The 461,373-nt window shown below is 65.4% G+C and carries 398 protein-coding genes, 6 tRNA genes, 48 pseudogenes and 1 riboswitch (1 of these 453 running past the window's edge); of the genes and pseudogenes, 234 read left to right on the top strand and 218 right to left on the bottom strand.

Annotation, left to right across the window (positions count from 1 at the left end; all coding sequences use genetic code 11):
• Together MPSD_RS25885 and MPSD_RS25880 are read left to right on the top strand one after the other, a co-directional pair.
• Positions 1-136 carry the 3' end of an SDR family oxidoreductase gene (locus MPSD_RS25885; protein WP_086085573.1) on the top strand. Its footprint begins 644 nt before the window's first position, so the window shows 136 of its 780 coding nt (coding positions 645-780); its start codon lies beyond the left edge, outside the window; the stop codon is at positions 134-136.
• Positions 137-156: 20 nt separating this feature from the next.
• Positions 157-1,062 carry an SDR family oxidoreductase gene (locus tag MPSD_RS25880; protein WP_012396560.1) on the top strand — a complete coding sequence of 302 codons (906 nt, stop codon included), beginning with the start codon at positions 157-159 and terminating at the stop codon, positions 1,060-1,062.
• 45 nt (positions 1,063-1,107) lie between these two features.
• Here the strand turns inward: MPSD_RS25880 and MPSD_RS25875 are convergent, their stop codons facing one another.
• The 3 genes from MPSD_RS25875 to MPSD_RS25865 form a co-directional block, all read right to left on the bottom strand.
• Positions 1,108-1,563 (bottom strand): nitroreductase family deazaflavin-dependent oxidoreductase, encoded by a 456-nt coding sequence (locus tag MPSD_RS25875; RefSeq protein WP_015357397.1) that lies wholly within the window; start codon positions 1,561-1,563, stop codon positions 1,108-1,110.
• 63 nt (positions 1,564-1,626) lie between these two features.
• Entirely contained in the window at positions 1,627-2,013 is a 387-nt protein-coding gene (locus MPSD_RS25870) for a DUF8021 domain-containing protein (protein ID WP_012396558.1), read from the bottom strand.
• 7 nt (positions 2,014-2,020) lie between these two features.
• A complete protein-coding gene (locus MPSD_RS25865; protein WP_086085572.1) occupies positions 2,021-3,196 on the bottom strand; it encodes a steroid 3-ketoacyl-CoA thiolase in 1,176 nt (391 codons plus the stop codon).
• Positions 3,197-3,366: 170 nt separating this feature from the next.
• Here MPSD_RS25865 and MPSD_RS25860 point away from each other — a divergent pair, with 170 nt between their 5' ends.
• The 7 genes from MPSD_RS25860 to MPSD_RS25830 all read left to right on the top strand — a co-directional run bounded on the left by MPSD_RS25860 (position 3,367) and on the right by MPSD_RS25830 (position 10,298).
• Positions 3,367-4,620, top strand: a complete 1,254-nt coding sequence (locus tag MPSD_RS25860) for a cytochrome P450 (protein WP_020785733.1) — start codon at positions 3,367-3,369, stop codon at positions 4,618-4,620.
• A gap of 17 nt (positions 4,621-4,637) precedes the next feature.
• Positions 4,638-5,669 (top strand): acyl-CoA dehydrogenase family protein, encoded by a 1,032-nt coding sequence (locus tag MPSD_RS25855; protein ID WP_020785734.1) that lies wholly within the window; start codon positions 4,638-4,640, stop codon positions 5,667-5,669.
• Positions 5,654-6,817: an acyl-CoA dehydrogenase FadE29 gene (fadE29, locus tag MPSD_RS25850; RefSeq protein WP_012396554.1), complete on the top strand. Its 1,164-nt coding sequence runs from the start codon at positions 5,654-5,656 to the stop codon at positions 6,815-6,817. Before MPSD_RS25855 ends, fadE29 begins: the two co-directional genes overlap by 16 nt.
• Entirely contained in the window at positions 6,814-7,764 is a 951-nt protein-coding gene (locus MPSD_RS25845) for a bifunctional MaoC family dehydratase N-terminal/OB-fold nucleic acid binding domain-containing protein (RefSeq protein WP_015357392.1), read from the top strand. Before fadE29 ends, MPSD_RS25845 begins: the two co-directional genes overlap by 4 nt.
• Positions 7,761-8,162: a MaoC family dehydratase gene (locus MPSD_RS25840; protein WP_015357391.1), complete on the top strand. Its 402-nt coding sequence runs from the start codon at positions 7,761-7,763 to the stop codon at positions 8,160-8,162. The genes MPSD_RS25845 and MPSD_RS25840 overlap by 4 nt, the downstream gene beginning before the upstream one ends.
• Entirely contained in the window at positions 8,162-9,322 is a 1,161-nt protein-coding gene (locus MPSD_RS25835; protein ID WP_012396551.1) for a lipid-transfer protein, read from the top strand. The genes MPSD_RS25840 and MPSD_RS25835 overlap by 1 nt, the downstream gene beginning before the upstream one ends.
• A gap of 130 nt (positions 9,323-9,452) precedes the next feature.
• The gene (locus MPSD_RS25830) at positions 9,453-10,298 is read left to right on the top strand and encodes a DUF559 domain-containing protein (RefSeq protein ID WP_020785736.1); all 846 of its coding nucleotides are present in this window, start codon (positions 9,453-9,455) and stop codon (positions 10,296-10,298) included.
• Positions 10,299-10,385: 87 nt separating this feature from the next.
• Here MPSD_RS25830 and MPSD_RS25825 read toward each other — a convergent pair whose 3' ends face one another.
• Together MPSD_RS25825 and kstD are read right to left on the bottom strand one after the other, a co-directional pair.
• A complete protein-coding gene (locus tag MPSD_RS25825) occupies positions 10,386-11,255 on the bottom strand; it encodes a MaoC/PaaZ C-terminal domain-containing protein (RefSeq protein ID WP_086085570.1) in 870 nt (289 codons plus the stop codon).
• A gap of 1 nt (position 11,256) precedes the next feature.
• Positions 11,257-12,969, bottom strand: a complete 1,713-nt coding sequence (gene kstD, locus MPSD_RS25820) for a 3-oxosteroid 1-dehydrogenase (protein ID WP_086085575.1) — start codon at positions 12,967-12,969, stop codon at positions 11,257-11,259.
• 83 nt (positions 12,970-13,052) lie between these two features.
• Here kstD and MPSD_RS25815 point away from each other — a divergent pair, with 83 nt between their 5' ends.
• The 3 genes from MPSD_RS25815 to dmpG are packed head-to-tail and all read left to right on the top strand — an operon-like array spanning position 13,053 to position 15,848.
• The gene (locus MPSD_RS25815; RefSeq protein WP_086085569.1) at positions 13,053-13,838 is read left to right on the top strand and encodes a 2-keto-4-pentenoate hydratase; all 786 of its coding nucleotides are present in this window, start codon (positions 13,053-13,055) and stop codon (positions 13,836-13,838) included.
• Positions 13,839-13,881: 43 nt separating this feature from the next.
• Positions 13,882-14,808 (top strand): acetaldehyde dehydrogenase (acetylating), encoded by a 927-nt coding sequence (locus MPSD_RS25810; RefSeq protein ID WP_015357385.1) that lies wholly within the window; start codon positions 13,882-13,884, stop codon positions 14,806-14,808.
• Positions 14,805-15,848 carry a 4-hydroxy-2-oxovalerate aldolase gene (gene dmpG, locus MPSD_RS25805; RefSeq protein ID WP_012396545.1) on the top strand — a complete coding sequence of 348 codons (1,044 nt, stop codon included), beginning with the start codon at positions 14,805-14,807 and terminating at the stop codon, positions 15,846-15,848. The genes MPSD_RS25810 and dmpG overlap by 4 nt, the downstream gene beginning before the upstream one ends.
• On the opposite strand, the pseudogene MPSD_RS29960 reads toward dmpG, so the two are convergent.
• Positions 15,835-16,989, bottom strand: a pseudogene (locus tag MPSD_RS29960) (circularly permuted type 2 ATP-grasp protein); the annotation flags it as partial. The gene dmpG and the pseudogene MPSD_RS29960 overlap by 14 nt on opposite strands.
• Before the next feature lie 360 nt (positions 16,990-17,349).
• Positions 17,350-18,444 (bottom strand): annotated as a pseudogene (locus MPSD_RS29955) (carboxylate-amine ligase); the annotation flags it as partial.
• 237 nt (positions 18,445-18,681) lie between these two features.
• On the opposite strand from MPSD_RS29955, the gene MPSD_RS25795 reads away from it, so the two are divergent.
• Genes MPSD_RS25795 through MPSD_RS25785 form a run of 3 tightly spaced genes read left to right on the top strand, consistent with a single transcriptional unit; the run spans position 18,682 to position 21,756 of the window.
• Positions 18,682-19,815: a hypothetical protein gene (locus MPSD_RS25795; RefSeq protein WP_020785740.1), complete on the top strand. Its 1,134-nt coding sequence runs from the start codon at positions 18,682-18,684 to the stop codon at positions 19,813-19,815.
• A 13-nt stretch (positions 19,816-19,828) separates the two neighbouring features.
• Positions 19,829-20,611, top strand: coding sequence for an SDR family oxidoreductase (locus tag MPSD_RS25790; protein ID WP_020785741.1), 783 nt, complete (start codon positions 19,829-19,831; stop codon positions 20,609-20,611).
• Positions 20,611-21,756, top strand: a complete 1,146-nt coding sequence (locus MPSD_RS25785; protein ID WP_012396541.1) for a sulfotransferase family protein — start codon at positions 20,611-20,613, stop codon at positions 21,754-21,756. The genes MPSD_RS25790 and MPSD_RS25785 overlap by 1 nt, the downstream gene beginning before the upstream one ends.
• Before the next feature lie 3 nt (positions 21,757-21,759).
• Here the strand turns inward: MPSD_RS25785 and MPSD_RS25780 are convergent, their stop codons facing one another.
• Together MPSD_RS25780 and MPSD_RS25775 are read right to left on the bottom strand one after the other, a co-directional pair.
• Complete coding sequence (locus tag MPSD_RS25780; RefSeq protein WP_015357381.1) at positions 21,760-22,209, bottom strand: hypothetical protein; 450 nt, start codon at positions 22,207-22,209, stop codon at positions 21,760-21,762.
• A gap of 5 nt (positions 22,210-22,214) precedes the next feature.
• Positions 22,215-23,399 carry a 3-ketosteroid-9-alpha-monooxygenase, oxygenase component gene (locus MPSD_RS25775; RefSeq protein WP_012396539.1) on the bottom strand — a complete coding sequence of 395 codons (1,185 nt, stop codon included), beginning with the start codon at positions 23,397-23,399 and terminating at the stop codon, positions 22,215-22,217.
• Between the two features lie 113 nt (positions 23,400-23,512).
• Here MPSD_RS25775 and MPSD_RS25770 point away from each other — a divergent pair, with 113 nt between their 5' ends.
• Positions 23,513-24,037 carry a gamma carbonic anhydrase family protein gene (locus MPSD_RS25770; protein ID WP_086085568.1) on the top strand — a complete coding sequence of 175 codons (525 nt, stop codon included), beginning with the start codon at positions 23,513-23,515 and terminating at the stop codon, positions 24,035-24,037.
• 6 nt (positions 24,038-24,043) lie between these two features.
• Here MPSD_RS25770 and MPSD_RS25765 read toward each other — a convergent pair whose 3' ends face one another.
• The 10 genes and pseudogenes from MPSD_RS25765 to MPSD_RS25715 form a co-directional block, all read right to left on the bottom strand.
• On the bottom strand, positions 24,044-25,678 hold the full coding sequence (locus tag MPSD_RS25765; RefSeq protein ID WP_086085567.1) for a PE family protein: 1,635 nt from the start codon (positions 25,676-25,678) through the stop codon (positions 24,044-24,046).
• 103 nt (positions 25,679-25,781) lie between these two features.
• A complete protein-coding gene (locus tag MPSD_RS25760; RefSeq protein ID WP_086085566.1) occupies positions 25,782-26,720 on the bottom strand; it encodes an NHL repeat-containing protein in 939 nt (312 codons plus the stop codon).
• A 206-nt stretch (positions 26,721-26,926) separates the two neighbouring features.
• Positions 26,927-27,871, bottom strand: a complete 945-nt coding sequence (locus MPSD_RS25755; RefSeq protein WP_036426199.1) for an NHL repeat-containing protein — start codon at positions 27,869-27,871, stop codon at positions 26,927-26,929.
• A gap of 100 nt (positions 27,872-27,971) precedes the next feature.
• Positions 27,972-28,142: pseudogene (locus MPSD_RS25750) on the bottom strand (nuclear transport factor 2 family protein); the annotation flags it as partial.
• Positions 28,143-28,163: 21 nt separating this feature from the next.
• Complete coding sequence (locus MPSD_RS25745) at positions 28,164-29,366, bottom strand: ISAs1-like element IS2404/ISMul1 family transposase (RefSeq protein WP_420811934.1); 1,203 nt, start codon at positions 29,364-29,366, stop codon at positions 28,164-28,166.
• A 143-nt stretch (positions 29,367-29,509) separates the two neighbouring features.
• A pseudogene (locus tag MPSD_RS25735) lies at positions 29,510-29,758 on the bottom strand (nuclear transport factor 2 family protein); the annotation flags it as partial.
• Positions 29,755-30,636 (bottom strand): TIGR03619 family F420-dependent LLM class oxidoreductase, encoded by an 882-nt coding sequence (locus MPSD_RS25730; RefSeq protein ID WP_086085377.1) that lies wholly within the window; start codon positions 30,634-30,636, stop codon positions 29,755-29,757. The gene MPSD_RS25730 and the pseudogene MPSD_RS25735, both read right to left, overlap by 4 nt.
• 5 nt (positions 30,637-30,641) lie before the next feature.
• Positions 30,642-31,820, bottom strand: a complete 1,179-nt coding sequence (locus MPSD_RS25725; RefSeq protein WP_086085378.1) for a thiolase domain-containing protein — start codon at positions 31,818-31,820, stop codon at positions 30,642-30,644.
• The gene (locus MPSD_RS25720) at positions 31,820-32,881 is read right to left on the bottom strand and encodes a thiolase domain-containing protein (protein ID WP_086085379.1); all 1,062 of its coding nucleotides are present in this window, start codon (positions 32,879-32,881) and stop codon (positions 31,820-31,822) included. Before MPSD_RS25720 ends, MPSD_RS25725 begins: the two co-directional genes overlap by 1 nt.
• A 15-nt stretch (positions 32,882-32,896) precedes the next feature.
• Complete coding sequence (locus MPSD_RS25715; protein WP_086085380.1) at positions 32,897-33,886, bottom strand: Zn-ribbon domain-containing OB-fold protein; 990 nt, start codon at positions 33,884-33,886, stop codon at positions 32,897-32,899.
• A gap of 130 nt (positions 33,887-34,016) precedes the next feature.
• Here MPSD_RS25715 and MPSD_RS25710 point away from each other — a divergent pair, with 130 nt between their 5' ends.
• Positions 34,017-34,994, top strand: coding sequence for an LLM class F420-dependent oxidoreductase (locus tag MPSD_RS25710; protein WP_020785747.1), 978 nt, complete (start codon positions 34,017-34,019; stop codon positions 34,992-34,994).
• Between the two features lie 60 nt (positions 34,995-35,054).
• Here MPSD_RS25710 and MPSD_RS25705 read toward each other — a convergent pair whose 3' ends face one another.
• The gene (locus tag MPSD_RS25705) at positions 35,055-35,765 is read right to left on the bottom strand and encodes an acetoacetate decarboxylase family protein (protein ID WP_086085381.1); all 711 of its coding nucleotides are present in this window, start codon (positions 35,763-35,765) and stop codon (positions 35,055-35,057) included.
• Between the two features lie 29 nt (positions 35,766-35,794).
• Here MPSD_RS25705 and MPSD_RS25700 point away from each other — a divergent pair, with 29 nt between their 5' ends.
• Entirely contained in the window at positions 35,795-37,000 is a 1,206-nt protein-coding gene (locus tag MPSD_RS25700) for a cytochrome P450 (protein WP_086085388.1), read from the top strand.
• Between the two features lie 17 nt (positions 37,001-37,017).
• Here the strand turns inward: MPSD_RS25700 and MPSD_RS25695 are convergent, their stop codons facing one another.
• Positions 37,018-37,860 (bottom strand): crotonase/enoyl-CoA hydratase family protein, encoded by an 843-nt coding sequence (locus MPSD_RS25695; RefSeq protein ID WP_015357366.1) that lies wholly within the window; start codon positions 37,858-37,860, stop codon positions 37,018-37,020.
• Positions 37,861-37,906: 46 nt separating this feature from the next.
• On the opposite strand from MPSD_RS25695, the gene MPSD_RS25690 reads away from it, so the two are divergent.
• The 4 genes from MPSD_RS25690 to MPSD_RS25675 are packed head-to-tail and all read left to right on the top strand — an operon-like array spanning position 37,907 to position 42,783.
• Positions 37,907-39,559 carry an acyl-CoA synthetase gene (locus MPSD_RS25690; RefSeq protein ID WP_020785751.1) on the top strand — a complete coding sequence of 551 codons (1,653 nt, stop codon included), beginning with the start codon at positions 37,907-37,909 and terminating at the stop codon, positions 39,557-39,559.
• Between the two features lie 13 nt (positions 39,560-39,572).
• Entirely contained in the window at positions 39,573-40,340 is a 768-nt protein-coding gene (locus MPSD_RS25685; protein WP_020785752.1) for a fructosamine kinase family protein, read from the top strand.
• A 52-nt stretch (positions 40,341-40,392) separates the two neighbouring features.
• Positions 40,393-41,223, top strand: coding sequence for an amidohydrolase family protein (locus MPSD_RS25680; RefSeq protein ID WP_020785753.1), 831 nt, complete (start codon positions 40,393-40,395; stop codon positions 41,221-41,223).
• Between the two features lie 12 nt (positions 41,224-41,235).
• Positions 41,236-42,783 (top strand): acetolactate synthase large subunit, encoded by a 1,548-nt coding sequence (locus MPSD_RS25675; RefSeq protein ID WP_020785754.1) that lies wholly within the window; start codon positions 41,236-41,238, stop codon positions 42,781-42,783.
• Here MPSD_RS25675 and MPSD_RS25670 read toward each other — a convergent pair.
• Positions 42,780-43,505, bottom strand: a complete 726-nt coding sequence (locus MPSD_RS25670; protein ID WP_020785755.1) for a serine hydrolase — start codon at positions 43,503-43,505, stop codon at positions 42,780-42,782. The two genes, MPSD_RS25675 and MPSD_RS25670, sit on opposite strands and share 4 nt — an antisense overlap.
• 2,035 nt (positions 43,506-45,540) lie before the next feature.
• On the opposite strand from MPSD_RS25670, the gene MPSD_RS31110 reads away from it, so the two are divergent.
• Positions 45,541-45,921, top strand: coding sequence for a hypothetical protein (locus MPSD_RS31110; protein WP_439951884.1), 381 nt, complete (start codon positions 45,541-45,543; stop codon positions 45,919-45,921).
• 57 nt (positions 45,922-45,978) lie between these two features.
• Here the strand turns inward: MPSD_RS31110 and MPSD_RS31105 are convergent, their stop codons facing one another.
• The 4 genes from MPSD_RS31105 to MPSD_RS25650 form a co-directional block, all read right to left on the bottom strand.
• Entirely contained in the window at positions 45,979-47,496 is a 1,518-nt protein-coding gene (locus MPSD_RS31105) for a PE family protein (protein WP_232022672.1), read from the bottom strand.
• Positions 47,497-47,603: 107 nt separating this feature from the next.
• Positions 47,604-49,115, bottom strand: a complete 1,512-nt coding sequence (gene fadD17, locus MPSD_RS25660; protein WP_020785756.1) for a long-chain-fatty-acid--CoA ligase FadD17 — start codon at positions 49,113-49,115, stop codon at positions 47,604-47,606.
• Between the two features lie 62 nt (positions 49,116-49,177).
• The gene (locus MPSD_RS25655) at positions 49,178-50,275 is read right to left on the bottom strand and encodes an acyl-CoA dehydrogenase family protein (RefSeq protein ID WP_086085382.1); all 1,098 of its coding nucleotides are present in this window, start codon (positions 50,273-50,275) and stop codon (positions 49,178-49,180) included.
• Positions 50,276-50,305: 30 nt separating this feature from the next.
• Positions 50,306-51,484, bottom strand: coding sequence for an acyl-CoA dehydrogenase (locus tag MPSD_RS25650; protein WP_020785758.1), 1,179 nt, complete (start codon positions 51,482-51,484; stop codon positions 50,306-50,308).
• A gap of 224 nt (positions 51,485-51,708) precedes the next feature.
• Here MPSD_RS25650 and MPSD_RS25645 point away from each other — a divergent pair, with 224 nt between their 5' ends.
• The 12 genes from MPSD_RS25645 (at position 51,709) to MPSD_RS25590 (ending at position 63,608) form a co-directional block, all read left to right on the top strand.
• Positions 51,709-51,900: a ferredoxin gene (locus MPSD_RS25645; protein ID WP_036427093.1), complete on the top strand. Its 192-nt coding sequence runs from the start codon at positions 51,709-51,711 to the stop codon at positions 51,898-51,900.
• 70 nt (positions 51,901-51,970) lie between these two features.
• Positions 51,971-52,882: a 3-oxoacyl-ACP reductase gene (locus MPSD_RS25640; protein ID WP_036426206.1), complete on the top strand. Its 912-nt coding sequence runs from the start codon at positions 51,971-51,973 to the stop codon at positions 52,880-52,882.
• A gap of 236 nt (positions 52,883-53,118) precedes the next feature.
• Positions 53,119-53,883 (top strand): MlaE family ABC transporter permease, encoded by a 765-nt coding sequence (locus MPSD_RS25635; protein WP_015357355.1) that lies wholly within the window; start codon positions 53,119-53,121, stop codon positions 53,881-53,883.
• A gap of 34 nt (positions 53,884-53,917) precedes the next feature.
• Positions 53,918-54,760, top strand: a complete 843-nt coding sequence (locus tag MPSD_RS25630) for an MlaE family ABC transporter permease (RefSeq protein ID WP_020785760.1) — start codon at positions 53,918-53,920, stop codon at positions 54,758-54,760.
• A 15-nt stretch (positions 54,761-54,775) separates the two neighbouring features.
• Positions 54,776-55,978 (top strand): virulence factor Mce family protein, encoded by a 1,203-nt coding sequence (locus MPSD_RS25625; RefSeq protein WP_015357353.1) that lies wholly within the window; start codon positions 54,776-54,778, stop codon positions 55,976-55,978.
• Positions 55,978-57,030: an MCE family protein gene (locus MPSD_RS25620; protein WP_012396510.1), complete on the top strand. Its 1,053-nt coding sequence runs from the start codon at positions 55,978-55,980 to the stop codon at positions 57,028-57,030. Before MPSD_RS25625 ends, MPSD_RS25620 begins: the two co-directional genes overlap by 1 nt.
• A complete protein-coding gene (locus tag MPSD_RS25615) occupies positions 57,020-58,081 on the top strand; it encodes a virulence factor Mce family protein (protein ID WP_020785762.1) in 1,062 nt (353 codons plus the stop codon). Before MPSD_RS25620 ends, MPSD_RS25615 begins: the two co-directional genes overlap by 11 nt.
• On the top strand, positions 58,078-59,511 hold the full coding sequence (locus MPSD_RS25610) for a virulence factor Mce family protein (RefSeq protein ID WP_086085383.1): 1,434 nt from the start codon (positions 58,078-58,080) through the stop codon (positions 59,509-59,511). Before MPSD_RS25615 ends, MPSD_RS25610 begins: the two co-directional genes overlap by 4 nt.
• The gene (locus MPSD_RS25605; RefSeq protein ID WP_015357350.1) at positions 59,508-60,659 is read left to right on the top strand and encodes a virulence factor Mce family protein; all 1,152 of its coding nucleotides are present in this window, start codon (positions 59,508-59,510) and stop codon (positions 60,657-60,659) included. Before MPSD_RS25610 ends, MPSD_RS25605 begins: the two co-directional genes overlap by 4 nt.
• Positions 60,660-60,670: 11 nt before the next feature.
• Complete coding sequence (locus MPSD_RS25600) at positions 60,671-62,353, top strand: virulence factor Mce family protein (protein WP_086085384.1); 1,683 nt, start codon at positions 60,671-60,673, stop codon at positions 62,351-62,353.
• Between the two features lie 23 nt (positions 62,354-62,376).
• The gene (locus tag MPSD_RS25595) at positions 62,377-63,108 is read left to right on the top strand and encodes a hypothetical protein (protein WP_015357348.1); all 732 of its coding nucleotides are present in this window, start codon (positions 62,377-62,379) and stop codon (positions 63,106-63,108) included.
• Positions 63,108-63,608 (top strand): hypothetical protein, encoded by a 501-nt coding sequence (locus MPSD_RS25590; protein WP_011741710.1) that lies wholly within the window; start codon positions 63,108-63,110, stop codon positions 63,606-63,608. Before MPSD_RS25595 ends, MPSD_RS25590 begins: the two co-directional genes overlap by 1 nt.
• 44 nt (positions 63,609-63,652) lie before the next feature.
• Here the strand turns inward: MPSD_RS25590 and MPSD_RS25585 are convergent, their stop codons facing one another.
• The 5 genes from MPSD_RS25585 to MPSD_RS25565 all read right to left on the bottom strand — a co-directional run bounded on the left by MPSD_RS25585 (position 63,653) and on the right by MPSD_RS25565 (position 69,389).
• Positions 63,653-64,261, bottom strand: a complete 609-nt coding sequence (locus tag MPSD_RS25585) for a hypothetical protein (RefSeq protein WP_020785766.1) — start codon at positions 64,259-64,261, stop codon at positions 63,653-63,655.
• 60 nt (positions 64,262-64,321) lie between these two features.
• Positions 64,322-65,824 (bottom strand): alpha,alpha-trehalose-phosphate synthase (UDP-forming), encoded by a 1,503-nt coding sequence (locus MPSD_RS25580; RefSeq protein WP_015357346.1) that lies wholly within the window; start codon positions 65,822-65,824, stop codon positions 64,322-64,324.
• Positions 65,825-65,989, bottom strand: a complete 165-nt coding sequence (locus tag MPSD_RS25575) for a hypothetical protein (protein ID WP_011741708.1) — start codon at positions 65,987-65,989, stop codon at positions 65,825-65,827.
• A gap of 67 nt (positions 65,990-66,056) precedes the next feature.
• Positions 66,057-66,359 carry an Rv3488 family transcriptional regulator gene (locus tag MPSD_RS25570; protein WP_015357345.1) on the bottom strand — a complete coding sequence of 101 codons (303 nt, stop codon included), beginning with the start codon at positions 66,357-66,359 and terminating at the stop codon, positions 66,057-66,059.
• 90 nt (positions 66,360-66,449) lie between these two features.
• On the bottom strand, positions 66,450-69,389 hold the full coding sequence (locus tag MPSD_RS25565; RefSeq protein WP_086085385.1) for an MMPL/RND family transporter: 2,940 nt from the start codon (positions 69,387-69,389) through the stop codon (positions 66,450-66,452).
• Between the two features lie 698 nt (positions 69,390-70,087).
• On the opposite strand from MPSD_RS25565, the gene MPSD_RS25560 reads away from it, so the two are divergent.
• From MPSD_RS25560 to MPSD_RS25515, 9 genes are all read left to right on the top strand, one after another.
• Complete coding sequence (locus MPSD_RS25560) at positions 70,088-70,768, top strand: ATP-binding cassette domain-containing protein (protein ID WP_086085386.1); 681 nt, start codon at positions 70,088-70,090, stop codon at positions 70,766-70,768.
• Positions 70,768-71,601: an ABC transporter permease gene (locus MPSD_RS25555; protein WP_086085387.1), complete on the top strand. Its 834-nt coding sequence runs from the start codon at positions 70,768-70,770 to the stop codon at positions 71,599-71,601. The genes MPSD_RS25560 and MPSD_RS25555 overlap by 1 nt, the downstream gene beginning before the upstream one ends.
• Before the next feature lie 66 nt (positions 71,602-71,667).
• Positions 71,668-72,603, top strand: a complete 936-nt coding sequence (locus tag MPSD_RS25550) for an enoyl-CoA hydratase (protein ID WP_012396498.1) — start codon at positions 71,668-71,670, stop codon at positions 72,601-72,603.
• A gap of 374 nt (positions 72,604-72,977) precedes the next feature.
• Positions 72,978-74,180, top strand: a complete 1,203-nt coding sequence (locus MPSD_RS25540) for an ISAs1-like element IS2404/ISMul1 family transposase (protein ID WP_420811867.1) — start codon at positions 72,978-72,980, stop codon at positions 74,178-74,180.
• Between the two features lie 72 nt (positions 74,181-74,252).
• On the top strand, positions 74,253-75,413 hold the full coding sequence (locus MPSD_RS25535) for an aminotransferase class I/II-fold pyridoxal phosphate-dependent enzyme (protein ID WP_020785770.1): 1,161 nt from the start codon (positions 74,253-74,255) through the stop codon (positions 75,411-75,413).
• A 140-nt stretch (positions 75,414-75,553) separates the two neighbouring features.
• On the top strand, positions 75,554-77,200 hold the full coding sequence (locus MPSD_RS25530; RefSeq protein WP_020785771.1) for a fatty acyl-AMP ligase: 1,647 nt from the start codon (positions 75,554-75,556) through the stop codon (positions 77,198-77,200).
• Complete coding sequence (locus tag MPSD_RS25525; RefSeq protein ID WP_015357339.1) at positions 77,197-77,439, top strand: acyl carrier protein; 243 nt, start codon at positions 77,197-77,199, stop codon at positions 77,437-77,439. Before MPSD_RS25530 ends, MPSD_RS25525 begins: the two co-directional genes overlap by 4 nt.
• Before the next feature lie 91 nt (positions 77,440-77,530).
• Positions 77,531-78,364: an SDR family oxidoreductase gene (locus MPSD_RS25520; protein WP_086084745.1), complete on the top strand. Its 834-nt coding sequence runs from the start codon at positions 77,531-77,533 to the stop codon at positions 78,362-78,364.
• Positions 78,365-78,367: 3 nt separating this feature from the next.
• Entirely contained in the window at positions 78,368-79,159 is a 792-nt protein-coding gene (locus MPSD_RS25515) for an SDR family NAD(P)-dependent oxidoreductase (RefSeq protein ID WP_011741700.1), read from the top strand.
• 6 nt (positions 79,160-79,165) lie between these two features.
• Here MPSD_RS25515 and MPSD_RS25510 read toward each other — a convergent pair whose 3' ends face one another.
• Complete coding sequence (locus MPSD_RS25510) at positions 79,166-80,701, bottom strand: LCP family protein (RefSeq protein ID WP_015357337.1); 1,536 nt, start codon at positions 80,699-80,701, stop codon at positions 79,166-79,168.
• 264 nt (positions 80,702-80,965) lie between these two features.
• On the opposite strand from MPSD_RS25510, the gene MPSD_RS25505 reads away from it, so the two are divergent.
• Positions 80,966-81,670: an LppP/LprE family lipoprotein gene (locus MPSD_RS25505; protein WP_036426209.1), complete on the top strand. Its 705-nt coding sequence runs from the start codon at positions 80,966-80,968 to the stop codon at positions 81,668-81,670.
• 68 nt (positions 81,671-81,738) lie between these two features.
• On the top strand, positions 81,739-82,482 hold the full coding sequence (locus MPSD_RS25500) for a DUF2510 domain-containing protein (protein WP_020785775.1): 744 nt from the start codon (positions 81,739-81,741) through the stop codon (positions 82,480-82,482).
• A gap of 55 nt (positions 82,483-82,537) precedes the next feature.
• Here MPSD_RS25500 and MPSD_RS29935 read toward each other — a convergent pair whose 3' ends face one another.
• Positions 82,538-82,780 carry a hypothetical protein gene (locus MPSD_RS29935; protein ID WP_020785776.1) on the bottom strand — a complete coding sequence of 81 codons (243 nt, stop codon included), beginning with the start codon at positions 82,778-82,780 and terminating at the stop codon, positions 82,538-82,540.
• Between the two features lie 203 nt (positions 82,781-82,983).
• Between MPSD_RS29935 and MPSD_RS25490 the strand changes: the two genes are divergently transcribed.
• From MPSD_RS25490 to MPSD_RS25480, 3 genes and pseudogenes are all read left to right on the top strand, one after another.
• On the top strand, positions 82,984-84,141 hold the full coding sequence (locus MPSD_RS25490; RefSeq protein ID WP_086084752.1) for a TDT family transporter: 1,158 nt from the start codon (positions 82,984-82,986) through the stop codon (positions 84,139-84,141).
• 82 nt (positions 84,142-84,223) lie between these two features.
• Positions 84,224-84,913, top strand: coding sequence for a GAP family protein (locus tag MPSD_RS25485; RefSeq protein ID WP_036426212.1), 690 nt, complete (start codon positions 84,224-84,226; stop codon positions 84,911-84,913).
• 104 nt (positions 84,914-85,017) lie between these two features.
• Positions 85,018-85,894, top strand: a pseudogene (locus tag MPSD_RS25480) (alpha/beta fold hydrolase).
• Positions 85,895-85,962: 68 nt separating this feature from the next.
• On the opposite strand, the gene MPSD_RS25475 reads toward MPSD_RS25480, so the two are convergent.
• Together MPSD_RS25475 and MPSD_RS25470 are read right to left on the bottom strand one after the other, a co-directional pair.
• Positions 85,963-86,226, bottom strand: a complete 264-nt coding sequence (locus MPSD_RS25475; RefSeq protein ID WP_012396487.1) for a hypothetical protein — start codon at positions 86,224-86,226, stop codon at positions 85,963-85,965.
• Positions 86,227-86,345: 119 nt separating this feature from the next.
• The gene (locus MPSD_RS25470) at positions 86,346-86,732 is read right to left on the bottom strand and encodes a hypothetical protein (RefSeq protein WP_015357332.1); all 387 of its coding nucleotides are present in this window, start codon (positions 86,730-86,732) and stop codon (positions 86,346-86,348) included.
• A gap of 207 nt (positions 86,733-86,939) precedes the next feature.
• Between MPSD_RS25470 and MPSD_RS25465 the strand changes: the two genes are divergently transcribed.
• On the top strand, positions 86,940-87,347 hold the full coding sequence (locus MPSD_RS25465; RefSeq protein ID WP_231389787.1) for a hypothetical protein: 408 nt from the start codon (positions 86,940-86,942) through the stop codon (positions 87,345-87,347).
• A gap of 41 nt (positions 87,348-87,388) precedes the next feature.
• Here the strand turns inward: MPSD_RS25465 and MPSD_RS25460 are convergent, their stop codons facing one another.
• Positions 87,389-89,026, bottom strand: a complete 1,638-nt coding sequence (locus tag MPSD_RS25460) for a DHA2 family efflux MFS transporter permease subunit (RefSeq protein WP_020785781.1) — start codon at positions 89,024-89,026, stop codon at positions 87,389-87,391.
• Positions 89,027-89,236: 210 nt separating this feature from the next.
• Between MPSD_RS25460 and MPSD_RS25455 the strand changes: the two genes are divergently transcribed.
• On the top strand, positions 89,237-90,727 hold the full coding sequence (locus MPSD_RS25455; protein ID WP_086084744.1) for a WS/DGAT/MGAT family O-acyltransferase: 1,491 nt from the start codon (positions 89,237-89,239) through the stop codon (positions 90,725-90,727).
• A 20-nt stretch (positions 90,728-90,747) separates the two neighbouring features.
• Here MPSD_RS25455 and MPSD_RS25450 read toward each other — a convergent pair whose 3' ends face one another.
• A complete protein-coding gene (locus MPSD_RS25450) occupies positions 90,748-92,241 on the bottom strand; it encodes an amidase (protein WP_086084743.1) in 1,494 nt (497 codons plus the stop codon).
• Positions 92,242-92,294: 53 nt separating this feature from the next.
• Positions 92,295-92,429 carry a hypothetical protein gene (locus MPSD_RS30340; RefSeq protein WP_020726724.1) on the bottom strand — a complete coding sequence of 45 codons (135 nt, stop codon included), beginning with the start codon at positions 92,427-92,429 and terminating at the stop codon, positions 92,295-92,297.
• Between the two features lie 34 nt (positions 92,430-92,463).
• On the opposite strand from MPSD_RS30340, the gene MPSD_RS25445 reads away from it, so the two are divergent.
• Both MPSD_RS25445 and MPSD_RS25440 read left to right on the top strand, forming a co-directional pair.
• Positions 92,464-94,188, top strand: coding sequence for a PE domain-containing protein (locus MPSD_RS25445; RefSeq protein WP_086084742.1), 1,725 nt, complete (start codon positions 92,464-92,466; stop codon positions 94,186-94,188).
• A gap of 73 nt (positions 94,189-94,261) precedes the next feature.
• Complete coding sequence (locus tag MPSD_RS25440; protein ID WP_232022671.1) at positions 94,262-95,020, top strand: enoyl-CoA hydratase; 759 nt, start codon at positions 94,262-94,264, stop codon at positions 95,018-95,020.
• Positions 95,021-95,030: 10 nt separating this feature from the next.
• Here MPSD_RS25440 and MPSD_RS25435 read toward each other — a convergent pair whose 3' ends face one another.
• Complete coding sequence (locus MPSD_RS25435; RefSeq protein WP_086084751.1) at positions 95,031-96,245, bottom strand: PucR family transcriptional regulator; 1,215 nt, start codon at positions 96,243-96,245, stop codon at positions 95,031-95,033.
• A gap of 236 nt (positions 96,246-96,481) precedes the next feature.
• Here MPSD_RS25435 and MPSD_RS25430 point away from each other — a divergent pair, with 236 nt between their 5' ends.
• From MPSD_RS25430 to MPSD_RS25405, 6 genes and pseudogenes are all read left to right on the top strand, one after another.
• Positions 96,482-98,896, top strand: a complete 2,415-nt coding sequence (locus MPSD_RS25430) for an arylsulfatase (protein WP_086084750.1) — start codon at positions 96,482-96,484, stop codon at positions 98,894-98,896.
• Positions 98,897-98,976: 80 nt separating this feature from the next.
• Positions 98,977-100,878, top strand: a complete 1,902-nt coding sequence (locus tag MPSD_RS25425; protein WP_012396477.1) for a solute carrier family 23 protein — start codon at positions 98,977-98,979, stop codon at positions 100,876-100,878.
• Positions 100,879-101,382: a 2-oxo-4-hydroxy-4-carboxy-5-ureidoimidazoline decarboxylase gene (uraD, locus tag MPSD_RS25420; RefSeq protein ID WP_036426219.1), complete on the top strand. Its 504-nt coding sequence runs from the start codon at positions 100,879-100,881 to the stop codon at positions 101,380-101,382.
• A gap of 37 nt (positions 101,383-101,419) precedes the next feature.
• On the top strand, positions 101,420-101,740 hold the full coding sequence (gene uraH / locus MPSD_RS25415; protein ID WP_020785789.1) for a hydroxyisourate hydrolase: 321 nt from the start codon (positions 101,420-101,422) through the stop codon (positions 101,738-101,740).
• Positions 101,740-102,564, top strand: coding sequence for an FAD binding domain-containing protein (locus MPSD_RS25410; protein WP_086084740.1), 825 nt, complete (start codon positions 101,740-101,742; stop codon positions 102,562-102,564). Before uraH ends, MPSD_RS25410 begins: the two co-directional genes overlap by 1 nt.
• Positions 102,561-105,265: pseudogene (locus MPSD_RS25405) on the top strand (molybdopterin-dependent oxidoreductase). The gene MPSD_RS25410 and the pseudogene MPSD_RS25405 overlap by 4 nt, the downstream one beginning before the upstream one ends.
• Here MPSD_RS25405 and hpxO read toward each other — a convergent pair.
• From hpxO to MPSD_RS25390, 3 genes are all read right to left on the bottom strand, one after another.
• Positions 105,249-106,415 (bottom strand): FAD-dependent urate hydroxylase HpxO, encoded by a 1,167-nt coding sequence (gene hpxO / locus MPSD_RS25400; protein WP_086084739.1) that lies wholly within the window; start codon positions 106,413-106,415, stop codon positions 105,249-105,251. The pseudogene MPSD_RS25405 and the gene hpxO sit on opposite strands and share 17 nt — an antisense overlap.
• 201 nt (positions 106,416-106,616) lie before the next feature.
• Positions 106,617-106,691: transfer RNA gene (locus MPSD_RS25395), tRNA-Thr, on the bottom strand.
• A 27-nt stretch (positions 106,692-106,718) separates the two neighbouring features.
• Positions 106,719-107,447, bottom strand: coding sequence for a hypothetical protein (locus MPSD_RS25390; protein WP_020785794.1), 729 nt, complete (start codon positions 107,445-107,447; stop codon positions 106,719-106,721).
• Between the two features lie 161 nt (positions 107,448-107,608).
• On the opposite strand from MPSD_RS25390, the gene phoP reads away from it, so the two are divergent.
• Together phoP and MPSD_RS25380 are read left to right on the top strand one after the other, a co-directional pair.
• The gene (phoP, locus tag MPSD_RS25385) at positions 107,609-108,331 is read left to right on the top strand and encodes a two-component system response regulator PhoP (RefSeq protein ID WP_020785795.1); all 723 of its coding nucleotides are present in this window, start codon (positions 107,609-107,611) and stop codon (positions 108,329-108,331) included.
• Positions 108,332-108,371: 40 nt separating this feature from the next.
• On the top strand, positions 108,372-109,817 hold the full coding sequence (locus tag MPSD_RS25380; RefSeq protein ID WP_086084738.1) for a sensor histidine kinase: 1,446 nt from the start codon (positions 108,372-108,374) through the stop codon (positions 109,815-109,817).
• A 6-nt stretch (positions 109,818-109,823) separates the two neighbouring features.
• On the opposite strand, the gene MPSD_RS25375 is transcribed toward MPSD_RS25380, so the two are convergent.
• Together MPSD_RS25375 and MPSD_RS25370 are read right to left on the bottom strand one after the other, a co-directional pair.
• A complete protein-coding gene (locus MPSD_RS25375) occupies positions 109,824-110,228 on the bottom strand; it encodes an HIT family protein (RefSeq protein ID WP_011738794.1) in 405 nt (134 codons plus the stop codon).
• A gap of 4 nt (positions 110,229-110,232) precedes the next feature.
• Positions 110,233-111,564: pseudogene (locus MPSD_RS25370) on the bottom strand (PE-PPE domain-containing protein).
• A gap of 487 nt (positions 111,565-112,051) precedes the next feature.
• On the opposite strand from MPSD_RS25370, the gene MPSD_RS25365 reads away from it, so the two are divergent.
• Positions 112,052-113,494 (top strand): hypothetical protein, encoded by a 1,443-nt coding sequence (locus tag MPSD_RS25365; protein WP_020785799.1) that lies wholly within the window; start codon positions 112,052-112,054, stop codon positions 113,492-113,494.
• A gap of 1 nt (position 113,495) precedes the next feature.
• Here MPSD_RS25365 and MPSD_RS25360 read toward each other — a convergent pair whose 3' ends face one another.
• The 9 genes and pseudogenes from MPSD_RS25360 to MPSD_RS25320 form a co-directional block, all read right to left on the bottom strand.
• Positions 113,496-113,915, bottom strand: a complete 420-nt coding sequence (locus tag MPSD_RS25360; RefSeq protein ID WP_036426221.1) for a ketosteroid isomerase family protein — start codon at positions 113,913-113,915, stop codon at positions 113,496-113,498.
• Positions 113,916-113,917: 2 nt separating this feature from the next.
• Complete coding sequence (locus MPSD_RS25355; RefSeq protein WP_232022670.1) at positions 113,918-114,124, bottom strand: hypothetical protein; 207 nt, start codon at positions 114,122-114,124, stop codon at positions 113,918-113,920.
• Between the two features lie 107 nt (positions 114,125-114,231).
• Positions 114,232-115,359: an NDMA-dependent alcohol dehydrogenase gene (locus MPSD_RS25350; protein WP_015357318.1), complete on the bottom strand. Its 1,128-nt coding sequence runs from the start codon at positions 115,357-115,359 to the stop codon at positions 114,232-114,234.
• Between the two features lie 162 nt (positions 115,360-115,521).
• Positions 115,522-116,067 carry a nuclear transport factor 2-like protein gene (locus MPSD_RS25345; RefSeq protein ID WP_012396463.1) on the bottom strand — a complete coding sequence of 182 codons (546 nt, stop codon included), beginning with the start codon at positions 116,065-116,067 and terminating at the stop codon, positions 115,522-115,524.
• Positions 116,068-116,072: 5 nt separating this feature from the next.
• Positions 116,073-116,287 (bottom strand): annotated as a pseudogene (locus MPSD_RS25340) (ferredoxin).
• Positions 116,287-117,657: pseudogene (locus tag MPSD_RS25335) on the bottom strand (cytochrome P450). The pseudogenes MPSD_RS25340 and MPSD_RS25335 overlap by 1 nt, the downstream one beginning before the upstream one ends.
• Positions 117,654-118,478, bottom strand: coding sequence for an SDR family oxidoreductase (locus tag MPSD_RS25330; protein WP_086084736.1), 825 nt, complete (start codon positions 118,476-118,478; stop codon positions 117,654-117,656). Before MPSD_RS25330 ends, MPSD_RS25335 begins: the two are co-directional and overlap by 4 nt.
• Positions 118,478-119,698, bottom strand: coding sequence for a cytochrome P450 (locus MPSD_RS25325; RefSeq protein ID WP_086084735.1), 1,221 nt, complete (start codon positions 119,696-119,698; stop codon positions 118,478-118,480). The genes MPSD_RS25330 and MPSD_RS25325 overlap by 1 nt, the downstream gene beginning before the upstream one ends.
• Positions 119,695-120,363 carry a TetR/AcrR family transcriptional regulator gene (locus MPSD_RS25320; RefSeq protein WP_012396459.1) on the bottom strand — a complete coding sequence of 223 codons (669 nt, stop codon included), beginning with the start codon at positions 120,361-120,363 and terminating at the stop codon, positions 119,695-119,697. Before MPSD_RS25320 ends, MPSD_RS25325 begins: the two co-directional genes overlap by 4 nt.
• Positions 120,364-120,568: 205 nt before the next feature.
• Here MPSD_RS25320 and MPSD_RS25315 point away from each other — a divergent pair, with 205 nt between their 5' ends.
• Genes MPSD_RS25315 through purD form a run of 5 tightly spaced genes read left to right on the top strand, consistent with a single transcriptional unit; the run spans position 120,569 to position 125,458 of the window.
• Positions 120,569-122,038, top strand: coding sequence for an aldehyde dehydrogenase (locus tag MPSD_RS25315; protein ID WP_020785808.1), 1,470 nt, complete (start codon positions 120,569-120,571; stop codon positions 122,036-122,038).
• Between the two features lie 10 nt (positions 122,039-122,048).
• On the top strand, positions 122,049-122,801 hold the full coding sequence (locus MPSD_RS25310) for an SDR family oxidoreductase (protein ID WP_086084734.1): 753 nt from the start codon (positions 122,049-122,051) through the stop codon (positions 122,799-122,801).
• 46 nt (positions 122,802-122,847) lie between these two features.
• Complete coding sequence (locus MPSD_RS25305) at positions 122,848-123,714, top strand: NAD(P)-dependent oxidoreductase (RefSeq protein WP_086084733.1); 867 nt, start codon at positions 122,848-122,850, stop codon at positions 123,712-123,714.
• Positions 123,714-124,151, top strand: a complete 438-nt coding sequence (locus MPSD_RS25300; RefSeq protein WP_086084732.1) for a carboxymuconolactone decarboxylase family protein — start codon at positions 123,714-123,716, stop codon at positions 124,149-124,151. Before MPSD_RS25305 ends, MPSD_RS25300 begins: the two co-directional genes overlap by 1 nt.
• A gap of 38 nt (positions 124,152-124,189) precedes the next feature.
• Positions 124,190-125,458 (top strand): phosphoribosylamine--glycine ligase, encoded by a 1,269-nt coding sequence (purD, locus tag MPSD_RS25295; protein ID WP_086084731.1) that lies wholly within the window; start codon positions 124,190-124,192, stop codon positions 125,456-125,458.
• 39 nt (positions 125,459-125,497) lie between these two features.
• Here the strand turns inward: purD and MPSD_RS25290 are convergent, their stop codons facing one another.
• A complete protein-coding gene (locus MPSD_RS25290; protein ID WP_036427100.1) occupies positions 125,498-127,036 on the bottom strand; it encodes a serine/threonine-protein kinase in 1,539 nt (512 codons plus the stop codon).
• Positions 127,037-127,364: 328 nt separating this feature from the next.
• Between MPSD_RS25290 and MPSD_RS25285 the strand changes: the two genes are divergently transcribed.
• Complete coding sequence (locus tag MPSD_RS25285; protein ID WP_086084730.1) at positions 127,365-128,279, top strand: universal stress protein; 915 nt, start codon at positions 127,365-127,367, stop codon at positions 128,277-128,279.
• A 28-nt stretch (positions 128,280-128,307) separates the two neighbouring features.
• Here MPSD_RS25285 and MPSD_RS25280 read toward each other — a convergent pair.
• From MPSD_RS25280 to MPSD_RS25270, 3 genes and pseudogenes are all read right to left on the bottom strand, one after another.
• A pseudogene (locus tag MPSD_RS25280) lies at positions 128,308-130,435 on the bottom strand (Rv1355c family protein).
• 447 nt (positions 130,436-130,882) lie between these two features.
• On the bottom strand, positions 130,883-132,484 hold the full coding sequence (locus tag MPSD_RS25275) for a gamma-glutamyltransferase family protein (RefSeq protein WP_086084729.1): 1,602 nt from the start codon (positions 132,482-132,484) through the stop codon (positions 130,883-130,885).
• Between the two features lie 67 nt (positions 132,485-132,551).
• On the bottom strand, positions 132,552-133,463 hold the full coding sequence (locus MPSD_RS25270) for an alpha/beta hydrolase-fold protein (RefSeq protein WP_036426226.1): 912 nt from the start codon (positions 133,461-133,463) through the stop codon (positions 132,552-132,554).
• 55 nt (positions 133,464-133,518) lie between these two features.
• Here MPSD_RS25270 and MPSD_RS25265 point away from each other — a divergent pair, with 55 nt between their 5' ends.
• On the top strand, positions 133,519-134,142 hold the full coding sequence (locus MPSD_RS25265) for a TetR/AcrR family transcriptional regulator (protein ID WP_085981880.1): 624 nt from the start codon (positions 133,519-133,521) through the stop codon (positions 134,140-134,142).
• On the opposite strand, the gene MPSD_RS25260 is transcribed toward MPSD_RS25265, so the two are convergent.
• On the bottom strand, positions 134,139-134,900 hold the full coding sequence (locus MPSD_RS25260; RefSeq protein ID WP_086084728.1) for a DUF429 domain-containing protein: 762 nt from the start codon (positions 134,898-134,900) through the stop codon (positions 134,139-134,141). The two genes, MPSD_RS25265 and MPSD_RS25260, sit on opposite strands and share 4 nt — an antisense overlap.
• A gap of 118 nt (positions 134,901-135,018) precedes the next feature.
• Between MPSD_RS25260 and purB the strand changes: the two genes are divergently transcribed.
• The 6 genes from purB to adhP all read left to right on the top strand — a co-directional run bounded on the left by purB (position 135,019) and on the right by adhP (position 143,455).
• Complete coding sequence (gene purB, locus MPSD_RS25255; RefSeq protein WP_020785818.1) at positions 135,019-136,446, top strand: adenylosuccinate lyase; 1,428 nt, start codon at positions 135,019-135,021, stop codon at positions 136,444-136,446.
• Positions 136,443-137,699 (top strand): cytochrome P450, encoded by a 1,257-nt coding sequence (locus tag MPSD_RS25250; protein ID WP_020785819.1) that lies wholly within the window; start codon positions 136,443-136,445, stop codon positions 137,697-137,699. The genes purB and MPSD_RS25250 overlap by 4 nt, the downstream gene beginning before the upstream one ends.
• 286 nt (positions 137,700-137,985) lie before the next feature.
• Positions 137,986-139,194: a PPE family protein gene (locus MPSD_RS25245; RefSeq protein WP_086084727.1), complete on the top strand. Its 1,209-nt coding sequence runs from the start codon at positions 137,986-137,988 to the stop codon at positions 139,192-139,194.
• Between the two features lie 257 nt (positions 139,195-139,451).
• Positions 139,452-140,687, top strand: coding sequence for a GAF domain-containing protein (locus tag MPSD_RS25240; protein ID WP_086084726.1), 1,236 nt, complete (start codon positions 139,452-139,454; stop codon positions 140,685-140,687).
• Between the two features lie 131 nt (positions 140,688-140,818).
• Positions 140,819-142,342, top strand: a complete 1,524-nt coding sequence (adh, locus tag MPSD_RS25235; protein ID WP_086084725.1) for an aldehyde dehydrogenase — start codon at positions 140,819-140,821, stop codon at positions 142,340-142,342.
• Positions 142,343-142,393: 51 nt separating this feature from the next.
• On the top strand, positions 142,394-143,455 hold the full coding sequence (gene adhP / locus MPSD_RS25230) for an alcohol dehydrogenase AdhP (protein ID WP_020726699.1): 1,062 nt from the start codon (positions 142,394-142,396) through the stop codon (positions 143,453-143,455).
• Here adhP and MPSD_RS25225 read toward each other — a convergent pair.
• Complete coding sequence (locus MPSD_RS25225) at positions 143,446-144,066, bottom strand: hypothetical protein (RefSeq protein ID WP_012396440.1); 621 nt, start codon at positions 144,064-144,066, stop codon at positions 143,446-143,448. The two genes, adhP and MPSD_RS25225, sit on opposite strands and share 10 nt — an antisense overlap.
• Before the next feature lie 64 nt (positions 144,067-144,130).
• Here MPSD_RS25225 and MPSD_RS25220 point away from each other — a divergent pair, with 64 nt between their 5' ends.
• Complete coding sequence (locus MPSD_RS25220; protein ID WP_015357298.1) at positions 144,131-145,024, top strand: phosphoribosylaminoimidazolesuccinocarboxamide synthase; 894 nt, start codon at positions 144,131-144,133, stop codon at positions 145,022-145,024.
• Positions 145,021-147,138 (top strand): S9 family peptidase, encoded by a 2,118-nt coding sequence (locus MPSD_RS25215; RefSeq protein WP_086084749.1) that lies wholly within the window; start codon positions 145,021-145,023, stop codon positions 147,136-147,138. Before MPSD_RS25220 ends, MPSD_RS25215 begins: the two co-directional genes overlap by 4 nt.
• Here the strand turns inward: MPSD_RS25215 and MPSD_RS25210 are convergent.
• Positions 147,097-147,546 carry a DoxX family protein gene (locus MPSD_RS25210; RefSeq protein ID WP_011738826.1) on the bottom strand — a complete coding sequence of 150 codons (450 nt, stop codon included), beginning with the start codon at positions 147,544-147,546 and terminating at the stop codon, positions 147,097-147,099. The two genes, MPSD_RS25215 and MPSD_RS25210, sit on opposite strands and share 42 nt — an antisense overlap.
• Before the next feature lie 94 nt (positions 147,547-147,640).
• Here MPSD_RS25210 and MPSD_RS25205 point away from each other — a divergent pair, with 94 nt between their 5' ends.
• Entirely contained in the window at positions 147,641-148,204 is a 564-nt protein-coding gene (locus MPSD_RS25205) for a TetR/AcrR family transcriptional regulator (RefSeq protein WP_036426229.1), read from the top strand.
• Here the strand turns inward: MPSD_RS25205 and MPSD_RS25200 are convergent.
• Positions 148,119-149,813: a DHA2 family efflux MFS transporter permease subunit gene (locus tag MPSD_RS25200; RefSeq protein WP_020785825.1), complete on the bottom strand. Its 1,695-nt coding sequence runs from the start codon at positions 149,811-149,813 to the stop codon at positions 148,119-148,121. The genes MPSD_RS25205 and MPSD_RS25200 overlap by 86 nt on opposite strands.
• Positions 149,814-149,981: 168 nt before the next feature.
• Between MPSD_RS25200 and MPSD_RS25195 the strand changes: the two genes are divergently transcribed.
• A complete protein-coding gene (locus tag MPSD_RS25195; RefSeq protein WP_012396434.1) occupies positions 149,982-150,686 on the top strand; it encodes a DUF2334 domain-containing protein in 705 nt (234 codons plus the stop codon).
• Here MPSD_RS25195 and MPSD_RS25190 read toward each other — a convergent pair.
• Positions 150,644-151,714 carry a DMT family transporter gene (locus MPSD_RS25190; RefSeq protein ID WP_086084724.1) on the bottom strand — a complete coding sequence of 357 codons (1,071 nt, stop codon included), beginning with the start codon at positions 151,712-151,714 and terminating at the stop codon, positions 150,644-150,646. The two genes, MPSD_RS25195 and MPSD_RS25190, sit on opposite strands and share 43 nt — an antisense overlap.
• Positions 151,715-151,870: 156 nt before the next feature.
• Here MPSD_RS25190 and MPSD_RS25185 point away from each other — a divergent pair, with 156 nt between their 5' ends.
• Positions 151,871-152,785 (top strand): LysR family transcriptional regulator, encoded by a 915-nt coding sequence (locus MPSD_RS25185; protein ID WP_086084748.1) that lies wholly within the window; start codon positions 151,871-151,873, stop codon positions 152,783-152,785.
• Positions 152,786-152,864: 79 nt separating this feature from the next.
• Here the strand turns inward: MPSD_RS25185 and MPSD_RS25180 are convergent, their stop codons facing one another.
• Positions 152,865-153,503, bottom strand: a complete 639-nt coding sequence (locus MPSD_RS25180; protein WP_086084747.1) for an MBL fold metallo-hydrolase — start codon at positions 153,501-153,503, stop codon at positions 152,865-152,867.
• On the opposite strand from MPSD_RS25180, the pseudogene MPSD_RS25175 reads away from it, so the two are divergent.
• Positions 153,480-154,207: pseudogene (locus tag MPSD_RS25175) on the top strand (ATPase). The gene MPSD_RS25180 and the pseudogene MPSD_RS25175 sit on opposite strands and share 24 nt — an antisense overlap.
• 26 nt (positions 154,208-154,233) lie before the next feature.
• Here MPSD_RS25175 and MPSD_RS25170 read toward each other — a convergent pair.
• On the bottom strand, positions 154,234-155,301 hold the full coding sequence (locus MPSD_RS25170; protein ID WP_086084723.1) for a PPE family protein: 1,068 nt from the start codon (positions 155,299-155,301) through the stop codon (positions 154,234-154,236).
• A 328-nt stretch (positions 155,302-155,629) separates the two neighbouring features.
• Here MPSD_RS25170 and purS point away from each other — a divergent pair, with 328 nt between their 5' ends.
• Together purS and purQ are read left to right on the top strand one after the other, a co-directional pair.
• Positions 155,630-155,869 (top strand): phosphoribosylformylglycinamidine synthase subunit PurS, encoded by a 240-nt coding sequence (gene purS, locus MPSD_RS25165; protein ID WP_015357291.1) that lies wholly within the window; start codon positions 155,630-155,632, stop codon positions 155,867-155,869.
• Entirely contained in the window at positions 155,866-156,540 is a 675-nt protein-coding gene (purQ, locus tag MPSD_RS25160; RefSeq protein ID WP_015357290.1) for a phosphoribosylformylglycinamidine synthase subunit PurQ, read from the top strand. The genes purS and purQ overlap by 4 nt, the downstream gene beginning before the upstream one ends.
• Positions 156,541-156,551: 11 nt before the next feature.
• Here the strand turns inward: purQ and MPSD_RS25155 are convergent, their stop codons facing one another.
• The 5 genes and pseudogenes from MPSD_RS25155 to MPSD_RS25135 all read right to left on the bottom strand — a co-directional run bounded on the left by MPSD_RS25155 (position 156,552) and on the right by MPSD_RS25135 (position 161,502).
• Entirely contained in the window at positions 156,552-157,016 is a 465-nt protein-coding gene (locus MPSD_RS25155; protein ID WP_020785832.1) for a YbjN domain-containing protein, read from the bottom strand.
• A gap of 100 nt (positions 157,017-157,116) precedes the next feature.
• Positions 157,117-157,581 (bottom strand): cupin domain-containing protein, encoded by a 465-nt coding sequence (locus tag MPSD_RS25150; protein WP_020785833.1) that lies wholly within the window; start codon positions 157,579-157,581, stop codon positions 157,117-157,119.
• A 25-nt stretch (positions 157,582-157,606) separates the two neighbouring features.
• Positions 157,607-159,091 (bottom strand): annotated as a pseudogene (locus MPSD_RS25145) (dihydrolipoyl dehydrogenase family protein).
• A gap of 558 nt (positions 159,092-159,649) precedes the next feature.
• Entirely contained in the window at positions 159,650-160,456 is an 807-nt protein-coding gene (locus tag MPSD_RS25140) for a family 1 encapsulin nanocompartment shell protein (protein ID WP_086084722.1), read from the bottom strand.
• On the bottom strand, positions 160,453-161,502 hold the full coding sequence (locus MPSD_RS25135; protein ID WP_051153766.1) for a Dyp-type peroxidase: 1,050 nt from the start codon (positions 161,500-161,502) through the stop codon (positions 160,453-160,455). The genes MPSD_RS25140 and MPSD_RS25135 overlap by 4 nt, the downstream gene beginning before the upstream one ends.
• Positions 161,503-161,512: 10 nt before the next feature.
• Between MPSD_RS25135 and MPSD_RS25130 the strand changes: the two genes are divergently transcribed.
• Positions 161,513-162,805 (top strand): M18 family aminopeptidase, encoded by a 1,293-nt coding sequence (locus tag MPSD_RS25130; RefSeq protein ID WP_020785837.1) that lies wholly within the window; start codon positions 161,513-161,515, stop codon positions 162,803-162,805.
• A gap of 24 nt (positions 162,806-162,829) precedes the next feature.
• Positions 162,830-163,177 carry a VOC family protein gene (locus MPSD_RS25125; RefSeq protein WP_012396420.1) on the top strand — a complete coding sequence of 116 codons (348 nt, stop codon included), beginning with the start codon at positions 162,830-162,832 and terminating at the stop codon, positions 163,175-163,177.
• Between the two features lie 17 nt (positions 163,178-163,194).
• Here the strand turns inward: MPSD_RS25125 and MPSD_RS25120 are convergent, their stop codons facing one another.
• Complete coding sequence (locus tag MPSD_RS25120) at positions 163,195-163,845, bottom strand: acetyl-/succinyl-CoA transferase (protein ID WP_020785838.1); 651 nt, start codon at positions 163,843-163,845, stop codon at positions 163,195-163,197.
• 97 nt (positions 163,846-163,942) lie between these two features.
• Between MPSD_RS25120 and purL the strand changes: the two genes are divergently transcribed.
• The 3 genes from purL to MPSD_RS25105 are packed head-to-tail and all read left to right on the top strand — an operon-like array spanning position 163,943 to position 167,895.
• Entirely contained in the window at positions 163,943-166,240 is a 2,298-nt protein-coding gene (purL, locus tag MPSD_RS25115) for a phosphoribosylformylglycinamidine synthase subunit PurL (protein ID WP_086084721.1), read from the top strand.
• Positions 166,228-166,887 (top strand): Rv0804 family intramembrane glutamic endopeptidase, encoded by a 660-nt coding sequence (locus MPSD_RS25110; protein WP_086084720.1) that lies wholly within the window; start codon positions 166,228-166,230, stop codon positions 166,885-166,887. The genes purL and MPSD_RS25110 overlap by 13 nt, the downstream gene beginning before the upstream one ends.
• A gap of 51 nt (positions 166,888-166,938) precedes the next feature.
• Positions 166,939-167,895, top strand: coding sequence for a 3',5'-cyclic adenosine monophosphate phosphodiesterase CpdA (locus MPSD_RS25105; protein WP_036426235.1), 957 nt, complete (start codon positions 166,939-166,941; stop codon positions 167,893-167,895).
• Here MPSD_RS25105 and MPSD_RS25100 read toward each other — a convergent pair.
• The 3 genes from MPSD_RS25100 to MPSD_RS25090 all read right to left on the bottom strand — a co-directional run bounded on the left by MPSD_RS25100 (position 167,840) and on the right by MPSD_RS25090 (position 172,177).
• Entirely contained in the window at positions 167,840-169,438 is a 1,599-nt protein-coding gene (locus MPSD_RS25100) for a stealth family protein (protein ID WP_020785841.1), read from the bottom strand. The genes MPSD_RS25105 and MPSD_RS25100 overlap by 56 nt on opposite strands.
• A gap of 222 nt (positions 169,439-169,660) precedes the next feature.
• Positions 169,661-170,932 carry an HAD family hydrolase gene (locus MPSD_RS25095; RefSeq protein ID WP_223161647.1) on the bottom strand — a complete coding sequence of 424 codons (1,272 nt, stop codon included), beginning with the start codon at positions 170,930-170,932 and terminating at the stop codon, positions 169,661-169,663.
• A 39-nt stretch (positions 170,933-170,971) separates the two neighbouring features.
• On the bottom strand, positions 170,972-172,177 hold the full coding sequence (locus tag MPSD_RS25090; protein WP_020785843.1) for an MCE family protein: 1,206 nt from the start codon (positions 172,175-172,177) through the stop codon (positions 170,972-170,974).
• Positions 172,178-172,196: 19 nt separating this feature from the next.
• Between MPSD_RS25090 and MPSD_RS25085 the strand changes: the two genes are divergently transcribed.
• The 3 genes from MPSD_RS25085 to purM all read left to right on the top strand — a co-directional run bounded on the left by MPSD_RS25085 (position 172,197) and on the right by purM (position 175,418).
• A complete protein-coding gene (locus tag MPSD_RS25085) occupies positions 172,197-172,586 on the top strand; it encodes a sterol carrier family protein (RefSeq protein WP_012396412.1) in 390 nt (129 codons plus the stop codon).
• Positions 172,587-172,724: 138 nt separating this feature from the next.
• Entirely contained in the window at positions 172,725-174,251 is a 1,527-nt protein-coding gene (gene purF / locus MPSD_RS25080; protein ID WP_015357281.1) for an amidophosphoribosyltransferase, read from the top strand.
• Positions 174,252-174,314: 63 nt separating this feature from the next.
• Positions 174,315-175,418 carry a phosphoribosylformylglycinamidine cyclo-ligase gene (gene purM / locus MPSD_RS25075; RefSeq protein ID WP_086084746.1) on the top strand — a complete coding sequence of 368 codons (1,104 nt, stop codon included), beginning with the start codon at positions 174,315-174,317 and terminating at the stop codon, positions 175,416-175,418.
• Positions 175,419-175,511: 93 nt separating this feature from the next.
• On the opposite strand, the gene MPSD_RS25070 is transcribed toward purM, so the two are convergent.
• The 8 genes and pseudogenes from MPSD_RS25070 to csoR form a co-directional block, all read right to left on the bottom strand.
• Positions 175,512-175,691 (bottom strand): DUF3073 domain-containing protein, encoded by a 180-nt coding sequence (locus MPSD_RS25070; RefSeq protein WP_011738758.1) that lies wholly within the window; start codon positions 175,689-175,691, stop codon positions 175,512-175,514.
• A 158-nt stretch (positions 175,692-175,849) separates the two neighbouring features.
• Complete coding sequence (gene ygfZ / locus MPSD_RS25065) at positions 175,850-176,941, bottom strand: CAF17-like 4Fe-4S cluster assembly/insertion protein YgfZ (RefSeq protein ID WP_086084719.1); 1,092 nt, start codon at positions 176,939-176,941, stop codon at positions 175,850-175,852.
• A gap of 21 nt (positions 176,942-176,962) precedes the next feature.
• Positions 176,963-177,538, bottom strand: coding sequence for a DUF5134 domain-containing protein (locus MPSD_RS25060; RefSeq protein WP_086084718.1), 576 nt, complete (start codon positions 177,536-177,538; stop codon positions 176,963-176,965).
• 36 nt (positions 177,539-177,574) lie between these two features.
• Positions 177,575-177,661, bottom strand: a pseudogene (locus MPSD_RS30935) (hypothetical protein); the annotation flags it as partial.
• Between the two features lie 21 nt (positions 177,662-177,682).
• Positions 177,683-178,885 carry an ISAs1-like element IS2404/ISMul1 family transposase gene (locus MPSD_RS25055; protein ID WP_420811978.1) on the bottom strand — a complete coding sequence of 401 codons (1,203 nt, stop codon included), beginning with the start codon at positions 178,883-178,885 and terminating at the stop codon, positions 177,683-177,685.
• A 119-nt stretch (positions 178,886-179,004) separates the two neighbouring features.
• The gene (locus MPSD_RS25045) at positions 179,005-181,284 is read right to left on the bottom strand and encodes a heavy metal translocating P-type ATPase (RefSeq protein WP_119571761.1); all 2,280 of its coding nucleotides are present in this window, start codon (positions 181,282-181,284) and stop codon (positions 179,005-179,007) included.
• Between the two features lie 55 nt (positions 181,285-181,339).
• On the bottom strand, positions 181,340-181,648 hold the full coding sequence (locus MPSD_RS25040; protein ID WP_015357275.1) for a DUF1490 family protein: 309 nt from the start codon (positions 181,646-181,648) through the stop codon (positions 181,340-181,342).
• Between the two features lie 101 nt (positions 181,649-181,749).
• Positions 181,750-182,103 (bottom strand): copper-sensing transcriptional repressor CsoR, encoded by a 354-nt coding sequence (csoR, locus tag MPSD_RS25035; protein ID WP_015357274.1) that lies wholly within the window; start codon positions 182,101-182,103, stop codon positions 181,750-181,752.
• Between the two features lie 134 nt (positions 182,104-182,237).
• Here csoR and MPSD_RS25030 point away from each other — a divergent pair, with 134 nt between their 5' ends.
• A complete protein-coding gene (locus MPSD_RS25030) occupies positions 182,238-183,128 on the top strand; it encodes an aminodeoxychorismate lyase (protein WP_020785847.1) in 891 nt (296 codons plus the stop codon).
• A gap of 260 nt (positions 183,129-183,388) precedes the next feature.
• Here MPSD_RS25030 and MPSD_RS25025 read toward each other — a convergent pair whose 3' ends face one another.
• From MPSD_RS25025 to lmeA, 7 genes are all read right to left on the bottom strand, one after another.
• Positions 183,389-185,602 (bottom strand): RyR domain-containing protein, encoded by a 2,214-nt coding sequence (locus tag MPSD_RS25025; protein ID WP_232022668.1) that lies wholly within the window; start codon positions 185,600-185,602, stop codon positions 183,389-183,391.
• A 279-nt stretch (positions 185,603-185,881) separates the two neighbouring features.
• Positions 185,882-186,553, bottom strand: a complete 672-nt coding sequence (locus MPSD_RS25020) for a heme-binding beta-barrel domain-containing protein (protein WP_086085187.1) — start codon at positions 186,551-186,553, stop codon at positions 185,882-185,884.
• Positions 186,554-186,704: 151 nt separating this feature from the next.
• Positions 186,705-187,007 (bottom strand): DUF1416 domain-containing protein, encoded by a 303-nt coding sequence (locus tag MPSD_RS25015; RefSeq protein ID WP_011738766.1) that lies wholly within the window; start codon positions 187,005-187,007, stop codon positions 186,705-186,707.
• A 1-nt stretch (position 187,008) separates the two neighbouring features.
• Positions 187,009-187,851: a sulfurtransferase gene (locus MPSD_RS25010; RefSeq protein WP_086085188.1), complete on the bottom strand. Its 843-nt coding sequence runs from the start codon at positions 187,849-187,851 to the stop codon at positions 187,009-187,011.
• A 37-nt stretch (positions 187,852-187,888) separates the two neighbouring features.
• The gene (locus tag MPSD_RS25005; protein WP_015357271.1) at positions 187,889-188,359 is read right to left on the bottom strand and encodes a DUF4395 domain-containing protein; all 471 of its coding nucleotides are present in this window, start codon (positions 188,357-188,359) and stop codon (positions 187,889-187,891) included.
• A 138-nt stretch (positions 188,360-188,497) separates the two neighbouring features.
• On the bottom strand, positions 188,498-188,587 hold the full coding sequence (locus MPSD_RS30930; protein ID WP_369073493.1) for an Ms5788A family Cys-rich leader peptide: 90 nt from the start codon (positions 188,585-188,587) through the stop codon (positions 188,498-188,500).
• Positions 188,588-188,658: 71 nt separating this feature from the next.
• Positions 188,659-189,471, bottom strand: a complete 813-nt coding sequence (gene lmeA, locus MPSD_RS25000; RefSeq protein ID WP_086085196.1) for a mannan chain length control protein LmeA — start codon at positions 189,469-189,471, stop codon at positions 188,659-188,661.
• A 403-nt stretch (positions 189,472-189,874) separates the two neighbouring features.
• Between lmeA and MPSD_RS24995 the strand changes: the two genes are divergently transcribed.
• The 6 genes from MPSD_RS24995 to pstB all read left to right on the top strand — a co-directional run bounded on the left by MPSD_RS24995 (position 189,875) and on the right by pstB (position 195,603).
• Positions 189,875-190,642 (top strand): winged helix-turn-helix transcriptional regulator, encoded by a 768-nt coding sequence (locus MPSD_RS24995; RefSeq protein ID WP_086085189.1) that lies wholly within the window; start codon positions 189,875-189,877, stop codon positions 190,640-190,642.
• Positions 190,639-191,601 (top strand): mycothiol synthase, encoded by a 963-nt coding sequence (gene mshD / locus MPSD_RS24990; RefSeq protein ID WP_086085190.1) that lies wholly within the window; start codon positions 190,639-190,641, stop codon positions 191,599-191,601. Before MPSD_RS24995 ends, mshD begins: the two co-directional genes overlap by 4 nt.
• A gap of 136 nt (positions 191,602-191,737) precedes the next feature.
• Positions 191,738-192,844: a phosphate ABC transporter substrate-binding protein PstS gene (pstS, locus tag MPSD_RS24985; RefSeq protein WP_020785853.1), complete on the top strand. Its 1,107-nt coding sequence runs from the start codon at positions 191,738-191,740 to the stop codon at positions 192,842-192,844.
• Between the two features lie 56 nt (positions 192,845-192,900).
• Positions 192,901-193,920, top strand: a complete 1,020-nt coding sequence (pstC, locus tag MPSD_RS24980) for a phosphate ABC transporter permease subunit PstC (RefSeq protein ID WP_086085191.1) — start codon at positions 192,901-192,903, stop codon at positions 193,918-193,920.
• Positions 193,917-194,807 (top strand): phosphate ABC transporter permease PstA, encoded by an 891-nt coding sequence (gene pstA, locus MPSD_RS24975; RefSeq protein ID WP_020785855.1) that lies wholly within the window; start codon positions 193,917-193,919, stop codon positions 194,805-194,807. Before pstC ends, pstA begins: the two co-directional genes overlap by 4 nt.
• Before the next feature lie 19 nt (positions 194,808-194,826).
• Complete coding sequence (pstB, locus tag MPSD_RS24970; protein WP_020785856.1) at positions 194,827-195,603, top strand: phosphate ABC transporter ATP-binding protein PstB; 777 nt, start codon at positions 194,827-194,829, stop codon at positions 195,601-195,603.
• 34 nt (positions 195,604-195,637) lie between these two features.
• Here the strand turns inward: pstB and phoU are convergent, their stop codons facing one another.
• From phoU to MPSD_RS24945, 5 genes and pseudogenes are all read right to left on the bottom strand, one after another.
• The gene (phoU, locus tag MPSD_RS24965; protein WP_012396392.1) at positions 195,638-196,306 is read right to left on the bottom strand and encodes a phosphate signaling complex protein PhoU; all 669 of its coding nucleotides are present in this window, start codon (positions 196,304-196,306) and stop codon (positions 195,638-195,640) included.
• A 57-nt stretch (positions 196,307-196,363) separates the two neighbouring features.
• Positions 196,364-198,488 (bottom strand): annotated as a pseudogene (locus MPSD_RS24960) (LCP family protein).
• Between the two features lie 266 nt (positions 198,489-198,754).
• On the bottom strand, positions 198,755-199,840 hold the full coding sequence (dusB, locus tag MPSD_RS24955) for a tRNA dihydrouridine synthase DusB (RefSeq protein WP_420811822.1): 1,086 nt from the start codon (positions 199,838-199,840) through the stop codon (positions 198,755-198,757).
• A 56-nt stretch (positions 199,841-199,896) separates the two neighbouring features.
• Positions 199,897-200,913, bottom strand: coding sequence for an acyl-ACP desaturase (locus MPSD_RS24950; RefSeq protein ID WP_012396389.1), 1,017 nt, complete (start codon positions 200,911-200,913; stop codon positions 199,897-199,899).
• Between the two features lie 167 nt (positions 200,914-201,080).
• A complete protein-coding gene (locus MPSD_RS24945) occupies positions 201,081-201,722 on the bottom strand; it encodes a TetR/AcrR family transcriptional regulator (protein ID WP_020785861.1) in 642 nt (213 codons plus the stop codon).
• A 73-nt stretch (positions 201,723-201,795) separates the two neighbouring features.
• On the opposite strand from MPSD_RS24945, the gene MPSD_RS24940 reads away from it, so the two are divergent.
• Complete coding sequence (locus MPSD_RS24940) at positions 201,796-202,854, top strand: oxygenase MpaB family protein (protein ID WP_020785862.1); 1,059 nt, start codon at positions 201,796-201,798, stop codon at positions 202,852-202,854.
• 12 nt (positions 202,855-202,866) lie between these two features.
• Here MPSD_RS24940 and MPSD_RS24935 read toward each other — a convergent pair whose 3' ends face one another.
• The 3 genes from MPSD_RS24935 to MPSD_RS24925 are packed head-to-tail and all read right to left on the bottom strand — an operon-like array spanning position 202,867 to position 204,058.
• Positions 202,867-203,070 (bottom strand): hypothetical protein, encoded by a 204-nt coding sequence (locus tag MPSD_RS24935; RefSeq protein WP_012396386.1) that lies wholly within the window; start codon positions 203,068-203,070, stop codon positions 202,867-202,869.
• A gap of 58 nt (positions 203,071-203,128) precedes the next feature.
• Positions 203,129-203,500, bottom strand: coding sequence for an ArsR/SmtB family transcription factor (locus MPSD_RS24930; RefSeq protein WP_011738780.1), 372 nt, complete (start codon positions 203,498-203,500; stop codon positions 203,129-203,131).
• A gap of 57 nt (positions 203,501-203,557) precedes the next feature.
• Positions 203,558-204,058 (bottom strand): nucleoside deaminase, encoded by a 501-nt coding sequence (locus MPSD_RS24925; protein ID WP_020785864.1) that lies wholly within the window; start codon positions 204,056-204,058, stop codon positions 203,558-203,560.
• A gap of 93 nt (positions 204,059-204,151) precedes the next feature.
• Here MPSD_RS24925 and MPSD_RS24920 point away from each other — a divergent pair, with 93 nt between their 5' ends.
• The gene (locus MPSD_RS24920; RefSeq protein WP_036426239.1) at positions 204,152-205,057 is read left to right on the top strand and encodes an SAM-dependent methyltransferase; all 906 of its coding nucleotides are present in this window, start codon (positions 204,152-204,154) and stop codon (positions 205,055-205,057) included.
• Between the two features lie 17 nt (positions 205,058-205,074).
• On the opposite strand, the gene MPSD_RS24915 is transcribed toward MPSD_RS24920, so the two are convergent.
• The gene (locus tag MPSD_RS24915) at positions 205,075-205,887 is read right to left on the bottom strand and encodes a TIGR04255 family protein (RefSeq protein ID WP_012396383.1); all 813 of its coding nucleotides are present in this window, start codon (positions 205,885-205,887) and stop codon (positions 205,075-205,077) included.
• A gap of 204 nt (positions 205,888-206,091) precedes the next feature.
• Positions 206,092-206,164, bottom strand: a tRNA-Lys gene (locus MPSD_RS24910).
• Positions 206,165-206,287: 123 nt separating this feature from the next.
• Here MPSD_RS24910 and MPSD_RS24905 point away from each other — a divergent pair.
• The 3 genes from MPSD_RS24905 (at position 206,288) to MPSD_RS24895 (ending at position 206,575) form a co-directional block, all read left to right on the top strand.
• Positions 206,288-206,360, top strand: a tRNA-Glu gene (locus MPSD_RS24905).
• 37 nt (positions 206,361-206,397) lie between these two features.
• Positions 206,398-206,471 (top strand) — tRNA-Asp (locus MPSD_RS24900).
• Positions 206,472-206,501: 30 nt separating this feature from the next.
• A tRNA-Phe gene (locus MPSD_RS24895) sits at positions 206,502-206,575 on the top strand.
• 25 nt (positions 206,576-206,600) lie between these two features.
• Here MPSD_RS24895 and MPSD_RS24890 read toward each other — a convergent pair.
• From MPSD_RS24890 to MPSD_RS24870, 5 genes and pseudogenes are all read right to left on the bottom strand, one after another.
• Positions 206,601-207,771 (bottom strand): annotated as a pseudogene (locus MPSD_RS24890) (tyrosine-type recombinase/integrase).
• Positions 207,771-208,007, bottom strand: a complete 237-nt coding sequence (locus tag MPSD_RS24885) for a helix-turn-helix transcriptional regulator (protein ID WP_015357256.1) — start codon at positions 208,005-208,007, stop codon at positions 207,771-207,773. Before MPSD_RS24885 ends, MPSD_RS24890 begins: the two are co-directional and overlap by 1 nt.
• 35 nt (positions 208,008-208,042) lie before the next feature.
• Complete coding sequence (locus tag MPSD_RS24880; RefSeq protein ID WP_020785868.1) at positions 208,043-209,365, bottom strand: P-loop NTPase family protein; 1,323 nt, start codon at positions 209,363-209,365, stop codon at positions 208,043-208,045.
• Positions 209,362-209,784, bottom strand: coding sequence for a hypothetical protein (locus tag MPSD_RS24875; RefSeq protein WP_015357254.1), 423 nt, complete (start codon positions 209,782-209,784; stop codon positions 209,362-209,364). Before MPSD_RS24875 ends, MPSD_RS24880 begins: the two co-directional genes overlap by 4 nt.
• 99 nt (positions 209,785-209,883) lie before the next feature.
• On the bottom strand, positions 209,884-210,663 hold the full coding sequence (locus MPSD_RS24870; RefSeq protein WP_015357253.1) for a GntR family transcriptional regulator: 780 nt from the start codon (positions 210,661-210,663) through the stop codon (positions 209,884-209,886).
• Positions 210,664-210,756: 93 nt separating this feature from the next.
• On the opposite strand from MPSD_RS24870, the gene MPSD_RS24865 reads away from it, so the two are divergent.
• The gene (locus tag MPSD_RS24865; protein ID WP_015357252.1) at positions 210,757-211,185 is read left to right on the top strand and encodes an NUDIX hydrolase; all 429 of its coding nucleotides are present in this window, start codon (positions 210,757-210,759) and stop codon (positions 211,183-211,185) included.
• Positions 211,186-211,198: 13 nt separating this feature from the next.
• Here MPSD_RS24865 and MPSD_RS24860 read toward each other — a convergent pair whose 3' ends face one another.
• The 6 genes and pseudogenes from MPSD_RS24860 to MPSD_RS24835 form a co-directional block, all read right to left on the bottom strand.
• The gene (locus tag MPSD_RS24860; protein ID WP_011738847.1) at positions 211,199-211,402 is read right to left on the bottom strand and encodes a hypothetical protein; all 204 of its coding nucleotides are present in this window, start codon (positions 211,400-211,402) and stop codon (positions 211,199-211,201) included.
• Positions 211,403-211,468: 66 nt separating this feature from the next.
• Positions 211,469-213,262: a type ISP restriction/modification enzyme gene (locus MPSD_RS24855; RefSeq protein WP_086085192.1), complete on the bottom strand. Its 1,794-nt coding sequence runs from the start codon at positions 213,260-213,262 to the stop codon at positions 211,469-211,471.
• A 209-nt stretch (positions 213,263-213,471) separates the two neighbouring features.
• Positions 213,472-214,389, bottom strand: a complete 918-nt coding sequence (locus MPSD_RS24850) for an S-4TM family putative pore-forming effector (protein WP_086085193.1) — start codon at positions 214,387-214,389, stop codon at positions 213,472-213,474.
• 12 nt (positions 214,390-214,401) lie between these two features.
• Positions 214,402-215,259 (bottom strand): nucleotidyltransferase domain-containing protein, encoded by an 858-nt coding sequence (locus tag MPSD_RS24845; RefSeq protein WP_036426240.1) that lies wholly within the window; start codon positions 215,257-215,259, stop codon positions 214,402-214,404.
• 188 nt (positions 215,260-215,447) lie between these two features.
• Complete coding sequence (locus tag MPSD_RS24840; RefSeq protein WP_020785873.1) at positions 215,448-217,085, bottom strand: hypothetical protein; 1,638 nt, start codon at positions 217,083-217,085, stop codon at positions 215,448-215,450.
• Positions 217,086-217,232: 147 nt separating this feature from the next.
• Positions 217,233-217,853: pseudogene (locus MPSD_RS24835) on the bottom strand (IS30 family transposase); the annotation flags it as partial.
• Here MPSD_RS24835 and MPSD_RS24830 point away from each other — a divergent pair.
• Entirely contained in the window at positions 217,850-218,599 is a 750-nt protein-coding gene (locus tag MPSD_RS24830) for a hypothetical protein (RefSeq protein WP_232022667.1), read from the top strand. The pseudogene MPSD_RS24835 and the gene MPSD_RS24830 sit on opposite strands and share 4 nt — an antisense overlap.
• A gap of 6 nt (positions 218,600-218,605) precedes the next feature.
• Here the strand turns inward: MPSD_RS24830 and MPSD_RS24825 are convergent, their stop codons facing one another.
• From MPSD_RS24825 to MPSD_RS24805, 3 genes are all read right to left on the bottom strand, one after another.
• On the bottom strand, positions 218,606-220,000 hold the full coding sequence (locus MPSD_RS24825) for a hypothetical protein (protein ID WP_232022666.1): 1,395 nt from the start codon (positions 219,998-220,000) through the stop codon (positions 218,606-218,608).
• 342 nt (positions 220,001-220,342) lie between these two features.
• Positions 220,343-220,942: a PIN domain-containing protein gene (locus tag MPSD_RS24810; protein ID WP_015357246.1), complete on the bottom strand. Its 600-nt coding sequence runs from the start codon at positions 220,940-220,942 to the stop codon at positions 220,343-220,345.
• A gap of 30 nt (positions 220,943-220,972) precedes the next feature.
• Complete coding sequence (locus MPSD_RS24805) at positions 220,973-221,476, bottom strand: helix-turn-helix domain-containing protein (RefSeq protein ID WP_020785879.1); 504 nt, start codon at positions 221,474-221,476, stop codon at positions 220,973-220,975.
• Between the two features lie 725 nt (positions 221,477-222,201).
• On the opposite strand from MPSD_RS24805, the gene MPSD_RS24795 reads away from it, so the two are divergent.
• Entirely contained in the window at positions 222,202-223,461 is a 1,260-nt protein-coding gene (locus tag MPSD_RS24795) for a hypothetical protein (protein ID WP_020785880.1), read from the top strand.
• Between the two features lie 29 nt (positions 223,462-223,490).
• Here the strand turns inward: MPSD_RS24795 and MPSD_RS24790 are convergent, their stop codons facing one another.
• On the bottom strand, positions 223,491-225,005 hold the full coding sequence (locus tag MPSD_RS24790) for a rolling circle replication-associated protein (RefSeq protein ID WP_020785881.1): 1,515 nt from the start codon (positions 225,003-225,005) through the stop codon (positions 223,491-223,493).
• Positions 225,006-225,179: 174 nt separating this feature from the next.
• Between MPSD_RS24790 and MPSD_RS28295 the strand changes: the two genes are divergently transcribed.
• Positions 225,180-225,244, top strand: a tRNA-Phe gene (locus MPSD_RS28295).
• Positions 225,245-225,485: 241 nt separating this feature from the next.
• Here the strand turns inward: MPSD_RS28295 and MPSD_RS24780 are convergent.
• The 4 genes from MPSD_RS24780 to MPSD_RS30335 form a co-directional block, all read right to left on the bottom strand.
• Positions 225,486-225,911, bottom strand: a complete 426-nt coding sequence (locus tag MPSD_RS24780) for a hypothetical protein (RefSeq protein ID WP_086085195.1) — start codon at positions 225,909-225,911, stop codon at positions 225,486-225,488.
• A complete protein-coding gene (locus tag MPSD_RS24775; RefSeq protein ID WP_020785882.1) occupies positions 225,911-226,579 on the bottom strand; it encodes a nucleotidyltransferase domain-containing protein in 669 nt (222 codons plus the stop codon). Before MPSD_RS24775 ends, MPSD_RS24780 begins: the two co-directional genes overlap by 1 nt.
• 406 nt (positions 226,580-226,985) lie before the next feature.
• Positions 226,986-230,720 carry a methionine synthase gene (metH, locus tag MPSD_RS24770; protein ID WP_020785883.1) on the bottom strand — a complete coding sequence of 1,245 codons (3,735 nt, stop codon included), beginning with the start codon at positions 230,718-230,720 and terminating at the stop codon, positions 226,986-226,988.
• A 488-nt stretch (positions 230,721-231,208) separates the two neighbouring features.
• Positions 231,209-231,343, bottom strand: coding sequence for a hypothetical protein (locus MPSD_RS30335; protein WP_012396361.1), 135 nt, complete (start codon positions 231,341-231,343; stop codon positions 231,209-231,211).
• A gap of 428 nt (positions 231,344-231,771) precedes the next feature.
• Between MPSD_RS30335 and MPSD_RS24760 the strand changes: the two genes are divergently transcribed.
• Both MPSD_RS24760 and MPSD_RS24755 read left to right on the top strand, forming a co-directional pair.
• Entirely contained in the window at positions 231,772-233,133 is a 1,362-nt protein-coding gene (locus MPSD_RS24760; protein WP_036427119.1) for a DEAD/DEAH box helicase, read from the top strand.
• A 92-nt stretch (positions 233,134-233,225) separates the two neighbouring features.
• Complete coding sequence (locus MPSD_RS24755; RefSeq protein WP_012396359.1) at positions 233,226-233,429, top strand: cold-shock protein; 204 nt, start codon at positions 233,226-233,228, stop codon at positions 233,427-233,429.
• Positions 233,430-233,697: 268 nt separating this feature from the next.
• On the opposite strand, the gene MPSD_RS24750 is transcribed toward MPSD_RS24755, so the two are convergent.
• The 5 genes and pseudogenes from MPSD_RS24750 to MPSD_RS24730 form a co-directional block, all read right to left on the bottom strand.
• The gene (locus tag MPSD_RS24750; RefSeq protein ID WP_232022664.1) at positions 233,698-235,269 is read right to left on the bottom strand and encodes a PE family protein; all 1,572 of its coding nucleotides are present in this window, start codon (positions 235,267-235,269) and stop codon (positions 233,698-233,700) included.
• Positions 235,270-235,564: 295 nt separating this feature from the next.
• A complete protein-coding gene (locus MPSD_RS24745) occupies positions 235,565-236,860 on the bottom strand; it encodes an amidohydrolase family protein (RefSeq protein ID WP_174524134.1) in 1,296 nt (431 codons plus the stop codon).
• Positions 236,861-236,874: 14 nt separating this feature from the next.
• A complete protein-coding gene (locus tag MPSD_RS24740) occupies positions 236,875-238,089 on the bottom strand; it encodes an amidohydrolase family protein (protein ID WP_012396356.1) in 1,215 nt (404 codons plus the stop codon).
• A 2-nt stretch (positions 238,090-238,091) separates the two neighbouring features.
• Positions 238,092-238,906 (bottom strand): annotated as a pseudogene (locus MPSD_RS24735) (acetoacetate decarboxylase family protein).
• A pseudogene (locus MPSD_RS24730) lies at positions 238,903-239,840 on the bottom strand (SDR family oxidoreductase). The pseudogenes MPSD_RS24735 and MPSD_RS24730 overlap by 4 nt, the downstream one beginning before the upstream one ends.
• Positions 239,841-240,027: 187 nt before the next feature.
• On the opposite strand from MPSD_RS24730, the gene MPSD_RS24725 reads away from it, so the two are divergent.
• The 6 genes from MPSD_RS24725 to fni all read left to right on the top strand — a co-directional run bounded on the left by MPSD_RS24725 (position 240,028) and on the right by fni (position 245,096).
• A complete protein-coding gene (locus MPSD_RS24725; protein ID WP_012396353.1) occupies positions 240,028-240,588 on the top strand; it encodes an AAA family ATPase in 561 nt (186 codons plus the stop codon).
• A 189-nt stretch (positions 240,589-240,777) separates the two neighbouring features.
• Positions 240,778-241,020, top strand: coding sequence for a hypothetical protein (locus tag MPSD_RS24720; protein WP_012396352.1), 243 nt, complete (start codon positions 240,778-240,780; stop codon positions 241,018-241,020).
• A 43-nt stretch (positions 241,021-241,063) separates the two neighbouring features.
• On the top strand, positions 241,064-242,548 hold the full coding sequence (locus MPSD_RS24715) for an amino acid permease (RefSeq protein WP_086085748.1): 1,485 nt from the start codon (positions 241,064-241,066) through the stop codon (positions 242,546-242,548).
• Between the two features lie 81 nt (positions 242,549-242,629).
• Complete coding sequence (locus MPSD_RS24710) at positions 242,630-243,232, top strand: helix-turn-helix domain-containing protein (RefSeq protein WP_012396350.1); 603 nt, start codon at positions 242,630-242,632, stop codon at positions 243,230-243,232.
• Complete coding sequence (locus MPSD_RS24705) at positions 243,226-243,933, top strand: RES family NAD+ phosphorylase (RefSeq protein WP_015357233.1); 708 nt, start codon at positions 243,226-243,228, stop codon at positions 243,931-243,933. Before MPSD_RS24710 ends, MPSD_RS24705 begins: the two co-directional genes overlap by 7 nt.
• Positions 243,934-244,049: 116 nt before the next feature.
• The gene (gene fni / locus MPSD_RS24700; protein ID WP_020785894.1) at positions 244,050-245,096 is read left to right on the top strand and encodes a type 2 isopentenyl-diphosphate Delta-isomerase; all 1,047 of its coding nucleotides are present in this window, start codon (positions 244,050-244,052) and stop codon (positions 245,094-245,096) included.
• A gap of 9 nt (positions 245,097-245,105) precedes the next feature.
• On the opposite strand, the gene MPSD_RS24695 is transcribed toward fni, so the two are convergent.
• The 7 genes and pseudogenes from MPSD_RS24695 to MPSD_RS24660 form a co-directional block, all read right to left on the bottom strand.
• Positions 245,106-245,657: a MarR family winged helix-turn-helix transcriptional regulator gene (locus MPSD_RS24695; protein WP_015357231.1), complete on the bottom strand. Its 552-nt coding sequence runs from the start codon at positions 245,655-245,657 to the stop codon at positions 245,106-245,108.
• 45 nt (positions 245,658-245,702) lie between these two features.
• Positions 245,703-248,012: an MMPL family transporter gene (locus MPSD_RS24690; protein WP_020785895.1), complete on the bottom strand. Its 2,310-nt coding sequence runs from the start codon at positions 248,010-248,012 to the stop codon at positions 245,703-245,705.
• Positions 248,006-248,380, bottom strand: coding sequence for a lycopene cyclase domain-containing protein (locus MPSD_RS24685; RefSeq protein WP_020785896.1), 375 nt, complete (start codon positions 248,378-248,380; stop codon positions 248,006-248,008). Before MPSD_RS24685 ends, MPSD_RS24690 begins: the two co-directional genes overlap by 7 nt.
• A complete protein-coding gene (locus tag MPSD_RS24680) occupies positions 248,377-248,700 on the bottom strand; it encodes a lycopene cyclase domain-containing protein (RefSeq protein WP_020785897.1) in 324 nt (107 codons plus the stop codon). Before MPSD_RS24680 ends, MPSD_RS24685 begins: the two co-directional genes overlap by 4 nt.
• Positions 248,697-249,656: a phytoene/squalene synthase family protein gene (locus MPSD_RS24675; RefSeq protein ID WP_020785898.1), complete on the bottom strand. Its 960-nt coding sequence runs from the start codon at positions 249,654-249,656 to the stop codon at positions 248,697-248,699. Before MPSD_RS24675 ends, MPSD_RS24680 begins: the two co-directional genes overlap by 4 nt.
• Positions 249,653-251,182: a phytoene desaturase family protein gene (crtI, locus tag MPSD_RS24670; RefSeq protein WP_020785899.1), complete on the bottom strand. Its 1,530-nt coding sequence runs from the start codon at positions 251,180-251,182 to the stop codon at positions 249,653-249,655. Before crtI ends, MPSD_RS24675 begins: the two co-directional genes overlap by 4 nt.
• 24 nt (positions 251,183-251,206) lie before the next feature.
• A pseudogene (locus MPSD_RS24660) lies at positions 251,207-252,361 on the bottom strand (polyprenyl synthetase family protein).
• 444 nt (positions 252,362-252,805) lie between these two features.
• Between MPSD_RS24660 and MPSD_RS24655 the strand changes: the two are divergent.
• Together MPSD_RS24655 and MPSD_RS24650 are read left to right on the top strand one after the other, a co-directional pair.
• Complete coding sequence (locus MPSD_RS24655; RefSeq protein WP_020785902.1) at positions 252,806-253,069, top strand: hypothetical protein; 264 nt, start codon at positions 252,806-252,808, stop codon at positions 253,067-253,069.
• Positions 253,066-253,356, top strand: a complete 291-nt coding sequence (locus MPSD_RS24650) for a hypothetical protein (protein WP_012396339.1) — start codon at positions 253,066-253,068, stop codon at positions 253,354-253,356. The genes MPSD_RS24655 and MPSD_RS24650 overlap by 4 nt, the downstream gene beginning before the upstream one ends.
• A gap of 18 nt (positions 253,357-253,374) precedes the next feature.
• On the opposite strand, the gene MPSD_RS24645 is transcribed toward MPSD_RS24650, so the two are convergent.
• Positions 253,375-253,590, bottom strand: coding sequence for a cellulose binding domain-containing protein (locus tag MPSD_RS24645; protein WP_232022900.1), 216 nt, complete (start codon positions 253,588-253,590; stop codon positions 253,375-253,377).
• Positions 253,591-253,730: 140 nt separating this feature from the next.
• On the opposite strand from MPSD_RS24645, the gene MPSD_RS24635 reads away from it, so the two are divergent.
• Positions 253,731-254,933, top strand: a complete 1,203-nt coding sequence (locus tag MPSD_RS24635; protein WP_420811977.1) for an ISAs1-like element IS2404/ISMul1 family transposase — start codon at positions 253,731-253,733, stop codon at positions 254,931-254,933.
• Here MPSD_RS24635 and MPSD_RS24630 read toward each other — a convergent pair whose 3' ends face one another.
• Positions 254,934-255,470, bottom strand: a complete 537-nt coding sequence (locus MPSD_RS24630; protein ID WP_232022899.1) for a cellulose binding domain-containing protein — start codon at positions 255,468-255,470, stop codon at positions 254,934-254,936. It abuts the gene before it with no gap.
• Between the two features lie 443 nt (positions 255,471-255,913).
• Here MPSD_RS24630 and MPSD_RS24625 point away from each other — a divergent pair, with 443 nt between their 5' ends.
• The 7 genes from MPSD_RS24625 (at position 255,914) to MPSD_RS24595 (ending at position 262,089) form a co-directional block, all read left to right on the top strand.
• Positions 255,914-256,216, top strand: a complete 303-nt coding sequence (locus tag MPSD_RS24625; protein WP_015357221.1) for a hypothetical protein — start codon at positions 255,914-255,916, stop codon at positions 256,214-256,216.
• Between the two features lie 107 nt (positions 256,217-256,323).
• Entirely contained in the window at positions 256,324-257,097 is a 774-nt protein-coding gene (locus MPSD_RS24620) for a M15 family metallopeptidase (protein WP_223161701.1), read from the top strand.
• A 60-nt stretch (positions 257,098-257,157) separates the two neighbouring features.
• Positions 257,158-257,970, top strand: coding sequence for a class I SAM-dependent methyltransferase (locus MPSD_RS24615; RefSeq protein WP_020785905.1), 813 nt, complete (start codon positions 257,158-257,160; stop codon positions 257,968-257,970).
• A 125-nt stretch (positions 257,971-258,095) separates the two neighbouring features.
• Complete coding sequence (locus MPSD_RS24610) at positions 258,096-259,673, top strand: methylmalonyl-CoA mutase family protein (RefSeq protein WP_020785906.1); 1,578 nt, start codon at positions 258,096-258,098, stop codon at positions 259,671-259,673.
• Positions 259,674-260,111: a cobalamin B12-binding domain-containing protein gene (locus MPSD_RS24605; RefSeq protein WP_015357218.1), complete on the top strand. Its 438-nt coding sequence runs from the start codon at positions 259,674-259,676 to the stop codon at positions 260,109-260,111.
• Positions 260,096-261,052, top strand: a complete 957-nt coding sequence (locus tag MPSD_RS24600) for an LLM class F420-dependent oxidoreductase (protein ID WP_086085221.1) — start codon at positions 260,096-260,098, stop codon at positions 261,050-261,052. Before MPSD_RS24605 ends, MPSD_RS24600 begins: the two co-directional genes overlap by 16 nt.
• Before the next feature lie 47 nt (positions 261,053-261,099).
• Entirely contained in the window at positions 261,100-262,089 is a 990-nt protein-coding gene (locus MPSD_RS24595) for a CaiB/BaiF CoA transferase family protein (RefSeq protein WP_051153768.1), read from the top strand.
• A 29-nt stretch (positions 262,090-262,118) separates the two neighbouring features.
• On the opposite strand, the gene MPSD_RS24590 is transcribed toward MPSD_RS24595, so the two are convergent.
• On the bottom strand, positions 262,119-262,400 hold the full coding sequence (locus MPSD_RS24590) for a 2Fe-2S iron-sulfur cluster-binding protein (protein ID WP_086085222.1): 282 nt from the start codon (positions 262,398-262,400) through the stop codon (positions 262,119-262,121).
• A gap of 115 nt (positions 262,401-262,515) precedes the next feature.
• Here MPSD_RS24590 and MPSD_RS24585 point away from each other — a divergent pair, with 115 nt between their 5' ends.
• Genes MPSD_RS24585 through MPSD_RS24570 form a run of 4 tightly spaced genes read left to right on the top strand, consistent with a single transcriptional unit; the run spans position 262,516 to position 266,655 of the window.
• A complete protein-coding gene (locus tag MPSD_RS24585) occupies positions 262,516-263,919 on the top strand; it encodes a class I adenylate-forming enzyme family protein (protein WP_086085223.1) in 1,404 nt (467 codons plus the stop codon).
• Positions 263,897-264,802, top strand: coding sequence for an acyl-CoA dehydrogenase family protein (locus tag MPSD_RS24580; protein WP_015357215.1), 906 nt, complete (start codon positions 263,897-263,899; stop codon positions 264,800-264,802). The genes MPSD_RS24585 and MPSD_RS24580 overlap by 23 nt, the downstream gene beginning before the upstream one ends.
• Positions 264,789-265,886 (top strand): acyl-CoA dehydrogenase family protein, encoded by a 1,098-nt coding sequence (locus tag MPSD_RS24575; protein ID WP_086085224.1) that lies wholly within the window; start codon positions 264,789-264,791, stop codon positions 265,884-265,886. Before MPSD_RS24580 ends, MPSD_RS24575 begins: the two co-directional genes overlap by 14 nt.
• Before the next feature lies 1 nt (position 265,887).
• Positions 265,888-266,655, top strand: a complete 768-nt coding sequence (locus MPSD_RS24570; RefSeq protein ID WP_015357213.1) for an enoyl-CoA hydratase/isomerase family protein — start codon at positions 265,888-265,890, stop codon at positions 266,653-266,655.
• 28 nt (positions 266,656-266,683) lie between these two features.
• On the opposite strand, the gene MPSD_RS24565 is transcribed toward MPSD_RS24570, so the two are convergent.
• On the bottom strand, positions 266,684-267,538 hold the full coding sequence (locus tag MPSD_RS24565; RefSeq protein WP_174524085.1) for a proline iminopeptidase-family hydrolase: 855 nt from the start codon (positions 267,536-267,538) through the stop codon (positions 266,684-266,686).
• A 126-nt stretch (positions 267,539-267,664) separates the two neighbouring features.
• On the opposite strand from MPSD_RS24565, the pseudogene MPSD_RS24560 reads away from it, so the two are divergent.
• The 6 genes and pseudogenes from MPSD_RS24560 to MPSD_RS24535 all read left to right on the top strand — a co-directional run bounded on the left by MPSD_RS24560 (position 267,665) and on the right by MPSD_RS24535 (position 274,441).
• Positions 267,665-268,817, top strand: a pseudogene (locus MPSD_RS24560) (thiolase family protein).
• 17 nt (positions 268,818-268,834) lie between these two features.
• A complete protein-coding gene (locus tag MPSD_RS24555) occupies positions 268,835-269,713 on the top strand; it encodes an ArgK/MeaB family GTPase (protein ID WP_086085226.1) in 879 nt (292 codons plus the stop codon).
• Positions 269,714-269,801: 88 nt separating this feature from the next.
• Positions 269,802-270,101: a PE family protein gene (locus tag MPSD_RS24550; RefSeq protein ID WP_015357210.1), complete on the top strand. Its 300-nt coding sequence runs from the start codon at positions 269,802-269,804 to the stop codon at positions 270,099-270,101.
• A gap of 112 nt (positions 270,102-270,213) precedes the next feature.
• Positions 270,214-271,765: pseudogene (locus MPSD_RS24545) on the top strand (MFS transporter).
• Between the two features lie 236 nt (positions 271,766-272,001).
• Entirely contained in the window at positions 272,002-272,916 is a 915-nt protein-coding gene (locus MPSD_RS24540) for a thiamine pyrophosphate-dependent enzyme (protein ID WP_020785917.1), read from the top strand.
• Between the two features lie 214 nt (positions 272,917-273,130).
• A complete protein-coding gene (locus MPSD_RS24535; RefSeq protein WP_020785918.1) occupies positions 273,131-274,441 on the top strand; it encodes a sensor histidine kinase in 1,311 nt (436 codons plus the stop codon).
• Here the strand turns inward: MPSD_RS24535 and MPSD_RS24530 are convergent.
• Entirely contained in the window at positions 274,386-275,036 is a 651-nt protein-coding gene (locus MPSD_RS24530) for a response regulator (RefSeq protein ID WP_015357207.1), read from the bottom strand. The two genes, MPSD_RS24535 and MPSD_RS24530, sit on opposite strands and share 56 nt — an antisense overlap.
• Before the next feature lie 221 nt (positions 275,037-275,257).
• Here MPSD_RS24530 and MPSD_RS24520 point away from each other — a divergent pair, with 221 nt between their 5' ends.
• Positions 275,258-276,484 (top strand): sensor histidine kinase, encoded by a 1,227-nt coding sequence (locus tag MPSD_RS24520; RefSeq protein WP_161961024.1) that lies wholly within the window; start codon positions 275,258-275,260, stop codon positions 276,482-276,484.
• A gap of 6 nt (positions 276,485-276,490) precedes the next feature.
• On the opposite strand, the gene MPSD_RS24515 is transcribed toward MPSD_RS24520, so the two are convergent.
• Together MPSD_RS24515 and MPSD_RS24510 are read right to left on the bottom strand one after the other, a co-directional pair.
• Positions 276,491-278,104 (bottom strand): FAD-dependent oxidoreductase, encoded by a 1,614-nt coding sequence (locus tag MPSD_RS24515; protein WP_020785920.1) that lies wholly within the window; start codon positions 278,102-278,104, stop codon positions 276,491-276,493.
• Positions 278,105-278,118: 14 nt separating this feature from the next.
• Positions 278,119-278,796: an IclR family transcriptional regulator gene (locus tag MPSD_RS24510; RefSeq protein ID WP_015357205.1), complete on the bottom strand. Its 678-nt coding sequence runs from the start codon at positions 278,794-278,796 to the stop codon at positions 278,119-278,121.
• A 128-nt stretch (positions 278,797-278,924) separates the two neighbouring features.
• Between MPSD_RS24510 and MPSD_RS24505 the strand changes: the two genes are divergently transcribed.
• The 8 genes and pseudogenes from MPSD_RS24505 (at position 278,925) to MPSD_RS24470 (ending at position 288,086) form a co-directional block, all read left to right on the top strand.
• A complete protein-coding gene (locus MPSD_RS24505; protein WP_020785921.1) occupies positions 278,925-279,791 on the top strand; it encodes an alpha/beta fold hydrolase in 867 nt (288 codons plus the stop codon).
• Positions 279,791-281,506, top strand: coding sequence for a bifunctional 3-(3-hydroxy-phenyl)propionate/3-hydroxycinnamic acid hydroxylase (locus MPSD_RS24500; protein ID WP_086085228.1), 1,716 nt, complete (start codon positions 279,791-279,793; stop codon positions 281,504-281,506). Before MPSD_RS24505 ends, MPSD_RS24500 begins: the two co-directional genes overlap by 1 nt.
• Positions 281,454-282,373 (top strand): annotated as a pseudogene (locus MPSD_RS24495) (3-carboxyethylcatechol 2,3-dioxygenase). The gene MPSD_RS24500 and the pseudogene MPSD_RS24495 overlap by 53 nt, the downstream one beginning before the upstream one ends.
• A pseudogene (locus tag MPSD_RS24490) lies at positions 282,370-284,125 on the top strand (FAD-binding protein). Before MPSD_RS24495 ends, MPSD_RS24490 begins: the two co-directional pseudogenes overlap by 4 nt.
• A gap of 2 nt (positions 284,126-284,127) precedes the next feature.
• Complete coding sequence (locus MPSD_RS24485; RefSeq protein WP_086085229.1) at positions 284,128-285,429, top strand: LLM class flavin-dependent oxidoreductase; 1,302 nt, start codon at positions 284,128-284,130, stop codon at positions 285,427-285,429.
• Positions 285,430-285,463: 34 nt separating this feature from the next.
• A complete protein-coding gene (locus MPSD_RS24480; protein ID WP_086085230.1) occupies positions 285,464-286,279 on the top strand; it encodes a coniferyl-alcohol dehydrogenase in 816 nt (271 codons plus the stop codon).
• Positions 286,279-287,268 carry a cyclase family protein gene (locus tag MPSD_RS24475; protein ID WP_086085231.1) on the top strand — a complete coding sequence of 330 codons (990 nt, stop codon included), beginning with the start codon at positions 286,279-286,281 and terminating at the stop codon, positions 287,266-287,268. Before MPSD_RS24480 ends, MPSD_RS24475 begins: the two co-directional genes overlap by 1 nt.
• Positions 287,268-288,086 (top strand): alpha/beta fold hydrolase, encoded by an 819-nt coding sequence (locus MPSD_RS24470; RefSeq protein ID WP_020785931.1) that lies wholly within the window; start codon positions 287,268-287,270, stop codon positions 288,084-288,086. Before MPSD_RS24475 ends, MPSD_RS24470 begins: the two co-directional genes overlap by 1 nt.
• Positions 288,087-288,116: 30 nt before the next feature.
• On the opposite strand, the pseudogene MPSD_RS24465 reads toward MPSD_RS24470, so the two are convergent.
• A pseudogene (locus MPSD_RS24465) lies at positions 288,117-289,775 on the bottom strand (multicopper oxidase family protein).
• Between the two features lie 128 nt (positions 289,776-289,903).
• Here MPSD_RS24465 and lpqS point away from each other — a divergent pair.
• The 3 genes from lpqS to MPSD_RS24450 all read left to right on the top strand — a co-directional run bounded on the left by lpqS (position 289,904) and on the right by MPSD_RS24450 (position 292,911).
• Positions 289,904-290,311 (top strand): putative copper homeostasis (lipo)protein LpqS, encoded by a 408-nt coding sequence (gene lpqS, locus MPSD_RS24460; protein WP_223161693.1) that lies wholly within the window; start codon positions 289,904-289,906, stop codon positions 290,309-290,311.
• Between the two features lie 201 nt (positions 290,312-290,512).
• Entirely contained in the window at positions 290,513-291,634 is a 1,122-nt protein-coding gene (locus MPSD_RS24455; protein WP_086085237.1) for a PLP-dependent cysteine synthase family protein, read from the top strand.
• A complete protein-coding gene (locus MPSD_RS24450) occupies positions 291,634-292,911 on the top strand; it encodes an MFS transporter (protein ID WP_086085232.1) in 1,278 nt (425 codons plus the stop codon). Before MPSD_RS24455 ends, MPSD_RS24450 begins: the two co-directional genes overlap by 1 nt.
• A gap of 52 nt (positions 292,912-292,963) precedes the next feature.
• On the opposite strand, the gene MPSD_RS24445 is transcribed toward MPSD_RS24450, so the two are convergent.
• Positions 292,964-293,716 (bottom strand): SDR family oxidoreductase, encoded by a 753-nt coding sequence (locus MPSD_RS24445; protein WP_020785936.1) that lies wholly within the window; start codon positions 293,714-293,716, stop codon positions 292,964-292,966.
• Positions 293,717-293,911: 195 nt separating this feature from the next.
• Here MPSD_RS24445 and MPSD_RS24440 point away from each other — a divergent pair, with 195 nt between their 5' ends.
• The 10 genes and pseudogenes from MPSD_RS24440 to MPSD_RS24395 all read left to right on the top strand — a co-directional run bounded on the left by MPSD_RS24440 (position 293,912) and on the right by MPSD_RS24395 (position 304,735).
• On the top strand, positions 293,912-294,715 hold the full coding sequence (locus tag MPSD_RS24440; RefSeq protein WP_020785937.1) for an SDR family NAD(P)-dependent oxidoreductase: 804 nt from the start codon (positions 293,912-293,914) through the stop codon (positions 294,713-294,715).
• Between the two features lie 89 nt (positions 294,716-294,804).
• A complete protein-coding gene (locus MPSD_RS24435; RefSeq protein ID WP_086085233.1) occupies positions 294,805-295,470 on the top strand; it encodes a TetR/AcrR family transcriptional regulator in 666 nt (221 codons plus the stop codon).
• A 12-nt stretch (positions 295,471-295,482) separates the two neighbouring features.
• Entirely contained in the window at positions 295,483-295,677 is a 195-nt protein-coding gene (locus MPSD_RS24430) for a ferredoxin (RefSeq protein WP_011738685.1), read from the top strand.
• A gap of 62 nt (positions 295,678-295,739) precedes the next feature.
• Positions 295,740-296,924 carry a cytochrome P450 gene (locus MPSD_RS24425; protein ID WP_223161692.1) on the top strand — a complete coding sequence of 395 codons (1,185 nt, stop codon included), beginning with the start codon at positions 295,740-295,742 and terminating at the stop codon, positions 296,922-296,924.
• A 148-nt stretch (positions 296,925-297,072) separates the two neighbouring features.
• A pseudogene (locus MPSD_RS24420) lies at positions 297,073-298,131 on the top strand (amidohydrolase family protein); the annotation flags it as partial.
• A 12-nt stretch (positions 298,132-298,143) separates the two neighbouring features.
• Positions 298,144-299,379, top strand: coding sequence for a M24 family metallopeptidase (locus MPSD_RS24415; RefSeq protein ID WP_036427125.1), 1,236 nt, complete (start codon positions 298,144-298,146; stop codon positions 299,377-299,379).
• Positions 299,369-300,487: a M24 family metallopeptidase gene (locus MPSD_RS24410; RefSeq protein WP_020785941.1), complete on the top strand. Its 1,119-nt coding sequence runs from the start codon at positions 299,369-299,371 to the stop codon at positions 300,485-300,487. The genes MPSD_RS24415 and MPSD_RS24410 overlap by 11 nt, the downstream gene beginning before the upstream one ends.
• A 2-nt stretch (positions 300,488-300,489) precedes the next feature.
• The gene (locus MPSD_RS24405; RefSeq protein ID WP_036426259.1) at positions 300,490-301,482 is read left to right on the top strand and encodes an enoyl-CoA hydratase/isomerase family protein; all 993 of its coding nucleotides are present in this window, start codon (positions 300,490-300,492) and stop codon (positions 301,480-301,482) included.
• Complete coding sequence (locus MPSD_RS24400; protein WP_020785943.1) at positions 301,482-303,920, top strand: CaiB/BaiF CoA-transferase family protein; 2,439 nt, start codon at positions 301,482-301,484, stop codon at positions 303,918-303,920. Before MPSD_RS24405 ends, MPSD_RS24400 begins: the two co-directional genes overlap by 1 nt.
• 8 nt (positions 303,921-303,928) lie before the next feature.
• Positions 303,929-304,735 carry an SDR family NAD(P)-dependent oxidoreductase gene (locus MPSD_RS24395; RefSeq protein WP_020785944.1) on the top strand — a complete coding sequence of 269 codons (807 nt, stop codon included), beginning with the start codon at positions 303,929-303,931 and terminating at the stop codon, positions 304,733-304,735.
• Here the strand turns inward: MPSD_RS24395 and MPSD_RS24390 are convergent.
• The 4 genes from MPSD_RS24390 to MPSD_RS24375 form a co-directional block, all read right to left on the bottom strand.
• The gene (locus MPSD_RS24390; RefSeq protein WP_086085234.1) at positions 304,732-305,562 is read right to left on the bottom strand and encodes an SDR family NAD(P)-dependent oxidoreductase; all 831 of its coding nucleotides are present in this window, start codon (positions 305,560-305,562) and stop codon (positions 304,732-304,734) included. The two genes, MPSD_RS24395 and MPSD_RS24390, sit on opposite strands and share 4 nt — an antisense overlap.
• Positions 305,563-305,573: 11 nt before the next feature.
• Positions 305,574-306,425 (bottom strand): mycofactocin-coupled SDR family oxidoreductase, encoded by an 852-nt coding sequence (locus MPSD_RS24385; protein WP_020726606.1) that lies wholly within the window; start codon positions 306,423-306,425, stop codon positions 305,574-305,576.
• Between the two features lie 30 nt (positions 306,426-306,455).
• Complete coding sequence (locus tag MPSD_RS24380) at positions 306,456-307,658, bottom strand: cytochrome P450 (RefSeq protein ID WP_020785946.1); 1,203 nt, start codon at positions 307,656-307,658, stop codon at positions 306,456-306,458.
• A 233-nt stretch (positions 307,659-307,891) separates the two neighbouring features.
• A complete protein-coding gene (locus MPSD_RS24375; RefSeq protein WP_020726604.1) occupies positions 307,892-308,545 on the bottom strand; it encodes a TetR/AcrR family transcriptional regulator in 654 nt (217 codons plus the stop codon).
• Between the two features lie 190 nt (positions 308,546-308,735).
• Here MPSD_RS24375 and MPSD_RS24370 point away from each other — a divergent pair.
• Positions 308,736-309,473: pseudogene (locus tag MPSD_RS24370) on the top strand (acyl-CoA dehydrogenase family protein); the annotation flags it as partial.
• A 20-nt stretch (positions 309,474-309,493) separates the two neighbouring features.
• On the opposite strand, the pseudogene MPSD_RS24365 reads toward MPSD_RS24370, so the two are convergent.
• Positions 309,494-309,826 (bottom strand): annotated as a pseudogene (locus MPSD_RS24365) (ISAs1 family transposase); the annotation flags it as partial.
• A 21-nt stretch (positions 309,827-309,847) separates the two neighbouring features.
• Positions 309,848-311,050: an ISAs1-like element IS2404/ISMul1 family transposase gene (locus MPSD_RS24360; RefSeq protein WP_420811906.1), complete on the bottom strand. Its 1,203-nt coding sequence runs from the start codon at positions 311,048-311,050 to the stop codon at positions 309,848-309,850.
• 135 nt (positions 311,051-311,185) lie between these two features.
• Between MPSD_RS24360 and MPSD_RS24350 the strand changes: the two are divergent.
• Both MPSD_RS24350 and MPSD_RS24345 read left to right on the top strand, forming a co-directional pair.
• Positions 311,186-311,653: pseudogene (locus MPSD_RS24350) on the top strand (acyl-CoA dehydrogenase family protein); the annotation flags it as partial.
• 300 nt (positions 311,654-311,953) lie between these two features.
• Positions 311,954-313,489 (top strand): annotated as a pseudogene (locus MPSD_RS24345) (SulP family inorganic anion transporter).
• A gap of 130 nt (positions 313,490-313,619) precedes the next feature.
• On the opposite strand, the gene MPSD_RS24340 reads toward MPSD_RS24345, so the two are convergent.
• The 5 genes and pseudogenes from MPSD_RS24340 to MPSD_RS24320 form a co-directional block, all read right to left on the bottom strand.
• Positions 313,620-314,438 carry an acyl-CoA dehydrogenase family protein gene (locus MPSD_RS24340; RefSeq protein ID WP_086085879.1) on the bottom strand — a complete coding sequence of 273 codons (819 nt, stop codon included), beginning with the start codon at positions 314,436-314,438 and terminating at the stop codon, positions 313,620-313,622.
• Between the two features lie 20 nt (positions 314,439-314,458).
• Entirely contained in the window at positions 314,459-315,508 is a 1,050-nt protein-coding gene (locus MPSD_RS24335; protein ID WP_232022661.1) for an acyl-CoA dehydrogenase family protein, read from the bottom strand.
• A 56-nt stretch (positions 315,509-315,564) separates the two neighbouring features.
• Positions 315,565-315,984: a nuclear transport factor 2 family protein gene (locus MPSD_RS24330; protein ID WP_020785954.1), complete on the bottom strand. Its 420-nt coding sequence runs from the start codon at positions 315,982-315,984 to the stop codon at positions 315,565-315,567.
• Positions 315,968-317,204 (bottom strand): annotated as a pseudogene (locus MPSD_RS24325) (metal-dependent hydrolase family protein). Before MPSD_RS24325 ends, MPSD_RS24330 begins: the two are co-directional and overlap by 17 nt.
• Positions 317,205-317,207: 3 nt before the next feature.
• A pseudogene (locus MPSD_RS24320) lies at positions 317,208-317,543 on the bottom strand (hypothetical protein).
• Positions 317,544-317,786: 243 nt separating this feature from the next.
• Here MPSD_RS24320 and MPSD_RS24310 point away from each other — a divergent pair.
• Positions 317,787-318,989 (top strand): ISAs1-like element IS2404/ISMul1 family transposase, encoded by a 1,203-nt coding sequence (locus tag MPSD_RS24310; RefSeq protein ID WP_420811976.1) that lies wholly within the window; start codon positions 317,787-317,789, stop codon positions 318,987-318,989.
• On the opposite strand, the gene MPSD_RS24305 is transcribed toward MPSD_RS24310, so the two are convergent.
• Together MPSD_RS24305 and MPSD_RS24300 are read right to left on the bottom strand one after the other, a co-directional pair.
• Positions 318,990-320,183: an aromatic ring-hydroxylating oxygenase subunit alpha gene (locus tag MPSD_RS24305; protein WP_086084959.1), complete on the bottom strand. Its 1,194-nt coding sequence runs from the start codon at positions 320,181-320,183 to the stop codon at positions 318,990-318,992.
• 7 nt (positions 320,184-320,190) lie between these two features.
• A complete protein-coding gene (locus MPSD_RS24300) occupies positions 320,191-320,739 on the bottom strand; it encodes a carboxymuconolactone decarboxylase family protein (protein WP_020785958.1) in 549 nt (182 codons plus the stop codon).
• A 328-nt stretch (positions 320,740-321,067) separates the two neighbouring features.
• Between MPSD_RS24300 and MPSD_RS24295 the strand changes: the two genes are divergently transcribed.
• The 7 genes and pseudogenes from MPSD_RS24295 to MPSD_RS24265 form a co-directional block, all read left to right on the top strand.
• Positions 321,068-322,366 carry an amidohydrolase family protein gene (locus MPSD_RS24295; RefSeq protein WP_015357173.1) on the top strand — a complete coding sequence of 433 codons (1,299 nt, stop codon included), beginning with the start codon at positions 321,068-321,070 and terminating at the stop codon, positions 322,364-322,366.
• A 110-nt stretch (positions 322,367-322,476) separates the two neighbouring features.
• Positions 322,477-323,643, top strand: coding sequence for an acyl-CoA dehydrogenase family protein (locus MPSD_RS24290; RefSeq protein ID WP_012396279.1), 1,167 nt, complete (start codon positions 322,477-322,479; stop codon positions 323,641-323,643).
• A gap of 95 nt (positions 323,644-323,738) precedes the next feature.
• Entirely contained in the window at positions 323,739-324,899 is a 1,161-nt protein-coding gene (locus MPSD_RS24285; RefSeq protein ID WP_086084960.1) for a thiolase family protein, read from the top strand.
• Positions 324,900-325,002: 103 nt separating this feature from the next.
• Positions 325,003-325,608: a TetR/AcrR family transcriptional regulator gene (locus MPSD_RS24280; protein ID WP_086084961.1), complete on the top strand. Its 606-nt coding sequence runs from the start codon at positions 325,003-325,005 to the stop codon at positions 325,606-325,608.
• The gene (locus MPSD_RS24275) at positions 325,605-326,108 is read left to right on the top strand and encodes a hypothetical protein (protein ID WP_012396276.1); all 504 of its coding nucleotides are present in this window, start codon (positions 325,605-325,607) and stop codon (positions 326,106-326,108) included. Before MPSD_RS24280 ends, MPSD_RS24275 begins: the two co-directional genes overlap by 4 nt.
• A gap of 108 nt (positions 326,109-326,216) precedes the next feature.
• Positions 326,217-327,489: pseudogene (locus MPSD_RS24270) on the top strand (cytochrome P450).
• Positions 327,486-327,668: pseudogene (locus MPSD_RS24265) on the top strand (ferredoxin); the annotation flags it as partial. The pseudogenes MPSD_RS24270 and MPSD_RS24265, both read left to right, overlap by 4 nt.
• A 53-nt stretch (positions 327,669-327,721) precedes the next feature.
• On the opposite strand, the gene MPSD_RS24260 reads toward MPSD_RS24265, so the two are convergent.
• From MPSD_RS24260 to MPSD_RS24230, 7 genes are all read right to left on the bottom strand, one after another.
• Positions 327,722-329,326: a PE family protein gene (locus tag MPSD_RS24260; protein WP_086084977.1), complete on the bottom strand. Its 1,605-nt coding sequence runs from the start codon at positions 329,324-329,326 to the stop codon at positions 327,722-327,724.
• Positions 329,327-329,532: 206 nt separating this feature from the next.
• Complete coding sequence (locus MPSD_RS24255) at positions 329,533-329,724, bottom strand: ferredoxin (protein ID WP_020785963.1); 192 nt, start codon at positions 329,722-329,724, stop codon at positions 329,533-329,535.
• 10 nt (positions 329,725-329,734) lie between these two features.
• Entirely contained in the window at positions 329,735-330,937 is a 1,203-nt protein-coding gene (locus MPSD_RS24250) for a cytochrome P450 (protein WP_086084962.1), read from the bottom strand.
• A gap of 127 nt (positions 330,938-331,064) precedes the next feature.
• Positions 331,065-331,967 carry an alpha/beta hydrolase gene (locus MPSD_RS24245; RefSeq protein ID WP_020785965.1) on the bottom strand — a complete coding sequence of 301 codons (903 nt, stop codon included), beginning with the start codon at positions 331,965-331,967 and terminating at the stop codon, positions 331,065-331,067.
• Positions 331,964-333,664 (bottom strand): thiolase C-terminal domain-containing protein, encoded by a 1,701-nt coding sequence (locus tag MPSD_RS24240; RefSeq protein WP_174524064.1) that lies wholly within the window; start codon positions 333,662-333,664, stop codon positions 331,964-331,966. The genes MPSD_RS24245 and MPSD_RS24240 overlap by 4 nt, the downstream gene beginning before the upstream one ends.
• A 90-nt stretch (positions 333,665-333,754) precedes the next feature.
• Positions 333,755-334,051 carry a ferredoxin gene (locus MPSD_RS24235; protein ID WP_012396268.1) on the bottom strand — a complete coding sequence of 99 codons (297 nt, stop codon included), beginning with the start codon at positions 334,049-334,051 and terminating at the stop codon, positions 333,755-333,757.
• A complete protein-coding gene (locus MPSD_RS24230; RefSeq protein ID WP_086084964.1) occupies positions 334,048-335,385 on the bottom strand; it encodes an NADH-ubiquinone oxidoreductase-F iron-sulfur binding region domain-containing protein in 1,338 nt (445 codons plus the stop codon). Before MPSD_RS24230 ends, MPSD_RS24235 begins: the two co-directional genes overlap by 4 nt.
• Before the next feature lie 52 nt (positions 335,386-335,437).
• Between MPSD_RS24230 and MPSD_RS24225 the strand changes: the two are divergent.
• Positions 335,438-335,910, top strand: a pseudogene (locus tag MPSD_RS24225) (hypothetical protein).
• Between the two features lie 14 nt (positions 335,911-335,924).
• Here the strand turns inward: MPSD_RS24225 and MPSD_RS24220 are convergent.
• From MPSD_RS24220 to MPSD_RS24195, 6 genes and pseudogenes are all read right to left on the bottom strand, one after another.
• Positions 335,925-336,812: an alpha/beta fold hydrolase gene (locus tag MPSD_RS24220; RefSeq protein WP_036426264.1), complete on the bottom strand. Its 888-nt coding sequence runs from the start codon at positions 336,810-336,812 to the stop codon at positions 335,925-335,927.
• Positions 336,809-337,140, bottom strand: a pseudogene (locus MPSD_RS24215) (Rieske (2Fe-2S) protein). The gene MPSD_RS24220 and the pseudogene MPSD_RS24215 overlap by 4 nt, the downstream one beginning before the upstream one ends.
• Before the next feature lie 61 nt (positions 337,141-337,201).
• Positions 337,202-338,347 (bottom strand): amidohydrolase family protein, encoded by a 1,146-nt coding sequence (locus MPSD_RS24210; protein ID WP_020785973.1) that lies wholly within the window; start codon positions 338,345-338,347, stop codon positions 337,202-337,204.
• A 47-nt stretch (positions 338,348-338,394) separates the two neighbouring features.
• Complete coding sequence (locus MPSD_RS24205) at positions 338,395-339,495, bottom strand: amidohydrolase family protein (protein WP_020785974.1); 1,101 nt, start codon at positions 339,493-339,495, stop codon at positions 338,395-338,397.
• A gap of 295 nt (positions 339,496-339,790) precedes the next feature.
• On the bottom strand, positions 339,791-340,090 hold the full coding sequence (locus MPSD_RS29925) for a DUF4189 domain-containing protein (RefSeq protein WP_232022659.1): 300 nt from the start codon (positions 340,088-340,090) through the stop codon (positions 339,791-339,793).
• A gap of 342 nt (positions 340,091-340,432) precedes the next feature.
• A pseudogene (locus tag MPSD_RS24195) lies at positions 340,433-341,890 on the bottom strand (phospholipase C).
• Between the two features lie 311 nt (positions 341,891-342,201).
• On the opposite strand from MPSD_RS24195, the gene MPSD_RS24190 reads away from it, so the two are divergent.
• Positions 342,202-342,816: a nitroreductase family protein gene (locus MPSD_RS24190; RefSeq protein ID WP_051153771.1), complete on the top strand. Its 615-nt coding sequence runs from the start codon at positions 342,202-342,204 to the stop codon at positions 342,814-342,816.
• Positions 342,817-342,862: 46 nt separating this feature from the next.
• On the opposite strand, the pseudogene MPSD_RS29920 reads toward MPSD_RS24190, so the two are convergent.
• Positions 342,863-342,985: pseudogene (locus MPSD_RS29920) on the bottom strand (NAD-dependent epimerase/dehydratase family protein); the annotation flags it as partial.
• Between the two features lie 3 nt (positions 342,986-342,988).
• A complete protein-coding gene (locus MPSD_RS24180) occupies positions 342,989-343,489 on the bottom strand; it encodes a nuclear transport factor 2 family protein (RefSeq protein ID WP_015357157.1) in 501 nt (166 codons plus the stop codon).
• 101 nt (positions 343,490-343,590) lie between these two features.
• Between MPSD_RS24180 and MPSD_RS24175 the strand changes: the two genes are divergently transcribed.
• Together MPSD_RS24175 and MPSD_RS24170 are read left to right on the top strand one after the other, a co-directional pair.
• Positions 343,591-344,589, top strand: coding sequence for an acyl-CoA dehydrogenase family protein (locus tag MPSD_RS24175; RefSeq protein ID WP_020785980.1), 999 nt, complete (start codon positions 343,591-343,593; stop codon positions 344,587-344,589).
• The gene (locus tag MPSD_RS24170) at positions 344,573-345,748 is read left to right on the top strand and encodes an acyl-CoA dehydrogenase family protein (RefSeq protein WP_020785981.1); all 1,176 of its coding nucleotides are present in this window, start codon (positions 344,573-344,575) and stop codon (positions 345,746-345,748) included. Before MPSD_RS24175 ends, MPSD_RS24170 begins: the two co-directional genes overlap by 17 nt.
• Positions 345,749-345,848: 100 nt before the next feature.
• Here MPSD_RS24170 and MPSD_RS24165 read toward each other — a convergent pair whose 3' ends face one another.
• From MPSD_RS24165 to MPSD_RS24155, 3 genes are all read right to left on the bottom strand, one after another.
• Positions 345,849-347,213 carry a cytochrome P450 gene (locus MPSD_RS24165; protein ID WP_086084965.1) on the bottom strand — a complete coding sequence of 455 codons (1,365 nt, stop codon included), beginning with the start codon at positions 347,211-347,213 and terminating at the stop codon, positions 345,849-345,851.
• Between the two features lie 14 nt (positions 347,214-347,227).
• On the bottom strand, positions 347,228-347,428 hold the full coding sequence (locus tag MPSD_RS24160) for a ferredoxin (RefSeq protein ID WP_011738671.1): 201 nt from the start codon (positions 347,426-347,428) through the stop codon (positions 347,228-347,230).
• 108 nt (positions 347,429-347,536) lie between these two features.
• Positions 347,537-348,238, bottom strand: a complete 702-nt coding sequence (locus MPSD_RS24155) for an SDR family NAD(P)-dependent oxidoreductase (RefSeq protein WP_020785983.1) — start codon at positions 348,236-348,238, stop codon at positions 347,537-347,539.
• Positions 348,239-348,528: 290 nt separating this feature from the next.
• Between MPSD_RS24155 and MPSD_RS24150 the strand changes: the two genes are divergently transcribed.
• From MPSD_RS24150 to MPSD_RS24100, 10 genes and pseudogenes are all read left to right on the top strand, one after another.
• On the top strand, positions 348,529-350,073 hold the full coding sequence (locus MPSD_RS24150) for an aldehyde dehydrogenase family protein (protein ID WP_086084966.1): 1,545 nt from the start codon (positions 348,529-348,531) through the stop codon (positions 350,071-350,073).
• Positions 350,070-351,275 (top strand): CaiB/BaiF CoA transferase family protein, encoded by a 1,206-nt coding sequence (locus MPSD_RS24145; RefSeq protein WP_086084967.1) that lies wholly within the window; start codon positions 350,070-350,072, stop codon positions 351,273-351,275. The genes MPSD_RS24150 and MPSD_RS24145 overlap by 4 nt, the downstream gene beginning before the upstream one ends.
• Positions 351,276-351,592: 317 nt before the next feature.
• On the top strand, positions 351,593-352,399 hold the full coding sequence (locus MPSD_RS24135; protein WP_020785987.1) for an MlaE family ABC transporter permease: 807 nt from the start codon (positions 351,593-351,595) through the stop codon (positions 352,397-352,399).
• Positions 352,400-352,441: 42 nt separating this feature from the next.
• Complete coding sequence (locus MPSD_RS24130; protein ID WP_036426266.1) at positions 352,442-353,287, top strand: ABC transporter permease; 846 nt, start codon at positions 352,442-352,444, stop codon at positions 353,285-353,287.
• 19 nt (positions 353,288-353,306) lie between these two features.
• A complete protein-coding gene (locus tag MPSD_RS24125) occupies positions 353,307-354,488 on the top strand; it encodes an MCE family protein (protein WP_086084968.1) in 1,182 nt (393 codons plus the stop codon).
• Complete coding sequence (locus MPSD_RS24120) at positions 354,485-355,516, top strand: MCE family protein (RefSeq protein ID WP_020785990.1); 1,032 nt, start codon at positions 354,485-354,487, stop codon at positions 355,514-355,516. Before MPSD_RS24125 ends, MPSD_RS24120 begins: the two co-directional genes overlap by 4 nt.
• Positions 355,509-356,591, top strand: coding sequence for an MCE family protein (locus MPSD_RS24115; RefSeq protein ID WP_086084969.1), 1,083 nt, complete (start codon positions 355,509-355,511; stop codon positions 356,589-356,591). The genes MPSD_RS24120 and MPSD_RS24115 overlap by 8 nt, the downstream gene beginning before the upstream one ends.
• Positions 356,588-358,014 (top strand): annotated as a pseudogene (locus MPSD_RS24110) (MCE family protein). Before MPSD_RS24115 ends, MPSD_RS24110 begins: the two are co-directional and overlap by 4 nt.
• Complete coding sequence (locus tag MPSD_RS24105) at positions 358,011-359,273, top strand: MCE family protein (protein WP_086084970.1); 1,263 nt, start codon at positions 358,011-358,013, stop codon at positions 359,271-359,273. The pseudogene MPSD_RS24110 and the gene MPSD_RS24105 overlap by 4 nt, the downstream one beginning before the upstream one ends.
• Positions 359,274-360,905 (top strand): annotated as a pseudogene (locus tag MPSD_RS24100) (MCE family protein).
• A gap of 35 nt (positions 360,906-360,940) precedes the next feature.
• On the opposite strand, the gene MPSD_RS24095 reads toward MPSD_RS24100, so the two are convergent.
• From MPSD_RS24095 to MPSD_RS24085, 3 genes are all read right to left on the bottom strand, one after another.
• The gene (locus MPSD_RS24095; protein WP_020785997.1) at positions 360,941-361,444 is read right to left on the bottom strand and encodes an Rv2253/PknI dimerization domain-containing protein; all 504 of its coding nucleotides are present in this window, start codon (positions 361,442-361,444) and stop codon (positions 360,941-360,943) included.
• A 101-nt stretch (positions 361,445-361,545) separates the two neighbouring features.
• Positions 361,546-361,989, bottom strand: coding sequence for a twin-arginine translocation pathway signal (locus MPSD_RS24090; protein ID WP_232022658.1), 444 nt, complete (start codon positions 361,987-361,989; stop codon positions 361,546-361,548).
• A gap of 83 nt (positions 361,990-362,072) precedes the next feature.
• Entirely contained in the window at positions 362,073-362,807 is a 735-nt protein-coding gene (locus MPSD_RS24085; RefSeq protein WP_086084971.1) for a hypothetical protein, read from the bottom strand.
• A gap of 151 nt (positions 362,808-362,958) precedes the next feature.
• On the opposite strand from MPSD_RS24085, the gene MPSD_RS24080 reads away from it, so the two are divergent.
• Complete coding sequence (locus MPSD_RS24080; RefSeq protein ID WP_012396240.1) at positions 362,959-363,375, top strand: hypothetical protein; 417 nt, start codon at positions 362,959-362,961, stop codon at positions 363,373-363,375.
• 26 nt (positions 363,376-363,401) lie between these two features.
• On the opposite strand, the gene MPSD_RS24075 is transcribed toward MPSD_RS24080, so the two are convergent.
• Positions 363,402-363,692, bottom strand: coding sequence for an Mtp family mycobacterial-type pilin (locus MPSD_RS24075; protein WP_020726573.1), 291 nt, complete (start codon positions 363,690-363,692; stop codon positions 363,402-363,404).
• 199 nt (positions 363,693-363,891) lie between these two features.
• A complete protein-coding gene (locus MPSD_RS24070) occupies positions 363,892-364,410 on the bottom strand; it encodes a TetR/AcrR family transcriptional regulator (protein ID WP_223161309.1) in 519 nt (172 codons plus the stop codon).
• A 150-nt stretch (positions 364,411-364,560) separates the two neighbouring features.
• Between MPSD_RS24070 and MPSD_RS24065 the strand changes: the two genes are divergently transcribed.
• The 4 genes and pseudogenes from MPSD_RS24065 to MPSD_RS24050 form a co-directional block, all read left to right on the top strand.
• Positions 364,561-365,310, top strand: coding sequence for a hypothetical protein (locus MPSD_RS24065; protein ID WP_020786000.1), 750 nt, complete (start codon positions 364,561-364,563; stop codon positions 365,308-365,310).
• Positions 365,298-366,119 (top strand): hypothetical protein, encoded by an 822-nt coding sequence (locus MPSD_RS24060; protein WP_051153620.1) that lies wholly within the window; start codon positions 365,298-365,300, stop codon positions 366,117-366,119. The genes MPSD_RS24065 and MPSD_RS24060 overlap by 13 nt, the downstream gene beginning before the upstream one ends.
• Before the next feature lie 2 nt (positions 366,120-366,121).
• Positions 366,122-366,727: a cytochrome c oxidase subunit 3 gene (locus MPSD_RS24055; protein WP_020786002.1), complete on the top strand. Its 606-nt coding sequence runs from the start codon at positions 366,122-366,124 to the stop codon at positions 366,725-366,727.
• Positions 366,728-366,730: 3 nt separating this feature from the next.
• Positions 366,731-367,015, top strand: a pseudogene (locus MPSD_RS24050) (cytochrome C oxidase subunit IV family protein); the annotation flags it as partial.
• Positions 367,016-367,039: 24 nt separating this feature from the next.
• Here MPSD_RS24050 and MPSD_RS24045 read toward each other — a convergent pair.
• Positions 367,040-368,314 (bottom strand): cytochrome P450, encoded by a 1,275-nt coding sequence (locus MPSD_RS24045; protein WP_086084972.1) that lies wholly within the window; start codon positions 368,312-368,314, stop codon positions 367,040-367,042.
• 162 nt (positions 368,315-368,476) lie between these two features.
• On the opposite strand from MPSD_RS24045, the gene MPSD_RS24040 reads away from it, so the two are divergent.
• Entirely contained in the window at positions 368,477-369,061 is a 585-nt protein-coding gene (locus tag MPSD_RS24040; protein WP_086084973.1) for a TetR/AcrR family transcriptional regulator, read from the top strand.
• A 2-nt stretch (positions 369,062-369,063) separates the two neighbouring features.
• Here MPSD_RS24040 and MPSD_RS24035 read toward each other — a convergent pair whose 3' ends face one another.
• Together MPSD_RS24035 and MPSD_RS24030 are read right to left on the bottom strand one after the other, a co-directional pair.
• On the bottom strand, positions 369,064-369,495 hold the full coding sequence (locus tag MPSD_RS24035; RefSeq protein WP_020786004.1) for a hypothetical protein: 432 nt from the start codon (positions 369,493-369,495) through the stop codon (positions 369,064-369,066).
• Positions 369,492-370,256 carry an enoyl-CoA hydratase/isomerase family protein gene (locus MPSD_RS24030; protein WP_020786005.1) on the bottom strand — a complete coding sequence of 255 codons (765 nt, stop codon included), beginning with the start codon at positions 370,254-370,256 and terminating at the stop codon, positions 369,492-369,494. The genes MPSD_RS24035 and MPSD_RS24030 overlap by 4 nt, the downstream gene beginning before the upstream one ends.
• A gap of 143 nt (positions 370,257-370,399) precedes the next feature.
• On the opposite strand from MPSD_RS24030, the gene MPSD_RS24025 reads away from it, so the two are divergent.
• The 7 genes from MPSD_RS24025 (at position 370,400) to MPSD_RS23995 (ending at position 376,247) form a co-directional block, all read left to right on the top strand.
• The gene (locus MPSD_RS24025; RefSeq protein ID WP_020786006.1) at positions 370,400-370,822 is read left to right on the top strand and encodes a lipoprotein LpqH; all 423 of its coding nucleotides are present in this window, start codon (positions 370,400-370,402) and stop codon (positions 370,820-370,822) included.
• Between the two features lie 93 nt (positions 370,823-370,915).
• Complete coding sequence (locus tag MPSD_RS24020; protein WP_020786007.1) at positions 370,916-372,097, top strand: amidohydrolase family protein; 1,182 nt, start codon at positions 370,916-370,918, stop codon at positions 372,095-372,097.
• 23 nt (positions 372,098-372,120) lie between these two features.
• Positions 372,121-373,533, top strand: a complete 1,413-nt coding sequence (locus MPSD_RS24015) for a FadD3 family acyl-CoA ligase (protein WP_036427129.1) — start codon at positions 372,121-372,123, stop codon at positions 373,531-373,533.
• A gap of 272 nt (positions 373,534-373,805) precedes the next feature.
• Positions 373,806-374,789 (top strand): VirB8 family type IV secretion system protein, encoded by a 984-nt coding sequence (locus tag MPSD_RS24010; protein WP_020786009.1) that lies wholly within the window; start codon positions 373,806-373,808, stop codon positions 374,787-374,789.
• Complete coding sequence (locus MPSD_RS24005) at positions 374,786-375,367, top strand: hypothetical protein (RefSeq protein ID WP_020786010.1); 582 nt, start codon at positions 374,786-374,788, stop codon at positions 375,365-375,367. Before MPSD_RS24010 ends, MPSD_RS24005 begins: the two co-directional genes overlap by 4 nt.
• Positions 375,368-375,418: 51 nt before the next feature.
• On the top strand, positions 375,419-376,048 hold the full coding sequence (locus MPSD_RS24000) for a hypothetical protein (RefSeq protein ID WP_015357126.1): 630 nt from the start codon (positions 375,419-375,421) through the stop codon (positions 376,046-376,048).
• A 13-nt stretch (positions 376,049-376,061) separates the two neighbouring features.
• Positions 376,062-376,247 (top strand): (2Fe-2S)-binding protein, encoded by a 186-nt coding sequence (locus MPSD_RS23995; RefSeq protein WP_011738661.1) that lies wholly within the window; start codon positions 376,062-376,064, stop codon positions 376,245-376,247.
• 14 nt (positions 376,248-376,261) lie between these two features.
• Here the strand turns inward: MPSD_RS23995 and MPSD_RS23990 are convergent, their stop codons facing one another.
• Complete coding sequence (locus MPSD_RS23990; protein ID WP_020726557.1) at positions 376,262-377,962, bottom strand: alpha-keto acid decarboxylase family protein; 1,701 nt, start codon at positions 377,960-377,962, stop codon at positions 376,262-376,264.
• A 63-nt stretch (positions 377,963-378,025) separates the two neighbouring features.
• Here MPSD_RS23990 and MPSD_RS23985 point away from each other — a divergent pair, with 63 nt between their 5' ends.
• The 4 genes and pseudogenes from MPSD_RS23985 (at position 378,026) to MPSD_RS23970 (ending at position 380,557) form a co-directional block, all read left to right on the top strand.
• On the top strand, positions 378,026-378,466 hold the full coding sequence (locus MPSD_RS23985; RefSeq protein ID WP_011738659.1) for an SRPBCC family protein: 441 nt from the start codon (positions 378,026-378,028) through the stop codon (positions 378,464-378,466).
• A gap of 9 nt (positions 378,467-378,475) precedes the next feature.
• Complete coding sequence (locus MPSD_RS23980) at positions 378,476-379,555, top strand: CaiB/BaiF CoA transferase family protein (protein ID WP_015357124.1); 1,080 nt, start codon at positions 378,476-378,478, stop codon at positions 379,553-379,555.
• A gap of 58 nt (positions 379,556-379,613) precedes the next feature.
• Positions 379,614-380,069, top strand: a complete 456-nt coding sequence (locus MPSD_RS23975; RefSeq protein ID WP_081435805.1) for an SRPBCC family protein — start codon at positions 379,614-379,616, stop codon at positions 380,067-380,069.
• A gap of 46 nt (positions 380,070-380,115) precedes the next feature.
• Positions 380,116-380,557, top strand: a pseudogene (locus MPSD_RS23970) (SRPBCC family protein).
• On the opposite strand, the gene MPSD_RS23965 reads toward MPSD_RS23970, so the two are convergent.
• Complete coding sequence (locus tag MPSD_RS23965; RefSeq protein WP_020786015.1) at positions 380,554-381,750, bottom strand: pyridoxal phosphate-dependent aminotransferase; 1,197 nt, start codon at positions 381,748-381,750, stop codon at positions 380,554-380,556. The pseudogene MPSD_RS23970 and the gene MPSD_RS23965 sit on opposite strands and share 4 nt — an antisense overlap.
• 204 nt (positions 381,751-381,954) lie before the next feature.
• Here MPSD_RS23965 and MPSD_RS23960 point away from each other — a divergent pair, with 204 nt between their 5' ends.
• Positions 381,955-383,166 carry an acetyl-CoA C-acetyltransferase gene (locus MPSD_RS23960; RefSeq protein WP_036427131.1) on the top strand — a complete coding sequence of 404 codons (1,212 nt, stop codon included), beginning with the start codon at positions 381,955-381,957 and terminating at the stop codon, positions 383,164-383,166.
• Between the two features lie 4 nt (positions 383,167-383,170).
• Entirely contained in the window at positions 383,171-385,315 is a 2,145-nt protein-coding gene (locus MPSD_RS23955; protein ID WP_086084974.1) for a 3-hydroxyacyl-CoA dehydrogenase NAD-binding domain-containing protein, read from the top strand.
• A gap of 74 nt (positions 385,316-385,389) precedes the next feature.
• On the opposite strand, the gene MPSD_RS23950 is transcribed toward MPSD_RS23955, so the two are convergent.
• Positions 385,390-386,601, bottom strand: coding sequence for an FAD-dependent monooxygenase (locus MPSD_RS23950; protein WP_020786018.1), 1,212 nt, complete (start codon positions 386,599-386,601; stop codon positions 385,390-385,392).
• 79 nt (positions 386,602-386,680) lie between these two features.
• On the opposite strand from MPSD_RS23950, the gene MPSD_RS23945 reads away from it, so the two are divergent.
• Entirely contained in the window at positions 386,681-387,217 is a 537-nt protein-coding gene (locus MPSD_RS23945; RefSeq protein WP_036427133.1) for a TetR/AcrR family transcriptional regulator, read from the top strand.
• Positions 387,218-387,286: 69 nt separating this feature from the next.
• Positions 387,287-388,270, top strand: a pseudogene (locus MPSD_RS23940) (LLM class F420-dependent oxidoreductase).
• Positions 388,271-388,297: 27 nt separating this feature from the next.
• Here the strand turns inward: MPSD_RS23940 and MPSD_RS23935 are convergent.
• From MPSD_RS23935 to MPSD_RS23920, 3 genes are all read right to left on the bottom strand, one after another.
• On the bottom strand, positions 388,298-388,618 hold the full coding sequence (locus MPSD_RS23935; RefSeq protein WP_015357116.1) for a hypothetical protein: 321 nt from the start codon (positions 388,616-388,618) through the stop codon (positions 388,298-388,300).
• Between the two features lie 795 nt (positions 388,619-389,413).
• Positions 389,414-391,063 (bottom strand): DNA repair helicase XPB, encoded by a 1,650-nt coding sequence (locus tag MPSD_RS23925; protein WP_012396210.1) that lies wholly within the window; start codon positions 391,061-391,063, stop codon positions 389,414-389,416.
• 82 nt (positions 391,064-391,145) lie between these two features.
• A complete protein-coding gene (locus MPSD_RS23920; RefSeq protein ID WP_086084975.1) occupies positions 391,146-393,404 on the bottom strand; it encodes a helicase-associated domain-containing protein in 2,259 nt (752 codons plus the stop codon).
• Between the two features lie 71 nt (positions 393,405-393,475).
• Here MPSD_RS23920 and MPSD_RS23915 point away from each other — a divergent pair, with 71 nt between their 5' ends.
• The 4 genes from MPSD_RS23915 to MPSD_RS23900 are packed head-to-tail and all read left to right on the top strand — an operon-like array spanning position 393,476 to position 395,125.
• Entirely contained in the window at positions 393,476-393,676 is a 201-nt protein-coding gene (locus MPSD_RS23915) for a hypothetical protein (RefSeq protein WP_172607222.1), read from the top strand.
• An 8-nt stretch (positions 393,677-393,684) separates the two neighbouring features.
• On the top strand, positions 393,685-394,221 hold the full coding sequence (moaC, locus tag MPSD_RS23910; RefSeq protein WP_086084976.1) for a cyclic pyranopterin monophosphate synthase MoaC: 537 nt from the start codon (positions 393,685-393,687) through the stop codon (positions 394,219-394,221).
• Positions 394,218-394,703 carry a MogA/MoaB family molybdenum cofactor biosynthesis protein gene (locus tag MPSD_RS23905; protein ID WP_020786023.1) on the top strand — a complete coding sequence of 162 codons (486 nt, stop codon included), beginning with the start codon at positions 394,218-394,220 and terminating at the stop codon, positions 394,701-394,703. Before moaC ends, MPSD_RS23905 begins: the two co-directional genes overlap by 4 nt.
• Positions 394,700-395,125 carry a molybdenum cofactor biosynthesis protein MoaE gene (locus MPSD_RS23900; protein WP_011738644.1) on the top strand — a complete coding sequence of 142 codons (426 nt, stop codon included), beginning with the start codon at positions 394,700-394,702 and terminating at the stop codon, positions 395,123-395,125. Before MPSD_RS23905 ends, MPSD_RS23900 begins: the two co-directional genes overlap by 4 nt.
• Before the next feature lie 44 nt (positions 395,126-395,169).
• On the opposite strand, the gene MPSD_RS23895 is transcribed toward MPSD_RS23900, so the two are convergent.
• From MPSD_RS23895 to MPSD_RS23880, 4 genes are all read right to left on the bottom strand, one after another.
• Positions 395,170-396,063, bottom strand: a complete 894-nt coding sequence (locus MPSD_RS23895; protein ID WP_020786025.1) for a transglycosylase family protein — start codon at positions 396,061-396,063, stop codon at positions 395,170-395,172.
• 9 nt (positions 396,064-396,072) lie between these two features.
• Positions 396,073-396,286: riboswitch (cyclic di-AMP (ydaO/yuaA leader) on the bottom strand.
• Between the two features lie 212 nt (positions 396,287-396,498).
• Positions 396,499-396,768 (bottom strand): MoaD/ThiS family protein, encoded by a 270-nt coding sequence (locus MPSD_RS23890; RefSeq protein ID WP_012396204.1) that lies wholly within the window; start codon positions 396,766-396,768, stop codon positions 396,499-396,501.
• 13 nt (positions 396,769-396,781) lie between these two features.
• Entirely contained in the window at positions 396,782-397,864 is a 1,083-nt protein-coding gene (gene moaA / locus MPSD_RS23885; RefSeq protein ID WP_020786026.1) for a GTP 3',8-cyclase MoaA, read from the bottom strand.
• The gene (locus MPSD_RS23880; RefSeq protein WP_011738640.1) at positions 397,861-398,265 is read right to left on the bottom strand and encodes a YccF domain-containing protein; all 405 of its coding nucleotides are present in this window, start codon (positions 398,263-398,265) and stop codon (positions 397,861-397,863) included. The genes moaA and MPSD_RS23880 overlap by 4 nt, the downstream gene beginning before the upstream one ends.
• A gap of 163 nt (positions 398,266-398,428) precedes the next feature.
• Between MPSD_RS23880 and MPSD_RS23875 the strand changes: the two genes are divergently transcribed.
• The 3 genes from MPSD_RS23875 (at position 398,429) to MPSD_RS23865 (ending at position 401,989) form a co-directional block, all read left to right on the top strand.
• On the top strand, positions 398,429-398,833 hold the full coding sequence (locus MPSD_RS23875; protein ID WP_012396202.1) for a cold-shock protein: 405 nt from the start codon (positions 398,429-398,431) through the stop codon (positions 398,831-398,833).
• Positions 398,834-399,019: 186 nt separating this feature from the next.
• Entirely contained in the window at positions 399,020-400,972 is a 1,953-nt protein-coding gene (locus MPSD_RS23870) for an acyl-CoA dehydrogenase family protein (RefSeq protein ID WP_086085042.1), read from the top strand.
• Between the two features lie 12 nt (positions 400,973-400,984).
• Positions 400,985-401,989: a glutathione S-transferase family protein gene (locus MPSD_RS23865; RefSeq protein WP_020786029.1), complete on the top strand. Its 1,005-nt coding sequence runs from the start codon at positions 400,985-400,987 to the stop codon at positions 401,987-401,989.
• Here the strand turns inward: MPSD_RS23865 and MPSD_RS23860 are convergent.
• The 3 genes from MPSD_RS23860 to MPSD_RS23850 form a co-directional block, all read right to left on the bottom strand.
• Complete coding sequence (locus MPSD_RS23860) at positions 401,986-402,840, bottom strand: hypothetical protein (RefSeq protein ID WP_015357106.1); 855 nt, start codon at positions 402,838-402,840, stop codon at positions 401,986-401,988. The two genes, MPSD_RS23865 and MPSD_RS23860, sit on opposite strands and share 4 nt — an antisense overlap.
• A gap of 107 nt (positions 402,841-402,947) precedes the next feature.
• Positions 402,948-403,424, bottom strand: coding sequence for a DUF2771 domain-containing protein (locus MPSD_RS23855; protein WP_223161725.1), 477 nt, complete (start codon positions 403,422-403,424; stop codon positions 402,948-402,950).
• Positions 403,425-403,432: 8 nt separating this feature from the next.
• Positions 403,433-405,109: an MFS transporter gene (locus MPSD_RS23850; protein ID WP_036427138.1), complete on the bottom strand. Its 1,677-nt coding sequence runs from the start codon at positions 405,107-405,109 to the stop codon at positions 403,433-403,435.
• A gap of 138 nt (positions 405,110-405,247) precedes the next feature.
• On the opposite strand from MPSD_RS23850, the gene MPSD_RS23845 reads away from it, so the two are divergent.
• Positions 405,248-406,051 carry a DUF3027 domain-containing protein gene (locus tag MPSD_RS23845; RefSeq protein WP_011738633.1) on the top strand — a complete coding sequence of 268 codons (804 nt, stop codon included), beginning with the start codon at positions 405,248-405,250 and terminating at the stop codon, positions 406,049-406,051.
• Here MPSD_RS23845 and MPSD_RS23840 read toward each other — a convergent pair.
• Positions 406,048-406,503, bottom strand: a complete 456-nt coding sequence (locus MPSD_RS23840) for an SRPBCC family protein (protein WP_011738632.1) — start codon at positions 406,501-406,503, stop codon at positions 406,048-406,050. The two genes, MPSD_RS23845 and MPSD_RS23840, sit on opposite strands and share 4 nt — an antisense overlap.
• Positions 406,504-406,526: 23 nt before the next feature.
• Positions 406,527-406,808: a DUF2530 domain-containing protein gene (locus MPSD_RS23835; protein ID WP_020786032.1), complete on the bottom strand. Its 282-nt coding sequence runs from the start codon at positions 406,806-406,808 to the stop codon at positions 406,527-406,529.
• Between the two features lie 258 nt (positions 406,809-407,066).
• Here MPSD_RS23835 and MPSD_RS23830 point away from each other — a divergent pair, with 258 nt between their 5' ends.
• The 3 genes from MPSD_RS23830 to MPSD_RS23820 are packed head-to-tail and all read left to right on the top strand — an operon-like array spanning position 407,067 to position 408,618.
• Entirely contained in the window at positions 407,067-407,498 is a 432-nt protein-coding gene (locus tag MPSD_RS23830) for an Rv0880 family HTH-type transcriptional regulator (RefSeq protein ID WP_020786033.1), read from the top strand.
• Complete coding sequence (locus MPSD_RS23825; RefSeq protein ID WP_015357100.1) at positions 407,495-408,334, top strand: TrmH family RNA methyltransferase; 840 nt, start codon at positions 407,495-407,497, stop codon at positions 408,332-408,334. The genes MPSD_RS23830 and MPSD_RS23825 overlap by 4 nt, the downstream gene beginning before the upstream one ends.
• Entirely contained in the window at positions 408,331-408,618 is a 288-nt protein-coding gene (locus MPSD_RS23820; protein WP_036426274.1) for a DUF2537 domain-containing protein, read from the top strand. Before MPSD_RS23825 ends, MPSD_RS23820 begins: the two co-directional genes overlap by 4 nt.
• Here MPSD_RS23820 and sepH read toward each other — a convergent pair.
• A complete protein-coding gene (gene sepH / locus MPSD_RS23815; RefSeq protein ID WP_020729594.1) occupies positions 408,615-409,406 on the bottom strand; it encodes a septation protein SepH in 792 nt (263 codons plus the stop codon). The two genes, MPSD_RS23820 and sepH, sit on opposite strands and share 4 nt — an antisense overlap.
• A gap of 121 nt (positions 409,407-409,527) precedes the next feature.
• Positions 409,528-410,658, bottom strand: coding sequence for a phosphoserine transaminase (serC, locus tag MPSD_RS23810; RefSeq protein WP_036451116.1), 1,131 nt, complete (start codon positions 410,656-410,658; stop codon positions 409,528-409,530).
• 206 nt (positions 410,659-410,864) lie between these two features.
• On the opposite strand from serC, the gene MPSD_RS23805 reads away from it, so the two are divergent.
• Both MPSD_RS23805 and MPSD_RS23800 read left to right on the top strand, forming a co-directional pair.
• Entirely contained in the window at positions 410,865-411,890 is a 1,026-nt protein-coding gene (locus MPSD_RS23805; protein WP_012396188.1) for an AurF N-oxygenase family protein, read from the top strand.
• Positions 411,891-411,908: 18 nt separating this feature from the next.
• Positions 411,909-413,594, top strand: a complete 1,686-nt coding sequence (locus MPSD_RS23800; protein ID WP_036426275.1) for an FAD-dependent oxidoreductase — start codon at positions 411,909-411,911, stop codon at positions 413,592-413,594.
• A gap of 76 nt (positions 413,595-413,670) precedes the next feature.
• On the opposite strand, the gene MPSD_RS23795 is transcribed toward MPSD_RS23800, so the two are convergent.
• Positions 413,671-414,129 carry a VOC family protein gene (locus tag MPSD_RS23795; protein ID WP_015357094.1) on the bottom strand — a complete coding sequence of 153 codons (459 nt, stop codon included), beginning with the start codon at positions 414,127-414,129 and terminating at the stop codon, positions 413,671-413,673.
• A gap of 1,422 nt (positions 414,130-415,551) precedes the next feature.
• Between MPSD_RS23795 and MPSD_RS23790 the strand changes: the two are divergent.
• A pseudogene (locus MPSD_RS23790) lies at positions 415,552-417,103 on the top strand (Ig-like domain-containing protein).
• A gap of 49 nt (positions 417,104-417,152) precedes the next feature.
• Here MPSD_RS23790 and MPSD_RS23785 read toward each other — a convergent pair.
• On the bottom strand, positions 417,153-418,274 hold the full coding sequence (locus MPSD_RS23785) for a citrate synthase 2 (protein WP_086085043.1): 1,122 nt from the start codon (positions 418,272-418,274) through the stop codon (positions 417,153-417,155).
• Between the two features lie 70 nt (positions 418,275-418,344).
• On the opposite strand from MPSD_RS23785, the gene pdxH reads away from it, so the two are divergent.
• The 3 genes from pdxH to MPSD_RS23770 all read left to right on the top strand — a co-directional run bounded on the left by pdxH (position 418,345) and on the right by MPSD_RS23770 (position 422,419).
• Positions 418,345-419,004: a pyridoxamine 5'-phosphate oxidase gene (gene pdxH, locus MPSD_RS23780; RefSeq protein ID WP_015357092.1), complete on the top strand. Its 660-nt coding sequence runs from the start codon at positions 418,345-418,347 to the stop codon at positions 419,002-419,004.
• 263 nt (positions 419,005-419,267) lie between these two features.
• Positions 419,268-420,737, top strand: a complete 1,470-nt coding sequence (locus MPSD_RS23775) for a flavin-containing monooxygenase (RefSeq protein ID WP_036426278.1) — start codon at positions 419,268-419,270, stop codon at positions 420,735-420,737.
• A 386-nt stretch (positions 420,738-421,123) separates the two neighbouring features.
• A complete protein-coding gene (locus tag MPSD_RS23770) occupies positions 421,124-422,419 on the top strand; it encodes a citrate synthase (protein ID WP_020786040.1) in 1,296 nt (431 codons plus the stop codon).
• A gap of 4 nt (positions 422,420-422,423) precedes the next feature.
• Here the strand turns inward: MPSD_RS23770 and MPSD_RS23765 are convergent, their stop codons facing one another.
• Both MPSD_RS23765 and MPSD_RS23760 read right to left on the bottom strand, forming a co-directional pair.
• Positions 422,424-423,998 carry a phytoene desaturase family protein gene (locus MPSD_RS23765; protein ID WP_015357090.1) on the bottom strand — a complete coding sequence of 525 codons (1,575 nt, stop codon included), beginning with the start codon at positions 423,996-423,998 and terminating at the stop codon, positions 422,424-422,426.
• A gap of 23 nt (positions 423,999-424,021) precedes the next feature.
• Entirely contained in the window at positions 424,022-424,285 is a 264-nt protein-coding gene (locus MPSD_RS23760) for a DUF2630 family protein (RefSeq protein WP_011738616.1), read from the bottom strand.
• Positions 424,286-424,397: 112 nt separating this feature from the next.
• On the opposite strand from MPSD_RS23760, the gene arfA reads away from it, so the two are divergent.
• Genes arfA through arfC form a run of 3 tightly spaced genes read left to right on the top strand, consistent with a single transcriptional unit; the run spans position 424,398 to position 426,262 of the window.
• Complete coding sequence (arfA, locus tag MPSD_RS23755; protein ID WP_020729604.1) at positions 424,398-425,396, top strand: channel-forming protein ArfA/OmpATb; 999 nt, start codon at positions 424,398-424,400, stop codon at positions 425,394-425,396.
• Between the two features lie 12 nt (positions 425,397-425,408).
• A complete protein-coding gene (gene arfB, locus MPSD_RS23750) occupies positions 425,409-425,624 on the top strand; it encodes a channel accessory protein ArfB (protein ID WP_086085044.1) in 216 nt (71 codons plus the stop codon).
• Positions 425,624-426,262 carry a channel accessory protein ArfC, sunset domain variant gene (arfC, locus tag MPSD_RS23745; protein WP_020726520.1) on the top strand — a complete coding sequence of 213 codons (639 nt, stop codon included), beginning with the start codon at positions 425,624-425,626 and terminating at the stop codon, positions 426,260-426,262. Before arfB ends, arfC begins: the two co-directional genes overlap by 1 nt.
• 19 nt (positions 426,263-426,281) lie before the next feature.
• Here the strand turns inward: arfC and prrB are convergent, their stop codons facing one another.
• The 3 genes from prrB to MPSD_RS23730 form a co-directional block, all read right to left on the bottom strand.
• A complete protein-coding gene (prrB, locus tag MPSD_RS23740; RefSeq protein WP_036426280.1) occupies positions 426,282-427,622 on the bottom strand; it encodes a two-component system sensor histidine kinase PrrB in 1,341 nt (446 codons plus the stop codon).
• Positions 427,623-427,636: 14 nt separating this feature from the next.
• Positions 427,637-428,347 carry a two-component system response regulator PrrA gene (gene prrA / locus MPSD_RS23735; protein WP_012396175.1) on the bottom strand — a complete coding sequence of 237 codons (711 nt, stop codon included), beginning with the start codon at positions 428,345-428,347 and terminating at the stop codon, positions 427,637-427,639.
• Between the two features lie 96 nt (positions 428,348-428,443).
• The gene (locus MPSD_RS23730; protein ID WP_020786043.1) at positions 428,444-430,114 is read right to left on the bottom strand and encodes an FAD-binding dehydrogenase; all 1,671 of its coding nucleotides are present in this window, start codon (positions 430,112-430,114) and stop codon (positions 428,444-428,446) included.
• Positions 430,115-430,212: 98 nt separating this feature from the next.
• On the opposite strand from MPSD_RS23730, the gene MPSD_RS23725 reads away from it, so the two are divergent.
• Positions 430,213-430,824, top strand: a complete 612-nt coding sequence (locus MPSD_RS23725) for a TetR/AcrR family transcriptional regulator (RefSeq protein ID WP_012396173.1) — start codon at positions 430,213-430,215, stop codon at positions 430,822-430,824.
• A gap of 58 nt (positions 430,825-430,882) precedes the next feature.
• On the opposite strand, the pseudogene MPSD_RS23720 reads toward MPSD_RS23725, so the two are convergent.
• From MPSD_RS23720 to MPSD_RS23700, 6 genes and pseudogenes are all read right to left on the bottom strand, one after another.
• Positions 430,883-431,824: pseudogene (locus MPSD_RS23720) on the bottom strand (sterol desaturase family protein).
• Between the two features lie 244 nt (positions 431,825-432,068).
• Positions 432,069-433,013: a PLP-dependent cysteine synthase family protein gene (locus MPSD_RS23715; protein ID WP_086085045.1), complete on the bottom strand. Its 945-nt coding sequence runs from the start codon at positions 433,011-433,013 to the stop codon at positions 432,069-432,071.
• Positions 433,014-433,188: 175 nt separating this feature from the next.
• Positions 433,189-434,451, bottom strand: coding sequence for an aminotransferase class I/II-fold pyridoxal phosphate-dependent enzyme (locus MPSD_RS23710; protein ID WP_020786047.1), 1,263 nt, complete (start codon positions 434,449-434,451; stop codon positions 433,189-433,191).
• Between the two features lie 74 nt (positions 434,452-434,525).
• Complete coding sequence (locus MPSD_RS23705) at positions 434,526-435,470, bottom strand: MFS transporter (RefSeq protein ID WP_020786048.1); 945 nt, start codon at positions 435,468-435,470, stop codon at positions 434,526-434,528.
• Positions 435,471-435,543: 73 nt separating this feature from the next.
• A pseudogene (locus MPSD_RS29915) lies at positions 435,544-435,972 on the bottom strand (MFS transporter); the annotation flags it as partial.
• Positions 435,973-437,018: 1,046 nt separating this feature from the next.
• Positions 437,019-438,500 carry a carboxyl transferase domain-containing protein gene (locus MPSD_RS23700; protein ID WP_086085046.1) on the bottom strand — a complete coding sequence of 494 codons (1,482 nt, stop codon included), beginning with the start codon at positions 438,498-438,500 and terminating at the stop codon, positions 437,019-437,021.
• A 26-nt stretch (positions 438,501-438,526) separates the two neighbouring features.
• Between MPSD_RS23700 and MPSD_RS23695 the strand changes: the two genes are divergently transcribed.
• From MPSD_RS23695 to MPSD_RS23665, 8 genes and pseudogenes are all read left to right on the top strand, one after another.
• Positions 438,527-439,258, top strand: a complete 732-nt coding sequence (locus MPSD_RS23695) for an enoyl-CoA hydratase (protein ID WP_015357080.1) — start codon at positions 438,527-438,529, stop codon at positions 439,256-439,258.
• A gap of 69 nt (positions 439,259-439,327) precedes the next feature.
• Positions 439,328-440,383 carry an MBL fold metallo-hydrolase gene (locus MPSD_RS23690; RefSeq protein ID WP_020786051.1) on the top strand — a complete coding sequence of 352 codons (1,056 nt, stop codon included), beginning with the start codon at positions 439,328-439,330 and terminating at the stop codon, positions 440,381-440,383.
• A gap of 238 nt (positions 440,384-440,621) precedes the next feature.
• Complete coding sequence (locus MPSD_RS23685) at positions 440,622-442,205, top strand: serine hydrolase (RefSeq protein WP_020786052.1); 1,584 nt, start codon at positions 440,622-440,624, stop codon at positions 442,203-442,205.
• Positions 442,202-444,577, top strand: coding sequence for a cation-translocating P-type ATPase (locus MPSD_RS23680; protein WP_086085047.1), 2,376 nt, complete (start codon positions 442,202-442,204; stop codon positions 444,575-444,577). Before MPSD_RS23685 ends, MPSD_RS23680 begins: the two co-directional genes overlap by 4 nt.
• A 355-nt stretch (positions 444,578-444,932) precedes the next feature.
• Positions 444,933-447,650, top strand: a pseudogene (locus MPSD_RS30925) (PPE domain-containing protein).
• A 9-nt stretch (positions 447,651-447,659) separates the two neighbouring features.
• Entirely contained in the window at positions 447,660-448,277 is a 618-nt protein-coding gene (locus MPSD_RS29895) for a hypothetical protein (RefSeq protein ID WP_020786057.1), read from the top strand.
• Between the two features lie 101 nt (positions 448,278-448,378).
• Complete coding sequence (locus MPSD_RS23670) at positions 448,379-448,567, top strand: antitoxin (RefSeq protein ID WP_011738542.1); 189 nt, start codon at positions 448,379-448,381, stop codon at positions 448,565-448,567.
• Positions 448,568-448,571: 4 nt separating this feature from the next.
• Positions 448,572-449,018: a type II toxin-antitoxin system Rv0910 family toxin gene (locus tag MPSD_RS23665; protein ID WP_015357076.1), complete on the top strand. Its 447-nt coding sequence runs from the start codon at positions 448,572-448,574 to the stop codon at positions 449,016-449,018.
• A gap of 111 nt (positions 449,019-449,129) precedes the next feature.
• On the opposite strand, the gene MPSD_RS29890 is transcribed toward MPSD_RS23665, so the two are convergent.
• Together MPSD_RS29890 and MPSD_RS29885 are read right to left on the bottom strand one after the other, a co-directional pair.
• Complete coding sequence (locus tag MPSD_RS29890; RefSeq protein WP_232022655.1) at positions 449,130-449,648, bottom strand: hypothetical protein; 519 nt, start codon at positions 449,646-449,648, stop codon at positions 449,130-449,132.
• A 5-nt stretch (positions 449,649-449,653) separates the two neighbouring features.
• Positions 449,654-450,127, bottom strand: coding sequence for an EspA/EspE family type VII secretion system effector (locus MPSD_RS29885; protein ID WP_232022654.1), 474 nt, complete (start codon positions 450,125-450,127; stop codon positions 449,654-449,656).
• A 420-nt stretch (positions 450,128-450,547) separates the two neighbouring features.
• On the opposite strand from MPSD_RS29885, the pseudogene MPSD_RS23655 reads away from it, so the two are divergent.
• Both MPSD_RS23655 and MPSD_RS23650 read left to right on the top strand, forming a co-directional pair.
• A pseudogene (locus MPSD_RS23655) lies at positions 450,548-451,320 on the top strand (VOC family protein).
• A gap of 70 nt (positions 451,321-451,390) precedes the next feature.
• Positions 451,391-451,825, top strand: a complete 435-nt coding sequence (locus MPSD_RS23650) for a hypothetical protein (protein ID WP_020786062.1) — start codon at positions 451,391-451,393, stop codon at positions 451,823-451,825.
• Positions 451,826-451,830: 5 nt separating this feature from the next.
• On the opposite strand, the gene MPSD_RS23645 is transcribed toward MPSD_RS23650, so the two are convergent.
• From MPSD_RS23645 to MPSD_RS30615, 9 genes and pseudogenes are all read right to left on the bottom strand, one after another.
• Positions 451,831-452,304, bottom strand: coding sequence for a VOC family protein (locus tag MPSD_RS23645; protein WP_012396158.1), 474 nt, complete (start codon positions 452,302-452,304; stop codon positions 451,831-451,833).
• A gap of 16 nt (positions 452,305-452,320) precedes the next feature.
• Entirely contained in the window at positions 452,321-453,841 is a 1,521-nt protein-coding gene (locus MPSD_RS23640; protein WP_086085048.1) for a carotenoid oxygenase family protein, read from the bottom strand.
• Between the two features lies 1 nt (position 453,842).
• A complete protein-coding gene (locus MPSD_RS23635; RefSeq protein ID WP_086085049.1) occupies positions 453,843-455,078 on the bottom strand; it encodes an acetyl-CoA acetyltransferase in 1,236 nt (411 codons plus the stop codon).
• A 253-nt stretch (positions 455,079-455,331) separates the two neighbouring features.
• Positions 455,332-456,600: a PPE family protein gene (locus tag MPSD_RS23630; RefSeq protein WP_084472663.1), complete on the bottom strand. Its 1,269-nt coding sequence runs from the start codon at positions 456,598-456,600 to the stop codon at positions 455,332-455,334.
• A gap of 8 nt (positions 456,601-456,608) precedes the next feature.
• Entirely contained in the window at positions 456,609-456,908 is a 300-nt protein-coding gene (locus MPSD_RS23625; protein ID WP_011742041.1) for a PE family protein, read from the bottom strand.
• A gap of 313 nt (positions 456,909-457,221) precedes the next feature.
• Entirely contained in the window at positions 457,222-458,025 is an 804-nt protein-coding gene (locus MPSD_RS23620; RefSeq protein WP_020786068.1) for a DUF3298 domain-containing protein, read from the bottom strand.
• 658 nt (positions 458,026-458,683) lie between these two features.
• Entirely contained in the window at positions 458,684-459,154 is a 471-nt protein-coding gene (locus tag MPSD_RS23615) for a cupin domain-containing protein (protein ID WP_020786069.1), read from the bottom strand.
• Between the two features lie 289 nt (positions 459,155-459,443).
• Positions 459,444-459,584, bottom strand: coding sequence for a hypothetical protein (locus MPSD_RS30920; RefSeq protein WP_372509698.1), 141 nt, complete (start codon positions 459,582-459,584; stop codon positions 459,444-459,446).
• Between the two features lie 365 nt (positions 459,585-459,949).
• Positions 459,950-460,777 (bottom strand): annotated as a pseudogene (locus tag MPSD_RS30615) (class I SAM-dependent methyltransferase).
• Positions 460,778-461,373 lie beyond the last annotated feature (596 nt).

Raw genomic sequence — 461,373 nt, 5'->3', positions numbered from 1 at the left:
GCAACCGGCGGACATCGGCTGGGCCGCAGCGTTTGTGGCTTCCGATCTGGCTTCCTATATTAGTGGCGCCACGCTCGAGGTGCACGGCGGCGGCGAGCCGCCGCCGTATCTGGCTGCATCCAGCGCCAACAAATAACGGGAAGAGGAGCAACGAGTATGGGCCTGCTCGACGGACGGGTCGTCATCGTCACCGGAGCGGGTGGCGGGATTGGGCGCGCGCACGCGCTCGCTTTCGCGGCCGAAGGTGCGCGTGTGGTGGTCAACGACATCGGGGTGGGCCTGGACGGTTCGCCCGCCGGTGGCGGCAGCGCGGCTCACGGTGTGGTCGACGAGATCACCGCGGCCGGTGGCGAAGCCGTCGCGAATGGATCCGACGTATCGAACTGGCAGCAGGCGGCCGACCTGATTTCGACCGCCGTCGATACGTTCGGTGGCCTGGACGTTCTGGTCAACAACGCCGGCATCGTGCGCGACAGGATGATGGCCAACACCAGCGAGGAAGAATTCGACGCCGTCATCGCCGTGCACCTCAAGGGCCACTTTGCCACCATGCGACATGCGGCGTCGTATTGGCGCGGGCTTTCCAAGGCGGGCAAGGCCGTTGACGCACGGATCATCAACACCAGTTCCGGTGCGGGACTGCAAGGCAGTGTCGGGCAGGCCAACTACAGCGCCGCCAAGGCCGGTATCGCGGCGTTGACGCTCGTCGGCGCGGCCGAGATGGGGCGCTACGGGGTCACCGTCAACGCGATCGCGCCCGCGGCCCGCACCCGCATGACCGAAACGGTCTTTGCGGAGATGATGGCCAAACCCGACGAGGGTTTTGACGCGATGGCTCCGGAGAACGTCTCCCCGCTGGTGGTATGGCTGGCCAGCGCCGAAGCCGGTGCCGTGACGGGGAAGGTCTTCGAGGTCGAGGGCGGCGTGATCCGGGTAGCCGAAGGCTGGGCGCACGGACCCGAGGTCGACAAAGGTGCCAAGTGGGATCCCGCCGAGCTGCGCCTTGTGGTGGCCGACCTGCTGGCCAAGTCAAGGCCATCGGTTCCGGTGTACGGCGCCTAGTCATCGCCGGCCACACCGATTCAAGCGTCGGGCGTTCTTCTCGGGCTAGGGCTCGCAGACGACGATCGGAATCGTCCGGTCGGTCCAGGACTGGTAGTCCTCATAGGAGGGATACATGTCCACCAACTTCGGCCAGTACCGGGCGCGCTCCTCGTCGGTGGCGTCTCGCGCGGTCAGGTCGAGCACTTCCTTTTTGATCTGCACCCCCACCTTGGGGTTGGCCTTGAGGTTGAGGTACCACATCGGGTTTTTTGCCGAACCACCTTTGGACGCAGCGACAATCACCCGATCGCCGTCGCGGTGAAAATACAGCGGGCTAACCCGCGGCTCGCCGGTCTTGCGGCCGGTAGTGGTCAGTAGCGCGACGGGAATCTTCTGGAAGGTGCCGCCCAGGCCCTCACCGCCGTTGCGGCGGTACATGAAGGTGTTGATGCGCGACATCCACTTGATGAAGAAGTCGGTGTAGGGCGAATTCAGAAACCGCGGAGGTGATTTCGGCATGACAACATCCTAAGGTCGCTGGTGGCTGACGGCGCGGGTCATTCGGCGGCCGGTGCCCTCACGCTATCGCTGAATGAATGGGCGGAAACGGACGTTGATGTGCTGGATCTCGGCCTTGCCGCTCGGACTCTCAGCGGGAATGACGAAGGTTTCGTTTACCCGTGAGGCGATACGGCGGCTCCCGAAAGCGGCCTTGGTCAACACGTCGTACTCCGCATGCACCCGATCGCCGACGATGCGGTAGTCCGGCGGCGTCGTATCGGCGATCACCCGGTACTGCGGTCCACGATTGAGGCTGCGCCGCAGGTGATTGCCGGAGAACCCGTTTCGAATGCCTTGTTCGATCCGGGTGCAGCCGGCCGCGAACGGCACCACCGCGGCGTCATGGGTGACCAGCGCGTCGATGTAGGCCTGCGCGGCCTCGATGCGACGATCGTCGGAGACACGCACCGAACGGCTAGATTCGCTCGAGAATGGTGCCGGTGGACAGGGCTCCGCCCGCGCACATGGTGATCAGCGCGGTGCTCTGGTCGGCGCGTTCCAGCTCGTGCAGTGCGGTGGTGATCAACCGGCTGCCGGTGCATCCCACCGGGTGGCCCAGGGCGATCGCGCCGCCGTTGACGTTGACCTTGGCCATCTCGGGTTCGTGAACCCGCGCCCAGGACAGCACCACCGATGCGAAAGCCTCGTTGATCTCCACGATGTCGATGTCGCCCATCTTCATCCCGGCCTTCTCGAGCACCTTTGCCGTCGACTGCACCGGCCCGTCCAGGTGGTAGTACGGCTCGGCGCCCACGAGCGCCTGACTGACGATGCGGGCGCGTGGGCGCAAACCGAGTGCCCTGGCCTTTTCCTCGTCCATCCACAACACGGCGGCCGCGCCGTCAGAAATCTGCGATGACGTGCCCGCGGTGTGAATGCCGCCCTCCATTACCGGCTTGAGCTCATTCAAGCCCGCCATGGTGGTGTCGCGCAGACCCTGGTCCCGAGAGACCATGTGCAGCTCGCTGGTGGGCTGCTTCTGCTCATCGAGCACTGGGGCCTCGATCGGTGAGATTTCGCGATCAAAGCGGTGTTCGTCCCAGGCGCGCTTGGCGCGCAACTGGGATTCGAGTCCGAACGCGTCGATGTCTTCGCGGGTGATCCCGCGGCGCTTGGCGATGCGCTCGGCGGCCTCGAACTGGTTCGGCATGTCGATGTCCCAGGACTTGGCCCGGATTGCGGAGCGGTCCGGCCCGGCGTTGGCGCCCAGGCCCACCCGGCTCATCGCCTCGATCCCGCAGGCAATGCCGATGTCGATGGCCCCGATCGCGATCAGGCCGGCGATCAAATGGTTGGCTTGCTGGCCGCTGCCGCACTGGCAGTCGACAGTGGTGGCGCCGACATGATCGGGAAGGCCGGCGGTCAGCCACGCCACTCGGCTGATGTTGTTGGACTGCTCCCCGAACTGCGTCACGCAACCGCCGATGACCTGTTCGACATCTCCGGGTTGTAGACCCGACGAGAGCCCGGCCTTGTGCACCAATGCCTTCTGAACCGCCCCCAACAACTCGGTGGCGTGCAGGCCTGACAGCCATCCGTTGCGCTTGCCGATTGGACTGCGCGTCGCCTCTACGATTACCGGGTTACCCATGTGGTCAGGCTAGAACACGTTTCATTACTCTGACAAGCGACGATGGTTCGCTGCCTTTTGTCAGCGGTGAAGCCATGTTTTACTGGCAATAGAGCATCACTAGGACAACTAGTGTCCTGGGATCGCCAGACACGCCCCGCAAGAGGGATTCGTCACTAAGGAGAACTAGCGTGCCTTGCCCCAACCTTCCGCCTGGGTTCGACTTCACCGACCCCGACATTTACGCCGAGCGGTTGCCTGTCGAAGAGTTTGCCGAGCTGCGATCCTCTGAGCCCATCTGGTGGGACGACCAACTTCCTGGCCAGGGCGGCGGTTTTCACGACGGCGGCTTCTGGGCGATTACCAAGCTCAAGGACGTCAAGGAAGTGTCTCGGCGCAGCGACGTGTTCTCGAGCTACGAAAACGGGGTGATCCCCAGGTTCAAGAACGACATCGCGCGTGAGGACATCGACGTCCAGCGCTTCGTCTTGCTGAACATGGATGCGCCGCACCACACCCGGCTGCGCAAGATCATCTCGCGTGGTTTCACCCCCCGGGCGATCGGACGTCTGCACGACGAGCTCAACGACCGCGCCCAGAACATCGCGAAGGCGGCGGCGGCCGCGGGGTCGGGCGACTTTGTCGAGCAGGTGTCGTGTGAGCTGCCCCTGCAGGCGATCGCGGGTTTGCTCGGCATTCCACAGGAAGATCGCGGTAAGCTGTTCGACTGGTCCAACGAAATGACTGGCACCGAGGACCCCGAGTTCGCGCATATCGACGCGAAGGCCTCCTCGGTGGAGTTGATCGGCTACGCGATGAAGATGGCCGAAGAAAAGGCCAAGAACCCCGGCGACGACATCGTGACTCAGCTGATCCAGGCCGACATCGACGGTGAAAAGCTTTCCGACGATGAGTTCGGGTTCTTCGTGGTGATGCTGGCCGTTGCCGGCAACGAGACCACCCGCAACTCGATTACCCAGGGGATGATGGCGTTCGCCGACAACCCCGAGCAGTGGGAGCTCTACAAGCGGGAGCGTCCGGAGACCGCGGCCGACGAGATCGTGCGATGGGCGACTCCGGTGACCTCGTTCCAGCGCACCGCGCTGGAGGACTACGAGCTCAGCGGCGTGCAGATCAAGAAGGGCCAGCGGGTGCTGATGTTCTACCGTTCGGCCAACTTCGATGAAGAGGTGTTCGAAGACCCGTTCAGCTTCAACATCCTGCGCAACCCGAACCCACACGTCGGATTCGGCGGTACGGGTGCGCACTACTGCATCGGCGCTAACTTGGCTCGGATGACCATCAACCTGATCTTCAACGCCGTCGCCGATCACATGCCGGACCTGAAGCCGATTGCGGCGCCGGAGCGGCTACGATCGGGCTGGCTCAACGGAATCAAGCATTGGCAGGTTGACTACACCGGCAAGTGCCCGGTTTCACATTGACGGAGTTGATACCAACGATGGACTTCGAGCCCACCGCAGAACAACAAGCCGTGGCCGACGTCGTTACGTCGGTCCTGGCGCGTGACCTGACCTGGACTGCGCTGGTCGACGGGGGTGTGACGGCGCTTGCCGTGCCCGAACGCCTCGGTGGCGATGGGGTAGGCCTGCTGGAGGTCTCCACGGTGCTCGCCGAGGTGGGACGCCACGGCGCCGTCACGCCCGCGCTGGCAACCCTGGGCCTGGGCGTGGTGCCGCTGCTCGCCCTGGCTTCCGAGGCTCAGCAGGATCGGATCCTGGCCGGTGTCGCCAAGGGCGCGGTGTTGAGCGCCGCGCTCAACGAGCCCGGGGTCGCGTTACCCGACCGGCCCGCGACCAGGTTCGCCAATGGGCGGTTGTCCGGGACCAAACTCGGCGTCGCCTACGCCGGGCAGGCCGACTGGCTGATCGTGACCGCTGACGGTGCGGTCGTGGTGGTATCACCGAAAGCCGATGGGGTGCAGCTGGTCCAGACGCCGACATCGAACGGATCCGTCGAATACACGGTGTCGTTTCATGACGTGGTGGTATCCGAATCCGACGTCCTGGCCGGCGCCACCACGCCCAGGGTCAATCAGTTGGCGTTGGCGATGCTGGGCGCCTACGCCGACGGGCTGGTGGCGGGAGCGCTGCGCCTGACCGCTGACTATGTGGCCAACCGCAAGCAGTTCGGCAAGCCGTTATCGACATTCCAGACGGTTGCCGCGCAGCTTGCTGAGGTATACATCGCTTCGCGCACCATCGATTTGGCGGCGAAATCGGTGATCTGGCGACTGGCCGCAGGGCGGGAAAACGATCCGCAGACCGGCGATGACCTCGATGTCCTCGGGTACTGGGTGACCTCGCAGGCGCCGCCGGTCATGCAGATCTGCCACCACTTGCATGGCGGGATGGGGATGGACGTCACCTATCCTATGCACCGGTACTACTCCACGATCAAAGACCTGTCCCGGCTCCTGGGCGGGCCCGCTCATCGTCTAGACCTGGTGGGAGCGCAATGTTCATCGACCTGACCCCCGAACAGCGTCAGCTGCAAGCCGAACTACGACAATACTTTTCCAACCTGATCTCCTCCGATGAGATGAAGGCGATGGAGAAGGACCGGCACAACGCGGCATACCGCGCGGTGATCCGCCGAATGGGCAAAGACGGCAAGCTCGGAGTCGGGTGGCCAAAAGAATTTGGTGGCCTTGGGTTTGGTCCCATCGAGCAACAGATCTTCGTCAACGAAGCCCATCGGGCCGACGTGCCGCTGCCCGCGGTGACGCTGCAGACGGTGGGACCCACCCTGCAGGCATACGGCAGCGACGCGCAGAAAAAGAAATTCCTGCCGGCCATCCTGGCGGGTGAGGTGCACTTCGCGATCGGCTACACCGAGCCGGAAGCCGGCACCGACCTGGCATCCCTGCGAACCACGGCGGTACGTCAGGGTGACGAGTACATCGTCAACGGCCAGAAGATCTTCACCACCGGCGCCCACGATGCCGACTACATCTGGCTCGCCTGCCGCACCGATCCGGAAGCGGTTAAACACAAAGGCATCTCGATTCTGATCGTCGACACCAAGGATCCCGGCTACTCGTGGACGCCGATCATCCTGTCCGACGGCGCGCACCACACCAACGCCACGTACTACAACGACGTGCGCGTGCCGGCAGACATGTTGGTCGGTGAACCCAACGGCGGCTGGCGCCTGATCACCACGCAACTCAACAACGAGCGGGTGATGCTGGGCCCGGCCGGCCGATTCGCCAGCATCTATGACAGGGTGCGGGCATGGGCGGCCAAACCGGGTGGGGACGGTGTCACGCCGATCGACCACGACGACGTCAGGCGGGCTCTCGGTGAGATCCACGCGACCTGGCGGATCAACGAGTTGCTCAATTGGCAGGTGGCCGCCGCGGGTGAGAACATCAACGTCGCTGATGCTGCGGCAACGAAAGTTTTTGGCACCGAGCGTGTTCAGCGAGTTGGCCGGCTCGCCGAAGAAATCGTCGGCAAGTACGGCAACCCTGCCGAGTCTGATACGGCCGAGCTGCTCGAGTGGCTGGACGCGCAGACCAAACGCAATCTGGTCATCACCTTCGGCGGAGGGGTTAACGAAGTCATGCGGGAGATGATCGCGGCCGCCGGCCTCAAAGTGCCCCGGGTGCCGCGATGAGCGACATTCGCGAGATCGTCGCGCAGGTCAAGGCGGCGGGGCCCAGTAAACCGCGGGCGGGCCGGGATCCGGTGAACCAGCCGATGATCAACAACTGGGTCGAGGCCATCGGCGACCAAAACCCCATATATGCCGATGATGCCGCTGCCCGCGCGGTCGGGCACCCGGGAATTGTGGCGCCGCCGGCGATGATCCAGGTGTGGACGATGATGGGACTCAGCGGAGTTCGCGCCGACGATGATCCATTGCCGCCGATCATCAAGCTGTTCGACGACGCCGGCTATATCGGGGTGGTCGCCACCAATTGTGAGCAGACCTACCACCGCTATCTGCAACCTGGCGAGTTGGTCAGCATCAGCGCCGAATTGGGTGACGTAGTCGGTCCCAAACAGACCGCGCTGGGTGAGGGCTGGTTCATCAACCAGCACATCATCTGGCAGGTTGGTGACGAAGACGTCGCTGAAATGAACTGGCGCATTCTCAAATTCAAGCCCCGCACCGAGTCGGCGCCGACCAACGTTCCCGACGATCTGGACCCCGATGCGATGATGCGTCCGTCGTCGTCGCGTGACACCGCGTTCTTCTGGGACGGGGTGAAAGCCCACGAGCTGCGGATCCAACGGCGTCCGGACGGCAGCCTGCAGCATCCGCCAGTGCCGGCGGTATGGCAGGACAAGGCCGAGCCCATCGACTATGTGGTGTCCACCGGAACGGGCACGGTGTTCAGTTTCGTGGTGCATCACGCCCCGAAGGTCCCTGGCCGCACACTGCCTTTCGTGATCGCTTTGGTTGAGCTCGACGAGGGCGTGCGCATGTTGGGCGAGCTGCGCAACGTCGAGCCCGAGCAGGTCGAGATCGGAATGCCGGTTCGCACCGTCTACATCGATTTTCCCGCCGGTGCCAGTGGACCGGAATGGACCCTCTACGCATGGGAGCCTGACGCATGAGCGCCCCAACAATGGATGTCGGTACCAAGCTGCCCGAGCTCAAACTCCACGGCGATCCCACCTTCATTGTCTCGACGGCCCTGGCCACCAGGGACTTTCAGGATGTGCATCACGATCGTGACAAGGCGCAGGCAAAGGGATCGAAGGATATCTTCGTCAACATCCTCACCGACACCGGCTTGGTGCAGCGCTATGTGACCGACTGGGCGGGCCCCTCGGCGTTGATCAAGTCGATCGGACTGCGGTTGGGGGTGCCGTGGTACGCCTACGACACGGTGACCTTCTCCGGCGAGGTGACCGCGATCGAGGACGGCCTGATAACGGTAAAGGTTGTGGGTAGCAACAGCCTTGGCAACCATGTGATCGCGACAGTGACGTTGACGGTTGGGGGTGCCTGATGCTCTCGGGCAAGGCCGCCATCGTTGGTATCGGCGCCACGGACTTTTCCAAGAACTCTGGTCGTAGTGAGCTGAGGCTGGCGGCCGAGGCGGTACGGGATGCTCTCGACGATGCCGGGCTGAGTCCGGCCGATGTCGACGGGCTGACCACCTTCACCATGGACACGAACACCGAAATCGCGGTGGCACGCGCGGCCGGGATCGGCGAGCTGAAGTTCTTCTCCAAGATCCACTATGGCGGCGGCGCGGCGTGCGCGACCGTGCAGCATGCGGCGATGGCGGTGGCCACCGGGATAGCCGACGTCGTGGTGGCATACCGGGCTTTCAACGAACGATCCGGCATGCGTTTCGGCCAGGTGCAGACGCGGTTGACGGAGAACGCCGACTCGACGGGTGTGGACAATTCCTTCTCCTATCCACACGGTCTTTCGACGCCGGCCGCGCAGGTCGCGATGATCGCCAAGCGCTACATGCACCTGTCCGGCGCCAGCAGCCGCGATTTCGGGGCGGTGTCGGTGGCCGACCGTAAGCACGCTGCCAAGAACCCAAAGGCGTACTTCTACCAGAAGCCGATAACCATTGACGATCACCAGAATTCGCGGTGGATCGCCGAGCCGCTGCGGCTGCTGGACTGTTGTCAGGAGACTGACGGCGCGGTGGCGATCGTGGTGACATCGGCCGAGCGCGCGCGGGATCTCCAGCAGCGTCCGGCGATCATCGAGGCGGCGTCACAGGGTTCCAGCCCGGACCAGTACACGATGGTCAGCTATTACCGCCCGGAGCTGGACGGGTTGCCGGAGATGGGTTTGGTGGGCCAGCAGCTGTGGCAGCAGTCGGGGCTCAAGCCGACCGATATCCAGACCGCGGTGCTCTACGACCACTTCACCCCCTTCACTCTGATTCAGTTGGAGGAGTTGGGATTCTGCGGCAAAGGCGAAGCCAAGGACTTCATCGCCGACGGTGCGATCGAGCTAGGCGGGCGGCTACCGATCAACACACACGGTGGCCAGTTGGGTGAGGCGTATATCCACGGCATGAACGGCATCGCCGAGGGCGTGCGGCAGTTGCGGGGCACCTCGGTGAACCCGGTGCCCGACGTCGAACATGTGCTGGTTACCGCGGGTACGGGCGTCCCCACGTCCGGCCTGATCCTGGGTTAGTTCGCCATCGCAGGCCGCCCAGCGTCACGCTAGGGTGGCTGGGGCTGTCGAACGTCACTATAGAGTGACGCTGTGGATGGTTGAGGTGCGCTGAGGTGACGGCTGCGGCCGTCCGTGCAACGCTGCCGCCATGGCAGTGCCGTTTCTGGGAAGTGAAGCCGTCGCCAGCGGTGAGGTCCGCAAGAGCGCGCTGCGAACGCGGTACCACAGGCTGTTTCCGGACGTCTATATCCGCTGCGACGCCGAGCTGAGTCCCCAGGCCCGGGCCAGGGCGGGCTGGCTGTGGTCACGACGCCGGGGCATTGTCGCCGGACTGTCGGCCTCCGCGCTGCACGGAGCCAGATGGGTCGATCCCGATGCGCCGCTGGACATTCTGCACGTCAACCGAAACCCGAGGCCGGGCATTCGAGCCCGCGGCGACCGGATCGCCACTGACGAAGTCATGCAGATCGGCGGCATACCCGTGACAACGCCGGCCCGCACCGCGCTGGACCTGGGCTGCTGGTACCCGACGGGCGAAGCTGTGGCCGCAATCGATTCCCTGATGCGCGCCGCCGATGTGGGACGGGCCCAGATCGAGACGCTCCTGCACCGCTATCCGACCCGGCGGTGGATCCGCCGGGCGCGCAGGGCGGTCGAGCGGGCGGATCCTGGAGCTCAGTCGCCCAAAGAGACCTGGCTGCGACTGTTGCTGCTCGACGATGGTCTTCCTCGACCGCAAACTCAGATCCGCGTCGCCGACGAATGGGGTGAGCTTGTCGCTTATCTCGACATGGGATGGGAGGAGCTGATGGTCGCCGTTGAGTACGACGGTGAACAGCACCGCAACGACCGGCGGCAATATAGCTGGGACATAAGGCGAAAGGAGATCCTCGAGCGACTCGGATGGACGGTCATCCGAGTGCTTGCGGGCGATCGGCCCACCGACATCCTGCGGCGGGTACGGGCCGCGCTGGTGCGCCGAGCGTCACGCTAGCGTGGCCCTGGCACGCGACCGCCACGCCAGCGTGACACTCGGGCGTGGCGAACTGGGCGGGCGCGAGACCGCGAGACCGCTTGACGGCTAGACCGGGGTCAGCTCCACTCCGCTGAGCACCACAGCGTTGTCGCGCCCGGGCGCGACAACGCTAGCCAGGAAGCGTTCGTTGTCCTTCCAGACGTTGACGGTGAGCGTCTCGCCGGGGAAGGCCACACCCGCAAAGCGGGCACCGTAGCCGGCGACCGCGGTCGCGTCCGCGTCGAGCAGTGCGTCGGTGATCGCCTTGCAGGTCATGCCGTAGGTGCACAGCCCATGCAGAATGGGCTTGGGAAAGCCCGCGGCCGCGGCGAATTCGGGATCCGAATGCAACGGGTTGCGATCGCCGCAGAGTCGGTACAGCAGGGCCTGCTGCGGCAGGATCGGCATCGCGAGCTCCAGATCGGGCGCCCGTTGTGGTGCCGCATCAGCGGCCCCGCCACCGGAAGGCCCACGGTCGCCACCGAATTCCCCTTCGCCGCGGGCATAGACCGATCGCCGTTGCGTCCATAGTGGCGCACCGTCGAGTGTGGTCACGGTCGTCTCGCTCCAGATGACCGCGGCCTTACCCTTATCCCAGATATCGGTGAACCGGGTGATGGCCCGCGCGGAGCCCGCCGGCGGCAGTGGCGCGGGCACTTGCACCCGCTCGCTGGCATGTAGCACCTTGCTCAGCTCGATATCGATGCCGGGAAATTGGACCGTTGGCGCCTTGGTGGCGTGGAAGGTTGCCGCCACATTGCCGAAGGTCGGCAACACCTGCGGTGTGTCATCAACCAGATAACGCAGTTCCCGGGGGTCCATCGGATCCGCCCCAGCGCCCAGGCCCAGGTGATAGAGCTGCACATCACAGCTGGCCCAAGAGAACTCGATCGGGTCAAGCTCAGCACTCAGCGCGACGGCTACGTCAATCGGCATCTCAACGGTCTCCCGCAATGTGTAGCGCGGCCAGGTAGCCGAATGTCATCGCCGGCCCGATGGTGCCGCCCGGTCCGGGATAGGTATGCCCCATCACCGGCGCGCTGACGTTGCCGGCGGCGTAAAGGCCGTCGATGATGCTGCCGTCGTCGCGCAGCGCCCGTCCGTTGACATCGGTGCGGATACCGCCCTTGGTGCCCAGGTCGCCGGGCACCATCTTGGCGGCGTAGTACGGGGCGTGGTTGATCTCGCCCAGGTTCGGATTGGGCTTGTTGGTCGGGTCGCCGTAGTACCGGTCGTAGGCGCTCTCGCCACGGTGGTAGTCCTCGTCGACCCCGGAGCGCGCAAAGCCGTTGAAACGCGACACGGTCGAGGTGAGTTCATCGACCGGAAGTCCCGCCTTGGCGGCCAGCTCTTCAAGCGTGTCGGCCATGACGATCACCCCGGAATTCAGCCACTTGCGTGGAATACGTTGGCCGGGTTGCAGTCCCGCGAAGATGTAGCGGTCGCGGTAACGCTGATCGAATACCAGCCAGGCGGGAATGTTCTCACCGGGTCCCGGGCCTTGACCGTACTGGCCGCCGTACATGTGGTGGCAGGCCTCCACATAGGGCATCGACTCATTCATGAATCGCTGTCCTGACATGTTGACGATGATCGAGCCCGGAGAATTGCGCTCGGACAGCGCGAACCACGGCCTGCCGACCAGCGGCACCGTTGGCCCCCACCAGGCGTCTTCCATCAGGTCCAGTGCGGCGCCCAGCTTTTCGGCGGCGACGATGCCATCGCCGGTATTGGCCTTGGCGCCCAGGGTCCAGTCTGTGGTGATCGGCGCACGCTGGTACTTCACCCGCATCTGCTCGTTGTGGTCAAAGCCGCCGCAAGCCAGGATGACCCCCTTGCGGGCCCGAATCAGTTGCGGCTCCTCCGATTCCTGCGCGTCTGTACTGCGAACGTAGATCCCGCGCACCACGCCGTCTTCGAGGTAGAGGTCGGTGAGTGCGGTGTTCAGCTGCACCGGAACGCCTTTGCGCTGCAGCCCGATGCACAGCGGCCCGATCAGCGCCCGTCCCATGCCGACCAGGTTCTTGCCGGTTGCCTTGGCCCACATCGTGCGGGCGCCCACCTTCATGCTGCGCAGCACCCCCCGGGGGTGACGCTTGAGCTGGTTGAGGCGCACGTAGTCCTGTTGCATCACAACGACATTGAGTGGAATCTTGCCGTATGCCGGCTCTAGCTCGGCCATGTCGGCGCCCAGCTTGCGGGCATCGAAGGGCTTCGGCTCGATGGAGCGGCCGCCGGAGCGTCCGCCCGGTGCTTCGGGGTAGTAGTCGGAATAGCCGGGCACCCAGCACATTTTCAATGGCGTGTGCTCGAGCACAAAGGACAACATCTCGGGCCCACGCTCGAGATAGGTGTCGATGCGCTCCGGTTCGACCCCGCTGACCGATGAGTCGCCGATGATGCCGTGCAGATAGGTGCGTGCCGCCTCGGTCGTGTCCGAGACGCGGGCGCGTTTGAGGATCTGGTTGTTGGGAATCCATACCCCGCCGCCCGAGCGTGCGGTCGAGCCACCGTAGTGCGCGGCCTTCTCGATGACTACTGTCGAGAGGCCCTTGTGTGCGGCGGCAAGGGCAGCCACCATGCCGGCGCCGCCGCTTCCGACCACGACGACGTCGTAGTCCTGTGATGTGTCGTAGTCCTGTGATGTCATGTAGAACACGTTATAGAATTGCGGGGGTCGGGCGCTACTGGCCCGGTCATCACGATGCCAGAAAGACGAGGGGACTTCGGGAGATGCTGGCTGATTCGACCCGGGACAAGATTGCCGCCGACTTGGCGCAAGCCGAACGCAGCCGTCAGCCGATAACCCCGTTGACGCCGTCCTACCCGGATATCGACGTGGTCGACGCCTACCAGATCCAGCTGATCAACATTCGTCGGCGGGTCGCCGAAGGAGGCCGAGTGGTGGGCCACAAGGTCGGCCTGTCCTCGCCGGTGATGCAGCAGATGATGGGTGTCGACGAGCCTGACTACGGGCACCTGCTCGACAACATGCGGGTGTTCGAGGACGCCCCGGTGCGGACGGCGAACTACCTGTATCCCCGGGTGGAGGTCGAGGTCGGCTTCATCCTGGCCGCCGACCTGCCGGGCGCCGACTGCACCGAGGACGACGTGCTGGCGGCCACCGAGGCCCTGGTTCCCTCGATCGAGTTGATCGACACCAGGATCAAGGATTGGCAGACCAAGATCTGCGACACCATCGCTGACAACGCATCGGCCGCGGGCTTCGTGCTGGGTGCGGCGCGGGTGTCCCCGGCGGAGGTGGACGTGAAGGCGATCGACGCGGTCCTGACTCGCAACGGCGAGCTGGCCGCCGAGGGGCGCAGCGACGCGGTGCTGGGCAACCCGGCCACCGCGGTGGCGTGGTTGGCCCGCAAGGTCGAGGGGTTTGGCGTGCGGTTACGCAAGGGCGACATCGTGCTGCCGGGGTCGTGCACGTTCGCCGTCGACGCGAACGCCGGTGACGAGTTCGTCGCCGATTTCACGGGCCTGGGTTCGGTTCGCTTGTCGTTCCAATAGTGCCGAACTAGTTTCGAACATCGAGAGCGGTAAAAGGAGCAACATGCCGTCGAAGGCAAGTGTGGCCATTGTTGGGTCCGGAAATATCAGCACCGACCTGCTCTACAAACTGCTGCGATCCGACTGGCTGGAACCGCGCTGGATGGTGGGGATCGACCCGCAGAGTGAGGGTTTGGCGCGGGCCCGCAAGTTGGGCCTGGAGACCACCCACGAGGGCGTGGATTGGCTGTTGGCCCAGTCGGACAAGCCCGATCTGGTGTTCGAGGCGACCAGTGCCTATGTGCACAAGGCGGCGGCGCCGAAGTATGCGGCCGCCGGAATCCGGGCGATTGACTTGACGCCGGCGGCGGTGGGTCCCGCGGTGGTTCCGCCGGCCAACCTGCGCGAGCACCTGGATGCCCCCAACGTCAACATGATCACCTGTGGGGGACAGGCGACCATTCCGATCGTGTACGCGGTGTCGCGAGCGGTTGCCGATCTGGGCGGGGTTCCCTACGCCGAGATCGTGGCGTCGGTGGCCTCGGTCTCGGCAGGGCCCGGGACCCGGGCCAACATCGACGAGTTCACCAAGACCACCAGCAAAGGTGTCGAGACGATCGGCGGCGCCCGGCGCGGTAAGGCGATCATCATTTTGAACCCGGCCGATCCGCCGATGATCATGCGGGACACGATCTTTTGCGCCATCCCCGAAGACGCCGACCGCGACGCGATCGCGGCCTCGATTCATGAGGTCGTGGCCCAGGTGCAGACCTATGTGCCCGGGTACCGGTTGCTCAACGAGCCGCAGTTCGACGAGCCGTCGATCAACTCCGGTGGCCAGGCGGTGGTGACCACGTTCGTCGAGGTCGAAGGCGCTGGCGATTATCTGCCGCCCTATGCGGGCAATCTGGACATCATGACCGCGGCGGCGACCAAGGTCGGCGAGGAGATCGCCAAGGAGACGCTGGCCGTGTCAGGAGGAAAGCGATGACCGGGATCTGGGATGTGCGCATCACCGACACGTCGTTGCGCGACGGGTCGCACCACAAACGCCACCAGTTCATCAAGGAGGAGGTCGGCGCCATCGTGGCGGCCCTGGATGCCGCCGGGGTGCCGGTGATCGAGGTGACCCACGGCGACGGGCTGGGCGGGTCGAGCTTCAACTACGGCTTCTCCAAAACCCCCGAGCAGGAACTGATCAAGCTGGCCGCCCAGACGGCCAAGGAAGCCAAGATCGCGTTTTTGATGCTGCCCGGGGTCGGCACCAAAGAAGACATCAAAGAAGCGCAAGACAACGGTGGATCCATCTGCCGGATTGCCACCCACTGCACCGAGGCCGACGTCTCGATCCAGCATTTCGGGCTGGCCCGCGAGCTGGGCCTGGAAACCGTCGGGTTCTTGATGATGGCGCACACGATTGCGCCCGAGAAACTGGCCGCCCAGGCTCGCATCATGGCCGACGCCGGCTGCCAGTGCGTCTATGTCGTCGACTCCGCCGGCGCCCTGGTGCTCGACGGCGTCGCCGACCGGGTTGCCGCGCTGGTCGCCGAACTCGGCGAGGACGCCCAGGTGGGTTTTCACGGGCATGAGAACCTCGGCCTGGGGGTGGCCAACTCGGTAGAGGCGGTGCGTGCCGGTGCCAAGCAGATCGACGGCAGCGTGCGCCGGTTCGGCGCGGGCGCGGGCAATGCGCCGGTCGAAGCCCTGATCGGGGTGTTCGACAAGATCGGCGTCAAGACCGGTATCGACTTCTTCGACATCGCCGACGCCGCCGAAGACGTGGTGCGCCCGGCCATGCCCGCCGAATGCCTGCTCGACCGCAATGCGCTGATCATGGGCTACTCCGGGGTGTATTCCAGCTTCCTCAAGCACGCCGTTCGCCAATCCGAGCGCTACGGTGTTCCCGCGCATCAGCTCTTGCACCGGGCCGGTCAGCGCAAGCTCATCGGTGGCCAGGAAGATCAGCTCATCGACATCGCACTGGAAATCAAGCGTGAGCAGGAAAGCGGCCAGGTCGCTAGCCGTCGGTGAAGATCCAGGTGTCCTTGCTGCTGGCGCCCGACGACGAGTTCGCTATCCGCGACCCTCGGCTGGCCACTCGGGTCAGGGCGGCGGGCAGGACTTTCGCCGTCACCGGGCCGCGGGGTGCCTGTCGTAGGTGGACGAACGCGCGCAGGTCGACGTGGTGCGGGTAGAGCCCATCGTCATCGAAGGTTGGGTGCGTTGAGAGTGCCACCAGCTGCTGGGCGACGAACCGCTCCGGTTGGATGAGCAGCTCGCGCCGGCGCGCCTCGATCGCGGCGTCGGTGGCTTCCGGGTCGATCAGCACGCCGCTGCCGCTGAGCCCGTCGGTCGGCTTGACCACCAGCTCGCCCAGATGATCCAGCACGTAATCGCGCTGCTCGCGTTCGGCGCAGACCCACGTCGGCACCTGCGCCAGCGCCGGCTTCTCCCCGAGGTAGTACTCGATCATGGCGGGGACGAACGGGTAGACCGCCTTGTCCTCGGCGACGCCGTTACCCAGCGCGTTGACGATGGTGAGGTTGCCGGCGTCCAGCGCCTCGAGCAGTCCGGACCGCAGCGGCGCGCCATCGTGGCCGGTCGATGAAAGCAGCATGTCCTCGTACATCCGCGAATAGATGACGTCGACCGGAGAACCGCCGGAACCGCCGTGGCGGAACACCCTGCGATCGCGCACCGACAGGTCCGATGGCGCGACCAGTGCAACGCCCATCTCCTCGGCGAGGAATCCGTGTTCGAACCAGCCCGGGTCGTCGCGGCCGGCCGACAACAGGGTGACCGTCGGCTGATCGGGAGTGCGCGGTGGGGACGCCGCCCGCAGCGTCTCCAGCAGCAGGTGCGCGACCCGGTCCAGATCGGCGACCCCGCCCGGCGGTGGCAGCTCGGGCAGGTACTTGCCAAGCAGCCGGCGGTTTACGATCGCGTACGCCACACCGGGCGGGATGCGCAGGTTGTCTTCCAGCACCATCCAGTTACCCGCGCGGTCGCACACCAGGTCGATGCCGCTGATGTGCGCACGCACGCCGTCGCCGGCCAGTCGGCCGGTCGAACGGAAACCGGGCGAGCGGTCGAGAACCTGCGCGCTGAGCACGCCGTCCGCTAGGATCGCCTGCTCGGAGTAGACGTCTCGCAGGAAGGCGTCCAGCGCCCTGGCTCGTTGCGCGAGGCCCTGGGACAGCTGTGCCCACTCGTCGGCGGTCACGATTCGCGGCACCAGATCAAGCGGGTTCACCTGCACACGGCTGTGCCCGGCGGCCCGGAACGTGACGTTGCCGGCACGGCGTTCCTGCTCGATGTCGCGGTCGCGGGCGCGCAACACATCGACGCCGAGGCCCTCGATCGTCTTCAGTGCCGTCTTGTAGTTCGGGCGTGCCCGCCCGTCGGCATCGACGGCTTCGTCGTAGCTGGCGAACATGTCGTCGGCGGGTTTGCCGGCCTCGCCGGTGGGCTGATATGCCGCGAGCAGGCCACCATCGTGCGATACCGCCGCGGTGGTGGGCTTGACGCGCCCAGCGGTCTCGGCGATGAGTTGATCTACGACGTCGGTGAGGCGGCCGCGGCGGCGCAGCGCCCGCCGCTGCCGAGCCGAGGACGTACCGGAGAGCAGGGTCTGGCGGGTCAGTTCGCCGATCATCTCCCAGTCGCCGCTGGCTTCGAGCTGCGGTCGCAGCGAGGACACCAGATCGTTGACCACGTCCCCGGCCGGTCGGCTCGCCGGGACGGGCCCGGTGAGGTCGACGAGGTCGCCCTCGAGCCCCGAGCGGGCAGCACGCCAGAGCGCCGCGCTGCCCACCGTCGAGGGAAACGCCGGCGCGGGGGTGCCGGCGCGGATCGCTTCGGCCTCCCGAGCGACGGCGGCCCGGTACAGTCCGGCGACCAGCACGATGGTGTCCACCGACGGGCAGCTGTCGCACACTCGCAGTTCTAGCGTGGGCGCGTGGCTGGACGGCCGGAGATCGAAGTAGATCATGCCGTAGTCGGTGATCACCTGGCTGGCGATCAATGCCTTGACCAGCGCGTCGTACTCGGTTGCCGACTGCACCGGGGCGGCCAGGCCGGTCGTCGGCCATCGTCGCCATACCAGCGTGCGCATGCTGGCATAGCCGGTGTCCGACCCGTCGGCCCAGAACGGCGAGCTGGCCGACAGGGCCAGCAGCGTCGGCAGACAGGGGAGCAGGAGGTTGGCGATGGCGATCGCTTCGTCGCGGTCATCGATGCCGACGTGCACATGGGTGGCGCAGATCAGCTGTTCGCGGGCGAGTAGCTGGTAGTCGGCGAGCATATGCAGGTAGCGGGGAGTCTGGGTGATCTGAAGCTCGGCGGGTACCGACAGTGGCACGGCGCCGGCGGCCACCACGCCCACGCCGATTTCGTCGGCCGCGTCCACCAACAACCGCCGGTGCCGAAGCAGGTCGGCGCGCAGCGCGTCCAGGCCGTCGACGATGCCGCTGTTGGTCTCGACGACGCAGCTTTGAAGTTCGGCGACGTAGTCCTCCGGAAGCTTCGCGAGCAGGTCCGGGGCGCGTGTCGTCAGGCGCCTGGACCTCAGGTCGACAAGGTGAAACTCCTCCTCGACGCCCATCGTTCGCGGCGGGTCGCGGCGCATGCAGCCACGGTACGCAGCGGTCAATTGCGGGTGTGTTAAACAAAGCTTCCGATGTTGTTGGCGCCAGGCGCGACGCGCTGGGGGCGGCGATCGAGCCCGAAAATCGATGGTCGGTGAGGTGAGCTGGCTTCGTTGGTGGGCAGCGCCGCTACGCCGCAAAATGTTCGCCATTGACTCAAAATAGGAACACGTTCTAGCGTCGAAGTCGTGTCCTCCCATCCCGTCTCGCAACCTGTCTTGCAACCTGTCTCGCAACCGCTGACCGAGGCGATTGCCGAAGCCGAGAAATTGGTCACGGCGGCACCACACATCGAAACCGAAGCCGACCTGCTCGAAGGACTGCAATATCTGGCCGGCTGCATCGCTGGCTGCCTGCATTTGGCCTTCGACTACGAGCGTGATCACCCCTTCCTGCAGTCGGGTACCGGTCCGTTCAGCAAGATGGGCTTCGATAACCCCGACACCCTCTACTTCGGCACGCGGGTGCATGCCGACCGTGACTACGTCGTCATCGGCAACCGGGGCACCACCACCGACCTGAGTTTCCAGCTGCTCGGGGGTGAGTACACCGACGACAACGTGCCGGTCAGTCAGGCCGCTTTCGACGACCGTGAACTCGAAATCGCGTCGGACGGCAGCTTTCAATGGCGGCTCCGGCCGACCAGCAACGGGCAACTGGTGATCCGGGAGGTCTATGCGGACTGGTCCGCGCAGCGCGGCACGCTAGCCATTTCCAGGCTGGATACCGCCGGCACCGCGCCGCCCCCGCTGACCCGGGAGACCATGCAAAAGCGCTACACCGTCGCGGGAAAGCAGCTGGTGGACCGGGTGAAGACGTGGTTGCAGTTTCCGCAGTGGTTTTATCTCAACATCCCGGTCAACACCATGGTGGCGCCCCGGTTGACCCCTGGGGGGCTGGCCACGCAGTATTCCTCGGCCGGACACTTCGACCTTCGCCCCGACCAGGCGCTGGTGATCACGGTGCCGGTGAGTGACGCCCCCTATCTGGGCTTTCAGCTCGGCAGCATGTGGTACATCTCGTTGGACTACATCAACCATCAGACCTCCCTGAACAACTCTCAAGCCCAGGCGGATCCGGACGGCAAGGTTCGCATTGTGGTGGCCGACCGCAATCCCGGCGTAACCAACTGGGTGGAAACCCTCGGTCACCGGCGCGGGTTCCTGCAGTTCCGTTGGCAGCGGGTGTCGCGGCAGCTCACTGACGCTGACGGGCCGAGTGTGGAGTTGGTGGACTTCGACGCGGTCGGATCCGTGCTGCCGTATCTGGAGCACAACAAGATTTCCGAAGAAGACTGGCGCGCGCGAATTGCACTGCGCCAAAAACAAATTGCAGCCAGGATGCTGGGTTGAATAGGAAACGGTGATGCCAGGTTTACTTGACGGAAAGACCCTTGTCATCAGCGGAGTGGGGCCGGGACTGGGGACCACCCTGGCGCATCGGTGCGCGGCCGAGGGGGCCGACCTCGTGCTGGCCGCCCGCAGTGGCGATCGCCTCGATGAACTTGCCAAGCAGATCATCGACAAGGGGCGACAAGCCATCGCGGTTCGCGCCGACATCACCGACGACGATCAGGTGAGCAACCTGGTCGATGCCCCGCTCGAGGCATACGGGAAGATCGACGTGCTGGTCAACAACGCGTTTCGGGTGCCATCGATGAAACCGTTGGCCGAGAACACATTTCAACATATTCGGGATGCGGTCGAGCTGAGCGCGCTGGGGGCGCTGCGCGTCATTGCGGGCTTCACCCGGGCGCTGGCCGAAACCAATGGTTCGATCGTCAACGTCAACTCGATGGTGCTACGGCACTCGCAGCCCAAGTTCGGCGCCTACAAGATGGCTAAGTCGACATTGCTGGCGATGTCACACTCGCTGGCAGCGGAACTCGGTGTGAAGGGCATTCGGGTAAATTCCGTTGCGCCGGGCTACATCTGGGGTGACACGCTGCAGGGCTACTTCGAGCACCAGGCCGGCAAGTACGGAACCACGGTGGAGCAGATCTACCAAGCCACGGCCGCGCAGAGTGATCTCAAGCGACTCCCGACCGAGGACGAGGTGGCGTCGGCGATCCTGTTCATGGCCAGCGACCTGTCCAGCGGCATCACCGGGCAGACCCTGGACGTCAACTGCGGGGAGTACCACACCTGATGGCCGATCGCACCGATGTCGGAACCGTCGACGAGCTGCATGCATCGGCTACCAAACTGGTCGGGCTGGACGATTTTGGCAGTGACCAGGACAACTATCGTGAAGCGCTGGAGGTGCTGCTGGACTCCTATCGGCGCGAGGCCGGACTCACCGTGCTGGGCAGCAAGATGAACCGATTCTTCCTGCGCGGCGCCCTGGTTGCCCGGCTGCTGTCCGAAGCCGCATGGAAGCAGTACCCGCAATATGCCGAAGTGCCGATCCAGCGGCCCATCTTCGTGACCGGCCTGGTGCGGACCGGCACCACGGCGTTGCACCGACTGCTTGGTGCCGACCCGGCCCACCAGGGTCTACACATGTGGCTGGCCGAGTTTCCGCAGCCGCGCCCGCCCCGCGAGACATGGGAGACAAACCCGTTCTACCGCCAGCTCGACGCCCAGTTCACCCAGCACCACAAGGACAATCCCGGCTATACCGGCCTGCACTTCATGGCCGCCTACGAGCTGGAGGAGTGCTGGCAGCTACTGCGGCAGTCGTTGCATTCGGTGTCGTATGAGACCCTCGCCCACCTGCCCAGCTATGCGCAGTGGCTGGCAAAGCAAGACTGGACACCGTCGTATCAACGGCACCGGAAAAACCTTCAGCTCATCGGGCTCAACGATGCCGAAAAACGCTGGGTGCTAAAGAATCCCAGTCATCTGTTCGCATTGGATGCGTTGATGGCCAGCTATCCCGACGCGCTGGTGATACAGACCCACCGCCCGGTCGAGACGATCATGGCCTCGATGTGCTCGTTGGCCCAGCACACTTCCGAAGGCTGGTCGACGAACTTCGTCGGCGCCCAGATCGGTGCCGACGCAATGGAGACCTGGTCGCGCGGCCTGCAGCGGTTCGATTCCGCCCGAACCAATTACGACCCAGCGCAGTTCTACGACGTCGACTATCGGGATCTGATTGCCGACCCGATGGGGACGGTGGCCGACATCTATCGGCACTTTGGCCTGACACTGACCGATGAGGCTCGAGCGGCGATGGCAAAGATCCACGCCGAGAGTCAGACCGGTGAGCGCGCGCCAAAGCATAGGTACTCGCTGGCCGACTACGGCCTGACCGCCGAAGCTGTCAAGGAGCGGTTCGCCGGGTTCTGACGATTAGTCTGGATCATGTTGCACCAGCACGCCTTCGGCGATGGCGTGCTGGATGCTGTCGGTCATCTTAGGGCAGGCCTTGGTGCGCGCGGTATCCCCGCCGGATCGCCGGACTTCGGCGAAATGAGCGCACCGCTGTGCTGCCTCGGTGTTCCACTGCACCGCGGTATGGCCCGGACCGAGTTGCTTGACGGTGACGGTAACGTGGCAGAACCGGCAATCCACCGGCTGCAATCCGGCCGTGAGATAGCGTTCGCGATCGGCGAGACTGGCTTGGCGAACCGCCGCGCCGCGCTGCGGGTCGTTGGTGAAATCCCTTGACTTCGAACAGGGCTGACGCCCATGGTGCTGTTCGGAGGATTCCTGGTGATCATGATGGTCACCGAGGAGCAGCAGCATCGACCTGGCGAGTTGATCGACGTCGGGGACCTCTTGATCGTCCGGTGCTGCCATGGCCGTCAGTGTTGCTCGGCGGGCACGTCGTCGGGCACCGATTCGGCCTGCTGCTCCTGGAGTTTCTTTGTCTCCAGATTCTGTTGGACCTCGGCTCGCCAGAACTCGTTGGCGCGGGTGGTGTCGACTTCCATCTCGAAGCGTTCCACCATCTCCGGGGTGACGTCGGCGGCATCCACGTAGAACTGCTCATACCAGCGCCGCATCTGATAGACGGCGCCGTCTTCTTCGACCAGCAGGGGATTGTCGATGCGGGTCTTGTGCTTCCAGATCTCGACGTCCTGCAAGAAGCCCTTGCTGACACCTTCGGTAAACACCCGCGACAGCTTGTCGGTCATCTTTTCGTCCATGCCCTTGGGCTTTTCGACGATGACACCCCACTGCAGCACGAATGAGTCCTGGGTCACCGGGTAGTGGCAGTTGATCAGAATCGACTCGGACTTGTACCCGCCGTAGCTGTTGTGCAGCCAGTTGATCATGAACGACGGCCCGAAATACGACGCTTCCGAATCCAAGTGTGCTTCACCGTAAGCGGTCCCGAGATCGTCAACATCGGGGCGCCCGACGTTGTGCAGATACTGCGAAGCGATGTGGCCTTCGAAGACGTTCTTGAAGTAGGTCGGCAGCCCGAAGTGGATGTAGAAGAAGTGCGCCATGTCAGTGACGTTGTCGATGATGTCGCGGCAGTTGGAGCCTTCGATGAGAATCCGGTTCCACCGCCACTGGGTCCAGTCATCGCTCGCGGCCTCGGGAATCTCGGGGATGCGGACCGCGGGGTCGGGTGGGTTGCCTTCGTGGTCGTGCCAGACGAAGAGCAGCCCACCACGGACATCCGTCGTCCACGACCGGGTGCGCGCCATCCGGGGCGTGCGCTTGGCGTAGGGCACCAACTTGCAGCGGCCGTCACCGCCCCAGCGCCAATCGTGGAACGGGCAGGCCACCTCGTCGCCCTTGATGGTGCCCTCCGACAGGTCACCACCCATGTGCCGGCAATAGCTGTCGAGGATCTTCAGGTCCCCGTGCGAGTCGGTGAACACCACCAGCTTGGTGCCGAACGCCTCCACTCCATGGGGCTTACCGTCCATGAAGTCCTTGGCAACGCCCAGGCAATGCCAGCCGCGCGCATACCTGTTCGGCAAGATGCCGGCGTCGATCTCCCGGACGCCGACGGCAGTTGTGTCGGTACTCACCCGTAACCTCCAGATCACTGTCTCTAACTAGAACACGTTACAGTTTTGGGGTGGGGGAGTGCAACGACGGCGAGTCTGGCCACGGCATATGCATGTTGCGGTATATGTAAACGATGCCGCTATTTTCGTTTGAGGGTCGCTCCCCGCGCGTTGATCCCACCGCGTTCGTAGCGCCAACCGCGACGCTGATCGGCGACGTCACCGTCGAGGCGGGCGCGTCGGTGTGGTTCAACGCCGTGCTTCGAGGCGACTACGCGCCCGTCGTGATACGGGAGGGCGCCAATGTGCAAGACGGGTCCGTGTTGCATGCACCGCCAGGCATCCCGGTCGACATCGGCCCGGGCGTAACGGTGGCGCACCTGTGCGTGATTCATGGCGTTCACGTCGGAGCTGAGGCGCTAATCGCCAACCACGCAACGGTTCTCGACGGTGCCGTGATCGGCGCGCGCTGTCTGGTCGCCGCGCATTCGTTGGTGGTGGGCGGCACTCAGATTCCGGAGGGAATGCTGGTCACCGGGGCACCGGCCAAGGTGAAGGGACCGATTGCCGGAACCGGCGCGGAGATGTGGGTCAATGTCAATCCGCAGGCCTATCGCGACCTGGCGGCGCGACACATGGCCGGGCTGGAGCCGCTCTAACCCCGGTTAGTTCAGCCCCGGTGTCCCGTTGAGGCCGGCCAACAGGCCACCGGCCCCGGCCGCGCCGGCGTTGCCGTTATCCGGTTGGCCCGACCCGCCATTGCCACCGTTGCCACCGTTGCCGATCAACTGTGCGTTGCCGCCGGCCCCGCCGGTGCCGCCGGTGCTCCCAGGCTGCAGGGCCTGCCCACCGGCGCCGCCCGAACCACCGGAGCCGATCAGCCCGGCCTTGCCGCCATTGCCGCCGTCCCCGCCGGCATTGCCGGACAGCGCGGTAATCCCGCCGGCACCGCCGGCACCGCCGTCGCCGACAAGTGCACCGCCGGCACCGCCGTTGCCGCCGGCACCGCCAATCAGGTCACCGAACCCGCCGACACCGCCCGCGCCACCGGCGCCGACCAGCCAGGCAGCGCCGCCGGCGCCACCGGTCCCGGCGATGTTGACCGAGTCTCCGCCGGTCCCGCCGGCGCCACCGTCACCGAACACGCAAGACTGGCCGCCGGCCCCACCCATCCCGCCACCGGTCCCGAGCGAATTCCCGCCGGTGCCGCCCACCCCACCATTACCGGCGAACAACGCGCCGGCGCCACCGGCGCCGCCGGCACCGCCAGATCCGGCGTTGGCGTTTATCGCACTTCCGCCGTGGCCGCCGGCCCCGCCGGCACCGAAGACCAAGCCCGCGGCACCGCCGGCCCCGCCCGCGCCGCCGACCCCGTCGACCCCGGCGTCGTTGTCCAGTAGATTCCCGCCGATTCCACCGACCCCGCCGTCGCCGAACAGCCATCCGCCGCCGCCACCGACGCCGCCGTCACCGCCCGCCCCTCCGCCCGCCAGGGAGAGCCCGCCGGCGCCGCCCGCGCCGCCAGTGCCGAACAGTCCGGCATGGCCGCCGTCCCCACCGGTGCCGGCAACCAGCTGGGCGACGCCACCGGCCCCGCCGGCCCCGCCGGTGCCGAACAGCATGCCGCCGAGGCCACCGGCCCCGCCTGCCCCACCGTTGGCCGTCAATGAGCCTCCGACCGCGGTGCCGTCGGCGCCACCCGCGCCGCCAGCGCCTCCTGTTCCGAAAAGTCCTGCGGCGCTGCCGATCCCGCCAGCACCGCCGGTTCCGGAGTTGGCGCTACCGCCGGCGCCGCCGGCTCCGGCGGTGCCCCAGAGCAGCCCCGCCGCACCGCCGTTTCCGCCCACCGAGCCGGCCGCGCCGGACCCGCCGCTGCCGCCATTGCCGATCAATATCCCACCGTCGCCACCGTTTGCGCCCGTGCCCGGCGCGCCGTTAGCGCCGTTGCCGATGAGCGGGCGCCCCAATAGCGTCTGGGCGGGTGCGTTCACCGTGTTCAGCAGGTCGTGAGCGAGCGAGACGTTGGTGGCCTCGGCGCTGGCATAGGACGTCGCGGCCGCGCGCAGGTTGCCCACGAACTCGTCGTGAAACCTCGCGGCCGCGATGCCGAGCGTTTGATACGTCTGGCCGTAACAGGCGAACAATGTCGCAACTGCTAACGAGATCTCGTCACCGGCCGCGGGCGCAAGCTGGGTGGTGGCGAATTCCGCCAGTCTGTTGGCTTCGCGGATCAGTGACCCGATGGTCAGCGCCTTGTCGCTCGTCGTTGCCAGGATCGCCGGGCTGACAACGACCGCCATGATTTACCTCCTGCGCCTGCAACGAGTATCACAGATGCGGTTGGTACAGGACGCCAATTCGCGCGGTGCGTGGCTAATGGGCTTTGTAGGCCAATCGAATTCGTCAGCGAGCGTGGCGGCTGTTGGACTGCGCAGGCAGTTTCAGCACCCGGTCGCGATAGTCGATGACATAGACCGACCCCTGACTATCGACTGCCACGTCGGTCGGGGCAAAGAGATCCTTGAAAGGCAGCACGGACTGTTCGTGTGTGGCGGCATCCATCCGCACCACCCGGTTGTTGTTCAGGTCGGCCACATAGACGTTGCCGCTCAGGTCCACGGTCACCCCAGCGGGGAAGTTGAGGCCGGTGAACGGGAGGTCCACCGGCTGTGTCGCGCCTGCGGCCAGCGCCACCACCCGGTTGTGTCCGCTGTCGGTGACATAGACGGTGTCGGCGTTGCCGGCTGCCACATCGTAGGGACGGTCAAGGCCGGTGAAACCCAGCTCGCTGGGTGTGCTCGAGCCAGCGGGCAGTTTCAGCACGTTGTTGTTGACGTGGTCGACGACGTAGCAGGTGTCCGCGCTGTCAAAGGCCAAGCCGTGTGGGTCGGCAAGGCCCGTGAACGGGAGCTCGATCGGGATGGTGGAGTCGGGCGGAACCTTCAGTACCCGGTTGGTAGCTGCGTCTATCACATAGACGGCATTGTGACGGTCCACCGCTACGCCGCCCGGAACTATCTTGGCCGAGATCGGAAACGCCGACGGGGTGTTGGATCCGGCAGGCAGCTTCTGCACCAGCATATTGCCCGAGTCGGCGACGTAGACCGTATCGAAACTGTCCAGGGCGACCCCGTCCGGATCTGCCAGGTGGAAATGCAGCTTGATCTGGGCGGGTTGGTCGGCGGCGGTGGATAGGTCGACCCGTTTGACCGGCGCTTGGCCCGATGGCTTGAAGATCAGGTAGCCGGTGACCGCGAGAATCGCGACGACGACTATCGCGCCACCGGTAATCGCCAGCTTTCGCCACTTGCGTGGCGACGCCCCGAATCCGACACCCGCCATCTGCCGACTCCTTCGCCTCCTCCGGTCATCGCAACGCCAAGACAGTACCCGATCGGCATGCCCGGTGCGATGTGTGAGCTGGGTCGCAGGCGCTAGCTGGTCCAGGCCAGGCGCCGTATCGCGACCTTGCCGCGCGGCATCGGGCGGGGCTGGAACCGATTCGGATCGATGCCGTAGTCAACGGCATTGCCGACCAGTCGAATTCGTCAGGGCTCATGGTGGCTGTTGGACTGTGCGGGCAGTTTCAGCACCCGGTCGTGGTAGTCGATCACATAGACAGAACCGTGGTTGTCCACCGCGACGTCGGTCGGGGAAAAGAGATCGTCGAAAGGCAGGACGGTCTGTTCGTGCGTAGCGGCATCCAGCCGCACCACCCGGTTGTTGTTCAGGTCGGCCACATAGATGTTGCCGTTGAGATCCACCGCTACGCCAGCCGGGAAATTGAGGCCGGTGAACGGGAGTTCTACCGGCTGTGTCGCACCCGTGGCCAGCGCCAATACCCGGTTGTGGCCGCTGTCGGTGACATAGACGGTACCGACGTTGTTTGCTGCCACATCGTAGGGACGGTCCAGGCCGGTGAAGCCGAGTTCGCTGGGGGTGGTCGAGCCCGCGGGCAGTTTCAGCACGTTGTTGTTGACGTGGTCGACGACGTAGCAGGTGTCGACGCTGTCGAAGGCCAAACCGTGTGGGTCGGCAAGGCCCGTGAACGGGAGTTCGACCGGGGTTGTGGAGCCGGCCGGCACCTTCAATACCCGGTTGGCGGCTTCATCGATCACATAGACGACGTCGTGGCGGTCGACCGCAACACCGCCCGGCGTTATCGGCTCGCCGATCCGAACCGTGACCGGTTTGCTGGATCCGGTGGTGAGTTTCTGCACCAGCCTATTGCCCGAGTCGGCGACGTACACCGTGTCGAGACTGTCCACGGCCACCGCAGCGGGGCCGGACGGGTTGAAATGCAGGGTGGTCTGGGTGGGTTGGGCCGCGACACTGGCGGCCGACCGGTCGAGCTGATCGGAGGGCGTTTTGCCGGATGGTTTGACGATCAAATAGGCGCTGACAGCGAGAATCGCCACGACTATTACCGCGCCACCGGCCATCGCGGCTCTTGCCCATTTCCGCGGCGACATTCTGAACCCGACACCCGCCATGGGGCGACTCCTTCACCACCTTCGGTGATCGCAACCCCAAGACCGTACCTCAGTCGGCATACCCGGTGCGATGCCTAAATGGGGGCGCTGGCGCGGCCGGCTAAGCCTTTCTGGTGGTCGCGGCGGCCCGGTCCATCTCCCAGTAGGCGCGCAGGGCCACCAATTGTCCCGCGTCGTTGGCCTTGTAGGTGAACACACCTTCCGCCGTGACCTGGTAGTCACCGGTGGTGATCAGGATGTGGCCGACGTTGGCCTCCTCGTTGCCGCACTGGCAGGGCTCCGGCGTTGTTGATTAGCAGGCTTGTGAGCTGGGGAATTGTGGATTGAGGAGGTCTAGGCGGCGGTTGGCGGTCAAAGCGGTGATCCGGCAGGCTTCGGCGATGTTGTCGGCGCCGTTGAGGCGGTGCAGATTGATCGCGGTGTTGCGTAGCGTTGCTAGGACCTGTGCGCCGTTTCCGGTATGTGCCCTTTGACGGTCTTCGTCGAAGGTGACGTCGCGTATCCAGTGCAGGCTGTTCTCGATTCCCCAGTGTTGACGCATCCAGGTCATGATCGCGGTAGGGCGGGCGTGCTCGAACGGCAGGCTGCAGATGGCATAGACCACCTCCACGCTGCGCTGGTCGGTGGCGGTGATCAAGCGTTCACGAGTGATCCGGATGATTTGTTTTGCGTAGGGGAAGCCGATTCCTCGTGCAGCGGTGATGATTTGCAGGGTGCGGGTCTCGACACGGCCGTGGCCGCGGGAGTCGTCGGTAGCGGCTGTGGGCACCTCGGCCCAGGGCAGCGCGGTGATACGCGCAAGTATTTTGGCTTGGTTGGACTTGACGATCATCAGGTAGTGCGACTTCAAGGTGGCGCAGATCAACTTCGCGGTGACGACCTGGGTATGCATCGCATCCACGGTGACCAGCCACCGCAAGCTACCCGGCAGCAGCGTGAGCAGGGCACGTACGCAGGGAATTTCATTGCTTTTCTCGGCGACAGCGAGTTGACCGAGCACCAATCGGGCACGGTGGGCGAACACCGACACGAGATGCGTGGCTGTCGCTTTGGCGCGTAAAGCACCACGCAGCATCTTGCCGTCCAACGCGATCGGCACCAATCCACTGGGGTCGCTGCTGGCCACGTGTGCAGTGAAGTAACTGCCCATCCTGGCGTTGAGGTCGGCGGGGTCTAGCCGAGACAAAACAGCGCGGAAGGTCTTCTCACTGGGCCGCCGGAACCGGACCCCTAATTGGGCCAACACATCATCGGGAGCGGTGGCCGCCCATGTGGCAAAACCAGCATAGCCGCGCATCCCCGCGGCAGTGGCCAGAACCGCGATCGCCAACAAAGCCATCAGCGAATACCTCCGACCGCGTGGGCCCCTCGGGTCTGGCACCGAGGCCAACACATCGAGAAACTCCGATCCGATGAGCTCGCTGCGCTCACCAGGACTCCAGCGGTCGAACACCTCTGGAACCGACGACACACGCAATACTGAAACGGTAGGCACGGGCAACTCCAGACCAACGACGAACAGTAACCAACTCGATCGTTCTCCAGATAGCCCGTGCCTACACTCCGGCCCCAATAGCGCGGCACCAAAGATCATCAACCCAGCTCACAAGCCTGCTAATCAACAACGCCGGAGCCCTGGCCGCACTGGTAAGTGTCGCGGAAGAAAAACTCGATTCTGGTGGTGGGCTCGGTCGCCTTGTCCCAAAAGGCTGATATCGCGGCACGGCCCCGGTGACCTTTTCCCTCGGGATCGAAGGCGGACGGGCCGATGGGGTCTTCGACGACCGCGTCGTCGGCGAACACTGCCAGCCAGGCTTGCTTGTTGCGGGCCGTGACCGCTTCCCGGGATCTGCGGCCGGCTTCGTGAGCGGGATGTGTGGAACTCACGCGGCTTGCCACCCGGAGTGGATATACGTATCGGCAAAGCGCTTCATCGAGTCCTGCTTCTTGCCCAGCGGCGCGTCGAACCCCAAGCCGTCAAAGACCCACGGTATGACGATGTTGTCGGTCACCTCGGCCTCGGCGAGCTCGCGGTGGCCCTGCACTCCGAACTTGTCGATGCACACCGCCTGAAACTCGAATGGTTGCTCGGCTCGCCCATATTCGGCGCGCAGTTGGTTGAGCTTTCCGATGGTTTCGGCCAGCTGCTCACCGGTCATCATCGCGCTGGTCCAGCCGTCGCCGATGCGGGCTGCGCGACGCAGCGCCACGTCGGTATGCCCACCGACGTAAAACGGCACCGGCTCACTGGGGGCCGGGCTCATTTGCAGGCGATCGAAATCGTAGAACTGGCCATGGAACTCGACCATGCCGCCACCGAGCACCAGCTTGATCACGTCGATCATCTCGTCGACTCGCGCGCCGCGGCGCCGGTACGGAACACCGCACCACTCGAACTCTTCCGGCGCCCAGCCGATCCCGACACCGAAGCCGAAGCGGTTGTTGGTCAGGTTGGCCACCGAGCCGACCTGACGGGCCAGCAGCAGCGGATTGCGGGACCCGAGCTTGAGCACATTGGTGTAGAAGCGCAGCTTCGAAGTGGCCGCCCCCATCGCGGCGGCCGCGATCAGGGGATCTACCCACGGTGTGTCCTGGTTCCACATCCGCGAACCGTCGGGGGTGTAGGGATAGTCGGCGGCGGCCTTCTCCATGTAGAACAGGGAATCCGGCAACGCGATCGAGTCGAATCCGACTTCCTCGGCGGTCTTGGCGATGCCGATCAGCTCATCGATCGGGCCCATCGCGATGCTGACGGTGTATTTCATCGGACTCATGGCTTGTCGGCCCCCACCACCCACATGGAGTAATACTGCGAGCCGCCGCCGTATGCGTGACCCAGGGCTTTCCGGGCATTGGGCACTTGGTGATCGCCGCCCTTGCCCATCACCTGGATAGCCGCCTCGGCGAAACGAATCAACCCCGAGGCGCCGATGGGGTTGGATGAGAGCACGCCGCCGGACGGGTTCACCGGCAACCGCCCGCCGATCGCGGTCTCACCGGCCTCGGTGAGCTTCCAGCCCTCGCCCTCGGGCATAAACCCAAGGTTTTCCAACCACATTGGTTCGAACCAGGAGAACGGGACATAGATCTCGGCGGCATCGATCTCATCGATCGGACTGGTGATTCCGGCCGCTTTCCACAGCGCCGCGGCCGCGTCACGGCCGGCCTGGGGGCTGACTTGGTCGCGTCCGGAGTATGCCAGCGGTTCGGTGCGCAGTGCGGTCGCGTGGATCCATGCCACCGGGTGCCCATCGGCAACGCGCGCATCGGCGATTTCCTCATTGCCGATCACCACGGCGCAGGCGCCGTCCGACGACGGGCAGGTCTCGTCGTAGCGGATCGGGTCCCACAACATCGGTGATTGCATCACCTTGTCGAGGGTGATGTCCGGCTGCTGTAGATGTGCGAGCGGGTTGCGGCTGCCGTTGAGCCGGTCCTTCACCGCGACCATTGCGCCGATGTTCGACGGAGCTCCGGAGCGGCGGATGTAGGCGCGCACGTGTGGGGCGAAATAGCCGCCGGCGCCGGCGCCGACCGGTTTGATGAAGGGAATCGGAATCGACAAGGCCCACATGGCGTTGGACTCCGACTGCTTCTCCCACGCCATCGCCAGCACGCGGCGATACTTGCCGGACTGGACCAGGCTGGCCGCCACCACACCGGTGTACCCGCCCACCGAGCCCGCCGTGTGCACCCGGATCAGCGGCTTGCCGCTGGCGCCCATGGCATCGGCCATGAACAGCTCCGGCATCATCACGCCCTCGAAGAAATCGGGCGCCTTACCGACCACGACGGCGTCGATGTCGTCGAACGTCGACCCGGAATCTTGCAGCGCCCGATCGATAGCCTCGCGCACCAGGCCGTTCATCGAGACATCTTGGCGCTTGGCGACATACTTGGTCTGCCCGGTACCCAGTACCGCGGCCAGCTGTGCTCGGGCTCCGGCCATCAGTTGTTCCCTTCCATGACCGCGACCAAGTTCTGTTGCAGCGCTGGCCCGCTGGTGGCGTGTGCTAGCACGCGACCGGCTGAACCGTCCCAAATGTGTCGCGCCGCAAAGCCGATGCGTTCGAGGCCGGCGACAAACATCGGGTTGGCCGCCAGCGCTCCGCCGGACGGGTTGACTTTCGTCTTGTCGGTGAGCCCGATCGCCTCGGCGATGATCAGATGCTGGTGGGTGAACGGGGCGTGGATCTCGGCGACGTCGATGCCGGTGTCACCGCCGCTGGCCGCCTTGGCTGAGACGGCGGTGGACGGCGAGACGGTCGGGTCGCGCACGCCCAGCGACGGCGATTCGATGCGGTGCTCGAAACCCGTTATCCACGCTGGCGATTCGCGTAGCTCCCGAGCGCGATCATCGGCGGCCAGGACGATCGCGGCCGCGCCGTCGGTGATCGGCGCGATGTCGTGCCGTCGCAGCGGGTCGTTGAAGAACGGGCGGGCGAGCAGCTCGTCGATGCTCTTGGCCGGCTTCTCGGAGTCGTTTCGTTGCGAGCGGGCGAACGAGTCGAGGGCGACCTGAGCCATTTGCTCGTGGGTCCACTTGCCGGAATCCAGGCCGAGGCGGGCCTGCAATCCCGCCATCGACACCGAGTCCGGCCACAGTGGCGCAACGGTGTAGGGATCGGTCTGCCTCGACAGGATCTGGCGCAGGATGCCCGCCGAGGACTTGCCGAAGCCGTAGACCAGCGCGGTGTCGACCTCGCCGGTCAGGATCTTGATGTAAGCCTCGAAAAGCGCCCAGGCCGCATCCATCTCCACGTGGGATTCATTGATCGGCGGCACGGCGCCGATCGAATCGATCGCAGAGATAAACGAAAATGCTCTTCCGGCTAGGTAATCCGAGGATCCCGAACACCAGAAGCCAATGTCGGACTGGGTGATGCCCAGATCCTCATACAGCTGCGCGAAGCAGGGCATCAGCATTTCGACGCCGTTGGTGGTGCCGTCGGTGCGGCGGACATGCGGGGCGTGGGCAAAGCCGACGACCGCGACATTGCGATCACTCATGTGTGGGTGAGCCCTTTACAGGTGGTGTTTGTAGGTGTCATAGTCGGCGTCCGGTTCCCCGGTCGGCCGGAAATACTCGATGTTGTCGATGCCGAATCCCCACTCCTCGCGGGGCTTCCACACCGCCTCGACGCGCATACCCATCCGCACTTCGTTGGCGTCGATGTCGGCGACCAGGTGCAGGAACGGAATGTCGGCGCCGTCGAGCAGCACGTAGGCCGCGACGTAGGGCGGCTTGATGCGCTGACCCTGGAACGGGATATTGATGATCGCGAACGTGGTCACCGTGCCCTGGTCCGGCAGTTCGACGAACTCGGTGGTCGGCTGGCCGGTGGCCGGATCGGCCCCGTGCGGCGGGAAGTAAACCTTCCCCTTCGCGCCGGTCCTCGCGCCGAGCAGTTTTCCTTCGGCGATGGCCCTGAGGTAGGCGCTTTCCTCGTGTGAGGCGGTGTGCTGAATCGTCAGCGACACCGGCGTGACGATCATCTTGACCGGATCCTGCTCACTCGGTTCTCCGGGCGGCTCGGCGTCCTCGCCCAGCTTGAAATAGGCGATGTCGGTGATGGCGCCCACCGTCTCGTCGGCCCAGTGCACGTGGACCCTGGCGCCGGTCTTGATCTTGTCCGGCCCGCCCGCATCGACGGCGTGCAGCAGCGGGGTGTCCGCGCCGTCGAGCTTGATCAGTGCCCAGGCGAACGGGCGGTCCAGCGGCTGCCCCGGTAGCGGCTCCGGCTGCCAGGTCCAGGACGCGACTGTGCCGACGGCCGACACCGGTACCATTTCGCCCAACGGTTCGTAGGTGACCGGGTCATACTCCGCCGGCGGCACGTGCACCCTGCCGTCGGATCCACGGACTCCCAGAATCTGGCGCTCGCGCAACGCGGTGAAGAACTCACCGAGGGTGGGACCTACCGAACGGGTGTAGTCGAAGGACAACGTCAACGGCGCGGAGAGGGGCGGCTCAGGGTGATCGATCAGGGTCGGGCCGCTCGAACTGGCTGTCACGCCTTCGAGTAGAACAGGTTCTAAGAACGGTTTCAACTAGGGCTTTCTTGGGGCCCTGAGAGAGGCAGCGATGAAGCTCGGATTGCAGCTGGGGTATTGAGGCGCGCAGCCCCCCGAGAACGCTGGGGAGTTGGTCGCCGCGGCCGAGGAAGCCGGATTCGATGCCGTCTTCACCGCCGAGGCGTGGGGCTCGGACGCCTACACACCCTTGGCCTGGTGGGGTTCCTCGACCCAGCGGCTGCGGCTGGGCACCTCGGTGATCCAGCTCTCCGCGCGTACTCCGACCGCATGCGCGATGGCGGCGCTGACCCTCGACCACCTCAGTGGTGGCAGGCACATTCTGGGATTGGGCGTGTCCGGTCCCCAGGTGGTGGAGGGCTGGTATGGGCAGCGGTTCCCCAAACCACTGGCCCGCACCCGTGAATACGTCGACATCCTGCGCCAGGTGTGGGCCCGGGAAGGGGTGGTGACCAGCGACGGCCCGCACTACCCGCTGCCGCTGACGGGTGCCGGGACAACCGGCCTGGGTAAGGCGCTCAAGCCCATCACCCACCCATTGCGTGCGGATATCCCGATCATGCTGGGTGCCGAGGGGCCGAAGAACGTCGCACTGGCCGCGGAGATCTGTGACGGCTGGTTGCCCATCTTCTACACGCCCCGGATGGCCGACATGTACAACGAATGGCTGGACGAGGGATTCGCCCGCCCCGGCGCCCGGCGCAGCCGCGCGGACTTCGAGATCTGTGCGACGGCGCAGATAGTGGTCACCGAGGACCGGCCGGCGACGTTCGCCGCCATCAAACCGTTCGTGGCTCTCTACATGGGGGGAATGGGAGCCGAGGGCACCAACTTCCACGCCGACGTCTACCGCCGGATGGGCTACGCGGAAGTGGTCGACGACGTCACCAAATTGTTCCGGTCCAACCGCAAGGACGAGGCCGCCGAGATCATCCCCGACGAGCTGGTCGATGACGCCGTGATCGTCGGCGACGCCGACTACGTGCGTAAGCAGATCGAGGTCTGGGAAGCCGCCGGTGTCACCATGATGGTGGTCAGCGCCCGCAGCGTTGAGCAGGTCCGCGAGCTCGCCGGACTTGTTGGAGGCTGATCCACGCGGTTCTTGCCAGGTGATTAGAACACGTTCTAGATTGGCCCGGTGGGGTTGACTTCAGATGGCGTGCGCGTCGCCGAACGTCATCTCCACATTGGCTGCCGATTGGGAAACCAGCGCACGCTTGGGCAGCCCCAGCGAAGCAAGTTCCCTGGCGTAGGGGTGCTCACCCAGATGCAGACGTGTACCGCCCAGCCGGGCGCGCATTCCGGTGATTCGCGTTTCCCACGGAATCTCCCGGGTGACCCCGTCCTGGTGAGAGTAGGTCTGGAGCACCTGCGCGCCCCGGGTGGGCACCGCAACGCCGTTGCTGAATTCGATGCCGGCGATCAGCTGCCCGTCCGCGCTGACATCGAAGCTGAACTTCTTGCCCTCGCGGACGTTGAAGTCCGCCATGATCTTCGGGAAGCCCCAGATGGTGCGCCCGGCCTCGAGGGTGAACGACTGGTCGACCGGCAGGTGGTGGATGAACGCCGCGGCCTTGGCCAGCGCTCGCGGTCCACGTGTTTGGACGCCCGGCGGATTCACCATGACCGCGGTGCCGTACTCGTGGTACCGGCCGAGGTCTCCGTCGACATAGCGCACCAGCATCTGCATCACCATCGCCTTGCCGGGCAGGTATTCGCACACCCGCAGCCCGCTGTAGTCGATGAGCTGTTGTGCCGCCACGGCGGGAACCGAGAACATCGCGGAGTGCAGATTGGCTGTGCGGATGCGCACCGGCATGGTGAGCACAGTGCCGGCGATGGTGTGTTGAGAGACGGGCATAAGGCTCACTGTAATGCGGAGGAATGGCGATGACTAAGCCGTTGATCAAACCCGACGTCGACCTGACCGACGGCAACTTCTACGCCAGTAGGCAAGCGCGAGAGGCATATCGGTGGATGCGGGCCAATCAGCCCGTCTTCCGTGACCGCAACGGTCTGGCTGCCGCGTCCACCTATCAGGCCGTGATCGATGCCGAGCGGCAGCCCGAACTGTTCTCTAACGCCGGCGGCATCCGTCCCGATCAGGACGCGCTGCCGATGATGATCGACATGGACGACCCGGCACATCTGTTGCGGCGCAAGCTGGTTAACGCGGGTTTTACCCGCAAGCGGGTCAAAGACAAAGAGCACTCGATCGCCCAGCTGTGCGACACGCTAATCGACGCGGTTTGTGAGCGCGGAGAATGCGACTTCGTGCGGGACCTGGCCGCGCCGCTGCCGATGGCGGTCATCGGTGACATGCTCGGGGTGCTCCCCGAACAGCGAGAGATGTTCCTGAGGTGGTCAGACGATCTGGTGACATTCCTCAGTTCCCATGTGTCACAAGAGGATTTCCAGGTCACCATCGACGCCTTCGCCGCCTACAACGACTTCACCCGGGCGACCATCGCGCCGCGCCGCGCCGAGCCTACCGACGACCTGGTCAGCGTGTTGGTCAGTTCGGAAGTCGACGGTGAGCGGCTGAGCGACGACGAACTGGTCATGGAGACGCTGCTGATTCTGATCGGCGGCGACGAGACGACCAGGCACACGCTAAGCGGCGGAAGCGAGCAACTGTTGCGCAACCGCGACCAGTGGGACCTGCTGCAAAGCGACCGAGAGTTGCTGCCGGGCGCCATCGAAGAGATGCTGCGCTGGACCGCGCCGGTGAAAAACATGTGCCGAATGCTGACCGCGGACACCGAGTTTCACGGGACCGCGTTGAGCGAGGGCGAAAAGATCATGCTGCTGTTCGAGTCGGCCAATTTCGACGAGGCGGTGTTCACCGACCCGGAGAAGCTCGACATCCAGCGAAACCCGAACAGCCATTTGGCTTTCGGCTTCGGTACCCACTTCTGCATGGGCAATCAGCTGGCCCGGTTGGAGCTGTCGTTGATGACCGCTCGGGTGGTGCAGCGGCTGCCTGACTTGAGGCTGGCCGATCAGGATTCGCGGTTGCCGCTGCGGCCGGCGAACTTTGTCAGCGGCTTGGAGTCCATGCCGGTCGTCTTCACTCCCAGCCGGCCACTGAGCTGAGCACGCCGAGCGGGAGATCAGCGGTTCTGGAAGTTGGGTTTGCGCTTCTGCGCGAACGCCTGCGGACCTTCTTTGGCGTCGTCGGACAAGAACACCTCGATGCCGATCCGAGTGTCGATCTTGAACGCCTCGTTCTCGTGCATGCCCTCGGTTTCGCGGATGGTGCGCAGGATCGCCTGGACCGCAAGAGGCCCGTTGGCCGCGATGATCTCCGCAATTTCCAGCGCCTTGGTCAGCGCCTGGCCGTCGGGCACGACGTGGCCCACCAGCCCCATCTCCTTGGCCTCCGCGGCAGTGATGTGCCGTCCGGTCAGCAGCAGATCGCAGGCCACCGTGTAGGGGATCTGGCGGACCAGCCGCACCGCCGAGCCGCCCATCGGGTACAGGCTCCACTCGGCCTCCGAGATGCCGAACTTGGCGCTCTCGGCGGCGACGCGAATGTCGGTACCTTGCAGAATCTCGGTTCCGCCGGCTATCGCGGGGCCCTCGACGGCGGCGATCAGCGGCTTTTTCAGCCGGCGGCCCTTCAACAGCGCGTCGATGCGCGACGGGTCGTAGCTGCCGTCCTTGAATGAGTCGCCCGGCGGCTTCTTGGTCGCCGCCTTGAGGTCCATCCCAGCGCAGAAGTAGCCGCCCGCGCCGGTCAGGATGCAGCAGCGGATGTCGGGATCGTTGTCGACGCGATCCCAGGCCTCGACCATGATTTGCATCATTTCGCCACTAAGCGCGTTACGTCGGGACGGGCGATTCATCGTCACGATCAGGGTGTGCCCGCGCTGCTCCACCAGCGCGTCTGGTCCGGACTCCCCGTTTGCTGGCGTCTCGGAAGTATTCGGGGCCACGAGCACCGCCTTTCGCATGGCATCGGGCATTCGCTTGTCAAGAAATGTAACACGTTCTAGTTTGGTGGCCGTGGCCCTGAATATTGCCGATCTAGCCGAGCACGCCATCGACGCTGTGCCTGACCGTGTAGCCCTCATCTGCGGCGATGAGCAGCTGACCTATGCCCAGCTGGAGGAAAAAGCCAATCGACTGGCGCACCACCTCATCGACCAGGGGGTGCGCAAGGGCGACAAGGTCGGCCTTTACTGCCGAAACCGCATCGAGATTGTCATCGCGATGCTCGGCATCATCAAAGCGGGCGCCATTTTGATCAACGTCAACTTCCGCTACGTCGAGGGGGAGCTGAAGTACCTGTTCGACAACTCCGACATGGTGGCGTTGGTCCACGGGCGTCAGTACGCGGACCGAGTCGCCAACGTGCTGCCGGACACCCCCAACGTCAAGACGATCCTGGTGGTGCAGGACGGTAGTGACAAGGACTACCAGCGTTACGGCGGTGTGGAGTTCTACTCGGCCATTGCCGACGGCTCGCCCGAGCGAGACTTCGCCGAGCTGCAGCGGGAGCGCAGCGCCGATGACATCTACATCCTCTACACCGGGGGTACCACTGGCTTCCCCAAGGGCGTGATGTGGCGTCACGAGGACATCTACCGGGTGCTGTTCGGCGGAACCGACTTCGCAACCGGCGAATTCATCAAGGACGAATACGATCTGGCCAAAGCCGCCGCCGCGAATCCGCCGATGATCCGCTACCCGATTCCGCCGATGATCCACGGCGCTACCCAGTCGGCTACCTGGATGTCGATCTTCTCCGGTCAAACCACCGTGCTGGCGCCGGAATTCGACGCGGACCAGGTGTGGCGCACCATCAGCGACCGCAAGGTCAATCTGCTGTTCTTCACCGGGGATGCGATGGCGCGTCCGCTGCTCGACGCGCTGATGAAGGACAACGATTACGACTTGTCGTCGTTGTTCCTGTTGGCCAGCACCGCGGCGCTGTTCTCGCCGAGCATCAAGGAGAAGCTGCTCGAGCTGCTGCCGAATCGGGTCATCACCGACTCAATTGGTTCGTCGGAGACCGGCTTTGGCGGCACCAGCATCGTGGGAGCCGGCCAGGCCACCACCGGTGGTCCGCGGGTGACCATCGACCATCGCACCGTGGTACTCGACGAGGAGGGCAACGAGGTCAAACCTGGCTCGGGGGTGCGCGGCATCATCGCCAAGAAGGGCAACATCCCGGTCGGCTACTACAAGGACGAGAAGAAGACCGCCGAGACCTTCAAGACCATCAACGGTGTTCGCTATGCGATCCCCGGCGACTACGCAATGGTCGAGGCGGACGGGACGGTCACCATGCTGGGACGCGGCTCGGTGTCGATCAACAGCGGCGGCGAGAAGATCTACCCCGAAGAGGTCGAGGCGGCGTTGAAGGGCCACCCCGATGTGTTCGACGCCCTGGTGGTCGGTGTGCCGGATCCGCGCTACGGCCAGCACGTGGCGGCCGTGGTGGCGCCCAGGCCGGGCTCTCGTCCGTCGTTGGCGGAGTTGGACGGCTTCGTGCGCAGCGCGATCGCGGGATACAAGGTGCCACGCAGCCTCTGGTTCGTCGACGAGGTCAAGCGTTCACCCGCGGGCAAGCCGGACTACCGCTGGGCCAAGGAGCAGACCGAGGCGCGGCCCGCCGACGATGTGCACGCCGCGCATGTGAGCGCATGATGCGCGACGCGGTGTGAGCGACTTCGTCAAGCAGCACTCGGGTGCGCCCGCCGGTTATTTCGCGTGGGAAGCGGCAGGCCTGCGATGGCTTTCCGATGTCGACGGCGGTGTCGCATGTGTGCCGGTGGTTTCGGTGGGCCAGACGAGTCTGACGCTGCGGCGGCTGGAATCCGTGGCCCCCAGCGTTGCGGCGGCGCACGATTTTGGCCGCCGACTGGCCATCACCCACGATGCGGGCGCCCCGGCGTTCGGGGCGGGGCCGCAGGGCTGGGACGGGCCGGGATTCTTCGGGCCGTTGTCGCAGCCACTGCCGATGTCGCTGGCGCGGCACCAACACTGGGGCGACTTTTATGCTCAGGAGCGCCTGGCGCCGATGGCCGAGCTTGCCGCGCCGCGCCTTGGCGCCCCCACCCGCGCCACCATCGAATCCGTCATCACACGTTGTCGCGCAGGTGATTTCGACGACGACGATCGGCCGGCCCGGCTACACGGCGATCTGTGGGGTGGCAACGTGATGTGGACACCCGACGGGGTGGTGCTGATCGACCCCGCCGCGCATGCCGGCCATCGCGAATCCGATCTGGCGATGCTCGCACTGTTCGGCTGCGCGCACTACGAAGCCATCCTCGCCGGCTACCAGCAGCTGCGACCGCTGCGGCCCGGCTGGCGTGGCCGCATCGGACTGCACCAGCTTTACCCGCTGCTGGCGCACGTGGTGCTCTTCGGCGGTGGCCACGTCCAGCGGACCGATGTGGTGGCGCGCGCCGTTCTCGCTGCCTAGCCTCACCTGTCGAAATCACCCACCCTCGCGGGGCGTTAGAGTCTGAAGTGCGATGACGATCGACGCGTGGATGCAGCATCCGACTCAGCGATTCCTGCGCAGCGACATGCTGGCCTCGCTGCGCCGCTGGACCGACAGCTCGATCCCCGAGGCCCAGATCCCCATCGAGGCGACCATTGCATCGATGGATGCCGCCGACGTCGAGTTCGGTCTACTCAGCGCGTGGCGTGGTCCCAATGGTCAGGATCTGGTGTCTAACGACGAGGTTGCGGGGTGGGTCGATCTGCACCCGCAGCGATTCGCCGGGCTGGCGGCGGTAGACCTGGACCGTCCGATGGTCGCGGTTCGCGAGCTGCGAAGCCGAGTCGCTTCGGGGTTCGTCGGTCTGCGGGTGGTGCCCTGGTTGTGGGAGGCGCCGCCCACCGATCGCCGCTATTACCCACTGTTCGCCGAGTGCGTGGAGTCGGGGGTTCCGTTCTGCACCCAAGTCGGGTACACCGGCCCGCTGCGGCCATCGGAGACCGGCCGCCCGATCCCCTACATCGACCAAGTGGCCCTGGACTTCCCGGAGCTGGTGATCGTCTGCGGTCACGTCGGCTACCCGTGGACAGAAGAGATGGTCGCGGTGGCGCGCAAACACGAAAACGTCTACATCGACACGTCGGCCTACACGATCAAGCGGCTGCCGCACGAGTTGATCCGATTCATGAAGACTGGCACCGGACGACGCAAAGTCTTGTTCGGCACCAACTTCCCGATGATCGCTCATGCGCACGCCCTGGCGGGCCTTGACGAACTCGGTCTGGAAGACGAGGCTCGACGCGACTTTCTGCACGGCAACGCCGAGCGGGTCTTCGGGCTCGCGCAACGACCCCCAAGATAAAGGAGTAGGCAGGTGAACGGTGCCCAGGCTCTGATCAACACCTTGGTCGATGGTGGTGTTGACGTGTGCTTTGCCAACCCCGGTACCTCGGAGATGCATTTCGTGGCCGCACTGGACACCGTTGCGGACATGCGCGGTGTGCTCGCCCTCTTCGAGGGCGTGGCCACCGGTGCGGCCGATGGCTATGCCCGCATGGCCGACAAGCCCGCAGCGGTGCTGCTGCATCTGGGCCCCGGACTCGGCAACGGCCTGGCCAACCTGCACAACGCCCGCCGGGCCCGGGTGCCGATGGTTGTGGTCGTCGGAGACCACGCGACTTACCACAAGAAGTACGACGCCCCATTGGAATCCGACATCGACGCATTGGCCGGCACGGTTTCGGGCTGGGTGCACCGGACCGAGACGGCCGCCGATGTCGGCGCCGACACCGCCAAGGCCATCGCCGCCAGCCGGCAGGGGCCGCAGGTTTCCACGCTGATCCTGCCGGCGGACGCGTCCTGGTCCGACGGCGCCGAGCCGGCCATGGTGCCGCCGGCGCAACCCGCGCCGGTCACCGGCGACGTGGTCTCGATCGCCAAGATGCTGCGCTCGGCGGAACCGGCCCTGCTCCTGATCGGTGGGGACGCCACCCGGGGGCCGGGTCTGGCCGCGGCCGCTCGTATCGCCGAGGCGACCGGCGCGCGGTGGCTGTGCGAGACATTCCCGACCCGGCTGGAGCGCGGCGCTGGAGTGCCCGCGGTGGAACGGCTCGGATACTTCGCCGAGGCCGCGGCGGCACAGCTGGACGGGGCCAAACATCTGGTGCTGGCCGGCGCGAAATCGCCGGTGTCGTTCTTCGCCTACCCGGGCATGGCCAGCGATCTGGTGCCCGCCGGATGCACGGTGCACGAGCTTGCCGGGCACCGGGGAGCGGCTGATGCCTTGATCGCACTGGCCGACGAGGTTGCGCCCGGGACGAGTGCGCCGATGGCCGCGCTATCGCGCCCGCAACTGCCCACGGGTGCGCTGACCTCGATGTCAGCGGCGGACGTGATCGGCGCGCTGATGCCCGAACGTGCGATCGTCGTCGACGAGTCCAACACCTCGGGTGTGCTGCTGCCGCAGGCGACCGCCGGTGCGCCGGCCCACGATTGGCTGACGTTGACCGGCGGGGCGATCGGTTACGGCATTCCGGCCGCGGTGGGTGCCGCGGTCGCGGCGCCCGAACGTCCGGTGCTGTGCCTGCAATCCGACGGGTCGGCGATGTACACGATCTCCGGGTTGTGGACCCAGGCCCGGGAAAACCTCGATGTCACCACCGTCATCTACAACAACGGCGCCTACGACATTCTGCGAGTGGAGTTGCAGCGCGTGGGTGCCGGCTCGGCGCCCGGTCCCAAAGCGCTGGATCTTCTTGATATCTCCCGTCCCACAATGGATTTCGTCAAGATTGCAGAAGGCATGGGTGTTCCGGCCCGGCGGGTCAGTAGCTGCGAGGAATTTGCGGACGCGCTGCGCGGCGCCTTCAATGAACCCGGGCCGCATCTGATCGACGCCGTCGTGCCATCGCTGCTGGGCTAGCCGCCGCCTCCGGTAAGGGCAGATAGCTTTGCGCTGCCGCCCAGGAGCCAATCCGCGATCCTGTTCAGCGCCTTGACTCCGGTTTGGAAGCTGGCTGCCTGCGCGGCCAATGCCACACCCAGATGGCCCGATCCGGTGGGCACGATGCCGAACTGCCGCACCAAATAGTCGCCGTCCTGGCCGGGGCCCCAACCGCCTTTTGCGGCAACTCCTTTGGCGGCCAGACCCCAGCGATGGCGCTCGGTGAGCTGGCGCATCAAGTCGATGACGGGGCCCGCGTCCGCAACACCGGGCAGTCCCGCGGCGAACAGCGCTTGCCGGTCCAGGCGCCATGGTGTTTGACCGAATGCGGTGAAACCGCGCCGAAGTCGGCGCGATTCCACCTGGGTGCACTCATCGCCGGCCGTGCCGATGACGGCCTGCACCTGTTGGGCGGCATCGAGGGGGTCGCCCAGCTGCGACCACAGCTGCTCGGCGGCCGCGTTGTCCGATTCGGTGATCGCCTTGGTCACCCATGCAGCTGCGCGCCGTGGGTTGCTGCGCAGCGCTGCGATCGCCAACGGCACCTTGACCGTCGACCAGGCGACGCCGGTCGACCAGGAGCCCAACGAACAGGTCTCGCCGCTGTCGGGGAGCGCGACCGCCACACCCGCGGTCGCCGGCAGCGCGGTGCACAGCTGCTCGAAGCTTGCCTCGAGCGCGGCGCGGGGCGCGCCCATCATCAGGCCTGACCTCCGGCGCCCGCCGCGCCGCCGCTGCCCCCGGTGCCGCCGGCGCCCCCGGCGCCGCCGTCGGAGTCGGTGCTTGCCTGGCCGTCTTGGCCCTCCTGACTAGCGCCGCCGTTTGCACCGCTCTGGCCGCTGCCGACAGGCCGCCACCGCCGCCGCTGCCGCCGGCGCCGCTGGCACCGCCGGTGCCGCCGCTGCGACCGGTGCCTGCCAGGGCGCCCGCTCCGCCGTCGCCGCCGCCACCGCCGACCCCGCCGGTCCCGCCCGCCCCGCCCAGCCCGCCGGCCCCGCCATTGCCCGCGGTGCCGCCGCCAGAACCCGCAGCGCCCCCACTGCCGCCTTGTCCGCCATTGCCGCCGGCCGCACCGATGGAGCCGGTGCCGCCGGCGCCTCCGTTGCCGTTGGCCCCGGCGCCGTTATTGACGCCGCCGTCGCCGCCATCCCCACCGCTACCGCCGACGGCACCGCCACCGCCCTTGCCGCCGTCGCCGCCGGTTCCGCCGGTACCCCCGTTGCCGCCGTTGCCGCCGTTGCCGCCGCCGCTACCGGCCCTGCCCCCGGCGCCACCGTTGCCGCCAGTGCCGGCGTTGATGGTTCCGTCATTGCCGGCACCGCCCGTACCACCAGTACCGGCGGTGCCGGTCGCCCCGGAGGCGACGTCGCCACCGTCGCCGCCGTCGCCGCCCGCGGAACCGTTGCCGCCGGCGGGGGAGCCCTCGATGGTGCCGTTGTTGGCGTTGCCGCCGTTGCCGCCGTTACCCGCGGTGCTGCCGGCCGATCCGGCGGTGACATTCCCACCGTCCCCACCGTTGCCGCCGCCGCCGAACTGACCGCCGGCTCCGCCCTGTCCGCCTTGCCCACCGACGGCCACACCGTCGGTGCCGGTTTCTGACGCGTCGCCGCCGAGACCGCCGTCACCGCCCGGACCGCCGGCGCTGCCGTTGCCGCCGTCGCCACCGTCGCCGCCGGTGCCTTGGGCGCCGGTGCTGCCGCCGGTGCCGGCGCCGGCACTGCCGCCCGTGCCCGGCGCACCGCCGTTACTCCCGTTGCCGCCATCGCCACCGGCTCCGCCGGACGGTGTCGGGAGGCTGGAGGCGGGGACGAACTGCGCGCCGATGGCGCCCTCGGCGCCGTTGCCGCCATTGCCGCCGGTCCCGCCGTTGCCGCCGCTCGGACCCGCGCCGCCGGCGCCGCCGTTGCCGCCCGCTCCCGCGGTGCCGGCGTCACCACCAGCGCCGCCGTCGCCTGCGGGGCTGAGGAATCCGGGGGAGCTGCCCGCCCCGCCGAACGCGCCGGCGCCACCCTTACCTCCGGCGCCGGCATTGCCGCCATTGCCGCCGGTGCCACCGCCACCGGCGGGTGCCCCGGTAGCGCCGGCCCCGCCGGTGCCACCCACGCCGCCGCCGGCATTGCCGCCGTTGCCGGCGTTTCCGCCGGAGCCGGGGAGGGACACGGTGGTGCCCTGCGCGCCGGTTCCGCCGTCGCCTCCCTCGCCGCCGCTGCCGCCGCCGCCGGCCTCCCCGCCGGCACCGCCCGCCCCGCCGTTGCCGGCTGCTCCTCCGGTGCCGCCGTGGCCTCCGGTGCCGCCGTGCCCGCCGGTACCACCGGTACCGCCTGCGGGCTCGTCCCCGATGCCAAGTCCGGGAGTCACGACGGCACCGCCCGCCCCGCCGGTGCCGCCCTTGCCGGCACCGCCCCCGGTGCCACCCTGACCGCCGGTGCCACCGGCACCCCCGGCGGCCCCGCCGTTGCCGCCGGCTCCACCATCGGCTCCGGTGCCGCCAATTCCGCCGGTACCGCTTGCGGGTGCCGAGGACGTTCCGGTGCTGCCGCTACCGCCGTTGCCGCCGTCGCCGCCAACACCGCCGCCCCCACCGATGCCGCCGCCCCCGCCGGTACCGCCATTGGCGCCGGCGGCGCCACCGGCACCCCCGTCGCCGCCCTTGCCGACGGCGGTACCGTCGCCGCCGTTGTAGCCGGTGAACACGTTGGCGTCGGCGCCGTCGACTCCGTTGCCGCCAGCACCGCCGTGACCGCCCTGCGCGCCATTTCCGCCGACGCCCTCGTTGCCCGCCTGACCGCCGGTACCGGCCAGCCCGGCCGCACCGGGGGCCCCGCCGGCGCCGCCGACGCCACCCTGACCGCCGGTGCCGCCCGCGTCGGTAGCCGTCCCGGCGCCGCCGGTACCGCCGTCGCCGCCGGTCGCGCCGCTGCCGCCGGTACCGCCGTTGCCGCCGGTGCCGTTGCTGCCGCCCTGCCCGCCGGCACCGCCGTTGCCGCCGGCCCGCCGTCGACGCCCGGATCGGCGGTTCCCGCGGTGGGGCCGGCAGCGCCGTTGCCGCCGGGCGTACCGTCTCCGCCCGCACCACCGTGTCCACCGGTGCCGCCGATGCCGAGGCTGCCGGTCTGACCGCCACCGCCGGAGCCGGCGGCGCCGCCGGTCCCGGGCTCGCCGCCTTGACCGCCGTCACCGCCGCTGCCACCCGCACCGGTCACCCCGCCACCGGTGATTCCGTCCGCCCCGGCTCCACCCATGCCGCCAGCGCCGCCGTGGCCACCCTGACCGCCGTCGCCCGCGGCACCGCCTCCCAGCGCGGCGCCACCGGCACCGCCGTTGCCGCCGTTGCCGCCGATGTAGCCGTTGGTGCCGCCCTCGCCGAGGGCCGCCCCGTCGATGCCGGGCACCGCCGGCACCGCCGGTGCCGCCGGTGCCGCCGGTACCGCCGGTGCCGCCGGTGCCGAAACCGCCGGCCAACCCGGCGTTGGTCAGTGGTCCCGCGGCGCCCGCGGTGCCGCCGCCACCCGCGGCGCCGCCGGCACCACCGTTGCCGCCGGTGCCGGCGGCGATGCTGGTGGTGCCCGCTCCGCCAGTGCCGCCGATGCCGCCGGTGCCGCCTTGGCCGCCGAGTCCTCCGGCGCCACCGTGGCCGAACAGCACCGGCCCGCCGCCACCGGCGCCGCCGGCACCGCCGTTGCCACCCAGACCGCCGTCGCCGCCGTTGCCGCCGGCGGCCGCAGCTGCCGCGCCCGCGGCCCCGTCGCCACCTTGGCCGCCCGCCCCGCCGTCGCCGCCGTTCATGAACAATCCGCCAGCGCCACCGTTGCCGCCGATGCCGCCATTCCCGGCCGCGCCGCCGCTGCCGGTCCCGGTGGCGCCGATGCCACCGGACCCACCCGACCCGCCGGCACCGACCAGCCAGCCGGCGTCTCCGCCGGTGCCGCCGACGCCGCCGGTGCCGCCGCCGGTCCCGCCGGTGCCGCCGACGCCGCCGGTGCCGCCGCCGGTCCCGCCGATACCGCCGGCCCCGCCGGCGCCACCGCCGCCGATGAGCCAGGACCCACTGCCGCCATTGCCGCCCATGCCACCCATGCCGGCGCCGGCCGCGCCGGTGCCGCCGGTGCCGCCGATCCCGCCGCCGCCGAACAGCAGCCCGCCGCTACCTCCATTGCCACCGCTGGCGCCGCCGGTCCCGCCGGCGCCACCCGCGCCGCCATTGCCCAACAAGCCGGCCGATCCGCCGCTGCCGCCAGCCTGGCCGGCAGCACCGGCCGCGCCGTTGTCTCCGCTGCCGAACAACCAGCCGCCGTCGCCGCCGTTGCCTCCGGGCGTCGTCGCATTGGCGCCGTTGCCGATGATCGGGCGGGCCAGCAGGCTCTGCGCGGGTGCGCTCACCGCGTTGATGGCCAGCTGCAGCGGCGATGTGCCGGTTGTCTCCGCGGCGGCGTAGGCCACCGCGCCCGCACTCAGGACCCGCTCCAACTGGGTATGCAATGCGGCCGCTTGGCCGGCCAACCGCTGGTAGTCGGCGGCGTGCGCGGAGAAGAACGCGGCGATGGCGGTGGACACCTCGTCGGCGGCCGCTGTCAGCATCGCGGTGGTGGGACCCGCCGCCGCGGCGTTAGCCGCGGCGACTGATGAACCGATGCCGGCCAGGTCGCCGGCGGCCGCCGTCATCGCCTCTGGCGCGACAATCAGGTAGGACATCCGGGGCACCTTGGGTTCTGAGAAACACGACCTGGGCACTATCGAGGCGGATGCTATCCCGATCGGCGAAATTCATTGAGTGTTTTTCACCGAAGATCAGGCTTCGGCTACGACTGGTCGCGGATGGGCCAAACCGGATCGCCACAGTCGACACCGTCGGCCGCGAGCTGGCGTTTGAGCACCTTGAACGTCTCGGTTCGGGGCAGCGCCGAACAGATCCGGACGTAGGACGGCCACTGCTTGGGGCCGAGGTCGGATTGACCGGCCAGGAATGCGCGGAACTTGTCGACATCGAACTTCGCACCGGGGGTGAGCACCATCGCCGCCATCACTTGGTCTCCGACCACCGGATCGGGTATCGCGTAGACCGCAACTTCGATGGCGTCGGGATAACGCAGCAGTACCCGCTCGATCGGTGCGGTTCCGAGGTTTTCACCATCGACCCGCATCCAATCGCCTAGGCGGCCAGCGAAGTACGCGTAGCCGGCCGCATCGCGGTAGGCGAGGTCGCCGCTGTGGTAGACGCCGCCCGACATCCGCTGCGCCGAGGCGGCCTCGTCGTTGTAGTAGCCCTCGAACCGGCCCGGCCCCGCGGTGTTCACCAGCTCCCCGACGGCTCCCACCGGACACTGCTGGCCCGTCTCGGGGTCGACAATCTCGATGTTCTCCGGCAGCGGACCCAACGAGCCCGCCGGGGTATCGGGGGTTCGCGCGATGGCTACACCCCCCTCGGTGGAACCGAAGCCGTCCTGGACGACGCAGCCGAAGCGACATCCGAAACGCTCGATATCGCCGGGTACACCTTCGTTGCCGTAGACGGCTCGCAACGGGTTGTCCGCGTCATCGGGTCGTTCGGGTGTGGCCAGCACATACGACAACGGCTTGCCCACGTAGTTCGCGTAGGTGGCGCCGTAGCGGCGCACGTCGGAAAGAAACTGCGAAGCGGAGAACTTGCGCCGCAACGCCATTGATCCCTGGCATGCCACCGCCACCGCCCATCCCACCAGGACCGCGTTGGAGTGGAACAACGGCATCGACACATAACAGACGTCGTCGCGCCCCAGGCCGAAGCGCTGCGTCATGGTCACGCCCGCGATCGCGACCTTGCTGTGGCTGCACTTGACCGCCTTGGGATCACCGCTGGTGCCGGAGGTGTAGATGAGCATGAAAAGATCAGCCGGTGCGGCATTTTGAAAGCTGATCTCCGAATTACGATGCGCATCAATCACTTCCGCCCACTCGGCTGAGTCGACGTTGACGTGCTCGATGCCGTCCAGGGTGCTCGCCGATGCCGTGTCGGCGAGCACCATCTGGCAGTCGGCGTGTTCGATGTCGCGGGCAAGTGCCGCGCCGCGGCGTACCGGATTGAGGCCTACCGGAATGATTCCGGACATTCCGGCTGCGGCCAGCATCGCCGAGAAGAACGGCGTGTTCTGCAGCAACACGCCGACATGCGGCGGGCGAGTGGGGTCAAGGCGCTCACGCAGCGCCGCGGCGATCGCGGCGCCGTGCCCGATGTGGTCTGCCCAGCTGGTGAAGGAGTCTTCGAAATAGATTCCCCGGTCTCCGATTTCGGCGAGCGGGACCAGCAGCTGGGGGACGGTGGGGTCCGCGCTCAATTCAGCCCCTTCGTTGGTCTCGACGAGCGTGAAGCTGCGGCCGCGCCCAGCGCCGTCGCCTCCTACGCTGGAGTCTCCGCCAGTTCACGGCCGATTTGGCGAAGCGCTGTGGTGGCCCCGCCCAGAGCGAACTCGGCTTCCTTGGCGGCCAGGAAGTAACGGTGCACCGGATGATCGGTGTCGACACCGACCCCGCCGTGCACATGCACGATGGTGTGCGCGACACGGTGGCCGGCCTCAGCCGCCCAGAAGCCCGCCGATGCCACATCGATCTCAGCGGGCAGGTCCTCCGATACCCGCCAAGCGGCCTGGGTCAGTGTCAGTCGCAATCCCTTGACGTCGATGTAGCCGTCGGCCAGGCGCTGTCCCACCGCCTGGAAACTGCCGATCGGGCGGTCGAACTGCTCGCGGGTACGCGCGTATTCGGCGGTCATCTGGAGTCCGCGTTCGAGTACCCCGAGCTGAAATGCGCTGCGGCCCAGGGTATTAATGGTGCGCAGCCAGGCGGTGACATCGGATCCGCCGATCCCGCGTGCGGCATCCACCTCCGTGCCGTCCAGGGCCAGATGGCCGACGCTGCCCAGGCCGGTAGTCTGCAGCGCGGTGACGCTGACCCCGGGGTCATCGGCGGCAACCAGGAAAACAACGGTGCCGGAATCGGTTTCGGCGGGAACAAGAAAGGCGTCTGCGACCGGACCGTAGCCCACCTGAGTGCGGGTGCCGGTGAGACGGAAACCCGCGCCGGACCGCGCAGCCTGGACCGGTCCCTCGCCCATCTCCGCGTCAAGGGCCACGGCAAGGATCTTCTCACCGCCGACCGCCGCGGCACCCCAGCTCTGCTGCAGTTCTTCGGAGCCGAACCGGGCCAGCGCGCCAGCGGCCAAAACCACCGACTCGAGGTAGGGCACGGCGGCTAGCTGATGCCCGAGCGCGACCAGGATCGCAACCTGCTCGAGCACCCCGAAACCGTCACCGCCCACCTGGGTGGCGGCGGCACTGGACAGGATGTCGCTGTCGATCAGCTTGCGCCACAGCTCGCGGTCGAATCGTTGCTCCAGCCCGTCGAGCTGGTGCTGGTGCTCGGGCGTGCACACCGCGTCCACGATGGTGTCGACCAGACCGCGAAGATCCTGAGCCGCTTCAGTCGTCGAGAAGTCCATAGAAGTCCGTCCTCTGAGAATGTGTGAAAGTCAGCGGTTGGCCCGGGGCAGTCCCAGGGCGACCATGCCGATGATGTCGCGCTGGACTTCGTTGGTGCCGCCGCCGAAGGTCAGGATCAGACACGCCCGGTGCATCCGCTCGACGCGCCCGCGAACCAACGCGCCGGGGGAGTCCTGACGCAGGGTGGCCGCGGTGCCCAGGACCTCCATGAGCAGCCGGTAGGCCTCGGTGGCCAGCTCGGTGCCGAACACCTTGGCGGCCGATGCGTCCGCCGGTGACGGGGCGGCGTCGTTCGAGGCCAGCTCCCAGTTGATCAGCTTGAGCACCTCGACCTTGGCGTGCACCCGGGCCAGGTTCAGCTGCACCCACTCCGAGTCGATGAGACGGGCGCCGCCGGCATCCTTGGTGTTTTGCGCCCATTCGCGGACTTCCCGCAGGGCCATGGATATCGGTGCCGACGAGACCAGGGCCACCCGCTCGTGGTTGAGCTGGTTGGTCACCAGTTTCCAGCCCGCGTTCTCCTCACCGATCAGGTTGGTCACCGGCACCCGCACGTCGGTGTAGTAGGTCGCACTGGTGTCGGGTCCGGCCATGGTGTGCACCGGTGTCCACGAGAAGCCTTCGGCGGTCGTGGGAACGACCAGCATGGAGATGCCGCGGTGTTTCTTGGCCTCCGGGTTGGTGCGCACCGCCAGCCAGACCCAGTCCGCGTAGGCGATCAGGCTGGTCCACATCTTCTGGCCGTTGATCACATAGTCGTCGCCGTCGCGAACCGCCGTGGTTCGCAGGTTGGCCAGGTCGGTGCCCGCGCCCGGCTCGGAGTAGCCGATGGAGAAGTGCAGATCCCCGGCGGCGATCTTGGGGAGGAAGAACTTCTTCTGCTCGTCGGTGCCGAAGGCCATGATGGTCGGCGCCACGCTGTTGATCGTCAGGAACGGCACCGGGGCACCGGCGATGGCCGCCTCGTCGGTGAAGATCAGCGAGTCCATCGGCGAGCGGTCCTGGCCGCCGTATTCCTTCGGCCAGTTCAGGGTGAGCCACCCGTCCTTGCCCATCTGGGCAACCGTCTCGCGGTAGACGTTGCCGGTGCCGTATTCGCCCTGGACCGAACTCAGCGCCTCGCGGCGCTCCGGCGTCATCAGGGTGGTGAAATACGACCGCAGTTCGCGGCGCAGCTCCTCCTGCTCGGGTGTGTAACTGATGCGCATTCCTGCCGCCTCCGGTCAACCGATTGGGTTGGGTAACCGGCCATGACAGGCATCTCCACACCTGCCGACACGCAGCCAACGGCTACCCATGCGTTACCCCGGTTGTAACACGTTCTAGTCTGGGAATCCAGCGACCGTTTCGTCAGCGGTGCGGTCGTCCTAGGGTGGTGCTACACAATGATCACTGGCTGGCCCAGGTTCTGGGCAAGATCAAGGAGGGCGCCGTGCGAGTGATAGTCGACCGTGACCGGTGCGAAGGCAACGCCGTGTGCCTGGGGATTGCTCCGGATATCTTCGACTTGGACGACGACGACTATGCGGTCGTCAAGACGGATCCCATCCCCCCCGACCAGGAGGCTCTGGCCGAGCAAGCGATCGCCGAATGCCCGCGTGCGGCCCTGTTGCGTGAGGATTAGGCCAGCGGCCCGCTGTGCCCGGCATGGCGTAGCCGCCATGGCGTAACCGGAAACTAGAGGTATTCATAAATTGACTAGCAGCACGAACGTGACCGATCTGTCCGGAAGGGTCGCGGTGGTCACCGGCGCGGCCGCGGGACTGGGCCGTGCCGAGGCGGTCGGCCTGGCCCGGCTCGGCGCCACCGTGGTGGTCAACGACATCGGCTCGGCCTTGGACGCCTCTGACGTCATTGATGAGATCAGCGCCGTCGGTGCCAAGGCGATTGCGGTGGCCGGCGACATCAGCCAGCGCGCCACCGCCGATGAACTGATTGCCACCGCCGATGGGCTGGGCGGGCCCGACGTCGTGGTCAACAACGCCGGCATCACCCGCGACCGGATGCTGTTCAACATGACCGACGAGGACTGGGACCAGGTCATCGGGGTGCACCTGCGCGGCCACTTCCTGCTGACCCGCAATGCGGCAACCTATTGGCGCCAGAAAGCCAAGGCGGCCGGGGGCTCGATATTTGGGCGGCTGGTCAACACCTCATCGGAAGCGGGGCTGGTCGGTCCCGTCGGGCAGGCCAACTACGGCGCCGCCAAGGCCGGCATCACCGCACTCACCCTGTCCGCGGCGCGGGCGTTGGGCCGTTACGGCGTATGCGCCAACGCGATCTGTCCGCGGGCCCGCACCGCCATGACCGCCGACGTCTTCGGGGCGACGCCCGACGTGGCGGCGGGCGAGATCGACCCGTTGTCGCCGGAACACGTGGTGACTCTGGTGCAGTTTCTGGCGTCCCCGGCGGCCGCGGCGGTCAACGGGCAGCTGTTCATCGTCTACGGTCCGCAGGTGACGCTGGTGGCGGCGCCGACGCCGGAGCGCAAGTTCAGTGCGGACGGCCCGGCCTGGGAGCCCGGCCAGCTAACCGACACATTGCACGATTACTTTGCTGGGCGAAACCCCGAACACAACTTTTCCGCTAGCTCGCTGATGGCTTGAGCAGGAATAAGTGGACTTTGCCTGGGGCCTGCCATCGGCTAGGGCCGGTGGCGGACTTACCCGCGCGGCAACGCAACTGACCAGCAAGATTGATCGTGATTATACGAGTATCCGTTCATTGACATGCCCAAGTCGTTCTGAGTTAGTATGAGCCGGCTCACACGAAGGCAGGTGCGGACCCTGGGCTGGCTCTTGGGAAACATTGGCGTCGTCGCCGACTGGGACGGGGGACCAAGTTGATCCAACAACTTGCGGTTCCAGCCCGGGCGGTCGGCGGGTTTTTCGAGATGTCCATCGACACCGCGCGCGCCGCCTTCCGGCGGCCGTTTCAATTCCGGGAGTTCCTCGACCAGACGTGGATGGTGGCCCGGGTATCACTGGTGCCCACGCTGCTGGTCTCCATCCCGTTCACGGTGCTGGTGGCATTCACCCTGAACATCTTGTTGCGCGAGATCGGTGCCGCCGACCTTTCGGGGGCCGGGACCGCGTTTGGCACCATCACCCAGCTGGGGCCGGTGGTCACCGTGCTGGTGGTGGCAGGTGCCGGCGCCACCGCGATCTGTGCGGATCTGGGTGCTCGCACCATCCGCGAGGAGATCGATGCGATGCGGGTGCTGGGCATCGACCCCATCCAACGCTTGGTGGTGCCCCGGGTCCTGGCTTCCACTGTGGTTGCGCTGCTGCTCAACGGCTTGGTGTGCGCGATCGGCCTGTCGGGTGGCTACGCGTTCTCGGTCTTTCTGCAGGGCGTCAACCCCGGTGCGTTCATCAACGGTCTGACCGTGCTGACCGGGCTGCGCGAGTTGATCCTCGCCGAGATCAAGGCCCTGCTGTTCGGGGTGATGGCAGGTCTGGTCGGCTGCTATCGCGGCCTGACCGTCAAGGGCGGGCCCAAAGGCGTGGGCAATGCGGTCAACGAGACCGTGGTCTACGCGTTCATCTGCCTATTCGTGATCAACGTGGTAATGACCGCTATCGGCGTGAGAATCTCGGCCCGGTAACAAATGACCGATAGCAAGCGATGGTGATGAGGCGATGAGCTATGACGTCATTATCCGCTTTCACCGGTTCATGTCGAGGCTGGTTCGGCCGGTCGACAACTTTGGCGAGCAGGCGCTGTTCTACGGCGAAACCGTGCGCTACATCCCCTACGCGATCACGCGCTACCGCAAGGAAACGATCCGACTGGTAGCCGAGATGACGCTGGGCGCGGGGGCCCTGGTCATGATCGGTGGGACCGTCGGAGTGGCGGCCTTTCTGACCCTGGCGTCCGGCGGCGTCATCGCCGTGCAGGGCTACTCATCGCTGGGCGACATCGGTATCGAGGCGTTGACCGGCTTCCTGTCGGCGTTCCTGAACGTGCGTGTCGTCGCTCCGGTGATCGCCGGTATCGCACTGGCGGCCACCATCGGCGCCGGTGCCACCGCGCAGCTTGGCGCGATGCGGGTGTCCGAGGAGATCGATGCCGTCGAGTGCATGGCGGTCCACTCGGTCTCCTACCTGGTGTCGACGCGGTTGATCGCCGGGCTGGTCGCGATCATTCCGCTGTACTCGCTTGCGGTGCTGGCGGCTTTTTTCGCCGCCCGCTTCACCACGGTTTTCATCAACGGACAGTCCGCGGGACTCTATGACCACTATTTCAATACCTTCCTGATTCCATCCGATCTGCTGTGGTCATTTCTGCAAGCCATCGTGATGGCGATCGCGGTAATGCTGGTGCATACGTACTACGGCTACAACGCCAGCGGCGGCTCGGTGGGGGTCGGGATCGCCGTCGGTCAGGCGGTGCGTACCTCGCTGATTGTCGTCGTAGTCATTACCCTTTTCATTTCGCTCGCCGTTTACGGAGCGTCCGGCAATTTCAACCTCTCTGGATAAGGACTCGATAGGGCTATGGCAGGCGGCGGATCGCGACGCACCTCCGCGCGGGTGGCGGCAGCGCTGCTGGCTAGCTTGTTGGTGGCGGGCATCGCCCTGACCTACCTGTCCTACACCTCGGCCTTCACTCCGACCGACACCGTGGTCGTCTCCTCGCCACGGGCCGGGCTGGTGATGGAGAAGGGCGCCAAGGTCAAATACCGCGGAATCCAGGTGGGCACGGTCGAGGACATCTACTACAGCGGCGATCAGGCGCGGCTGAAGCTGGCCATCCGAAGCGCCGAGATGCACTTCATCCCGTCGAACGCGACGGTCCACATCGCCGGAAACACCATTTTCGGCGCCAAGTCGGTGGAGTTCATCCCGCCCAAGACGCCGTCGCCGACCTCGCTGCACCCCAATGCGAAGGTGACGGCCTCCGAGGTTCAGCTCGAGGTCAACACCCTGTTCCAGTCGCTGATAGATCTGCTGCACAAGATCGACCCGGTCGAGTTGAACGGAACGCTCAGCGCGCTGTCGGAGGGGCTGCGTGGTCACGGCGACGACCTGGGCGCGCTGCTGTCCGGCCTGAATACGCTTACCCGCCAAGCCAATCCGAAATTGCCGACGCTGCAGGAGGACTTCCGCAAGGCGGCGATCGTGACCAACACCTACGCCGACGCGGCGCCCGACCTCAACACCGTGTTCGACAGCCTCCCGACGATCAACAAGACGGTCGTGGACAAGCAGAACGACCTGGACACCACGCTGCTGGCCACCATCGGTCTGGCCAACAACGATTACGAGACGCTGGCGCCGGCCGAGCAAGATTTCATCGCCGCCATCAACCGGTTGCGGGCCCCGGTGAAGGTGGCGCATGACTACTCGCCGGAATTCGGCTGCCTGTTCAAAGGCATCGGGCGCGGAATCAAGGAATTCGCCCCGTTGATCGGCGTCCGCAAGGCCGGCCTGTTCACCTCGTCGAGCTTCGTGTTGGGCTCGCCCTCCTACACCTACCCGGAGAGCCTGCCGATCGTGAACGCCTCGGGCGGTCCGAATTGCCGTGGCCTGCCCGATATTCCGACCAAGCAGACCGGCGGGTCGTTCTACCGGGCACCCTTTCTGGTCACCGACAACGCCAACATCCCCTACGAGCCGTTCACCGAGGTACAGGTCGACGCGCCCTCGACACTGCAATTCTTGTTCCACGGCACCTTTGCGGAACGGGACGACTTCTGATGGCGTCCGGGGGTATGCCGTCGCACCGGTCGATGGTGATCAAGGTCAGCGTTTTCGGGGTGGTCATGTTGGTGGTGGCCGCCGCTTTGGTCGTGGTATTCGGGGATTTTCGCTTTGGGCCCACCAACGTCTACCACGCGACGTTCACCAACGCGTCGCGCCTCAAGGCGGGCCAGAAGGTTCGAATCGCGGGGGTGCCGGTCGGTTCGGTCAAGGCCGTCGACCTCAACCCGGACAACACGATCGACGTGGCATTCGCGATCGACAGGGCGTACACGATGTACTCGTCGACGCGGGCGGTGATCCGATACGAAAACCTGGTTGGTGACCGGTATCTGGAGATCACCTCGGGGCCCGGCGAGCTGCGCAAGCTGCCCCCGGGCGGCACCATCAACGCCGAGCACACCCAACCCGCGCTGGATCTGGACGCATTGCTGGGCGGGTTGCGCCCGGTGCTCAAGGGCCTGGACGCCGACAAGGTCAACACCGTCACCGGCGCCGTCATCGAGTTGCTGCAGGGCCAGGGCGGGGCGCTGGCCAACGTGCTCGCCGATACCAGCGCCTTCTCGACCGCGCTGGCCCGACGTGACCAGCTCATCGGCGACACGATCACCAACCTCAACTCGGTGCTGGCCACCGTCGACCAGCGCAGCGCACAGTTTTCGGCCAGCGTCGACCAGCTGCAGCAGCTGATCACCGGGCTGGCCGAGAACAAGGACGTCATCGCGGGAGCCATCCCGCCGCTGGCATCGACGACGACGGACCTCACGGAGCTGCTGAAGAATTCGCGCCGGCCGTTGCAGGGGCTGTTGGAAAACGCGCGGCCGCTGGCCACCGAACTCGACAACCGCAAGGACGAGGTCAACAACGACGTCGAGCAGCTGGGCGAGGACTACCTGAGGTTGGCCGCCCTCGGCTCGTACGGGGCGTTCTTCAACATCTACTTCTGCACGGTGACAATCAAGATCAACGGTCCGGCCGGCAGTGACATCCTGATCCCGATGGGCGGCCAGCCCGATCCCAGCAAGGGGAGGTGCGCTTTTGCCAAGTAGCAAACACGACCGCGACCCGCTTCGCACCGGCATCTTCGGTGTGGTGCTGGTGATCTGCGTGGTGCTCATCGCATTCGGCTACAGCGGACTGCCGTTCCTGCCGCAGGGCAAGACCTACAACGCGTACTTCTCCGACGCCGGCGGCATCACTCCCGGAAACAACGTCTACGTTTCGGGCTTCAAGGTTGGCGCCGTCTCGGATGTGAGTCTGGCCGGGGACGCCGCCAAGATCACCTTCAGCGTGGACCGCAACGTCGTGGTCGGCGACCAGTCACTGGCCGCGATCCGCACCGACACCATCCTCGGCGAGCGCTCCGTTGCGGTGACCCCCGCGGGCAGCGGGAATGCCACCACGATCCCGTTGAGCCGCACCACCACCCCCTACACGCTCAATGGCGCCCTGCAGGATCTGGGCGGCAGCGCGAGCAACCTGGACAAGCCGCAGTTCGAGCACGCGCTGCAGGTGCTCACCGAGACGTTGCACGACGCCACCCCGCAGCTGCGCGGTGCACTTGATGGCGTGACCGCGCTGTCGCGCACCCTCAACACCCGCGATGGGGCGCTGCAAGGCCTGCTGGCGCATGCCAAGACGGTGACCGGGGTGTTGTCCGAACGTGCCGCGCAGGTCAACAAGTTGATCCAGGACGGCAACCAGCTGTTCGCGGCCCTGGATGAGCGACGTTCTGCGCTCGGCGCGCTGATCTCCGGGATCGACGACGTTTCGGTCCAGCTTTCCGGGTTTGTCAACGACAACCGCAAAGAGTTCGGGCCGGCACTGAGCAAGCTGAACCTGGTCGTGAGCAACCTCAACGAGCGTCGCGACTACATCACCGAGGCGCTCAAGCGGCTGCCCGCCTATGCGACCACGCTGGGCGAAGTGGTGGGCTCCGGCCCGGGCTTCAACGTCAACGTCTACAGCGTGCTGCCTGCACCGATGGTGGCCATGGTGTTCGACACCGTGTTCCAGCCGGGCAAGCTGCCGGATAGCTTTGCCGACTACCTGCGCGGGCTGATTCAGGAGCGCTGGATCATCAGGCCGAAGTCACCATGATGAAGCAACGTCTCAGTAGTCGGGGTATGCGGACGGTCACCATCGTCGCGCTGGTTGCGGCGTTGGTCGGCGGCCTCTACGTGCTGTTCTCCGGGGGCGAGAGCGGCCGGAAAGTCGTCGCGTACTTCACCTCCGCCGTTGGCATCTACCCCGCGGACGAGGTTCGCATCCTCGGTGTGCCGGTCGGGCGGATCGACTCGATCGAGCCGCGGCCGGCCGACGTCAAGATCACGATGTCGGTGTCCAACGACGTCAAGATTCCGCGGGATGCCCAGGCGCTGATCGTTTCGCCGAACTTGGTGGCGGCGCGGTTCATTCAGCTCACCCCGGTTTACACCGGCGGAGCGGTGCTGCCCGACGGAGCGAGCATCGATCTGTCCCGCACCGCGATCCCGGTCGAATGGGACGAAGTCAAGGAATCGCTGACCCAACTGGCTGTCCAGCTCAGTCCGGCGGCCGGCGAACTTCAGGGCCCGCTGGGAGCCGCGATCAACCAGGCCGCAGACACCCTCAACGGCAACGGCGACTCGTTCCACAACGCGTTGCGGGAACTGTCGCAAGTGGCTGGACGCCTTGGTGATTCGCGCAACGACATCTTCAGCACGGTCAAGAATCTGCAGGTGCTGGTCGACGCGCTCTCGCAGAGCAACGAACAGATTGTGCAGTTCGCCGGCCATGTGGCCTCGGTGTCGCAGGTCCTCGCCGATAGCTCGCGCAACCTCGACAACACCTTGGGCACGCTCAACCAGGCGCTTTCGGACATCAAAGGCTTCCTGCGCGAAAACAACTCGACGCTGATCGAAACGGTCAACCAGCTCGGCGACCTCACCCAGACCCTCAGTGACCAGAGCGACAACATCGAGCAGGTGTTGCACGTGGCCGGTCCCGGTATCACCAACTTCTACAACATCTATGACCCCGCACAGGGCACCCTCAACGGGTTGCTTTCCATACCCAACTTCGCCAACCCGGTTCAGTTCATCTGCGGTGGTTCCTTTGACACCGCGGCCGGGAAATCGGCGCCCGACTACTACCGGCGCGCCGAACTATGCCGGGAGCGGCTGGGTCCGGTGTTGCGCCGGCTCACGGCCAACTACCCGCCGTTCCTGTTCCACCCGCTCAACACCATCACCGCCTACAAAGGCCAGATCATCTATGACACCCCGGCCACTCAGGCCAAAGCCGAGACGCCGGTTCCGGAGCTGACCTGGATCCCGGCTCACCCCGCACCGCAACCCGCGCCGGGAAACACCACCGATCTGCAGAGTCTGTTTGTTCCCCAGGCCCCCGGGCCCACGCCCGGATCTCCGCCGGGTTACGGTCCCGCGCCCGGGCCTCCGCCCGCGCCGGCCCCGGCCGGACCGGATGCCGGCCTGTCGAGCCCGGCGCCGGGGGCGCCGCTGCCCGCCGAGCAGGGGGCCGGCGGATGAGCCGAATCTGGATACGCAGCAGCGTGTTTGTGGCGTTCAGTGCGCTGCTGGCTGGCTGTCAGTACGGCGGGCTGAATTCCCTGCCGATGCCCGGCACCGCCGGCCACGGTGGCGGTGCGTATTCGGTCACGGTGGAAATGCCGGACGTGGCGACGCTTCCGCAGAACTCACCGGTGATGGTCGACGAGGTCACCGTCGGCAGTGTCTCCGGCATCAATGCGGTGCAGCGACCCGACGGATCCTTCTATGCCGCGGTCAAATTGGCCTTGGACAAGAACGTGGTGCTGCCGGCCAACGCGACCGCGAAGGTCTCTCAGACGTCCCTGCTGGGGTCACTGCACATCGAACTGGCCGCACCGACCGACAAACCCGCCGAAGGCAGGCTCGCCGACGGGTCAAGGATCCCGGAATCGCACACCGGTCGATCTCCCACCACCGAGGAGGTCTTCTCGGCGCTGGGCGTGGTGGTGAACAAGGGCAATGTCGGCGCGCTAGAAGACATCACCGATGAGGTCTACCAGGCGGTCGCGGGCCGGCAAGGGCAGTTCGTCGACCTCGTGCCCAGGCTCGCGGAACTGACGGCGGGCCTCAACAAGCAAGTCGACGACATCATCGGTGCGGTGGACGGGCTCAACCGATTCTCCGCAATCCTGGCCAGGGACAAGGACAATCTAGGCCGCGCGCTGGACACCTTGCCCGACGCGCTTCGGGTGCTCAACAAGAATCGCGGCAACATCGTCGAGGCGTTCTCCTCGCTGAAGAGACTTGCCATGGTCACCTCGAAAGTGCTGTCCAAGACCAAGGTGGATTTCGCCGAAGACCTCAAGGGCCTGTACTCGGTTGTCAAGGCGCTCAACGACAACCGCAAGGACTTTGTCTCCTCATTGCAGCTGTTGCTGACGTTCCCGTTCCCCAACTTCGGGATCAAGCAGGCGGTGCGCGGCGACTACCTCAACGTGTTCACCACCTTTGACCTGACTTTGCGCCGGATCGGTGAAACGTTCTTCACCACCGCCTACTTCGACCCGAACATGGCGCACATGGACGAGATCGTGAACCCGCCCAACTTCTTGCTCGGCGAAATGGCCAACCTGTCCGGACAGGCGGCCGACCCGTTCAAGATTCCAGCCGGCACGGCGTCACAGTAGGGGCCGAGACGATGATCGACAAGCTCACCAAGATCCAGCTGTCCATCTTTGCGATCATCACGGTCCTCACCTTGACGGTGATGGGCATCTTCTACTTGCGGCTGCCCGCCACGTTCGGCATTGGTACCTATGAGGTGAGCGCCGACTTCGTCGCGGGCGGGGGCCTGTACAAGAACGCCAACGTCACCTACCGGGGTGTCGCGGTCGGGCGGGTGGAATCGGTTGGCCTGAACCCCAACGGGGTGACCGCGCAGATGCGGCTCAACAGTGGCGCCGCCATCCCGTCCAACGTCACAGCCACCGTGAAGAGTGTGTCGGCGATCGGTGAGCAGTACATCGATCTGGTTCCGCCCGACGATCCGTCGGCGGGCAGGCTGCACGACGGATCCCGGATCGAGCGCAACAACACCCGGATCGGCCAGGACGTCGCCGACCTGCTGCACCAAGCCGAGACGCTGGTCAACAGCCTCGGTGATACCCGGCTGCGCGAGGTGCTCCACGAGGCCTTCGTGGCCACCAACGGCTCGGGGCCGGAGCTGGCTCGGCTGGTGGAGTCGGCACGATTGCTGGTCGACGAGGCGAACGCCGACTACCCGCAGGTCTCGCAGTTGATCGACCAGGCCGGGCCGTTCCTGCAAGCGCAGGTGCGAGCCGGTGGCGACATCAAATCGTTGGCCGACGGGTTGGCCCGGTTCACCGCGGAACTGCGCCAGGCCGATCCGGGGCTTCGCAATACGTTGGCCACCGCACCGGATGCCATCGATGAGGCCAACACCGCGTTTTCCGGTATCCGTCCGTCCTTTCCGGCGCTGGCGGCAAACCTGGCCAACCTGGGCAGGGTCGGGGTGATCTATAACAAGTCAATCGAGCAGCTGTTGGTGGTCTTTCCGGCCTTGTTCGCCGCGATCACCACCGCCGCCGGCGGTGTGCCGCAGGACGAGGGTGCCAAGCTGGACTTCAAGGTCGACCTGAACGACCCGCCGCCATGCAACGTGGGATTTCTGCCGCCGCCCTTGATTCGGTCACCCGCCGACGAGACGTTGCGTGAACTTCCGCCGGACATGTACTGCAAGGTCGCGCAGAACGACGCCACCACGGTGCGCGGTGCGCGTAACTACCCCTGCCAGGAGTTCCCCGGCAAGCGGGCGCCCACCATTCAGCTGTGTCGTGACCCGAAGGGGTACGTCCCGGTTGGGCGCAACCCCTGGCGCGGTCCGCCGGTGCCCTACGACACGCCGGTCACCGATGGGCTCAACGTTCTGCCCCCCAACAAGTTTCCCTACATTCCGCCGGACTCGGATCCGGATCCGGGCACTCCGATTGTGGGGCCGCCACCGCCCGGTGTGATCCCTGGTCCGCCACCGGCGCCCAACCAGCCGGCCCAGCCCGCTCCACCACCCAACGACAACGGGCCGCCGCCGCCGTTCACGTCGTGGATGCCGCCGGACTACCCGCCGCAGGCGCCGCAGATTCCCTACCCCAAGACGCTGCCGCCGCCGCCACCGCCGGTGGGCGTCGGCCCCGAACCCGGGCCGCAGCCACAAGCCAGCGGCCCGGCCTACACCACCTATGACCCGCTCACCGGTGTATTCAAGGACCCGGCCGGTGGCACTGGTATCTTCGTGGGTGGCATCAGCGGAGCGTCCAGCGCGGAGAATTGGGTGGATCTCATGCTTGCTCCAAGGACCATGTAAGCGCTGATGCGGGGGCCTATGTGGTGGAAGTAGTGGAATCGGCAGACGCGGATAAGCAGACGCCGACGCAGCGGGTGCGTCGGCGGGCGTCTCGTGCCGCGGGGCCCGCGAAAAGCGAGTCCGGCGAATCGGATGCGGGTGAAACCACCGTCGGGGTTACCGCCGCACCGAGCACTGCCAAGCGGCCGGCCAAGCCGGCCAGGTCGCTGACGGCGGTTCGGCCGCCGCCACGGCGTCCGGCCCACCGCAAGCTGGTCGGATGGCTGTCTGCGGCGGCCGGGCTGGTCCTGGCCGCCGCGCTGGGCACCGGCGTGGCCGTCCTGATGGTGGGGCACCGCGACGCCGAAGCCGTACAGGCCCGCCAGCAACGCTTCGTCGATACCGCCACCCAGACGGTGGTCAACATGTTCAGCTACACGCCCGACACCATCGACCAGGCCGTCAACCGGTTCGTCGACGGCACCAGCGGGCCGCTGCGCGGCATGCTGAGCGCGAACAACAACGTCGAGAACCTCAAGGGTCTGTTTCGCGCCACCAACGCCACCTCGGAGGCGGTCATCAACGGTGCCGCGCTCGAAGACATCGACTCCGTTACCGACAACGCGTCGGTGCTGGTCTCGGTCCGGGTCACGGTCGCCGACATCGATGGGGTCAACAAGCCCTCCATGCCCTACCGGTTGCGGGTCATCGTGCATGAGGACGACACCGGGCGGATGACCGGCTACGACCTGAAGTATCCGGACGGGGGCAACTGATGCGATTGCGGCGGTGGCAGCGGTGGGTGATCACTGTCGCGGCAAGCATGCTGGCTGTCGTCATCGTGGGGTTGGCCGCCCTCGGCGGTTGGTTCTATTGGGACCGAGTGGAGGCGCGCGGGGAGGCCGCGGCGCGCGCGGTGCTGCCCGGGCTGGCCGCCAAAGATATACCCCTGGTCTTCGGATACGACTACCAAACTGTCGAGCGCAGCCTCAATGCCGCCTATCCGTTGCTGACCCCGGCCTATCGCGAGGAATTCGAGAAGAGCGCCAACGCGCAGATCATCCCCGAGGCCAAGAAACGCGAAGTGGTGGTCCAGGCCAATGTCGTCGGCGTCGGAGTCATGGCGGCCAAACGGAATTCCGCGTCGGTGATGGTCTACCTGAACCGCACGGTGACCGACAAATCGCGCCAGCCGCTCTACGACGGCAGCCGACTTCGGGTGGACTACAAGCGCATCGGTGGAAAGTGGCTGATCGCGTACATCACGCCGATCTGAGTTTCCCGCTCACCCGCAGTGTCCTTGGTGCCCTCGGCGCAGTGTCAGTAGCACATCGCAATGTCGTTGCAGTACAACGGGTAACGCTCGATCGGGCTGGGCGGAGGCCCGACCATCTGCAGGGAGAACGGCTCCTTTTTCATGTCCGGCTGCATGCCGCAGACGGCATCGTGCAGTGTTGTATGCGTACCGCTCATCGTTTCATCGCTGAACGCATAGGTGTCGGTGGACGGTGCCGTGCCGCCGCCCGGACACACGACGCCGTCCTGTTTGGTGACGGTGAAGGTCCACAGCACGCTGGATAGCCGAGCTCTGCCGCTGAAGTTCTGCAGCTTTTCCGCCCGGGTTATCGGTGCGTTCGGTGTCGCGCTCACGACGTTGAGGGCACAGTTGAAGGCCCATACCACCGGGTCGGAGTAGTCGTTCATGTTGCGAGTGCCCGACGGCTGATCGCACAGCGCGGTGATTGTCCAGGTCACCCCCGACACCCCGGCCTCATTGAGGGTGTACGCGCCGTCCGGTGGGGGCCCCAGCGCGTGTGCCGGGCTTTCCGATTCCAGTGTCAGCCCCAGCGCGACGGCCGAAACAATGCCAGCGCCGACGGCCAGGCCATGGCGGATCTTCGCGCCGAACCTCCCTTGAACGCCTTGCACGCCTTCTCGAGTATCACAGCGTTTCGGCCCGAAAACCATGGCTTTGGCGGCCGGGTTGGTCTAGTCGGCGGCGTCGGCCGAATCGTTGGGGCGCGAGTCGGCCAATGCGTCCAGGAAGGATCGGGCCCAGCGGTCCACGTCGTGAGCAAGTACCTGCCGTCGCATCGACCGCATCCGGCGCCGCCCCGCTTCCTCGGTCTGGTTGAGCGCCTCTTCGATCCCGTCCTTGACGCCTTCCAGGTCGTGCGGGTTGACCAGATAGGCGTGCCGGAGTTCGGCGGCGGCACCGGTGAATTCACTGAGCACCAGGGCGCCACCCAGATCGCTGCGGCAGGCCACGTACTCCTTGGCCACCAGGTTCATCCCGTCGCGCAGCGGGGTGACCAGCATGACGTCGCTGGTCACGAAGAAGGCGATGAGTTCGTTGCGCGGAACGGGCCGGTGTAGATAGTGCACCACCGGATGGCCAACCTCGGCGTACTCGCCGTTGATGTGGCCGACTTGGCGCTCGATGTCGTTGCGCAGGGTCTGGTAGCTCTCCACCCGTTCCCGGCTTGGTGTCGCCAACTGCACCAAGACGGTGTCGTCCCGCTTGACGCGGCCCTCGGCGAGCAGCTCGGAGAAGGCTTTGAGGCGGACATCGATGCCCTTGGTGTAGTCGAGCCGGTCGACACCAAGCAGGATCTTGCGGGGATTGCCCAGTTCGGCGCGAATCTCGCGGGATCGGCGCCTGATGTTACGGTCGCGGGCCGTCTGGTCGAGCGCGCCGGAGTCGATGGAGATGGGAAAGGCGCCGACGCGAATGGTGCGCGATCCCAATATCACCTCGCCGAACCGCGACCGCACCCCAACCGTCCCGCGCGAGGTGTCGGCTCCGACCAGTCTGCGCGACAGGATCAGGAAGTTCTGGGCACCGCCGGGCAGGTGGAAGCCGACCAAATCGGCGCCCAGCAGGCCCTGGATGATTTCGGTGCGCCAGGGGAGCTGCATAAACAGCTCCACCGGCGGGAAGGGGATGTGCAGGAAGAAGCCGATGGTCAGATCCGGGCGCATGGCACGCAACATCTTGGGGACCAACTGCAGCTGGTAGTCCTGCAGCCAGACTGTCCCCCCGCGCGCGGCGGCCCGGGCGGTGGCCTCGGCGAACCGGCGATTGACGTCGACGTAGCGATCCCACCATTCGCGGTGATAGATCGGCCGGACGATGACGTCGTGATAGAGCGGCCACAGGGTGGCGTTGGAAAAACCCTCGTAGTACTGGGCGACGTCGTCAGCGCTGAGCCGTACCGGCTGAAGCTGCAATTCGTCTTGGACGATCGGCTCGTCCTGCACGTCCACGTCGTTTTCGACGACACCCGCCCAGCCGACCCAGGCCCCCCGCCGCCGGCGCAACAGCGGCTCGAGGGCCGTGACCAGCCCGCCGGGGCTGCGCTTCCAGGCGATGGTGCCGTCGGGAAGCCGCTCCTGATCGACGGGCAGGCGGTTGGCGACAACTACAAAGTCTGAGTCCCCGAAGACCTCCGTGCTTGCAGGTTCCGCGGACTGGCGTCCCCCGGGACCCATTTAGTTCTCGGGCTTCGCCGGTCCAATACCGAGCATGGATAGGAAAACGCGGCATTCGTCGGCATCGTTTGCGTAGGCCGCGACGACACGCCTGGCCTGGTTGGCGGTGCTGTCGGCGAGTGGCTCCACGTCGCCGATATCGCCATGATCAGTTTTTGTAGGCATCACACAACTGTAGGCCACACCCGTATTGCGTTGCAGCGATCGCCCTGGTTGGCGCGCTCAGCTCGGCTTAGAGGTCGCTGCCCAAGACCTCGCGAGCCAGCTCCCGCAGGGCCCGGCGATCCTCGGTCAGCGCCGCCCGTCCGGCGGGGGTGGCCCGGTAGACGCGACGCGTGCGGCCGTCGACAACCCGCTGCTCAGACAGCAGCAGGCCGTCGGCCTCCAACCGATGCAGGGTCGGGTACAAGGTGCCGGGGCTGACCTTGTAGCCGTGCCGGCTCAGCTCCTCGGTCAGCCAGGCGCCGTGAACCTCATCGTCGGCGGCGTGATGCAGGATGTGCAATCGCACCGCCGCCCGCTGGAATTCCCGCACTCACACCACCTCCACGTGGTGACGAAACCGATATCGGATTGCGATTCTAGGCTCATGACGCGGTGGCCGAGGGCCGGGCCGGATCTCCCGCTAGCCCGATGCGGTTCTGCGGAGGTACCGAACCGACGCCCCCAGCACCGAAGTGGACAGCCAGCGTCGCGCCGAGGCGATGCGCTTGCGCAACCAAGGTCCCCAGCGGCGAGGGCCCGCCAACGAAGCGCGCAGGAACGGCGGCGGCGACCACCAGAACCACCGACCCAATAGGCCCATAATCGCGGGCACCGCGAAGATGCGCACCACCAGCGTGTCGACGATGAGCCCGGCCCCGATGGTGGTGCCGACTTGCTCGATGCTGAGCACGTCGCTGGACGCCATGGCAAACATCGTGATCGCAAAGACGATGCCCGCGGTGGTGACTACCCCGCCGGCGCCACCGAAGGCACGGATCGTTGCCGTGCGAAGACCGACCCCGCGGTCCGGGTGGGCGAGTACCTCCTCGCGCACCCGCACCGTGAGCAGCAGGTTGTAGTCGGCGCCCACCGCCACCAACGAAATGAAGGCCATGGACTGCACCGCCCAGTGCAGGTCCTTGCCCAGCAGGTCGTGCCAGATGAACGTGCTGATGCCCAGCGCCGACAGATACGAGACGATCACCGCACCGATAACCACCGCCGCCGCCACCGGGCTGCGCAGCATCAACAGCACGATCAGAAACACCAATGCCAGCGCTGCCGCGGCAAGCAAGACAAAGTCGTGGTGGACGTACCCGCGCAACTCGGCGGTCGCGGTGCCGAAGCCGGCGATGTTCACAGTGCTTCCGGCCAGCACGCCCTCCTTGGTAGCGGCCTTGACGGCGGCGACGATCTGCGGAGACCGGTTGGCGCCATCCCCGCCGAAGACCGCGCCGTCGCCGAACACCAGCAGCCGAGTCACGTGTCCGTCGGGGGAGAAGTACAGGTTGGCCGCTCGCTGGAAGCGCGGGTCATTCCAGGCCTGCTGGGGCAGGTAGAAGGTGCCCTCGGCGCTGCCCTGAAAGCCTTGGCGCAGGCCCCGCAGATAATCAATGATGTCCGAAATCGCGGTGTGCGCATCGTGCACGGCGTCGGCGAGTTGTGCGGTCGTCGCGCTGAGCTGTGCCATGTCGGCGCCCATGATGGCCAGGGACTGATCGGCGGTGGTCAGGGACTTGGCCGTGTCGGACATTCCCGCGCCCAGCTGTGATGTTCCTTTGGCAAGCGAATTCATTTCCACCACAATGGAATCAGCCGGATCGATCACCTTGAGTACCAATGCGCACACCGGGTCGCTCGGGCAATTGGCAACGCTGTTGGTGTAGTCGCGCAGCGGGTTCAGGTATCCCGAGACCTGCGCCGCGGTGTCGTGCAGTTGAACCAATCCGGAGTCCATGGCGTCGATGCCGGAGTTGACCCGGCCGAGCCCGTTCGCACTGCCGGAAAGCTGTTCCTGCAGACGTGATATCGCCGCAGAGAACCGCGATAGCGTCGGCGCAATCACATTGATCGAGGAGAAGCGGTGATCCAGCTGGGCGATGCGCTGATCGAGCCGGTCGCCGATGGCGCCTGCCTGGTCGGCCAGCGTCGCTTCGTCGGGCACCGAACCTGCTGGGCGGCAGGCGGACTGCACCATCCGGATGCCGGGAATCGTCATCAGCTGGTGGGTCACCCGCTCGATCGCGATCACGCCGGTGGGATTGCGCAGATCGTGGTCGGTCTCGATGGATACGGTCTCCGGAAGTAGTTGGTTCGGCGGGAAGTGCCGGTCGGTGGCCTGGTAGCCCCGGTTGGCCAGGGTGGAGTCCGGTTCTGCGGCGGGCTCGTTGAAACCGAAGGTCAACCCGGTGATGGGCAGCGTGCAGATCAGCAGAACGAGAGCCGCGGCCACCAGAACGGGGCCTGGCCAGCGTGCCACCATGGTGCCGATACGCCGCCAGCGTCGATGGATCGGCCGGTTCACCGTCCTCGGCTGCGCCAGTCCACGGCGTCCCGCGAGGTCCAGCAAGGCCGGTAGCAGGGTAAGCGAGGCGAGCATCCCGATGAGAACGCCTACCGCGCAGGGCAGTCCGGCGCTGCGCAGCAACCCGACATCGGCGAAGGTCAGACACGACAGGGCGGCGGCGAGGGTGAGCGCGGAGGCCAGGACTACCGGCATCACGTTGCGATTGGCGGCCAGCAGCGCTTGTTCGTGCTCGACGCCGTCGCGGCGCGCCTCGTGATAGCGCCCGAGCAAGAAGATCGCGTAGTCGGTAGCTCCGCCGAGCACCATGGCACCCAGCAACGCGACCGAGAAGACGGAAACCTCGAGAAGATTGTGCTGGCCGAGTAGTGAAACGATCGAACGGCCGACCGCCAGGCCGAGTCCCACTGCCACCAGCGGAATCGTGGCGGTAATCACGGATCGGTACACCGCGAGCAGCAGTAGGGCGATGAGAACCACGGTCACACCGGTCAGTAGCAGCATCTGCCGATCGATCTCGCCGAATTCGTCGGCGACGGTGGCGCCTGGGCCGGTGACGTAAGCCCGCAAACCCGGTGGGGTGGGCTGGTCGGCCACGGTCCGCCGCACCGCGTCCAGCGCCGCGTTCGCCTGCGCCGCACCGAGATCCCCGGCCAGTCGCAGCATCGTGTATTCGGCCTCGCCGTCGGTGCTGACGGCCGCCTTGGCGGTATAAGGGTCCGACCATAGGTCCATGGCCGACACCAGACTCGTGGGGTCGGAGCGCAGTTTGGCCAACAACTTGTCGTAGAAAGCGCGCTCTGCCGGCCCGAGCCGGTGATCGCTCTCCAGCACGAGATAGTTGATGTTGCCGGCGTTGCCGTCGCGGAACTGCTCGCCCATCCTGGCGCCCGCGACCGATACCGGCGCGTCGGCGGGAAGGAACCCGCGGCCGTGGGAACGGGCCGTGCTTTCGGCCTGCGGGATCAACAGGTTGCCCACGGTGGCGCCGACGATCCAGAGCCCCACAATAAGCACGGCGTATCGGCTGGTGATTTTGGTAAAGCGATCCCACACGGGATGTGAAAGTACCGGAATTCAACGCGCGCACCCTTGTGAGCTGTACCACTAGGGGGTATTTAGTTTGACTCCGTGCCACCGCGATCGACCGTCGGCAGCCACGGTATTCATTAGCCAAATTGGCTGCGATCGGCTATTTGTATAGCGAAGGAATATGTGGGCCGCGGTATTCGATTGACAAGTCGTATCAAATGCCCGCTGACGCGCTATTTCTCCCGCCGGCTGGGTTGGTGTCAGGCGGCTCGAGCAGTGGTTATGACCGCTGGTCACCGCCCTTTGTGGGAAGTGCGGTGAAACATTGCTGGCCGCCGTGTCGACAAGGCGGTAAGTCGCCTTTGTCAACCTTTTTGACAATCGGGTATCAGCAAATTCCCAGGGGGACGTTCAGGTAACTCCAAGTTGTACGGAAGCCCGTGTTCGATCGCCCGGCGGGGAGCGGGGGTCTTCGTCTGCAAATCTATTCACCGTGAGGTTTTGTGTGATTTCACCGCGCCGCCGGGATTTATCGGAGGAGAAAACCTAATTCCCTCAACCGTGAAACCCGAAGGCGGACACCGGTGAGCCAGTGGGTCCTACGGAATCGGTCTTCGATATCGTCTTTCGATAATGTTGTTGGTCGAGACTGCCGGGTCTGGCGGCCGGCTTCATGATCGGCTGGTCAGATCGAGAGCCCGCACACGTTGGGAGGTGCCGTAGTGGGCGAGGGCCCGGTGTTCGAGTTGGTCGATGTGGTCGTCCAGCGCGACCGGGTTCGCGCGCTGGATGGGTTCACCGCCGCGGTTCCGGCGCAGGGTGTGACGGCGGTGTTCGGGCCATCGGGATCGGGCAAGTCGACAATGTTGCGCCTGTGTAATCGACTGGAGGTGCCAACGAGCGGGCGAGTGTTCTTCTGGGGCAACGATATTGCTGAGTGTGACCCGCTGTGGCTGCGGCGCCGAGTGGGCATGTGCTTCCAGCGTCCGACGCCGTTTGCGGGCATCGTGGCCGATAACCTCCGGGTCGCTCGGCCGGACGCCTCCGAAGCTCAGATGGTCGAAACCCTGGCCCGGGTTGCGCTGAGGGGATCGTGGCTGGATCGCGATGCCACCGCGCTATCGGGCGGAGAGGCGCAGCGGATGTGCCTGGCCCGGACCTTGCTGGCGCAACCGCAAGTCTTGTTGCTCGACGAACCAACCTCGGCGGTCGACGCCGACGCGGCCGCGGTGATCGAGGGCGCGGTCCGGGAACTGGCGGACGACGGGATTCCGGCGCTGTGGGTCACCCACGATGCGGCTCAGGCCGAGCGCGCCGCCGACCGCATTCTGCATATCACCCGGGGGCGCTGCACCGGCCTCGATTCGGTTGTGGACAGGCCCGCAGACGGGCAGGTGAGCTAGTGAACGGTCAGATCGGGTGGATAGGGCTGGCGACTTCGCTGGCCCTGGTCGCGTTCGCGGCGGCTATTTCGCTTTGGCGGCGATTGGGCTTGGAGCGGCAGGTGGTCTGGGCGGCGGCCCGCGCGCTGGTGCAGCTGCTGCTGGTGGGGGGTGCGTTGACCCTGCTGTTCGAGCCGGGGCGCTCGCTGTGGTGGTCCTGGGCGTGGATCGCCGGGATGATCGGCTACGCCGGGGATGTGGCACGCCGGAGGGCGCCGGAGGTGCCGCGGCTGGCGCTGCTGGCGGTCGCCGCATTTTCTGCTGCGGCGGTGCTCACCCTGAGAGTGATTTTCGGGCTAGGGGTGTTTCCCCTGCAGGCACGCACCGTGGTGCCGATCGCCGGAATGATGATCGGCAACTCGATGACCGCGATGGTGCTGGTGGCTCGCCGCCTCGTCGACGAACTGCGCGACAAGCGCGACGAGGTGGAGGCGAGACTAGCGTTGGGGCAGCCCTCCCGTCAGGCCGCCGCCCCCTACCTGCGGACCTCGTTGCGGTCAGTGATATCGCCGCAGATCGAGACCACCAAGGCCACCGGGTTGGTGTTCCTGCCCGGCGCCATGACCGGGCTCATCCTGGCCGGTGTATCACCGCTGCAGGCCGTGCTGGTGCAGGCGGAGGTGATGTTTTTGATCCTCGGCTCGGTTGCGGCCACCACCGTGGTCGTCGGGCTCGGTCTGGTCCGCCTGGTGTTCACCCGCGATCATCGGCTGCGACCGTTGCGGCAGCCAACCGGGGTCCACGGGGGCCCCAGTCGCGCCCGACCGTCCGGCCGGCGGGCAACCCAGCGATGACCCCCTTACACAATGGACGTAATCTGTAAAGATCCACGCAAGCCCAGGACAAGTTAGGCGGGCGCAATGACACTCTCCGAGCAGGCCGACACCAGCGCGGAGGGTGTCGCCCCCGCCGAACTGGTGGCCTACGAAACCCTTGATGAGGGCCGTATCGCCCGGATCTGGCTCAACCGGCCCGAGGCGCACAACGCGCAGAACCGCACCCTGTTGGTGCAGCTGGACGAGGCGTTTGGTCGAGCCGAGGCGGACGACACCGTGCGAGTGGTGATTCTTGCCGCGCGTGGCAAGAACTTCTCCGCCGGACACGATCTCGGGTCCGAGGCGGCGCTGCTGGAACGCAAACCCGGGCCGGCGCAGCATCCGACCTTCCGATCGCACGGTGGGACCCGCGACGCGGTAATGGAGAAGCTCTACCTGCAGGAGTGGCACTTCTACTTCCAAAACACCTGCCGCTGGCGCGATCTGCGCAAGATCACCATTGCCCAGGTACAGGGCAATGCGATCTCGGCGGCGCTGATGCTGATCTGGGCCTGCGATCTGATCGTCGCCGCGGACAATGCCAAGTTCAGCGACGTGGTGGCGGTGCGTCTGGGGATGCCCGGGGTCGAATACTATGCCCATCCTTGGGAATTCGGGCCGCGCAAAGCCAAAGAGCTGTTGTTGACCGGTGATTCGCTAGACGCTGAGGAGGCGTACCGGCTAGGCATGGTGTCCAAGGTTTTCCCTGCCGATGAGCTGGCGGACAAGACCCTGCAGTTCGCCCGTCGTATCGCCGAACGTCCTACCATGGCGGCGTTGTTGGTCAAGGACTCGGTCAACGCGGCTTCCGACGCGATGGGATTCACCGAGGCGCTACGGCACGCGTTTCACGTGCACGAGCTGGGGCACGCACACTGGGCGGCTCACAATGAGAACCGGTACCCGATTGGTCTGCCGCCCGACGTCGAGGACTGGCGTACGGCCGGGCCGACCCAGGTGGCCCGACGCGATACGCCCTGAACCCGGCCGTGACGCGGTTGTCAAGAACCGGTACCAAACCACAAAGTATGTTCAGGCGCCCCCGGGGCGTTCCCGTTGCGGACTGGTTGAATCCGGTTTTTCGGAACCAAATTCCAAGATTCTGCGCCATTGCTGTCACTTGACAGAAAGCATCCCTTAAGTGGCCTAACTTGGTGTCTAATTACACGCGCGCTTAATACGTCGCGGTTGAACCTGCACGCGCGGGTAGAGCAGGGCTCCGGCGTTGTTGATTAGCAGGCTTGTGAGCTGGGTTGATGATCTTTGGTGCCGCGCTATTGGGGCCGGAGTGTAGGCACGGGCTATCTGGAGAACGATCGAGTTGGTTACTGTTCGTCGTTGGTCTGGAGTTGCCCGTGCCTACCGTTTCAGTATTGCCTGTGTCGTCGGTTCCAGAGGTGTTCGACCGCTGGAGTCCTGGTGAGCGCAGCGAGCTCATCGGATCGGAGTTTCTCGATGTGTTGGCCTCGGTGCCAGACCCGAGGGACCCACGCGGTCGGAGGTATTCGCTGATGGCTTTGTTGGCGATCGCGGTTCTGGCCACTGCCGCGGGGATGCGCGGCTATGCTGGTTTTGCCACATGGGCGGCCACCGCTCCCGATGATGTGTTGGCCCAATTAGGGGTCCGGTTCCGGCGGCCCAGTGAGAAGACCTTCCGCGCTGTTTTGTCTCGGCTAGACCCCGCCGACCTCAACGCCAGGATGGGCAGTTACTTCACTGCACACGTGGCCAGCAGCGACCCCAGTGGATTGGTGCCGATCGCGTTGGACGGCAAGATGCTGCGTGGTGCTTTACGCGCCAAAGCGACAGCCACGCATCTCGTGTCGGTGTTCGCCCACCGTGCCCGATTGGTGCTCGGTCAACTCGCTGTCGCCGAGAAAAGCAATGAAATTCCCTGCGTACGTGCCCTGCTCACGCTGCTGCCGGGTAGCTTGCGGTGGCTGGTCACCGTGGATGCGATGCATACCCAGGTCGTCACCGCGAAGTTGATCTGCGCCACCTTGAAGTCGCACTACCTGATGATCGTCAAGTCCAACCAAGCCAAAATACTTGCGCGTATCACCGCGCTGCCCTGGGCCGAGGTGCCCGCAGCCGCTACCGACGACTCCCGCGGCCACGGCCGTGTCGAGACCCGCACCCTGCAAATCATCACCGCTGCACGAGGAATCGGCTTCCCCTACGCAAAACAAATCATCCGGATCACTCGTGAACGCTTGATCACCGCCACCGACCAGCGCAGCGTGGAGGTGGTCTATGCCATCTGCAGCCTGCCGTTCGAGCACGCCCGCCCTACCGCGATCATGACCTGGATGCGTCAACACTGGGGAATCGAGAACAGCCTGCACTGGATACGCGACGTCACCTTCGACGAAGACCGTCAAAGGGCACATACCGGAAACGGCGCACAGGTCCTAGCAACGCTACGCAACACAGCGATCAATCTGCACCGCCTCAACGGCGCCGACAACATCGCCGAAGCCTGCCGGATCACCGCTTTGACCGCCAACCGCCGCCTAGACCTCCTCAATCCACAATTCCCCAGCTCACAAGCCTGCTAATCAACAACGCCGGAGCCCTGGCGGGTAGAGCGGGACAGTCGCTTGGCCGCCTTCCGGCACTACGGCGCTCGCATGGAATTGCCGTTCTTTCGGACCGTGGAGTCCGCCCCCGGGCCGACCACCGTCGTCGAAGGACAGCCCCGGGTGATGTTCGCCTCGAACAATTCCCTGGGCCTAGGTGGCGACCCTCGCTTGGTTGAGGCGGCGAATCGGGCGACCGAGCGCTACGGGCCCTCGTGTGCGGGGGCGCCTCCGTTCTGCGGCACGCTGCAGATCAAGGTCGAGCTCGAAGAGTTACTGGCCGACTGGTACGGAACCGAGGCGGCGCTGGTCTACAACAGCGGATGCCTGACCAACGTGGGCGCGCTCACCGCCCTGTTGGGCGTCACCGATCTGGCGTTTCCCGATAGCGAAGCGCACGCATCGATCCAGGACGGCATCCGGCTGTCCGGGGCCAGCTCGCGGTTCTTTGCGCACAATGACCTCGATGCGCTGGAACGCAATCTGATCCGCACCGCTGACCGCGGCGGCACCAAACTCATCGTCGTCGACGGGCTTTACTCGATGCAGGGCGACATCGCGCCGATGGCCCGCATTGCGGCGCTGGCCAGCAAATATAACGTGGGCCTGTTCGTAGACGAGGCGCACAGCGTCGGCGTCTTCGGGTCGCGGCGCACCGGAATCGCCGAAGAATTCGGATGTGCCAAGGATGTCGACGTGTTGATGGGCGGCATGTCGAAAGCGATCGCCTCCACCGGCGGTTACATCGTTGGATCCCAAGACCTGATTGATGTGCTCAAGTTGCACTCCAATGCCCATATCTTCACCGCAACGGCCGCGCCGGCCGCGTTGGCCGCAAGCGCTGCGGCGATCGAAATCATTCGCGGCCCGGAGGGGGCACAGCGCGCCGCCGCAGTCCTGGCCAACGCCCAAGCCCTGCGCGACGGTCTGGTCGCACAGGGCTTGCAGGTGCGAGGAGGGATAGTCCGGGCCGACGGTTCGGGCGCGATGGCACCGCATGTGTCGGTTTGGATCGGGCGGGAAAGCCAAGCGATCGCCGCGTGGAACCGAGCCTTCGACGATGGTGTCTTCTGCGCGCTGGCGCTTCCGCCCGCGGTCGGTGAGAACGAGGCATTGATGCGGTGCAGCGTGTCGGCGGGTCACTCGACGGCCCAGATCGAGCGAGCGGTCGAAGTCATTGCCGCCGCCGTGCTTGGCGCACGAGACAAATGATCGCTGAGTGTCAAATTGCTGGCTGATGTTAACAATTTGGTATCAAGAAATTCAATCGACAATGCTCGTTCGCGCGCAATCTTCGGAAATCGCGATAACCGCTCAGGTGCTAGTCCGTCAAGATGGGAAGCGGCAGGAATATGAGTAGGTTTACCGACGCCATCGCAACGACCGCTAGCAATTCCCCGCGGGGTTTGCACTTCGGCGCCGCGGGTGGATTGCGGTTTGCCAGCTGGCGCGACATTCATCAAACGGCGGTGCGGGTTGCGGGCCGGTTGTCGGCGGAGGGAGTCACCCGCGGCAGCAGGGTGACCGTGCTGGCCGCCAGGCCCGAGGATGTCGCTCCCGTCGTACAAGGCATCTGGCGGCTGGGCGCGGCGATGACGATGCTGCAGCAACCGACCTCGCAGGCCGATCTGGCCGGGTGGCACGCCGGTACGTTGCGCGCGCTGGCGTTGCTGGACACCCGCTGGGTGGTCATCGGGGAGCCTTTCCTTGCTGCGGCCGAGACCTTGCGTGCGGCGGGATACCGCGTCATCGAGATAGGTGAGAGCTGGCCCGAACTTGCGGCCACCGAGGAGCCGACCGGCGAGGACGACGTCGCGCTCTACCAACTCACATCGGGATCGACAGGAGATCCCAAGGCCGTCGCGATCACCCATGGCAACCTGTTCGCCGACGTCGCAGCCATGACGGCGGAGGTGCATTTGGACCCCGAGGTCGACATCACCGCGAGTTGGCTTCCGCTGTCACATGACATGGGGCTGATCGCCTACCCGATCTCTCCGATGTTCGCCGGCAACGGCGCGGTCTACATCACGCCGACGGAGTTTGTGGTGTCCCCGCTCAAGTGGATGCAGATCCTGACCGAGCGGCGGGCCACCATCACCGCGGCGCCCAACTTCGCGTACTCGATCATCAGCCGCCGACTCAGCGCGATCGAGGACGGCACCTACGACCTGGGTGCCCTACGCTGCGTCGTCACGGGTGCGGAGCCCATCGATCCCGCGACCATGGCGGAGTTCGCGCGGCAAGCCGGGCGCTTTGGACTGCGCCACACGGCGCTCGGCGCCGCCTACGGTCTGGCCGAAGCGACCGTCGCGGTGTCGTTTTCGCCTGTCGACAATCCGCTCACGACCGAGTCGGTGCGCGTCGAGGAACTGGAAAACCGGGGTCTGGCGCTACCGGCGTGCTCCTGCGGGGGGGCGAAACAGTTCGTGACGCTGGGGCCCCCGATGTCCGGGGTCGAGGTGCGGATCGTCGCCGCCGACGGCAGCAACCTGCCGCCGCGCCGCATGGGCGAGATCGCGATCGCCGGCGACGCCGTGGCCCGTCACTACCTCACGACGGACGGAGAGGTCGCCGCCGTGGACCCGGACGGCTGGCTTTTCACCGGCGACCTCGGGTATCTCACCGAGGGCGGCGAAATCGTCGTGTGCGGGCGCCGCAAGAACGTCATCATCGTCGCCGGCCGCAATATCTTTCCCGCCGACATCGAGCGGCTGGCCGCGTCGGTCCACGGCATCAGGCGCGGAGGTGTTGTCGCGTTCGGGGTCACCCTGGCCGACCGGCGCGAGGAGATCAGGATCGTCGCCGAGACCGTTGCGGACCCGTCCATCGAGGACGGCCGGGAATTGCGCCGCCAGATCGCCCAGAATGTGCGCGGCGCAACGGGCTTGAGCCCGACGGTGCTGCTGGTCGGCAAGGGTAACGTCCCCAAGACCGCGTCGGGCAAGATCCGTCACGTCATGGCACGAGAACTCTTCGGAGAGGTCAGTCCAGCATGAATCCACTCGATCAAGCGATTCTGTCCGTTATCGCGTCGCTGGCGCCCGACCACATGGCACCGGTAACCGTCGATTCGTATCTGGTTGATGACTTGGGCTATGACTCGCCACGCAAGATGGAACTCGTCGCGGCCTTGGAGAACCGCCTGCAGATGCGGCTCAAAGATCCCGAAATCCCGCTCGAGACGGTGGGCGAAGTGATCGGGTGGGTCAGCCGGCACGTGGGCGAGACGGCGTAGTCGGTCCGCGCGCCGGGGGGAGCCGCAGCGGCGATCATGGCGCATGGTTCTATGACTAGAACCTGTTTCAGTTTTGGCGTGAGGGGTCCAGATGCAGCTTTCGTTCCAAGACCGGACCTACCTGGTCACCGGCGGCGGTAGCGGAATCGGAAAGGGAGTGGCCGCCGGGCTGGTCGCGGCCGGAGCCTCGGTCATGATCGTCGGCTGTAACCCCGACAAGCTCGCCGGCGCGGTACAGGAACTCGAAGCGTTAGGTGCCAACGGCGGCGCCATCCGGTACGAACCCACCGACATCACCAACGAGGACGAGACCGCCCGCGCGGTGGATGCGGTTACCGCCTGGCACGGCCGGCTGCATGGAGTGGTGCACTGTGCGGGCGGATCGGAGACCATCGGACCGATCACCCAGGTCGACTCCGAAGCTTGGCGCCGTACGGTCGACCTCAACGTCAACGGCACCATGTACGTCCTCAAACACGCCGCAAGAGAGATGGTGCGAGGCGGCGGCGGATCGTTTGTCGGCATCTCCTCGATTGCGGCCAGCAATACCCATCGCTGGTTCGGTGCCTACGGTGTCACCAAGTCCGCGGTCGATCACCTGATGCAGTTGGCCGCCGACGAGCTCGGCGCGTCGTGGGTGCGGGTAAACAGCATCCGCCCCGGCCTGATCCGCACCGACCTCGTCGCAGCGATCACCGAGTCCGCGGAGTTGAGCTCCGACTACGCGATGTGCACGCCGCTGCCCCGCCAGGGTGAGGTCGAGGACGTCGCCAACATGGCGATGTTTCTGCTCAGCGATGCCGCCAGCTTCGTCACCGGACAGGTCATCAATGTCGACGGCGGCCAGATGCTGCGGCGCGGCCCGGACTTCTCGGCGATGCTGGAACCGGTGTTCGGCCGTGACGCACTGCGCGGATTGGTCTGACCCATGACTCGACTGGTTGGACAGCGAATCCTGGTGACCGGCGCCGGCTCCGGCATCGGCCAGGCCACGGTGTTGCGGCTACTGGACGAGGGGGCCACGGTGGTTGGCGCCGATATCGATGCGGATGGCCTATCCAGAACCCAGGCGCGCACAGCCGAGGCCGGGACCGGCGCCAGACTCACCACGTGCCAGATCGACGTCGCCGACGAGAAGTCGGTGGTCGACGGCGTTGGCGCGGCGGTCCAGGCGCTCGGCGGTCTGGATGCGCTGGTCAACGCCGCCGGGATGTTGCGTGCCGCGCACACGCATCAAACCAGCATCCAACAGTGGAACCAGATCATCGCGGTCAACCTGACCGGCACCTTTCTGGTGGTCCGGGAAGCACTGCCGGCGCTGCTCGACAATCAGCGCAGCACCGTGGTGAACTTCAGCTCCACCTCGGCCGCGTTTGCCCATCCGTACATGGCCGCCTACGCGGCCAGCAAAGGCGGAGTCCAGGCGTTCACCCATTCCTTGGCCCTCGAGTACGCCCGAGACGGCCTACGAGCGGTGTGCGTGGCGCCCGGGAGCATCAAGTCCGGCATCACCGACGCCACCGGCGGGTACATCCCGGCGGACGCGAATTGGTCGCTGTTCACCCGGCTGATGCCGATTCTGCCGACCACCGAGACCTCCAGTGGCGCCGGAATGGCCGATCCCTCCGTCGTGGCGGGCGTGATCGCGATGCTGGTATCCGAGGATGGCGCCTTCATCACCGGCACCGAGATCCGCATCGATGGCGGAACTCACGCCTGACTCGGGCTAGTTGACGCAGGGAACTCCGCCGCCGTCGATCGGCTGTCCGTGGTCTGGCGCCGGATAGCTGGAGCTGTCGTCGCCCCCGTTGTAGTACGCGTTGGGCTTGGGGTAGGTGGTTGTGTCGTCGTCGGAATCGTCGGGCGCCGGCATCGAGAAGTTGGTGTCCACCGTTACCTGGATATGTCCGGGTTCGATGCTGGCATCCGGTTGCTTCGGGGCGTCGATACCCAACAGGGTGCCCAGGTTCATCGCGTCGGCCTGCGCACCGGGGCCGTACTTGATCGTGGTGGCCGCCGGGTCTCCGGACTTGCGGTCGCGGACCTGATCGGTGGTATAGCCGCGCTTGCGCAGTGCGTTGGACACCTGGCTGGCCAACCCGCTGATGCTGCCCGCGTTGACCACGTCAACGACGGTGGACGGGCTGGGTTTGGCCGGCGTCGTGGTCGCCGTGGCGGCGGTTGATGTGCTGCCGATGGCCGCTGCTACCTCGGCCTTGATCGCCGCGGGATCGACGATGTTGACGTCCTGGCCGTCGATGTTGTCGTACCGCACCACCGGCAGCGTCCGGAACTCGATGTCGGCTCCGGCCAGCTCACCCATGCGGCGAATCAGGTCCTCATCCCAGCCCCCGGACAACACGAGGTCTTTGCGTGCCACCGCCATCAGGCTGTCCAGCCGGTCCAGGTTGGTGAAGGTGCCCGAATCCTGCAGATCGCGCATGACCGACGACAGGAAAGCCTGCTGGCGGTGGGTGCGATCCAGGTCCCCGTTGTCCAGACCGTGGCGCTGGCGCACAAAGGCCAGCGCCTGGGCGGCATCCAAGCGCTGGCGGCCGGCGGGGAAGTCGGCTCCCGAGTAGGAGTCGTCAACGGCATGGTTCAGGCAGACTTCCACGCCGCCCAGGGCTTGGGCGAGGTCATAGAAGCCCGCCAAATTGACCTCGGCGAAGTAGTCGATGGGAACACCGGTCAGAGCGCGCACCGCACGCAAAGTTGCGGCCCGGCCGGCTTCGCGGCCGCGGGTCTCGAGTTCGCGCTGGCTGGTCACGCCCTGATCGATCAGCTCCTGCGCGACGTACTGCTTGGTGAGCCCGTAAGCCTCTTTGATCTTGATGTGGTTGTAGCCGGGAACGCCGGTGAACGGCACCCAGTCGTCACGCGGGATCGAGAAGGCGACAACTTTTCCATCGGCGCTGACATGCACCAGGATCAGCGTGTTGGTGTTGTAACCACCTTGATCCGAATCACCCGCGTGCAGGTGCTTCAGGATCGACCACGGCAGGTCGTTGCCTTCTTGGTCCTTACGTGAGTCCAGCCCGATCAGCAGGATGTTCATGTTGTTGCCGGTGGATCGCGGATCCTCGGCAGTCAGGGCCTGGGAGATGGTGATGCCGGTCAGCGCGCCGTGAGCCACCCAATATCCGGCCCCGGTCATTCCCAGCGCGACCACCGACACCAGGGTCATCAGGGTGCGCGACACCCGCCGGCGGATCGGTGACGGTTTTCGAACAGCGCGATGCCGGGCTTTGGTACGTCCCATTACGAGCCTTAGTCCGCTACCGGCCCACCGACCGACGCTTGGCCAGCGATTTGCGGGGACGTCGCTCGATGCATGCCGTCCAGTATGCGGCAGATTGCTGTGTGGACCCTACTCCAGAAGCTCTGATGTGGGCAGATTCACCCCCGGCGTGGCGCTGATTTCACGGCCGCGACATTTCCCCTACCTGCATGTTCTGGCTACAATTCGCCAAACTCGGAAGTACTGTACAGGTGTCTGGAGGGTATTGGGGGGACCCCGGGAAATATGGCTTCTGGCGAGATCGACCCCAACTGGCCGCCACCGGTCTATCAGCCGTCCGACAACATCGACACCACGCCACCGTCGTCGCAACCTGGAGTGCGGGGCGGATCCGGCCGGGTGATCTGGCTGGTCGTCGCACTGGTCGCCGCCGTGTGCGTCGGCGTGGTGGCGATCATCGCGTACTCGGCCAGGCGCCAGCCGGCCGCCAGTCCGCCGGCCACCACAGCGGCCACCGCACCGGCCACGACGTCGGCCACGACGCCGGTCGCGACATCGCCCACCAGCGCGCCGCCCGGGTCATGCGGCCCGGATGAGGCGGCGGCGGTGGCGGCGGCGCTGGCCACGCTGCCCCCGGATAAAAAGACCGGTAGGCCGTGGAACCCCACCCCGGAATTCAGCGACTACGACCCCTGCGCGGAGCTATCCGCGGTGGTGGTGACGGTGGTCGATGCGACTCGCAGCTCGCCAGACGAGGCGCTGATGTTTCATCGCGGGCAGTTCGTCGGGACGGCGACACCCGAGGCATACCCGTTCACCCAGTTGGAAGCTCCGGCATCCACCGACGATCTGGTGGTCCTCACGTATCGGTCCAGGCAGAGCTGTGACGCTTGCGAGGATGGCGTGCTGACCGTCGTCGGGTTTCAGTGGCAGGGTGACCACGTGCAGATGCTTGATCCGCCGCCAGACCCATGGGATTCGCCACCGTGATCTGGCCGGCCGACGCGGTTTGAGCTGACCAGTTCCTGACGTTTGAATCGATTGAATGGAGCGTGCGGGTGCCGACTTCACCGCCGGCGGGATGGTATGCCGATCCCGGCGGTTCCGGGGGACGACGATATTGGGACGGTGAGCGCTGGACTGAGCACTGTCGGGCAGACGCTGGGATAGCGCGCTCGCCGCTGGCGGCCGTTGTCGACGGTGTGCGCCGGGGATGGTCGGCGATGCCGCTGGCGCTGCGGTTGCTGTTGCCCATCGCCTTCGTGCTGATCTCGGCGGGAATCGGCGTTGCGTTTTGGCTGCAATCGCCGCCCGACAACTGGGCGCGACTGCCCAATCATCTCGAATGCCGCATACAGGAGGGGCCACAGCCGCCGGACCAGATCATCGTGGCCGCGGTGCAGGTCGAACATCCCAGCGCGGGCGTACTCGAGCTGGTGATTCGGTTCGCCGAACCGTTGCCGCAGTCACCCAGCGGTAGTCATGCATCCGGGTTCGTGGGCTATGTGCTGACATTCAGCGTTGCCAACAACGGCCGCAAGTTCGTCGAGCTGGGTCCCGAAGAGGACACCGACGACCTCGCCATCACCGCCACCCTGACGTCCAACGGGAATGACGTGACCATGCGGCCGGATCGAGACACCAATGCCCGCAGAACCGCGCCCGACACCATTGAAATCAACCTCGACCTCAAGCGACTGGGAATCGAAAACCAACTAGTGGTTCCCACGCTGACCGTCGACTCACAATTCAACACACCGTCGACCACCACGGTGGAGTTCGCGTCGCAAGTTTGTACCTAGTGAATCCGTTGTGGTCGGCAAGCATTCGTGACCGACGTCGAGCCTCGAGCGAGGGCTATTGGACCCCCACGATTTCTTCTCCCGACGTGTAGTAGAAGGGGATATTCGAGCCCGTTGCGCGTTCAATGAGAAAAATGATGAATGGTTCGACTTCGTAGTAACGGTGAACACAGCCACATGCGTCTACTGCGGTAGCGCACCTGCGGCCCGGTGCGCCGCACCGTTGCTTGATAGGCATGGCGAACGCGGCAACCAAAAGCACGACGGCAATGCAGACCGCAACCGGGACTCTGTTCAATGCGAACCTTTCGCCGGAGCATCACTGCAGGCAGTGTATTCGGCTCGCGCTCAACCCTCACGCACCACGGTCGTGGCGGCAATTTGCCCTACGCAGTCCGGCCGGCCGGCGGTTTGGCCGCCCGTACCGGCCGCCGCCGCACGGGCGCGCAAGTTGCGGCGCCGCGCGGCGCCGAAGCGAACTCGGCACTAGGTTTCTCAGCTATGGCCGTTACAAATTCGCCCGGTACGCCGTCGCCGCATACTCGCGTCGAGGTGCTGGGCAACATCGGGCCCAACTGGTTTGCCTCGGTCATGGGTACCGGAATCGTGGCCGTCGCCGGCGCGACCCTGCCCGTCCACGTGGTGGGGCTGCGGGCCTTCACCCAAGTCGTCTGGGTGATCGCCGCGGCGCTGCTTCTCGCGCTGATCGTCCTGGTCGGCGGCCACTGGCTACGACACCCCACCGTCGCGCGCAGTCACGCCCGCAATCCGCAGATGGCGCACTTTTACGGAGCTGCCCCCATGGCGCTCATGACGGTCGGTGCCGGCGCAGTGCTGGCGGGCGGGCCCCTCATCGGCGAGCGACTCGCCGTCGACCTGGATTGGGTGTTTTGGACCGCGGGCACCATCGGCGGCCTGTTCACCGCGGTGAGCATTCCGTTCCTGATGTTCACCCAGCACCGTGTCGAGCCCGATGCGGCATTCGGTGGGTGGCTCATGCCGGTGGTCCCGCCGATGGTGTCGGCCGCGACCGGCGCATTGCTGCTACCGCATATGCCGGCCGGATCCGGCCGCGAAACCATGCTCTACGGCTGCTACGCGATGTTCGGATTGTCGTTTGTGGCGTCGCTGAACATCATCGCGATGATCTGGAGCCGGCTGGTGTTGTACGGCACCTCGGGCGCCGCGCGAGTACCCACGTTGTGGATCGTGTTGGGACCCCTGGGGCAATCCATCACCGCCGCCGGACTTTTGGGGGCGGCCGCCGCGACCGGCGCGGTGGACCACGAATTGGCGGAGACCATGCAGGCGTTCGCAATCATCTTCGGCGTCCCGGTGTGGGGCTTCGCGATGTTGTGGATAGCGCTGTCCACCGCGCTGACGGTGCGCACGCTGCGCCGGGGCATGCCGTTCGCCCTGACGTGGTGGAGCCTGACCTTTCCGGTCGGCACCTTTGTCACCGGCACGTCGCAGCTGGCTCTCCATACGCATTTGCCGGCATTCCGGGTCGCCGCTGCCGCTGCCGCTGCCTACGCCGGCCGGCTGGCCACCTGGGTGCTGGTGGCTATCCGGACCGTGCGCGGGAGTCTGCGTGGCAACCTGCTCAACCTGCCGCCCAGCTCTGCGCCGGTCAAGGCAAGCAAGGATCCGGTTCCCTGAACGAATTCTGTTGTCGCCGGCCTGAGGGTTGGCGTGAATATCGGGGGGCCGGGCGCGTTGTCATGGTCGGTGCGTCCGGTCGATGCGAAAATTGCTGCCCGTGACAGGAAATTCCGGCTCAGTGCTGGCCAGCCTCGTTCCCCTCGCGCTGGTGATCGCGGTCTCGCCAATAACCATCATTCCGGCGGTATTGGTGCTACATGCGCCGCGCCCCCGGCCGACGGGGCTGGCGTTCCTGGGTGGCTGGGTGCTGGGGCTGATAGCGGTGACGGCGATGTTTGTCGCCGGGTCGGAACTGTTCGGTGGTCTGCGTAGGTCCCCACCCGCCTGGGCATCCTGGGCTCGGATCGTCGTCGGGTCGTTGCTCATCTTGTTCGGCATCTACCGCTGGTTGAACCGGCACGGGGAGGTCGAATCACCACGGTGGATGCGGTCGTTCGCCACCATCACGCCACGGCGCGCCGGGATAACCGCGGCCGTGTTGGTGCTGGTGCGCCCCGAGGTGGTGATCATTTGCCTGGCGGCTGGACTGGCGATCTGCACCGGTGGGCTCGGTGTCGCGATGAGATGGGTCTGCGGTGCGATTTTCGTCGCCATCTCGGCATCGACGGTGGCCGGTCCGATCCTGGCCTTCGTGGGTGCGGGTGACCGTCTGGAGGATTCGCTGGATCGGCTCAAGGAATGGATGGAAAAGAACCACGCGGGGATGCTCGCGGCCGTCTTGATCCTGATCGGTGTGATGGTGCTCTACAACGGAATTCACGCGCTGTAGGGGATCCGCCCTGGTCACGCGGGTGGGTGTGTGGCTTGCTCGGGGAGCCTCGAGAGCTCGCATTCGGACTCGGACTCGACGTTAGAGCGTCTTAGTATCAGCTGGTGGCGACTGCACCCGAGCGGTTCTCGGTTCAGGGGCCCGATGGCGTTCGCATCGTGGCAGATCGCTGCGGTGACCCGCGAGGACGTGCCGTGGTGTTCTTGCACGGCGGCGGACAGACTCGGCGCTCGTGGGGCCGAGTGGCCGCCGTCGTGGCCGAGCGGGGTTGGCAATCGGTCACCGTGGACTTGCGTGGGCATGGTGAATCCGACTGGTCACCGCACGGGGACTATCGCGTTGTCAGCTTCGCCGCGGATATTCAAGAGGTGCTGCGGGGCCTGCCCCCGCAACCGGTTCTGGTGGGCGCGTCGTTGGGCGGGTTCACGTCGATGCTGCTGGCCGGGGAACTTTCGCCGGGCATTGCCAGTGCCGTCGTTCTGGTGGACATCGTGCCGAACATGGATCCCTCCGGAGCCAGTCGGATACATGCGTTCATGGTCGAGCGGGTGGAATCGGGGTTCGGCTCGCTGGATGAGGTGGCCGATATGATCGCCGCCTACAACCCCCATCGACCCAGGCCGACCGACTTGGAGGGCCTGACCACCAACCTGCGCCGTCGCGGCGATCGGTGGTATTGGCACTGGGATCCGCGGTTCATCAGCGGCACCGCCGCCTTTCCCCCCATCGAAGTCACCGAGCCTCATCGGCTGTACGCCGCCGTCGACACGATCCTGCGCGGCGGCGTTCCCATGTTGCTCATTCGGGGGGCAAATGAGCAACATGGTCAGTCAGGAGCGAGCCGAGGAATTTCTTGCCCGCTTCCCGAATGTCGAGTTCACCGATGTCCGCGGCGCCGGGCACATGGTCGCCGGCGACCGCAACGACATCTTCGCAGCGGCCGTGTTGGACTTTCTGAGCCGCCATCTCGACGCTGGGTGATCGATCCCTGGCTACTCGGGAGCGGTTGGCCAACAGGCCCGCGGCAGACCGGAAATGAGGTCAGCCTGCTAGCCCTGGGTCAGCATCTTCTTGATCTCCGCAACGGATGCTTCCAGCTTGCGGATGCGCTCGTTGGAGTCCTCGGCGGTGCCGCGCATGTCGCCGCCGTATGCCCTGAGTACGTCGGCGAGCATCTGCTGGGTTTGGCCAAAAGCCTTGATCGCGTCGACTATTTCCTCGTAGCTGGTCCGCGACGCTTCCAAGGCAGCGATGCGGGCCTTGAGGTCGCGCAGCGTGCTGTCGAGCGCTTCAGATGCTTCAGGTAGGGCCACTCTGAAAATCCTAGGTGTTTTTCCAGCCGAACCGTCTATTTTTTTGTGGCAATGACGACCTTTTGGTCGACCTCGTGCCAGTACGGGTGTGGCACCGAACCCGCGGGCTCGTTGGCTAGTCAGCTGGGAATGCCGGCATTGACCAAAGTCTGTACGCCGCTGGCACAACCACGCAGGAAGTCGGGGGCGTAGACGTCCCGGACCTGCTGCACGGCCGCCAGCTGGTTGGCGCAGACCTTGTGCACCTGGCCGCAGACGATGATCGAGTCGGCCGGGAACCCCATTGCCTGCATCCGGCTGATCGTGAAGCGGCCGTCTTTCACGGCCTTGTCGTAGCCGAGTCGGTAGGACGGGCCCGTCGTTTCACCGGCGTCCGCGTATGCGGGTGCAGAGGCGATCAGCGTCACTCCAGCCGCGATACCGACGACGACTCGCGACAGCCGCCCAGTGGACAGGCACCGCGTTGCCGGCAGTGGGTGGCTGTAGGTCGCTGCGGCGTCCGTCATGAGATTGGCCCCGATCTGTCGTTTCAGGATCCCACTTCCTGTGGCGGTCTTCTGTGCCGCAGTGGACCCTCGCGTCGCTACTGTATGATATCTGTTCCAAAAATGGAAGTAAGGATCGAAAACGGGCAAATTGTGCCTGGCGTTGGAATGCGGGCTCAGATTTGCGCCAAAGTTGTCCCATTCCAAAACAAGCCATACATTGGTGGGGTGCCGAGGTTGAATCCCGCAGGTAAGGACCTTGGCCGCGTCCTAGAGTGGCTGTTGAACCGGGACGTTCCAGATAGTGAAATCGGTTCCGCGCTCAACTTGCCCAAGGCGACCTATTCACGGCGTAAGGATGCTGACGATTTCCCCAGCTACGCGGAGTTGATCGCGGTGGGGGAGTACTTCGACGTCTCCTCGCGCGTGCTACAGATTGCGTTCGGCTGGCGCGGGCAGGATGAGTTGATCCTGCTCGACATCGAAGAGATGCGCCAGTACATGGAACAGGCGGGGGCCTCGTTTTTCGGTAATGAACGAATACGTCGCTACATCGAGGAGCGCGAGGGCGCTGACTACCCGTTGGCCGCGGCAATCCTGAAAATGACGGAGCCCCCGGAGTCCGGGGCTAGCTGATTCCCCCGGCCCTCGGGCCGCGCCGGCCCCACGGTGGTGCGCTATGGCTCAACCTGCAACAACTCGATCCGCGGGGCGGGGCGCTTGGGTAGGAACCACGCCGGAATGGCTGTTGTCGCGACCACGATCATTCCGAGCAAGAAGACCCCGGCGTAGGCCAGCGACAAGTCTTTGGTGAGGTGCTCGGCAAACCCCGGGGTTCGAATCCGCGGCGGCAGGTTGGACACATCCAGTGGCAGATGCTGCCGGAGCGCCTGTTCGCGGATCTCATCCGCGCGGTTGGCCGCCGCGATGTCAGCGCTGCCGTTGAATCGGCTGGTGAGTACGACCGACATCAGCGCCGCGCCCACCGACGCCGCGACGTTGTGGTTGACGTTGAATAGCGTTGAGCCGTGCGCGACTTCGCTGGAATTCAGCATGTGCACCGTCGACCAGGACACCGGAACCATCATGGCGGCGGTACCCACCCCGAACGTGCCGAGCCCGATCAGCAGCGCCGGAAGATGCACGTGCTCACGGCTCATGCCATAGATAAAGATGCCCATGCCGACCACGGTCAACGCGGTCCCCATCAACACCACATCGCGCGGGCCCCGCTTCTCCATCAGCCGCCCCACGATCGGCATCACCGCGGCAGCGGCCAGCGTCTGGGGGATGAGCAGCAGCCCGGACTGCAGCGGTGTTTTTCCGAGCACCTGCTGGAAGTACGCCGGAAACAACAGGCAGCTGCCGAAAAAGGTGACGGCGAACATGAATCGGGTGGCGTTGGCCGCCGCGACGGCCCGGTTCTTGAGCAGTCGCAGATCGATCAGCGCGTGGTCGCCACGGTGCAGGGCGTGCAGCGCGAAACCGCCGATCAGGATCAAGCCGACCGTTGTCGGCAGCCAGACTTGCGGGTCGCCGATGGTGCCGCGCGCCGGCAGCGCTGATAGCCCGTAGAGCAGCAGCACCAGCGCCGGGGACAGCAGCGCCATGCCCACGAGGTCCAGCGACTCCGCGGGCAGAGAATCGTCACCGGGCAGCACCAACCCGGCCAGTATCAAGGTCAGGGCTCCGATCGGCAGGTTGATCAAGAAGATCCACTGCCAGCCAAACGCGTCGATCAACCAGCCGCCCAGAATGGGCCCGGCGATCGGGGCCATCAACACCGAGATCATGCTGATCGTCAGTACCCGGCCCAAGCGGGCCGGACCCGCCGCGCGCGCCAGAATGATGAGCTGCAGCGGTATGAGTATTCCGCCGCCAAGGCCCTGCGCCGCGCGGAAGGCCACCAGCAGGGTAATGCTCGATGCCATCGCGCACAGCAACGATCCCAGCGTGAACAGCAGCACCGAACCCATGACCAGGCGTTTGGTGCCGAGCCGATTCGCCGCCCAGCCGGTCAGCGGGATCACCGAGGCCAGCGACAAGGTGTAGCCGGTCGATGTCCACGCGACCACCGCCTGGGTGGACGAGAACTCTTCGATGAACGTTCGCTGAGCCACGTTGACGACCGTGGTATCCAGGGTGACCATCACCGGGAGCATCAGGCACGTCGCCGTGGTCATCAGAAGTTCGGCGTCCAGCCTGACGGGATGGGCGTCGGGGCGACCGTCATCGCCCAGACGCGACTCGCCCGCGGCGTGCGTGCTGTCACCGATCTCTGGCTCGCGCGGCAACCGACCCACCCGGCGGCGCATCGGTTCACTGTATCCGCCGAACTGCCGACCCAACGTCGAAATTATCTGGTCGCCAGTGCGCTGACACCGATGATTTGTGCCGCCCAGGTGGGCTACGGTCGAAATCTGGAAAGGCTGTGTGTCGCCGCCAGACCATCCGACCGGCCCACACATCACGACGGCCCTCGGCAGCTCGCCTTGCCGGAGCGCCAACCAAGCGAGGAGTAATCGGTGAGCAAGACCGCCAAGCGGCTGGGCCCGCAAGACATGTTTTTTCTCTACTCCGAGTCGCCGAGCACCATGATGCACGTCGGTGCCCTGATGCCCTTCACACCACCGGATGACGCGCCCGCGGATTTCTTGCGACAACTCGTCGATGAGAGCAAGGCCAACGAGGTTGTGGAACCGTGGAACCTGAAGCTGAGCCACCCGGACTTGCTCTACAGCCCCACCCAATCGTGGGTTTACGACGAAAACTTTGACCTGGACTACCACGTGCGGCGCTCCGCCCTGGCCAGCCCGGGCGACGAGCGTGAACTCGGAATCCTGGTGTCGCGGTTGCACAGTCACGCGCTGGACCTGAGGCGTCCACCGTGGGAGATGCACTTCATCGAAGGCCTCGAAGGCGGTCGGTTCGCGATCTACATCAAGATGCATCACTCGTTGATCGACGGCTACACCGGCCAGAAAATGCTGGCCCGCAGTTTGTCCGCCGACCCACACGACACCACGCACCCGTTGTTCTTCAACATCCCCACCCCCGGCCCGGCGCCCGCCGACACCGAAGAGTCCGCCGGCGGCGGCCTGATCGGTGGGGCGGGCAATGTGCTCAGCGGGTTGGGCGACGTGGTCAAGGGCCTGGGAGGCATGGTCAGCGGGGTGGGTAGCGTGCTCGGTTCGGTGGCCAGCGCGGGACGATCCTCGCTCGACCTCACCAGGGCGCTGGTCAACTCCCAGCTGCGCAGCGACAACGAGTACCGCGACCTGGTCAGCTCGGTGCAGGCTCCGCACTGCATTCTCAACACCCGGATCAGCCGCAACCGCCGGTTCGCCACCCAGCAATACCCGCTGGCGCGGATGAAAGCGATTGGGGCTCAATATGATGCGACGGTCAACGATGTCGCGATGGCGATCATCGGGGGCGGCTTGCGGCGCTTCCTCGACGAACTTGGTGAGCTGCCCGACAAGTCGCTGATCGCCGTGTTACCGGTCAACGTGCGGCCCAAGGACGACGAGGGGGGCGGCAACGCTGTCGCGACCATCCTGGCCACGCTGGGCACCGACATCGCCGATCCCGTGGAGCGGCTGCGAGCGGTCACCGCGTCCACCCGGATGGCAAAGGCTCAGCTGAAGAACATGGACCGCGACGCGATCCTGGCCTACAGCGCGGCCCTGATGGTGCCCTATGGCATCCAGCTGGCCAGCACCCTCACCGGGGTGAAGCCGCCGTTGCCCTACACCTTCAACCTTTGTGTCAGCAACGTTCCCGGGCCGCAGGAAGTGCTCTACCTGCGGGGTAGCCGGATGGAGGCGTCCTATCCGGTCTCCCTGGAGGCACACAGCCAAGCGCTCAATGTCACCTTGCAGAGTTATGCCGGGACACTGAACTTCGGGTTCATCGGTTGCCGCGACACGTTGCCACATTTGCAGCGGCTTGCCGTCTATACCGGGGAAGCGCTCGACGAGCTGGATGAACCCGCGGCGTCGTCCGCGGTGAACTGACGCGCCCGGCGCGCCGACACCTAGCCGGCGGGCGGTGTCGCCGGATGCCGGTGCGCCCAGGGACGGGCCTCTTCGAGTTGGGCTGCCAGCGCCAAGAGGTCGCCATCGCTGCCCAGGCCTCCGACGAACTGCACACCCAACGGCAGGCCGGCCGGTGTCCAGTGCAGCGGCACGCTGATGGCGGGTCGTCCGGTCAGATTGGCCAGCTGGGTGTAGGGCACCCAGCCCAGGCTCTCTTGAATGAGATCGTCCATGATCCCGCTGAGCGAGAGCACCTTTCCGGCACGCAACTTGCTCAGCAGCCGCGCCGCCGTCTGCAGGCGTGGTGACGTCGTCGTGTCACCAACGGTCAGTGGCGGAGTCGCCAGGCTGGGAGTCAGGAAGTAGTCGTAACTCTCATGGAAACTCGCCAGGGACTGGATGTAGTTGTTGCGGTTGTCCAGCGCAAGCAGCGGAGCCAGCACACTGGTGGATCGGCCGAGTTCGGCCATGGCCAAGGTGTCGGCTTCAAAGTCGCTGTCGCGGGCGCCGATTCGCTTTCTGATCTCGGCGACTTGGCTGTGCAGCTGCGCGAACCAGATGGTCAGGAAATCGCGGGCCAGCGCGGCGTCATCGTAGGGAGGATCGACTTGCTCCACCCGGTGGCCCAGGTCCTCGAGCAGGCTCGCCGCGGCCTCGACTGCCGCGACGGCCTCGCGGTCAGGCGCGGCGTTGATCGCAGACGACGCCGAGTACCCGATCTTGAGCGCGCCCGGACGGTTCTTGATGTGTTCGACGAAGGTGGTGTCGAGAAGGGCGACCTGGTAGGCGGCGCGTGGGTTGGGCCCGACGATCGCATCGTAGATGGCGGCGCTGTCGCGAACGGTGCGCGAAACCACCCCCTGGGTTTCCATGCCGAACAGCGGCTCGCCGGTCTGCGGGCCATAGGGCGACAATCCCCGGCTGAGCTTGAGCCCGACCAGCCCGTTGCAGGCCGCGGGAATGCGGATGGATCCGCCGCCGTCGTTGGCGCCGGCCAGCGGAACGATCCCGGCGGCAACCGCGGCCCCCGATCCGCCTGAGGAGCCGCCCGGGGTGTGCTGCGGATTCCACGGGTTGCGGGCCGGCCCCCAGTAATCGGGTTCGGTGATGCCCTTGGCCCCGAACTCGGGTGTATTGGTCATGCCGAAGACGACCAGGCCCGCGTCCAGGAATCGTTGGGTGACCAGGGCGTGTTGTTTGGCGACGTCGTTGGCCAGCGACCGAGATCCACACGAGCTGGGAAAGCCGCGATATTCCTGATCGAGGTCCTTGATCAGGAAGGGGACGCCGGCAAGCGGTCCAGGTAGCTCCGGATCCGCGGCCCGTCCCTCAGCCAGGGCATCGATACGACGGATGATCGCGTTCAACCTCGGGTTGACCGCGTCGGCGCGCTGACGCGCCAAAGCAAGTAGCTCGGTAGCGCGGACTTGCTTGGTCGCCACCAGCTCGGCCAGGCCAGTCGCATCCAGCGACATGTACTCGTCAAGATGCATTGGCCGATCTTATGATTGCGGCGATTGGCCGGCGGGGAAAGGCAGTCAATTTCTTACCGGTTCTTACCGGTCTTGCTCGCGTTGTTCGCCGGGGTTGCGCCGATCTCAGTGCGGGTGGACCGCAAACCCGGATCCGCACTCGCAATTTTTTCCTCGATGTGCGCATCTTTTTCGGCGTTGCCCACCATGATGTCTAGTACGCGACAACACGAGGGGTAGGCGATGTCTTTTGTGCTCGTGGCGCCAGACATGTTGGCGACGGCAGCGGCGGATGTGGTGCAAATCGGATCAGCCGTTAGTGCCGGCAATCTGGCGGCGGCGATTACGACTACTGAGGTGATGGCGGCGGCCGCCGATGAAGTATCTGGGGCGATAGCGGCGCTGTTCGGCGCGAATGCCCAGGAGTATCAGGCGGCGGCGGCCCAGGCCGCGACGTTCCACGAGCAGTTTGTCCGTGCCCTGAGTGAGGCGGGGGCGTCGTATGCCAGCGCCGAGGCGACCATCGTCACCGGCTTGAGCTCGGCGGTCGCGGACGGGTTTCAGACCGCGGTCTACGGTCCGATACGCGCGGCTGGGCAGGCGTGGATCAGCAGCCCGGCCGGCGAGGTTGTTGATCCGGTCATCAATGCGCCCACCGAAGCCCTGTTCGGGCGTGGCCTGATCAGCAATGGTGCCGCCGGAACGGCCGCACACCCCAATGGTGGCGCCGGCGGGATCCTGTTCGGCGACGGCGGCCCCGGCTACACCCCGACCGGCGGGATCGGCGCGGTCGCGGGCGGCATCGGCGGAGATGCCGGGCTGATCGGCAACGGTGGCCTCGGCGGTAACGGCTTCGGCGGCGGCACCGGCGGTACCGGCGGCTGGCTGATGGGCAACGGCGGCGGCGGCGGGGTCGGCGGGGTCGGCGGTGTTGGTGGCCAAGCCTTGTTCTTCGGCAACGGCGGCGCCGGTGGAGGCAGCGCGCTGGGTGGCCGTGCCGGGCTGTTCATCGGGGAGCCGGGCACCGGCTGGGTTGCTGACCCCGGCAACGGCCAGTCGATCGTGATCGACTTCGTCCGGCACGGGCAGACGGCGAGCAACGTGGCGGAGCTGATCGACACCAACGTGCCCGGCCCACCACTGACAGCCGAGGGGCACCTGCAGGTGGACATCATTGCCGGCCAGCTTTTCGCGAAGGGCCCCTACGCGGGGATCTTCGACTCGGAATTGCTCCGTACACAGCAAACCGCCGCGCCGTTGGCTGCCCTGTATGGGATAACCGACGTTCCGGCGCTGTCCGGACTCAACGAGATCAGTGCCGGCATATTCGATGGCCTACAGCAGATCACGCCCGCGGGCCTGCTGTATCTGATCGGCCCGATGGCGTGGACGCTGGGATACCCGATCGTGCCGATGCTGACCCCGGGCTCGCTGGACTTCAACGGCGTGGTCTTCAACCAGGACTTCACCCACGCCATGGACACCATGTACAGCGCCGCCCTGGCGAACCCGGTCCTAGCCGCCAACGGCAAGATCACCGACGTCGCCTACTCCAGCGCATTCACCATCGGTGTCGGGACAATGATGAACGTCGACAACCTCGATCCACTGCTGCTGCTCACCCACCCGCTGCCCAACACCGGCGTGGTCGAGGTGCAGGGCAGTCCCGCCAACGGCTGGACGATGGTCAGTTGGGACGGGATTCCTGTCGCACCAGCGACATTGCCGACCCAGCTATTCGTCGACGTGCGGAACCTGATCACCGCGCCGCAATACGCGGGCTGGGACATTTTCTATTCATTGTTCACCGGCAATCCGACGACCATCCTGACCGCGGTTCGCGACGGCATCGAGGAGGTCGGCAGCGCGGTGATCAACTTCCCGATCGAGGTGACCGAGGACGTCGTCAACGCCATTTGCGGTGCGACCGACGGCCTGACGGCCGGCGTGCCCAGCCTGGTCGGATGAGTGTGGGCCGCGACAACCACAGCGCATGGAAACGACGGAGAGCCGGTTCGTCAACCTCGGTCGTGACGGTGGCGTGGCCACCGTCGAGCTGATCGACTCGGGACCGCTGAACATTGTCGGCACCGCGGCTATCACGGCCCTTACCAACGCATTTCGCAGCATCAACCAAGACAGCGGCGTGCGGGTCGTCGTACTGCGCGCCGCGGGCGAGAAGGCGTTCATCGGTGGCGCCGACATCAAGGAAATGGTCACCCTGGACCGCATCAGCGCCCAGGCCTTCATCCGCCGACTCGCGGGCCTGTGCGAGTCGATTCGACAGTGCCCCGTCCCGGTCATCGCCCGAATCGTGGGTTGGTGTCTGGGCGGCGGCCTGGAAATCGCGGCGTGCTGCGATCTGCGGATCGCCGAATCCGGCGCCCGATTCGGGATGCCCGAAGTGGCGGTGGGAATCCCGTCGGTGATCCATTCGGCGTTGTTGCCGGCGCTGGTCGGGGCCTCGCGGACAACTTGGCTGCTGCTGACGGGCGAAACCATCGACGCCGACACGGCCGCAAGCTGGGCTCTGGTGCATGAGGTCGTCGCGCCCGCCGCGCTGGACCTGCGGATCGCCGCACTCGCAACAAAACTTGCCGGATTCGGCCCGCAGGCCCTCCGTCAGCAAAAACGCCTACTGGCCAAGTGGCCCGACATGACGGTGCCGGCGGCGATCGAGGACAGCATCGAGCAATTCGGCCTTGCGTTCCAGACCGGTGAGCCGCAACAGCACATGCAGGCGTTCCTCTCTCGCAAGGGCCGTAAAGCAGGAAGCGGCCCGCAAGCCCCGGAGGAGTAGCCGGCCAGGATCACAGTTCGCCACCGCTGCGCTGGGTCATGGCGCGCATTGCGGGCAATAGTGCGAGCGCGACCGACAGATCAAGGGCGCCGATGTCGATCGTGCGGCCAAGCAATTCCTCGGCCTGGTGGACTCGATAGCTGACCGTGTTGGGATGCACCCCAAGTCGTTGCGCGGCTTTGGCCGGGCTGCGGTTTTCCTCGAGATACACCGCAAGCGTGGCGGCAATCCGATACGTCCCCTCATCGTTGGCGGCCAAAGGGCCCAGGACGCGTCTGACGAATGCCACCGCGTGCCCGCGGTCCGTGCCGGCCAGGGCTGCTACCGCAACGTTGCGGTAGCAGGTCACCACCTCAGCGCGATCCCCGAGCAATGAGACGAACCGTTGCGCGTGCGACGCCTCGACATGGGTGCGACGGAAACCGCTTATCCCCCAACCCGGTTCACCGATGGCGACCCGGACGTCCTGCGGTAGGTGGATGCCGCTACAGATGTTGGCCACATCCAGCTCCGCAGCGGTGAATGCCTGCGGTCGGCTCAGCCAGCCGGCAATGGCCTTCGAACCGGCCAGATGGGCCAGGACGCTTTGGGCCGCGATGGCACGGGTCAGCTGCGTCAGTGCCTCGGTGAGCGTCACCGGGCCGGCGCAGGCGTCCTGGGTCACGTCGCGCCACACGCTGACGCCGACATGGTGACGGTTGACGTCGTAACGCAGCCGGGTGGAAGCCCGCTGCGCATCGTCTTCACGTTCGCTGAGGATGTCCTCGACCGCCGCCGCGCGTGCGGCGGCCGCACCAGTCAACCAGGCCTCGCGTTCAACTTCATAGAGCCGTTCGGCCCGAATCAGGACGACGTCGACATAACCGAACAGCCAGTTGGTGGCCAGGTCGAGCGCCCGGTCGTGATCGGTAGCCGCCGAACTCGCGGCGATCCGGTCGAACAGCCATTGCCACGTTCGCTCCTGGGCCATCCGTACCGAGCGGAAGAGGTCATTGAGCGCAATGTTTCGCTGCACTCCAGAGCGACCGATGGCGGCGGTGGCCGGCGTCAGATCGAGCAGCCGCGGCCCCTCCCCGGAGTCGATGCACTCGGCGATTTGGCGGACACTGGCTTCGACGCTGGCAAGTTGGTCGGCCACCGCGGGCGGATCAGGAACGATGCTCGGCAACTCGGACTGGTATCGGTCAACGATGTCACGCGCCAGCTGGGTTGCGCACGTTTGCATTTCGGCGGCTAGCGGCCTGAGCACCTGCTGCCATACCCGGCGAGCGCTCGGCTCTTGAAACGGTGGCCACCTGGGCTCCATGTCGACGAAATCTAATCTCGTCGTGCTCCCGGCACAACGGCCCAGCAAACCGAACTGGCGATAACAGTCCCCGCTCGATGGGGGCGTGGCAGGGTAGTGAGGCAGCGGCTGCGCGAGTTAGCAAGCCAGTAAAGCCAATTGACAAGGAGGTCATGATGGCCAAGGCGGCGAAGAAGACCCCAGCCAAGAAATCGTCGACCGGGGCCGCCTCAGACGCGCACCGCGAGCCGCATCTGGCCCGTGAGCACCTGCCCATCCCCGACCCCAAGCACGTGGGATTGACCACCTACGACGCCAAGGACCCCAACACCAAATACCCACCGATCAAACAACTGCGCCCGCCACAGGGGGCGCCGAACGTGCTCATCGTCTTGATCGACGATGTCGGGTTCGGCGCGTCGTCGGCGTTCGGCGGACCGTGTCGCACCCCGGTGGCCGAGCAGCTGGCGGCCGGCGGGCTCAAACTCAACCGCTTCCAGACCACCGCCTTGTGCTCACCCACCCGGCAAGCGCTGTTGACCGGGCGCAACCACCACTCGGTGGGCATGGGCGCGATCACCGAGATGGCCACCTCGGCGCCCGGCAACAACAGCATCAGGCCCAAGGAGAAGGCACCGCTGGCCGAGACCTTGAAGCTCAACGGCTACTCCACCGCACAGTTCGGTAAGTGTCACGAGGTGCCGGGGTGGGAGGTCACCCCGATGGGCCCGTTCCACCAGTGGCCGACGGGTTCGGGGTTCGAGTACTTCTACGGCTTCGTCGGCGGCGAGGCCAATCAGTACTACCCGGGTCTGTACGAGGGCACCACGGCGGTAGAACCGCCGAAGACCCCGGAGCAGGGCTACACGCTGACCGAGGATCTGGCGGATCGGGCGATCACCTGGGTACGCCAGCAAAAGGCGCTGATGCCCGACAAGCCGTTCTTCATGTATTTCGCACCCGGTGCGACCCGCGCCCCGCATCACGTGCCCAAAGTGTGGTCGGACAAGTACCGGGGCAAGTTCGACGACGGCTGGGACGCGCTGCGGGAGAAGACCCTCAACCGGCAGAAGGAACTCGGGGTGGTATCCGATGGCGCCGAGCTGACCAAGCGCCATGACGAGATCCCGGCCTGGGACGACATGCCCGACGAACTCAAGCCGGTGCTGGCCAGGCAGATGGAGATCTACGCCGGGTTCCTCGAGCAGACCGACCATGAGGTGGGGCGCCTCGTCGGTGCCATCGATGACCTCGGTGTCCTCGACGACACGCTGATCTACTACATCATCGGCGACAACGGAGCCTCGGCCGAGGGCACCATCAACGGCTGCTTCAACGAGATGACCACGCTCAACGGGTTGCCCGGGATCGAGACGACGGAGTTCCTGCTGTCCAAGACCGACGATTTCGGCACCCCGGACGCCTACAACCACTACGCCGTCGGCTGGGCGCATGCCCTCTGTGCGCCCTACCAGTGGACCAAGCAGGTCGCCTCGCACTGGGGCGGCACCCGCAACGGCACCGTCGTGCACTGGCCCAACGGCCTCACCGAGCAAGGGGGAATGCGCGACCAGTTCCACCACGTGATCGACGTGGCGCCGACCATCCTGGAGGCGGCCGGTTTGCCGGCACCGCATTCGGTCAACGGAATAGCCCAGGCGCCCCTCGAAGGCGTCAGCATGATGTCGACGCTGCGCGATGCCGCGGCGCCCGAAACCCACGAGGTCCAATATTTCGAGATGATGGGCAACCGCGGCATCTACTTCCAGGGCTGGACCGCGGTGACCAAACACCGCACCCCGTGGAAAGCCGACGCCCCACCGCCGTTCGACGACGACGTATGGGAACTGTATGCCCCCGGTGACTGGACCCAGGCGCACAATCTGGCCACGCAGAACCCGGCCAAGCTCGCCGAGCTGCAGCGGCTTTGGCTCATCGAGGCCACCAAGTACAACGTTGTGCCGCTCGATGACCGCGGCTTCGAGCGGATCAACCCCGACATCGCCGGCCGTCCGCAATTGGTGCGGGGCAACAGCCAGCTGCTGTTCGACGGGATGCGCGTCAGCGAATGGTGCGTCTTGACGATCAAGAACAAATCGCACTCGGTGACCGCCGAAGTCGAGGTGCCAACGGGCGGGGCCAGCGGAGTGCTCATCACCCAGGGCGGCAGCGCCGGGGGCTGGACGCTGTACGCCCACGAGGGCAGGCTCAAGTACTGCTACAACTTCCTCGGCATCGACCACTACATGGTGGCCGCGACCAAGCCGATCCCCACCGGCAAGCACCAGGTCCGGATGGAATTCGGCTACGACGGCGGCGGGTTGGGCAGGGGCGGCGATGTCACGCTTTTCTACGACGGCAAAGCGGTGGGCCAGGGACGGGTCGAGCGCACCCAACCCATGGCGTTTTCCGCCGATGAGGCCTGTGACGTCGGGTGCGATACCGGATCGCCCGCCTCGCCCGGCTACGGCCCTACCGGCAACGCCTTCAGCGGCACCATCGCCTGGGTGCAGATCGATCTCGGTGCAGACAGCCATGACCATCTGATCACCGCCGAAGACCGGTTCAACATTGCCATGGCCAAGCAGTGACCTGCCGCAGACGCCCCAATTAGCACGGTTTCCGGCATTTCGACGTGCGCGAGCGACGGATCTCAAGGATTGTCTTAGGCATGTCGGCTCCCCCCACAAGCCCGGTCAGACGTGTTCATCCGGTCGACGAGGTACTGCCGATCCCCAAATTGGCGACCTACGGCTTTCAGCACGTCGTCGCGTTCTACGCCGGGGCGGTCGTGGTGCCGATCATCATTGCCAACGCGATCGACCTGCCCCACCAGGACCTGGTCAAGCTGATCACCGCGGACCTGTTCACCTGTGGCGTCGCCTCGATCATCCAGTCCGTCGGCTTCTGGAAGATCGGGGTGCGGCTGCCCCTGCTGCAGGGCGTGGCGTTCGCCGGGGTGTCGCCGGTTATCGCCATCGGACTTTCCCATGGCGGCGGAACGCCCAGCCTGCTCTACGTCTACGGCGCGGTGATCGTCGCCGGTTTGTTCACCATCCTGATCGCCCCGATCTTCACCAAGCTGCTGCGATTTTTTCCCCCGGTGGTCACCGGCACGCTGATCACCATCATCGGGCTGTGCCTGGTGCCGGTGGGCGCCGGCGACGCGGTGACCAATCCGCGCACCGGCGAGCACGACCCGACCAACATTCGCTGGCTGCTCTACGCGCTGGGAACGATCGCGATCATCGTGGCGATCCAGCGGGTGTTCAGTGGTTTCATGGCCACCATCGCGGTGTTGATCGGCTTGGTCGTGGGCTGCGTGGTCGCCTACGGCCTGGGCGACATGAGCTTCGCCAAGGTGGACGAGGCGTCGGTTATCGGATTCACCGAGCCGTTCGTGTTCGGTATGCCGAAATTCGACTTCGTTGCATGCCTGACGATGATCATCGTGCTGATGATCACCTCGGTGGAGTCGACCGGCTCGACCCTGGCCACCGGCGAGATCGTCGGCAAGCGCATCAAGGCCGCCCAAATCGGCAACGTGCTGCGCGCCGACGGACTGGCCACCGTGATCGGCGGAATCTTCAACTCCTTTCCCTACACCGCGTTCTCCGAGAACGTCGGGCTGGTGCGGCTCACTCGGGTCAAGAGTCGCTGGGTGGTCGCCGCCGCCGGGGTGGTGATGATCGTGCTCGGGTTCCTGCCCAAGGTCGCCGCGGTCGTCTCGGCGGTCCCCAGCCCGGTCCTCGGCGGGGCGGCGTTGACGCTGTTTGCCACCGTCGCCGTGGTGGGCATCCAGACGCTGGGCAAGGTCGACTTCACCGACCACCGAAACCTCATCATCGTGACCACCAGCCTGGCGCTGGCGTTGTGGGTGACGTCCTATCCCGACGTCGCCGAGTCGATGCCGTCGGGCGTGGACCTGATCTTCGGCAGCGGCATCAGCATCGGTGCCGTCGCCGCGATCGTGCTCAACATCGTGTTCTTTCACACCGGCTCGCATGGGCCACGGGTGGCCGGCGGCGGCTCGATTACCCTCCATGAGGTCAACGCGATGACCCGCGAGCGATTCACCGAAGTGTTCGGCCATGTCGTGCAGGACGTCCCCTGGGTGATCGACCGTGCCTACGAGCACCGGCCGTTCGCCGACACCGCCGCGCTTCGCGAGGCGTTCCAGGACGCGGTGCTCACCGGGTCCTCCGAGCAGCAGATGGAGCTACTCAATGCGTTTCACGATCTGGGTGCCGAGGACGAGACCGGACGCGCCCTGGCCGTCGACCACGTGTCGCTATCCAATCTCGACGAGCGGGATCACAACGTAGTGGTGGAGCTTGCCAGCGCCTACCGCGAACACTTCGGCTTCCCGCTGATCATCTGCGCCCGCGAGACCGAGCGCTTCGACCGAGTGCTCAAGAACGGCTGGTCGCGGATGGACAATTCCCCCGCCACCGAGAGGGCGTACGCCCTCATCGAGGCGGCCAAGATCGCCAACTACCGGTTCAGCGATCTGGTCGCCGACGCGAACCCGATTGCGTCGGCCAGGCTCAGCCGACTCAACGAGCTGCACTAGATGACCAAGCCTGCCCTGGGCCTTGATGGCTTCAATCGCCTCACGGATCGCCAACGCATGCACCTGCTGTTCGGCGTGTGTTCGACGACGATCTGGGCGCGCCGGGTGCTGGCCGGCGCGCCGTTCGATGATGTCGATGCGCTGCTGGACCGCGCGGACCGGGTACTGGCCCAGCTGCCCGAGGCCGAGATCGACGCCGCGCTGGACGGCCACCCGGGCATCGGTGCCAGGGCCGACAACGCGTCCTCGGCGCGTGAGCAGGCCCTAGTCGCCGGAGCCGGCGAGGCCGTGCGCGCCGAACTCGCCGAAAAAAATCGCAAGTACGAGGACAAGTTCGGTTACGTCTACTTGGTGTGCGCCACCGGACGATCCGCCGAGGACTTGCTCGAGACGCTCACCGACCGGCTCGACAACGACCCGGAAACCGAACGCCGGGTGATGCGCAGCGAACTGGCCAAGATCAACCGGCTGCGGCTGCAGCGGCTCCTGCGTGAGCCCGCGTGAGCGCCGCGCGTGGCTACCGGCCTGGCATGGTGAACCCATGAGCCTTTCGACACATGTGCTGGACGCCGTGAGCGGTCGACCCGCGGCCGGAGTCGCCGTGGAACTCACCGACGCTGCCGGAACACCTCTTGCCAGCGGCCGCACCGACGATGACGGCCGGATCAAGTCGCTCGGTGCGACACTGGCCGCCGGGATCTACCGGCTGCGCTTCGATACCGGCGAATATTTCGCCGCGAGCGGCACCGCCGGGTTCTACCCCGAGGTCGTCATCGCCTTCGACCTCACTGACGTCGACGCCCAATACCACGTGCCGCTGTTGTTGTCGCCGTACGCGTATTCGACATACCGGGGGAGTTAATGGATCTCAACTCCGTAGAAATCGTCAATACCCCCAGCCGCCGCGACGAACTCTGGCCGCTGGAGCCCACCGACGCCATTCTCGCCGGCGGGACCTGGCTGTTCTCCGAACCGAACTCACACATCCGCCGCCTGGTCGACATCACCGGCCTGGGCTGGCAGCCGATAGCGTTCGGCGACAACGGTATTGACCTGGCCGCAACGTGCACACTTGCCGAGATCTCGACGCTGTCGGGGCGGCTGCCCGCCGACTGGACGGCCGGTGCGCTGCTGTATCAGTGCTGCACCGCAATGCTGGCGTCGGCCAAGATCTGGCGCACCGCCACCATCGGCGGCAATGTGTGCCTGTCCTTTCCGGCCGGCGCCATGATTTCGCTGCTGTCCGCGTTGGATGCGCGCGTGACGGTGTGGTGCGCCGATGGCAACGACTACACGCTGCCGGTCGCCGAGTTCGTCACCGGACAGGCCGCCAACGTGCTCGTGCCCGGCGACGTGCTGCGCTCCTTTCACCTGCCGGCCGCCGCGCTGCGGGCCCGGACCGCCTTCCGCAAGCTCGCCCCGTCCGCGCTGGGGCGCTCCGGCATCGTGGTGATCGGCCGCCGTGGCGCCGAGTCCGACGGCGGCGGCTTCGTGCTGTCGATCACGGCGGCCACCGTGCGCCCCTTCGTGTTCCAGTTCCCCACCCTGCCCGGCACCGACGAGCTGCGCGCCGCCCACGCCGGCATACCCGATGGCGCCTGGACCCGCGACGCACACGGCGATCCCGATTGGCGGGCAGCGGTGAGGCTGGTGCTGGCCGAGCAGATCCTGGCCGAGCTGGCATGAGGTTCACCGTCAACGCAGCCGACCTGGACGCCACCCCGGCGGCCGGGCAATGCCTGCGCACCTTCCTGCGCGAGCACGGCCACTTCGAAGTCAAGATGGGCTGCGATGCCGGTGACTGCGGCGCTTGCTCGGTCTTGGTCGACGGCGCCGCGGTGCACTCGTGCGTGTTCCCGGCATTTCGCGCGGCGGGCCGCACCGTCACGACGGTGGCCGGGCTGGGCACCCCCGATGACCTGCACCCGATGCAGCGCCGTTTCGCCGAGGCGGCCGCCTTCCAGTGCGGGTTTTGCACGGCCGGTCTGGTGGTCACCGCGTCGACCTTCGGCGATGACGAATTGGCCAATCTGCCACAGCATCTCAAGGGCAACCTGTGCCGGTGCACCGGCTACCGGGCGATCCTGGACGCGCTGGAGGGCAAGGTCAACGTCGAGAAGCCCAGCGGATCCGACGCCGGGCGCTCGATCGGCGCACCGGCGGCACTGCGGGTGGTGACCGGCACCGAGCCCTACACCACAGACCACGCGCCGGCCGGCCTGCTGCACCTGGCCGTGCTCGGCAGCCCGCTCGCGCACGCCCGTATCACCTCGATCGACACCACGGCGGCCGCGACGATACCCGGTGTCCACCTGATCCTCACCCACCACGACAGCTCAGCCGTTGCGTTCTCCACCGCGCGCCACGAGATGCGCACCGACGACCCCGACGACACCTATGTGTTGGACCGCACCGTGCGCTTCATCGGACAGCGGGTTGCGGCGGTGGTCGCCGACAGCGTGGCGGTCGCCGAAAAAGCTTGCCGGGCGATCCAGATCGAGTACGAGGAACTGTCGGCCGTGTTCGATCCGGAGCAGGCCCGGGCGCCCGGCGCGGTGCTCTTGCACGCCGACAAGGGCGGCCAGGCCCGCATCGCCGACCCGGCGCGCAACGTGGTCGCCGAATTACATGGCGGCACCGGCGATGTCGAAGCCGGCGTTGCCGCCGCGGAGGCCTCCGGCGGAGCGGTGGTGCGCGGACGGTGGCAGACCGCCCGAGTGCAGCCGGCCCACCTCGAAACCCATGGCTGCACCGGGTGGCGGGACAGCCGCGGGCGATTGGTGATCCGCACCAGCTCCCCCAGACACCGTTTCTGGTCCGCGACGAACTGTGCCACGTCTTCGGGCTGGACCGCGACCAGGTGCACGTTTTCACCAAGCGGGTCGGCGGCGGATTCGGCGGCAAACAGGAGATGCTCACCGAGGACCTGGTGACGTTGGCCGTGCTGAGACTGGGCCGGCCGGTGCGCTACGAGTTCACCCGTGTCGACGAGTTCGTCCGGGCGACGTGCCGCCACCCCTACCGCATCGACGTCACCGTGGCCGCCGACGGGGATGGGGTGCTGACCGCGCTGGCGGTCGATGCCCTGATGGATGCCGGGGCGTACGGAAACCACACTCGGGGTGTGCTGTTTCACGGTTGCGGCGAGTCGGTGTCGGTGTACCGCTGTGCGAACAAGCGCATCGACGCCGAGGCCGTGTACACCAATAACGTGCCGTCGGGGGCGTTCCGCGGCTACGGCGTGGGCCAGATGGTCTTCGCGGTGGAGTCGGCACTCGACGACCTGGCACAACGACTGGGCATCGACGCGTTCGAGTTCCGGCGCCGAAACGTGGAGGTGCCCGGCGACCCGTTCGTCGATGCCCATGCCGGCGAGAACGATCTGACGTTCGGCAGCTACGGGCTGGATCAATGCCTGGACCTGGCCCCGGACGCGTTGCGCCGCGGTGGGAGACCGGCTCCCGACGGCGCGGGCTGGCGAGTCGGAGAGGGCATGGCCCTGGCGATGATCGCGACGCTGCCCCCGGGCGGGCATTTCGCGTCCGCCGACATCTCGGTCGACGACGCCGGCGTCTACACGCTGTGCGTCGGCACCTCGGAGTTCGGCAACGGCACCACCACCGTGCACGCGCAGCTGACCGCCACGGCGTTGGGCACCACCAGCGACCGGATCGTGATCCGCCAGTCCGACACCGACGTGGTCGAGCACGACACCGGGGCGTTCGGCTCGGCCGGAACCGTGATCGCCGGACGTGCGGCGCTGGGCGCGGCCCAACAGTTGCGCAGCCGGATCATCGCCGCCGCGGCCGAGGTGGCCGGCGCGTCGCCAACCGACTGCGTGCTGGGCCCGCACGGCGTGCAGTGCGGGCAGCAGCTGGTCGGATTCGGGCAATTGCCGACGCCGTTGACCGGGCAGGGAAGCCAGGACGGGACACCGCGGTCGGTGTCGTTCAACGTGCACGCCTTCCGGGTCGCGGTCAACACCGACACCGGCCAGGTGGAGATCTTGCAGTCGGTTCAGGCCGCCGACGCCGGGGTGGTGCTGAACCCGGAGCAGTGCCGCGGGCAGGTGGAGGGCAGCGTGGCGCAGGCGATCGGTTCCGCGCTGTATGAGGACCTGCAGATCGGCCCCGACGGCAGGGTGCTCACCCAGACGCTGCGCGACTATCACATTCCGCAGTTCGTCGACGTGCCCCTCACCGAGGTGTACTTCGCCGACACCTTCGACGAACTCGGTCCGCTGGGCGCGAAATCGATGGCCGAATCGCCCTACAACCCGGTGGCGCCGGCTCTGGCCAACGCGATCGCCCGGGCCTGCGGTGCGCGGGTCACCCGGCTGCCGATGACCGCGGCCCGAGTGTGGCGGGCGATCAACTCAGCGGAGTGAGCGGCCCACCCATGATGTTGGCGACGAGCCCGCGAATGATGTTGGTGCCGTCTTCGTTTCGCAGCTCCTCATACCAGGCTGCGGTGGTATCGGGGTCCTTGGCGTGGATGACGTCGCAGCGCTTACGGGCCCGCAATACCAGATCGCCGGCCCGTTCGGTGCGGCTGGCCTGATAGGCGGCCAGCGCGGCCGCAACGTCGGTGGGGTTGTCCTTGAGCGCCCATTGCAGTGCCACCGCGTCTTCCATCGCCGAGCATCCGCCCTGCCCGATGTCGGGCGTGGTGTTGTGGGCGGCATCGCCAAGCACGGCGACGCGCCCCTTGACCCAGGTGTGGAACGGGTCCAGGTCGAGGATCTCGACGCGGTTGGTGGTCGTCAGGTCGAGCTTGTCGATCAAGGCCTGCACGCCCGGTGCCCAGCCGGCGAACTGCTCGCGCAGCACCTCTCGCGCGGTGTCTTTCTCGAAGGGCAGGCCCTCGGGCTCGACCACGTCGAAGAAGAAGTAGAACCTGTCATCGGCGACCGGCATCGCCGACACCCGCTTGCCGTCGCCGACATACATGGTCCACTCGTTGGCGGGGCTGATGGCTTCGTCGACCTCCACCAGCCCGTTGTAGTTGACGTAGCCGGCGTAGCGCCGGGTGACCGGCCCGCCCAGTACGTATTCCCGGGTGATCGAGTTTGCGCCGTCGGCGCCGATGAGGATGTCGGCACTCGCGATGGTGCCGTCGGCGAACGTCGCGGTGGCGGCGCCGTCCTGGTTGGCGACCTCGACCATCTTCATGCCGAAATGGATCTCGTCGATCCCGTAGGCCTCCATCAGCATTTGCTGCAGCTCGGCGCGGGCGATTGGGTACGGGCGCTGACCGACCTGCTCGATGAGCGGCTGCATCGAGATCCGGCACATGGTCTCGCCGGAGTGGGCCTCGGCGTAGCTCATCGTCTCGACGATCCCGCCCAGCCGTGCCGTCTGCTGCTCGAGTCCCAGGTAGTTGAGGCATTTCACCCCGTTGGGCCACACCGAGATGGCGGCGCCGACCGGCTTGTTCTCGGTGACACGCTCATAGACCTCGGTGTCAATGCCGATCTGGCGCAGGGCAATCGCGGCACTCATGCCGCCGATGCCCGCGCCGATGATCACCGCTTTCACCGGTGTTACCTCCTTTGCTCTCCGGGTGCCGTGCGTCGACCGTATGACGGCTGGCCCCGTTTCGCGCGTCGAAGCGGTGCCGGGCGGCTGGGTGCCGACAACTGGGCAATGGGTTGGATCGCCATGGCGCGCTCGCCAATGGACCCTACCCGGCCATCGAGGCTGGTGCTGCCCCCAAGGCGGTTGCTGCCGGGCGCCAGGTGGAGCCCCCTGTCAGGATTGAACTGACGACCGCTCGCTTACAAGGCGAGTGCTCTACCACTGAGCTAAGGAGGCCGGTAAGACCGCTGCCAGCCTAACCCCTCACTCGTCGGCGTCGACCACTCGCTGGGAGTGCACCGGGCGTGAGGACGAACGGCGCGCGGGACGCCGGCCCGGCAGCGGGATGCGCTCGGCGATGCTGCTCAGCGGGTTGACCACCATGGTGAGCGCGACGACGGCGTCTTGCAGGGTCTCGATCGCCGGCTCCAGCGCCTCCATGCCGGGGGCCAGCCGGGCCAGGGTGTCGGCCACATCGGCGAGCTGTTCGAGGGGCCCGTTCTTGGCGGTGAGCTTGTCGACCAGACCACCTTCGGACAGCAACCGATCGGCCAGCCCGTCCTCGGAAAGGACCCGCTCGATCAAGCCGTCCTCGGCGACCAGTTGATCGGCCAGCCCGCCCGGCTGCAGCGCGCGATGCATCGCGCCGCCCTCGGCGGTCACGCGGTCGAGCAAACCACCGGGCGCGGTCAGCAGGTCGACCACCCCGCCCGGGCGCAGCATCCGGTCCATCGGGCCGTTGGGCGCGATCGCCCGCCCCAACGGCGCATCCTCGTCGAGCAGCTTGGCCAGCCGGTTGGCGCGCACGATCGCGTCCTCGATGCCGAGCACGCTGGCCATGGCGTTGTTGCCGGCATCGGTGCTGGTTTCGCCGAGCGCTTGCTTGGCCAGGCCGACGGCGGCTCCCGCGAGGTTGAGGCTGGCCTCAGCGGCGGCGAGACCGGCGCGGGCGGGGGCGGTGGCAAAGGCCACCAGGCTTTGGCCGACGTTCATTCTGTGAGTCTATTCACGACGCGCCGCAATAATTGCGTCCGGGTTCGGGCAGGCACGATTATTCCTGGCAGACTATTAGCAGGTGACTGTCAACGAGCTTTCAGGAAGTACACAATGAACGTTAAGCAAGCTTTCAGCTGCATGTTGCAGGAATTAATGTCATGACAGCCACAACCCCGGGCGAGGCCACCACACCAGAAGCGCGCATTCTCGTTGTCGACGACGAGGACAACATCGTCGAGCTGCTCTCGGTCAGTCTGAAGTTTCAGGGATTCGAGGTGCACACGGCGACCAACGGCGCGCAGGCGTTGGATCGGGCCAGGGAAACCCGCCCGGACGCGGTGATTCTCGATGTGATGATGCCCGGGATGGACGGCTTCGGTGTGCTGCGGCGGCTGCGGGCCGACGGCATCGATGCACCCGCACTGTTCTTGACCGCCCGGGACTCGCTGCAGGACAAGATCGCGGGGCTGGCCCTGGGCGGCGATGACTACGTGACAAAGCCCTTCAGCCTGGAAGAGGTCGTTGCCCGGTTGCGGGTAATTCTGCGCCGCGCCGGCAAGGGCAGCGCAGAGCCGCGCAATTCCCGCCTTACGTTCGCCGATATCGAGCTCGATGAGGAAACCCACGAAGTGTGGAAGGCCGGCCAGCCGGTGTCGCTATCGCCCACCGAGTTCACCTTGTTGCGCTATTTCGTGATCAATGCGGGCACGGTGCTGAGCAAGCCGAAAATTCTCGACCATGTGTGGCGCTACGACTTCGGTGGCGACGTCAACGTCGTCGAGTCCTACGTGTCGTATCTGCGGCGCAAGATCGATACCGGCGACAAGCGGCTGCTGCACACCTTGCGTGGGGTCGGCTATGTGCTGCGGGAGCCGCGATGAGCGTGCTCCCTAGCCCGGCAGGTTAGGGAGGAGCGCCGCGATGGCCGAACGTCTTCCGTGCGCAGTGCCGCTCCGGGTGGGTCTGGTCGCGGCCACCCTCGCCCTGGTGTTGTGTGGCCTGCTGGCCTCGGGCGTGGCGGTCACCTCGATCCTGCGACACAGCCTGGTCAGCAGGATCGACTCGACGCTGCTGGAAGCCTCGCGCACCTGGGCGCAAGCCTCCTGGCGGCATTCGATGCCCAGCGTTGAAGGCCCCGACCCGGCCCGGCCTCCGTCGAAGTTCTACGTGCGCAGCATCAGTCCCGACGGTCGGGCCATGACGGCCATCAACGACCGCAACGCCGAGCCGGCGCTGCCCGCCGACAACGACGTGGGTTCGGATCCGACGACGCTGCCCTCGGTGAACGGCTCGAACATCGAGTGGCGGGCGGTCTCGGTGCACGGGCCGCAGGCCGGCCTGACGACGGTGGCCATCGATCTGTCCGACGTTCAGCACACGGTGCGGTCGCTGGTCTGGCTGCAGATCGGCATTGGGGCCGGGGTACTTGTGGTGGTCGGCCTGGCCGGCTTCGCGGTGGTGCAACGCAGCCTGCGGCCGCTGTCCGAAGTCGAGCAGACCGCCGCGGCCATCGCTTCGGGTCAGCTGGATCGCCGTGTGCCAGAACGTGATCCCCGAACCGAGGTGGGCCAGCTTTCGCTCGCCATGAATGGAATGCTGTCCCAGATCCAAGTAGCGCTGGCGGCGTCGGAGGATTCGGCGGAAAAGGCGCGCAGTTCCGAAGAACGGATGCGGCGTTTCATCACCGATGCCAGCCACGAACTACGTACCCCGCTGACCACGATCCGCGGCTTCGCCGAGCTGTATCGCCAGGGCGCGGCGCGCGATGTGGCCATGTTGCTGTCGCGGATCGAGAGCGAAGCCAGCCGGATGGGCCTGCTGGTGGACGATTTACTGACGCTGGCCCGCCTGGACGTGCAACGGCCGCTGGAGCGCAACCGGGTGGACCTGCTGGTTCTTGCCGCCGATGCGGTGCACGATGCGCGGGCGATCGACCGGAAGCGCGCCATCACCGTCGAAGTCCTGGAGGGCCCGGGCACACCGGAGGTGCTCGGCGACGAGCCCCGGTTGCGCCAGGTGCTCAGCAACCTCGTCGGCAACGCGCTGCAGCACACGCCCGACAGCGCCGACGTCACCGTGCGGGTCGGCACGGCTGGCGAGAACGCGGTCCTGGAAGTGGCCGACAAAGGTCCCGGGATGCCCGCGGAGGACGCGGCCAGGGTATTCGAGCGGTTCTACCGGACCGACTCTTCGCGCGCCCGCGCCAGTGGTGGGACCGGGCTTGGTCTGTCGATCGTCCACTCCCTGGTGAAGGCGCACGGCGGCGATGTCACGCTGACGACCGCGCCGGGGGAGGGCTGTTGCTTTCGCGTCACGCTGCCGCGCGTCAGCGAGGCGGCGGTGGAACTCACCGAGCCGGTCAGTTAGACCGATTCAGGTCAGCTCCGATAGCGCCTTTTTGATTTTGGCTTGCGCTTCGTCCAGTGATTCCGGTGACGGATTGCGGTCGACGGTGGCGAAACCGAAGTCGCTCAAGTGGCGGGTGGGGAAGACGTGGATGTGCAGGTGTGGGACCTCTAACCCGGCGATGATGACGCCGGCGCGTTCGGTGCCAAACGCCTTGCACACCGCCTTGCCGATCAGCTGACTGACTTCCATCACCCGGCCGAATACCGCGCCGTCCACGGTCTGCCACTGATCGATTTCGGCGCGCGGGACCACCAACGTGTGGCCCTGGGTCATCGGCTCAATCGTCAAGAACGCGACGACGTCGTCGTCCTCGTAGACAAAGCGGCCGGGCAGTTCACGGTTGATGATCTTGGTGAAGATCGACGCCATTGGTTCAGCATATGTGTGCCGTCACTGACCCCAGCGCTGGCCATGGCCAGGACCCCAGCACATCGGCCGCGCTGGGCAGACCGACCAGCGCTCCTTGCGAGAAGTAGGGGCCGGCGTTGGGAGTCAGCGAGGAGTATCCGTCGTTGACGATCGGTGCCAGCACCGAGTTGAGGCCCGCGACGATCGGCGCCGGGACACCGATCTGCTCGAGCGGTAACAGCATCGGCAACGTCGGGGACGGGATCAGGTACGTCGTGATCGTGCCTCCCAGCGAGGTGGTCACGCTGGACACTTCGACCGCGTCCGACAGCGAGGCGAACGATGACGTGTTGTGGTACTAGGCGGCCCCGAACAGGGAGTTCACCCAGGCCGGGAGATTCCATGGCCGGTCGGGCGGATTGCCCCAGAAGTCGTATTGGCCATTGACCACGCTGACGTCGTATTGGGTGTTGGACAGGCCGTGCACCGTGTAGTTGATCAACGGCACGGTCAGGCCATCGGGCAAGTAGATGTGCGCCAAACCGAGCTCAGGGCTGCCGAACAAGGCGAACTCCAGGGCATGGGCCGGTGGCGCGTTGGGGTCGGTTGCCAGGTAAGCCAACTCGCGGTTGGCGACGATGGTGCCTTGTGACAGTGCGGCCACGTGCACCGGCAACCCGCTGCCATTGGTCACCGCGCTCATGATCTGCTCATGGAGCATCCGCGTTCCGATGGCGACGGCCGTGTTGGTGTCGGGGGCGGCTAGACTGCCGCTGAGGATGCCGATGCTGGCCGGATAGTTGATGACCGAAGCGATGGTGTCGGGGAACCAGTTTTCTCCGATCGCATGGTTGATCAAGTCATATCCCTGCAGGATCGACGCCGAACTCGGCCCCGGAATGCCCAGCAGGAGTGCCTGTCCCAGATAGGGCAGCTCGGTGAGGAATCTCGGATAGTAAAGCGGTCCGGCCCCCGGGACCGTAATCCTGGTGCCTGCCGCCGCGGGCGCCATCGAGGCACCCCCGGCGGGCGTGGCTGCGGTGCTGGCCGAGGCCGTCGGGTCGGCGCCGAGCAGCGGGTGCCCGAGCAGCGCCGTGGCGGGGGCGTTGATCGCGCCGGCCAGACATCGCTGCGCGTTGGCGATCTCGGTGGTCAGATACGTGTTGGCGTCGGCCGCCAAGGTGAGCACGAACCGCTCGTGAAACTCCGCCGCTTGGGCGCTGGCCAGCTGATACTGCAGGCCGTGCGTGCTGAACAACGCCGCAATGTGGGTGGAGACTTCGTCGGCGCCCGCGGCCAGCAGCAGAGTCGTGGATCGGGCGGCCGCTGCGGTGGCCGTGCTGACCGCCGACCTCATCGCGGCCAAATCCTCGGCCGCGGTGCTCAGAAAATCGGGCGCTGCAACGACATACGACACGGGTCTCTCCTCGAGAGCACGAGGGAGGCGTGCCGATCGTCGGCCCTCGCGCAATCTGTGGCCATGAGGTTACTCGCAGGCCGGACCCTGGCGCCGACTTTTGGGCAGGACTGCCGGGACTTCATAGCCTTGTAGTCCGTCATCGGGTCGGTGCGTCATCGGCTCTCCCGGCCGGATCCAGGGCGCCAAGGGGCACATCTCATTCGTTCTGGCCTGATGGGATTGCCGTGGCGCGCGGCATTCGGAGCGCCGAACCTGCCCGGTCGAAATATCCGAAATTACAGTCGCACAGTGATTTTCGGACAACTCAACCATCATGTTACTGGCCACAAGTCTTTTCGAGACAAAATCGTTAACCCGATGTGGCCGTGTCGTTTTCCGCGTTCGTCAAGATCCTCGGTGACCCAATACACGGGAGGGGACCTACGTGCGGTTTCCTGCGGCAGTGCTCGCCATACCCACGGCATTGCTTACCGCGTGTGCCATTTCGGCGCTGCCCGCCGTCTTCCCGCCCGCCACGCACGCCGCCGCCGCATTCGGTCCGCTGGCCCCGCCCAGCCCGTTCATCGCGCCGAATGGATTGGCGTCCATGCACAATGACGCCGGATCGGCAGACGCGGGCCCGCTCCCCGGCCCCGGTGCGCGGCTGGCGCCGATCTTTGCCTACCCGCTGCTGGCCGCCTGTCCGAGCATCACCCAGGGGACTGACGGATTGGTGTTGGCCCTGTGCACCAACGACATCACCCAGGCCCCCATCGTCTATCTGATCGATCCCGGCGGCCTGGTTCCACATGTCATACCGCTGGCGAGCCTCGGCATCGCCAAAGGAGGTCTGCTCGGCGGCGTGTATGCCTACCTGGACAACAACAACCAGCTGGTGATGATCGACGGGACCAACCACCTACTGCGTATCGCTCATGCCAAGGACAGCAAGGGCTGCTGGCAATTGAGCATCACCGAGTCCACCGACGTGTCCAGTGCCATCCCGGCCGGCGATCAGTCCGTGGGTGTGGTCCCCGACTACCTGGGAAATGTGTGGTTCGCCACCGGCAGCGGCGTGGTCGGAGTGGCCAAGGTGGGCGGTGGTGTCGCCAGCGTTCAGTTGGACCCCGGTGAGCAAGTCGCCAACAGCATCTCGGCCTCGCCGGCCAACCGCGTCGGCGTGGCCACCACCGCCGCTCTCTACGAGCTCAACCTGGACGGCGTCGGCAATCCGCAGGTGCTGTGGCGGCAGCCCTACGATCGCGGCCCGGCTCGCAAGCCGGGACAACTCAGCTGGGGCACCGGTTCCACCCCAACCTATTTCGGGCCCACCGGTGCGGACTACCTGACCATCGTCGACAACGCTGACCCGCTGGTGCACGCGTTGATCTACGAGTCCGGAACGGGCAACCTGATCTGCCAGCAGCCGGTGCTGACTCAAGGCGGGCCGGGCAGTGAGAACTCGCCCATCGGCGCCGGGACGTCCATGTTCATCGCCAGCACCTACGGCTACCCGTATCCGGCGGTGCCGGCGGGCGCGGGCCCCGCGGTGCCCCCGACCGCGCCGTTCGTCGGGGGAATGACTCGGGTCGACGTCGAGCCCACCGGATGTCGCACCGTGTGGGACAGCAGTACTCGCAGTGCGGCGTTGCCCCACCTGTCTATTGCCGACGGCCTGATCTACACCATCACGCGGATCGGCCTGGACAACACCACCCCGCTGGACGTCTTCGCGTTTGCCGTCATCGATCCGAACAACGGTCGAGTGCTGCTACAGCAACCGAAATCGGCCACCATCCTCAGTGATCCGATCCAAACGGCCTGCATGGTCCTGATGGACAACAAGATCATGCAGGGCAACATCACCGGAATCGGCCGTATCGGATGAGTTATTCCTGGTTGCCGAACTTCATCATCTCCAGGTTCCAGTATCCGCGCATGTTGGTCATGAGCCCCTCGTCGTTGACGCGATAGGTGAACACGCCGCGGACCTCGCTGGTGAAGCCGTCGTCAAACCTGCTGCGCAGCACCAGGATATGGGCGATCTCGTTGGGTGAACTCGACGGAAAGGTCTCCTCGCAGGTGATCGACAGCTGGTTGGCCGCAATGTTGGTGTCATAGAAGTTCGCCACACCATCTTTGCCCCGCACCCCGGTGCCGTCCGGGTTGGTCACGGACTTGCCGATCGGATCCTCGATGACGATGTCGTCGGCCATCAAGGCGAGCCACCCCTGGCGGTCGTGGGCTTGAACGCAGCGCCATGACGCCTGCGAGGCCGCCAATGCGGGGGACTGGGCGGTTTGGGTCATCGCTATCTCCTGTCGTCAAATGGCGCGCGCGGCGCGTGCACCGCCGCGTCGGTGGCCAGATGCAGGCCACCGGGAGTGTCGGGGTGCCGGTGATCAACCCCGTTGGCACCCACCGTGATCAGATCCACGCCACCTCTGGCGCGAGCCGCGAAACAGTCACGGGTGCGCTGGGCTGGCCGCCCGTCGGTGGTGTCGAACCTCGTCTCCATCGCAGACCTCACCGGCCGGTTGCGCGGCGCCATGGTGCCGATTCGCCCCGGCGCCAACAGGTGCGGAAAGCGGGTCACCCAGGCCCACGCGCCTCGTGCCGAGCGGCCTACCGGTCGGCGTCGGTGAAGCGGATGACGCCGCGAATGTTCTTGCCGTCAATCATGTCCTGGTAGCCCTCGTTGATCTGTTCCAGCCGGTACTGGCGGGTGATCATGTCGTCGAGGTTGAGCTTGCGCGCCTTGTACATCGACAGCAGTTGCGGAATGTCGTATTGCGGGTTACCGCCGCCGAAGATGGTGCCCTGCAAGTTCTTCTGCATCAGGGTCAGCATTGCCAGGTTCAGGTTGACCTGAGTGTCCAGCAGGCTGCCGATCGCGGTGACCACGCAGGTACCGCCCTTTGAGGTGATCGCCAAGTAGGTGTCGATGTCGGAGCCCTGCAACTCGCCGACGGTGATCACCACTTTCTTGGCCATCAGCCCGTAGGTGACTTCGGCGATCCCCATGAGCGCCGCCTCCATGTCGGGATAGACATGGGTGGCGCCGAACTTGAGCGCCTGGTCGCGTTTCCACTCCACCGGCTCGACGGCGAAGATGTAGCGGGCGCCGGCGGTCACCGCGCCCTGCAGCGCCGCCATGCCGACCCCGCCAAGACCGACGATGGCGACGTCGTCGCCGGGGCGGACGTCGGCGGTACGAACTGCCGAGCCATAGCCGGTGGTGACGCCGCAACCCACCAGGGCGGCGACCTCGAAAGGAATGGCCGGGTCGATCTTCACCACTGAGCTGCGGTGTACCACCATGTACGGTGAGAAGGTGCCCAACAGGGTCATGGGGTAGACGTTCTGGCCGCGGGCCTGGATGCGGAAGGTGCCGTCGGACACCGCGGCGCCGGCCAGCAACCCCGCCCCCAGGTCGCAGAGATTGCGCAGGCCGGCCTGACAGGTCGGGCATCTGCCGCAGGACGGGATGAAGGACAACACCACGTGGTCGCCGGGGGTGATGTCGTCCACACCGGGGCCGACCTCGGTCACGACACCGGCGCCCTCATGTCCGCCCAGGACCGGGAAACCCGCCATCGGAATGCCGCCGGTGACCAGGTGGTTGTCGGAGCGGCACATGCCCGCCGCTTCCATCTGAATCTTGACCTCGTCTTTGACCGGATCGCCGATTTCGATGTCCTCGACCGACCACGGCTGGTTGAACTCCCAGATCAGAGCGCCTTTTGTCTTCACGTTGGACCTGACCTCATTTCGCCATTGAATTGATCAGAACTGCCGGACGCGGACGCCCAGGCAGTAGTGACGAGTGCCACAGGACACTCTTTTCGGCCAGCATAGCGCGCGCAACAAAACAAATGCTTGGTTGGGTGCATGGAGCGGCTGGCCGTACCCGGGTCACCAGATCGGGACGGGCGTCTTACCCAGCGGGTAGTAGCCGGGAAGCCGCTCACCGGCGAGGCTGCGCTCGATGCGCCGCTGCATGCCCGCGGACAGCTTCCCGGCCTTCATCAGATCCAGGTACAGCGCCTGCACGTGTCCGAAGTCGAAGAAGTCGCGCTGCCACTCGATGAGTTTGTCCGCGTTGAGCCGGAACCAGCTGCCGCCGATGCCGTAGATCTCCTGTCGGCCGCCGTCGCCGTCGGTGACGACCTGCTTCCAGAAGCCGACGATCTCGCCCTGCCGGTCATCGATGATGACCTTCTGATAGGGGTACTGCCAGTTCTGAAGGCCCTCCATCTCGTACCCGAGCGCGACGTCGCGGATCTCGTCGATCCCGACGCACATCACGTCTTCCTTCGGGCCGATGTTCCATCCGTAGGTGGCATCGGGGGCGTAGAAGTCGGCCAGTGGCTTCCAGTCGCCCGCAGCCTCGCAGTCCCTGTTGGCCTGAAGCCAGGACTGCACCCACTGTTCAAGTTCGCTACGTTCGAACGACGCCATCGTCCTCAGTCTTCTTTCGCTTTGATCGATAGTGCTTGGGTTGGACACATTCGCACCGCCTGCTCTATCTCTGGGCGGGCTTGCTCGGGGGGGGCGGGGGCTCGGGATCGATGATCTCGACCTTGCCTCGCTTGGGCACCCGGAAGTAGTCCGGTGCCTCCAATTCGCACATGGCGTGGCCCTGGCACAGATCCAGGTCGGCCTCAATCCGGTAGCTCATCAGTGGCCCCGGTTGTCGCTCAATTTTCTGCGGCGGTAGCGCACCCTGGCGGGGCGCGCCAACTGAACCACCATCTTGGAGTGGTCGTTGCGATAGCTGTCGGCGGGCTGCGCCATCTCGAACTCGTACTCGCGCAGCAATACCGAGAAGATCGTCTTGATTTGCATGGTGGCGAATGCCGCACCCACGCAGCGATGCCGTCCGGCGCCGAACGGGATCCAGGTCCAGCGGTTGATCAAATCCTCTTGCCGCGGCTCCTGGTAGCGCTCGGGCACAAACTCATCCGGATCGGGGAAGTCCTCGGCAATCCGGTTGGAGATCGCCGGTGAAGCCGCAACCAGTTCACCTTCGTGAATCGGGTAACCCTCGACCTGGAATTCGCCCTTGGCCACCCGCATCAGGATGATCAACGGCGGGTGTAGCCGCAGCGTCTCCTTCAACACGTTCTCCAGCCGTGGAATCTGGCGCAGCGCGTGGAAACTCACCGGCTGGCCGTCGGCGTAGAGCTCGTCGAGCTCATCGATCACGGCGGCATACGCGTCGGGGTGGCGCAGCAGCTCGATCAGCGTCCAGGCCGAGGTGCCCGAACTGGTGTGGTGCCCGGCGAACATCAACGAGATGAACATGCCGGTCACCTCATCGGCGCAGAACCGCGGATTGCCTTGCTCATCGGTGATCGACACCAGCACGTCGAGCATGTCGCGGTCACGCTTGTCGGTCGGCGGGTTGGCGACCCGCTGGTGCATGATGTCCTGGACCAACGCCACCAAGCCTTTTCGGGCCTCGTCTCGCCGACGGAAACTTTCGATCGGCAGATACGGATCCACGTAGCACAGCGGGTCGGTGCCGCGCTCGAGCTCGTGATAGAAGTGCGCGAACCGGGAGTCGAGCTGGTTGCGGAACTTCGTGCCGATCAGACACGAGGTCGAGGTGTAGATGGTCAGTTCGGCAAAGAACTCCAGCAGGTCGATTTCGCCTTCCTGGCCCCAATTCTCGATCATCCGATGCACTTCGCGTTCGATGGTCGTGGCATGCCCTTTCATGTGCTCGCCACGCAATGCCGAGTTGTGCAGCATCTCCTTGCGCCGCTCGGGGCTGGCGTCGAACACCACCCCTTTGCCGAAGATCGGGGTCATGAAGGGGTAGGCCTCGGCCTGGTCGAGTTATTCATCGCTGGAGCGGAAAAAGAACTCATTGGCCTTAGCGCCAGAGAGCAGGACAACGTGCTTGTTGGCCAACTGGAACCAGCCCACGTCGCCACATTCGTCGCGCACCCGCTGCATCAACCCGATCGGATCGGTGCGGAACTCCTCGAGATGTCCGTGTTCCTCTTCGCCGCCGGACACTCGCGGCACGATCGCTGTCGTCATGAATCCTTGTCCTTCTCATCGACTTTGAGTTGCTGACGGTTCGTGGTGGCGGCCAACGGGGCTTCCGGCTGCAACTCCATGTTGGCCACGAACCCACCCCTGGGTGTTTCCGCCACGAATGTGATGGCCCGGGCGATATCGGATGCTCGCAGGAAGTAATCGTGGCGCGCCTGACCCCATTTGGCCCAGTCCTCGAGTGCCGGGCCGATCGACTCGACCGGCAGGCTCCAGCCCATCGCCGTCTTGGTCGGGCCGGGATGCACGATCGACGCACGCAGGCCGGTGCCCTCCAATTCCATCTGCAGGTTGGTGACCATTGCCACCAGCGCGGCCTTGGCCGCGCCGTAGGCGCCCAAGTGCGGGCGCTGGCGCAGCGCCACATCCGAACCCACGAAGATCAGGTCCCCGCGTTGGCGTTCGAGCATGCCCGGAAGAACCGCGGTGGCCAGCCGGTTCGCCCCGATCAAATGGATCTGGACCTGCGATTCGAAAGTCTCGGTGTCGATTTCGTAGAGTCGACCGAAGTAGGTGTCGCCGGCGCCGGCGACCAGCACCTCGATGTCGCCGAGCCGCTCGGTGGCCTGATGCACGAAATCCTTGACCGAATCTGCGTCAGTGACATCGAGGGCCAGCGCGACGGCATCGCCGCCATCGGCGCGAATCTTCTCGACGATCTCTTCACACTTCTGCACCCGCCGCGCGCCCAGCGCAACCGGAAAGCCATGGGCGGCCAGCTCGACCGCGGTGGCGGCGCCGATTCCCGATGACGCGCCGGCGACGATCGCGGGCCGGCGATCCGGGTGGGGCTGGAAGCGAGGCATCAGGCGACCTCCACGGTGATCGGCAGGTGAGCGAATCCGCGGACGTTGCTGGAGTGGACCCGCACGGCGTTGCCCTCGTCGACCTGGTAGCCACGGATTCGTTTGAACAGTTCGGTCAGTGCCACCCGGGCTTCCATCCGAGCCAGATGTGCTCCCAGACAGAAGTGCGCGCCACTACCGAAACTCAGCAACTTCGAGCCGATCTCGCGCCCGATCAGGTACTTGTCGGGATCCCGGAATGCCCGCTCGTCACGGTGGGCCGAGCCCGGCAACAGGAGCACCACGTCCCCCTCGGGGATCGTGGTGTCGTAGAGGGTGAGTTCACCGACGACGGTGCGGGCCAGGATCTGGCTCGAGGTGTCATAGCGCAGGGTTTCCTCGACCCACAGCGGCACTCGAGAAAGATCGGCGTAGATCGGTGTCAGTTGATCGGTGTTCTTGTGGCCCCAAAACGCGGCATTGGCGATAAGTTTGGTCGTCGTCTCATTTCCGGCGATCACCATCAAGAACATGAAACCGAGCACTTCTTCGTCGGTGAGGCGGTCGCCGTCGACGTCGGCGGCCAGCAGCGCGGAGGTCAGATCGTCGGAGGGCTTCTTACGCCGCTCGGCGATCATCTGCTGGTAGTAGACGATGAGGTTGATCGATGCCTCGATGGCCGACGCCGGCACATCCGTGACACCGTCCTCGCGGTGCATCACCCCGTCTGCCATCGCCCGGATCTGATCACGATCGGCGACCGGAACGCCCATCAGCTCGGAGATCACATCCATCGGCAGCTTGCCGGCGAATTCGGCCACATAGTCGACCGTCTGGGAGCCGCCGGCCATGTCCAGCATGGTGTCCAGGTGCGCCACGGCCAGCTCGGTCACCCGCGGCTCCAGCTCGCGAATCCGCCTTGGCGTAAAGCCTTTCGAGACCAGCGTGCGCAGCCGTAGATGGGCCGGGTCGTCCATCGCCAAGAATGACATCGTCTTGGTGGCATGGGGCCCGCGTGACACCGGATCCAGCGAAACTCCGTCGCGGTTGGAAAGCGTGGTGCTGTTGCGGAATCCCTGGTGCACGTCGCGGTGCCGGGACAGCGCCCAGAACCCGAGCTCCTGGTTGTGATAGAGCGGGGCCTCGTCGCGCAGCCGCCGATAGTACGGATACGGATCCTCGTGGAAGTCGTAGTCATAGGGATCAAGGACCAGCTCGGGTCCCCCCACGTGCACGCTCATGCGTCCTCGCCCGCCTCGGCGGCTGGCTCTGCCAAATCGTCGCCGGGGGCCGCCTGCCCCGCGCCGACCAGGATCAGTACCGCGACGTCGGCCAGCCGGTCGGCAACTTCGTGATAGGTGAACTCCCCACTGCCGGCGTGTACCAGCGCGCCGAAAAATGCCATTTCGAGCGCCGCGATGGTGCCGGGTTGCGCCCCAGGACCGATGGCCGAGGCGATCCGGCGATGGATCTCGGCGCCGATCTGATCGCGCACGGCGCGCACCGCGGGGTCGGCGCCGCCGCCCAGTAGCGCCGCCGTGCACGCGGCCCCCACCTCGGGTTCATCCGCTACCACCAGGGCCAGGTGCCGCAGCGCCTGTACCACCCGATCGCGCATCGCGACGTTGACGTCGGTGAAGAAGGGGACCTTGCGCACCAGGTCGAGATAGACCTCGGCGATCAGGTGGTTCTTCGACGAAAAGTAGGTATATGCGGTGGCCGGGGACACCCCGGCGCGGGCCGCCACCATCCGGACTGTCAGGTCCGGGTAGGAGCTCGCCCGCAAGGTGTCCATGCCAGCTGCCAGCACCCGGCGAAAGGTCTCCTCCTGGCGACGGTTGCGCCGCCGATCTCCGGACTCGTGCTGTTGCTGGTCGGTGACCGTAACCAGTGCATCGCTGGACACATGTCCAAGCTAGAGGGTGGTTACGAGGCGAGGCAACCCCTGTGCCTGAAAATGCGGTCCTAACACCTATAACCGGGGGGATTGGCGGTCGCCGGCGGGGCCGGACCTTGCACCGTCGCCGCGCTTGAAGCTATGGTTGGCCCATCGATATCGGACAGTTGTCCATTAGATTGGTCCTTCATCAGCACGGAGGCGGGAGCGGTAGATGGCCCTGTTGGCCGACGGAGTCAGCTCACTGTTCATCGATGGCAAGCGCTGCGAGGGTGCGGCGGGTACTTTTGCGACCGTCAACCCGGCCACCGAGGAAACGCTCGGCGTGGCGGCCGATGCCGATGCGGGTGACATGGACCGGGCGATCGAGGCTGCGCGCCGCGCATTCGACGACACCGATTGGTCGCGCAACACCGAATTGCGGGTGCGATGCGTGCGGCAGCTGCGTGACGCGATGCGTGAACACATCGAGGAGCTGCGCGCGCTGACCATCTCCGAAGTCGGGGCGCCGCGGATGCTCACCGCCGCCGCTCAATTGGAGGGTCCGGTCAATGACCTGGCCTTTTCTGCCGACACCGCCGAATCCTATTCCTGGAAGCAGGATCTCGGTGCGGCGGCGCCCATGGGCATCCCGACGCGGCGCACCGTCGTTCGCGAGGCGGTGGGCGTCGTCGGCGCCATCACGCCGTGGAACTTCCCGCACCAGATCAACCTCGCCAAGCTGGGCCCCGCGCTAGCCGCGGGCAATACCGTCGTGCTGAAACCGGCACCGGACACACCGTGGTGCGCGGCGGTGCTCGGCGAACTGATCGCCGATTGCACCGACATCCCACCCGGCGTCGTCAACATCGTCACCTCCAGCGAACACGGCCTGGGCGCTCTGTTGGCCAAAGACCCTCGCGTGGACATGGTTTCGTTCACCGGATCCACCGCGACCGGCCGCAGTGTGATGGCCGATGGGGCGGCCACCATCAAGAGAATGTTCTTGGAGCTGGGTGGCAAATCGGCCTTCATCGTGCTCGATGACGCCGACCTGGCCGCGGCGAGCTCGGTATCGGCCTTCACCGCAAGCATGCATGCCGGGCAGGGGTGTGCGATCACCACCAGGCTGGTGGTGCCGCGTGCCCGCTACGACGAGGCCGTCGCAATAGCTGCGGGGACCATGTCGTCGATCAGGCCCGGCGATCCTGATGATGCCAGAACGGTTTGTGGTCCTTTGATTTCGCAACGGCAGCGGGACCGGGTACAGGGTTATCTCGACTTGGCGATCGCCGAAGGCGGAACCTTCGCTTGCGGCGGCGGGAGGCCGGCCGGCCGGCAGGTCGGTTACTTCATCGAGCCCACGGTGATCGCGGGTCTGACCAACGATGCCCGGCCCGCGCGCGAAGAGATCTTCGGTCCGGTGCTCACGGTGCTTGCCCACGACGGTGACGATGACGCCGTGCGCATCGCCAACGATTCACCGTATGGCTTGTCGGGCATCGTTTATGGCGGTGACCCGCAGCGAGCCGCCGACGTCGCCGCGCGGCTGCGGGTGGGCACCGTGAACGTCAACGGCGGGGTTTGGTATTGCGCTGATGCGCCGTTCGGGGGATACAAGCAATCCGGGATCGGGCGTGAGATGGGCCTCGCCGGATTCGAGGAGTACCTGGAAACCAAGCTGATTGCGACTGCGGCGAACTAGAGGAGAACGCGTGGGACAGTTCGAGAACAAGGTGGCGATCGTCACCGGGGCGGCGCAGGGTATTGGCCAGGCGTATGCGGACACCCTGGCTCGCGAGGGTGCGCGCGTGGTCGTCGCCGACATCAATGCCGAGGCCGCCGAGAAGACCGCAAAGCAGATTGTCGCCGACGGTGGCACGGCAATTCATGTGCCCGTGGATGTTTCCGATGAGGAGTCGGCCAGGGCGATGGCCGATCGTACGGTCAGCGAGTTCGGCGGCATCGACTACCTGGTGAACAACGCCGCGATCTACGGCGGCATGAAGCTCGACCTACTGCTGACGGTGCCGTTGGATTACTACAAGAAGTTCATGAGCGTCAACCACGACGGGGTGCTGGTGTGCACGCGCGCCGTGTACAAGCACATGGCCAAACGCGGTGGCGGGGCAATCGTGAACCAGTCGTCGACGGCGGCGTGGCTGTACTCGAACTTCTATGGTTTGGCCAAAGTCGGGGTCAACGGGCTTACCCAACAGCTTTCCCGTGAGCTTGGCGGAATGAAGATCCGGATCAATGCGATCGCGCCGGGACCGATCGACACCGAAGCCACCAGAACCGTCACGCCCGGCGAGTTCGTCAGGGACATGGTCAAGCAGATCCCGTTGAGCCGGATGGGGACTCCCGAGGACCTGGTGGGGATGTGCCTGTTCTTGCTCGGCGACCAGGCCTCCTGGATTACCGGGCAGATCTTCAATGTCGATGGCGGCCAGATCATCCGCTCGTAGCCACCGGAGACGATGCAAAGCCAAGCGATGACAAGGAGCGGCGCACATGTCTGAGCACCCGAAACTCGGGTACATCGGTCTGGGCAACCAGGGTGCCCCGATGGCCAAACGCCTGCTCGACTGGCCCGGCGGCCTAGTGGTTTACGACGTCCGGGCCGAGGCGATGACGCCGTTGGCCGAAGCCGGCGCCAGCGCCGCCGCCAGCGTCGCCGAGGTCGCCGGCGCCGACATCATCAGCGTGACCGTGCTCAACGACGCCCAGGTGCGTGAGGTGATCACCGGTGCGAACGGTCTGGCGGCACACGCGCGCGCGGGCACCATCATTGCGATTCACTCCACGATCAGCGACACCACCGCCGAAGAACTCGCGCGGGAACTGCGCCCGCGCGGGATTCACGTCATTTACGCGCCGGTCAGCGGTGGTGCGGGAGCCGCTAGCAAGGGCCAACTGGCCACCATGGTGGGGGCCGGCGACGACGTCTTTGCCCGGGTCAAAGAGCCGTTCTCGTGCTGGGCATCGCTGGTGGTACATGCCGGCCCGCCCGGTGCGGGCACCCGAATGAAGCTGGCCCGCAACATGCTGACCTTCACCATTTATGCGGCCGTCGGCGAGGCCTGGAAGCTGGCCGAGGCAAGTGGGGTGAACCTGCAGGATCTGGGCAACGTGGTGCGCCACACGGACAAACTGACCAGCGGCGCCGGGTCGATCATGTTCCGTGATAACACGAAAGACCTTGAGCCTGGCCATTTCCTGTACGACGGATTTGTGCACGCCCGCGATCTTGGTGAGAAGGATCTGGGGCTGGCGCTGGCGTTGGGTGAGGCGCTGTCGGTCGATCTGCCGCTGGCTAGGCTCGCGCTGGAGCGGCTTGCGCCCGGTCTTGGGGTACCGCACACACAGAAGGACGCGTAATGGACGAACTGCGCCGCAAGGGCCTGGACAAGATGAACGAGGTCTACGGCTGGGAGATGCCCAACATCGAGGGTGACGCGTACTTCGACCCGACCGTTGATCACCTCTTCGGCACGATCTGGACCCGGCCGGGGCTGTCGATGCGCGACAGACGTCTCATGACGCTGACGGCGGTGACGGCGATCGGAAATCGCGACCTGGCCGAGATCCAGATCAACGCCGCGCTGCTCAACGGGGAACTCACCGAGGCCGAACTGAAGGAAATGGCGGTCTTCCTCACCCACTACCTCGGGTTTCCGCTGGGTTCGGGGCTCAATGGTGCGGTCGACACCGTGGTGGCGCGGCGTAAGAAGGCCGCGGCGAAGGGCGCCGGCGAGGACAAGAAGGGCAACGTCGACGACGCGTTGAAGATGCACTCGGGCGGCAAGCCGGACTGAGACGGTACCGGGCCGGGTGAGCCCGCTAGGCTTGCCCCGTGCGCGTCCTGGTGATCGGCTCCGGTGCCCGTGAACATGCTCTACTGCTGGCACTCGCCCGCGACCCGCAGGTCAGCGGGCTAGTTGTCGCTCCCGGGAACGCGGGCACCGCCCGGCTGGCCGAGCAACACGATGTCGATGTCACCTCCGGTGACGACGTCGTCGCGCTGGCCCGCGAGGTGCGCGCCGACCTGGTGGTTATCGGCCCGGAGGTGCCACTGGTCCTCGGGGTGGCCGACGCCGTTCGCGCGGCCGGAATCGTGTGTTTCGGCCCCAGCAAGGACGCGGCGTGCATCGAGGGATCCAAGGCGTTCGCCAAAGAGGTGATGGCCGCGGCCGGGGTACGCACCGCCAGCAGCGAGATCGTCGATAACCCCGCGCGCTTGGACGCCGCTCTCGATCGATTCGGGCCGCCCGCCGGTGACCCGGCCTGGGTGGTGAAAGACGACCACCTGGCCGCGGGCAAGGGTGTGGTGGTCACACCGGAGCGTGATGCCGCCCGGGCACACGCTGCCGGGCTGCTGGAAGCGGGGCACCCGGTGCTGCTGGAGTCGTATCTGGACGGCCCCGAGGTATCGCTGTTCTGCGTGATCGACTGTGAGACCGTGGTGCCGCTGCTACCGGCGCAGGACTTCAAGCGGGCCGGAGAAGGTGATACCGGCCCCAACACCGGAGGAATGGGCGCCTACGCGCCGCTGCCCTGGCTGCCCGACGACAGCTACCGGCAAGTCGTCACCGAGATCATCGAACCCGTTGCGGCCGAGCTAGTTCGGCGTGGTTGCCCGTTCTCCGGATTGCTCTACGCCGGCCTGGCGATCACCGCGAAGGGGCCGGCGGTGGTCGAATTCAATTGCCGTTTCGGTGATCCGGAGACCCAGGCAGTGCTGGTGTTGCTGGACTCACCGCTCGGTCAGTTGCTGCACGCCGCCGGTAGCGGAAAGCTGGCCGAATTCGGCGAACTGCGCTGGCGCGAGGGTGCCGCGGTGGCGGTGGTACTGGCCGCGGAGAACTATCCCGGACGGCCCCGCCTTGGCGACGTCATCGTCGGCGCCGACGCTGACGGGATCTTGCATGCGGGCACGGCACGCCGCGACGACGGGGCGATCGTGTCATCCGGGGGCAGGGTGCTCTCGGCGGTGGGAACCGGTGCTGACCTGGCCGCGGCGCGCGCGGACGCGTACCGCATTCTGGGGTCGATTCGTCTGCCGGGCAGTCATTTCCGCAATGACATTGGGCTGCTCGCCGCGCAGGGCAGGGTCGGCGGCTAACCCACCTCCCGAGCGGGCGATGCCCCTTTGGCGGCTTTCCTATCCCTGGTACTGCGGGCAGTAGGCGGTGATCGCCGCGTTGATGCCGGCGGACGCCTGTACGGGCGTGATTCCGGTGTTGTTCACGGTCGCGGCGGCGGCATCATGGGGGGTTCCCCCGTTTTGCAGGCTGGTGCATACGGCACGGCCGGTGGCGGCCGCGGTTGCGGGGTCGGTGACGGTGATACCGGGAATCTCTGACATCAGGGACAGGAAACTCTGGTCGGGGCTGGGGGGATGTGGTGGTGCCGGCGGCGCCACAACGGGCGCGGGAATTCTGGAAACCGTTGGCGCGGAAATGATCTGGGTTTCGGCCGGTCGCTGTGGTGGCGGCGCGACTCGGTGCGGGGCCGGCACGGGTGGCATGGGCCGCGGCGGTGGCGGGTGCTGTGCCACCGGTTGGGTCGGCGACGGCGGAGGGCCTTGTTCCGGGGATGCGGCCAGCGTCCTGTGCGCAGAGGCAGTGGTGTCATTGGAGATCGAGTAGCCACTGGCGCCGACGGCAGTGAGCGCTAGCACCGTCGATGCTGCCGCGAAGATGCGCCACCTACCGCGCCGTTGCGGCGTTTCGCGGTCAGCCAAGGTTCGAGGCGCCGGGGTGGCCTTGGCCGGCCTGCTCGCCAGAGGTGCCGGCATGGTCGAAGCCGAGGACTTCGGGTGCCGGCCACAGCGGGCGGCCCGCGCGAACGCGTGCGCGAAATCTATGCATCGGGCGTATCGATCGGCGGGATTCTTCGCCAGAGCCACGGCCAGCACCGGGTCGAAGGCCGCGAGTTTGGGGCGGGTCTGGGCCAGCGCCGGTGGCGGGGTGGACAGGTGGCGACTGATCACCACGGCCGGGTTGGTGTGCGGGAACAATGTTGTCCCGGTCAGCAGGTGGTAGACGGTGGCGGCGAGCGCGTACTGATCGGCACGTCCGTCGATCGGTTCGTCCATCAGCTGTTCGGGCGCGGCGTAGGGGAACGTTCCGATGGTCATGTTGGTGGCGGTCAGACCACTGGCGTCGCCGATGTTGCGCGCTATTCCGAAGTCGCCCAACAGGATTCTCTGGCCGTCTTCGCCGGGGTCGCTGAGCAAGATGTTCGCCGGGCTGACGTCGCGGTGCAGCAGATCATGGTGCTGATGCGCGTAGTCGAGCGCGTTGGCGATCGCCGCGATGATTGTCGACACCTGATCTGCCGGCATGCCGACCGGGTAGTGGTCCCGTAGCAGGCTCGCCGCGTCGGTTCCCTCGACGTAGTCCATCGAGATCCAGAGAGCGCCGGCATGTTCGCCCCGGTCGTTCACCCGGACGATGTTCGGATGCCACAGCGCGGCGGCAACGTCGGCCTCCCTGATGAAGCGACGACGATAGTCGTCGTCGGCACAGACGCCGGCGCCGAGGACCTTGAGCGCTTCGTGGCGGGGCAACCGTGGGTGCTTGGCGAGGTAGACCTCGCCCATGCCGCCGGAACCCAGCAACCGGAGGATGGTGTATCCGGCAAATATTTCTCCGGCAGTCAACCCGATGCCGGGGTCTTGATGAACTAGCCCAACCATCACGCCGTCCATTGCAGTGTTGCCGGCGCCGGCTCAGCGCTGGCCTGGGATTAGTCTAGGTAGTTCACGTTCCGTTTACCATGACGCCATCACCGGTTCATTGAAAAGTCTTACCTGATGGCCGGGTGCCGCCGCTAGCCGGACGACCAGCGAGCAACATCGTGGCGCTGGTTCGCGGCACCGTTGTCACGCGGTGTGCCGGCATCGCGGGGCCGAAGTGAAAGGTCGTTTGGTCCCTAAGGGTTGGGACGAATGCCTCCTGACGACCGCGCCACCGGGTTCTAGCGTCGAACCTAGGCAGCGGAGCTTTCAAGGGATAGGCGGCGGAATGGGCGGCGAGGTAGTGGATCCGGGAATCGTCATCGGCATCGACGGCTCGCCCGGCTCCGATGCGGCGCTGAAATGGGCCGTCCAGGAGGCCACGATGCGCAACGTGGCACTGACCGTGGTGCATGCTGCGGCCTACGTGCCGGACGCTGCGCCCAAGGTCGAATGGTTCGGCGACCCGGCTCCCGATGAACTTCTGCAGCAACTGGACACGCGGGCCCAGCAGGTTCTGGCCGACGCGGTGCAGATCGTCAAGGACGCCACCGGCGATCATCGTCTGCGCATCATCCATGAGCTCAGTTCGCAGTCACCCGTTCCCGCGCTCGTCGAGCTGTCCAGGAAAGCCCACCTGGTGGTGGTGGGCAGTCGCGGTCAGGGGTTGGTGAAGCGCATGCTGCTGGGCTCGGTCAGCACCGGGCTGGTCCATCACGCCCACTGCCCGGTCGCGGTGGTACCCAGCGAAGTCCCGTCACCGGTTGAGGGGCCGGTTGTGGTCGGCATCGATGGCTCGCCGGCGTCGGAGCTTGCCACCGCCATCGCTTTCGACGAGGCCTCCTGGCGGGGTGCGGAACTGGTCGCGCTACACGCCTGGACCGATGCCGAGATCCCCGCGGCGGCGAATCGGGACTGGACCGGCACCACCAGGACGTCGTGGTCGGGGCTGCAAGCGGCGGCCGACGAAACGCTGGCCGAGCGATTGGTCGGCTGGCGGGAACGCTATCCAGACGTGGTGGTCCGTCGAGTCGTCGTGGTCAACCGTGCCACCCAGCACCTGATCGAGCACGCGGAGTCCGCCCAGCTTGTGGTTGTCGGCAGCCATGGGCGCGGAGGATTCTCCGGGATGTTGCTCGGGTCGGTCAGCACCGCGGTGGTACATGCGGTCCGCGCACCCGTGATCGTCGCCAGGCAGGGCTAGCACCCGGCGCAAGAATCGCTGGTCGAAACTAGCCCGAGCCCGTCATCGCTGCGGCCGAAACGGTGCCCAGGCTGCGCCGCAGACTACGCACCGATGTTTTCGGGGCATGCGAGAACCTGAACAACAGCACGTGTGACTCGTCGGCTCTGGTGTGCGTCAGCGCCCGCAGCCGCTCTTGGAGGGAACCCAGGTGCGCGGCGAAATCGGGTGACAACCCACGTAGTTCGTCGTCGTTGCGCGCGTAGAGGAACACCGGAGCCAGGGGCTGCACCGCCAATCCGAGGTGTTGCGCGGTGATCCACACCGCCTCCATGGCCGAGCCGCCGCGCGCGTAGTCGGCCAGAGTATCGCCTTGAATGGACACCACGCCGAAGCCCGAGCTGGCACAGATGCGGGCGCGCGTGTAGTTGCCGAGCCCCGCACCGGCCTCCCACTCGGCGAGCTTACGTATCACGTCCGGGCGTCTGGCGATGTTGAAGCCGGTCAGCTCCCAGCGGTCCATCTCCAGGCTGCGCATGTCGATACCCGACTCCATGGAATCGGTGGTTGGCCAACGGATCTCCGACAACATCTCGGCGTGCATGTGCTGGGTCAGGTACCGAACGCGGTCTGAGGCGGCGAAAATCGACGCCACGTCCGCGATCTTGTCTGCACCGGTCAACAACTGCAGCCGAGCGCCCTCGGCCGCGGCCACCGCTTCCAGGGACGCGGCAACCCCGTCCTCGAGTGCGACAGCGGCACCCCGATGACGATTGGTTTCCCGCAGCCACATCGGCTCATAGAGGCGGGCCAGGTTGGGGTCCCCGCCGTCGGCAAGCTTGACCACGGCCGACAGTCGATGCCCGTGCCCGGCGATGTCGGCAGGTCCAAGTACTCCGTGTTTGGCCGCGGCAACTCGGGCGTTGAACCATGCGGCGCCGACGGCGACGGCGCTAGCGCGGTAGTCGACGTCCAACGTCGCGACGTGCTCGGTCGAGAGCTCGATGGTCACCGAATTCGGGTCGGTCTCGATATGCCAAGGCTGATTATTGGCGGCCGACGGCGCCCGATTGGCCGCGGCCGCGACGATGAGGTGCGCGGCTGACTCCGGTGGTTCGGCGGCCATCGCACAGTCCGCGCCCGACGGGCTGGATTCGTCATGCGGGGCGGGTTCGGCAACCCGATCGAGCGCCTGCCCGACGTCGATGCGCACCCGGCCCGATGCAAGCGGCTCGTTCAACCCGATGCGGCGCACGGCTTCACAGACCGCGGTCGCCCCGAGCGAGACCTCGCTGGCCAACTGCGGCCAGGTTGCCAGGGTTTGCTCGATCTCGACCAGCGAGGCCGCGGACCGGGTGGATAGTCCCTGGATGTCGAACAACCGGAGGATATAGGGGAGCTTCTCTCGATTGGACAAGCCCGACAGCTCGTCGAGGTCGATATCGCCCAACAGTCCGTGCAGGATGGGGCGCGACGGATCCATGTCGAACCGTTCGATGTCCACCAGGCCCCGGTCGCTGGTTGCCATCAGCACCGGAATGTGTCGTGCCCGGGCGGCGAGGCGGACCCCAACCTTCATGTCGAGCGAGTCGCATTCCTCGACGAGTATGTCGAGGCCGTCCAGGAACGCGTCCATGGCCGCGGCGGACAGCCCGGACGTGTTGACCTCCACGGGGAGGTAGGGATCGAGTTCGGCGATGCGCCGAGCCGCCACCGTCGCCTTGTTCACTCCCAGGTCGAAAACCGTTGCCGGTACCCGGTTGAGGTTGGAAACCTCGAGGGTATCGAAGTCGGCGAGCCGCAGCGTGCCGCACAGTCCTTGGGTGGCCAGCATGTGCGCGACGGCATGCCCCACGCTCAGGCCCACCACGCCGATCTTGAGCCGATCCGAGTCGATCCTGTTCGGAGCCGGTGATCAGGTTCCGGTTGCGATCCAGCCGCAGCGCCCGAAAAGATCTGGGGCCGAGGATGCTGACCACCGTCTTGCGCCAGGGATAAAACGCCCATCGCTTGGATTCGGCCATAATTTCCGGGGCCAGCGGGGGCAGCACACTTTGGGCATTGGCCTTCTGCTCGTCCCATCTGTCGATCACCTCGATATGTGGATCGGCGCGCAACTCCGCCAACGTACGCCGATCGCTAACATCGGACTCATCGAGGATCACCGGGCGATTCACCGGCTCAGAGTAGCAACGGTCATCTTTTGGGGCGCGCTTGACTGGTGGTGTTGGAATCGCGGCAAATGGCGGCTGGTCGCTCGCCGCCGGATGTTTGCCAGTCGTCGACCAGATGCGTCGGCCCCGTCGCCGCGAATCGACCGCGATCATGCTGCGTGCCTGGTCCGGGCCCGGTTGACCGCCCGCATGCGGCTTGTCCGCGGACCGATTGCTGGTTGGGATGGAAAGAATCGGCATTCGGTTTGGGGATCGCGCCAATCCGGCCTCCGTCTTGGCCCAAAAAATCATCCCAGCTAACGACATTTGCCGTCAGCAAGATTGGTTTAGGGCGAGATCGTGGTTTCTAATTCTTGGTGCGAGTTGCTCGGACCAAATCATCATCGGATGACATTTCGATTGGACGTGCGGCAGTGAATTTGGAATGACGATGCAAATCGACGGCCGTGGTCAGAAGGCGGCGGCCTGACCGTCTCGGCGTGGGTCACTGGCGGCCAGGTAGCCATGCTCGAGCCGCCAAATCGCTTGGCAGCTACCGAACTCGTTGTAGTCCTCGACGGTAACCAGATCGTGGCCACGGCGGCGCAACTCGTCCAGCGTCGACGGTGGAAAGCCCTTCTCACAGCTGACTTTCAATCCCTGGACCCATCGGAATCGGGGACCGTCACATGCCGCTTGCGGATTCTGGCCGTAGTCGGCGATGCGGACCATCATCTGTACATGTCCTTGGGGCTGCATCTGGGCGCCCATCACGCCGAAACTGAGTACCGGGGCGCCGTCCTTGGTGACAAAACCGGGAATGATGGTGTGGTAGGGGCGTTTTCGGGGTCCGACCTGGTTCGGGTGTCCTGGTGTTGCAACAAAACCCGATCCCCTGTTTTGCAGTGATATCCCTGTTCCGGGCACCACCACGCCGGAACCGAACCCCATATAGTTCGACTGGATCATCGATACCATCAAGCCGTCGGCATCGGCTGCCGTGAGATAGATGGTCCCCCCTTTGGGGGTCCCGGCCGAAGCTGGCTTTGCCTGTTTGAGGTCGATCAGTGCCGCCCGCCCTCTGAGGTATTCCTTGTCGAGGAGTTGGTCGGGCCCCACCGTCATGTGGTCGATATCGGCCAGCTGGTGCTGGGCATCGCTGAAAGCCAGCTTCAGCGCCTCGATCTGCAGGTGCACGCTGTCGGCGGAATCGACTGGATAACAGGACATGTCGAACTGGTCGAGGATCCCGAGCGCGATCAGCGCCACGATGCCCTGGCCGTTGGGCGGAATCTCGTGGATGGTGTAGTCGCGGTAGTTTGTGCTGATGGTGCCGACCCAGTCGGTGCGGTGCGCGGCCAGATCGCTGGCGCGCAGCGCTGCGTCATTGGCCCTCGCGTGCGCTTCCAGCTTGTCGGCCAGCTCGCCTCGGTAAAACGCTGCCCCCGTGCTGGCGGCGATCTTCTCGAGTGTGTCCGCGTGGTCGGGAAAGGTGAACAGCTCGCCGGGCTTCGGCGCCCGACCGCCGGGCAGGAACGCCTCAGCGAATCCGGGCTGGTCCGCGAACAGGGCCACTTGAGCCTGCCATTGTGCGGATACCTTTGGTGATACCAGAAAGCCGTTGCGGCCGTACGTGATAGCGGGACCGAAGAGCCGTTCAAAGGGCAGCTTGCCGAACTTGGCGTGCAGGTCCACCCATGCCGATACGGCGCCCGGCACGGTCACCGAATTCCAGCCGAGCATCGGAACGCCCTTGCCGCAGAAGTATTCCGGCGTCCACGCCGCAGGCGAGCGGCCGGATGCGTTGAGCCCATGCAGCTGTTGGCCGTCCCAGACGATGGCGAAGGCGTCCGAGCCGATGCCGTTGGACACCGGTTCCACCAGGGTGAGGGTGATGGCGGTGGCGATAGCGGCGTCGACGGCGTTCCCGCCTTCGGCAAGCATCCGAAGACCCGCTTGGGCGGCCAGCGGCTGTGAGGTGCACACGGCGTTGGCGGCCAGGATGGGCGTGTGCGGCCATGCGTACGGAAAGGTCCAGCCGAAGGGCGAGGCGGATCCGGCAGATGAGGTCACCGCCGGATCGTTGCACGTAGCTGCGGCGGGCTCAATTGAGGTGGCCGGCTCCCGGCGGGCGCCGGGGCTACGCCACCAGCAGTGGCGCCATCCAGGTCAGCTCCGCGGGCAGTTGCGAGCTCCAGAATCCGCCGTTGTGCCCGCCGGGGGAGAATCCGCCCGCGGGCGGATTCGGAAGTTGAGCGATGAACTGCTTGGTCGCGCTGTAGAACGGATCGCTGTCGCCACAATCCACTCGGATCGGGATCGAGCCGAGTGCCGGCATGCCCCATACCGAGTTGGCCGCATAGTCGGCGGCCCCGTCGAAGGCTCCCGGTGCGGCCGCGCCGGCCGAGGTCCACAGCGCCGGGCTCACCGCACAGATCGCCGCGGTGCGGGCCGGGCCGAGCCGTCCGCCCAGCAGCAATGCGCCGTAGCCGCCCATGGACCAGCCGAGGAAGGCCACCCGTGAGGTGTCCAGGCGCTGGGAATCCAGCATCGGGATGAGTTCGTCGAGCACCATGGCCCCGGAGTCCTCCCCGGACGCTCGCTTGTGCCAGTAGCTACCCTCGCCGTCGACGGCCACCACCGCGAACGGCGGCAACCCGGCGTTGACGGCCTGGGCGAGGCCCTGCTCGACCCCGCCGGCCATCACGGTGGCCGCGTCACTGCCCTTACCGTGGAGCGCGATCACCGGCCGCAGCGGCTGGGTCTGGCCGGGCGGGCGGGCGATCGCCCAGTTCGTCGTGATCCCGCCTCGAGCCGCTGACACAAACGAGCCGGTGGTCATCGTCGGAGCTGCCTGCGCGGGCGGGGGCGGATCGAGCGGCCGTGCCGGAGCCAATGGAACGTTTGTGCCAATCGCCGGCGCGGGCGCGGCACGCGAAGTCCGCGGCAAAAGCGCCATGTCGAGTGCATATGCGCCGACCGCGCCAAGGGTGGCGCTGGCGCCGAGACCGAGCACGGCGCGGCGGCTGAGGTCTGGCATGCGGGCCATCATGTCATGGACGTTTGGCGAAAATGGCAATGCAGTACCACTTTTGCTGGCAGCATGTGTGGGCGTGACGGCAGCTGTTACTCGAAAAGGAGAACGTCGGCGGTATGCGTTGGTAAGTGCCGCCGCCGAGCTGCTTGGCGAGGGTGGGTTCGAAGCGGTGCGCCACCGGGCGGTCGCGCGGCGGGCTGGACTGCCGCTGGCGTCGACCACTTACTACTTCTCTTCCCTAGACGATTTGATCGCCCGGGCGGTCGAACACGTCGGGATGATCGAGGTGGCGCAATTACGGGCCAGGGTCAACGCGCTGTCGCGGCGGCGTCGGGGCCCTGAAACCACCGCTGACGTGCTTGTTGACCTCCTGGTGGGGGATGTCTCCAGTCCTGGGCTCGCTGAGCAGCTGATATCGCGATATGAGCGCAATATCGCTTGTACCCGCCTGCCGGCGTTGCGCGAAAGCATGCGTCGCAGCTTGCGTCAGCGTGCTGAGGCGGTCGCCGAGGCCATCGAACGATCCGGGCGTTCCGTGCGCATCGAACTGGTGTGCACATTGATCTGCGCGGTCGACGGCTCGGTGGTGTCCGCCCTGGTAGAGGGGCGGGATCCGCGTGCCGCGGCGCTGGCGACGGTGGTCGATCTGATCGACGTGCTGGCGCCGGTCGATCAGCGGCCGGTCCAGGTCTAGCGCCTGGCTGTAGGCGCCGGGGTCAGGCCGGCCGGCAGGGTCGGCGTCAGGATGTAACCGCTGGTGAGGTCTCCGTAGACGGTGATGTCGGCGGGGCATCGTTCGGCGTACAACGCCACATAGGCGCACACGACGGCATCGACCGGGTCTTCGGCGCGGCGCAGCTCGCACTTGCGCTGCGCGGTCACCACCTGCCGGCGCAACGAGAGCCAGTCCTGGTTCCCGGTCACCTGCAGCGGCACCGGCGCGGTGCGCAGTGCTTCGACCTCGTCCATCAGTCGCAGCAGCTCCGATCTGAGCCGATCGACGCTGCGGCCAGGTTTGGCCTTGTATTTCAAGGTGCGTGGCAGCCGAAACAGGGCCACCGTGGCCGCGTGTGGATAGACCTCGATGGCGCGCCGGGAAGCGGGGGAGAAGGGGTCGATATCAAGGCTCAGGGAGTCGGCCAGGCGTGCGGCCCGCGGACCGCGGGCAAACTCGGGCTTTCCAGTGTTGACTGGATGTGCGCTCGCCTCGAACTTGCGAAAGTCCCGGTTGAGTGCGGTCTCGGCCGGCCGCTGGCCGGTGGCATTGGCCACCACCAGCGGCGCGTCGAAGGCGACCCGGCAAGCACCCCGCAGATAGGGCCCTAGCGCCGCGAGCACCGCGGCATCCTCGCGGACCGCGCCGGCGCAGACCAGGTGACCGTCCGAGTCGAGCACCGCGACGCCGGTCGGATTGCGACCGGCCCAGGCCAGATCCACGCCGGCGAAGTACACCTGGCCAGGGTAGGGCGGCCTCATCCGGGTGCCCCTACCTTGCCGACCGGTCGCCCGCATCCGGGATCTGGACCTGCCCGGAGTGCTCGACCGTAAGCTGTGTCTTCGTGAGGACCAAGTGAGCGTTCCCAACGTCCTGGCCGCCCGCTATGCCAGCGCCGAGATGGTTGCGATCTGGTCGCCGCAGGCCAAGGTGGTGGCCGAGCGGCGGCTCTGGCTGGCGGTGCTGCGGGCGCAGCGGGAGTTAGGCGCAAAGGGCACCGATGTTCCTGCCGACGCGATCGCCGACTACGAGCGGGTGATCGATGACGTGGACCTGGACTCGATCGCGTCCCGCGAGCGGGTGCTGCGCCACGACGTGAAGGCCCGCATCGAGGAATTCAACGCCCTGGCCGGCCACGAGCACGTGCACAAGGGGATGACCAGCCGGGACTTGACCGAGAACGTGGAGCAGCTGCAGATCCGGCAGTCGCTGGACCTGACCTTCGCTCACGGGGTGGCGGTGGCGGCGCGGCTGGCCGAGCGGGCGGTGGCCTACCGCGATCTGGTGATGGCCGGGCGCAGCCACAACGTCGCAGCGCAGGCCACCACGCTGGGCAAAAGATTCGCCTCGGCGGCCCAAGAGACACTGATTGCCCTGGTCCGGTTGCGGGAGTTGATCGACCGCTACCCGTTGCGCGGGATCAAGGGCCCGATGGGCACCGCCCAGGACATGCTCGATCTGCTGGACGGTGACTCGGCCAAGTTGACCGACCTCGAACAGCGGGTGGCCGACTTCCTGGGCTTCTCGACGGTGTTGACCAGTGTCGGGCAGGTCTACCCGCGTTCACTGGACCACGACGTGGTCTCCGCGCTGGTGCAGCTGGGCGCGGGTCCTTCCTCGTTGGCACACACCATCAGGCTGATGGCCGGCCACGAGCTGGTCACCGAAGGTTTCGCGCCGGGGCAGGTCGGTTCGTCGGCGATGCCGCACAAGATGAACACCCGCAGTTGCGAACGCGTCAATGGGCTTCAGGTGGTGCTGCGCGGATACGCCTCCATGGCCGCCGAGCTCGCCGGTGCGCAGTGGAACGAGGGCGACGTGTTCTGCTCGGTGGTGCGTCGAGTCGTGTTGCCGGACAGCTTCTTTGCCATTGACGGTCAGACCGAGACATTCCTGACGGTGCTGGACGAGTTCGGAGCCTATCCGGCGGTGATCGCGCGTGAGCTGGACCGCTACTTGCCGTTCCTGGCCACCACCAAGGTGCTGATGGCGGCGGTGCGCGCCGGTATGGGGCGGGAGTCGGCCCATCACGTGATCCGCGAACACGCGGTGGCCACGGCACTGGCGATGCGTGAACACGGGTCCGAACCCGACTTGCTGGACCGGTTGGCCGCCGATCCGCGGTTGCCGCTGGATCGCGCGGCACTGGACGCGGCGCTGGCCGACAAGGCGGCATTCACCGGTGCCGCGGCCGACCAGGTTGACCAGGTGGCCGCGCAGGTCGACGCTCTGGTGGGTCGCTACCCGGAGGCGGCCAAATACGCTCCGGGGGCAATTCTGTGACATCCGCCGGCGTGCTCTCCAAGATCGACTTCACCGATCTGGACAACTTCGCCGACGGTTTCCCGCACGCGCTGTTCGCGATCCATCGCCGCGAAGCACCGGTGTACTGGCACGAGCCGACCGACAACACCCCCGACGGAGAAGGCTTCTGGTCGGTGGCCACGTACCCGGAAACTCTCGAGGTGCTTCGTGATCCGGTGACCTACTCATCGGTTACCGGCGGCCAGCGTCCCTTTGGTGGCACCTTGTTGCAGGACCTGGCCATTGCGGGACAGGTGCTCAACATGATGGATGACCCGCGGCATGCGCAGATCCGGCGGCTGGTCAGCTCCGGGTTGACACCGCGGATGATCCGCCGGGTGGAGGACGACCTGCGTGCCCGGACCCGGCGGCTCCTGGACGCGGTGGTGCCGGGTGAACCTTTCGACTTCCTGGTGGACGTGGCCGCGGAACTGCCGATGCAGATGATCTGCATCCTGCTGGGAGTGCCTGAATCTGAACGGCATTGGCTATTCGAGGCCATTGAACCCCAGTTCGATTTCGGTGGCTCGCGCAAGGCGGCGGTTTCGCAGCTGTCGGTCGCGCAGACGGCCGAGGAGGCCGCGTCGCGGATGTACTCCTACGGCCAGGAGCTGATCGCATCCAAGCGTGCCGCGCCCACCGGCGACATGTTGTCCGTGGTGGCCAACGCAATGGTGGACGGGGGAGATGAGCCGGCCCTGTCCGATCTCGAGCTGTACCTGTTCTTCAGCCTGCTGTTCAGCGCTGGGGCGGAGACGACACGCAACGCGGTGGCGGGCGGGCTGCTGGCGCTGGCCGAGCATCCAGAACAACTGCGCGCGCTGCGTGGCGATCTCGACTTGTTACCGACGGCGGTCGAGGAGATGGTGCGCTGGACGTCGCCGTCTCCGTCTAAACGGCGTACCGCCACCCGTGACGTCACCTTGGCCGGGTGCTCGATCGAGGCCGGGCAGAAGGTGCAGATCTGGGAAGGCTCTGCCAACCGCGATGCCCGGATATTCGACCACGCTGACGAGTTCGATATCACGCGAAAGCCAAACCCGCACTTGGGATTCGGGCAAGGCGTTCACTATTGTCTGGGGGCCAATCTGGCCCGGCTGGAGCTGCGCGTGCTATTCGAGGAGCTGCTCGGCCGGTTTGGTGTCGTGCTGGTTGGCCAGCCGGTCGAATGGACCCGCAGTAACCGGCACACCGGGATCCGACACCTGGTCGTAGAACTGTTTGGTGGGTAGCGCTATCGGGTAGCCGGCCCGGCTGACGCCATGGGTCGCGCTCGTCCTGGAGCTACCCGGGCGGCCATCGATGTGTGGTGGTGCATCTTCGCGCGATGGCCTACCCATCCGCTATAGTGTCCGATATCGGCTACTATTCTCATCTGCCGGGTGTCCACCGTCACAGGTCAAACCCCAAGTGAGACAAGTCGCTTCGGGTACCTAAGGTTGCTTTGGGTACCTATAGTTCGCGGTAGGTAGTGTGCGACGCGGCTCTTGGGATGGGCCGCTGAGGGGAGAAGACTCGATGACGGCGATTATGTGGATGGCCTCGCCGCCGGAGGTGCACTCGGGCTTGCTCAGCAGTGGCCCGGGCGCCGGTCCGATGCTGGCGTCTGCTGCCGCATGGAAGTCGTTGAGCGGCGAGTACGCCTCTGCCGCAGCGGAGCTCGCTGGCTTGGTGGGTGCGGTGCCCCAGGTGTGGTGGGGCCCAGCCGAGCAGAGTTATGCGGCTGCCAATGAGCGCTATCTTGCGTGGTTGACCCAGGTCAGCGCGGATTACGCGCGCCAGGCCGCCCTGGTCGACGTGGTGGTGGCCGCGTACGGCGCTGCGGTGGCGGCGATGCCGAGTTTGGTCGAACTGGCGGCAAACCACACCGTTCACGCGGTGCTGTCGGCGACGAATTTCTCCGGGGTCAATACGATCCCGATTGCCGTGAACGAGATGGACTATGTGCGGATGTGGGTCCAAGCGGCCGCCGTGATGGGCACCTACCAAATGATTACGCAGGGGGAGTTGCTAGCGGCGCCAAACATTGCCCCAGCCCCGTGGATACTCGTACCCGGCGGTGAAGCAGCCGCGGTCGTCGGCCCCGCGGCCTCGGCAGCTGCCGCGACACCACCGCTTGCAGCGCTGATCGCATTGATCGTTGCTGCGATAGAGACTCCCAGCATTGCCACCGTACTTGCGGCGCTGGTGGCCATTGTTGCATTTCCAGTGCAAGCGGTCGTATTTTTTTTCAGCACCCTTCTTGGTCAATTCTTTTCGTGGATTCCCGTAATTTCGTTGTCGTATGCCCAAATCATCATCGGGTACTTTGTCGGATTTCTCGCGGCAGCGCCGGTGCTCACTTCTGGCGCCGAGATTGCGGTGCCGGTGAGCGTGCCGCTCGGTGTGGGGCGCCACCTCTATGACGTGCAGATGGCGAATGCCGACCTCGCCGAGGTCGAACGGGTTGCGGAGAGATCCAGGGAGGTGCTGGTCAGCGCACATCACGCGATAGCGCCCCAGCCGCTGTCCGATTCGGTATCGACGGTGGCTTCGGTGGATGTGCCGGCGGTGGCGCCAAGTGATCAGGGTGCCGGCCCGTGGGGATTTGTCAGCACCGCCAGCAAGGGGATCGTGGCGCAGCCGAGCGGGCTTACCACGTTGGCTGGCGCCGAGGTTGGCGATGGCCCGGCAATGCCGATGCTGCCGGCCACTTGGGGGCCGGCATTGGCTACCGTCGCGGGCTGAGGCGCGGCGGGTGCGAGGGCGCTCGCGACTTGGGTTGGCCAGGGTCGCATCCCGGTAGGGACGAAGCGGTGCGGTTGGGCGGTCGGCGTTGCTGGTCGGCGCCTTCGGTGGCGGGGCCAAAGGCCCCTGCCTGGTGGGCGCGGATTCGGTTATCGTGAGTCATGCGCGCTCACTGAGTCGCAGGTGAGCGCACCGCGAAGGTATTGCTGGTGGCAACGATGAGGACTGCGAATGAGATAGCCGCAGCACGGCTTTCGATGCCGGCGCTGCGTGCCCTGCGGGACCGGTTCGTTGCCGGTCGGGTCGATTCGACATATCTGGATTCCACTCCGGTGCGGCGTATCGTCGCCGACAGCTGGCGGCGCAGCCTGGCGACCGGCGTGGACCCGGACCGCGGTGGCGGGCAGATCGCGCAGCTCTCCGACACCGTGGAGCGGCTGCGCAGTGCGCACCCACTGGCGCCGGTGCTTCCCCTCATTCGCCGCCTGCTGATCGATGATGCTGCCGACTCGGGCGTCATTGTTGCGGTGACGTCCGCCGACGGCACCTTGCTGTGGGTGGACGGTGACCGCCGCGCCTGTCGAAAAGCCGAGTCGATGGACTTCGTGCCCGGGGCCGACTGGAGTGAGCGCGGCGCCGGCACCAACGCTCCCGGAACCGCGCTGGCGCTGGATCGAGAGCTTCAGATTCGCGGATCAGAACACTTCTCCCGCTTGGTGCAACCGTGGAACTGCACCGCGGTGCCGGTGCACGACCCGTCGACCGGTGTGCTGATCGGGGCCATCGACCTCACCGGCGGCGAAAGCGTCGCCTCACCCCAGACGTTGGCGTTGTTGCGGGCCACCGGCGTCGCCGTGGAAAGCCAGCTGGCCCTGCTGCGCAGCGGCGCTGTGCAGCCGCAGCCGTCGCGACAGGCGCAACTGTCGGTGCTGGGTGCGCAGCGACCCTCCTGGCGGGTCGCGGGGATGGGCCCGACAATGTTGGCCGGTCGTCACGCCGACATCCTGGTCCTGCTCGACCGGCACCCCGAGGGGCTCAGTGCCGATCACCTCGCCGTGCTGCTCGATGACCGCGAACTCGATGTCGTGACTATTCGCGCGGAGATGTCCCGGCTGCGTCGCGTGGTGGGGGAGCACCTGATCGCCTCGCGTCCCTACCGGCTCACCGAACCCATCGCCACCGATGTCGGCGATGTCTTCGACGCCGTGCGTCGCGGCGACCTGGCCGAGGCGCTGCGCCACTACGCCGGTGCGTTGCTGCCGCAATCGGTGTCCCCGGGCATCGCGCGGGTGCGCACCGAACTCAGCAACACCTTGCGGGCCGCCGTTGTCGCATCCAATGATGCCGATCTCCTGGCGAATTGGCTCAGGCTGCCGGAGGCGCGCGATGACCGGCAAGGCTGGCGAATGCTCTACGACCGCTCGCCGGCCGGCTCGCCACGGCGGGCGCAGGCCCAGGGCCACCTGGCTGGCCTGGACTTCGATCTGGCCTGAGGTTTCGCCGTTGCGGGGGCGTGCAACGGTGCTGCAACCCTCACGTTCCTAGATTTGTGATGACCGACACATTTTCGGGGTGGCACAAACTTCATACAGCCCCATCAAGCCAGGTTAAGGCAGGTGAAACCATGACCGTGTTCGCACGTCCGGGCGCGCACAGTTCATTGATGACTTTCGAGTCCCGCTACGGCAACTTCATCGGCGGCGAGTGGGTCGCGCCGGCCGCAGGCGAGTACTTCGAGGACCTAACCCCGGTAACCGGCGCACCGTTCTGCGAGGTGCCACGCTCCACCGATGTCGATGTCGAAAAGGCACTCGACGCGGCCCACGCCGCGGCGCCCGCCTGGGGCAAGGCCGCACCCGCCGAGCGGGCAGCGATTCTGCACAAGATCGCCGATCGGATGGAGGCGAACCTCGAAGCGCTCGCGCTGGCCGAGTCCTGGGACAACGGCAAGCCGATCCGCGAGACGCTCAACGCCGACATTCCGCTGGCGATCGACCACTTCCGGTACTTCGCCGGGGCCATCCGCGCCCAGGAAGGCTCGCTGAGCCAAATCGACTCCGACACCGTGGCCTATCACTTCCATGAACCGCTGGGCGTGGTGGGTCAGATCATCCCGTGGAACTTCCCGCTGTTGATGGCCACCTGGAAGCTGGCCCCCGCCCTGGCCGCCGGCAACGCCGTTGTGCTCAAGCCCGCCGAGCAGACCCCGGCCTCGATCCTGTACCTGATGAGTCTGATCGGTGACCTGCTACCCGCCGGTGTGGTCAACGTGGTCAACGGATTTGGGGTCGAGGCCGGCAAGCCGCTGGCATCGAGCAACCGAATCGCCAAGATCGCCTTCACCGGAGAGACCACCACCGGACGGCTGATCATGCAATATGCCAGCCAGAACCTGATCCCGGTGACGCTGGAGCTGGGCGGCAAGAGCCCCAACATCTTCTTCTCCGACGTGCTGGCCGCCCACGACGACTACCAGGACAAGGCGCTGGAGGGCTTCACCATGTTCGCCCTCAACCAGGGCGAGGTGTGCACCTGCCCGTCCCGCGGCCTGATTCAGGCCGACATCTACGACCGGTTCCTGGAACTGGCGGCGATCCGCACCAAGACCGTGCGCCAGGGGGATCCACTCGACATCGAGACCATGATCGGCGCGCAGGCCTCCAACGACCAGCTGCAAAAGATCTTGTCCTACATCGAGATCGGCAAAGAGGAGGGTGCGCGGGTGGTCACCGGGGGTGAGCGCTGCGAACTGGGCGGCGACCTCAACGGCGGCTACTACGTGCAGCCCACCATCTTCGAAGGCACCAACAACATGCGCATCTTCCAAGAGGAGATCTTCGGCCCGGTGGTCTCGGTCACCTCGTTCACCGATTACGACGACGCGATCCGCATCGCCAACGACACCCTCTACGGGCTAGGCGCGGGTGTGTGGAGCCGTGACGGCAACACCGCGTATCGGGCCGGGCGTGACATCAAGGCCGGCCGCGTCTGGACGAACTGCTACCACGCCTATCCCGCCCACGCGGCGTTCGGCGGCTACAAGCAGTCCGGCATCGGACGCGAGAACCACAAGATGATGCTCGACCACTACCAGCAGACCAAGAACCTGCTGGTGTCCTACGGCAGCAAGGCCCAGGGCTTCTTCTGATCGCGTTTCGAAAAAGACCCACCAATAAGACCGTCAACGATTGGAACCGTCATGACCCAGACACTGGCTAACCCAGGTGCAACGCAGGCGACCGAAACCCTGCGCGCGGCGGTCGTCACCGGATTCGGCGAGCCGTTGCAGATCAAGGAACTCGCGTTGCCCACCCCGGGCTACGGTGAGGCACTTGTCAAACTCGAGACCTCGGGTGTGTGCCACACCGATCTGCATGCGGCACATGGAGATTGGCCGGTCAAGCCGGCCCCGCCGTTCGTTCCCGGGCATGAAGGCTGCGGCACCGTGGTCGCGCTCGGGGACGGCGTCACCGACCTGAAGGTCGGCGACAAGGTGGGCAATGCCTGGCTGTGGTCGGCGTGCGGCAGCTGCGAACAGTGCCGTACCGGATGGGAAACGCTGTGCGAAAACCAGCGCAATGGCGGTTACACCGTCAACGGCAGCTTCGGCACCTACATGCTGGTCAACGCCGACTACGCGGCACGCATCCCCGACGGTGCCGACCCGCTCGAGGTCGCGCCGATCCTGTGCGCCGGTGTCACCGTCTACAAGGGGCTCAAGGTGACCGACACCCGGCCGGGCCAGTGGGTCGCCATTTCAGGAATCGGCGGGCTCGGCCATGTTGCCGTGCAGTACGCCCGCGCGATGGGCTTGCGGGTGGTGGCCATCGACATCGATGACGACAAGCTCGCGCTGGCCGCCCGGCTGGGTGCCGAACTGGTGGTCAATGCCCGTACCAGCGATGTCGTCGCGCAGGTGCAAGAAGCCACCGGCGGGGTGCACGGCGTCCTGGTCACCGCCGTGCATCCGCAGGCGTTTGGGCAGGCCATCGGGCTGGCGCGGCGCGGCGGAACGATCGTGTTCAACGGGCTACCCCCGGGGGACTTCCCGGCGCCGATCTTCGACATCGTGCTCAAGGGCCTGACGATTCGCGGTTCGATTGTCGGCACCCGCCAGGACATGGCCGAGGCGCTGGACTTCTACGCCCGCGGTTTGATTCACCCCACGGTGGAAGGCGCCGCGCTCGAAGACATCAACCACGTCTTCGAGCGCATGGAGCGCGGACAGATCGACGGCCGCGTCGTCATCGACTACCGGTAGCGAAGCCTGACCCCGGCCGCCCGCAATTCAAGTGCGGCCAGGCCGCGGATGATGGCCGGATCCTCGCGGCGCCAGCCACCAACCGGATCCGCGCTGACGGCCGCCAGCTTGGCCGCTGGACGGTTGGTCAACGCCCGAAGGGCCAGCAGCTGCTGGCCCGCCGCCGTGGCGGCCAGGGCCGTCACGGTCCACTTGCGCCGGAAGAACCGCAACCGTAGGAACAACCACGGCATGGCCACGGCCAGGATCGGCGTGGCGGCCACCGCGAGTGCGAGCACGATCGCCAGCCAGCTCGCCGTGGAATCCAGATTGTGTCCGGCCTCGGCGATGCCGAGTGCGGCGTCGGCCGCGGCGGCAATCGGCTTGCTGACCGCATCGCCCACCAACGGGATGTGCTGGGCGCCGTGCCCCGCCGAGGCCAAGTTGCCCGCGACCCCTTGCGAGCCGGTCTCGATCTGGTGCCCCGCTTCGGCGATCGCCGAGATGGCGCGGTGCACGGCGATGCCGACGAATACCCACAGCGTGGTCCAGACGGCCACGGTGATATCGCTGAACAATTGGATCGCCAACCGGAGCGGCCTGGTGGAGTAGGGCAAGAACCGCGATTTCATACCACTGATACCAGCACAGCTCCCGGCAGAATGGGGCGGTCTGGTTGCCCGATAGGCTGGCCCGATGCGCCCCCAATTGTCCGACTACCAGCACCTGGCCAGCGGCAAGGTTCGCGAGCTATACCGCGTGGACGACGAGCATCTGCTGCTGGTCGCCTCCGACCGGATCTCGGCCTACGACTACGTGCTCGACAGCATGATCCCGGACAAGGGCCGCATCCTGACCGCGATGAGCGTGTTTTTCTTCGGCCTGGTCGACGCCCCCAACCACCTGGCCGGCCCCCCGGACGACCCGCGGATCCCCGACGAGGTGCTTGGTCGCGCGCTGGTGGTACGCCAGCTGGAGATGCTTCCGGTGGAATGCGTGGCCCGCGGCTACCTGACCGGGTCAGGGCTGCTGGACTACCAGGCGAGTGGGAAGGTCTGCGGTATCGCCCTGCCGCCTGGCCTGGTCGAGGCCAGCAAGTTCGCCGAGCCACTGTTCACCCCGGCCACCAAGGCCGAGCTGGGTGACCACGATGAAAACATTTCCTTCGCCCAAGTGATCGAGACGGTTGGCGGGGTACGCGCCAACCAGCTGCGCGACCGCACCCTGCAGATCTACGTCAAGGCCGCCGACCACGCCCTGACCAGAGGAATCATCATCGCCGACACCAAGTTCGAATTCGGCGCCGACCGCGACGGTAACCTGCTGCTGGCCGATGAGATCTTCACCCCCGATTCGTCGCGGTACTGGCCCGCCGATGAGTACCGGGCCGGGGTGGTCCAGAACAGCTTCGACAAGCAATTCGTCCGCAACTGGCTTACCAGTGCGGAATCCGGTTGGGACCGCGGCGGTGATCAGCCGCCACCCTCGTTGCCGGATCACATCATCGAAGCCACACGGGAGCGCTACATCGAAGCCTACGAACGAATTTCGGGTCTCAGTTTCGGTGAATGGATCGGGCCGGGCGCATGACCGATCCCACCCTTCCCCCCGTCGCCAAGCGCGTGGAGATTCGCCGGGAGCACCACGGCGACGTCTTTGTAGACCCCTACGAGTGGCTGCGCGACAAGGACAGCGTCGAAGTCATCGCACATCTCGAGGCCGAAAACACCTATACCGATCAGACCACCGCGCATCTCGAGCCGTTGCGGCAGAAGATCTTCGATGAGATCAAAGCCCGCACCAAGGAAACGGATCTCTCGGTTCCGACGCGACGCGGCAACTGGTGGTACTACGCCCGCACGTTCGAGGGAAGACAGTACGGCGTGCACTGTCGTTGCCCGGCCGCAGACCCGGACGACTGGAATCCGCCGCAATTCGACGAGCACACCGAGATACCGGGCGAACAGGTTCTGCTCGACGAGAACGAGGAAGCCGAAGGCCACGATTTCTTCGCCTTGGGCGCGGCCAGTGTCAGCCTGGACGACAACGTGCTGGCCTATTCGGTAGATGTGGTCGGCGACGAGCGTTACACCTTGCGGTTCAAGGACTTACGCACCGGCCAGCGCTACCCGGATGAAATCGCAGACATCGGCGCGGGCGCGACATGGGCCGCCGACCACCGCACCGTCTACTACATCACCGTTGACGCCGCCTGGCGCCCGGACACGGTGTGGCGCTACCGACTCGGCTCACCCGGATCGTCGGAACGGGTCTACCACGAACCCGACGAACGATTCTGGCTGGGCGTCGGACGTACCCGCAGCAACAAATACATTTTCATCGCGGCGGGCTCCTCGGTGACCTCCGAGATGTGCTACGCGGATTCGGCCGACCCCAGCGCCCAATTCACCATCGTGCTGCCGCGCCGCGAGGGCGTCGAGTATTCGGTGGAACACGCCGTGATCGGTGGGCAGGACAGGTTCCTCATCCTGCACAACGACGGCGCGGTGAACTTCACCCTGGTGGAGGCACCGGTCGACGACCCGACCCGGCAACGCACCCTCATCCCACATCGCGAGGACGTGCGCCTGGACGGCGTGGACGCCTTTGCCGCCCACCTGGTGGTCAGCTACCGCATCGAGGCGTTGCCCCGCATCCAGCTGTGGCCGCTGACCGCCGACGGTGATTACGGCGAGGTCGAAGACGTCGTGTTCGACTCCGAGCTGATGTCGGCCGGCCTGGGCGCCAATCCCAATTGGGATTGCCCCAAATTGCGAGTAGGCGCAGGATCTTTCATCACCCCGGTGCGCATCTACGACATCGACTTTTGCACCGGTGAGCGCACCTTGCTGCGAGAGCAGCCGGTGCTGGGTGGCTATCGTCGCGAAGACTATGTCGAGCGCCGTGACTGGGCTCATGCCGAAGACGGCACCCGTATCCCGATCTCGATCGTGTATCGCGGCGGCATCCAGCTTCCGGCGCCGGCAATGATCTACGGCTACGGCGCTTACGAGATATGTGAAGACCCACGCTTTTCCATCGCGCGATTGTCACTGCTGGATCGGGGAATGGTGTTCGTCATCGCCCACGTTCGTGGCGGTGGCGAGATGGGTCGGTTGTGGTACGAACACGGAAAGTTGTTGCAGAAGAAGAACACCTTTACCGACTTCATCGCGGTGGCGGAGCATCTGGTGGAATCGGGCCTGACCCAGCCGGAACGTCTGGTGGCATTGGGGGGCAGCGCGGGAGGGCTGCTGATGGGTGCGGTGGCCAACATGGCTCCGGAACTTTTCGCCGGAATTCTTGCCCAGGTGCCCTTCGTGGATCCGCTGACCACGATTCTGGATCCGTCGCTACCGCTTACCGTCACCGAATGGGACGAGTGGGGAAACCCGTTGAGCGACAGCGAAGTCTATGCCTACATGAAGTCATACTCGCCGTATGAGAACGTCGCGGACCGGCGGTATCCGGCCATCTTGGCGATGACTTCGCTCAACGATACCCGGGTGTACTTCGTGGAGCCGGCCAAATGGGTTGCCGCGCTTCGTCATGCCAACGGTGACGGCAATCAGGTGCTGCTGAAGACGCAGATGAACGCCGGGCACGGCGGTATCAGCGGGCGATACGAACGCTGGAAGGAAACCGCCTTCCAATACGCGTGGTTACTGGCAGCCGCCGGTTGCGACGATAGCGGCGGCGGCTAGGAATACGAGCTCCTCGGCGCTGCGCACAGATAGCCGCGTCGTCATCGACTTGGGTGGGCTGGGCATCCGGGCGGCATAGATGTTGGCGGGGAACATCGCCAGCATCAGGATCAGCAAGCACAGTGCCGCTGCCACCCGGGTGACCGGCAGCAGCAGGCCGGCGGCGCCCAGCAGTTCCAGCGCTCCGGTGATGGAGACCAATAGCCCGGGCGCCGGCAGCCGGGGCGGCACGATCGCGACGAGGTCGCCGCGTAGCGGCGGCGCGAAATGCGCGATGCCGGTCAGGGTGAACATTGCCGCCAGTCCGACCGCGATCGCGGCGGACCAGCTGTCCAGGTAAGCGACGCCGAGCTGGCCGATGATGCGGGCCACGATGCTGCCCAGCACCAGGGTGATCATCGGTGCCATCTGAGCCTCCCAACAATCTAGTCGATGACAAGATTGACCGTCAGGCTAACCCGCGGAACTATTCACTGTCAAGATTGGCTTGTATGCTGGCGGGATGAATCGTCCGGCGTATCACCACGGTGACCTGCGGGCCGTAATCCTGGACGAGGCGGCGCGATTGGTGGCACAGCGGGGCGCGGACCGGGTGTCGATGCGGGAGCTGGCGCGCGACGCCGGCGTGTCACATGCGGCCCCCGCGCACCACTTCACCGATCGGCGAGGCCTGTTCACCGCGCTGGCAACGCAGGGATTTCAACTGCTGGCGGCCGCCCTCGTGGCGGCCCGTGGTCACTTCGCCGATGCTGCCCTGGCCTACGTACGCTTCGCGATCGAGCATCCCGGCCACTACCAGGTCATGTTCAACCGGTCGTTGCATGACGCCGATGACGCCGACCTGGCCGCGGCGCAGGCCGCTGCCGCTGCCGAATTGGCCGCCGGGGTAGCGACCTTGCGTGACCCGGGCGCGCGGTTCGATCCGGAGGGCGCGCAGTTGGCCGCCTGGTCCTTGGTGCACGGCTTCTCGACCTTGTGGCTCAACGACGCACTCGATGCGCAAGTGCGAGCGCTAGACCCGATGGACACCGTATTGCGTATCGCAATGATGCTGTTAAAAAGCTAGCCGGAGCGGCTGCCGGCGTTTTGGGCAGGAATGCCGCCGGGATGAGGGTCGACACCACCAGCACCACGGCAACCCCGAAAACCACCGTGTAGGCGTGGGAGAGATCATGCATCACGTTGTCGGCGAAGTCGGGGGTGAGGGCCTGGGGCGGTAACCCGGAGGGGTCAACCGTGACTCCCCGTGCGGCCGCGTTCTGTTCCAAAGTGGCCACCTTGTTTGCGACCCAGATGTTGTCGCTGCGATTGAACTGGTTGGTCAGTATCGTCGCCATCAATGCGGTGCCGATCGATCCGCCCACTTGCTGGGTCACGCTGATCAGGGTCGAACCACGCGCGATCTCCCGCGGCTTCAGGGTCAGCACCGCTGCTCCGGCGAGCGGCATCAGCGTGCATCCCGTGCCCATGCCCATGATCGCGAGCCCGACCAGCAGCGTGGGTAGGTACTGCGCCCGGGTGGCGACTCCGAAGGTGAACATGGCCAGGCCCACGGCGATCAGGACGATGCCGAGCAGCACGCTCTTTCCTGGCCCGCGCCGGTCCATGAAGGCACTGGCGATGGGCATGGTCAGCATGGCGCCCAGGCCCTGGGGGATCAGATAGAGCCCCGATTGCATCGGCGTCTGGTGCAGCACTTGTTGCAGGTAGATGGGGATCAACAGCGAAGAGCCGAAATACGCCGCGGCGAAGGCCAGCAGCGTCAGATTGGCCTGGGTGACCACGCTGTTGTTGAACAGATGCAGGTCGATGAGCGGGTGATCGGCACGGTGCCACGCATGCCAGGCGAACCCGCCGATCAGTGACAAGCCGGCAATGACCGGTATCAACACGTAGCGATCGGCCACGGTGCCCCGGTCGGGAATCAATGACAGGGCCAACAGAAATGCCGCCAGGCCTGGCGAGAGCAGCAGCACGCCGATGACATCGAAACTTTCCGAGGGCACCGGACGATCCGCCGGAAAGGTAATCGCCGCCAAGGCGAACGCTGCCAGGCCGATGGGCAGGTTCACCAAGAAGATCCAGTGCCAGCCGAAGGAACTGATCAACCAGCCGCCCAGGATGGGGCCACCGATCGGGCCTAGCAACATCGGTATGCCGATGGCTGCCATCAAGCGCCCCAGCCGTTTTGGGCCCGCGGCCCGAGTTAGGATGATGAACCCCAGCGGCATCAACATGCCACCGCCGACACCCTGAAGCACCCGAAAAAAGATGAGCGACAGGATGTTCGGTGCCAGCGCGCACAGCAGCGAACCCAGGGCGAAGGCCAGGACCGAGCCCATCCACAGTCGCTTGGTGCCGAACCTGTCGGCTGCCCAGCCAGCCACCGGGATCACGGTCGCCAGTGCCAGCGTGTAGCCGGTCATGGTCCATGCCACGACAGCCTGGGTGGAGTCGAATTCGATGATGAACGTGCGCTGTGCGACGCCGACGACGGTGGCGTCCAGTACCGACATCAACGAGGCGAGCACGCAAACGCCGGCAATGCGCAGCAGTCCCGCGTCGAGCCGGTCGGGGTAGACGTGTTCGCCGGGGCTGCTTGTCCCCGTGCGGGTATCGGGCGGTGCTACCTCCGCCGGTGTGCAATGCGCCTCGTCCATGGCGGTACTGAGCATATCTAGGCATATCTCGCCATGTCATCGGCGGCGATGCGCCATTGGCCCGCCGGCTTGCCGGTTAACCCGGCCGTAATCGGAATATCCGCACGTCAGGCATGCTAGTTAGACGTTTTAAGTCTGTATGTCCTTCACCGTCTCGAAACCTGCATTCGGCAAACTGCAAGCGTGGCTGGAAAACTGATCGTCTCGGTTTCGGGGATAGGCGAGCGCACCCTGGCCGACGTCGAGTCGTTCTGTGCGCAGATGGACGAGCGCTCGGTGCCGTTGTCGCTGTTGGTCGCGCCGCGGCTCAAGGGGGGCTACCGGCTCGATCGCGATCCGCACACCGTCGACTGGCTGGCCGGGCGTCGCAATGGTGGCGATGCCCTGGTGCTGCACGGGTATGACGAAGCGGCGACCAAGAAGCGCCGGGGCGAGTTCGCGACACTTCATGCCCATGAGGCCAACCTGCGGGTGATGGCCGCCGACCGGGTGCTCGAACATCTCGGGCTACGTACCCGCTTGTTCGCGGCGCCGGGCTGGGTTGTTTCGCCGGGTGTGGTCAAGGCATTGCCGGGCAACGGATTCCGCTTGCTCGCCGATTATCACGGGATTTCGGATCTGGTCCGCAAGACGACTGTGCGGACCCGCGTACTGGGCATCGGGGAGGGTTTCCTCTCCGAACCGTGGTGGTGCCGGATGGTGGTGTTGTCAGCCGACCGAGTCGCTCGGCGGGGCGGTGTCGTGCGCATCGCGGTGTCAGCCCGTCAGCTGCGCAAGCCGGGACCGCGCCAAGCCATGTTGGATGCCATCGATCTGGCGCTGATGTACCGCTGCACGCCGATGGTTTACAACTGGCGCCCAGATGGTGCGGTGCTCGACGCCGCATAGTCGCTCAGGCCCACCGGCAAGCTCTCAACGCCCTGCAATTGATCACCTGTACCGGTGCGCCGCCGACTACGCGCTGGCAGCCGCAGCAGTCCGTGAGCCAACGCGACCCCGATCAAACATGCTCCCCCGCCAGCGAGCCCTAGCGGGTTGGGAACCTCGGCGAGCAACAGTCCCGACAACGCGATCACCAACGCGATCACCAACGCGATCACCAACGCGGGAACCATGAGCGTGGTCGCGGCCGTCACTCCCGCGTTGGTGCGCGCCAAGGCATACGCCCACGTGGTGAACGCGATGGCGCTGGGGCCCGCCCCGAGAAACACAAGCCACCAGAGATCGGCGGCGGAGGCCAGGCTCAGTTCCCGGGCCGCTGCCGGCAGAAATGGCAGCGTCACGATGAAGCCCACCAGCGTTCCCCAGAGGGTGGCACTCAGCGCGTCGACGGTCCGCAGTGCCACCTTCTGCAACAGCACCCCAGCGGCGTACAGCACCGCGGCGAGCAACCCCAGACCGACGCCCAGCCAGTCGGTCTGCGACCCGCCCCCGCCGGCGCTGATGAGCACAACGCCGGCGAAAGCGATTGCAATGCCAGTCAACAGCCGCGCCGAGTAGCCCTCGCCGAGAAAGAAACCTGCGAAGACGGCCACCAGAATCGGGGCCAAGTTGACCAGCAGCGCCGTCGTTCCGGCATCGATGTGTTGCTCGGCCCAGCTGATCACGATCGAATAGGCGCCGAACCATGCCACCCCGTAGGCGATCACAAGGGTGAGCGCGGCGGCCGACGGCGGACGCAGACGCCTGGTCGTGGCGTGACCGGCATAGGCGGTGTACGTCGCCGCGATGGTAGCGATCACCGCCATCACCATCACCGCGATGAAGAGCCGGCTCAGCGCCAGGACGCCGGGGGAAAACACGCGCCCGGCCGACCGGACTCCGACAAACGCGAACGCCCACAGCGTGACCGTGACCCCCATGGCCAACGCGGGCATGTTCACGGTGCGTTGCGAGGAGGTCGTCGAGGAGGCCATGGCGGGTATCGTCCCCGGAAAAACACTTCAGCACAATTGAATATTTCTAAACTAATGATTAGCAGTACCGTATAGGCGTTGCGCGTGATCGATCCTCATCGCCTGCGCATCCTGCGCATCCTGCGCATCCTGCGCATCCTGCGCATCCTGCGCATCCTGCGCATCCTGCGCATCCTGCGCATCCTGCGTGCCGTCGTCGCGGAGGGATCGATCGGTGGTGCTGCCGCCGCGCTGGGGTGCACACCGTCCGCGGTGAGTCAGCACATCGCTGTGCTGCAACGTGAGATCGGACTCACCCTGGTGGAGAAGGTCGGGCGTGGAATCGCCCCCACGGATGCAGGCGCAACCCTCGTGGCGGAGTCGGCGGCGGTCTTCGACGGGCTGTCGCGTCTCGACGGTCTGGTCGCTGATCTTCGACATGGCCGCGCCGGCACCCTGCGGGTGAGCTACTTCGCGTCGGCGGGGGCGGCCTGGATGCCGGCGGTCATCGCGACCATCAGCTCGGAATATCCCGCTGTCCGGCTGGATCTACGGCTGGTCGAACTCGCCGACGCCGACGACGCGGCGCCCGACGTCGAGATCAATGTCGCCGGCATGCCCGGCACCGAGCTATCGAACTACGACACCGCTGCCCTGGTCACCGAGGATTACGTGGTCGTGGTCGGCGCCGGAGACTCTCTCGCTGAACGGGATTCGGTGACCCTGCGTGAGCTCGCAGGCGAACCGTGGATCGACAACGACGTTGCGCGCGGCAACTGCCGGGAGAATCTCCTGCGTGCCTGCACTGCCGCGGGATTCACGCCGTGCTTTCGTGTCGAAACACACGACTACGTGACCGCGGTGCGATTCGTTGCCGCAGGTGTCGGTCTCACCGTGGTACCCAGGCTTGCCCTCATCGACCTACCTGCCGGGGTACGCACCGTCGCCATCTCCGAACCGACGCCGCGGCGCACCATCGTGGTTCGCCGGCACCACCGCGCACGTAACAATGTGATCGCCGACCGCGTACTCGAACTCATCCATCAACAGGCGGTGCGGACGCACGGACCGGCGGTGGGGGCACTGGCCTGATCTGGGCTTGGGTCGCACATCTTGACCCGAAAGACCTTGGGTGAAGTCGAAAATGATATGGCTGCAAGGTGTCTCGAGGCTAGAAGGTGACCGCGCTTTCTTCGGGCAACACCTGAAAGTCGGTATCGGTCATCTCGGCGAGCCGGCCGTAATAAATGCCACGTGCCTCGGTGGCGATGATCCCCTGATGGATGGGTACGGCGCGGGCCGGCGCGACCGATCGCAGGTAGTCGACGGCCTCGGAGATCTTCATCCACGGGGCGGCCGCCGGCGTGGCCAAGACGTCCACCGGTTCGTCCGGGACGAACAGGGCCTTGCCGGGATGCATCAGCCTGGCGCGATGATCGCCGTCGCCGACCAGGTACGAAATATTTTCTATGACTGGGATTTCCGGATGAATCACCGCGTGACGTCCGCCGACGGCCCGGATCGTCAGCTCACCGACCGCCAGTTCGTCGCCGACGTGGACCTCCCGGCATTCGGTGCCAAGTACGGCTGCGGTCTGCGCGTCGGCATACAGGGCGGCATCGGGGTTGGCCGCTAGCAGCGCGGGCAGCCGGCTCACGTCGACGTGATCAGGGTGCTGGTGGGTGATCAGGATCGCCGCCAGGCCAGTGATCCCCTCGAACCCGTGCGCAAAGGTCCCGGGATCAAACAGCACTCGGGTTTGACCGAAATCCGCGAGAAGACAGGAATGCCCAAAATGCGTCAGTTGCATGTCTACGATTGTGCCCTGATGGCAGCCCTGCCGATGCGACTGTTGCTGGCGACAATGCTGGTCGCCGGCAGCTTGGTGATCACGGTAGGGGTGGCCACGCCGGCAGCGGCGGAGCCCGAAACCTGCCCACCGGTCTGCGACCAGATTCCCGGTGCCGCGTGGATCCAGCGACGCGCCGTGCCCATGAACGCGGTCTATCGCTGGCCCGCGCTGGGCGCGGTCGCGACCGCCCTGACAGGACGACACCCCGGTTCCGGTTCGAGGAAATCTGTGCCACACCGGCCTTTCCGGACGACATCCGCAAATCGGCCGTTGCGGGCCGCGCGTCGGTGACTCACCCGGACGGTCAGTGGCAATTGCAGGCCCAAATACTGCACTGGCGGGGCGACACGGCCCGCGGTGGAGCCATCGCCGCGACCGTCTTCGGCGCCGCGGTCACCGCGCTGCGCGCGTGTCAGCTGGGGGCGCCCAAGCAATCCCCGTCGGTGACCGACGACGAACCCACCCGGATGTCCGCGGTGATCAGCGGTCCGGTCATCATGCACACCTACCTGGTTGCGCACCCGGCGAGTAGCACCATCAGCGAGCTCACGCTGTGGACTTCCGGACCGGCGCAGGTGGAATGGTCGGTGATCAACGATTCCACCGTCCTGGACGCCATGGTTGCGCCGCTGTGTGAGGCCTATATCGCCTCGTGCAGCTGAGCTGACCGCGCCGTTCCACCGGGGATCTAGGCGGTCATGCCAAGTGCTTCCACATGCTGTGCACGTGCCGCCGCCAAGGCGGCCGCCCTTGCGGAAACAGAAGCCGCAGGCGACACCAGCTCCACTTCGGGCGCTATCGCCGACGCTATTGCGGAAGGCGCGGCAACAGGTTTAGCGCCCGCAATTTCAGATTCAGCCTCGGCGGGCGGTGCGTACAAGCTCAGCAAAAACGGGAGGTTCGGGCCAATATCGATATTGAACGCGTCCGATAACCCGCGCAAAGTCCCGGACAACGCGCATGCCGTTGCGATGAGCAGCAGCGTTGGGCCGGCCAGGGCCAAGGCCGGTGCCGCCAGGACGCCCACCGCCAAGGCAATTTCGTACAAATCCACCATGAGAAATGTGTGCCAGAACACCAGCAGAATGATCATCGACAAATAGACGATTACATATAAATACACGCCCAAGATGATCGAATAGTACAGAATATTCATGATCAGCCACATGATTAAATCGATGATGTCGATTTTCTGGGCGGTGGCGGGCGTGCTGATTTCGGCCTTGAGTATGAGCGGGGCCGGTGTGGTGTGGGGCATCGAGGCCAGCGTCGTGCCTGAGACCGCCTGATAGGCGCTCATGGTGGTGGCCGCTTGGATCCACATCCGCGCGTAGTCGACTTCGTTGAGCGTGATGGGGATGGTGTTGAGTCCAAAAAAATTGGTCGCGACGAGCGCCGCATGGGTGGTGCGGTTGGCGGTCAACGCCGCCAGTGTCGGCATTGCTGCCAGCGCACTGGCGTAGGCCCCCGCCGCCGCCTCGTGCTCGGCCGCAGTCACCGCGTAGTCGGCGCTGGTCTTGGTCAACCACGTCAGATACGGGACATGGGCATCGACATAACTCTGCGCGCTCGGCCCCTCCCACGCCACGGCCGACTCACCCAGCATGGCGGTGAGTTCCTCTGCGGCCGAGGCGTGTTCGGCGGCCAGCGCCGTCCATGCCGCGGCGGCCTCGTGCAGTGGGCCCGGGCCCGGGCCCGCGCTCAGCAAAGCCGAATGCACTTCCGGCGGCGAGGCCATCCAAACAGACGCCGTCATAAAAGTCCTCCCGAAATCCGACAAGTCGCCGCCACAGTACGGACGCTTGGTGAACAAACGGGGTTAGCTGGTTGCCGGCATCGGGGTGCGGGCGTCGCGTCGGTGAACCGGCGCCGGCGAAGCGACACAACGCAGCGAAACCGTCGGGTGGCTCCGGTGCGATCGCACACCGATCTCGATGGGTATGCCGTCACCGGATCGGCGAACAGCGCGTCTTCGGTCGGTTGTTCTCACGGGCCGGCAGCAGCGGACTCGCGCCCGTGACGCGCCCCGGAGGCCATCGCCGGTAGAGTTGGCGCCGAGCAATCGGAGCTGAGGAGGAATGCCGGTGGCCCGGGTGGTCGTCAATGTGATGCCCAAAGCGGAGATTCTGGACCCGCAGGGCCAGGCAATCGTCGGCGCCCTGGGGCGTCTCGGGCATCCCGGAATCTCGGATGTCCGCCAGGGCAAGAGATTTGAGCTAGAGATCGACGACAGCGTGGACGATGCCACGCTGGCTGAAATCGCGGAATCGCTGTTAGCGAACACGGTGATCGAGGATTGGACGATAAGCCGGGACCCGCAGTGACAGCTCGGATCGGGGTCATCACATTTCCCGGAACGCTCGACGACGTGGACGCCGCCCGCGCGATCCGGCTGGTGGGCGCCGAGGCGGTGAATCTCTGGCATGCCGACGCGGATCTGAAAGGCGTCGAGGCCTTGGTGGTGCCCGGCGGCTTCTCCTACGGCGACTACCTGCGGGCGGGTGCGATCGCCAGGTTTGCCCCGGTGATGGGCGAAGTGGTGAGCGCCGCGCGGCGAGGCATGCCGGTCCTGGGGATATGCAATGGTTTCCAGGTGTTGTGCGAGGCCGGCCTGCTGCCCGGCGCGCTGACCCGCAATGTGGGGCTGCACTTCGTCTGCCGCGACGCATGGCTACGGGTGGCGTCGACGTCGACCGCCTGGACATCGCGTTTCGAACCGGCCGCGGACTTGTTGGTGCCGCTCAAGTCCGGGGAGGGCCGCTATGTGGCCTCAGAACAGGTGCTCGACGAGCTGGAAGCCGAAGACCGGGTGGTGTTCCGCTACCACGACAATGTCAACGGCTCGCTGCGTGACATCGCCGGGATCAGCTCCGCCAATGGCCGGGTGGTCGGGCTCATGCCCCACCCCGAACACGCGATAGAGGCGCTGACCGGCCCCTCCGATGACGGGCTCGGGCTGTTCTATTCGGCGCTAGACGCGGTGCTGGCCGCCTGAGGTCGGCCGGATCAGCCGACGTCGCGCATCAGCGGCGGCGTCTGCGGCAGCTCGGCGACCCGGTTCAACTCGCCAAACAGCTCGATCGATGCGCCGATGGCGCGGTCCACGAATACGGCGAATTCGCTGAAGTCCACCGGACCGGCGATCCATTGGGACTTGTAGGCGGTGACGCCGATGCGCTGTGGGTCAGACGAGTTGTGCACTATCGCGGTGACTCCGCGACGCTGGGTGTTCCAGCGGTCGGCGAACCGCGCCAGCAGCGCACGGTCGCCCGCGGGGAAAAAGCATGCGGGAGCGACCCGAATCGCGAACACTTCCGGATGCGCCGGTGAGATCTCCAGGTGGACGTGCAGCCGCTGGGGATGGGCGTCGGTGACGAAGAAGAACTCGCCGTCGTGCTGGCCGCGGAAATACCGCCTTCCACGGGTGCACAAGTAGCGTTCGATCAGGGTTGCGCACAGTGGCTCGGTCATGAATCCATGCTCCGCGCTGCGGCTATGCAGATCCTTGGAGCCAGGGAAAGCGGATCCAAAGAATCAGTTGAGAATTTCCTGAGTGGCTGCTGCTTGTCGGTTACGAGAGCGGATACAGCCTCGGCAGGTTGACCACGATCGCCTCCTGGGTGCTGCGCGCGATGACCACTTCGGCGGGCATGGTCGGGTCGGGATTTTCTTCCCGGTGCGGCAGATAGGGCGGAACGAAGATGTAGTCGCCGGGTTCGGTGGCGATACGCACCTCTTGCTCGCCGTCGTGAAACACAAACTCCGGGCGTCCGCTTCGCACATAGATTGCGGTTTCGGAGTCGCCGTGGTGATGGTTGGCCGAGACCGTCCGGGGCAGGACATGCGTCTCGCCCATCCAGATCTTCTCCGCGCCCACCGACCTTCCGCTAAGCGCGGCAAACCGGCGCAATCCCTCCGACTGCGCGGTATCGGAACTGATTTCGGAGGCCTTGATGTGGTGTACCTGCGCGCGACGGCGGTCCGGGGCGGCTGTTTTGGCTGGGAAGTCGGGATGGAATCCGTCCGAGGTTGCCATGGCTGCTCCGATTGTTGGGTGAGTGCTAGACAAGGACGAAAAACGAATCGCGGTAGGCCTCGAGAAGTCGCAGCCACAGTTCGCTGATCGTTGGAAAGCATGGTACGGCGTGCCACAGCCGGTCGATGGGCACTTGGCCGGCGATGGCGATGGTGGCCGCGTGCAGCAACTCCGCGGCGCCCGGGCCGACGATGGTGACACCGAGGAGGCAACCTCGGTCGACGTCGACGACCATGCGGGCCCGGCCGGCGTAGCCGTCGGCGAAGAGCTTGGCCCCGGTGACGACATCGCCGATTTCGACGTCGATCGTCTTGATCCGATGACCGGCCCGCGCCGCCTGCTCGGCCGTCAGCCCCACCGCGGCGGCTTCGGGGTCGGTGAAGAAAACCTGTGGCACCGCGTGATGATCGGCGGTGGTCGCATGCGCACCCCACGGTGCGGTGTCCAGCGAGTCTCCGGCGGCGCGGGCACCGATAGCGCTACCGGCGATGCGGGCTTGGTACTTGCCCTGATGGGTGAGCAGTGCGCGGTGATTGACATCGCCTGCCGCATAAAGCCAACCGCCATCGACGGCGTTCACGCGGCAGGTGTCGTCGACATCGAGCCAGTTGCCCGGCGCCAGCCCGACCGTCTGCAGGCCGATGTCGTCGGTGCGTGGTGCGCGGCCGGTAGCGAACAACACCTCGTCGACCTCGAGCCGCGTATCGTCATCGAGTTCGAGGGTAACCGGTGCATCGGGATGCGGCCGGTGCAGCGCGCGCACTGAGATCCCCACGCGCACATCGACGCCCGCGCGGGTGAGACCGCGGCCGACGAAGTCGCCGACAAACGGTTCCATCCGGCTCAGCAATCGGGATCGCGCCAGCAGGGTCACCGACGACCCCAATCCTTGCCAGGCGGTCGCCATTTCGACACCCACACCGCCCGCGCCGACGATCGCGAGCCGGCGGGGCGCCGAACTGGCCTCGGTGGCTTGGCGATTGGTCCACGGCCAGGCCTCGGTGATGCCAGGCAGGTCGGGCAAGGTGGGGCGACTTCCGGTGCAGACGACAACCGCATGCCGCGCCGCGATCATCAGCGTCTGGCCGTCGTGATCGGACACACTGACTCGACGCGGACCCGCCAGCCGCCCATGGCCGCGGATCAGCGTCGCGCCGATACCACTGACCCAGTCGGCCTGGCCGCCGTCATCTCAGTTGCTCACGTACCGGTCCCGGCGATCGAAAACTGCTGCGGCGCTGATTGAGCCGCTGATTGCCTCGCGCGCACCGTCCACCAGGCGGGCATCGGCAACGGCGATCACCGGACGTAGCAGCGCCTTACCCGGTACACATGCCCAGTACGAGCATTCACCGCCGACGAGGTCACGCTCGATCACCGCAACGTGCAGCCCCGCAGCCTGGCAGCGGTCAGCGGCATTCTGCCCGACTGGTCCGGCCCCGAGCACTATCACGTCGAACGAAAGATCGGGTTCGCCGGCCGGTATCCGGGCGCGTTCGTCTTCGGTCACGGCCGCAGATCCTTCCGTCGACTCTCTCTGCGACGCTACGCCCCGCACGCTGGTGCGCTACCGGCGAGTGTGGGCTGAGTTCGTCCTGTTCTTCTCGACGACTCAGCCGCGTTGCTACTGGCCCGCTCCCACCAATGCCCTGGTGCGGTGGGACTCCAGCCGGTACTGATCCCACGCCTGGCGGCCGTAGGACATGCCGGGGTGCCAGCCCGCGGGGTCCATACGACCGGGCCGCGGGCGGCGTCTCGGGCCGAGGCGCTCGCCGCTGGGTGTGACGGTCGGCGGCAAGTCCCATTTCTCCGAAGGTATTTGGTCCGGGCCTAGCACGTCAGCTTCGTACCTCTCGTTGGTGGTGCACGACTGTTTGGCTACCTTCCAGCGTCTTGCTCGATCGGTGGCGAGCCGTAGTGGGTGTGGCGCCCGGCCACGGAGGTTTTCGGGCCGCGCGGTTGTATCCAGTGATAGTCAGTCAGTCGCAGCTGGCGCTGTTCGCCGGCTGCAAGTTGGCTGGGAAACCCCAGGCGACGGCGGTCCCGTGGTCCGCCGTCGGTCCGTCGGCTATCCCGAGTGCGGACTCAGCGCGACCGAGGCTTCGGCGGTGTAGCACAGGAAGGTCAGCGTCTCCTGCAGGTACAACTGCACGGTGTCGGCGTCGTGGCTGGTGTACCCGATCGCGACATCGGTGCCCAACTGCAGGTCGAAGTCCCCGCCGCGAGTGGTCAGCACGAACGCACCGTCGATGGCCGGCGCCCAGATGATGTCACCGTCGACCAGCCGGTTCAGATGCTCACGAATGGGATAGCCGTGCTCGGTGGTCTCGCTGACCTTGGTGTAGACGTCGGCGGCCAGCAGCACCGAGTAGGGTCCGTCGACGCCGGCCAGCCGCAGTTCCGACAGTGCCTGGGTGATGACGTCCGGGATTTCGCGCGGGTCCTCGGGCAGCGTGAGCCGCGGGTTGGAGCTGGAGCTGCGGATGCCCTCGATCGATGCGGCGCCGTAACCCTCGAAGATGGTGCGGTCCTCCACGAACGCCAGCTGCTTGGCGGCCGCCTTGACCGGGTCCCAATCCGAGTCCTGGGAACCGCGTTCGACATCATCGATCTCGTTGCGTGACAAGGTGAATGGGACCCGCAGGCGCACCAGGGGCTTGCTCGCCCGCAGGTGGGCGATGACCCCGTCGGTAGGAGCCTTCACATCGATCAGCCGGCCCGTGCTCACTGCCGCGGTGACCGGACCTCCGGGGTCGCTCACGTCGACCACCCGACGGCCCGCGATGTGGCGCTTGAATGTCCGGGTGGCCTCCAATTCGATTTCGGCCCAAGCGGCTTCGGTGACCGGTGCCAGATCGCGGTAGAGGTTGTTCATTCGGAGGTTCCTTTCAGGCTGCCGATCGAGAGTGAGCCGTCGTCCGCGGTTGGGACGGCCGCCGGTGCCAGCGGCAAGGGCGGTGGATCGTCGAGGAAGTCGATGGTCGGCGAGAAGAACAACCCGCCGGTTGTCGCCGTGGAAAAGTCGAGCACGCGATCGGTATTTCCGGGCGGATCGCCGAGAAACATGTTGCGCAGCAGCCGTTCGGTGACGGTGGGAGTGCGCGAATACCCGATGAAATAGGTGCCGTATTCGCCCTTGCCGACCTCACCGAACGGCATGTTGTGTCGAACGATCTTCAGTTCGACTCCATCCTCGTCGGTGATGACGTTGAGCGCGATGTGCGAGTTGGCCGGCTTGGTGCTCTCGTCGAGTTCGATGTCTTCCAGCTTGGTCCGGCCGATCACCCGCTCCTGCTCGGTGACCGACAGCGAGTCCCATGACCCCATGTCATGCACATATTTCTGCACGTGCACATAGCAGGAGCCGGCAAAGTCGGGATCCTCGTCGCCGACGGTGGTCGCGCCGATCGCGATTGCGCCACCGGGGTTTTCGGTGCCGTCGACGAAGCCCAGCAGATCGCGATTGTCGAAAAAGCGGAAGCCGTGCACCTCGTCGACGACGGTGACCGCTGGGGCCATCGCCTTGTGGATTCGGCCGGCCAGCTCGAAGCACACGTCCATGGTTTCGGCCCGGATGTGCAACAGCAGGTCCCCCGGTGTGGCCGGCGCGTTGTGGCGTGGTCCCGTCAACGGGACGAACGGATGCAGTTCGGCCGGCTTTGGGCCGGAGAACAACCGATCCCACGCGTCGGCGCCGATCGAGGCCACCACCGACAGGTGCTTGGTGGGGTCGCGGAATCCGATGGCCCGCACCAATCCGGATATCTCGGTCAGCGCGTCATGCACGGTCTGCTCGCCGCCGGCGTCGATGGTGGCCACCAAAAAGATTGCGGCTGGCGTCAGGGGCGCGAGGATGGGTTGCGGCTGAACCGAAGGCACCCTGCCGACCCTAGCGTGAATCCCGCAGTCCCCAACAGCCATGATGTTGAGCATGTCCGATGCGCCCACAACTTCAGCCACCGCTCGAGGCCTCGGCGAGTTCATCGACGCGTCGCCCTCCCCGTTTCATCTGTGCGCCACGGTGGCCCGGCGTCTGCTCAATGCCGGGTACACCGAACTGAGTGAGATAGACCGCTGGCCGCAGCAACCGGGCCGCTACTTCACCGTTCGAGCCGGTTCGCTGGTCGCCTGGGACAGCGGCGGCGTCGGGACCGCGCAGGCACCGTTTCGGATTGTCGGGGCGCACTCGGACAGCCCGAACCTGCGGGTCAAACAGCACCCGGATCGGCTGGTCGCCGGCTGGCAGGTGGTGGCGCTCGAACCGTACGGGGGAGCGTGGCTGAACTCCTGGCTGGACCGCGACCTGGGCGTCAGCGGGCGGCTCTCGGTGCGCGCGCCCGGTGTTCGCGGCGGCATCAGTCACCGGCTGGTCCGGATCGATGAGCCGATCCTGCGGGTACCCCAGCTGGCCATCCACCTGGCCGAGGATCGCAAGTCGCTCACGCTGGATCCCCAGCGGCACGTCAACGCGGTATGGGGCGTCGGTGCGCAGCGGGGTTCCTTTCTCGGCTACGTCGCCCAGCGCGCCGGCCTGGCGGAGGGTGATGTGCTGGCGGCCGATCTGATGACCCATGACCTGACCCCGGCCGCGGTCATCGGCGCCAACGCCGACCTGCTCAGCGCGCCGCGGCTGGACAACCAGGCCAGTTGCTACGCGGGACTAGAAGCGCTACTGGCCGCCGAATCGGACCAGGTGCTGCCCGTGCTGGCGATCTTCGACCACGAGGAGGTCGGCTCGACCTCGGACCACGGCGCGCAGTCCAACCTGCTGAACACGGTGCTGGAAAGGATCGTGCTGGCCGGTGGCGGGGTCCGGGAAGACCTGTTGCGGCTGTTACCGGCTTCACTGCTGGCGTCCGCGGACATGGCGCATGCCACTCATCCCAACTACCCCGAGCGCCATGAGCCCAGCCACCAGATCGCGGTCAACGCGGGGCCGGTGCTCAAGGTGCACCCCAATCTGCGCTACGCCACCGAGGGGCGGACAGCCGCGGCCTTTGCGCTGGCCTGTCAGCAGGCCGGTGTGAATCTGCAACGTTACGAGCATCGGGCCGACCTGCCGTGCGGGTCGACGATCGGGCCGATGACCTCGGCCCGCACCGGTATCCCCACCGTGGACGTGGGTGCCGCGCAGCTGGCGATGCACTCCGCGCGCGAGCTGATGGGCGCCGCAGACGTGGCGGCGTATTCGGCAGCGCTACGGGCGTTCTACGCGCCCGAATAGTGGGCGGCAATAGACTCGGTTGGCATGACGCTCAGTGTCGAGATGGTCACCTTCGACTGCAGTGATCCCGCCCGGCTGGCCGGCTGGTGGGCCGAGCACTTCGGCGGGACGGCGCACGAATTGCTGCCCGGCGAGTTCATCGCGGTGACGCGTCCGGCGGGGCCGCGGCTCGGATTTCAGAAGGTGCCCGATCCAACACCCGGAAAAAACCGGGTGCACCTGGACTTTTCGGCCGCCGACGTGGACGGTGAAGTGTCACGGCTGGCGGCCGCCGGAGCGACCGAGGTACAGCGGCACCAATTCGGGGAGAACTTCCGGTGGGTGGTGATGGCCGATCCCGAGGGCAACGTCTTCTGCGTCGTCGGCCAGTAGCGCACCGCCATCGACGGTCAGGCCGCGCGCGAAACGCCGAACAGCTCACGACAGCGGTCAAACCCCTCAACCCGAACCTCGACGTTGCGCTGGCGCAGCCAGTCGTCACGAGTCAACCGGAAGCGCACCTGCTGTGCCGCGGCGCCCTCTCGCGCCACTCGGTCGACGCCGTTTTCCCGGTAGCCCTGACGTCGGGATATCGCGATCGAGGCCGGATTGTCGGCGAACGCTGCCGAGGTAGCGGCCTGGGCTCCAAGCTCACAGAACACGAAATGCAATGCTGCCACCCGCATCTCGGTGCCAAGGCCGTTGCCTTGGTACCGCAGTCCCAGCCAGGATCCGGATTCGACTTCGCCGGCGATCGGGAAGTTGCTGGCGCGCAAGCCCTGCACACCGACGGCCCGACCCTCGACCACGACGGCCAGTGGCAGGGCCCAGTCATCGCGGCTGAATCCCGCCAGCTCCCGCCACAGGAAGGACAAGGTGTTGTACGGCAGCTCCGCCCGAGGGGCTCGGGTCCAGGGGACGGAAAACGGCATCCGGTCCGGCTCGTGCACGCCGTCCAGAATTGTGTCGATCAGCTGGTCGCACAGCTCTTCGGTGGGCAGTCGCAGCTGTAGGCGCGAGGTAGTGATCCGCAGATCGAACAGCGGCCAGTGACGAGACATCGCCCCATTATATTGACCGGGCCGACCGCTGTCAGCCGGTTTTCTTGCCGCGGGTCTCCGGCGGGAGCGATGCGGCCCGGGACTCTAGACTGTCTGCGTGACGAGCGCTCGCAGCCACCAGACTGACACAGTCGCACATGCCGCCACCACTCCCGACCAGCCGCAACCGTTTCACGAGCTGGGCCTCAAAGACCACGAATATCAGCGGATTCGTGACATCCTGGGCCGTCGGCCCACCGACACCGAGCTCGCCATGTACTCGGTGATGTGGAGCGAGCACTGCTCCTACAAGTCCTCCAAAGTCCATTTGCGATATTTCGGCGAGACCACCACCGATGAAATGCGCGCCGGGATGCTGGCCGGAATCGGCGAGAACGCCGGCGTCGTCGACATCGGTGACGGGTGGGCCGTCACGTTCAAGGTGGAATCGCACAACCACCCCTCCTACGTCGAGCCCTACCAGGGTGCGGCCACGGGTGTCGGCGGCATCGTCCGCGACATCATGGCGATGGGTGCGCGGCCGATCGCGGTGATGGACCAACTGCGCTTCGGCGCCGCCGATGCCCCCGACACTCGCCGGGTGCTCGACGGTGTGGTCCGCGGTGTCGGCGGTTACGGCAACTCGCTGGGGTTGCCGAACATCGGCGGCGAGACGGTCTTCGACGCGTGCTATGCCGGTAACCCCTTGGTCAATGCGCTGTGCGTGGGCGTCTTGCGTCAAGAGGACTTGCACTTGGCGTTCGCCTCCGGCGCCGGAAACAAGATCATCCTGTTCGGCGCGCGGACCGGCCTGGACGGCATCGGCGGGGTGTCGGTGCTGGCCTCGGACACCTTCAGCTCCGATGGCGAGGGCGAGGGCGCGCGCAAGAAGTTGCCGTCGGTCCAGGTGGGCGACCCGTTCATGGAAAAGGTGCTCATCGAGTGCTGTCTCGAGCTCTACTCGGGCGGACTGGTGATCGGCATCCAGGACCTCGGCGGCGCAGGGTTGTCGTGCGCCACATCGGAGTTGGCCTCCGCCGGGGATGGCGGCATGGCGATCAACCTGGAAGCCGTCCCGCTGCGCGCCAAGGAAATGACGCCCGCCGAGGTGCTCTGCAGCGAGTCGCAGGAACGGATGTGCGCGGTGGTGTCGCCGGAGAACGTGGATGCGTTCATGGCGGTGTGCCGCAAGTGGGACGCGCTGGCCACGGTTATCGGCGAGGTCACCGAGGGCGACCGGTTGCGCATCACCTGGCACGGGGAGACGGTCGTGGACGTGCCACCGCGCACGGTGGCCCACGAGGGCCCGGTGTACCAGCGTCCGGTCGCCCGCCCCGACACCCAGGATGCGCTCAACGCCGATTCGTCGAAGAGCCTGCCCCGCCCGGCTACCGGCGACGAGCTGCGCGCGACTTTGCTTGCGCTGCTTGGCAGTCCGCACCTGTGCAGTCGCGCGTTCATCACCGAGCAGTACGACCGCTACGTGCGCGGCAACACGGTGCTCGCCGAACATGCGGACGGCGGCGTGCTGCGTATCGACGAGGCCACCGGTCGCGGTATCGCGTTGTCGACCGATGCGTCGGGGCGCTACACCCTGCTTGACCCCTACACGGGTGCCCAGCTGGCACTGGCCGAGGCCTACCGCAACGTCGCCGCGACCGGCGCGACCCCGGTGGCGGTGACCAACTGCCTCAACTTCGGCTCGCCCGAGGATCCCGGCGTGATGTGGCAGTTTGCCCAGGCAGTGCGCGGCTTGGCCGATGGTTGTGTGGCGCTGGGAATTCCGGTGACCGGCGGCAACGTCAGCTTCTATAACCAAACCGGGTCGACGGCGATCATGCCCACCCCGGTGGTCGGGGTGCTCGGCGTGATCGACGATGTCACTCGTCGCATCCCCACCGCGATGGGCGCTGAGCCCAGCGAAACCCTGATGCTGCTGGGCGATACCCGAGACGAGCTGGACGGCTCGATCTGGGCACAAGTCACCGGCGAGCACCTGGGCGGCACGCCCCCCGCGGTCGATCTGGCGCGGGAGAAGCTGCTGGCTGACGTGCTGCGCGCGGCATCGCGGGACGGGCTGGTCTCCGCGGCGCACGACCTGTCCGAGGGCGGACTGGCCCAAGCCATCGTCGAATTGGCATTGGCGGGTGAAACCGGCTGCCGCATTGTGCTTCCCGACGACGCCGACCCGTTCGTCATGCTCTTTTCCGAATCGGCCGGCCGGGTGCTGGTGGCGGTGCCGCGCACCGAAGAGAGCCGGCTACGGGCCATGTGTGAAGCGCGAGGATTGCCCGCGGTGCGTATCGGGGTTGTCGACCAGGCATCCGATGACATCGAGGTGCAGGGCTTGTTCACGGTCTCGCTGGCCGAACTGCGCGCGACGTCTGAGGCGGTGTTGCCGAGATTTTTCGGGTAAGTCGGCTGCGCGCGCTGGCTCTGGCCGCCGGCTTGGTCGGCTGGAGCCTGGCCAGTCCGCGGCTGCCGGCGCGGTGGCGGGTGGCGCTGCAGGCCGTTTTGGGTGGCTTACTTGTGCTGGTGACCCGCGCACCACTGGGGCTTACGCCGCCCCGGTTGTGGGCCGGGCTGCGACTGGGCGCGGTGGCCGCCGCCCCGGTGGCCACCGCGATCGCGGCGACGACTCCGGTGCCGATGGTGCGCCTGTCGATGTCCGAACGCGACCTGCCCGCATCGGTGCCGGGCTGGCTCGGGCTGCAGATTCCGTTCGGGACGGTCTGGGCCGAGGAGGCGGCGTTTCGTGCGGCACTGGCCACCATGGGCACCAGAGGTTTTGGTCACGTCGGTGGGCGGTTGCTGCAGGCGGTCACCTTCGGTCTGTCCCACGTCGCCGATGCGCGCGCGACCGGTGCGCCGCCGGTGCCTACGGTGCTGGTCACCGGCCTGGCCGGCTGGCTATTCGGGTGGCTGGCAGAGCGCAGCGGCAGCCTGGCCGCACCGATGGTGCTGTACCTGGCAATCAACGAGGCGGGGGCGGTTGCGGCGCTGACGGTCCAGCGTCGCTGGATTAACGGTGCCGAAATCACGCCGCGGCGCCGCTATACTTGACACGCTGGCTTTTCGCAGCAAACGACTCGACCGAGAGGCTTGGCACCCCAGGTGCACAGACTTAGGGCCGCGGAGCATCCGCGGCCGGACTACGTTCTTCTTCACATCAGCGACACCCATCTTGTCGGAGGGGATGACCCTCTCTATGGTGCAGTAGACGCCGACAGCAGGCTGGCTGAACTCCTTGAACAGCTCAAGCACTCGGGGGTGAGCCCCGATGCGGTGATTTTCACCGGCGACTTGGCCGATACCGGTGAAGCGGCGGCCTATCGTAAGCTGCGCGCGGTGGTCGAACCTTTCGCCGCCGAGTTGGACGCCGAACTGATCTGGGTGATGGGCAACCACGACAACAGGGCCGCCCTGCGCACGTTCCTGCTGGACGAGGCCCCGTCGATGGCGCCGCTGGACCGGGTAAACATGATCGACGGCCTGCGAATCATCACGCTGGACACCTCGGTGCCCGGGCATCACTACGGCGAGGTCCGGGATTCCCAATTGAGATGGCTCGCCGAAGAGCTGAAGACCCCCGCCCCGCACGGCACCATCCTGGCGCTGCATCATCCGCCGATTCCCAGCGTCCTGGACCTGGCCGCAACGGTGGAACTGCGCGACCAAGCCCGGCTGGGGCGGGTGCTCGAGGGCAGCGATGTCCGGGCCATTCTGGCCGGCCACCTGCATTACTCGACCAACGCCACCTTCGTGGGGATCCCGGTCTCGGTGGCCTCGGCCACCTGCTACACCCAGGATCTCACCGTTGAGGTCGGGGGAACCCGGGGCCGAGACGCGGCGCAAGCCTGCAACCTGGTGCACGTGTACCCCGACACCGTGGTGCACTCGGTGATTCCCATCGGTACCGGCAAAACCGTGGGCACCTTCGTCTCGCCCGCGCAGGCGAAGCGTCAGATTGCCGAAAGCGGGATGTTCATCGAGCCGTCACGGCGGGACTCGCTGTTCAGCCACCCTCCGATGGTGGTGACGCCATCGGTTCGGTCAAATCCTGCGGATTGATATCCGCGGCAACCTTTTCCCATGGCGCGGGGATGGGGAAGTAGCGCTCCAGGAAATTGACCACGCGCTCCGCCCGCTCGGTGCCGCCGACTTCGGGGAAGCTGCCGTCATTGAGGCAGAAGAAGTCATAGTTGCGGCGCCTGCGTAATTCGGGAAGTAGGCCGAGCCCGGCGCGGGTGGTGGTGTCCACGTAGAGGACCTTGGCTTTCTCTTGCTGGACGGCCTTGCCGGTCATCAGCGCGTAGTAGTGGTACAGCGAATTCGTCACCGAGATGTCGGTGCCGGACCGGAAGGCGCTGGCCTGGGTCCGCGCGAATTCCTCCGGAAACTCCCGCTCCAACTCGATGAGCACGCTCTTGCGCAGCGGCACGGCGGTGTGTTCGAGGTGACGGGTGATCATCTGACCGAATCGGGCGAACAGCAGCTGGCGGTTCACCCGGGCCGCGTTTTCAAAGCCACTGCGGGCCGGATCGTTTGCCCCGAGCCCGATCCTCGTATTGGCCTCGATGAACCGGGTGACGCCGCCAGGGGAGAAGAACATGCTGGCCTTGAGTGGCCGGCCAAAGAACATGTCGTCATTGGAATACAGAAAGTGCTCGCTGAGCTCGGGGATATGGTGCAGCTGACTCTCCACCGCATGCGAGTTGTAGGTCGGCAATGCGGCCCGGTCGGAAAAGTGGTCCTCGGCGCGCACCACCGTGACGTTCGGGTGCTCAGCCAGCCACGGGGGCGGGGTTGAATCCGTCGCGATGAAAATGCGACGGATCCACGGCGCGAACATGTTTACCGATCGCAGCGCGTATTTCAGCTCGTCGATCTGACGGATCCGCGCCTCGGCGTCGTCGCCTTCTCCCACCACATGCTGCGACATCTGTGTGGCGCGTCGGGCCCGGAACTCCGGGTCGCTGCCGTCCACCCAGGAAAACACCAGATCGATGTCGAACGTCACATCGCTGGCGTGAGGTGTGAACATCCCATCCAGCGTTGGCCATTTGTATCCATATAGCTTGACCGACGAAGGCGAAAGTTCGTCGCGCGGCAATACCTTGCGGGTGAGGGAGTTTTCTATGGGGCACCGGATGAGCGTTTCCTCGAAGACCCAGAATTGGATCTCGACACCAAACATTGCGCCATAACGAAATCCGCCCGGCGCAATCCGCCGGCGATACAAACGCAGAATTTGCGGATCGGCCACCCTGGAAAGGTGGCCATTAGCCAGCAAAACGGGAGAAATTCCTTTCTCATCAATCGTTTTGGCGTACATCGGTTCGGTGGCACACGCCGCGGCGAGAGCGCGTTCGAGGGCGGGACGCAACTGTATGTCGACCGCAAGAATCGGGCGGCCGCTGTGGTTGCGAATCAGCAGGAAGGGAATGCCAGCCCGGTTCAACGTCTTTCGCAGGAAGACGAGGTCCTCGATCTGTGCCTCTTGGGGGGTGAGGCTCGATTCCAGGCGGGCAATCTTGCCGCCCCGGGTAACGATGATGGGAGCCAGGCCGCGCGCGGCGGGCCGACTGCCGTCACGTGAAGGGATCTTGGGCATCGGAACACCGCCTTAGGTAAGAGTGATTTCGGCACCGCGAGGATCTCACACTTCCGGCGCCCCCGCAGTGCGAGAGAGCCCGGCGGCAGCGGGGGGCTCCGGGTACCCTTAGCTACGTCGACAAATACTGCGCCGCAGACGATTTAGCACTTTGCCGACATCTGCAGGACACCTCGCCGTTTCCGGCATGACCTATGATGTCGGGTTCGTTGAGGCGTTGTTTCAGTGCACCCGGTCCGGCTGGTCGGCGACGATGCTGCCGTCGGGTTGCCGCAGCGGCGCCGGGCTGCCGTCCGGGTCATCGAACCCCTGGGTCGCGCAGGGATACGGCGGGTGTGCCGGGAGCGGGTCGATGAACATGGGATTGACCAGCCAGCGCCCGTCGGCGTCCGCGTAGGCGCGACACATCAGCTCGATCTTGTTGCGGTTGATCACCAGGCGCAACGCGGTGGCGTCGGTGAGGAACGTGGCGTCCCCGTTGGAGTCTCCGGCCGCGAACGATTGGCGGCGCCCTTCGGGGAGTTGGTCGAACGCGGCCGGCCCCGAAACCCCGAAAACCTGCTCGTTGACCCGGCACCGTTTGCCTTCGTTGAAGGGGATTGACGGCTCCCCGCCGCACTGGGCCAGACGCGTCGTGAGCACCTCGCCGTCGTGTTCGGTGCGGACACCCATCACATGGTCGGCGGCGATACCCACGTCCGCGGCCCACACCCGCACCACCGGCTCGGCCGATGCGGAGATGATCCGCACATCGAATCCGTTGGCCTGCAAGGTCGCCACCAGGTCCCGCATCTGCGAGTAGTAACGCACCCAGGCGATCTGTTGAGTGCTGCCCACCGTCTGTTCGGCATTCTCGGCCGCGTCCAGGTTCTCCTGCCGGGCCGCGGTGACAAATCCGGTGACCTCTGCCTCGGTCCAGCCGGCCAATAACTGCGCGGCCCAGGCATCGGCGGGTTGCATGCGCCGATGGTTGAACCCGGCGAATGCGGCCGCCCCGGATCGTGTTTTTTCGTTCGTGTACACCGAAATCAGCTCGTCGGCGCATCCGGTTTCGGAGCCGGTCGGCAAGGGCTGGCCGGGCGCCGCGAGGTCGCCACAGGCCGCGGCCAGGGCCGCGGCCGCCGGCGGGGTCAGATACGGGCTGGTGCTGGTCCAGTCGCCGGCCGCGGGCTGGCGCACCTTGGAATTGCGGATCATCCAGAACAATGTCGCGTTGCCGATGTCGTTTCGCACCATGGTGTTGTCCCAGTCGAACAACGCCACCGGAGCCCCGTCTGCCACCGAACCGGACTTGCCGCAGCTGCCGAGCCGGCCGATCATCTCGTTGATCCGGTCCCGATTGTCGCCGTACCATCCGGGATCGGCGGCCATCGTCCGGCAGGCAGTCCCGGTCGAGCTGGTCGAAGCGGTGCCCGAATGATCGCCGCCGCCGCTACAACCGGCCAGCCCCAGCATCGCCGCAGCAGCAAGTACCCGCACAGGCCAAAGTCTCATCGCTCGTCTCTCGCACGGTGGGTTTCGGTGATCGCAACATTAGGGGTTAATGGTGTTCTCACCGAACTGACGTCCCCAGACATATTCGTTGAGCAGGGGTTGTCCGATCTCGAGATGGTTGTAGGGCGCCATGTTCGCGCCGACGTCCATCACCAGATACGGAGCGGGCCACAAGTCGCGGGTGATCGTCTGCCAGCACCCCGGTCGCCCGCCGGGGCCGCCCCGCGCATTCACCCGCGGCAGATTCTCCGGATAGATATACGGATTCGGCGCACCCGATATGGCGCCCGATGAGGCTGCTCCCAGCGAGTAGCCGTTGAAGCCCAGCGCGTTGCGGATCCGGGGGGCGACCTCGTCGTAGTTGCGGATGGTGCAGAAGATCTCCGGGCTGTACTCGTCGAGCAGCTGGCCGGTGGGCACCAGATCGGCGGCGCCGCGGGTCAGGTAGGGGCCGCCCCGCTCGAACACCTCCGAGCCGTTGTTGGCCAAACCGACCGATGCCAGTAACGCCGCATCCAAATCGCTACGTCGCTGGTTGACCTTGCGCGCGACGGTCACCGTGGAGTTGACGGCATCCCATAGGTCCGCCGAGGCGTCGGCATAGATGTCACCCAGCGCCGCCAGCCCCCTGATGTCGCGGTGCACCTGCGGCATCAGGGGGTTCACGTCATCGAGGATGGCGTTGCCGTTGACCAGTGCGGTGCCCAACCGATCGCCCAGGCCGCTCAGGGCCTGCGCGGCCGCGCTCAGCGTCAGGTTGAGCTTGACCGGGTCGACCTTCTCGCTGATCGCCGTCACATTCTCGAACAGCGTGTTGAATTCCGTGGTCACCGAGGTCGCGTAGATCACGCTGGCCGGCGTGATGTGTTGCGGTGCCGGGTCTGTTGGCGAGGTCAGGGACACATATTTGTTGCCGAAAACGGTCGTCGCCTTGATGGTTGCCGACACATTGGCCGGAATTGACCCGATGTACTTCGGCGTGACGTCTAACGCGAATCTGGCCGCTGGCGCGCCGTCATGGGTGACCTCGGTGATGCTGGACACCCGGCCGATCTGCACACCGTTGAACGTGACCTTCGCGCCCGGATCGGTCACCAAACCGGCCCGCGGAGCAATCATGGTCAATCGGGTCTTGGGGATGAACGTCCCACGAAACTGCCAGTACAACATCGCACCGAAGAACACCAAGACCATCAGGGCCGCTAGACCGATGATCTTGTAGGGCGGCCGCGATCGCGGGTCCATGATTCTGAGACCCTAAGGTATGGCCGCCCGCGATAGAACCGATCCGGCAAAGACCCGCCAGATTGTCTTGGAGATTGCGGACTGGCTGCGCGACGAATCCCATCCAGCGCCGGGCCGCACCGCGCTGGCAACGGCGGTTCGGCTCACCGCGCGCACGCTGGGTGCGGTGGCACCCGGCGCGGCCGTCGAAGTCCGGATCCCACCTTTTGTCGCCGTGCAGTGCATTCCCGGGCCCAGACACACCCGCGGCACTCCGCCCAATGTCGTCGAAACCGATCCGCGCACGTGGTTATTGGTGGCCACGGGGCTGTTGAGGTTGTCCGAGGCGACGGCGACCGGCGCGTTGACGTTGTCCGGCTCACGGGCAGATGAAATCGGACACTGGCTACCGCTGATTGATCTCGGCTGAATTTTATGTCCTGGCCTGTGATTATTGTTCAACGCGGAAGATGACCAAAAGGAAAACGCAGGTTTGATTCGGCCCCACGGCCATGGTGGCCGTAGACTCTTACTCGTCACCAACCGCGCCCCAGGGAGTCGCCAAACCGTGACCGCACAGCAGTCCGAAGAAGACTTCAACGCGCCTCGTGAAGAATGCGGTGTATTTGGGGTCTGGGCCCCGGGCGAAGATGTTGCCAAACTCAGCTACTACGGCCTTTACGCGCTGCAGCATCGCGGCCAGGAGGCGGCAGGCATTGCCGTCGCCGACGGCTCGCAAGTGCTGGTCTTCAAGGACCTCGGCCTGGTCAGTCAGGTGTTCGACGAGCAGACGCTGGCAGCCATGCAAGGGCATGTCGCCATCGGGCACTGCCGGTACTCGACCACCGGCGACACGACCTGGGAAAACGCCCAGCCCGTCTTCCGCAATACCGCTGCGGGCACCGGAGTTGCATTGGGTCACAACGGCAATCTCGTCAACGCGGCCGCCCTTGCGGCGCGCGCCCGGGACGAGGGACTGATCGGAAACCGATCCTCGGCGCCCGCCACGACGGACTCGGACATCCTGGGCGCACTGCTGGCCCACGGCGCCGCCGATTCCAGTCTGGAACAGGCCGCCTTGGAGCTGTTGCCGACGGTGCGTGGTGCCTTCTGCCTGACCTTCATGGACGAAAACACGCTGTATGCCTGCCGCGACCCGCACGGGGTGCGGCCGTTGTCGCTGGGCCGGCTCGATCGCGGCTGGGTGGTGGCATCGGAAACGGCCGCGCTCGACATCGTCGGTGCGTCGTTCGTGCGTGACATTGAACCGGGCGAGCTGCTGGCAATCGATGCCGACGGGGTGCGGTCCACCCGCTTCGCCAACCCCACCCCCAAGGGTTGCGTCTTCGAGTACGTCTACCTGGCACGCCCGGACAGCATGCTCAACGGCCGGTCCGTGCACGCCGCCCGGGTGGCGATCGGTCGTCGGCTGGCCCAGGAGCGCGGGGTCGAGGCCGATTTGGTGATCGGCGTGCCGGAGTCGGGTACCCCTGCCGCGGTTGGCTATGCGCAGGAATCCGGCATCCCCTATGGACAAGGGCTGATGAAGAACGCCTACGTCGGGCGCACATTCATCCAACCGTCACAGACGATCCGCCAGCTCGGTATCCGGTTGAAGCTCAACCCGCTCAAGGAGGTGATCCGCGGCAAGCGCCTGATCGTCGTGGACGACTCCATCGTGCGGGGAAACACGCAGCGCGCCCTGGTGCGGATGTTGCGTGAGGCCGGTGCCGTCGAAGTGCATGTGCGAATCGCCTCGCCGCCGGTGAAGTGGCCCTGTTTCTACGGCATCGACTTCCCCTCGCCGGCCGAACTGATCGCCAACGCCGTCGAGGACGAAAACGAGATGCTCGAAGCCGTGCGTCACGTGATCAACGCCGACACGCTGGGCTACATCTCGCTGCGGGGATTGGTAGCGGCCACCGAGCAACCGATCTCCCGGCTGTGCACCGCCTGTTTCGATGGCAAGTACCCGATCGAGCTGCCCGGCGAGACCGCCCTGGGCAAGAACGTCATCGAGCACATGCTCGCCAACGCGGCGCGCGGAGCCGAGCTGGGCGACGTTGCGACCGACGAAGTACCCATCGGGCACTGAGATGTGCGCGGCGCGAGAGTTGCCGATACCGGCGGTGAGCGCCGCCCGGTAGCCTTTATCGCGATGACGGATCCCGAAAAAAGTCCAGAAAGCTCCGGAAGAGGCCCAGCCAGCCAAGGCGTCACGTACGCGGCGGCAGGTGTGGACATCGAAGCCGGCGACCGAGCCGTGGAGTTGTTCAAGCCGTTGGCAACCCGGGCCACCAGACCCGAGGTGCGTGGCGGGCTCGGCGGATTTGCCGGATTGTTCACCCTGCGCAACGACTACCGCGAACCGGTGCTGGCCGCCTCCACCGACGGGGTCGGCACCAAGCTGGCGGTCGCGCAGGCGATGGACAAGCACGACACTGTCGGTCTTGACCTGGTCGCGATGGTGGTCGACGACCTGGTGGTGTGTGGCGCGGAGCCACTGTTCCTGCAGGACTACATCGCGGTCGGCCGGACCGTGCCGGAACGGGTCAGCGCGATCGTCAGCGGCATCGCTGAGGGTTGTGTGCGCGCTGGCTGCGCCCTGCTGGGGGGTGAGACCGCTGAACATCCCGGGCTGATGGCACCCGACCATTACGACATCTCGGCCACCGGGGTGGGTGTGGTCGAAGCCGACAATGTGCTGGGGCCGGAACGCGTCAAACCCGACGACGTCATCATCGCGATGGGCTCGTCGGGGCTGCATTCCAACGGTTACTCGCTGGCCCGCAACGTCCTGCTGGAGATCGACCGGATGAATCTGGCCGGTTATGTGGAGGAGTTCGGCCGCACGTTGGGTGAAGAGCTATTGGAGCCCACCCGGATCTATGCCAAGGACTGTCTGGCGCTCACCGCTGAGACGCATGTCCGAACGTTCTGTCACGTCACGGGTGGCGGGTTGGCCGGCAACCTGGAGCGGGTAATCCCGCATGGGCTGGTCGCCGAGATCGACCGCGGCACCTGGACACCCGCGCCGGTGTTCGCGATGATTGCCCAGCGCGGCCGGGTGGTGCGCGAGGAGATGGAAAAGACCTTCAACATGGGCGTCGGCATGATCGCCGTGGTAGCCCCTGAAGACACCGACCGGGCGCTGGCCATACTGACCGCGCGCCACCTGGACTGCTGGGTGCTGGGCACCGTCTGCAAGGGTGGCAAAGAGGGTCCACGTGCCACGCTGGTGGGCCAGCACCCGCGATTCTAGAAACCACAAGCCCTAGGGTTCGGTCGCCACCGGCGTAGCCGGTGGCGACCGAACCCTAGGGTTGGAATGTCAGCGGGAAACCGACCTGTGCGCCTAGCGGCGCCAGCTCTCCTCGTCGTCCCACGAGTCTTCGGTGTCGTCCACTTGGTCGGATGTGTCGGGACTTGCACCCGACAGCTCGCGCTGAAGCCGCTGGAAGTCGGTCTGCGGGGAGCTGTATTTCAGTTCTCGAGCAACCTTGGTCTGCTTTGCCTTAGCCCGGCCGCGGCCCATGGGGGAACCCCCTCGCGAAATAACGGAGCGGCCTAACAAGTAGGCGGCTCCGATCTCTTAGTGTCGTTATTGTCCTGCGGACAGCTTACCGTGCCGCGCGAGCGCGCGTGGGGCACCCTGCCAGCGGGCCCGGCCAGAATGGCGGACGTCACAGGGAATCATCGCGCACTGCCCCGTAATCGGTCCAGAGCCAGCCTTCCGGCGCCCACTTCGTCCGCCGGTGGCAGAGACTGCGCATCGATCAATGCCGGGATGGTGGCTTCGGCGCCGGTCATCAGCGCGGTGTCGGCGGGCAGCCCCCGCTTGGCCAAGGTCAAGGCAACCGGGCCGAGGTCCACGTGATCGACCACCGTTCCCACCCGTCCTACCGAACGCCCGCCGGCTAACACCGAGTCGCCGGTGGACGGTCGGTCCGTGGAACCGTCCAGATGGAGCAGGACCAGCATCCTGGGCGGTTTACCCAGGTTGTGTACCCGCGCGACCGTCTCCTGGCCCCGATAGCAGCCCTTGTCCAGGTGCACGGCCCCGATGCCGGGGCCACCGATCCAGCCGACCTCATGGGGAATCGTGCGTTCATCGGTGTCGACGCCCAGCCGCGGGCGCTTGGCCGCCACCCGATGCGCCTCGTAGGTCCAGATGCCGGCCGGTCGGACCCCCGCCTGCGTCAGGCGGTGCTTCCAGTCGGCGGTGCCGTCACGCGGTACCAGCAGATCCAGTTCGATCTGGCCGGCGCACGACGGCATCCGGCGGGCGAAGCCGCCGCCCGGCAACGGGACCGCCATCAGGTCCGCGGGCAGCGCATCGAGACCGAGTGCGTCGAGCACCGCTTGGTCGGACAACTGCGGCCCGATCAACGACAGCACCGCCAGGTCTGCGGTGTCGGGGGTCACCTCCGCCCAGAACACCATCTTGCGCAGGTAGTTCAACAGTGGTTCGCCGCGCCAGGGTTCGGTATCCAGATAGGTGGTTGCGCCCAACTCGGTCTGGACCCAGTGGTCTTCGACTCGGCCCTGCCCGTCCAGGCTCAGATTCTGGGTGCTGGCCCCCTCGGGTAGCTCTCTGACGTGCTGCGTGGAGATGTTGTGCAGCCAGCTCTGGCGGTCTTTTCCGGTGAGGGTGAGCACGGCTCGATGCGAGCGGTCCACCAGCACGGCGCCGGTTTCGGCGGCGCGCTGTTCGCCGAGCGGATCGCCGTAGTGCCAGATTGCGCCGGCGTCGGGACCAGGATCAGGAGCGGGAACTGCGGACACACCACAACTCTACGGAGCGGCCTAGATCGGAAAAAGCATGGCCAAGAACAAGACAGCTATCCCGCCGGCCATCATCGCCTGAACCGAGTCGCCCAGCCAGCTGTACCGTGGCGCGCATTGCCGCCGGTCGAACAGGCGCCGCAATATCCAGAACGCCCCCGCGCCCGCGAAGCCGACGGTGCCCAGCCAATTGGCCGCGCTGAACCAGAGCGGTGCCCCGCTGGTAGCCGGCATGTTTATCGCGGTCATGGCTGTGCCCGGCATTGACATGACGGCATACATCCAGGCTGTCGCCAGCATCATGATCGCGTGATAGCCATACCGCACCCGTACCGCAGTCGTTGGGGCTGCGCGCAGTGCCATCACCGCGAACCACACGGTTGCCAGCAGGAAAAACGCGACAGGCCCCGTGGTCGGCAGCCGGGTGGCCCAGGGCCAGGCCATGGTTGCCATCGCAACGGCCATCGCGAAGTGCAGCCCATGACCGACGACCAGCGTCCACGGCCGGCGCACGGTGATGATCGGCAGGCCGCATTCGGCCGCGGACAGCGCGAACAACACGGTCACCACCCAACGCAGGGGCAGGTCGTGAATCATGCGTTGATTCGGGATCGGTGGGGATGCAAGTCGCCGTCACACGTCGCGGCCGAAGCGGCGCAACCGCAGCGAATTAGTCACCACGCTGACCGAGGACAACCCCATTGCGGCGCCGGCCACGACGCAGGGCTCCGGCGTTGTTGATTAGCAGGCTTGTGAGCTGGGGAATTGTGGATTGAGGAGGTCTAGGCGGCGGTTGGCGGTCAAAGCGGTGATCCGGCAGGCTTCGGCGATGTTGTCGGCGCCGTTGAGGCGGTGCAGATTGATCGCGGTGTTGCGTAGCGTTGCTAGGACCTGTGCGCCGTTTCCGGTATGTGCCCTTTGACGGTCTTCGTCGAAGGTGACGTCGCGTATCCAGTGCAGGCTGTTCTCGATTCCCCAGTGTTGACGCATCCAGGTCATGATCGCGGTAGGGCGGGCGTGCTCGAACGGCAGGCTGCAGATGGCATAGACCACCTCCACGCTGCGCTGGTCGGTGGCGGTGATCAAGCGTTCACGAGTGATCCGGATGATTTGTTTTGCGTAGGGGAAGCCGATTCCTCGTGCAGCGGTGATGATTTGCGGGGTGCGGGTCTCGACACGGCCGTGGCCGCGGGAGTCGTCGGTAGCGGCTGCGGGCACCTCGGCCCAGGGCAGCGCGGTGATACGCGCAAATATTTTGGCTTGGTTGGACTTGACGATCATCAGGTAGTGCGACTTCAAGGTGGCGCAGATCAACTTCGCGGTGACGACCTGGGTATGCATCGCATCCACGGTGACCAGCCACCGCAAGCTACCCGGCAGCAGCGTGAGCAGGGCGCGTACGCAGGGAATTTCATTGCTTTTCTCGGCGACAGCGAGTTGACCGAGCACCAATCGGGCACGGTGGGCGAACACCGACACGAGATGCGTGGCTGTCGCTTTGGCGCGTAAAGCACCACGCAGCATCTTGCCGTCCAACGCGATCGGCACCAATCCACTGGGGTCGCTGCTGGCCACGTGTGCAGTGAAGTAACTGCCCATCCTGGCGTTGAGGTCGGCGGGGTCTAGCCGAGACAAAACAGCGCGGAAGGTCTTCTCACTGGGCCGCCGGAACCGGACCCCTAATTGGGCCAACACATCATCGGGAGCGGTGGCCGCCCATGTGGCAAAACCAGCATAGCCGCGCATCCCCGCGGCAGTGGCCAGAACCGCGATCGCCAACAAAGCCATCAGCGAATACCTCCGACCGCGTGGGCCCCTCAGGTCTGGCACCGAGGCCAACACATCGAGAAACTCCGATCCGATGAACTCGCTGCGCTCACCAGGACTCCAGCGGTCGAACACCTCTGGAACCGACGACACAGGCAATACTGAAACGGTAGGCACGGGCAACTCCAGACCAACGACGAACAGTAACCAACTCGATCGTTCTCCAGATAGCCCGTGCCTACACTCCGGCCCCAATAGCGCGGCACCAAAGATCATCAACCCAGCTCACAAGCCTGCTAATCAACAACGCCGGAGCCCTGGGCCACGACGGGATTCAGTACGCCGAGTGCGGCAAGTGGGATCGCGGCGGTGTTGTAGCCGAAAGCCCAGCCCAGGTTCTGGTAGATCGTGCGCAGTGTGCGCCGCGACAGCTCAATCGCTGAAACGACACCGTCGAGGCGCCCCGACATCAGGGTGATGTCGGAGGCTTCAATGGCCACATCGGTGCCGGTGCCGATGGCAATGCCCAGGTCGGCCTGCACCAGGGCGGGGGCGTCGTTGACGCCGTCACCGACCATCGCGACAATGCGGCCCTCGTCCTGCAGTCGCCGAACCTCGTTGACTTTGTCCGCCGGCAACACCTCGGCGAGCACCCGGTCAATGCCCACCTGAGCCGCGATCGCGGCGGCCGTGCGGGCGTTGTCGCCGGTGATCAGCGCGACCTGCAGGCCCATGGCGTGCAGCTGGCTGACCACGTCGGCGGCGTCGTCCTTGACCGTGTCGGCCACCGCGAGCACACCCACAACCTGGCCATCCTGGCCGACATACACCGCGGTGCGGCCGCGCTCTTCCAGGTCCGCGGCCGCCGCGGCCAGCTGCTCGGGCAGCCGCAGGTGTTGCTCGTCGACCAGCTTGCGCCGCCCGACCAGCACGGACTTACCGCCAACCTCGCCTCGGACCCCATGCCCGGCCAGGTTGGTGAACTCGGTGGCGGGCGGAACCTCCAACTCCCGCTCACGTGCGCCGGCGACGATCGCGGCCCCGATGGGGTGTTCGGAACCCGACTCCACCGCGGCGGCGATGCGCAACACCGCATCCGGTTGGCGCCGCTTTCCGGCGATGACATCGGTGAGCTCCATCTGGGCCCGGGTGAGGGTGCCGGTCTTGTCGAACACGACGGTGTCGATCTTCTTCGAAGCCTCCAGGACCTCGCCGCCTTTGACCAGGATCCCCATGTCCGCACCCCGGCCGGTGCCGACAATGATCGCCGTGGGCGTGGCCAGGCCCAGTGCGCACGGACAGGCGATGATCAGCACCGAGACGGCCGCGGTCATGCCGGCCACCGGGTTGGCGGCGAGCAGCGTCCACCCGGCAAAGGTTGCGGCGGCAATGCCGACGACCACCGGCACGAACACCGCCGAGACCCGATCGGCCAACCGCTGCACGGGGGCCTTGCCGCCTTGCGCCTCCTCGACCAAGCGCACAATCTGCGCGAGCGCGGTATCGGCGCCGACAGCGGTGGCGCGCACGGTCAGCAGCCCATCGGTGTTGACGGTGGCGCCGGCAACCCGGTCGCCGACTCCCTTTTCGACCGGAACGGATTCGCCGGTCAGCATCGACTCGTCGACGGCTGCCCGCCCGTCGATCACCTCTCCGTCGACCGGGATCTTCTCCCCGGGCCGGACCCGCACCAGGCCTCCGACTTGCACCCGGTCAACCGGCACGAGGTGTTCCTCGCCGTCCACGATCAGCCGGGCCTCTTTGGCGCCCATCTCGAGGAGCTTGCTGATCGCCTCCCGGGTCTTGCCGTGGGCGGTGGCCTCGAAATAGCGGCCCAACACGACGAACGCGATGATCAGCGCCGCGGTGTCAAAGAACAGCGGGCCACCGGCGAACAGCTGATAGGTGGAGTAGATGAACGCGGTCAGCGTGCCCAACGAAATCAGCGTGTTCATGTTCGCCGAGCGGGCCCGCGGTTGCTGCACCGCCCCCACCAGTAACGGCCACCCGGCGATGAATTGCACGGGTATGGTCGCGGCGAACGCCAGCCATCCCGCCCACGGGTATGCGCCGAAGAACATCGTCAAGCCAGAGGCCAGCAGACCCAACGGCCACGCCAACCAGGCCCGCCGCGACCAGAAGCGAATTCTGCTCCGGGCCTGCTCGCTCGGCGACAGCTGAGTCGCGGTGTCCTGCTCCGGCGAGTAGCCGATGCGATCCAACGCCGCGCGCAGTCGCGCGATCTCCGGCGGGGGGTCGTCGTCGTTGTCGTCGGTGCGCATGCCCAGCAGCGCTCGTGCCAGCCCGCCGATGACCCTGCCCACGACGCCGCCGTCGGCGATGCCGGCCGCACGGGCGGCGGGCGCGGGCGCCGATGCGTCACCCGCGTGCTCGGCCTCGGCGATCGCCGACACGATGGCGGCGGTGTCGCAGTGGGCGGGTGAGTACCAGATCACCACCGATGCCGTTCGCGGATAGGCGCGCACCGCACGCACACCGCCGACCCTGCCCACCGACTCCTCGATCGCGGCAGCCCGGGTGGCGTCGATCGCAAACCCATTGGCATGCACCCGCATCCGTCCGGCCGCCGCGGACACCACGGTGACCGTGGCATCGGCGGCGCAGGCCAGCTCAGTGGCAAGCATTGTTGGCCTTGGTGACGATGCTCGGCGGCGTGTCCTTGGCCGGTGGTGGCGCAACTTCGGCGCCCACCCGCTCGACCGCTTCGGCCAGCACATCGGCAGCCGCCAGGCGAACCCGCTCGGTTGCCTGTTTGGTCCTGCGTTCGGTGGTACGCGCGGTCCGCAGGCCCCAGGCCGTCGCCGTCACCGTTGCCGACCGCCACGGAGCTTTCGCCAGCGCTTCGTAGGTCGCGACACCCACCACGCCGGTCACCACCGAGGGCACCGCCTTCGTCCACAGTCCATGCCACAGTGTCATCTCGCGCTCCCTTCACTTCTTGCCTCGTCACAAGTTGCGGACAGGCGCCGGGCCTGGCCGCCACAGCTAGGTGCGAACCGCGGCGATCCCTTCGCGGATCGTCATGCCGGGCTCTGTGCCGGTTGGTCGCCAGGGGGTTCGCAGACCACGGCGCCGCCCAGCTGCGCCTGTGGGCCAGTCAGGGCGGGCGTGAACTTCACCGCGTCGATCAGTTCGTCAATGGCCGCCTGGCCGCGCCCATCAAGCACCGCCGCGGAAAAGCAGGTCTCCAGGTGGTTGTGCAGCATCACCCGATTTGCCCGCTCCAGCGAGGACTGAACCGCGGAGAGCTGCTTCATGACGTCCACGCAGTAGGCATCGGATTCCAGCATCCGAATGATCCCGTCGAGGTGCCCTCGAGCCGTCTTCAGCCGGTTCAGCGCCGCACGTTTCTTGTCGGTCAGCTCGTGGCTCATGGCCGGTACCAGTTCCGCACGATTCCAGCGTACTCCACCCCACCCGGGGTGGGGTAGACGCGATTGGCGGGCCGTCCGCTGGCGTCAGGCACTGCCGCGAGTACGCCCGCCGCGGGCCACTAGGCTGCTGGGACATGACAGGGCAGACCGGTGTTGTCGTCACGCTTGATGGGGAGATTCCCGAGCCCGGGACCCCGTTACTGCACGCCTATGATCTTGCGGCGGTCCGGGGCGACGGCGTGTTCGAGACCCTGCTGGTGCGCGACGGTGCGCCGTGTCTGGTCGAGCCGCATCTACAACGCCTGACCACCTCGGCTCGATTGATGGATCTGCCCGCACCCGATCTCGCGCGCTGGCGGCACGCGATCGACGTGGCGGCCCGGCGCTGGGTGGCATCCACCGGTGCCGAGGGATCGCTGCGCCTGATCTACAGCCGCGGCCGGGAGAGCGGTTCGGCGCCCACCGCGTACGTGATGGTCAACCCCGTACCCGAGCGCGTTGCGGCGGTCCGGCGCGCCGGCGTCGCCGCGATCACGCTTGACCGCGGACTGCCGGCCGTCGGCGCCGACGCGATGCCCTGGCTGCTGGCCGGGGCGAAGACGCTGTCCTACGCGGTCAACATGGCTGCGCTGCGTCATGCGGCCAACCAGGGCGCCGGAGACGTCATCTTCGTCAGTTCGGACGGTTACGTCCTGGAGGGGCCGCGCTCGACGGTGGTCATCGCCACCGACTGCGACGGCGGGGCCGGTGCAAATCCGTGCCTGCTCACACCCCCGCCGTGGTACCCGATCCTGCGCGGCACCACGCAACAGGCGCTGTTTGAAGTCGCCCGCGCCAAGGGCTACGACTGCGACTATCGGGCACTACGCGTCAACGATCTCGCTGACGCACACGGAATTTGGTTGGTGTCGAGCATGACCCTGGCCGCCCGCGTGCACACCCTCAACGGTCGGCGGTTGCCCCGTTCCCCGATCTCCGAGGCATTCTCCGAACTGGTTGACGCCGCCGTCGTCAGCGACCGCTGAACCCAGAAAATCTGTTGTGGGCACGCCGATGCGGGGGTACGGTCGGCCGTACACAGGGAAGGAGGTGGTCCGCGAATTGAGTACTTCATGGACATGTGAGGTGGCTACGCGCTAGCTGCATTGGCTCGGAAGAGCTGGCGTTACGCGCGCTGGCGAATCCCCCGTAGCCACCCGACCCCCGGGCTTTCGGTCTGTCCAACCGGAACTTCGCTCGGGGGCCGCTCCATTTCCGCGGAAACCCAACCCCTCGAGTTGCCGAGCTATCCGCGCTCGCCGGCCCGCGCCGCCGGATCGAACTCGCGGTACCGACGTGCGAACTCGTCGCCGGGAACCGGCCACTGTTCGCCGTCGCCGTCGCGCACCACCCAGTCGCCGTCGGCCGCGGTAGCCGGACCTTCCGGGGTGCTGATCGCCTCCCCGGCGTGCGCCGGGCGGGCTTGCACCGGCCCCTTGCGACGCCACTGTCCGTCGCCATTTTGTTCGTAGCTGGCCCGGAAAACATCGTCTCGCACCGACCACGTCTTCCCATCCGCCGCAACGGCCCAGTCGCCGGGGTCGGCGTGCCTGGTGCGCCCCGAATCCGACGTCCATGCCCAGGGCGCGTTTCGTTGTTGCGCGCTGACGGTTCCGACCCGGATAAACGGTCGCCACAGCGGACGCGACCGGTAGCCGAGCCGGCGCAGGCTCCACAGGGTGTCCGCCAAGCTGCCCAACGCGGCGTTGAGCAGATCCCGATCGCCTTCGACGACCGCCCAGTCGACGAGCCTGTCGTGGAGCTTGCGGGCGTCGTCGCGGGTGGGGCCGTAGCTCCAGCCGTTGCGGCGGTAGTAACGACACCAGTCTTCGTGCTCTGCCCGCGCCATGCTCAGCGCCGCATGGCGGTCAAAGCCCATCAGCGAAAGCTGTTCCAGTGGCGGTGATTCGGCCATCTCTTGGCTGGACAGTGGTTTGGCCGGGTTGCCCCAGGTGTTCCAGGTATGTCCGGCGATCTGTTTGACCATCCACAACGCGTTGCGTACCCGGCGCCGGGTGGACCCACGATAGAACTCGTTGAGCTCGGCCCACGGCATCGTGGCGGGTGAGCGCGATTTCGTCGGGCCGATCCCCGCGACCTTGCGTTCATGGATCAGCCGTGCCGCCCGGTCCCAAACGTCTTGGATCCTTCCCTCCCGGGTGTCGAGCACCAGGGAGTAGGACTGCTGCAATCCGACCACCTGGATCGAGTCGTCGGTGATGTTGGTGCCGAGGTCCGAGGCGTACACGGGCATCTCGGGAAAGCGGGCGGCCAGCCTGGTCCCGCGGGTCGCGGCGTCGGGACCGGCCAGAATCACCCCGCAGTTGGTGGGGTCGGCGTCGGAGATCAACCGCCACATGGTCGGCACCGTCGGCGCCTCCGAAACCGCAGTGACTGCCGGTCCGGTCGATGACCCGAATCCGGCTTGCTGACGGTAAAACTCGTGATCGCGCACGTAATCTTCGGCGTCCGTCTCGACCAGGGTAAGCGCTGGCAGCGGGGGCGCGCCGGGTGCGGTGTAGAAGTCACGCTCCAGGGCGCGGCGGGTCAGCTCGGCGCACAGCGCCAGGGTCAACTGTGAAGAGCCGCAGACGAATACGCGCGTGATCCGGCCGGTCGCCATGACCCCGTCGAGCAGCCGGCTGGCCGTCACCTCGTACTTGCCGACCACATCGGCCGCCCAACGGGTGTCGGATCCGCCGAATTGCTTGGCGCGCCAGGATTCGGCCAGCCACGGGTCATCGATACGCACGATGAGCGGCAACCGTTGCTTGTTGCCAAGCTGGGCGACTCGGCGACCGATCACATCGAGCCAGAGCAGGTTGGTCGACGGGTCGGGCGACATCAGACAAAGCCGCCCCAGGTGGCGCCACAGGCGCAACGAAGCCAGCGAGGACGGCGCGTTGAAGTCCACCAGCACGACGCGGGCGCCCTGCCGGCGAGCCCGTTGCACGTGTTCGTTGTCGGCGTTGGTGATCAGCACCAGGGTGCCGTGACGGTCCAGCGCCCGCGCCACACCGCTGAGCATGGGTTGGGTGTCGTCGTCGCCCCCCACGATCACGGTGACCGAATCGGCGAGCTTGGCCCGCAACCGGTCCACCCGGGAACGGAAGATGCCGACCACCACACCGCCCAGGCCGGTAAAGATCGCCGAGAGTGCGGCGAACCGGGCCAATTCGAGTGCGACCGGGGTGGGATTGGGGCAGGTGCGTCCGCTCAGCGAGGTATCACCGACACCGCCTTTGACCAATTGGGCGGTCCACATCAGCGGGGTGAAGACGGCCGGATGGTTGTCGTCGTGGCAGCTCCAATACGCGCTGAGTCCCAGCACGGCGCTTGCCGAAACGAGCAGCGCGATGACGGTGAACGACACCCCCACCAGCCGGTGGCTGGCACTGGACCGGAAGGTCAGCACGCTGACCGCGCCCAGCACACCCACCACGATTGCGATGGTCGCCATCGATCCCGGCCGGCCGAACCAGCTCACCGGACTCGGCAGCTGGTCCAGGATGGCGGGCTGTAACGCGACGGCGGCCAGATAGCCGATCAGGAGCAGACCGACCAGCGAGAGAACCTAACGTGCCAGCGGCGCGGCTTTCCTGCTGCGCAACATCGGCCGGCTCCCTTCGCGGCTGAGCGGCTGCTTGAAACGTGGAACAAGTACACGCAGAACCGTCGGCGAAAGGCAATAAGAAACTAGAGGTGGGGGTTGGTTTTGCCGGGCCGGCGCCGGGCGCTACTAGCCGGCGTAGCGCGACAGGCGGGCCGAAAGGTGCGGCACCAAGCCGCCGTCGGCGTCCACTCGTTCCTCGACATAGGCGAGGTCGCCGCCTTCGATGATGCCGTAGAGCCGCTTGGCGCCGCCGACCAGCACTCCGGACCGGCTTCGGGCGAGCGCGTCGGTGACCAGCTCCCAAGATGACTGGGTGAGCGGGCGGCCGTAGAACAGTTCCACGTAACCGGCCGAATGCGCCAACAGCAGCTCGATGGCCTGCGATTCGCTCGGATCGTCCTCGGGGTCGCTGACGAAGCGCCAGAAGCCGGTCTCACGCAGGCCCGGCTCCTCGTACTGCCCGTCCTCGTCGAGGCGCCATGACCGGGCTTCCCAATTCAGATAGTCGCCACCATCGTGGGAAACCACGATCTGCTGGCCGAACCGGTAGTCGCCGTGGGGTCCGCGACCCTCGCCCTCACCACGCCACACTCCGACCAGCGGCAGCAGCGCCAGCAGCGCGTCGTGCAGGTTGGCGCCGTGGCGCAGGTTTGCGGTGTCGGCGGGTAGCGGTAGGTCGTCGAACGTGGGGATATTGCGGGCGGCGGTCAACTTGGCGCGTTCCGCCGCAGCGGCGACGGCGCGATCACCCGAGCCCGCTACTGCATCCGGTCTGTCCTGGCTCGCGTCAGACGTCACGACTCGTCAGTGATAAGCCGATACAGCGCATAAAGCGCGAACCAGGAGATGACCACGGTCGCAAGGACCAGCAAGATCTCGTAGAACAGCACCACGCCGATGATTCTATTCGGCCATGCGGGTCGGCGAGTGTAGGAGGGTCCGGGGACCCTCAGGCGATCTTGACATCCACCTCGTGGATGCCCGCCCCCGACGGTCTGACCACGGCGTCACCGTTTCCGGCCTTGGACAGTGCGCGCACGGTCCACGATCCCGGCGCGGCGAAAAACCGGAAGTCGCCGGTCGCCGATGCCACGACCTCGGCGGTGAACTCGTCGGAGGAGTCCAGCAGCCGCACGAACGCGCCGCCGATGGTCTGCCCGTCGCGGTCCACGACGCGACCGGTGATCACCGTTTCCTTTTCCAGGTCGACGCTGGCGGGCAACGTCAGTCCTTGCTTGGGCGCAGTGCACATATCAATTTCCCAACTCGATCGGGGCGCCCACCAGGGAGCCGTATTCCGTCCAACTGCCGTCGTAGTTCTTTACGTTCTTATGCCCGAGCAGTTCGTGTAAGACGAACCAGGTGTGTGAGGACCGTTCCCCGATGCGGCAGTACGCAATGGTTTCCTTGGCGCCGTCGAGACCGGCATCGGCGTAGAGCTTGGCCAGCTGCTCATCGGTTCTGAAGGTGCCGTCCTCGTTGGCGGTCCTGCTCCAGGGCACGTTGATGGCGCCGGGAACGTGGCCGGGCCGCTGACTCTGCTCCTGGGGCAGGTGCGCGGGCGCGAGAATCTTGCCGGAGAATTCGTCGGGGGATCGCACGTCCACCAGGTTCTTGACGTGGATGGCCGCGATCACCTCGTCGCGGAACGCCCGGATCGAATTGTCCGGTGCCACCGCGGTGTAGGAGGTTGCCGGCCGGCTCACGGCGGCGGTGGACAAGGGGCGCCCATCGAGCTCCCACTTCTTGCGGCCGCCGTCGAGGAGCTTGACGTTCTGGTGTCCGTACAGCTTGAAGTACCAGTAGGCGTACGCGGCGAACCAGTTGTTGTTGCCGCCGTAGAGGACCACGGTGTCGTCGTTGGAGATGCCGCGGTCGGAGAGCAGTTTGGAGAACTGCTGGGCGTCGACGAAGTCGCGCTTGATCGGATCCTGCAGATCGGTGCGCCAGTCCAGCTTGATGGCACCGGCGATGTGGCCGTCATCGTATGCGCTGGCGTCCTCGTCGACTTCGACGAAGACAACGTTGGCGGCCCCGGAGTTTCCAAGATTGCTCTTAGCCCAGTCGGCGGAGACCAGGACGTCGGTGCGTGCCATGGTGTCGGTCCTTTCAGGTTATTCTGGTGAACAGCAGTTAGGCGGGGTGGGGATCGCGTCGCAGGCGTGCGGCCAGCGGGTAGAGCTCACAGCCCAAACAGATGCCGAAGGCCGCATTCAGGAAGGCAGCCACCAGTGCCAGCGCGGTCGCGACCGCGCCGACCAGGAACGGGCCGAGGGCAAAGCCGGCGACGCCGCAGACCGCGAACACCAGCCCGACGAGCTGGGCGAACTTCAGCGGGGGGACCGGCTCACGCTCCCGAACCGCCGCGATGCGAGGTGCCACGAATGCCGAAAACAGCACTCCATATGGGTGCCGGCGCGGTCCGGCGAAGGCACCGACGGCGAACGCGGTGGCCTGCAGGCCCAACACGACCGCGGCGGCGGCGGGGTTGAGGGCCGAGATGATCAGGACCACCAGCAGAACCGCGGTGGTGACCCATGCGGCGAACCGGGGTCCTCGAACGTCTACCAGCTCGACTGCGGTGCGGGTGTTGGTGCTGGACACGGACTGCTCCTAGAAATGGCTGTTGCGCGGCGATGCAGGGCACTTCGGGCGATATAGCGATATAGGGCGAAGTGGGGAGATAGGCCACGGTCAGATTCCGCGGCTGCCCCGAGTGAACTGCGTAGACGACGCAGCTACTCAGCAGCTACAGCAACAGCAACAACCCGCGATGCGGCACAGATCTACTGCGCGACGCTTGGTGAGCAGAGGCTCAAGGCGGGCTGACACGCCGGTCAGCTTACCCAATAACCCAACGACATCGTGATCGAGCCACCAGAGCGGCGCGCACGCCGCCGCGGTCACGACTGCTTGAACCCCTCGAGGGAAATCGTCACGTCGTTGGTGATGCCTTCGATGATGATGTCCGAACCCCGGGCCCCTACCGTGTTGGGGGCCACGGCGAACGGCAGCTTCTGGTTCGGCAGCCGGCTGCTGAAGGCGCGCAGCACCGCACCGAGTTTGTCGTCCGGAACGGTTTGGTCGGCGGTATCGGGGCCGGTGACGACGCGGGTTGGGGTGATGACCAGGGTCGACTGGTCCTCGGGGGCGATGGACACGTCCACCGAGACGCTGACCCGTTGATCAAAGTCGGCCGATGTCGGCGTTCCGCTGAGCACCAACCCGTGACCGTCCGATATCCCTGACTCGGTCGTGCCTCCGGCGGCGTCGTTGCTCTCCTGCGGGGGCGCCTGCACCATCAGATCGCTGATGCGGAGGTGGCGGCCCAGGTGCATCGAGTCGATGATGATGCGGCTTTCCAGCTTGTGCACCGTCATCCGCGAATTCGGCTCGATCAGCCAGGAAGCCTGGGAGAGGTCGATCGAATGCATGGTGGCTTCGAGCGTGGCCACGCCGACCACGGCGTGCTCGACGGCAATGGCCTTGATCTCCAGCTCGAAGTACCGATGCCTCATCGCTTGCGGAATGAACGGGAAGCCGAGGATGGCGACAAACGGGTCCGACCCCAGGTGCGCAGCCTTGCGTACGCTGGTCGACAGCCGGTATTCCGCGTAGATGCTGGCCCCGAAGTCGATGCCGACGGCACCGAGGATGACGATGCCCAGGACGATCGCGGTTGCAGTGAGTCCGACCAGCACCTTGCGCATCCGCATATTGTGGCCTACCGGCCGGATTGATCCGATCGGATCGTCGTGCTGGGCCGCGCCCCGGTCATGAACTGTCAGCTTGGTCACAGTTACCGGGACGGACCTGGGTGGGTCGGCCCAGGATGCGGCCGCCGGTCAGTCGAACCGCCAGGGCGCTAGCACGACCGCTAGCTGGCGGTTGTCGCTGCACGGCGGGCAAAGAGCGTGCCCTGGGCAGATCCTGGGCGGCGCAGCCCCGGGCGGCCGGCGCGACGCGCCGCGGGGCCCTCCGGCCACCCGTTTCTGCCTTGCGCAACGCCTTATCGTCGGGCCAAAGACCAGGTGGCAAGTTATCGTTAGATGTGCTGGGCGCTAACGTCACATGTCGCGATGAATCTGGGAGATGCCTTTCCCACGACGCTGGAGGGGCTTGTTGGAGTTATTACTACTAACCTCGGAGCTGTATCCCGACCCTGTGTTGCCGTCACTGTCGTTGCTTCCTCACAATGTACGGACGGCCTCAGCGGAGGCTTCTTCGCTACTGGAAGCGGGCAACGCGGATGCGGTGCTTGTTGACGCTCGCAACGATCTATCGGCGGCTCGTGGTCTTTGTCGTCTATTGAGCACGGCCGGCAGGTCGGTGCCGGTGTTGGCGGTGGTGAACGAGGGCGGCCTGGTGGCGGTTAGCGCCGACTGGGGTTTGGACGAGATCCTGCTGCCCAGCACCGGACCCGCTGAGATCGACGCCCGACTGCGTCTGGTGGTCGGCCGCCGCGGAGGTCAGGCCGATCAGGAGAGCGTCGGCAAGGTCAGCCTGGGCGAGCTGGTCATCGACGAAGGCACCTACACCGCCCGGCTGCGCGGCCGGCCCCTCGACCTCACCTATAAGGAGTTCGAACTACTGAAATACCTCGCGCAACATGCCGGTCGCGTGTTCACCCGCGCGCAGCTGCTACACGAGGTATGGGGGTACGACTTCTTCGGTGGCACCCGCACCGTCGATGTGCACGTGCGGCGCTTGCGGGCCAAACTCGGCCCCGAGCACGAGGCGTTGATCGGCACGGTACGTAACGTGGGTTACAAAGCGGTTCGACCGGCGCGCGGACGGTCAGTGGCCGTCGATGCCGACGACGAAGAGGCCGAGTCGGATCACGACGGTTACGAAGAGCCAAGGGTTGACCCGTTACGCAGTCCGTGACGGCGGGGCAATGGCGCTCGCATCTGACCGACGATCAACAGCGGCAGGTGCGTGATCTCGTCACGGTGGCAACACAAGTCGACGGGGTGGCTCCCGTGGGCGAGCAGGTGCTGCGGGAATTGGCCCAGCAGCGCACCGAGCACCTGTTGGTCGAGGATCAATCACCAGGGAAATCCGCCATCGGCTATCTGAATCTCAGTCCCGCCCATGGGGCCGATGCCGCGATGGCCGAGCTGGTGGTGCATCCGCAGGCGCGGCGGCGCGGGATCGCGACCGCAATGGTGCGTGCGGCCCTGGCGAAGACGGGCGGACGAAACCAGTTCTGGGTGCACGGCACCCTGGCACCCGCTCGGGCCACGGCGTCCGCGCTGGGGCTGACCCCGGTCCGCGAACTGGGACAGATGCGGCGGTCGCTGCGCCAGCTTCCCGAACCGGTGATCCCGAACGGACTGCAGATCCGCACGTATGCCGGAACGGAAGACGACGCCGAGTTATTGCGGGTCAACAACGCCGCCTTCGCCTATCACCCCGAACAGGGCGGATGGACCGAAGCAGACTTGGCCGAGCGCCGAGGTGAGCCATGGTTCGATCCCGCTGGCCTGTTTCTGGCCTTGGAAGGCTCCGAAGGCGCCGAGGACTCCCCAAGCGGCCAGCCCAGGCTGCTCGGCTTTCACTGGACCAAGATTCACCTCGATGATCCCGGCCTCGGCGAGGTCTATGTCCTGGGTGTCGATCCAGCCGCGCAGGGGCGCGGGCTGGGCCGCACGTTGACGATGATCGGTCTTCGCTCGTTGGCTCAGCGGTTGGGGGATCGCGATCTCGGCCACGAATCCACGGTCATGCTCTACGTGGAGTCGGACAATATCGCCGCCGTGCGGACCTATCAGGGGTTGGGCTTTTCCACCCATAGCGTCGACACGGCCTACGCCCTGGCGGCACCGGACGCGGCGTTGGCCTAGCGTCGGTGGTCGGCCCGGTTGCGTGTGCGCCGAAGGGCATACTGGCCGGGTGGGTCGGCAATCCGTCTGGGAGACGGCGAGCGCCGCCGGAAACCGTCGAGAACGCGTGCAGGAAGCGAGATTTGTGAGACTCGGCATGGTGGGCAGAGCCTTGGCGACGGTGATGGCCGCAACGACGTTTTGCGCCGGGGTGTTGACCGCGTGCGGTGGCGATGACCGCCGGGGCTCGTCGGCGAACTCCGGAGCGGTTTCGCGACGGGTGGAGTGCGGCGGCAGGAATACCTTGACCGCCGAGGGGTCCACCGCTCAGGAGGACGCCATGGCGCTGTTCAACCAGGTGTGGGGCGAGCTTTGTCAGGGTAAGAGCGTGTCCTACAAGGCCACCGGGTCCGGTGCCGGCCGCGAACAGTTCATCGCGGGGCGTGTCGATTTCGCGGGATCGGACTCACCGCTGGTCGCCGACCAGATTGGGCCGGCCGCCGACCGTTGCGGCGGCAATCCGGCCTGGGACCTGCCACTGGTTTTCGGTCCCATCGCGTTGGTGTACAACTTGCCTGGCGTCAAGACGTTGATCGTGGATGCCGATGCACTGGCCAAGACCTTCAGCGGTCTGATTCGGACCTGGGATGATCCGATCCTGCTTGGGCTCAACCCCGGTGTGGCGCTGCCCAACGCCCCGATCGCACCCGTCTATCGACAGGAATCGTCGGGGACCACCGACAACTTCCAGAAATATCTGACCGCCGCGGCGCCGCAGGGCTGGACCAACGGGGTCGGCGGGGAGTTTCGCGGTGGTGTCGGCCAGGGCGCACGCGGCTCGGCGGGGGTGATCACCGCGGTGCAGTCCACCCCGAACTCGATCGGATATGTCGAGAAGGGTTTCGCCGACAGCGCCGGCCTGCCGTTCGCGCAAATCAACAACGGCATCAGCGTCGTACCGCTGACCAACGAAACGGCCCGCAGTGCCGTCGATGCGGTGACGTTTGCCTCCAGCGGCAATGACCTGGTGCTGGAGCTGAATTCGATCTACGGGCTGCGCGACCCGGGCGCCTACCCGATCATGCTGGCCAGCTACGAGATCGTGTGCTCGAACGGATATGACGCGGAAACCGGGGCCGCGGTGAAGGCGTTCCTCGCGACCGCCGTCAACAGCGGTCAGAGCGGCCTTGCCTCGGCCGGTTACGTTCCGGTGCCCGATAATGTCAAACAGCGCCTAGTGACCGCGATCAACGCTCTGCAATGACCGCCTGAGGATCAGCGCTCGGTAGGCACAAGGGTGATGGCATCGATGGGACCGCAGTGATAGCACCTGACCCGGCCGACGTGGGTGCGGGGAAGGTCATCGCGGCACCCCTGCCGGAATCGCCGGTCATCTCCATCAATCCGTGGGGCAGCGGCAAACCGGGTTTGGCGGACCGGATATTTCGTTGGCTGGCTCAGGGCGCCGGAGTCCTGGTCGTCGCCCTGATCATCGCGATCGGCGTATTCCTGGCGTGGCGCGCGATTCCCGCACTGGCCCGCAACAAAGAAAACTTCTTGACCTACGGCGGGAATTGGGTGACCTCCGATACGTCGGCGATGCACTTCGGAATCCTCGACCTGCTCGAGGTCACGGTCTTCATCTCGCTGTTTGCGCTGATGTTGGCGATGCCGGTCGCGCTGGGCGTGGCGATCTTCCTGACTCAGTACGCGCCGCGGCGGGTTGCCGGCCCGTTGGCCTACCTGGTGGATCTGCTGGCCGCGGTGCCGTCGATCGTCTATGGCGTATGGGGTCTATACGTGCTGGCGCCGCAACTGCAACCGGCCGCTGCCTGGCTCAATCGCACCCTGGGCTGGTGTTTCCTGTTCGCCAGCGGTGATGGCCCGGTCGACGAGGGCGGCACCGTCTTCACCGGGGGGATCGTGTTGGCGGTGATGATCACCGCCGTCACCCGGGAAGTCTTCGCTCAAACTTCCCAGGACCAGATCGAGGCCGCGCTGGCGCTCGGCGCCACCCGGTGGGAGGCGGTCAAGACCACCGTGCTGCCGTTCGGGCGCTCGGGATACGTCAGCGGCGCGATCCTGGGTCTGGGCCGGGCCTTGGGTGAGACGGTCGCGCTGCTGATCATCCTGCGCGGCACCGAGCAGGCGTTCGGATGGTCGTTGTTCGACGGTGGCTCCACCTTCGCCACCAAGATTGCCGGCGCGGCCTCGGATCTCGACGACCAGTATCAGGCCGGGGCCTACCTGGCCGCGGGACTGATGCTTTTTCTGCTCACCCTCGTGGTCAACGCCATCGCCCGCACCGCGCTCATCGGTACCAGAAGGGTGCACCGATGACCTCGATGTTGGACCGGCCGGTCAAGGCGCGCACGTTCTCGGGACTGGCGCGCCGCCGTCGGCTGGTGAACAGCCTGGCGACCGTGCTGGTGGCACTGACGCCGTTGATCTGGGTACTGGGTTCGGTGATCGCCAAAGGCTTCAAGGCGGTGACTTCCAGCGCGTGGTGGACTCATTCGCAGGCGGGGATGACGGCATTCGTGGCCGGGGGCGGCGCCTATCACGCGATCGTCGGCACCGTGCTGCAGGGCTTGGTGTGTGCGGCGCTGTCCATTCCGATCGGCATTATGGTGGCGATCTACCTGGTCGAATACGACGGTGGCGGGCTGATGGGCAGGCTGGTGTCCTTCACCGTCGACATCCTGACGGGCGTGCCGTCGATCGTGGCCGCGCTGTTCCTCTACGCATTGTGGGTCGGGGTGTTGGGTTTTCCCCGTTCCGAGTTCGCGGTGTCCTTGGCGCTGGTCTTGTTGATGCTTCCGGTGATCGTGCGGGCGACCGAGGAGATGCTGCGTATCGTTCCGGTGGACCTGCGCGAGGCCGGCTATGCGCTGGGGCTACCGAAGTGGAAGACCATCGTCCGCATCGTCATTCCCACCGGGTTGTCCGGCATCATCACCGGGATCCTGTTGGCATTGGCCAGGGTGATGGGTGAGACGGCGCCGTTGCTGATCCTGGTCGGATATGCACGGACGATGAACTTTGACATCTTCAGCGGGTACATGGGCTCGTTGCCCGGCATGATGTATGACCAGACCACGATGGGTGCCGGAATGAACCCGGTACCCACGGACCGGTTGTGGGGCGCCGCGCTGACGCTGATCTTGGTGATTGCCATCATCAATATCGGGGCCAGGGTGCTCACAAGAATCCTCGTCGCCAAGTAGTCAAGGGCAGGAGCGCTAAGTGGCCAAGAGGCTAGACCTCAAGGACGTCAACATCTACTACGGGTCGTTTCACGCCGTCGCTGAGGTGTCGCTGTCGATTCTTCCCCGCAGTGTGACGGCGTTCATCGGCCCCTCCGGCTGCGGCAAGACGACGGTGCTGCGCACGCTGAACCGGATGCACGAGGTCATCCCGGGTGCCCGCGTCGAGGGCTCGGTGCTGCTTGACGACGAAAACATCTACGGTCCCGGTATCGACCCGGTGGGGGTGCGACGGGCGATCGGGATGGTCTTTCAGCGCCCCAACCCCTTTCCCGCGATGTCGATTCGCGACAACGTGGTTGCCGGCCTCAAGCTGCAGGGCGTGCGCAATCGAAAGGTGCTCGACGAAACGGCCGAGTATTCCCTGCGTGGGGCCAACTTGTGGGATGAGGTCAAAGACAGGATGGACAGGCCCGGCGGCGGGCTGTCCGGTGGGCAGCAGCAGCGGTTGTGTATCGCGCGGGCCATCGCGGTACAACCCGACGTGTTGCTGATGGACGAGCCGTGTTCGGCGCTGGATCCCATCTCCACGATGGCGATCGAGGATCTGATCAGCGAATTGAAACAGGAATACACCATCGTGATCGTCACCCACAACATGCAACAGGCCGCCCGGGTGAGCGATCAGACAGCGTTTTTCAACCTGGAAGCCGTGGGCAAACCGGGCTGCCTGATCGAAATCGACGACACCGAAAAGATCTTCTCGAACCCGCGGGAGAAGTCCACCGAGGACTACATCTCGGGCCGTTTCGGCTGACCCGGGTGGCCCCGGCCGCCACGGCCGATCGCGGTCAGCGCGAGTGGGTTGGCGATTCGTCTTCGGGGAATCTCCCGGTGGCCTGAAAGATCACTCGCCGCGCCACTTCCACGGCGTGGTCGGCGAAACGTTCGTAGAAGCGGCCCAGCAGCGTCACGTCGACGGCGGCCGCCACGCCGTACTTCCATTCTCGGTCCATCAGCACGGTGAACAGATGCCGGTGCAGATCGTCCATCGCGTCGTCTTCTTCGCGGATCCGGGCCGCCTTCTCCGGGTCGCGGGACAACACCACTTCTTGCGCACTGCTCCCCAATTCGACTGCGACCCTGCCCATTTCGGCGAAGTAGCCGTTGACCTCTTCGGGTAGCGCGTGTTGGGGATGGCGCCGGCGGGCGATCTTGGCCACGTGCAGGGCCAGGGCCCCCATCCGGTCGATGTCGGCCACCATCTGGATTGCGCTCACGATCGCCCGGAGGTCACCGGCAACCGGTGCCTGCAAGGCCAGCAGCACGAAGGCGCTCTCCTCGGCCCTTGCGCTCAGCGTCGCGATCTTCTCGTGGTCAGAGATCACCTGTTCGGCCAGCAGCAGATCGGCTTGTAACAGGGCCTGAGTCGCCCGCTCCATCGCGATGCCTGCCAGCCCACACATCTCACCGAGCCGCTCGGATAACTCCGAGAGCTGCTCATGGTAGGCCGTCCGCATGTGCTAAGCCTACGTTCTCGACCGCCTAAACGCCGCGAAGCGCCGCCCGAAGGGCGCCTACTCGCAGGTGGTGTCGGCGGCGTTGGTCACCGTTAGGTCTTCCGGCAGCTTAATCGGTGGGCTGGTGGAATTGCGGCTGATCTGCACGCTGACCGACGAGCCGCTCGGCGGGGGAGCGGTCACCGCCTTGAAGTCGGCGCCGAGCACCACCTGCACCACCTCGCCGATCCCGGTGACCCGCTCAACCTTGCTGTTGCCGAACGCGGCGGCCACCGTCGCGGCGGCTTGCTCGTTGCCAGGGGCAAAAAGCACCGTCGTGGTCTGCAACGAATTCGGGTAGTCGTCGGGTGCCATCACGTTGAAGCCGTTGCGCTTGAGCTGGCTGGCGGCGGTGGCGGCCAGACCCGTGGTCCCGGTTCCGTTGGAGACCTGCACGGTGACTTCTTGCGGCGAGGTGGTTGTCACCTGTTGGTGCTGAACCTCGTCGGCAGGACTTGCCGGCTGGCGCTGTGGGGGCCGTGGTCGGTGCCGTCGTGGTCGGCCGGTTTCCCAACGTCTGGGCGTTGTGATCGTTTTCCAGCGGCAGCGGCTCATCGTCGATGATGGCGCTGAACAGCGCCTTCATGTCGGCCGTTCGCGGGGGCTCGTCGCCGTTCTCATCGGTGATACCGGTGGGCACGGTGACGAACGTGATGTGTCCGGCCGCCATGCCCTGCAGCGACTGACCCAGCTCAACCAGATCCTTGGTCTTGACGTTGTCGACGTAGCTGTCGCCGATGAACATGTCGACCACGTTGTTGAGCTTGTTGAGGTTGAACAGGGTGTCTTCGGAAATCAGCGAACGCAGCAGCGACGACAAGAACAGCTGCTGACGTTTGATGCGGCCGTAGTCGCCGTTGCTCTCGGTGGTCACCTGGCGGGCTCGCACATAGTTCAGGGCGGTCGTCCCGTCGATCACCTGGCGTCCAGCGTGTTCGAGCACCGTGTCGATTTCGTAGTCGCGCAGCGGCGTGGTGCTGCACACCTCGACACCACCGAGCGCTTGGACCATCTTGGCGAAGCCGACGAAGTCGATGGCGATGAACCGGTTGATGCTCAACCCGGAGAGTTTTTGGATCACCTTCACCAGACACTTGGGCCCGCCGAAGGAGAACGACGAGTTCAGTTTGGTCTCGGTGTAGACCATCCGGGGACCCATCTGTCCCGTCGTCTCGTCATAGATCGGCCCGTACTTGCCGGTGTCGGGGTTCCAGGCCTCGCACTTGACGGGGGTGATCGCCAGGTCGCGGGGGAACGAGACCGCCACTACTCGTTTGCGGTTCGCCGGGATGTTGACCAGCATCACGGTGTCCGACCGCGCCCCGCCGGCGTCCTCGGTGTCACCGGCGCCGACATTCGAATTGGCGCCGGCACGGGTGTCCATGCCGACGATCAGGAAATTCTCGTCGCCGTATTGCCCGCTGGGGTTGACGATGTCGCCCGAGTGCGGGTCGAGCGCGCTCACCGTGTTGAGCCGGTTGTTTTTCGACGAACTCCATTCCCACGCCCCGCCGGTGAGCACCAGCGCCAGCACGGCGAACAGCGCCGCCAGCGACCGCCCGGCCAGCAGTATCGGGCGCCGGCGCGGCTTCGGCTCGTCCTTGCCGGGCCGGGGAGTCTTTGCGGTCGACCTGCGACGCAACCGCGGCCGCCGGGCCCGCGCCGGTGCGGCCGGCTGCTCGCCGGGCGATTCGGGGTCGGACTCGTCGTGCGGATAGTTGGCAGAACCGAGGTCGGGGAGTTCGGAGAGCAGTTGCAGCGAGTAGGCCGGGATGGCGATGACCTCGGTGTCCAGCTGCTCGTCAGCCGGCTCGTGGACCTGGTCGGCGATATCGGGGGCGGCATCCGCGGGGACTGGGTCGGGCTCGGATTCCGGTGCGCTGTGGTGGTGGGCCGGATGGGCGGGAACGGGGGCCCCGAGTTTGGCGATCAACTCGGCGACGCTGACACCGCCGTCGATGTGAGAGCCGACCTTCGGGGTGCGCTCGACGTCGTCGTGGGCTTGGCGCGGTTTCGCGCCACCGCGGGTGTCGACCGCCGCGGCGGCCTGCGCCACGTCGGCGGATCGTGTACTCGACCATCGAACGAGGTCGTCATCGACAGGTGCGGCCGAGAACCGCTCCCACGGCGCGGCGTCTCGCATTTCCTGTCGGTTTGGGGTAATCAATTCATCACCGCGGTGGGTGCCGGACGCGCGCCGATGGCCAGGAGTGGCGTCCCTCTTGCCATCACCCATGTCCTACCGGCCTCCGAAAATCGGATGAAGACATCAGCGTTGTCCGTGCGCATACCACAGCGCAGCGCCAAGGTGATGGCGCCGCGCAATGCAATAAAGCCCACATCGTACTGACATATCGGCGCACACGCGATTTCGAGAGCGTCTCAGTTCGACTGCCGAAGTCGATGGGGCTAGCCGCCGGAGTGCATGACGTCCGCGCCGTCGGGCACCCGGCAGTCATCGGGGTCATCCAGCCAACCCTCGGGAAGGGCGACTCGGGAGGGTGAACCCTGCCGGCCCCTGGGGCCGTTGGCGGCTTCGGGGAAAGCGACGCCGGGGTCCAACCGCGTCAGCAGAGAGTCGAGTTCGTCTAGGGTCTTGACCAGCGCCAATGCTCGGCGCAGGTCGGATCCGGCCGGAAATTCGTGCAGGTACCAGGCGACATGCTTGCGGATGTCGCGCATGCCCTTGTCCTCGCCGAAGTGCGCGGCCAGTAGTTCGCCGTGCCGGCGGATGATGTCGGTCACCTCGTCCAGGGTGGGGGGCGTGGGTCCCGGGTTACCGGTGAAAGCCGCCGACAATTCGGCGAACAGCCACGGCCGGCCCAGGCAGCCGCGGCCGATGACAACGCCGTCGCAACCGGTGGCGGCGATCATCGCCAGCGCATCGCTGGCGTCGTAGATGTCTCCGTTGCCGAGCACCGGGACCGTCCGCACGTGCTGCTTGAGCAGCGCGATCTGCTCCCAATCGGCCGTGCCCGAGTAGCGCTGTGCCGCGGTCCGGGCGTGCAGTGCGACCGCGGCGGCGCCCTCGGCCTCGGCGATGCGGCCGGCATCGAGGTGCGTGTGGTGCGCGTCGTCGATGCCGATGCGGAACTTGACCGTCACCGGTATGTCGGTGCCCTCGACCCCGCGCACCGCGGCGGCGACGATCTGGCCGAACAACCGTCGCTTGAACGGCAGGGCGGCCCCACCGCCACGCTTGGTCACCTTGGGGACCGGGCAGCCGAAGTTCATGTCGATGTGATCGGCCAAGCCTTCCTCGGCGATCATGCGGGCCGCAGCGTAGGTGGTGTCGGGGTCGACGGTGTAGAGCTGCAGCGACCGCGGCGATTCGTCCGGGGCGAACGTGGTCATGTGCATGGTGACCGGATGGCGCTCGACCAGAGCGCGCGCGGTCACCATCTCACAGACATACAGTCCACTGACCGTGCCGACCTTGGCCTGCTCTAGTTCACGACACAGCGTGCGAAATGCGACATTGGTCACACCAGCCATCGGCGCCAATACAACCGGGCTGGCCAGCTCGATCGGGCCGATGCGCAATGCCGGAACTACCGCCGGCTCATCGGCAGCTTGCCGGCCGTCTTGTGCAGTTCGAAGGCCGACACCCGCTTGCCGGTACGAGCTTCCCGATCGAGCTGGCGCTGCTTGGACTCCTCGAACTTGTCGCAGGACATCTCGAGTTCCTTGACCAGCAGGGCAAGTTCGTCGCGCATCTTGGCGCCCTCGCCGGTGAAGTCCTCGCGCTCGAAGATGCGCCACTTCTTCAGCACCGGCATGACGACCTCGTCGAGGTGGATGCGCGGGTCGTAGACGCCCCCGACGGCGATGATCACCGCTTTGCGCCGGAACTCGGGCACCTGGAACCCGGGCATCTTGAAGTTGTGCAGGATCAGGTGCAGCGACTTCATCGCCTGGTTGGGGGCCAGGTCGAACGCGGCCTCGCTGACGTCGCGGTAGAAGATCATGTGCAGGTTCTCGTCGGCCGAGATCTTGGCCATCAGCTGGTCGGCGATGGGGTCGTTGCAGGCCTTGCCGGTATTGCGGTGCGAAACGCGGGTGGCCAGCTCCTGGAAACTCACGTAGATGACCGAGTCGGTGACGCTCTCGGCGAAATAGTCGCCCTGGTGGTTCTGGCCCGGGCTGAAGCCGCGGTTGACCACCTCGAGCCGTAGCTTCTCCAGCTCGACCGGGTCGACGGAGCGGGTCACCACCAGGTAGTCACGCAGCGCGATGCCGTGTCGGTTCTCCTCGGCGGTCCACCGGTTGACCCACTGACCCCAGGCGCCGTCCATGCCCATGTTCATCGCGATCTCGCGGTGATAGGAGGGCAGGTTGTCCTCGGTGACCAGGTTCTGCACCATCGCGATCTGTGCGACATCGGAAAGCTTGCTCTGCTCCGGGTCCCACTCCTGGCCGCCCAGGGCGTAGTAGTTCTTGCCGTCCGACCACGGGATGTAGTCGTGCGGGTTCCAGTTCTTGTGCATGCTGAGGTGCCGGTTGAGGTACTTCTCAACGACCGGTTCAAGCTCGTGCAGCAGGTGTAGGTCGGTCAGCGGGGCCGACATGGCGCCCTCCAGTATCTGTGGTTTTGCGGATTTATCTGTGTCTGTGGGTTGCAGTCAATATATCTGTGTCGATCGGTAGCATCAAGTTTGCGCACTATCGGCCGCGCCACTAGTGGCGTCGCATTTCGCGCAAATATCGAGTCGCAGGCCCTGCGATATTAATCGGCTTAGTCGTGCTGTCGGGCAGCGACTGGGTGCTCGGCTTCACCTCGGTCACGGTGTGGAGCGTAGGCGGCGGCGGTGCCGAGCAACAAATCCACGCAGTAGTCAATAAATTGCTGGCGGGTGGCTCCCAATTGTCCATTCAAATATGCGGTGAAAAGGCCGGTAAGGGCACCGATCAGGCTGGTGGCGACCAGTTTCTGCAAAACGGGGTCGGCGATTTGAGAGAGTTTGCGTTGCAGTAAATCGATGAAGTTGGGCATCCAGTCCGCGCCGGAGCGCGTCAGCACCGGTTCGACGGCCGGCGCCAAAAGCAGGACGCGACCGCGTACCGGATCATCGACCATCAGTGCAACGAATCGCTCCACGGCGTCTCGGGGGGTATTTGCCGACATAAGCGTCGCCATCGCTCGGGTGCAAACGTCGTCGTAGACTGCGCGTACGAAATGGTCACGGTCGCTAAAGCTTTCATAGAAATAACGCTCGGTGAGTGCCGCTTGGCGGCAGACCGCGCGAACGGTCAGCGCCGGTCCCGCTTCCTCGCCGAGCAATTGAACGCCGGCGGCGATGAGGGTGTCGCGGCGTACGGCGTGGCGATCTTCCAGCGTGACGCCCGTCCAGCGACCCCGTCTTTGACCCGCCTGCACATCCCTCCTAGAATCAAGTGACAACGCGTGTAGTCAAAATTGCTGACATCACCCAACCGCCTGGGGGACACCAGTGACCCAAGATACGTCCGCGGCCTGCCCACTGACCAGCGCCGAGCCGAAGTCGTCGACGAACTCTGCCGGCCAGGTTGCCGCGCCCGGCGATTCGCAACCCGCAGCAACCGGTTGTCCGGTTTCGCCGCTGGGCTATGAGGCGCCGCCGATCCCGCTGGGGCCGGACTCGTTGACGTGGCGGTACTTCGGTGACTGGCGCGGCATGTTGCAGGGGCCATGGGCGGGATCCATGCAGAACATGCACCCTCAACTTGGCGCGGCCGTCGAGGATCACTCGACGTTTTTCCGCGAGCGCTGGCCCAGGCTGTTGCGGTCGCTCTATCCGATCGGCGGCGTGGTGTTCGACGGCGACCGTGCCCCGGTCACCGGCGCCGAAGTCCGCGACTATCACGTCAACATCAAAGGGGTGGACGCGGCGGGTCGCCGATACCACGCCCTGAATCCGGACGTCTTCTACTGGGCGCACGCCACGTTCTTTGTCGGCACAATTCACGTGGCCGAACGGTTCTGTGGGGGGTTGACCGAAGCGCAGAAGCGCCAGCTGTTCGACGAACACGTGCAGTGGTACCGGATGTATGGCATGAGCATGCGGCCCGTTCCGGCGTCCTGGGAGGAATTTCAGGTCTACTGGGACCACATGTGCTGCAACGTGCTGGAGAACAACTTCGCCGCGCGCGCCGTGCTCGATCTGACCGAACTGCCTAAACCGCCATTTGCGCAACGGGTTCCGGACCGGCTGTGGGCGTTGCAGCGAAAGTTGTTGGCCCCGTTTTTTGTGTGGGTCACCGTCGGTCTTTATGACCCACCGGTGCGAACCCTGATGGGCTATCAGTGGTCGCGGCGCGATGAGTGGCTACACCGGCGCTTCGGGGACCTCGTGCGCCTGATCTTTGCGCTGGTGCCGCGTCGAATGCGCAAGCATCCGCGCGGGCGCGCCGGCTGGGATCGGGCCATGGGGCGTATCCCAGCCGACGCGCCATTGGTGCAGACTCCGGCGCGCAACCTGCCGCCGCTGGACGAGCGTGACAACCCCATGCACTACTGCCCTGAGGTCTGATCCGGCGCGGTGTCAGCTGTGCGCGTGGCTGTGCACGCTTTCCAGGCCCGATTCATGCACGTGCTGATGGGTGTGCTCGGTCCCGTCATCGTGTGAGTGCGGGTGTGCGTGCTCGACGTGTTCGTGCTGATGGGTGGTGTGGGCGTGGCTGTGGGTCACCTCGCCGTGCCGGTGTTCGTGCGCATGCGGCCCGTGGTGGGTATGCTCATCGGACATGGATTCATCTCTCCTTTTTCTTCTTGTGTGAAACATGTTGTGGTTCTGAGGGGCTCGGTTAGGCGTCGGTTACGGCCTGCAGCCCGCCGTCGGATCGGTGATGGCGGGGGACGCCGGGGCCGGCGTGCTCGGCGTTGAAGACCGCATCGATCACCAACTGCCGCACGTGCTCGTTTTCCAGGCTGTAGAAAATCGTCGTCTTGTCCCGGCGGGTGCGCACCAGCCGAGCCATCCGCAGCTTCGCCAGGTGCTGGGAGACCGAGGGCGCGGGCTTGTGGATGTGTTCGGCGAGTTCATTCACCGACATCTCGCGATCGGCCAGCGACCATAGGACCTGCACGCGAGTGGCGTCGGCAAGCATCCGAAACACCTCAACCACCAAGCCCACCTGATCGTCCGGCAAGGGCTGTGATCTGTTATCTGCATGCATACGCAGATAACAGTTCAGATTGGTAGTGTGGTGTCAAGATCACCGGTTGTTGGACGTCTAGTCGGCCGAGTTGGGGGCCGCCGCGCGCTTCCCGCCGTTGAGCTCCTGCCAGAACCGGTAGACGTTCACGGCTGAGGGGCGCGGGCCGTAGCGCATCGGCAGGCGACGGTCCTGCCAGGCCTTGGCGAACTCGTCGTAGAAGGTCGCGAGCTCGAAGTACTTGCGGTCGTCGACGTAGTACTGCTCGTAGATGTCGCGGGTGGTCAAAAAGATGACTTCGTCGGGGGAGCAGTAGTAGAGCGAACCCAGGCACATCGGGCATGGGTGCGCCAGCACGTAGAAGGTGGTCCCGAACAGCTGCTCGGTTCCCAGCTTGGTGCACGCTGCGCGGATGGCGAGGATCTCGGCGTGGGCGGTGGGGTCGTTGGTCTGGGCCACCTTGTTGGCGCTCTCAGCGAGCACCTGGCCGTCTTTGACGATGACCGTCGCGAATGGTCGGCCGCCTTCGGCCACGTTTAGGCGGGCGAGATCGATGGCGCGCTGAGCGAAGTCGGTCACACTTGTCAGCCTAGACCGGGCGCAATCGGCGCAGCCTGTGATACTAACTAGATTATCTATAGTCTTTTCCGGGTTTGGGGACGAAGGAGCGGCATGGTGCGTACCGACCGGGATCGTTGGGACCTTGCGACAAGTGTCGGTGCGACGGCGACGATGGTCGCCGCCCAGCGCGCGCTGGCTGCCGACCCGCAGTACGCGCTGATCGATGACCCGTACGCGGCCCCGCTGGTGCGTGCGGTCGGCATCGACGTCTACACCCGGCTGGTGAATGGACAGATTCCGGTTGATGTGGAGTCTGGATTCGATCCGGCCCGGATGGCCGAGGCGATGGCCTGCCGGACCAGGTTCTACGACCAGTTCTTCGTGGACGCCACCCGAAGCGGGATTTCCCAGGTGGTGATCCTGGCGTCCGGCCTGGATGCGCGCGCCTATCGGCTGGGCTGGCCGGCGGGCACCGTCGTCTATGAGGTCGACATGCCACAGGTGATCGAGTTCAAGACCCTCACGCTGGCCGATCTTGGGGCCGAGCCGACCGCCGAACGCCGCACCGTTGCGGTCGACCTGCGTGACGATTGGGCGGCCGTGCTGCAGGCCGCCGGATTCGACAAGGACGTGCCCTCGGCATGGAGCGCCGAAGGCCTGCTCGTCTACCTACCCGATGACGCCCAAGGCGCGTTGTTCGACAACGTCACCGCGCTCAGTGCTACGGGCAGCCGGCTGGCCTTCGAGTTTGTCCCCGACACGGCGGTGTTCAACGACGAGCGGTGGCGTTCGCACCATGCCCGGATGAGCGAACTGGGGTTCGAGATCGACTTCAACGACCTCGTCTACCACGGTCAGCGCAGCCACGTCATCGACCATCTAGCCCGCGACGGCTGGCAGAGTGCGTCCCACACCGCCAAGGAGCTACACGCGGCCAATGGCTTGGACTATCCCGACGATGACATCGCCGCCGTGTTCGCCGACATCACCTACACCAGCGCGGTGCTCGGGCGCTAAAGGCTGCGTAGCCGGCGCTAGGAGCGCAGCAGTTCATCCCTGAGGCGCGGGGTGATCAGGTCTTGGAAGACCTCCCGCGCGGGACCGTAGAGGTCCTGCAGGGTCGAAACGAGCGCATCCCGGTTGAACTCGGGAATCGAGCCGAGCGGCGTCCAGAAGCTGTCGATGTCCATCAGGAAGAACGGTCCGGTCTGGGCCGCGGTGACGCGACGCAGGTGGTAGTTCGCATCGAGGGCCTGGCCCATGCCCGGGCCGTAACGCAGGATGAGCGACTTGCCGGGCTGTGCCTCGCGGTAGACCGCGGCGCCCTGCCACTCGGCCATGGACAGCCCGCCCGGAGCGATGCGTTGCGGACCGAGAAGCTGCTCATCGATCCAGTTGCTCCACGCGATGCGGCCATCGACACCGGCGGGAACCCGGATTTCGAGGACGTACCGCAGGCCGATGCGCTCCACCCCGACGATGGACGACACCTGCGCCCGCGCGTCCGCGACCCGCAGCAGGATGTCGCAAAAATTATCGAAACTGCTGTAAGCGCTGGTCTCGACGACGATCGCCTGGTTCTTCAGCGACGCGGAAACCGTGTTGTCCCGATTGCCGTAGCGCACGAAACGGTCCGCCACGGGCGTGGGGGCGGCGCCGGGAGCCGTCATGCCCCAACTCACGTCTTGGGCTTGACGTTCGATGGGCAAGTCGTTGATGAGAAGGTGCTTGAGCTCGCGGCTGCTTGATTCGGTGAGCGAATCCGTTGCCGGGTGCCGAATTTCCGCGGTCACCAGAGCAACGGGTGCGTTGGGTTGGACTCCATCGGGATTCATCTCGGGAAGCATAGCCGGAGCATAACCAAGCGCTGGCGGGTTCTAAACGCCGCCCAAGGCTGGATGTGGCCGAAACCGTGAAGTGATCGTGCCCACTCTCATCGGCCGCGGATCGCACCCGGCCGATTCGCGCCTGCGGCCCGCCTCGGGATCGGCCGGCTCCGTGAAACGACCGATCCCGCGCGGGGAATCGGCCGAGTTCACGGCCCGTTTGAGTGCCCCCACTAGGACTCGAACCTAGGACCTGCGGATTAAAAGTCCGTAGCTCTACCAACTGAGCTATAGGGGCTGCGGAGGTCAAGGATACTGGGTCCGAAATGGGGGCTCGTTTGAGGATTGGCCCTGTGGTGACCTAAGCTAGCGAGGCTTCCAACGAACCACGTTGCGAGTGCCCCGGAGTGATTCGGATCGGGCCCCCATCGTCTAGTGGCCTAGGACGCCGCCCTTTCACGGCGGTAGCACGGGTTCGAATCCCGTTGGGGGTACACGCGACGCGGTAACGCGGAGCAAGTAGTACAGCAAGGCCCTGTGGCGCAGTTGGTTAGCGCGCCGCCCTGTCACGGCGGAGGTCGCGGGTTCGAGTCCCGTCAGGGTCGCCGATTATGGCGAGGCACATGCTGCCTTGGGGCCAGGTAGCTCAGTCGGTACGAGCGTCCGCCTGAAAAGCGGAAGGTCGGCGGTTCGATCCCGCCCCTGGCCACTCTTCTGACCTGCATAGACACGGATTATGCACTCGATGGTTGGTTTGGTTCGTCCGGTTCTTGTCCGGTCGTCGGTGTCTGAATCTCAGTCGCGTGAAGCTGATCGAGGTTGGTTGCCACTTGGTCTAGTTCGTCGGCGTAGAGATCGCTATAGATGTTCGCGGTCACGGTCGGCGTCGAGTGGCCCATGGTCTTCTGGACATATCTGAGGTCGGCGCCGGATTTGCGGGCCAGGCTGGCGTAGGTATGGCGTAGATCGTGGATGGTTAGTGGCGCTAGGTCGGTGCTTTTGAGGGCTTTGTTCCAGTGGGTGTGGCGACGCCTGTTGTTGGAGCGCAACATCGCTCCGTTGGCTGAAGTGACGGCGGGTTGGTCCGGTGCCCGCCCGGTGATACGCCCCTTGAAGATGTCGACGACGACTTGGGGGAGCGGGACGGTTCTAATGCCGGCTCGGGTCTTGGGTGGCCCGATAACAATGTGGCCCTCAACTTCCGGTGCGGCCCGTCGCACATAGAGCCGACGAGCAGTCAGGTCGATGTCCTTGACCCGGAGGCCGACGAGTTCGGACCAGCGCAGGCCGGTGTAGGCCAGGATCGTCACCACGTCGCCCTGATCGTCGCACGCGGTAGCGAGCATCCGGACCTCCTGAGCAGTCAAGTATCGGTGACGCTCCCGCTCAGGAATGCGGCCCGCCGAGACGCCGAGCGCGGGGTTGCGGTGGATGCGGCCGTCCTGGTGTGCGACATCGAGAATCGACCGCAGGAGACGCAGCGTCGACACCTTCCGCCCACGGGCCGACCGTCAGGCCGTCAACGAACGCCTGGACGTCAGCGCGGGTGATCTCGTCGACCGGCACATGCCCGAACCGCGGCTTGATGCGCAATTCCCAGTGCTGGTTGTAGCCGCTCCAGGTCTTCGGCGACACCGCCGGCTTCTTGGAGTCGGAGAACTGCGTCCAGATCCTGCTGAGCGGCGTCCGACCAAGGCGGGGGTCGAACCGACGTGCGCCCAGCGCGGCCTCGTTGTCCCGTTCGGACTTGAAGGCCTTCGCCTCGCGCAGCGTCGGGAACGTCGCGGACGTTTCCACCCAGCCGGATGGGGCGTCCGGGTCACGGATCAGGTAGCGGACTTGGTAGCGGGGCTCACCGGCGGCGTTCAGCCGTTTACGGATGCCGCGCGGAGTGTTGCCGGCCATTACCGACGCACCTGCTTGAGCCAGGACCGGACTTCGGTCGCATCCCAGCGCCGTACCCGCTCCGACAACGTGTAGCAGGGCGGCCCGATCTGCTCGCCGGTCGTTTCGCGGAGCGCTGCCCACCGGTTGAGCGTCGCGGCAGAGACGCCGAGCAGCGCTGACACCTGATCTGCAGTCAGCAGCTCAGGAAAGCCGCCGGTGGACACGAGCGTTTCCCGGAGACCGTGAATCACCATGGCATCACCTCGCTGCTCGGATTGCATCGGACCCGTTATTCACTGCGCTGCCCTCCGGCGGTTGTCGATCTTCCGTACTGCCTTGCAGTGGAGCGGATCTGATCGTCAGACCAGTAGTCGGATCGGACCTTGGTCGTATGGCCGTCCTCGGCGATCACGTAGCCGGTACCCGGTCTGTCGGGGCTGATTCGGTGTGCTGCCGCTTTCTCGGCCATGCCGTCACCGAGGACCATCGTGACTTCCTCGCGGGATCGCAGTCGAAGCGCAATGGTCTGGGTAAACAGGCCTCGCATCGGCAGGACTTCCTTGCGAGGGTCTTGCAGGAACGCGGCGACCACGATGCCCAGTGCTCGACCCTTGGTGAGAATCCGTGACAACAAGGCGGCGGCTTCCTTTCGAAGAGCTGGGTCGCTCATGTAGGCGGTCAGCCCTGCCAGCTCGTCGATCAGCAGCACGACCAGCGGTGAGGCCTTGGTCGGACGGTGCTCGCGGGTGAGGCTGGCCATCTCGTTGCCGCGCTTGTCCATCAGCATCTCTAGCCCGGCAAGGGTTGCCACGGCGTCGGTCTCGGTGGTGGCGATCTTGGTGAATAGACCTGCGCCGACTGACAACTCGATGCCGTACTTCAGGTCAATTCCGATCAGATGAACTACTCCGGCGCCGACGGCAGGACCAAGCCCGCAGGCGATGCCCCAGAAGACGGAACCTTTGCCTGCACCCGAGCAGCCCACGGTGAGGGTGTGTCGGCCGCTCAAGGGAAGGATCCAATCGGAACCGTCCTCGCGCCGACCGAGTGTCACCCGTGTTGTTGTCACCGCCATTGGCGGCGCTGCGTGACGTACCGTCGACAACTGCTCCCGCTTGACCAGCTCGATGCGCATCGTCCCCGGCGAGACGACAACCGCCCGCGCCGAATGTGCGCCGGTAGCATCACGGATCGCAGGGACTGCGCGCTCCAGGTCTTCCACGGTTTGTCCCATCCTTGCCCGCACCGTGAGCCGCAGGGTGGTCTGAGACACCTCTGTTCCCAACAGCTTTGGATGAAGCCAGCGGGTCGAAGTGACCTGGCGCCCTTCTTTGTCGCGACGCGTCACCTGTTCGGAGGCGGACAAGCCGCAGCGCTTGCAGAGCCTGCGCCAGGAGATGCACGCCCACAGTCGCCAGCTCAGGAGTGTGGCCGGTGTTGCGAACCGTTCTTCGAACGTCTCGGGTGAGTGCAGTCGCCAGGAGACGAGTGCAACGCCGGCGAGTGCCACGATGATCGCCACCCACAGGCCGAGAGTGGCGAGGAAATTCACGACGTGGTCGAGCCGGAACGGGGTGTCGGGATCGAGCTGTGCGTAGGGATCGGGATTCATGCCGACTCCCGACTTGTCGCTGCGCTCGTGGACGGCTTGCCCGGTGCCCTCATGTCGGAGGCTCGAAACGACCAGGCGATCCGGGAGAAGTCACCCGATTTCTCAACGTAGGGCAGCGCCATGAGACCGTCGAAAACCACTGGGGTAAAGGGTGTTCCGCTGGAATTGGCGGGCGCGGAGGGCTGCGTCGGCGAGGCGAACTTGACCGTCACCGTTCGGCTGCGCTTCGGTGCTGCGGGATCACCGTCGAGTACTTCGACCTGCCACATCGGCAAGCCGGTATCGCGATCCCTTGCCTGCACGCGGTTGTCGCCGGAGGACTTGTCGAAGTCGATCATCGGCGTTATCTCGGATACGAGGAACGCGCCGAGGGCGAACACCTGGTCGTGGCCGATTTGGAGCCATTTGGGGATGGACATTGCTGAGCCTTTCGAGGGAATTGACTAGATGACTACTCAGCCCAGTCGTCTAGAGGAGTAAGTCAAGTGTTCGGGCGCGCTTGGTCGTTTCGCGACGTTTCAGCGCGCGGAGAAGTCGTATTCCAGCAGGTAGGCCGATGCCACCTTCACTGTGTCGCACACTTCAACGGCCACGTCCTTGGTGTCATAGGCAGTCCGCACCACTGTTAGAACAGGCGCCCCTGGCGGGAGCTGCAAGGCACGGCGTTCTTCGGGAGTGGGCATTCGGGCGCCGACCTCCTCGGTGAACCGCGCGAGGGTGTGACCAGCCTCTTCAAAGCGCGCGTAGATGCCACCTGGCCCCGTGTCGGTCTGTTCGATCTTGGTGCCCTGCGCGAATGCGACAGGAATGTATGAGGTTGCCGTTTCGACCGGCTTGCCGTCGGCGAGGTAACGTCGGGACCGAACCACCACTTCGTCATCTGCAGTCAGTCGAAGCCGTTCGGCCACAACCGAATCCGGCCTCTCGCGGGAAACGGTGATGTTGTCGACTTGAGGTGTGTGGCCGGACCTCTCCGCTTCGACGGTGAATGCCGCTTTGCCGTTGGCGCGATGTTGCCGGGCGAAGCGATCGGATGCGAGCCGCCTAATTGGGGGGGCGGGGCGCACAAACACCCCGCGACCGTGCTCGGAGATCACCAGGCCTTCGGTGCGCAGTTCTTGCACTGCCTGGCGGACTGTCATCCGCGCGACCCCGAAATACTCGATTAACTCGGCCTCGGAGGGCAGGCGTCCGCCAGCTTCTAGCTCGCCAGAGATGATGGCGCCACGCAACATGCTGGCGATCTGCCGATACGGCGGCTTATCGTCCGCCCGGTCGATCTGGCCAAGTTGCAGCACCTGAGAGCCTTCCACTACATGTCTAGGCGACTAGTCTAGGGAAACGACACGTCCCCTGTCACTAAGGGAGTCGGCCGCAGAGGAGTCTTGCGCATGGCAGCCACACCGAAACATTCGGTCAGCGTCGCCGGCATTGTGGTCCGCGACGACGGTCGCGTTCTAGTCATCAAGCGGGACGACAATGGCCACTGGGAGGCGCCCGGGGGGGTCCTGGAACTGGATGAATCTTTTGAGGCCGGTGTTCAGCGCGAGGTGTTGGAAGAGACAGGGGTTGAGGTCGCCGTCGAACGGCTGACTGGTGTCTACAAGAATCTGGCTCACGGAATCGTCGCGTTGGTGTACCGCTGTCGGCCGCTCGGAGATGAAGCGCACGCCACTGAGGAGGCGTGCGAAATTCGTTGGATGACAAAAGAAGAAGTGCAGTCGGCGATGGTCCCGGCGTTTGGTGTGCGTGTGCTGGATGCCTTCGAGGAAGCGCCTCAGTCGCGGGCGCATGATGGAGTGAATCTCGTGCGCGTGTGACAGCTCGGGGGCTCTACCTCGGTAGGAATCGCAGTGTCCGCACTCCGGTCTCGGGCACTAGGGTCCAGCCGCCATGTACGGGATCGCCGTTCTCGCGCATCGCTTTCGCTGCGACGAGCAGCACGGTATTGAGACCGCCACGCAAGACCGCGGTCCTGGCCTCGTCGTCGTAGAGCGCCCAGCCTTCGGTGGACTCGCTCAACATGTAAGTCACCATGGCTGGAAGCTATCGCGTTGGACCGACAACAAGTCGTAGTCCGACACATGGCCCAGTCGCCGAGTCCTATCCGATTTCGGCGAGCCCGTCGACAATCTTCATCGTCTCGACCGCGACAGTAGTGACCTTCGCGATGAGGTCGACGATGTACCGCGGGTCGTCGTGCTCGTCGCACCAGTCGTTCGGGTCATTCACGATCCCGGACGCCTTGTCGGTCTTGACCTGGTAGCGGTCGATGACCCAGGCCAGCGCGGAGCGGGAGCCGAGCATGTACCTCTCGGCGTCCTCGGGGATGCCGGTGATGGTGACCTTCGGGTTGTATATCAGCTTCGTGTGGTCATCCACGTTCTTGCTGGTATCGGGGTCCTTCTTCTTGGCCCACTTCAGCTTTGTGACCCGCCACGTCTCGCGATCAGCCAAATCAGCGCCGGGCTTGAGCTGCACGTCGACCGGATAGGGTTCAACGTCTTCGTACCCGACGTGGAGGCCAGACAGAGCCCGGCCGGCAATCGCTAGCTGCTCGAATCGCTCCAGCGTCTCCGGAGTCGGAATGTGCGGCAGCATCTTCTTCAGGTCCGCCGCGTACGTCGATCGGTAGGCCGGGTCATGCAGCAGGCCGTAGACGTAGAAGAAGATGTCGTCTTTGGTGACCTGGTCGCCGACCGCCTCCCGATATAGGCGGAGGATGCCGTCGGTGATGTTGTCGACGCGACTGTAGCCGTACTCGTCTACCTCAGCTGAGCCAGCTGCCAGATCAAGGGTGCTGTCGTCGGGCTCGGCCTTCTCGTAGGTCCAGCGGGGATAGAAATTGGCGGCACCCGCTCCGAGATCGATGATTCGATCGGTCATCAAACACATGAACGGAAGCGCCATGCTGCCGGGGTTTGGTGCATACATTCCGATGTTTGCGTGATGGCGTGTTGGAAACATGGACGTAAGCCCGCCGGGGCGTTCAATAACTGAAGAGTCGAAATAGACGGTCTGGTGGTGGAACGGTCGGTAGATGGCGTCACGATGCGATTCCGGGTTGAATGCCAGCCGAGTTCCCCGTGCTAGCCTCGATTTCAGGCCGTCACTCCAGCTGATGTTGAAGGAGTCAGTGTCGATGAACGCATCAATATTCTGCCTACGATCGGTGATTGACCGCTGCGCGCAGTATCCGTCGAAATGGTCAGCCTGACTGTTATAGGAGTTGACCATGCGACGGACGTTTGCGTTGACTGCCTCGGCCGAGAAGCTATCAACCCACGCATCTCGGTTAGTTTTGAGCCCGCCTGAGAACTTCGCGAAAACGGACGACTCACCGTTCTTGCCGCCAATCACTGGCCAGGCGCTGAAATCGTCGCTGCGCTGGTTGACCCAATCTCCGTCAGTGTTGGGCGTGATGGCTTGCCAGTCAACGGATTCGAGATCGTCAACCGCGACGATCTCCAGTTTCCGCTCGCGGGTCAGGTAGTCGCCGATGTATCGATAGAAGACTTCGCACGATCCGACGTGTTCGGGATTGCGAACCCCGATGAAGACGGCCACGGTGCTGCGACTACCTGAACCGAATACCTTGCCGCCCTCGCGCCGTGACTGATCCCCGGCGGTTCGCTGGTTCCCCCGCATGTTGTAGACGTAGATCCGGCTGTACTCGTCTGCCAATGTCAAGCGGATACCGTCCGCGGTATTGCTGTCGATCCAACCGCCGTTGGAGACGTACGCAACGATCCCGTGGTCGCCCACGCGGTCGGTTGCCCAGCGGAATGCTCGCAGGCAGGAGTCATAGAGGCTTGTATTGAACTGAGCTGTCGACCGCGCAGCGTAAGTCGACTCGATCCGCGCATCAAGTGTCGGATACTTCAGGTTGGCATTCAAGTCGTTGGCACGGTCCTGCCCTCCCGAGTACGGCGGTTCCGTACATGGTTTCGGCGTGTTGCAGACCGCGGCGCGTTTTCCACGCGCAGCGGACTGTCGAAGCTCCCCCGCACAGCGATCGGAACTTGGTCTTGCCGTACCAGCCAGTCGCCCACAACGTTCCACCACCTGGTGTGTGGACGAGCGTGACTGGGCAAACCCGATCTCAATTATTCTCGTACTGGCCTGACAGCCGCCCATAGCTCCGCTGCCGCGGAGTTCATCGCCTCCTCGTTCTTCCGTCGAGTCCGTGCGTAGATGAGGTCGGGCACCAACGGTGCTGAGCGTCGCAGGCTGTAGAGGCGTTCCTGCCAGACGAGCAGATCCTCGTCGTTGAGCGGGTTGTCTCTGGTACCGCGTACGGCGTGTTCAATGTCATCGGCCATCGAGCGCCGGTCGGCGCACGCCTGCGTAGACGACCGCAACTGCTCACCGATGTCTAGGCAGGCCGGCAGCAGCGGTGCTGCCACACCAAGCAGAAACGTCGTCAGGCTGGTACCGATAATCATGCTGGTCATCACAATGACAACCGTCCAGACGACCAACACTGTCAGCCAGTAACGAGCGTTGAGGCGCTGCAGCCGTTCGGAATAGGCCGCGTTTGCCCGCTGCGCTATAGCCACGCACACCGTTCCTGCGGCGCCGCGATCCAGCGGGTACCAGCCCAGGAGACCGCCCTGCTTGGCGCGGTCCAGCACCTCTGTATCCGAGCCAGCGAGCTCGGCGACATCTTCAGGGGTGGGGCGCGGTACTCTCGTAGCCAGCGGCGGCATGTCGAAGACGAGCCTGTCGAAATCTTCCTGGACCGCCGCGCCCTGAGCGGCGAGTTTCCCCTCGAAAGCTTTGAAGATGTTGCGCGACAGGAAGATCCAGACGCCAGCGACCGCTCCCACCACAACCGCGGCTTTGGGAAAGAAAACTGCCAACGGCGGTGCCACTATGCCCATCACGCTAAACCCGATCCACCGCAGGTAAGTCCAGCGCTTCGCCTTTGCATACAGGGCTCGCTGGGCAATCAACAGTCGCAGCGCCCCCTCGGCTATATCGGCGGCGGCAGGGGCCGTATAGTCGTGGTCTTCGGTGTCCATCTGCGCACCCTGTTATCCGTAGGTCGGAAATTTCATACCGAAAACATTGCGCCACAGTGAAATCGCCTCACTGTGCTTGTCCGTACATGCCTTCAGCCACGCGCTACGCGCGGTGTTGGTGGCGCTTGCGAGCTGGGCCGTGATCGCCTGCCTTTGTTCGTAGTTGAGATACCCAGAGACGTCTTGACCTGCGTGCCAGCACCAGTGGATCTCCGACTGCGCAAGCTCGAACCACTTGAAGATAGGCCAACTATAATCGTCCCACGATGTCGATAGTTTAAGCGCGATCACTTCGAGGTGATAGCTCTGCAGCTTAACCGGCTGACGCCGATTCCAGTGTTTCAGCATCGTGATCACTCGCCGGAAGCGGGACCCCCGAGCCGTAACCGCCGCGGCGATGTCGCTGCTGTGCTGGGGAGGGTTGGTCGGCAACCAGATCTCGCGTTTCATGTCGGGAATTTCGTACCCTGTGACCTTCCCATTGTTATCGTTCACTCGTAACGCTGGGACAACATCGATGTTGGGCCAGGACTGGAAGCTAACCGTGACGGCTTGTCCGTTACGCCGTCCTGCCCCTGCCTGCCCGGTCCCCAAAGCATTTTTCACCGCGAGCAGCACCTGCGACGGTCGGCGGTCCTTGATGTGTTTGCCGTAGTGGAGCACCGCCATCACGTCGACGTCCGCATGCTCCTTTAGCGCGGTGTACCGCGGGATTGAACCGAAGGCTATCGCCTCCAGTACCTCGATGCCGTTGTTGCGCAACCGGTCTAACACCCAGTCTCGACGCGCATTCGCCGTTGTGCGATGGTCTCCAGGTAGATTAACTTCCTCGTAGAAGCGGGCGAACGCCGCTTCAGTAGTCCAAGCCATATCACTCCATCGTCAGTGCCGACGGCCGACCCATCGCTGCCCTGGCGGTCAACGGATGACGGCTGGAACAAACCCTAGTGGCCCCCACCGACACGCTGATGTTGGTCGACGGCACCCCGTCGCGCCGGTTGGCACGCGTCGTCGTGGTCGATCTGAATCGTCGAACCGGCCGCTTGTTCCTTGGACGGCTACACCATGCTCGCTGGGTGCCACCCGAACATCGCCCGGTGAAACTTCGCTCGTTCGGGTGGCTCAGGATCAACGTGTCCCAGCGGCACTTCAACGCACCCCAGGAATCGGCTCGGAGCTGGAGCGCGATCCTCCTCGTCGGTCACGGTTTCATCGGTCGACTCTTTCGCTGCGGCAGCTTGCTCGGCGGCGATCATGGTGTTGGGTTTGTTGCAGAGGATCAGTCGCGTGAACGCTTCGACGTACTCCAAAGCTGCTCCCATCAGAGTGAACCCAGCAGTGGCCAAATCGGCGGACATTACTTGGGGGCCGAAGGGCGAAATGGGTTCTGCCATCCACACTCCGAGGTCGTCGTAGTGGGACTGGTCCAGATTCCCAGCTTCAGGTGCGAAATGCTGTATCCTGCCTAGCATCAGCGCGGCATTAGTGGCGTTCCCATATTGCCGTCCGGGCTGCGGCACGACCTGGAGGATGCCGTCGTGGATGTGGTTGCGCAGGTGTTTGCAGACCCAAGCGTATTTCTGTAAGCGGATCACATCGTCGAGCAACGTTTCGTCATACTGCTTCTGGACCAGCTTGTTAACGAAGTCGCGTGAGTCCAGTGACCGGTTTCGAATGGTTTTGTGATCCTTCGACGTGTCGAGCAGCCATGCGTACAGGCGTCCGTAGATGTCGAATGCTGCTGCAAGGTAGAGGAGTTGACGATCGAACGCCTCAGCGGCTGTCTCGACTACGTCGCTCCTGCGTTTGTCCAAAGGGTTGGACAAGGCGGCGAGCATGTGGTCCAGCGCACATGCTGCGCGGGCCAACCGGATGAGGATCGAATTGAAAGCCTCGGCGCACACGGGACCACCTTGCGCGGCCGCGGCATGTGCCGCGGCGAAGTCGAAGAACGTCATCGCGCTGGTAACGCCCCACAGGTACGAGTTCACGATGGTTCCCGTCGACTCGGTCGTCTCCCACGCGCCGCCACCCAGGAGTTGACCGCGCTCTATGGCCACGACCGGGTTCGAGGTGACTCGCAAATAGTGCCCGATGAGGGCAACCGCGTCGTCGGGAGTTACCGTGACGACGATGTCGTTGTCTCCGACATCTGTGCGCCCGGCGACGGCCCGATTGGTGACGATCACGTCGATCTCTACGGCTCCGGCGCCGGCGGCGTAGGCAGCGGCGGTGTGGCGTTCATCGAGGCATAGAACAGGCGCGTCGGCAGGAGCGGTCTGCTCGTCGAACTGCTGGAAAATCGGGAAGAACCGCGCAACCGACCAGCCTTCCTCCGATTCGGTATTCGTCGTGATGTGGAACTCCGCCGCGTCCATGAATCGGCCGGCGTCGGTGACCGTGGTGAAGTCAACAGTGTGTAGCATCGGCTTATCCAGAAGCGTCGACCATGCATCTGGAGGCTGATCCATCCCCTTCGGCATCAGCAGGTGGACTTGGATCTCGTCGCGGGTGAGGAAGCCAGTGAGGTAGCCATCCGCAGGAGGCTGCGGGATCGACTCGACGTCGATGCCGAGCCTCATTGGCCGCGTCTCGGGCCGTATTGGAAACAAGGGAGTGGTCTTCTCCGTGACCGGCGGCCGCACGTAACGCATGAACCGCTTGTTGGGACGGCCCTGAGGGATCCTGATCGTCATTCCAGCATCGTCGCACCGCAGTATGACAACTCAACCCAGCATTGTCGGTCAGGCTGTCGCACCTGCAATCAGACTTCACGCCCACACGAGGTTGCCCATGTCAGCGGCACGTGAATTCTGACCCCGGCGCGGCAAGGTGGCTTCCAGTCAACGTCGCAACAGTTGATGGTCTGGTGAGCTTAGCAGCGCGGTGAAAAGTTTGGCGGGACTGCGGTCTTCGAGGGTGTGGCGGGGGCGGTTATTGATCTCATATTCGACAGCGCGCAGATGGTCGGGTGTGTGGGTGCTTAGGCTGGTGCCCTTGGGAAAATATTGGCGTAGCAGCCCGTTGGCGTTTTCGTTGCTGCCGCGCTGCCACGGCGAGCGGGAGTCGCAAAAGTAGACCGGTACGCCGAGGTCCGCGGTGATGTCGGTGTGCCGGGCCATTTCGATGCCCTGATCCCAGGTGATCGATCGGATCAGGTTTGATGGCAGGTCACCCAAGGTCGCGGCGATTGCGATGCGCAGGGAGTTGGCGTCACGGGCGGGAAGGTGCATCAGTCGAATCAGCCGGGTCTGGCGCTCGACGAGGGTGCCGATCGCCGAGCGCTGGTTCTTGCCGAGGATGAGGTCGCCTTCCCAGTGTCCTGGCTGACTGCGGTCGGCGGGGGCGAATGGCCGCTGGTGGATCGACAACATCGGCTGGGCGAACCATGGGCGACGCCGGCCCGGCCGCTGGTGCGCGCGGCGATGGGTCCTGCCGGTGCGCAATGGGCCGCGGTCACGTGATCACCGCTGAGGCCGTACCTCTGCTTCAACCCGTCCTGCGCCTCCAAGCAGCACTCGCGGATGCTCCGCGGTCCGACCCCGAAGCCGTGATCATGGCCGCGGTTCGCGCCATTGAGCACTGCAACAGGTGGGCGGCTCCTCTCGCGGGCCACAAGTGGTACGCGTTCGTCGCCGAGTACTTCTTCGACGAGTACACCGTCACTTCGTTCGCCAACCGCGCAGTTCGCGACGTATTCGCCGCGGTCGTGCAGCACGTTCCCGATCGTTCACCGGGTGCTCGGATCCCCGCGGAGTTGCTGACTATCCGCGAAGACATCACGGATGGTAGCTGGGGCTTCCGCATCAACCGGCAGAAGACTTTGGACCACGTGGCCGTGCTGAAACGGATATACGCCGATCACTGGCTATCCCGCCAGCTCAACGAGACCGACGACATCTTGTCCTCGGGCGCTTCTCTCGGTGGAGCGTTCGCGATCGAGCAGCAGCGCCTTGAGAACCGGGTAGCCAGGCTCACGCGGTCGCGCAACGCGGCGATTCACGGAGGGCCGTTGTCGTCGGCTGCCTGCGACAGCATCGCCGACTTCGCCACAGTCATTGCGCAGAAAGCGCTGTACACAGCGGTGCGTGCGACGGTCGCCGGGCAGGCGGTCGACGTCTACGCCAGCAAGCAGCGGGATGAGTACCGCCAGCGCAGCCAGAACCTCGCGTCGGGTGGCGATCTGAAGAACCTGTTCACCCTCATCTAGAGTCGGTCAGTCCTCCGGCTCGGCGTTGTAGAAGTCGTCGAGGGTCCACACTTCCGCTGCGACCGTCAGCTGCTCGGTTTTCGTTCGGGTGCCACGGCGGTCCATCGCACTGGAGGTCATCTCCACGGCGATCTCCTCGGGTGCGTTTCTACCGGCGACGATGGTCAGTGTGAAGTCGCCAGACTGCTCGCGCGGCCGGAGGTCACCGACGTTCCACGTGACCTCGAAAACGCCACCCTTGTCGGAGACGGACCCGGCATGCGGGAAGAAGTCGGGGACCTGCGCCCTGGTCATCCCGGCGAGAGCGTTCTCACGCATCTGGTCCAGCGGGTCCGGCCACTTCGGCAGCGGGGGAAGGTCACGGACATTCGGCGGGCAGGTGCGGACCAGAACCCCGCCCTTGCGGATGCGGACCGTCAACTGCACACCGGAGACCGGGTCGTCGGTATCGTTGCCGACCTGGAAGCACACTGTGTTCGCTTCATCGTCGTTGACGATCTGGCGGAGCACGTGGTCCATCAGCCGGCTGCGCAGCCTGGTGAGGTAGTCGCCGACCCGGCGGTCGAACTCCCCGGCGTCCTTTGGGTCGGCGTACCGGAGCATCCCCAGCGGCCCGGTGATGTCACCGAGGGAGCTGAACGTGTCGTACGCGGTCCAGGCCGGACGAGCCGGATTGGGCTGTGGCTTGGGGCGTGGAGGTGGCCGATCCGGGGGCTTGCCGCTGTTGGCCCAGACGTACGTCTCATGCCGACGCAGCCAGTCCTCAAGGTCCTCCCGCTCGATGCTGAGGCGGATGAGCGGGTCCGCGGTGGCCGTCAGCGTCAGGTCCAGTTCTGGCCGCTGCGCGCCCTGCAGGAGACGGCGGCCGAGCATCTCAATCTCCTTGGGACCCGCCGGCGCCGTGCGCCCTGCCCCGCGGTGGAAGACGATCCCGGCGTGGTACTTGTCGTACTGCTTCTGCAGGGTGTGCTGCGGGTCGCCGGGCTCAGGCGCTTCGACGACCACGACGAGCACCTCGACGCCTTCGAATCGGACCGTGCGCGGCGTGAACCGAGGGGTGGATGCGTACGTCTTGATCCCCGGCGTGAGGTCGGCGTGGTCGACGGCAGGGATTCCAGCCGCGGCGCCGGGTTCCACGCCCACGACCATGTAGGCGACGCCGCCGTATTGGGGCCTAGCATCGTCGACGGACCGGTTGGCGAACCCGAGGACCGCCTTGGCTACCGCGAACTTGCCCGCAGCGACGCTGAGGTCGAGGGTGCTCTTCCACTCCAGCCAGTTCGTCTCCTGGGCCTCGGGCCGGGAGCCGTGGATCGCCGCGACGAGGCGAAGAAGCTCGTCGTCGGTGCGAAGCGCACGGGTCGTGTCGATGTCGCTCAGCGTGATCGGCCGCGGATCCACCGGATTAGCGTATTGCTCGGTGGCGACAGCTCTGGGCGGCACGCGGCATGATCTCGCCGGGGTGTAGGCAACCGGGTGGGTACCGGTGCGTTGATCGCGCAAGGGCCAGCCGCGCGGACTCCGATGAGCACTACGTCCTCGACCCGTGCGACGGGGTCCTCGGCGTGGTTGGCCGCCGCCAGCAGCGGTTCGATTGGCTCCGCGGCGAACCGTCTGCTGGGCGGCCCCACGTTCTAATTGCATAAATACGGGTCATGCACTCGGTGGATAGTTTGATTCGTCTGGTTTTTGTCCGGTCTTCGGTGTGTGAATTTCAGTCGCGTGAAGTTGATTGAGGTTTGGTCAGCCCGGGCACCGGATGTCTTCCGCCAGCAGCGGCAGCAGAATTTCGGCGACCTCGGTCATGTTGTGCCGTGTCACCAGCAGCTCAAGGATCTGTTCCGGGGTCTGCCGCGGGTTGGTTCGGCGATTCGACATCTCTCGCAACGCCCGTACTCCTGCATGCGGGTGTGCTGACACTGTGTTCGCGGCGAACTGATGTGGGTGCACGGTCTCGATATCGGCCTCCACGAGCACGCGTGCTGTGCTGAACCCGGCCCGGCCATCGTCGGTGACGATGGCGTCGGCTTTGCCGATGATCGCGGCGTGGGCGACGTGGCCGTCATCGGGATCATTGAGGCCGTAGCTGTAGTCGCGGTCTTTGGATGCGTGAACCTCTGAGCCAGGAAATGCAGCCTTCAGCTGGTCGAAAAGGTGCTGACGGCGACTAGCGCTATCGGTGATTCCCCCCTTGTCGTGCAGGCCGGCCAGTACGTAGTTCAGCTCGAAGAGAATCCCAGATCCCCAGACAGGCGCGTACGCCTCCTCGGCGGCCAACTGCAGCAAGAAGTCACGCTGAAGGCTCGGCACGAGGGCACAGGTGTCGAGGACAGCGCGATACACGTGGGCGAGTCTTTCAAACGCCGCAGAAAGTCAACGCTTGCGTTTCGCCTCGGCGAGTAACTCGGCGACTTCGTAGGCATTGGCATCCGCGAACTCCGCCGAGCTTTCGCTGATGAACCGGTTGCGCCGGGCGTGAAGCTCCTCGCGGTAGGCAAGGACATCGGCAAGCCGCAGCTTGCGTCGCACCGCGCCAGGCACGTGCGCGTCTAATTCGCCGTTCTGGATGAGGCGAACCACCGTGGGGCGGCTGAGGCCGAGGATCTCGGCGGCCTGCTGGGTGGAGATTTCCTGGTCGCGAGTCAGGATGCTGATCGACTGGCCGTGGCTGAGGGCGTGGGCGGCACGCTTGAGGACCTCGTGAAGCTGTTCGGTCAGTTCGACGCGGTCATGTTCGCTCGCACCGGACAGGAAAAAGGCAGGCTCAGGAGAGGTCCCGTGACGGGCCTCGTGCGCCTCGATGAAGCTGAGTACATCGGCAAGCCCATTGGCATCAGCCGGAACCGGGTTAACAATCTCCGCGGAGGCGCTGCTCATGGGTCTCACTTCCTTTCATCTCACCATCGGAACGAAGCTAAGCGTAGCATAGTTACGAAAGTTACGAAAGTTACGAAAAGGGTGGCAGGCTGGGCTCTGCATCGCAATGTTGATTTCCCGAGGCTAATCGTAGGTAACTCGTTCGGCGCCAGCAGCTTTCAGTAGCTGGTCTCGTGCTTCACATAAGCTGTCGATAGCGGACTTCAAGTCGAGAGCGGCATCGGCCAGTTGGTGGCGCCCCGCAGGATTACCGTGTGAAGCAAGCAGTGCGGTCGCTGAGCGGAGTCTGTCCACATAGAGCAGCGCATCGACGGTGTATTGAGCGGTCCGCATTGGGGTGGCACCACCTGACCGTTGGAGGTGGTTACTCATGAGCGCTCTCCAGTCGTCAATGATGCGCCTATCGAAGCCGTGCAGTGCGTTGAGCACCCAACGTTGCCAGGCTGGCGGCCGTCGTTGCAGTGAACGGGAATGTGGTGATGGAGAGGCCATGTTCAAACCCTAAGATCCGTACTCGCCGTATCGCTACACCCGAACGAATTAGGTTTGACGGGCGCTGAGCTGAATTCCAACGCCAGCGAGCCGCGACGTTATTAGAGTGCCGTCCAGCGACACCGGCGCGGGTAGCTTCTTGATCGTTCGCGTCCCGTCAGGGCGCGCCGGTAGCGTCTATCGGCAAGGCAAGCCGAGTGGCTGCCCAATGGTCTCGATTCAACGGAGAAAAGATGGGCAACGAGATCGAATTGGTTACCGACGGCGATGGTTTGGCCGTGATCGGTAACTCAGCCGATGTTGAGCGCTTCTTGCTTGACCATGGCCTCGACCGGGCGCCCTCGAAGGTTCTGGATGCTCGCCGTCTTTCGTCGTTCGTGGGCACGGGTGGGACGGCGATGCAAGTCGGCTCGGAAGTTGCCACAAACTCGGGACGCTGGGTCAAGCTGACTGCTGAGTCCGCGCAGGCCGTCAAGCAATACGGGCTGATGGCGACCGAGACCCCCGGTGTCAGTCACGCGATGATCGGCAAGCCCGGTGAGATCAAGCAGTGGCTTCAGATCGCTCAGGCCCCGACGAAGCTGCTTAGTGGTCCGTTGGCCTTGTCGGCGGTGTCAACGATGATACAACAACAGGCGATGCAACAGCAGATGGACCAGATCGTGGAGTATCTCCAAGAGATCAACGAGAAGGTCGATGACATCCTGCGTACACAGAAGGACGCGGCTTTGGCGGAGATGATCGGCGTCGACCTAGCCATAGAGGAAGCGCTCGCCGTGCGCGACCAGGTTGGGCGGGTTTCGGAGATCACTTGGTCGAAGATCCAGTCGGGCTCATTCGTGCTCGCGCGGACGCAGGCATATGCCATACGCCAATTTGAAGCCATCGCCGAGACTCTGGAGAAGAAGGCCGACCTCGGCAAGATTGCCAAGGCCACCAAGGAGGCGGAGCCGAAGGTGCGCGAGTGGCTGGCGGTCATCGCGCGCTGCTTCCAGCTCCACGACGGGTTAGCCGTGCTGGAACTCGATCGGGTGCTCGATTCCGCTCCCGAGGATCTCAACAGTCACCGCCTGGGCCTGATTGAGGCCCGTCAGAAGCGGCTGGGTCTCATCTCGAGCAGCACCGCCCGCTTACTGACCCAAATGAACGAGACGGTCCGCGGCGCGAACTCCAAAGTACTGCTCAATCCACGCGACGCGCCTGCGGCCGTGCGGTCGAGCAACGAGATTGCGACGGATGTGGTGGCTTTTCGCGACCGCCTTGGCATCGAGTCGGGCGACGCGGCGACCGATGCGAGGCGGTGGCGCCAGGCCGTCGGCGAAGCCTTGGACAAAGCGCGGGCAACGGGAACAGAGGGTGTCGCGACAGCCAAAGACAAGGCCACGGATTTGGCCGACGCGGCCAAGGACAGAGCAATCGATCTAACCGGTGCTGCCAAGGACAAGACCGCCGAACTGAAAGGCGTCTTCCAGGCATTCTTACGCCGAAGGTGAGTATCGCGCGGCCAATAAGCGGTCGGCGCCTACGTGATTGCGAGCGCAAGCTTGACGACGAACGCTGGACCGTCATTCACGAGGGCATATCCGTCGGCCAGGCCGCCTTGATTGCAGAGCGTTCGTCGTCGGCGGACCCGCCGGTACGTCAAAGTGCCGGTATCGCGGTTGATGCGCGGGACCAGGCGCGTGGCCGTGCGCGGGACCACGGAAGTGGGGAAGTGACTACCCGAATCGCCGTACACCGCCTGGTTCCGCGACCACCGCCGCACGATCCGGCGGGCAGCGATGTACGCGTCCTGGGTCACCTCGACGACGACAATGGCTCTCTTGAGTCCGTAAACACCCCAGAACCGGCCCGGCCCGCGGCCGGGCTCCCGCCATAGTTCTGGCACGATGTGCTGATACTCCTTGTCGCCGTGCACGTTTGGTGATGAATGCTTGGTGAAGTAGATGGCCAGCCGCTTCGGATCGCACGCCCGCAAGCCATTGCGCACGTCGATTGCGGTCCCGGCGAGCCGGTGCCGGGCCTTCTGCTCGGCGTTGGGATGGTCGACAACCTCAGCCCACGTCTCGGACAACCAGTGAGCGAAGCCCCGTCTGGAGCGACCCGGTGATGTCGGCGGAGCCATCCACAGGTGAATGTGCGGTGCGCCGCGCCGCTGAAACTCGAGTTTCCAGATGTGCCGAACCGGCTCGCCGTATTCGCGCTCAAATCGTTTGCGCCACAACACCATGTGCCGCTTCACGCTGGCGCCGTCCGGGGCGACGACTTCCCAGTCGCCGGGATAGGTGAGAGTGACCATGGCCGGGACGCGGCCAGACTCCACAAGAGGGGTGTAATCCAGCTCGGCGAAGGTCCGGCACATCGACGAGCGTGATTTGCGGGACCACTCAGTGATGACACCGCCGGTGTTGCACTGGTCGGGTGCCGTAAGGCTCCGTCGTGTCGAAGACCCGACGGCCCGATCACCGTGCCCGACATCGCCTTCGAGGTCACTTCGGAAATGGAACTTCGCATCGTCAACGTCACGTTGGTGACAACCGACGCCCCGCTCGGCGGCTTTCTCGACCCGGACGGGATTGGTCCACCCGAGTCGCACGACGCCGGGACCGACGGTGATGCGAAAACGACCCGATTCAGGTTCGGCGCCTCGACGGCCAGGACCGCAAGCCCACGGTGCTGCCGGCTCGAACAGTGCCGCAGCCGCGGTGACCATCTCGGGACTTGGGAACCGCAGCCCCAATGCGTCGATCGCCCGCAGATCGCCAGTCGCGACCCCGTCGGCGAGCGACTCGCGGACATTTTCGGCACATATAACAAGCCCGCCGGCCCGGGCCGGGTTGAAGCCGGTGCCTCGGTCGACGTCCGGCCGACCGCTGTGGTTCTCGCGCCCTGCGGCCTGGGCGGCCTCGGGCGCTCGCGACCTCCCGTCAACCGAGGCGGCAGCGACACCATGCCGCGAAGACGAGTGTTGTGATGCCGATGTCGAGTCCCGCGTCGAGGGTGTCGATACGGCGGCTGATGATTCGATGCTGGGCATCGGGGTGCCTGCTCCTTGGAGCCCCAAAGGCTGCCCACAACGCAGGCGGCAGCGCCGAAGCTCCTGGTCAGGAGTGCAAGCACCTTGTCCGGTCTATGTCCGTTCGCCGGACAGACTGAATACGTCAGCGCAGCTCAATGCGGCGCATTTGACGCGCAGCATCGAATAAACCGCAGGTCAGCGGCTAATCCGTCCGCCTGAAAAGCGGAAGGTCGGCGGTTCGATCCCGCCCCTGGCCACACTCTTTGACCTGTATGGACACGATGACTGCACCCTATGGATGGGTGGTCTTGTCCGGTTCCTGTCGGTTCGCCTGGTTTCGTGCGACGTCGTGGAGCCGATCGAGGTTGGTGGCTACGTGGTCGAGTTCATCTGAGAGAGATCGCTGTATACATTCGCCGGCTGGCGTTGGTATGGCGCAGGTCGTGGATCGTGAGCGGCGCCAGGCCGGTCTTCTTGATGGCCTTGTTCCAGTGGGGGTCACCGATCGGGTTGCCGCTGTTTTTCTGTGTCAGGTTTGTGGCTTGCTGACGCGGTGACCCGTTTGGCTGTCTCGACTAGATGGGAAGCAGCGCGGTTCATCTTCTTGCACTCGGCGGTGGATAGATCCTGGTGTGTGTAGGCCGCCTTATTCTTGAGGCCGAGGAGGGTGCTCAGGTATTTTTCGGATCCGCTGCCGGCCGTTCTAAGCAGTGTTATGGCTTCGCTGTGAGTCCCGCCTGACGAATGCACGCCGAGTCGGACGCAGCAGATGACGTCGGACGCGGCGATACCGGCGTCCACGAACAGATCACCCGCCGCGTTGGGCATTTCATCTTCGAGATGCTCAGCGGCGTCGAAGAACTCAACTGCCTTGGACAGGCGCCCCGCGGTGACAACGGAATTGCACTCGCGCGTCCCTGCCATCAGGCCCTCCTCGCCGCCTTGGCCTTGCCTATGGGACGCAGCTGCCTATTGAGCCATGCACGTGTCCCGGAGACGGTCAGGCCTTGCCTAGCCACGTCACTTAGCAGCGGCTCACCGGCGGCGGCTGCGGCGCGAAGCTCATCTTCGGTGTACTCGACGACGCGGCCATCGTTACCAGTCCAGGCGGTGACCGACCGTACTAGTTCGGCCACCCGTTGTTCCCACACCTCCGGTTCCTCTGGATGGCTATCGTGTTCGGGGTCGGAGGCACGCACCAGTAACAGGTCGATGTCGCTGTGGAGAGTCATCCGGCCCGTTGCCGCTGAGCCGAACACGGCGGCGTACTTGAGCGTCTTTCCCCACCCTTTGAGGTGCGCTTCGAGGCGGTCCAGGAACGTTGCGGTCAGCCGCGACAGCGCCAGGATCGGCTCTGCCGCAAGATGTTCGGTGTTGAGTCGGTAGGTGTTGGTTCTACCGACCTGATCATTGAGTACCACACCTTGGGTGGTGAGGCGGGTGAGGACTTTGCGGATGCCTTCCCCTGACGCGGTGGTCAGGATGCGCTGGATCTGGGTGATCGTGAACGTCACCTCGCTGGTCGCCAGAACGCCGAGAACGTCGCCGTCCAACGTCGGCGTCACCGTAGCGAATGGCCGGTTCAGCTGCACCGAGGGCGCTCCCTTGCTTGTAACTAAAGTTAGAGCAATTCAACTATAGTTAGAGCGGTGCTGCAACTATAGTTAGAGATATACAACTAAAGTTGAAATGCTTTTGGGTCTACAATGCGACGGTTGGAAGGGCGGCATACATCGTCGCGTTCGGACTTCACCTCGCGCGGCGCCGCAAAAGTGGCTGACATTTCGACCCGGCCCGATCGTGCGTCAGGACCGCGGGATCAGATGGCGGACTCGGTAGCGCGGCGCTCTGGCCGCATTAGGGCGCTCTCAAGCGCCGCGCCGCCACCACACCCGCTCTACCGGTCCGGCCATCTCCCGTCCGGCTCAAACTCCCAATGAATCTGTCGCCCTTGCCAGGCCGCTCGGGCCGCGCAGCGGCGGCTTCTCGGTGGAGCCCTCAGTCCTCCGGGTTGTAGCCGAGGTTGGGGCCCAGCCAGCGCTCGGCCTCCGGCAGGGTCCAGCCCTTGCGCTTGGCGTAGTCGGCGACCTGGTCCTGGGCCATCCGGCCGACCACGAAGTACTGCGACTGCGGGTGCGAGAAATACCAGCCGCTGACGGCGGCACCGGGCCACATCGCCATCGACTCGGTCAGCTCGATGCCGGTCCGCTTGGTCACGTCCATCAACTCGAACAGCGTCGTCTTCTCGGTGTGCTCCGGGCAGGCCGGGTAGCCCGGCGCCGGGCGGATGCCGACGTACCTCTCACCGATGAGCGCCTCGTTGTCCAGTTGCTCGTCGGGCTGGTATCCCCAGAACTCCTCGCGGACCCGCTGGTGCATCCGCTCGGCAAACGCCTCGGCCAGCCGGTCGGCGATCGACTCCAGCAGAATCGCGCTGTAGTCGTCGAGCGCCTCCTTGAACTCCACGATCTTGGTCTGGCTGCCCAGCCCCGCGGTGACGGCGAAGGCGCCGACGTAGTCGGCAAGACCGGTGTCCTTGGGCGCGATGAAGTCGCCCAGCGACCGGTTCGGAATGCCGGCCCGGTGCTCACCCTGCTGGCGCAGGTTGTGCAACGTGGTCAGCACCTCGGCACGGGTCTCGTCGGTGTACACCTCGATGTCGTCACCGACCGCGTTTGCCGGGAAGAACCCGATCACCCCGTTGGCGGTGAGCCACTTCTCCCGGATCAGGGTGTCGAGCATTTCTTGAGCGTCGTTGTACAGCTTGCGGGCGGCCTCGCCGGTGGCCGGATTGTTGAGGATGTCGGGGAATCGGCCCTTCATCTCCCAGGCGTTGAAGAACGGCTGCCAGTCGATGTACTCGCGCAACTCGGCCAGGTCGTAGTCATGAAACTCGCGCACCCCGAGACCTTGCGCGGGCAGCGGCGGCGTGTAGCCGTCCCAGTCGATCGGCGTCCGGTTGGCGCGGGCCTTCTCCAGCGTCAGCATCGGCCGCTCGTTCTTCTGCGAGTGCCGCTCGCGCAGGGCCGCGTAGTCGGCCGCGGTGGCCTCCAGCAGGCCCGGGCGCTGCTTGTCGTCGAGCAACGCGGCGGCGACGGGCACCGAGCGGGAGGCGTCCTTGACCCACACCACCGGGCCGCTGCGACGCGGCGCCACCTTCACCGCCGTGTGCGCGCGTGAGGTGGTCGCGCCGCCGATCAGCAGCGGGATCTGCATTCCCTCGCGTTCCATTGCGGCGGCGAAGTTGACCATCTCGTCCAGGGACGGGGTGATCAGGCCGGACAGCCCAATGATGTCGGCGTCGTACTCCCGGGCCGCGGCCAGGATCTTCTCGGCGGGCACCATCACTCCGAGGTCGACCACGGTGTAGTTGTTGCACTGCAGCACCACCCCGACGATGTTCTTGCCGATGTCGTGGACGTCGCCCTTGACGGTCGCCATGATGATGATGCCGTTGGTCTTGTCCTGCTCCGTGGAGCCGGACTGCGCCTTCTCCGCCTCGATGAACGGCAGCAGGTAGGCCACCGCCTTCTTCATCACCCGGGCCGACTTCACCACTTGGGGCAGGAACATCTTGCCCGCGCCGAACAGGTCGCCGACCACGTTCATGCCGTCCATCAGCGGACCCTCGATCACCTCGATCGGGCGGCCACCCGCGGCGGCGATCTCGGCCCGCAGTTCCTCGGTATCGGCGTCGACGTGCGCGTCGATGCCCTTGACCAGGGCGTGCGTGATCCGCTCGCGGACGGGAAGGCTGCGCCACTCGGCCGCGGCCGGGTCTTCGGGCTTGCCCTTGGTGTTGAACCGTTCGGCGATCTCCAACAGCCGTTCGGCCGCGTCCTCGCGACGGTTCAGGACGACGTCCTCGATGCGTTCCCGCAGCTCGGGGTCGATCGAGTCGTAGGGCACCAGCGCGCCGGCGTTGACGATGCCCATATCCAGGCCGGCCTTGATGGCGTGGAACAGGAACACCGCGTGGATCGCCTCGCGAACGGGGTTGTTTCCCCTGAACGAGAACGACACGTTCGAGATACCGCCGGAGATGTGTACCCCGGGAAGGTTCTCCTTGATCCAGGCGCAGGCCTCGATGAAGTCGATGCCGTAGGTCGCGTGCTCCTCGATGCCGGTCGCCAGCGCGAAGCAGTTCGGGTCGAAGATGATGTCCTCGGCCGGGAAGCCGACCTCTTCGGTCAGAATCCGGTAGGCGCGCTCGCAGATCTCCTTGCGCCGCTCCAGGTTGTCGGCCTGGCCCTTTTCGTCGAAGGCCATCACGACCACGGCGGCGCCGTACTTGCGGCACAGCCGCGCCTCGCGGACGAACTTCTCCTCGCCCTCCTTCATCGAGATCGAGTTGACGATCGGCTTACCCTGCACGTTCTTCAGGCCCGCCTCGATGACCTCCCACTTGGAGGAGTCGATCATCACCGGGACCCGGCTGATGTCCGGCTCGGCCGCGATCAGCTTGGTGAACCGATCCATCGCGGCGACGCCGTCGATCATGCCCTCGTCCATGTTGATGTCGATGACCTGCGCACCGACCTCGACCTGCTGCAGGGCGACCGACAGGGCGGTGTCGTAGTCCTCGGCCTTGATCAGGTTGCGGAACCGGGCGGATCCGGTGATGTTGGTGCGCTCGCCGATGTTCACGAACAGGGAGTCGTCGGTGATGTTCAGTGGCTCCAGGCCCGAGAGCCGGGTGGCCACCGGGATCTCCGGCAGCTCGCGGGGTGCCTTGCCCTCCACGACCTTGGCGATCTCGGCGATGTGCGGCGGCGCCGTCCCGCAGCACCCACCGACCAGGTTGACCAGGCCGGCGTCGGCAAACTCGGCGATGTAGCCGGCCTGATGCTCGGGGGTCTCGTCGTACTCGCCGAAGGCATTGGGCAGACCGGCGTTCGGGTAGCAGGAGACAAAGGTGTCCGCGATCCGGGCCATCTCGGCGATGTAGGGCCGCATCTCCGGCGCACCCAGGGCGCAGTTGAGGCCCACCGCGATCGGCTTCGCGTGCCTGATCGCGTTCCAGAATGCTTCGGTCACCTGACCGGACAGCGTTCGCCCGGAAGCGTCGGTGATGGTGCCCGAGATGATCACCGGCCAGCGGCGTCCGCGGTCCTCGAACAGCGTTTCGACGGCGAACACCGCCGCCTTGGCGTTCAGGGAGTCGAAGATGGTCTCGATGATGATTATGTCGGCGCCGCCGTCGACCAGGCCGTTGGCGGCTTCCAGGTAGGCGGCGACCAGTTGGTCGTAGGAGACGTTGCGGGCTCCGGGGTCGTTGACGTCTGGCGAGATCGATGCGGTCCGCGTCGTCGGCCCCAGCGCCCCGGCCACGTAACGGGGCTTCTCCGGGGTGCTGAACTCGTCGGCGGCCGCCCGCGCCAGGGCCGCGCCGGCGTAGTTGAGTTCGTAGGCCAGCTCGGCCATGTCGTAGTCGGAGAGCGAGACCGCGTTCGCGTTGAACGTGTTGGTCTCCAGAATGTCGGCGCCCGCCTGCAGGTACTCGCGGTGGATTCCCTCGATGATCTGCGGCTGCGTCAGGCTGAGCAGGTCGTTGTTGCCCACCAGATCGCTCGGCCAGTCCTTGAACCGCTCGCCTCGATAGCCGGCCTCATCCGGGCGGTCCCGCTGGATCGCCGTGCCCATCGCCCCGTCGATCACCATGATCCGCTGGCCGAGGGTGGCCGTCAGTGCGTCGGTGCAGTCAGGGCGGATATTCGGCTCAAAGGCGCTCACGTTTATTCCCTCCGTAGCGGAAGGCGTCCTTGACTCTGCCGAGCGTGGCGGATACCGGCGGGGAACCGGCGAACCGTTGCAACGCCTCTCGACCCACAAAAGTCTACGTCGTCACGCGGCGGTTCGTTGCTTGTGCTAAGTGTCCGAGCTTCGGCGGGCGGTTATCACCACCGAGGCCGCCCAGGCTCGGACACCATCACCGGTGCCAAACGAGCGCGTCGCTGGCCCGGTTCGGTTCAACTCCTGGGGCATGGTTTGCCGGGCCCGAGCTTGGGCGCCGGACAGTGACACAATCGTCGCCGAGACTGCGCTGATGCGTGATCCCGCCGCCGATACCTCAGAAGGTGTCGCTGCCAACGCTTCTGGTGCCACGCTGGCCCGAAACACAAGTGGCACCAGGTAGCGGTGCACGAACGATCACTACATCGGTTGGCGGCCAATAGGTTTGATCGAGGTGACCTTGGCGCGCGGCCAGTCGTCTCGAATGATTACGTCGCCGAGGTGGCAGATCCGTTGTCGGGCCGGTCTGAAAACGTCGGGTAGCTGACCGGTTGGCCAGAGGTTTCGCCCGGGGCGATGTATTCCGGTGTCTCCGGGTGGGAGAACAGGTTCGAGTTGTCCACTTGGTGTCCTTCCAATGAAGGGGTCGGCTGGTTAGCACTGTCGACAGAAGGACGAACGACGACGATCGTATCGCGCGCAGGTCTTCCTGGTGGTGCGTTGAAGAGTTGCGATCACCGCTAGAGCGCGGTTCATACATAACTGTACGGGCAGTGATGTTGGGCACTCACGCCCACCCGGCGGCGGTGGTGGGCACGTCCGAGGTCGCTGTGCTGTTATGCTGCTAACAACGTTGACCGTTGCATTCGATGGTCAGCACGTCGTGAAACGCTTCTTCACCCCCCGTGCTCGCCCTGCTTTCGGGGCTGATGCCGGCGCAGTTCGTATCTCGGCGATCGATTTTGCCCACCGGCAATTTCGCCACCTTGTACTGACCGAACGCGCGTATCTCGCTGCCCACTCGGCGGAACCGATCCTGAAAGACATCAAATTGACTACTGGTACGACCTTTGCTGATCTCGGCGTGGGCGAATCGCTCATCGAGGTGCTCGCCGCCCGCGGGATCAGCCATCCCTTCCCTATCCAGATCGAAACGCTGCCCGACACGCTCGGCGGCCGAGACGTCCTCGGCCGCGGCAAGACCGGCAGTGGCAAGACGCTGGCCTTCTCCCTTCCGATGGTCAGCAGGCTGGCCGGGCGCCCGCGCCGCCCAGCCCGGCCCACGGGTCTGGTTCTTGCCCCCACCCGGGAGTTGGCCAGCCAGATCACCGCGACGCTGCAACCTTTGGCCGCGGTCAATGGCCTGCGGGTGACCACGATCTTCGGTGGGGTGCCGGAAGGCAGGCAGGTGACGGCGCTCAATTCCGGCGTCGACATCGTCGTGGCCTGCCCGGGCCGGCTGGAAGACCTGATGAAGCAACGATTGATCAGCCTCGACTCGATCGAGATCACGGTGATCGACGAAGCCGATCACATGGCCGATCTCGGTTTCCTGCCCGGGGTCACCCGCATTCTTGCGGCCACCCCGAGCGGCGGGCAGCGACTGCTGTTCTCGGCGACCCTGGACAACGGGGTCGACAAGCTGGTCAACCGATTCCTGCATGACGCCGTGCTGCACTCGGTCGATAGCTCCGATTCGCCGGTGCCCCAGATGGTCCACCACGTGTTCCACGTCTCGGGCGCGGCAGCCAAGAAGGACCTGGTGCACCGCCTTGCCTCGGGTACCGGCCGCCGAATCCTGTTCATGCGCACCAAACATCAAGCGCGCAAGCTTGCCAAGCAGCTCACCGAATCCGGTGTCCCGGCCGTCGATCTGCACGGCAACCTTTCCCAACCCGCCCGCGATCGAAACCTCGCCGCCTTCAGCAAGGGTGAGGCGCGGGTGCTGGTCGCCACCGACATCGCCGCCCGCGGCGTGCATGTCGACGGCATCGAATTGGTGGTGCACATCGACCCACCCGCCGAGCACAAGGCTTACCTGCACCGGTCCGGCCGCACGGCGCGGGCCGGGAACGCGGGTGACGTCGTGACCGTCGTGCTGCCCGAGCAGCGCAAGGACACTCATGCGCTGATGCGTCGTGCCGGAATCCGGGTCACTCCGCAAGAGGTCACCGCCGACTCGGCCGCCGTACATGAGCTGGTCGGTGACATTGCGCCCTATCAAGCTCCCGCGCCGAAGCAGGTGGCGGCACTGAAGAAGGCGGGCGCACCGAAAAAGGGGGCCGCGCCGAAGAAGGGGGCCGCGCCGAGGAATGGTGCGGCGCCGCATGGTTCGCCGCGGCCGAGGTCCGCGGGTTCCGGCAGCCGCCGACGGGGTCCCCGGCCTGGTCGTATGCGTCAGGAAACGTCATAGGACGCAATCAGTTTCAATGATTGCGGCTTGCGCTACGCTAGTTGTCCGGTCGTTGTTGGTACGTCCGGTAGTTAAATGAAAGAAGTAAGTGAATGGCACAGGGAACTGTGAAATGGTTCAACGGAGAAAAGGGCTTCGGCTTCATCACTCCTGACGACGGCACGAAGGACCTCTTCGTCCACTACTCGGAGATCCAGGGCAGTGGCTATCGCTCGCTCGAGGAGAACCAGCGGGTTCAGTTCGAGGTTGAGCAAGGTACCAAGGGGCCCCAGGCGGTAGGAGTCAGCGCCGTCTAGGAACCCCTCGCAAATCTTCGGGGAAATCCAGCCTTAGCGGCTCATCCACTCGATGGGTGTGCCGTGTGACCGGCCCGGATCGGGTCGGTGACGGTTCGCTGGGTTCCCCGAACGGAAGCTGTAGCACTTCCCCCGGCTGTTTCGCTGTGCGCCCAACAGGGCTTCGGTAGCGGTACCGCCGGGGGAAGTCGGCCGTGCTCGATCTGGTCGTTGAACCAGGGGAGCGCGCGCACAAACCCCCAGCAAGATCACCTCGGCCCGGCAGGATCTACGGGGCTTGGCCGCCGTGCCCGCCGTTGCCGCCCCAGCCGCCGAAACCGCCGTCACCACCGGATCTGAAGAAAAGCGCGCCCTTCGGGCGGGTGCCGCCGTCGCCGCCGTTGCCCCCGTTGCCGCCGTTGAAACCCCAGCCGCCATACCCGCCGTTGCCGCCGTCGATGTCGGGTTGATCGCTGGTGGTGGAGCCGTTGCCGCCATCGCCGCCGTCACCGCCGTCGCCCATGGTTCCCTGGACACCGTGGGCGGCCCTGGTGGCGCCGTCACCGCTGAGGCCGCCCTGCCCGCCACTGCCCCCGTAGGCGCCGTTCCCACCGTTACCGCCATCCCCTCCGGAGCGCCACGACGGGTCACCGGAATGGCCGTCACCTCCATCGGCGCCGTTGCCGCCCATACCTCCGGTACCGGCGGCGCCGTCGTGGAATCCCTCGGCGAGGGCATGACCGCCAGCGCCACCGGCCCCGCCGTCGCCGCCGTTGCCGCCGCGCGCACCGGCCCCGCCGGAACCGCCGCGGTCTCCCGGAAACTCCCCGGCCGACCCGGCTTGGCCGTCACCGCCGATGCCGCCGGCGCCGCCGGTGCCGCCGATTCCGCCGGCACCACCGTGGCCTTTGATGTGTCCGCCATCGCCGCCGATCCCGCCCACACCGCCATTACCGGCATCGCCGGCCCTAAACCCTTGCGCGCCCGGGGTTCCGCCGGGTGAGCCGGGGCCGCCGGCCCCGCCCTTGCCGCCGGGCCCGCCATCGCTGCCCCGCCCGCCGGGCGCTCCGGTGGCCCCGGGGCCACCATCGCCGCCACGGCCACCGTCACCGATCCCGCGGGCATCCCCACCCGGACCACCCGCGCCACCGGCCACGGTGGGGTCAAACGAAGCCGCCCCGGGACTACCCGGCCCGCCATCACCGAACACCAAACCCCCATCACCACCGGCCCCGCCGGCCATCATGGCCACACCCGAGTTAGCCCACCCGGCCCCACCGGCACCACCAGCACCGATCAACCCCGCATCCCCACCACGGCCGGCCGCACTGGTGGCCGTGGCCGCCGCCCCCGGGCCGCCATCACCGAACAACCACCCCCCGGCCTGCCCGGCACCACCATCGACACCCGCGACCCCCGCCGCCCCGTTGCCGATCAACTCCCGGCCGGTCAACGACTCAAACGGCGCATTGACCAACGGATCGAGCAGCTCACCCGCCGGACTGGCCAGCCAGGCCTGCCCCAGCGTTTGCACCGGCTCCGCCAACACCTGAAACTGCCCATCGGCCACCGCCGCCGCCGCGGCGGTCTCGGTCTCCAGATAGGCGGTCCTGGCCGCATCCAGGATCTGCACGAAACGCTGATGGAACTGCTCCAACTGGGCGCCGAAGAGCTGGTAGTCCTGCCCCAGACCGCGGAACAACCCCACCACCGCCACCGACACCTCATCACCACCGGCGGGCACCATCGTGGTGGTCGCCGCCGCCGCGGCCGCGTTGGCCACCCCGATCGAGGACCCGATACGCGCTAAATTCCCCACCCCGTCGGCCACCACCTGCGGGGCCACCCTGACCAACGACACCACACCCACCGCCCCTTCAGCCCACCACACCCAACACCGATCGGCCGACGATATCGACGCAGGTCAACGACCTATCCACGAATCACCAAGATCACCACAACACGAAAAACACCCACCGGCGCACCACCGCACCCCCCGTCGCAGCCCACCCACCACCGACTGCACCCACCCCCCAACCACACCCCACAACGTCTCACCCATGAGAAAACGTGTGCGCTCGATGAGGCGCGCCCGGTCAGCGCGCGGCGACTAATGGCTGGACGACACCGCGGAAACCGGTGTCCCGTGAGGGGCCCTAGTTCTGCACCAGGTCAGCCAGCGGCTCCGCGCCGGTAAGCCAGTGCCGGCGCGCCTGGCGGGCCGCCTCCCACTTGGGGACGCTCACCGCATCGTCTTGGCCCAGGTCCGCCGGGGTAGGACCGATGCGCCCGGCCAGCGGAGCCAGTGCGTCCAGATCGAAGTTGTACACCTCGGCCGCCGCCAGGCCCAGGATCTGGCGGGTCTCGTCGATGGGGATGTCCCAAAACGATCGCCGCAGCCATTCCCGGGTGTGCGGCCAGGTCCCTTCCGGATGCGGAAAGTCGCTGCCCCACAGCATGTTGGACACCCCGATCTCGTAGCGCCGCGCCAGCTCCCGGCGCTCGGTGGTGGTGGCCCCGATAAAACAGTTGCGGTCGAAGTAGGCCGAGGGGGGCATCGTCAGGTCGCCCTCCAGCAGATGGCTCATCTTCTTGGCCGAGTGCTCCCGCAGGTACCGCGTGTCCATCAGCCACAGCAGGTCGTTGGCCCAAAACGCGCCACACTCGGTGGCGCCCCAGCGCAGCCCGGGGAAGCGCTCGAACACCCCCGACCACAACGCGAACCACAGCGGGCGGACTCCCCACCAGCGCACCTCGGTGACATAGATGCCCAGGTGCTCGCCGTACTCCTGCTGCGGGGCGGCGCCGACGTGGGTGTGTACCGGCATCTGCAGGTCCTGGCAGGCGGCCCAGACCTTGTCATAGCGACGGTCGTGGTAAGGCGGGTAGCTGGCCCACAGGGCGGGAATCATGATCCCGCCCCGCAGCCCCGACTCCGCCGCCCGGGTGATCTCGGCGACCGCCGCGTCGACGTCGGCCAGGATCGGCACCACCGCGACGCCCGCGCGGCGCTCGGGGCTGTGGCTGAACAGCTCGGCCAACCAGCGGTTGTGGGCCCGCGCCCCGGCCATGGCCCGCCCCGGGTCGAGCGAGCCCGACTGGGCCAGACCGGCGCCGAAGGGCGCGCCGGCGACCCCGGAAACGGCGTCGGCGTCGGGGAAGATGACCTCGCCGACCACCCCGTCGCTGTCGAGCTCCTTGTCCCGCAGGCCCACATCCCAGCCACCGGCGATGCCCTCGCCGTGCTCGGAGAACCAGTCCTGCGCGAACTGTTCGTCGATGAACCCACCGACCTGCGACGCGGCGGCCTTCTCGGCCAGGTAGACCTCGAAGTCCTCGCGGTAGTCGGGGTCGACGTACTCGCGGTACTGCTCGGTCGGCAGCTCGGCGTGGCAGTCCGCGGAGATGACCACATACGGTTCCAGGGGGTTCGGGGCCTTACGGGCTTCCATGGAGAGTCCTCTCGCTACCAGGCGCGGATGGGGTCGGGCTCGAACGCGGTGCTGCTCGCGTCGGCGGGGATGGCTGCCAGTGGCTCGGCGACTTCGGTGACGGTTGGGCCGATGCGGGCGGCCAGCGGCGCGAGGGCCTGCAGATCGAAGCCGTAGACGGCCGCCGCATTCCCGCCCACCATGGCCGCCACCTCGTCGGGGTCGACGTCGCTGAAGGTGTGGCGCAGCGCTTCCCGGCTGTAGGGAGCGGTCCCTTCCATGTGTGGGTAGTCGCTGCCCCACATGATGCGGTCGACACCGATTCGGTGGCGCTGTGCACATTCGACCGGGCGCAGGAAGCTGGCGCCGACGTAGCACTGGCGGGCCCAGTACTGGCTGGGCTGCAGCGGCAGCGAGCCGGCGGTGGGCCCGGCGAAGCGGGCGATGGCCGAATTGGGCCGCCGGTAACGGGCTGCCGCCACGTCCAGTGAGTCGAGGGTCGCCGGTATCCACCCGGTGCCTTGCTCGGTCAGGACCACGGTGAGATCCGGATAGCGATCGAGCACGCCGCTGAAGATCAGGTGCCAGAGCGCGCGATGTGCCCACCAGTGCGACTCGTACACCCACACCGCCAGCGAGCTACCCCATCCGTCGATCGGGCTGGGTCCGGCATTGCCGCCGTGGTGGTTGATCACCAGGCCCGCCTGCGCGCACGCCGCCCAGAGCGGCTCCCAGTGCTCGGCATACAGCGCGGGGATGCCGGTGCCGGGGGCAACCCCGGGCAGCAACACGCCGCCGCGCAGCCCCAGCTTGGCGATCTGTGCCACTTCGGCGACGGCCTCGTCGACGTCCCCGAGCAGGATCTGGCCCACCCCGGCGCGCCGTTCGGGGGACAACGAGCAGAAGTCCGCCAGCCAGCGATTGTGCGCACGCAGGCCGGCCCACCGCAGTTCGAGGTCCCGGGCGGTACTCGGTGGGGGAGCGGCCAAGCTGCCCTGCGGGAAGAACGGCGGCACCGTATTGGGGAAGATGACCTCTCCCGCAACGCCATCGGAGTCCAGTTCCGCGTTGCGACGATCGCTGTCCCAGTTGTGTTCGGCGTCCGGCTCGCTGAGGTCGCCGAACGGATTCACAAACGTCTTGGCCCAGTCGTCGAACTCGTCTTGGTACTTCGCCTCGAGATACTCGCGGTAGTCGAGCAGGTCCGCCCCGGCGTGGCAGTCAGCCGAAATAACCGTGTATCGGTCCATGGCTATGCCTGGGCCGGCTCAGGGCTGGGGGGCGTGGCCGGGGCTGGGGCGTCATGGGGTTCGTCATAGCGCTGGTGCACATAGGGCAGCAGCCACTCCTGGGGTACCCGGGTGGCGATCCGACCCACCTGGATGGTGCGCCGGCGGCACCAGGTGATCGACCTGATCTGGCGAATCACGATGTCGGCCACGGGGTCCAGCGGAGACTCGCCGAGCTCGAGGCTGCCGTCGATGTTCTCCAGCAGCTCGTAGTGGCGGTGATATTCGCCGTAGACCAAGTGCGGGTCGGTGATGCCGTTGCCGTCGGGGGAGCGCAGGAACTTGAAGTAGAACTCGGTGTTCACCTGGTCGGGCGGCAACGGCGCGCCGCCGCTCACCTGACCGCTGACGGTGATCAGCCGATAGCCCATCCGGTCAACGGTGGCGCTGACGCGGCTACCGGCATGGTCGACCTCGATGTGGGCCAATTTCTTTGGTTCACCGAATGTTTCGCGCCCACCGGTGACCGACTGTTCGGTGGACTGGGGCATGAAAAGGGGTAATCGCCCTGCAGGTCGCCGTGCCGGGCGGTCACCGCAAACACCGCCGACCCGAATGGCGGGCGGCCCGCTATCTGGACCCGCTGCAGCTGGACCCGCACCAGCGGTTCGTCGGCCGGCTGCAGCGGTTTGGGCAGCACGGCCGCGACGATCTGCGGATCGGTGAGGTAGGTGACGGTCACCGCCTCGGTGGCGATGGGTGCCTTGGTGGCATCGATCTCATGGTCGACTTGCGCTTCGGGTGGGCGGGGACCATAGCGAACTGCGTTGGTAATCAACGCTTTCCTCCTTCGGTTTCCGGCTCCTTGGCGGCGTTGCGGCCGAGCACATCCACCAGGTAGTCGGGGTCGGCGCGGGCCACGATCGATGCCGCCTTGCGGGTGACCACCTCATCGGCCGGTGTGGGCGGGCCCATCATCCAGAACCGGTCGGCTCGTATTCCCTCCACCACTTGGTCGGCGACCGCGGCGAGCGGGGTGAACTCGACGCGGGCGCCGGCGGCCTCGAAGCGACCCACGACGTCGGCCAGGGTGTGCTCGGGGGTGCGGCGCGTCTGGGTCGCGGCGTAGCGCTGTGGCCGGTGCCGCCATGACTCCCAGATGCCGGTGTTGAGGAAACCGCCGGGGAAAAGGGCATGCGCCCGCACCCGCGTCCCGGTCATCTCCAGGTGGGTGTAGAGGCTCTCGGTCAGGCAGAGCACGGCGGCCTTGGTCATCGGATAGACCGCCATGGCCGGCCCGCCCATGGCCCCCGGGCGATCGGCGCGAACCCGCCGTTGCCCGAGCAGGTGTTCACCACGTGTCCCTCGCCGCGCTCGAGCAGGATGGGCACGAAGGCTTTGATGCCGTGGATGACGCCCACGACGTTGACATCTATCCCCCAGTGCCAGTCGGCTAGGTCGTGTTCCCACATGTAGCCCTCGGAGACCCCGCCGGTGCCGGCGTTGTTGCACACCACGTGCACCGCGCCGAATCGGTGCAACGTCTCCTTGGCCAACGCCTCGACCGAGGAATAGTCGGTAACGTCGGTAACCACGCCGACCGCCTCGATGCCCTCGTCCGTGAGTGCGCGGGTCGCCCGGTCCAGCGGTTCGGCGAGGACGTCGGCGAGCACCACCTTCATGCCTTCCATGCCGAAGCGCTTCCCCAGGGCTCGGCCTATGCCTCCGGCCCCGCCGGTCACCACGGCCACCTTGCCTTGAAGGTCCTGCATCGAGGCATCCACTGAGGCATCCATTGAGGCAATCGTCACATCTTGCAGATGTTGCCTCAAGGGGTTGAATCGGGAAGGATTCCGGCTCCGGCCGCGGGGTCTCCCGTCCACGCCACCACCCCATCGGGTCGCGTCGAGCCGCGCCCGCGGCGATTACCGTCTACCGACACCGAGGAAACCAACGAAATTGACCCGCCGATACATTCTCACCGGCACGCCTGGAGCGGGTAAGACGTCGATCTTGCGGCGGCTCGCACAGCTCGGACACGCCGTCGTGGCGGAGGCCGCCACCGATGTCATCCTCGGTCGGCAGGCGCGCGGCGAAGACGCACCCTGGACGGGTGCGACCAAAGCGTCGTTTATCGACGAGGTTGTCGAGACACAGCGCCGGCGCCAAGTTGCGGCCGACCCGACGGGCCCCGGCGTTTGCTTCTTTGACCGCTCGCCGGTGTGCACCCACGCGCTCGCCGTCTATCTCGGGCTGCCCGTTTGCGCGGCGCTGACGGCCGAGCTTGACCGGATTGCCGCCGAGCACACCTATCAGCGGCAGGTCTTTTTCGTCCGGAACTTGGGCTTCTGCCAACCCACCACGACCCGCCGAATCGACATGGCGGAGGCGTTGAGGTTCGAACGAATCCACGAAGACAGCTACCGCGAATTCGGTTATCAACTCATCGATATTCCGGCCGACCGGCTCGACCGTCGGGTCGCGACGATCAGCCGGATGATCTCGCCGCTCGCGCCGTGACCACCCCGCGACCGCGGCGGGCCGGGACACGACGCAACTGATCGGTGGCCATTGTCGCGGCAAAGGCGCAGCGGATTGGTCGTATAGCACAAGGGGTGGGTTGGCGGGTCGGTTGCCCAACAGGACATGATCGTCCACACCGTGTTTACTTAGTCCACATTCGTTCGCCACCCGACGAGGTTTTTATCCATGCGCTTTGTTGATTTCAAGGCCAAGACGCCGCTTATCGGAATGTCGATGGTCTTTGGTGCCATGGCACTTGTCGCGGTTACCGCATACCTGCACGCAGGTTGGTATTCGATCATCGGCTATGCGATCGCCGCCGCGGTGGCGGCGTTCGGCTTCATCTTTACGTTTCGTGATATTCCGACACCACCACACACTCCGGGCCCGGACGATCCCGCGGGCTCGGAACCTGCCCCCGGCGGCTGATCCCCACAGCCAGCGACCGAACTGGGAAAGAGGCATCTGAGCGTTGAGAACCCCGTCGAGCCCGACCCATCCCGATGACATCGCTCTCGCGAGCGAAGATGCCGGCTATCACAAGAGCCTTAAGCCGCGCCAGCTACAGATGATCGCGATCGGCGGTGCGATTGGCACCGGCCTGTTCCTTGGCGCCGGTGGACGGCTGGCCAGCGCCGGTCCGGCACTGTTTCTGGTCTACGCGGTCTGTGGAGTGTTCGCCTTCCTGATCTTGCGGGCGTTGGGTGAACTCGTGCTGCACCGGCCGTCGTCGGGCTCGTTTGTCTCCTATGCGCGCGAATTCTTCGGCGAAAAGGCGGCCTATGTCGCCGGCTGGATGTATTTCCTGAACTGGGCGATGACCTCGATTGTCGACTCGACAGCGATCGCCACCTACTTCCATTTCTGGCGGGTGTTCGAGGGCATCCCGCAGTGGGTGCTGGCGTTGTTCGCGCTGGGTATCGCGTTGAGCATGAACCTGATCTCGGTGACCCTGTTCGGTGAGATCGAGTTCTGGGCGGCCCTGATCAAGGTGGTGTCGCTGCTGACTTTCCTGGTCGTGGGCACCATATTCCTGGCCGGCCGTTACCCCGTCGATGGTCATTCCACCGGTCTCGGCCTGCTCGCCCACGGCGGCGGACTCTTCCCGTACGGCCTGCTGCCGCTGGTCGTCGTCACCTCGGGCGTGGTCTTCGCCTATGCGGCGGTCGAGCTGGTCGGCACGGCAGCGGGGGAGACGGCGGAGCCGGAGAAGGTGATGCCGCGTGCCATCAACTCGGTGATCGCGCGTATTGCCCTGTTCTACGTTGGATCGCTGTTCTTGCTCGGCCTGCTGCTGCCCTACGCCGACTACAAGGCCGGTGAGAGCCCGTTTGTCACCTTCTTCGGCAAGATCGGGGTCACCGGCGCCGGCTCGATCATGAACGTGGTGGTGATGACCGCGGCGTTCTCCAGCCTCAACGCGGGTTTGTATTCGACCGGGCGCATCCTGCGGTCGATGGCGATGAACGGCAGTGCCCCGAGTTTCACCGCACGGATGTCGCAACGAGGAGTTCCCTACGGCGGGATCTGTCTGACGGCTGCCATCGGCCTGATCGGGGTGCTGCTCAACGGCGTCGTGCCCGAGATGGCTTTCGAGATCGTCCTCAATATCGCGGCGCTGGGCATCCTCGCGTCCTGGGCAACCATCGTGTGCTGCCAGATCCAGCTGTTCCGCTGGTCGAAGCAGGGCATCGTGTACCGGCCGTCGTTTCGGATGTGGGGCGCGCCCTACACCGGTTATCTCACCTTGGTGTTCCTGTTCGCGGTGCTGGTTCTGATGGGGTTCTCCTACCCAATCGGCACCTGGACGGTGGCGACCCTGGGACTGATCATTCCGATGCTGATCGGCGGTTGGTTCCTGGTCCGCGACCGCGTGCTGGAGATTGCGCGCAGACGTATCGGCTATACCGGTGAATTTCCCGTGGTTGCCAACCCAGGGCCGATGGACAAGAAATAGCGGAATCCGGCGGTGACTGCCGGGCCCGATCGGGCGCGATGAGGCCGTGTTTGCTTGGTTATCTTGGTATAACCTCGAGGTATGGTCACCCGCACCCCGACGCGTAAGGCGGCGCCGCGACGGCGTCAGCGGGCCAGCGCGTCGGCCGCACAGCTGAGTTCCGCGGTGCACGCGGTGTTGGACGCGGCGCCCGCGTCGGTCAAAGCGGGCTTTGTAGAAGCCGTCGCGGCACGGGACACGGGCGGTCTGGACGAATCGTTGTGGGGTAGTGCGCCAACCGCCAAGGAGATGAGCAGCGCTGCGCTGCAGGCATTGCAGGACGACTTCGTTGCCCGCCGAGAATTGCTGACCATGTCGCTGTCGACGGCGGAGGTTGCCGAGTTGCTCGACATCTCCAGCCAGGCCGTGCTTGACCGGATCACCGGTGGCGACCTGATCGGTCTCAAGGACGGGCGCCAGTGGCGAATACCCATGTGGCAGCTCAACGCCGGGGCACAACGCGGCTTTCTGTCGGGAATCGCCGAACTGCGACAGGCCTTTCCGGGGGGAATCGTCGCCTTGAGCAAGTGGGCCGCCACGCCGAACCCGGAACTGGGTGACATCACACCGGCCGATGCCCTGGCCGCCGGTCGCGTCGACGATGTGATCGCGGTGGTGGCGAAGTCGACCGCGGCGGCGTGGTAGCCGACCTCGGCGAACCGAATCGTCCGCTCTCAGGTGGTCGGGTCTGGACGTGGAAGTGGCCGGAAACGCTGAGCGCCCGCGGCTGGCAGTGGTGCCGGGTCTATCACCTGTCCGCGCACACCCCGGACGCCATCACCCATCGCGCCTTCGGGCCGCTGCACCGCCTCGACCACCACACGCCGCCGGCAGCTCATCCGGCGATCTGTCCCGAGGGAAGATCTGTGCTCTACGTTGCCGGCACCCTGGCCACCGCGCTGGGCGAGGTCTTTGGTGACCTGGGCGAGGCCGCCGTCTGTCCCCGGTTTCGCGTCGGGCTGTTGCGTCCGCGCACCGAGATCGTGGTGCTGGATCTGCGATCCGAGGGCGCCGCGATGCGCATTGGCGCGTTGCCGTCGCTGGCCACCGGCGCCTATCCACGGGTTCGCACTCAGGCCTGGGCACGGGCCATCTACGAAGATCAGCCGGCGCGCCGCCCGGTACACGGTGTCTACTACCACGCCGCGCACAGCAACGGTCGCGCGCTGGCGTTGTGGGACACCGATGGTGCTGTCGACCATGTGCGGACTCGCGCGCGCCAGCGCCAGGACTTCGCGCTGGCCGACGCGGCTATCTGGCCTCGGGTTCTGGTGGCCGCCGCCGAGCTCGCGATGACCGCCGCACGGGTCGATTCCTGCCCGTTGTGTGACATTTCGGCAACTTGACCAAACCGCGCGCGCGGTAGGCTCTGTGACATCAGTGACGGCGTCGTTGAACCCCAAGAAGGACTCGCATTGCTTGCCGCGACGAGGATCATGATGGCGACGGCCGGTGCTGCCCGATGACCAACGACCCGGCCGAGATCTCCAGCCGTAAGCGCCGGCACATCGACGTGTGCCTCAACGACGAGGTCAACTACGTCGGCGTGACGACCGGGCTCGAACGCTACCGCCTGCCCTTCAACGCACTGACCCAAACCAGCCTCGCCGACATCGACTTGTCGGCCGAGTTTTTTGGCGCGCCATTGCGTGCCCCGGTCCTGATCGGCGCGATGACCGGCGGTGCCGAGCTGTCCGCGATGATCAACCGAAATTTGGCCACCGCCGCGCAGCGCCTCGGTATCGGAATGATGCTGGGCTCGCAGCGGATCATGCTCGACGATGCCCGCGGGCAGCGGGCGGCGTCGAGTTTCGCGGTGCGCGAGGTGGCACCCGACGTGTTGTTGATCGGCAACATCGGTCTGGCTCAGTTGACCAAGGCCGCGGTTCCCGCGGTGGCCGCCGCGCTGCGCCGGGTTGGCGCGAATGCACTTGCGGTGCACGCTAACTCACTGCAGGAAGCGATGCAGCACGGTGGTGATACCGACTTCTCCGGGTCGCTGGGCCGGCTGCGCGACGCGGCCGACCTGCTGGACTATCCGGTGCTGCTCAAGGAGGTTGGCCACGGTATCGGGGCCGCGGCCGTCGCGCAGCTGCTGCGGCTGCCCGGCGGGCTGCCGGTATCGGGTATCGACGTGGCCGGCGCCGGAGGAACCTCATGGTCGCGGGTGGAGCAGTTGGTTCGCTACGGCGAGCTGCGCTATCCGGAATTGGCTGACTGGGGTATCCCCACCGCTGAGGCGATTGTCGAGGTGCGCCAAGCGTTGCCGGCTGTCCCGCTGGTCGCCTCCGGTGGCATCCGCACGGGAATGGATGCGGCCAAAGCGATCGCCCTGGGCGCCGATGTGGTCGCGATTGCCCGCCCGTTGCTTGCGCCGGCGATCGAATCCGCCACGGCGGTGCAGGATTGGTTGCAGCTGTTCCTCGACGAACTCCGAGTCTGCCTGCACTGTTGCGGTGCGCCGGATCTCACGTCGCTGCGCGACATCGGTGTGACAGCCATCCGGTAGCCGAGCGGTTTAGGGGCTTTCCGCCTGCGCCGGCGTTTTGCGGGGGCGCCCCGATGTCGGCGCGGGCGACTCGTAGAGCTCCTTTTCGAAGGTCTCCATCCCGTCCATCATCGCCGTCAACACCCGGTGTGCGGCCCGCAGATCGCGGTCGGACAGATCAGCCATCGCCTCGCGCATGTGGTCGCCGAGCGGCATGAAAAACTTGTGTGCGAGCTCCAGGCTGCTTTGCTCGAAGCGAAGGTGTGATTTGCGCCGGTCGTCCGGATCGGCTTCGCGGCGGATGTGCCCGGCATGGATCATCCGATCGGCAAGATAGGTGATCGCAGCGGCCGAGACGTCCAATCGCTGGCTGAGCTGGGCCGGTGTCACGGGTGTCCCCGCGGTCTCGGCGACCATGATGTGCAGCAACGCCTGGAAGTCGCCGTGGCTGAGATCGTTGTGTCGGGCGTAGTAGCGGCCGACACGGTCAGAATGAGCGGTGATTGAGCGCAGATCAGCCGATAACAGCCGCTCCAGCTCGGCTCGACTCGGCTGTCGATTCACAGCGACGCGCTTGGTCACCTGCCTGCATCCTTTTCGGGCGATAGAGCGACTAGCTTATCGCCCCTATCGCGGCGACCGGTGCACGTGGTCGTCGACGCGGCGATTGCTGTCGAATTTGCTGGAGTTGCCGCCGACGGCACCGTCGCTGGGGCCGGTTTGGCCCGCGGATCGGTCGGCACCGCTGCGGCTGTGCCACCGTTCCAGTGGTTTGGGTGCCCACCAGTTCAATCCGCCAAACACATGCATGAACGCGGGCACCAGCAGCACCCGCACCAATGTGGCGTCGACCAGCACCGCAATGGTCAGACCCACCCCGAACATCCGCATGAAAGACACCTCTGCGGAAATCAGGCCGGCAAACGAGATCGACATCAGCAACGCCGCGGCGGTGATGACCCGGCCGGTGTGGGCCAGGCCCAGAGCGATGCTCTCATCGTTGTCGGCGCTTTGTTGAGGTGATCCAAGCCAGAACTCGCGGATGCGGGACAGCAGGAAGACTTCGTAATCCATCGACAAGCCGAAGGCGATGCAGAACATCAGCACCGGGATATTGGCGACCAACGTGCCGGTTGGTGTGGTACCCAGCGCGCCCAGATGGCCGTCCTGAAAGATCCAGACCAGGGCGCCGAAAGCCGCTGTAAGCGAGAGCATGTTGAGCACCACCGCCTTGATCGGTAGCAGCACACTGCCGGTGAGCAGGAACAGCAGCACCAGTGTCACGATCGCGATGAAGCCGAACACCATGGGTAGCCGCGAGGTAATCCCATTGACGGAGTCGCGGTTCATCTGTGCGACGCCGGTCATTTGCACCGCGGTGTCGCCGGGCAGCGCCACGGCGTGCAGACGATCCAGCTGGTTCGCCGAGGCCTTGGTGTACAGCGGCGCGGTGCTCTCCACGGTCAGGTACGCGCTGCCGGCGGCCATCGCGGTCGGTGCGGAGGGCGGGCCCCGCAACTCGCCGGCAACGAAGGTGCCCGTCGGCGCCGAGACCGCCGACACATCGGATACCTCGGACAATTGGGCGGCGTAGTGATTGAGATCCGGTTTGGTCAGCCCGGCGGTGTCGGTGATGACGACGGTGACTCTGCTCGCCGAGTTCGAGCCGAAATCGCTGCGGATTCGGTCACTGACCATGCGTGCCGACGCGGACGGCGGCAGCACGCGGTCGTCCGGATAGCCCCACTTGATGTTGAGGAACGGGATTCCCAGCGCGATCAACAACACGATGATGGCCAGGCCCACCGGAATCGCGTGGCGGGTGACCAGTTTGGCCGTGCGGTACCAGAAACTCTGCGCAACGGGCCGCGGCGGCGGTTCCGGACGCCCAAGCAGCCGCCGGCCCAGTTTCCAGACGTTGAGCGCGTCGAGCCGGTCGCCGAGCAGCACGATCACCGTTGGTGCGACCACCATCGCGGCCAGGGCCGAAAACGCCACGACCGCAACCCCGGCGTAGGCGAAGGACTTCAGGAAGTACATCGGGAACAGCGCCATCGCGACGAGCGAGAGCCCAACCGTCACCGCCGAGAACAGGACGGTGCGGCCGGCGGTTGTCATGGTGCGAACCAGGGCGTCCTCGTGGCTGCGCCCCTCGCCGAGCTCGTCACGGTACCGGCTGATGATCAGCAAGGTGTAGTCGATCGCGAGGGCCATGCCCAGGGCAACCGTAACATTTAGCGCGAAGATCGACACATCGGTCACCATCGCGACACCGCGCAGCACCGCCAGGGACCCCAGAATGGCGAAGCCGCCCACGGCCACCGGTAGGGCCGCGGCCAGCAAGCCCCCGAACACCCACACCAGCGCGGCGAAACTGACCGGGACCGCGATGAACTCCATTCGCAGCAAGTCCTTTTCGGTCTGATGGTTGACCTGTGCATAGACCATCGCGGACCCACCGGCCTGCACCGTCACCCCACCGCGGTCGTGCGCCAACCGCTGCGCCTGCGCCTGCGCGTGCCGGGGTGCGCTGTTTTCGTCGCCCTTGAGCGCGACCAGAATCAGCGCCGATTTCCCGTCGGCGCTGGGCATGTCCGGCGGCGGTTGCGGTGTGTCCCAAGGCGATGCCACCTGCGCCACGAAGGGTGATTGCGCGAGTTGGCGCGCGATATCGGTGCCGACGATGCGCGCCGGGCCATCGCGGACACCGTCATCCGAACTCACCAGCAGCACCATCTCCATGTCGCCTCGATGGAACTTGTCGGCGAGCACCGCCGCGGCACGCGCGGATTCCGACGATGGATCCAGAAACCCCCCGGCGGCCAGGCTATTTGCCGCCGGGATGCCGAAGATGGCGGTGCCGATCATGACCAGGATTACCACCGTGATGACCCGCCGTGGCGCGGAGAGGGAGAGTCGGGCCATTCTGGTCAACATGTCTTGTCCTCGAGGCTGTGCTTCTCGTGGCAGCCCGCCTGACTCGGCGGTACGGGCTCACCGGGTTCCCGTTGTCGCTCCCACAGCAGCAGAACGGCAGTGACCATTGCGAAGCCGAACAGGAAGTCTTCAATCGGGATGTCGAACGGGAACCGCAGGCCGGTGATCTGCCGCTCGTCGTAGCTGACGATGGGAGCGCTGAGCTTGGTAAGCCAGCCGTCGACCGGAACCTGAAAGCCCAGCACTATCACCATCGATAGCCAGTAAGCGGGACGCCGGAACAACCCGGTCCGTAGTACCAACAGCTCCAGGGCGCCAACGCCGGCCACGGCCAGCACGGCCGGCAGGGTGTACCCCAACCCGGTCATCGTCGGCGGAGCCGGTCGAGGATGATGCTGACCGCGTTGAGGGTCAACAGGGCGCAGATGGGGATCACCAGAAAGAACAGGACCTCTTCGATCGGGACCTGAAACGGGACGTTCAGCCCGCTGATGTAGCGCGGATCGTAAGTCCACACCCGTGCGGCAACGGCCAACTCGTCCCAGACCAGGAATGCCGCGGCCACCGGTAGTACCGACCGCAGCAGCCTTCGCGGGCGCCGATATACGCCGGCGCCGAACACTTCCAGCGGCGCGGTGATTGCCAGGCATGCGAGCAGCACCAGCAGGTATTGCCAGCGATCGCTCATGCGGCACCGTACTCGGAGCGATCGGGGATGGCGTCGCTGGTTCGGGCGCGCCATGCTCGTATCAGCCCGGCACCGGCCACCCGCAGACGGCGGGCGGTCCCGACGGTGGCGCGCCGGCCGAACACCGCAAAGTCGTCGCCTTCGATGCGGTCCAGGATTTCCGAATACAGCGTCAAAGCCGTCGCGACACAGGGCCGCGACCGCGGCGCCAGCAGTTGGATCCCGGCGGCGGCGAACCGGTAGGTCTCTCTGGTGATCTCGTGTTGGGCGGCCAGAGCTTCGCGTACCCGGCCATCGCTGCGCTGGTTGTGGTGACACCACATCAGCACATCCCGATCAACGCCATATGCGGCGAGTTCGTCGGCGGGCAGATAGATGCGGTTGCGGGCCAGGTCCTCGTCGACGTCGCGAATGAAGTTGGTGAGCTGAAATGCGCGTCCCAGGGCGGCCGCGTAGGGCATGGCCTCTCGTGCCGGAACGACGGTGCCCAAGATCGGGAGTAACTGTAGGCCAATGGCTTCCGCTGAACCGCGCATGTAGGTGTTGAGCGCATCCCGGTCGGGGTAGTCGGTGATGCTGAGGTCCATGCGCATCGACTCCAGGAAATCTTCGAAAAGATCGGCGCCGATGCCGTAGCGGCGTGCGGTGTGGCTGACCGCGGCAAGTACCGGGTTATCAGGATGGCCGGCGCCGGAAAAGAACTGCTGCGCCAGCTGCTGCAGTCGCTGGGCGCGAGTGTCGGGGTCCAGCCGCGGATCGAAGGAGTCCAGAATGTCGTCGGCGTACCGGGCGAACCCGTACAGGGCGTGTACGGGTGGTCGCTGATCCGGTGCCAGCAGTCTGGTGGCCAAAAAGAAGGTGCGCCCGCTGGCGGCGTTGATTCGGCGGCTTTGCTGATAGGCCTCGCGCAACCGGGGATCACCGATCCCGGCGGCGTCCAATTCACTGCGAATCATGACAACTGTGCTTTCAGGTCGAGGTGTCGGATTGATCGGGTGGTGTTTCCCGTGATGCGGTCGGCGGCCAGCCGCCCGGAGATCAACGTCGTCGGAACGCCCACGCCAGGTACCGTCGACGAACCCGCCAGCACCGCGTTGTCGATGCCGCGCACCGTGTTCGCCGGGCGGAAGGGACCGGTTTGGCCGAACGTATGCGCCAGCGCGAACGGAGTACCTGCCGCCATGCCCTGCCGGGCCCAGTCCAGGGGAGTGACGACGTCGAGTAGTTCCACGCTGTCGCGAAAGTCCGGAAGCAGCCGGGAGGCGACGGTGTCGATCATGGATTGCGCGTAGCTACCACCGGCGCTGCCCCAATCGACCCGGCCCGCGGTCAGGTTGGGTGCCGGCGCGAGTAGATAGAGCAGATCTCGGCCCGGCGGTGCGAGGGCGGGATCGCCCGCGGTCGGTCGGGTGACCAACAACGATGGATCTCGCATCAGCCGGCCGTCGCGAATGATGTCGGTGAACGTCTGCTCCCATGCCTGTCCGAAAAGAATCGTGTGATGGGCCGCCGGCTCACTCGCGGTCGAGGCGCTGCGGCAGCCGGCGTGCACGACGACCGCCGACGGTGCCGCGCGTAGCCGGCGAAGCCGGCGGGGGGTTCGGCCCAGTAGGCGGTATGTGGTGGGCAACTCGGTGGTCAACACCACTGCATCGCAGGCAATGCGCTCGCCCCTGTCGGTGCGGACAGCGGTTATCCGCGCGTCGTCGCGCTCGAGTTCGCTTACCTGCGAACCGTAATGAAACTGCACGCCCGCGCAGGCCGCGGCGGCCGCCAGCGCGTCAGGCAGGGCACGAACCCCGCCGCGCGGAAAGAACACCCCCGATATGGTGTCCATATAGGCGATAACGGCATAGGCCGCCAGTGCATCTTGCGGCGCCACCCCGGCGTAGAGGGACTGGAAGGTGAACACCCGACGCAGCCTCGGGTCGGTGATCTGGCGCTTGACCATGCTGTCCCAGTTGCGAAATCCGCCGGCAGCCGCCAGTCGCGCCAGCTGCGGGGTGAGCAGTGATAGGGGCGAATCGAAGTTCGAGCCAATGAAGCCGGCGAATTCGATGCGGTACAGGCGGGTCAACCACTCGCGCAGCCGAAGATAACCGGTAGCTTGCTCGGGACCGGCGAAGTTCTCGATCGCCGCGACCATCCGATCCGCGTCGCAGTGCACATCGATCGAACTTCCGTCGGCGAACATGGCGGTGTAGGCCGGATCGACGGGAAGCAACTCCAGCCGATCCGAGATCGTCTCACCCACGGCCGCAAAGACCTCGTCGATCAGGTCTGGCATGGTGAGAACAGTTGGACCGGTATCGATTCGGTATCCATCGATGTCGAGTCGGCCGGCACGTCCACCCGGCCAAGCCTCGCGTTCGACGACCGTGACGCTGCGGCCGCGGCCCGCCAGGTGTAGCGCCGTGGCCAACCCCGCTAGTCCCGCACCGATCACCACCACGTGATCGGCAGTGCCTTCAATGGTTCGCATCGCGGCTCCCTAATTCGCGTGATCTCACGTGCTGCGCTGCACGCAGGCTGCTGCCAGGTCGCCCAGCGCGGCTCGGGTTTGCTGCCCGATCGTCATGTCGGCCAATAGTGTTCGAACGCGATCGACACGGCGGTCAATCATGTCCTCGATTCGCTGCACAGCTCCCGTCGCGGTGATCAGTCGTTTGCAGTGATCAACCGCAGCGTCGTCGAGCTCAGCCCGATGCATCAGCTCGTGAAGCTACCGACGCGTCGGCGGATCGGCCATCTCGTAGGCGGCGACCACGACGCTGGTTGCCTTGCGTTCGCGGAGATCGTCGCCACTGGGTTTGCCGGTGATCGCCGGTGTACCAAATACTCCCAGCATGTCGTCGCGCAGTTGAAACGCTTCTCCAACGGCGTCGCCGTATCGCGCGAGCTGTTCCAGCGTGCGCTCATCGCAATCGGCCATCGCGGCTCCCATCTCGAGCGGCCGGCGCACCGTGTAGTTACCCGACTTGCGCCGCGCCACGTCCAAGACGGCATCCAGTGTCGGCAGGTTGCGGATATCGTTGGACAGGTCGCAAAGCTGGCCCACCGCGAGTTCGATGCGCATGGCGTCGTAGCGGGGCCATACCTGCCGCAGACGGCGGTCCTCGACCCCGCTTTCGCGCAGCATCTGCTCGGCCCAGACCAGGCAGATGTCTCCGAGTAGTACGGCCGCCGATTCGCCGAAACGTGCTGCGGCACCGGATAGCCCGCGCCGCTGGTGGCACCGGGCCTGCTGGACATGGACGGCTGGACTGCCTCGTCGTTGCGGGGATTGGTCCATCACGTCGTCTTGGAGGAGCGCAAAGGCGTGCAGCAGCTCCGGGCTTGCCGCGGCCGATAATGCCGCATTGTTGGGACCGGCGCCGCACAACCAGCCCAGGTACATGAAGGTCGATCTCAGGCATTTGCCCTCGGAAACAAACCGCAGAAGTATGTCGCCGGCGACCTCCCACCCCGACCCGCCAAGCGCGCTGGCGCTGCGGTCAGAGACGAAGTCGGCGATCTGGGCCAGTGCCGCGGTGCGCAGCCGGGAGCGCCAATCTGCGTCGCCGAGGGAGACCGCGTCGCCGGTGGACGCCATTCGGCCGGAATCGGGTGAATCGACGGCTGTGGCCAAGGACAGGGTTGGTCGCTGTCTGGTCGACACCATTTCGTCAGGTTCGCTCAGCCGTTGGCCGTGGGCGCTAGAAGACACCGGAGCACACCCCTCTCGTAGGTGCAGAGAGTCTCGGGTTCATCCCTGATTGGCGATGTTGCTGCACCCAGGCTACCCGATGGGCTTCATAAACTTAATGATTAATTATATGAAGGTCTTCTGAGGTTTGGCGGCGCGGAGTTGGCCCTCGGCATGAACCGAACGTCTGATAGACAGGTATGCCGGTAGTCGCGGCGCGATGCGCCAGGTTCGAGCTGGTGCCGGCGGGTTAGGTTGCCAGCGCACGGATGCCGGCCAGGGCGGGGTTGCCGACAGTGGTGTCGCATGCCGATCGAGGAGAGTGACGCGATGCGTCAGGGGGGGGTGCCGATGTCGTTTCTAGCTCGTATTCGTGACATGGATGCCACCGCGTGGCGGTCGGCCACCTGGTAGGCGCCGGTGGTCATTCAATTCTGTTTGCTGCTGTTGCTTGCCGCCATGTGGCTGTTGGGGAAGTGGGCATTTCCGACGGAAAGCGGGCGAAGCGAACGCACGCTGTTGCTGACCGCGACGGCCCTGGCGACGCTTGTTTCGCTGGGGGCCGGTGCGGTGTTGCTCAACTCGAGTTCCTCGCAGCGGCGCGGTATTGGCTTAGGCGTCACCGGCGCCGCCGCGGTTGTCCTGATCGGCGGCATCGCCTTCGCCTTCTTGGTGTTGCGTTGACCGGGGCGACCGGCCGTTATGGACCGATCAGCTTCGCGGTGGCGCTGGCCCACATCCTGGTGGTGGAGTTCGCGACCTGGCTTTGTGTTCTCTCAGTTCCGCCGCTGGCGGTCTTCGTACTCCTCGTGTCGCTGATTTACCTGTCGATTTCCTCCGTTGTTGCCAAGAGCCCGGGCAAACTCGGTCAGGTTGGGCGGGGGATGCTGATTGGCACCGTAGCGGCGCCGCTGTCGCTTGCGATCCTTATCGCGGCCATTCTGGTGGCTCGTCTCTTCCCGGCCGGTTAGCGCCCGCGACCGGCGTCGTCAGTGGCGCACGCTGGCGGTAGGGGCCGGACCGTCGCCGCAAGATTCGCCGTTGAGCTGACAATTCGCAGGCGCCGAATACGTGCTGGTCTGGGCGGCCTGGAAACCGACGGTGACCGAGCTGCCGGGGGCGATGGTGGTGTTGTAGGACTCCGGTGTCAGGACGTAGTGCGTGCCGGTCTTGGAGAGTTTGCTGTTCCACGCTCGGGTGACCAGGGCTCCGGCGTTGTTGATTAGCAGGCTTGTGAGCTGGGTTGATGATCTTTGGTGCCGCGCTATTGGGGCCGGAGTGTAGGCACGGGCTATCTGGAGAACGATCGAGTTGGTTACTGTTCGTCGTTGGTCTGGAGTTGCCCGTGCCTACCGTTTCAGTATTGCCTGTGTCGTCGGTTCCAGAGGTGTTCGACCGCTGGAGTCCTGGTGAGCGCAGCGAGCTCATCGGATCGGAGTTTCTCGATGTGTTGGCCTCGGTGCCAGACCCGAGGGGCCCACGCGGTCGGAGGTATTCGCTGGTGGCTTTGTTGGCGATCGCGGTTCTGGCCACTGCCGCGGGGATGCGCGGCTATGCTGGTTTTGCCACATGGGCGGCCACCGCTCCCGATGATGTGTTGGCCCAATTAGGGGTCCGGTTCCGGCGGCCCAGTGAGAAGACCTTCCGCGCTGTTTTGTCTCGGCTAGACCCCGCCGACCTCAACGCCAGGATGGGCAGTTACTTCACTGCACACGTGGCCAGCAGCGACCCCAGTGGATTGGTGCCGATCGCGTTGGACGGCAAGATGCTGCGTGGTGCTTTACGCGCCAAAGCGACAGCCACGCATCTCGTGTCGGTGTTCGCCCACCGTGCCCGATTGGTGCTCGGTCAACTCGCTGTCGCCGAGAAAAGCAATGAAATTCCCTGCGTACGTGCCCTGCTCACGCTGCTGCCGGGTAGCTTGCGGTGGCTGGTCACCGTGGATGCGATGCATACCCAGGTCGTCACCGCGAAGTTGATCTGCGCCACCTTGAAGTCGCACTACCTGATGATCGTCAAGTCCAACCAAGCCAAAATACTTGCGCGTATCACCGCGCTGCCCTGGGCCGAGGTGCCCGCAGCCGCTACCGACGACTCCCGCGGCCACGGCCGTGTCGAGACCCGCACCCTGCAAATCATCACCGCTGCACGAGGAATCGGCTTCCCCTACGCAAAACAAATCATCCGGATCACTCGTGAACGCTTGATCACCGCCACCGACCAGCGCAGCGTGGAGGTGGTCTATGCCATTTGCAGCCTGCCGTTCGAGCACGCCCGCCCTACCGCGATCATGGCCTGGATGCGTCAACACTGGGGAATCGAGAACAGCCTGCACTGGATACGCGACGTCACCTTCGACGAAGGCCGTCAAAGGGCGCATACCGGAAACGGCGCACAGGTCCTAGCAACGCTACGCAACACCGCGATCAATCTGCACCGCCTCAACGGCGCCGACAACATCGCCGAAGCCTGCCGGATCACCGCTTTGACCGCCAACCGCCGCCTAGACCTCCTCAATCCACAATTCCCCAGCTCACAAGCCTGCTAATCAACAACGCCGGAGCCCTGCTCGGGTGACGGATTCGTCTGCGGGCAGATCGAATTCGAGCTTCCAGCCATCCAGGGCTGTGGACCCGGTATTGGCGATTTCGTAGTTGGCGACAAAGCCGGTATTCCATTGTGAGATCACCGCCAGTGTTGCCGCCGCATCGTCGGCGGACGGGGGTGGCGGCGCGCTGGCCGGCGCGGTGGTCGGTGTGGGCGCGTTGGCTGTGGCCGGCGCTAGGTCCGGCGCACTGGTGCAGGACTCGCCGTTGAGCACACAGTTCTGTGGGGCCGAGAATTCGCCGTCTAGCGTGGCCTGAAAGCCAATACTGATGGAGTGCTCCGGCGCGATGGTGCGGTTGTACTCTTCGGGTGTTAGGACGTAATGCGTTCCCGATTGGGCCAGCTTGCTGCTCCACGAATTTGTCACAGATTCCTCGGCGGGCAGGTCGAATTCGAGCTTCCAGTCCGCCAACTCGGTCGCGCCGGGATTGGCGATCCGGTAGTTGGCGACGAAGCCGGTGTCCCATTGTGACGTCACCGCCAGCGTTGCGGTTATCGCTGCCGCGTGTGCGGTGGGGGCGGCGAGAAAAGCGGAGCAGACCAGGACAAATGCCGCGACGACAGCGTGAAGCGCGGGGCGCCGGTGGCGCTCGTTGCGATTCTCGTCGGACATCGCGCCAACGGTATAGTTCGATTAGCAACATATGTAATGGCGGTGTTTGAAAGCTGCGGTATCTTCGCCCAACCGAAACCCCGGCGAAATCTTGCGCCTTTGTTGCTGGCTGGCTGGCGGCGTGCGATGTCCGTTGGCTCGAAGACACTGGATCCAAGAGTTTTCGGTGACTTTCTGCTCTTGTCCCCCGTGATGGCTGGTTGAGGATTGAATGGTGGTGTCGACAGCTCGACCGCGACCGACAAGTCCGCAGACGCGCCCGACATGTCGACATTCCCGGCCCGCTCAACAATCACAAGGAGAAAGAGATTAACGCGATAGCGCACCGGCAGCACGCGGGGCACGACCATTCGCATGGCGACGGTTGCGGACATGTCGCGATTCCGCATGGTGATCACGTCGACTATCTGCACGACGGTCATCTGCACCGGCGCCACGGCGATCACTTTGACGAATGTGAATCCGGCGACGGCCACTGCGTGCATGACGGGCACGATCACACTCACGGCGATGGCTGCGGCCACGTCGCCGTTCCCCACGGCGATCACGTCGACTACATCCATGACGGATGCCGGCATGCCGCCCACGATGGGCACTACGACGAACATTGATCGGCCGCTGATCGCCGAACACCGTCGGCGATAAACGTGAGAACGGGCTGACCCGACGTAGCCTCGGTGCGGTGAGCAGTATTGCCGATGCACTCCATAGCGGCCCATTGCGAAGGGTTGGCGCCGCCGCTGCCCTCGTCGCCTGCGGTATCACCGCCGCGCCGTCGGGTGTGTGGACGAGTCCCGGCGGGTCATCGATCCCATCGCCTCCGGTGGTCACCTCGGCCGTGCGAGCCGTCGCGACAACGGCCAGCGTGCCGGCCGGGTCCGTCCCACCGGTCAGTGCCGCCGCGGCTGCGGGCGGCCTTGTCGATGTGCGCAGTGTCGTTCCCGACGCCATCATCGACCTGCGCTACGCGACCACCAATAACTTCACCCGCACGCAGCTGTATCCCGCCGATGCCCGATGTCTGGTGCACGAATCGATGGCGCCGGGGTTGACGGCCGCCGCGGCGGCGCTGCGCCCGCAAGGGCAGGCGCTGGTGTTCTGGGACTGCTACCGACCGCACGATGTCCAGGTCAAGATGTTCCAGGTGGTCCCGAACCCGGCCTGGGTGGCGCGTCCGGGTCAATACGCCCGCAGCCACGAGGCGGGCCGCTCGGTTGACGTGACCTATGCCAGCGTGTCGCCACAATGCCCGCCCCAGCGGCAGATCAGCGGAATCTGCCTGGCCGACATGGGCACCGACTTCGATGACTTCTCGGCGCGGGCCAAGGCATTCGCCACCGAAGGGGTTAGTGAGGCGGCCCAAGCCGGCCGTAAACGGCTGCGCGACGCGATGAACTACGGCGGGTTGAGCGTGTACTCCGGTGAGTGGTGGCACTTCGATGGCCCGGGGGCGGGGGTCGACCGGCCGATCCTCAATGCTCCGGTCGACTGACTGTCTCATATAATGAGATGGCTGTCTCACTTTTTGATTTAGGCGGGTAGGCTCCGGTTCATGAACGACGAACGCCGAGCCGTCTATACCCATGGGCATCACGAGTCGGTGCTGCGTGGGCACCGTCAGCGCACGGTGGCCAACTCCGCCGGCTACCTATCGCCGCATCTTCGTGCGGGGTTGTCCGTGCTCGACATCGGTTGCGGCCCCGGGACTATCACCGTCGACCTCGCGGCGCGCGTGGCGCCCGCTACGGTGACGGCGGTGGAGCCCACCGATGCGGCGCTGAACCTGGCCCGTGCCGAGGCGCAGCGATGCGACGTGTCCAATGTCGCGTTCGTGACCTCCGATGTGCATGCCCTGGACTTTCCCGATGACGTGTTCGACGTAGTCCATGCCCACCAGGTGCTGCAGCACGTGGCCGATCCGGTGCAGGCGCTGCGGGAGATGAAGCGCGTCTGTGCGCCCGGCGGGTTGGTCGCCGCGCGTGACGCCGACTACGCGGGGTTCATCTGGTACCCGCAACTTCCGGCCCTGGACCATTGGCTACAGCTCTATCAGCGGGCGGCGCGTGCCAACGGCGGTGAGCCCGATGCCGGCCGGCGGCTGCTGTCGTGGGCTCGTCAGGCGGGCTTTGCTGACATCACGCCGACCGGCAGCATGTGGTGCTACGCGACCGACGAGATGCGTGCCTGGTGGGGCGGAATGTGGGCCGATCGGATTCTGCGTTCGGATCTGTCTGCCCAACTGCTGGGCTCCGGGATGGCCAGCGCCGCAGATCTGGAGGCGATTTCGCAGGCTTGGCGCGACTGGGCCGCGGCACCGGATGGTTGGCTGGGGATTCCCAACGGCGAAATTCTCTGCCGGGTGTAGCCGCCGCGCCCCGTCGAAGCCGCGCACCCCGGCCGGCTCTGGAACCCCCCTCGCTCTGAGCCCGTTTATGCTGGTCAACCGAGTGGTATTGGCATTCGCGTTTTTTGCAAGTACGTTATTCATAGATGGATGATGTGACCCAGACTGCATCGGGCATCCCAGTTGCGCCGGTCTACGGCCCTGGGGACCGCACGGCGGAGCCGCCGCCTCCGGGGGAGTACCCCTTCACCCGCGGCAACTTCGCGTCGGGATACCGAGGCAAGTTGTGGACGTTTCGGCAGTACTCCGGGTTCGGCACCGCCGAGGAGTCCAACCGCCGCTACCGCTATCTGCTGGACCAGGGCGGGACCGGGTTATCGGTGGCGCTCGACCTGCCCACCCAATGTGGATTCGACTCCGACGACCCAGACGTCGCCGAGGAAGTCGGCCGTGTTGGCGTCGCGGTCGACACCCTGGCCGACGCCGAAATCCTGTTCGAGGACATCCCGCTGGACAAGATCAGCACCAGTTTCACCATCAATGGCACGGCGGCGATTCTGCTGGCGTTCTACGTGGCCGCCGCCGAGCGAAAGGGAGTTCCGCGCGCCAAGCTCACCGGGACGATCCAGAACGACATCCTCAAGGAGTACGCGTCGCGCGGGACCTGGATCTGGCCGCCGGAGCCCTCGCTGCGGCTGATCGCCGACACGATCGAGTTCTGTGCGGCCGAGGTCCCGAAATTCAACGCCATATCGGTGGCGGGAGCCCATTTTCGTGACGCCGGGGCCACCGCGGTACAGGAGATGGCATTCACCCTCGCCGACGGAATCACCCACTGCGACACCGTCGTTGCACGCGGTCGGATGACCATCGATCAGTTCGCCCCACAGATCTCGTTCTTCTTCTACACCCACGGCGACTTTTTCGAGGAGATCGCCAAATACCGTGCGGGACGACGGCGCTGGGCGACGCTGGTGCGCGAGCGATACGGCGCCAAGACGGACAAAGCGGCGATGTTCCGGTTCGGCTGCGTGTGCGGCGGCGCGTCGCTGTATGCACCGCAAGCGCAGAACAACCTGATCCGCGTCGCCTACGAGGCGATGGCCGCGGTGTTGGGCGGGGTGCAGTCGATGTTCACTGCGGCCTGGGACGAGCCGTTTGCCCTGCCGACCGAGGAGTCCACCACTTTGGCGCTGCGCACCCAGCAGATCCTGGCCTATGAAAGCGGCGTGACCCGCGTCGCCGACCCGCTTGGCGGTTCCTACTTCGTAGAGGCGCTCACCGATGCCACCGAGGCTCGGATCATCGAGATCATGGACGACCTGCGGCGCCACGGCGGGATGGTCAGCGCCATCGAGGATGGATATCTGCAGGGCCTGATCGCCGACGAGGCCTTCCGAACGCACAAGGACATCGAAGCGGGTGTTCGACCCGTCGTGGGGGTCAACAGGTTTGTCTCCGGGGACGCCGAACCCGACATCGTCACCTACGAACTCGACGCCGAAGGCCGTGACCTTCAGCTCAAGCGGCTCGCCAAGGTCAAGGCTGAAAGAGACAGCGACGCAGTGCAGTCCACCCTCGCCGCGCTCGCGCGAGGCGCCGAAGGAGCCGACAATCTGATGCACAGGCTGATCGACTGCGCCAACGCATACTGCACGGTCGGTGAGATGGTCTGCGCCCTCAAGGCGGTGTGGGGCGAATTCCAGCAACCGGTGGTGTTCTAGATGGCCGCCCGGATCCTGGTCGCCAAGCCCGGTCTCGACGGTCATGACCGCGGCGCCAAGATCGTCGCCCGCACGCTGCGCGACGCCGGCTTCGAGGTGATCTACACCGGCATCCGGCAACGTATCGAAGACATCGCCTCGATCGCCGTTCAAGAAGATGTGGCCGTGGTCGGCTTGAGCATCTTGTCGGGTGCCCATCTGGCCCTGACGGCACGCACCATCGAGGCCCTGCGCGACGCCGATGCCGCCGACATCGCCGTCGTCGTCGGCGGGACCATCCCGCACTCCGACGTGCCCAAGCTGCTGGCCGCCGGTGCGGCGGCGGTGTTTCCCACCGGAACACCGCTGGATGACCTGGTGCGCGACATCCGCGCGCTGACCGGCGACGCGCAAACCGCACCGCAACCGTCCATGGAGGAACCGTGCGTGTCGGAGTGATGATCGGCCCCGAGCGCGGGGATTCGGGCCGCAAGGTGGGCCGGATGCTGGCCGATATCGACTGGGCGGAAACAGCCGGCCTGGATAGCGCGTGGATTCCCCAGATTCCCAATGACTTTGACGCACTGGTCGCCGTGACCCTGATGGGAACGCGGAGCAGCCGCATCGAGCTGGGTACCGCCGTAGTGCCCCTGCAGACGCAGCACCCTATTGCGTTGGCCCGGCAAGCTCTGTCGGTGCATGCGGCCACCGGTGGTCGCCTGGTGCTGGGCGTCGGACCGTCGCACCATTGGATCGTCGACGACATGCTCGGGCTGCCCTACCAGCGGCCCGCCGCCTACACCCGGGACTACCTCGAGGTCCTGGCCGCGGCCTTGGCCAACCCCGGGCCCGTCGACGTGGAGAACGACAGCTTCCGGGTGCACAACCCGCTGGATCTGGCCGCGGTGGCGCCCCTGCCGGTGCTGGTCGCAGCGCTCGGGCCGGTGATGTTGACCCTGGCCGGCGAGCGGGCGGACGGCACCGTGCTGTGGATGGCCGACGAACGTGCGGTGGCCGAGCATGTGGTGCCCAGAATCTCCAAGGCCGCTGACAATGCCGGCCGCCCGGCTCCGCGCATCGTCGCCGGCATCCCCGTTTGCCTTTGCGGCTCGAGTGAAGTCGAGGTAGCGCGTGATCGCGCCAACCGGATTCTGGGGGAGGTCGAGGTTTCGCCGAACTATCAAAGACTGCTCGGATACGGCGATGCCAAAGACGTCGGTGATATCTGTGCGGCCGGCGACGAGGACGCGATCCTGGCTCGATTCCGTCGCTTCGCCGAGGCCGGTGTGACCGACCTGTCGGTGCGGCTGCTGCCGATCGGCGACAATCGTGAAGAGCTGGTTGCCTCCAAGCGTCGCACCCGAGACATGATTGCCATGCTGGCGACGGAGGTGCGGTGACCGCCGCGGGCCCGCTGACCGGCATTCGGGTCATCGAGGTCGGCACCATGCTGGCCGGCCCTTACGCCACATTGCTGCTCGCCGACCTCGGCGCCAAGGTCGTCAAGATCGAACCGCCCGGCGGTGAGATCTCACGCACGGTCGGTGAGAGCTACTTCGCCAGCCTCAACCGCAACAAGTCCGGCCTCTGTCTGGATCTGAATTCCGAAGTGGGACAGCACCGACTCGCCGAGCTGGCGGCCGACTCCGATGCGCTGGTGGTCAACCTGCGACCGTCGTCGATCCGCCGACTGGGGTTGACCTACGAAGCGCTGCGGCGGTTCAACGAACGCATCGTTTGCGTGGCTATCACCGGTTATGGGTTGCATGGCGGCGACGATCCGGCCTTCGACTACGTGATCCAGGCCGCCGTCGGAAGTGCCGCGCTGACCGGTGAACCCGGCGGTCCGCCGACCCTGCCCGGGTATTCCTCGGCGGACAACTCCACCGGGATGTGTGCAGCGCTTGGGTTGTTGGCGGCGATCATCTCGGGCCGTGGCGGGCAGGTGGACGTGTCGCTGTTCGACGTCATGGTCTCCCAGCTGAACTACCACGCCGCCGCGTACCTTAACGAAGGCACCGAGCCGCAGCGCAGGCCTCATGGCGCTCACCCGTATTACGTTCCCGCGCAGCTATTTCCGACTGCCGACGGCTACCTCGGGCTGTTCGTCACACATGACGGGTTCTGGAAGGCCTTTGCGGCCGAGGCCGGCATCCATGGCTTCGAGACCATGGCGGAGCGAGCGTCCCGGCGTGCGGAGGTGCTCACCGTGGTCGCCTCGGCGTTGGCGACCGACACCGCCGCCGGTTGGGGGCGACGGCTGCGGCCGCTGGGGGTGCCCGCGGCAGCCGTTCGGACGCTGCCCGAGGCCCTCGCGGAGAATCCCCAAGTGATCGTGCGCGCGGGCGAATTGCGCCTCGTCGGTAATCCGATTCGGGTGTCCGGTTATCGGCCCGAATACCGGCCGGCGCCGCTCCTGGGCGAACACTGCCGATAGCGGCACGCCGATCCTGGTGCTGCGCGGGTCTACTCGTAGCGCACCGTGATCGGTGCGGTATCGGGTATGCCCTGACAGGTCAAGATGTAGCCGTCGGCCACCTCGCTGTCGTCAAGAGCGTCGTTGACCAGCATTGTCGCGCTGCCCTCCGTGAGGCGGGCCAGGCAGGTCCCGCAGTTGCCGGCCTCGCAGTTGAAAGGCGGGTCCAGCCCCGCTCGTCGTGCGCTTTCCAGCAGGGTCTCGCCAGGCACCAGCGGCACCGATGCCCGCCTACGGTCGAGGCAGATCGTCACCATGCCCGGTTCCGCCATGACCGCCCTTCCTGCGCCCCCACTGATGTACTTGCGTCCGTCTCTATTGAGAATACTATTCTCATCAGGAAATAGGATATTCTCAGACTGTCGTGACCGCCGGGAAGGACGAGACGTGACCGAGCCGGCCGCGCTCGTGTTCGAGGATCGGGGCTTTAGCCTGCCCGGGCTGGGGGCGATGGCCGACGGCCTGGCCGCGGCGCTACGCAAGCAAGGCGTCGTCGCGGGCGATCGGGTGGCGGTGATGTCGTCCAACCGGCCGGAGTTTGTCGCCGTGCTGAACGCCATCTGGTGTCTGGGCGCCTCGGCGGTGCTCATCAGCCCCGCCTGGAAGCGCGCCGAGGTGGATCATGCCCTCGCCCTGACCGGCCCCGCCCATGCCGCCGGGGATCACCCGGTGCTGGCCGGTCTGATGCCGATGCTGCACCTGGATGAGCCGATCACCCCCGCGGCACCGCTACCGGGCGCGCCGCGCCGTGCTGGCGATGCGCTGTTGGTGTTCAGCTCGGGCACCACCGGCCTGCCCAAGGCGGTCCGGCACACCCACGCGTCGCTGAACGGGGCCATTGGCCACTGGCGTGACGCGCTGGGGCTGACCGAGCGCGACCGCATTCAGATCGTCACGCCGCCCTCGCACATCCTCGGCTTGCTCAACATCGTCACCGCGTTGCGGACCGCCGTTCGGGTGCGTCTGCATCGCCGGTTCGACATCGACCAGATGCTGGCACACATCGAAAGCGACCGGATTACCGTGGAAATGGCGGTCGCCCCTATAGCTTTGGCGATGGCGTCGCATCCCAACCTCGAGTCCTACGATTTGTCGTCGCTGAGGTTCATCATGTGGGGCGCCACGCCCGTGAGTGCGGGCATCGCCGAGACGGTGACGAACCGGACCGGCATTGGCTGGGTGCCCGCCTACGGCACCACCGAGCTACCCGTGATCGCCTGCAGCCCGCTGCGGGGCGCCCGGCTCGACACCGTCGGACGTGTGCTGCCGGGCGTGGACCTGCGGGTGGTGTCGACCGAAACCGGTGAGCGGGTGGGCCCCGGTGAGGTCGGCGAAATCCAGGCGCGATCGCATTCACTGATGGCGGGCTATCTGCCGGCGGCCGCCACGGCCGAGGTCATGTCGCAGGGTTGGTATCGGACCGGAGACATCGGCTCGCTGGATGCCGCCGGCTGGCTGCGCGTCACCGACCGGCTCAAGGAGATGATCAAGGTTCGCGGTTTCCAGGTTGCCCCCGCCGAGATCGAGGCGGTTCTGCACGGCCATCCCGCGGTCCGGGATTGTGCGGTATTCGGGGTGCCGGACGGAGCCAACGGCGAAGCGGTAGTTGCCGCTGTCGCGGCCCGAACACCCGTCGACGCCGCCGAGTTGCGTGCCCGGGTGGCTGCCTCGCTCGCGTCTTACAAGCGGCTCTCGCGGATCGTGTTCGTGCCGGATATCCCTCGACTGCCCTCCGGAAAGGTGTTGCGCCGAGCGCTCAAGGAGCTCTATGGATGTACGTCTGACAGCTGAACAACGGCAACTGTGTGACGCGGCGGCGAAAATGGCCGACGATCTCGGTCCGGCATCTGTGCAGGATCTGGCTGACGAAGCCCGAATCGCCAAGCTGGATAGGCAGATCGAGGCGTCCGGGTGGAGAGCGTTACGTTCCGACGGCGCCTCCGGTGTCGAGGTCGCGATTGTGGCAGAAGAATTCGGGCGCGGGCTCGCCGATGCGCCATTCCTGGGACCCGTGCTCGCCGATGACCTGGCCCGGCAACTGAACTCAGACTCCGGGCGCGCGACGACGGGCGTCGGCGGCCGGGCGATAGATGCGCGCGGACATCGGCGCGCACTGGTGCTCTCGGGTACCGCCGTGCTGTCCGCAGATCTCGATGTTGCGGGAGCGGGCGCGGACCTGACGCGACTGGACGCGGGGTTGCTGGGACAGCCGGTGGCGGTCGGTGAGGTATCCGCCGATGCCGCGCAGCGCTGGTATGCGCTGGCTTTGGTCGCCACCACCGCAGACCTGGTCGGAGACGCCCGCGGCGCGCACGCCCTCGCCTGTGACTACGCGAAGATTCGCGAGCAGTACGGCAAAGCGATCGGGTCCCATCAAGCGATCGCTCATCTGCTGGCGGAGAACCTGGCGTTGATCGAGGGTTCGGTGAGCGTGCTGCGCCATGCCGCTTGGGCGGTGGACGAACTCGAGCCGGCGCAAGCCGTGCAGGCCGCCCGGATGGCAAAGGTGTACTGCGCGCGTGCCAGTCGAACCGTCTGCGAAACCGCGGTACAGGTGCACGGTGGCATCGGCAATACCTGGGACTGCCTGGTGCACGTTTACCTGCGCCGGGCGTTGACATCAACCGAGTTGTGGCCGGTGAGCTTGCAGGAGGTCGGTCGTGGACTTTCGTGATTCACCGCAGGAGGCGGTCTTCCGGCAACGCCTGCGAAGCTGGCTTTCGGTAAACGCCGATGACTTTCGCGGATCGGGGGACCAATATTGGGCCCGGCAGGCGCACTGGCACCAGGCCCTCTACCGCGAGGGATTCTTCGGGCTGTCGTGGCCACGCGAATACGGGGGCAGGGAGCTGGCACCGGTCTATGACGTGATCGTCGACGAAGAGTTGGCCCGTGCCGGTGCGCCACCGCGCCCCAGCGTCGGTTACCTGGTCTTCGGCATCGGCCGACACGGCAGCGACGCACTGCGGCAACGGTTTCTGCCCGGCATCATCGACGGGACCGAGCGCTGGTGTCAGGGGTTCAGTGAGCCCGGTGCGGGTTCGGACCTGGCCGCGCTGACCACCACCGCCACTCGTGTCGGTGACGATTATGTGGTGCATGGTCACAAGATCTGGACCAGTTACTCCGACGTGGCCGACTGGTGTCTGCTGCTGGCCCGAACCGAACCCGGCGCTAGCCGGCACCGAGGCTTGTCGGCATTTGTGGTCGCCATGAAACAGCCTGGTGTGCAGCAACGTCCATTGCGGATGATGAACGGAGTCACCAAGGAGTTCGGCCAGGTGTTCTTCGACGGCGCCACGGTGGCGGCCGACCGGATGGTCGGCGCCCCAGGGGATGGCTGGGCGGTGGCGATGACCGTGGTCGGGCACGAACGTGAACCGTCCACCCTCGGTTACGCCGCCCGCTACAACAAGCTCGTCGCAGAGCTGTTGGCGCGCAACCATGCCCAGGGGCATCCGGTCAGCGACGAGCTTGCCTGGGCCGCGGTCCAAGCCGAGATGCTGACTCATCACGTGCGGCGCCGGTTGTCCGAACAGCTCGACGGGGTGTCGCACGGACCCGAAGGCTCGCTGGACAAATTGCTGATGACCTGGGTGGAACAGTCTGTTGGGCATGCCGCGCTCGGCATTGGTGGCACGCATGATCCCGAGCTGTTCGGCGCCTACCTGTACAGCCGTGCGCAAAGCGTGATGGGAGGCACTTCACAGATACAGAAGAACATCATCGCATCGCGCATTTTGGGATTGGGAGTCTGACATGTATGACATGCCAACAGAAATCGACGTTCGCGCCGAGGGGGCGCTGCGCATCATCACCCTGAACCGGCCCGATGCGCTCAATGCGGTCAACGACAATCTGCATGTTGGGCTCGCAGGGCTGTGGCGGCGGTTGAGCGAGGATCGCAGCGCGCGCGCCGCGGTGCTCACGGGCGCCGGGCGAGCCTTCTCGGCCGGCGGCGATTTCGCATATCTGGCCGAACTCGCCCAAGACGCCGACTTGCGGGCGAAGACCATCGCGCATGGCCGAGACATCGTGCTGGGCATGGCCCGCTGCCGGGTGCCGGTGGTGGCGGCGGTCAACGGCCCGGCGGTGGGGCTCGGCTGCAGCCTGGTCGCCCTGAGTGACATCGTCTACATCGCGCCGGATGCCTATCTTGCCGACCCACATGTGCAAGTGGGTCTGGTCGCCGCCGACGGCGGTCCGTTGACCTGGCCATTGCACATCAGCCTGATGCTGGCCAAGGAATACGCGTTGACCGGTCAGCGGATTGCCGCGCAGCGCGCCGTCGAGCTCGGCCTGGCCAACCATGTGGCCGCCGATCCGGTGGCCGAGGCGGTGGCGTGCGCCCAGCGGATCATGAAATTGCCTCAGCAGGCGGTCGAAAGCACCAAACGGGTGCTCAATATTCACCTCGAGCGGGCCGTGCTCGCCAGTCTGGACTACGCGCTGTCGGCCGAGCACCAGTCGTTCACCACCGAGGACTTTCGCTCAATCGTGACCAGGTTGACCGCTCCGAAGAACTAGCCGGACCCGCCCAGCTTGGCCAACCCAATCAGTCGTTGCTGCGCAGGAAGTCGCGCATCACCCGGTCAAACCGGTCTGGTTCTTCGATGAAGAGCATGTGCGCGCTGCACTCGAAGAACTCGAATCGTGAGCCGGCAATCCGTTGATGCATCTCGCGCATGTCTTCCGGCGAGCATTCGTCGTACTTGCCCGCGAGCAGCAGTGTCGGCAGGGCGATTTCGGCCAACCGATCGACCACATCCCAATCGCGAATGGTCCCGACGATCCGAAAGTCGCTGGGCCCGAACATCGTTTCGAAGATCTCGGGACCCAGATTCTGGAATGCTTCAGTGAGGTAGGCAGGCCAGGGGAGAGTGCGGCACAGATACGTTTCGTTCCAGGTCGTGATTGCGGACTGATATTCGGCCGAATGTGTGGTGCCGGCGGCTTCGTGGCGGTCAATGGTGGCTTGGGTGCCAGGATCCAGCTCCGCCTTGAGCCGGATCACGCTGTCGGCGAACCGGGGAATGGACGCGGTGCTGTTGGAGATGGTCAGGCTGACGGCTCCCGATGGCACGTCCAGGACATACTGCTGGGCGAGCATTCCGCCCCAGGAATTGCCGAAGATGTGAAAGGCTTCCAGCCCGAGTGCGCGCACCACGGCGCCCATCTCGGCCACCGAGCGCCCCATTGTCCACAGATCCACGTCGGACGGGCGTTCGGAGTTTCCGCAGCCAAGTTGATCCCAGAAGATGACTTCCCGTTCGCCGGCCAGTCGTTGCAGCGCTGACAGGTAGTAGTGCGGCAGGCCCGGGCCGCCATGCGCCACGAGCAGGGGAAGGCCGGAGCCGCCGCCGACGCGCTTGCTCCACACCTTGCCGCCCGGGACCGCGATTGTCGCCACCGGTTGTGTCACACCAGCAGTGTAAGGAGTCCTGATTGTAACTGGTGCTCTCAAACTGAGATAATCAGGTTCTCGTGAATGTGCGGTCGGCTTCTGGCCTCCGCGCCGCCGAAGTGGAGAAAGCCCGTGCCTGAAGCCGTCATCGTCGCTGCCCTGTGCACCCCGATCGGAACCGCCCGCAAGGGAACCTTGCGCGACACCAACGCATTCGACCTGGCCCACCATGTGGTCAGTGAGGCCACCGCGGATCTGGATCCGGGGCAGATCGACGACGTAATCCTGGGCGAAGGTCTCTACGGCGGCGGCGTCATCGCCCGCCACGCGGCCATCACGGCGGGGCTTGGTCATGTGCCCGGTCTTGCCCAGAATCGGCACTGTGCCGCCGGACAGGCGGCGGTGCAGGGCGCGGCCGCAAGCGTACGGGCGGGGATGGACCAGCTCATCATCGCCGGGGGCGTGAACTCGGCCTCCACCTCGCCGCGGCCCCGGATGCAGATCGATGGCGAGTGGGTCGACTGGTTCCCGCCGACTCACCCCGGACCGGCCGGATGCGCCGAACATGGACATGTCGATCACGGTCGGCTGGAATGCGGCGGTGGCCGCCGGAGTGAGTCGCGCCGAGATGGACGCCTGGGCCCTGCGCTCGCATCGCAACGCGATCGCCGCGATCGACGAGGGCCGGTTCAAGGAGGAGATTGTTCCGATCCCGACGCCGCACGGCCTGTTCTGTGTCGACGAACATCCGCGCCGGGACACGACGATGGAGAAACTGGCCGCGCTCAAGCCGCTGCATCCCGAGATCGACGGCTTCTCGATCACCGCCGGCAACGCCTGCGGCGCCAATGACGGCGCCGCGGTGCTGACCATCGCAAGCGACCGGATGGCCCAGGGGTTGGGCATGCCGGCGCTGGCGCGGGTGCTCAGCTGGGCGTCGGTGGGTGTCGATCCGGCCGCCACCGGCCTGGCCCCGGTCGAAGCTATTCCGAAAGCGCTTGCACGGGGCCATCTATCAATCTCCGACGTTGATCTGTTCGAGATCAACGAAGCGTTCGCGTCAATGTGCGTGGCGACCGTCAAACTGCTGGAACTGGACGCCGATCGGGTCAACGTGAGCGGCAGCGGATGCTCGTTGGGGCATCCGGTGGCCGCGACCGGGGCCAGGATGCTGGTGACGCTGGTGCACGAACTGCGCCGACGCGGCGGCGGGATTGGGCTGGCGGCGATGTGCGCCGGTGGCGGCATGGGATCGGCGACGGCCATCGAGGTTGCGGCGCCATAGCTGCAAAATAGGACGCAATGAGCATCGATGATCTGATTGCCGCTGCGCGCAACGGATCTCAACGCGCCGCGGGCCGGCTCCTCAGTCTGATCGAGGGGGGCCGCCGCGATGAAGTGCTGGCGGGTATCGAGGACTGGTCGCAGCGGCCCGCGCGAGTCATCGGCATCACCGGGCCGCCAGGGGCGGGCAAATCGACGACGATCACCGGGCTGGTCGGCGCCTACCGGGAGCGCGGAACCCGGGTGGCGGTGCTAGCCGTGGACCCGTCGTCCCCGTTCAGTGGTGGTGCGTTGCTCGGCGATCGCATCCGAATGACCGCGCATGTCAACGACTCCGAGGTGCTGATCCGCTCGATGGCCAGTCGGGGCCATCTTGGCGGTCTGGCCGCCTCGGTGCCCGCCGCCATCCGGCTGCTGGGGGCGCTGCGTTACGACGTCGTTCTGCTGGAAACGGTCGGGGTGGGACAGTCCGAGATCGAGGTGGCGGCGGTGGCAGACCCGACCGTCGTCGTGCTCAATCCGGGAACCGGCGATGCGGTCCAGGCGGCAAAGGCGGGTCTGCTGGAAGTCGCCGACATTGTGGCGGTCAACAAGGCCGACCGCGTCGGTGCCGAACAGACCGTGCGAGACTTGCGGGCCGAAACCAATGCCCCGATCCTCAGCCTGGTCGCGGTCAAGTCGGAGGGCATTGGTGAGCTGTTGGCCCTGATCGACGCGCATCAGCGCGGCGATAGTCGCGATCGCCGGTTGGCCCGCGCCCGGGCACAGATTCTGTCGCTGGCGCAGACTCGGCTGCGCGGCCGTACCGACCTGGACCGGCTCGCCGAAGCGGTGGTCGACGGCCTCGAGGATCCTTATGCTGCGGCGGACCGGCTGTTGGCCCCGCCGCCGCCCTAGGTCCGCCAATTGGGGGACACGCAGTTCCTCTTGACGAATAGCTTTCCGGTCGACAGACAACGGCCTGGCGGAGTGTCAATCTTGTGCCATGGCATTTGTGACCAGTGCACCCGAAGCGTTGACCGCCGCGGCTTTGAACCTACATTCGGTTGGGGCCGGGATGAGCGCGGGCAATGCCGCCGCCATGGCCCCCATCACCGGGGTGGTCCCAGCTGCCGCCGACGAGGTGTCGGCGCTGACCGCGGCCCACTTTGCCGCCCACGGGGCGATGTACCAAACGCTGAGCGCGCAGGCGCAGGCGATTTACGAGATGTTCGTGACCACCTTGCAGGCCAGCGGCGGTTCCTACGCCGAGACCGAAGCGGCCAACGCTGTCGCCGCTCAGTAGCGGCCCACGGGCGGTTATTCGCCCGCTGTAGTCGATCGGCGGTGTCCCCCGATCAGCGGACAAGATTCTTGCCGCGTGGTGAGTTGATCGGAGGAGCCTCCCAGGTGCGATCATGCTTACCTCTGGATCGATGACGACTACCGCGACCATCGCCGCCGGCGAGGCGATGCGTGTCTCTTCTAGTTCTTGCCCGGATCTCCCCGATGCCGGGGACACCACGAAATTCCTGCGGCCCCGCAACGCCGCTTTGCGCTCCAAAGCTCGTGGCAGCAGCCGATCGGCTGCCCGCATGGCCAACACAAAGACCAACACAAAGCCCCGGTCGGCAAGGGCGCTCTGCGCTCGCGCGGTGGCGGCTCCACTTGGCGGTGCCCGCCCGTTGGGCGAACGCGCTGGTGGACGGCACCGGCCGGCCAGGGAGGGCTACCCGGCGGTCATTTGGCTGCTACTGGGCGGAAACCTGGTGGTGCGTGCCGCCGGATTCGCCTATCCGTTCATGGCGTTTCACGTGGCAGGGCGAGGATTTGCCGCTGCCGCGGTGGGCGCGGTGCTGGCCGCGTTCGGCGTGGGCTGGGCCGTGGGGCAGCTGGTCTGCGGATGGCTGGTGGACTCTCTGGGCCCCCGCGCGACGCTGGCTTGGACCATGACCATCGCGGCGGGTGTGCTGGTGGGAATGGCCGAAGCGCGCAGCGTGGCAGCGTTGCTGGTCGGCGCCATGATCACCGGCGTGGTCTACGACGCGCCCCGTCCGGTGATGGGTGCCGCGATCGCCGAGCTGATCCCAGAGCCGAGCCGGCGGGCCAAGCTCGATGCTTGGCGTTTTGGCTGGATCGTCAGCATCGGCCGAGCGATCACCGGCGGTGTGGGCGGACTGCTCGCCGCCTGGTCCGGCGTGCCGGTGCTGTTCTGGATCAACGCCGTGGCGTGCGCGCTGCTTGCGCTGGTGGCGGCCCGCTGCATCCCGGCAACGGCGCATCGGCCGCCGGTGGCACCGGCTGTGCATGTCAGGGCCGCACGCATCAGCTACCGCCGGGCATTTTCGGATGGTCGGCTGGTGCTGTTGTTCGCGTCCAGCCTTGCGACGCTGACCGCAGTGCGGGGGCTATACGCCACCGTGCCCATGCTCATGGCCGACAGCGGTCTGGGCGCGGGTGAATTCGGCTGGACCCAGGTGGCCAATGCCGCCGCCGGAATCGGCCTAACCCCGGTGATAACGCCCTGGCTGGGCCGAAAAGTCGCGGCCCGCATCAACCCGCGATTGGACATCCTGGCGATTGCCGGCGGATGGACGGCGTTGACCATGGCCGGTGCGGCGCTCGCGCACACGACTTTCGGCTTCGCCATCGCCGTGGCCGCGTCCGCTCCCGGGGAAATCGCCTGGTTCGTGATCGCGGCTGGGATAGTTCACCGAATTGCTCCGCCCGCCAGTGGCGGGCGCTACCACGGAATCTGGTCGATGACCCTGGCCATCGCGTCGGTCGTGGCCCCCCATCGTGTCCTCCTGCAGTCTGACGCACGGCGGCCATCGCTTGGTCGCGCTGGTCACCGTGACAGTGGGTTTGGCCGGGGCCGCGCTGTGCCTGCCGCTGGCCCGGGCGCTGAACAGGTCCGGTGACGTCGGGGTCCGGGACTCGCAATACACCGCTGTGGCTGCAGCCGCTTGAGCCGCTACGCGCGAGGCACCGCGTTGCGACTTCCCCCGATCGGGGGAACGGCGTTCGTCAGTTTGTCCGGCCGATCGGCGGTACCACGGCCGGGCCGGCCCGGCTAGCTTCAAACTTGCGCTGAGGTGCCGTCGAACCGCCATCCCCAAGCCCGCGACGTATCCGGGGCTGGCGCCGAAGAGCTCGGCGCTGACCCGCCGACGCCTCCGCTGACGAATGAAATGAGGAGCCGACAGATGACTCATGCCAGTGCACGCCCGGCCGCGCTCCTGCCCGACCACCTCGAAATGTATCGGCGGATGCGGGTGCTGCGGCTGCTCGACATGGCGCTGGAGGAAATGCGTGCCGACGGTCTGATGGAGTCACCGGTATCGACCGCGTTGGGCCAGGAGGCCGTGAGTATCGGTGCGACGGCGGCACTGACCGAGGGTGATCTGGTGCTGGCCAGCCGTCGCGCACATGCCCTGCACGTCGGTGTGGATCTTCCGCTGGGGCCGATGATCGCCGAGCTGATTGGCCAAGACAGCACCTGCGACCACGCTGACCAGCTGAACTCGCCGGAGCGATCGGGTGCTGCCGACCAGTGCCCGCTGCTGGCGGTCGGGCACGCATACTCGCAGTGGCTGGACAACAGCGACCGGGTCACGCTCTGCATCACCGGTCCTGACGATGTCAATTCCGGCGCGTTTGTCCAGGCCGCAAACATGGCGGTGCTGTGGCACCTTCCGGTGGTGATCGTGGTTGAAAGCGTTCCCGGTGTCGGTGTTGCCGGCCGTTTGCGCGGCGCCCCCGGCCATGGCGGAGATGCGTGCCAGCGGATTCCCAGCGTCACCGTGGATGGTCACGACGTCCAGGCGGTTCGACGCTGTGTGGCCACAGCGGTGCAGCGGGCGCGTGCTGGCGCCGGCCCCACCGTGGTACGCGCCATCACCTACCGGAGCAGCGATTTTCCCTCATTCGATGGTGATTACGACGCGGCCGCTACCGAACCTTTCCTGGATCCGCTGGTATTCACCGGCGGCCGGCTGAAGGCCGGTGGAGCCGATGCGGCGCAGCTCTGCGATGTGGAGCGCACGGCACGCAAACTGGTCGCCGACGCCGTTGCCTTGGCCAAGTCGGGGACCTGTCCCGGTCATGATGGGCGTAGTTAAGCAGCGCGCAGACCAGCTGGGCAGACCGGACGTCGCCGCTGAAACCTGGCAGCAGTGCCAGTTGGCGCGCCGGCCCCGCCTGTGCTGGTCGCAGCCCGCACGACTCGCATTTTGGTCCGGAGGTGGACCGGTGCGTGCCTGGCTTGGCAGAGCCGGGGTGCGCTGGGCGACTCCGAGTCTGGCAGGTGTCTGCCGCTGTGAGTACGGTGTTCCGGTGGGGATGACCGGCGATTTTGAGCTGGAGCGGGTGCACAAGCTGCATCAACTGCGCTCCTACCGGCTTGTCTCGGTGCTTCGCCTCGGGGTCTTGGTGTTCCTGATCGGCGCAATGCTCATCGGCACTCCCCAGCACGAATGGGCCCAGCAAATCACGTTGGTCGTGGTGTACGTGCTGGCCGCGGCGGGCGCCCTGCTGCTCGCGTTTTCACCGCGGCGAGTGGCGGCCAGCGGAGCGGTCACCATCCGGTCCTGGGAACCGCTGGCCTTCACTGCCGTCGACATAGCGGTGCTGACCGCGTTTCAGCTCTTGTCGGCCGATGGGATCTATCCGCTATTGATGATGACCTTGCTGCCGATTTTGGTGGGCGTCGACGTTTCGTCACGACGGGCGATGGTGGTGCTGGCATTCACCATTGTCGGGTTCACCATCGCCGGGGTTCATGACAATGTGCTGCTCGGCGACGCGGGGTGGCCCGATTCCGTGTTTGTGTTCTCGCTCTACGCGTTTTTGTGCGCCACCGCATTGGTGGTGGTCCGTACCGAGGAGCGCCGTGTTCGCTCGGTCGCGGGTTTGAGCGCGTTGCGAGAGGCATTGCTGGCCCAGACGATGACGGCCTCGGAGGTGTTGCAGCGCCGGATCTCGGAGTCCATTCACGACGGCCCGCTGCAGGACGTGCTGGTCGCGCGCCAGGAACTCGTCGACTTGCAGAGCGTCTGGCCCGGCGACGATCGGGTGGAGCGCGCACTGGCCGGCCTGCAAAGTGCCTCCGAACGGTTGCGGCAGGCCACCTTTGAGCTGCACCCGGCCGTCCTCGAACAGGTTGGCCTGGGTGCGGCCGTGGAACAGTTGGCGACCTTCACTGCGCGCCGATCGGGCATCGAGGTCAGCACCGACGTCGACTACCCCATCCGCAACGAGATCGACCCGATCATGTTCGGTGTGGCACGCGAGTTGCTGTCCAACGTGGTGCACCATGCACAGGCCAAACATGTGTCGGTCAGCCTTGGGATCACCGACGGAGCTTGCGTTTTGGACGTGGCTGACGACGGGGTGGGCATCGCGGGCGGTACCGCGGCGCGCCGTCTCGGTGAGGGACATATCGGCCTGGCTTCGCATCGGGCGCGGGTCGACGCGGCTGGCGGAACGTTCGTCTTTCTCGATGCCCCGGCGGGCACCCATGTGTGCGTCGAACTGCCCTTGAAGTCGGTGCCTTCGCCGGCGCCGGATCGGCACCCGCCCGCCGGCGCAACTAGTCGAGAAGCCCTTGCCGCATCGCCTCGGCGACGGCGGCCGCTCGGTCACTGACGCCGAGCTTCTCGTATAGCCGTTGCACGTGGGTCTTGACCGTCGACGGCGCGACGTAGAGTTCGCCGGCGATCGCGGGGATGCTCTGGCCCTTGGCGATGCGATGAAGCACCTCGCGCTCCCGGGCGCTGAGCACCGCAGCCATGGGTGCCGCACGCTGGCGGATCTCTCCGGCAAGCCCGCCGACCAGCGACGGCGCCACCACATCGCGGCCCTTCGCGCAGTCGAGTACCGCCTTGACGATCTCGGTACGCGTCGAGTCTTTCAGCAAGAAACCGGCGGCACCCTGCTGCAGCGCCTGGTACACGATCGCCGATTCGTCGTGCGCCGAGATCAGCAACACCCGAGTGGGCAGCTCATTGCTGCGCACCGCCGCAGCGACCTGCGCGCCGTCCATCCGCGGCATCCGGTAGTCGAGCAAGGCCACGTCGGGTAAGTGCGTCTTGATCAGTTCCAGCGCCGCCGCGCCATCATCGGCCTCGCCGACAACGTTGACCGAACCGCTCAACGACAGCGCGCGTACCACACCCTCACGAAAGAGCGGGTGGTCGTCACCGACTACCACTCGCACTTTCTCGGTTTTAGTCACATCCATGGCGCGCCGACCATGGCCTGAGTTTAACGGGTGGTTCAGCAGGATCGATGACGAATTCCAGGCAACGCCAAGCCGACCGCCGACAGTTTGCTCCTAGCTGCCGGCGCCAGGACGAATCTGCTGGTCAGAGCCTCGGGCAGCGGCGCACAGAAAGGTCGCCGAACCCGTCGTGTGCAAATTATGGCCAGCTGGTCGGTTCGTGCCGTCTGTACGGTGTTCCTGTGGTGGTCACCAGCGACGCAGAACTGGCTCGGGTGCGCCGAACACACCAGCTGCGCGCTTACCGCATCGGCTCCGTGCTTCGGATCGGGGTTGTGTTGTTCATGGTTGCCGCCATGTTGGTCGGTACGCCGCGCCGGGAATGGGGCGCGCAGACGGCCTTGATCTGTGTCTACGCGTTTGCCGCACTGTGGGCGCTGGCGCTGGCGTTGGCGTTTCGACGGTCGCGGCCGATGGTCAGCCTGGACCGATTTGCCAACATCGCCAGATACGAACCGCTCGCCTTCACCGCCGTCGATGTGTTGGCGCTGACCGGCTTTCAGTTGCTGTCCACCGACGGCATCTATTCGCTGCTGATCATGACGCTGTTGCCGGTGCTGGTTGCCCTCGACATTTCGTCGCGGCGGGCCGCGGTGGTGCTGGCATTGACGCTGGTTGGATTCGCCCTGGCGTTGGCTCAGGATCCGGTGGTGATTCGGATGAATGGCTGGCCCGAGGCGATCTTTCGGTTCGGGCTCTACGCATTCCTCTGTGCCACCGCATTGATGGTGGTCCGCAGCGAGGAACGGCACGCCCGTTCGGTAGCGACGTTGAGCGTGATACGTGAAGAGTTGCTCGCACAGACCATGACAGCTTCGGAAGTGCTGCAACGCCGGATTTCGGAATCCATTCACGATGGGCCGCTGCAGGACGTGCTGGCCGCGCGCCAGGAACTGATCGAATTGCGGGCCGCCGCCCCCCACGACCAACGAGTGAGCACCGCACTGGCAGGTCTGCAGAGTGCGTCGGATCTGCTGCGGCAGGCAACCTTCGAGCTGCATCCGGCCGTTCTCGAACAGGTCGGCCTGGGTGCGGCGGTCGAACAGTTGGCCTCCTTTCACGCCCAACGTTCGGGCATCAGGATCACCGACGATGTCGACTATCCGATACGTGACGAGATCGATCCCATCGTCTTCGGTGTGGCCCGGGAGTTGCTGTCCAATGTGGTGCAGCATTCGCGGGCGCGTAATGCTTCGGTGGCTCTGGGCATCTCCGACGGCGTGTGCGTGCTGGATGTGGCCGACGACGGCGTCGGCGTCAGCGGAGAAACGATGGCGCGCCGCCTCGGCCAGGGGCATATCGGTCTGGCCTCGCATCGGGCCCGTGTCGATGCCGCCGGTGGATCGCTGGTCTTCCTCAATACACCGACCGGCACCCACGTTTGTGTACGCATTCCGCTGAAGGGCTAAACGGCGCTAGGGCGCATCGGCCGATTCGCCGGTGGCGGCCGTGCGGCCGGCCCGATAGCCGAAAACCATTGCCGGACCAATTGTTCCACCCGCCCCGCCGTATGCCCGCCCGGTCACTCCCGCCATAGCGTTGCCGGCGGCGAACAGTCCCGGTACGGATCCTCCGCTGACGTGCCGGACACGTCCGTCGCGATCGGTGCGCGGTCCGCCCTTGGTGCCCATGGCGCCCACCCGGATCGGCACCGCGTAGAAGGGCGCGCTGTCGATGGGGCCAAGTGTCTTGCCGGCAAGGGTGGTTGCCTGGTCGTCACCCCAATAGCGGTCGTATGCGCTGGCGCCGCGACCGAAGTCGGGATCGGTACCGGAGGCGACGTTATGGTTCCATCGCGCTATCGTGCGCCCCAAGCCGTCGGCGTCGATACCGGTCTTAGTGGCCAGCTCGGTGAGGTCGGTCGACTCACAGAACCAGTCCGGAACCGGTTGGCCGGGTTCGATCCCGAGGAACCCGTAGCGCTGCAGATGGGCCGAGTCGAACACGATCCAGGCGTGATCGTTCACGTAGCCACCCCTGGGATCGAGGTAGTGGAAGGCGCCGGCCATCGAGTTGTAGTCACACGCCTCGTTGACAAAGCGTTGCCCGGCCGGGTTCACGATGATGCTGCGCGGGCGGGTTCGCTCCAGCCGCACGCTGCGGCTGCGCTGCTTGCCATCGATGGTGTCGTTGGGGATCTGCACGATGGGAACCCACCAGGCTTCACCCATGTTGGCCAGCTCGGCGCCGCGTGCCATCGCCATCCGCAGCCCGTCGCCGGTGTTGTTGGGCGGTGAGACCGCACCGTGCATGGGGCCTCGCAGGAAGGCCCGCACCAGGACGGGATCCCATTCGAATCCACCGGTTGCCAGGACAACACCGCGGCGGGCACGGACGCTGATGCTGCGGCCGGACTGGGCAATCCGGACCCCGACGACCGCCCCGTCTTCGACCACCAGTTCCTCGGCCGCGGCGTCGGTGCGCGGTGTCACCCCGACGTCCAGCAATCCCTGTAATAGCCCGGCCACCAGAGCGGTACCGGCCACGCACAGGTCTTCGGATTCCTCGACGCCGGCGTGCAGCCGAGCCCGGGTTTCGGCGTCGAAGCCGACATTGGACCAATCCGGGGGGAAAGAGGTGATTCGGCTGGCCCATTCGCCGAGGCGGCTTGGTTCAAAGGCCGCCGGGCCGAGCGACCGGCCGCCCGCCGGTTGTCCGCCCGGCAACTCGGGCCGGTAGTCGGGGAAGCCGGCGGCGATCTCGAAACGCACGCCGCTGTGCTTTTCGACGAAATCGAGCATTGCCGCCCCGGTTCGGACAAACGTTTCGACCAGGGCGTCGTCCATCGAGTGCAAGGACTGTGCGCGCAGGTAGCGCAACGCATCGTCGACCGCGAGGTCCCGGTCGGGGGATCGCTGATGGGCGGGGATCCAAGCGATCCCGCCCGAGACGGCGGTGGTCCCGCCGACGGTCGGCGCCTTCTCGAACACCGCCACCGTGGCGCCGGCGACTGCCGCGCTCAGGGCTGCCGTGAGTCCGGCGCCGCCGCTACCGAGCACGACGACATCGAATGTCTGACTCCACAACATGATTGGGTATCCCTTCAGCTCAGCTGCGTGGACAGCTGCCGCGCGGCGTCGATGACGGCGCCCTTCGCGCGCATCACCACGTCTTCTCGATGCGAGATGAGGTTGATGCAGGTTGGTGGGGCTGGTGCCGGCCGCCTGACCGGCACGGCCAGCCCATAGGTATTCGGTTCGATCTCGCCGAAGGTGGTCACCCAGCCACGCCGGCGCGTCGCGGCGACCAGCTCCCGCTCCCCGGGGCGCGCGGCCATGCTGGCTAGCAGCGCGATGCCGGCCGCGCCGCGGTCCAGGGGATATCTGCTGCCCTCGTGGAAGGCGAGTTGATAGGCGACCTGGGTGGGGACGATCACCGCGAGGGCGACCTGTTCGTCGCCCTCGGCAACCAGCAATGAAACGGTGGTGCCCAGATCATCGGCCAGTGCGCGCAGCGTTGGCAGACTGAGCTGGCGCACGTTGTGGTCGAAGGACGCGCCGAGCACCGCGAGGCCGGCTGCCGGCCGGAAGCGCCCATCTTCGCCCTTGGCCACCAGCCGGAACTGGGTCAACGTCAGCAGCAATCGGTAGGCGATGGTCCGGTGCACCCCGACCCGATCGGCAACTTCCTGCATCGACAGGCCCGCCGGAGACGCGGCGACCAACTGCAGCGCGGTGAGCCCCCGCGCCAACGTCTGCGACCCCGCTCCCGAGCCCGTCACAGTCTTGACACATCCCTATGCGAGAGCGAAGCTCTATATATATCGCAGATCAATGTGCGATATTATCACAATAAGATTCTGAAAAACAAGAACAATATTTCCGCTAGTGGCAGGCCCGGAGAGGAACCGTGACGGACTTCGAGAGCGTGTGGAGCGACCTGCAGGGCGTCATGTTCGAGCAGGGCTACCTCACCACCGCGCAGGGAGTTCGGACTCGCTACCTGCGTGCCGGCGAACCGGACCGGCCGCTACTGATGCTGTTGCACGGATCTGGTGGTCACGCCGAGGCATACGTCCGAAATCTAGCCGCGCACGCCGAGCACTTCTGGACCTGGGCAATCGACATGCTGGGCCATGGCTACACCGACAAGCCGGGTCACCCACTGGAAATCCGCCACTACGTCGAGCATCTGATGGCGGTGCTGCGTGCCATCGGTGCTCAACGCGCAAGCATCAGCGGTGAGTCGCTGGGCGGCTGGGTAGCGGCCCGCGCGGCCGTCGATCATCCCGAAGCGGTTGAACGCCTCGTACTCAATACCGCTGGTGGTTCTCAGGCGGATCCCGAGGTGATGGCGCGCATCGTTACGTTTTCGATGGCCGCCGCCGAGAATCCGACCTGGGAGACCGTGCAGGCGCGGATCAAGTGGCTGATGGCGGACAAGTCCAAGGACTACGACGATCTGGTGGCCAGCCGCCAACGGATATACCGCCAGCCGGGATTCGTTGCCGCGATGCGCGACATCATGGCCTTGCAGGATCCGCAGATCCGGGCCCGCAACCTGCTGGGACCGGCCGAGTACGGGGCCATCAAAGCGCCGACGCTGGTGCTCTGGAACAGCCATGACCCGACGGCCGACGTGACAGAGGGGCGCCGGATCGCATCGATGATTCCCGGCGCACGCTTTGAGGTGATGTCGGGTTGCGGCCATTGGCCGCAGTACGAAGACGCCAAGTCCTTCAATCACCGCCATCTCGACTTCCTGATGGGGCACTGATGTCTAGGAAGCGACGACAGAACGACTTTGATGTTCTGCTGGTCGGTGCCGGACCGGTTGGCCTTACCCTGGCCAATATCCTTGGCTTGCAGGGTGTCCGGACGCTGGTCATCGAGGAGCGCGCGACGCTGATCGACTATCCGCGCGGCGTCGGGCTCGAGGACGAGGCGTTGCGTACCTTCCAGTCGATCGGCCTGGTCGAGGGCATCCTGCCGCACACGGTGCCCAACCAGATTCTGCGGTGCTTCGATGCCAAGCGCCGGATCCTTGCCGAGATGGCCCCGCCGGACGCGCGTTTCGGCTGGCCGAAGCGCAACGGATTCGTGCAGCCGCTGGTCGATGCGGAATTGCTCCGTGGTCTGGACAGGTTCGACCACGTCGAGGTGTGGTGGGGTCGGCCGGTGACCTCATGTGTGCAGACCGAAACCGCGGTAGCGGTCGAGTGCGGTACCGCAGCAGACGACTCTGGCAAATCGCGGCGGGTGCGGGCCGGCTATGTCGTTAGCTGCGACGGCGGCCGCAGCATCACCCGCCGGATGATGGGTGTGTCTTTCGACGGCACGACCTCGCCTACCCGATGGCTGGTGGTTGATATCGCCAACGACCCGCTGGGACATCCGAACAGCGAGGCGGGTGCGGACCCGAGCCGCCCGTATGCCTCGATCTCGATCGCTCACGGGATACGACGGTTCGAGTTCATGATTCACGCCGATGAGTCTGACGAGCAGGCCGACGATCCGGCCTTCCTGACCAGAATGCTGGCCCGGCTGGTACCGCACCCCGAACGGGTCGAGGTGATCCGGCGCCGCGTCTACACCCATCATTCGCGAATCGCCGGTGCCTTCCGCAGTGGGCGTCTGCTGCTGGCCGGCGACGCGGCACATCTGATGCCGGTCTGGCAAGGGCAGGGCTACAACAGCGCCATCCGCGACGCGGCAAATCTGGGGTGGAAACTGGCCGCGGTGGTTCGGGGCCAGGCCGGCGAAGCGCTGCTCGACAGTTACGATTTGGAGCGGCGCAAGCACGCGCGGGCGATGATCGACCTGTCCACCATGGTGGGTCGGGTGATTTCGCCGACCGACCGCAGAATCGCGGCCGTGCGCAACGCGGTGGTGCGCTCCGCATCGGTGCTGCCCTCGCTCAAGCGCTACGTACTCGAGATGCGGTTCAAGCCGATGCCGCGATACGAGGTTGGGGCCGTCGTGCATGACCGGCCTCGGCGCCCTCGGTCGCCGGTCGGCACGTTGTTCATCCAGCCTCGAGTCGACACTTGCGGCCAGCAGAACATCCTGCTGGACGACGTGCTGGGTGGCTGGTTCGCCGTGCTGTGCTGCAACAACAACCCGCGAAAGATTCTCGGGGATACCGCATTTGCTACGTGGAAAGCGTTGGGCGCCAAATTTGTTGCCGCGCGCCCGGCGGTCCAGCTGCACTGGACCGGCGACGATGACCCAGACGTGGTGATCGTCGGCGACCGTACGGGTGAAATCAAGGCCTGGTTCGACTCGCACGACGAATCGGTGTTGTTCGTGCGTCCCGACCGCTGCATCGCCGGCGCCTGCATTGCCCAGCTGGCCCCAGACCTGAGCCGATCGCTGGTCACAGCCCTCTCGCTTGCTTCGGGAGGGGGTGACGCCGAAAATGGCTCTGGCTCTGTGCTGTATGTCCCACAGCCCGCTGCTGAATCTACCGGGGCCGCGGCTCGACCTACTTGACGAGGTCCATGCCGCCATTGCCGAGGCCGCCGAGTTCGTGCGTGCCTACGACCCGGACCTGGTGGTCATCTTCTCCCCGGATCACTACAACGGCTTCTTCTACCGAGCGATGCCCCCGTTTTGTATTGGTATGTACGCCAGTGCGGTTGGGGACTACGGCACCCACATCGGTGCGCTTGATGTTCCTACCGACCTGGCAGCGGACTGCGCCAAGGCGGTGCTCGGCGCGGATGTCGACGTGGCCGTATGGCCAGCATGGACGTGGACCACGGGACCGTGCAGCCGCTGGAAAAGTTGTTCGGAACCGCGACCGCCCGCCCGGTGATACCGATCTTCATCAACGCGATAGCCGCCCCGCTGGGCCCACTGCGGCGGTGCCGAGCGCTGGGCACCGCGGTAGGAACTTTCTTGTCAACCCTGGACCTGCGGGTGTTGGTGATCGGATCGGGCGGGCTCTCCCATAGTCCGCCGGTGCCGACGTTGCACAGCGCAGATCCGCAGGTCCGGGAGCGCATCGTGCACGGCCAGCCTCTGACTCCCGCACAGCGGCAAGCCCGGCAGACCGTCGTGATGGAAGCGGCCAAGAGCTTCGCGGCGGGAAACAGTGACCTACAGCCGCTCAATCCGGCTTGGGACCAGCGCTTCCTGGAAATCATCGACAACGGACACCTCAGCGACCTCGATCGCTGGTCGAACTCGTTCGTCACCCACGAAGGCGGCAGCTCGGCGCATGAAATACGCACCTGGATCTCGGCGTTCGCCGCCATGGCGGTGGCCGGGCCGTATCAGACGAAAGTCCGCTACTACAAGCAGGCGGCCGACCTGATCGCCGGATTCGCCATCCGGACGGCGGTACCGATCCCATGACTGTCGGACCTTGGGGTGACGTCGACCGCATGGTCGACGTGCTCGTGGTCGGATCCGGTGGTGGGGGCATGACCGCCGCGCTGACCGCGGCGTCGAGCGGACTCGACACCCTGGTCATCGAAAAATCCTCATGCTTTGGCGGTTCCACGGCGCTGTCGGGGGGTGGCATCTGGGTTCCCGGGGCTCCCGCGCAACGCCGGGCGGGCTACTCGCCCAACCCCGATGACGTGGTCGGCTATCTGCGACGGATCACCGATGGCTTGGTGAGCGAGGCGCGCATTCGGCAGTATGTCTACTCGGCCCCACAAATGTTGGAGTTCTTGGAAGGCCTGTCTGCCTGGCTGGAGTTCGTCTGGAAGCCCGGCTACGCCGACTACTATCCGGAACTGCCGGGAGGCTCGGTGCTGGGCAGCACGATCAACGTGCCACCCATCGATCTGCTGCAAGCTGGGCGACGACCAACCTCGCCTGCTCACACCGCTGGCGCTGGCCCCCAGGGGAATCTGGCTGGGCCCCAAGGAACTGCGGTCCTTCTATCGCATCCGGCAGTCCTGGGCAGGCAAGGCCGTCCTACTCAAACTGGTGACCCGGATGATCCGGGCCAGAGTCTTCGGTGAGCAGATAGCGGCGATCGGACAGTCGCTGGCGGCACGGCTGCGGCTGGCGATGAAGGAGCTAGGTGTCGCGCTGTGGCTCGATGCGCCGCTGGTGGAGCTGCTCACCGACGCCGGGGGAGCGGTGACCGGTGCGGTGGTGCAAACGGAGGGCGGCCGAGAACGGATCGGAGTGCGCGGCGGCGTGATCCTGGCGTCCGGCGGCTTTGACCACGACCTGGCCTGGCGCAAAGAGCATCAACCCCTGGTGGAGCAGGACTGGAGTTTCGGCAACCCCGCGGCACTCGGAGACGGTATCCGCGCGGGCCAACGGGTGGGTGCGGCCGCCGACCTCCTGGACGAGGCGTGGTGGTTCCCGGCGATCCAATGGCCGGATGGCCGAATGCAATTCATGCTCAACGAACGAATGATGCCGGCTCAGTTCATCGTCAACGGAGCGGGCAAGCGCTTCATCAATGAGGCGGCGCCATACATGGACTTCGGTCACGCCATGATCGCGGGCCAGAAATCCGGTGTCACCCATATACCGTGCTGGCTGGTCACCGATCACCGCTCCTTCAATCGCTACGTCGTGGCCGGTCATCTACCGATACCGAAGATTCCCGGGGCCCCGGTACCCACCGGCCGCAAGATCCCAACCGCCTGGCTGGAGTCGGGTGTGGTCAAAGCCGCAACGAGTTGGGCAGAGTTGGCGACCAAGATCGGTGTTCCGGGCGGGCAGCTGCAGGCGACTGCCGAGCGGTTCAACGAACTCGCCGTCTACGGCCACGATGACGACTTCAACCGCGGCGACAGCGTCTATGACAACTATTACGGCGATCCGACGCTGCCCAACCCCAACCTGTATCCGCTCGGAGATCCGCCCTACTACGCATTTCGCATCGTTCTCGGGGATCTGGGGACCTCGGGCGGTCTGCGCACCGACGAGTATGCCCGAGTGCTGCGGCCCGATGACACCACGGTGGGCGGACTCTATGCGGTGGGTAACACCTCCGCCCCGGTGATGGGCCGCAGCTACGCCGGCGCGGGGGCAACCATCGGGCCGGCAATGACCTTTGGCTTTGTGGCGGCCAAACACCTTGCCGCGCGGCTAGATGCGCGGCGCGCGACACCGACCACCCATTTCCACGGAAGGTAGCAATGAAAATCTCACTGTTCTACGAATTCGCTCTACCGCGTCCTTGGGCGCCCAACGACGAGCGGATCATGTTGCAGGACTGCCTCGATGAGGTCGAAGCCGCGGACAAGGCCGGATTCTCCACCGTCTGGCTCACCGAACATCACTTCCTCGAGGAATACTGTCATTCCACCGCGCCGGAGATCTTCTTGGCCGCGGCCAGCCAGCGAACCAAGAACATCCGGCTGGGATTTGGGATCATGCACCTGCCGCCCGCGGTCAATCACCCGGCCCGGGTGGCCGAACGCATCGCGACCCTGGATCTGCTGTCCAACGGACGAGTCGAGTTCGGCACCGGAGAGTCGTCCTCGATTGGGGAACTCGGCGGATTCAACATCGATCCGGCCGACAAGCGTGGGCAATGGGAAGAGGCCCTCGAGGTGGCGATCCGGTGCATGATCGAGGAGCCGTTCGCCGGATTCACCGGCGACCACATCCAGATGCCGGCTCGCAATGTGATCCCCAAGCCGATGCAAAAGCCGCACCCACCAGTGTGGGTCGCGTGCACACGCCCGGCCACCGTGCAGATGGCCGCCCAAAAGTGCATCGGTGCACTGAGTTTCGCTTACACCGGACCGGGTCCGCTCACCGAACGAGTCAACGGGTACTACAAGGAGTTCGAAGAGAACGGCACGCCGGTGACCCCCGCGATCAACCCCAACATCCTGGCCATCGGCGGTGACCTGTCGATGATGGTGGCCAAGACCGATGAGCAGGCACTGCAACGGCTGGGGCAGGGCGGCGGATTCTTCTCCTTCGGGATCATGCACTACTACATGACCGGGATTCACACGCCCGGGCGTACCGGAGTGTGGACCCGGTATCTCGAAGAGATCGAGAAGGACCCGACATTGGCTTACGGCCCGGGACGCGGCGCCATTGGCTGTCCGGCCACCGTGCGCGAATTCCTGCGTGGCTATGAGGAAAGCGGCGTAGACGAAATCATCCTGCTGCTCAACCCGCGCAGTCATGAGGGAACCATGGAATCCATCGAGTTGATGGGCAAGGAGGTGCTGCCCGAGTTCATCGAGCGCGACGCGAAGACGGTGGCGGACAAGGCCGTGAGACTGGCTCCTGCCATCGAGAAGGTGCAGGCGCGGCGCCAGGAATCGAATGCGCCACAGTTCGACGAGGCCTACTCGTTCGGCGGGTTGCCCACCGGTCGCGGTGGCAAGTTCACTGCCAGCGAGATTCCCGAGGCCATGGCGGAGATCAACGAAGGCCGGGTGCAAGCGGCGCAGCGCCTGAAGGAACAACGCAAGTAGCCGACCAGCACGGTACGCGGATCGGGAAAGGCCGGTGGCCCAGATCGAGCAGCTATGGCGCTATGACGGCCGTCGTGCCGTGGTCACCGGATGCGCATCGGGCATCGGCGAGCGGGCCGTGCATCAGCTGACCGGACTCGGGGCGCAAGTCGTCGGACTCGACCAGCGCCAACCCGGATATGAGATCAGCGAGTTTCACCAGATCGATCTCGCCGACCCCGGGTCCATCGATCGAGCCGTCGAGGCCATCGGCGGGCCCGTCGATGCGTTGTTCAACATCGCCGGTGTTTCGTCCGGAATTGGTGACCCGCTGCTGGTCCTCACGAACAACTTCCTGGGGTTACGCCATCTCACCGAGGCACTGCTGCCGATGATGGGCCCGGGTTCGGCGATTGTGAGCGTGTCGTCACTGGCAGCCGCCGGCTACCGCGAACACCATCGCGCCGTGGCGCCGCTGTTGAACACCACGACGATGGTCGAGGGTATCGACTGGTGCAAACGCCACCTGGAGGTGCTGGGCGCCGGCTATCAACTCTCCAAAGAAGCGGTGATCCTCTACACGATGCGAAGTGCGGTCGGTCTCGGTGCGCGGGGCATCCGCATCAACTGCACCGGGCCGGGGGTGACCGAGACGCCGATCCTGGATCAGCTCACAACCGCCTACGGAGCCGAGTTTCTCGACGATATCGCCAAGCCACTGGGCCGGGTCGCAACTCCGGGTGAACAGGCTTCGGTTTTGGTGTTCCTGAATGGTCATGCAGCCAGCTATATTTCGGGTCAGGTCGTATGGGTTGACGGTGGAAACGTGGCGGCATCGATCGCTGGAGAACTCGGGGAAGGACGGGCCTGATGGCAGATATGACTGAGTTCCGACGTGTGGCACGGGAGCTCAGCAACTGGGGGAGGTGGGGCGACGCTGACGAGTTGGGCACGCTGAACTTCATCACCGCCGAGAAGGTCCAGCGGGCGGCGAGCTTGGTCCGGCACGGAAAGGTGTTTGCGCTCGGCGTCGACTTCGGGTCATCGGGGCCTCAGGGTGCTTTCGGCTTCCGGCACAATCCAATACATCTGATGACGATCGACGGCGGCGACGCCAGTTCGTTGGCACAGTACGGGCCGGGGTGGGAGCAGAACCCGACCGCGAGGGAGATGGGCAAGTATCTGGTCGACAACCCATTCCGCTTCAACGATGACATGATCATCATGCCGCTACAGGCGGCCACCCAGTGGGATGCGCTGTCCCACGTGTACTACGACGACCAGCTCTACAACGGCTTCCCCGCCGACTCGGTGACCAGCCTGGGCGCCTATCACTGCGGTATCGACAAGGTCGATGTCAAAGGCATCACCTCGCGCGGAGTGTTGCTCGACCTGGTGCGTCATCGCGGAGCCGAGGTCTTTTTGGAGCACGGAAACCCGATCACTCCCGAAGAACTCGACGACGTGGCGCGCTCTCAGGGCGTCACCATCGAGTCCGGCGACATCGTGCTCATCCGGACTGGTTGGTGGACGAGATTTCTCATGACCGCAAACAAGACCGAGCCTTACTCGGGTTTGGATTGGCGATGCGCGCAGTGGCTGCACGATCACGAGGTTGCCGCGGTCGCTTCCGACAATCTGCAAGTCGAAGATCCGGTATCCGGCGTCGGTGGTCTGTTTCTGCCGTTGCATCTGTTGTGCCTGCGTGACATGGGACTGATGCTCGGCGAGTACTGGGACCTGACCGCGCTGGCCGCCGATTGCGCCGCCGACGGGGTTTATGAATTCCAGCTCGTTGCGCCGCCGCTGCGATTTGTCGGCGCGGTAGGCTCGCCGGTCAACCCGATCGCAATAAAGTAGTGCGGATTCATCGTCGCGCGGTCGCGGTCGACGGCTTGCCTACCAGCTATCTGGAGGCCGGTGACGGGGACCCGGTGGTCTTGCTGCACGGCGGCGAGTTCGGGGCCAACGCCGAAATTGCCTGGGAACACAACATCGGCGTGCTCGGCGGCCGGTTTCGGGTGCTGGCGCCCGACCTCCTGGGCTTCGGGCAGTCGGCCAAGGTGGTTGATTTCGTCGACGGCCGCGGAATGCGCATTCGCCATGTGGCGAGGTTCTGCGATGTGCTCGGCGTTGACTCCGCGCACTTCGTGGGCAATTCGATGGGGGCCATCATGCTGCTGACCGACACGACCTCGGACGCGCCGATGCTGCCTGTGCGGACCATGGCGCTCATCTGCGGCGGCGGGCAGATCCAGCAGAACAGCCACTTTGACGCACTACAGAGCTACGACGCGACCCTGCCGGCAATGCGGCGCATCGTGGCAGCGCTATTTCACGACGCCCGCTATCCGGCCGACATGGACTATGTGCAGCGCCGATACGATTCGAGTATCGCGCCGGGGGCGTGGGAAGCCTTGGCAGCAGCCCGCTTTCGTCGCCCCGGCGCACCCCCCTCGGCTACGCCGTCCAGCAGTCGCCGGTATGACCGCATCACGGTACCCACGATGCTGGTGGAGGGGCGCAACGACAAGCTGCTTCCCAGCGGCTGGGGCGAGCAGATCGCCGGGCAGATCCGGAACGGACACTCGCAGGTTGTCGACCGTGCCGGGCACTGTCCAGAGATCGAACAGGCCGGTACCGTCAACGAGCTGATGTTGGATTTTCTCAGTCGTTGAACCCGCCGGGTGCCGCGTCGGGGCCTGCTTTTAGAAGATGTAGTCCAGCAGCGTCATCATGCCGTCCTCACGGTGGTAGCTGTTGTGGCAGTGCAGAACCCAATATCCGGGGTTGTCCGCAACCAGCACCGCCCGCAGTTGTTGCCCCGGCAGCACGATAACGGTGTCCTTGCGTGCCCCGGGCGTGCCGTCGGGTTTGATCATCTGAAATGTGTGGCCGTGCAGGTGGATCGGGTGGTACATCATCGTGGGGTTGTCGAACATCAGGGTTGGCCGTTCGCCGAGGCGCACGGTCAGTGGATGCGTCTTGCTGTAAGGCTCCCCGTTGATGGTCCAGTCGTATTTCGCCATCGTGCCGCCCAGCGTGATCGGCAGGCTCATCTGGGGGTCGGGCCGGCCCAGGTTGACAGCCGTTGTGGCGGTGAACATTTCCACCGTTCCCACCCGCTTGTTGAGTTCGGCGGGCCGAAACTGTGGGTCCGGTGCGGTGCCGGAGCCGGTGGACAGCAGGGCACGCGCCAGCGCGTTCTTTCCCTCCGCGGAGGCAACCAGCGGAAAGACGCCGTCGGCGGCGGTGACGATCACGTCATAGCGTTCGGCCATTCCAATCAGCAGCGCGTCGACCTGGGCCGGAATCACCGGGTAGCCGTCGGTGTGGGTGACGGTCATCGTATGCCCGGCCAATGCGACACGGAACGCGGTGTCGGAGGCGACGTTGATGATGCGGATCCGGATTCGCTGGCCAGGCTTGGCCTTAAACGACGTGGGTGCCGCGGGAATTCGCCCGTTGACCAGGTAGTACGGGTAGGCGATGTCCCCGGCATCTCCGCCGAGCAGGTCGCTCGACCCGACTTCGCCGCTTTCTTCATCCGGCTTGCCCGTCGCCGATGTGGTTGTGGTGGGAGATGTCTTACTGGTTCCGGTGGTTGTCGTTGTCGTGCTGGTTTTGGTGGTCGGAGTTGTCGTGGTGGTCGTCGTACTGGTGGACGTGCTTGGAGCGGTCGATGACCCCGGGAGTTCTCGCATGCGGGGCTTGTTCGGATCCACCAAGGCGTCGAAAAGCTGTTGTGGGCTCATGCCGACACCGTCGGTCCAGTCGTCGAGGACAACAATCCATTCGGAGTCGTAGCGGTTGGGTTCGGTCGGATCGTCGACGATGAACGGCAGGTACAGGCCGTGGTCGTCCTCGAGGCCGACATGCGGGTGTGCTCAGTAGGTGCCCGCATTCGGGACCGAGAACCGATAGGTGAAGTCCTGGTCTGCGCCGATGTTGGGGTTCGCGGGCTCGGCGCCATCCATGTCGTTGCGTAGCGCGATGCCGTGCCAGTGCACGGAGGTGGCGCGGTCGAGCCGGTTGGACACCGCGACCACCACCTCGTCGCCGACGCTGGCCCGGATCAGCGGTCCCGGAACCGTGTTGCCGAAGGCCAACGTTTGCACCACCGGCCCGCCCAGATCGATCTGTGCCTGTTGCGGGGTGAGGCTGGCGGTAACCGTTCGCCCGGTGTGCGGACGGGCTCGCTCGGCGGCCGCGATCGCATCGGCCATGGCCGTTTCGCCGGTCTGCGTGGTCTGCGAGTGGTCGCAACCGGCCAACGCCAGCCCGCCGGCGATGCCGGCGCCGATGAAGCCGCGCCTACTGAGCTGTGCGCTCCCGAATGGGTGGCCGCCCGTTGGCAGTACCGGCATTAACCGCTCCTCGTCTCGATCGATTCGGCAGTGCGCATATACCCTGTTTACCCTGCTAGGACATCAGGCATCCCGCAACCCGGAGCCCACCCTTACGCTATACCGGTAGGGGGTATATAGTGAGCCGCATGAAAGGCCGCCGCGTGGTGTGGACGCGATCCGCGATCGTCGCGCTGGCCTTGGCGTGGGCCGCCGCGGTGGTCGCGGCGCAGTGCTGGTTGCCGCAGGTGCACTTGCAGCCGGCGCATTCCGATCACCCCTTGGCAACATCGGTGGGTAGTGAGTTTGTGCTCAGCGCCGACCACGCGCACCTCGTGGACAATTCGACCCCTCCATGCCCGGAACAATTCGCGACGGCGGTGTTGCCCCGGACGGCCACGATGTCGTTCGAATCCGCTCCGGTGGCCGCCGCGGCGGGGATTCCGGGCATTCTCACCTATCTCGTGGTGCCGGCCGGGCGTGGCCCGCCATCGGTGCCAGTCTATGTTCGCGCGGGTCAAGATCTGCTGACCCGGTACTGCCGCGCTCGTCGCTGACTGGTCAGCGCCAGGTCATGGGGACAAACCCGGACCGGGGACCGCTGACCCACATCAAATTGCCGCAGCGCCATCGCGGCCAAATGCAGAAGCGACGAGACAATGAACCCCAATTTGCCCTTGGTAAACGCAGCAAATTCCGCTGGCGACAATCTGAACGTTTCACCCACAGCGCTTCCCGGCCGCTCACACCCGACCTCGATGCGGCCGCGGCCGACTCGGGAGCGGTACCGTGTTGTTCCCGAGGGATACCACCCCATTCCCGGTCGTAACCGGCACCCGGGCGCCATGGTCGGCAACACCCCGGTGCTGTGGGTGTCGGGGGACGCGAGTCCAGTCGGCAGCGCCGATCGTGGATTCTGGGCCAAGCTGGAAGGCTTCAACCCCGGCGGCATGAAAGACCGCCCAGCCATGCACATGGTGGAACGGGCCCGCGCCCGCGGTGATCTGGCCCCCGGAGCGGCCATCGTCGAGTCAACGAGCGGCACGCTGGGGTTGGGCCTGGCGCTGGCCGGTTCCGTCTACGGCCATCCGGTCACGCTGCTCATCGATCCGGGACAGGAACTGATCGTCACGCGCATGATGACCGCCTATGGCGCCCGCGTCGACATGGTGACCGAACCGCACCCGGTCGGGGGCTGGCAACAAGCTCGCAAGGACCGAGTTGCGCAGTTGTTGGCCGCTGACCCCAGTGCCTGGAATCCCAACCAATCCAGCAACCCCGACAACGTCGCCGCCTACCGGCCGCTGGCGCTCGAGATGGCGGCTCAACTCGGCCGAGTCGACGTGCTGGTGTGCTCGGTGGGAACTGGCGGCCATTCATCGGGTGTTGCGCGGGTGCTCCGAGAGTTCAATCCCGCCATGCGGCTGATCGGTGTGGACACCATCGGCTCCACAATCTTTGGTCAGCCCGCGTCGAGCAGGCTGATGCGCGGGCTGGGGTCGAGCGTCTTTCCACGCAACGTCGATTACAGCGCCTTCAATGAAGTGCACTGGGTTGCCCCCGCCGAAGCCGTCTGGGCGTGCCGGTCCATGGCGGCTACCCACTACGCCAGCGGCGGATGGAGCGTCGGAGCGGTCGCTGTGGTCGCCGGATGGGCCGCGCGCACCTTGCCGTCGGACATCACTATCGCCGCGGTGTTTCCCGACGGTGCCCAGCGCTACTTCGACACGGTCTACAGCGACGACTACTGCAACGAGCACGGGCTGCTTGGTCAGCGACCCGCGACCGAGCCGGAGGTGATCGCCTCTCCCTCGGCCGCGGTGGTGCAACGTTGGACGCGTAGCGCGACGGTGATCGACCCGACCCAGGTAGCGGCGTGATGGGCTTCCTGGCGCAGTTCCGCAGCTTCAACCGGCCCAGCCGGGTGCTGATGATCAACCAGTTCGGCATCAACGTCGGCTTCTATATGTTGATGCCATACCTGGCCGACTACCTGGCGGGACCGCTCGGTCTGGCCGCATGGGCGGTGGGTTTGGTGATGGGCGTGCGCAACTTCTCCCAACAGGGCATGTTCTTTGTGGGTGGGACGCTGGCCGACCGGTTCGGCTACAAACCGCTGATCGTTGCCGGTTGTTTGATCCGTACCGGTGGGTTTGCGCTACTGGTGGTCGCACGGTCGCTGCCTAGTGTGCTGATTGCCGCGGCGGCAACGGGTTTCGCCGGAGCGCTGTTCAACCCCGCGGTGCGTGCCTATGTGGCCGCGGACTCCGGTGATCGCAAGCTCGAAGCGTTTGCGACGTTCAACATCTTCTATCAGGCCGGGATCCTGCTGGGCCCGCTGGTGGGGCTGGCCTTGCTGACGCTAGATTTCCGGATGACGGTGCTGGGGGCCTCGGCCGTCTTTGCGGTCTTGACGGCCGCTCAGCTGATGGCGTTGCCCCAGCACCTGGCCGACCCTGACACCAAGAACGAGTCGATTCTGCAGGGCTGGAAAGCGATTGTGCGCAACCGCTCGTTCCTGGGCTTCGCGGCCGCCATGACGGGTGCCTACGTGCTGTCGTTCCAGGTCTACCTCGCCCTGCCGATACAGGCATCGTTACTGGCGCCTGGCCACCAATCTGTTTTGGTAGCGGCCATGTTCGCGGTATCCGGGCTGATCGCGATCGCCGGCCAGCTACGCATCACCCGCTGGTTCGCGGCGCACTGGAGGGTAAGTCGCAGCCTGGTGGTCGGGGCTGCGATCTTGGCCATGGCGTTCGTGCCGCTTGCGATGGTGCCTAACGCGCAACGTTTCGGCACCGGTGCCGCGGTCGCGGCGCTGTTGGTATCTGCGAGTTTGCTCGCTGTCGCTTCGGCGGCGTTGTTTCCCTTCGAAATGCGCACCGTGGTGGTGCTGGCCGAAGACAAACTCGTGGCGACGAACTATGGCTTCTACAGCACGATAGTCGGCGTCGGAATCCTGGTCGGCAACCTTGCGGTGGGCTCGCTGATGAGCGTGGCACACCGTTTTGGCGCCGATGAAATCGTCTGGGGTGGATTGATTCTGATCGGTCTCGCGACGGTGGCCGGCCTGTATCAGCTGGACCGGCAGGCGACGCGCGCCGAGCGACTGAGCCGGCGTCATCCACCGGCGCAGCTCTGCCAACAGGCGGCCTAGTCGCGCGCAGGAACCCCGAGTCGGCCCCGCCGCAGTGGCCTAGTGTGCAGGTCTAGCCAGCGGCCAGCCAGTCACTGAAGTGGGTGGGGTAGATGGTCACATCCTCGCCGTCGGTGGGGACGATGCTGTGCCCATCGAGCACCGCGCCGAAGTAGCGGGCGTTGGGATCGGTGCGTACCTGGCGGGAATCGCCATGTGCGGCAAGCCCCATGCGGACGAAGTCGTCCATGCCGAACTTGTTCGGGCCGGCGATGTTGGTGGTCCCGTTGAGCGGATCGCTGATCGCAGCTCGAGTGACGCCGGTTGCCACATCGCTGGCCGCGATCGGCTGGATGGCCGCGGTGTGTGACAGGCGCACGGTGTCACCATTGGTGGCCGAATCGGCAATTCCGAGCACGAATTCGAAGAACTGGGTGGCCCGCACAATGGAATACGGCAGATCCGATTCCTTGATCAGCTTCACCTGGGCGCACTTGGCCCGCAAGTAGCCGCTGTTGGGCACCCGGTCGGTGCCCACGATGGACAGCGCGACGTGGTGGCGCACGCCCGCTGTTTGCTCCGCCGCGAGCAGGTTCTTGGTCGATGTGGTGAAGAAATGCAGTACGTCGTCGTCGGCAAAGGAGGGGGAATTGGAGACGTCGACCACCGCGTCGGCTCCGGCAACGGCATCGGCCAGCCCCTCGCCGGTGAGCGCGTTGACGCCCGAGCGCGGCGACGCAGCGACGGCCTGGTGTGCTAGCCCGGTCAACTGGGCGACGACTTGCGATCCGATCAGCCCGCTGCGACCGATAACCAGAATCTTCATGGTCAAGCCCCTCCCGGTCCGCGTGATGGAACTGCTCAATCCAGCATCCTCCGTTTTCGGGCCGATGAAACAGGGAAAGTCCGTGGTTTTGGCGGGTCGCCGGGGGGCGTCAGGGTGATGACGGCTCCGGGTGACAGCAATGGGAACTAAATCAACTGCTTGACTTAACCTGGCTCGCGCGGATTAACTCGTTCTGTGGTCGACGAATTGGCCGGCAAAATAGCCATTGTCACCGGCGGGGCCTCCGGGATCGGGCGCGCCACGGTGGCGCGGTTTATCGCCGAGGGGGCGCGGGTTGTGATCGCCGACGTCGAAGAGGAGCGTGGGGGGTCCTTGGCGGCCGCGCTGGGCGCCGATGCCATGTTCTGTCGGACCGACGTCTCCCAACCCGAACAGGTCGCGGCGGTGGTGGCCGCCGCCGTCGACAACTTCGGCGGCTTGCACGTGATGGTGAACAATGCCGGTGTCTCCGGCGCCATGCACCGCAGATTCCTCGATGATGACCTGGCCGATTTCCACCGCGTGATGGCCGTCAACGTGCTGGGAGTGATGGCTGGCACCCGTGATGCCGCCCGGCACATGGCCGCCCACGGCGGAGGATCGATCGTCAATCTCACCTCCATCGGCGGGATTCAGGCAGGCGGGGGAGTGATGACGTATCGGGCGTCGAAGGCGGCGGTGATTCAATTCACCAAGTCGGCGGCGATCGAGCTGGCGCACTACGAGATTCGGGTCAATGCGATCGCGCCCGGCAACATCCCCACCCCGCTGTTGGCCTCGTCGGCGGCGGGACTGGATCAAGAGCAAGTCGAGCGGTTCACCGCGCAGATTCGCCAGACCATGCGTGAGGACCGGCCGCTGAAGCGGGAGGGCACGCCCGAGGACATCGCCGAAGCGGCGTTGTACTTCGCCGGTGAACGGTCGCGATATGTCACCGGGACCGTTCTTCCCGTGGATGGTGGGACGGTGGCGGGCAAGGTGATTCGCCGCAGCAGGTAGGGCGGCGGGACGATTCCCGGGTCGACCGGCGCCAGCAATTTAAATCAATCGCTTGACTTAATGCCTCGATGCGCGGTTGACTAGGCATCATGACCGCCGTTGGCAGGGCCGTTCGCGGTGAACGGGCCAGCTCCACACAAGAGGCGATCCTGGTCGCGGCCGAGCGGCTGTTCGCCGAGCACGGTGTGTTCGCGGTCTCCAACCGCCAGGTCAGCGAGGCGGCGGGGCAGGGCAACAACGCCGCGGTGGGGTATCACTTCGGCACCAAGACCGATCTGGTTCGCGCTATCGAGCAGAAGCATCGCGTACCGATCGAGCGGCTTCGCGAGCAAATGGTGGCAGCGGCCGCCGCCAAGGGGGCGGCCGCGACGATGCGGGATTGGGTGGCGTGTTTGGTCCGCCCGCTCACCGAACACCTTGCGGTCCTGGGTAATCCGACTTGGTACGCACGGTTTGCCGCGCAGGCGATGACCGATCCCGCCTACCACAACATCATCGTCAAAGATGCGCTGAGTTCGCCGTCGCTGGTTCAGGTCATCGACGGCATCAACAGCTGTCTACCGGATCTGCCGGTCGACGTGCGCTACGAACGCAACCTGATGGCGCGCAACCTCTTGATGCACACCTGTGCCGATCTCGAACGTGCGCTTGCCGCGGGCACCTCGGTGCCGCGACCCTCCTGGCGCGAGGCCGCGACCGGACTGATCGACGCGATAACTGGCCTATGGCTGGCGCCTGTGACAGCGCGCGAGTGAGAAGGGGCGCAGATGAAAGTGATTGTCGATGAAAACATCTGCGCATCGTCGGGCAACTGCGTGATGAATGCACCCGAGATATTCGACCAGCGGGACGAGGACGGTGTGGTCGTCCTGCTCAACGCGAATCCGCCCGCTGAGCTCGCCGAAGGTGCCCGCAGGGCGGCCGCGTCCTGCCCGGCGATGGCAATCAAGATCGAGGAGTGACCGTGTCCGACACGCTCGCAAGCCCCAGCCCCGAGACGGCGGCGGGAATCCCGGACTATCCGATGTCGCGGTCCGCGGGCTGTCCGTTCGCCCCGCCGCCAGGAGTCATGTCCCTGGCGGCAGCTAAGCCGCTAACCAGGGTGCGCATCTGGGACGGCAGCACACCGTGGCTCATCACGGGATATGAGCAAGTGCGCGAGCTGTTTTCCGACTCACGGGTAAGCGTTGATGATCGGCTGCCGGGCTTCCCGCACTGGAATGCGGGCATGTTGTCGACCGTTCACAAGCGTCCCCGGTCGGTGTTCACCGCCGACGGCGAGGAGCACACCCGATTTCGGCGGATGCTGTCGAAACCGTTCACCTTCAAGAGGGTGGAAGCACTGCGCCCCACCATCCAGCAGATCACCGACGAGCACATCGATGCGATGCTGGCCGGCCCGCAGCCAGCCGACCTTGTCGCCAAACTGGCCCTGCCGGTGCCGTCGTTGGTGATCAGCCAACTGCTGGGGGTGCCCTACGAGGACGCCGAGATGTTTCAGCACCACGCCAATGTCGGGCTGGCCCGGTACGCGACCGGTGCGGACACCGTCAAAGGCGCGATGAGCCTGCACAAGTATCTGGCTGAGCTGGTCGAAGCCAAAATGGCGAACCCGGCCGAAGACGCGGTCTCCGATCTGGCCGAGCGGGTCAAGGCCGGTGAGCTCAGCGTCAAGGAGGCCGCCCAGTTGGGCACCGGCTTGCTGATCGCCGGACACGAGACCACCGCAAACATGATCGGTCTTGGCGTGCTCGCGTTGCTGGTGAACCCCGACCAGGCTGGGATTCTGCGGGATGCCCACGACCCCAAGATCGTCGCGAATGCGGTCGAGGAACTGCTGCGCTACCTCAGCATCATTCAAAACGGCCAGCGCCGGGTCGCCCACGAAGACATTCACATTGGCGGAGAAACCATCCGCGCCGGCGAAGGCATCATCATCGATCTCGCTCCGGCGAACTGGGATGCGCACGCGTTCACCGAACCGGATCGGCTATATCTGCACCGCGCGGGCGCCGAGCGCAACGTCGCCTTCGGCTACGGCAGGCACCAGTGCGTCGGCCAACAGCTCGCCCGCGCCGAGTTGCAGATTGTCTACCGCACTCTCTTGCAGCGCATCCCCACGTTGACGCTGGCCACTGCGCTCGAAGACGTCCCGTTCAAAGACGACCGCCTGGCCTATGGGGTCTATGAACTACCCGTGACCTGGTGACCACTGTCTTAACCCGGATCCGAATGGAGGATCAATGATGTCGGCCCCAACCAGCTCCGTCTCGCTCTACCCGCCGGAAGGCTTTGGAGCACCCAAGAATCGCCGGGGACATGCCAGCGGCATCAATGTGGGGCTGCCCGAGGGCACGGTGGTGTTCTCGGCCGACAATCACATATCGCTGGCCGCCGACATCTTCTATGAGCGCTTCCCGGACGATCTGAAGGACAAGGCACCGCGTATCTAGTACGAAGACGGTGCTTTTCAGGTCGGGCGCAAGGGCCAGTCGTTCCTTCCGGGCGACTTCAGCGCGGTCCTCATGCAATACGACGACCTGCCCGGGGCCGCCAGCACCAACATCGAGGCGAGGATCCAGGAACTTCGTGAGGACGGGGTCGACAAGGAGCTCGCGTTTCCCAACGCGGTGCTCGCCCTCTTTCACTACCCGGACAAGATGCTTCGGGAACTCGCATTCCGCATCTACAACGAGTACATCGCCGAACTACAGGAGCGCTCCGCCGGTCACTTCTACAGTGCCGGGCTGATCAACTGGTGGGACCCCGACGGAACCCGCCGCACCCTAGAGGAGCTGAAATCGCTTGGACTCAAGACTTTTTTGATGCCGCTAAACCCGGGCAAGGACGACGACGGCAACCCTATCGACTACGCGAGCACGACCATGCGGCCAGTCTGGGACGAGATCGAGGCTTCCGGCATGCCGATCACCCACCACATCGGCGAGACCCCGCCCAAGAGCCCCTGTGAGTTCAACAGCGTCGTCGTCGGGATGATGATCAATATCGACGGATTCCGGGAGACGTTCTCCAAGTACATCTTCGGCGGCATCCTCGACCAGCATCCGGGTTTGCGGGTCGGCTGGTTCGAAGGCGGCATCGCCTGGGTGCCCTGGGCACTACAGGACGCTGAGCATTTGGTGGCGTCCTATCAGCACATGTTCAATCGGCCGCTCGAGCATGACGTTCGCTACTACTGGGACAAGCACATGAGCGCATCGTTCATGGTTGACCCGCTGGGACTGGAACTGATCGATCGCATCGGGGTCGGCAAGGTCATGTGGTCCTCGGACTATCCGCACAATGAGAGCACCTACGGCTATTCGGAGAAGTCGCTGGCCGCTGTCGTCGACGCGGTCGGGCCGCAGCATGCCGCCCGGATAGTCAGCGGCAACATCACCGAATTCCTAGGACTCTGCGGATTTCTGATGACGACGTTCGCGCGGCCGCCCTCGCCTGAGATGCAGATTCCGGAGCGGCCGGACCTGACCCGGATGCGGCGCGAGACGGGGGCCAGGCTCCGCCGCGCGACGGCCGATCGCGGCGTCGACGCGATGATCTTGTTGGGTAACAGCGCCGTCGTCTACGCCACCGGCGCCAGTTGGCCGCTGGGAGATGCCGGGCTGTCCTACGTTGAGCGCCCGGTGGCGGTGGTGCTGGCCGGCCACCCGTGGCCGCACCTGTTCCTGCCGTTTCGGGAGGGCGCATCCCAGGAGTCGGAGTTGCCCTCCGATCACCTGCACGGTCCGGTCTACCTCGAATTCGACGAAGGAGTAGAGAATTTCGCGCGCCTGCTGTCGGAGCTGATCCCACCGGCAGCCACCATCGCGGTCGACGAGTTGACCGGTGCCATGGCACGAGCCGCAAAGCTGCTGTTCCCCAGCGGTGCCCCCGTCGATGCGAGCGCCGTCGTGAGTGCCGCCAAGGTGATCAAGACCTCAGATGAACTCGCGTGCATCCGCAACGCCGTCCGAATCACCGATGAGGCGATGGTGCAAGTGCACGAGGCGCTGGCGCCCGGGATTCGGCAGATCGAGCTATCCGCGCGTTTTCTGCGCCGGGCCTTCGAACTGGGTGCCACCGCCAGCATGCTCGAACCGATCTGGCAGGTCATGCCGGCAAGCAGGGCCGAGGGTGTGTGGACCACCCACGGCGACTTGGCGCTGCCGCTGCTGAGCACCGAGCGAGAACTCGCCGCAGGCGACGTGCTGTGGACCGACGTGAGCATCACCTACCAGGGCTACTGCTCAGACTTCGGGCGGACCTGGATCGTGGGGCGTGACCCGCAGCCACGGCAGCAGCAACAGTTCGACAGGTGGCGCGAGATCATGAGCGCCGTGGTCGGCGTGGCCCGCGCCGGCGCGACGGCAGCCGAGTTGGCCAGGGCCGCAACGGCGGCCAACGGCGGTGCTCGGCCCTGGTTGCCGCACTTCTATCTGGGCCACGGAATCGGTGTAAACGCGGCCGAAATGCCGATGATCGGAACCGATCTCGGTGACGAGTTCGATGAGAACTTCGTGCTGGAGCCGGGCATGGTGCTGGTGCTCGAGCCAGTTGTGTGGGAAGACGGTACCGGAGGCTACCGCAGTGAAGAGGTGCTGGTGATCACCGAGGAAGGCTCGACGCGCTTGACCGACTACCCGTATGACCCTTATGTCGACTGAAGTACTGCCCGACAATCGGGCGCTGCGTTGCGGGCGCCGGCAACGTGCGCTCGAGCAGATGGCGGCCCACGATCTCGATGTCCTGGTTCTCGGTAGGCAGGCCAACGTCCGCTATGTCTCGGGCACTCCACAACTTTGGGTCGCTGGGACTAGGCCCTTCGGCCCCACCTGCGTCCTGGTCCGCGCGACAGGTGCCATTCATCTGCTCAGCACCTGGGATGAAGGCGTTCCCGATGACATCCCGCACGAGAACCTCTATGGCATCTCGTGGAACCCGATGAACACCATTTCGGTGCTCGAGCGCATCGACGGTGCCGCCACCGCCCGGCGGGTGGGGGCCGACGCGCTGTCAACGGTCTTCGCCCAGCTGCTGCCGCAGGCATTTCCCAACGCGGAGCTAGTCGACGGCGAGCTCGCGATGCGCGCCGCCCGGCGGATCAAGACGGACGAGGAGGTGGTCGCGCTGCGGGCAGCCATCGCGGTCGCCGAGTCCGGGCTGGCCGCGGCGGTAGCCGAGCTGCGAACCGGGGTCAGTGAACAGCTGCTGGCCGGCGTGCTGGTGGAAGCGGTGTTGGCCGGCGGCGTCAGCACTCCCTCCAATCAGGATGTGGCGTGGGTGACTTCGCGCGAGCACCCGTGGCAGCGGGCCAGCGGCGATCGTCGCGTCCGGTCCGGGGACTTGGTGGCCTTCTCCGCGGGGGTCCTGGCCGGCGGATACATCGGCGAGGTGGGCCGAACCTGGCCCGCAGACGGTGTTGCGGGCGCCGCGCCGCTGTACCAACGATGGGCGAAGCTGTGGGATGGGCTGCTTTTAGCGCGCCAGCCGGGTGCGGGGGCCGGCGAATTGCTGAATGCCTACCGGCAGGCCGGAGAACCGGCGCCGCCGATGCCGGTAGCGCGGGGCCTGGGAATGGGCTTTGACCCGCCCGTCATCTCCGCCCAGCTGCCCGCGACGGCGGCCAATGACCGATTGGAGCCGGGAATGGTTCTTGCCGTGACGGGTTACGTGTGGGAGGCGGGGGTGGGCGCAGTGTTTGGCCGCGAAGCGGTGTTGGTCAACGCCGATGGACCCGAGGTGTTGACCGCCAGCCCGATGTGGCAGGCCTAGCCATGCCAAAATCGGAGCCGCCGGTGGACAAGGTGATCCGGTATGACAAGGACCCCGAGACCCGAATCGCCGCCATCACCTTCGATCGCCCAGGCCATCTGAATGCGCCGACGATAGCCGCGCGACTGCGCTACGCCGATCTGCTGCACCGGGCCAGCATCGATGACGAGGTCAAGGTACTGGTGATTCGCGGCGAGGGAGAGGATCTGGGCTCGGGTGCGGATCTCGAAGAGTTCATGGAGGTGATGAACTCTCCGGATCAGGGCCCGCGGCTTGCCGAATTCCGGATCGGCCCTGAGGAGGTCAAGTATCCGCCGTTGGGCTCTTTTCGTCATGGCGCATCGGTCAGTCAGTGGTATGCCAATCCGAACGCCGGGATTCGTGGCCTGCAGGATTTCAAGAAGATCTCCATCCTGGAGGTCAAGGGTTACTGCTATGGCTGGCACTTCTATCAGGCGGCCGACGCTGATCTGGTGATCTCCAGCGATGATGCGCTCTTCGGGCATCCGTCATTTCGCTACTACGGCTGGGGTCCGCGGATGTGGTGGTGGGCGCAGACCATGGGCATCCGCAAGTTTCAGGAAATGGTGTTCACCGGAAGGGCTTTCACCGCCGCGGAGATGCAGGACTGCAACTTTCTCAACAGCGTGGTACCGCGCGAGGAACTCGAAGCCGAGGTGGCCAAGTATGCGTTGGCCTGTGCGCGCAACCGGCCTAACGACACGGTGTTCATGCAGAAGGTCTTCTTCGAAATCATGAAGCAGTTCCAGGGCGAGTACATGGGCAGCCTGCTTAGTGGCTTCTTCGAGTCGATGGGCAGCGGTGTGCGGGCCGACACCGATGACCTCATGCTCGATGACGCCATCGAGCAGGGTCTGGGCGATGCGGTCAAGGACAATGACAGCCGGTTCCCACCGGGGTGGCGCCTGAGCATGAAATCGCGGGCCAAAGACGGCACCGGCAAGCCTGCCAAGCAGAAGAAGAAAAAAGGTTAGTGGAGGCCACACCGCCGCCAGTTCAGCCGCCCCTGGCCGGTTACCGGGTGGTGGATCTGTCCACCGGTATCGCGGGCGCATATTGCACCAAACTGCTCGCCGACGGCGGTGCTGACGTTGTCAAAGTCGAGCCACCAGAGGGTGATCCGTTGCGCTGGTGCTCGGCTTCGGGCACCGCCATCCCCGAGGGCAACGACGGCGCCCTGTTCAACTTCCTGGCCGGTAGCCAGCACAGCGTCGTCGCGGCACCCGAATCCGATCGCGACCTGGCGTTGGTCGAGGCGCTACTGGCCGCCGCCGACGCGGTGGTGTGGTCGCCAGGTTCCAGAGTCGCTGAGCACCCGCGCCTTGGGCCGCAAGAGCTGCACCGGCGCCATCCGCAGCTCACGGTCACGTCGATAACCCCGTTCGGGCTGGAGGGGCCCTGGCACGACCGGCCCGCGACCGAGTTCACCCTGCAGGCGTGGTCAGGCGCAATCATCGGGCTCGGACGTGGCCTCGCCGATCGCGCGCCGGTCTTCGTCGGCGGGCGAGTCGGCGAAGACCTGGCCGGAGCATATGCCAGCGTGGCCACCTTGGCCTCCCGGCACCGCCGGATCAGCGACGGATGGGGAGAACTGATCGACCTATCCATGCTGGAAACCCAAATTCTCAGCCAGACTTACTATCCCGTCACCTATTTCGAAATGCTCGGCCGACCATGGCGTGACGCTCGGCGGTTGACCGTACCGGGGGTGGCTTGTGCCCAAGACGGGCTGGTCGATCTGGGATGTGGAACCGCGCAGCAGTGGTTCGACCTGTGCGCGATGGTCGGTCACCCGGAGTGGATCGACGAGCAATCGCCGTTGTCGATCACCGAACAAGCCAACCTCCATGCCGAGGAGATCTACGACTGGCTGCGCAGCCATCCGTCCGACGAGATCCGGGAACTCGCGACGGCGTTCCGGATTCCCAACGCGCCGGTGGCCAATGGGGCCAACATCGCCTCGCTCGACCATTTTCAGGCGCGAGGTTCCTTTGTCCGCAACCCCCGCGACGGGTTCCTGCAACCGGCCCATCCGTACCGGATCAGTTCGGTGCACCTGCGCCGCCCCGGTCCGGCGCCGCGGCTCGGGGAACATGGCGACCACTACCGGACGGCCGAACTGAAGCCCAGGCCGGTACCGACGCCGAAGGTTCTGACGCGGCTGCCGCTGAGTGGCATTCGCGTGCTCGACCTGACCACATTCTGGGCGGGCCCGTCGTGCACGCACCTGTTGGCCATGCTCGGCGCCGAGGTGATCCACGTCGAATCGACCCGCCGTCCCGACGGTACCCGGCTGATTGCCGGCGTACCCGTGACCGAAGACCAATGGTGGGAGAAGTCGCCCATTTTCGTGGCGCTGAACACCAACAAGAAGGGTGTGACGCTGGACCTGGGGGATTCGCGGGGTCGGGAAGTATTGCACCGGTTGATCGCAACCTGTGACGTGATAGCCGAGAACTTCACTCCGCGCGTCATGGACCAGCTGGGTCTGGATTTCACCACGGTGCAGTCGATTCGGTCTGATGCCATCCTGCTACGCATGCCTGGATTCGGCCTGGACGGACCGTGGCGCGACAATCCGGCGTTTGCTTATGTCATCGAGTCCGCGGCCGGAAGAAGCTGGATGACGGGCTATCCCGACCTCACACCGTATGAGCCGTATTCGGTTGGCGACCCCAATGCGGGTGTGCATGCGGCCAATGCGCTGCTGCTGGCGCTCGAGCACCGGCGGCGCACCGGTCGGGGTGTGCTGGTGGAAGCGGCGATGGTGGACGCCGCGCTGAACATCGCTGCGGAGCAGGTCATCGAATACAGCGCGTACGGGCGGCTGCTGGAGCGCGCGGGCAACCGCGGCCCCGCCGCTGTGCCGCAAAACCTCTACCGCAGCTCTGACATCGACGAGTTCGGCCGCCTGGACAGCTGGGTTGCCATTGCGGTCTCGACTGACCAGCACTGGCAGCAGCTGGGTGCTGCGCTCGGATCACCCTCTTGGGCGGCCGAACCACGCCTGGCCACAGCGGCCGGCCGGCGCACCCACGAAGACGTCATTGACGACCACTTGACGGCGTGGTGCGGGCAGCGGGGCAGCGACGAGATCGTGGCCACCCTATGGCAAGCCGGTGTACCGGTGGCCAAGGTGATGCAACCGCATCGGCAGTCGGAGTTGGCCCAGTTGGCTTCGCGCGGCTTCTTCGAGGTGGTGGACCATCCGGTGAACGGCCCGGTCAGGCTCAGCACTGTGCCGATGCGGCTGTCCGGTTGGCCAGGACGATTTCACACCGAACCAGCGCCCCTGTTGGGTCAGCACAATCGTGAGTTGCTGACCGAGCTGGGCCTGACCGCGGCGGAGATATCCGAGCTGGAATCTGACGGTGTTATCGGGGCGGCCCCGGCAATGTACTCGGCAACCTGAGCAGCACCATGGCAATTGATCCCGCGGATGTCCTGCTCAACGGCCGGGTGGCGGTGGTGACCGGCGCGGGATCGGGGATCGGTCGTGGCGTCGCCGCTGGCCTTGCGGCGTTCGGCGCCTCGGTGGCGATATGGGAGCGGGACCCGCAAACCTGCGCGCAGGCCGCAGCCGAGCTTGGCGGCCTGGGCATCGCCACCGACGTACGCAGCGGCGACCAGGTGGACGCCGCCCTGCAGCGAACCCAGGCCGAACTGGGCGAGGTAACCATCCTGGTCAACAACGTGGGCGGGGTGTTCTGGTCGCCGCTGCTGCAGACCAGTGAGAAGGGCTGGGATGCGCTCTACCGCAGCAACTTAGGTCATGTGCTGCTGTGTACCCAGCGGGTGGCCCGGCGGCTGGTTGCCGCGGGGCTACCGGGCAGCATCATGGCGATCACCTCGATCGAGGGAGTGCGGGCCGCGCCTGGTTACGCGGCGTACGCCGCCGCCAAGGCGGGCGTTGTCAACTACACCAAGACCACGGCACTGGAGCTGGCGCACCACGGCATTCGGGTGAATGCGATCGCACCCGATATCACGATGACCGAGGGGCTGGCGCAGCTGGGCGGCGCCGCGGCACTGGAGCGCATCGGAAGTCTGGTCCCGTTGGGGCGCCCCGGTGATGTCGATGAGATAGCAAGTGTCGCGGTGTTTCTCGCGTCTGACATGGCGCGCTACGTCACCGGCCAGACAATTCACGTCGACGGTGGCACCCACGCCGCGGCGGGCTGGTACCGCGATCCGCAGACTGGCGAATACCGGCTGGGTCCGGGCTAGTGCCGCCAGCCTTCGGCGGCCTGCTCGTCGAATGTGCGGTCAATACGGGCAAACCTGCGTTGAATCGAGGTGCGGGCGCCCTCGTGTGGCAGCACGTAGAGGCGGTTGGCCAGGATGGCGTCGGCCGTCAGGCGTGCCAGCTCGTCGACGCTGAGGCTATCGTCCTGGGCCGGCAGGGAGCCCATATCCCCGGTTACCTGCGGCGCGGATGACAGTCCGTAGTCCGCGCCGCGGATCCGCTCCGAGTTGGAGACCAGCCGGGTCTCGACGACCATCGGGCACAACACCGTTACCCCGACTACGCGGTCTTTTATTTCGCGGGAGAGGGTTTCGGCCAGGCCGACGACGCCGTATTTGGCTACGCCGTAGGCGCCGAGCCCGGCGTTGGGCACCAGTCCGGCAAAGGACGCGGTGAACGCGATGTGTCCACCGTGTTCCAGCAGCTTCGGCAGGAACGCCTCGACGGTATGAATTGAGCCCCACAGATCGATGTCGATCACCCACCGCCAGTCGTCGTGGGTCATGTCGGCGATCGGACCCGCCACGACAATGCCGGCATTGCTGAACACCACGTCGATTTGCCCCAGCAGGCGGGCGGATTCGGCCGCGAGATGGTTGACTTCGCTCAGATGGCGGACGTCACACATCACGCCGTGCGCATCGAAACCCTTCCCGCGCAGATGTTCGACGGACCGCTCCAGTCCCGGCTTGTCGATGTCGGCCAGCACCACCTTGGCCCCGCGCCGAGCGAACTCGGTAGCCGTGGCCAAGCCGATGCCGCTCGCCCCACCCGTTATGACCGCCCCGCGTCCCGCAAATCCGTCCATGTGACGGAACCCTATTTCAGGCAGCCACCTGCGTCGACGGGTAGGGTGACACCGGTTATGTAGCGGGACTCGTCGGAGGCCAGGAACAGCACGGCGTTGCTGATGTCTTCGGCCTCGACCCACGGAATCGGCAGGGTGTGGAAGAGCTGGCAGATCGGTGCCATGTCGTCGGGACCGGGATTCTCCAGGTCCGGGCGAAACATCTTGAAGGTGCCCTCGTTGTGCAGCATGGGGGTCCGGACATGCGTTGGGTGTACCGAATTGACTCGAATCATGTGTTGCCCCAACTCAACTGCAAAGGACCGCATCAGGCCCACGACGCCGTGTTTGGCCGCCACGTAATTGCCGCAGTGCGGGTACGCCTTCATTCCGCCGACCGAACTGGTCAAGACGATCGAGCCCCCGTTGCCCCCGGCAATCAGATGCGGCACTGCGGCTTTGACGGATTTCCAGACCCCGGACAGGTTGACGTCGATCATCTCCTGCCAGTCGTGTTCACTGGTCTTGTCCAGCGTGGCGCCACCGTTGCCGATGCCCGCGTTGGCCACGATGATGTCCAGCCGGCCCAGTTGGTCCACTCCGGCGTCCACCGCGGCTTTCAGCGCGTCGTAGTCACGCACATCGGCCTCGGCGGTGAAGATCCGGCGGTTGTGTCCCTTGACCAGATCGGCCGTCTCGGCCAGGTCCTCCGGGGTGGACGCCGGGATGGTGGTGTTCTCCACGATGGGTTTACACACGTCGACAGCGATGATGTCGGCACCCTCCTGCGCCAGACGTACCGCGTGGCTGCGGCCCTGGCCGCGAGCCGCTCCGGTGATGAACGCGACTTTTCCCGCGACCCGCCCGCCAAGCTGCTCAGTCATGGATACCTCACTTCCTCAGGTGGGGGTGGCTCAATCGAAGACGGCCGGCATGCTCTCCCAGCCTCGTACGGTGGAGGTCGGGGAGAGCTTGGCGTTACCAAGGTCGACATCCCATTCGGGGAAGCGCTTGAGGATCTCCTCGAGCGCGATCCGGCCTTCCAGCCGTGCCAGCGCCGAGCCCAGGCAGTACTGGGTTCCGACGCTGAAGGTCAAGTGTTGGTGTGGCTCGCGCCGGATATTGAAAACATCACCGTCCGGACGGAATTGGCGATGATCGCGGTTGGCCGCCCCGATCAGCATCATCATGATGCTGCCTTTGGGCACCGATTGGCCGTAGTACCGTAGATCGCGGGTCACGTACCGGGCCACGTGTGGTGCGGGTGCCTCGTAGCGCAGCAGTTCCTCAACCGCCTGCGGAATCAGCGACGGGTCCTCGACCAGTGCTCGGCGCTGATCTGGATGCTCAGCCAATACCTTGCCGGCCCAACCGATCAGCCGGGTGGTGGTCTCGTTGCCCGCTCCGGACACCACACTGACATAGGTGAGAAGTTCATCGCGTCTGAGTCGACGCACGGTCCCGGTCTCGTCCTCGAATTCGGCGTTGAGAAGTTCGGTCATGATGTCGCTGGAGGGATGCTCGGCGCGCCAATCGATGTAGTGGGCGAAGAAGTCGCCGCTGACCATGCCGTCGGCGGAGGCCTTCATCGGTTTTCCGGCCTCGGTGCGTAGCTGGGCAGTGGCGAAATCGCGGGCGGCTTCCTGGTCCTCCTCCGGGACGCCCAGCAGCATGCCGATGACGCGCATCGGCATCTGGGCGCCGAGATCGGCGACGAAGTCGAACCTGCCGCTGCCGATCAGGGGATCCAAACTGCGCGCGCAGAATTCGCGGATTTTGGGTTCTAGATCATTGATCTTGCGCGGGGTGAACATGCGCGACAACAACTTACGGTGAACGTCGTGGACCGGCGGATCCTCGAAGACGAGTACGCCCGCGGGGATGTCGATGTTGGCCTTGATGATCTCGAGGATTGCCCCCCTGGCCGAACTGAACGTTTGATAGTCGACGATGGCCCGGTCGACATCGGCGAACCTGCTCAGCGCGTAGAAGCCGTGCTGCGCGTTGTAGTACAGCGGCGCCTCTTCGCGGAGCCGGCGGAACATTGGGTAGGGGTCCGCGTTGAGCTCTACGTCGTACGGGTCGAAGTAGACGTCACTCGCTGCGGTCACTGTCACCCATGTCGCCTCCCGAAGGAACGTGCTTGCCCGTTCGCCCGTGCAACACGAGTCGTGCGGCACCTGAACTCTGTCATCACCCGCCAACGAGTGTCAACGAGGAATCCGTTTTAGCTAATCGCAGTTCTTATATGAAGCGAATAGCGTTCTCGTTAGGCTGATTCAACGCGCGCGGGCATTATCACCGGCGGACGAAGCGGGCCGGTGACTCGGGCAGGTCTGTTCGGGTGGTGTTAGGAGGCGGCGAATCCGCGTGAACAGAAATCCCATACCTCATCTGCGGTGATGGGGTGGGTCGTCGCGTCGTCGGTGCCGCCGCTGGACTGTGCGATGAACATGACCGTCTGCATGGTCATGGCGGCTATCCGTCTCGGGTTGAGGTCTTCTCGCAGTTCGCCGGCCTCAGCCGCGGCCTCCATCAGCTCGGTGAGCAACGCCACCAGCGGTGCGTGCGCGACTTTGACCTCGGTCGGGTGGCTTACCAACAGGCGCGGCGCGAAGTCGGTAAACAGCGGTCGCTTGGCTGTCGGGTCGGGGCGCGACGCCTCATACAAGAGCTCGACCGCCACTTTCAGTCGCTCCAGCGGATCCGCGTGGGTTTCGGTGGCGGCGCGGATCTGGTCGGCGGACCGGCTCAGTGCGTCCTCGAAGAGCGCCAGCAATAGCTCGTGTTTGCCGTCGAACTGCAGGTAGAAGCTGCGCAGTGACTGCCGTGACCGGTCCACGACTTCCTGCACGGTGAAGTCTGTGCTGCCCTTTTCGATGATGATGGCCTGTGCGGCGTCCAGGAAACGCTGAACGCGCTGCGCCGCTCGCAGTTTCGCGGTCTTGATCGACCGCTCGACGGCGCGCTGCTTCCACGCGGGTTCTTCGCTCGGGTTCGTCACGGGCGGCTCAGATGATTGCCGCGAGAAGAAAACATGGTTGGACTGTACCGGAGAACGCTGTGCCATCGCTGCGCTCGACCTCCCCCCGGACGGTGTACAGGAGATTGCAACTTCCTGCGAACGAGAACACTATTCTCTTGCGCACGTGTTTGGGAAGCAGAATCAACTTCAGTGGGCGGCGAGGAGTTCTGTGCAGCTGACCTTTGATGCCGACGTCGAGGCCTTCCGCGACGAATTCATCTCGTTTCTGGACCGGAATTTGCCCGATCAGGCGGCCGGGATGGAGCGGCCGCGGTCCTGCTCGCACGTGCCGGAGTGGGCGCGGCGGTGGCAACGCTTGTTGTTCGACAACGGGTGGTTGATCCCGGGCAATCCGCCGGAGTTCGGTGGTCGCAATGCCTCACTGCTGCAGCAGTACGTGCATCTGCAGGAGTTGGCCCGGCGCCGCCTTTATCGCAGTTTCAACCCACAAGGCGTGGGCATCATTGCGGAGTCGCTGCTGTCGTTCGGAACGCCGGAGCAGAAGCGGCGCTGGGCAGTGCCGATCCTGCGGGCGGAGATGACCGCGTCGTTGGGTATGAGCGAGCCGGGTGCGGGCTCGGATCTGGCGTCGTTGAAGACGCGGGCAGTGCGCTACCGCGACGGCGAGGGTGACCGTTTTGTGGTCAATGGGCAGAAGGTGTGGACATCAGGTGCCCATGACACCGATGTGCTGCTGACGTTCGCGCGTACCGATCCTGACGCCCCAAAGCACAAGGGAATCAGCGCTTTGCTGATTCCGACGGACACTCCCGGCGTGGTGCGGCGGCCATTCGCGTCGGTGTGCGACCACGACGATGTCGACTTCAATGAGGTGTTTTTCACCGACGCAGCGGTGCCGGCCGAGAACCTGGTGGGTGAGCTCAACGGCGGGTGGCGGGTGGCGACCTAGGGCTCCGGCGTTGTTGATTAGCAGGCTTGTGAGCTGGGGAATTGTGGATTGAGGAGGTCTAGGCGGCGGTTGGCGGTCAAAGCGGTGATCCGGCAGGCTTCGGCGATGTTGTCGGCGCCGTTGAGGCGGTGCAGATTGATCGCGGTGTTGCGTAGCGTTGCTAGGACCTGTGCGCCGTTTCCGGTATGTGCCCTTTGACGGTCTTCGTCGAAGGTGACGTCGCGTATCCAGTGCAGGCTGTTCTCGATTCCCCAGTGTTGACGCATCCAGGTCATGATCGCGGTAGGGCGGGCGTGCTCGAACGGCAGGCTGCAGATGGCATAGACCACCTCCACGCTGCGCTGGTCGGTGCAGGGCTCCGGCGTTGTTGATTAGCAGGCTTGTGAGCTGGGGAATTGTGGATTGAGGAGGTCTAGGCGGCGGTTGGCGGTCAAAGCGGTGATCCGGCAGGCTTCGGCGATGTTGTCGGCGCCGTTGAGGCGGTGCAGATTGATCGCGGTGTTGCGTAGCGTTGCTAGGACCTGTGCGCCGTTTCCGGTATGTGCCCTTTGACGGTCTTCGTCGAAGGTGACGTCGCGTATCCAGTGCAGGCTGTTCTCGATTCCCCAGTGTTGACGCATCCAGGTCATGATCGCGGTAGGGCGGGCGTGCTCGAACGGCAGGCTGCAGATGGCATAGACCACCTCCACGCTGCGCTGGTCGGTGGCGGTGATCAAGCGTTCACGAGTGATCCGGATGATTTGTTTTGCGTAGGGGAAGCCGATTCCTCGTGCAGCGGTGATGATTTGCAGGGTGCGGGTCTCGACACGGCCGTGGCCGCGGGAGTCGTCGGTAGCGGCTGCGGGCACCTCGGCCCAGGGCAGCGCGGTGATACGCGCAAATATTTTGGCTTGGTTGGACTTGACGATCATCAGGTAGTGCGACTTCAAGGTGGCGCAGATCAACTTCGCGGTGACGACCTGGGTATGCATCGCATCCACGGTGACCAGCCACCGCAAGCTACCCGGCAGCAGCGTGAGCAGGGCACGTACGCAGGGAATTTCATTGCTTTTCTCGGCGACAGCGAGTTGACCGAGCACCAATCGGGCACGGTGGGCGAACACCGACACGAGATGCGTGGCTGTCGCTTTGGCGCGTAAAGCACCACGCAGCATCTTGCCGTCCAACGCGATCGGCACCAATCCACTGGGGTCGCTGCTGGCCACGTGTGCAGTGAAGTAACTGCCCATCCTGGCGTTGAGGTCGGCGGGGTCTAGCCGAGACAAAACAGCGCGGAAGGTCTTCTCACTGGGCCGCCGGAACCGGACCCCTAATTGGGCCAACACATCATCGGGAGCGGTGGCCGCCCATGTGGCAAAACCAGCATAGCCGCGCATCCCCGCGGCAGTGGCCAGAACCGCGATCGCCAACAAAGCCATCAGCGAATACCTCCGACCGCGTGGGCCCCTCGGGTCTGGCACCGAGGCCAACACATCGAGAAACTCCGATCCGATGAGCTCGCTGCGCTCACCAGGACTCCAGCGGTCGAACACCTCTGGAACCGACGACACACGCAATACTGAAACGGTAGGCACGGGCAACTCCAGACCAACGACGAACAGTAACCAACTCGATCGTTCTCCAGATAGCCCGTGCCTACACTCCGGCCCCAATAGCGCGGCACCAAAGATCATCAACCCAGCTCACAAGCCTGCTAATCAACAACGCCGGAGCCCTGGGTGGCGACCGGCTCCCTTGGGCACGAACGGACGATGCTGTGGCTGGGATATGCCAACCTGTTGGGCGAATTGGCAACCGATTTCACTCCAGCGGGCGTGCCGCAACGGGATCACTACGCCACGTTGGTGATGGATACCCAGGCGATGCGACTGCTCGGGTCCGCGACACTGGCCTCGGCGGCGCGTGGACAGGAGGATGTGCCCGCGCAGTCGGTGCTCAAGCTGCTGGGCTCGGAGGCTTTGCAGCGTGCCTGCGAAGATGCGCTCGACTCGGCAGGCGGCGACGGTCTGGTGCACCCCTCGATCACGGCACCCATCGCTGCGTTGAACCTGGACAACCACTATGGCAGGTGGTTCGACCGCTACGCGCGTAGCTTCGCCGGCGCCATCGCCGGAGGCACCTCTGAAATTCAGCGCAACATCATCGCTGAACGGATACTCGGGCTGCCGCGCGGTTAGGCGGTATCGGCTCGCCTCACATCGGCATGCCGGAATTCATGGCTACGTTTGTCCCGAAAATGGCTGTGTATGAACCGATTTAGCCGCCGACCCGGTGGCTGGGCCCGATCTGGTGGCGCCGTGATCTAGCCCACGAAATTCCAACTCTCCCCTCGGGAAAGGGCCGGATCCAGTCCGGCAGTGGGCCGATCCGAGTCCTCTCGGCTGGTCGTCCGCATTGGTGCGTCGACGCGTCTGCCGCCCAAATCGATCTTCGCGCCGCGCCGGGCCCTTGGCTACGCGCGAGCTGAACGGAGTGCTTTGTCTTCCCAACAGGTTTCGGCTGTCCCAACGATTCGCGAGGCGGGCGATCCCAGTACCGCGGTGCTGGCCGCACTGCGTTCGCCGACTCGTCTGCGGACCGAGGTGCTCGCCGGTTTGGTGGTTGCGCTGGCGCTGATCCCTGAAGCAATCTCCTTTTCGATCATCGCCGGGGTGGACCCTCGGGTGGGGCTTTTCGCCTCTTTCACCATGGCGGTGACCATCGCTGTGGTGGGCGGGCGCCCGGCCATGATTTCCGCGGCCACCGGCGCCATTGCGTTGGTGATCGCGCCGCTGGCGCGTGAACACGGGGCCGACTACTTCATCGCCGCGGTGATCTTGGCGGGCCTTGTGCAGATCACGCTCAGCTTGCTGGGGGTCGCTCGGTTGATGCGGTTCATCCCACGCAGCGTGATGGTCGGCTTCGTCAATGCGCTCGCGATCTTGATATTCCTCTCACAGGTTCCCCACCTACTGGGGGTGCCGGCGGTGGTCTATCCATTTGTCATCGTTGGTTTGCTGTTGATGGTGTTCCTGCCAAAACTGACCACCGTTGTCCCAGCTTCTTTGGTCGCGATCGTGGTCTTGACGGCCGCCGCGGTCGCGTTCTCCGTCGAGATTCTCAACGTCGGCGACGAAGGCCAGTTGCCGTCCAGCCTGCCGACCCTATTGGTGCCCCACGTCCCGTTCGCACTGGAAACCCTGTCCATCATCGGCCCGTATGCGCTGGCAATGGCATTGGTCGGGTTGCTGGAATCGTTGCTGACGGCCAAGCTCGTTGACGACATCACCGACACCCACAGCAACAAGACCCGGGAGGCCTGGGGGCAGGGCGTTGCCAACGTTGTCACGGGCTTCTTCGGCGGAATGGGCGGCTGCGCAATGATCGGCCAGACCATGATCAACGTGAAGGTCTCCGGTGTTCGCACCCGGATCTCCACCTTCCTCGCCGGCCTGTTCCTGTTGGGCCTTGTCGTCGGCCTCGGCGACGTGGTCGCGCTCATTCCGATGGCGGCACTGGTCGCGGTGATGATCATGGTCTCGGTCGGCACGATGGACTGGCACAGCATTGCCCCCGCGGCGCTACGGCGGATGCCGCGCAGCGAAACGCTGGTCATGCTCGCCACCGTGGTGGTCACCGTGGCAACCCAGAACCTCGCTTACGGCGTCGTTGCCGGTGTCTTGACCGCGATGGTGCTCTTTGCGCGGCGTGTTGCTCACTTCATGACGGTGTAAAGAATCGTCGAATCAGACACCGGCAGTGCCGCTGAGACGGTGGTCTACCGAGTCAGCGGCGAATTGTTCTTCGCCTCGAGCAACGACTTGGTTTACCAATTCAATTACGTCGACGACCCGGACAACGTGGTGATCGACATGTCGCAGTCCCACATCTGGGATGCCTCCACCGTGGCCGCACTCGACGCCATCATCACCAAATACCACGCCAAGGGCCGATGCGTCGAAATCATTGGCCTGAAACAGGATTCGGCAGAGCGCCACGGCCGGCTGTCCGGACAGTTTGGCGCAGAACACTAGGGGCGGGGCCAGTCGTGGGGTGGGCCCGGGGTCGGGCCACAGCCGGTGATCGCCGCTGCTGCCACCTAAGCCGATTCCACTGACCAGCCGTAACGTTGGTAGCTCGGCATCGCGGTTGCTGTCGGAGAAATCAGAGTTGAGCTAGCCGGGGAGCAAATCCCTTGGTCCGCAAGACCGCACCCGCCTCGCGGGTGAGCTCGCGCGAACTGCCGAGCAGCCCATCGAGCACCAGGGACCGCTTGACGTGGTGATGCAGCTGATGTTCCGCGGTGAAGCCGATGCCGGCAAGCACCTGCTGGCAATGGCGGGCGGTGGTCAGTGCGGCCTGGCCGGCCGCGGCTCTGGCCAGCAGACAGGCCAATTCGTCAGGCTGGTCCGTGGCGGCCCGAAGGGTCGCTTCGGCGCCTTCGATCGCGACCAGCGCCTCGGCCAGCCGGTGCCGGACCGCCTGAAACGCGGCGATGGGGTGCCCGAACTGGTTTCGGTCCAGTGCATGCCGGCGGGCCAGCTCCAGCATGGCCCGGCTGGCGCCGGCCAGCCACCAGCCCACCGCGCTTCGGCCCGCGGCCAGTGCGGCGGGTGGCAGCGGATCGGCCGGTTCCACCCGGAGTATCGGTAGTTCGGCATCCAACACGGAACCGGCCTGATCGCCGCGCGACCAGATCACCCAGGATCCGCCCGCAAACGGTAGCGGCACGGTGCCGCCACCCGGGCAGCCGGCGGCGCGCGCCACGACGTCATTGACGAGCGGCGCATGCACACCATTCTCGCCGAGCATGGCGAACACCAAGGGAACGGCAGTGCCGGGAATCTCGTCGAGCATGTCGAGCCAGCCGAGGGCCTGCAACGCCGCATCCAGCCCGGCGCCCGACGGCGGCGGGTTCTGTGTGACTACGGTTTTCAGCGAGTCCGCCAGCAGTCGCAGCGATTCGGGGTCGGTGAGATCCACTGGTCCTCGCTATCTCGCGCTCATCTCTCGCTGCCCAATCCGAGCAGCCGGCGCGCGATGATGTTGCGCTGGATTTCGGCGGTCCCGCCATAGATGGTGGCCGCACGTGAATAGAGGTATTCCGGGCGCCACGGGGTGTCGTCGAGTTCCAGCGTTGCCGGCAGCAGGTCGCGGACGGTGTCGTAGAGGCGTTGCTCGGCGGTCGCCAAGAGCACCTTGTCTATCGAAGTATCCGGCCCGAGTCGCGAGCCGCCGGCCAGGCGGTGCTGTGTGTCACGGGAACGGCAGCGCAGGGTATGCAGTCCCAGATATGCCGCACCAAGGTCGAACTCGTCGAGTGCAGAGCAGGTGGCAGCGGTGTCGGTGATGAGTTCGTCGAGCCGGGAATACAGATAGGCGATGCGCTGCCAAAAGCAGGTGGAGCGTTCATAGGGGAGCAGGTCCATTGCCAGCCGCCAGCCATCACCGGGCCGGCCGAGCATCCGGCCGGACGGGATCACCACGTCGTCGTAGTACACCTCGCAGAATTCGTCGACCCCGTGCATGGTGCGCAACGGCCGTACGGTGATCCCCGGCGTGTCCAGATCGACAAAGAACGCGGTGATCCCGTCATGCCCAGGCGCGGTACGGGTGAGCAGAATGCAACGCGTGCAGAACTGCGCGAAGCTGGTCGACACCTTCTGCCCGTTGATGATCCAATCGTCGCCGCGAGGGGTCGCGCGGGTGGACAGCGATGCCAGGTCGCTGCCCGACCCCGGTTCGGAGAATCCCTGACACCATTGCTCGCGACCGCTGAGCAGCCGCGGCACCATGTCCGCCGCCAACCCTTTGGGTGCGTAGTCGATCAGCGTCGGTGCCAGCACCTCGGCCATGGAGTAGGGGCCGGGTTCGGCCAGCCGGCGCCCGACCACCTCCTCACCGACGATCGCGCGCAGCAGCGCCGGTCCACCGAGCCCGCCGACTTCGGTGGGCCAGCCGTAACGCATCCAGCCGGCTTCATACAGCGCGCCGTGCACTCGGGCCAATTGCTGCATGTGGCCCCGCAACGAATGGTCGGGTCCGGGGGTCAAGTCATTATCGTCGAGTCAGGTGCGCAGATCCGCCCGGAACCGCCCGATATCGACGGTCACGGTTGCGGACGGCCGACGGCATGCGGACGTCCCGAATCGTGCACGCCGCTGCGGCGAATGAAGGTCATTGCCCGGGTTTTCAGCCGCCAGCCATCGGCGGTGCGGGCATACGTGTCGCGGTAGTAACCGATACGCATGTCATGGGTGGCATGTTCGATGAAGCAAAGTGGTTGGGTGCCGGTGGCCGAATCACCGGCTAGCTCGATGACCGCGGTTGCCGTGAGAAACAAGCCTTTTGGCGCGGCGACCACCAGGTCCGGGAACCGATCGAGGCCATAGGTGTCGCCGAAGGCGCTGTAGGTTCCGTCCGGGGTGAAAACGGCTACCAGGCCCTCGATATCGTTCTGGGTGATGGTCACCGCGTACCGGGCCAACAACTGTTGAATCTCGACCAGGTCGTCAGTCTTGGTGGACATAAACCTTGCCGCCTTCATGACAAAGCCGACGTTGCGGGTAACTGTGATGTCATCCAACGGATTTCCCGCAACGGCGATGATGTCGGCGAGCTGGCCCGCCGCGAGCCGACCGCGATCGGTGACGTTGATCAGCTCTGCCGCGGTCACTGTGCCCGCCCGCAGCACGGCCAGCGGCGACATCCCCCAATGCACAAGCGTGACGAGCTCATCGGCGTTGCGCCCGTGCGGTATTGCCGGAGCATCGGTACCGATCGCGATCTTCACGCCGGCTTGATAGGCGGCCAGTATCGACTCACGCGACCTCGGGAACATCTCGGCCGCCTTGGCCTGCAGCTCGGGTGGAGCGTGCGAGATGTCCATCGCATCGGCATCGGCCAGGCGCCTGGTGCTCACCAGGAACGTGCCGTGCTCGACCATCATCGCGATCGCCTCGTCGTCGACCAGGAATCCGTGCTCGATGCAGTCGATGCAGTCGATGCAGTCGATGCCGGCGATGACCGCGTGCTTGACGGCGTCGGCGCCGTGCGTGTGCGCGGCGACGCGCAAGCCCGCCGGTGTGCCTCGTCGACGATGGCGCGTAGTTCTTCGTCGGAATAGTGTTGTGCACCTGGCGGTCCCGTTAGCGGCATCACCCCGCCCGAACAGCACACCTTGATCAGCTGGGCGCCGTGTTTGATCTGGTATCGCACCGCCTTGCGGATCTCGTCAACGCCGTTGGCGATGCCTTCCTCGATCGTCAGCTCCAGCACATGTGGGGCGAACGCGGCGAACATGGTGGGGTCCAGATGCCCGCCGGTAGGGGTGATGGCGTGTCCGGCCGGCACGATTCGTGGGCCGTCGATCCAGCCGGCATCGATGGCCTTGCCCAGCGCGACATCGAGGAGGTAGCCGCCGGTCTTGAGGAATAGCCCCAGGTTGCGCACCGTGGTGAACCCGGCGCGTAGCGTGCGGCGGGCGTTTCCGACGGCGCGCAGCATCCGAGTCGGCGGGTCATCCTGGACCTGGGACAGGCCGGGCTTCTCGCCGCGCCCGCCCATCAGCAGGTTGACCTCCATGTCCATCAGCCCGGGTAACAGGATCTGGTCGCCGAGGTCGATTACGTCGCCCTCGGGGTCCCCGCCGACACCGGCAATCCGGTCGCCTTCGACGCGCACGACGGCCGGCGCCAGGATTTCGCCGGCGTCGACGTCAAGCAGTCCGGCAGCCTTGAGCGTGAGCACCGGTCAAACCACCGGTTCCCTGATCAGCTCGACCCAGGCGGTGCCGCTGTCGGGGACCCGGGGCTGCTTCCACGCCTCTACCGGAAACGACACCATGACCAGCGACTGCATCATGTGCATGAGTGTTCGCGCGTCCTCCGGCAATTCGTCCAACGGGAACTGGTCTCAGTAGGCGATCACGTCTTCCAGCCGGGGAAAGGCGGTGTCGTAGAAGCCCTGCATCTGCGACATGGATGAGGCCAGGCGCTTGGCATAACGTTGCGGCTCGGTGGCCAGGTCCCAATCCAGGTACGGCTCGAGGTCGGCGAACTGGGCGGGCAGCTTATTTGGCGCGGCCATTGTTGCGGTATTCCTTTACGTAGTCGCCGGTCATCTTGTGTAGATGTCGGAGCAGGATTTCCTGATCGCACAGTGGAAAGTCCTTGACGACCCCGGTACCCAGGGCTCCGGCGTTGTTGATTAGCAGGCTTGTGAGCTGGGTTGATGATCTTTGGTGCCGCGCTATTGGGGCCGGAGTGTAGGCACGGGCTATCTGGAGAACGATCGAGTTGGTTACTGTTCGTCGTTGGTCTGGAGTTGCCCGTGCCTACCGTTTCAGTATTGCCTGTGTCGTCGGTTCCAGAGGTGTTCGACCGCTGGAGTCCTGGTGAGCGCAGCGAGTTCATCGGATCGGAGTTTCTCGATGTGTTGGCCTCGGTGCCAGACCCGAGGGACCCACGCGGTCGGAGGTATTCGCTGGTGGCTTTGTTGGCGATCGCGGTTCTGGCCACTGCCGCGGGGATGCGCGGCTATGCTGGTTTTGCCACATGGGCGGCCACCGCTCCCGATGATGTGTTGGCCCAATTAGGGGTCCGGTTCCGGCGGCCCAGTGAGAAGACCTTCCGCGCTGTTTTGTCTCGGCTAGACCCCGCCGACCTCAACGCCAGGATGGGCAGTTACTTCACTGCACACGTGGCCAGCAGCGACCCCAGTGGATTGGTGCCGATCGCGTTGGACGGCAAGATGCTGCGTGGTGCTTTACGCGCCAAAGCGACAGCCACGCATCTCGTGTCGGTGTTCGCCCACCGTGCCCGATTGGTGCTCGGTCAACTCGCTGTCGCCGAGAAAAGCAATGAAATTCCCTGCGTACGTGCCCTGCTCACGCTGCTGCCGGGTAGCTTGCGGTGGCTGGTCACCGTGGATGCGATGCATACCCAGGTCGTCACCGCGAAGTTGATCTGCGCCACCTTGAAGTCGCACTACCTGATGATCGTCAAGTCCAACCAAGCCAAAATATTTGCGCGTATCACCGCGCTGCCCTGGGCCGAGGTGCCCGCAGCCGCTACCGACGACTCCCGCGGCCACGGCCGTGTCGAGACCCGCACCCTGCAAATCATCACCGCTGCACGAGGAATCGGCTTCCCCTACGCAAAACAAATCATCCGGATCACTCGTGAACGCTTGATCACCGCCACCGACCAGCGCAGCGTGGAGGTGGTCTATGCCATCTGCAGCCTGCCGTTCGAGCACGCCCGCCCTACCGCGATCATGACCTGGATGCGTCAACACTGGGGAATCGAGAACAGCCTGCACTGGATACGCGACGTCACCTTCGACGAAGGCCGTCAAAGGGCACATACCGGAAACGGCGCACAGGTCCTAGCAACGCTACGCAACACCGCGATCAATCTGCACCGCCTCAACGGCGCCGACAACATCGCCGAAGCCTGCCGGATCACCGCTTTGACCGCCAACCGCCGCCTAGACCTCCTCAATCCACAATTCCCCAGCTCACAAGCCTGCTAATCAACAACGCCGGAGCCCTGCCCCGGTACCGATCATCGTTTGGGTGGCCTCCAAGGTGTTGGAGTCCTGCAGCGCGTATTCCTTGAACGTCACCGCCGCCAACTCCTGGGCCAATCGTTCGCGCGCGTTTCTGGGGGGCGCGAAATACAGCGTGGTCTCGAAGATGTGTTTGTCAACCGTCGTCGGCCAGTAGTGATAGGTCAGATACCAGCCCGGCTCCCAGATCAGCAGCATGAAGTTCGGAAAGAACAGGAACGAATCGATGCCCCACTGCTTGGCTTTGGTCGGGTTGATGCCGGGCGGCAATTCCTCGAGCTCGGTGATCGGGGCGGGGCGGTCCCACGGACCGAACAAGCCGCTGCGCAGCACCCGGTCCATCGGCTTGACCATCTTCAGGTCCGCGGGCGGCGACTGGCCGCCCCAAACCGAGATCATCGCGTGCGGGCCCGCCAGCTCGTAATGCAGGGCCTCGAACCCGTACTTCATGATCTTGGCGGCTTCCTCTTTGGTGTACTGCCCCTGATGCGGCACCGGGGCGTGGTAGAACTCGGCGAACGCGTCGATGAACAGCTTCCAGTTGCTGCCGACTTCGGCTCGGTAGGAATAGACCTCGGTCATTTCGTGGAAGGGATAGCCCTGCAGGCCCTTGGCTATCGAACCCAGGTATTCGGACAGCGGTGCTGCGGCTGGGTCGAGGTTGATGAAGATGAAGCCTTCCCATACCTCGCAACGTACCGACTTGAGGCCGTATTGGCTCTTGTCGACGTCGAAGAACTCGTCCTCCTGCTGAATGAAGGTCAGTTCGCCGTCGAGACCGTAGCGCCAAGCGTGGTATTTGCAGGTGAACTGCCGGCAGGTGCCGGCGGTCTCCTCATGCGGAAAGTCGTTCCACACCAACTTGTTGCCCCGATGCCGGCAGATGTTGTGGAAGGCCCGTATCACGCCGTCCTTGCCCTTGACGACGATCACCGACATGCCGGCTCCGGTGGACGGCAGCTCCTTGGTGAAGTAGCTACCGGTGCGGGGGAGGCGTTCGATGCGGCCGACGTTGAGCCAGGTGCGCCGAAAGATCGCCCGCTGTTCGTCGGCAAAGTACTGCGGGTCGATGGAGTCCGTGTAGTCGACCGGCGCGGTGCCCAGCTCCGGATAGTTTTGCGTCCAGCTCCCGGCAGCCGGTTTGGTGAAGTGCGGCAAGGTCCTGCTACCTCTCTGCGCGATCTTGTTCCAGCTCTTCGAGCTGCACGCCAAAAGTGTTGAAAGCCATGGCCAGTAGCGCGTAGCAGCCGACCGTGAAGACGTAGTCCATGCGTTGGCGGTCATCGAGGTGTTTGCCGAGTGCCGCCCAGGTTTGGTCGGACAGTTCGGAGTTCTCGTCGAGTTCGTCGACCCCGGTCAAGACGGCGCGTTCGAAGTCGTCGGTGGCCTCGCCCCGGCGAACCGCGGCTATCTCGTCACCGCTGATGCCGGCCTGTTCGGTCAGGGCCAGATGGTGGGTCCACTCATAGGCGCAAGCGCGGCGATGCGCGACCCGCAGGATGGCGAGTTCGCGAACCCGGGCGGGCAGGGTGGAGGCGAACAGCAAGTGGGTGTTGAACCGCAGAAACGCCTTGGCCAGCGCGGGGTGGTTGGCAAACGTCGACAGCGCGTTTCCGGCGTCGCGCGGATTGCAGCGTTGCGCGGGCAAGATCACCGACAGTGAGCGCTGGACAGCCTCGTCCCACTGATCGGCGGGCAGCGGCGGCAGGCGCATCCGGGCGGCTCCTCTCGGCGTTGTCCCAGTGCCCTCTCGAATTATGAGAAATACATTCGCATTCATTAGTAATAGACTTGCACAATTCGTCTTACCGGTCAATGCTCACGCGGGCGCCGCTGCCTGCCGTCGCCGCCCCGGGTCTGGCGCGGCAGGTCGGGTCTTGCGGCGAACTGCTGAATGTTGATTCTCGGATCGCGAGAAGATTGTTTTCAGACAGAGGGCCTGGAGGCAGGTGGCAGCTCGCCGATGCCTGTTCGGTGGCCGCGCATCCGATATTCGGGAGCTTCAGGGAGACGGCAGGAAGACTGCGGAAAGAGGTACGGCTATGAACAAAGAGGACATGATCTTGATCAGTGTCGACGACCACACCGTGGAGCCGCCGAACATGTTCAAGAACCACCTGTCGGCCAAGTACCTCGACGATGCTCCCCGGCTGGTGCACAACCCCGACGGTTCGGACATGTGGAAGTTCCGCGACACCGTCATCCCGAATGTGGCGCTCAATGCGGTAGCTGGCCGGCCCAAGGAGGAGTACGGGCTGGAACCGCAGGGCCTCGACGAGATTCGGCCCGGTTGCTACAACGTCGACGAACGAATCAAGGACATGAACGCCGGGGGCATCCTGGCGTCGATTTGCTTCCCGTCGTTTCCGGGCTTTGCCGGGCGGCTGTTCGCCACCGAAGACCCGGACTTCTCGGTCGCGCTGGTGCAGGCCTACAACGACTGGCACATCGACGAGTGGTGTGGGGCCTACCCGGCGCGATTCATCCCGATGGCCATTCCGGTGATCTGGGACGCCGAGGCGTGCGCCGCCGAGGTGCGCCGCGTCGCGAAGAAGGGTGTGCACGCGCTGACCTTCACCGAGAACCCCGCCGCGATGGGGTACCCGAGTTTTCACAATGAGTACTGGAACCCGCTGTGGAAAGCATTGTGCGACACCAACACGGTGATGAATATCCACATCGGGTCCTCGGGCCGGCTGGCGATCACCGCGCCCGACGCGCCGATGGATGTGATGATCACGCTGCAGCCGATGAACATCGTGCAGGCCGCCGCGGACCTGTTGTGGTCGCGGCCGATCAAGGAGTACCCGGACCTCAAGATCGCGCTCTCCGAAGGTGGCACCGGGTGGATCCCGTACTTCCTGGAGCGCGCGGACCGGACTTTCGAGATGCACTCGACGTGGACGCACCAGAACTTCGGCGGCAAGATCCCTAGCGAGGTGTTCCGTGAGCACTTCCTCACCTGCTTCATCAGCGACAAGGTGGGCGTGGCGCTACGCAACATGATCGGCATCGACAACATCGCCTGGGAGGCCGACTACCCGCACAGCGACTCGATGTGGCCGGGCGCGCCGGAGGAACTGTGGGATGTCCTGTCGGTGAACGATGTCCCCGATGGCGAGATCAACAAGATGACCTACGAGAACGCGATGCGCTGGTACTCGTTCGACCCGTTCAGCCACATCACTCGCGAGCAGGCGACGGTGGGCGCATTGCGCAAGGCCGCCGAAGGGCACGACGTGTCCGTGCGGGCGCTGAGTCATCACAAGGATGCGCGGTCGGGCTCGTCGGTGGCCGAGTTCACCGCCAACGCGAAGGCGTTGACCGGAAACAAGGACTGAGGCCCGCCACTGCCCGGCGAGCAGACACAAAATCGCATACTTTGGGTGGTGAGTGCGTGATTTTGCGTCTGCTCGCGGTGGATAGGGAGCAGTGGATAGGGAGCGGTGGAATGGATTTCGAGCTGACCGAGGACCAGGAGCTGATCCGGCGATCGGTCGCCGAGTTGGCGTCGAGGTTCGACGACCATTACTGGATGGAAAAAGATCAGGCGCACGAATTTCCGGCCGAGTTCTACCGTGCCATCGCCGACGGCGGTTGGCTGGGCATGACGATCCCGACCGAGTACGGCGGCCACGGGCTGGGCATCACCGAGGCCACGATCCTGCTCGAGGAGGTCGCCAAGTCCGGTGGCGCGATGAACGCCGCCAGCTCGATTCACCTGTCGATCTTCGGCATGCAGCCGGTCGTCGTGCACGGTTCAGACGAACTCAAGGCGCGCACCCTGCCGTCGGTGGCGACCGGGGAAACCCACGTCTGCTTCGGGGTGACCGAGCCCGGTGCGGGGCTGGACACGTCGCGCATCACCACCTTCGCCAAGCGGGACGGCGACCGCTACGTGGTCAACGGGCGAAAGGTGTGGATCTCCAAGGCGGTGGAGTCCGACAAGATTCTGCTGCTGACTCGTACCCAAAGCTATGACGAGGTCAAGAAGAAGACCGACGGGATGACCCTGTTCATCACCGACCTCGACCGCAGCCGGGTGGAGGTGCGGCCGATCCGCAAGATGGGCCGCAATGCCGTGAGCTCCAACGAACTGTTCATTGACAACCTGGAGATCCCCGTCGAGGATCGAATTGGTGAGGAAGGCAACGGGTTTCAGTACATCCTGGACGGGCTGAACCCCGAGCGGATGCTGATCGCGGCCGAGGCGCTCGGAATCGGCCGGGTGGCGCTGGACAAGGCGGTCAAATACGGCAACGAGCGGGAGGTATTCGGCCGGCCGATCGGCATGAACCAGGGCCTGCAGTTCCCGCTCGCGGACTCGCTGGCCCGTCTGGACGCTGCCGAGCTGATGCTGCGCAAGGCCACCTGGCTCTACGACAACGGCAAACCCTGTGGACGTGAGGCCAATACGGCCAAGTACCTGTGCGCGGATGCGGGGTTTGCCGCCGCGGACCGAGCCCTGCAGACCCACGGCGGCATGGGCTACGCGGAGGAGTATCACGTTGCGCGGTACTTCCGGGAGGCGAGGTTGATGAAGATCGCGCCGGTCAGTCAGGAGATGATCTTGAACTTCCTTGGTTCACATGTGTTGAAGCTGCCGCGCAGCTACTGAGACCAACTAGGCTTGCTGCGCGTCGAACGTGCACGTACCGCGACTTTTTCGCGCTGAGGGCACGCTCGGCGATCAACGGGTGATGGGAGCCGGACATGGGTGGAACAGGCCGTGAGCCAGTCATTGTCGAGGCCGTGCGCACGGCGGTGGGGAAGCGCAACGGAGGACTGTCCGGCATGCACGCCGCCGATTTGTCGGCCGTCGTCCTCAACGAATTACTGGAACGCGCTGGTGTCGGTCCGGAGATCGTCGATGACGTGATTTGGGGCTGCGTCTCGCAGGTCGGCGACCAGTCCAGCAACATCGGCCGCTACGCGGTCTTGGCCGCGGGCTGGCCGGAGACCATTCCCGGTACCACCGTCAACCGGGCCTGCGGATCAAGCCAGCAGGCCCTCGATTTCGCGGTGCAGGCGGTGATGTCGGGCCAGCAAGACGTCGTGGTTGCCGGCGGCGTCGAGGTGATGAGCCGGGTTCCTCTTGGAGCGGCCAGGGCGACCGGGATGCCCTATGGCCCGAAAGTATTGGCTCGGTATGACAATTTCTCGTTCAACCAGGGTTTGTCGGCCGAGCTGATCGCCAAGAAGTGGGGATTTTCCCGGGATCGGCTCGACGAGTACTCCGCCCTGTCGCACCAACGGGCCGCCGCCGCCCAGGATCGCGGCGCCTTCACCGACCAAATTGTGCCCGTGTTTCCCGCAGCCGCCACCGTTGTCGATACCGACGAGAGGGTTCGACGGGGGACCACCGTGGAGAAGCTGGCCGGCCTCAAGCCGGCGTTCGTCGAGGATGGGTTGATCCACGCCGGCAACTCCTCACAGATCTCCGATGGTTGCGCGGCGCTACTGGTGACCACCTCGGAAATGGCGCTGGAGCTCGGCTTGACGCCGATCGTGCGGTACCGCGCCGGCGCGGTCACCGGCGCCGACCCGGTGCTGATGCTGACCGGCCCGATTCCGGCGACCGAGAAGGTGCTCGGCAAGTCCGGAGTCTCGCTGGATGAGGTCGGGGTTTTCGAGGTGAACGAAGCCTTTGCGCCGGTACCGCTGGCTTGGCTCGCGGAAACCGGGGCGGACCCGGGGCGGCTGAATCCGCTGGGTGGCGCCATCGCGCTCGGACACCCGCTGGGTGCCTCGGGCGCGGTGCTGATGACGCGGATGGCGCATCACATGCGCGACAACGGCATTCGTTATGGGCTACAGACCACGTGTGAAGGCGGGGGTACCGCCAACGCCACCCTGGTCGAGCTACTCAGCTAGGCGCAGCCGACAAGGCAAAAATGACGCCCTTGCCATCGCGGCGCAAACCAACCTACTATGTATTCACTAGGTTGGTTAGCCCACGCGGTTCAGAGGGAATCCAGTGCCTGAAGTACGGCCGTACGACACGCTTCTCGCCAAAGGCGAGGATCGCAAACAGCGCATCCTGGGCGTCGCGCAGCGACTGCTATCGCGCAACGGCTGGCGCAACACGACCTTGGCTCAGATCGCCGGGGAAGCGGGCGTGACCCCTGCGGGTCTGCTGCATCACTTCGAGTCCAAAGAACAGCTGTTGCATGCGGTGCTGGATGCGCGTGACCTCGATGACGACGCGCATGCCGATCGCTTGGGTGACCTGATCGGCGAGATTGCCCACGTCGCCGATCGCTTCACCCGGGCGCCCGAACTGGTCGGTACCTCCACCGTGCTGCTGGCCGAGAACATCGACCCCGATGCCCCGCTACATGACCGCCTGGTGTCCCGCCAGCGCGACGCGTGCGAGATCGTCGCCGAGGCCATCCGTCGTGGTCAGGAGGCTGGCCGATATCGCGCCGACCTAGATCCGACCGTCAAAGCAGTGGAGATCCTTGCCTTCATCCACGGAATGGAAATGACATGGTTGCTCGATCCTTCGATACCGCTGACCGAGGTGTTCAAGGAGTACGCCGAGGCACTCGCGCGCGACTTTTCCCTGCCGAGCACGACATGAGATATCGACTCGACGTCGTCGCCTCCACGGTCATCGACGTGGTGCGATATGCCGGCGGCTGGCTTTTCGACCGGGCCATGGCCGGGTGGGATGTCACCGTGCTGGTCGCCGACCACCTCGATGATCGGCCGCTGCACATTCTCGGAGCCCAGACGCTGGACCTCGAATGTGCGCTGGCGTCGGTGGCAACCCGGCCGCGTCCGCAGGCATTGGCGGCCGGGGCGGATCTATTTGGTTGCGACCCACGAGTGCGGCGCGGTGTGCTGCAAGCCATCGATCATGGCGTCACCGAGGTGACGCTGTGGGGGGAATCCTGGCCGGCCGAACTGGAGGCCAGCGTTAGCCGCGTGCTGCATCCGCTGAGCGCGGCCGCCCGGACCTTCAAGGCCGCCGCGCTGGCCGCCGCCGCGGCGGCACCGGGTGCGGTCGACGGCAGCGAGATATTCCGCAGCGGACTGGTGGCGCGGGACTCGGTCGCCGCCGATTTGGTTCCGGCCTGAGCTGCGAGTTCGTGCCGGTGTAGTCACCGCGCGCTCGGTGGTTGGGTGCATTGACGCCGACGGACCCGCTATGGAAATGTCATAATCATCTTTGAGAGGAAGGTTCTCATGAATGATTGTGCCGAGCCGGATTTCTTCCGCGACAGCGGGCTCGTCGAGAACCCCTACCCCTATTACGAGACTCTCCGCCAGCGTTGCCCGGTCACCGGCGAGGGCCACCACGGGGTGACCATGGTGACCGGCTGGGACGAAGCCGTCAGCGTCTTGAACGACGCCGAGACGTTTTCCTCGTGCATCTCGGTGACCGGGCCGTTTCCCGGTTTCCCGGTACCGCTGGAAGGCGACGATGTCACCGAGCTGATCGAGCGGCACCGCAGCGAGTTGCCGTTCAGCGACCAGTTGCCGACGTTGGACCCGCCGACCCACACCAACCATCGCGCCCTGTTGATGCGGCTGATCACCCCGAAGCGGCTCAAGGAAAACGAAGACGCCATGTGGGTGCTCGCCGACCGGGTGCTCGACGACTATCTGGCCGCGGGGGGAGGGCGAGTTCATCAAAGGCTTTGCGAGCCCGTTCACGCTGCTGGTGATTGCCGATCTCTTGGGCGTGCCGCCCGAAGATCGGCAAACCTTTGTCAACAACATCCACCACCACGCCGGTGGCGGTGTCGGGGGCACCGGCAAAGAGGCCTTGGCGCACAACCCGCTGGAATTCCTTTACGGAGCCTTCGCCGACTACGTGCGCGACCGTCGACGCGAACCACGCGAGGACGTGCTGACCGGCCTGGCCACCGCGACCTTCCCGGACGGCACCGTCCCCGATGTCGAGGACGTGGCTCGCGTTGCCTGCAACGTCTTTTCGGCGGGCCAGGAGACCACCGTGCGGCTACTGGGCGCCGCCCTGCAGATCATCGGTGAGCGTGCGGACATTCAGCAGCAGCTGCGCAGGGACCGCAGCTTGATCCCGAACTTCATCGAAGAGGCCCTGCGCATCGAGAGCCCGGTCAAGGGAGACTTCCGGTTGTCCCGGGTCCCGACCACCGTGGGCGAAGTCGACCTGCCCGCGGGCACCACGGTGATGGTGCTGCAAGCCGCGGCCAATCGGGATCCCCGACGATTCGTCGAGCCCGCGACGTTCGATCCCGCGCGCAAGAATGCCCGCCAGCACCTCTCGTTCGGGCGGGGGATCCACAGCTGCCCGGGTGCGTCCTTGGCGCGCGCCGAAACCCGGGTCGCCATCGAGCGCCTGCTGGACCGAACGGCTGACATCACGATCAGCGAGCGGGTGCGCGGACCGGCGAATGACCTTCGCTACCAATATGTTCCGACCTACATCCTGCGCGGCCTGACCGAGCTGCATTTGGATTTCACGCCCGCATGAAGGTCCGGGTGGACGATCAACGCTGTCGGGGCCACGGCATGTGCCTGACCTTGTGCCCGGAGGTGTTCAGCCTGACCGATGACGGTTACGCGGTGGCGATAACATCCGATGTCCCAATGGAATTGGAGGAAGCGGTCCGCGAGGCCATCCAATGCTGCCCGGAGCAGGCGATCAGCGAGAGTCGATGGTGCCCAGCGGCGAAGAGCCCGCGCCCCGGTAGTTTGTCCCCGGTTCAGCCGGAAAGACCGGCGACGCCGTCCGCGCCGGCGTCACCGAGGCGCCCGTCAGCGCTGGAAATGCCCGGCATGATGACAGCAGATCCGCCGTCGCCTCCGGCGCCGGGGGTGCCACCTGCCCCGCCGGTTCCCGCGGACCCGCCCGCACCGCTGGCCCCGGTGTGGCCGAAGAGCCCGCCGGCACCGCCGGCGCCGCCGTTGCCGCCGTCGCCGCCCGCACCGCCGTCTCCCCCGGTGCCCCCGTTTCCACCATTGCCGGCAAGCCGGTCATCGATGGCACTGCTATCTCCACCAGTGCCGCCGGTACCGCCCTGACCGCCGGCGGCGCCGGCACCGCCCATGGCGCCGCCCCCGCCGCTGCCGCCCGCGCCGCCATCGCCGAACAGCAGTCCACCGTGGCCGCCCGCGCCGCCGACGCCGCCGGCACCGCCCCCGTCGCCGGCGGCGCCCACGCCGCCGCTACCGCCGCTGCCGCCCGCGCCGCCGACGAACCCATTGCCGCCGGTACCGCCGTTTCCGCCGACGGCGCCGGTTCCGCCGGTTCCTCCGGTGCCCCCGGTCCCGCCTTCATTGCTGTCCGCAATGGCCGACCCGCCGTCTCCGCCGTTACCCCCCGCGGCGCCGGCGCCTCCGGCTCCTCCGGTACCCCCTGTGCCGCCGACGCCAAGCTTTGCCACCGTGCCGGTGGTGCTGTCACCGCCGCGGCCGCCGTCGCCGCCCACGGCACCCACCCCGCCGGCGCCCCCGGTGCCGCCGACACCTCCCACGTAGTTGCCGTCGCCGCGGGCACCGCCCTCACCGCCGGGCTGGCCGACGGTCGCGGTGCTGACTCCGTAGTCCCCGGGCCCGCCGGGTGCGCCGGGCTGGCCGAGATCGGAGCCGCCGGGGGTTCCGGCGGCAGCCGGTGTGCCGGCGGGTAGCGGGCTGGGGTTGACGCCGGCGGCCCCGCCGGCTCCGCCCATACCGCCGTCGCCGCCGGGAATGACGGCATTGCCGCCGGCGCCGCCGTTGCCGCCGGCACCGTAGAGCAACCCGCCGTTACCGCCGGTGCCGCCGGCCGCGCCAGCGGCACCGGACCCGCCGATGCCGCCGCTGCCGAACAGGCCGGCATTCCCACCGCGCCCGCCGGTGGGGTGGGCGGTGCCGCCGGATCCGCCGGCCCCGCCGTTGCCGTAGAGCAGCCCGCCGGCGCCGCCGTCTGCGCCGGTGCCGGCCGCGCCGTCGGCGCCGTTGCCGATCAGCGGGCGCCCCAGCAGCGTTTGGGTGGGGGCGTTGATCGTCGCGAGTAGCTGTTGTTCAAGGCTTTGCAGCGGCGAGGCGTTGGCGACTTCGGTGGCCCAATAGGCGCCCGCGCCGATGTCCAAGGCCCTGACGAACTCGGCATGAAACATCGCGGCTTGGGCGCCGATGATCTGATAGCCGCGCGCGTAGGCGCCGAAGAGCTCCGCAACCGCTGTCGAGATCTCATCGGCAGCCGCGGCGGCTACCTCGGTGGTCGAGGCTGCGGCCGCGGTGCTGCCGGCATTGATAGCCATCCCGATACGATCCAAATCCATTGTTGCCGTGACTAATAGGTCCGTCGCGACCGCGACAAACGACATGTTCGCATCCTTCGATCGGAGACTGATGGCCCCGGCGGCGACCCGCCCATGGCCAAGCGAGTAGCTCACGCTAGCACCCGTGTTGTGCGCCGCATTCGGTTTTCGACCTGCAGTTATTCGCCGCCGCTAGCTACTGCGCTGCTGGCCGATCGACGTCGCCTCCGGTGCCCATGGAGGATGGTGGGCATCGGGAGGGCGCGCCGGTATTACCGCGTGATCGAGATGGCCTGCCGCGGGCACTGGCGCACCGCTTCGCGCACCAGCTCCTCGTTCTCGGGCGTGACTTCTGGCTGCAGAGCGGTCAACATGTCGTCGTCGCCGAGTTGGAACACCTCCGCGACGACGCCCATGCATATGCCGTTGCTTTCGCACAGGTCCCAGTCGACTTCGATCCTCATGGCAGCACCCCTACCGCAGTACCCGCACCGGCACGCTTTGCCAGCCGGCGACATTTTGCATGTGAACACGTTTGCAGCCCGCCCAGTCCACCTCGAAGGCAGGCATGAAATCGAGCAACTTCTCCAGCGCGATCGCACTTTCCATCCGGGCCAACGCCGCGCCCAGGCAGCTGTGAATCCCGTAGCCGAAACCGAGGTTGGTGGCTTCGTGCGGGTCGCGGTCGATGTCGAACTTGTCCGGATCGGTCCAGGCGTGCGGGTCGCGGTTGGTCGCACCATTGATGAGAAACACCGGCTTGCCGGCCGGAATCGTGAGGCCCCGCAGCTCAACATCTTCCATGGCGCGCCGGACCTGATATTGCGATGGTGCCTCATAGCGCAGCAGTTCTTCGACCGCGGCGGGGACCTTGCTGCGATCGTCGAGCAGCTTTTGCCACTGCTCGGGATTTCGAGCGAACACCACGGCCGCATTGCCGACCAGCTTGGTCACCGTCTCGGCGCCGGCTCCGCCCAAAAGGGTGGCGAATCCGGCGATTTCGAGATCGTCAAGGTTGGTCACCTGCCCGTCTTCGCGCTCGATCTCGGCGTTGATCAACTTGGTGAACAGATCATCACGCGGGTCGTCGCGCCGCTGCTTGACCAGGTCGTAGTAGCGCATCGCGGTGTTGATGTTGGCTTGCATGCCCTGTTCACCGACTTCGACCTGGCCGGGCTCGCGGGTCAGTGATTCGTCGATCCAATGGCGCACCTGCTGGGCGTGCCGTTCGGGCACGCCCAGCAGGGTGGTGATCACCTCAACCGGGAATGGGCCGGAAAACTCCTGCACCGCATCGAAGCACTCGGGGTCCAGCGCGCCGAGGTACTTGTCGATCTTGTCGATGACCGTCTGGCGTTGGGCCTGAATCGCGCGCGGCGTGAAGACCTTGTTGAGCAGGCTGCGCATGTGTCGGTGGTCGGGCGGATCCATGAAGATGATCGACTGCGGCGGCTTCTGGCCGGAGCGCACCATCGACAAGTCAATGCCGTAGGCGGACGAATACCTCTCGAAGTTCTTCAGCCCCGCCGCCACATCCGCATGGCGCGTCAACGCGTAGAAGTCGTACTGCTCGCTGTAGTACACCGGGGCTTCGGCTTGCATCCGCCGGTAGGTCTCCCATGGTCCGTTGAAAAACTCCTCGGAGAACGGATCGAAGACGATCTTCGATGTGGTCATTGCATACTCCTCGACGGCGAAGTGCGGGCTGCGGGCGTTACGCCGGAATTCTCGACTGTAACGCTAACGGTAGCGCTTTCGTCGCGCGTCGAAAAGGACCGGACCGGCCCGGCGGATCCGATCCGCATCAACCGGCCGCCGCGGCAGCGTCGCCATCCGGGGGGCGTGCGGACGCACAGTCCTCGACGAAGGACAACACCCGGCGGTGGTAGTCGGCGGCGGTGTGTCCGAGGCTGAGATTGTGCCAGGCCCCAGGGTGTCGACTGTTAACGAAATGCTCCGTGGCCGAGAACATATCGGCAATTTCGGCCAGTGCGCTCGGGTCGGCCCGGAATACATTGTCGTGCTCGCCGAGGGTGAACCGCACCGGCACCCGCACGCCCGGTGCGAGCGCCGGAAAGTCCTGGTTCGGCCAATTGAGGGCCACCGTGCGTTCGTAACGGGGAGCTGTCGAGGAGTTCGTGATACCCCGCCGAATGTCGTCCGGGTACAGGTGCATCGGCTCCCACAACAGCTCGCGCACCCCGGGTGGGCGATCCTGTAGCGCGGCCAACCGCATGACTTCCTTGGCGGCAGGGTGGTAGCGCCGTCCGGTGCCCCCCAGTTCGACGCCCAGCAGATCGGCGGCGCGCGGGCTGGTTGCCATCCGCAGCACCAACTCGCAGCCGCCCGAATGGCCCATCAGGAATAGGCCCGCCCCGCGGGGCCGCTGGTCGAGCATGCGATCGATGGCGCCGAATGCGAGATCGACGCGCTGCTCGGGGTGTTGCATCGCCTCCGGATAGGGTGCGGAACTGCCGTGGCCGGGCCGGTCGAGGGCGACGACGGTGAAGCCCAGAGTCGCGCCGAGTCGCAGCAGCGACAGTTGCGGGTGTCCGGGACAGTCGAAGTACGACGATGAGGTGCCGCCGCCGTGCAGTGCCACGACGGTGGCTTTGGGACCCGTGGGGTCTGCGGCCTCGGCGAGCAGGCCCGACATCGGCACGCCGTCGACGATCACCACCCGCGGCCGGACCAGGGCTTGGTTCATGTGTCGGCCCGCAGCAGGATCACGCCGCTGGGAGTCAGGCCGCCGCTGCTGACCACGCCGACCCGGGCGCCGGCGACCTGGCGTGCGTCCGCCTCACCGCGGAGCTGGGTTACGGCTTCGTGCAGCAGACCCATGCCGTGCGTGCGCCCGTGTGACAGTTGACCGCCGTGCGTATTGAGCGGTATCAGGCCGTCGCGGGCGATGTTCTTACCGCCGTCGAGAAATTCCTTCGCCTCGCCGATCCCGCAGAACCCCAGTGCCTCGATCCAGGACAGGCAATTCATCGTGAATCCGTCATAGAGTTCGGCGACGTCGACGTCGGCGGGGCGCAGCGTGGTGCGGGTCCACACGTGTGCCGCTTGGCCTAGCACCTGCGGTTCATGGGTGAGCGTGCTTTGGTCCCAGTCGATCCGCTCGATGATCTGCGTGCCCACGGCCTCCACCAGGGCGGGTGGTTTGGCCAGATCGCGCGCGGCGTCGACGGCGGAGACGATGACGGCTATCGCTGCGTCGCAGGGCACGTCGCAGTCGAAAAGACCGAACGGGGTGGTGATGGGCCGGGCGTTCAGGTAGTCGTCCATCGTCATCGGTGAGCGATAGACGGCGGTGGGGTTCAACTCGGCGTTCGCGCGTTGGTTCAGCGCGATCCACCCCAGCGTCTCTTTGGTGGTGCCGTAGCGGTGAAAGTGGCGCTGCGCGTTGATCGCCAGGGTGTGTGCCGCCGACGTCGCGCCGAATGGGTATTGCCAGCTGGTGGTCCGGCCGCCGGGCGGGGCGATCTTGCCCCGCTTCATCAGCTCGTTGTAGGTGGCTTCCCAGAGCGTGCGGAAACACAACACGTGACGCGCCAGCCCGCCGGCGACGGCGAGCATCGCGGCGATCACCGATCCGCCCAGCCCGAACGTCTCGATGCCGCCGTTGTGCCAGACCGGCCGGATGCCCAGCGCTGCCTCCAGCGCGGTGACGCCACCCTCACCGAAACCGCCGAGATTGCCGCCACCGGGGTAGGTGGACAGACCGTCGATGTCGTCGAACGTCAGCCCGGCATCGGCGACTGCCGCCTCGCAGGCGTCTACCGTCAGCGACAGCGGCGCCACCATCAGCCGGCGGCCAATGGTGGACATGCCGATCCCGGTGAGCGCCACCTTGTCCTCGAATTTCTGCGTGGTGAGCATGGGGCGCACATGTTCACCGAAGCGCTGCGGCGCGATCTCATCGACGGGCAGCGGGCGCGGTTGCGCGTCGGTGCGCGGACGAAACAGCGGTAGCCACACGTCCTCGATGCGCTCGAACACCACCTCCACGGTCTGGCCGAGTTCGATCCGATCCGGGTCGCACTCCACGATGTTGGTGGTCAGCCGGACCCTGGGGTCCTCGGCGATTGCCACTTGGGCGATCACATAGGGGGCAGGCAGGCCGGGCAGGCTGAACCGGTGGTTGACGGTGAATCCGGTGAGTGTTGCCGCACCGGAGACGGTCCGCACACCCATATCGCGGGATCGGCAGTATCGGCACACCGGTGCGGGCGGATGGATCAACGATGCGCAGGCGGCGCATTCCTGCAGGCGTAGCTTGCCGTCGGCGCCCGAAGTCCAGAAGAACTCGTTCTCGTCGGTGATCAGGGGCAGCGGACGTCCCGGTGCTGCTGACACTTCACCTCCGCAAGTTGAGCGCCCCGGCGTGAGCGGAAGGAGCATTATGCGAATACGAGAATTACGTTATCAGATTGGGCTGGGCAGTTTCGAGACGTCTTGCCACGGACTTGCGCGGGCACCGAGCCCAGCCGGTCACCGGGTAAAACCCCACTGCGCCTCGTTCGACTCGGTTTTGAGGTGCTCAGCGGGATCTTCGGCGCTGGCCGGGGAGTGCTGCACCACATCTGGCTGGCGTTCTCCGATTTCGGTGATGGCATGCGCCGGGCAGTCCATCAGCGCCCGCAGCACCGCATCGCGGTCTTCCTCCCGCACCGTGCCGTCCCCGCTCAGGCAGGCGTATCCCCAATCGTCGAGCGTGAAGTAGCCGGGCGCTTGCTTGGCGCACAGGCCGAAGCCGTCGCAAACGGTGCGATCGAGACGAATTCTCATGGTTGCCTCACCGGTGCCGTGGCCTGGTAGGGGCGTTCGGCGCGAAACGCTCCGCCGGTTCTGCTCGAGCAGTCTTGGCAGGTGCCTTCGAGATGGCTTGCCACCTCGTCGGGAAATTGGCTCAGCAGGGTGGCGGCCGCATTGGTCGCCGCGTCCAGGGTCGCGCAGGCGCCGCGCCCGCGTAACACCACCGACCAGCGGCGCAGTCGATCGATGTCTTCGCTGGTTGCAGCGAAATCCCGAAGTGCGCCGCCAACGGCGGCCATGGCTGCGGTTCCGTTGAAACAGGACCCGCACTGCCCGGCGTTTTCGCGGTCGAAGTAAGACAACACCGAAGCCGCGACCGCGACCGGGCAGTCGTCGGTGATCACCGAGATTGCGCCGCAGCCCAGACCGCTGCCCAGCCGTCGCATCGTCTCGTGATCGAGTGTGGTGCCGAGCACCCCACGGTTGAGCAAGCCGGCGAAGTAGCCGCCCATCAAGACTCCACGGATCTTTGTGGGCGCAACCGCATGCAGTGCCAGCAGTTCGGAAAACGTTAAACCGTAGGGGAGTTCGTAGAGCACGGGTGCTCGGCCGGCTCCGGTGATGGTGGCCAGAAATGTCCCCGGCGACGATGGCGTACCCAGCGCGCGATACTCGCTCGCCCCGTGGCGGTGCAGGTACGGCAGATTGGCCAGCGTCTCGACGTTGCTGACCAGGGTGGGCCGGCCGCTGACGCCGTATTCGAAGGGGCGCGGCGGCTTGTCGGTTGGTTTGACCGGGCCGCCGTTGATCGCGCGGACCGCGGCGGTCTCCTCGCCGGCCACGTACCCGGGTGGTACGGCCCAGACACTGACGGCGATACCACCGAATGCGTCGGGATCCAGCTGTGTCAGGGCGCGTTCGACGCTGCGCGCGGATTCCGGGTCGGACACATAGACATAGGCGCGCGTGGCGGCCACCAGCGCCGCGGCCAGGCGCAGCCCATCCAGAACCAGGTGCGGGCGGTTGCGCAGCAGCCATCGGTCTTTGAAAGAGGCCGGCTCTCCCTCCTCGCCGTTGGCGATGACCACAGCGCCGCCCGCCGGCCCGGCACGGCGGCAGTTGTCGCGCACCGCAAGCATTTTCACCGCGAGCGGGAATGCGGCCCCACCGCGGCCGAGGAGTCCGCTCGCGTCGATCTCGCGCAGCAACTTGTCGGCGTCGCCAAGCGGGCGGTACCCGCCTTGGGCCCGGTACGCCGCAACGTCTTCGTGGTCCTGTTGGTCCGCGTGGCCGCCCGCCACGCGCAGTAACCGCGGCGGGCAGCCCGGCCAGGCGGTCGCCTTGAATGCGATGTCGAGTGCTTCCATCAATCAGCCCGCTATCGTCGCCGGTCGGTGATTGCGCGCTAGGGTAGCCCGCATGCGGACTGCGGTGGTGCGGGTCAATGTCGACCCGGCCGGGTCGTTGACCGCGGCCCAGTTACGCGCGGGCATGGCTGCGCTCCGCACGCGTGCCGACGAGGCTGGCGCCGGTGTGGTCGACAACGACCTCGAGTCGCGGCCGGTCGGCCGTCGGGAGGTGGAATTGCTTATCGCCGGTGACGACGTTGATGAGGCCAAGGCGGCGGCAATTGAGTTGTGCGCCGGCGCTTTCAGGGTACGACCGGTGGTCGGCGTGGTCACCTTCATCAGCAGGGGAACCGACGACGATGCCCACGGTGTGCTGTCGGCCTTTGGGCTCGTCGGCGAGATCCTTCGCGAACCCGGGGACGACGGCTATGACATTGTCTACGTCACGCTGCGCGAAGCCGACCTCGAACGTGTCCCGGAAAGCCGAATTCACACGCGCTGGAAGCGTCGCTCAATTGCGAGGTCCATATCCGCACCGGGTAGCCCATTGTGAGCAGTCACGAGTCCAAGAACTTCAGGATCGCGGGTGCTGCCAGCACCCAGGTGTCAAACATGTTGAAGTGCTTCACCCTTCCTGCCGCGCGATCCTCGGCGGCACGCTCCCAAGCGTCTTCCGGCCAGGGTGGGTCGATCAGCTCGGATCCCTTGATCAGGCAGCTGACCTCCAATGAGGTCCGTTTGGGATGATCCCAATCGTTCTCGCCGCCGCGGATGATCAGCGTGGGAACCTTGATGCGATCGAATATTTCGTCCTCGACGCCGGGAATGGTCTGCCCCGGTTTGGACACGAAGGCGTTGAGCCAGCGCAACATGACTTTCAAGAACTCGTCGCGGTCCAGGTCGAGGAACCGTTGTCTGTTGGTGGGGTTTGCTTCGATGCGCTCGCGCCACTCGGGCACCTTGAGCAGCGCCTCAATTCCGGTGCCGCGCGCCGCCAAAATGCTGGGGACCAGGTAGTAGGAACCCAGCACGAAGGTGCCGTAGATGCCACCGACGATATTCCACACCACTAGTTTGCTGACCAGCTCGGGAAAGAGAATGGTGGCCAGGATGGAATCCCGCGCCCCGCCGGAGCCGCCGGCGATGATGCACTGCTGGACTCCGAGGGCGGCCAACAAGCCGTGCAACGTCTCGGCGCGCATGTGCGATTCGCTTTGCCCGTAGAACTGCACATCGGACGCGCCGCAGTTCGGACGATCCCACAGCAGCACCCGATAGCCGCCGTCGACCAAAGCCAGGGCGAGCGGCCGCAGGCCGGGGATGTCCTTGCCGAATCGACCGCCCGGGGTCAGAACAATGAGATCTCCTGAATCGCCAAGGATTTCGTAAACCACCCGACCGCCGTTAACCTCGACGGAGGATACGCGATTGTCCTGCAATGTCATGCCATCACCAGCACATCTCTACCGATAACCCGGACCGGGTAGGTGCGAATGCTCCACTCCGGTTTGACCGCGGTGGTCCCGGTTGCCAGTTCGAAACCCCACTGATGCCAAGGGCAGTAGATGAACTCGAGATCGCGCACCATCACGGCGTCACCGGGTGCGCTCTCGTCGACCATGGTGCGTCCCCGGGAGCGGCCCGAACACAGCGGACCGCCTGGTGCGGGCAATAATTGGCTATCGCGTAGAAGGTCCCGTTGACGTTGTAGACACCCACACCGTGCCGGCCGATCGGCACCAGTTTGTGGGTTCCCGGCGGAATCTCGTCCACCGTCGCAACGATGTGTTCGCGCCCCTGAGCCAGCCGTGGCCGCGTTATCTTCTCGCCCAATTCAGAACACCCGGGTCTGGCCTTCGAGAACCGGCACCGTGTCCGGCAGGTGGTAGGTCGCGATGCCGTTCTTGTACATCACCGCGTCCCGGGCCGCTTTGGGCAGATGTTTCACCAGCCAGCGGGGGTCGTCGAAGGTCCAATGTGGGTAGTCCGAGGAGTAGAGCAAGATCTTGTCACCCTCCATCCAGTCGATCGCCCGGGTCAGCTCCGTCTTGTCTTCCGGGTAGTCCAGGGGCTGCGTGGTGAACTTGATGTGCTCCTTGACGTACTCCGACGGCTTGCGCTTGATGTCCATCCGAGACTTGCGGGCGTCATAGAGCGCGTCCATGCGCCACATCAGCGGCAGGATCCAGGTGAACGCATGCTCGACGAGCACGATCCGCAGTGTCGGGAATCGGTCGAAGACACCGTCGAAGATCAAACTCATCACCTGGTTGGCCGCCAGTAGCGAGTAGGTGACCATGAAGTCGTGGTTGTAGCTGGGGTAGCCCACCGGTGGCGTTGGCAGCATCTCGAAATTGCTGCGGGAAAGGTGACAGCTCACCGTGATGTCATGCTTGGTCGCGGCCGCCCAGATGGGGTTGTACATCGGGTGGCCCCAGCAGGGGCGGGGTTCGGCCTTGATCAAAACCTGTGCCATGTAAGGGTGTCCGGCCCACTCCTCGATCTCACGCGCGGCCCCTTCCGGATCCTCGACCGCCGCGCAGATGGAACCTCGCCAGCGTTGGTGCCAGTTGTTGTGGCTGTCGAGCCAGTGATTGGCCTGCCAGCGATTCAGCGCGGTCGAGTACGCCTGATGCGCCTCGGGCAGGCGCGGTGTGCGCCCACCGGGTTCGAGGATCGCGATGTCGGAGCCGGCTGCCATGATCAGCTGGCGAAACGCCATGTCCGGATCGCTGCCGGGGAACTCGCCATCGGCCGGGAAGGTATCCACCCGCATCGCGAAGCTGTGTGCGTAGTCGGGCGCGTCGTAGTAGATCAGCTCACCGACCTTGTGGTCGAGGAAAAATTTGCTGCGCCAAGGCTCGGGGATGTACGGGCTGATCTCACCGCGCTTGGGCACCGGATGAATGTCGGAGTCGACACACCGGACGGCGATGCGTTCGGCTGCGGGAACCCGTTCGTGCATATGAGTCAGCGTCATGTCGATCTCCTCAACGTCCCTCGTCTCTATTCTGCGACGGCCTCCGGCTAGCCACTAGTGAGCTCGGCAGAAATATCGATCCCGTACAGCTCGGCCGCGTTGCGCCAGCACAATTTCTCGCGCTGATCGGCCGTCAGCGCGGTGGGTAGGTTGCGGACATCGCGGACGTCGTAGCACTGCCAATGGGGATAGCTGGAGCCGAACATCACCATGTCTTCCTTGCCGGTGAAGCTCAGCCACTCATCGGCGAACTCGACGTCACCGGGACCGTCCAGACCGCCCTGGATGAAGTAGACGTGGCCCGGCAAATAGTCGCTGGGTATCCGTGGGGCCCACGGGGTCTGTTCAAGATGCGGCCGGCCGAAGGTATCCATCCGCCAGATAAATGGCGTGACGAAGTCCGCTGCGCCGTCGGCCCAGACGAACTTCAGCTCCGCGAAGCGTTCGAACACCCCTTCGGCGATCATGTTCATCAGGTGATACAGGTAGTTCAGCGCCATGAAGCTGACGTACTGCTCGTAGGTGCGCGTGTGCCCGGACGGCGTTGGCGGAAATCCGATGCCCTCGCCCGATTCGATGTGCACGGCTACCGGAAGACCTGCCTCGACCGCGGCTTCCCACAACGGCCAGAACTGTGGCTTGCCGTATAGCTCGCGGGACTGCAGCGGCACACCGATCTGTACCACGCGCGGGTGAGCACGCCACTTCGCGACTTCTCGTACGGCGCCGGCAATGTCGTCGGGGTTCACCCGGATGGTGCCGCGGAAGCGATCGCCGAATTCGTCGTGTTCCAGCCAGCGCGACACCATCATCTCGTTGTGCGCGGCGTGTAGCGCGCTGCCGAGGTGCCGATCCGGCATGATCCCGCGGCCCATCGGATGCAGTACCGCCACATCGACACCACGCCGTGAAAACAACTCATCGGCAACGAATTTCGGGTCTGAACCGGGATATTGGCGGTCCGGCCCCTCGGTATTCGGCGCGTATTCACTACCGGGGGCTCCGTACCAGTCCATCTCGTAGTCGGGGAAACCCCGGCTCTTGAAGGGCTCACGCAGGAAGCTGCGCAGATCTTTGTTGGACGGAAAGAAGATGTGCACGCTGGCATCGATCACTGGCATGCGCGTCCCGTCGGCATGTTCAATCACCAAGGCACCCTCCAGCTCCGGCGAACATCACAAGCGCGGCCGGGGTATCTGCTAGCGAAGCTAACATTCTTCGCTCCCGCCGATCAACGTCTTTGCGGTAAGCATTTCGGTTAATCGTTTGTCCTGCTAGAAGATGTAATTATGGACGCCGACACAAGTCATGTTCTGTACTGGAGAGAATAACATTCTCATTAGCTGGTTGTGGAGCACAATCTCCGTGGCGGGCGTTGCTGCGGTGCGCTACCGACTTCTGTCGCCGGCCTTTCGCGTGATCGCGGCCGCGGCGGCCATGGCCTCAGTTGCACGCCGAGGTTAAGACCCAGCCGCCGCCAAGCCTGGCCTTGGCATCGTGTCCGGCCGCCTGGTGGGACCGGCCGAGTCCGCCGTGGAAATTCTGGCCGTCATGGGCTATGGCGCCGCACCGAGTGAAGACGCTGAGCACGTTGCAGCTGGGGTGTCCGCAGGTGGTCAGTGCGTGAATCTCGGCCTGTGCGCGCTTGCGGTGGCCCCACGTTTTGCCCACCGCGCCGTTGTCGGCAACGGCGATCGCGCCGTACCGGGGGGCAATCGGAGGGATGGGCGGGATGGGTGGCATGGCAACGGGCGAACTCTTGTCGCTATGCGCGAGGGCCCGGTGTGGAGGTGGGCCAAATGGCTGAACCATCGTCACGATCAGCGCGGCCACAGCAACCGCGCCGGCGATCGCAACCGCGATCCAACGGCGCCGTATCGCAGCTATCCTCTGCCTCCGGTCCGGCTTCACGATCTCCTCCCAGTTTACGTGTTTGTAACAACTTCTTTCCAGGGTACATGCGCCGAGTGCACCCGCCTGATGTTCTGAAATCGGTTACGGCGCAACCCTGTCCGGCGTGGCGCCCGGTCCCGGTCAATAGTTGCGGCCGGTGCGGCCAACGATGGCTCAACGGTGGCCGGCGGCTCAGCACAGGCCGCTGGGAATCCCCCTGGCGGGCGTGGTCTCCTGGGCGGGCATCGCTTGCGGGTAGGGAACCCGGTAGGGCGGATTCAGCTCAAATATTCCCGCCACCGCTTCGACCCCGAGCCCGCATTGCGCCAGTTGAGGCAGGACGCGTTTGGACTGGTTCAGGTTGGGGCGCGACGGGTTCGGCGGCACGCCGAAGCGTGTCTCGATCAATCGCAACTGTGACGTGTGGTCGAACACGTCGTGGGCCACCAGCCCGCCGCGGCTGAATGGGGAGATAACCAGGCCGGGAACGCGATAGCCCAAACCGATCGGGCCGCGTATACCGCCGGACCCGCGGACCTTGTCGATGTCAGGGACGGTCAGATATTCGCCCGGCGTCCCGTCCGGTGGGGTGGGCGGCACCACGTGGTCGAAGAACCCGCCGTTTTCGTCGTAGCTGACGATCAGCGCTGTCTTTTCCCACACCGCCGGATTCGACAGCAGAATCCGCAGCACGTCCATGAACGCGATGGCCCCGCCCGCGTTCGGCATCGCGGGGTGTTCGGACTCCAAAAAGTTCGGAATCAACCAGGAAACCTGGGGCAGGCGATTGGCTTTGACGTCGGTGGCGAAGTCCCGGGGGTAGCGGGGCGTGGCCCCGAAGCGAACCAGATCCGACCTTGGGTCTTGGGCTTGGGTGAACCATCGCACAATCTCGCCGTAACCCACGTAGCTGTTCACCGCGGGCCCTAATCGCTTGTCGTAGTACATTTTCCAGCTGACTCCCGCATCGCTGAGATGCTGCGGCATGATGGGCCAGCTGAACTTGCCGATCGGCGGGGTCGGGATGGTCTCAACCAGGGGCCCGCCGTTGGCGCCGTCGGGATCGAGCCAGGCGCTCACCCATTACAGCCGGTTGGGAAACGTGGGCCCGATCACCGAGCAAAAGTAGTGGTCGCAGACCGTGAATGTGTCGGCCAGCAGAAAATGAATCGGGAGATCATCGCGGGTGTGATAGCCCAGCGTCGCGGGGATGTTGGCCGCCGAACGGGTCCGTGCCTGCGCCGGTAGCCAGTTGTCGTTGGCTCCGCCGTTCCACGAATCGTGCAAGGTGGCCCAACCATGGTCGGGGTCATTGACACACGCGCCATTGAGCAACGGGGGTCTGGTGGTGTCGAGGCGGAACGGCGGGGTGGTGCTAGCCGGGTCCGGCGCCTGCGTCCGTGGGTTCCAGCCCTTTTGCGCAAACAATGGCGTCGGGGTGTCGAAGCCCTCGACGTCCGACAGCGTGCCGAAGTAGTGATCGAACGACCGATTTTCCTGCATTAACAGCACGATGTGCTCGATGTCGGTCAAATGTCCGGAGCACGGCCCCGCGCCGTAGGCTTTTTCGATCACCGGCCCGGCCAATGACATGAGTGCTCCGGTACTGGTGGCGGCGGCCAACTTAGCCAAAAACTCACGCCGCGACATCTTGTCGACCGCGTCAGCCCATGTCATCACGCATCCTTCTGCACAGGTGGAAACTGTATCTTTCGGATGCCGACCTGCCCCGAAATGTCAACGGGTGTGTCGCTTGGGGACTTTGCTGGCGTAAAGCAAATTCGTTCCTTGGCGCAGAGCCGAATTCGTCCACGCTCCGCGGAGTTGATCCGGTTCGGAAAGCGCCCGCCCCTCGAAATCAAACTCGAACGCTATCGGTTTGGTGGCAATACTGATATGACGTTGAGGTGCCCGAGGCAGCCAGCCCCAGCGGCGGCGCGACCGGTGACATCTGGGAGGTGATGTCGACCGCCCGGACGGTCCGCCGCTTCACCGACCGGCCGGTCGACGACGCCACCCTTGCCCGGTGTCTGGAGGCGGCCACGTGGGCGCCGTCCGGGGCCAATGCTCAAGGCTGGCGCTTCGTGGTGCTGCGATCGCCCGAACAACGGGCGGTGGTGGCCGCGGCGGCGGCGCGCGCGCTGGCGGTGATCGAGCCGGTCAACGGAATGCGCAGGCCGGCGGCCGACGATGACAGCCGGCGTGCTCGCACCTACCGGGCCACCTACGAGTTGCACGATCGGGCAGGCGAATTCACGTCAGTCTTGTTCGCCCAGCAGCATTACCCGACGGCGTCCGAACTTCTGCTCGGCGGATCGATCTTTCCCGCCATGCAGAACTTCCTGCTGGCCGTCCGGGCTCAGGGCTTGGGCGCCTGTATGACCAGCTGGACTTCCTACGGCGGGGAACGGTTGCTGCGCGAGGCCGTCGGCGTACCCGAGGATTGGCTGTTGGCCGGTCATATCGTCATCGGTTGGCCCCAGGGCAAACACGGGCCACTGCGTCGGCGGCCGCTTTCCGACGTTGTCAATCTGGATCGCTGGGACCGGCCGGCCTTTCCGGGGCTTGGGAGTTAATCGACCAAGTGTGCGGTGGTGGCCAGCGCTTCATCGCCGTACTTGGAGCCGATGAGCCGCCACGGAGGTCCATTGCGACCACGGTGTGCCCACGGCGCAAAAGGATCTCGGTGCAGCGCTTGCCGATCTGTCCGAAGGCGCCGGTAACGAGCACGGTCTCCGACGTCATCGGTTACCGGCCCAGTCGGTGCAGCAGCGCCGCCGCCGCGTCGCGGAGCCGAGGTGAGATCGGCACGGAAAAAGGGGGATTGAAGACGTCCTCGCGCAACCTGGTCAAGGTGGAACTCTTGATGAGCCACGCGCCATCGAGCTTCTCGTAGGTTTCGTGGTAGTGACCACGCCCGTCGAGGTTGACCCCGGGGCCCAACCGCACCACATCCTGCAGCGCCCAGACACCGGTCGCCGTCGTCGGCGAGCTCAGCGTGATTTCCGGCGCGTGCACCTGATGCACGGTGGGGCGCGAGGGCCTTCCCAAGGTGGCGCGAACGTAGGCCACGAACTCGTCGGCGCCGTGGATTACCTTCCCGCCGCAGCGTGAGGTGTCGCTGAGGAAATCGTCGGTGAACAGCGTCCGCCAGTCGTCCCATCGTTTGGTGTCCAGGTAGCGGCAGTATCGGGCCTTGAGCTGCTTGATCGCCTCGATCTCCCACAGTGTCGTTGCGGCGTCCAGCATTACCGTCCCTTCCTGCACCCCACAGCCCTGTAGTGAGATTATCGCGTCCGATACTGAGAATGCTATTCTCGCCAGAGAGCGCACGAGGGGAGGCGGTCCGCATGCTGTTGGAGTTCGATGCTGATCAGCGGCTCTGGCAGGCGACGGTGCGCGACGTGGTCACCAAGCAATGCCCGCCGTCGCTGGTCCGCAGCGTCGCCGAGAATGGTGCCGACTCCGATCCGCTGTGGAAGGTGTACGTAGACCTCGGCTGGACCGAGTTGAACGATCCGGCTAGCGCGGTGGAGTTGGCGATTGTGCTCGAGGAGTTGGGCCACGCGACCGATCCCACTCCCTTCTTGGCGACGATGAGTCAGTTCGCGCCGCTGGCCGCCGGTTGCTTCGACCCTCATCAATCGGGCACCGCCGTGTACAACGGGATAACGGTGCGCCGGGACGCGCAGGGGTGGCTGTTGGACGGGACGGCACGCCATGTCCTGGAAGGGGACCGCGCAGACCGGTTGGCGGTGGTGACCGACGCTGGGGTGTTCATCGTGGCGGCCAGCCAGGTTTCGGCTCGACGTGAATCCGTCTTTGACCCGGTGCTACACGTCGCGGACCTGTCCTTTCGCGAGGTCAGGGTGCCGGAGAACGCCCGAGTGGGCGTCGACGCCGAGCGGGCTCGCCACATCGCCCTGACTGGCATGGCCATCACGATGGTCGGCGCCTGCCAGCGCATTCTCGATCTGGTGCTCGAACATGTGCGCAGCCGTCACCAATTCGGTGTGCCGATCGGCTCCTTCCAGGCCGTCCAGCACAAGGCGGCGGACATGCATGTCGCGGTGCAGCGGGCCCGGGCCCTGGCGTATTTTGCCGCGCTGACCATCTCCGCCGATGATCCGCGCCGGCGCCTGGCCGCGGCGATGGCCAAGGCATCGGCGGGCGAGTGCCAGTCACTGGCGTTCCGCCATGGGCTACAGCTTTTTGGCGCAATGGGATTCACCTGGGAGAACGACCTACAGTTTGCGCTCAAACGGGCCAAAGCGGGCGAACTCATGCTCGGTGGTGCGGCGCAGCATCGAGCCCAGATCGCTGAGGAATACCGTGCAGCTGACTTTTGATCCCGACGTCGAGGCGTTCCGGACCGAGTTTGCCACCTTCCTCGACGAACACCTTCCGCCGGCGAGTGAAACGGTAGAGCGCCCCAGGTCGGTTTCGCATCTGCCCCAGTGGGCACGTCGCTGGCAGCGACTGCTGTTCGACAACGGCTGGCTGCTGCCGGGCCAGCCCCCAGAGTTCGGCGGGCGCAACGCGACGGTGGTTCAGCAGTTCGTACATCTCGAGGAACTGTGCCGCCGGCGGATCTATCACAGCCTCAACCCGCAGGGCGTGAATATCGTTGCCGCGTCGATACTGTCGTTTGGAACCGACGAGCAGAAGCTGCGGTGGGCGGTGCCGATACTGCGGGCGCAGATCACCGCGTCGCTAGGCATGAGCGAGCCCAGCGCCGGCTCCGACCTGGCGTCGCTGCGCACTCGCGCCGTGCTCGACGGCGATCACTTCGTGGTCAACGGCCAGAAGGTATGGACCTCGGGGGCCCATGACGCGGACGTCCTACTGACCTTCGTGCGCACCGACCCCGACGCGCCAAAGCACAAGGGGATCAGTGCATTACTGATACCCACCGATACCGCCGGTGTGGTGCGCCGGCCCTTCCCGTCCATCTGCTCCGCCGATGACCTGGACTTCAACGAGGTGTTTTTCAGCGACGTGAGGGTGCCCGCCGCGAATCTGGTTGGGGCGCTCAACGGGGGATGGCGGGTGGCCAATGGATCGCTGGGGCACGAGCGCACCATGATGTGGCTGGGATTCGCCGACCGGTTGGACAATCTGATCGCAGACTTGCATCCGGTCACCGAACTCGACCATGACCGATACGCCACCATGGTGATGGACAAGCAGGCCCTGCGGCTCTTGGGTTCGGTGGCGCTGGCGCGCGCTTCCCGAGGTGAGGACGACACGTCCGCAATCTCGGTGCTCAAGCTGCTCGGTTCGGAAGCCGAACTGCGGGCCAGTGAACATGCTTTGGCTGCCGCCGGATCCGACGGGCTGATTCACCCCGCACTGACCGGGCCGTATGCGCCGATGAATTTGGATCACTACTTCGCCAGCTGGTTCGAGCGATACGCCCGCAGCTTTTCCGGCATCATTGCCGGGGGCACCTCGGAGATTCAGCGCAACATCATCGCCCAGCGGGTACTGGGGCTACCCCGCGGCTGATCCCCCGTGCCGCGCGGCCCCCTTTTCCTGGCGAGCAGACGCGAAATCGCATCATCGCCCGCTACCTGATGCGATTTTGTGTCTGCTCGCCGGAGGGGCGTCAGTCGATGACCGCGGCTTGTTTGCGCTCGGTGACGGGCCGCGCGAGTTCCTGTTCGTCGCAGATGCGTTGCAGCTTCGCGAGAGTCTCGTCCAGGCCCGCGCCGACCTTGCGGCCCGGGGTGAACGTTGCGGGCAGCTTGCGCATGCCCTGGATGACGCCGATGGTCTCGTAGTGGACCGCCCCGTCGGGGTCACACCGGTAGTCGGGCATCCGGTCGGCGACGGCGCTCAGCATCGACTTGAACACCGTGCGCGCCACGTTGGATCCGATGCAGCGGTGTACGCCGATGCCGAAACTGAAGTGCCGGTTTCCCCTACGGTCCAAGACGAGCTCGTCCGGGTCTGGGAAGACCTGCGGGTCGCGGTTGGCCATCGCCCACGAAATCCACAGCCGTTCAACCTCTTTGAAATGGATGCCGTCAAATTCGACGTCATCGGAAAAGGTTCTGCCATCGCCGGGGGCGGGGGTGAAGTAGCGGAGGAACTCCTCGGTGGCGGAATCGATCAGGGTATCGCGGTTGCGCCACAGTCGCTCGCGCTCGTCGTGATGCTCGGAAAGCCATTCCAGCGCATGGGCGGTCAGCGCGGTGGTGGTGTCGAATCCGCCGCCGATGACCAGGCCGAGATTGCCGAGGATCTCCAAATCGGGTGCGGGTTGGCCGTCAATACGCATCTGGACCAGGGCATTCACCAGACCGGGCCGGGGGTTATCGCGAATCTCGATCATGTTGGTCACCATGTCGAGCCCCATCTGTCGGTGCATCTCGGTCACCCGCTGAATGTCAGGGGAATGTTCCGGCGTGTACACCGCCGCATGGACTGGCTCACTGTAGAGGTTCCACTTCTCGAGCGGGATGCCCAAGATGGCCAGGGTCAGCACGGCCGGAACGATGTTGGCCAGATCGTCGACGAAGTCGATGCTGCCCTGTTCGATCCTCTCGTCCAGGCAGGCGCGCGTCACTTCGTCGATGAACGGCTCCCAGCGTTTGACCGCGGCCGGCGATAGATATGGGTTCAGCACGGTGCGATAAATGCGATGCTCGGGGTCGTCCATCTCCAAGATGCCGCCCCGCACGCCGTTGATGCGGCTCGCCGCTGGGATCGAGATTCCCTTGTAGCCGCGACGTTGGTTGTTGACGTCGTGATCGTTGGACACCGCCGGGCAGCGGGCCAGCTCGAATACCTCATGGCTGCCAGCGGCTACCCAGTGGCCGCCATAGGTATCGCTCCACGCCATGGGGCAGGTGGTGTGCATCTCCTCGGTAATTGCCTTGAACTGCGATCGGTACTCGGGAGAGTGCCGGTCGAATTGGTACCGGTTCTTCTGGTGATCGCTGTCGCTCACTACATCGTCGACACTCAACGTGCTGTCTCCCTTTATGTTTCGTCGGTGATGACGATGGCCTGCTCAGGACAGGAATGAGCGGCCTCCCGGACCAGGTCCCACTGATCGGCAGGAACCGTCTCGCTGATTGCCGACGAACTGCCGTCGATATCGCTGAGCTGGAACGAATCCGGAGCGATCATCGCGCACAGGGTGTGCCCCTGGCATCGTTGTGGATCAACCCAGACCTTCACCGTGCCTCCTCCCATCATGGGACTGCACCTCTTGTTGCTCTTGTTGTCGTAGCGCCTGGGGCACCGGACGGCGCGGTGCCTGACCTTCCACGCTTCCCACCTCCACGCTCAGGTGTTCCGGCCGCCGTTGACACCGAGGATCTGACCCGTGATGTAGCCGGCTTCCTCGGACACCAGAAAGGCGCATGCCGCCGTGATGTCTTCCGGCTTGCCGATCCGGCGCACCGGGGTGCGGGCGATGTTCTGTTCGATGTCACCGAGGTGCCCCTGCGCGGCGGCGTTGCGCAGCATGGGGGTGTCGATGAACCCCGGCGGCACCGCATTGACGGTGATACCGCTGGGCCCGTACTCGAGCGCCAATGCCTTGGTGAGTCCGTTGACGGCGGACTTCGCCGCCACATAGTGGGTCATATACGGAGTGCCCGAATGCGTGCTCGACGATGAGATGTTGACGATTCGGCCCCATCCCGCCGCCACCATGTCGGGCAGCACCGCCTGGATCGTGTGGAAAACCCCATTGAGGTTGACGTCGATCACTCGCTGCCAGTCCTCGAAGGTGATGTTGCTGAACCGCTTGAACCCGTCCAAACCCGCGGCGTTGACCAGAATTGTGACCGGGCCCAGCCGCTGGCGAATCGCCGCCAACGCGGCATCGACCTGCGAGCGGTTGGTGACATCGGCGGAGAAGGCAAGCCCACCGTCGGGGGTTTTGAGGTCGAGGGTGGCGACATCGATACCGTCGGCGCGCAGCCGCCGTGCGATGGCCAGCCCAATCCCGGATGCGCCACCGGTAACGACCGCGGTTTTCATTCCGCCAATATCCGAGGCGCTGGTGGGGCCGTCGCAATCTCAATCATAAAGAATCGCCCTTGCAATTATGAGAACCATACTCTCGGACGAAAGCGGCTCGCAAGCTAGCCGCGAAACGGGGTGTGGCCAGCGGCAATGGCCACTCGGCGGTGGACGCTGAGCGATCGCTTAGCCGATAAACGGTGCAAGCCGGTCGGGCGACTTTTTTGAACTCTCGGGGGGCGAATGTAAGATTCGCCTGAGATGAGAATCAAATTTTCGTGACTGTCACCACACCAGGGGGCCGCAGAATGTCATCGCAGGACACGGGGCAGACCATCGCGGATGCGCGATCAGGGGTTGCCGAGGCCCCGGCCGCCTCGCGGGCGCAGCGCCGACTGTTGATTGGCGGGCGGCTCATCAGCACCGATCGGACGTTCCCGTCTGTCAATCCCGCCACCGGTGCGGTGCTGGGGTATGCCCCGGATGCCGGCGTCCCCGAAGCCGAGGCGGCGGTTGCGGCGGCCCGGCGCGCCTTTGACACGACCGAGTGGTCGACCGACGTCGAGTTGCGCATCCGGTGCCTGGACCAGCTGCACCGGGCCCTGGTCGACCATGCCGAGGAACTACGGGAGCTCACTATCGTCGAAGTGGGGGCGACCAGCGCGCTGACCCAGGACGCCCAGCTCGACGAACCGATCGGCATCGTGCGCTTTTACGCCGACTTGTTGTCGCGCTACGAGTTCTCCGAAGACCTTGGCGAGAAGGAATCGAGGGGGATGCGCCACCACCGCTGGGTGCAGAAGGAAGCAGCGGGCGTGGTGGCGGCCATCATCGCCTACAACTATCCGAACCAGCTCGCGTTGGCCAAGCTGGCTCCCGCCCTGGCCGCGGGCTGCACGGTGGTGCTCAAAGGCGCGCCGGACACCCCACTGGTCACGTTGGCGCTGGGTGAACTGATCGCCAACCACACCGATATTCCGGCCGGTGTGGTCAACGTGCTCAGCTCGTCAGATCCCGCGGTGGGGGAGGTGCTCACCACCAGCCCCGACGTCGATGTCGTGACCTTCACCGGGTCCACCGCGACCGGCCGGCGAATCATGGCCGCGGCAAGTCAGACGGTCAAGCGGGTCTTCCTGGAGCTAGGTGGCAAGTCGGCGGTGATCATGCTCGACGACGCCGACTTTGCCGGCGCCGCGATGTTCGCGGCCTTCAGCATGGTCACCCACGCGGGTCAGGGCTGCGCGCTGACATCGCGGCTGCTGGTGCCCAGGGCCCTCCACGACGAGATCGTGGAGTTGATCGCGCAGAACTTTGCCAGAGTGCGCCACGGTGACCCGGCTGATCCGAAAACCTATATGGGCCCGCTGATCAACGAACGCCAGCGCGACAAGGTCGACGCGATGGTGGGTCGGGCCGTCGCCGCGGGCGCGACGCTGGTCACCGGCGGCAAACGCCTGGATCCGGGCTTCTTCTATGCGCCCACGCTGCTCACCAATGTCGACCCGGACAGCGAGATCGCTCAAGACGAGGTGTTCGGGCCGGTGCTCGTGGTGATTGCGTTCGACGATGACGACGACGCGGTGCGCATCGCCAATAACTCGATCTACGGACTGGCCGGCGCCGTTTTCAGTCGCGACCAGGAGCGCGCCCTGGCCCTCGCCCGCCGCATCCGCACCGGATCGTTCTCGATCAACGGTGGCAACTACTTCGGCGCAGACAGTCCCTTCGGCGGCTTCAAGCAGTCGGGTGTCGGCCGGGAGATGGGCGTCGCCGGCCTCGAAGAGTTTCTGGAGCGCAAGACTTTCGCGGTGCCCGTGATGCCGGCCGTACCGGCCGGGGAGGCCCGGGCATGAAGCCGTTGGAAGGCATCCGGGTTCTGGAAGTCGCCATGTACGGCTTCGTCCCGTCGGCGGGCGCGGTACTCGCCGAGTGGGGCGCCGACGTGATCAAGGTCGAACACGCGGTGACCGGTGACCCGCAGCGGGGGCTTCGGCAGACCGGCATGTTGCGGGTGGAAGGCGATCCCAACCCCAATATCGAGCATGCCAACCGCGGGAAGCGCAGTCTCGGGCTGGACATGTCGATATCCGAGGGCAAGGAGGTGCTGCACGAGTTAGCGCGTCGGTCAGATGTTTTCCTGACGAGTTTTCTGCCGGGCGCGCGGCGCAAGTTCGGCATCGATCTCGAAGACATTCGGGCCGTGAATCCGTCCATCGTCTATGCCCGCGGCAGCGCGCTGGGGCCGCGCGGGGAGGAAGCGACCAAGGGCGGCTACGACATGACGGCCTTCTGGTGCCGGGCCGGAACGGCCGCCACCATCACACCGATGGGCTACCAGGGGATGATCAATCCGCCGGGGCCGGCGTACGGCGACACCATCTCCGGCACCAACCTGGCCGGTGGTATCGCGGCAGCCCTGCTCAAACGGGAACGGACCGGTGAACCGTCGGTTGTCGACGTATCGCTGCTGGGCAGTGGGCTGTGGTCGTTGGGACACACGGTGGCGCTGACCCGCCATCTGGGGCAGCGACTGGAAGCGCCACCACCAGGGATCCACGGATCGCCGATTAACCCTCTGGTCGGGGTGTACGCGACATCGGACGGTCGCCACATTTCGTTGGTGATGATGCAGCCGACCAAGTTCTGGGTCGATGTGTGTCGCCATATCGACCGACCGGACCTAGCCGAGGATCCGCGCTTTGCCACCGTCGAGAAGATCGCCGCCCACACGGCGGATGCGGTGGAGATCTTGACCAAAGCCATCTCAGCCCGCACGCTTGCCGAGTGGAGCGAACGCTTTGCGACGCTCGCGGGACCTTGGGCGCCGGTGCAGGACACCCTGCAAGCGGCCGACGTCGCGCAAGTCCGGGCCAACGAGTATGTGGTTCGCGCAGGCGAACTCGAACTCGTCGCCAACCCAGTGCAATTCGACGTGACCGCGCCGCAGACCGGACCGGCGCCCGGGTTCGCCGAGCAGACCGACGACATCTTGCTGGAACTCGGATTCGACTGGGACCGCATCATCGAACTCAAGACGGCCGGTGCCGTCACCTAGAATCCGGAGCCCACATGCCCAACGCCGCCAACGCCGCCGGTCTACCCGTCTTGTCGGATAACGGTTGTGCGTTTTCGGTTCCACGTGGGCGCGCGATGAGCAATAATCGCCGAACGCGGCAAGACATGGGACTGGGTCGGGTCCGCATCGCTTGCAAGCGCCAACTCACGCAACAGAACGGAGGACTGGCGTGAGGGTGGTAGCCGCTGTACACGGCGAAACGGCATGCCCTCCGGGGCGATCGCAGCTACGGGTCGCCCATATCAACTTGGTACGCAGCGTATTTGGCTGTCCGCTCGGCGAAGGGCCGTGGACCCATGGCGAATAGGGCGGCCGACCGTTGGACCCCGGGCATCACGTTCGGGCGCGGCTCCAAACCAATGCAAGCCGTCGGCGGGCTGTTCGCGATGTCGGCCGACGCCATCAAATTCGCCTTCCGCCGTCCGTTCCAGTGGCGTGAGTTCCTGGAGCAGTCATGGTTTGTCGCGCGCGTGGCCATGCTGCCGACGCTGTTGGTGGCCATCCCATTCACCGTCTTGGTCAGCTTCACCCTCAACATTTTGTTGCGGGAGTTGGGTGCAGCGGATCTGTCCGGCGCCGGTGCCGCGTTCGGAGCGGTCACTCAGGTCGGCCCGCTGGTGACGGTGCTGATCGTGGCGGGTGCCGGTGCCACGGCGATGTGCGCCGATCTGGGTTCACGAACGATCCGCGAAGAGATCGATGCGATGGAGGTTTTGGGCATCAATCCGGTGCAGCGCCTGGTGACGCCGCGGATGCTGGCCTCCGGGCTGGTCGCGCTGCTGCTGAACAGTCTGGTGGTGATCATCGGCATCGTGGGCGGCTACGTCTTCTCGGTATTCGTCCAGGATGTGAACCCCGGCGCATTCGCCGCCGGCATCACGCTGCTGACCGGTGTGCCCGAAGTCATCATCTCCTGCGTCAAGGCGGCGCTTTTCGGTCTGATCGCCGGACTGGTCGCCTGCTACCGCGGCCTGACCATATCCGGCGGCGGAGCCAAGGCCGTCGGAAATGCGGTTAACGAAACGGTGGTCTATGCATTCATGTCGCTCTTCGTCGTCAATGTGGTCGTCACCGCGATCGGCATCCGAATGTTGGCGAAGTAGCTGCGAAGGCCAAGGATCCCAAAGGAGGCGCAAAGACACCCTGTGGCGCTTAGAGCGGTCTATCCGCGTATGACGCGACAACTCGAAAAGCCGGTCGGCACGCTGAGCCGCATCGGTGACCACACACTGTTCTACGGCAAGGCGATTGCTGGCGCTCCTTTTGCGGCCACCCACTACCGGCGGGAGATCATTCGCCTGGTCGCCGAAATCAGCATGGGTGCGGGGACTCTGGCGATGATCGGCGGGACACTGGTGATCGTCGGCTTCCTGACCCTGGCCGCCGGTGGAACCCTGGCCGTTCAGGGCTATAGCTCGTTGGGCAATATCGGCATCGAGGCGCTCACCGGCTTCCTGGCCGCATTCATCAATGTCCGGATTGCCGCGCCCATAGTCGCCGGGATCGGTTTGGCCGCGACCTTCGGCGCCGGTGTCACCGCGCAGCTGGGTGCGATGCGGATCAACGAAGAGATCGACGCACTGGAATCGATGGCGATCCGGCCGGTTTCGTATCTGGTCAGCACCAGGATCGTCGCGGGGATGATGGCGATCACCCCGCTGTATTCCATCGCCGTCATCCTGTCGTTTCTGGCCAGCCAGTTCACCACGGTGATCCTGTTCGGCCAGTCGGGGGGACTGTATCAGCACTACTTCACAACCTTTCTCAACCCGATCGATCTGTTGTGGTCCTTTTTGCAGGCCGTGTTGATGGCGATCACGATCTTGCTGATCCATACCTATTTCGGTTACTTCGCTTCGGGTGGTCCCGCGGGTGTCGGGGTCGCGACCGGCAACGCGGTGCGTACCTCGCTGATCGTGGTGGTATCGGTGACGCTGCTGGTGTCGCTGTCGGTGTACGGCTTCAACGGCAACTTCCACTTGTCGGGTTAGGGGAGGCGAACAAAAGACAATGTCGCGCAACCTCGGTCCCAACCCGATGCACCGTTCGGAAACCGCCAGCGCTGCAACCCCTGTCGCGGCGTCGCCCGGTCGGCACTTTGGCGTCAGCTCCTACGCACGCCCCTTGGCCGGGTTGGCGACGGTATTGGTGATCGCTTTGATCGTGGCCGTCGCGGTGGGCTTGTTCCGCGGTGACTTCACCCAGAGCGTGCCGGTGACCGTGGTCTCGCCCCGTGCCGGGCTGGTGATGAACCCGGACGCCAAGGTGAAGATGCGCGGTGTGGAAGTGGGCAAGGTTGCCGCCATCGATGTGCGGTCCAACGGTGACGCGGTCTTGCACCTGGCGATGGACCCATCGCAGGTCAGGCTCATTCCGAGCAATGTGCTCGTCGATATCGCTTCGACAAGCGTCTTCGGCGCCAAGTTCGTCGAACTGGTTCCGCCCGAGCAGCCTTCATCGGAGAGCCTGCAACCTCACCAGGTGCTCGAAGGCAAGCACGTCACCGTGGAAGTCAACACGGTATTCCAACAACTCACATCGCTGTTGTCGGCGATCGATCCGGCCAAGCAAGATCCGAGTCTTCCCGCACTGAGCCACGACCTCGCAGTCCTGCCCGTGGTGAGCAACGCCTACGCGGACGCGGCACAGGATCTTGTCAACACGGCCGAGAACGCGATCAGGATCAGCAAGTCGATCGTCGACGAGCAGCAGAACTTGGACGCGTTCCTGATCAGCTCGATCGGTTTGGCTGACGTGGGCAACGACGTGGTGGGCGGCAACCGGCAGGCGCTGACCGATGTCCTCGATCTATTGGTGCCGACCAGCGATCTGCTCTACGAATACCGCCAAGCGTTGTGGTGCGGCATTTCCGGTTCCCTGGTGAATCTTCATGCCCCGCCACTACCCGAGCCCATGATCAAGGTCTTGGTCTACCTGGGCTTCGGCGCCGAACGCTACCGGTACCCGTCGAACCTGCCCAAGGTGGCCGCCACCGGTGGGCCTCAGTGTTATGACCTGCCCTTGGTGCCCTTCGACAAGGCGCCACCGTTCGTGGTGGCCGATGTCGGCGCCAACCCGATGCAGTACGGCAACCCGCAACTGCTCCTGAACTCCGACGCGCTCAAGCAACTGTTGTACGGCCCGATCGATGGTCCACCACGCAACACCATGCAGATCGGGCAACCCGGATGACCGGCTCACGCGCGATGATCATCAAGTTCGGGGCGTTCGCCGCGGTGATGATCGTGCTGACGGTCTTTCTGTTCTTCATCTTCGGGCAGTACCGAACCGGCTCGACAAACGGTTATTCGGCCCTGTTCAACGACGTTTCACGGCTCAAGCCCGGCGAAACCGTGCGGATCGCCGGAGTCCGGGTGGGCACGGTCAACAGCGTCTCGCTGCGGACAGACAAGAAGGTCCTGGTGAAATTCGATGCTGACCGCAACATCGTGCTCACCACCGGCACCCGCGCCGTGGTGCGCTATCTGAACCTGGTCGGTGACCGCTATCTCGAACTGGTCGATGGCCCTGGCTCCACGAAAACGCTGCCCGCCGGATCACAGATCCCGATTGAGCGCACCGCCGGTGCCCTCGATCTCGATCTGCTCTTGGGCGGACTGAAACCCGTTACCCAGGGACTCAATCCGCAAGACGTCAATGCGCTCAGCGCGTCACTGATTCAGATTTTCCAGGGCGAGGGCTCAACACTGGAATCACTGCTGTCCAAGACGTCTTCGTTCACCAACGCGCTGGCGGACAACAACGAAACGGTGCAGGCGCTGATCGACAATCTCAACGTCGTGGTAGACACCGTCAACAGGGAAGGCACCAAGTTCTCCGGCGCTATCGACCGCCTGGAGCGGTTGATCAGCGCGCTGTCGCAGGACCGCGACACCATCGGTGCCGCGATCACCGCGCTGGACAACGGCACCACATCGATCGCCGATTTGCTTGGCCGCGCCCGCGCGCCGTTGGCCGGCACCGTGGATCAACTGAATCGGTTGGCCCCCTTGCTGGATAAAGACAAGAACCTCATTGATATTTCGCTGCAGAAGTTGCCGGACAACTACCGAAAGCTGACGAGGCTCGGTTCCTACGGCGCCTGGTTCCCGTACTACTTGTGCGGACTAGCGCTGCGGGTCTCCGATCTGCAGTACCGGACGGTGGAAGTGGGCATCACCCACCAGGTCACCGGGAGGTGCGCGGAACCGGCTGCTTAAGTATCGCGGAGCAGGTCTCATCCGGGCCGGATTCATCGGCGCGGTGCTGATAGTGCTGGTCATCGCTGTCGGGCTGAACCCCGAACAGCTGCTACAACGAGCCACCGCCGTGCGCTTCCAGGCGCTGTTTTCTGATGCCGGCGGCCTCGCCGTCGGCAACGATGTGACGGTATCGGGTATCAAGGTTGGCACCGTGTCGGGAATGTCGTTGCAGCGTGGCGATGTTCTGGTGACATTCATCGTCAACGGCGGTGTTGAGCTCGGGGCAGACAGCACCGCGCACATCAGGACGGGCTCGCTGCTAGGCCGGCGGGTGCTCACCGTTGAATCCGCGGGCGGCCACACGCTGCGTCCGATGGCTGTGATCCCGGTATCGCGCACATCATCGCCCTATTCGCTGTCGGAAGCCGTCAGCGACGCGGCGACCGACATCGCCGGCACCAACACCGATGCGCTCAACCAGTCCCTTGACACCTTGTCGGAGACGCTGAATCAGATTGCGCCGCAGCTGGGCCCCTCGTTCGACGGGCTGACCAGACTGTCGCAAGCCCTCAACGGCCGCAACCAGACGCTGGGCGAGCTGCTCAAAGGAGCCGCTGACGTCACCGGCATCCTGTCGCAACGCAGTCAGCAGCTCAACACGCTGATCCTCAACGCCGATGACCTGCTGTCCATGCTGGTGGCCCGGCGGCAAGCGATTGTGCGGCTGCTGGCCAGCACATCTGCGGTGGCCAAACAGCTGTCGGGGTTGGTCCACGACAACGAAAGCAAGCTCGCACCGACACTGGAGCGGCTGAACGCCGTGACCGCGATGCTGGAGAAGAACCGGGACAACCTCGCCAAGGCGTTGCCGGGACTGGCAAAGTACGAGCTGACCCAAGGGGAGACCGTCTCCAGCGGCTTCTACTACAACCCGTTCATCCCAAACTTGTTCACAATTCAATTCTTCCAGTGGTTCATCGACTATGCGTTCGGCTTCCGTGCCCACGGTGCCCCCGGTCAGCCGCCGGACAATGCCGGGCCGCGTGCCTTGTTCCCCTTCCCCTTCAACCAAAACCCGGGTGGGTCGCGATGATGCGGCTCGAAGGCGCTGCGCGCAGCAAGGTCAAAGCTGTGCTTGCGGTGGCCCTGGTCGGGCTAGTCGTCGTTGGTACCGGAGTTGCGCTGCGCAACAACTTCTTTCGTCCCACCACGATCACCGCCTATTTCCCCACCGCCACCGCGATCTATCCCGGCGATGATGTGCGCGTCTCGGGCATGAAGGTCGGCACCGTCGCCGCTATCCGCCCCGACGGGACCAAAGCGAAGATGATTCTGCACGTCGACCACAACGTGCAGATTCCGGCGGACGCGAAAGCGGTGATCGTCGCCCAGAATCTGGTGGCTGCCCGCTATGTCCAGCTCACCCCGGCCTACCGGTCGAGCGGCCCCGTCATGGCTGACGGCGCCCTGATACCGCTCGAGCGCACGGCGGTACCCGTCGAATGGGACGAGGTGAAAGACCAACTGATGCGCCTGGCCACCGAGTTGGGGCCCAACAGCAAGGTTTCCAGCCCATCGATATCGCGGTTCATCGACAGCGCCGCCGACGCGCTGGGCAACGGCAACGGCGACAAGCTACGCCAGACGCTGGCCGAACTGTCCGGGGTGGGGCGCATCCTGGCCAACGGCAGCGGAAACATCGTCGACATCATCAAGAACCTGCAGACGTTTATTGGGGCCCTGCGGGACAGCAACGTTCAGATTGTCCAATTCAACGATCGGCTGGCCTCGCTCACCAGCGTGCTCGACGACAACAAGTCCGACTTGGACGCGGCGTTGACCGACCTGTCCAGCGCGGTCGGCGAGGTGCAGCGATTCATCGCGGGCAGTCGTGATGCGACCGCCGAGCAGATCACGCGGTTGGCCGACCTCACGCAGATTCTGGTCGATAACAAGATGGCGCTGAAAAACGTCTGCACGTCACGCCGAACGCGCTTGCCAACGCCTACAACGACTACGACCCGGATGTCGGGAATGTGCGAGGCGGGGTCGGGATCCAGAACCTCACCAACCCGGTGTTCTCCATCTGCTCACAACTCGGCGCCATGGAGAACGTCACGTCGGTCGAGTCGGGCAAGCTGTGCGGCCTGTATCTGAGCCCGGCGTTGAAGGTGTTCAACCCGTTGATGTACTTCAACTTCAACTATTTCCCGATTCCGATCAACCCGATCCTGGCCCCGGCCTTCGACCTGCAAAACGTCGTGTACACCGAGTAGCGGCTGGCCCCCGGCGGCGAGGGGCCGAAGCCCATAGCGCCCGAGTTGCCGCCCGCGGTGTCGGCCTACACCGGGCTGCCGGGCGACACTCCGGAGGCGCCACCGCCCCCGCCGCCGCCGGCGCGGATACCGGGGGCCGCGATGCCGGAGCCGCCGCCGCCGAGCGTGCCGGCCGAACCGTCGCCGCCCCCGGCGAACTTATCGGACATGCTGCTTCCGGCGGAAGGGCCGCAGCCATGACGGCGTCAACCGCGACGCCGGCGCTACGGCGGCTGTTCGTCATCGGATGCTGCGTCATGCTGGCGGTGACCGGATGCGCGTTCAACGGGCTCAACTCGTTGCCGTTGCCGTTGCCGTTGCCGTTGCCGTTGCCGTTGCCGGGTGCGGTGGGGCGTGGGCCGGGAGCCAGCGTCTACCACGTTGAGATCGCCAACGTGGGCACCCTGGAAGCAAATTCGCCGGTGATGCTCAACGACGTCATCGTCGGCAGCATCAGCAAGATGACGGTGCGGGGTTGGCACGCCGACGTGGAGATCTCGGTACGGCGCGGAGCGGTGATCCCGGACAATGCGGTGGCTAGCGTCGGCCAGACCAGCCTACTGGGATCCATGCACCTGGCCTTGAATTCGCCGTTAGGCCAGGTGTCTGACCAACGGCTGCTACCGGGCTCCACCATCCCGCTGAGTCGGTCGTCGACCTATCCGTCGACCGAGCAGACGTTGTCCTCGCTGTCGGTGATCCTCAACGCCGGTGGGCTGGGGCAAATCGGGGACATCATTCACAATTTCACCGCGGCGCTATCCGGGCGTACCAGTGATATTCGTGATCTGCTGGTGCGTCTGGACAGATTCGTCGGCACATTCGACGAGCAGCGCGACAACCTGGTGGCGTCGATCCAGGCACTGAATCGGCTCGCCGGTACGCTGGCCGGCCAGCGCGAGGTGATCACCCAGGCGCTGCAGAAGATTCCGCCGGCGCTGGATGTTCTCATCCGGGAGCGGCCGCGGATCACGGCGGCGCTCGACAAGCTCGGGACGTTCAGCGACACCGCCACCAGACTGGTCAACGACGCCGGATCCGACTTGGTGCAGAACCTGCAGAACCTGGGGCCGACGATAAGTGCTCTTGCCGACATCGGACCGGACCTCGACGCCGCCATCGCCTACGCGCCGACGTTCCCGTTCACCCAGGGCTTCATCGATCGCTATATCCGGGGCGACTACGTCAACGGCTACTTCATCATCGACTTGACGAATGCGGGGCTGCGCAAGAGCATCCTGCTGGGTACGCACTGGGGCCGGTTGGGCGCCGAGGGCGTACCGGCTCCGGGGGATCCGGAATACCTGCAGTTCAAGTTCGGAGCTCCGATACCGCCTGGCCCGCCACCGGCGGACGCGCCACCGCCCGGGGACCCCGCGCCCGGCCCCCCGCCCGATTCGGCGGTTCCGATTCCGGGCGCGACTCCGGCCGAGGCCGCGCCGACGGACGGGGGTCCCTAGATGTTGACCCGGTTCGTGCGCATCCAGTTGGCGATCTTCGCGATTGCGGGAATGGTAGGTGTGGTGGTGATGGCGGTCTGGTACATCCAGGCCCCGACGCTGCTCGGTATCGGCAAAATGACTGTGACGCTGGAACTGCCGGCCACCGGTGGCCTCTATCGCTTCAGCAACGTGACCTACCGTGGCGTGCAGATCGGCAAGGTCACCGCGCTTGGCCTGACCTCCAGCGGCGCGAAAGCCACTCTGGCTCTGGATGCTTCGCCGAAGATCCCGGCGGATCTGAAAGCCGAGGTGCGCAGCATCTCGGCGGTGGGCGAGTACTACGTGGATCTGCGTCCCCGAACCGACTCCCCGCCCTACTTGCATGATGGCTCGGTGATCGCCAGGGACCGCGCCGTGATTGGCCAGCCGATTGGCCCGGTGCTCGATCAGACCAGCGCCCTGATCAACAGCATTCCCAAGGGTAAGCTCAGCACGTTGCTCGACGAGTCGTTCAACGCATTCAACGGGGCCGGTTACGATTTCGGATCGCTGTTCGACTCTTCAGCACAGCTGTCGGGTGACCTCAATGGCATCGCCGATCGTACCCGGACCCTCACCGAAGACAGCGGGCCATTTCTGGACGCGCAGGCGCAAACCACCGATTCAATTCGGTTGTGGGCACGCAGCCTTGCCGGGGTCAGCGGCCAGCTGGCCACCAACGACCCGCAGATACGCACCCTGTTGGAGCGCGGCCCGGGTGCCTTCAACGAGGCATCAAAATTGCTGGATCAGATTAAGCCGACGCTGCCGGTGCTACTTGCCAATCTGACCACTGTCGGTCAGATCGCGGTGACCTACCATGCCTCGGTCGAACAGATCCTGGTGCTGCTGCCGCCGTTCACCGCCGCGATTCAGTCTTTCCTGGGCACCAAGAGCCCGGTCGGCTTGGCCACTGGTGCGTTCAACCTCATCATCAGCGATCCGCCCGCGTGCACGGTCGGCTTCCTGCCGCCGAGTCAGTGGCGTAACCCGGCCGACACCACCATCGTTGACACCCCGGACGGGCTGTACTGCAAATTGCCGCAGGACTCCCCCATCGGAGTGCGCGGCGCCCGCAACTACCCGTGTATGGGTCAGCCCGGAAAGCGGGCGCCGACCGTCGAAATCTGCGAGAGCGACCAACCATTCGAGCCACTGGCGATGCGCCAGCACATCTTCGGTACCTAGCCGTTGGATCCCAACCTGATCGCGCAGGGGATCCCGCCCGACGACCGGGCCAACTGGAACCGCGAGAGAATCTTCGGTCCCGTGGAGGGCACGCCGCTGCCTCCGGGCGTGGGCCCGCCGGAGGAAACGGTGATGCCGCCGGGACCGCTGGGCCCGCCATCACCGATGGGGGAGGTTTCGCCGATTGCGCCCATCGACGTGCCGTCCACCCCGCCTCCCGCACCCATCGACGTGCCGTCGGCTGCACCGAGCGGACTCGGCCGGGCTGCGGCACGGCCCGGCCCATCCGTGGCTTTTGCCCAATACGACCCGCACACCGGTAGTTACGTCGCCCCCGATGGTCAGGTGTACCGCCAGACGGATCTGATTGTTCCCGACACGCCCAAAGCGCCCAGAACGTGGAAGGACATGCTTCCCACCTGAAGTCCCTTGCGCGGCTTAGCCGCCGGGCACGCCGGTCAGCCGATCTTGTCCAGGCGGAACGGCTGTTCGACATACAGCGGGGCGTTATTGCCGCACGCGCCGCTGGGGCCGGTGGTCTTCTCGCGACCGGCCAGAACCGGCGAACCAAGTTGGGTTTCACCGGTGTCGGGGTTGGCGGGATAGAAGTAGATGACATCGTGGCCGGTGAAACTTGTTCCGTCGGGACACGTTTCCCAATTCGGCAGGTCTTGTTTGACGGTCCACAATTGGCCGTCATGCATGGTCAGCGGTGCGGTCCAGCCCTGATCGCTGGTGACCTGGCCACTGCAATCCTGGGCGGTGCTGCATGAATAGGTGATGGTCCAGGTGCTGCGTACCACCGGCTCGTCGTGATAGACGGTATTGGTTCTGGCCCAGTCACCGATCACCGTGGCGGTATAAGTGCCATTGATGGCGGGATCGTAGGCCCATGCCGAAGGTGCCGAACCCACGCCGCCGAGTATCAGTGTTGCGCTTATCGCTACGCCCATGGAACGCATCACTTGCTCCTCGATGCGCTATTTCGCCGATTTCGAGTGAGATTCAAAGACTAACACCGTACGTGCATCCGACGGTATGGCAGAGCATCCAGACATGGCAATCACATGGGATCGAATCTCTCGATAAGCCAAGAACTATTGACCTTTGTCAGCGTTACCCGAATGCTGCTCGACGTCACAATCGGTTCCGGCTTCTGCTTGCTGGCGGTCTTCTGTTTGACAAATACCAGCACGACAGCCGAATTCGGTTGCAGCTCAGCCACCGCCGCCCGGACCACGCTGGCCGTGGTGGTGACTCGGCCGCGCTGCGCGGCGGGGCCGACGACCTGATCTGCGAACTGTCGGTAATACGTCAAATAGTTGTCGGTGAGGCGGGATCTGGCGTTGGCGAAATCATGGTCGAGGGTGTCGGGGGAGTAGGACAACAGAGCCACAGCGCCGTCGCTGGCCGCGGTGACAACCTGTTGTGCCGCCGCATCATCGGTCTGTAGATCCACTCGGTAGACGAAGTAGAAGTAGCCGGCGCCGAAAGCGACTGCCGCCACCAGTGATGTTGTCAGCAGGATTGCGCGCCAACGCCGCAGGCAACGACGCGTCCAGCGCTTAACTGCTGCGGCACCGGCGACTTTCACGGGACGAATTCAACTTTGGAGATCTTGAGCTGGGTGCCGTCGCGTTCGACGTTGACGACGATGCGCCAAGACCGTGTTTCGGGCTTCGTCTGATCGGGCTTGACGATGTCAGACTTAGCCGCAATCAGCACGATTGCCGAGTCGCCGGTCATGGACTCGACGGCGACAGCTTGGGCGGCGCCTTTGATATGGACTTTGGACTGCTCGACCGCCTTGACGAAGTCCTCGGCGCTCATCAATATGCCGGCCTTGAATATCCCGGTAGTGCTGTCGACGAAGCGCTGCACGTCGTCTCTGGCCTTGCTCGAGTCAATCGACATCATTGTCAGGACCGCGTTCCGGGCCGCAGCCGAATACGCTGCGGCGCGCTCGCGTTGCGCGACGGCGTTGTGGTGGTGCCACAGTAGAAACCCGCTGGCACTCAACGAGGCGCAGATGACCACAAGCGCGCCCGCGGCCGCCAAGGCCTTTCGGCTGTGGCGACGTCCTCGCCCGCGGCGCGTTGGTGTTCTCGTGGGTTCCTGTTCGTCGGGGGCGGCGCTGGCATCGGGATCGGTTGAGGCCGCTTCGGCGAGTTCGCGAAGCCGGGTGGCGCGGGCACGAGCGGAATCGGCGCGGGCCTGTGCCCGCGCGGGTAGGTCTGCTTCGGCAGCCGCGTCGGCTGCGCCGGTGACCCCTGCCTCCGGATCCTCGGTATCGAGCGTCTGTGCTGGAAGCTCGCGCGGCGGCATGGATCACCTCCTGGTCCGCACCTATCGGAGAGCCACATTATCACTGGCAAATAAGAGGTCTGGAGCGATTGCTACCGCCGGTGAATCAGTGTCTCTCCGTGAAACAGAATTTCCTTCCCAATTTCAGTCGCCGCTGTGGCAAAGTGATTTTGTGCGATTCATTGTGGCATCGGTCGCCGCAGTGCTGGGTTCAGCAATGTGGGCGGGCCTGCCGGTGGCGCCGTTGGCCGTCGCCGAGCCGAGCACGTGCGACTACCCGGATTGCACACCAGGTATTAGGCCGCACGTTGTGCTCGGTGCGCCGTGTGACAGCACCACCTACTACGTATTCGGGACTGCCGACTATTACGTGTCGTTCGCCACACAGCCGGGGCGGCTGATGTTTTGCGGCTCGCCCAGAAGATATGAGCCCCGGTGGTTCCGGTCGCCGCCAATGGCCGGCATCAAGGACGAGAACTCCTCGTGTACCGATTTCCCGGAGTATTACGTTGCGCAAGCGCCAGATGGGCTGTTCCTGGTGTGTGTTGCCCACGACGGCAGACAAGCCTGGGAGCGCGGCGACACCTAATCCGTGCGAGCGGTGCACGGCCGAAGCTAGGGCAGCATGTTCGGGATCTCGGGCCAATCTTGGAAGGGGCTCGGCCCGAAGTAGTCGCGGTCGTGCAGCGTGCCGTCCATGTCGCGGTGATGAGCGTCATGGCAAGTGGTGGGATCCCATTGCGGTCCCCAGGCCGGGTCGAACGGCTGGCCCGGACACCAGTGGTATCCCACAAACGGCCAGGGCGGATCGTCCGCGTGGGCCCTGGCTGCAGCGCCCACACCGATGAGCCCGAACCCGGTGAGCACCATGGTCGTCGCGGCGACCGAGCGAGCGACTTTGCTCATGGTGGAAACGTTACCGGAAAAGGCGTTCCCGTTGGGGGCCGTTGTCGGTTGACTCCGGTTGATGACCGGGACTAGCTGGATTCGAATTCACCTGTAGCGCTGTGGTGTAGGCGATTCGGGGCGGCAGTGGGACTCATCACCCCGGGGCGCTGCTGGGTAACGGGGACGGTGAGGGGGACGGCGATCCGTAGGGCGCGGACTAGCCTTCGCCGGTATCCATCAGCCGACTTGTGATGCGCCGTAGCTGGGTACGCAGCGTCGCGTCGTCGACATCGGCGACCAACGGGTGCAACACGCCGACGGCTATGGCGCCGGACAACATGGCCGCCAGCACGCGGGTGTCTTGGCCCGCATCGCCAATCAGGACGCCATAGAGCCGCTCGATGAACCGCTGAAACGGCTGTTGCTCGGCCAGCAGCCGGACGATGACCGGATCGAACTGCAGGGTGCTGGCGGCGCCGCGACGCTCGACGGCCAGCTCGATGACGCGATCCAGCAGCAACTCACGCGCCTGGGAAGGATGGTCGTGCGCCTCGGCGGCTTCCAAGGTCTCTTCCAAGCCGCCGAGTTCGCGTTCGGTGAGCGCGATGACGATCTGTTCCTTCGTCTTGAACTGGTGATAGACGGCCGCCTTGGTGACGCCGACGGCGTCGGCGATCATTTGCAGCGAGGTCCCGCCCACGCCGTGCTCGGCGATCAAGCCCAGCGCGGCGTCCAATATGCGCACCTGCGCGGCGCTGCGTGTGATGACACGAAACTGGTTGCGGGACTGGGAGGACACCACACCGGGAGCCTAGCCGATCGGCTATTGACCGAAAGTAGCCGATCGGCTAGTTTCGCTGACTAGCGGGCCGGGAAGGAGTCACCGGTGGGCGAGGTCGGCGAAAGCCAGGTAGATGCGCGGGGGGTGCGCAGACGCACCGACGGCGAGCTGATTCTGTTGTGGACCTTGCCCGCCGCGTCGGTCATCTGGGTGGCCGCGTTCCTCTTGTTTCCGGGGTTCCTCCCACCCATGTCGCCGATGATGCCCGCGGAGCGGGTGGCCGCGTTCTACCGCGATCCGGCGAACCTGCCACGCATCCGCTACAGCATGATCCTGTTCAACTGGTTCGGCGTCTGCCTCATCCCGATCCTGATCCTGCTCGTGTTGCAGATCCGCAGGATGGCTCATCGCACGCCGATCTTCTCCTACTGCATGCTCGGCTGCGTGGCCGGCGGCCCAACACTTTTCCTCATCGCCAACGTCTGTTGGCTGCTGGCCGCCTTTCGTCCGGAACGGGAACCGCAGCTGACGCAGCTGCTCAACGATTTTGCCTGGATCACCTTCACCACCGTGGTCCCTTTCCTCATCGGACAGAGCGTGATCCTGGCTCTGGCGATCTACTTCGATGACCCCGCGCATCCGGTGTTGGGGCGCTGGGTGGCGCATTTCAACATCGTTGTCGCGGCCGCGCTGACCCCGGCGGCATTCGTTGGGCTGGCATTGACCGGTCCGCTGGCGTGGGACGGGGCGTTGTCGTTCTGGCTGAAGAACATTGCCATCGTGGTGTGGAGCGTGGTGATGGGCGTGGTGTTGGGCCGGTGCCTCTACCGGGAACAAGCGCAATGCCGGCAGTGAGGGTGTCAACCGGTGACCGGCTGGGGGCGCCAGCCGGGGGTCCCGCGGGGCCACTGCCACGCCGGATCGTCTGGCAGTGTCGGCACAACCCGAAGCGCGAGCTGTGGCTGGCCTGGGGGACACTGGTTGTCTTCTACAACATCTTTTTCGTGGTGTTCTTCCTCGCCACCCGAACCCAGCCGCCGCCGGATCCCGGGTGGGATGACTCCCGGGTCGCGCAGTGGTTCCAGGACAACCACTTTGGGATCCTGGCCGGGTTTGCCGTGATGTTCGTCATCACCGCCATGACGACGATGAGCAACGCCCTGATCGCCTATTCGATGCGCCGGATGTCCATCAGCCGGGCGTTCGCGTATTCCTACCTGATCCTATACTCGCTCAGCGCGATCCCGGGCATGCTGCTGATGTGCATCGCGCTGACGGTCGCAGCGATGCGCCCCGGCCGTGACCCGAGGCTGACCCACTGGATCTACGACTTCGCCTTCCTGTCGTTCGTCGGCACCATGGGCGTGTTCCTGATCGGCTCGCTGGTGTGGATGCTGGCGATTCTCATCGACCGCAACCGGGTGTTCCCAAAGTGGTTCGGATATCTCAACCTGTGCAACGCACTCACCGAGATCGTCGTGTCGCCGGCGTGGATCTTCCGCGGCGGCGTATTGGCGTGGAACGGTCAGATCGCCTGGTGGCTCGACATGGTGGTATTCGGCATCTATACCGGGGTTTTCATCGTTCTGCTGAGGCGGATGATCCAGCGTGAGGACTTCGGCACCGGGCCGCTGCCGGATCTCCCGGTGCGAGAGCCGGCGTAGCGATGACCGAGCTTTCCGGTACCGGCACGCGGCAGGATGCGGACAGGCAACCCACGTTCGTGCCGGGCCAGCCCGACATGTGGGCGTTTGTACTGTTCGAAACGCTGTTATTCACGGCGTATTTCGGGTTCTACCTGTTCTATCGGGGGCGAAGTCCTGAACTGTTCTCGAGCGCCCAGGCGCAGCTGGACCTGCGCATCGGCACCTTCAACACCCTGGTGTTGTTGCTCAGTTCGTGGTCGGTAGCGCGATGCGTTCAGGCGGCTCGGGCCGGCGCATACCGACGGGGGTTGCGGGACGCCTTGCTCACGGCGTGTCTCGGTCTGGTGTTCATGGTGTCCAAGGTGGCCGAGTGGGCCAAAGCGGCCCCGCTGGGAAACGGACTGGCCGGTAGCGATTTCTTCACGTACTACTACTTTCTCACTGGAATCCACTTTGTCCACCTATTGATCGGCTTCGTAGTCCTGGGCATCATCGTGTTTGAACTACGTGGTCCGGCAACGAGATCGCGGCGAACCCAGGAGCTGGTGGAAACCTGTGCCACCTACTGGCACACCGTGGACTACCTCTGGGTGCTCATTTTTGCGCTGCTGTACGTGGTGAGGTGATCGGTGGGGCAGAAATTCAATACCAGGCTGTTGGTCGTCTGGGTGATTCTGGCGTCGCTCACGCTAACCTATCTGTGGATGGACCGCTACATCGACCCCGGATCGCCAAGTCCCAGCAGGGTGCTCACGGCAAGCGTGATCGTGATCGCCCTTGTCAAGGTGCGCATCATTTTTCGGGAGTTCATGGAGGTGCGTCAGGCCCCGAAACTGCTGCGTCGGCTAACCGACGCGTGGGTGATTCTGATCGGCATCAGCCTGTTCGGGAGCTACGCCGTAGGGCTGGCGCTCGGGTGGCCCGGACGGAATCGAGCGCTAGCCCGCGGGAGTGAAAGTGATGTGGAGTTCGGTGAGTCCACGCAGTATGTAGGTCGGCTCGTAGGTATACCGACGGTCGTCGGCGGGGCCGTGCCGGTCTTCGTTGATGACGATGTCGTGCATCCGGTCCAGAATGCGCTCCAGCGAGACGCGACCCTCCACGCGTGCCAGTGGCCCTCCCGGGCAGGAGTGCACTCCGCGGGCGAAAGCCATGTGCTCGCGAACATTCGGGCGATCCAAACGAAATTCATGGGGGTCCTCGAACCGGCGTGGGTCGCGGTTGGCAGCGCCGGGCAATACCATCACGACGGTGCCGGCGGCGATATCGAGCCCACCCACTGTGGTTCTCTTGCGAGCCAGCCGGGAGTCGCTCTTGACGGGGCTATCCATCCGCAGTGATTCCTCGATGAAGTTTGGTATGAGGCTGCGGTTTTCGCGTAGCTGGCGCTGGATGTCCGGCCGGTCGCCGAGTACGCGCATGGCGGCGGTCAGCAGCTTGGCGGTGGTTTCCTGACCGGCCGCGAACAGGAAGGTGGCCCATCGGACCACGTCGATGATCTCCGGCGTCGAACCGTCCGGGTAGGTCGCGGTGGCCAACGCTGTCAATACGTCGTTGCGCGGTTGGCGCCGCCGGTCCTCGATGTAGGCACTGAACTTGTCGTCGAGCCACTGCAGTGGGTTGACGCCCACCGATTCATGGTCGAGTGCGCCGACTCGACCCATCCGGTCGGCGCCCAGCACAACACGGAAGTCCTTGCGGTCGTCCTCGGGTACGCCGAGCAGGTCGGCGATCACCAAAGTGGCAAAGGGCTTGGCGTATTCACTGATGAACTCGCATTCGCCGGCGCCGAGAAACTCATCAAGCTGGCGATCGGCGAGCCTCCACATGAACTCCTCGTTCTGTTTGAGCCGGCTGGGGGTCAGTAGCCGGCTCAGAATCGACCGCGCCCGACTGTGCTCCGGTGGGTCCATGGTGACCATCTGCTCGTACATCGGAAACTGTTCGCGATGGGCGTCGATCTGGGCGTTGACGTCGTCACCGTTGGGTGTGAAGGGCAGCGGCGGGAACGGGCCACCGAGCGCGACGCAGTTGGAAAAGGAGTCGGTGTCCTTGTATACCGCGGTCGCCTCCTCGTAACCGGTGACCGCGACGACGCCGTACTGAGGTAGCCGCAGTACCGGGCTTTGGCGTCGCAGGTAGTCGAAGTAGGGATGTGGGTCCGGGATCAGGGACGGGTCAGTGAAGAAGTCGATGGATTCGTAGCTGCTCATTGCGTGCGTGCCTCCCATGGCCGGCTGGCGCCGCCGGAGAATCCCATTTCCGCTGCGCTGAGCACCTGCTTAGCATGGCGGTAATGTCACGGTCAAGGGTGCGCGCGGCGATACGATCGTGGCGAGCCGTCCGGTTTCTTGTGGAGAGTACGGAGCAAAGGCATGACATCGGCCCGTCGGATCGGGGCGCCTGACGCGAAGAATCGTGGCGTGCTCCTCGACACGGCCGAACAACTCATGATCGAAGAGGGCTACGCGGCGGTGACGTCGCGCCGGGTGGCGAGTGAGGCCGGACTCAAGCCCCAGCTGGTGCACTATTACTTCCGCGCGATGGAGGAGCTGTTCCTCGAGCTGTTCCGCCGCCGCGCCGAAGCGGGTCTGCGTGCGCAGGCCCAAGCGCTGCAGTCACCGAAACCGCTGTGGGCGTTGTGGAGACTGGGCAGCGATCCGGCTTTTGCGCGTATTTCGATGGAGTTCATGGCCTTGGCCAATCACCGCAAGGCGTTGCGGGCCGAAATCGCCCACTACGCGGAGCGGTTCCGTGATGAACAGCGACGGGTGATCACCGCGGCACTGCAGCGCTACGGCGTGGACAGCCAGGACGTTCCGCCGGTGGTGTGGACGGTTCTGATGGCCAGCCTGTCGCGCTTTCTGGTGCTGGAGAAGGCACTTGGCATGTCTGGTGGTCACGCCGAAACGATCGAGTTGGTGGAAAGCTACCTGCGCCGGTTAGAGGGCGAGCCCTAGGTTCACCAGATTCGTAGCGAACAGAGGACGCCGCGGGGTCCGTCTTTGGACACCTTGACCACCCCGTCCACCGCCAGGTCGCAGTGAAACTGCGGCGCGCCCTGTTGCCTGCCGGTGCTCGCGGTGACCACCGCCCATTGGTCGGGGTTGGCCAGCATGACCTGCATGGTCCACGGCTTCCCTGGTGCGATATCGGCCTGGATGTTCGGGGTGAACTGATAGTTGTTGTGGCTGTAGTCGGAGAAGACTGCGGGGTCTTGGTCCCCGTAATAGATGTCGGCGTAGATGGGGCTCTTGGCGGAGACGGTGTAGGTGACCTGATGCATGGGCGGGTCGTCCGCGTATGACTTGGGCGCGCCGGCAAGTGCACCAGTCATGGTTGCAATCGCGGCGACCGTAACCGATCGCAGGACCGGTTGCCTGTTGCTGGTCATGTCGCTCCTTCGGCTCCCGGTCCACGGTTGGGGGTACGGTTCATCACCCGCTCTGCGGCTTGCCAGTGCGCATCCTTAACCCATAGCCGGGCAAAGGACGCTATCGCCTCATCTGGTGAAGTTCCGTTGATTACGCGTTTGACCTCGGCCGCCGGACGCCGTGCCAGCGATCTGGCCAGCGACCGCCAGCCGCCGTCGGTCGAGTCGAAGGACGCACGCGGGAACACCAGATCCACCAAGCCAATTCGCTCGGCCTCAACGGCATCGAGTGCAATCCCACTGCCCGCCAACAGCAGCGCCTTGCTCTTGCCGACCACCGCGGCCAACCGCTCGGCGCCGCCCCACGCCGGCATGATCTCCAGCAGCACCTGATTGAAGGCGATCTTGATATCGTCGGCGGCCACCCGGATATCGGCCGCGACGGCGACCTCGGCTCCACCCCCGAATGCGTGTCCGTTGAGGGCGGCGATCACCGGTGCCGGAAACGTGGCGATCTGATCGCAGATGGACCGCATCCGCTTCGCCATTGCCGAGGCGTCTTCCAGGGTGCGCAGCGCGCTCAATTCCTTGAGGTCGCCGCCGGAGACGAAAGCTCGATCGCCGGCGCCCTTGATCACCAGGGCCTGTGCTCCCGCTGCCGCGTCGAGTGCATCCTGCAGCTGTGCCATGGTCTCCAAACCGATGGCATTGCGTGCGTGGGGGCGATCGATGGTCAGTACGGCTAGCCCGGTGTCGAGCTCATCAAATTCCAAGTCCACCATGTGGTCAATGCTCCTGAACGCGCCATCAAAGAGCAAAATCAGTGCTCGGATAACTGCCCGCCGGTATAGGCATTCTCTTCAACGGAGAATAGCATCATCGCTGCAGGTCCAGAAGGCGCGTCGCGCGGAATCGAGGTGGCCGGGTGCGCAATCCGATCAAGCTGGCGTTCGTGTGTCTGCTCGCGTCAGCCGGTCTGACCGGCTGCGGCTCGTCGTCGGGCTCGCAGCTGGCCAGCACGGCGTCGATGACCGTCAACGGCGCCGACGTGCAGCCACGCGTGGTGCGGTGCATCCAGATCGAGTGGTACCGGACCATCCAGATCGGAGACCAAGCCTCCGGGGTCAGGGTCCTGATCGACCAGGGGGCGCGGCCGATGATCGCGAAGTCGGTTCGCATCACCAATCTGGGGGGCTTCACCGGGATGTACGCCCAGGGCGACGGCGGCGACGCGGGCCTGCACTTCAGCGATGGCCGATTCACCATCACCGGGAACGCCGACGGGTACAACACGGACAAGCCCGCCGAGCCCACGACGGCCGCATTTCGGATCAGCGTCAACTGCTGACCGGGCGCAATTGCGGGTAGCACGCGCAGTGACGCCCGTTGCGGCCGCCAAGATATGAAAATAATATTCTCCTGAATCGCGAAGGAGGATTCCATGTCATCGGCTGCTCTGTCAGATCCGCTCTTCGACGCGGACAACCACCTCTACGAAACCGAGGAGTCGCTGACCAAGTACCTGCCCAAGCAGTACCGGGGCGTGATCCAGTACGTCCAGGTCAACGGGCGCACGAAGATCGCCATACGCGGCCAGATAAGCGATTACATCCCCAACCTCACCTTCGAGGTGGTGGCCAGGCCCGGGGCGATGGAGGAGTACTTCCGGATCGGCAACCCGGATGGGAAGAGCCGGCGGGAGATCTTCGGCGAGCCGATGCGCTCGATTCCGGCGTTCCGCGAACCCGGCCCGCGGTTGGAGCTGATGAACGAACTGGGCGTCGACCGATCGTTGATGTTCCCCACCCTGGCCAGCCTCATCGAGGAGCGGATGCGCGACGATCCGCTGCTCATCCACATAGTGGTGCACGCACTCAACGAATGGCTGCACGAGGAATGGGGCTTTCGCTACCAGGACCGGATCTTCACCGTGCCGGTGGTCAGCCTGCCGATCGTGGAGAAGGCCATCGAAGAACTGGACTGGGTGGTCGAGCGGGGTGCCCGCGCGGTCTTGGTGCGCCCGGCTCCGGTGCCCGGATATCGCGGCCCGCGGTCGTTTGCGTTGCCGGAGTTCGATCCGTTCTGGCACCGCTGCGTCGAGCACGACGTGCTGGTCGCCATGCATTCCTCGGACTCCGGGTACGCCCGCTACACCGCCGAGTGGGATGGCGGCGACAAGGAGATGCTGCCCTTCCAGACCAATGCGTTCTCCATGCTCAACGAGTGGCGCCCGGTCCAAGACGCCGTCGCGTCGTGGGTGATTCACGGCGCGTTGTACCGCGTTCCGCGGCTCAAGGTCGCGGTCATCGAGGCTGGCTCCAAATGGCTGTTCCCGTTGCTCGATCAGCTGGCTGATGTTTACAAGAAGACTCCGGAAAGCTTCCCCGGCGGCGACCCGGTCGAAGAGATCAAGAACCGCATCCACATCAGCCCGTTCTACGAGGACGGCATCGCGGATCTGATCAAGCTGATCGGTACCGACCGGGTGCTCTACGGCTCGGACTATCCGCACCCGGAGGGGCTCGCGCAACCCCGGCACTACGCCGACGCGCTGCAGGACCTCAGCGTCGATGACCAGGCAAAGATCATGGGAGGCAACCTCGCTCGGCTGATGTCGGTGTGAACGAATGGCAGACCATCCCCGAGATGGTCTTGAGCGCGGGTGAGCGTTTCGGCGATGCAGAAGCCATCGTCGACGGGTCGTTGCGGATCACCTTCACCGAGCTGACCGATCGGGTGCGCCGCGCCGCAGGTGCGTTCGCGGCGATGGGCATCGACAGGGGGGACCGCGTTGCCGTCTGGGCGCCCAATTCGGCCGAGTGGATCATCGCCGCCTTCGGGCTGCTGACCGCTGGAGCGGTGCTGGTCCCGGTCAACACGCGCTTCAAGACGGACGAGGCCGCCGACATCATCCGGCGCAGCGGGGCCAGGGCGGTGCTTTTCGAAAAAGGATTCTTGGGAATGGATTTCACCGTTCCAGACGGCATCCCGGCGATCGATCTGCGCTCCGGCTTCCTGGAGTGTGGCAAGCCGTTCGAGCGTGCGGTCAGTGGATCCGACATCGCGGACATCGTCTACACATCGGGTACCACCGGGCGGCCCAAGGGCGTGATGATGGATCACGCGCAAACATTGCGCCACTACGCCCATTGGTGTGATCGCGCGGATCTGCGCACCGGCGACCGCTACCTGATCGTCAACCCGTTCTTCCACATCTTCGGGTACAAGGCCGGCTGCATCGCGTCGCTGATCAGGGGCGCCACCATCATTCCGGTACGTGTCTTCGTCCTCGACAACGTGCTGGAATTGATTGAACACGAGCGAATTACGATGCTTCCTGGGCCTCCGACGCTGTACCACTCGCTACTGTCCGCTCGAGGTCGGCGGGACCTGTCGTCACTGCGGGCGGGGGTGACCGGCGCCGCGGATATCCCGGTGGAACTGATTCGGCGGGTGCGCACCGAGTTGCCGTTCCAGACCATCATGACCGGCTACGGCCTTACCGAGGCCGGAACGGTCACCCTGTCCAAGCCGGAGGATTCGTTCGAGGACATCGCCACCACCGCGGGTCTCGCGTGCGACGGCATCGAGCTGGCGACCGCCGACGACGGCGAGATCTTGGTGCGCGGATACAACGTCATGAAGGGCTACCTCGACGATCCGGTTGCCACCGCCGAAGCCATCGACGGCGAGGGCTGGCTACATACCGGAGACCTCGGCACCATCGACGAAACCGGCCGGCTGCGCGTGGTCGGCCGCAAGAAGGACATGTTCATCGTCGGCGGCTTCAATGCCTACCCGGCCGAGATCGAGGGCTTTCTGATGGAGCACGAGGCGGTCGCACAGGTGGCCGTCATCGGCGTTCCCGACGAGCGGCTCGGACAGGTCGGTAAGGCGTTCGTGGTTCGCCAGAGCGGCAAAAGTGCGCTCAGCGCTGAGGATTTGCTGGGTTGGTGCCGGGAACGGATGGCGGGATTCAAGGTCCCGCGTTCGGTGCGCTTTGTCGATGCGTTGCCGCTGAATGCGACCGGAAAGGTGGTCAAGGACCTGCTCCGCTAGGGCGTGGCTTCGCGATATGCTGCGCGTCGAGAAGCATATTTCCGCAAGTAAAAGCTACTTTTGTCTTTGGTGTAGCTTTGGACTAGGAGCCGCCTTGGGGGCCAAACGACAACGTGGCTCTCCAAGGTTCGTCGAGACGAGGGGTCGATGCCGCGAGATGTGAAGTTGCGCAGCAGCGGAATCCGTCGTTGCGCGCCGGCGGTATCGAATCCGGGGGCCGGGCTCGACTCTGCCGATGACCGATTCGGGGTGGCGCAGTTGCGCATCCAGCGATGCACACAGCGCTGCTGTCGGCCGGGTGTGGTGTGAGCACCGGCATCGGAAACGGCGCGGCTGATCCGAGATCCGCCCCGGTGGACGAGGACGAAATCGGCGGCACCGCTGCCGAAATGCGGGCGTTGGCCGACGAGGCTGAGGCCGAAGCCGCAGAAGCGGAGGCCCTGGCGGCCGCCGCCGGTGCCCGTGCGCGCGCCCTGCAACTAAGACGTCGCGCCGAACGCGCCGAGGCCGCAGCGGAAGTTGACGCTGCTTGTGAAGCCACCCATGAAGGCGCGGCGGATGGGCAGGCGACCGCTTCGCGCAACGGTGCCGAAGAGCCGACTGGGAATTCGGCCGATGTCCTCGAGTCCGACGACGTCGCCGAAACCGAAGAGCTGCGCGCCGATGACGACGAGCCGGTAGCCGCCGGCTCGGCCAAGGCCGATGAGTCCGAGGCCGACGAGCTTGCCGATGAGTCCGAGCGGTCACGGCGAGGTCTGCTGAGGCGCCCCAAACTGTCCACCCTCACCGCTGCGCTCGCCGTGCTCGTCATTCTCGCCGCGCTGGCCGGCAGCGCGTACATGGTGCTGCAGCATCGCGATGCGACCCGGCAGCGTGAACGAGTGGCCGAATTTGCCGCAGCGGCCAGGCAGGGCGTTATCACCCTGACATCGCTGGACTTCCAGGACGCCAAGCAGGGGATAGGGCGCATCCTCGACAACTCCACCGGCTCGTTCAAAGACGAACTCCTCAAGTCCTCCGACGACTTCATCCAGGTGGTGCAACAGGCGCAGGTGGTCGAGCAGGGAACGGTCCAAGCCGTCGCCGTCGACAGAAACTCCATGACCGATGACTCGGCGGTGGTGCTGGTCGCCTCGACATCGGAAGTCACCAATGCCGCCGGGGCCAAGAAGGATCCCCGCAGGTACCGGCTGATCGTGACCATCACCCGAGACGGTGATCAGCTCAAGATGTCGAAAGTCGAGTTTGTGCCGTGACCGCAGAGCAGACCTCGGGCGAACAACAGAAGCCTGACGAGGATCCGGGGCCGGAGCCGCTCGAGCGCCGTCGGGCCTGGTTGCACAAGCTGACGCCGGGCAAAGTCGTCGTTGCCGTGGTGGGGCTGCTGGTGGCGGCCGCACTGGGGTTGCTGGCGGCGCTGTTCGTGTTCTCCTACCGGCCAGATCGCGAAGTCGATGCCCAGGCCGCCGGGGCCGCCGTCTCGGCCGCCAGCGACGGGGCGATCGCCATCCTGTCCTATTCTCCGGACACCCTCGACCGCGATTTCTCCTCGGCCAGGTCGCACTTCACCGGCGAATTCTTGTCCTACTACGACCAATTCACGCAGCAGATCGTCGCACCGGCGGCCAAGCGGAAGTCGGTGAGGACCAGTGCGGTGGTGCTTCGCGCCGCCATTTCCGAGTTGCACCCGGACTCGGCGGTGGTACTGCTGTTCGTCAACCAAACCACCCAGAGCGCAGATCGTCCCGAACCGGCATTGACTTCCAGCAGCGTCCTGGTCAAGCTGACGAAAGCTAATGGAAAATGGCTTATCTCATCGTTTGATCCGGTCTAGGTTAGGTCTGGAACCGGTGTAGGGGATGCTGCTGGTGACGGGAACTCGGCGATGACGAACGACATCCACTCGATGGTGATCGCATCGGACTATCGCGTGCCCGATCCAACCAGGGTGTGGCCGCTGCTGGAACGCAACAAGTCCGCGCTCGCCGATATCGGTGCACACCACGTTCTCGTGTACGCCTCAACACATGACTACGGCCGCGTCCTGGTGATGATCGGGGTGCACAGCCGCGAGCCCGTCGTCGAGCTACTTCGTTCGCGGGTCTTCTTCGACTGGTTCGACGCGGTAGGCGTCGACGACATTCCGGCGGTCTTTGCCGGTGAGATCGTGGACAGGTTTGTCGTCGGGGCGTCGGGGTCCGGGGCAGCGGCGGCCCCGGGAGTCGTGGTGGCCGCGATCGCCTCGGTCGACGACGTGGCGACGCTGATCGCCGAAGTCGCCCCGGCGATGGAGCGCTTTGTTGCCGCCGGTATCCGAAAGACCTGGGTCTTTCAGGCTTTCGACGACAGCCACGAAGTGCTGATCCTGCAGGAGTTTCCCGACGAGCAGCGGGCCCGCGAGTGGATCGATCACCCCGACGCCGCGGCCCAATGGCTTCGGGGTGCCGGGATAGGCGCATACCCACCGCTGTTCGTGGGCCGGCTCTCCGAGATGATGCGGATCGATCCGCAGTGAGTTGATCGCCGCAATGTTCGTGTGCCTGTGCAACGGCGTCACCAGTCAGATGGTGGCCGATGCCGTTGTCGCCGGCGCCACGACTACCCGGGAGGTCGCGCGAGCCTGCGGAGCGGGCGCGGACTGTGGGCGCTGCCGTCGCACCGTTCGGGCGATCATCGCCTCGTCAAGTGGCGATCGGGCGGCCCACCCGGCCTAACCTGTCGGTGCTCGTCAGCTGCGTCCGCCGCACTCGGGCGGTGATAGCGATCCGACGAGTTCGTCGAGCAGCGGTGGAACGTCGAGCCGAGGCAATACCGCCTCGACGACGACCATGCGGTCCTGCTGCTCGGCGGCCGCGGTGAGTGCATCGTCGAGCTCGCCGTAGTTTTCGGCCCGCATCGCCAGGTGGTTGGTGACTCCCAGCGCACCGGGGACATCGGTCCATCTCCAGCTGACAATGTCGTTGTACGTAGCGGTCTCGCCGTGAATCGCCCGTTCGACGGTGTAGCCGTCATTGTTGACCACCACGATGACCGGCGACAGGCCCTCCCGGGAGAAAATCCCGAGTTCCTGCACGGTCAACTGTGCGGCCCCGTCGCCGATCAATAACACCGTCCGGCGATCGGGATGGGCCACCGCCGCTCCCAGCGCCGCGGGCAGCGTGTAACCGATTGAGCCCCAGAGGGGTTGACCGATGAAGGTGACGCCCTGCGGCAATCGGTGGTCGGCCATGCCGTAGAACGACGTGCCCTGATCTGCCAGCACCACGTTGCCCGGTGTCAGGGCTTCGCAGAGCCGGTTCCACAGCATCTCTTGGTTGAGTGGCTCGTCGCGCCCCGGGGTGGGCGGGCCCGGCTCGGCCGGGGGTACCGCCACCGGGGGAGAGCTGATCCCGCGCTTGGTCAGGATTGTGGCCACGGCCTGCAGCGCGGCGCCCATCTCCAGTGGTGCGAACACCTGGTCCGCCACGCTGCTTTGGTACTGCCCGATATCGATGGTGCGGGCCGGGTCAATCCGCTGGCTGAAGAATCCGCTCACCATGTCGGTGAATACCACCCCGGCCGTGACCAGCACGGGCGCCTGCTCGATGGCCTTGCGCACCGGCTCGGCGCTGGCGGCCCCGGCGTAGATGCCGAGGAAGTTGGCTGAACTCTCGTCGAGCAGGCTCTTTCCCCACATCAAGGTCGCGTGGGGTACCACGTCGGCGGACAGCAATGCCTCTAGCTCCTTGATCGCTTGCAGGCGATGGACCAACAGGTCGGCCAGGACGGTCAGCTGGTGGTCACCGATCAGGTCGGCGGCAGCGCGGGTGAACAGCGACAGCGCGCGTGGGCTGGTTCCGCCGGCCAGCGGAGGCAACGGGGCGCCGGGCGGTTCGGTGGGGAACCGCGCCACGTCGGTGGACAGTAGTAGGTACCCGGGCCGTTTTTGCTCGCGCACCTCGCAGAGCACTCGGTCGATCTCCCGGCATGCCGTCGCTGGCATGAGATTGGCTTGCGCGCAGGTGATTTCGCGGCTGATTCGGAAGAAGTGCTCGAAGTCGCCATCGCCGAGCGAGTGGTGCAACGCCCGGCGGGCGCCCTGGGCGTCCTTGGAGGGTCCGCCCACGATGTGCACCACCGGTACGTGTTCGGCGTAGCTGCCCGCGATGGCGTTGGTCGCGGAAAGCTCGCCGACTCCGAAAGTCGTTACCACCGCCGACATTCCACGTAGCCGTCCGTATCCGTCGGCGGCGTAGCCGGCGTTGAGCTCATTGGCGCTGCCCACCCAGCGGATGATCGGATGGGCGACGATGTGGTCCAGGAATTCCAGGTTGTAGTCGCCGGGAACCCCGAAGATCTCCGAGACACCGAGTTCGGCCAGACGGTCGAGCAGGTAGTCGCCGACGGTGTAGACGGGGTCAGTGGCGGCATCATTTTCGAGCAGGGTCACGACGACGACGCTACGCCGTTGAAACTATTCCGGTTGGGCCGCCGCTTCGCTATCGTGCGGGCCATGGCAATCAAAGAAACCCGCGACATCGTCATCGAAGCCAGCCCCCAGGAGATCTTGGACGTCATTGCTGACTTCGAAGCGATGCCCGAATGGTCTTCGCCGCATCAGAGCGCCGAAATTTTCGAGACCGGAGCCGATGGTCGGCCCAGCCAGGTGAAGATGAAGGTCAAGACCGCGGGTATCACCGACGAGCAAGTGGTGGCCTACAGCTGGGGCGACAACAAGGTGAACTGGTCGCTCGTCAGTTCGGGCCAGCAGCGTTCCCAGGAGGGGAGCTACCTCTTGACGCCGGAGGGCGACAAGACCCGGGTAAAGCTCGAGCTGGCCGTCGACGCGGTGGTGCCGCTGCCGGGATTCGTGCTCAAGCGTGCGGTGAAGGGCACGGTGGAGTCCGGCCTCGATGAGCTGCGCAAGCAGGTGCTGAAGGTGAAGAAGGGCTGAGTAGCCACGGTGGCGGGTGGGGGACCCCTGGCGGGGGTGAAGGTCATCGAGTTGGGGGGCATCGGCCCCGGCCCACATGCCGGGATGGTGCTCGCCGACCTGGGTGCTGACGTGGTGCGGGTGCGCCGGCCCGGGGGTCTGCAGATGCCGGCCGAGGACCGCGATCTGCTGCATCGCGGAAAACGGATCGTCGACCTGGACGTCAAAAGCCAGCCGCAGGCCTTGTTGGAGTTGGCCGCCAAGGCCGACGTGCTGCTGGATTGTTTTCGGCCGGGCACCTGTGAACGCCTGGGAATCGGGCCCGATGACTGCGCCGCGGTAAACCCGCGATTGATCTTCGCGCGCATCACCGGCTGGGGGCAGGACGGCCCGCTGGCGCCGACGGCCGGCCACGACATCAACTATCTGTCGCAGACCGGTGCGTTGTCGGCGCTGGGCTATCGGGACCGGCCACCCACGCCCCCGCTGAATCTGGTTGCCGACTTCGGCGGCGGTTCGATGCTGGTGCTGCTTGGCATCATGGCCGCGCTCTACGAGCGGGAGCGGTCGGGCAAGGGGCAGGTCATCGACGCCGCGATGGTCGACGGGGTCAGCGTGCTGGCTCAGATGATGTGGACCATGAAGGGAATTGGCAGTCTGCGCGACGAGCGCGAGTCCTTTCTCCTTGATGGGGGTGCCCCGTTCTACCGCTGTTACGAGACTTCTGATGGCAAACACATGGCAGTGGGGGCCATCGAGCCGCAATTCTTCGCGGCGTTGCTGGCCGGACTTGGTCTGTCGGCCGCCGAGGTGCCGTCTCAGCTCGACATCGCCGCCTACCCCAAGATGCGCGAAATGTTTTCGGAGCGGTTCGCCAGCCGAACCCGTGACGAATGGGCCGCGGTCTTCGCCGGCACCGACGCATGCGTGACCCCGGTGCTGACGTGGAGTGAAGCGGCAGCTAGTGATCATCTGCGGGCGCGCTCGACGGTGATTTCCGCGCACGGCGTGGAGCAGGCCGCGCCGGCGCCGCGGTTCTCCCGAACGCCGGCCGGGCCGGTGGGGCCACCGCCCGCCACGACCACGCCGATCGGCGAAATCAACTGGTAACTAGTTATTTGCACCGAACCCGGTTCGTGGCCCGGGCAGCGTTGCTAGCTTGAACTTGGTGGCCGTAAAAGCAGCGCGGGAATTCGTTATTGATGCGCCCCCGGAAGTGGTCATGGAGGCGCTGACAGACGTCGGCGTCTTGGTCTCCTGGTCACCCCTGCACAAGAGTGTGGAAGTCATCGACTACTACCCGGATGGCCGTCCGCATCACGTGAAGGCCACCATCAAGATTCTCGGGCTCGTGGACAAAGAGATCCTGGAGTACCACTGGGGCCCGGATTGGGTGTGCTGGGACGCGGATCAGACCTTCCAGCAGCGCGGTCAGCACGTCGAGTACACGGTCCGGCCCGAGGGACTCGACAAATCGCGGGTGCGGTTTGACATCACCGTCGAACCGTCAGGGCCGATCCCGGGATTCATCGTCAAGCGGGCTAGCGAGCACGTGCTCGACGCCGCGGCGAAGGGGCTCAGTGAGCTGGTCGCCAATCGCGACGCAACGGATCAGGCCAAGTAGCTTCGTCTCACCTGAAACCTAGATTTTGGTTGCTAGTTTGGTGGCAGTGGCCATACAAGCGTCGGGTGAGATCGTCATTGATGCGGCCCCCTGAGGTGATCATGGAGGCGCTAGCCGACATGGGCGCGGTGCCGTCGTGGTCGGTGGTGCACAAGCGTGTCGAGGTCGTTGACCATTATCCGGACGGCCGACCTCACCACGTGCGGGTCACCATCAAGGTCACTGGGATCGCCGACACCGAACTGCTCGAATATCACTGGGGGCCGGACTGGATGGCCTGGGATGCCCAGAGGACCGTCCAGCAACACGGTCAGCACGGCGAGTACAACCTGCGCCGCGAAGCGGACAACAAGACGCGAGTGCGCTTCAGCATCACGGTGGAACCCTCAGCTCCGCTACCCGAGTTCTGGGTTAATCGTGCGCGCCGAAAGATCCTGCACTCCGCGCTGGAGGGATTGCGCAAGCGTGTGATGGGTACGGCTGACTAGGCCGCGTCACGCAGTGCGGCCAGCCGCTTGATCGCCTCGTCCAGGGTGTCTTCGCGTTTGCAGAAGGTAAAGCGCACCAAATGATTCCAGATATCGGCTTGGGTTGAAGCATGCTCGGCCACCGGATCGCAGAAGGCCGACATCGGGATGGCGGCAACCCCCACCCTCTCGGGCAGCGCGGCGCAAAACGCCGTGCTGTCGTCGTAGCCGAGCGGCCGCGGGTCGGCGCACAAGAAGTAGGTGCCGTGGCTGTCGTGTACCCCGAATCCGATCTCACTCAGGCCCGCGGCCAGCCGATCGCGTCTGGCCTGTAACGAAGTCCGCAGCGCTACGACCCAGGCATCCTCGGAATCCAGTGCCAGCGCCACCGCGGGCTGCAGCGGCGCCCCGCCGACATAGCTCATGTACTGCTTTGCCGCGCGCACCCCGGCGATGAGTTCTTTTGGGCCGCAAGCCCATCCGATCTTCCATCCGGTGCAGTTGAACATCTTGGCCGCGCTCGAGATCGTGACCGTGCGCTGCGCCATCCCGTCAAACCCGGCCAGGGGCAGGTGTTGGTGCCCGGTTGGCGAGGTGAACACCAGATGCTCGTACACCTCATCGGTGATCACCAATAGGTCTGCGGCCACCGCAATCTCTGCTATTGCCGCGAGCTCGGCACGGCTGAGCACCGCGCCGGTGGGATTGTGCGGGGAGTTGACGATCAGTGCGCGGGTCTTGGGTGTCACGGCGCGTCGCAGCGCATCGGCATCCAGCGCGAAGCCGCGGCCGTCGGGTACCAGCGGCACGGCAACTCGCTTCGCGCCGGCCATTGCTATCACCGGTGCATAGGAGTCATAGAACGGTTCGATCAACAGCACTTCCGAGCCGGGTTCGACCAGTCCCCGGACCGCGGCCGCGATGGCCTCGGTGGCGCCGACCGTGACCAGCACCTCGGTATCCGGGTCGTATTCGACACCGAAGCGTCGTCGACGCTGGGCGGCGATGGCCTGGCGCAGGGCCGGGATGCCCATTCCCGGCGGATACTGGTTGGCGCCCGCGGCGATGGCCTCTTGGGCGGCCTTCAACATCGCCGGCGGTCCGTCCTCGTCGGGAAAGCCTTGGCCAAGATTGACCGCACCAATGCGCGCGGCCAATGCCGACATTTCGGCGAACACCGTCGTCGCGTAGGGCTGTAGCCGCGACACCGTCATGTCGGTCGAGCCTAGCCCGAGCGGCGATGCGCGCCGTCGCGCGGCGTGGGGCGCACGCTGCCGCGGGCGGTGATCAGCGGCGCGGACCGCTCCAGCAACCTCGGCCCAACCAACAGGTTGGCCGAGGCCCCTGTTAGTGTGCCTGTACTGGACCTAGTCTTGATGACGGATCTGAACCCCAATTTTTGTGAACAGGAAGTCGACATGTCCGAAGAAGCCTTCATTTATGAGGCCATCCGCACGCCGCGTGGCAAGCAAAAGAACGGATCGCTAAACGAGGTCAAGCCGATAAGCCTGGTCGTTGGCCTGATCGAGGAGCTGCGCAAGCGCAACCCTGACCTCGACGAGAACCTGATCAGCGACGTCATCCTGGGCTGCGTGTCGCCCGTCGGTGACCAGGGCGGCGACATCGCCCGCGCTGCGGTGCTGGCCTCCGGGATGCCGGTCACCTCCGGTGGCGTGCAGCTCAACCGGTTCTGCGCATCGGGTCTGGAAGCGGTGAACATGGCCGCCCAGAAGGTGCGTTCCGGCTGGGATGACCTGGTGCTGGCCGGTGGTGTGGAGTCGATGAGCCGGGTGCCGATGGGTGCCGACGGCGGCGCCATGGGGCTTGACCCGGTCACCAACTACGACGTCATGTTTGTTCCGCAGGGCATCGGCGCCGACCTGATTGCCACCATCGAGGGCTTCTCCCGCGACGACGTCGACGCCTATGCGCTGCGTAGCCAGGAGAAGGCCGCCGAGGCGTGGTCGGGCGGCTACTTCGCCAAGTCCGTGGTGCCGGTCCGCGACCAAAACGGTCTGCTGATCCTCGACCACGATGAGCACATGCGGCCCGAGACCACCAAGGAAGGCCTGGGCAAGCTCAAGTCGGCCTTCGAGGGCCTGGCGGCGATGGGCGGTTTCGACGACGTCGCGCTGCAGAAGTACCACTGGGTGGAAAAGATCAACCACGTGCACACCGGCGGCAACAGCTCCGGCATCGTCGATGGCGCCGCGATCGCGATGGTCGGCAGCGAAAAGGCGGGGGCAGCGATCAACGCGACCCCGCGCGCCCGCATCGTCGCCACCGCGACCAGTGGCGCCGACCCGGTCATCATGCTGACCGGCCCGACCCCTGCCGCCCGCAAGGTGCTCGACCGCGCCGGCCTGACGGTTGATGACATCGATCTGTTCGAGCTGAACGAGGCGTTCGCGTCGGTGGTGCTGAAGTTCCAGAAGGACCTCAACATCCCCGACGAGAAGCTCAACGTCAACGGTGGGGCCATCGCGATGGGTCACCCGCTGGGGGCGACCGGCGCGATGATCCTGGGCACCATGGTCGACGAGCTGGAGCGCCGCAACGCCCGGCGCGCATTGGTCACGCTTTGTATTGGTGGCGGCATGGGTGTCGCGACGATCATCGAGAGGGTTTAAGTAAATGGCCGACAACACAATTCAGTGGGACAAGGATGCCGACGGCATCGTCACGCTGACCATGGACGACCCGTCGGGGTCGGCCAACGTCATGAACGAGGCCTACATCGAGTCGATGGGTAAGGCGGTGGATCGCCTTGTTGCCGAAAAGGATTCGATTACCGGAGTGGTGATCACCAGCGCCAAGAAGACCTTCTTCGCCGGTGGTGACCTCACATCCATGATCCAGGCCGGTCCGGAAGACGCCGGGCAGTCCTTCGACACGGTCGAGACGGTCAAGCGGCAGCTGCGAACCCTGGAGACGCTGGGCAAGCCCGTCGTCGCCGCGATCAACGGCGCGGCACTCGGCGGTGGCCTCGAGATTGCGCTGGCCTGCCATCACCGCATCGCGGCCGACGCCAAGGGCAGCCAGCTGGGTCTGCCCGAGATGACCCTGGGCCTGCTGCCCGGTGGCGGCGGGGTGACCCGCACCGTGCGCATGTTCGGTATCCAGAACGCCTTCGTGAGCATCCTGTCCCAGGGCACCCGGTTCAAGCCGGCCAAGGCCAAGGAGATCGGGCTGGTCGACGAGGTGCTGCCGACGGTCGAGGAGCTGGTGCCCGCCGCCAAGGCGTGGATCAAGGCCAACCCGGATTCCCACGAGCAGCCCTGGGACAAGAAGGGTTACAAGATCCCGGGCGGCACTCCGTCGTCGCCGGGGTTGGCTTCCATCCTGCCGTCGTTCCCGGCCTTGCTGCGCAAGCAGCTCAAGGGCGCTCCGATGCCGGCCCCGAAGGCCATTCTGGCCGCCGCGGTCGAGGGTGCGCAGGTCGATTTCGACACCGCCAGCCGCATCGAGAGCCGCTACTTCGCCTCGCTGGTCACCGGCCAGGTCGCCAAGAACATGATTCAGGCGTTCTTCTTCGACCTGCAGGCCATCAACGCCGGCAAGTCGCGGCCGGACGGCATCGGCAAGACCCCGATCACCAAGATCGGTGTGCTCGGTGCCGGCATGATGGGCGCGGGCATCGCCTACGTCTCGGCCAAGGCCGGCTACGACGTGGTGCTCAAGGACGTCAGCGCGGAGGCCGCCGCCAAGGGCAAGGGCTACTCCGAGAAGCTGGTGGCCAAGGCACTCGAGCGCGGTCGCACCACCCAGGAGAAGGGCGACGCGCTGCTGGCTCGCATCACCCCGACCTCGGACCCGGCCGACCTCAAGGGCGTGGACTTCGTCATCGAGGCCGTGTTCGAAAACCAGGAACTCAAGCACAAGGTGTTCCAGGAGATCGAGGACATCGTCGAGCCCAACGCGGTGCTGGGATCGAACACCTCCACGTTGCCGATCACCGGTCTGGCCACCGGGGTCAAGCGCCAAGAGGACTTCATCGGTGTCCACTTCTTCTCCCCGGTCGACAAGATGCCGCTGGTCGAGATCATCAAGGGTGAGAAGACCTCCGACGAGGCCCTGGCCCGGGTGTTCGACTACACCCTGGCAATCGGCAAGACCCCGATCGTGGTGAACGACAGCCGCGGCTTCTTCACCTCCCGGGTCATCGGCACCTTCGTCAACGAGGCGCTGGCGATGCTCGGTGAGGGTGTCGAGCCGTCGTCGATCGAGCAGGCGGGATCGCAGGCCGGCTACCCGGCCCCGCCGCTGCAGCTGTCCGACGAGCTCAACCTGGAGCTGATGCACAAGATCGCTACCGCTACCCGCAAGGGTGTCGAGGACGCCGGTGGCACCTACGAGCCGCACCCGGCCGAAGCGGTTGTCGAGAAGATGATCGAGGTTGGTCGGTCCGGTCGGCTCAAGGGCGCGGGCTTCTACGAGTACCCCGAGGGCAAGCGTGCCGGCCTGTGGCCGGGCCTGCGGGAGACGTTCAAGTCGGGCACCTCGGAGCCGCCGCTGCAGGACATGATCGACCGGATGTTGTTCGCCGAGGCGCTGGAAACCCAGAAGTGCCTCGACGAGAACGTGCTGATGTCGACGGCCGACGCTAACATCGGATCCATCATGGGTATCGGCTTCCCGCCGTGGACCGGTGGTAGCGCGCAGTACATCGTCGGCTACGAGGGTGCGCTCGGCCGGGGCAAAGAGGCCTTCGTAGCCCGCGCCCGCGAGCTGGCCGCCAAGTACGGCGACCGCTTCCTGCCGCCGGACTCGCTGACCTAAGCGTCAGGCTTGGCGAGCAGACGCGGAATCGCGTGCGACCCACGGTCGCAATGCGATTCCGCGTCTGCTCGTGCCTATCCGGGCCGTGGTGGGGCGTATTCCTTGAACCGCATTGAGTCGTAGAGCCGCACACCCTTGGTGTTCAGCTTCGCGACCGCTTTGGTGAGGCCACCGGGCAGCATTGAAACCAGCTGCGCACCGTGGGTCAGCGCCCACACTCCGGCTTTCGATCGCGGAATGAGGCTCACGGCGACCCCGCTGGCAAAGGTGCGGCTGCGACTTACCGGGTCGGCCATCTCTCGCTCGTAGGCGGCGAACGCTCGCGCGTAGTCGCCGCCCGCTTGGGCCGGTTCCCCGGCCAGTATGTAGGCGCCGAGCACCGACAGGCTGGTGCTGCCGCCGACCGCGGGCTCCGGGCAGTAGCCGGCGTCGCCGACCAGTGTTACCCGCCCGCGCGACCAGGTGTCGAGCTGCAACTGGGTGATCGAGTCGAAGTAGAACGCTGGTGTGCGGTCCAGCTCTTCGAGCCAAAGGTCCACCTGCGGATGCATTCCGGCGATCGCTTCACGCAATAATTCCTTTTGTCGCAAGACATCTCGGTAGTGGTATCGCAGTTCCTCCTGGGTGCGGAACAGGAACAGCAGGCGCGCGTCGTCGAGGGGCGCTGCGGTGTAGACCGCTGCCATCCGGCCGGGCCCGACGTGACCGACCATCTCGCCGTCGTGTGCCAGTCCTTTCGGCACCGACACCACCGCGAGGTACCCGCCGAGGAATTGAGTGTGTCCGGCGTCTTCGCCGAAGACCAGGCGCCGCACGTTGGAGTGCAGCCCGTCGGCACCGACCACGATGTCGAAGCAGCGTGGCGCGGCCTGCTCGAAGCTCACCCGTCCGTCCGGCGAGATGGCTGTGATCGAGTCGCCGAACAGGTATTCGGTGTCATGGCGGCTGGCCTCGTAGTAGATCTCACTGAGATCGTCGCGCATGATCTCGACATGCTGGTCGGACGTGGCGCCGAAGATCTTGGCGAGATTGACGCGAACTGGCCGCCGCGCGCCCTCGCGATACCAGGTCAGGGTTTCGGTCCCGGTGGCCAGCGCTTCGATCTTCGATAGCACGCCCATCTTCGCCGAGATCTCCATGGACGGCCGGAACAGGTCAACGGCATGGCCGCCGGCCTTGCGCAATTGTGGCGCCCGCTCGACGACGGTGACATCGAATCCGTAGCGGCTCAGCCAAAATGCCAGTACCGAACCGGAGATGCTGGCGCCCGAAATCAAGATCCGCACGTCGGCCTCCTACTTACTTAACGTTCGGTAAGGCCAACATGGGGTGCTTACCTAACGGTAGGTCAGATAGCCTCGTGTGGTGACCAAGCCCAGGTCGGACACCAGGCGGCGGATCCAGGAAGTCGCTCGCGAACTATTTCTGCGCCAAGGTGTGCGGGGCACCCGCTTGCAGGACATCGCAGACCGGCTGGGGATCACCAAGCCGGCGCTGTACTACCACTTCGCGTCACGCGAAGACCTGGTGCGCAGCATCGTGGTGCCGTTGATCGAAGAGGGTGAGCGATTTGTCGCGGAGCGTGAGCGGCTTGCCGACGGCAATGTCCGCGGCCTGCTCGAGGGGTACTTCGATTTCCACTACCGGCATCGTCAGGACCTGATGCTGGTGGTGGTCGAACTGACGTTGCTGTCCGACCTCGGTCTGATCGACACCGTGCTGGCCTGGCGGGAGCGGCTCGGTCGGCTGGTGTTCGGCGCGGCGCCGACGCTCGGTCAGGCGACCCGGGCGGTGCTGGCATTTGGTGGATTGCAGGACTGTTGCATGCAGTTTCCGGACGAGCCCTATGCGCAACTGCGGCAGTACTCGGTGGAGGCGGCGTTGGCCGCGCTTGGTGTTTGACGCCGGGCTCGGGGCGGGTGCTTGGTGCCCGCTCCAAATTCGGAGGCCGCCGGGCATATAGTCCGAGCTATGCGCTTTGGTCTCTTCATTCCGCAAGGCTGGCGAATGGATCTCGTCGGCATCGCGCCCGAGCAGCACTGGGCGGTGATGCGTGACCTGGCTACCTACGCCGATGCCAGCGCCTGGGACTCACTGTGGGTCTATGACCACTTCCATACCGTGCCATTGCCCAGTGACGAGGCCACCCATGAGGCCTGGTCGCTGATGGCGGCCTACGCGGCGGTGACCTCGAGGATCAAGCTCGGCTAAATGTGCACCGCGATGAGCTACCGCAATCCGGTATATCTCGCCAAGGTGGCGGCCACCGCCGACATCATCTCCGGCGGGCGCATCCAGATGGGGATCAGCGGTGGCTGGTACGAACACGAGTGGCGTGCCTACGGCTACGGATTCCCTTCGGCCGGGGTGCGGTTGGGCCGGCTGGACGAAGGCGTGCAGATCATGCGGGACGCCTGGCGCGACGGCAAGGTCAGTTTTGACGGCAAGCACTATCAGGTCGACGGCGCGATCGTCGCGCCGAAGCCGTTGCAGAACAATGGAATTCCATTGTGGGTTGCCGGTGGCGGGGAGAAGGTGACGTTACGTATCGCCGCACAGTACGCGCAGTACACCAACTTCACGCCCCAGCCCGAACAGTTCGCGCACAAGTCGCAGGTGTTGGCGGAGCATTGCCGCAAACTGGGCACCGAATTCGACGCCATAGTGCGATCGGCCAACTTCACCGCCGTCTTGGGTACCTCGGAAGCCGACGTCAAAGATCGGCTGGGGCGAGTCCGTGACCGTCTGGTCGGCTACGTGCCCGAGGCCGTGGCCGATTCGATGGTTGGCGGCCTGCCGGATTCGGCGACGGGCACGCCCGAACAGGTCATCGAGCGACTGGCGCAGATTCGTGACCTTGGGTGCGAATACGCGATCTGCTATTTCCCGGAAGCCGCGTATGACCGCTCCGGCATCGAGTTGTTCGAGCGTGAAGTGATTCCCGCGCTGAGCTAGCGGCCACCGCGGCTGCTGGGCCCCGGTCTACTGATTCGGGATCGAAGCCGGGCCGCGCACCGTGCCCTCGACATAGCCGTCGTGCAGTCCGCGATCGATCTCTCGTTCCGTCGCGCTCGGAATGTGAACTGGCAGTTCGGTACAGCCGTTGCTCAGGCTCTGCAACGGGCTGGCGTCGGCGCCGGCAGGCGCGGTTCCGGCAACGCAGTCAGCCGCGCTGGCCGATGCCGCTGCGCTCACACCGAAACCGACAGCGATGGCAGCGCCGACAAGTAGTTTCGCGACCAGGGCGGTGGACTTTTGGTTGAGTGATCCCAGGGGCAGAGCGCGCGCATTCGGGAAGGACATGAAGACTCTCCTTTCGGGGCCGGCGCGGCCCGGGCGAGTTGGTGTGGGAAACGCCAGAACTGCCTACGGGCGAGATGGCGCTGGTGGTTGTGAGGGCGGTCCCGGCGAACGGTGCCGGGCGGCCAGGGGGACAGAGGTGCGATGGTCGCGCCGAAGCGGCGGGCCTGAGCGGCGGTGGGTATGCGGTGCTACGTCACAGCGGCGCGATTAGCGCTGCGCCATCAGCAACGGGCCACGCAGAGCCGCATTAGCGAATCTTGACCGCCCGCAGCATTGGCGGGCTTGGCGGTATGGGTGAGGTTGGGCGCCAATTCCATTGCGAAAAGCGATGCCGGCTGCGGCGACCAGACCAAGTTCGGTGATAGAGGAATCCAGTTCGGCGGCCGACCACACGTCATCCACATGCTGTGGAACGGCTTGGTGTGGGTTGGTACCGAGCCTGATGCCGTGGCGTTGTCAACATGGCTCACGGCCGGGGAATCGGCATGTAGTTGTGTTGACCCGAGGGCCCCGGAATGCGGGCTGTGGACTGAAATCCCGTGTGACCATGTCACCGGTTCGGGCAGCGAGGCCGCAGAGAACTTGGGGCGCAACGCCCAACCTGCGATCAACGCAACAAACACACTCGGCGCCGCGGCAACCACGATGGCTGACTGCCATCGCTGGATGCGCCGATCGCTGCGGGTGCTCATAAACGCCCGAATGTACAACACGACTCTTGGGCGGCCAATGCCCTGAGCTGTGAAAACGAGCAAAGTCAGGTGTGTGTTCTACCTACCCCGTCTGCTCGCCAGGCTAGATCGCCGGGCCCAGCAGGTCGTCGGCGTCGCGGATGATGTAGCCATAGCCCTGTTCGGCCAGGAATCGTTGCCGGTGTGCGGCGTATTCGGCGTCCAGGCTGTCGCGGGCAACCACCGAATAAAACATTGCGCCACCGCCGTCGGACTTGGGGCGCAGCAACCGGCCCAACCGCTGTGCTTCCTCCTGACGCGAGCCAAAGGTCCCCGAAACCTGCACCGCCACAGAGGCCTCCGGCAAGTCGATGGAGAAGTTGGCCACCTTCGACACCACCAGGGTGGCTATCTCGCCACGCCGGAAGGCGTCGAACAGCGCCTCTCTTTCCCGAGTTTTTGTCGCTCCCTGGATGACCGGAGCATCAAGTTCGGTGCCCAGCTCTTCGAGTTGATCCAGGTAGGCCCCGATCACCAGGGTCTGCTCGCCGGGGTGCCTCTGCAGAATCGACTTCACCACAGCGATCTTGGTGTGCACCGTCGAGCACAGCCGGTAGCGTTCCTCGGGCTCGGCGGTGGCGTACGTCATGCGTTCGCTGTCGGTCATGGTGACCCGGACTTCGACACACTCCGCCGGGGCGATCCAGCCCTGCGCTTCGATGTCCTTCCATGGCGCGTCGTAGCGCTTGGGGCCGATGAGGGAGAAGACGTCGCCCTCGCGGCCATCTTCGCGGATCAGCGTCGCGGTCAGGCCCAGTCGCCGCTTGGACTGCAGGTCGGCGGTCATCCGGAACACCGGTGCCGGCAGCAGATGCACCTCGTCGTAGATGATCAGGCCCCAGTCGCGGCTGTCGAAGAGCTCGAGGTGGCGGTACTCGCCCTTGGAGCGGCGGGTGATCATCTGGTAGGTCGAGATGGTGACCGGCCGAATTTCCTTGCGTTCTCCGGAGTACTCGCCGATCTCTTCCTCGGTGAGCGAAGTGCGGGCCACCAGTTCGCGTTTCCACTGCCGCGCGGCGACGATGTTGGTGACCAGGATCAGCGTGGTCGCCTGGGCCTTGGCCATTGCGGCCGCGCCGACCAGTGTCTTGCCCGCCCCACACGGCAGCACCACCACGCCGGAACCGCCGGCCCAGAAGGAGTCGGTGGCCAGCTGTTGGTAGTCGCGCAGCTCCCACCCGTCGGGCTGCAGGCTGATCGGATGTGCCTCGCCGTTCACGTAGCCGGCGAGATCTTCTGCGGGCCAACCGATCTTGAGCAGCAGCTGCTTGACCCGGCCTCGCTCGCTGGGGTGGACGATTACGGTGTCGTCGTCGATGCGGGCGCCCAGCATCGGCGCAATCTTCTTGTTGCGCAGCACTTCTTCGAGCACGGCCCGATCCAGGCTGATCAGCGTCAACCCATGCGCGGGGTGCTTGACCAGTTGCAGCCGGCCATAGCGGGCCATGGTGTCGACGATGTCGACGAGTAGTGGCTGGGGTACCGCGTAGCGCGAGTGGGTGACCAGCGCGTCGACCACCTGCTCGGCGTCGTGGCCGGCCGCCCGGGCGTTCCATAGGGCCAGCGGTGTGATCCGGTAGGTGTGCACGTGTTCCGGTGCGCGCTCGAGCTCGGCGAACGGCGCGATGGCCGCGCGTGCGGCGCCGGCCTGCTCGTGGTCGACCTCGAGCAGAACCGTCTTGTCGGATTGCACGATCAGGGGTCCGTCGGTCATGCGTGCCGCCCTTCGTCACAGCAGGGTGCTAGCCGCACCGCATCGCCATCTGGGTGGTCACCGAAGTGGATCATGGGATCCATTATTGGCCGTCGGCCGAGACGACCGACGTGATGCGGTGCACAGCGAAGTCACGCAGCTTTCCCGAGGTGGAATCGATGGCGGTCAACTGACCGCCCCGGATGACGACGGGGGACACCACTCGCTGGGTGGCCACGCCCGCGGCGTCGAGGTAGCCGATTACCAGGGTGGCCTGGTCCTTTGCGGCGCGCTGCAGCAGCGACATCGCGACGGCCGGATCGATGCGGATATTGCCGAACGGTGCCGAGGTCACCGTGCGCAGCACCTCGATGATGCCGTTCAGCGTCTCACCGCTGGGCCGCGCCGGGGGCCGATAGGGCCGGCGTTGGTTGGGCGCGGGAACCCGGGCGCCGCGGGGCCGGACGTCGACAATCGCGCCGGTGGAGTCCTCGGCAGCGGGGGCGAAGCCCGCACTGCGCAGGGCGACGAGGACCTCGCCGATCGGGGCGGGTGAGACCGCCACGGTCGGGGCCAGGGCGCGCAGCTGCACCGCCTCGGCGGCGGGTGCCGCTACGGCTTGGGCTAGCAACGCGGGGTCTTCGCAGCGCACGAACGAGGTGGCCATGCCGATGCGGAGTTGGCCGTGCCGGCGCGCCACGTCGTCGATGAGGTAGGTGAGCCCCTGCGGGGCCGGTGTCTTGGAGTGGTCCGCGAAAAACGTGTGCATCCAGCCGCGGGTCTTGCCGATGTCGAGCGCATGCCGGATGGATTGTTCGCTGAGCCGGTACACCATCGCCGCACCGGCCGATTCGATGGTCGCCACGGTTGCCAGTTCATCGGCGAGGTCGCGCTGCAGCGGACCGGGTACCACGACGGTCAGGTCCGCTTGGACGAGAAAATGGTCGATCGGCTTCGGCAGCGCCGCGGCCATTGCGGCAATCACGGCGGCGGGGTCGCCGCCGTGTTCCAGCAGGGTGCGCCCGGGCTTGCTGATCGCGCCGCGCCCGACCAGCCCCAGGGCCTCGCTCTCGGCCAACAGATCCGAGATCGGCTCCGGCTGCAGTCTTCGGCTCCATCGCGGGCGCTGCCAGATCAAAGCGGCCGAAGCCGTCACCGGATCGACACCGGCGCCGGCGGGTAGCTCAGCGAGCATGCCCAGCAGCAGCCGGCGATCCAATGGCGCTGCAGTCGAGAACAGCGAATCAGACAAGGCGCTATAGGGCTTGGCGTCGGGGCCCCGGCTGCCGATCAACGCCGGGCGGCCGGGCAGATCGAGCCACGCGGTGGCCAGTAGCTGCCACCGCTCGGCCGGTGACATCGTGGTGAACCGGTCGGCGGTGGCCGTCGGCGCCCAGTACGGTCCGTCACCGTGGTCGGGCAGCGGATCGGGCATGCCGCTGGCGATCAGTCCGGCCGCCGCCGCCACCTCGAGGATCAGGCCTAGGCGCGCCTCGTCGATTCCGACCGCCTTGGCGATCCGCTTGATCTCACGCACCCCGAGTCCACCGCTGCGCAGCTCGACAACCGGCATGGTGCCGAGGTTCTCCAGCAGTGCTTCCACCTCACGCAGCAGGTCGATCACCGCTCCGGCGGCCGTCGCGTCGACGTCCTCGGGGGTGGTGGTGGAAACCACCGGGTCGGGTGCACTGAGCTGCATCGGACCGGGCCGTTCGCCGCGGAGCACCTGGCCGACGTGGCGGGGCAAGATCACGGTGTCGGCGTCGATGCGCCGCAGCAGTCCCATCGTCAAGAGCTGCGGCACCGGGCGGTCCGGGGCGGCACCGGGTGCGGCGTCGCGGGTGCGGCCCATCGGCGACCCCTCGCGCAGTTTGTCCAGCACGTCGCGTTGCGGCTGGTCCCGCCCGGCGATCAGTTCGGCAATTTGCTCGCCGGTTCGTGAGTTGTCCTCGAGAGTTGCCTGCCCCGGGTGCCAGGGCAGCGCGGTGCCGGCATCGGCGGCGATCCGAACGGTGGTGTCGCCCCAGGCCAGGGCGCGCAGCTTGAGGTCGGTGAGCGCCTCGGTCAGTTCGGCCTGGGTGGCGCGCTCACCGATCAGCGACACCAGCTTTGCGATCGGCACCGGCTCGGTGTTGGCCAGCAGCACCAGCAACGCATCGAGCACCGCCAACCGCAGGAAGTCGAGTTGTTCGGTCGCAGCCTTGACCGATTGACGGGCCTGGGCCCGCGCGGCCAGCGCGGCGATGCTGCCAGGTGGCGGCTGGGCAAGGTCCGGCCGCAGCTCGAGTAGCGTGATCAGCCGCTCGTCGGGCAATTCGGCCAGCCAGGACCCCAGCGGGATTTCCGGGGTGTGTTCGGTCATTGCTGATCAGCGTAGGCCCGACCGGTGACCTTGCGCCGCGGACGGCAGGTAAACCTGTCAGAATGGACGCCGTGGCTGACATTGCTGAAGGCAAGGCGGGTAAGAGCAAGTACGTGGACAACGGCTGGCCGACCACGGATCCGGATGACCACGCCGTGAGCGAGCTGGTGACCGACCGAACAGGGGCGCTGTCTCCGTTCGGTGAGGTGGTGTTTCCGCTGGCCGCAGACGATCTGCCCTACTTGCACCCGGTGACAGTCGTCAACAGGTAGTCGTTGGGATGGCCGAGCCCCCCAACGCATCCGAGGCCCCCGCGGCATCGGCGACACCCGGGGCAGGCTCTTATCCCTCAGGTGGGCTATCGCATCTGGATGAGCGGGGAGCCGCGCACATGGTCGACGTCACCGAGAAGGGGGCCACCAGACGCACGGCTGTTGCTGCGGGCTTTCTGCGCACCTCGACGGAGGTGGTGGCGCTGATCTCGAGCGGCGGCCTGCCCAAGGGGGATGCGCTGGCCACCGCGCGGGTGGCGGGAATTCTGGCGGCCAAACGCACCAGTGACTTGATCCCGCTGTGTCATCAGCTCGCCCTGACCGGTGTCGACGTTGATTTCACCATGGCTGAGGCGGATGTCGAGATCACCGCGACGGTGCGCAGCACCGACCGAACCGGTGTCGAGATGGAGGCACTGACCGCTGTCAGCGTCGCGGCCCTTACGCTCTACGACATGATCAAAGCGGTCGACCCAGCCGCTCGTATCGACGATGTCCGGGTGCTCAGCAAACAGGGCGGGCGCAGCGGAAGCTGGTCGAGGTGAGCACGGCTCGCTCGGCCCAAATCATCATCGCTTCAACGCGTGCGGCATCCGGTGTGTACACCGATGAATGCGGGCCGATTATCGCTGAATGGCTTGAGCAACGCGGCTTTTCGCCGCTGGAATCCAAGGTGGCCGCCGACGGTAACCCGGTCGGCGAGGCGCTGCAGGACGCGGTCGAGGCCCAGGTGGACCTGATCATCACCTCGGGCGGCACGGGGATTTCGCCTACCGACTCGACCCCGGAGCAGACCGTGGCGGTGCTGGACTTTGTGATCCCGGGATTGGCCGACGCCATCCGGCGCGCCGGCCTGCCGAAGGTTCCGACTTCGGTGTTGTCCCGAGGGGTGTGTGGTGTGGCCGGCCAAACCTTGATCGTCAACCTGCCTGGTTCACCTGGCGGCGTTCGGGACGGGTTGGATGTGCTCGCCGACGTCGTGCACCACGCGCTCGATCAAATCGCTGGCCAAGACCACCGGCGATGACGCAGGTTGTGCGGGCCCTGCTGACCGACCAGCCGATCTCTCTGGCCGAACACGAGGAACTGGTGGGCCGGCCGTCGGCGGGAGCTGTCGTCGGTTTCGTCGGGGTGGTGCGCAACCACGATGGTGGCCGGGAAGTGTTGCGGCTGGAGTACTCCGCGCACCCGTCGGCCGGCCAGGTGCTAGCTGAGGTGGTGGCCGATGTCGCCCAACACGCCGCCGGTGTGCGCGCGGTCGCGGCCAGCCACCGAATCGGGGTCCTGCACGTGGGCGATGCAGCCTTGGTGGCCGCCGTGGCTGCCGATCATCGCGAGGCCGCGTTCACCACGTGCGCGAAGTTGGTCGACACGATCAAGGCGCGGCTTCCGGTGTGGAAGCACCAGTTCTTCGGTGATGGTTCCGAAGAATGGGTGGGTTCGGCCTAACCCGCTCGGCTTTTCGCGCCGGTCGGTTTAGGGGTGACCCTGTCTCAGGCGAAGACGGCCGGCTGCGCGAGCGCGTCGAGCGCGTCGTTGCCGCTGATGTTCTGTCCCACGATCGCCTGCCACAACTTCTTAGTGTAGGCGACGGTCGAAGCCTCGTGGACGTCCACCGGCGGTGCCAGGTCTTCGGGGGCCGGCGGCAGGTCGGCCGGGGCGGGCACGTCGTTGCCCACCAGCTCCACCGGGGCCGCCACGTCCTCCGGCGCCGGCGGAAAGTCGGCCGGCGCGGGCGCGGCCACATCCTCAGGCGCAGGGGGGAGGTCCTGCGGCGCGGGCGGCAGGTCTTCTGGGGCGGGGGGCAGGTCGGCCGGGGCCGGGGGTGCCAGGTCTTCGGGGGCCGGCGGCAGGTCGGCCGGCGCGGGCACGTCGTTGGCCGCCAACTCTACCGGGGGTGCCGGGTCAGCCGGGGGCGGGACGTCATCTCCGGGGGGCGGGGCCAGCGGTGCCGGCTCGCCGTTGATTCCGGGGGCGTCGAGCGGGGCATCCAGCGCGGCCGGAGCGGGGACGTCGCGGGGAGTGGCGGCCGACAGGCCGTGTCCGCATACCGGCCAGGCTCCGCGGCCCTGAGTGGCCAGGACGCGCTCGGCGACCGCGATCTGCTCTTCGCGACTGGCCAGCTGCGCGGATGGCGCATATTCGCCGCCACCGTGGGAGGCCCAGGTGCTCTGCGCGAATTGGACGCCGCCGTAGTAGCCGTTGCCGGTGTTGATCGCCCAGTTGCCGCCAGACTCGCAACGGGCCACCTGGTCCCATTCGCCGTCGGTGGCCGCGGCCGCGTGGCCGGCAAGGGCGATACCACCGCCGCCGAGCACCGCGCCGGTGAAGGCGATCTTGGCGACGCTGACGTTCGAGGTAGTGGGCTTACGGTGACGTCCACTCATACGTTCAGTAATTCCTCTCGGTACACGCCTGCGAGGTCAGCTGTCGGGTTCGGGTTGGAGAGGTTACCCGGCCAGCGTCGTACTACATCTGTGGGACGACGTCGGCTTCACCCCAAGGGCCGTGAAGGGCCCGGTCCGATCTCGGTGGACCTGGCGGGTCCCCCGCCTCCATCCGTGGGTCGGAATCCCCCGCCTACCGGATGGAGCTCGGCGCGTTGTAGGGAGGGCAGGCAAGTCAGTTGGGTTCGGTTGACCAGCCCTGAGAGACGATAGCGGTTTCAGGCGTTCTCGTCACGCACGAAGTAATGAGGTGTTTTCCGCGCAACCGTGGGCTAAAAGGCCAGGAACGACCACTGTTTCCGCAGTTCATAGCGTCCCGACATCACCTCGTGTCCCGGTCGTTATCGTTCCGTTACGTGAGGCAATTCACAGGGCTTAGCCGCCGGCGAATGGCGGGAGTACGTCAACCGTGTCGCCGGTGGATAACGCGGTGGCGTCATTTCGGACAGCAATTCCGTCCCTGAGGTAAGAGCATCGGCCCAACACCGTCGCCAGCCGCGTGCTCCGGCCGGCCAGCGTGTCGACCAACTCGGCAACGGTGGCGTCAGGCCGCAACCCGACCGTTTCGCACTCGATCCCCGCCGCCGCCCGTGCGGCCGCGAAGTAACGAACGGTGACCTCGATCCCGGCGGGCTGATCGGGCACGGGCGCCTTCGGGCTAGCCACCGATCGCGCTCATGGGGCGCTGGGGCTGGACGAAATCCGGGTTGTTGATCCCGTGGCCGGCCGGTTTGGCCCACATCGCGCCGCGCCACGCCGCTTCGATCGCCTCGTCGCCGGCGCCGGCGCGCAGCAACCCGCGAAGGTCGGTTTCCTCGGTGGAGAACAGGCAGCTGCGGACCTGACCGTCGGCGGTCAGCCGGGTGCGGTCACACGTCGAGCAGAACGCGTGCGAAACCGAGGCGATGACCCCGAACTTACCGGCGGGCGTGTCAGGACCGGCGTCGACCAGCCAGAGCTCGGCAGGAGCCGAACCGCGTGGCGCTGGATCAGGCCGAAGCCGGAAATGGGGTTGCAGCGCCGCCAACACATCGTCGGAGCCCAGCAGCGCGTTGCGCCGCCACTGATGTCCGGCGTCGAGTGGCATCTGCTCGATGACCCGCAGCTGGTAGCCCTGCTCCAAACAGAATCTCAGCAACTCGACGACGTCTTGGCGGCCCGTCTCGGGGTCCAGCACGGCGTTGACCTTGACCGGAGTCAAACCGGCAGCCCTGGCGCCGGCCAGGCCGTCCAGCACATCGGTCAACCGGTCCCGGCGGGTGACGGCCGCGAAGTGGGCGCGGTCCACGGTGTCCAGCGACACGTTGACCCGGTCCAAACCCGCCTCCGCCAATGCCGCTGCCCGCTTCGCCAGACCCACACCATTGGTCGTCAACGAGATTTTCGGGCGGGGCCGCAGTTGGGCCGCTGCCGCGACCACCTCTTCGAGATGCCGGGCCAACAGCGGCTCGCCGCCGGTGAACCGCACGCTGGTGATCCCGAGCCGGGTAACCGCGATGCGGAGCAGCCTGGCCAGCTCCGCCGGTCCAAGCAGCTGCTCGCCGGGCAGCCAGTTCAGGCCTTCCGCGGGCATGCAGTAACCGCAGCGCAGATTGCAGCGGTCGGTTAGTGACACCCGCAAGTCGGTGGCGGACCGGCCAAAGCGATCCAGAAGCGGACCATCGCCCGGTGCGTCGGATGCGATCGCCGAGCCTTCCGACCGGCCACGCACCGTCGGGACGCCCAGCGCGGTCACCGTCATCGGGCCACCCGCTCGTATCGGGTCGGCCAGTCGGCGGAAACAATCTCCTTGCCCAGCGGAACCAGTGACACCGGGATCAGCTTGAGGTTGGCCAGCGCCAGCGGGATCCCGATGATCGTTATCGCCATCGCCACTGCGCTGACCAGGTGCCCGATGGCCAGCCAAAGCCCGAACAGCAGGATCCAGATGACGTTGCCGATCAGGGCGCCGGTTCCAGCGCTGGGCTTTTCGACGATCGTTCTGCCGAACGGCCACAACGCGTAGGACGCGATCCGCAACGCCGCGAAGCCGAACGGAATGGTCACGATGAGCAGAAAGCAGATCAGCGCCGCGACCAGGTAACCCAGGGCCAGCCAAAGGCCGCCGAACACCAGCCAGATAACGTTCAGTATTAGGCGCATATCTCCTCCAGCAGTGGTGCCAGCCTACCGAGTGCCGGATAAACAGGGATGCTTGGCGGGCCAGCATCCGAGTAGGATCTGTGATCGTCCTCGCGTCCTGCGCATGCGGGACGCATCTTTTTGTTGTAAACCCAGTGATCCGTCAGACAAGCAGGTGAGAGCAGTGCCGACCGGCAAGGTGAAGTGGTACGACTCCGACAAGGGGTTCGGCTTCCTGTCGCAGGAGGAGGGCGAGGACGTCTACGTTCGTTCCTCTGCGTTGCCGGCAGGCGTCGAGGGGCTTAAAGCGGGGCAGCGGGTGGAATTCGGTATCGCGTCCGGGCGGCGCGGACCGCAGGCGTTGAGCCTCAAATTGCTCGACCCGCCACCGAGCCTCACCCGCACCCGCCGCGAGGCCGTTGAGCACAAGCACAGCCCCGACGAGCTACACGGCATGGTCGAGGACATGATCACGCTGCTGGAGAGCACCGTGCAGCCAGAGCTGCGCAAGGGGCGCTACCCGGACCGCAAGACCGCCCGGCGGGTCTCCGAGGTGGTCAAGGCCGTGGCGCGGGAGCTCGACGCTTAACCGTTGGCGCAATACGTCCGCTCGGGCATCGAATCGGGTTGACGTCAGGGCTTTTTCAAAGTGGCTGGCCCGCTGGCCGCGTTCGTCATCGTCGGGCACTTCCGCTTGCCGTTGTGCGCCGTAGTATTGCCTGCGTACGGCACCAGGTTTTTCCTATCGCGGTGAAGTCGTAGCGCGGAGGCAACGATGGCACAGCAGGCGCAGGTCACCGAGGAGCAAGCGCGAGCTCTTGCCGAGGAATCCCGTGAAAGTGGCTGGAATAAGCCATCTTTCGCGAAGGAGCTATTCCTCGGACGCTTTCCGCTGGAGCTGATAAATCCCTTCCCCCGGCCGTCGGACGCCGAGGAGGCGCGCACCGCGGCGTTTCTGTGCCGGCTGCAGGAGTTTCTCGGCGCCATTGACGGCAGCGTCATCGAGCGAGACGCCCAGATTCCCGATGAATACGTCAAGGGCCTGGCCGAACTGGGTTGCTTCGGCATGAAAATTCCGTCCGAATATGGCGGATTGAGCATGTCGCAGGTTGCCTACAACCGCGCGCTGATGCTGGCATGGACGGTCCACACCAGCCTGGGCGCGCTGCTGTCGGCGCACCAATCGATCGGTGTGCCTGAGCCACTGAAACTCGCCGGAAGCCCCGAGCAGAAGAAGAAATTCTTGCCGCGGTGCGCCGCCGGTGCCATCGCGGCCTTCCTGCTCACCGAGCCCGACGTCGGATCCGATCCGGCCCGGCTGGCCTCGACGGCCACACCGATCGACGACGGTCAGGCCTACGAACTCGAGGGGATCAAACTGTGGACCACCAACGGTGTGGTTGCCGAATTGCTGGTGGTGATGGCCCGGGTGCCCAAGAGTGAGGGGCACCGGGGTGGAATCAGCGCATTCGTGGTCGAGGCCGATTCACCCGGAATCACCGTCGAACGGCGCAACAAATTCATGGGACTGCGCGGCATCGAGAACGGCGTAACCAGGCTGCACCGCGTGCGGGTGCCCAAGGAGAATCTGATCGGTCGGGAGGGGGACGGTCTGCGGATCGCGCTGACCACCCTCAACGCCGGGCGGCTGGCGATACCCGCGATGGTGACGGGGGCGGCCAAATGGTCGCTGAAAATTGCGCGTGAGTGGTCCGGCGAGCGAGTGCAATGGGGCAAGCCGCTGGGCAAGCACGAGGCGGTCGCCGGCAAGATCTCGTTCATCGCCGCCACCACGTACGCGCTTGAAGCGGTGGTGGAGATATCGGGTCAGATGGCTGATGAGGGCCGCAACGATATCCGCATCGAGGCGGCGCTGGCCAAGCTGTGGTCCAGTGAGATGGCGTGCCAGGTCGCCGATGAGCTGTTGCAGATCCGGGGCGGGCGTGGCTATGAGACCGCCGAGTCACTGGCTGCGCGGGGTGAGCGTGCGGCACCGGTGGAGCAGTCGTTGCGTGATGTTCGGATCAACCGGATCTTCGAGGGATCCAGCGAGATCATGCGGTTGCTCATTGCCCGCGAAGCGGTAGACGCGCACCTGGCCGCCGCTGGGGATCTGGCCAAACCCAACACCGATCTTCGGAAGAAGGCGGCAGCCGCGGTTGGCGCCAGCGGGTTCTATGCAAAATGGTTGCCGCAGCTGGTATTTGGTGAGGGACAGCGGCCCAAGGCGTATCACGAGTTCGGCCCGCTGGCCGCTCATCTGCGATTCATCGAACGCTCGACTCGCAAGCTGGCCCGAAACACCTTCTACGGGATGGCCCGCTGGCAGGCCAAGCTGGAACAAAAGCAGGGCTTTCTCGGTCGCATCGTCGACATCGGTGCGGAATTGTTCGCCATGTCCGCGGTATGCGTGCGGGCCGAAGCCCAACGGGTCGCTGATTCGATCGTCGGACGGCAGGCCTACGAGCTGGCGGAGGCATTCTGCGGGCAGGCGACTCTGCGGGTGGAAGCGCTGTTCCACGGGTTGTGGACCAACACCGATGTCGGCGATGTCCGCCTGACCAACGACGTGTTGGAGGGTCGGTATGCCTGGCTGGAGGATGGAATCATCGATCCTTCCGAGGGCACCGGACCCTGGATTGCGCATTGGGAGCCCGGGCCGTCCACGCAGCCGAATGTGGCTCGGCGCTTCCTGCCTGACTCGACGTCAGCCGAGGCGAAGCCGTAAGGCTGTCCACCCATGGGCTCATATGTTGCCGGCGCCGGTGAATTCAGCCGCGACACCAACTACATCACCACCCGCATCACCGCCGACGGGCGCGACGGCTATGCGGTGCAGCCCGGTCGCTATCGCCTCATCGTTGCCCGGGCTTGTCCGTGGGCCAACCGCGCCATCATCGTGCGCCGCCTGCTGGGTTTGGAACCCGTTCTTTCCATAGGCTTTTGCGGACCCACCCATGACGCGCGCAGCTGGACCTTCGACCTTGATCCCGAAGGTCTGGACCCGGTGTTGCAGATCCCGCGACTACAGGACGCCTACTTCAAGCGCTTCCCGGAGTACCCCAAGGGCATCACCGTTCCGGCGATCGTCGATGTACCGACCGGCGCGGTGGTCACCAACGACTTCGCGCAGATGACCTTGGACTTGTCCACGCAGTGGGCCGCCTACCATCGCGACGGCGCCCCGCAGCTGTACCCGTCACGGTTGCGACTCGAGATCGACGAGGTGAGTCAGCGGATCTACACCGAAGTGAACAACGGCGTGTACCGCTGTGGCTTTGCCGGCTCACAGCAGGCGTACGAGGCCGCTTTCGATCGGCTGTTCGGCGCATTGGACTGGTTGAGCGATCGTCTGGCGAGTCGACGCTATCTGGTGGGGGACACCATCACCGAGGCCGACGTGCGGCTGTTCACCACGCTGGCCCGTTTCGATCCGGTGTACCACGGTCATTTCAAGTGCAATTGGTACAAGCTCAGCGAGATGCCCGTGTTGTGGGCGTACGCTCGTGATCTGTTCCAGACCCCGGGATTCGGCGATACCGTGGACTTTGTTCAAATCAAGCAGCACTACTACATCGTGCACGCCGACATCAACCCCCCCGGGATTGTTCCCAAAGGCCCCGATCTGGCTGGCTGGTTGGCGCCGCACGGACGGGAAGCGCTGGGCGGCAGGCCCTTCGGTGATGGCACGCCGCCCGGGCCGCCGGTCGCAGGGGAGCGGGTCCCGGCCGGTCACGGAGCCTAGGTTCTGCGCACGAGCGCGTGTCGAACCTGCGCCACGACGATGTCAGGCCGGTTTTTCAGTGTCTGCGCGTTGACTCGAACAATCGTCCACCCGCGCGCTTCGAGTTCGGCCGATCGATCGAAAGCGTCGCTGCGCGCCGCGTTATTCCACTGACCTGCGCTGTCAAATTCGACGCCGACTTTGCATTCCGGCCAGCCCATGCCGATCCGGGCCGCCACCGCGCCCCAATCGTCGAGTACCTTGATCTCGGTTTGGGGCGCTGGCAGGCCAGATCGAATGATTAGCAAGCGAATTCGCGTCTCATAGGGCGAATCGGCGCCGGCGTCGACCAGCGGTAGTGCCTGACGTAGCTGGATCAACCCGCGAGCACCGCGATGTCGCTCGGCGAGCATCTCGACGTCGGCCACCTTCAGCTCGGTGGCACGCGTCAGTGCATCGAGTCGAATCACCGCTGTGGTCAGTCCTTTTCGCCTTCCGAGGTCGAATGCCGTGCGCGCCGGAGTGGTCAGGGCGATGCCGTCGCGCACGCATACCTCGTCCTCATCGAGGCAGGCGCTGTGGGAAATGATGCCGCGCGCCTTGTCCCGGCCCCGTCGGTTGAGTTCGGCCGGTAGCCAATCGTCGATCCATCCCGTGCGGTGCAGCGCCGCGGCGGACAGGCCCACCGCCGTTGCGGACCGCCCCGACCACAACCACGCGGCGATGGCCCGCGTCACCGCCGTCAGCTTCTTCCCGCGGGGGATGTACACGTTGCGGTGAACCATCTCGAAGTGGGTCCGCAACCGGTGTGGTGTGACGGCTCCGGCGGCTAGTGCTTCAGTGCCCCGGAACGGCCAGTCCAAAATCTCCATGCCGACACGGTGCCTGGCCGTACCGACACGTCCGAGCGAATGTCGAGTTGTTGGGGGTCCCGCGAAGATCTGCCGACGGCGCGCCGCCCGGTGAGCCGATGAGGTGGCTAGAAGACCACGCGCACCGACCATTCCGCGTGCGGTGCCTCCCGCAGTTCACCGGAGGGATCGACCACCAACGTCAGCAACTGCACGACCACCCCGGTGAGCCGCCCGCGTTGCGGGTCGACGGTGGGGATGGTGACAGCCAACCGACTGTTCGGCCGGAAGATGACGGCGGTGGTATTGGGCGGGTCGTCGTAGAGCTGCAGCAGCCGCCACGGTGCCCGGGAAATGGCCTGCGGGACCGACAGCTGGACCGGATAGCGTTCGGTCACCGGCAGTTCGCCCTGAGTCTGCGGCGTCTGGCACTCGTCGAGCCTGAGCACGTCGCAGTACATGTATGGACCTACCCGGGTCAGGTGCCCGTGTGAGTACAGGCTGATCTCGGGCCGTTGTGGACCGGAATTGCGTGCCAGTAGCCAGGCGCCGACGCCCGCGCTCGCCGACAACCCCAGCACCACGACTGCGATCAGCGCAGTCATCCAGCGTTTCACTGCGGTCCCACTCCCGCCGTTGCGGTCCCCCGGCGCGTGGTCTCCTGCTCGGCCATGACGGGACGGTTGCCCCCGAGGCCGGGTATCAGCGAGTCGCCCCGAAAGCTGACAATTGTTTGTGCCAGACCCAGGATCAGCAGCGCGCTGACCGTGGTGAAGCCGATCCACAGGTCGGTGTAGATCAGCACGCCGACCGCCCCGCCCAGGACCCATGCCAGCTGCAGGGTCGACTCCGAGCGGCCAAAGCCCGATGCCCGCGATTCCTCCGGGAGGTCGTGTTGCAACGACGCATCCAGTGAGGCCTTGGCGATCGCACTCGAGCCCGACGTGACCAAGGTGGCGATGGCGGCAGTCACGAGGTTGCCGGCCACCGCGGCCGCCAGCGCGAAAGCGGTGACCACCACGGTGCAGCGCACTACCAGCACCGCCGGCCTACCCAGCTGTAGGCGAGCGCTGGCGAAGTTTCCGGCGAAATTGCCGATTGCGGCCGCCGCGCCGATCAAGCCCAGCATCCCCAGCTGAACCCACCCGTTGGCATCGTGGGCCTTGGCGACAAACGCCGGGTACAAGAACAGGAAGCCGACCATCACCTTGATGGTGCAGTTACCCCACAGCGAGGTAATGATGTTGCGGCCCAAGGGTTGTCGCAATGCTCCGCTGAGATTCTTGACTTCTTCGGGCCAGCTTCGGCGTTGCCTGCCACGGTCGCGGTGGTAGCTCAGTGTCGCGGGAACCTCGCCCGCGGTCACCTCGACCCAGCGCGGAATGCGCATGGACAGCAGCGCACCGGCCACGGTGACCGCGACAACGACGAACAGCGCTCCCGGCAACTCGAACAGGCGGGTGCAGGCGAACTCGACCCCCGCCGCGACGGCACCGCCGGCCATGGTCCCGCCGAGCAGGCCGAATACCGTCAGGCGGGAGTTGACTCGCACCAAGTCGATGGACGGCGGCATCACCCGGGGCGTCATGGCACTGCGCAGCACGCTGAAGGACTTCGACAACACCATCATGGCCAGTGCGCAGGGATAGAGCACCCAGGACGGGAAGCTTCCGCTGGCCCCGTCGTAGTTCATGATCAGCACCAAGGCCAACACCGTGCGAAGTCCGAACGAGAGCGCCAACGCGACGCGCCGGCCGTGCTGCAGTTTGTCCAGCGCGGGACCGATCAACGGGGCGACCACGGCGAACGGAGCAATCGTGATCAGCAGGTAGAGGGCCACCTTGGATTTGCTCTCGCCGCTGGCCGCCGCGAAGAACAAGGTGTTGGCCAGTGCCACAGCCATCGAGGAGTCGACCGCGAAGTTAGCCATCGTCGGCCACGTCAGCGCGGTCAACCCCGACTTGTCGGCGCCGTCGGCGGTCGCGGCGCGCTGGACCATCCAGTACATCCGCGAACCCATCTCCCGGCTGCGCATTGCCGCGGCGCGGGTGACGGTGATCCGTTCACCGCTGCTGAGACCGCGCGGGGGTGGTGGGGGCGCCTCGTTCCCCTCCGCGTCGTCTTCGGATTCCGGCTCCCGGTCCAGCGGCGGGAGGTAGCGGTTGGCGCTTGGCATGGGCGGTGGACGGCGCGTGCGACGGTTGCCGGGGCCGCCGGTGGGGTAGTTCGCCATCCCCGGGTGCTCACTGACCGATCCGTTTCGGGTGCGGCGGCCCGGGGACGCGGCCATTCGGCCCTGGTGATCACGCCGCCATCCAGACACAAGTCAATTCTGTCCTATCTCGCCGCCCCGTGTAGGCAACCGGGTGTGGCTCGCCTCCCGTGTCTTCCGGCAGTATGGGAGTCGCTTGCAGAAAGGAAAGGGAATGTGACCGGACCCTTTGAGGACTCGACGGAATCCTCCGCGACGGCCGTGGCCGAGTGGCCCGAAGAGCTGGCGCCGACGCTCACGGGTGCGGTTGCGCTGGCCAGGGAGGCTGTCGAGGAGTTCAGCGGCGCCGAGGCTGTCGGAGATTACCTGGGCGTCAGCTACGAAGATCCCAATGCCGCCACCCACCGATTCCTGGCGCATCTGCCCGGCTACCAGGGCTGGCAGTGGGCCGCAGTGGTGGCCAGCTACGTCGGTGCCGATCGGGTCACCGTCAGTGAGGTGGTGCTGGTCCCGGGCCCAACCGCGCTGCTGGCGCCGGCCTGGGTGCCGTGGGAGCAGCGGGTACGGCCGGGGGATCTAAGCCCGGGAGACCTGCTGGCGCCGGCGAAGGACGATCCACGGCTGGTGCCGGGTTACGCCGCCAGCGGTGACGCTCAGGTCGATGAGACCGCGGCAGAGGTCGGGCTCGGCCGGCGCTGGGTGATGAGCGGTTGGGGCCGTGCCGAGGCGGCGCAACGATGGCACGACGGAGACTGCGGCCCCGACTCGCCGATGGCGCGATCGACCAAGCGAGTGTGTCGAGACTGTGGGTTCTTCCTACCGCTGGCCGGATCGCTGGGCGTGATGTTCGGGGTATGCGGTAACGAACTGGCGGCCGACGGACGCGTTGTCGACAAGCAGTACGGTTGCGGCGCGCACTCGGATACCCCCGCTCCGGCGGGCACCGGCTCACCGATGTACGAGCCGTATGACGACGGAGTGCTCGATGTCGTGGAGAAGCCGGCCGAGTCGTCGGACTAGCCTGCTTCGGCGGCAGCCTTGATCCTGGCCAGCGAGGTGTTCATGCCTTCGACCAGCTCACGTTCAAAGTTCGTGTTGCCGCCGAGCAGGGCATTCACCGACATGCTCGAGAATGCGCTGACGCCGTTTTCGGCGTGACGGCTCTCGGTCAGCCGGGTTCCCGCGCCGTGCGGCGCCAGCTCATAGCTCCAGATCGTGCGGTTGGTATCGACCCGGAATGCCAGCTTCTGCTCGGGGATGACCTCCACGATTCGGGAGCTGGTGGGCCAGAACAGGCGGTTGCGGCGGTTGAAGTTCAGGGTGCGGGTGCCCTGGCGCAACGGGCCGAATTGGTGCATCCAGCGGCACTGCGGGCTCCACTCGGGCATCCGTCGCAGATCGGATATCAACGCCCAGACCTTCGAGGGTGGCGCGTCGATATCAATGTGCGTTTGCAACAGCGGAGATGCCATGGGTCCTCCCGGGTAGGCAATTACTAGTCGATTTGCTGGTCGAGGTAGGTCTCGAGTCCGGCCTGAGCGCCGCGCGCACCGCGGCGGGCAGCGGCAAGCTGCCAGACGAAAAGGCAGGTACCGAACAATCCCACCACCAGTCCGGCAACCGTCACTGGACGCCAGCCCTGCAGACTGGGGACCAGGAACGCCGCCATGGCCGCGCCCAACCAGGCGAGCGCTCCGACCAAGATGACCGGCCACACCTCGAGCAGGACCGCCGGTAGCGGAGGCGGTTCGGGGCTTTGGTCGGGCTCGATACTCATCGTGTCTCCAAGATAGCCAAGTCGCCATCCAGACGGCCGTGCGGATGCAGGTGGGTTTGCCCTCGCGCCGACGGCGGGGTCGTTCTCGTGTCCGCGAGCGCCCCATCGGCCCAGGCCGCCCCGGGCGCGGCCAGGCTTCGGTAAGCGGTGTGCCAAAGCGGTCGCGGGCGGTCGCGCCGAATCCTGGCCGTCGGACACGGCGGGCATGGGTTTGCCGTTCTGAACCCGCGCCATTGCGTTCCGATGTAACCTCGCGCTGTGCCTGACAGCGATGGGCGGCTGGCTAGCGACTTGTCGTTGGCAGTTATGCGGTTGGCCCGCCAACTTCGATTTCGGAACCCCTCGTCGCCGGTGTCGTTGTCTCAGTTGTCGGCATTGACCACGTTGGCCAATGAGGGCGCGATGACACCCGGCGCGTTGGCGATCCGCGAGCGAGTCCGCCCACCGTCGATGACTCGGGTGATCGCTTCCCTGGCCGACATGGGTCTGGTGGATCGCACGCCGCACCCCGTTGACGGCCGCCAGGTGCTGGTCTCGGTGTCCGAAGCGGGTGCGGAGCTGGTCAAAGCGGCGCGGCGGGCCCGCCAGGAATGGCTGGCCGAGCGCTTGGCGACGCTGGACGGCGACAAGCGCGACATTCTGCGCAACGCCGCCGACATCATGATGGCGCTGGTCGACGAAAGCCCGTGACCGCGCACAGCCATGTTCGCGACGTCGATGTGCGAGATGTCAGCGATCCCTACGACCCGTGCCTCGATGATTTCCGCGACCTCAACAGCATCGACCGCCGGCCCGACCTGCCGTCGGGCAAAGGGCTGGTGATCGCCGAGGGCGTGTTGGTCGTCCAGCGCATGCTGGCGTCGCGGTTTTCGCCGCGCGCGTTGCTGGGGACCGATCGCAGATTGCTCGAGCTGAAAGAAGACCTGTCCGGCGTTGGGGCACCTTACTACCGGGTCTCCCCGGACGTCATGGCGCAGGTGGTCGGGTTTCACCTCAATCGTGGCGTGTTGGCCGCCGCGAGCCGGGTGGTCGAGCCCAGCGTTGGGCAAGTCGTGGATGGCGCCCGCACCATCGCTGTTCTCGAAGGTGTCAATGACCACGAGAATCTGAGCTCGATCTTTCGCAACGCGGCCGGCCTGGGCGTGCACGCGGTGATTTTCGGCAGCGGCTGCGCCGATCCGCTGTACCGCCGCGCGGTGCGTGTCTCCATGGGGCACGCGTTGCTGGTGCCCTACGCGCGCGCAACCGATTGGCCCGCGGAGCTTGTCGCACTGAAAGAACGCGGATTTCGGCTCTTGGCGCTGACACCCAAGGGCGACGCTCGTGCGCTGCCCGAGGCGATGGACGCCGTGGGCGATCAACCGGTTGCCTCTCTGGTGGGCGCGGAGGGACTGGGACTGACGGCGGCTGCGCTGCGGATCAGCGACCTGCGGGTGCGCATCCCCATGTCGCGGGGCACCGACTCGCTCAACGTGGCGACGGCGGCCGCTTTGGCCTTCTATGAGCGGGCTAGGCTCGGCCAGTGACTGACGAACGCGGTGAATCTGCCCCCTGGGCTGCGGGTTTGGCGGTGGCCGCCTTTGTCGCAGCGGTGGTAGGGGTTGGCGATGCGGTGCTCAGCATCGGGCTCATTCGCGTGCATCCGCTGCTGGCGGTCGGTCTCAACATCGTGGCGGTCGGCGGGCTGGCACCGTCGCTCTGGGGCTGGCGGAACACCCCGGTGCTGCGCTGGTTTGTGCTGGGAGCGGGGGTGGGTGTGGCCGTGGCGTGGTTGGCGCTGATCGGCCTCGCCGGATTGGGCAGCCGCTAGCGCTGGCCGCTCGAACGCACCCCGAGCAGCACGTCCTCCCAGGCCGGGATGGCCGGCTTGCCACGGCGGCTGCTGGCCGGTTGTTCGGCCGGAGCGGGCGGGGTCTGCTTCGCCGGTTTGGCGGGCTTTGCCTGCTTGGCCGGCTTTGCGGGTTCGTCGAAGGCCAGGTGCGAGACCGGTGCCAGGGGCCGTAGCGGTGCCTTGTACTCCGGGTCGATTAGTTCGCTGGCCGCGTCGTCGATCGCGGTGACCGTGCCGCCGTGGGCTCCCGGGGCGAAACGGAAATGCGCGAGGTTGTCCGAGCGGCCGGCCTTCCAGGCCAGCTGTACCGTCCAGCGGCCGTCTTCGTTGCGCCAGGCGTCCCAGTCGAGCCGTTCGGGGTTGAGGCCACGGGTCACCAGCGCTGCGGTGATGGTTTCAAGCAGCGTCAGAACCGCGGGGCCGTCGGCGAGCATGGGGTGCGCGGCCGTCGCCAGTTCGGCGGCGCGCGAGCGTTCCAGCAACACCGGGTGGGCGAAGCGTTGGATGCGCGCGATGTCTGAGCCTGACGCGGTGGCGACCTGTTCGACAGATGCCCCGGCGCGGATGCGAGCCTGAATTTCCTTGGGACTGAGCATGTTGGTGACTTCTATGTCGAGTTGTGGTTGCTCGGGCGGTATCGGTTGGCGCTTCAACGCGGCCCGCAGCCGGTCATCGGCGGGCAGCTTGTATTTCTCGGTTGAGTCGACACCCTCGCAGAGAATGTATTTGCCGTCGGCGTCGAGCCCAACCACTCTCAGTTCCCGCATGGCTTCTCCTCGCAGGCTCCGTGCAGGTCGGCACCGGACCTGTTACGTTGCGAACTTTACGGCAGCGAAAGGCTGCCGTCGCGCTGACACGCTGGACGGTTGCCGGTTGATAACGGCGAGGTTAAAGACGCTCGACAACCCAATCGATGCACTGGGTGAGTGCGCTGATGTCGTCGGGTTCCACCGCGGGGAACATCGCGACCCGCAGCTGGTTGCGGCCCAGCTTGCGGTACGGCTCGGTGTCGACGATGCCGTTTGCCCGCAGGGTCTTGGCCACGGCGGCGGCATCCACGTCGTCAACGAAGTCGATCGTGCCCACCACCTGTGAGCGCAGGGCGGGATCGCTGACGAACGGGGTGGTGTAGGGACGTTCCTGCGCCCACGAGTACAACCGCTGCGACGAGTCGGCGGTGCGCTTGACGGCCCAGTCCAGCCCGCCATTGCCGAGCAGCCAGTCGAGCTGTTCGGCCAGCAGCACCAGGGTGGCGATCGCCGGAGTGTTGTAGGTCTGGTTCTTCAGGCTGTTCTCGATCGCTATCGGCAGCGACAAGAAGTCGGGGACCCACCGGCCGGACGCGGCGATGGCCTCGACGCGCGCCAGCGCGGCCGGGCTCATGATGGCCAGCCAGAGGCCGCCGTCGCTGGCGAAGTTCTTCTGTGGCGCGAAGTAGTAGGCGTCGACCTCGGTGATGTCCACCGGCAGGCCGCCGGCGCCCGAGGTGGCGTCGATGACAACCAACGCTTCGCCTGAGCCGGCCGGACGATGCACCGGCACCGCCACACCGGTCGATGTCTCGTTGTGGGCCCAGGCAACGACATCCACGGAGGGGTCGGCCTGCGGTTCGGGTGCGCTGCCCGGGTCGGCCTTGATGATGATCGGGTCGCCGATGAACGGGTTCTTGGCGACGGCCGAGGCGAACTTCGAGCTGAACTCACCGTAGGTCAGGTGCAACGACCGTTTGTCGATCAAGCCGAAGGCCGCGGCGTCCCAGAACGCCGTCGCGCCGCCGTTGCCCAGAATGACCTCGTAGCCGTCGGGCAACGAAAAGAGGTCGGTCAGCCCCGACCGCACCTGGCCGACCAGATTCTTGATCGGTGCCTGACGGTGGGAGGTGCCGAACAGCTCGGCTGCGGTGCTGGTCAGGGCCTGCAATTGGGCGGGCCGGACCTTGGACGGGCCGCATCCGAAGCGCCCGTCGCTGGGCTTGAGGTTGGCGGGAATGTCGAGGGAAGTCGCGAGCTGGTCAGCCATGGTAATCAGGGTAATGAGAGGTGGCGCGGTGGGGACCAAGCGGGCCGAAAAATGCCTGGCAGCGCGATCCGATGTGAGCGAGCCCACAGTTGACCGCCCGCTGGGGCTTGGGCCACTCTCCCTTTCGAGGGTCTGGATAATTCCCGGTACCAGCGGTACCGTGTTCATCACACGTCCGAATGTAAACCTCATCGAGGAGGGCTGTAATGGCCAGGACGCGAATGGTTCGGCGGTGGCGCCGCAATATGGAAGTGCGCGACGACGCCGAGTACGTGGAAATGCTCGCCACACTGTCCGAGGGGTCTGTGCGGCGGAATTTCAACCCGTACACCGATATCGATTGGGAGTCACCGGAGTTCGCTGTCACTGACAACGATCCCCGGTGGATCCTCCCGGCAACGGACCCGTTGGGGCGCCATCCCTGGTACCAGGCTCAATCCGAAGAACGCAAGATCAAGATCGGGATGTGGCGGCAGGCCAACGTGGCCAAGGTTGGGCTGCATTTTGAGTCCATCCTGGTCAGGGGCCTGATGAACTACACCTTCTGGATGCCCAACGGATCACCGGAGTATCGGTACTGCCTGCACGAATCGGTCGAAGAGTGCAACCACACCATGATGTTCCAGGAGATGGTCAACCGTGTCGGCGCCGACGTGCCCGGGATGCCCCGGCGGTTGCGTTGGATTTCGCCGTTGGTTCCATTGGTGGCCGGCCCGCTGCCGGTGGCGTTCTTCATTGGTGTGCTCGCCGGCGAGGAGCCCATCGACCACACCCAAAAGAACGTGTTGCGCGAAGGTAAGTTGCTCCATCCGGTCATGGAACGGGTGATGGCCATCCATGTCGCCGAGGAAGCCCGGCACATCTCGTTTGCGCACGAATTCCTCCGCAAACGCTTGCCGAAGCTCACCAAGCGGCAGCGGTTCTGGATCTCGCTGTACTTGCCGCTGACGATGCGGTCGCTGGCCAATGCGATCCTGGTGCCGCCGAAGGAGTTCTGGGCGGAGTTCGACATCCCGCGTGAGGTCAAAAAGGAGCTGTTCTTCAGATCGCCAGAGTCGCGAAAGTGGTTGCGCGACATGTTCGCCGACGTGCGGATGCTGGCCCACGACACCGGTCTGATGCAGACTCGCTCGGCGCGGTTGATGTGGCGTATCTGCAAGATCGATGGGGAGCCGTCTCGGTATCGCAGCGAGCCGCAGCGCCAGCACTTGGCCGCTTCGCCCGCCGCATAGGCCGTTACGAGCTGTTCTATGCCGCACGTTATTACCCAGTCGTGCTGCAACGACGGGTCCTGTGTGTTCGCCTGCCCGGTCAATTGCATCCACCCGACACCTGACGAGCCCGGCTTCGCGACGTCGGAAATGCTCTATATCGATCCGGTGGCCTGCGTGGACTGTGGTGTATGTGTGAGCGCCTGCCCGGTGGGTGCGATTGCGCCCGACTCGCGGCTGGACTCCAAGCAACTGCCGTTCGTGGAAATCAATGCGTCGTACTATCCGCAGCGTCAGGGCGGCGAGAAGCTACCGCCAACGTCAAAGCTGGCACCGGTGATCCCCGCTGCCCAGGTTCGGCCGCGCAGCCAGCCCCTCACCGTCGCCATCGTCGGGTCCGGGCCCGCGGCGATGTATGCCGCCGACGAGTTGCTGGTTCAGCATGGCGTGCGCGTCAACGTCTTTGAGAAGCTGCCCACGCCCTACGGCTTGGTGCGCGCCGGTGTGGCGCCGGATCATCAGAACACCAAGCGGGTCACCCGATTGTTCGACCGGGTGGCACGCCATCGCCGGTTTCGGTTCTACCTCAACGTGGAGATCGGCAGGCAGCTGAGTCACGCGGATTTGTTGGCCCACCATCACGCTGTGGTGTATGCGGTCGGCGCGCCCGATGATCGTCGTCTGCACATCGATGGGATGGGCTTGCCGGGCACCGGTACCGCGACCGAGTTGGTCGCATGGATAAACGGGCATCCAGACTTCACTGACCTACCTGTCGACCTGAGCCACGAGCGCGCGGTGATCATCGGCAACGGAAATGTCGCCCTCGACGTGGCACGCATGCTCACCGCGAATCCGGACGACCTGGCTCGCACCGATATCGCTGACCCGGCGCTGCGCGCACTGCGCAACTCGGCGGTTCGCGAGGTGGTGATCGCCGCCCGCCGCGGACCCGCCCACTCGGCGTTCACTCTGCCCGAGCTGATCGGGCTCACGGGTTGCGCCGAGGTGGTTCTCGACGCGGCCCATCGTCAGCGGGTCCTTGACGATTTGGCAACCGTCTCTGACCAACTGACCAAGCGCAAGCTGGAGATCTTGGCAACGCTGGGGGAGGGCTCGGCGGCATCGGGCCCGCGCATCCGGCTGGCATACCAACTCACCCCCCGATCGGTGCGTGGTGAGCAGCGAGCCAGCGGCGTGGAGTTTTCGGTGACCGGTACCGACGAAATGCGCACCCTCGATGCGGGGCTGGTGCTGACGTCGATCGGGTATCGCGGCACGAAGATTGGCGATCTGCCGTTTGACGACAATGCGGCGGTTGTCCCCAATGACGGTGGCCGAGTCGTGGACCCGGTTCGCGGCGCCCCGGTGCCAGGTGTCTATGTCGCGGGCTGGATCAAGCGCGGGCCCTCCGGGTTCATCGGTACCAACAAGTCCTGCTCGCTGCAGACGGTTGCGGCGCTGGTCGCCGACTTCAACGCGGGCAAGCTTGGCGATCCGGTGTGCAAACCGGCCGCGTTGGCCAAGCTGGTGCATACCCGCGAACCCGACGTCATCGACTCCGCGGGATGGTTTGCCATCGACGCGGCCGAGATTGCACGCGGTAACGCCGAGGGGCGTCCGCGCAACAAATTCACCGATGTGGCCGACATGCTGGGTGCCGCCGCCTCGGGGGCACCGGTGCGCCCGTCTCGTGGCTTGCTCGCGGCGATCCTCGGCAGGTAAGCGAAGTCGTCAGGCCGCGCCGTTGCGCAGGCGCCGCGGTACGGCGACGCCTGCGCAACGGCAGGGTTGATCTGCGTTAGTTGCTCGCCTGTGCGGACATGGCCGCTTGGATCTCCTCCATGCTGACCTCGCGTACCGGCTGGCCCAGCGACCAGTGGTGGCCAAAAGGATCGGCGACAACTCCGTAGCGGTCTCCCCAGAATTGGTCGTCCAACGGCGCCACAACCGTGGCTCCGGCATCCAGTGCCCGCTGGAACTTCGCGTCCACATCGGTGACGGTCAGATGGATAGTGACCGGTGTTCCGTCCAGGGATACCGGTGTCATCGACTTGCCCCCGCACATCTCGGGAAAGTCGTCGTTGAGCATCACGGTAGAGCCGTTGATCCGAAGCGCGGCGTGGACCAGCCTGCCGTCCGGACCGGGCACCCGGCCCAACTCCTCGGCCCCGAAGGCCTTGACGTAGAAGTCGATGGCGGCCGCGGCGTCGTGAACGACGAGGTGGGGGGACAGGGCGGGTTCGACGTTGATTGCCATGAAAGTCTCCTTGCTGTTGGCTTCCCGAATGGGCTCACCGGTACTGACCCAAGCCGCGACACAAACTCATCGCTGCGTTCGTCATTTAACCGCGGGGCACCGACAAGCCCCGGTGGCTTGTGGCCGGACGGGCGCTGGCCGCCTGTGCGGGACTCTTGTATCAGGCGCAGGTCAGGCGCGGATGAGGCGCGGATGAGGCGACGGACGGTGGCCGTCGCTCGGTGCGGTTCGCCTTGGTTCCCGACCGCCCCTGGTTCGCCCCCCGGTTGCTGGCTGCGGCCGGCTCCCGGCCGCGGGCCGATGTTGTGATGCGTCCACCGTGACTGTCTGACCGTGATGGGCGAGTGATCGTCAAGTGACCTGGTGGACGCCAAAGCGCTAGACACGGCGCCGTTGACTACGATTTCAATTCTGCGAGAGCACTTTTCGGTAACGGCGCGAATACGATTGGATCGCGACACGGGTACTATTACGTCACGAAACACGCTGATTTTGACGGGATTTGCGAGGGAATTGTGCCCCTCTAGCACTTCCTGGCGATATGTCAACCCTTGGTGGCCGAACATCCACGATCGCGGACTGGCGTCGCTTTGGTGTCCGAGCTCCGGCGTCGGATGCGAATGTTGGCCGAGAGGGTGAAAGCGACTGACGCGCAGGTTCGTCATGTACGAAATATGTTGGCATATAGGTCGACCCGAAAATCCGCCGAAGTCAGAAGCCTGGGCGAAACGAGGATGCTGATGGCATCGCTCACCGATTGTCTCATCGAAAAGCGTTGGTCAGCAGCGGAGAAACCTTGAACTGCGCTGACTCGAGATGGCTGCGTATAGGTGATAAGTGCTGTCTTGCAATGACTATGGCCACTTTGATCGCGTTTCTTGTGCGCTATCCGGCTGGCAAGATCAATTCACTCACGACAGAACGTCGCTGCAACGGTCGCCACTGGCAGTGCCTTCTTGCTGCCTTTTTGCTCCCCTCGGCGGATCATCGGGATGGCCAGGGTATGGGCTGGTGATCTGGATGAATTTAATTGGAATTCAGGGTGTTTGAGCATTCGGTCGAGCCAGGGCGGGCGCTAATGATGCGTTGGGTGAGGCGGTCCTGCATGTCCGGACGCGGGTTACTCGGGCGGGCTCGACCGCGGCTTCCGGCTCCAAAGATCGGTATTGACAATAGCTCTGGTGGGGCAGCAGACTTCGCTGCACGTTACGGACCTCCCGGTTGCACACCTCGAACATCCTGGTGAGCAGCGCGACACCTCAATACCGCCACTTTGTCAGTCGATGCCGTCGGACGGGCCGTTGGCTTTGCTGGGCCTGGCTCGCATCGAGCTTGCCCGGCGAGCCACCGCGAGCTTGCTCATCGACCGGCAAAGCGTCATCCGACGAATCCACTTTCCCGGTGGAGGCACAAGGAGAATTTATGGGTTACGCCAGCCATGCGGTCCGGGTCGGGGCGCTGGTGTTCGTTCTGGTGGTGGGTGCTGCGGTGGCAACCGATCAGGCGATCGGCCATGCCGCACCAACTGATTCGGACGCCTCCAATGGTGAATCGTGGGCCGACGTCCCCGCGCCGCCGGGCGGCGAGAACACCGCAGCGTCTCTGCTGCCGGGGGCGGCACAGCCGGGTGCGGTGCCCGGTGCGGCGCAGCCGGGAGCGGCACTGCCCGGTACGGCTCTGCCGGGTGCGGCATCGCCAGGGGTGGGTACGCCACAGCTTGATCCCAGCAACATCCCCGATGACTTGCTCAACGCCGTGATCAATTTCCTGGCCTCAATCCGCAATGGAGTGGTGCCGATCCTCGAAAACCGCACGCCGGTGGCCACGCCCCAACAACTCAAGATCGACGTCAACGGCTCGACGGGCCTGGTTCCGTTTTCGGCCTACGACCCGGATGGCAACAGGATGACCTTCAAGGTCAATCCCCGCGGCACCCCCTGGTGGGCCTCAGCACGGCATGGTGAACATCGACGAGAGCAGGGCCGCCTTCGTCTACACACCCGAGCCGAATTTCGTTGGCATCGACACGTTCACCGTTGCGGTCAGCGATGACACCAGCCTGCACGTGCACGGGCTAGCCGGATACTTGGGCCCGTTTCACGGCCACGACGACGTCGCCACCGTGACGATCTTCGTTGGCAACATCCCGACCGACACGATCAGCGGCGACTTCAGCATGTTGACGTACAACATCGCCGGGCTGCCGTTCCCGCTCTCCAGCGCGATGCTGCCGCGCTTTCTCTACACCAAGGAGATCGGGAAGCGGCTCAACAACTTCTCGGTGTCCAACGTCCAGGAGGATTTCAGCTACCACGAATTCCTGATCAAGAAGTCCAGGATGCCCAGCCAGACACCGCCCAGCCCGCCCACCTTGCTGTGGCCGATCGGTGTGCCCTTCTCCGACGGGCTCAATAGCCTCGCCGTGTTCAAGGTGAAAAGACTCGACCGGCAGACGTGGTTTCAATGCGATGCCGACAACTGCCTCACCCCGAAGGGTTTTAGCTACTCCCAGCTGCAACTGCCGGGCGGAAACACCATGGACCTCTACAACCTGCATGCCAACACCGGTGGTGGGGTGCTTACCAACGCCAACCTCAGGCAGCTTGCCAACTACATCCTGCAGAACTCCGCGGGCCGCGCGGTGATCGTCACCGGCGACTTCAACGCGCTGTACTCCGAGGACCAAGCCGGCCTGCTCGACTTCGCCGGTTCCACCGGGCTCACCGACGCCTGGGTGGAGGTCGAGCACGGCCCCACCACGCCGCCGTTCGCGCCGGACTGCATGGTCGGCAACGAATGCGAATTGCTCGACAAGATCTTCTATCGCAGTGGCACGGGAGTGACGCTGCAGGCCACCGCCTACAGCAATGAGGCGCCCAACTTCAACAATTCCAACGGGCAACCGTTGTCGGACCCCAGCCCTCCGGCGGTTGCCTTCCACTACGAGACCAACAACGTCTCTTACCCGAACTAGTTTGTAGCGCTTGGCATTTGGTGCTCGATTCGACCTGTCCGGGCGCATGCTATGCGGTGGTCAGCACCCGGTCCCAGCCCGCGACCGACTCCGGGGTGCGTGGCGCCGGCCCCACGTAGATCGCGGAGGGGCGGACCAGCTTGCCCAGCCGCTTCTGCTCGAGAATGTGGGCACACCAGCCGGCGGTCCGCCCGCAGGTGAACATCGCCGGCATCATGTTGGCCGGGACGCCGGCGAAGTCCAGAATGACCGCGGCCCAGAACTCGACATTAGTCTCGATGGCTCGGTCGGGACGGCGCTCACGCAACTCGGCCAGGGCCGCCTGTTCCAAGGCCGCCGCGACTTCGTACCGGGGTGCCGCCAGCCGCTCGGCGGTGGCGCGCAGCACCCGCGCCCGCGGGTCCTCCGCGCGGTAGACCCGATGCCCGAAGCCCATCAGCTTCTCGCCGCGGTCCAGAATGCCCTTGACCAGGCCGCGGGCGTCTCCGGTGCGCTCGACCTGCTCGATCATGGGGAGGACTCGGGCCGGTGCACCGCCGTGCAGCGGCCCGCTCATCGCACCGATCGCGCCCGAGAGTGCCGCTGCGACGTCCGCGCCGGTAGAGGCGATGACGCGGGCGGTGAACGTCGAGGCGTTCATGCCGTGTTCGGCGGCCGACACCCAGTAGGCGTCAATGGCTTCGATGTGCCTGGGGTCCGGTTCGCCTTGCCATCGGGTCATGAAACGCGCTGTTACCGTTGAACATTCGTCGATAACTCGTTGAGGCACGGCCGGCTGATAGATGCCGCGTGCCGATTGAGCGACGTACGACAGCGCCATCACCGACGCACGCGCCAACTGTTCGCGGGCCGTGGCGTCATCGATGTCCAGCAGTGGGGCGTAGCCCCAGATGGGCGCCAGCATCGCCAGCCCAGCCTGAACATCGACTCGTACATCGCCGGTGTGGATCGGCAGCGGGAATGGCTCGGCGGGCGGCAGCCCGCGGCCGAATTCCCCGTCGACCAGCAGCGCCCACACATCGCCGAAAGTCACCCGCAGACTAACGAGATCTTCGATATCGACGCCGCGATAGCGCAGCGCGCCACCGTCTTTATCCGGCTTCGCGATCTCGGTGGTGAAGGCGACTACGCCATTGAGGCCAGGGACAAAATCTTCCGGGACCACAGTCATAGCCAAATTCTTGCACTCCACCTCGGGGCGGAAACTACCGCCTAGTAGCCCCACCGGTAGCGTTGGCGCAATGACAGGGCCAAACGAGCAGCGCCTGGCCGCGATGCGGGTGGAATATGGGTCACCCGAAAAGGATGCCAGTCCCGACCTGGATGCGGACTGGCTCGGCCACGGATGGCTTGCGCTGGTTCGTAAGTGGATAGACGACGCGGAACATGCCGGGATCGCCGAACCCAACGCGATGGTGCTGGCCACCGTTTCGGAGGGGCGCCCGGTTAGCAGGTCGGTGCTGTGCAAGGCGGTCGATGAGGCCGGAATTACGTTTTTCACCAGCTATGACTCGGCCAAGGGCGCCGACCTGGCCGAGACTCCGTACGCGTCCGTGACGTTTCCGTGGTACCAGCTGGGGCGCCAAGTTCACGTCCGTGGCCCGGTGAGCCGGGTCGCTGCGCAGGTGACCGAGGACTACTGGTCTTTGCGGCCGCGTGGGTCTCAGCTGGGCGCATGGGCGTCGCACCAGTCGCAGCCGATCGCGTCGCGCGCGGCATTGCTCGACAAATTGGCGCAGGTGACGGCGCGCTTTGCCGACGTCGAGCGCATCCCGGTGCCGCCGAATTGGGGCGGCTATCTCATCGCAGCTGAGGTGGTCGAGTTCTGGCAGGGCCGGGAGAACCGGGTGCACAATCGGATTCGGGTCAGCGGCACACAGATCGAACGTCTGCAACCCTGAGATCGGCAAACCTTTCGCACTAATTGCGGCCGGTGATTATCGCGCCGGGTGCATAGTGCATTCAATTTCCGCGCGCTGCATTAATCAGAATCGGATTCTGATCTATGTAGCGCTTTCGGCTTAATTTGACAGCGGCGGGTACTGGGCCCTTATCTTGTTGTGTCAACGCAGCCTTTTTGCATGTCGCATTATCGAACGGCATTTTAGAAGGAAGTTTTAGAAGGAAGTTTTGGTAGTGCGCGTCTATTGGGAGCAACTGATCAATGACAAGGCGTGATCCTTCCGTCGCCATCGTTGGCGCAGGTATGGCCGGAATCTGCATGGCAATTAAGTTGCTCAACAGTGGAATTACCGATGTCACCATCTACGAGAAGGCCGACGAGGTCGGTGGGACATGGCGTGAGAACACATATCCGGGCCTGGTCTGTGATGTGCCTTCGCGGCTTTATCAGTACTCGTTTGCCAAGAATCCGGATTGGTCGAACTTATTCTCGCCGGGCGGCGAAATTCAATCCTACTTCTGTGGGATTGCCGACCGTTATCGATTGCGGGACCGGATTCGTTTCGGGACCGAAATCGTCAGCGCGCGATTTGAAGACGATCACTGGTCGGTGGTGACGGATAGCGGCGAAGAGACGGCGGTCGACTTCTTGATCGTGGCCACCGGCTTGCTGCACCACCCGCGGGTGCCGGCGATCGCAGGTTTGGACGACTTCGGAGGCAGCGCCTTTCACTCGGCCCGGTGGGATCAACGGGTCGCGGTGCAGGGGCGGCGCGTGGCGGTGATCGGTAGCGGATCAACCGGCGTGCAACTCGTCTCCGCCCTGGCGGGTGTGGCGGCCAAGGTCACCATGTTCCAGCGCACCCCGCAGTGGATCCTGCCGTGGCCTAACAGGCAGTACTCAAAGGTGAGTCGTGCCTGCTACCGCGGGGCGCCGTGGCTCGAATCGTTGGCCTACAAGATATGGGGCCGGGCCTTCGAGCAATTCACCGCGGCGCTGACCAGGCCGGGCTGGCATCGCCGCGTAACGGGGATGACGTGCCGTGCCAGCCTGCGCCTGGTCCGGGATCCACACCTGCGCCAGGCTTTGACTCCGGACTACCAGCCGATGTGTAAGCGGCTGGTGATGTCCTCGGGGTTCTACCGTGCCATCCAGCGTGACGATGTCGAGCTGGTCACCACGGGCATCGACCGCATTGAAAACGCGGGCATCGTGACCGACGACGGGGTGCTGCGCGAGGTGGACGTCATCGTGCTCGCCACCGGATTCGACTCGCACGCGTTCTTCCGGCCGATGAAGCTGATCGGTCGCGACGGTGTCGAGATCGACGAGCTATGGCGCGGCGGCCCATATGCGTATCAGACGGTGGCAATGCCGGGCTTTCCGAACTTTTTCATGATGCTGGGTCCGCATAGTCCGGTGGGGAATTACCCGTTGACCGGCATTGCCGAATCGCAGGCCGATCACACATTGCGCTGGATACAGCGGTGGCGCAGCGGCGAGTTCGACACGGTCGAGCCGACGTCGTGGGCAACCGATGAATTCAATGCCAAGCTGCGGGCTGCGATGCCCAAGACGGTGTGGACGACGGGTTGCAGCAGCTGGTATCTGAACGATGATTGGGTGCCGGAGGTGTGGCCATTCGCGCCGGCCGAGCATCGGGCCATGCTCGCCAATCCCGACCTCGATCAGTATCACTTGCGTCGCCGGCCCGAGGTCCTGGCCTGGTAGCCGGGTCACGCGCGATTTCCGGCGCTTCGATCGGTGCACCGGTGGACCGCGTGATTTAAGTCTGTGAAATAGTTCCTGCGGAAATATTTGTCGCTGAATATCAATGACTCGCGAGGGGCGGATGAGCGGGGTGTGGCACGGTCGGCAATCCGCTCGATCGCGCGCATTCGCTTTTCTGACCGTTCATCCGGCTTCCGCACGGAATATGCAAAGGGTTTGTCGGGGCATGCCACGGTGGCCCGTCATGGCCACCGGGCAGCAGGGTCGCGGAGATCGACTGGACCAGCAGATACGACCCCGGGCAGGCGCGCCATCGTGTCAACGACTACCTTCAGCTATACGCACCGAGTGGGGCAGTCATATCAGCCAGAACGCAAAGGGGTCTCGTGTCCGACACCGACGACACCGCAACTCTGAAGTACCCGGGGGGCGAGATCGACCTGCAGATCGCCCATGCCACCGAGGGTGCTGACGGCATTGCGCTCGGCCCGCTGCTGTCCAAGACCGGACACACCACGTTCGACAACGGCTTCGTCAATACCGCGTCGTGCAAAAGCTCAATCACCTACATCGACGGTGACGCCGGCATTCTGCGCTACCGCGGATACCCGATCGACCAGCTGGCGGAGAAGTCGACCTTCATCGAGGTCTGCTACCTGCTGATCTACGGCGAGTTGCCCAACACCGACCAGCTCGCCCAGTTCACCGGCCGGATCCAGCGCCACACCATGCTGCACGAGGACCTCAAGCGGTTCTTCGACGGTTTCCCCCGCAACGCCCACCCGATGCCGGTGCTGTCCAGCGTGGTCAATGCGCTCTCGGCGTACTACCAGGACGCGCTGGACCCGATGGACAGCGAGCAGGTTGAGCTCTCGGCGATCCGGTTGCTGGCCAAGCTGCCGACCATCGCCGCCTACGCCTACAAGAAGTCGGTTGGCCAGCCGTTCCTCTACCCGGAGAACTCCCTGACGCTGGTCGAGAACTTCTTGCGGATGACGTTCGGCTTCCCCGCCGAGCCCTACCACCCCGACCCTGAGGTGGTGCGGGCGCTGGACATGCTGTTCATCCTGCACGCCGACCACGAGCAGAACTGCTCGACCTCCACGGTGCGGCTGGTGGGTTCCTCCCGGGCCAACCTGTTCACCTCGATCTCGGGCGGCATCAACGCCCTCTGGGGCCCGCTGCACGGCGGTGCCAACCAGGCGGTGCTCGAGATGCTCGAGCAGATCCGCGACAGCGGCGACGACGTGAGCGAGTTCGTCCGCAAGGTGAAGAACCGCGAAGCCGGCGTCAAGCTGATGGGCTTTGGCCACCGCGTCTACAAGAACTACGACCCCCGCGCCAGGATCGTCAAGGAGCAGGCCGACAAGATCCTGTCCAAGCTCGGCGGCGATGACTCCCTGCTGGGTATCGCGAAGGAGCTCGAAGAGGCGGCGTTGACCGACGACTACTTCATCGAGCGCAAGCTCTACCCCAACGTCGACTTCTACACCGGCCTGATCTACCGTGCCCTCGGCTTCCCCACCCGGATGTTCACCGTGCTGTTTGCGCTGGGCCGGCTGCCGGGCTGGATCGCGCACTGGCGCGAAATGCACGACGAGGGCGACAGCAAGATCGGGCGTCCGCGCCAGATCTACACCGGTTACACCGAGCGCGACTACGTCGCGATGGACGGGCGGTAGTCGGTCAGCGGTCTTGCCGCAGGTAGGCCAACACCGCCATAGCGGCGTTGTGCCCGCCAATACCCGACACCGCGCCGCCCCGCCGGGCGCCCGAGCCGCACAGCATGATGCGGTCGTGGTTGGTGGCCACCCCCCATTGCTGGGCGGGGGTGGCCAGGGTGTCGTCGTTTTCGGCGAATGGCCACGATAGCGCGCCATGGAAAATGTTTCCGGCGGTCATGTGCAGCGTGTGCTGTAGGTCTGCGGTGGTCGTGGTCTCGATGCACGGCCGACCATCCGCGTCGGTCAGCAGCACGTCCTGAATCGGCTCGGCCAGGACCGAGTTCAGTGAGGCCAGCACCGCTGCGGTGAGTTGGTCGCGCAGCACGTCGGGGTCGGCGTTTCCGAACACCGAGTGCGGCGTGTGCAGGCCGAACACCGTCATGGTCTGCGCGCCGACGTCACGTAACGCGGGCGACAGGATGCTCGGATCGCTCAGCGAATGGCAGTACGCCTCGCACGGCAACGGATCCGGCAGATGCCCGGCGGCCGCGCGCTGGTGCGCGGCTTCCAGCTGGGTCCAGGTTTCGTTGGCGTGGAATGTCCCGGCGAATGCTTGTTCGGGTGTGACGACGGCATCACGCAACCGGGGTAGTCGCCGCAGCACCATGTTCACCTTGACCTGTGCGCCCGGGGCCAAGGATGGTTCGGTATCGCCGAGCAGCTTTGCCAGGACCGCTGGGGTGACGCCGGCCAGCACAAAGCGCCCGCGAACCAGGTGTTCGTCGTCGCCAGCGCGATAGCGCACGTCACCGTTCGGGGTGACCGCGACAGCTTCCGCGCCGGTCACTATTTCGGCGCCGTATCCGGTGGCGGCGGCGGCCAGCCCCGCGGTCACCGAACCCATGCCACCGATCGGGACGTCCCAGTCACCGGTGCCGCCGCCGAGCAGGTGATAGAGGAAGCAGATGTTCTGGGTCAAAGACGGCTCGTCGAGCCCGGCGAAGGTGCCGATCAGCGCGTCGGTAGCGATCACGCCACGAACCAGGTCATCGTGCACCGCGGCGGTGATGGCGCGTCCGATCGGTTCCTCGATCATGGCGTGCCAGGCGCCGAGTGCCTCGGGGGCGCCACAGTCCACCACGGTGCGGCGGGCCTGGTCGCGGGTGCGTAGCGGCTCGAGCAGCGTCGGCCACAGGCGTTCGGTCACCAGCCGGCAGCGCCGATAGAACGCGGCAAACCCGGGCTCATCGCCGGCCGCGCCGACCGCGGCAAAGGTGTCGTCGCCGGCGGTCCCGATCAGCAGGCCGGAGCGTCCGTGCGTGTCAGGTTGGGGGGTATAGGACGAAAACTGGCGCCGGGCTAGCCGGACCGGGGCACCCAGGTCTTTGATGATCTGCGGCGGCAGCAGGCTGACCAGGTAGGAATACCGGGATAGACGAACCTCGACGCCGTCGAACGCCTGGATCGAGACTGCTGCCCCGCCGACGTGTCCCAGGCGCTCGAGCACCCGCACGCGCAGACCCGCCCGTGCCAGGTACGCGGCCGCGACCAGGCCATTGTGGCCGCCGCCGACAACGACGACATCGAATTCTTTCATTCTGGTGTCAGTGCGGGGTCGTGTCAGCCGGAGTATCCCTCGACCTGGCCGGCGGGACGCACGCTTGCCTCCCGCGGGTCGCCGCCGGTCTCCCGCAGCGCCCGGCGCTGGCGCAGCAGATCCCAGCACTGGTCGAGTTCGATTTCGATGAGGCGCAGTCGTTCATGCTCCTCTGACTCGGAGATTTCGCGGTGCACAAGCCGCTCACGCAATGCCTTCTCCTCGGCGACAAGGTCGCGGATATGGGCCAGGGTTTCACTGTCCGTCGGTTTCCTCCCATTAGCCATTGCTCCAGTGTGCCTGACATCGGTAATTGCTCTGGCGGGGAGTCGGTAGGCTGCATATCGCCAGGGGCACCGCGAGGGCTGTGCAACCAACTGACGTTAAGGAGAAGTACGGGTGGGTACCGACGCGGGCTTGGACGAGGCGCCCGCACCCACCGAGGCGCCGAAGGAACCGAAATTCGAACGGCGCCCGCTGGGCGTTTCCTGGCTAATCGGCGTGGTGGTTATTCCATTGCTGTTGGCGGCGCTCGGTTACGGCGCCTACCAGCGTCCGACGTCGGTCAACGGGCCGACCGGTGAGCTGCCGACCGTTACGGCGAGTTCCGCTAAGCCAGATCGGCCCGAGTTGTCGTTGTCATTGCTGTCGGTGAGCCGCAGTGGCAATACCCTGACGCTAATCGGCGATTTTCCCAATGAAGATGCCAAAGCGGCGCTGATGACGTCGCTCAAGGGTCTGCTGAGTCAAAATGTCACCGTGGTCGATCAGATCCAGATCGATCCCAAGGTCCGCGCGCTTGATTTCTCCAACGCCGAACCTGTTTTCTCCGCCAGCGGGCCGATTCCGGATTTCACCCTCAAGGTGGAACGGGACACCATCACCTTGACCGGAACCGCCGCATCGCCGGACCAGAAGGATGCGGTCGGAAGCGCGGCAACGAGCGTTTGGCCCGACGTGAACGTGGAAAACCAGATCGAGGTCAAGGGGCAGCCTGCTGGCAGCACCCCTCCGACGGGTCCCGCGGCCACCGGCGCATGTGCCGACCTGCAGGCGGCCGTCACGGCGCTGACCGGTGGGGCGATCGCCTTCGGGAACGATGGGGTGAGCCTGACCCCGGACAGCAATAAGGTCCTGACTCAGGTGGTGGACAAGTTGAGGGCGTGTCCGGATGCCAAGGTGACGGTCAACGGCTACACGGACAACAGCGGCAGCGAAGGCCTCAACATTCCGTTGAGCGCTCAGCGTGCCCAGACGGTGGCCGACTTCCTCGTGGCCCACGGCGTTGCCACCGATCACATCACCGCCAAGGGTCTCGGCTCGGCGAACCCGATCGCCAGCAATGACACGGCCGAGGGCCGCATCAAGAACCGCCGTGTCGAAATCGTGGTCAGCTAAGGAGAATCCAGCGTGGATTTCGTGATCCAGTGGTTGTACTACCTGGCTGCCTTCGTTGTGGGCTCGGCCGTTGCCTGGGGGATTGTCACGGTGTCGATCAAACCGGTCGCCACCACAGCGGAGGCGGTAGAGGCCGAGCAGACCGAGCAGACCGAGCAAACCGAGCAAACCGTGCAGGCCGAGGAGCCGGATCCAGCCGCGTCCCACCAGACCGAGGTGGCGCAGTGATGGCCCATGTGCACTGGTGGTTGATAATCCTGTCGTTCCTACTCGGACTGGTATTGACCTGCGCCCTGATGGTCCGATCCACCAAATACCAAGTGGCAGCCGCTGCTTCGGGGGCCGGAGCCGACGCCGCAGACGCCGAGACCAAGCCCCCGGCGATGAAGACGGCGACCGCCGAGCCACGCGAAAAGAAGGCTGCCGCAGGCGAGGACGCGCCCAAGAAGAAGGTTCCCGGCGCGAAGAAGAAGACCGCCGCCGCGAAAAAGGCCGCCGCGCGCAAGATTGCTGGGGCCAGGAAGCGCCCAGTGAAGCGCATGGTGGGGGCCAAGCGGGTTCCGAAGAAAAAGGTTGCGCGGGCCAAGAGGGCACCGACCGAAAAGACCGCTGTTACCGAGGAGTCCTCGGCTGCCCAGCTGGCGCCGGGGCGGTTTGCCCCGTACGGCCCGGGTTCGGCCCGAGCCGATGCCGACGGCACTGGGCCCCAGGGCTGGGTCGTGAAGGGGCGCACCGACACCCGCCACTACTACACCCCCGAGGACTCGTCGTACGAGACGACGTGTGCTCAGGTCTGGTTTCAGGACGAAGCGGCCGCCGCGCGGGCATTCTTCACCGCGTGGAGCAAGAGCACGCACCGGAAGTGACGCTGTTCGCGCTATCGGACTAGCTGGGGCCGGGAAGTTTCAGTAGCAGTCGCGCGCCGCCGAGTGGGCTGTTCTGCAGTGACGCGGTCCCGCCATGCAAGTGGGCCTGCTGGGCCACCAGGGCCAACCCGAGGCCGGAGCCCGAATGCGACGCCGTCGACCCTCGGGAGAACCGCTCGAACACCATCTGGCGCTCGGCTTCGGGGACACCGCTGCCGTTGTCGTCGACGGCGATCTCGACCCCGGCCCGTGAACTGACCGCGGACAGCTGGACCCGGGTGGACCCGCCATGTTTGACCGCATTGGCGATGGCGTTGTCCACGGCCAGCCGCAACCCCGCCGGCAAGCCGACGATGATGCAGGTCGGCGAGGGCACCAGCGACACATCGAGGTCGGGGTAAATGCGCATCGCGTCGTGGGCGGCACGGTCGAGCAACTCGGTGATGTCAACCGGCACATGGTCTTCGGATGTCGACAGTTCGCCCTGGGCCAACCGCTCCAGGGCACCCAGGGTGGCCTCGATTCGCGATTGCGTCCGAATCACGTCGTTGAGCACTTCTTTGCGCTGGTCGTCGGGAAGATCCAGGGTGGAAAGCACCTCGAGGTTTGTTCGCATGGCGGTCAGGGGAGTGCGCAGTTCGTGGGAGGACACCGCGGCGAAGTCGCGCGCCGAGGCCAGCGCCTCCTTGGTTCGAATCTGCTCATTCCAGATGCGCTGCAGCATGCCTCGCATAGCCTCGGCGATCTCGATGGCCTCGCTGGCGCCGTGCACTTCGACCCGCGGAGCCTCGTCTCCGGCATCGATCGAGCGGGTTTGCTCGGCGAGCTGTTTGAAGGGCCGCACCGCGAATACGGCCAGCAGCCAGGCGAATACCGTTGCCGCGCCGATGGCGAACGTACAGATCAACAGCACCCGGCGGTGCAGGTTGTTGGTCTCGGCGATGGTCGCGTCGTAGGTCGCGCCCACCGCGACCGATGTTGGCTCCGGTCCGGGGATCTCGACCGTCCGCACCCGGTAACGCACCCCCCGGATGTAGGTGTCGGCGTAGTCCTTTTGCAGCTTGGGCAGTGTGATGTCGGAGTTCGACTTGACCAGGTCGCCGCGGCGGACCGTGATCAGTGCGTCCTGGTCATTGGGGGAGCGCGGTATCTCGTCGAGGCCACGCGGCACGAACGGGATGGCGAAACCCGCGGCCTCGTCCAGCCGGCGGTCCAGCCGTTCCTTGCGGTCGTTGGTGATCCCGACCCAGACCACGGTTCCGACGATGAGCACCGGAATCGCGGCGCCGATGGCCGTCGCGACCACCACCCGGGTGCGCAGCGAGGGCGTACGGGCGAAAATTCGCGACAAGATGTTCATCACTGTCATTGCACTCATTGCATCCTGAGTACGAATCCGACCCCGCGGACCGTGTGCAGTAGCCGCGGGCCGCCGTTGGCCTCCAACTTGCGGCGTAGGTAGCCGATGAATACGTCCACGACGTTGGTGTCGGCGGCGAAGTCATAGCCCCACACCAGTTCGAGTAGTTGTGCCCGCGACAGCACCGCCGTCTTGTGCTCGGCCAGGACCGCGAGCAGGTCGAACTCGCGCTTCGTGAGGTCGACGTCGACACCGTTGACCCGGGCCCGTCGGCCGGGGATGTCTACTTCCAGCGGGCCCACCGTGATGGTTTCCGATGAAGATGTCGCGGTGGCCCCGCGGCGGCGCAGCAGCGCTTTGACCCGGGCCACCAATTCGGCCAGCACGAATGGCTTGACCAGATAGTCATCGGCGCCGGCCTCCAGACCGGCCACTCGGTCATCGACCGAGCTGCGCGCGGACAGCACGCAGACCGGGACGTCGTTGTCCATGGCACGCAGTGCGGTAACGACACTGACGCCGTCCAGCACGGGCATGTTGATGTCGAGCACGATCGCGTCCGGCCGGGTCTCGGTGGCGCTGCGCAAGGCCTCGGCACCGTCGACGGCGGTCGATACTTCGAATCCGGACAGCCGCAGACCGCGCTCCAGCGAGGCGAGCACATCGGAATCGTCGTCGACCACCAAGACCCGAGGTGAGTTCGCACCAGTGTCCATGCCGCCCATTTTGCCTGATTGCCGGCTATGGCGGTGGGAGGGTAGGCACCGGGTCGCGGCTAGCTATTTGGGAGCCACGTCTGCTCGCGAGGGTCAGCGACCCGCTCAGACGGCGTCGGCGGCAGCACGGCCAGCGGCGCGCCCGGAGAAAATGCAGCCGCCCAGGAACGTGCCTTCCAGCGCGTTATAACCGTGCACGCCGCCGCCGCCGAACCCCGCGACCTCTCCCGCCGCATACAGGCCCGCGATCGGTTCGCCGTTGCCGCCTATCGCCCGCGACGACAGATCGGTTTGGATGCCGCCCAATGTTTTTCGGGTCAGGATGTGCAGTTTCGTCGCGATCAGCGGCCCCGCCTTGGGGTCGAGGATGCGGTGTGGCGCCGCGACGCGGCCGAGCCGGTCGCCAAGGGCGCGTCGCGCATTGCGGATCCCCTGAACTTGAACGTCCTTGCAGAATGGGTTGGCGACCTGCAGATCCCGCGCTTCGATCTGCCTGCGGATCGCGGCCGGATCCAGCAGCGGTTCGTCGGTCAAGCCGTTCATCTTCTCGACGAGTTCTTCCAGGCTGTTGGCGACCACGAAGTCGGCGCCGTGGCGCTTGAACGCCTCGACCGGACCGGTCGCGTCCTTGTTTAAAAACCGTTCTTGCAGAACGGCTTTGCGGCTCTTGCCGGTGATGTCGGGGTTCTGCTCGGAACCCGAGAGGGCGAACTCTTTCTTGATGATCTTCTGGTTCAAGATGAACCAGGAGTGGTCGTACTTGGCGATCTCGGGGGTGGTGCGCAGGTGGCGCAGGGTGCCCAAGGTGTCGTAGCCGGGCAGGTAGGGGACCGGTAGCCGGCGCCCCAGTGCGTCGAACCACATCGACGACGGGCCGGGGATGATGCGGATGGCGTGCTTGGGCCAGATGGGGTCCCAGTTGTTGACGCCTTCGGTGTAGTGCCACATCCGGTCGCGGTTGACCAGGCGTACCCCGCTGTCGTTGGCGATGTCGAGCATCCGGCCATCGACATAGGCGGGCACGCCGGCGATCATCGAGGCCGGCGGGGTGCCCATCCGGTCCGGCCAGTATCGCCGCACCATGTCGTGGTTGCCGCCGATCCCGCCGGTGGTGATGATGACCGCCTGCGCCGACAGTTCGAACTTGCCTACCTCGTCGCGGTTGGACGGAGTGGCGCGCTCCGCGTCATCGGGCGCCAACACGGTGCCTTTGATCCCGGTGGCAACGCCGTCGGTGATGACCAACTCGTCAACGCGGTGCCGATGGTAGAAGGTCACCAGCTTGGCCTTGGCGCTCTGTAGAGCGGAGTCGACAAACGGTTCCACGACGCCAGTGCCGGTGCCCCAGGCGATGTGGAAACGGGGAACGGAGTTGCCGTGGCCCTCGGCGCGCAGGTCGCCGCGCTCGGCCCATCCCACGGTGGGCATGAACCGGATTCCGAGGTCGGTCAGATAAGAGCGCTTCTCGCCGGCGGCGAACTCCACGTAGGCGCGCGCCCACTTGGTGGCCCAGAAGTCTTCATCTTCGGGCCGGTCGAACGCCGCGCTGCCGGACCAGTCGTTCCACGCCAACTCCAGGGAATCTTTGATTCCGAGGTGGCGCTGTTCGGGGCTGTCTACCAGGAAGAGTCCGCCGAACGACCAAAAGGCCTGACCGCCGAGGTTCTTCTCGTTCTCCTGATCGACCACCGCGACCTTCTTACCCCGGCGGGTGAGTTCGTGAGTGGCGACCAGCCCGGCCAAACCTGCACCGACGACGATGACATCAGCGTCCATCCGACAGCCTTCCTAGAGTTATGTGTGGGTATGCCCTACGCCCACGCATCTGATATATTAATGCATCGGATGCGTTGATGTATCGGAGTGTGATGTAGATGACACCGCCAGCCAACACTGCCACGCCGGCGCGCGTGACCAAGCGGCGCGCCGAGACTCGGGCCCGGCTGGTCGATGCGGCGTTCAGGGTGTTCGCAGACAAAGGGTTCGGGCACGTGCGCATCGAGGATGTGTGTGCGGCGGCCGGCTACACCCGGGGGGCGTTCTACTCGCAGTTCGACAGCCTTGAGGAACTCTTCTTCACCCTCTATGACCAGCGCGCCACCTTGATCTCCGAACAGGTCGGCACCGCCATGGCAAGCGTCGACGATCCCACCGACGTGCCCGGGACAGTGGATCGGATCGCCAGCACCTTGTTGCTCGACCGCGACTGGCTGCTCATCAAGACTGACTTCCTGATGCACGCCGCCCGCCACCCGGATCTCGCCCAACGCCTGGCGGCCCACCGGGCGCAGCTGCGTGCCGCAGTGGAAGACCGGCTTGCTGGCAGCGATGTCGAACTACCCGCAGCGATCGGCAGCGTTGCCGACGCCGCCCGCGCCGTGGTCGCCGCCTATGACGGGGTCAGCATTCAACTTCTACTGGACGGCGACCAGGACGCGGCACGAGCTTGGCTCAGTCAACTTCTTGGCGTGGTGTTGATCCGCTGAGGCCTGGCGGTGCTGCGCGGGTCGGCTGAGGCGGATTGCCAACTCGATGGCTTGGGGGTCAAGCGGACTTGGCCAGCCTGCCGGTTTCCTGGTTGGCGGGTGTCTGTGGTTTCCAGCCCGGCGGTCCGAAGACGTAGCCGAGTCGATCGCGTAGCCGAGTTGCTGAGCGCCAGTCTCGGACTATCGCCGCGTATTCGTTGGTTTGTAGCTTCCAGATGTTGAAGGTGTGGACCGGTTTTGTGAGTCCGTAGTGTGGGCGGGATTCTTCGGCCTGGAATGTGCCCAGCATGCGATCCTAGATGATGAGAATTCCGCCGAAATTCTTGTCTAGATACATTTGATCCATACCGTGGTGCACCCGGTGGTGTGACGGTGTGTTGAAGAGGTATTCGTACCAGCGCGGTAGTTTGCCGATCCGTTCGGTGTGGACCCAGAACTGGTAGGTCAGGTTTATTGACCAGCTGAAGAACACCACCCACGGAGGAACTCCCAACAGCGGCAGTATGGCGAACATGATGATCTCGCCACTCTTGTTCCATTCCACGCGTACCGCGGTGGCCAGGTTGAAGTATTCGCTGGAGTGGTGTGGCTGATGTGCGGCCCAGATCAGCCGGACTCGGTGGGCGATGCGGTGATCGACGCAGTAGATGAGGTCTAGGCCCAGGACCGCGATAACCCACGTGTACCACTGGTGTGGGGAAAGATGCCAGGGCGCGACGTAGGTGTAGATGGCGGCGTAGCCGATTGCGGCGATGGTCTTCCAGGTGGCGCCGGTGACCAGTGAGACCAACCCGGTGGACAGGCTTGCGATGGTGTCGGGGCCGAAGTGGGCCCCGGGTGCGTTTCTCGAGTCGTCGGCAGCGGGCGCACTGGTGGTTAGCAGTTTGCGTGCGGCTATCCATTCGAGAACGATCAGGAGTATCAGGAATGGGGCGGTCAGTACCACCGGGTCCTGCAGTCTGGCTGGCAGTGCGTCGAAGACGCTCATCGCAGTAGTCATGTCAGTGATGCCTTAGCTGTAGGCGTGGTGTCGGGGGTTGGCGGACTTCCGGATTAATTCGCGGTGTTCATGCTGTGCGGCCGGGGTTGTGCCGATCGTGGCCGGTGCGAGCCGTGGCGTTGTTTTTAGTATTTGGGAGACGGGTTCACCCTCCTGCCGAATTTCGTTTGATTCGATATGAGGAAGAAATCCGATGGTGCGGTTCTGGGTGTTCGCGTCGTACTTGCGGGCTCGCATCGTGGCGTCATGGGGCCAGCAACTTGCTAGGTGCCGGGTGTTCATAGACGCCGGAGGAGAGGTATTTCCACGCGGCGTCGGCGACGACGAACGCGATATCGGCACGCTCGCCTGCTCGCAGAGCTTGAGTGCCGATCTCCAATGCGGCGTGTAGGGCCGCGCCCGTGGACAGGCCTGCCAGGACGCCCTCGGTGTGTGCGAGTTCGCGGATGCGGTGCTCGGCATCGGCGGTGGCGACCGGGTAGCGCACGGCCCCCAGCGTGGGGTCATACAGTTCGGGCACAAATCCTTCGTCGAGATTGCGCATCCCACAGAGTTTTTCGTTGTGGCGGGGTTCGACGGCCACGATCTTGATGTTGGCGACGTGTTCGCGCAGGAATCGGCCGGCGCCCATCAGAGTGCCCGAGGAGCCCAGGCCGGCGACGAAGTGGGTGATCTCGGGCAGGTCGGCGAGCAGTTCCGGGCCGGTGCCGCGGTAGTGGGAGTCGGAGTTGGCGGGGTTGCCGTACTGGTAGAGCAGGACCCATTCGGGGTGTTCGGCGGCCAGTTGTTTGGCGAGCGCTACCGCGGTGTTGGATCCGCCCTCGGCGGGGGAAAATATGATCTCGGTCCCGTAGAGCTCGAGCAACCGACGGCGCTCGATCGAGGTGTTTTCCGGTATCACGCAGATGAGCCGATACCCCTTCAGTTTGGCGGCCATCGCCAGGGAGATGCCGGTGTTGCCGCTGGTGGCCTCCAGGATCGTCGCGCCCGGCCGCAGCCAACTGTCGGCCTCGGCTTGCTCGATCATCCGCAGCGCTGGGCGATCTTTGATCGACCCGGTGGGGTTGCGGTCTTCGAGTTTGGCCCACAACCGCACGTGCGGACTGTTGTCCCAGCCTGGTGAGAGTCGTGGTAAGCCAACCAGGGGCGTATCGCCCAAGGTGGTCAGCAGTGAGTCGTAGCGGGTCATCGGGTGCGCTCGCTGGTCGGCGCTGCGGGTGCGGGTCTTCTTCGGGTGCGAAGGTCGACGATCACAGCTGGCCCGTTACTACATCGTGTGGTTGGGGGCCAGTGGTTGTGATGGCGAGATGGTGATTCGGCGAGGCTGTGAGTTGTCATCGTGTCCGCCCAATAGGATTCTGGTGTTAGACCGCGCCGAGCTCAGGTGCCGGTGATAGGTCACGATCCCGGTTGGGGACTAGCTCGTCGTAGAGCGACGCGATGGCGTTTACTGTCGGTTCCACGTCGGCGGTGTCGTGTGATGCGGTGGACACCAGTCGTAGCTGGACAACCCCCGGGGGGACCACCGGGTACATCACGCCCGAGCAGAATACGTTGTGCTCGTGGCGCATTCGGTTCAGAAATTCGAGGGTTAGCAACGGGTCCATCTGCAGGAATACCGGTGTGACCAGACTCTGGGTGTTGCCGATGTCAAATCCCTTGTCGGTCGACGATGTTTGAAGCTCATGCGCGATGGCATGAGCTCGCTGGCGCAGATCGTGGCGGGTGCGCAGCAACTCGAAGCGGAACAGGTTTCCGGCGATGATCGGCAGGGGTAGGCCTCTGCTGAAGATCTGCGAGCGCATTGTGTAGCGCAGTTTCCAAATTACGTTGGCCTCTGATGCGACGAATGCCCCAGTGCCGGCGGCCGCTTTGGCGAAGGTGCTGAAATATAGGTCGATACCATCTTGGACGCCCTGTTCTTCCCCGGCTCCGCTGCCGGTTGCGCCCAGGGCGCCGAACCCGTGTGCGTCGTCAACGAGCAATCGGAAATCGTAGGTCTTCTTGAGTTCGACGATCTCACGTAGTGCACCCTGGTCGCCGGACATGCCGAAAACCCCTTCGGTGATCACCAATACGCCGGCGTCGGCACTGCGCACCCGATCGATCTCGGCCAGGCATGCTTGGAGTTCGTCAATGTTGTTGTGCGAGAACGTACGTGTCTGGTCGAGGCCGCCCTTCTTCTTCAGCCGGACCCCGTCGATGATGCACGCGTGGCATTGCGAGTCCAGGACGATCCAGTCTGAGGAGGTGGTGAGTGAGTCGATGAGTGAGGCCATGCCTTGATACCCATAGTTGAGAAAGAGCGCCGCCGGCTTCTTCACATAATTGGCCAGCTCCTCTTCCAACTGCTCGAGGATGTCCGTCTCGCCGCACATCATTCGTGAGCCCATGGGTCTTGCGAATCCGTAGAGTCGAGCGAACTCGACATCGGCTTCCCGTACTTCAGGAAGATTGGCGATTCCGAGATAGTTGTTGATGCTCCATACGATCTGCTCGCGGTCTTGCCACCTCATGTGGGCGCCGACGGGCCCATCCAGCTTGGGATATGTCGCTATGCCATGTGTGGCACGAGAAATGTGTAGCAGCGGCTCGTCTACCGCAACAAATTTATCGAAGAGATCCATGATTTGTGCCCCTAATCCCTGTCATTGATCGTTTGCCCTGAGGTGTTTCTTCCTGAAAGTGCTCCGTGAGACGGCTAGGGTGGTGATGCGCATTCTGCGGCTGCCGGTTGGGGCTCCTCGACCGGTCGTTGCCACGCCGGTCGTATCAGGCGCAGCGCAAACGGAATCGTGGCGATGGCCAAAGTCCCCAGAAATGCCCATACGACCCGGAAGCTGCCCACGTCGATGGGCGAGTGCCCGGAACGCTCAACAAGCAACGTGCCCACCGCGGCGGTGCCCAGGGCCGCGCCGAATTGCCGCAACATGGGATTGAGTGCATTGGCGGTGCCGAGGAGCTGGCCGGGCATCGCATCGATCGCAGCGCTTGCGAGAACCGGCATGACACACCCGATGCCAATCCCGCAGAGGATCGATCCGGGCAGCCACCGTGACGCATAGTCGGCTCGGCTCGTTGTCAGTAACCAGAACAGGAAAACGCCGAGAGCGAAAACCCAGCAACCGGGGATCACCGCCCATCGGTGTCCCCGCGCATCTGCGATCCTTCCGGCCGGGATAGCCGCAAGCGCGGCCGCAACAAAGATCGGCATCATGGCCAGTCCCGCCTCGAAAGTGGAATAGTGCCAGTGCGACGTCAGAAAGAACACGACGGCAAGTAACAACCCATAGAAGCCGGCCCCGAAGATCGCGGTCGCCGCATTGGCGGCGAAGAAGCGGCCCTTGTCGAAATCGTGTATCGGCTCCGCGCGGCGGTGGTGGCGTGCCACCCCCACCATCGCCGCGGCCAGCAGGATGGCACCCGCAATCAGCAACAGCAGTGTCCGGCGCTGGCCCCAGCCCCAGGACGGGCCTTCAAGGATGCCCGCCGTCAGCGCCCCCACACCCGAAGCGATCAGCACGATCGCGCTCGTGTTCACCAGCTGCCCCGCCACGGCATCGCCGCGGTTGTCGACATTGCGCAACCCGGCAAGCACGGCCAACCCGATCGGCACGTTGATGAGGAAAATCCCGCGCCAGCCCACGGTATCGGCGAGAAACCCCCCCGAGGGGTGGCCCCAGTGCCGCCGCCAACGCCGCCGAGGTACCCCATAGCGACACCGCAGTGGCCCGAGAACCCTGACCAAAATAAGGAAGAATCAGCGCAAGCGAAGCCGGCCCCATCAGCGCGGCACCCACCGCTTGTGCCGCTCGAGCCGCAACCAGCGCGCCCAACGTGGGCGCGACCGCGCAACCCGCAGACGACAGAATGAACGTGCTTACACCGATGGCGAAGACGTTGCGGCTACCGAACTGATCTGCCCAACGCCCGCCCGGCACCATCAACGCGGCAAACACAATGAAATACGCGTCAAGCACCCACGACCGGGCGGACGAGGATGCCTCCGGAAAACTTGCCGAAATAGCACCAAAAGCTACAAGTAATACCGTTGTATCCAGGTAAACAATAAATCCCGCGGTAAGCTCCACCGCCAACGCCCGCACTCTACCCGTAACCAATACCACTCCCCGCACCCGCGCGCCCATTCAACCCGAACCAACGATCCTCAACCGCACCCGCCGGCTGAAGCCATCACAGACCCCTGCGTAGTTGATCTAACTACAAACTCGCAAAAATTTCTCGGGATCGAGCGCGTTGCCGCTTCCATGGGCTGCGGCGCCGACTCTCGTCTCGAGACGGTCGCAATAGCGCGATTTGGTGTATGGGATCGCCATCGAACTGCATGAAACACCAGCTCAGGATGGGTGCGGGTGCCAATGGGTTTGCCGGCGATGGCGGTGTGGAGGTGAACGGTGTTGCTGCACCATGCCATCCGTAAGGGCCGGTGTGCGCAATGTTGCCGGCGCGCCGTCATGACATCCGCTCGTTGTGGGGAATCCGATGGTGGCCAGCTGCGCAGCTTGCAGTGAACGCGGTGCCGTTCTGGGTGGCGGCCCCGATTGGCAACGGCGGCAACCGATCCCGCTTCGGCAAGCCGATGCGAGAGCGGGCTCGCTGGATGGTCGTGGGGCACGTAGCTGACCGTACTGCTGAAACTTGACGGTGTCCATATTAGGCGTTCGCTTCTTATTCAAAAGGGAATTTTCCTTACGATCCTCAGTCTGAGATTTAACATGCATGTCTCAAAAGAGATGTAAAGGAACAGGATTGGACAAGTTTGTCTCATGGAGCCGGTCTCTCGCCGGGCGGCGGCGATGCGGCTGCGCCTCCGTAGTGGCCTGCGCACGTTGGCGGAATGGTGCAATCTCTGCGGTAACGGCCGTGGGTCTAAAAATCGATCACCGAGCTCTCTCACGGGTGCTAGCCAGATCCTGGTCGGTAAAAAGAGGCTGTTGTAAGAGAAATTGAATTCGAATTGGACTCTCGCGGCAGCTCAGAATGATTCCTGCCGTGCGGGGCAGGCGGTGCTGACGGGAGAATCGAGCGAGCTGCGCAGACCCAGCATCACATTACCGAACCGGCCTTGCTGATTCTCCCGTCCCTCCGCCACGCATTCGATCCTGGCTAACCTGCCACACCAAAATCGCCCCAGTGGGGCCGAAGCCCGACCGCTAAACGGCACCGCCGCAGGTCAGCGGTCGCGCGGGAGCCCGATGCTGCGGTACCGCGCGAGTCGAGCCGTCATGCGTTGGGCGTCGGGTATCTCACGCAGCGCGGCTACCTCGGTCGCGATGGCGATCGAAAGTCGTTGGGCGAACTCGACCGGCTCAGCTGCGGCGTCGGGGAGTTCGGGAACTATGACGTCGACGATCCCGGCGGCCAGCAGGTCCGCCGATCGAATGCCTTGCGCTGCGGCGAGCTCGGCGGCGTGGGTGGTGTCGCGGAAGACGATCGCGCTGGCGCCCTCCGGCGGAAGTGGAGCTAGCCAGCCGTGTTGGGCGGCCAATACCCGGTCTGCGGGCACCATCGCCAGCGCCGGCCCGCCGCTGCCCTGCCCTAACAGCACCGACACCGTCGGGGTGCCCAGCGTCACCAACTCGGCCAGACATTGGGCGATCTGGCCGGCCAGCCCACCCTGCTCGGCATCGGCGGACAATGCGGGGCCGGCGGTGTCGATGACCAGGACCAGCGGCAGCCGCAGCTCGGCGGCCAGTGCCATGCCGCGGCGAGCCTCGCGCAGCGACGCCGGTCCGATGATCCCGCCACCGATCCCTTGCTGGCCAAGCACCACCATTGGCTGACCAGCCATGCGGGCCAGCGCGAGCAGCGTGGTCGCCGCGTCGCCGTAACCGGTCCCGGAGAGCAGCACTCGGTCGGTGGCCCCGTAATGCAGCAGGTGTTCCACCCCCGGCCGGTCGGGTCGTCGCGATGCCAGCACCGAAGTCCACGCCGCAACATCCGGTATCGCAGTGGGAGCTGGCGCCGCTGACGCTGGCGCTGGCGCGTCGGTGAGTACCGTCAATGCGCGATCCAGTGTGCGTCGTAGCTCGTCTAGCGTGACCACGCCGTCGATGACACCATGGCGCTGCAGGTTCTCCGCGGTCTGGACGCCAGCGGGAAACGGTTCGTCGTAGAGCAGCTCGTAGACCCGGGGACCCAGGAAGCCGATCAGGGCCCCCGGTTCGGCCACCGTCACGTGGCCCAGCGAACCCCATGACGCGAACACCCCGCCCGTGGTCGGATGGCGCAAATAGACCAGGTAGGGAAGGTGGGCCTGCTTGTGCAGCCGGACAGCCGCGGCGATCTTCACCATCTGCAGGAACGCGACCGTGCCCTCCTGCATGCGCGTGCCCCCGGAGCTGGGCGAGGCCAGCAGCGGCAACCGCTGGCTGGTGGCGCGTTCCACGGCCGCGGTGATTCGCTCCGCGGCCGCCACGCCGATCGAGCCGGCGAGAAAGTCGAATTCGCACACCACCACCGCGACCCGGCGCCCCAACACGCGGCCCTCGCCGGTCAGCACCGATTCGTCACGGCCGGTGGCGGCTCGGGCGTCGGCCAGATCGCGCGCGTAGGACTCCGATATCGGGACCTCTAGCGGGGGCGTATCCCAGCTGATGAAAGAGTCCTCGTCCAGGACGGCGTCGCGCAGTTGGTCGGTGGTGATACGACTCACTCGATGAGGCTATATAGGCTTGCCCCATGATCGGTATCTCCCAGGTCGAAGCCGTTATGACCATCGAGTTGCAGCGCCCGGAGCGTCGCAACGCCCTGAACTCGCAGCTGGTCGAGGAGCTGCGGGAGGCCATCCAGAAAGCCGGCGACGGGTCGGTTCGCGCGGTCGTACTCACGGGCCAGGGCACCGCGTTCTGCGCGGGAGCGGATCTATCCGGTGATGCGTTTGCCGCTGACTATCCCGATCGGCTCATCGAGCTACACCGCGTGATGGACGCAGCCCCGATGCCGGTTATCGGTGCCGTGAATGGACCTGCCATCGGCGCCGGTTTGCAGCTGGCCATGCAGTGTGACCTGCGGGTCGTGGCTCCCGAAGCGTTTTTCCAGTTCCCTACGTCTAAATATGGCCTGGCCCTGGATAACTGGAGCATCCGCCGACTGTCGTCGCTGGTAGGGTACGGACGGGCGCGCGCGATGCTGCTGACCGCGGAGAAGTTGACCGCCGAGACGGCACTGCACACCGGGATGGCCAACCGCATCGGCACGTTGGCCGATGCACAGTCCTGGGCCGCCGAGATCGCCGGTCTGGCGCCGTTGGCGATCCAGCATGCCAAGCGGGTGCTCAATGACGACGGTTCCATCGAGCAACCGTGGCCGGAGCACAAGGAGCTGTTCGACAAGGCCTGGGGAAGCCAGGACGTCATCGAGGCGCAGGTCGCTCGGGTGGAGAAGCGGCCACCGAAGTTCCAGGGGGCGTAATCCAACATGGTCGGCCGGGCACTAAGACTGGCCGCCGGCACCGCTTCGCTAGCGGCCGGCGGATAGCTGATGCGGGCGCTGCGCGGAGCGCCAGCTGCGTTGGGTGCCGATCCTGCGGCGATCGAGGCCGCCTCGGATGGATCGCCGAACTATCGCGACGGTGTATTCGTCAACCTCGACCCCGCCTCGGTGTTCACCCTGAATCGTGAAGAAATGCGGCTCCTTGCTTGGGAGCTACTCGCGAATCGAGGTGGGAGCCGCCCGGCCAAGCCGATCCCGCTGGCTGCTCCGCAGGTGTACCAGGGCGACGCGAGCCGGTTGGCGGTGAGCTGGTTCGGCCACTCCACGGCGATGGTCGAGATCGACGGCTACCGGGTGTTGACCGACCCGGTGTGGAGCGACCGGTGCTCGCCCTCGGATCTGGTCGGCCCACAGCGGCTGCATCCGCCGCCGGTCCAGCTCGACGGGTTGCCCGCCGTAGACGCGGTGGTGATCAGCCATGACCACTACGACCATCTCGACATCGACACCGTGATCGCGCTGGTCCGTAGTCAGCGGGCGCCGTTTTTTGTGCCGTTGGGGGTGGGGGCACATCTGCGGTCGTGGGGCGTCCCCGAGGATCGCATCATCGAACTCGACTGGCACCAGAGCGCCCAGGTCGGCGAGCTCAGCGTGATCTGCATGCCGGCACGGCACTTTTCCGGGCGCTTCATGAGCCGCAACAACACCCTGTGGGCGTCGTGGGCCTTCGTAGGACCGACGCATCGCGCCTACTTAGGCGGGGACACCGGCTACACAAAGAGTTTTGCCGAGATCGGGGCCGATCATGGTCCGTTCGACCTGACCTTGATGCCCATCGGCGCCTACAACACTGGGTGGCCGGACATCCATATGAATCCCGAGGAGGCGGTCCGGGCGCACCTGGATGTCAGTGACACGGGTTCGGGGCTGTTGGTGCCGATTCACTGGGGGACTTTCCGGTTGGCGCCGCACCCGTGGGCGGAACCGGTAGAGCGACTGCTCAAAGCCGCTGAATCAGACCAGGTCCAGGTGGCCGTGCCGCTGCCCGGTCAGCGCGTCGATCCTGCCGGGCCGTTGCGATTCAACCCCTGGTGGCGGCTCTGATCGAGGCGATGCCGAAACCGGCTTCATGCCAGCGGTATCGGCGCCGCAACCGTGGCGGTGGTGATGTTTGCGTCCCACCGCAGTAAGGGACGGCAAGGGGATATCCTCGTCGGACATCGGGGACATGAACGCCGCAGCGAACTGTCATGACCGCATGCCCGCTGGTCACCAGCGGTGCTGGCGGCGCGTGGCATGGGGCCTACCCGGGAGGGCGACGTTGCCCGGCTAGAGTGCGGCAATGACCAAACGCGCGGCGACGACAGCAGTGGTGATGATGTTCCTGGCGTTGGTGGGATGTGCTCCCAAACAATCAAATTCCAACCCGCCATCGACGCCGTCGCAGCTCCCGCCCAATGAGGTCTCCGGTATCGACATTCCCCCGGGCCGGATCGACGAAGCGGTCGCAAAGGTTGACGGCTTAGTGGCCGAGCTGATGAAAAGCACTGGTATACCCGGCATGGCGGTTGCGATTGTCCACGGTGGAAAGACGCTGTATGCCAAGGGATTCGGGGTGCGGGACGTCAGCAAGGGCGACGGTCAGGACAACAAGGTCGACACTGACACGGTCTTTCAGCTGGCCTCGATGTCCAAGCCCATCGGGGCGACCGTGGTCGCGCACGAGGTCAGCACCAATGTCGTTTCTTGGGACACGCCCGTCGTTTCGAAGCTACCGGAGTTTGCCCTCAGCGATCCCTACGTCACCGACCACGCCACGATCGCTGACCTGTATTCGCACCGGTCCGGGTTGCCCGACCACGCCGGGGATGCGCTCGAAGATCTGGGCTACGACACAACGCAGGTGCTCGAACGGTTGAAATACCTGCCGTTGGACCCCTTTCGAATCAGCTATGCATACACCAACTTCGGTGTGACCGCCGCGGCCGATGCGGTCGCGGCAGCAGCCGGCAAGGCCTGGCCGGACCTGTCCGAGGAGGTGCTCTATCGCCCGCTGGGGATGACCTCTACCAGTTCCCGATTCGCCGACTTCCTGGCCCGGCCCAATCACGCGGTCAACCACATCAAGGTGGGGGACCGGTGGGAGGCCCGGTTCCAACGGGACCCGGATGCTCAAACGCCGGCGGGCGGGGTGAGTTCGTCGCTCAATGACATGGCCCACTGGCTGACCATGGTGCTGGCCAACGGCGAGTACAACGGTCAGCAAATCGTGTCACCGGAGGCGTTGCTCCCCGCCATCACACCGCAGGTCATCTCGTCGGCGGCGCGCTCACCGAAAGCTCGCGCCGGCTTCTACGGCCATGGGTTCACCGTGTCGGTGAGTTCCGCGGGCCGCACCCAGTACGGCCACTCCGGGGCGTTCGGGCTCGGGGCCGCTACCAACTTTGTGGTCCTACCCTCCGAAGACATCGCCATCGCCGCGCTGACCAATGCCGCGCCCTACGGCATACCCGAAGCGCTCACCGCCCAATTCATGGATCTGGTGCAATACGGCGAAGTCCGCGAAGACTGGACGAACCTATACCGACAGCAAATGAGCCCCATCAATACCCCGGAAGGATCTCTGGTCGGCAAGCAGCCCCCGGTCAACCCTGAACCGGCCCGGCCGCCAAGCGACTACGTCGGGGTATACGCCAACGACTATTGGGGCCCCGCCACCGTGACGGAGCGCGATGGCCAGCTGCAGTTGTCGATGGGGCCAAAGAACCAGACGTTTGACCTGACGCATTGGGACGGCGACACTTTCACGTTCCCCCTGTCAACGGAGAACGCTTTGCCCGGTTTGATTTCGAAGGCGACCTTCGCCGGTGACACGCTCAATCTCGAGTATTTCGATTCGAACAAGCTCGGAACGTTCACGCGATGACTGCCATCGGCTTGACCGATGCCGAAGTGGCGGCTCGGTTAGCCGAAGGTAAGAGCAATGACATTCCCGAGCGGGCGACTCGCAGTGTGGCCCAAATCGTTCGGGCCAACGTATTCACCAGGATCAATGCGATTCTGGGCGTGCTGCTGCTGATCGTCCTGGCGACCGGTTCGGTGATCAACGGGATGTTCGGCCTGCTGATCATCGCCAACAGCATCATCGGAATGATCCAGGAGCTGCGGGCAAAACAGACACTGGACAACCTGGCAATCCTCGGCCAGGCGAAACCGTTGGTTCGGCGGCAATCCGGCACCCGCACAATGTCGCCCAGCGAGGTGGTGCTCGACGACGTCATCGAACTCGGACCTGGCGATCAGGTCGTCGTTGATGGCGAAGTCCTCGAGCAGGACAACCTCGAGATCGACGAATCCCTGCTCACCGGTGAGGTCGATTCGATCGCCAAACACGTGGGCGAACAAGTCATGTCAGGCAGCTTCGTGGTTGCAGGTAGCGGGGCATGCCGTGCGACCAAGGTGGGGCACGAGGCATACGCTGCCAAGCTTGCCGCAGAGGCGAGCAAGTTCACCCTGGTGAAATCCGAATTGCGCAGCGGCATCAACAAGATTCTGCAATTCATCACCTATCTGTTGATACCTGCCGGGTTGCTGACCATCTATACCCAGCTGTTCACCACCCACGCGGGTTGGCGAGACTCGGTGCTGCGAACGGTGGGCGCGTTGGTGCCGATGGTCCCAGAGGGCCTGGTGCTGATGACCTCGATAGCGTTCGCTGTCGGCGTCGTCAGGTTGGGGCAACGCCAGTGCCTGGTACAGGAATTGCCCGCCATCGAAGGACTGGCCCGGGTCGACGTGGTGTGCGCCGACAAGACCGGCACGCTGACCGAAACCGGTATGCGCGTGTCCGATGTCGACGAACTCATCGCCGACCAGCATGGGGCCGTCGCCGACGTGCTGGCCTTCCTGGCTGCCGCCGATGCTCGGCCCAACGCCAGCATGCAGGCCATTGCGCAGGCCTTTCCGTCACCACCGGACTGGACCCCCACCGCAACGGCGCCGTTCAAATCGGCAACCAAGTGGAGCGGCATATCATTTCGCGACCACGGAAATTGGGTGATCGGTGCACCCGATGTGCTGCTGGATTCGGCGTCCGAGGCCGCCCGGGAGGCGGAACGGATTGGGGCACAGGGGCTGCGAATCCTGCTTCTGGGGGTCGCAGACGTGGCGGTGGACGATCCCTGCGCACCGGGCCAGGTAACTCCGGCCGCCTTGGTGATTCTGGAGCAGAAAGTACGGCCCGATGCGCGCGAAACGATGGAGTACTTTGCCGCTCAGAATGTTTCGGTGAAGGTCATCTCTGGGGACAACGCGGTATCGGTCGGCGCGGTCGCCGCCAAGCTCGGGTTGCAGGGCCAAACCATGGATGCGCGACAGCTGCCATCGGAGCAGCCCGAGTTGGCCGACGTCCTGGATACCTACACCACTTTTGGGCGGGTGCGGCCGGACCAGAAGCGCGCCATAGTGCATGCGCTGCAGTCCCATGGGCACACGGTGGCGATGACCGGCGACGGGGTCAACGATGTACTGGCCCTCAAGGATGCCGATATCGGCGTGGCGATGGGAACCGGTAGTCCCGCGTCGCGCGCGGTGGCGCAGATAGTCCTGCTTGACAACAGGTTTGCCACGTTGCCTTACGTCGTCGGCGAGGGTCGGCGGGTTATCGGCAATATCGAGCGCGTCGCTAATCTATTTCTGACCAAGACCGTGTATTCGGCGTTGTTGGCGTTGCTGGTGGGTATCGAATGCTTGTTCGCCAAGCCATTGGGCGCAGATCCATTGCTGTATCCGTTTCAGCCAATACACGTCACGATCGCGGCGTGGTTCACGATCGGAATTCCGTCCTTTATTTTGTCGCTGGCGCCCAACGACGAGCGGGCCTATCCAGGCTTCGTACGGCGGGTCCTCACCTCTGCGCTGCCATCTGGACTGGTGGTCGGCGTCGCGACCTTCGTCTCCTACCTGACCGCCTATCCCGGGCGACATTCGACGTGGCAGGAGCAGACGCAAGCCTCAACCGCCGCCCTGATAACTCTGCTGGTAACCGCGTTGTGGGTACTGGCGGTGGTGGCCCGGCCCTATCGCTGGTGGCGACTGGGTCTCGTAATCGCTTGTGGCCTAGCCTATGTGGCGATCTTCAGCCTCCCGCTGGCGCAGCGGAAGTTCTTTCTGGATCCCTCCAATCTGGCCACGACTTCGATCGCTTTGGGGATCGGTCTGCTCGGGGCCGCGCTGATCGAGGCCATGTGGTGGCTGCGGGCCAGAGCCCTGGGGTTGCGTCCGCGGGTATGGCGATAGCTGGCTAGGGCGACGCCGGCCTCGATTCGCTGGTAGCTGCGAATCTGATTCTTCTTCTCGACTCGCGCTAGCTCGAGTCGCGCGGCCGTGCGACAAATTGGTGATGTGGACAAAATGGTGTCCGGGCGGCCAAAGCGACGATTTTGTACAAAGAGTTTACATTGCGATTGAATAACCCGGTTTATGACCACTGGTCACAGTTTTTTGTTAAAGTTCCCGTGTCCCCGTGGTAACCGCCGTATGCTGATGCGATACCAGCCAATGGGCGACGACCGGGTGGATCCCGTGGATCGTCGGGTTGTCGGGTGGGGCAGGTGGCCTCCGGCTTGGCGGCCGCCTGAGAAGGGCTGCGGCGATGAGTTTTTCGGTGTCGCCACCAGAAATAAACTCGGCTCGGATATTCAGCGGTGCCGGGTCGGGCCCGCTGTTGTCCGCGGCAGCGGCCTGGGATGGACTGGCTGGCGAGTTGGGATCGGCGGCTGCCGCTTTCTCCTCGGTGACCTCCGCGCTCACCGGTTCTTCCTGGCAGGGGCCGGCCTCTGCCGCGATGGCAAACGTCGCCAGCGGCTATCTGGGTTGGCTGGCATCGACCGGAGTGCAAGCAGGGCAGGCGGCCAGCCAGGCCCGGATCGCGGCGGCGGCCTTTGAGGCCACCGTAGCGGCGACGGTGCATCCGGTGGCGGTGTTGGCCAACCGGACGCAGTTGGTGTCATTGGTGACATCCAACCTGCTGGGCTTCAACGCTCCCGCGATCGCGACGGTCGAGGCCGAATACGAGCAGATGTGGGCCCAGGATGTGGCCGCCATGTTCGGCTACCACACCGGGGCGTCAGCGGCAGTGGCGGCGCTGACACCGTTCACCCAGGTGCTGCAGAGCCCCGCCGCGGCGGCGGCGGCGGTGCAGACGGCCATCATCGATTTCCCCGGGCGGACCAACATTTTTAATGCTGGGTTGGGGAATTTGGGTGTGGGGAATGTTGGGTTTGCGAGTGTGGGTGATGGGAATGTTGGGTTTGGGAATGTTGGTGGCCTGAACTTTGGTTCTGGGAATTGGGGTGGTTTCAACCTGGGTTCGGGGAATATTGGTTCGTATAATTTCGGGCCGGGGAACTTGGGTTCGTACAATATTGGGCATTGGTAATGCGGGTGACTATAACGTTGGTTTGGGTAATAGTGGGTTGGGGAATATCGGGTTTGGGAATAGTGGGAGCAATAATCTGGGGATCGGGCTGACCGGTAGTGGTCAGGTGGGGTTTGGGGGCTGGAACTCCGGGAGTGGGAATGTGGGGGTGTTCAACTCCGGGACCGGTAACTGGGGTGTGGGTAACTCGGGTGAGTTTGATACGGGGTTGTTCAACGCGGGGCGCTACAACACCGGGGTGTTCAACTCGGGTGTGCTGAACACCGGGGTGGGTAATGCGGGTGATTACAACTCGGGCAGTTTCAACACGGGTGCCTCCAATACCGGGGATCTCAATGCGGGTGATACCAACACGGGGTGGGCCAACACCGGGAACCTCAATACCGGGTTCGGCAATAGCGGTCACCTCAATACCGGCGGGTTCAACCAGGGCAGTCAGAACAACGGGTTCTTCTGGCGCGGGGACGCTCAAGGCCAAATCGGCTTCGACTACACCATCACCATCCCCGAGATCGCAGTGGGCTTTAACGTCCAAGTGCCGCTGGACATCCCGCTATCCGGCCATCTTGGCGAGATCAGACTGAGCGAATTCATGCTGCCCCCGATACACCTCAATCCGGTCGACGGAAACAGCCTGACTGGGACGATTGGGCCGATTGTGGTGGATCCGATCACGATTACGGGTCCGCAGGTGGATTTGATGGTGGGGGGTCCGGGGGAGTCGTTGCAGTTGGCGTTGTCGGGTCCGGGTGTGGGTCCGGTGGTGATTCCGGTGGCGCATGTGCCGGCGGTGGCGGGGTTTGGGAATACGACTAGTGCGCCGTCGTCGGGGTTCTTCAATAGCGGTACGGGTAGTTCGTCTGGTTTTGGGAATGTGGGTGGTGGTTCGGGGTGGTGGAACTTTGCGTCTGGGGGTGTGGGGTATTCGGGTGTGGGCAATGTGGGGGCGTTGGGTTCGGGGGTGTTCAACCTTGGTGCTGGGGTGTCGGGGTGGGTGAACACGATTCCGAGTATGGGTTCGGGTGTGGGCAATGTGGGTGATGGTTTGGCGGGGTTGTTCTCGCAGGGGACCGACAAGATCAGTGTGTTTGGTCTCGGTGTGGCTAACCATGGTGGGCTGAATGTGGGTAGCGCCAATGTGGGTGATGCGAACCTGGGTAGTGCGAATGTGGGTAGCGCCAATGTGGGTGGCGGCAATGTGGGTGATGGCAATGTGGGTGTGGCCAATGTGGGTGATGGCAATGTGGGTGGCGCCAATGTGGGTGGTGCCAATGTGGGTGGGGCGAATACCGGGGATGGTAACTGGGGGTGGGGGAATACCGGTGGGGGAACATCGGGTGGGGTAACACGGGTGTGGGTAATTTCGGGTTTGGGAATCAGGGGTCGGGCAACATTGGGATTGGGCTGAGCGGGGATCATCAGGTTGGGTTTGGTGGGTGGAACTCCGGGAGCGGGAATGTGGGGTTGTTCAACTCCGGTGACGGCAATATCGGGTTCTTCAACTCTGGGTCGGGCAACTTCGGGATTGCTAACTCGGGCAGTTTCAACACCGGGATCGCGAATGCGGGTTTGACCAACACGGGCTGGTTCAACTCGGGGCTGGCCAACACGGGGTGGGGTAATGCGGGTGCCTACAACTCTGGTGGGTTCAACGCCGGTGCCTACAACACGGGTTCGTTTAACCCGGGTCATGTGAACACCGGCTGGTTTAACACCGGGGACACCAACACCGGGCTGGGTAACAGCGGCAACATCAATACCGGGGCGTTTGTCTCCGGGGACATGAACAACGGCTTCTTCTGGCGCGGCACCGGCCAAGGCCTGCTCGGCGCCGACTACACCATCACCATCCCGCAGATCCCGCTGACCATCGGTGGAGGCGGAATTCTCAACATCCCCATCACCGGCGCCATCACCGGCCTCACCGTGTAGTCCTTCACAGTGCACGGGGTCGGGAGCGCCGCCACACCGATACCGGTGAATTTGCACCTCAATGTCGATGGAGAGTCCGGAGGGGCGACGGTCAGCGTCCACATCCCGAATACGGATGTCAGCTTCGACGTCCACGTGGACGGGCTACCGATCACGTTGGATCTGCCGCTTGACTCCGAGGTGCGTCCCATCGTGGTTCCGGACATCCCCATCAGCCGAATCCCCATCGTTCTTTCGCTGGGCGGCGACTCCACCTCGCTCAATACCGCGATCGGCGCGGGCATCGGCCCCATCTCCATTCCGATTCTCGATCTGCCGACGGCGCCTGGCTTCGGCAACGCGACCGATAGCCCGTCGTCGGGATTCTTCAACTCGGGTCCCGGGGGTGTATCGGGCTTCGGCAACGTCGGCGACACCCTCTCCGGAGTGTGGAACTTCGGCTCCTATGCCTCCGGACTGCAGAACTATGGCGGCAGCCTCCTCTCGGGTATCACCAACCTGGGTGGCGCAACCTCTGGCGTCGGCAACACCAGCGACCTTGGCCTGGCGATAGCAGGCGTTATCTCCGGTATCGGGAATGTCGGCAGTCAACTGTCCGGTCTTTTCCTCGAGGGCTCCGTGCCCTAGCCGGCTGTCGAGTGCGGTAGTCAACGGTCACATCGCTGACTCTGACAAGTAGGGTTTCCGGGCAGACGCTGACCATCCCCGAGAGAAACGGACGGTTGCACATGGGAATCCTGGACAAGGCGAAAGACCTGCTGGCGCAGAACGCCGACAAGGTCGAGACGGTGATCGACAAGGCCGGCGAATTCGTCGACGAGAAGACCGAAGGGAAGTACTCCGACACCATCCACAAGGTGCAAGAGGGGGCCAAGAAAGTCGCTGGTCCCGGCGCCGCGGGCGAGCAGCAGAACTGATCACATGGCGAAACTTTCCGGGTCGATCGACGTGCCGCTGTCTCCGGACGAGGCATGGATGCACGCATCCGATCTCTCCCGCTTCAAGGAGTGGCTGACGATCCACCGAGTGTGGCGCAGCACGTTGCCCGAAACCCTCGAAAAGGGTGCGGTCGTCGAATCAATCGTGCAGGTCAAGGGCATGCACAACCGCATCAAATGGACCATCGTGCGCTACCAGCCGCCGGAAGGCATGACCCTCAACGGTGACGGGGTCGGCGGCGTCAAGGTCAAGCTGATGGCCAAGGTTGCAGCCGGAGAAGAAGGCTCGATCGTCAGCTTCGACGTGCACCTTGGTGGGCCGGCTCTGTTCGGTCCGATCGGCATGGTCGTCGCCGCGGCGCTGCGCAGCGATATCAACGCATCGCTGCGGAACTTCGTCACCGTATTCGCCCCGCCGGCTGCCGGCTAACCCGAGGCGGCTCCGGCCGCACGTGGCTGGCTCGTAGCCACCTTGTTGACGCGGAGGCCGAAATCCGTTCCGTCGGGGCCGGCGGAAGGCAACTTCGAGTGCTCAGGTGCGTTATTGGACGCGCTGCTGGGGCCCTCCTGGGTGCCCGGCCCTGGCGCCCACCGGAGCGCGCGGTGCGTCGGTGGGGCCCTCCGCGGTGCCGGGTTTGTCGTGGGTCAGTGCGGCGATCAACTGTGCCTGTTGGCTGGCTGTGTTGGTGAGTTTGGCGAGCGCTCCGGTTGTCCCCGAGAGCCCGGTGAGCCGGCGCAAGGGTGCGGCTAGCTGAGCCATCGCGGGTGGCGTGGCCAAGGCGGCCGGTTCGGGCAGTGTCGGCAATCCGGCCAAGCCGGGGACGGGCAAGTCGGGTGCACCGAAGTCGGGAAAGCCGGGGCCCGGCAGCGTGGGCACGCTGAATTCAACAGAGCCGGGCAAGTCGGCCAAAGCCACCGAGATCTCAGCTGCCTCGGGGAGCTGCCCGGTGCGGTCAAACAGACCGGCGACGTTGAATTCCGGATCGGATTGTGACGGCGGGAGGGGCGCACCCGCCAGCCCGGGACCCGGGTCGGACAGAGTTGGCAAGGTCGCCAGCATGTCGGTCAATTTTTTGTCGCGGAATGCAATTCACTGTGGTCCTGGGATGTGGTGTTGCACAGATCGACCAGGAAGCCGCTCAGGACGATCAACGCAACCGCGCATGCGGCTATCGCGACTTCCATCGAAAGAGCTTGGCCTTCGGGGCCATCCATCAGTTCATACCAAAGGCAAAGCGCGAACGTACCGATGAGCGCGATTCTCTCTACGATCAGGACATCGCGAACCCTTTCAATCGCTTTGGCTTGGGCGGAAACCAGCTGGCTGGTTTCATGGTCGAGATCGCCCATCAGCTTCACGCGCTGTGACTGTGCGAGGTTTTGGGCTAGGTAGGCCTGCGCCGCCAGGCCCTGCCAGCCGTCGTCGGGGCCAAGAGCGGCGATTTGGGCACTGAGTTCATCGAACTTGGCGCCGCTGGCCGCCAAGCGATCGCCGTTGTCCGGGGTCCCGTCGCCAAGCGATAGCTCCAGAGCGGTCATCAATCGCATAGTCCAACCGCAAACGCTGGATCCGCGCCGGCCCTCCGCGGAGCTTGCTACCGACTTTTCTCGTTCGAGTAGCCACTCAGCCAACTCCCGCGAATGCTCCAGCCACGTTTCCTGCGCCAGATCGCACAAGATCTGCCAAATGTCCACGGGTTGCCCTTCCGGTCGCCTGCCAGGGGGATAGGACCACCGCGGCGCGTTATCGAAGAGAATGCTCGTCAGGGTGGCCTGGGTCAAGCTGGTCAGCACGGATGCGTAAGTACTAGAACGTCATTCGGTGATCAGGGGTGGGTGATGACGGCCCCTCATCGATGGCGGATCGGGTTAAACTTCGCGACTGCCGATGAGTTTCTGGATCGGTCGTGGTCCATATCTGTGAACCCGCATCCGGGCCCACACACTAGGGAGGTCATCGTGCCCATCCGTAACGCCGCGCCGCTAGGCGCCCCCTGCTGGATCGACCTGACGACATCAGACATCGACCGCGCCCAAGACTTCTACGGCACGGTTTTCGGCTGGACGTTCGAGTCGGCGGGACCCGAATACGGGGCTACGTCAATGCCGCCCGCAACGGCCATCCGGTCGCCGGCCTGATGGCCAACAATCCCGAATGGCAGGCGCCGGACAATTGGACCACCTACTTCCACACCGCTGACATCAACGCGGCGGCCGCCGCGGTGACCGCAGCGGGCGGCTCCAGATGCGTGGACCCCATGGAGATACCCGCCAAGGGCTTCATGTGCATGGCGACCGACCCGGCCGGCGCGTTCTTTGGGCTGTGGCAGCCGCTTGGGCACCGTGGATTCGAGATCATCGGTGAGGCGGGCGCTGCGGTCTGGCATCAATTGACGACCCGTGACTACCACCCCGCGATCGGCTTTTACCGCCGACTTTTCGGGTGGCAAACCGAACAAGTCGGTGACACCGACGAATTCCGCTACACCACCGCGTCCTTCGACGGTGAACAGCTCCTCGGGTTCATGGACGGCGCCAGGCTGCTGCCCGAGGGGGTGCCATCGCAGTGGAGTATCTTCTTCGGTGCCGAGGATGTCGACAAAACGCTGCAGATGATCGCCGACAACGGTGGAGCGGTGGTGCGCGGCGCCGAAGACACGCCCTACGGCCGGCTGGCCGCGGCCAGCGATCCGACCGGGGCGAACTTCAACCTCTCGTCACTGCGGGCCTAGCCCGACGACACCACGCTGGCCCGGCGGTCGGTTGCCCGGGCCCGGGTGGCATTCGGCTAATCTCGCAATCATGACTCGCCGCTTGCGCCCTGGTTGGCTGGTCGTCCTGTTTGCCGCGGTCATGGGAGCCAGCGCCTGGATGCCGTGGCTAACCACGGCGGTTGGTGGCGGGGGTTGGGCGAATGCCATCGGCGTTGCGCACGGCAACCTGGAACTACCGACCGGCTTCGGCGCCGGCCAGCTGATCGTGTTGCTGTCCTCGACGCTACTGGTGGCCGGCGCCATGGTGGGCCGCGGTCTGTCGGTCAGGCTCTCTTCGATTGCTGCCCTGGTTATTTCCTTGCTCATCGTGGCGCTCGCGGTGTGGTACTACAAACTCAACGTCAATCCACCGGTGTCGGCGGAGTACGGGCTCTATGTTGGTATCGGCAGTGCGGTGTGCGCGGTGGCATGCTCGCTGTGGGCGGTGGCCGCCGCCGCGTTCGGCGGTCGATCGACGCGCTGAAGGCCTCAGCCGGAAGGGAATTCGTGAGTTCCCGACGCGGCGCTTTCACCGGGTTCGTTGACTCCGTACACGAAGGGCGCGAACACCACCTCGCGTCCATCCGGATCACGGAAGGTGACCGCTCCCACGGCTTCCCAGTACGGGTGCTGCTGGACTGGTTCGATCGCCGCCTCCCTGAGGCGTGCGATAGCCGCTTGCTGTGCGGGCTGGTCGGGGAAGTACAGGCATAGCTGTTCGTGGTGATCGACCGCGACGGTGTCGACCGACTCGACGATCTCGAGCGTCAGATTCCAGCTGGGTAGCCCGAATATCGCGCCGTTGCTGCCGAAACTGTCCCCGAACGTCTCGAAGAGCGGAAGGCCCACCAGTTCGCGGTAAAACCGGACGGTCTCTTCGAAGTTCGACGAGCGGCGAGCAAACCGCATGGCGCCGATCGAGGCAAGTTCATGGGGCCAATGGGTGTGCCGGCGTCGCTTCATGTCCGTTCCTTGGCGGTTAGAGCCCGATAGCGCTGGGCGCCGAGTCGGCATGGTGCCAGCGGCGCAATTCATTACCCGGCACCCATGTTGAATGGGTTCCGCTGGAAATGCGTTCCGGCAATTCCAGTTTGCACACCGGGCCGTCGGCGATTCGGGCGGCGTCGAAGACCAGGCAATACGAGGCGTCGTCGTTCATGTCGGTGGTCAGGGTTACCAGGTAGCCGTCATCTTCGGCCGAACTGCCCACCCGTGGAGCCATCTGGGTCTCACTGCCATAGACACCTTCCCCAAACGAAATGCCTTCCTGATTGCCGGTCAACAGGTCATGTTTGACCAAACCGTCGAACAGGAACCAGCCCGGTTTGCCGGTGGCCGCGTAGGCGTAGCGATATTGGCGGGCGGCATAGTCGGAATTGATGGTCCCGAACTCGGTGATGGACTCGGACAGCCGTTCTTCCTTGACCGCGCCGGTGACCAGGTTGAGCCGCCATCGGTGCAATCGGGTGTGCAGGCGATCCAGCGCCAGGAAGCGGAAGAGCTTTTCCCACTTGGTGCTGCTGGCGCTGGTTTCGAGGGGGTGGGGCGCGCCCTCGAAGAAGCCGTCGAGCACGATCGCGTCGCCTTCCTCGTAAGCGTTGGTGAAATGCAGGACGAAGGTCGGATCCGCCTCGAACCACCGGATGTCGGCAGTGCTGCCCCGGCGGGGGATCACCGCGAAGCGCGACGGCATGTCCGGGTAGAAGCGCGGCAGATGAAGGTTGTGTTCGAGCAGCTGCGGATCCCAGAAAAGGGGGAAGTCGTTGAGGATGGCGTAGTTCTCGGTGAAGGCCATGTCATGCGGCAGCCTGGGCCCGGGCAGCGGGATGTCGACGTAGTGCGCCAGCTCGTTGTCCTGGTCGACAACGCCGTAGCGCATGTACGGTTCTTGCTTGCTGTAGTTGAAGAAAAGCAGCTCGCCGGTCTTGCCGTCGACCTTGGGATGCGCGGATACGCCCCAGTCGAACGGGAAGTGTCCGCTCCAGGTCTCTTTGCCCAGCGTGGTGGCCGACGACGGATCCACCCGGTAGAGGTCCCCACACTGGTAGAAGCTGGTTAGTGCGATGCCCCGGTGCACGATGACGTCGGTACTGGACGCGTCCTTCATCAGCGTGCGAGCACCCCAGCCCTGGTCACGCTTGGCCAGTTGTATCGGCTCGGCCAGTCCGGGCCACCGCGGTTCGCCGGCCTCGTTTTCCGCCCGGAAACCGTCCGTCTGGATAAAACGGTTGCGGTAGAAGGCCTTTCCGTCACGGAAGCCGACCACGTGCAGCATGCCGTCTCCGTCAAACGGGTGATAGGTCTTGAATGCCGGATGCAGTGGATTCTCGGTGTTGCGCAGGTAGACGCCGTCGAGGTCATGGGGGATCTCGCCCTCGACCACGGTCAGGTCGTCAGCGTTCCATTCGGTGGTTTGCGGCCGCCACGGCCCGGTGCGATATGGGTGGTCGTCGTCTTCGGGAAGAGTGGACAGATACTTACCGACGATCTCGACATCCATGTCATGCGTCCTTGGTTGTGCTGACAACGAAACTGACGGTGGTGGCGGTGCTGCCGCCGAAGTTCAGCGTGCCGAACTTGGTCGCGTTCTCAACCTGATAGTCGCCGGCCGCGCCGCTGACCTGCTTGGCCGCATCGAGCAGCATTCGTACGCCGGAAGCTCCGACCGGGTGGCCGCCACCGATCAGTCCTCCGCTCGGGTTGATTGGCAGACGTCCGCCGATCTCGATCTCACCGTTTTCGATGGCCTTCCACGATTCCCCCGGGCCGGTCAGCCCGATGTGGTCGATGGCGAGGTACTCGCTGGGGGTAAAGCAGTCATGCACCTCGAACCCGTTGAGGTCATCGAGCCTCACGTGTGCGCGGCGCAAGGCGTCGAGCGCCGCTTTCCGCACATGCGGCAGCACGTATTGACCCGACTCACCTTGGGCCGGGCGGTCGAGTTTCTGTTGCAGACCCAGCCCCACGGTGCAATGCCCCCAGCCGTCGATGCGGCCGATCGGGCGCGCACCCGGATGGTCGCGCAGATAGGCATCGTTGACCAGGACCAAACCCGCGCCACCGTCGGTCATTTGACTGCAATCCAACCGCCGCAGCCGGCCTTCGGTGATGGGATTGGTGGCATCGTCGTCGGTGATTGGATCCGGGATCGTCCATCCCCGAGTTTGGGCGTTGGGGTTGCGGCGCGCGTTGGCGTAGTTGAGTTGGGCGATGCTGCGCAGGTGCGTGTCGTCCAGGCCGTAGCGTCGGTCATATTCGTCGGCAACCTGCGTGAACACCGACGGCCACAGGTAACGCGCCTCGGCACCCTCGTGTCCGGTCCAGCCCGCCGCGCCCAGATACTGTGCCGCGGTATCGCCGGGCACCGTCTTCTCCAGCTCGAGCCCGACGACGAGCGCGCTGTTGTAGAAACCCGATCGCAGATCGGCGATCGCGGCCAACGTTGCCACGCTGCCCGACGCGCATGCCGCTTCATGACGGGAGGCCGGGGTATCCCAGAGGCCATCGGACTCCGTCGCGGGCATCGCACCCAGATGGCCCTGCCCAGCAAACATCTCGCCGAAGGCATTGGCGACATGTACGACCCCGATGTCGGCGGCCTCAATCTGGGCCGCGGCCAGCGTGCTCGGGACCACCTCAGCGGTTAGGTCCGCAAAGTCGCGGTTTTCCTTGGTGAGGTTGCGGGCGAAGTCGCTTTGATAGCCGCCCAGAATCCACACACCCGTTGTGCCGTCCATAAGCGGCACGGTACTCCTGGTCGGCGTGCGTGCTCCTTCATATCCCGAGAGCCGTGTCGAGGACCGCAAAAGCGTCGGGAATAGGCCGGAAAAAGTCGGTCCCGTCGGCTCTCGGGCTGAACCGACGGGACCTAGGTAGGCGTATAGGCCGGCCGATACGCCCCCCTTCGGGGAAACATTGCCATCCGCGGCCGATGACAAACATGTTCGGCGAACCCGGCTTGGATTGGGGGGAATCGATGGCTGGGATCGGTCAGGGGCGGGCGGCCGGTGGCCCCCCGGCCGGCGGCGGTTTCTGGATAACCACCACCGTCGGCTTGCGCTGTGGCTGTTCGTCTTCGTTGGTCGCCGACTCGCTGGGGCTACGACTGCCCGCGCCGGTCGCGCCGCGTCCGGCCAGACTCGCCAACGCCATCCCACTGAGCAGGCCGGTCGGAGCCACGCCGCCCATGTCGGGACCGGCAGGCGCGCTCAGCCCGCCCGCGCTGGGCAGCGACTCGGCGGCCAACCTGATCTCGGGGGCGGCCATGGCCCAGCTGTGCGGCACCGACAGGGCACCGACCAATGCCGCATGTCCCACGAACGCCGAGGTGGGCACGACGTTGGGCGCGGACACCAACACCTCGGCGTCGGGCCGCTCCGTACCCAGGGTGTTGCCCTGTGTCGGTGCCACCCCACCGCCGTTCGGTTGGGCGTGGTCATTGTTGGTGCTGTAGCTCCAGGGCCTGGCGGTGTTCACGGCGGAAAGGCTCAAGCTGGCTGTCGCGGCGACCGCGATGTAGGCGGCCAACAGGTCCAGTTCGCCGACCGGGGTGGGGATGGAGATCGCGGCCGGTGCCGCCAGGTCCGAACCGGCCGGGATTGTGGGTACCTCCGCCGCGAGTCCCTGGGCCGTATCGGTAGCCGCGGTCGTCGGCTGACTCGCGGTGGTTTGCGCGGTTGTGCCGGCGGCCGCGGCGCCCGCTGCCGTGCTCGCCTGCGCGCCGCTTGGGTCGGTCGACTGTACGGGGGAGGTGAACGCGGCCAACGTCGACGCGGCCTCCGATGCCGCCGAGTACTGGTACATGACCGCGGCGTCCTGGGCCCACATCTCGGCGTACTCGGCCTGCAGCGTCTCGATTGCCGGAGTGTTCTGTCCGAGGACGTTGGCAACCACCAATGACGCCACCTGGCTGCGATTGGCCGCGATCAGCGGCGGTGGCACAACGACCGCAAACGCCGTCTCAAATGCCGTCGCCGCCGCCCGGGCCTGAGCGGCGGTTTGGCGAGCCTGCTCGTTGGCAACGGCTAACCAGGTCGCATACGGTGCGGCCGCGGCCGCCATCGACGCCGATGCCGGACCCATCCACGATTCGAGCGTGAGTCCCGAGACCACCGAGGCATAGGACGCGGCGGCGGAATTCAATACCGTGGCAAGCCCATCCCAGGCGGTGGCCGCGGTCAGCATGGGCGCTGCCCCCGGGCCCGCATACAACAGGCCCGAGTTAACCTCAGGTGGTAAAGCCCCGAAGTCCGTTGCCAACACCTTCCTTAGCCAGCCGCAATCACGTTCGCGGCCTCGGCGGCCTCGTAGGACTGGGCGCCGGCGGCCAGCGCGGCGACAAACCTGTCGTGAATCGCCACGGCCTGGGCGCTCACCATTTGATAGAGCTGGGCATGTGCGCTGAACCGCGCGGCGGTCAACGCGGACACCTGGTCGGCCGCCGCTGGCGCCACGCTGGTGGTGGGAGCGACGGCGGCCGCGCTCTGCGCGCTGACCGCCGAACCGACCTCCTGCAAACTCCCAGCCGCCGCCGCTAGCCGCTCCGGTTGGGTGACGACAAAGCTCACCAGGTCCTCCCAACTCCCATCGCCCATCTCCGACCAGCCGCCAGTTCCCACCGGTCCCATCAGAAGCGCCAAAGCCGCTGGTCTGAAGCCACGCCATCTTCCATGGTTGAGAACCCGGACAGCAAAGCAACTCCCTGGCTGCAGGGTACTTGCTCTGGTGCGCGCCGGGCCCGGGTTTGGCCTCGATCGTTATTGGATTCGAAGAATTCTGCTCTCGGTGCGTCCGGCACAGGTCGATGTGGCGTCGTCGCACGCTGGGTTGGGCACGCGAGGTGCGTCCACAGCAAAGCCCCCGCGGCGGTGGATTGGGCCCCTAGTCGTGCTCCAGTGCCACCATGTCGGGCGCCAGCACATCGGTGAGCGCCGACCAGGGCACCGTGATCACCGGAAGCCCGTGGCCAAACTGGTAGTCGAAGAAATGCAGCTCGATGCCCTGCGATGTCGGAATCCAGTTGGCGAAGTTCTCCGCGATGGGCCTGTTGCCGGGCTCGTCGAGCATTGGGCTCGGGCCGCCGCCCCACACCTTCGGAAAGATCAGCCTTGTTTGCTCGGAAAGCCGCTCCAATCCCGCCTGTTCGTTTGCGAACAGGTCGGCAAGGGTGATGGGCTTGGCGCTTCGGCTATCGATAACGATGGTGTTGACGTAGTTGTTCGGGTGCGCGGCCTCTTTGGCCGAGTGAACGCCGGTGATGACTTCTGCGATGGCGACGGGGCGGAATGTGACCGCCGAATGTGATTCGAAGTCCCACTGGGTATCGGGGCCCGTCTCGGCGCGCATCTGATCGAGTTGCTGATGCCCCGACGCGTCGCTGGCCTGGTTGAAGGCGTCTCTGACGCCGGCATCGCCGCCGGCGAGCTGACCGATGTTCACATCCCATCGGCCCAGATTGTCGGGGGTGGCGCCGGTAACCGAGACCATTGTCACCTCGTAGGTCTCGCCGTTGGACACCCCGGACTTCGCGCCGGCGGCCGCGGCGGTGGTTGGCGACGTCGTCGCCGTCTCGCTCGTCGAGGAGGAGGCGGCTGTCGTCGGCGGTGAGGCGGTCTGGGGGGCACACCCAACCAGGCCCGCAGCGGGCAGCGCGATCGTGATTGCGGCGCTCAACAGTTGCGACATTCGGGCAGCCCGAGATGCAAGGCGTGCTGGGATCGGAAGCGCTGCAAAAAGATTCAATGATTCGTTATCGCTTGCGTGTGGGCGTTCGACATCTGGATCGTACACAACGCCGTCGACCAAGCAAATCTCCGGGTGACGAGCCGGGCCGCGCGGCCGCGATGGCTAGCTCCTGCTCTGATGCTCCTTCGGCAACAGCGCCGCGACGTGGCGGATCTTGCGTCCGCAAAGCGCAACCAATCCGGGTACCGTGGGCGCGAAGCAAGAACGGTCCGGGTAGGTTGCGCGCGCATGGAGTGCGTGATGGCTGAACTTGACTGGCTTGCAACCTAATTCGTGGCATGCGTCGCGTACTGTTGAAAGGCTGCCTTTCTAGATGTGGATCACGCTGCTCAGCGCTCTTTTGCGGCAGCTGGCACGACTCCGGCATCGATGGGGATGAATGACAGTTGTCGGTGGGCATTTTCGCTATCGGCAACATTGCAGGACCGCGCCGTGGACGGGCGCCGTGGCCTGTATCCGACCGCATCCGAAGATTTTCCACCGCCAGTCGGTCCAGCTCATCGACCTACTGGAGGTGCCCCTGGCGGAGCGGGGCATCGAGCCGGACCTCGCAGTGGCTCCGTCCTCTAGTGGTCGTGATCGGACTGGCTGATGCGTATCACGATGGGTCTAGCGTGAAGTCGGCAAAGTCAAAGCCCGGCACCACCACACAACTGACCAGGGTAGGTTCGTCGCCGAGGGGCCAGGCGCGTTGCCAATGTCCGGGTGGAATGAGAAGCTGCGGACGTTGTCCGGCTCCGATGTCTTGGCCAATTACATGTCTTGTCGCAGTTGATTTTTCGTCTCCCATGTCCACCGCCAGTGGGCTGCCGCGATGGAAGAACCACAGCTCGGCGCTGGTCACGCGGTGCCAAGCGGAGTGCTGGTTTGGCATCAGCAGGAACAGGATCGCGGTGCCGGCGCTGCGTGGGCCGTCGTATTCGGCTGGCAACGAGGACTGGCCGAGTGTCAGTGCACTACGCCAAGTTTCGCGGAACCAGCCGCCCTCGGGGTGGGGGGATAAGTCCAGACTTCGAGCCCAGTCCGGCAGTGTCTGCACCGCCGTTGATTCGTCGCGGTCGTCAATCATGTCGAAGGTTTGTGGGCTCCTCGTGCCTTCGAAGTTAGGTATGCCGCATTGATCTGGCCACTAACGGGCACGAACTGTGCGTTAGATCACATGCTGGAGGTCGCGGACTCCGAAAAGGCAGTGCGCCAAGACATTGTCGAAATCGTTATGAGAGCGCGGGGGAGAATCGCTGGGCTGTCCGCCGGGGCGGCGCTAAAGGGGTGGGCTATAGCGGGTTGTTCGAGTGGGTGTCGACGGTTCGTTGGTCGCGCGGGCCGGGTAAGGCGGGCGCCAGACTGCAATGCCGGCCCTATTGGTGGTTCCTGTGGCGCTTGGCGGACCAGGCTCGGCAGACCATCAAGACCGCGAGTCCTCCGGTACTGATCAGACCTAGGGCCGAGCCGTGACTGCACACATTGATCACGAACAGGACCAGCGTTAGCCCGGACATCGCTGCGTAGAACGTCGCGCTGTACTGGGGTTTCCTCGTCCCGCGCGCATCCTGGTCGTCGTTGGCGCGGCTGGGATTGGGTACGCCAGTCATCGTTGCATGCGAGTCCGCGTGCTCTCGGCGTGGTCGGTTGCGTCCAGCCCGGCAGCGGCCGCAGTCGGGCCAGCGGTGATTTGACCGATCGCGGCGGTTTCGGCGCGGGTTCCACCAGTACGGGTTGTGGTCACGACCCCGACGCTGGAAGCGTGAGTACAGTCGTGGGCGTCGACATAGCGCCAAGGCGAACCGGCTGGCAGCAGTGCATGACCCATTGTGCAGGTGTTGAGACAGGTCGTCGCGGAGCCGAGGGTCTTGCGTCGAAGTGGTTAACGCTTGATTGCTTGAACGGTGTAGGTCATCGGAATCCGGTCGCGATCTTCGGCGAGGATGAATTCGCCGTCGTAATCTGGGCTGGGGATCATCGCATCTCCCAACGGATTCCATGGGACTTCGCGATGCTCTTCGAGGCCGGTAACCATCAGCCCGGCGGCGGTGAGCGCGGTGAAGATCTCGCCGAGCCCATGATTGAAATGGATGATCTGGGGTGAGGCGACAGTTCCGTTACCGGCATAGGTTTCATGCTCGACGAACGGGATGCCACTAGTTTCAAAGTATGGGTATTCAACGACGACAAGCCCGTCGGGCCGCGGATCGCTGAGCGACCACAAGAACGGATGGCCCTCGCGCATGAACAGCCTTCCACCGGGCCGGAGCAGGCTTGCGACAACATCGGCCCAGCGGCTGATGCTAGGAATCCAGCACAACGCCCCAAGGCCGGTGTAGACGAGATCGAAACGCTAACCACCGAGTGCTTGGACCGCGTCATAGACGTCGGCCTCGACGAAACCGACATCGGCCCGGGCGCGCATCGCCAGGTCCCGGGCGGCTTGCAGCGCGGCAGGGGAGAAGTCCAAGCCCACCGTTGATCGTGGCCCCAGCCGAGACAGCGAGACCGTATCGGTGCCAATGTGACACTGCAGATGGGCGATATCGAGGCCATCGAGTCGTCCGAGCCTCGGCAGGTCATATCGAACTTCTGCAGACAGAAAATCGGGATCGTCGAAGCTGTCGAGGTCGTATCCATTGGGCCCGGTGTGCAGCGGCACGCGCGACTCCCAATTCGCCAGATTCAGGCTGCGCCAACTGGCGGCCATCGGACGTTGTGACACGTCATCCATGCCGACAGGATTGCATGCGCGGAAGCTGCTCCCCGACTCGCACCCAGCCGCAAGTTCCTCTCGCCAGGCATGGATGCAGTGGATGATCGGTTTGCTGTCGTGGCCTGCCCCGTATCGGCGACAGTATCGCAGACCGGAACGCCAGCCTGCCCGCGGACAAGCGGGCCATGTCCGTCTCCGGCCGGGCCCGTGCCCGGCATCGGACGGTCGAACTTTTCAGGTCGACTCGAACGAATCGACAAACCACTGGCAATAACGGACTGATACCGCCGCGCGGCCATGCCCACCCCCTTCATCTAAGGAGTGTCAAAGATCACCCCTGCGACACCGGCTTTGGGGGAGCCTGCAAGCTCACCTGGTATTGGTCGCGAATGAGGTCCTGAACCGGAGATATGCGCCAATCGGTACCGCGGGAAACCATGCCGGTTTGCAGGTTCACCCGCCGAGCACCGAGCGCAGATCGGCGTTCGATTTCGGGATCCGCAACGAGCGTGGCCCCGGCTGCGATCGAGGGCTGTGAGGCGCCCCACAATGGTTGCCGCACAGCCAGTCCCGGGCATGGTGAAACACCT

Source organism: Mycobacterium pseudoshottsii JCM 15466, assembly GCF_003584745.1.
Taxonomy (GTDB): Bacteria; Actinomycetota; Actinomycetes; order Mycobacteriales; family Mycobacteriaceae; genus Mycobacterium; species Mycobacterium marinum.
Note: the sequence above shows the minus strand (reverse complement) of the source record. Positions and strands in the feature narration are given on the sequence as shown.

What these genes read in the sequence shown, in the direction of transcription:
- MPSD_RS25880 (WP_012396560.1), top strand. Translation starts at nt 157, where the DNA reads ATGGGCCTGCTCGACGGACGGGTCGTCATCGTCACCGGAGCGGGTGGC.
- MPSD_RS25875 (WP_015357397.1), bottom strand. Translation starts at nt 1,563, where the DNA reads ATGCCGAAATCACCTCCGCGGTTTCTGAATTCGCCCTACACCGACTTC.
- MPSD_RS25865 (WP_086085572.1), bottom strand. Translation starts at nt 3,196, where the DNA reads ATGGGTAACCCGGTAATCGTAGAGGCGACGCGCAGTCCAATCGGCAAG.
- MPSD_RS25855 (WP_020785734.1), top strand. Translation starts at nt 4,638, where the DNA reads ATGGACTTCGAGCCCACCGCAGAACAACAAGCCGTGGCCGACGTCGTT.
- fadE29 (WP_012396554.1), top strand. Translation starts at nt 5,654, where the DNA reads ATGTTCATCGACCTGACCCCCGAACAGCGTCAGCTGCAAGCCGAACTA.
- MPSD_RS25845 (WP_015357392.1), top strand. Translation starts at nt 6,814, where the DNA reads ATGAGCGACATTCGCGAGATCGTCGCGCAGGTCAAGGCGGCGGGGCCC.
- MPSD_RS25840 (WP_015357391.1), top strand. Translation starts at nt 7,761, where the DNA reads ATGAGCGCCCCAACAATGGATGTCGGTACCAAGCTGCCCGAGCTCAAA.
- MPSD_RS25835 (WP_012396551.1), top strand. Translation starts at nt 8,162, where the DNA reads ATGCTCTCGGGCAAGGCCGCCATCGTTGGTATCGGCGCCACGGACTTT.
- MPSD_RS25830 (WP_020785736.1), top strand. Translation starts at nt 9,453, where the DNA reads ATGGCAGTGCCGTTTCTGGGAAGTGAAGCCGTCGCCAGCGGTGAGGTC.
- MPSD_RS25825 (WP_086085570.1), bottom strand. Translation starts at nt 11,255, where the DNA reads ATGCCGATTGACGTAGCCGTCGCGCTGAGTGCTGAGCTTGACCCGATC.
- kstD (WP_086085575.1), bottom strand. Translation starts at nt 12,969, where the DNA reads ATGACATCACAGGACTACGACACATCACAGGACTACGACGTCGTCGTG.
- MPSD_RS25815 (WP_086085569.1), top strand. Translation starts at nt 13,053, where the DNA reads ATGCTGGCTGATTCGACCCGGGACAAGATTGCCGCCGACTTGGCGCAA.
- MPSD_RS25810 (WP_015357385.1), top strand. Translation starts at nt 13,882, where the DNA reads ATGCCGTCGAAGGCAAGTGTGGCCATTGTTGGGTCCGGAAATATCAGC.
- dmpG (WP_012396545.1), top strand. Translation starts at nt 14,805, where the DNA reads ATGACCGGGATCTGGGATGTGCGCATCACCGACACGTCGTTGCGCGAC.
- MPSD_RS25790 (WP_020785741.1), top strand. Translation starts at nt 19,829, where the DNA reads ATGCCAGGTTTACTTGACGGAAAGACCCTTGTCATCAGCGGAGTGGGG.
- MPSD_RS25785 (WP_012396541.1), top strand. Translation starts at nt 20,611, where the DNA reads ATGGCCGATCGCACCGATGTCGGAACCGTCGACGAGCTGCATGCATCG.
- MPSD_RS25780 (WP_015357381.1), bottom strand. Translation starts at nt 22,209, where the DNA reads ATGGCAGCACCGGACGATCAAGAGGTCCCCGACGTCGATCAACTCGCC.
- MPSD_RS25770 (WP_086085568.1), top strand. Translation starts at nt 23,513, where the DNA reads ATGCCGCTATTTTCGTTTGAGGGTCGCTCCCCGCGCGTTGATCCCACC.
- MPSD_RS25765 (WP_086085567.1), bottom strand. Translation starts at nt 25,678, where the DNA reads ATGGCGGTCGTTGTCAGCCCGGCGATCCTGGCAACGACGAGCGACAAG.
- MPSD_RS25760 (WP_086085566.1), bottom strand. Translation starts at nt 26,720, where the DNA reads ATGGCGGGTGTCGGATTCGGGGCGTCGCCACGCAAGTGGCGAAAGCTG.
- MPSD_RS25755 (WP_036426199.1), bottom strand. Translation starts at nt 27,871, where the DNA reads ATGGCGGGTGTCGGGTTCAGAATGTCGCCGCGGAAATGGGCAAGAGCC.
- MPSD_RS25730 (WP_086085377.1), bottom strand. Translation starts at nt 30,636, where the DNA reads ATGAAATACACCGTCAGCATCGCGATGGGCCCGATCGATGAGCTGATC.
- MPSD_RS25725 (WP_086085378.1), bottom strand. Translation starts at nt 31,820, where the DNA reads ATGGCCGGAGCCCGAGCACAGCTGGCCGCGGTACTGGGTACCGGGCAG.
- MPSD_RS25720 (WP_086085379.1), bottom strand. Translation starts at nt 32,881, where the DNA reads ATGAGTGATCGCAATGTCGCGGTCGTCGGCTTTGCCCACGCCCCGCAT.
- MPSD_RS25705 (WP_086085381.1), bottom strand. Translation starts at nt 35,765, where the DNA reads ATGCCCGTCTCTCAACACACCATCGCCGGCACTGTGCTCACCATGCCG.
- MPSD_RS25700 (WP_086085388.1), top strand. Translation starts at nt 35,795, where the DNA reads ATGACTAAGCCGTTGATCAAACCCGACGTCGACCTGACCGACGGCAAC.
- MPSD_RS25695 (WP_015357366.1), bottom strand. Translation starts at nt 37,860, where the DNA reads ATGCGAAAGGCGGTGCTCGTGGCCCCGAATACTTCCGAGACGCCAGCA.
- MPSD_RS25680 (WP_020785753.1), top strand. Translation starts at nt 40,393, where the DNA reads ATGACGATCGACGCGTGGATGCAGCATCCGACTCAGCGATTCCTGCGC.
- MPSD_RS25670 (WP_020785755.1), bottom strand. Translation starts at nt 43,505, where the DNA reads ATGATGGGCGCGCCCCGCGCCGCGCTCGAGGCAAGCTTCGAGCAGCTG.
- MPSD_RS31105 (WP_232022672.1), bottom strand. Translation starts at nt 47,496, where the DNA reads ATGTCCTACCTGATTGTCGCGCCAGAGGCGATGACGGCGGCCGCCGGC.
- MPSD_RS25655 (WP_086085382.1), bottom strand. Translation starts at nt 50,275, where the DNA reads ATGGACTTCTCGACGACTGAAGCGGCTCAGGATCTTCGCGGTCTGGTC.
- MPSD_RS25650 (WP_020785758.1), bottom strand. Translation starts at nt 51,484, where the DNA reads ATGCGCATCAGTTACACACCCGAGCAGGAGGAGCTGCGCCGCGAACTG.
- MPSD_RS25630 (WP_020785760.1), top strand. Translation starts at nt 53,918, where the DNA reads ATGAGCTATGACGTCATTATCCGCTTTCACCGGTTCATGTCGAGGCTG.
- MPSD_RS25625 (WP_015357353.1), top strand. Translation starts at nt 54,776, where the DNA reads ATGGCAGGCGGCGGATCGCGACGCACCTCCGCGCGGGTGGCGGCAGCG.
- MPSD_RS25620 (WP_012396510.1), top strand. Translation starts at nt 55,978, where the DNA reads ATGGCGTCCGGGGGTATGCCGTCGCACCGGTCGATGGTGATCAAGGTC.
- MPSD_RS25610 (WP_086085383.1), top strand. Translation starts at nt 58,078, where the DNA reads ATGATGAAGCAACGTCTCAGTAGTCGGGGTATGCGGACGGTCACCATC.
- MPSD_RS25605 (WP_015357350.1), top strand. Translation starts at nt 59,508, where the DNA reads ATGAGCCGAATCTGGATACGCAGCAGCGTGTTTGTGGCGTTCAGTGCG.
- MPSD_RS25600 (WP_086085384.1), top strand. Translation starts at nt 60,671, where the DNA reads ATGATCGACAAGCTCACCAAGATCCAGCTGTCCATCTTTGCGATCATC.
- MPSD_RS25590 (WP_011741710.1), top strand. Translation starts at nt 63,108, where the DNA reads ATGCGATTGCGGCGGTGGCAGCGGTGGGTGATCACTGTCGCGGCAAGC.
- MPSD_RS25580 (WP_015357346.1), bottom strand. Translation starts at nt 65,824, where the DNA reads ATGGGTCCCGGGGGACGCCAGTCCGCGGAACCTGCAAGCACGGAGGTC.
- MPSD_RS25575 (WP_011741708.1), bottom strand. Translation starts at nt 65,989, where the DNA reads ATGCCTACAAAAACTGATCATGGCGATATCGGCGACGTGGAGCCACTC.
- MPSD_RS25550 (WP_012396498.1), top strand. Translation starts at nt 71,668, where the DNA reads ATGACACTCTCCGAGCAGGCCGACACCAGCGCGGAGGGTGTCGCCCCC.
- MPSD_RS25535 (WP_020785770.1), top strand. Translation starts at nt 74,253, where the DNA reads ATGGAATTGCCGTTCTTTCGGACCGTGGAGTCCGCCCCCGGGCCGACC.
- MPSD_RS25530 (WP_020785771.1), top strand. Translation starts at nt 75,554, where the DNA reads ATGAGTAGGTTTACCGACGCCATCGCAACGACCGCTAGCAATTCCCCG.
- MPSD_RS25525 (WP_015357339.1), top strand. Translation starts at nt 77,197, where the DNA reads ATGAATCCACTCGATCAAGCGATTCTGTCCGTTATCGCGTCGCTGGCG.
- MPSD_RS25520 (WP_086084745.1), top strand. Translation starts at nt 77,531, where the DNA reads ATGCAGCTTTCGTTCCAAGACCGGACCTACCTGGTCACCGGCGGCGGT.
- MPSD_RS25515 (WP_011741700.1), top strand. Translation starts at nt 78,368, where the DNA reads ATGACTCGACTGGTTGGACAGCGAATCCTGGTGACCGGCGCCGGCTCC.
- MPSD_RS25510 (WP_015357337.1), bottom strand. Translation starts at nt 80,701, where the DNA reads ATGGGACGTACCAAAGCCCGGCATCGCGCTGTTCGAAAACCGTCACCG.
- MPSD_RS25505 (WP_036426209.1), top strand. Translation starts at nt 80,966, where the DNA reads ATGGCTTCTGGCGAGATCGACCCCAACTGGCCGCCACCGGTCTATCAG.
- MPSD_RS25490 (WP_086084752.1), top strand. Translation starts at nt 82,984, where the DNA reads ATGGCCGTTACAAATTCGCCCGGTACGCCGTCGCCGCATACTCGCGTC.
- MPSD_RS25485 (WP_036426212.1), top strand. Translation starts at nt 84,224, where the DNA reads ATGCGAAAATTGCTGCCCGTGACAGGAAATTCCGGCTCAGTGCTGGCC.
- MPSD_RS25470 (WP_015357332.1), bottom strand. Translation starts at nt 86,732, where the DNA reads ATGACGGACGCCGCAGCGACCTACAGCCACCCACTGCCGGCAACGCGG.
- MPSD_RS25460 (WP_020785781.1), bottom strand. Translation starts at nt 89,026, where the DNA reads ATGCGCCGCCGGGTGGGTCGGTTGCCGCGCGAGCCAGAGATCGGTGAC.
- MPSD_RS25450 (WP_086084743.1), bottom strand. Translation starts at nt 92,241, where the DNA reads ATGCATCTTGACGAGTACATGTCGCTGGATGCGACTGGCCTGGCCGAG.
- MPSD_RS30340 (WP_020726724.1), bottom strand. Translation starts at nt 92,429, where the DNA reads ATGGTGGGCAACGCCGAAAAAGATGCGCACATCGAGGAAAAAATTGCG.
- MPSD_RS25445 (WP_086084742.1), top strand. Translation starts at nt 92,464, where the DNA reads ATGTCTTTTGTGCTCGTGGCGCCAGACATGTTGGCGACGGCAGCGGCG.
- MPSD_RS25435 (WP_086084751.1), bottom strand. Translation starts at nt 96,245, where the DNA reads ATGCAAACGTGCGCAACCCAGCTGGCGCGTGACATCGTTGACCGATAC.
- MPSD_RS25430 (WP_086084750.1), top strand. Translation starts at nt 96,482, where the DNA reads ATGGCCAAGGCGGCGAAGAAGACCCCAGCCAAGAAATCGTCGACCGGG.
- MPSD_RS25425 (WP_012396477.1), top strand. Translation starts at nt 98,977, where the DNA reads ATGTCGGCTCCCCCCACAAGCCCGGTCAGACGTGTTCATCCGGTCGAC.
- uraD (WP_036426219.1), top strand. Translation starts at nt 100,879, where the DNA reads ATGACCAAGCCTGCCCTGGGCCTTGATGGCTTCAATCGCCTCACGGAT.
- uraH (WP_020785789.1), top strand. Translation starts at nt 101,420, where the DNA reads ATGAGCCTTTCGACACATGTGCTGGACGCCGTGAGCGGTCGACCCGCG.
- MPSD_RS25410 (WP_086084740.1), top strand. Translation starts at nt 101,740, where the DNA reads ATGGATCTCAACTCCGTAGAAATCGTCAATACCCCCAGCCGCCGCGAC.
- MPSD_RS25390 (WP_020785794.1), bottom strand. Translation starts at nt 107,447, where the DNA reads ATGAACGTCGGCCAAAGCCTGGTGGCCTTTGCCACCGCCCCCGCCCGC.
- phoP (WP_020785795.1), top strand. Translation starts at nt 107,609, where the DNA reads ATGACAGCCACAACCCCGGGCGAGGCCACCACACCAGAAGCGCGCATT.
- MPSD_RS25380 (WP_086084738.1), top strand. Translation starts at nt 108,372, where the DNA reads ATGGCCGAACGTCTTCCGTGCGCAGTGCCGCTCCGGGTGGGTCTGGTC.
- MPSD_RS25375 (WP_011738794.1), bottom strand. Translation starts at nt 110,228, where the DNA reads ATGGCGTCGATCTTCACCAAGATCATCAACCGTGAACTGCCCGGCCGC.
- MPSD_RS25360 (WP_036426221.1), bottom strand. Translation starts at nt 113,915, where the DNA reads ATGACCCAAACCGCCCAGTCCCCCGCATTGGCGGCCTCGCAGGCGTCA.
- MPSD_RS25355 (WP_232022670.1), bottom strand. Translation starts at nt 114,124, where the DNA reads ATGGAGACGAGGTTCGACACCACCGACGGGCGGCCAGCCCAGCGCACC.
- MPSD_RS25345 (WP_012396463.1), bottom strand. Translation starts at nt 116,067, where the DNA reads ATGGCGTCGTTCGAACGTAGCGAACTTGAACAGTGGGTGCAGTCCTGG.
- MPSD_RS25330 (WP_086084736.1), bottom strand. Translation starts at nt 118,478, where the DNA reads ATGCCTCGCTTCCAGCCCCACCCGGATCGCCGGCCCGCGATCGTCGCC.
- MPSD_RS25325 (WP_086084735.1), bottom strand. Translation starts at nt 119,698, where the DNA reads ATGAGCGTGCACGTGGGGGGACCCGAGCTGGTCCTTGATCCCTATGAC.
- MPSD_RS25315 (WP_020785808.1), top strand. Translation starts at nt 120,569, where the DNA reads ATGGCCCTGTTGGCCGACGGAGTCAGCTCACTGTTCATCGATGGCAAG.
- MPSD_RS25305 (WP_086084733.1), top strand. Translation starts at nt 122,848, where the DNA reads ATGTCTGAGCACCCGAAACTCGGGTACATCGGTCTGGGCAACCAGGGT.
- MPSD_RS25300 (WP_086084732.1), top strand. Translation starts at nt 123,714, where the DNA reads ATGGACGAACTGCGCCGCAAGGGCCTGGACAAGATGAACGAGGTCTAC.
- MPSD_RS25290 (WP_036427100.1), bottom strand. Translation starts at nt 127,036, where the DNA reads ATGGTTGGGCTAGTTCATCAAGACCCCGGCATCGGGTTGACTGCCGGA.
- MPSD_RS25285 (WP_086084730.1), top strand. Translation starts at nt 127,365, where the DNA reads ATGGGCGGCGAGGTAGTGGATCCGGGAATCGTCATCGGCATCGACGGC.
- MPSD_RS25270 (WP_036426226.1), bottom strand. Translation starts at nt 133,463, where the DNA reads ATGATGGCCCGCATGCCAGACCTCAGCCGCCGCGCCGTGCTCGGTCTC.
- MPSD_RS25245 (WP_086084727.1), top strand. Translation starts at nt 137,986, where the DNA reads ATGACGGCGATTATGTGGATGGCCTCGCCGCCGGAGGTGCACTCGGGC.
- MPSD_RS25240 (WP_086084726.1), top strand. Translation starts at nt 139,452, where the DNA reads ATGCCGGCGCTGCGTGCCCTGCGGGACCGGTTCGTTGCCGGTCGGGTC.
- adh (WP_086084725.1), top strand. Translation starts at nt 140,819, where the DNA reads ATGACCGTGTTCGCACGTCCGGGCGCGCACAGTTCATTGATGACTTTC.
- adhP (WP_020726699.1), top strand. Translation starts at nt 142,394, where the DNA reads ATGACCCAGACACTGGCTAACCCAGGTGCAACGCAGGCGACCGAAACC.
- MPSD_RS25225 (WP_012396440.1), bottom strand. Translation starts at nt 144,066, where the DNA reads ATGAAATCGCGGTTCTTGCCCTACTCCACCAGGCCGCTCCGGTTGGCG.
- MPSD_RS25220 (WP_015357298.1), top strand. Translation starts at nt 144,131, where the DNA reads ATGCGCCCCCAATTGTCCGACTACCAGCACCTGGCCAGCGGCAAGGTT.
- MPSD_RS25215 (WP_086084749.1), top strand. Translation starts at nt 145,021, where the DNA reads ATGACCGATCCCACCCTTCCCCCCGTCGCCAAGCGCGTGGAGATTCGC.
- MPSD_RS25210 (WP_011738826.1), bottom strand. Translation starts at nt 147,546, where the DNA reads ATGGCACCGATGATCACCCTGGTGCTGGGCAGCATCGTGGCCCGCATC.
- MPSD_RS25205 (WP_036426229.1), top strand. Translation starts at nt 147,641, where the DNA reads ATGAATCGTCCGGCGTATCACCACGGTGACCTGCGGGCCGTAATCCTG.
- MPSD_RS25200 (WP_020785825.1), bottom strand. Translation starts at nt 149,813, where the DNA reads ATGCTCAGTACCGCCATGGACGAGGCGCATTGCACACCGGCGGAGGTA.
- MPSD_RS25190 (WP_086084724.1), bottom strand. Translation starts at nt 151,714, where the DNA reads ATGGCCTCCTCGACGACCTCCTCGCAACGCACCGTGAACATGCCCGCG.
- MPSD_RS25180 (WP_086084747.1), bottom strand. Translation starts at nt 153,503, where the DNA reads ATGCAACTGACGCATTTTGGGCATTCCTGTCTTCTCGCGGATTTCGGT.
- MPSD_RS25170 (WP_086084723.1), bottom strand. Translation starts at nt 155,301, where the DNA reads ATGACGGCGTCTGTTTGGATGGCCTCGCCGCCGGAAGTGCATTCGGCT.
- MPSD_RS25155 (WP_020785832.1), bottom strand. Translation starts at nt 157,016, where the DNA reads ATGACCGAGCCACTGTGCGCAACCCTGATCGAACGCTACTTGTGCACC.
- MPSD_RS25150 (WP_020785833.1), bottom strand. Translation starts at nt 157,581, where the DNA reads ATGGCAACCTCGGACGGATTCCATCCCGACTTCCCAGCCAAAACAGCC.
- MPSD_RS25140 (WP_086084722.1), bottom strand. Translation starts at nt 160,456, where the DNA reads ATGAACAACCTCTACCGCGATCTGGCACCGGTCACCGAAGCCGCTTGG.
- MPSD_RS25135 (WP_051153766.1), bottom strand. Translation starts at nt 161,502, where the DNA reads ATGGCTGTTGGGGACTGCGGGATTCACGCTAGGGTCGGCAGGGTGCCT.
- MPSD_RS25130 (WP_020785837.1), top strand. Translation starts at nt 161,513, where the DNA reads ATGTCCGATGCGCCCACAACTTCAGCCACCGCTCGAGGCCTCGGCGAG.
- MPSD_RS25125 (WP_012396420.1), top strand. Translation starts at nt 162,830, where the DNA reads ATGACGCTCAGTGTCGAGATGGTCACCTTCGACTGCAGTGATCCCGCC.
- MPSD_RS25120 (WP_020785838.1), bottom strand. Translation starts at nt 163,845, where the DNA reads ATGTCTCGTCACTGGCCGCTGTTCGATCTGCGGATCACTACCTCGCGC.
- MPSD_RS25100 (WP_020785841.1), bottom strand. Translation starts at nt 169,438, where the DNA reads ATGCCCAAGATCCCTTCACGTGACGGCAGTCGGCCCGCCGCGCGCGGC.
- MPSD_RS25095 (WP_223161647.1), bottom strand. Translation starts at nt 170,932, where the DNA reads ATGAGACTTTGGCCTGTGCGGGTACTTGCTGCTGCGGCGATGCTGGGG.
- MPSD_RS25090 (WP_020785843.1), bottom strand. Translation starts at nt 172,177, where the DNA reads ATGGACCCGCGATCGCGGCCGCCCTACAAGATCATCGGTCTAGCGGCC.
- MPSD_RS25085 (WP_012396412.1), top strand. Translation starts at nt 172,197, where the DNA reads ATGGCCGCCCGCGATAGAACCGATCCGGCAAAGACCCGCCAGATTGTC.
- purM (WP_086084746.1), top strand. Translation starts at nt 174,315, where the DNA reads ATGACGGATCCCGAAAAAAGTCCAGAAAGCTCCGGAAGAGGCCCAGCC.
- MPSD_RS25070 (WP_011738758.1), bottom strand. Translation starts at nt 175,691, where the DNA reads ATGGGCCGCGGCCGGGCTAAGGCAAAGCAGACCAAGGTTGCTCGAGAA.
- MPSD_RS25060 (WP_086084718.1), bottom strand. Translation starts at nt 177,538, where the DNA reads ATGATTCACGACCTGCCCCTGCGTTGGGTGGTGACCGTGTTGTTCGCG.
- MPSD_RS25045 (WP_119571761.1), bottom strand. Translation starts at nt 181,284, where the DNA reads ATGCGGGTGCATGCCAATGGGTTTGCGATCGACGCCACCCGGGCTGCC.
- MPSD_RS25040 (WP_015357275.1), bottom strand. Translation starts at nt 181,648, where the DNA reads ATGACACTGTGGCATGGACTGTGGACGAAGGCGGTGCCCTCGGTGGTG.
- csoR (WP_015357274.1), bottom strand. Translation starts at nt 182,103, where the DNA reads ATGAGCCACGAGCTGACCGACAAGAAACGTGCGGCGCTGAACCGGCTG.
- MPSD_RS25030 (WP_020785847.1), top strand. Translation starts at nt 182,238, where the DNA reads ATGACAGGGCAGACCGGTGTTGTCGTCACGCTTGATGGGGAGATTCCC.
- MPSD_RS25025 (WP_232022668.1), bottom strand. Translation starts at nt 185,602, where the DNA reads ATGGCGACCATCGCAATCGTGGTGGGTGTGCTGGGCGCGGTCAGCGTG.
- MPSD_RS25015 (WP_011738766.1), bottom strand. Translation starts at nt 187,007, where the DNA reads ATGTGCACTGCGCCCAAGCAAGGACTGACGTTGCCCGCCAGCGTCGAC.
- MPSD_RS25010 (WP_086085188.1), bottom strand. Translation starts at nt 187,851, where the DNA reads ATGGCACGCACCGACGTCCTGGTCTCCGCCGACTGGGCTAAGAGCAAT.
- lmeA (WP_086085196.1), bottom strand. Translation starts at nt 189,471, where the DNA reads ATGCGGATGCGCAAGGTGCTGGTCGGACTCACTGCAACCGCGATCGTC.
- pstS (WP_020785853.1), top strand. Translation starts at nt 191,738, where the DNA reads ATGGTGGGCAGAGCCTTGGCGACGGTGATGGCCGCAACGACGTTTTGC.
- pstA (WP_020785855.1), top strand. Translation starts at nt 193,917, where the DNA reads ATGACCTCGATGTTGGACCGGCCGGTCAAGGCGCGCACGTTCTCGGGA.
- phoU (WP_012396392.1), bottom strand. Translation starts at nt 196,306, where the DNA reads ATGCGGACGGCCTACCATGAGCAGCTCTCGGAGTTATCCGAGCGGCTC.
- dusB (WP_420811822.1), bottom strand. Translation starts at nt 199,840, where the DNA reads ATGGCTGGTGTGACCAATGTCGCATTTCGCACGCTGTGTCGTGAACTA.
- MPSD_RS24950 (WP_012396389.1), bottom strand. Translation starts at nt 200,913, where the DNA reads ATGTCGGCCCCGCTGACCGACCTACACCTGCTGCACGAGCTTGAACCG.
- MPSD_RS24935 (WP_012396386.1), bottom strand. Translation starts at nt 203,070, where the DNA reads ATGTCCGATGAGCATACCCACCACGGGCCGCATGCGCACGAACACCGG.
- MPSD_RS24930 (WP_011738780.1), bottom strand. Translation starts at nt 203,500, where the DNA reads ATGCATGCAGATAACAGATCACAGCCCTTGCCGGACGATCAGGTGGGC.
- MPSD_RS24920 (WP_036426239.1), top strand. Translation starts at nt 204,152, where the DNA reads ATGGTGCGTACCGACCGGGATCGTTGGGACCTTGCGACAAGTGTCGGT.
- MPSD_RS24915 (WP_012396383.1), bottom strand. Translation starts at nt 205,887, where the DNA reads ATGCTTCCCGAGATGAATCCCGATGGAGTCCAACCCAACGCACCCGTT.
- MPSD_RS24885 (WP_015357256.1), bottom strand. Translation starts at nt 208,007, where the DNA reads ATGGTGATTCACGGTCTCCGGGAAACGCTCGTGTCCACCGGCGGCTTT.
- MPSD_RS24880 (WP_020785868.1), bottom strand. Translation starts at nt 209,365, where the DNA reads ATGAATCCCGATCCCTACGCACAGCTCGATCCCGACACCCCGTTCCGG.
- MPSD_RS24875 (WP_015357254.1), bottom strand. Translation starts at nt 209,784, where the DNA reads ATGTCCATCCCCAAATGGCTCCAAATCGGCCACGACCAGGTGTTCGCC.
- MPSD_RS24865 (WP_015357252.1), top strand. Translation starts at nt 210,757, where the DNA reads ATGGCAGCCACACCGAAACATTCGGTCAGCGTCGCCGGCATTGTGGTC.
- MPSD_RS24860 (WP_011738847.1), bottom strand. Translation starts at nt 211,402, where the DNA reads ATGGTGACTTACATGTTGAGCGAGTCCACCGAAGGCTGGGCGCTCTAC.
- MPSD_RS24850 (WP_086085193.1), bottom strand. Translation starts at nt 214,389, where the DNA reads ATGGACACCGAAGACCACGACTATACGGCCCCTGCCGCCGCCGATATA.
- MPSD_RS24845 (WP_036426240.1), bottom strand. Translation starts at nt 215,259, where the DNA reads ATGGCTTGGACTACTGAAGCGGCGTTCGCCCGCTTCTACGAGGAAGTT.
- MPSD_RS24840 (WP_020785873.1), bottom strand. Translation starts at nt 217,085, where the DNA reads ATGACGATCAGGATCCCTCAGGGCCGTCCCAACAAGCGGTTCATGCGT.
- MPSD_RS24805 (WP_020785879.1), bottom strand. Translation starts at nt 221,476, where the DNA reads ATGAGCAGCGCCTCCGCGGAGATTGTTAACCCGGTTCCGGCTGATGCC.
- MPSD_RS24795 (WP_020785880.1), top strand. Translation starts at nt 222,202, where the DNA reads ATGGGCAACGAGATCGAATTGGTTACCGACGGCGATGGTTTGGCCGTG.
- MPSD_RS24790 (WP_020785881.1), bottom strand. Translation starts at nt 225,005, where the DNA reads ATGCCCAGCATCGAATCATCAGCCGCCGTATCGACACCCTCGACGCGG.
- MPSD_RS24780 (WP_086085195.1), bottom strand. Translation starts at nt 225,911, where the DNA reads ATGGCAGGGACGCGCGAGTGCAATTCCGTTGTCACCGCGGGGCGCCTG.
- MPSD_RS24755 (WP_012396359.1), top strand. Translation starts at nt 233,226, where the DNA reads ATGGCACAGGGAACTGTGAAATGGTTCAACGGAGAAAAGGGCTTCGGC.
- MPSD_RS24745 (WP_174524134.1), bottom strand. Translation starts at nt 236,860, where the DNA reads ATGGAAGCCCGTAAGGCCCCGAACCCCCTGGAACCGTATGTGGTCATC.
- MPSD_RS24740 (WP_012396356.1), bottom strand. Translation starts at nt 238,089, where the DNA reads ATGGACCGATACACGGTTATTTCGGCTGACTGCCACGCCGGGGCGGAC.
- MPSD_RS24720 (WP_012396352.1), top strand. Translation starts at nt 240,778, where the DNA reads ATGCGCTTTGTTGATTTCAAGGCCAAGACGCCGCTTATCGGAATGTCG.
- MPSD_RS24710 (WP_012396350.1), top strand. Translation starts at nt 242,630, where the DNA reads ATGGTCACCCGCACCCCGACGCGTAAGGCGGCGCCGCGACGGCGTCAG.
- fni (WP_020785894.1), top strand. Translation starts at nt 244,050, where the DNA reads ATGACCAACGACCCGGCCGAGATCTCCAGCCGTAAGCGCCGGCACATC.
- MPSD_RS24690 (WP_020785895.1), bottom strand. Translation starts at nt 248,012, where the DNA reads ATGTTGACCAGAATGGCCCGACTCTCCCTCTCCGCGCCACGGCGGGTC.
- MPSD_RS24685 (WP_020785896.1), bottom strand. Translation starts at nt 248,380, where the DNA reads ATGACCGGGTTGGGGTACACCCTGCCGGCCGTGCTGGCCGTGGCCGGC.
- MPSD_RS24680 (WP_020785897.1), bottom strand. Translation starts at nt 248,700, where the DNA reads ATGAGCGATCGCTGGCAATACCTGCTGGTGCTGCTCGCATGCCTGGCA.
- MPSD_RS24675 (WP_020785898.1), bottom strand. Translation starts at nt 249,656, where the DNA reads ATGATTCGCAGTGAATTGGACGCCGCCGGGATCGGTGATCCCCGGTTG.
- crtI (WP_020785899.1), bottom strand. Translation starts at nt 251,182, where the DNA reads ATGCGAACCATTGAAGGCACTGCCGATCACGTGGTGGTGATCGGTGCG.
- MPSD_RS24615 (WP_020785905.1), top strand. Translation starts at nt 257,158, where the DNA reads ATGAACGACGAACGCCGAGCCGTCTATACCCATGGGCATCACGAGTCG.
- MPSD_RS24610 (WP_020785906.1), top strand. Translation starts at nt 258,096, where the DNA reads ATGGATGATGTGACCCAGACTGCATCGGGCATCCCAGTTGCGCCGGTC.
- MPSD_RS24605 (WP_015357218.1), top strand. Translation starts at nt 259,674, where the DNA reads ATGGCCGCCCGGATCCTGGTCGCCAAGCCCGGTCTCGACGGTCATGAC.
- MPSD_RS24595 (WP_051153768.1), top strand. Translation starts at nt 261,100, where the DNA reads ATGCTGGCCGGCCCTTACGCCACATTGCTGCTCGCCGACCTCGGCGCC.
- MPSD_RS24590 (WP_086085222.1), bottom strand. Translation starts at nt 262,400, where the DNA reads ATGGCGGAACCGGGCATGGTGACGATCTGCCTCGACCGTAGGCGGGCA.
- MPSD_RS24580 (WP_015357215.1), top strand. Translation starts at nt 263,897, where the DNA reads ATGGATGTACGTCTGACAGCTGAACAACGGCAACTGTGTGACGCGGCG.
- MPSD_RS24570 (WP_015357213.1), top strand. Translation starts at nt 265,888, where the DNA reads ATGTATGACATGCCAACAGAAATCGACGTTCGCGCCGAGGGGGCGCTG.
- MPSD_RS24555 (WP_086085226.1), top strand. Translation starts at nt 268,835, where the DNA reads ATGAGCATCGATGATCTGATTGCCGCTGCGCGCAACGGATCTCAACGC.
- MPSD_RS24550 (WP_015357210.1), top strand. Translation starts at nt 269,802, where the DNA reads ATGGCATTTGTGACCAGTGCACCCGAAGCGTTGACCGCCGCGGCTTTG.
- MPSD_RS24540 (WP_020785917.1), top strand. Translation starts at nt 272,002, where the DNA reads ATGACTCATGCCAGTGCACGCCCGGCCGCGCTCCTGCCCGACCACCTC.
- MPSD_RS24530 (WP_015357207.1), bottom strand. Translation starts at nt 275,036, where the DNA reads ATGGATGTGACTAAAACCGAGAAAGTGCGAGTGGTAGTCGGTGACGAC.
- MPSD_RS24515 (WP_020785920.1), bottom strand. Translation starts at nt 278,104, where the DNA reads ATGTTGTGGAGTCAGACATTCGATGTCGTCGTGCTCGGTAGCGGCGGC.
- MPSD_RS24500 (WP_086085228.1), top strand. Translation starts at nt 279,791, where the DNA reads ATGTCTAGGAAGCGACGACAGAACGACTTTGATGTTCTGCTGGTCGGT.
- MPSD_RS24485 (WP_086085229.1), top strand. Translation starts at nt 284,128, where the DNA reads ATGAAAATCTCACTGTTCTACGAATTCGCTCTACCGCGTCCTTGGGCG.
- MPSD_RS24475 (WP_086085231.1), top strand. Translation starts at nt 286,279, where the DNA reads ATGGCAGATATGACTGAGTTCCGACGTGTGGCACGGGAGCTCAGCAAC.
- lpqS (WP_223161693.1), top strand. Translation starts at nt 289,904, where the DNA reads ATGAAAGGCCGCCGCGTGGTGTGGACGCGATCCGCGATCGTCGCGCTG.
- MPSD_RS24455 (WP_086085237.1), top strand. Translation starts at nt 290,513, where the DNA reads ATGCGGCCGCGGCCGACTCGGGAGCGGTACCGTGTTGTTCCCGAGGGA.
- MPSD_RS24450 (WP_086085232.1), top strand. Translation starts at nt 291,634, where the DNA reads ATGGGCTTCCTGGCGCAGTTCCGCAGCTTCAACCGGCCCAGCCGGGTG.
- MPSD_RS24445 (WP_020785936.1), bottom strand. Translation starts at nt 293,716, where the DNA reads ATGAAGATTCTGGTTATCGGTCGCAGCGGGCTGATCGGATCGCAAGTC.
- MPSD_RS24435 (WP_086085233.1), top strand. Translation starts at nt 294,805, where the DNA reads ATGACCGCCGTTGGCAGGGCCGTTCGCGGTGAACGGGCCAGCTCCACA.
- MPSD_RS24430 (WP_011738685.1), top strand. Translation starts at nt 295,483, where the DNA reads ATGAAAGTGATTGTCGATGAAAACATCTGCGCATCGTCGGGCAACTGC.
- MPSD_RS24425 (WP_223161692.1), top strand. Translation starts at nt 295,740, where the DNA reads ATGTCGCGGTCCGCGGGCTGTCCGTTCGCCCCGCCGCCAGGAGTCATG.
- MPSD_RS24415 (WP_036427125.1), top strand. Translation starts at nt 298,144, where the DNA reads ATGACGACGTTCGCGCGGCCGCCCTCGCCTGAGATGCAGATTCCGGAG.
- MPSD_RS24410 (WP_020785941.1), top strand. Translation starts at nt 299,369, where the DNA reads ATGTCGACTGAAGTACTGCCCGACAATCGGGCGCTGCGTTGCGGGCGC.
- MPSD_RS24405 (WP_036426259.1), top strand. Translation starts at nt 300,490, where the DNA reads ATGCCAAAATCGGAGCCGCCGGTGGACAAGGTGATCCGGTATGACAAG.
- MPSD_RS24395 (WP_020785944.1), top strand. Translation starts at nt 303,929, where the DNA reads ATGGCAATTGATCCCGCGGATGTCCTGCTCAACGGCCGGGTGGCGGTG.
- MPSD_RS24390 (WP_086085234.1), bottom strand. Translation starts at nt 305,562, where the DNA reads ATGGACGGATTTGCGGGACGCGGGGCGGTCATAACGGGTGGGGCGAGC.
- MPSD_RS24385 (WP_020726606.1), bottom strand. Translation starts at nt 306,425, where the DNA reads ATGACTGAGCAGCTTGGCGGGCGGGTCGCGGGAAAAGTCGCGTTCATC.
- MPSD_RS24330 (WP_020785954.1), bottom strand. Translation starts at nt 315,984, where the DNA reads ATGTCCACCAAGACTGACGACCTGGTCGAGATTCAACAGTTGTTGGCC.
- MPSD_RS24300 (WP_020785958.1), bottom strand. Translation starts at nt 320,739, where the DNA reads ATGCGCCTGCCGCCGCTGCCCGCCGATCAGTGGGACGAGGCTGTCCAG.
- MPSD_RS24295 (WP_015357173.1), top strand. Translation starts at nt 321,068, where the DNA reads ATGAACAAAGAGGACATGATCTTGATCAGTGTCGACGACCACACCGTG.
- MPSD_RS24290 (WP_012396279.1), top strand. Translation starts at nt 322,477, where the DNA reads ATGGATTTCGAGCTGACCGAGGACCAGGAGCTGATCCGGCGATCGGTC.
- MPSD_RS24285 (WP_086084960.1), top strand. Translation starts at nt 323,739, where the DNA reads ATGGGTGGAACAGGCCGTGAGCCAGTCATTGTCGAGGCCGTGCGCACG.
- MPSD_RS24275 (WP_012396276.1), top strand. Translation starts at nt 325,605, where the DNA reads ATGAGATATCGACTCGACGTCGTCGCCTCCACGGTCATCGACGTGGTG.
- MPSD_RS24260 (WP_086084977.1), bottom strand. Translation starts at nt 329,326, where the DNA reads ATGTCGTTTGTCGCGGTCGCGACGGACCTATTAGTCACGGCAACAATG.
- MPSD_RS24255 (WP_020785963.1), bottom strand. Translation starts at nt 329,724, where the DNA reads ATGAGGATCGAAGTCGACTGGGACCTGTGCGAAAGCAACGGCATATGC.
- MPSD_RS24250 (WP_086084962.1), bottom strand. Translation starts at nt 330,937, where the DNA reads ATGACCACATCGAAGATCGTCTTCGATCCGTTCTCCGAGGAGTTTTTC.
- MPSD_RS24245 (WP_020785965.1), bottom strand. Translation starts at nt 331,967, where the DNA reads ATGAACCAAGCCCTGGTCCGGCCGCGGGTGGTGATCGTCGACGGCGTG.
- MPSD_RS24240 (WP_174524064.1), bottom strand. Translation starts at nt 333,664, where the DNA reads ATGCTCCTTCCGCTCACGCCGGGGCGCTCAACTTGCGGAGGTGAAGTG.
- MPSD_RS24235 (WP_012396268.1), bottom strand. Translation starts at nt 334,051, where the DNA reads ATGAGAATTCGTCTCGATCGCACCGTTTGCGACGGCTTCGGCCTGTGC.
- MPSD_RS24230 (WP_086084964.1), bottom strand. Translation starts at nt 335,385, where the DNA reads ATGGAAGCACTCGACATCGCATTCAAGGCGACCGCCTGGCCGGGCTGC.
- MPSD_RS24220 (WP_036426264.1), bottom strand. Translation starts at nt 336,812, where the DNA reads ATGACATTGCAGGACAATCGCGTATCCTCCGTCGAGGTTAACGGCGGT.
- MPSD_RS24210 (WP_020785973.1), bottom strand. Translation starts at nt 338,347, where the DNA reads ATGACGCTGACTCATATGCACGAACGGGTTCCCGCAGCCGAACGCATC.
- MPSD_RS29925 (WP_232022659.1), bottom strand. Translation starts at nt 340,090, where the DNA reads ATGCCACCCATCCCGCCCATCCCTCCGATTGCCCCCCGGTACGGCGCG.
- MPSD_RS24190 (WP_051153771.1), top strand. Translation starts at nt 342,202, where the DNA reads ATGTCGACCGCCCGGACGGTCCGCCGCTTCACCGACCGGCCGGTCGAC.
- MPSD_RS24180 (WP_015357157.1), bottom strand. Translation starts at nt 343,489, where the DNA reads ATGCTGGACGCCGCAACGACACTGTGGGAGATCGAGGCGATCAAGCAG.
- MPSD_RS24175 (WP_020785980.1), top strand. Translation starts at nt 343,591, where the DNA reads ATGCTGTTGGAGTTCGATGCTGATCAGCGGCTCTGGCAGGCGACGGTG.
- MPSD_RS24155 (WP_020785983.1), bottom strand. Translation starts at nt 348,238, where the DNA reads ATGAAAACCGCGGTCGTTACCGGTGGCGCATCCGGGATTGGGCTGGCC.
- MPSD_RS24150 (WP_086084966.1), top strand. Translation starts at nt 348,529, where the DNA reads ATGTCATCGCAGGACACGGGGCAGACCATCGCGGATGCGCGATCAGGG.
- MPSD_RS24145 (WP_086084967.1), top strand. Translation starts at nt 350,070, where the DNA reads ATGAAGCCGTTGGAAGGCATCCGGGTTCTGGAAGTCGCCATGTACGGC.
- MPSD_RS24135 (WP_020785987.1), top strand. Translation starts at nt 351,593, where the DNA reads ATGGCGAATAGGGCGGCCGACCGTTGGACCCCGGGCATCACGTTCGGG.
- MPSD_RS24125 (WP_086084968.1), top strand. Translation starts at nt 353,307, where the DNA reads ATGTCGCGCAACCTCGGTCCCAACCCGATGCACCGTTCGGAAACCGCC.
- MPSD_RS24120 (WP_020785990.1), top strand. Translation starts at nt 354,485, where the DNA reads ATGACCGGCTCACGCGCGATGATCATCAAGTTCGGGGCGTTCGCCGCG.
- MPSD_RS24105 (WP_086084970.1), top strand. Translation starts at nt 358,011, where the DNA reads ATGACGGCGTCAACCGCGACGCCGGCGCTACGGCGGCTGTTCGTCATC.
- MPSD_RS24095 (WP_020785997.1), bottom strand. Translation starts at nt 361,444, where the DNA reads ATGCGTTCCATGGGCGTAGCGATAAGCGCAACACTGATACTCGGCGGC.
- MPSD_RS24085 (WP_086084971.1), bottom strand. Translation starts at nt 362,807, where the DNA reads ATGCCGCCGCGCGAGCTTCCAGCACAGACGCTCGATACCGAGGATCCG.
- MPSD_RS24075 (WP_020726573.1), bottom strand. Translation starts at nt 363,692, where the DNA reads ATGAGCAAAGTCGCTCGCTCGGTCGCCGCGACGACCATGGTGCTCACC.
- MPSD_RS24060 (WP_051153620.1), top strand. Translation starts at nt 365,298, where the DNA reads ATGCCGGCAGTGAGGGTGTCAACCGGTGACCGGCTGGGGGCGCCAGCC.
- MPSD_RS24055 (WP_020786002.1), top strand. Translation starts at nt 366,122, where the DNA reads ATGACCGAGCTTTCCGGTACCGGCACGCGGCAGGATGCGGACAGGCAA.
- MPSD_RS24045 (WP_086084972.1), bottom strand. Translation starts at nt 368,314, where the DNA reads ATGAGCAGCTACGAATCCATCGACTTCTTCACTGACCCGTCCCTGATC.
- MPSD_RS24040 (WP_086084973.1), top strand. Translation starts at nt 368,477, where the DNA reads ATGACATCGGCCCGTCGGATCGGGGCGCCTGACGCGAAGAATCGTGGC.
- MPSD_RS24035 (WP_020786004.1), bottom strand. Translation starts at nt 369,495, where the DNA reads ATGACCAGCAACAGGCAACCGGTCCTGCGATCGGTTACGGTCGCCGCG.
- MPSD_RS24030 (WP_020786005.1), bottom strand. Translation starts at nt 370,256, where the DNA reads ATGGTGGACTTGGAATTTGATGAGCTCGACACCGGGCTAGCCGTACTG.
- MPSD_RS24020 (WP_020786007.1), top strand. Translation starts at nt 370,916, where the DNA reads ATGTCATCGGCTGCTCTGTCAGATCCGCTCTTCGACGCGGACAACCAC.
- MPSD_RS24015 (WP_036427129.1), top strand. Translation starts at nt 372,121, where the DNA reads ATGGTCTTGAGCGCGGGTGAGCGTTTCGGCGATGCAGAAGCCATCGTC.
- MPSD_RS24010 (WP_020786009.1), top strand. Translation starts at nt 373,806, where the DNA reads ATGCACACAGCGCTGCTGTCGGCCGGGTGTGGTGTGAGCACCGGCATC.
- MPSD_RS24000 (WP_015357126.1), top strand. Translation starts at nt 375,419, where the DNA reads ATGACGAACGACATCCACTCGATGGTGATCGCATCGGACTATCGCGTG.
- MPSD_RS23995 (WP_011738661.1), top strand. Translation starts at nt 376,062, where the DNA reads ATGTTCGTGTGCCTGTGCAACGGCGTCACCAGTCAGATGGTGGCCGAT.
- MPSD_RS23985 (WP_011738659.1), top strand. Translation starts at nt 378,026, where the DNA reads ATGGCAATCAAAGAAACCCGCGACATCGTCATCGAAGCCAGCCCCCAG.
- MPSD_RS23965 (WP_020786015.1), bottom strand. Translation starts at nt 381,750, where the DNA reads ATGACGGTGTCGCGGCTACAGCCCTACGCGACGACGGTGTTCGCCGAA.
- MPSD_RS23960 (WP_036427131.1), top strand. Translation starts at nt 381,955, where the DNA reads ATGTCCGAAGAAGCCTTCATTTATGAGGCCATCCGCACGCCGCGTGGC.
- MPSD_RS23955 (WP_086084974.1), top strand. Translation starts at nt 383,171, where the DNA reads ATGGCCGACAACACAATTCAGTGGGACAAGGATGCCGACGGCATCGTC.
- MPSD_RS23935 (WP_015357116.1), bottom strand. Translation starts at nt 388,618, where the DNA reads ATGTCCTTCCCGAATGCGCGCGCTCTGCCCCTGGGATCACTCAACCAA.
- MPSD_RS23925 (WP_012396210.1), bottom strand. Translation starts at nt 391,063, where the DNA reads ATGACCGACGGACCCCTGATCGTGCAATCCGACAAGACGGTTCTGCTC.
- MPSD_RS23920 (WP_086084975.1), bottom strand. Translation starts at nt 393,404, where the DNA reads ATGACCGAACACACCCCGGAAATCCCGCTGGGGTCCTGGCTGGCCGAA.
- moaC (WP_086084976.1), top strand. Translation starts at nt 393,685, where the DNA reads ATGGCCGAGCCCCCCAACGCATCCGAGGCCCCCGCGGCATCGGCGACA.
- MPSD_RS23900 (WP_011738644.1), top strand. Translation starts at nt 394,700, where the DNA reads ATGACGCAGGTTGTGCGGGCCCTGCTGACCGACCAGCCGATCTCTCTG.
- MPSD_RS23895 (WP_020786025.1), bottom strand. Translation starts at nt 396,063, where the DNA reads ATGAGTGGACGTCACCGTAAGCCCACTACCTCGAACGTCAGCGTCGCC.
- moaA (WP_020786026.1), bottom strand. Translation starts at nt 397,864, where the DNA reads ATGACGGTGACCGCGCTGGGCGTCCCGACGGTGCGTGGCCGGTCGGAA.
- MPSD_RS23880 (WP_011738640.1), bottom strand. Translation starts at nt 398,265, where the DNA reads ATGCGCCTAATACTGAACGTTATCTGGCTGGTGTTCGGCGGCCTTTGG.
- MPSD_RS23870 (WP_086085042.1), top strand. Translation starts at nt 399,020, where the DNA reads ATGGCACAGCAGGCGCAGGTCACCGAGGAGCAAGCGCGAGCTCTTGCC.
- MPSD_RS23865 (WP_020786029.1), top strand. Translation starts at nt 400,985, where the DNA reads ATGGGCTCATATGTTGCCGGCGCCGGTGAATTCAGCCGCGACACCAAC.
- MPSD_RS23860 (WP_015357106.1), bottom strand. Translation starts at nt 402,840, where the DNA reads ATGGAGATTTTGGACTGGCCGTTCCGGGGCACTGAAGCACTAGCCGCC.
- MPSD_RS23855 (WP_223161725.1), bottom strand. Translation starts at nt 403,424, where the DNA reads ATGACTGCGCTGATCGCAGTCGTGGTGCTGGGGTTGTCGGCGAGCGCG.
- MPSD_RS23850 (WP_036427138.1), bottom strand. Translation starts at nt 405,109, where the DNA reads ATGGCCGCGTCCCCGGGCCGCCGCACCCGAAACGGATCGGTCAGTGAG.
- MPSD_RS23840 (WP_011738632.1), bottom strand. Translation starts at nt 406,503, where the DNA reads ATGGCATCTCCGCTGTTGCAAACGCACATTGATATCGACGCGCCACCC.
- MPSD_RS23835 (WP_020786032.1), bottom strand. Translation starts at nt 406,808, where the DNA reads ATGAGTATCGAGCCCGACCAAAGCCCCGAACCGCCTCCGCTACCGGCG.
- sepH (WP_020729594.1), bottom strand. Translation starts at nt 409,406, where the DNA reads ATGCGGGAACTGAGAGTGGTTGGGCTCGACGCCGACGGCAAATACATT.
- serC (WP_036451116.1), bottom strand. Translation starts at nt 410,658, where the DNA reads ATGGCTGACCAGCTCGCGACTTCCCTCGACATTCCCGCCAACCTCAAG.
- MPSD_RS23805 (WP_012396188.1), top strand. Translation starts at nt 410,865, where the DNA reads ATGGCCAGGACGCGAATGGTTCGGCGGTGGCGCCGCAATATGGAAGTG.
- MPSD_RS23800 (WP_036426275.1), top strand. Translation starts at nt 411,909, where the DNA reads ATGCCGCACGTTATTACCCAGTCGTGCTGCAACGACGGGTCCTGTGTG.
- MPSD_RS23795 (WP_015357094.1), bottom strand. Translation starts at nt 414,129, where the DNA reads ATGGCAATCAACGTCGAACCCGCCCTGTCCCCCCACCTCGTCGTTCAC.
- MPSD_RS23785 (WP_086085043.1), bottom strand. Translation starts at nt 418,274, where the DNA reads ATGACTGTGGTCCCGGAAGATTTTGTCCCTGGCCTCAATGGCGTAGTC.
- pdxH (WP_015357092.1), top strand. Translation starts at nt 418,345, where the DNA reads ATGACAGGGCCAAACGAGCAGCGCCTGGCCGCGATGCGGGTGGAATAT.
- MPSD_RS23775 (WP_036426278.1), top strand. Translation starts at nt 419,268, where the DNA reads ATGACAAGGCGTGATCCTTCCGTCGCCATCGTTGGCGCAGGTATGGCC.
- MPSD_RS23765 (WP_015357090.1), bottom strand. Translation starts at nt 423,998, where the DNA reads ATGAAAGAATTCGATGTCGTCGTTGTCGGCGGCGGCCACAATGGCCTG.
- MPSD_RS23760 (WP_011738616.1), bottom strand. Translation starts at nt 424,285, where the DNA reads ATGGCTAATGGGAGGAAACCGACGGACAGTGAAACCCTGGCCCATATC.
- arfC (WP_020726520.1), top strand. Translation starts at nt 425,624, where the DNA reads ATGGCCCATGTGCACTGGTGGTTGATAATCCTGTCGTTCCTACTCGGA.
- prrB (WP_036426280.1), bottom strand. Translation starts at nt 427,622, where the DNA reads ATGAACATCTTGTCGCGAATTTTCGCCCGTACGCCCTCGCTGCGCACC.
- prrA (WP_012396175.1), bottom strand. Translation starts at nt 428,347, where the DNA reads ATGGGCGGCATGGACACTGGTGCGAACTCACCTCGGGTCTTGGTGGTC.
- MPSD_RS23730 (WP_020786043.1), bottom strand. Translation starts at nt 430,114, where the DNA reads ATGGACGCTGATGTCATCGTCGTCGGTGCAGGTTTGGCCGGGCTGGTC.
- MPSD_RS23725 (WP_012396173.1), top strand. Translation starts at nt 430,213, where the DNA reads ATGACACCGCCAGCCAACACTGCCACGCCGGCGCGCGTGACCAAGCGG.
- MPSD_RS23715 (WP_086085045.1), bottom strand. Translation starts at nt 433,013, where the DNA reads ATGACCCGCTACGACTCACTGCTGACCACCTTGGGCGATACGCCCCTG.
- MPSD_RS23710 (WP_020786047.1), bottom strand. Translation starts at nt 434,451, where the DNA reads ATGGATCTCTTCGATAAATTTGTTGCGGTAGACGAGCCGCTGCTACAC.
- MPSD_RS23695 (WP_015357080.1), top strand. Translation starts at nt 438,527, where the DNA reads ATGATCGGTATCTCCCAGGTCGAAGCCGTTATGACCATCGAGTTGCAG.
- MPSD_RS23690 (WP_020786051.1), top strand. Translation starts at nt 439,328, where the DNA reads ATGCGGGCGCTGCGCGGAGCGCCAGCTGCGTTGGGTGCCGATCCTGCG.
- MPSD_RS23685 (WP_020786052.1), top strand. Translation starts at nt 440,622, where the DNA reads ATGACCAAACGCGCGGCGACGACAGCAGTGGTGATGATGTTCCTGGCG.
- MPSD_RS23680 (WP_086085047.1), top strand. Translation starts at nt 442,202, where the DNA reads ATGACTGCCATCGGCTTGACCGATGCCGAAGTGGCGGCTCGGTTAGCC.
- MPSD_RS23670 (WP_011738542.1), top strand. Translation starts at nt 448,379, where the DNA reads ATGGGAATCCTGGACAAGGCGAAAGACCTGCTGGCGCAGAACGCCGAC.
- MPSD_RS23665 (WP_015357076.1), top strand. Translation starts at nt 448,572, where the DNA reads ATGGCGAAACTTTCCGGGTCGATCGACGTGCCGCTGTCTCCGGACGAG.
- MPSD_RS29890 (WP_232022655.1), bottom strand. Translation starts at nt 449,648, where the DNA reads ATGCTGGCGACCTTGCCAACTCTGTCCGACCCGGGTCCCGGGCTGGCG.
- MPSD_RS29885 (WP_232022654.1), bottom strand. Translation starts at nt 450,127, where the DNA reads ATGACCGCTCTGGAGCTATCGCTTGGCGACGGGACCCCGGACAACGGC.
- MPSD_RS23650 (WP_020786062.1), top strand. Translation starts at nt 451,391, where the DNA reads ATGACTCGCCGCTTGCGCCCTGGTTGGCTGGTCGTCCTGTTTGCCGCG.
- MPSD_RS23645 (WP_012396158.1), bottom strand. Translation starts at nt 452,304, where the DNA reads ATGAAGCGACGCCGGCACACCCATTGGCCCCATGAACTTGCCTCGATC.
- MPSD_RS23640 (WP_086085048.1), bottom strand. Translation starts at nt 453,841, where the DNA reads ATGGATGTCGAGATCGTCGGTAAGTATCTGTCCACTCTTCCCGAAGAC.
- MPSD_RS23635 (WP_086085049.1), bottom strand. Translation starts at nt 455,078, where the DNA reads ATGGACGGCACAACGGGTGTGTGGATTCTGGGCGGCTATCAAAGCGAC.
- MPSD_RS23620 (WP_020786068.1), bottom strand. Translation starts at nt 458,025, where the DNA reads ATGTCGCAACTGTTGAGCGCCGCAATCACGATCGCGCTGCCCGCTGCG.
- MPSD_RS23615 (WP_020786069.1), bottom strand. Translation starts at nt 459,154, where the DNA reads ATGATTGACGACCGCGACGAATCAACGGCGGTGCAGACACTGCCGGAC.
- MPSD_RS30920 (WP_372509698.1), bottom strand. Translation starts at nt 459,584, where the DNA reads ATGTCCGGGCTAACGCTGGTCCTGTTCGTGATCAATGTGTGCAGTCAC.